Annotated in this window: 426 protein-coding genes, 4 tRNA genes, 2 pseudogenes and 2 riboswitches (1 of these 434 only partly in view); of the genes and pseudogenes, 256 read left to right on the top strand and 176 right to left on the bottom strand. The window is 68.0% G+C overall.

The annotated features are described in order from the left end of the window. The 4 genes from ACFOD4_RS04205 to ACFOD4_RS04190 form a co-directional block, all read left to right on the top strand. On the top strand, positions 1-565 hold the 3' portion of the coding sequence (locus tag ACFOD4_RS04205) for an NAD(P)/FAD-dependent oxidoreductase (RefSeq protein ID WP_379594649.1). Its footprint begins 764 nt before the window's first position; the window shows 565 of its 1329 coding nt (coding positions 765-1329); the start codon falls outside the window, past its left edge; the stop codon is at positions 563-565. 240 nt (positions 566-805) lie between these two features. After that, entirely contained in the window at positions 806-1297 is a 492-nt protein-coding gene (locus tag ACFOD4_RS04200; RefSeq protein ID WP_379594647.1) for a GFA family protein, read from the top strand. An 80-nt stretch (positions 1298-1377) separates the two neighbouring features. Beyond that, positions 1378-2268: a transglutaminase family protein gene (locus tag ACFOD4_RS04195; protein ID WP_379594645.1), complete on the top strand. Its 891-nt coding sequence runs from the start codon at positions 1378-1380 to the stop codon at positions 2266-2268. A 61-nt stretch (positions 2269-2329) separates the two neighbouring features. Then, entirely contained in the window at positions 2330-3136 is an 807-nt protein-coding gene (locus ACFOD4_RS04190; protein ID WP_379594643.1) for a transglutaminase-like domain-containing protein, read from the top strand. A 17-nt stretch (positions 3137-3153) separates the two neighbouring features. Here ACFOD4_RS04190 and ACFOD4_RS04185 read toward each other — a convergent pair whose 3' ends face one another. Further along, a complete protein-coding gene (locus ACFOD4_RS04185; RefSeq protein ID WP_379594641.1) occupies positions 3154-3924 on the bottom strand; it encodes an SDR family oxidoreductase in 771 nt (256 codons plus the stop codon). 28 nt (positions 3925-3952) lie between these two features. Beyond that, positions 3953-4642 carry a GntR family transcriptional regulator gene (locus ACFOD4_RS04180; RefSeq protein WP_379594639.1) on the bottom strand — a complete coding sequence of 230 codons (690 nt, stop codon included), beginning with the start codon at positions 4640-4642 and terminating at the stop codon, positions 3953-3955. Positions 4643-4746: 104 nt separating this feature from the next. On the opposite strand from ACFOD4_RS04180, the gene ACFOD4_RS04175 reads away from it, so the two are divergent. The 5 genes from ACFOD4_RS04175 (at position 4747) to ACFOD4_RS04155 (ending at position 11303) form a co-directional block, all read left to right on the top strand. Next, positions 4747-5985, top strand: coding sequence for an ABC transporter substrate-binding protein (locus tag ACFOD4_RS04175; protein WP_379594637.1), 1239 nt, complete (start codon positions 4747-4749; stop codon positions 5983-5985). Between the two features lie 66 nt (positions 5986-6051). Next, the gene (locus ACFOD4_RS04170; protein ID WP_379594729.1) at positions 6052-6918 is read left to right on the top strand and encodes a branched-chain amino acid ABC transporter permease; all 867 of its coding nucleotides are present in this window, start codon (positions 6052-6054) and stop codon (positions 6916-6918) included. A gap of 8 nt (positions 6919-6926) precedes the next feature. After that, positions 6927-9434 carry a branched-chain amino acid ABC transporter ATP-binding protein/permease gene (locus ACFOD4_RS04165; RefSeq protein ID WP_379594635.1) on the top strand — a complete coding sequence of 836 codons (2508 nt, stop codon included), beginning with the start codon at positions 6927-6929 and terminating at the stop codon, positions 9432-9434. A gap of 13 nt (positions 9435-9447) precedes the next feature. After that, complete coding sequence (locus tag ACFOD4_RS04160) at positions 9448-10374, top strand: 3-hydroxyacyl-CoA dehydrogenase (RefSeq protein ID WP_379594633.1); 927 nt, start codon at positions 9448-9450, stop codon at positions 10372-10374. A gap of 2 nt (positions 10375-10376) precedes the next feature. Then, positions 10377-11303 carry a BKACE family enzyme gene (locus ACFOD4_RS04155; protein WP_379594631.1) on the top strand — a complete coding sequence of 309 codons (927 nt, stop codon included), beginning with the start codon at positions 10377-10379 and terminating at the stop codon, positions 11301-11303. Between the two features lie 68 nt (positions 11304-11371). Here the strand turns inward: ACFOD4_RS04155 and ACFOD4_RS04150 are convergent, their stop codons facing one another. The 9 genes from ACFOD4_RS04150 to ACFOD4_RS04110 all read right to left on the bottom strand — a co-directional run bounded on the left by ACFOD4_RS04150 (position 11372) and on the right by ACFOD4_RS04110 (position 19974). Next, a complete protein-coding gene (locus ACFOD4_RS04150; RefSeq protein ID WP_379594629.1) occupies positions 11372-12508 on the bottom strand; it encodes an acyltransferase family protein in 1137 nt (378 codons plus the stop codon). A 228-nt stretch (positions 12509-12736) separates the two neighbouring features. Beyond that, a complete protein-coding gene (locus ACFOD4_RS04145; RefSeq protein WP_379594627.1) occupies positions 12737-13366 on the bottom strand; it encodes a hypothetical protein in 630 nt (209 codons plus the stop codon). Positions 13367-13447: 81 nt separating this feature from the next. Continuing rightward, positions 13448-14818, bottom strand: coding sequence for an FAD/NAD(P)-dependent oxidoreductase (locus ACFOD4_RS04140; protein WP_379594625.1), 1371 nt, complete (start codon positions 14816-14818; stop codon positions 13448-13450). After that, a complete protein-coding gene (locus tag ACFOD4_RS04135; protein WP_379594623.1) occupies positions 14815-15126 on the bottom strand; it encodes a (2Fe-2S)-binding protein in 312 nt (103 codons plus the stop codon). The genes ACFOD4_RS04140 and ACFOD4_RS04135 overlap by 4 nt, the downstream gene beginning before the upstream one ends. Then, positions 15107-16225 (bottom strand): NAD(P)/FAD-dependent oxidoreductase, encoded by a 1119-nt coding sequence (locus tag ACFOD4_RS04130; protein WP_379594621.1) that lies wholly within the window; start codon positions 16223-16225, stop codon positions 15107-15109. The genes ACFOD4_RS04135 and ACFOD4_RS04130 overlap by 20 nt, the downstream gene beginning before the upstream one ends. Then, positions 16222-17025, bottom strand: coding sequence for an ABC transporter permease (locus tag ACFOD4_RS04125; protein WP_379594619.1), 804 nt, complete (start codon positions 17023-17025; stop codon positions 16222-16224). The genes ACFOD4_RS04130 and ACFOD4_RS04125 overlap by 4 nt, the downstream gene beginning before the upstream one ends. Then, complete coding sequence (locus ACFOD4_RS04120) at positions 17025-17888, bottom strand: ABC transporter permease (protein WP_379594616.1); 864 nt, start codon at positions 17886-17888, stop codon at positions 17025-17027. The genes ACFOD4_RS04125 and ACFOD4_RS04120 overlap by 1 nt, the downstream gene beginning before the upstream one ends. After that, on the bottom strand, positions 17885-18940 hold the full coding sequence (locus ACFOD4_RS04115; protein WP_379594614.1) for an ABC transporter ATP-binding protein: 1056 nt from the start codon (positions 18938-18940) through the stop codon (positions 17885-17887). The genes ACFOD4_RS04120 and ACFOD4_RS04115 overlap by 4 nt, the downstream gene beginning before the upstream one ends. 2 nt (positions 18941-18942) lie before the next feature. Next, positions 18943-19974 carry an ABC transporter substrate-binding protein gene (locus tag ACFOD4_RS04110; RefSeq protein ID WP_379594612.1) on the bottom strand — a complete coding sequence of 344 codons (1032 nt, stop codon included), beginning with the start codon at positions 19972-19974 and terminating at the stop codon, positions 18943-18945. Positions 19975-20183: 209 nt separating this feature from the next. On the opposite strand from ACFOD4_RS04110, the gene ACFOD4_RS04105 reads away from it, so the two are divergent. Next, positions 20184-21137 (top strand): LysR family transcriptional regulator, encoded by a 954-nt coding sequence (locus tag ACFOD4_RS04105; protein ID WP_379594610.1) that lies wholly within the window; start codon positions 20184-20186, stop codon positions 21135-21137. 41 nt (positions 21138-21178) lie between these two features. Further along, complete coding sequence (locus ACFOD4_RS04100; protein WP_379594608.1) at positions 21179-22657, top strand: amidase; 1479 nt, start codon at positions 21179-21181, stop codon at positions 22655-22657. Positions 22658-22675: 18 nt separating this feature from the next. Here ACFOD4_RS04100 and ACFOD4_RS04095 read toward each other — a convergent pair whose 3' ends face one another. Beyond that, positions 22676-23308, bottom strand: a complete 633-nt coding sequence (locus ACFOD4_RS04095) for a hypothetical protein (protein WP_379594606.1) — start codon at positions 23306-23308, stop codon at positions 22676-22678. 172 nt (positions 23309-23480) lie between these two features. Between ACFOD4_RS04095 and ACFOD4_RS04090 the strand changes: the two genes are divergently transcribed. Beyond that, positions 23481-24227, top strand: coding sequence for an SDR family NAD(P)-dependent oxidoreductase (locus ACFOD4_RS04090; protein WP_379594604.1), 747 nt, complete (start codon positions 23481-23483; stop codon positions 24225-24227). Positions 24228-24233: 6 nt separating this feature from the next. Here the strand turns inward: ACFOD4_RS04090 and ACFOD4_RS04085 are convergent, their stop codons facing one another. The 5 genes from ACFOD4_RS04085 to ACFOD4_RS04065 form a co-directional block, all read right to left on the bottom strand. Continuing rightward, positions 24234-24755, bottom strand: coding sequence for a hypothetical protein (locus ACFOD4_RS04085; RefSeq protein WP_379594602.1), 522 nt, complete (start codon positions 24753-24755; stop codon positions 24234-24236). A 68-nt stretch (positions 24756-24823) separates the two neighbouring features. Then, complete coding sequence (locus ACFOD4_RS04080; RefSeq protein ID WP_379594600.1) at positions 24824-25459, bottom strand: thioredoxin domain-containing protein; 636 nt, start codon at positions 25457-25459, stop codon at positions 24824-24826. Positions 25460-25950: 491 nt separating this feature from the next. Next, the gene (locus ACFOD4_RS04075; protein WP_379594598.1) at positions 25951-26973 is read right to left on the bottom strand and encodes a CAP domain-containing protein; all 1023 of its coding nucleotides are present in this window, start codon (positions 26971-26973) and stop codon (positions 25951-25953) included. Between the two features lie 247 nt (positions 26974-27220). Further along, entirely contained in the window at positions 27221-28255 is a 1035-nt protein-coding gene (locus ACFOD4_RS04070; protein WP_379594596.1) for a rhamnan synthesis F family protein, read from the bottom strand. Continuing rightward, on the bottom strand, positions 28252-30021 hold the full coding sequence (locus ACFOD4_RS04065; RefSeq protein ID WP_379594594.1) for a methyltransferase domain-containing protein: 1770 nt from the start codon (positions 30019-30021) through the stop codon (positions 28252-28254). Before ACFOD4_RS04065 ends, ACFOD4_RS04070 begins: the two co-directional genes overlap by 4 nt. Positions 30022-30260: 239 nt before the next feature. Here ACFOD4_RS04065 and ACFOD4_RS04060 point away from each other — a divergent pair, with 239 nt between their 5' ends. Continuing rightward, positions 30261-33971 (top strand): Ig-like domain-containing protein, encoded by a 3711-nt coding sequence (locus tag ACFOD4_RS04060; RefSeq protein ID WP_379594592.1) that lies wholly within the window; start codon positions 30261-30263, stop codon positions 33969-33971. A 63-nt stretch (positions 33972-34034) separates the two neighbouring features. On the opposite strand, the gene ACFOD4_RS04055 is transcribed toward ACFOD4_RS04060, so the two are convergent. From ACFOD4_RS04055 to ACFOD4_RS04035, 5 genes are all read right to left on the bottom strand, one after another. Further along, positions 34035-36959: an FAD-binding and (Fe-S)-binding domain-containing protein gene (locus tag ACFOD4_RS04055; protein WP_379594590.1), complete on the bottom strand. Its 2925-nt coding sequence runs from the start codon at positions 36957-36959 to the stop codon at positions 34035-34037. A gap of 7 nt (positions 36960-36966) precedes the next feature. Further along, a complete protein-coding gene (locus ACFOD4_RS04050; RefSeq protein WP_379594588.1) occupies positions 36967-38481 on the bottom strand; it encodes a tripartite tricarboxylate transporter permease in 1515 nt (504 codons plus the stop codon). Positions 38482-38492: 11 nt separating this feature from the next. After that, positions 38493-38993, bottom strand: a complete 501-nt coding sequence (locus ACFOD4_RS04045) for a tripartite tricarboxylate transporter TctB family protein (protein WP_379594586.1) — start codon at positions 38991-38993, stop codon at positions 38493-38495. A gap of 25 nt (positions 38994-39018) precedes the next feature. Continuing rightward, complete coding sequence (locus ACFOD4_RS04040) at positions 39019-40023, bottom strand: Bug family tripartite tricarboxylate transporter substrate binding protein (RefSeq protein ID WP_379594584.1); 1005 nt, start codon at positions 40021-40023, stop codon at positions 39019-39021. 103 nt (positions 40024-40126) lie between these two features. Further along, positions 40127-40861, bottom strand: a complete 735-nt coding sequence (locus ACFOD4_RS04035; protein ID WP_379594582.1) for a GntR family transcriptional regulator — start codon at positions 40859-40861, stop codon at positions 40127-40129. Positions 40862-40996: 135 nt separating this feature from the next. Between ACFOD4_RS04035 and ACFOD4_RS04030 the strand changes: the two genes are divergently transcribed. After that, positions 40997-42181: a pyridoxal-phosphate-dependent aminotransferase family protein gene (locus ACFOD4_RS04030; RefSeq protein WP_379594580.1), complete on the top strand. Its 1185-nt coding sequence runs from the start codon at positions 40997-40999 to the stop codon at positions 42179-42181. A gap of 7 nt (positions 42182-42188) precedes the next feature. Here the strand turns inward: ACFOD4_RS04030 and ACFOD4_RS04025 are convergent, their stop codons facing one another. Further along, positions 42189-42983, bottom strand: a complete 795-nt coding sequence (locus ACFOD4_RS04025; protein WP_379594578.1) for an IclR family transcriptional regulator domain-containing protein — start codon at positions 42981-42983, stop codon at positions 42189-42191. Positions 42984-43127: 144 nt separating this feature from the next. Here ACFOD4_RS04025 and ACFOD4_RS04020 point away from each other — a divergent pair, with 144 nt between their 5' ends. The 14 genes from ACFOD4_RS04020 to ACFOD4_RS03955 all read left to right on the top strand — a co-directional run bounded on the left by ACFOD4_RS04020 (position 43128) and on the right by ACFOD4_RS03955 (position 57964). Further along, positions 43128-44444 carry a CaiB/BaiF CoA transferase family protein gene (locus ACFOD4_RS04020; RefSeq protein ID WP_456316864.1) on the top strand — a complete coding sequence of 439 codons (1317 nt, stop codon included), beginning with the start codon at positions 43128-43130 and terminating at the stop codon, positions 44442-44444. Beyond that, on the top strand, positions 44441-45415 hold the full coding sequence (locus tag ACFOD4_RS04015; RefSeq protein WP_379594576.1) for a tripartite tricarboxylate transporter substrate binding protein: 975 nt from the start codon (positions 44441-44443) through the stop codon (positions 45413-45415). Before ACFOD4_RS04020 ends, ACFOD4_RS04015 begins: the two co-directional genes overlap by 4 nt. 4 nt (positions 45416-45419) lie before the next feature. Beyond that, positions 45420-46565 carry an acyl-CoA dehydrogenase family protein gene (locus tag ACFOD4_RS04010; protein WP_379594574.1) on the top strand — a complete coding sequence of 382 codons (1146 nt, stop codon included), beginning with the start codon at positions 45420-45422 and terminating at the stop codon, positions 46563-46565. Between the two features lie 13 nt (positions 46566-46578). Next, positions 46579-47544, top strand: a complete 966-nt coding sequence (locus tag ACFOD4_RS04005) for an acyl-CoA dehydrogenase family protein (protein WP_379594572.1) — start codon at positions 46579-46581, stop codon at positions 47542-47544. Next, positions 47541-48335: a crotonase/enoyl-CoA hydratase family protein gene (locus ACFOD4_RS04000; protein ID WP_379594570.1), complete on the top strand. Its 795-nt coding sequence runs from the start codon at positions 47541-47543 to the stop codon at positions 48333-48335. Before ACFOD4_RS04005 ends, ACFOD4_RS04000 begins: the two co-directional genes overlap by 4 nt. 2 nt (positions 48336-48337) lie before the next feature. Further along, complete coding sequence (locus tag ACFOD4_RS03995; protein ID WP_379594568.1) at positions 48338-49099, top strand: tyrosine-protein phosphatase; 762 nt, start codon at positions 48338-48340, stop codon at positions 49097-49099. Between the two features lie 59 nt (positions 49100-49158). Beyond that, complete coding sequence (locus ACFOD4_RS03990; RefSeq protein ID WP_379594566.1) at positions 49159-50133, top strand: Bug family tripartite tricarboxylate transporter substrate binding protein; 975 nt, start codon at positions 49159-49161, stop codon at positions 50131-50133. Between the two features lie 3 nt (positions 50134-50136). Next, a complete protein-coding gene (locus ACFOD4_RS03985; RefSeq protein WP_379594563.1) occupies positions 50137-51198 on the top strand; it encodes an SDR family oxidoreductase in 1062 nt (353 codons plus the stop codon). Positions 51199-51291: 93 nt separating this feature from the next. After that, positions 51292-52440, top strand: a complete 1149-nt coding sequence (locus ACFOD4_RS03980; protein ID WP_379594561.1) for an ABC transporter substrate-binding protein — start codon at positions 51292-51294, stop codon at positions 52438-52440. Then, positions 52437-53201, top strand: a complete 765-nt coding sequence (locus ACFOD4_RS03975; protein ID WP_379594559.1) for an ABC transporter ATP-binding protein — start codon at positions 52437-52439, stop codon at positions 53199-53201. The genes ACFOD4_RS03980 and ACFOD4_RS03975 overlap by 4 nt, the downstream gene beginning before the upstream one ends. Continuing rightward, complete coding sequence (locus tag ACFOD4_RS03970) at positions 53198-53938, top strand: ABC transporter ATP-binding protein (protein ID WP_379594556.1); 741 nt, start codon at positions 53198-53200, stop codon at positions 53936-53938. The genes ACFOD4_RS03975 and ACFOD4_RS03970 overlap by 4 nt, the downstream gene beginning before the upstream one ends. Then, positions 53935-54801, top strand: a complete 867-nt coding sequence (locus ACFOD4_RS03965; RefSeq protein WP_379594553.1) for a branched-chain amino acid ABC transporter permease — start codon at positions 53935-53937, stop codon at positions 54799-54801. Before ACFOD4_RS03970 ends, ACFOD4_RS03965 begins: the two co-directional genes overlap by 4 nt. Continuing rightward, positions 54801-55784, top strand: coding sequence for a branched-chain amino acid ABC transporter permease (locus ACFOD4_RS03960; protein WP_379594551.1), 984 nt, complete (start codon positions 54801-54803; stop codon positions 55782-55784). The genes ACFOD4_RS03965 and ACFOD4_RS03960 overlap by 1 nt, the downstream gene beginning before the upstream one ends. After that, complete coding sequence (locus ACFOD4_RS03955; protein WP_379594549.1) at positions 55781-57964, top strand: acetate--CoA ligase family protein; 2184 nt, start codon at positions 55781-55783, stop codon at positions 57962-57964. The genes ACFOD4_RS03960 and ACFOD4_RS03955 overlap by 4 nt, the downstream gene beginning before the upstream one ends. Here the strand turns inward: ACFOD4_RS03955 and ACFOD4_RS03950 are convergent. Then, the gene (locus tag ACFOD4_RS03950) at positions 57933-58919 is read right to left on the bottom strand and encodes an NADPH:quinone oxidoreductase family protein (protein ID WP_456316863.1); all 987 of its coding nucleotides are present in this window, start codon (positions 58917-58919) and stop codon (positions 57933-57935) included. The two genes, ACFOD4_RS03955 and ACFOD4_RS03950, sit on opposite strands and share 32 nt — an antisense overlap. A 118-nt stretch (positions 58920-59037) precedes the next feature. Here ACFOD4_RS03950 and ACFOD4_RS03945 point away from each other — a divergent pair, with 118 nt between their 5' ends. The 5 genes from ACFOD4_RS03945 (at position 59038) to ACFOD4_RS03925 (ending at position 64321) form a co-directional block, all read left to right on the top strand. Beyond that, the gene (locus ACFOD4_RS03945; RefSeq protein ID WP_379594545.1) at positions 59038-60276 is read left to right on the top strand and encodes an acyl-CoA dehydrogenase family protein; all 1239 of its coding nucleotides are present in this window, start codon (positions 59038-59040) and stop codon (positions 60274-60276) included. Beyond that, on the top strand, positions 60273-61355 hold the full coding sequence (locus tag ACFOD4_RS03940) for a phosphotransferase (protein WP_379594543.1): 1083 nt from the start codon (positions 60273-60275) through the stop codon (positions 61353-61355). Before ACFOD4_RS03945 ends, ACFOD4_RS03940 begins: the two co-directional genes overlap by 4 nt. A gap of 29 nt (positions 61356-61384) precedes the next feature. Then, entirely contained in the window at positions 61385-62350 is a 966-nt protein-coding gene (locus ACFOD4_RS03935; protein ID WP_379594540.1) for an SMP-30/gluconolactonase/LRE family protein, read from the top strand. Positions 62351-62387: 37 nt separating this feature from the next. Beyond that, positions 62388-63206 carry an IclR family transcriptional regulator gene (locus ACFOD4_RS03930; protein ID WP_379594538.1) on the top strand — a complete coding sequence of 273 codons (819 nt, stop codon included), beginning with the start codon at positions 62388-62390 and terminating at the stop codon, positions 63204-63206. Between the two features lie 113 nt (positions 63207-63319). After that, the gene (locus tag ACFOD4_RS03925) at positions 63320-64321 is read left to right on the top strand and encodes a Bug family tripartite tricarboxylate transporter substrate binding protein (protein ID WP_379594535.1); all 1002 of its coding nucleotides are present in this window, start codon (positions 63320-63322) and stop codon (positions 64319-64321) included. 34 nt (positions 64322-64355) lie between these two features. Here the strand turns inward: ACFOD4_RS03925 and ACFOD4_RS03920 are convergent, their stop codons facing one another. From ACFOD4_RS03920 to ACFOD4_RS03885, 8 genes are read right to left on the bottom strand one after another with little or no spacing between them, the layout of a single operon-like run. Next, positions 64356-65270 carry an SDR family oxidoreductase gene (locus tag ACFOD4_RS03920; protein WP_379594533.1) on the bottom strand — a complete coding sequence of 305 codons (915 nt, stop codon included), beginning with the start codon at positions 65268-65270 and terminating at the stop codon, positions 64356-64358. Positions 65271-65274: 4 nt separating this feature from the next. After that, on the bottom strand, positions 65275-65682 hold the full coding sequence (locus ACFOD4_RS03915) for a Zn-ribbon domain-containing OB-fold protein (RefSeq protein WP_379594531.1): 408 nt from the start codon (positions 65680-65682) through the stop codon (positions 65275-65277). Positions 65683-65687: 5 nt separating this feature from the next. Further along, the gene (locus tag ACFOD4_RS03910) at positions 65688-66860 is read right to left on the bottom strand and encodes a thiolase domain-containing protein (RefSeq protein WP_379594529.1); all 1173 of its coding nucleotides are present in this window, start codon (positions 66858-66860) and stop codon (positions 65688-65690) included. Positions 66861-66910: 50 nt separating this feature from the next. After that, positions 66911-67906, bottom strand: coding sequence for a Bug family tripartite tricarboxylate transporter substrate binding protein (locus ACFOD4_RS03905; protein ID WP_379594527.1), 996 nt, complete (start codon positions 67904-67906; stop codon positions 66911-66913). 40 nt (positions 67907-67946) lie between these two features. Continuing rightward, positions 67947-69092, bottom strand: coding sequence for an acyl-CoA dehydrogenase family protein (locus tag ACFOD4_RS03900; RefSeq protein WP_379594524.1), 1146 nt, complete (start codon positions 69090-69092; stop codon positions 67947-67949). Beyond that, positions 69089-70162 (bottom strand): acyl-CoA dehydrogenase family protein, encoded by a 1074-nt coding sequence (locus tag ACFOD4_RS03895; protein ID WP_379594522.1) that lies wholly within the window; start codon positions 70160-70162, stop codon positions 69089-69091. Before ACFOD4_RS03895 ends, ACFOD4_RS03900 begins: the two co-directional genes overlap by 4 nt. Beyond that, entirely contained in the window at positions 70159-71004 is an 846-nt protein-coding gene (locus ACFOD4_RS03890; RefSeq protein WP_379594520.1) for a MaoC/PaaZ C-terminal domain-containing protein, read from the bottom strand. Before ACFOD4_RS03890 ends, ACFOD4_RS03895 begins: the two co-directional genes overlap by 4 nt. Beyond that, complete coding sequence (locus ACFOD4_RS03885) at positions 71001-73115, bottom strand: acetate--CoA ligase family protein (RefSeq protein WP_379594517.1); 2115 nt, start codon at positions 73113-73115, stop codon at positions 71001-71003. The genes ACFOD4_RS03890 and ACFOD4_RS03885 overlap by 4 nt, the downstream gene beginning before the upstream one ends. A 209-nt stretch (positions 73116-73324) precedes the next feature. On the opposite strand from ACFOD4_RS03885, the gene ACFOD4_RS03880 reads away from it, so the two are divergent. The 3 genes from ACFOD4_RS03880 to ACFOD4_RS03870 all read left to right on the top strand — a co-directional run bounded on the left by ACFOD4_RS03880 (position 73325) and on the right by ACFOD4_RS03870 (position 76148). Next, on the top strand, positions 73325-74248 hold the full coding sequence (locus ACFOD4_RS03880) for an NAD(P)H-dependent flavin oxidoreductase (protein ID WP_379594514.1): 924 nt from the start codon (positions 73325-73327) through the stop codon (positions 74246-74248). Between the two features lie 43 nt (positions 74249-74291). Next, a complete protein-coding gene (locus tag ACFOD4_RS03875; protein ID WP_379594512.1) occupies positions 74292-75080 on the top strand; it encodes an enoyl-CoA hydratase/isomerase family protein in 789 nt (262 codons plus the stop codon). A 90-nt stretch (positions 75081-75170) separates the two neighbouring features. After that, positions 75171-76148: a tripartite tricarboxylate transporter substrate binding protein gene (locus ACFOD4_RS03870; protein ID WP_379594510.1), complete on the top strand. Its 978-nt coding sequence runs from the start codon at positions 75171-75173 to the stop codon at positions 76146-76148. A gap of 61 nt (positions 76149-76209) precedes the next feature. Here the strand turns inward: ACFOD4_RS03870 and ACFOD4_RS03865 are convergent, their stop codons facing one another. After that, positions 76210-76581: a cupin domain-containing protein gene (locus ACFOD4_RS03865; RefSeq protein WP_379594507.1), complete on the bottom strand. Its 372-nt coding sequence runs from the start codon at positions 76579-76581 to the stop codon at positions 76210-76212. Between the two features lie 23 nt (positions 76582-76604). Beyond that, complete coding sequence (locus ACFOD4_RS03860; protein ID WP_379594505.1) at positions 76605-77579, bottom strand: Bug family tripartite tricarboxylate transporter substrate binding protein; 975 nt, start codon at positions 77577-77579, stop codon at positions 76605-76607. Between the two features lie 481 nt (positions 77580-78060). Here ACFOD4_RS03860 and ACFOD4_RS03855 point away from each other — a divergent pair, with 481 nt between their 5' ends. From ACFOD4_RS03855 to ACFOD4_RS03845, 3 genes are read left to right on the top strand one after another with little or no spacing between them, the layout of a single operon-like run. Continuing rightward, positions 78061-78855 (top strand): sensor histidine kinase, encoded by a 795-nt coding sequence (locus ACFOD4_RS03855; RefSeq protein WP_379594503.1) that lies wholly within the window; start codon positions 78061-78063, stop codon positions 78853-78855. After that, positions 78852-80336, top strand: coding sequence for an RAD55 family ATPase (locus ACFOD4_RS03850; protein WP_379594501.1), 1485 nt, complete (start codon positions 78852-78854; stop codon positions 80334-80336). The genes ACFOD4_RS03855 and ACFOD4_RS03850 overlap by 4 nt, the downstream gene beginning before the upstream one ends. Next, positions 80333-80701, top strand: coding sequence for a response regulator (locus ACFOD4_RS03845; protein ID WP_379594499.1), 369 nt, complete (start codon positions 80333-80335; stop codon positions 80699-80701). Before ACFOD4_RS03850 ends, ACFOD4_RS03845 begins: the two co-directional genes overlap by 4 nt. A 100-nt stretch (positions 80702-80801) precedes the next feature. Here ACFOD4_RS03845 and ACFOD4_RS03840 read toward each other — a convergent pair whose 3' ends face one another. The 3 genes from ACFOD4_RS03840 to ACFOD4_RS03830 all read right to left on the bottom strand — a co-directional run bounded on the left by ACFOD4_RS03840 (position 80802) and on the right by ACFOD4_RS03830 (position 85659). After that, complete coding sequence (locus ACFOD4_RS03840) at positions 80802-83792, bottom strand: PAS domain-containing protein (protein ID WP_379594497.1); 2991 nt, start codon at positions 83790-83792, stop codon at positions 80802-80804. Between the two features lie 430 nt (positions 83793-84222). Next, positions 84223-84963, bottom strand: a complete 741-nt coding sequence (locus ACFOD4_RS03835) for a 5-formyltetrahydrofolate cyclo-ligase (RefSeq protein ID WP_379594495.1) — start codon at positions 84961-84963, stop codon at positions 84223-84225. 225 nt (positions 84964-85188) lie between these two features. After that, positions 85189-85659, bottom strand: a complete 471-nt coding sequence (locus ACFOD4_RS03830) for an Lrp/AsnC family transcriptional regulator (protein WP_379594493.1) — start codon at positions 85657-85659, stop codon at positions 85189-85191. Between the two features lie 86 nt (positions 85660-85745). Here ACFOD4_RS03830 and ACFOD4_RS03825 point away from each other — a divergent pair, with 86 nt between their 5' ends. Together ACFOD4_RS03825 and ACFOD4_RS03820 are read left to right on the top strand one after the other, a co-directional pair. Continuing rightward, positions 85746-86798, top strand: a complete 1053-nt coding sequence (locus ACFOD4_RS03825) for a pyridoxal-phosphate dependent enzyme (protein WP_379594490.1) — start codon at positions 85746-85748, stop codon at positions 86796-86798. A gap of 51 nt (positions 86799-86849) precedes the next feature. Then, positions 86850-88034 carry a M20 aminoacylase family protein gene (locus ACFOD4_RS03820; RefSeq protein WP_379594488.1) on the top strand — a complete coding sequence of 395 codons (1185 nt, stop codon included), beginning with the start codon at positions 86850-86852 and terminating at the stop codon, positions 88032-88034. A gap of 363 nt (positions 88035-88397) precedes the next feature. Here the strand turns inward: ACFOD4_RS03820 and ACFOD4_RS03815 are convergent, their stop codons facing one another. Next, positions 88398-89492 carry an acyltransferase family protein gene (locus ACFOD4_RS03815; protein WP_379594486.1) on the bottom strand — a complete coding sequence of 365 codons (1095 nt, stop codon included), beginning with the start codon at positions 89490-89492 and terminating at the stop codon, positions 88398-88400. Between the two features lie 426 nt (positions 89493-89918). Between ACFOD4_RS03815 and ACFOD4_RS03810 the strand changes: the two genes are divergently transcribed. The 8 genes from ACFOD4_RS03810 to ACFOD4_RS03775 all read left to right on the top strand — a co-directional run bounded on the left by ACFOD4_RS03810 (position 89919) and on the right by ACFOD4_RS03775 (position 101021). Next, complete coding sequence (locus ACFOD4_RS03810) at positions 89919-93134, top strand: glycosyltransferase (protein WP_379594484.1); 3216 nt, start codon at positions 89919-89921, stop codon at positions 93132-93134. Between the two features lie 505 nt (positions 93135-93639). Further along, positions 93640-95148: a hypothetical protein gene (locus tag ACFOD4_RS03805; RefSeq protein ID WP_379594482.1), complete on the top strand. Its 1509-nt coding sequence runs from the start codon at positions 93640-93642 to the stop codon at positions 95146-95148. Continuing rightward, entirely contained in the window at positions 95145-95936 is a 792-nt protein-coding gene (locus ACFOD4_RS03800; protein ID WP_379594480.1) for a glycosyltransferase family 2 protein, read from the top strand. The genes ACFOD4_RS03805 and ACFOD4_RS03800 overlap by 4 nt, the downstream gene beginning before the upstream one ends. Positions 95937-95973: 37 nt before the next feature. Continuing rightward, complete coding sequence (locus ACFOD4_RS03795; RefSeq protein ID WP_379594478.1) at positions 95974-96960, top strand: GDP-mannose 4,6-dehydratase; 987 nt, start codon at positions 95974-95976, stop codon at positions 96958-96960. A gap of 20 nt (positions 96961-96980) precedes the next feature. Next, positions 96981-97703, top strand: coding sequence for a nucleotidyltransferase family protein (locus tag ACFOD4_RS03790; RefSeq protein ID WP_379594476.1), 723 nt, complete (start codon positions 96981-96983; stop codon positions 97701-97703). Then, on the top strand, positions 97703-98617 hold the full coding sequence (locus tag ACFOD4_RS03785) for an NAD-dependent epimerase/dehydratase family protein (protein WP_379594473.1): 915 nt from the start codon (positions 97703-97705) through the stop codon (positions 98615-98617). The genes ACFOD4_RS03790 and ACFOD4_RS03785 overlap by 1 nt, the downstream gene beginning before the upstream one ends. Before the next feature lie 74 nt (positions 98618-98691). After that, positions 98692-99672, top strand: a complete 981-nt coding sequence (locus tag ACFOD4_RS03780) for a UDP-glucuronic acid decarboxylase family protein (RefSeq protein ID WP_379594471.1) — start codon at positions 98692-98694, stop codon at positions 99670-99672. Between the two features lie 698 nt (positions 99673-100370). Further along, complete coding sequence (locus ACFOD4_RS03775; protein WP_379594469.1) at positions 100371-101021, top strand: SOS response-associated peptidase; 651 nt, start codon at positions 100371-100373, stop codon at positions 101019-101021. A gap of 56 nt (positions 101022-101077) precedes the next feature. Here ACFOD4_RS03775 and ACFOD4_RS03770 read toward each other — a convergent pair whose 3' ends face one another. Together ACFOD4_RS03770 and ACFOD4_RS03765 are read right to left on the bottom strand one after the other, a co-directional pair. Further along, positions 101078-102193, bottom strand: coding sequence for a Gfo/Idh/MocA family protein (locus tag ACFOD4_RS03770; RefSeq protein ID WP_379594466.1), 1116 nt, complete (start codon positions 102191-102193; stop codon positions 101078-101080). 155 nt (positions 102194-102348) lie between these two features. After that, positions 102349-104163, bottom strand: a complete 1815-nt coding sequence (locus ACFOD4_RS03765) for a glycoside hydrolase family 15 protein (protein WP_379594464.1) — start codon at positions 104161-104163, stop codon at positions 102349-102351. A 268-nt stretch (positions 104164-104431) separates the two neighbouring features. Between ACFOD4_RS03765 and ACFOD4_RS03760 the strand changes: the two genes are divergently transcribed. Continuing rightward, positions 104432-104932 carry an AAA family ATPase gene (locus tag ACFOD4_RS03760; RefSeq protein WP_379594462.1) on the top strand — a complete coding sequence of 167 codons (501 nt, stop codon included), beginning with the start codon at positions 104432-104434 and terminating at the stop codon, positions 104930-104932. Between the two features lie 199 nt (positions 104933-105131). On the opposite strand, the gene ACFOD4_RS03755 is transcribed toward ACFOD4_RS03760, so the two are convergent. Continuing rightward, the gene (locus ACFOD4_RS03755) at positions 105132-105425 is read right to left on the bottom strand and encodes a hypothetical protein (protein ID WP_379594460.1); all 294 of its coding nucleotides are present in this window, start codon (positions 105423-105425) and stop codon (positions 105132-105134) included. 673 nt (positions 105426-106098) lie between these two features. On the opposite strand from ACFOD4_RS03755, the gene ACFOD4_RS03750 reads away from it, so the two are divergent. After that, positions 106099-107313: an MFS transporter gene (locus tag ACFOD4_RS03750; protein WP_379594458.1), complete on the top strand. Its 1215-nt coding sequence runs from the start codon at positions 106099-106101 to the stop codon at positions 107311-107313. A gap of 93 nt (positions 107314-107406) precedes the next feature. Here the strand turns inward: ACFOD4_RS03750 and ACFOD4_RS03745 are convergent, their stop codons facing one another. The 10 genes from ACFOD4_RS03745 to mbhE form a co-directional block, all read right to left on the bottom strand. Continuing rightward, a complete protein-coding gene (locus ACFOD4_RS03745; RefSeq protein WP_379594455.1) occupies positions 107407-108477 on the bottom strand; it encodes an ArsO family NAD(P)H-dependent flavin-containing monooxygenase in 1071 nt (356 codons plus the stop codon). Between the two features lie 92 nt (positions 108478-108569). Beyond that, positions 108570-108938, bottom strand: coding sequence for a hypothetical protein (locus tag ACFOD4_RS03740; protein WP_379594452.1), 369 nt, complete (start codon positions 108936-108938; stop codon positions 108570-108572). Positions 108939-109158: 220 nt separating this feature from the next. Then, on the bottom strand, positions 109159-110184 hold the full coding sequence (locus ACFOD4_RS03735; protein WP_379594449.1) for a class 1 fructose-bisphosphatase: 1026 nt from the start codon (positions 110182-110184) through the stop codon (positions 109159-109161). 301 nt (positions 110185-110485) lie between these two features. Further along, positions 110486-110920 carry a monovalent cation/H(+) antiporter subunit G gene (mnhG, locus tag ACFOD4_RS03730; RefSeq protein ID WP_379594447.1) on the bottom strand — a complete coding sequence of 145 codons (435 nt, stop codon included), beginning with the start codon at positions 110918-110920 and terminating at the stop codon, positions 110486-110488. Further along, positions 110920-111210 (bottom strand): monovalent cation/H+ antiporter complex subunit F, encoded by a 291-nt coding sequence (locus ACFOD4_RS03725; protein ID WP_379594445.1) that lies wholly within the window; start codon positions 111208-111210, stop codon positions 110920-110922. The genes mnhG and ACFOD4_RS03725 overlap by 1 nt, the downstream gene beginning before the upstream one ends. Continuing rightward, positions 111207-111548, bottom strand: coding sequence for a Na+/H+ antiporter subunit E (locus tag ACFOD4_RS03720; RefSeq protein ID WP_379594443.1), 342 nt, complete (start codon positions 111546-111548; stop codon positions 111207-111209). The genes ACFOD4_RS03725 and ACFOD4_RS03720 overlap by 4 nt, the downstream gene beginning before the upstream one ends. Beyond that, positions 111545-113065, bottom strand: coding sequence for a Na+/H+ antiporter subunit D (locus ACFOD4_RS03715; protein ID WP_379594441.1), 1521 nt, complete (start codon positions 113063-113065; stop codon positions 111545-111547). The genes ACFOD4_RS03720 and ACFOD4_RS03715 overlap by 4 nt, the downstream gene beginning before the upstream one ends. Then, positions 113062-113442: an NADH-quinone oxidoreductase subunit K gene (locus ACFOD4_RS03710; protein ID WP_379594439.1), complete on the bottom strand. Its 381-nt coding sequence runs from the start codon at positions 113440-113442 to the stop codon at positions 113062-113064. Before ACFOD4_RS03710 ends, ACFOD4_RS03715 begins: the two co-directional genes overlap by 4 nt. Then, on the bottom strand, positions 113439-113849 hold the full coding sequence (locus tag ACFOD4_RS03705; protein WP_379594437.1) for an MnhB domain-containing protein: 411 nt from the start codon (positions 113847-113849) through the stop codon (positions 113439-113441). Before ACFOD4_RS03705 ends, ACFOD4_RS03710 begins: the two co-directional genes overlap by 4 nt. Next, positions 113846-116152 carry a hydrogen gas-evolving membrane-bound hydrogenase subunit E gene (gene mbhE / locus ACFOD4_RS03700; protein ID WP_379594435.1) on the bottom strand — a complete coding sequence of 769 codons (2307 nt, stop codon included), beginning with the start codon at positions 116150-116152 and terminating at the stop codon, positions 113846-113848. Before mbhE ends, ACFOD4_RS03705 begins: the two co-directional genes overlap by 4 nt. A 113-nt stretch (positions 116153-116265) precedes the next feature. Here mbhE and ACFOD4_RS03695 point away from each other — a divergent pair, with 113 nt between their 5' ends. Further along, positions 116266-117177, top strand: a complete 912-nt coding sequence (locus tag ACFOD4_RS03695) for a LysR substrate-binding domain-containing protein (RefSeq protein WP_379594432.1) — start codon at positions 116266-116268, stop codon at positions 117175-117177. A 307-nt stretch (positions 117178-117484) separates the two neighbouring features. On the opposite strand, the gene rnhA is transcribed toward ACFOD4_RS03695, so the two are convergent. From rnhA to ispH, 3 genes are read right to left on the bottom strand one after another with little or no spacing between them, the layout of a single operon-like run. Then, positions 117485-117973 carry a ribonuclease HI gene (gene rnhA / locus ACFOD4_RS03690; RefSeq protein WP_379594430.1) on the bottom strand — a complete coding sequence of 163 codons (489 nt, stop codon included), beginning with the start codon at positions 117971-117973 and terminating at the stop codon, positions 117485-117487. Further along, a complete protein-coding gene (locus ACFOD4_RS03685) occupies positions 117963-118937 on the bottom strand; it encodes a homoserine kinase (RefSeq protein WP_379594427.1) in 975 nt (324 codons plus the stop codon). The genes rnhA and ACFOD4_RS03685 overlap by 11 nt, the downstream gene beginning before the upstream one ends. A 31-nt stretch (positions 118938-118968) precedes the next feature. After that, positions 118969-119946: a 4-hydroxy-3-methylbut-2-enyl diphosphate reductase gene (gene ispH / locus ACFOD4_RS03680; RefSeq protein ID WP_379594425.1), complete on the bottom strand. Its 978-nt coding sequence runs from the start codon at positions 119944-119946 to the stop codon at positions 118969-118971. A 75-nt stretch (positions 119947-120021) separates the two neighbouring features. Here ispH and ACFOD4_RS03675 point away from each other — a divergent pair, with 75 nt between their 5' ends. The 6 genes from ACFOD4_RS03675 (at position 120022) to ACFOD4_RS03650 (ending at position 127772) form a co-directional block, all read left to right on the top strand. Further along, the gene (locus ACFOD4_RS03675; RefSeq protein WP_379594422.1) at positions 120022-120582 is read left to right on the top strand and encodes a hypothetical protein; all 561 of its coding nucleotides are present in this window, start codon (positions 120022-120024) and stop codon (positions 120580-120582) included. Positions 120583-120689: 107 nt separating this feature from the next. Next, the gene (locus ACFOD4_RS03670) at positions 120690-121814 is read left to right on the top strand and encodes an ABC transporter substrate-binding protein (protein ID WP_379594420.1); all 1125 of its coding nucleotides are present in this window, start codon (positions 120690-120692) and stop codon (positions 121812-121814) included. Between the two features lie 63 nt (positions 121815-121877). After that, positions 121878-121968: riboswitch (glycine riboswitch) on the top strand. 3 nt (positions 121969-121971) lie between these two features. After that, positions 121972-122067: riboswitch (glycine riboswitch) on the top strand. A gap of 50 nt (positions 122068-122117) precedes the next feature. Then, a complete protein-coding gene (gcvT, locus tag ACFOD4_RS03665) occupies positions 122118-123215 on the top strand; it encodes a glycine cleavage system aminomethyltransferase GcvT (RefSeq protein WP_379594418.1) in 1098 nt (365 codons plus the stop codon). Positions 123216-123228: 13 nt separating this feature from the next. Further along, positions 123229-123606, top strand: a complete 378-nt coding sequence (gene gcvH, locus ACFOD4_RS03660) for a glycine cleavage system protein GcvH (RefSeq protein ID WP_379594416.1) — start codon at positions 123229-123231, stop codon at positions 123604-123606. A gap of 22 nt (positions 123607-123628) precedes the next feature. After that, a complete protein-coding gene (gcvP, locus tag ACFOD4_RS03655) occupies positions 123629-126529 on the top strand; it encodes an aminomethyl-transferring glycine dehydrogenase (protein WP_379594414.1) in 2901 nt (966 codons plus the stop codon). A gap of 265 nt (positions 126530-126794) precedes the next feature. After that, positions 126795-127772, top strand: a complete 978-nt coding sequence (locus ACFOD4_RS03650) for a Bug family tripartite tricarboxylate transporter substrate binding protein (RefSeq protein WP_379594411.1) — start codon at positions 126795-126797, stop codon at positions 127770-127772. A gap of 83 nt (positions 127773-127855) precedes the next feature. On the opposite strand, the gene ACFOD4_RS03645 is transcribed toward ACFOD4_RS03650, so the two are convergent. Beyond that, entirely contained in the window at positions 127856-128866 is a 1011-nt protein-coding gene (locus ACFOD4_RS03645; RefSeq protein WP_379594409.1) for a DUF2891 domain-containing protein, read from the bottom strand. A gap of 114 nt (positions 128867-128980) precedes the next feature. On the opposite strand from ACFOD4_RS03645, the gene ACFOD4_RS03640 reads away from it, so the two are divergent. Beyond that, positions 128981-129580 carry an NUDIX hydrolase gene (locus ACFOD4_RS03640; protein WP_379594407.1) on the top strand — a complete coding sequence of 200 codons (600 nt, stop codon included), beginning with the start codon at positions 128981-128983 and terminating at the stop codon, positions 129578-129580. On the opposite strand, the gene ACFOD4_RS03635 is transcribed toward ACFOD4_RS03640, so the two are convergent. Further along, the gene (locus ACFOD4_RS03635; protein WP_379594405.1) at positions 129546-130751 is read right to left on the bottom strand and encodes a DNA topoisomerase IB; all 1206 of its coding nucleotides are present in this window, start codon (positions 130749-130751) and stop codon (positions 129546-129548) included. The genes ACFOD4_RS03640 and ACFOD4_RS03635 overlap by 35 nt on opposite strands. Here ACFOD4_RS03635 and ACFOD4_RS03630 point away from each other — a divergent pair. The 5 genes from ACFOD4_RS03630 (at position 130729) to ACFOD4_RS03610 (ending at position 135746) form a co-directional block, all read left to right on the top strand. Then, a complete protein-coding gene (locus tag ACFOD4_RS03630; protein ID WP_379594404.1) occupies positions 130729-131181 on the top strand; it encodes a GNAT family N-acetyltransferase in 453 nt (150 codons plus the stop codon). The genes ACFOD4_RS03635 and ACFOD4_RS03630 overlap by 23 nt on opposite strands. 91 nt (positions 131182-131272) lie before the next feature. Further along, positions 131273-131890, top strand: a complete 618-nt coding sequence (locus ACFOD4_RS03625) for a ribonuclease HII (RefSeq protein ID WP_379594399.1) — start codon at positions 131273-131275, stop codon at positions 131888-131890. Positions 131891-132047: 157 nt separating this feature from the next. After that, on the top strand, positions 132048-133079 hold the full coding sequence (locus tag ACFOD4_RS03620; protein WP_379594397.1) for a site-specific DNA-methyltransferase: 1032 nt from the start codon (positions 132048-132050) through the stop codon (positions 133077-133079). Positions 133080-133308: 229 nt separating this feature from the next. After that, positions 133309-134370, top strand: a complete 1062-nt coding sequence (locus ACFOD4_RS03615; RefSeq protein WP_379594395.1) for a hypothetical protein — start codon at positions 133309-133311, stop codon at positions 134368-134370. A 332-nt stretch (positions 134371-134702) separates the two neighbouring features. Beyond that, positions 134703-135746, top strand: a complete 1044-nt coding sequence (locus tag ACFOD4_RS03610) for a hypothetical protein (protein WP_379594393.1) — start codon at positions 134703-134705, stop codon at positions 135744-135746. Positions 135747-135794: 48 nt separating this feature from the next. On the opposite strand, the gene ACFOD4_RS03605 is transcribed toward ACFOD4_RS03610, so the two are convergent. Then, entirely contained in the window at positions 135795-136337 is a 543-nt protein-coding gene (locus ACFOD4_RS03605; protein WP_379594391.1) for a biotin transporter BioY, read from the bottom strand. Between the two features lie 30 nt (positions 136338-136367). Then, entirely contained in the window at positions 136368-137450 is a 1083-nt protein-coding gene (locus ACFOD4_RS03600) for an A/G-specific adenine glycosylase (protein WP_379594389.1), read from the bottom strand. A 2-nt stretch (positions 137451-137452) separates the two neighbouring features. Here ACFOD4_RS03600 and ACFOD4_RS03595 point away from each other — a divergent pair, with 2 nt between their 5' ends. The 11 genes from ACFOD4_RS03595 to metW all read left to right on the top strand — a co-directional run bounded on the left by ACFOD4_RS03595 (position 137453) and on the right by metW (position 149570). Next, positions 137453-137974 (top strand): DUF721 domain-containing protein, encoded by a 522-nt coding sequence (locus ACFOD4_RS03595; RefSeq protein WP_379594387.1) that lies wholly within the window; start codon positions 137453-137455, stop codon positions 137972-137974. Between the two features lie 223 nt (positions 137975-138197). Continuing rightward, positions 138198-138812, top strand: a complete 615-nt coding sequence (locus tag ACFOD4_RS03590; protein ID WP_379594385.1) for a DsbA family protein — start codon at positions 138198-138200, stop codon at positions 138810-138812. Between the two features lie 11 nt (positions 138813-138823). Continuing rightward, positions 138824-142996 carry a chromosome segregation SMC family protein gene (locus ACFOD4_RS03585; protein ID WP_379594383.1) on the top strand — a complete coding sequence of 1391 codons (4173 nt, stop codon included), beginning with the start codon at positions 138824-138826 and terminating at the stop codon, positions 142994-142996. A 148-nt stretch (positions 142997-143144) separates the two neighbouring features. Next, a complete protein-coding gene (locus tag ACFOD4_RS03580; protein ID WP_379594381.1) occupies positions 143145-143657 on the top strand; it encodes a molybdopterin-dependent oxidoreductase in 513 nt (170 codons plus the stop codon). Positions 143658-143659: 2 nt separating this feature from the next. Beyond that, positions 143660-146104, top strand: a complete 2445-nt coding sequence (locus tag ACFOD4_RS03575; protein ID WP_379594379.1) for a putative bifunctional diguanylate cyclase/phosphodiesterase — start codon at positions 143660-143662, stop codon at positions 146102-146104. Between the two features lie 64 nt (positions 146105-146168). Continuing rightward, positions 146169-146474: an AtpZ/AtpI family protein gene (locus ACFOD4_RS03570; RefSeq protein ID WP_379594377.1), complete on the top strand. Its 306-nt coding sequence runs from the start codon at positions 146169-146171 to the stop codon at positions 146472-146474. A gap of 24 nt (positions 146475-146498) precedes the next feature. Next, positions 146499-147254 carry a F0F1 ATP synthase subunit A gene (locus ACFOD4_RS03565; RefSeq protein WP_379594375.1) on the top strand — a complete coding sequence of 252 codons (756 nt, stop codon included), beginning with the start codon at positions 146499-146501 and terminating at the stop codon, positions 147252-147254. 85 nt (positions 147255-147339) lie between these two features. Further along, positions 147340-147567 (top strand): ATP synthase subunit C family protein, encoded by a 228-nt coding sequence (locus ACFOD4_RS03560; protein WP_076959667.1) that lies wholly within the window; start codon positions 147340-147342, stop codon positions 147565-147567. 89 nt (positions 147568-147656) lie between these two features. Then, complete coding sequence (locus ACFOD4_RS03555) at positions 147657-148280, top strand: F0F1 ATP synthase subunit B family protein (protein WP_379594372.1); 624 nt, start codon at positions 147657-147659, stop codon at positions 148278-148280. A 16-nt stretch (positions 148281-148296) separates the two neighbouring features. Then, a complete protein-coding gene (locus ACFOD4_RS03550; RefSeq protein ID WP_379594370.1) occupies positions 148297-148803 on the top strand; it encodes a F0F1 ATP synthase subunit B family protein in 507 nt (168 codons plus the stop codon). A gap of 149 nt (positions 148804-148952) precedes the next feature. Beyond that, complete coding sequence (gene metW / locus ACFOD4_RS03545; RefSeq protein WP_379594727.1) at positions 148953-149570, top strand: methionine biosynthesis protein MetW; 618 nt, start codon at positions 148953-148955, stop codon at positions 149568-149570. A gap of 22 nt (positions 149571-149592) precedes the next feature. On the opposite strand, the gene ACFOD4_RS03540 is transcribed toward metW, so the two are convergent. Further along, complete coding sequence (locus ACFOD4_RS03540; protein WP_379594368.1) at positions 149593-150699, bottom strand: DSD1 family PLP-dependent enzyme; 1107 nt, start codon at positions 150697-150699, stop codon at positions 149593-149595. Between the two features lie 182 nt (positions 150700-150881). On the opposite strand from ACFOD4_RS03540, the gene ACFOD4_RS03535 reads away from it, so the two are divergent. From ACFOD4_RS03535 to ACFOD4_RS03525, 3 genes are all read left to right on the top strand, one after another. Then, on the top strand, positions 150882-151781 hold the full coding sequence (locus tag ACFOD4_RS03535) for a DMT family transporter (RefSeq protein ID WP_379594365.1): 900 nt from the start codon (positions 150882-150884) through the stop codon (positions 151779-151781). A 191-nt stretch (positions 151782-151972) separates the two neighbouring features. Further along, positions 151973-153478: an SLC13 family permease gene (locus tag ACFOD4_RS03530; RefSeq protein ID WP_379594363.1), complete on the top strand. Its 1506-nt coding sequence runs from the start codon at positions 151973-151975 to the stop codon at positions 153476-153478. Between the two features lie 2 nt (positions 153479-153480). Continuing rightward, positions 153481-154428, top strand: a complete 948-nt coding sequence (locus ACFOD4_RS03525; RefSeq protein ID WP_379594361.1) for a lactate/malate family dehydrogenase — start codon at positions 153481-153483, stop codon at positions 154426-154428. Positions 154429-154488: 60 nt separating this feature from the next. On the opposite strand, the gene ACFOD4_RS03520 is transcribed toward ACFOD4_RS03525, so the two are convergent. The 8 genes from ACFOD4_RS03520 to ACFOD4_RS03485 form a co-directional block, all read right to left on the bottom strand. Then, on the bottom strand, positions 154489-154911 hold the full coding sequence (locus ACFOD4_RS03520) for a GFA family protein (protein ID WP_379594359.1): 423 nt from the start codon (positions 154909-154911) through the stop codon (positions 154489-154491). Positions 154912-155116: 205 nt separating this feature from the next. Beyond that, positions 155117-156529, bottom strand: coding sequence for a phosphoglucomutase/phosphomannomutase PgmG (gene pgmG / locus ACFOD4_RS03515; RefSeq protein ID WP_379594357.1), 1413 nt, complete (start codon positions 156527-156529; stop codon positions 155117-155119). Between the two features lie 12 nt (positions 156530-156541). After that, positions 156542-157846, bottom strand: coding sequence for a UDP-glucose dehydrogenase family protein (locus tag ACFOD4_RS03510; protein WP_379594355.1), 1305 nt, complete (start codon positions 157844-157846; stop codon positions 156542-156544). 9 nt (positions 157847-157855) lie between these two features. After that, a complete protein-coding gene (gene galU / locus ACFOD4_RS03505) occupies positions 157856-158725 on the bottom strand; it encodes a UTP--glucose-1-phosphate uridylyltransferase GalU (protein ID WP_379594353.1) in 870 nt (289 codons plus the stop codon). A gap of 122 nt (positions 158726-158847) precedes the next feature. Then, the gene (locus ACFOD4_RS03500) at positions 158848-159537 is read right to left on the bottom strand and encodes a J domain-containing protein (RefSeq protein WP_379594351.1); all 690 of its coding nucleotides are present in this window, start codon (positions 159535-159537) and stop codon (positions 158848-158850) included. Beyond that, on the bottom strand, positions 159537-160238 hold the full coding sequence (locus ACFOD4_RS03495; RefSeq protein WP_379594349.1) for a vWA domain-containing protein: 702 nt from the start codon (positions 160236-160238) through the stop codon (positions 159537-159539). Before ACFOD4_RS03495 ends, ACFOD4_RS03500 begins: the two co-directional genes overlap by 1 nt. A gap of 89 nt (positions 160239-160327) precedes the next feature. Continuing rightward, positions 160328-162589 (bottom strand): NADP-dependent malic enzyme, encoded by a 2262-nt coding sequence (locus ACFOD4_RS03490; protein ID WP_379594347.1) that lies wholly within the window; start codon positions 162587-162589, stop codon positions 160328-160330. Positions 162590-162679: 90 nt separating this feature from the next. Beyond that, positions 162680-162762, bottom strand: a tRNA-Leu gene (locus ACFOD4_RS03485). A 61-nt stretch (positions 162763-162823) separates the two neighbouring features. Here ACFOD4_RS03485 and lipB point away from each other — a divergent pair. From lipB to ACFOD4_RS03465, 4 genes are all read left to right on the top strand, one after another. Next, positions 162824-163501, top strand: coding sequence for a lipoyl(octanoyl) transferase LipB (lipB, locus tag ACFOD4_RS03480; RefSeq protein WP_379594344.1), 678 nt, complete (start codon positions 162824-162826; stop codon positions 163499-163501). 109 nt (positions 163502-163610) lie between these two features. Further along, positions 163611-163973 (top strand): antibiotic biosynthesis monooxygenase family protein, encoded by a 363-nt coding sequence (locus ACFOD4_RS03475; protein ID WP_379594342.1) that lies wholly within the window; start codon positions 163611-163613, stop codon positions 163971-163973. A gap of 124 nt (positions 163974-164097) precedes the next feature. Continuing rightward, on the top strand, positions 164098-165156 hold the full coding sequence (locus ACFOD4_RS03470; RefSeq protein ID WP_379594339.1) for an Ldh family oxidoreductase: 1059 nt from the start codon (positions 164098-164100) through the stop codon (positions 165154-165156). Positions 165157-165242: 86 nt separating this feature from the next. Continuing rightward, the gene (locus ACFOD4_RS03465; RefSeq protein WP_379594337.1) at positions 165243-166796 is read left to right on the top strand and encodes a UxaA family hydrolase; all 1554 of its coding nucleotides are present in this window, start codon (positions 165243-165245) and stop codon (positions 166794-166796) included. Positions 166797-167025: 229 nt separating this feature from the next. Here the strand turns inward: ACFOD4_RS03465 and ACFOD4_RS03460 are convergent, their stop codons facing one another. Together ACFOD4_RS03460 and ACFOD4_RS03455 are read right to left on the bottom strand one after the other, a co-directional pair. Next, entirely contained in the window at positions 167026-167775 is a 750-nt protein-coding gene (locus ACFOD4_RS03460) for an alpha/beta hydrolase (RefSeq protein ID WP_379594335.1), read from the bottom strand. After that, a complete protein-coding gene (locus tag ACFOD4_RS03455) occupies positions 167772-168896 on the bottom strand; it encodes a fumarylacetoacetate hydrolase family protein (protein ID WP_379594333.1) in 1125 nt (374 codons plus the stop codon). The genes ACFOD4_RS03460 and ACFOD4_RS03455 overlap by 4 nt, the downstream gene beginning before the upstream one ends. A 127-nt stretch (positions 168897-169023) precedes the next feature. Between ACFOD4_RS03455 and ACFOD4_RS03450 the strand changes: the two genes are divergently transcribed. Genes ACFOD4_RS03450 through ACFOD4_RS03435 form a run of 4 tightly spaced genes read left to right on the top strand, consistent with a single transcriptional unit; the run spans position 169024 to position 172644 of the window. After that, positions 169024-170355: an extracellular solute-binding protein gene (locus ACFOD4_RS03450; RefSeq protein ID WP_379594331.1), complete on the top strand. Its 1332-nt coding sequence runs from the start codon at positions 169024-169026 to the stop codon at positions 170353-170355. Continuing rightward, positions 170355-171266, top strand: coding sequence for a carbohydrate ABC transporter permease (locus tag ACFOD4_RS03445; RefSeq protein ID WP_379594329.1), 912 nt, complete (start codon positions 170355-170357; stop codon positions 171264-171266). The genes ACFOD4_RS03450 and ACFOD4_RS03445 overlap by 1 nt, the downstream gene beginning before the upstream one ends. 3 nt (positions 171267-171269) lie before the next feature. Next, the gene (locus ACFOD4_RS03440; RefSeq protein ID WP_379594327.1) at positions 171270-172088 is read left to right on the top strand and encodes a carbohydrate ABC transporter permease; all 819 of its coding nucleotides are present in this window, start codon (positions 171270-171272) and stop codon (positions 172086-172088) included. A 25-nt stretch (positions 172089-172113) separates the two neighbouring features. Continuing rightward, positions 172114-172644 (top strand): gamma carbonic anhydrase family protein, encoded by a 531-nt coding sequence (locus ACFOD4_RS03435; protein ID WP_379594325.1) that lies wholly within the window; start codon positions 172114-172116, stop codon positions 172642-172644. A 236-nt stretch (positions 172645-172880) separates the two neighbouring features. On the opposite strand, the gene ACFOD4_RS03430 is transcribed toward ACFOD4_RS03435, so the two are convergent. Together ACFOD4_RS03430 and ACFOD4_RS03425 are read right to left on the bottom strand one after the other, a co-directional pair. Further along, positions 172881-174194, bottom strand: a complete 1314-nt coding sequence (locus ACFOD4_RS03430; RefSeq protein WP_379594323.1) for an aspartate aminotransferase family protein — start codon at positions 174192-174194, stop codon at positions 172881-172883. A 57-nt stretch (positions 174195-174251) separates the two neighbouring features. Continuing rightward, positions 174252-175316 (bottom strand): alpha/beta fold hydrolase, encoded by a 1065-nt coding sequence (locus ACFOD4_RS03425; protein ID WP_379594321.1) that lies wholly within the window; start codon positions 175314-175316, stop codon positions 174252-174254. 167 nt (positions 175317-175483) lie between these two features. On the opposite strand from ACFOD4_RS03425, the gene ACFOD4_RS03420 reads away from it, so the two are divergent. Beyond that, on the top strand, positions 175484-176620 hold the full coding sequence (locus ACFOD4_RS03420; RefSeq protein ID WP_379594319.1) for a glycosyltransferase family 4 protein: 1137 nt from the start codon (positions 175484-175486) through the stop codon (positions 176618-176620). Continuing rightward, positions 176617-177528, top strand: coding sequence for a glycosyltransferase family 9 protein (locus tag ACFOD4_RS03415; RefSeq protein ID WP_379594317.1), 912 nt, complete (start codon positions 176617-176619; stop codon positions 177526-177528). Before ACFOD4_RS03420 ends, ACFOD4_RS03415 begins: the two co-directional genes overlap by 4 nt. 7 nt (positions 177529-177535) lie before the next feature. On the opposite strand, the gene ACFOD4_RS03410 is transcribed toward ACFOD4_RS03415, so the two are convergent. Continuing rightward, a complete protein-coding gene (locus ACFOD4_RS03410) occupies positions 177536-177988 on the bottom strand; it encodes an Lrp/AsnC family transcriptional regulator (protein ID WP_379594315.1) in 453 nt (150 codons plus the stop codon). A 204-nt stretch (positions 177989-178192) separates the two neighbouring features. Here ACFOD4_RS03410 and ACFOD4_RS03405 point away from each other — a divergent pair, with 204 nt between their 5' ends. From ACFOD4_RS03405 to ACFOD4_RS03395, 3 genes are all read left to right on the top strand, one after another. Next, positions 178193-178819 carry a glutathione S-transferase N-terminal domain-containing protein gene (locus ACFOD4_RS03405; protein ID WP_379594313.1) on the top strand — a complete coding sequence of 209 codons (627 nt, stop codon included), beginning with the start codon at positions 178193-178195 and terminating at the stop codon, positions 178817-178819. Beyond that, positions 178809-179189, top strand: coding sequence for a hypothetical protein (locus tag ACFOD4_RS03400; RefSeq protein ID WP_379594311.1), 381 nt, complete (start codon positions 178809-178811; stop codon positions 179187-179189). The genes ACFOD4_RS03405 and ACFOD4_RS03400 overlap by 11 nt, the downstream gene beginning before the upstream one ends. 66 nt (positions 179190-179255) lie before the next feature. Further along, positions 179256-180674 (top strand): M20/M25/M40 family metallo-hydrolase, encoded by a 1419-nt coding sequence (locus tag ACFOD4_RS03395; RefSeq protein WP_379594309.1) that lies wholly within the window; start codon positions 179256-179258, stop codon positions 180672-180674. A gap of 81 nt (positions 180675-180755) precedes the next feature. On the opposite strand, the gene ACFOD4_RS03390 is transcribed toward ACFOD4_RS03395, so the two are convergent. Continuing rightward, positions 180756-181064 carry a hypothetical protein gene (locus ACFOD4_RS03390; RefSeq protein ID WP_379594306.1) on the bottom strand — a complete coding sequence of 103 codons (309 nt, stop codon included), beginning with the start codon at positions 181062-181064 and terminating at the stop codon, positions 180756-180758. A gap of 338 nt (positions 181065-181402) precedes the next feature. Then, positions 181403-183559 carry an anthranilate synthase component I gene (locus ACFOD4_RS03385; RefSeq protein WP_379594304.1) on the bottom strand — a complete coding sequence of 719 codons (2157 nt, stop codon included), beginning with the start codon at positions 183557-183559 and terminating at the stop codon, positions 181403-181405. Between the two features lie 272 nt (positions 183560-183831). Between ACFOD4_RS03385 and ACFOD4_RS03380 the strand changes: the two genes are divergently transcribed. From ACFOD4_RS03380 to ACFOD4_RS03325, 12 genes and pseudogenes are all read left to right on the top strand, one after another. After that, complete coding sequence (locus tag ACFOD4_RS03380) at positions 183832-186150, top strand: mechanosensitive ion channel domain-containing protein (protein WP_379594302.1); 2319 nt, start codon at positions 183832-183834, stop codon at positions 186148-186150. A 32-nt stretch (positions 186151-186182) separates the two neighbouring features. Further along, positions 186183-186542, top strand: coding sequence for a cupin domain-containing protein (locus tag ACFOD4_RS03375; RefSeq protein WP_379594300.1), 360 nt, complete (start codon positions 186183-186185; stop codon positions 186540-186542). A 539-nt stretch (positions 186543-187081) separates the two neighbouring features. Continuing rightward, positions 187082-188485 (top strand): signal recognition particle protein, encoded by a 1404-nt coding sequence (gene ffh / locus ACFOD4_RS03370; protein ID WP_379594298.1) that lies wholly within the window; start codon positions 187082-187084, stop codon positions 188483-188485. 28 nt (positions 188486-188513) lie between these two features. Continuing rightward, positions 188514-188852, top strand: a complete 339-nt coding sequence (rpsP, locus tag ACFOD4_RS03365; protein ID WP_379594295.1) for a 30S ribosomal protein S16 — start codon at positions 188514-188516, stop codon at positions 188850-188852. A 24-nt stretch (positions 188853-188876) separates the two neighbouring features. Further along, positions 188877-189365 (top strand): annotated as a pseudogene (rimM, locus tag ACFOD4_RS03360) (ribosome maturation factor RimM); the annotation flags it as partial. A 140-nt stretch (positions 189366-189505) separates the two neighbouring features. Continuing rightward, complete coding sequence (gene trmD / locus ACFOD4_RS03355; protein ID WP_379594293.1) at positions 189506-190258, top strand: tRNA (guanosine(37)-N1)-methyltransferase TrmD; 753 nt, start codon at positions 189506-189508, stop codon at positions 190256-190258. A gap of 48 nt (positions 190259-190306) precedes the next feature. Continuing rightward, positions 190307-190681, top strand: a complete 375-nt coding sequence (rplS, locus tag ACFOD4_RS03350; RefSeq protein WP_379594290.1) for a 50S ribosomal protein L19 — start codon at positions 190307-190309, stop codon at positions 190679-190681. 419 nt (positions 190682-191100) lie between these two features. Continuing rightward, on the top strand, positions 191101-192516 hold the full coding sequence (leuC, locus tag ACFOD4_RS03345; RefSeq protein ID WP_379594288.1) for a 3-isopropylmalate dehydratase large subunit: 1416 nt from the start codon (positions 191101-191103) through the stop codon (positions 192514-192516). Beyond that, positions 192516-193127: a 3-isopropylmalate dehydratase small subunit gene (gene leuD, locus ACFOD4_RS03340; RefSeq protein WP_379594286.1), complete on the top strand. Its 612-nt coding sequence runs from the start codon at positions 192516-192518 to the stop codon at positions 193125-193127. Before leuC ends, leuD begins: the two co-directional genes overlap by 1 nt. Positions 193128-193221: 94 nt before the next feature. Further along, positions 193222-194334 carry a 3-isopropylmalate dehydrogenase gene (gene leuB / locus ACFOD4_RS03335; RefSeq protein WP_379594284.1) on the top strand — a complete coding sequence of 371 codons (1113 nt, stop codon included), beginning with the start codon at positions 193222-193224 and terminating at the stop codon, positions 194332-194334. 89 nt (positions 194335-194423) lie between these two features. After that, positions 194424-194500: transfer RNA gene (locus tag ACFOD4_RS03330), tRNA-Arg, on the top strand. A 30-nt stretch (positions 194501-194530) separates the two neighbouring features. Beyond that, a tRNA-Arg gene (locus ACFOD4_RS03325) sits at positions 194531-194607 on the top strand. A gap of 344 nt (positions 194608-194951) precedes the next feature. Here ACFOD4_RS03325 and ACFOD4_RS03320 read toward each other — a convergent pair. After that, positions 194952-195845 (bottom strand): LysR family transcriptional regulator, encoded by an 894-nt coding sequence (locus ACFOD4_RS03320; protein ID WP_379594282.1) that lies wholly within the window; start codon positions 195843-195845, stop codon positions 194952-194954. 143 nt (positions 195846-195988) lie between these two features. Between ACFOD4_RS03320 and ACFOD4_RS03315 the strand changes: the two genes are divergently transcribed. The 4 genes from ACFOD4_RS03315 to ACFOD4_RS03300 all read left to right on the top strand — a co-directional run bounded on the left by ACFOD4_RS03315 (position 195989) and on the right by ACFOD4_RS03300 (position 200997). Continuing rightward, a complete protein-coding gene (locus ACFOD4_RS03315) occupies positions 195989-196912 on the top strand; it encodes a ring-cleaving dioxygenase (protein ID WP_379594279.1) in 924 nt (307 codons plus the stop codon). 13 nt (positions 196913-196925) lie between these two features. Continuing rightward, on the top strand, positions 196926-197558 hold the full coding sequence (locus ACFOD4_RS03310) for an alpha/beta hydrolase (RefSeq protein ID WP_379594275.1): 633 nt from the start codon (positions 196926-196928) through the stop codon (positions 197556-197558). A gap of 180 nt (positions 197559-197738) precedes the next feature. Then, positions 197739-199961, top strand: coding sequence for a catalase/peroxidase HPI (katG, locus tag ACFOD4_RS03305; protein WP_379594272.1), 2223 nt, complete (start codon positions 197739-197741; stop codon positions 199959-199961). Between the two features lie 109 nt (positions 199962-200070). Continuing rightward, complete coding sequence (locus ACFOD4_RS03300) at positions 200071-200997, top strand: 2-hydroxy-3-oxopropionate reductase (RefSeq protein WP_456316862.1); 927 nt, start codon at positions 200071-200073, stop codon at positions 200995-200997. Positions 200998-201035: 38 nt separating this feature from the next. Here ACFOD4_RS03300 and ACFOD4_RS03295 read toward each other — a convergent pair whose 3' ends face one another. Further along, positions 201036-202766 (bottom strand): IlvD/Edd family dehydratase, encoded by a 1731-nt coding sequence (locus ACFOD4_RS03295; RefSeq protein WP_379594252.1) that lies wholly within the window; start codon positions 202764-202766, stop codon positions 201036-201038. Between the two features lie 263 nt (positions 202767-203029). Between ACFOD4_RS03295 and ACFOD4_RS03290 the strand changes: the two genes are divergently transcribed. Beyond that, positions 203030-203509: a carboxymuconolactone decarboxylase family protein gene (locus ACFOD4_RS03290; RefSeq protein WP_379594250.1), complete on the top strand. Its 480-nt coding sequence runs from the start codon at positions 203030-203032 to the stop codon at positions 203507-203509. 70 nt (positions 203510-203579) lie between these two features. Here the strand turns inward: ACFOD4_RS03290 and ACFOD4_RS03285 are convergent, their stop codons facing one another. Further along, on the bottom strand, positions 203580-204068 hold the full coding sequence (locus ACFOD4_RS03285) for an RrF2 family transcriptional regulator (protein WP_379594243.1): 489 nt from the start codon (positions 204066-204068) through the stop codon (positions 203580-203582). 221 nt (positions 204069-204289) lie between these two features. Here ACFOD4_RS03285 and ACFOD4_RS03280 point away from each other — a divergent pair, with 221 nt between their 5' ends. The 20 genes from ACFOD4_RS03280 to ACFOD4_RS03185 all read left to right on the top strand — a co-directional run bounded on the left by ACFOD4_RS03280 (position 204290) and on the right by ACFOD4_RS03185 (position 223827). After that, a complete protein-coding gene (locus ACFOD4_RS03280; RefSeq protein WP_379594241.1) occupies positions 204290-204841 on the top strand; it encodes a phosphonopyruvate decarboxylase in 552 nt (183 codons plus the stop codon). Between the two features lie 2 nt (positions 204842-204843). Next, positions 204844-205446, top strand: a complete 603-nt coding sequence (locus tag ACFOD4_RS03275; RefSeq protein ID WP_379594235.1) for a thiamine pyrophosphate-dependent enzyme — start codon at positions 204844-204846, stop codon at positions 205444-205446. A gap of 25 nt (positions 205447-205471) precedes the next feature. Beyond that, positions 205472-206392, top strand: a complete 921-nt coding sequence (locus ACFOD4_RS03270) for an NAD(P)-dependent oxidoreductase (RefSeq protein ID WP_379594230.1) — start codon at positions 205472-205474, stop codon at positions 206390-206392. Positions 206393-206394: 2 nt separating this feature from the next. Then, positions 206395-207186, top strand: a complete 792-nt coding sequence (locus ACFOD4_RS03265) for an N-acyl homoserine lactonase family protein (RefSeq protein WP_379594228.1) — start codon at positions 206395-206397, stop codon at positions 207184-207186. A gap of 136 nt (positions 207187-207322) precedes the next feature. Next, a complete protein-coding gene (locus ACFOD4_RS03260) occupies positions 207323-208612 on the top strand; it encodes a hydantoinase/carbamoylase family amidase (RefSeq protein WP_379594226.1) in 1290 nt (429 codons plus the stop codon). Between the two features lie 123 nt (positions 208613-208735). Then, positions 208736-209815 (top strand): 2-dehydro-3-deoxygalactonokinase, encoded by a 1080-nt coding sequence (locus ACFOD4_RS03255; RefSeq protein WP_379594209.1) that lies wholly within the window; start codon positions 208736-208738, stop codon positions 209813-209815. Further along, a complete protein-coding gene (locus tag ACFOD4_RS03250; RefSeq protein ID WP_379594200.1) occupies positions 209812-210462 on the top strand; it encodes a 2-dehydro-3-deoxy-6-phosphogalactonate aldolase in 651 nt (216 codons plus the stop codon). The genes ACFOD4_RS03255 and ACFOD4_RS03250 overlap by 4 nt, the downstream gene beginning before the upstream one ends. A 13-nt stretch (positions 210463-210475) precedes the next feature. Then, complete coding sequence (locus tag ACFOD4_RS03245) at positions 210476-211219, top strand: 4'-phosphopantetheinyl transferase family protein (RefSeq protein WP_379594196.1); 744 nt, start codon at positions 210476-210478, stop codon at positions 211217-211219. Positions 211220-211282: 63 nt separating this feature from the next. Then, on the top strand, positions 211283-212572 hold the full coding sequence (locus ACFOD4_RS03240) for an alpha-hydroxy-acid oxidizing protein (protein WP_379594169.1): 1290 nt from the start codon (positions 211283-211285) through the stop codon (positions 212570-212572). A 377-nt stretch (positions 212573-212949) separates the two neighbouring features. Then, positions 212950-214173: a threonine synthase gene (gene thrC / locus ACFOD4_RS03235; protein WP_379594143.1), complete on the top strand. Its 1224-nt coding sequence runs from the start codon at positions 212950-212952 to the stop codon at positions 214171-214173. A gap of 7 nt (positions 214174-214180) precedes the next feature. After that, on the top strand, positions 214181-215425 hold the full coding sequence (locus tag ACFOD4_RS03230; protein WP_379594139.1) for a D-amino acid dehydrogenase: 1245 nt from the start codon (positions 214181-214183) through the stop codon (positions 215423-215425). 102 nt (positions 215426-215527) lie between these two features. After that, positions 215528-216421 carry a transporter substrate-binding domain-containing protein gene (locus ACFOD4_RS03225; RefSeq protein ID WP_379594137.1) on the top strand — a complete coding sequence of 298 codons (894 nt, stop codon included), beginning with the start codon at positions 215528-215530 and terminating at the stop codon, positions 216419-216421. A gap of 63 nt (positions 216422-216484) precedes the next feature. Next, positions 216485-217153, top strand: coding sequence for an amino acid ABC transporter permease (locus tag ACFOD4_RS03220; protein ID WP_456316861.1), 669 nt, complete (start codon positions 216485-216487; stop codon positions 217151-217153). 13 nt (positions 217154-217166) lie between these two features. Further along, the gene (locus tag ACFOD4_RS03215; protein WP_379594134.1) at positions 217167-217847 is read left to right on the top strand and encodes an amino acid ABC transporter permease; all 681 of its coding nucleotides are present in this window, start codon (positions 217167-217169) and stop codon (positions 217845-217847) included. A 14-nt stretch (positions 217848-217861) separates the two neighbouring features. After that, entirely contained in the window at positions 217862-218653 is a 792-nt protein-coding gene (locus ACFOD4_RS03210) for an amino acid ABC transporter ATP-binding protein (RefSeq protein ID WP_379594120.1), read from the top strand. Between the two features lie 132 nt (positions 218654-218785). Beyond that, a complete protein-coding gene (locus ACFOD4_RS03205) occupies positions 218786-219310 on the top strand; it encodes a DUF4142 domain-containing protein (RefSeq protein WP_379594099.1) in 525 nt (174 codons plus the stop codon). 143 nt (positions 219311-219453) lie between these two features. Then, a complete protein-coding gene (locus ACFOD4_RS03200; RefSeq protein WP_379594094.1) occupies positions 219454-220035 on the top strand; it encodes a metal-dependent hydrolase in 582 nt (193 codons plus the stop codon). A gap of 73 nt (positions 220036-220108) precedes the next feature. Then, on the top strand, positions 220109-220714 hold the full coding sequence (locus ACFOD4_RS03195) for a deoxycytidylate deaminase (protein ID WP_379594091.1): 606 nt from the start codon (positions 220109-220111) through the stop codon (positions 220712-220714). A gap of 106 nt (positions 220715-220820) precedes the next feature. Continuing rightward, on the top strand, positions 220821-222041 hold the full coding sequence (locus tag ACFOD4_RS03190; RefSeq protein WP_379594089.1) for an MFS transporter: 1221 nt from the start codon (positions 220821-220823) through the stop codon (positions 222039-222041). A gap of 136 nt (positions 222042-222177) precedes the next feature. Continuing rightward, positions 222178-223827: a peptide chain release factor 3 gene (locus ACFOD4_RS03185; protein WP_379594065.1), complete on the top strand. Its 1650-nt coding sequence runs from the start codon at positions 222178-222180 to the stop codon at positions 223825-223827. A 21-nt stretch (positions 223828-223848) separates the two neighbouring features. On the opposite strand, the gene ACFOD4_RS03180 is transcribed toward ACFOD4_RS03185, so the two are convergent. From ACFOD4_RS03180 to ACFOD4_RS03140, 9 genes are all read right to left on the bottom strand, one after another. After that, a complete protein-coding gene (locus ACFOD4_RS03180) occupies positions 223849-224496 on the bottom strand; it encodes a hypothetical protein (RefSeq protein ID WP_379594059.1) in 648 nt (215 codons plus the stop codon). After that, positions 224486-224845, bottom strand: coding sequence for a hypothetical protein (locus tag ACFOD4_RS03175; RefSeq protein WP_379594043.1), 360 nt, complete (start codon positions 224843-224845; stop codon positions 224486-224488). The genes ACFOD4_RS03180 and ACFOD4_RS03175 overlap by 11 nt, the downstream gene beginning before the upstream one ends. A gap of 100 nt (positions 224846-224945) precedes the next feature. Then, a complete protein-coding gene (locus ACFOD4_RS03170; protein WP_379594041.1) occupies positions 224946-225644 on the bottom strand; it encodes a hypothetical protein in 699 nt (232 codons plus the stop codon). Between the two features lie 38 nt (positions 225645-225682). Continuing rightward, positions 225683-226621 carry a CsgG/HfaB family protein gene (locus tag ACFOD4_RS03165; protein WP_379594024.1) on the bottom strand — a complete coding sequence of 313 codons (939 nt, stop codon included), beginning with the start codon at positions 226619-226621 and terminating at the stop codon, positions 225683-225685. A gap of 39 nt (positions 226622-226660) precedes the next feature. Then, a complete protein-coding gene (locus tag ACFOD4_RS03160) occupies positions 226661-227104 on the bottom strand; it encodes a curli assembly protein CsgF (RefSeq protein WP_379594020.1) in 444 nt (147 codons plus the stop codon). A gap of 482 nt (positions 227105-227586) precedes the next feature. Next, on the bottom strand, positions 227587-228867 hold the full coding sequence (locus tag ACFOD4_RS03155) for a TRAP transporter large permease (RefSeq protein WP_379593988.1): 1281 nt from the start codon (positions 228865-228867) through the stop codon (positions 227587-227589). 10 nt (positions 228868-228877) lie between these two features. Next, positions 228878-229432: a TRAP transporter small permease gene (locus ACFOD4_RS03150; protein WP_379593986.1), complete on the bottom strand. Its 555-nt coding sequence runs from the start codon at positions 229430-229432 to the stop codon at positions 228878-228880. Continuing rightward, a complete protein-coding gene (gene dctP / locus ACFOD4_RS03145) occupies positions 229432-230427 on the bottom strand; it encodes a TRAP transporter substrate-binding protein DctP (protein WP_379593982.1) in 996 nt (331 codons plus the stop codon). The genes ACFOD4_RS03150 and dctP overlap by 1 nt, the downstream gene beginning before the upstream one ends. Before the next feature lie 282 nt (positions 230428-230709). Further along, positions 230710-230784 (bottom strand) — tRNA-Val (locus ACFOD4_RS03140). 170 nt (positions 230785-230954) lie between these two features. On the opposite strand from ACFOD4_RS03140, the gene ACFOD4_RS03135 reads away from it, so the two are divergent. After that, on the top strand, positions 230955-231833 hold the full coding sequence (locus ACFOD4_RS03135; RefSeq protein WP_379593965.1) for an N-formylglutamate amidohydrolase: 879 nt from the start codon (positions 230955-230957) through the stop codon (positions 231831-231833). A 309-nt stretch (positions 231834-232142) separates the two neighbouring features. Here ACFOD4_RS03135 and ACFOD4_RS03130 read toward each other — a convergent pair whose 3' ends face one another. Further along, positions 232143-232670: a carboxymuconolactone decarboxylase family protein gene (locus tag ACFOD4_RS03130; RefSeq protein WP_379593939.1), complete on the bottom strand. Its 528-nt coding sequence runs from the start codon at positions 232668-232670 to the stop codon at positions 232143-232145. Between the two features lie 166 nt (positions 232671-232836). Further along, entirely contained in the window at positions 232837-233409 is a 573-nt protein-coding gene (locus ACFOD4_RS03125; RefSeq protein WP_379593923.1) for a peroxiredoxin, read from the bottom strand. Positions 233410-233542: 133 nt separating this feature from the next. Here ACFOD4_RS03125 and ACFOD4_RS03120 point away from each other — a divergent pair, with 133 nt between their 5' ends. Then, a complete protein-coding gene (locus tag ACFOD4_RS03120) occupies positions 233543-234445 on the top strand; it encodes a hydrogen peroxide-inducible genes activator (RefSeq protein ID WP_379593917.1) in 903 nt (300 codons plus the stop codon). 198 nt (positions 234446-234643) lie between these two features. Here ACFOD4_RS03120 and ACFOD4_RS03115 read toward each other — a convergent pair whose 3' ends face one another. Further along, entirely contained in the window at positions 234644-234910 is a 267-nt protein-coding gene (locus ACFOD4_RS03115) for a hypothetical protein (protein WP_379593892.1), read from the bottom strand. A 527-nt stretch (positions 234911-235437) separates the two neighbouring features. Between ACFOD4_RS03115 and ACFOD4_RS03110 the strand changes: the two genes are divergently transcribed. The 4 genes from ACFOD4_RS03110 to ACFOD4_RS03095 all read left to right on the top strand — a co-directional run bounded on the left by ACFOD4_RS03110 (position 235438) and on the right by ACFOD4_RS03095 (position 238591). Further along, positions 235438-235584: a hypothetical protein gene (locus ACFOD4_RS03110; protein ID WP_379593874.1), complete on the top strand. Its 147-nt coding sequence runs from the start codon at positions 235438-235440 to the stop codon at positions 235582-235584. A 48-nt stretch (positions 235585-235632) separates the two neighbouring features. Beyond that, the gene (gene ykgO / locus ACFOD4_RS03105; RefSeq protein ID WP_120639961.1) at positions 235633-235758 is read left to right on the top strand and encodes a type B 50S ribosomal protein L36; all 126 of its coding nucleotides are present in this window, start codon (positions 235633-235635) and stop codon (positions 235756-235758) included. Between the two features lie 164 nt (positions 235759-235922). Then, complete coding sequence (locus tag ACFOD4_RS03100) at positions 235923-237380, top strand: FAD-linked oxidase C-terminal domain-containing protein (RefSeq protein ID WP_379593866.1); 1458 nt, start codon at positions 235923-235925, stop codon at positions 237378-237380. After that, positions 237377-238591, top strand: a complete 1215-nt coding sequence (locus ACFOD4_RS03095) for an FAD-binding protein (protein ID WP_379593846.1) — start codon at positions 237377-237379, stop codon at positions 238589-238591. Before ACFOD4_RS03100 ends, ACFOD4_RS03095 begins: the two co-directional genes overlap by 4 nt. Positions 238592-238603: 12 nt before the next feature. On the opposite strand, the gene ACFOD4_RS03090 is transcribed toward ACFOD4_RS03095, so the two are convergent. Then, positions 238604-240004, bottom strand: coding sequence for a CoA transferase (locus ACFOD4_RS03090; RefSeq protein ID WP_379593844.1), 1401 nt, complete (start codon positions 240002-240004; stop codon positions 238604-238606). Positions 240005-240200: 196 nt separating this feature from the next. Between ACFOD4_RS03090 and glcF the strand changes: the two genes are divergently transcribed. After that, positions 240201-241532 carry a glycolate oxidase subunit GlcF gene (gene glcF / locus ACFOD4_RS03085; RefSeq protein WP_379593832.1) on the top strand — a complete coding sequence of 444 codons (1332 nt, stop codon included), beginning with the start codon at positions 240201-240203 and terminating at the stop codon, positions 241530-241532. A 33-nt stretch (positions 241533-241565) separates the two neighbouring features. Here the strand turns inward: glcF and ACFOD4_RS03080 are convergent, their stop codons facing one another. Further along, positions 241566-241754 carry a soj family protein gene (locus tag ACFOD4_RS03080; RefSeq protein WP_379593824.1) on the bottom strand — a complete coding sequence of 63 codons (189 nt, stop codon included), beginning with the start codon at positions 241752-241754 and terminating at the stop codon, positions 241566-241568. A 100-nt stretch (positions 241755-241854) separates the two neighbouring features. Then, on the bottom strand, positions 241855-242064 hold the full coding sequence (locus ACFOD4_RS03075; RefSeq protein ID WP_379593819.1) for a hypothetical protein: 210 nt from the start codon (positions 242062-242064) through the stop codon (positions 241855-241857). A gap of 319 nt (positions 242065-242383) precedes the next feature. Between ACFOD4_RS03075 and phbB the strand changes: the two genes are divergently transcribed. After that, positions 242384-243106, top strand: coding sequence for an acetoacetyl-CoA reductase (gene phbB / locus ACFOD4_RS03070; protein WP_379593813.1), 723 nt, complete (start codon positions 242384-242386; stop codon positions 243104-243106). 39 nt (positions 243107-243145) lie between these two features. Here phbB and ACFOD4_RS03065 read toward each other — a convergent pair whose 3' ends face one another. Further along, positions 243146-243505 (bottom strand): phage holin family protein, encoded by a 360-nt coding sequence (locus tag ACFOD4_RS03065; protein ID WP_379593802.1) that lies wholly within the window; start codon positions 243503-243505, stop codon positions 243146-243148. A gap of 349 nt (positions 243506-243854) precedes the next feature. Between ACFOD4_RS03065 and ACFOD4_RS03060 the strand changes: the two genes are divergently transcribed. The 4 genes from ACFOD4_RS03060 to ACFOD4_RS03045 all read left to right on the top strand — a co-directional run bounded on the left by ACFOD4_RS03060 (position 243855) and on the right by ACFOD4_RS03045 (position 246988). Continuing rightward, positions 243855-245300, top strand: coding sequence for an alkaline phosphatase (locus ACFOD4_RS03060; RefSeq protein WP_379593800.1), 1446 nt, complete (start codon positions 243855-243857; stop codon positions 245298-245300). A gap of 195 nt (positions 245301-245495) precedes the next feature. Further along, positions 245496-246353, top strand: a complete 858-nt coding sequence (gene yddG, locus ACFOD4_RS03055) for an aromatic amino acid exporter YddG (RefSeq protein ID WP_379593790.1) — start codon at positions 245496-245498, stop codon at positions 246351-246353. Between the two features lie 54 nt (positions 246354-246407). Next, entirely contained in the window at positions 246408-246785 is a 378-nt protein-coding gene (locus ACFOD4_RS03050; protein WP_379593788.1) for a hypothetical protein, read from the top strand. A gap of 8 nt (positions 246786-246793) precedes the next feature. Beyond that, a complete protein-coding gene (locus tag ACFOD4_RS03045) occupies positions 246794-246988 on the top strand; it encodes a helix-turn-helix transcriptional regulator (protein WP_456316860.1) in 195 nt (64 codons plus the stop codon). Positions 246989-246994: 6 nt separating this feature from the next. Here ACFOD4_RS03045 and ACFOD4_RS03040 read toward each other — a convergent pair whose 3' ends face one another. From ACFOD4_RS03040 to gloB, 5 genes are all read right to left on the bottom strand, one after another. Then, entirely contained in the window at positions 246995-247447 is a 453-nt protein-coding gene (locus ACFOD4_RS03040; protein WP_379594725.1) for an AAC(3)-I family aminoglycoside N-acetyltransferase, read from the bottom strand. A gap of 76 nt (positions 247448-247523) precedes the next feature. Next, positions 247524-248135, bottom strand: coding sequence for a class I SAM-dependent methyltransferase (locus ACFOD4_RS03035; RefSeq protein WP_379593768.1), 612 nt, complete (start codon positions 248133-248135; stop codon positions 247524-247526). Beyond that, a complete protein-coding gene (locus tag ACFOD4_RS03030) occupies positions 248132-248569 on the bottom strand; it encodes a cupin domain-containing protein (RefSeq protein WP_379593766.1) in 438 nt (145 codons plus the stop codon). The genes ACFOD4_RS03035 and ACFOD4_RS03030 overlap by 4 nt, the downstream gene beginning before the upstream one ends. Positions 248570-248572: 3 nt before the next feature. Next, the gene (locus ACFOD4_RS03025; protein WP_379593764.1) at positions 248573-249187 is read right to left on the bottom strand and encodes a glutathione S-transferase N-terminal domain-containing protein; all 615 of its coding nucleotides are present in this window, start codon (positions 249185-249187) and stop codon (positions 248573-248575) included. A gap of 16 nt (positions 249188-249203) precedes the next feature. Next, complete coding sequence (gene gloB / locus ACFOD4_RS03020) at positions 249204-249932, bottom strand: hydroxyacylglutathione hydrolase (RefSeq protein WP_379593759.1); 729 nt, start codon at positions 249930-249932, stop codon at positions 249204-249206. Between gloB and ACFOD4_RS03015 the strand changes: the two genes are divergently transcribed. Together ACFOD4_RS03015 and ACFOD4_RS03010 are read left to right on the top strand one after the other, a co-directional pair. Continuing rightward, complete coding sequence (locus ACFOD4_RS03015) at positions 249931-250788, top strand: class I SAM-dependent methyltransferase (protein ID WP_379593752.1); 858 nt, start codon at positions 249931-249933, stop codon at positions 250786-250788. The genes gloB and ACFOD4_RS03015 overlap by 2 nt on opposite strands. 48 nt (positions 250789-250836) lie before the next feature. Next, positions 250837-251970: an SMP-30/gluconolactonase/LRE family protein gene (locus ACFOD4_RS03010; protein WP_379593750.1), complete on the top strand. Its 1134-nt coding sequence runs from the start codon at positions 250837-250839 to the stop codon at positions 251968-251970. Between the two features lie 67 nt (positions 251971-252037). Here the strand turns inward: ACFOD4_RS03010 and ACFOD4_RS03005 are convergent, their stop codons facing one another. Further along, positions 252038-253108, bottom strand: a complete 1071-nt coding sequence (locus ACFOD4_RS03005) for an SGNH/GDSL hydrolase family protein (RefSeq protein ID WP_379593747.1) — start codon at positions 253106-253108, stop codon at positions 252038-252040. A 229-nt stretch (positions 253109-253337) separates the two neighbouring features. Here ACFOD4_RS03005 and ACFOD4_RS03000 point away from each other — a divergent pair, with 229 nt between their 5' ends. Beyond that, entirely contained in the window at positions 253338-254225 is an 888-nt protein-coding gene (locus ACFOD4_RS03000) for a WcbI family polysaccharide biosynthesis putative acetyltransferase (RefSeq protein ID WP_379593744.1), read from the top strand. Positions 254226-254308: 83 nt separating this feature from the next. Here the strand turns inward: ACFOD4_RS03000 and ACFOD4_RS02995 are convergent, their stop codons facing one another. The 3 genes from ACFOD4_RS02995 to ACFOD4_RS02985 all read right to left on the bottom strand — a co-directional run bounded on the left by ACFOD4_RS02995 (position 254309) and on the right by ACFOD4_RS02985 (position 257264). Next, the gene (locus ACFOD4_RS02995) at positions 254309-255484 is read right to left on the bottom strand and encodes an acetyl-CoA C-acetyltransferase (RefSeq protein WP_379593742.1); all 1176 of its coding nucleotides are present in this window, start codon (positions 255482-255484) and stop codon (positions 254309-254311) included. 105 nt (positions 255485-255589) lie between these two features. Then, entirely contained in the window at positions 255590-256690 is a 1101-nt protein-coding gene (locus tag ACFOD4_RS02990; protein ID WP_379593735.1) for an alpha/beta fold hydrolase, read from the bottom strand. Then, positions 256620-257264 carry a hypothetical protein gene (locus ACFOD4_RS02985; protein WP_379593733.1) on the bottom strand — a complete coding sequence of 215 codons (645 nt, stop codon included), beginning with the start codon at positions 257262-257264 and terminating at the stop codon, positions 256620-256622. Before ACFOD4_RS02985 ends, ACFOD4_RS02990 begins: the two co-directional genes overlap by 71 nt. Positions 257265-257451: 187 nt before the next feature. On the opposite strand from ACFOD4_RS02985, the gene phaR reads away from it, so the two are divergent. Then, a complete protein-coding gene (phaR, locus tag ACFOD4_RS02980) occupies positions 257452-258078 on the top strand; it encodes a polyhydroxyalkanoate synthesis repressor PhaR (protein WP_379593729.1) in 627 nt (208 codons plus the stop codon). A 121-nt stretch (positions 258079-258199) separates the two neighbouring features. Further along, positions 258200-258634, top strand: coding sequence for a helix-turn-helix domain-containing protein (locus tag ACFOD4_RS02975; protein WP_379593727.1), 435 nt, complete (start codon positions 258200-258202; stop codon positions 258632-258634). A gap of 177 nt (positions 258635-258811) precedes the next feature. On the opposite strand, the gene ACFOD4_RS02970 is transcribed toward ACFOD4_RS02975, so the two are convergent. Beyond that, positions 258812-260218 carry an amidase family protein gene (locus ACFOD4_RS02970; protein ID WP_379593712.1) on the bottom strand — a complete coding sequence of 469 codons (1407 nt, stop codon included), beginning with the start codon at positions 260216-260218 and terminating at the stop codon, positions 258812-258814. Positions 260219-260379: 161 nt separating this feature from the next. Continuing rightward, the gene (locus ACFOD4_RS02965; protein WP_379594724.1) at positions 260380-260928 is read right to left on the bottom strand and encodes a TlpA family protein disulfide reductase; all 549 of its coding nucleotides are present in this window, start codon (positions 260926-260928) and stop codon (positions 260380-260382) included. Positions 260929-260952: 24 nt separating this feature from the next. Here ACFOD4_RS02965 and argH point away from each other — a divergent pair, with 24 nt between their 5' ends. Genes argH through chrA form a run of 3 tightly spaced genes read left to right on the top strand, consistent with a single transcriptional unit; the run spans position 260953 to position 263729 of the window. Continuing rightward, a complete protein-coding gene (argH, locus tag ACFOD4_RS02960; RefSeq protein WP_379593701.1) occupies positions 260953-262368 on the top strand; it encodes an argininosuccinate lyase in 1416 nt (471 codons plus the stop codon). Further along, the gene (locus ACFOD4_RS02955; protein ID WP_379593687.1) at positions 262365-262493 is read left to right on the top strand and encodes a hypothetical protein; all 129 of its coding nucleotides are present in this window, start codon (positions 262365-262367) and stop codon (positions 262491-262493) included. Before argH ends, ACFOD4_RS02955 begins: the two co-directional genes overlap by 4 nt. A 27-nt stretch (positions 262494-262520) precedes the next feature. Then, entirely contained in the window at positions 262521-263729 is a 1209-nt protein-coding gene (gene chrA, locus ACFOD4_RS02950; RefSeq protein WP_379593685.1) for a chromate efflux transporter, read from the top strand. On the opposite strand, the gene ACFOD4_RS02945 is transcribed toward chrA, so the two are convergent. From ACFOD4_RS02945 to ACFOD4_RS02935, 3 genes are all read right to left on the bottom strand, one after another. After that, complete coding sequence (locus tag ACFOD4_RS02945) at positions 263720-264298, bottom strand: YqaA family protein (protein ID WP_379593676.1); 579 nt, start codon at positions 264296-264298, stop codon at positions 263720-263722. The genes chrA and ACFOD4_RS02945 overlap by 10 nt on opposite strands. A gap of 58 nt (positions 264299-264356) precedes the next feature. Then, positions 264357-265136, bottom strand: coding sequence for a formate/nitrite transporter family protein (locus ACFOD4_RS02940; RefSeq protein WP_379593669.1), 780 nt, complete (start codon positions 265134-265136; stop codon positions 264357-264359). Between the two features lie 212 nt (positions 265137-265348). After that, positions 265349-265870, bottom strand: coding sequence for a 2'-5' RNA ligase family protein (locus ACFOD4_RS02935; RefSeq protein ID WP_379593659.1), 522 nt, complete (start codon positions 265868-265870; stop codon positions 265349-265351). Positions 265871-265965: 95 nt separating this feature from the next. On the opposite strand from ACFOD4_RS02935, the gene lysA reads away from it, so the two are divergent. Continuing rightward, a complete protein-coding gene (gene lysA / locus ACFOD4_RS02930; RefSeq protein WP_379593657.1) occupies positions 265966-267339 on the top strand; it encodes a diaminopimelate decarboxylase in 1374 nt (457 codons plus the stop codon). Beyond that, entirely contained in the window at positions 267336-269954 is a 2619-nt protein-coding gene (locus tag ACFOD4_RS02925; protein ID WP_379593652.1) for a TIGR02302 family protein, read from the top strand. Before lysA ends, ACFOD4_RS02925 begins: the two co-directional genes overlap by 4 nt. A gap of 13 nt (positions 269955-269967) precedes the next feature. Here ACFOD4_RS02925 and ACFOD4_RS02920 read toward each other — a convergent pair whose 3' ends face one another. From ACFOD4_RS02920 to ACFOD4_RS02900, 5 genes are all read right to left on the bottom strand, one after another. Beyond that, on the bottom strand, positions 269968-270978 hold the full coding sequence (locus ACFOD4_RS02920) for a DUF2125 domain-containing protein (RefSeq protein ID WP_379593636.1): 1011 nt from the start codon (positions 270976-270978) through the stop codon (positions 269968-269970). Between the two features lie 320 nt (positions 270979-271298). Further along, complete coding sequence (locus ACFOD4_RS02915) at positions 271299-272102, bottom strand: lysophospholipid acyltransferase family protein (RefSeq protein ID WP_379593627.1); 804 nt, start codon at positions 272100-272102, stop codon at positions 271299-271301. A gap of 5 nt (positions 272103-272107) precedes the next feature. Beyond that, positions 272108-272644 (bottom strand): YdcF family protein, encoded by a 537-nt coding sequence (locus ACFOD4_RS02910; RefSeq protein ID WP_379593623.1) that lies wholly within the window; start codon positions 272642-272644, stop codon positions 272108-272110. Between the two features lie 65 nt (positions 272645-272709). Next, on the bottom strand, positions 272710-273573 hold the full coding sequence (locus tag ACFOD4_RS02905; RefSeq protein ID WP_379593613.1) for a cell division protein FtsX: 864 nt from the start codon (positions 273571-273573) through the stop codon (positions 272710-272712). Next, positions 273566-274240 carry a cell division ATP-binding protein FtsE gene (locus tag ACFOD4_RS02900; protein ID WP_379594723.1) on the bottom strand — a complete coding sequence of 225 codons (675 nt, stop codon included), beginning with the start codon at positions 274238-274240 and terminating at the stop codon, positions 273566-273568. The genes ACFOD4_RS02905 and ACFOD4_RS02900 overlap by 8 nt, the downstream gene beginning before the upstream one ends. Here ACFOD4_RS02900 and ACFOD4_RS02895 point away from each other — a divergent pair. Next, on the top strand, positions 274239-275195 hold the full coding sequence (locus ACFOD4_RS02895) for a zinc-ribbon domain-containing protein (protein ID WP_379593611.1): 957 nt from the start codon (positions 274239-274241) through the stop codon (positions 275193-275195). The two genes, ACFOD4_RS02900 and ACFOD4_RS02895, sit on opposite strands and share 2 nt — an antisense overlap. Before the next feature lie 88 nt (positions 275196-275283). On the opposite strand, the gene ACFOD4_RS02890 is transcribed toward ACFOD4_RS02895, so the two are convergent. Genes ACFOD4_RS02890 through ACFOD4_RS02880 form a run of 3 tightly spaced genes read right to left on the bottom strand, consistent with a single transcriptional unit; the run spans position 275284 to position 276927 of the window. Next, positions 275284-275589 carry an AzlD family protein gene (locus tag ACFOD4_RS02890; protein ID WP_379593604.1) on the bottom strand — a complete coding sequence of 102 codons (306 nt, stop codon included), beginning with the start codon at positions 275587-275589 and terminating at the stop codon, positions 275284-275286. Beyond that, positions 275589-276326 carry an AzlC family ABC transporter permease gene (locus ACFOD4_RS02885; RefSeq protein WP_379593601.1) on the bottom strand — a complete coding sequence of 246 codons (738 nt, stop codon included), beginning with the start codon at positions 276324-276326 and terminating at the stop codon, positions 275589-275591. Before ACFOD4_RS02885 ends, ACFOD4_RS02890 begins: the two co-directional genes overlap by 1 nt. Then, positions 276319-276927 (bottom strand): regulatory protein RecX, encoded by a 609-nt coding sequence (locus tag ACFOD4_RS02880; protein ID WP_379593599.1) that lies wholly within the window; start codon positions 276925-276927, stop codon positions 276319-276321. Before ACFOD4_RS02880 ends, ACFOD4_RS02885 begins: the two co-directional genes overlap by 8 nt. Before the next feature lie 208 nt (positions 276928-277135). On the opposite strand from ACFOD4_RS02880, the gene apaG reads away from it, so the two are divergent. Both apaG and folE read left to right on the top strand, forming a co-directional pair. Beyond that, the gene (apaG, locus tag ACFOD4_RS02875) at positions 277136-277546 is read left to right on the top strand and encodes a Co2+/Mg2+ efflux protein ApaG (protein ID WP_379593596.1); all 411 of its coding nucleotides are present in this window, start codon (positions 277136-277138) and stop codon (positions 277544-277546) included. Positions 277547-277650: 104 nt separating this feature from the next. Then, the gene (gene folE / locus ACFOD4_RS02870; RefSeq protein WP_379593587.1) at positions 277651-278289 is read left to right on the top strand and encodes a GTP cyclohydrolase I FolE; all 639 of its coding nucleotides are present in this window, start codon (positions 277651-277653) and stop codon (positions 278287-278289) included. Positions 278290-278316: 27 nt separating this feature from the next. On the opposite strand, the gene ACFOD4_RS02865 is transcribed toward folE, so the two are convergent. The 7 genes from ACFOD4_RS02865 to ACFOD4_RS02835 all read right to left on the bottom strand — a co-directional run bounded on the left by ACFOD4_RS02865 (position 278317) and on the right by ACFOD4_RS02835 (position 285728). Beyond that, positions 278317-278712 (bottom strand): RidA family protein, encoded by a 396-nt coding sequence (locus ACFOD4_RS02865; protein ID WP_379593580.1) that lies wholly within the window; start codon positions 278710-278712, stop codon positions 278317-278319. 4 nt (positions 278713-278716) lie between these two features. Next, positions 278717-279385: a hypothetical protein gene (locus tag ACFOD4_RS02860; RefSeq protein WP_379593568.1), complete on the bottom strand. Its 669-nt coding sequence runs from the start codon at positions 279383-279385 to the stop codon at positions 278717-278719. A gap of 112 nt (positions 279386-279497) precedes the next feature. Beyond that, the gene (gene hslO, locus ACFOD4_RS02855) at positions 279498-280454 is read right to left on the bottom strand and encodes an Hsp33 family molecular chaperone HslO (protein WP_379593559.1); all 957 of its coding nucleotides are present in this window, start codon (positions 280452-280454) and stop codon (positions 279498-279500) included. Positions 280455-280543: 89 nt separating this feature from the next. Beyond that, the gene (gene ubiM, locus ACFOD4_RS02850) at positions 280544-281725 is read right to left on the bottom strand and encodes a 5-demethoxyubiquinol-8 5-hydroxylase UbiM (protein WP_379593557.1); all 1182 of its coding nucleotides are present in this window, start codon (positions 281723-281725) and stop codon (positions 280544-280546) included. Between the two features lie 71 nt (positions 281726-281796). Further along, entirely contained in the window at positions 281797-283497 is a 1701-nt protein-coding gene (locus ACFOD4_RS02845; RefSeq protein WP_379593550.1) for a methyl-accepting chemotaxis protein, read from the bottom strand. Between the two features lie 81 nt (positions 283498-283578). Continuing rightward, positions 283579-284529: an ornithine carbamoyltransferase gene (argF, locus tag ACFOD4_RS02840; RefSeq protein WP_379593547.1), complete on the bottom strand. Its 951-nt coding sequence runs from the start codon at positions 284527-284529 to the stop codon at positions 283579-283581. Next, entirely contained in the window at positions 284526-285728 is a 1203-nt protein-coding gene (locus ACFOD4_RS02835; protein ID WP_379593541.1) for an aspartate aminotransferase family protein, read from the bottom strand. The genes argF and ACFOD4_RS02835 overlap by 4 nt, the downstream gene beginning before the upstream one ends. Positions 285729-285983: 255 nt before the next feature. Between ACFOD4_RS02835 and ACFOD4_RS02830 the strand changes: the two genes are divergently transcribed. Then, entirely contained in the window at positions 285984-286475 is a 492-nt protein-coding gene (locus tag ACFOD4_RS02830) for a hypothetical protein (protein WP_379593531.1), read from the top strand. A 9-nt stretch (positions 286476-286484) separates the two neighbouring features. On the opposite strand, the gene dgt is transcribed toward ACFOD4_RS02830, so the two are convergent. The 5 genes from dgt to ACFOD4_RS02805 form a co-directional block, all read right to left on the bottom strand. Beyond that, positions 286485-287795, bottom strand: a complete 1311-nt coding sequence (gene dgt, locus ACFOD4_RS02825) for a dGTP triphosphohydrolase (RefSeq protein WP_379593526.1) — start codon at positions 287793-287795, stop codon at positions 286485-286487. 16 nt (positions 287796-287811) lie between these two features. After that, entirely contained in the window at positions 287812-289377 is a 1566-nt protein-coding gene (gene rfaE1 / locus ACFOD4_RS02820) for a D-glycero-beta-D-manno-heptose-7-phosphate kinase (RefSeq protein WP_379593524.1), read from the bottom strand. 76 nt (positions 289378-289453) lie between these two features. Further along, positions 289454-290152 carry a metallophosphoesterase family protein gene (locus ACFOD4_RS02815; RefSeq protein WP_379593518.1) on the bottom strand — a complete coding sequence of 233 codons (699 nt, stop codon included), beginning with the start codon at positions 290150-290152 and terminating at the stop codon, positions 289454-289456. 119 nt (positions 290153-290271) lie between these two features. Continuing rightward, positions 290272-291582, bottom strand: a complete 1311-nt coding sequence (locus tag ACFOD4_RS02810; protein ID WP_379593515.1) for a PQQ-dependent sugar dehydrogenase — start codon at positions 291580-291582, stop codon at positions 290272-290274. Between the two features lie 167 nt (positions 291583-291749). Further along, positions 291750-291902 carry a hypothetical protein gene (locus tag ACFOD4_RS02805; protein ID WP_379594733.1) on the bottom strand — a complete coding sequence of 51 codons (153 nt, stop codon included), beginning with the start codon at positions 291900-291902 and terminating at the stop codon, positions 291750-291752. Between ACFOD4_RS02805 and pqqA the strand changes: the two genes are divergently transcribed. From pqqA to pqqE, 5 genes are read left to right on the top strand one after another with little or no spacing between them, the layout of a single operon-like run. After that, positions 291880-291933, top strand: coding sequence for a pyrroloquinoline quinone precursor peptide PqqA (gene pqqA / locus ACFOD4_RS02800; RefSeq protein ID WP_379594722.1), 54 nt, complete (start codon positions 291880-291882; stop codon positions 291931-291933). The two genes, ACFOD4_RS02805 and pqqA, sit on opposite strands and share 23 nt — an antisense overlap. A gap of 24 nt (positions 291934-291957) precedes the next feature. Next, on the top strand, positions 291958-292848 hold the full coding sequence (pqqB, locus tag ACFOD4_RS02795) for a pyrroloquinoline quinone biosynthesis protein PqqB (RefSeq protein WP_379593510.1): 891 nt from the start codon (positions 291958-291960) through the stop codon (positions 292846-292848). Continuing rightward, positions 292845-293585, top strand: coding sequence for a pyrroloquinoline-quinone synthase PqqC (gene pqqC / locus ACFOD4_RS02790; protein ID WP_379593493.1), 741 nt, complete (start codon positions 292845-292847; stop codon positions 293583-293585). Before pqqB ends, pqqC begins: the two co-directional genes overlap by 4 nt. Then, positions 293582-293842, top strand: a complete 261-nt coding sequence (gene pqqD / locus ACFOD4_RS02785) for a pyrroloquinoline quinone biosynthesis peptide chaperone PqqD (protein ID WP_379593490.1) — start codon at positions 293582-293584, stop codon at positions 293840-293842. The genes pqqC and pqqD overlap by 4 nt, the downstream gene beginning before the upstream one ends. Further along, a complete protein-coding gene (gene pqqE, locus ACFOD4_RS02780) occupies positions 293839-294912 on the top strand; it encodes a pyrroloquinoline quinone biosynthesis protein PqqE (RefSeq protein WP_379593487.1) in 1074 nt (357 codons plus the stop codon). Before pqqD ends, pqqE begins: the two co-directional genes overlap by 4 nt. A gap of 9 nt (positions 294913-294921) precedes the next feature. Here pqqE and ACFOD4_RS02775 read toward each other — a convergent pair whose 3' ends face one another. Next, positions 294922-296811 carry a bifunctional sugar phosphate isomerase/epimerase/4-hydroxyphenylpyruvate dioxygenase family protein gene (locus ACFOD4_RS02775; protein WP_379593482.1) on the bottom strand — a complete coding sequence of 630 codons (1890 nt, stop codon included), beginning with the start codon at positions 296809-296811 and terminating at the stop codon, positions 294922-294924. A gap of 60 nt (positions 296812-296871) precedes the next feature. Beyond that, positions 296872-297858 (bottom strand): Bug family tripartite tricarboxylate transporter substrate binding protein, encoded by a 987-nt coding sequence (locus ACFOD4_RS02770; protein WP_379593480.1) that lies wholly within the window; start codon positions 297856-297858, stop codon positions 296872-296874. A gap of 145 nt (positions 297859-298003) precedes the next feature. On the opposite strand from ACFOD4_RS02770, the gene ACFOD4_RS02765 reads away from it, so the two are divergent. Next, entirely contained in the window at positions 298004-298873 is an 870-nt protein-coding gene (locus tag ACFOD4_RS02765) for a shikimate dehydrogenase (RefSeq protein WP_379593476.1), read from the top strand. Between the two features lie 4 nt (positions 298874-298877). Here ACFOD4_RS02765 and ACFOD4_RS02760 read toward each other — a convergent pair whose 3' ends face one another. From ACFOD4_RS02760 to ACFOD4_RS02745, 4 genes are all read right to left on the bottom strand, one after another. Further along, positions 298878-299531 carry a TetR/AcrR family transcriptional regulator gene (locus tag ACFOD4_RS02760; protein ID WP_379593443.1) on the bottom strand — a complete coding sequence of 218 codons (654 nt, stop codon included), beginning with the start codon at positions 299529-299531 and terminating at the stop codon, positions 298878-298880. Positions 299532-299655: 124 nt separating this feature from the next. Continuing rightward, entirely contained in the window at positions 299656-300864 is a 1209-nt protein-coding gene (gene pcaF / locus ACFOD4_RS02755) for a 3-oxoadipyl-CoA thiolase (RefSeq protein WP_379593428.1), read from the bottom strand. After that, a complete protein-coding gene (locus tag ACFOD4_RS02750) occupies positions 300857-301537 on the bottom strand; it encodes a 3-oxoacid CoA-transferase subunit B (protein WP_379593423.1) in 681 nt (226 codons plus the stop codon). Before ACFOD4_RS02750 ends, pcaF begins: the two co-directional genes overlap by 8 nt. 14 nt (positions 301538-301551) lie before the next feature. Next, entirely contained in the window at positions 301552-302217 is a 666-nt protein-coding gene (locus ACFOD4_RS02745) for a 3-oxoacid CoA-transferase subunit A (RefSeq protein ID WP_379593404.1), read from the bottom strand. Between the two features lie 138 nt (positions 302218-302355). Between ACFOD4_RS02745 and ACFOD4_RS02740 the strand changes: the two genes are divergently transcribed. Beyond that, on the top strand, positions 302356-303093 hold the full coding sequence (locus ACFOD4_RS02740; RefSeq protein WP_379593399.1) for a DUF4336 domain-containing protein: 738 nt from the start codon (positions 302356-302358) through the stop codon (positions 303091-303093). Between the two features lie 7 nt (positions 303094-303100). Here the strand turns inward: ACFOD4_RS02740 and ACFOD4_RS02735 are convergent, their stop codons facing one another. Together ACFOD4_RS02735 and ACFOD4_RS02730 are read right to left on the bottom strand one after the other, a co-directional pair. Beyond that, positions 303101-303865: an IclR family transcriptional regulator domain-containing protein gene (locus ACFOD4_RS02735; protein ID WP_379593393.1), complete on the bottom strand. Its 765-nt coding sequence runs from the start codon at positions 303863-303865 to the stop codon at positions 303101-303103. After that, positions 303862-304818, bottom strand: coding sequence for a LysR family transcriptional regulator (locus ACFOD4_RS02730; RefSeq protein ID WP_379593390.1), 957 nt, complete (start codon positions 304816-304818; stop codon positions 303862-303864). Before ACFOD4_RS02730 ends, ACFOD4_RS02735 begins: the two co-directional genes overlap by 4 nt. A 105-nt stretch (positions 304819-304923) precedes the next feature. Here ACFOD4_RS02730 and pcaH point away from each other — a divergent pair, with 105 nt between their 5' ends. The 5 genes from pcaH (at position 304924) to ACFOD4_RS02705 (ending at position 308790) form a co-directional block, all read left to right on the top strand. After that, entirely contained in the window at positions 304924-305667 is a 744-nt protein-coding gene (gene pcaH, locus ACFOD4_RS02725) for a protocatechuate 3,4-dioxygenase subunit beta (RefSeq protein WP_379593380.1), read from the top strand. Positions 305668-305669: 2 nt separating this feature from the next. After that, on the top strand, positions 305670-306254 hold the full coding sequence (gene pcaG, locus ACFOD4_RS02720) for a protocatechuate 3,4-dioxygenase subunit alpha (protein WP_379593377.1): 585 nt from the start codon (positions 305670-305672) through the stop codon (positions 306252-306254). A gap of 72 nt (positions 306255-306326) precedes the next feature. Beyond that, a complete protein-coding gene (locus ACFOD4_RS02715) occupies positions 306327-307175 on the top strand; it encodes a hypothetical protein (protein WP_379593375.1) in 849 nt (282 codons plus the stop codon). Positions 307176-307232: 57 nt separating this feature from the next. Further along, the gene (locus ACFOD4_RS02710; RefSeq protein ID WP_379593373.1) at positions 307233-307877 is read left to right on the top strand and encodes a histidine phosphatase family protein; all 645 of its coding nucleotides are present in this window, start codon (positions 307233-307235) and stop codon (positions 307875-307877) included. Positions 307878-307944: 67 nt separating this feature from the next. Beyond that, a complete protein-coding gene (locus tag ACFOD4_RS02705) occupies positions 307945-308790 on the top strand; it encodes a lipid-binding SYLF domain-containing protein (protein ID WP_379593370.1) in 846 nt (281 codons plus the stop codon). Between the two features lie 88 nt (positions 308791-308878). On the opposite strand, the gene ACFOD4_RS02700 is transcribed toward ACFOD4_RS02705, so the two are convergent. Beyond that, positions 308879-309727 (bottom strand): NUDIX hydrolase, encoded by an 849-nt coding sequence (locus ACFOD4_RS02700; RefSeq protein WP_379593367.1) that lies wholly within the window; start codon positions 309725-309727, stop codon positions 308879-308881. Positions 309728-309772: 45 nt separating this feature from the next. Here ACFOD4_RS02700 and ACFOD4_RS02695 point away from each other — a divergent pair, with 45 nt between their 5' ends. The 5 genes from ACFOD4_RS02695 (at position 309773) to ACFOD4_RS02675 (ending at position 314589) form a co-directional block, all read left to right on the top strand. Further along, entirely contained in the window at positions 309773-310942 is a 1170-nt protein-coding gene (locus tag ACFOD4_RS02695; RefSeq protein WP_379593363.1) for an aminotransferase class V-fold PLP-dependent enzyme, read from the top strand. 28 nt (positions 310943-310970) lie between these two features. Then, on the top strand, positions 310971-312893 hold the full coding sequence (locus tag ACFOD4_RS02690) for an ABCB family ABC transporter ATP-binding protein/permease (protein ID WP_379593352.1): 1923 nt from the start codon (positions 310971-310973) through the stop codon (positions 312891-312893). Positions 312894-312974: 81 nt separating this feature from the next. Next, complete coding sequence (locus ACFOD4_RS02685) at positions 312975-313235, top strand: hypothetical protein (RefSeq protein WP_379593350.1); 261 nt, start codon at positions 312975-312977, stop codon at positions 313233-313235. Positions 313236-313384: 149 nt separating this feature from the next. Next, positions 313385-313690, top strand: coding sequence for a 50S ribosomal protein L28 (gene rpmB / locus ACFOD4_RS02680; RefSeq protein ID WP_379593346.1), 306 nt, complete (start codon positions 313385-313387; stop codon positions 313688-313690). 110 nt (positions 313691-313800) lie between these two features. Beyond that, a complete protein-coding gene (locus tag ACFOD4_RS02675; RefSeq protein WP_379593344.1) occupies positions 313801-314589 on the top strand; it encodes an ATP-binding protein in 789 nt (262 codons plus the stop codon). Here ACFOD4_RS02675 and ACFOD4_RS02670 read toward each other — a convergent pair. From ACFOD4_RS02670 to ACFOD4_RS02655, 4 genes are all read right to left on the bottom strand, one after another. Further along, positions 314576-315538 carry an esterase-like activity of phytase family protein gene (locus ACFOD4_RS02670; protein ID WP_379593342.1) on the bottom strand — a complete coding sequence of 321 codons (963 nt, stop codon included), beginning with the start codon at positions 315536-315538 and terminating at the stop codon, positions 314576-314578. The two genes, ACFOD4_RS02675 and ACFOD4_RS02670, sit on opposite strands and share 14 nt — an antisense overlap. Positions 315539-315558: 20 nt before the next feature. Further along, positions 315559-317430 carry a cobaltochelatase subunit CobT gene (gene cobT / locus ACFOD4_RS02665; protein ID WP_379593339.1) on the bottom strand — a complete coding sequence of 624 codons (1872 nt, stop codon included), beginning with the start codon at positions 317428-317430 and terminating at the stop codon, positions 315559-315561. A gap of 82 nt (positions 317431-317512) precedes the next feature. Further along, positions 317513-318520, bottom strand: a complete 1008-nt coding sequence (cobS, locus tag ACFOD4_RS02660) for a cobaltochelatase subunit CobS (protein ID WP_379593337.1) — start codon at positions 318518-318520, stop codon at positions 317513-317515. Positions 318521-318649: 129 nt separating this feature from the next. Next, positions 318650-319270 carry a J domain-containing protein gene (locus ACFOD4_RS02655; RefSeq protein WP_379593334.1) on the bottom strand — a complete coding sequence of 207 codons (621 nt, stop codon included), beginning with the start codon at positions 319268-319270 and terminating at the stop codon, positions 318650-318652. Between the two features lie 138 nt (positions 319271-319408). Between ACFOD4_RS02655 and ACFOD4_RS02650 the strand changes: the two genes are divergently transcribed. Further along, a complete protein-coding gene (locus tag ACFOD4_RS02650) occupies positions 319409-319705 on the top strand; it encodes a BolA family protein (RefSeq protein WP_379593331.1) in 297 nt (98 codons plus the stop codon). Positions 319706-319738: 33 nt separating this feature from the next. Next, positions 319739-321397 carry a tetratricopeptide repeat protein gene (locus ACFOD4_RS02645; RefSeq protein WP_379593329.1) on the top strand — a complete coding sequence of 553 codons (1659 nt, stop codon included), beginning with the start codon at positions 319739-319741 and terminating at the stop codon, positions 321395-321397. Here ACFOD4_RS02645 and ACFOD4_RS02640 read toward each other — a convergent pair. Continuing rightward, on the bottom strand, positions 321381-321959 hold the full coding sequence (locus ACFOD4_RS02640; protein ID WP_379593327.1) for a DUF2889 domain-containing protein: 579 nt from the start codon (positions 321957-321959) through the stop codon (positions 321381-321383). The genes ACFOD4_RS02645 and ACFOD4_RS02640 overlap by 17 nt on opposite strands. A 121-nt stretch (positions 321960-322080) precedes the next feature. Next, a complete protein-coding gene (aroB, locus tag ACFOD4_RS02635) occupies positions 322081-323868 on the bottom strand; it encodes a 3-dehydroquinate synthase (protein WP_379593325.1) in 1788 nt (595 codons plus the stop codon). On the opposite strand from aroB, the gene ACFOD4_RS02630 reads away from it, so the two are divergent. The 6 genes from ACFOD4_RS02630 (at position 323867) to ACFOD4_RS02605 (ending at position 327984) form a co-directional block, all read left to right on the top strand. Next, a complete protein-coding gene (locus ACFOD4_RS02630; RefSeq protein ID WP_379593324.1) occupies positions 323867-324013 on the top strand; it encodes a hypothetical protein in 147 nt (48 codons plus the stop codon). The genes aroB and ACFOD4_RS02630 overlap by 2 nt on opposite strands. A gap of 24 nt (positions 324014-324037) precedes the next feature. Beyond that, positions 324038-324913: a site-specific tyrosine recombinase XerD gene (locus tag ACFOD4_RS02625; RefSeq protein WP_379593322.1), complete on the top strand. Its 876-nt coding sequence runs from the start codon at positions 324038-324040 to the stop codon at positions 324911-324913. A 75-nt stretch (positions 324914-324988) separates the two neighbouring features. Next, positions 324989-325384 (top strand): GFA family protein, encoded by a 396-nt coding sequence (locus tag ACFOD4_RS02620; protein WP_379593320.1) that lies wholly within the window; start codon positions 324989-324991, stop codon positions 325382-325384. 113 nt (positions 325385-325497) lie between these two features. Further along, a complete protein-coding gene (locus ACFOD4_RS02615; protein WP_379593318.1) occupies positions 325498-326454 on the top strand; it encodes an acetyl-CoA carboxylase carboxyltransferase subunit alpha in 957 nt (318 codons plus the stop codon). Positions 326455-326530: 76 nt separating this feature from the next. After that, positions 326531-327565 (top strand): endonuclease/exonuclease/phosphatase family protein, encoded by a 1035-nt coding sequence (locus tag ACFOD4_RS02610; RefSeq protein WP_379593316.1) that lies wholly within the window; start codon positions 326531-326533, stop codon positions 327563-327565. A 131-nt stretch (positions 327566-327696) separates the two neighbouring features. Beyond that, a complete protein-coding gene (locus ACFOD4_RS02605) occupies positions 327697-327984 on the top strand; it encodes a hypothetical protein (protein WP_379593314.1) in 288 nt (95 codons plus the stop codon). A 21-nt stretch (positions 327985-328005) separates the two neighbouring features. Here the strand turns inward: ACFOD4_RS02605 and argJ are convergent, their stop codons facing one another. Further along, on the bottom strand, positions 328006-329241 hold the full coding sequence (gene argJ / locus ACFOD4_RS02600) for a bifunctional glutamate N-acetyltransferase/amino-acid acetyltransferase ArgJ (RefSeq protein ID WP_379593312.1): 1236 nt from the start codon (positions 329239-329241) through the stop codon (positions 328006-328008). A gap of 94 nt (positions 329242-329335) precedes the next feature. Further along, the gene (locus tag ACFOD4_RS02595; protein WP_379593310.1) at positions 329336-330250 is read right to left on the bottom strand and encodes a peptidylprolyl isomerase; all 915 of its coding nucleotides are present in this window, start codon (positions 330248-330250) and stop codon (positions 329336-329338) included. Between the two features lie 149 nt (positions 330251-330399). Between ACFOD4_RS02595 and ACFOD4_RS02590 the strand changes: the two genes are divergently transcribed. Next, positions 330400-331395, top strand: a complete 996-nt coding sequence (locus ACFOD4_RS02590) for an ATP-grasp domain-containing protein (RefSeq protein ID WP_379593308.1) — start codon at positions 330400-330402, stop codon at positions 331393-331395. A gap of 195 nt (positions 331396-331590) precedes the next feature. Next, positions 331591-334317 carry a preprotein translocase subunit SecA gene (secA, locus tag ACFOD4_RS02585; protein WP_379593306.1) on the top strand — a complete coding sequence of 909 codons (2727 nt, stop codon included), beginning with the start codon at positions 331591-331593 and terminating at the stop codon, positions 334315-334317. 45 nt (positions 334318-334362) lie between these two features. On the opposite strand, the gene ACFOD4_RS02580 is transcribed toward secA, so the two are convergent. Further along, on the bottom strand, positions 334363-335526 hold the full coding sequence (locus ACFOD4_RS02580) for an N-acetylmuramoyl-L-alanine amidase family protein (RefSeq protein WP_379593304.1): 1164 nt from the start codon (positions 335524-335526) through the stop codon (positions 334363-334365). Between the two features lie 423 nt (positions 335527-335949). On the opposite strand from ACFOD4_RS02580, the gene ACFOD4_RS02575 reads away from it, so the two are divergent. From ACFOD4_RS02575 to ACFOD4_RS02560, 4 genes are all read left to right on the top strand, one after another. Then, positions 335950-336318, top strand: coding sequence for a hypothetical protein (locus ACFOD4_RS02575; RefSeq protein ID WP_379593302.1), 369 nt, complete (start codon positions 335950-335952; stop codon positions 336316-336318). Beyond that, on the top strand, positions 336315-339497 hold the full coding sequence (locus ACFOD4_RS02570) for an Rne/Rng family ribonuclease (RefSeq protein ID WP_379593300.1): 3183 nt from the start codon (positions 336315-336317) through the stop codon (positions 339495-339497). Before ACFOD4_RS02575 ends, ACFOD4_RS02570 begins: the two co-directional genes overlap by 4 nt. Before the next feature lie 100 nt (positions 339498-339597). Further along, positions 339598-340608, top strand: a complete 1011-nt coding sequence (locus ACFOD4_RS02565; protein ID WP_379593298.1) for a bifunctional GNAT family N-acetyltransferase/(deoxy)nucleoside triphosphate pyrophosphohydrolase — start codon at positions 339598-339600, stop codon at positions 340606-340608. A gap of 81 nt (positions 340609-340689) precedes the next feature. Further along, positions 340690-341454, top strand: a complete 765-nt coding sequence (locus ACFOD4_RS02560; RefSeq protein WP_379593296.1) for a competence/damage-inducible protein A — start codon at positions 340690-340692, stop codon at positions 341452-341454. A gap of 31 nt (positions 341455-341485) precedes the next feature. Here the strand turns inward: ACFOD4_RS02560 and ACFOD4_RS02555 are convergent, their stop codons facing one another. Both ACFOD4_RS02555 and ACFOD4_RS02550 read right to left on the bottom strand, forming a co-directional pair. Continuing rightward, the gene (locus tag ACFOD4_RS02555; protein ID WP_379593294.1) at positions 341486-342511 is read right to left on the bottom strand and encodes a M14 family metallopeptidase; all 1026 of its coding nucleotides are present in this window, start codon (positions 342509-342511) and stop codon (positions 341486-341488) included. 91 nt (positions 342512-342602) lie between these two features. Continuing rightward, positions 342603-343406, bottom strand: a complete 804-nt coding sequence (locus ACFOD4_RS02550) for a DsbA family protein (RefSeq protein ID WP_379593292.1) — start codon at positions 343404-343406, stop codon at positions 342603-342605. A gap of 228 nt (positions 343407-343634) precedes the next feature. On the opposite strand from ACFOD4_RS02550, the gene ACFOD4_RS02545 reads away from it, so the two are divergent. The 4 genes from ACFOD4_RS02545 to ACFOD4_RS02530 all read left to right on the top strand — a co-directional run bounded on the left by ACFOD4_RS02545 (position 343635) and on the right by ACFOD4_RS02530 (position 348300). Next, a complete protein-coding gene (locus ACFOD4_RS02545) occupies positions 343635-345089 on the top strand; it encodes a gamma-glutamyltransferase (RefSeq protein ID WP_379593290.1) in 1455 nt (484 codons plus the stop codon). Between the two features lie 4 nt (positions 345090-345093). After that, on the top strand, positions 345094-346257 hold the full coding sequence (locus ACFOD4_RS02540) for a pyridoxal phosphate-dependent aminotransferase (protein ID WP_379593288.1): 1164 nt from the start codon (positions 345094-345096) through the stop codon (positions 346255-346257). Positions 346258-346405: 148 nt separating this feature from the next. Further along, a complete protein-coding gene (locus ACFOD4_RS02535) occupies positions 346406-347212 on the top strand; it encodes a class I SAM-dependent methyltransferase (protein WP_379593286.1) in 807 nt (268 codons plus the stop codon). A 74-nt stretch (positions 347213-347286) separates the two neighbouring features. Then, on the top strand, positions 347287-348300 hold the full coding sequence (locus ACFOD4_RS02530; RefSeq protein WP_379593284.1) for an amidohydrolase family protein: 1014 nt from the start codon (positions 347287-347289) through the stop codon (positions 348298-348300). A gap of 403 nt (positions 348301-348703) precedes the next feature. Here the strand turns inward: ACFOD4_RS02530 and ACFOD4_RS02525 are convergent, their stop codons facing one another. Continuing rightward, entirely contained in the window at positions 348704-349381 is a 678-nt protein-coding gene (locus tag ACFOD4_RS02525) for a hypothetical protein (protein WP_379593282.1), read from the bottom strand. Here ACFOD4_RS02525 and ACFOD4_RS02520 point away from each other — a divergent pair. The 7 genes from ACFOD4_RS02520 (at position 349380) to ACFOD4_RS02490 (ending at position 357630) form a co-directional block, all read left to right on the top strand. Further along, positions 349380-350210: an aldo/keto reductase gene (locus ACFOD4_RS02520; RefSeq protein WP_379593280.1), complete on the top strand. Its 831-nt coding sequence runs from the start codon at positions 349380-349382 to the stop codon at positions 350208-350210. The two genes, ACFOD4_RS02525 and ACFOD4_RS02520, sit on opposite strands and share 2 nt — an antisense overlap. A 93-nt stretch (positions 350211-350303) precedes the next feature. Beyond that, the gene (locus ACFOD4_RS02515) at positions 350304-352340 is read left to right on the top strand and encodes a proton-conducting transporter transmembrane domain-containing protein (RefSeq protein ID WP_379593278.1); all 2037 of its coding nucleotides are present in this window, start codon (positions 350304-350306) and stop codon (positions 352338-352340) included. After that, a complete protein-coding gene (locus ACFOD4_RS02510; protein ID WP_379593276.1) occupies positions 352337-353308 on the top strand; it encodes a respiratory chain complex I subunit 1 family protein in 972 nt (323 codons plus the stop codon). Before ACFOD4_RS02515 ends, ACFOD4_RS02510 begins: the two co-directional genes overlap by 4 nt. Next, positions 353308-354003 (top strand): hydrogenase-4 component E, encoded by a 696-nt coding sequence (locus ACFOD4_RS02505; protein ID WP_379593274.1) that lies wholly within the window; start codon positions 353308-353310, stop codon positions 354001-354003. The genes ACFOD4_RS02510 and ACFOD4_RS02505 overlap by 1 nt, the downstream gene beginning before the upstream one ends. Next, entirely contained in the window at positions 354000-355466 is a 1467-nt protein-coding gene (locus tag ACFOD4_RS02500) for a proton-conducting transporter transmembrane domain-containing protein (RefSeq protein WP_379593272.1), read from the top strand. Before ACFOD4_RS02505 ends, ACFOD4_RS02500 begins: the two co-directional genes overlap by 4 nt. After that, complete coding sequence (locus tag ACFOD4_RS02495; protein WP_379593270.1) at positions 355463-356971, top strand: hydrogenase large subunit; 1509 nt, start codon at positions 355463-355465, stop codon at positions 356969-356971. The genes ACFOD4_RS02500 and ACFOD4_RS02495 overlap by 4 nt, the downstream gene beginning before the upstream one ends. 134 nt (positions 356972-357105) lie before the next feature. Next, positions 357106-357630 carry an NADH-quinone oxidoreductase subunit B family protein gene (locus ACFOD4_RS02490; protein ID WP_379593268.1) on the top strand — a complete coding sequence of 175 codons (525 nt, stop codon included), beginning with the start codon at positions 357106-357108 and terminating at the stop codon, positions 357628-357630. 235 nt (positions 357631-357865) lie between these two features. Here the strand turns inward: ACFOD4_RS02490 and ACFOD4_RS02485 are convergent, their stop codons facing one another. Beyond that, positions 357866-358291 carry a DUF1489 family protein gene (locus tag ACFOD4_RS02485; RefSeq protein ID WP_379593266.1) on the bottom strand — a complete coding sequence of 142 codons (426 nt, stop codon included), beginning with the start codon at positions 358289-358291 and terminating at the stop codon, positions 357866-357868. A 107-nt stretch (positions 358292-358398) separates the two neighbouring features. On the opposite strand from ACFOD4_RS02485, the gene ACFOD4_RS02480 reads away from it, so the two are divergent. The 7 genes from ACFOD4_RS02480 to ACFOD4_RS02450 all read left to right on the top strand — a co-directional run bounded on the left by ACFOD4_RS02480 (position 358399) and on the right by ACFOD4_RS02450 (position 365233). Then, entirely contained in the window at positions 358399-359862 is a 1464-nt protein-coding gene (locus ACFOD4_RS02480) for a methyl-accepting chemotaxis protein (protein WP_379593264.1), read from the top strand. 98 nt (positions 359863-359960) lie between these two features. Beyond that, positions 359961-360983, top strand: coding sequence for an aspartate-semialdehyde dehydrogenase (locus tag ACFOD4_RS02475; protein ID WP_379594721.1), 1023 nt, complete (start codon positions 359961-359963; stop codon positions 360981-360983). Positions 360984-361130: 147 nt separating this feature from the next. Next, the gene (locus ACFOD4_RS02470; protein WP_379593262.1) at positions 361131-361412 is read left to right on the top strand and encodes a hypothetical protein; all 282 of its coding nucleotides are present in this window, start codon (positions 361131-361133) and stop codon (positions 361410-361412) included. A 249-nt stretch (positions 361413-361661) separates the two neighbouring features. Next, a complete protein-coding gene (gene sdhC / locus ACFOD4_RS02465) occupies positions 361662-362108 on the top strand; it encodes a succinate dehydrogenase, cytochrome b556 subunit (RefSeq protein WP_379593260.1) in 447 nt (148 codons plus the stop codon). An 11-nt stretch (positions 362109-362119) separates the two neighbouring features. After that, positions 362120-362515 (top strand): succinate dehydrogenase, hydrophobic membrane anchor protein, encoded by a 396-nt coding sequence (sdhD, locus tag ACFOD4_RS02460; protein ID WP_379593258.1) that lies wholly within the window; start codon positions 362120-362122, stop codon positions 362513-362515. Between the two features lie 109 nt (positions 362516-362624). Further along, positions 362625-364433: a succinate dehydrogenase flavoprotein subunit gene (gene sdhA, locus ACFOD4_RS02455; RefSeq protein WP_379593256.1), complete on the top strand. Its 1809-nt coding sequence runs from the start codon at positions 362625-362627 to the stop codon at positions 364431-364433. Positions 364434-364450: 17 nt separating this feature from the next. After that, entirely contained in the window at positions 364451-365233 is a 783-nt protein-coding gene (locus tag ACFOD4_RS02450; protein ID WP_379593254.1) for a succinate dehydrogenase iron-sulfur subunit, read from the top strand. Between the two features lie 60 nt (positions 365234-365293). Here the strand turns inward: ACFOD4_RS02450 and ACFOD4_RS02445 are convergent, their stop codons facing one another. After that, a complete protein-coding gene (locus ACFOD4_RS02445; protein ID WP_379593252.1) occupies positions 365294-365554 on the bottom strand; it encodes a hypothetical protein in 261 nt (86 codons plus the stop codon). Positions 365555-365718: 164 nt separating this feature from the next. On the opposite strand from ACFOD4_RS02445, the gene zapE reads away from it, so the two are divergent. The 10 genes from zapE (at position 365719) to ACFOD4_RS02395 (ending at position 377483) form a co-directional block, all read left to right on the top strand. Then, the gene (gene zapE / locus ACFOD4_RS02440) at positions 365719-366906 is read left to right on the top strand and encodes a cell division protein ZapE (RefSeq protein WP_379593250.1); all 1188 of its coding nucleotides are present in this window, start codon (positions 365719-365721) and stop codon (positions 366904-366906) included. A gap of 30 nt (positions 366907-366936) precedes the next feature. Further along, complete coding sequence (locus ACFOD4_RS02435; RefSeq protein ID WP_379593248.1) at positions 366937-367368, top strand: hypothetical protein; 432 nt, start codon at positions 366937-366939, stop codon at positions 367366-367368. Positions 367369-367493: 125 nt separating this feature from the next. Continuing rightward, complete coding sequence (gene mdh / locus ACFOD4_RS02430) at positions 367494-368447, top strand: malate dehydrogenase (RefSeq protein WP_379593246.1); 954 nt, start codon at positions 367494-367496, stop codon at positions 368445-368447. An 82-nt stretch (positions 368448-368529) separates the two neighbouring features. Beyond that, positions 368530-369726, top strand: coding sequence for an ADP-forming succinate--CoA ligase subunit beta (gene sucC / locus ACFOD4_RS02425; protein ID WP_379593244.1), 1197 nt, complete (start codon positions 368530-368532; stop codon positions 369724-369726). Position 369727: 1 nt separating this feature from the next. After that, entirely contained in the window at positions 369728-370618 is an 891-nt protein-coding gene (gene sucD / locus ACFOD4_RS02420) for a succinate--CoA ligase subunit alpha (protein WP_379593242.1), read from the top strand. A 214-nt stretch (positions 370619-370832) separates the two neighbouring features. Next, positions 370833-373712 carry a 2-oxoglutarate dehydrogenase E1 component gene (locus ACFOD4_RS02415; RefSeq protein ID WP_379593240.1) on the top strand — a complete coding sequence of 960 codons (2880 nt, stop codon included), beginning with the start codon at positions 370833-370835 and terminating at the stop codon, positions 373710-373712. Positions 373713-373763: 51 nt separating this feature from the next. Then, positions 373764-375002, top strand: coding sequence for a 2-oxoglutarate dehydrogenase complex dihydrolipoyllysine-residue succinyltransferase (gene odhB / locus ACFOD4_RS02410; RefSeq protein WP_379593238.1), 1239 nt, complete (start codon positions 373764-373766; stop codon positions 375000-375002). Between the two features lie 202 nt (positions 375003-375204). After that, positions 375205-376596, top strand: coding sequence for a dihydrolipoyl dehydrogenase (gene lpdA, locus ACFOD4_RS02405; RefSeq protein WP_379593236.1), 1392 nt, complete (start codon positions 375205-375207; stop codon positions 376594-376596). A gap of 55 nt (positions 376597-376651) precedes the next feature. Further along, a complete protein-coding gene (gene ybaK / locus ACFOD4_RS02400) occupies positions 376652-377125 on the top strand; it encodes a Cys-tRNA(Pro) deacylase (RefSeq protein ID WP_379593234.1) in 474 nt (157 codons plus the stop codon). Positions 377126-377204: 79 nt separating this feature from the next. Then, positions 377205-377483 carry a PGPGW domain-containing protein gene (locus ACFOD4_RS02395; protein ID WP_379593232.1) on the top strand — a complete coding sequence of 93 codons (279 nt, stop codon included), beginning with the start codon at positions 377205-377207 and terminating at the stop codon, positions 377481-377483. An 8-nt stretch (positions 377484-377491) separates the two neighbouring features. On the opposite strand, the gene ACFOD4_RS02390 is transcribed toward ACFOD4_RS02395, so the two are convergent. The 3 genes from ACFOD4_RS02390 to fsa all read right to left on the bottom strand — a co-directional run bounded on the left by ACFOD4_RS02390 (position 377492) and on the right by fsa (position 379772). Further along, positions 377492-378403: a tyrosine recombinase XerC gene (locus tag ACFOD4_RS02390; protein WP_379593230.1), complete on the bottom strand. Its 912-nt coding sequence runs from the start codon at positions 378401-378403 to the stop codon at positions 377492-377494. Then, entirely contained in the window at positions 378400-379053 is a 654-nt protein-coding gene (locus ACFOD4_RS02385) for a hypothetical protein (RefSeq protein WP_379593228.1), read from the bottom strand. Before ACFOD4_RS02385 ends, ACFOD4_RS02390 begins: the two co-directional genes overlap by 4 nt. Before the next feature lie 62 nt (positions 379054-379115). After that, on the bottom strand, positions 379116-379772 hold the full coding sequence (fsa, locus tag ACFOD4_RS02380) for a fructose-6-phosphate aldolase (RefSeq protein WP_379593226.1): 657 nt from the start codon (positions 379770-379772) through the stop codon (positions 379116-379118). 89 nt (positions 379773-379861) lie between these two features. On the opposite strand from fsa, the gene ACFOD4_RS02375 reads away from it, so the two are divergent. The 9 genes from ACFOD4_RS02375 to ACFOD4_RS02335 all read left to right on the top strand — a co-directional run bounded on the left by ACFOD4_RS02375 (position 379862) and on the right by ACFOD4_RS02335 (position 390089). After that, positions 379862-382057, top strand: a complete 2196-nt coding sequence (locus ACFOD4_RS02375) for a primosomal protein N' (RefSeq protein WP_379593224.1) — start codon at positions 379862-379864, stop codon at positions 382055-382057. A 209-nt stretch (positions 382058-382266) separates the two neighbouring features. Further along, positions 382267-382863: a F0F1 ATP synthase subunit delta gene (locus tag ACFOD4_RS02370; protein ID WP_379593222.1), complete on the top strand. Its 597-nt coding sequence runs from the start codon at positions 382267-382269 to the stop codon at positions 382861-382863. After that, complete coding sequence (gene atpA / locus ACFOD4_RS02365) at positions 382863-384398, top strand: F0F1 ATP synthase subunit alpha (RefSeq protein WP_379593220.1); 1536 nt, start codon at positions 382863-382865, stop codon at positions 384396-384398. The genes ACFOD4_RS02370 and atpA overlap by 1 nt, the downstream gene beginning before the upstream one ends. Positions 384399-384424: 26 nt before the next feature. Further along, on the top strand, positions 384425-385315 hold the full coding sequence (locus ACFOD4_RS02360) for a F0F1 ATP synthase subunit gamma (protein WP_379593218.1): 891 nt from the start codon (positions 384425-384427) through the stop codon (positions 385313-385315). Between the two features lie 13 nt (positions 385316-385328). Next, positions 385329-386756 carry a F0F1 ATP synthase subunit beta gene (atpD, locus tag ACFOD4_RS02355; RefSeq protein WP_379593216.1) on the top strand — a complete coding sequence of 476 codons (1428 nt, stop codon included), beginning with the start codon at positions 385329-385331 and terminating at the stop codon, positions 386754-386756. 21 nt (positions 386757-386777) lie between these two features. Beyond that, positions 386778-387188, top strand: coding sequence for an ATP synthase F1 subunit epsilon (gene atpC, locus ACFOD4_RS02350; protein WP_379593214.1), 411 nt, complete (start codon positions 386778-386780; stop codon positions 387186-387188). 161 nt (positions 387189-387349) lie between these two features. Then, positions 387350-388489, top strand: a complete 1140-nt coding sequence (locus ACFOD4_RS02345) for an endo-1,4-beta-xylanase (RefSeq protein WP_379593212.1) — start codon at positions 387350-387352, stop codon at positions 388487-388489. A gap of 59 nt (positions 388490-388548) precedes the next feature. Beyond that, the gene (locus tag ACFOD4_RS02340; RefSeq protein WP_379593210.1) at positions 388549-389610 is read left to right on the top strand and encodes an alanine racemase; all 1062 of its coding nucleotides are present in this window, start codon (positions 388549-388551) and stop codon (positions 389608-389610) included. Between the two features lie 14 nt (positions 389611-389624). Further along, on the top strand, positions 389625-390089 hold the full coding sequence (locus ACFOD4_RS02335) for a RidA family protein (protein ID WP_379593208.1): 465 nt from the start codon (positions 389625-389627) through the stop codon (positions 390087-390089). 64 nt (positions 390090-390153) lie between these two features. Here the strand turns inward: ACFOD4_RS02335 and ACFOD4_RS02330 are convergent, their stop codons facing one another. Beyond that, positions 390154-391935, bottom strand: coding sequence for a S9 family peptidase (locus ACFOD4_RS02330; RefSeq protein ID WP_379593206.1), 1782 nt, complete (start codon positions 391933-391935; stop codon positions 390154-390156). Between the two features lie 131 nt (positions 391936-392066). Here ACFOD4_RS02330 and ACFOD4_RS02325 point away from each other — a divergent pair, with 131 nt between their 5' ends. After that, positions 392067-392354, top strand: coding sequence for a TM2 domain-containing protein (locus ACFOD4_RS02325; RefSeq protein ID WP_379594720.1), 288 nt, complete (start codon positions 392067-392069; stop codon positions 392352-392354). Between the two features lie 48 nt (positions 392355-392402). Then, positions 392403-393806 carry a threonine synthase gene (thrC, locus tag ACFOD4_RS02320; RefSeq protein WP_379593204.1) on the top strand — a complete coding sequence of 468 codons (1404 nt, stop codon included), beginning with the start codon at positions 392403-392405 and terminating at the stop codon, positions 393804-393806. Positions 393807-394102: 296 nt separating this feature from the next. Here thrC (ACFOD4_RS02320) and ACFOD4_RS02315 read toward each other — a convergent pair whose 3' ends face one another. Both ACFOD4_RS02315 and ACFOD4_RS02310 read right to left on the bottom strand, forming a co-directional pair. Next, positions 394103-394546: a septal ring lytic transglycosylase RlpA family protein gene (locus ACFOD4_RS02315; RefSeq protein WP_379593202.1), complete on the bottom strand. Its 444-nt coding sequence runs from the start codon at positions 394544-394546 to the stop codon at positions 394103-394105. 150 nt (positions 394547-394696) lie between these two features. Further along, a complete protein-coding gene (locus ACFOD4_RS02310) occupies positions 394697-395161 on the bottom strand; it encodes a septal ring lytic transglycosylase RlpA family protein (protein ID WP_379593200.1) in 465 nt (154 codons plus the stop codon). 284 nt (positions 395162-395445) lie between these two features. Here ACFOD4_RS02310 and ACFOD4_RS02305 point away from each other — a divergent pair, with 284 nt between their 5' ends. The 3 genes from ACFOD4_RS02305 (at position 395446) to ACFOD4_RS02295 (ending at position 399039) form a co-directional block, all read left to right on the top strand. Continuing rightward, positions 395446-396711 carry a M16 family metallopeptidase gene (locus ACFOD4_RS02305; protein WP_379594719.1) on the top strand — a complete coding sequence of 422 codons (1266 nt, stop codon included), beginning with the start codon at positions 395446-395448 and terminating at the stop codon, positions 396709-396711. After that, positions 396708-398033 carry a TldD/PmbA family protein gene (locus tag ACFOD4_RS02300; RefSeq protein ID WP_379593198.1) on the top strand — a complete coding sequence of 442 codons (1326 nt, stop codon included), beginning with the start codon at positions 396708-396710 and terminating at the stop codon, positions 398031-398033. The genes ACFOD4_RS02305 and ACFOD4_RS02300 overlap by 4 nt, the downstream gene beginning before the upstream one ends. 211 nt (positions 398034-398244) lie before the next feature. Further along, the gene (locus ACFOD4_RS02295; RefSeq protein WP_379593196.1) at positions 398245-399039 is read left to right on the top strand and encodes a superoxide dismutase; all 795 of its coding nucleotides are present in this window, start codon (positions 398245-398247) and stop codon (positions 399037-399039) included. A gap of 31 nt (positions 399040-399070) precedes the next feature. On the opposite strand, the gene ACFOD4_RS02290 is transcribed toward ACFOD4_RS02295, so the two are convergent. Continuing rightward, on the bottom strand, positions 399071-399787 hold the full coding sequence (locus ACFOD4_RS02290) for an LrgB family protein (RefSeq protein ID WP_379593194.1): 717 nt from the start codon (positions 399785-399787) through the stop codon (positions 399071-399073). Between the two features lies 1 nt (position 399788). Next, positions 399789-400160: a CidA/LrgA family protein gene (locus ACFOD4_RS02285; protein WP_379593192.1), complete on the bottom strand. Its 372-nt coding sequence runs from the start codon at positions 400158-400160 to the stop codon at positions 399789-399791. 259 nt (positions 400161-400419) lie between these two features. Here ACFOD4_RS02285 and ACFOD4_RS02280 point away from each other — a divergent pair, with 259 nt between their 5' ends. Then, complete coding sequence (locus tag ACFOD4_RS02280) at positions 400420-400917, top strand: CHAP domain-containing protein (RefSeq protein ID WP_379593190.1); 498 nt, start codon at positions 400420-400422, stop codon at positions 400915-400917. Positions 400918-400987: 70 nt separating this feature from the next. Beyond that, positions 400988-401962: a Bug family tripartite tricarboxylate transporter substrate binding protein gene (locus ACFOD4_RS02275; RefSeq protein WP_379593189.1), complete on the top strand. Its 975-nt coding sequence runs from the start codon at positions 400988-400990 to the stop codon at positions 401960-401962. Positions 401963-402005: 43 nt separating this feature from the next. Here the strand turns inward: ACFOD4_RS02275 and ACFOD4_RS02270 are convergent, their stop codons facing one another. Then, complete coding sequence (locus tag ACFOD4_RS02270; protein WP_379593187.1) at positions 402006-402995, bottom strand: TerC family protein; 990 nt, start codon at positions 402993-402995, stop codon at positions 402006-402008. 345 nt (positions 402996-403340) lie between these two features. Between ACFOD4_RS02270 and ACFOD4_RS02265 the strand changes: the two genes are divergently transcribed. From ACFOD4_RS02265 to ACFOD4_RS02230, 8 genes are all read left to right on the top strand, one after another. Next, a complete protein-coding gene (locus ACFOD4_RS02265; RefSeq protein ID WP_379593185.1) occupies positions 403341-403607 on the top strand; it encodes a twin-arginine translocase TatA/TatE family subunit in 267 nt (88 codons plus the stop codon). A 201-nt stretch (positions 403608-403808) separates the two neighbouring features. Beyond that, entirely contained in the window at positions 403809-404435 is a 627-nt protein-coding gene (locus tag ACFOD4_RS02260; protein WP_379593183.1) for a methylthioribulose 1-phosphate dehydratase, read from the top strand. Beyond that, positions 404435-404974, top strand: coding sequence for a 1,2-dihydroxy-3-keto-5-methylthiopentene dioxygenase (locus ACFOD4_RS02255; RefSeq protein WP_379593181.1), 540 nt, complete (start codon positions 404435-404437; stop codon positions 404972-404974). The genes ACFOD4_RS02260 and ACFOD4_RS02255 overlap by 1 nt, the downstream gene beginning before the upstream one ends. Next, complete coding sequence (gene mtnC / locus ACFOD4_RS02250) at positions 404971-405708, top strand: acireductone synthase (protein WP_379593179.1); 738 nt, start codon at positions 404971-404973, stop codon at positions 405706-405708. The genes ACFOD4_RS02255 and mtnC overlap by 4 nt, the downstream gene beginning before the upstream one ends. A gap of 66 nt (positions 405709-405774) precedes the next feature. Continuing rightward, positions 405775-406764 carry a magnesium transporter CorA family protein gene (locus tag ACFOD4_RS02245; RefSeq protein ID WP_379593177.1) on the top strand — a complete coding sequence of 330 codons (990 nt, stop codon included), beginning with the start codon at positions 405775-405777 and terminating at the stop codon, positions 406762-406764. Positions 406765-406816: 52 nt separating this feature from the next. Continuing rightward, positions 406817-408685: an ABC transporter ATP-binding protein gene (locus ACFOD4_RS02240; RefSeq protein WP_379593175.1), complete on the top strand. Its 1869-nt coding sequence runs from the start codon at positions 406817-406819 to the stop codon at positions 408683-408685. A gap of 52 nt (positions 408686-408737) precedes the next feature. Then, on the top strand, positions 408738-409718 hold the full coding sequence (locus ACFOD4_RS02235; protein ID WP_379593173.1) for an acetamidase/formamidase family protein: 981 nt from the start codon (positions 408738-408740) through the stop codon (positions 409716-409718). Positions 409719-409914: 196 nt separating this feature from the next. After that, positions 409915-410454: a GcrA family cell cycle regulator gene (locus ACFOD4_RS02230; protein WP_379593171.1), complete on the top strand. Its 540-nt coding sequence runs from the start codon at positions 409915-409917 to the stop codon at positions 410452-410454. A gap of 109 nt (positions 410455-410563) precedes the next feature. Here the strand turns inward: ACFOD4_RS02230 and phnE (ACFOD4_RS02225) are convergent, their stop codons facing one another. The 6 genes from phnE (ACFOD4_RS02225) to ACFOD4_RS02200 form a co-directional block, all read right to left on the bottom strand. Next, positions 410564-411409: a phosphonate ABC transporter, permease protein PhnE gene (gene phnE, locus ACFOD4_RS02225; RefSeq protein ID WP_379593168.1), complete on the bottom strand. Its 846-nt coding sequence runs from the start codon at positions 411407-411409 to the stop codon at positions 410564-410566. A 1-nt stretch (position 411410) separates the two neighbouring features. Continuing rightward, positions 411411-412304 (bottom strand): phosphonate ABC transporter, permease protein PhnE, encoded by an 894-nt coding sequence (gene phnE, locus ACFOD4_RS02220; RefSeq protein WP_379593166.1) that lies wholly within the window; start codon positions 412302-412304, stop codon positions 411411-411413. Positions 412305-412431: 127 nt separating this feature from the next. Beyond that, the gene (phnD, locus tag ACFOD4_RS02215; RefSeq protein WP_379593163.1) at positions 412432-413406 is read right to left on the bottom strand and encodes a phosphate/phosphite/phosphonate ABC transporter substrate-binding protein; all 975 of its coding nucleotides are present in this window, start codon (positions 413404-413406) and stop codon (positions 412432-412434) included. Positions 413407-413477: 71 nt separating this feature from the next. After that, a complete protein-coding gene (phnC, locus tag ACFOD4_RS02210) occupies positions 413478-414323 on the bottom strand; it encodes a phosphonate ABC transporter ATP-binding protein (RefSeq protein ID WP_379593161.1) in 846 nt (281 codons plus the stop codon). A gap of 151 nt (positions 414324-414474) precedes the next feature. Continuing rightward, positions 414475-415386 carry an EamA family transporter gene (locus ACFOD4_RS02205; RefSeq protein ID WP_379593159.1) on the bottom strand — a complete coding sequence of 304 codons (912 nt, stop codon included), beginning with the start codon at positions 415384-415386 and terminating at the stop codon, positions 414475-414477. Positions 415387-415444: 58 nt separating this feature from the next. Then, positions 415445-416362 carry a LysR substrate-binding domain-containing protein gene (locus ACFOD4_RS02200; RefSeq protein ID WP_379593157.1) on the bottom strand — a complete coding sequence of 306 codons (918 nt, stop codon included), beginning with the start codon at positions 416360-416362 and terminating at the stop codon, positions 415445-415447. Between the two features lie 81 nt (positions 416363-416443). On the opposite strand from ACFOD4_RS02200, the gene ACFOD4_RS02195 reads away from it, so the two are divergent. The 15 genes from ACFOD4_RS02195 to ACFOD4_RS02125 all read left to right on the top strand — a co-directional run bounded on the left by ACFOD4_RS02195 (position 416444) and on the right by ACFOD4_RS02125 (position 431905). Then, entirely contained in the window at positions 416444-417169 is a 726-nt protein-coding gene (locus tag ACFOD4_RS02195) for an SIMPL domain-containing protein (protein ID WP_379593155.1), read from the top strand. A gap of 72 nt (positions 417170-417241) precedes the next feature. Continuing rightward, positions 417242-418108, top strand: a complete 867-nt coding sequence (locus tag ACFOD4_RS02190; protein WP_379593153.1) for a DMT family transporter — start codon at positions 417242-417244, stop codon at positions 418106-418108. 113 nt (positions 418109-418221) lie between these two features. Continuing rightward, positions 418222-418953 (top strand): class I SAM-dependent methyltransferase, encoded by a 732-nt coding sequence (locus ACFOD4_RS02185; protein ID WP_379593151.1) that lies wholly within the window; start codon positions 418222-418224, stop codon positions 418951-418953. A 301-nt stretch (positions 418954-419254) separates the two neighbouring features. Beyond that, positions 419255-420196: a cytochrome c oxidase subunit II gene (gene coxB, locus ACFOD4_RS02180; protein WP_379593149.1), complete on the top strand. Its 942-nt coding sequence runs from the start codon at positions 419255-419257 to the stop codon at positions 420194-420196. Between the two features lie 49 nt (positions 420197-420245). Beyond that, positions 420246-421856, top strand: coding sequence for a cytochrome c oxidase subunit I (gene ctaD / locus ACFOD4_RS02175; protein ID WP_379593147.1), 1611 nt, complete (start codon positions 420246-420248; stop codon positions 421854-421856). Between the two features lie 32 nt (positions 421857-421888). Further along, positions 421889-422824, top strand: coding sequence for a heme o synthase (locus ACFOD4_RS02170; protein WP_379594718.1), 936 nt, complete (start codon positions 421889-421891; stop codon positions 422822-422824). Continuing rightward, entirely contained in the window at positions 422821-422976 is a 156-nt protein-coding gene (locus tag ACFOD4_RS02165) for a hypothetical protein (protein ID WP_379593145.1), read from the top strand. The genes ACFOD4_RS02170 and ACFOD4_RS02165 overlap by 4 nt, the downstream gene beginning before the upstream one ends. Before the next feature lie 68 nt (positions 422977-423044). Beyond that, positions 423045-423659, top strand: a complete 615-nt coding sequence (locus ACFOD4_RS02160) for a cytochrome c oxidase assembly protein (protein ID WP_379593143.1) — start codon at positions 423045-423047, stop codon at positions 423657-423659. A gap of 129 nt (positions 423660-423788) precedes the next feature. Continuing rightward, positions 423789-424637, top strand: coding sequence for a cytochrome c oxidase subunit 3 (locus tag ACFOD4_RS02155; RefSeq protein WP_379593141.1), 849 nt, complete (start codon positions 423789-423791; stop codon positions 424635-424637). A gap of 84 nt (positions 424638-424721) precedes the next feature. Beyond that, positions 424722-425420: an SURF1 family protein gene (locus tag ACFOD4_RS02150; RefSeq protein WP_379593139.1), complete on the top strand. Its 699-nt coding sequence runs from the start codon at positions 424722-424724 to the stop codon at positions 425418-425420. After that, entirely contained in the window at positions 425413-426894 is a 1482-nt protein-coding gene (locus tag ACFOD4_RS02145; protein WP_379593137.1) for a carboxypeptidase M32, read from the top strand. Before ACFOD4_RS02150 ends, ACFOD4_RS02145 begins: the two co-directional genes overlap by 8 nt. A 66-nt stretch (positions 426895-426960) precedes the next feature. Next, on the top strand, positions 426961-427461 hold the full coding sequence (locus tag ACFOD4_RS02140; RefSeq protein ID WP_379593135.1) for a winged helix-turn-helix transcriptional regulator: 501 nt from the start codon (positions 426961-426963) through the stop codon (positions 427459-427461). Beyond that, on the top strand, positions 427454-428800 hold the full coding sequence (locus ACFOD4_RS02135) for an MATE family efflux transporter (RefSeq protein WP_379593133.1): 1347 nt from the start codon (positions 427454-427456) through the stop codon (positions 428798-428800). The genes ACFOD4_RS02140 and ACFOD4_RS02135 overlap by 8 nt, the downstream gene beginning before the upstream one ends. Before the next feature lie 92 nt (positions 428801-428892). Beyond that, complete coding sequence (locus ACFOD4_RS02130; protein WP_379593131.1) at positions 428893-430317, top strand: M20 family metallopeptidase; 1425 nt, start codon at positions 428893-428895, stop codon at positions 430315-430317. A 13-nt stretch (positions 430318-430330) separates the two neighbouring features. Beyond that, on the top strand, positions 430331-431905 hold the full coding sequence (locus tag ACFOD4_RS02125) for an ABC transporter substrate-binding protein (RefSeq protein WP_379593129.1): 1575 nt from the start codon (positions 430331-430333) through the stop codon (positions 431903-431905). Between the two features lie 68 nt (positions 431906-431973). Here ACFOD4_RS02125 and ACFOD4_RS02120 read toward each other — a convergent pair whose 3' ends face one another. From ACFOD4_RS02120 to ACFOD4_RS02110, 3 genes are read right to left on the bottom strand one after another with little or no spacing between them, the layout of a single operon-like run. Next, a complete protein-coding gene (locus ACFOD4_RS02120; RefSeq protein WP_379593127.1) occupies positions 431974-432654 on the bottom strand; it encodes a dihydrofolate reductase family protein in 681 nt (226 codons plus the stop codon). An 11-nt stretch (positions 432655-432665) separates the two neighbouring features. After that, positions 432666-433148 (bottom strand): VOC family protein, encoded by a 483-nt coding sequence (locus ACFOD4_RS02115; protein WP_379593125.1) that lies wholly within the window; start codon positions 433146-433148, stop codon positions 432666-432668. 32 nt (positions 433149-433180) lie between these two features. Beyond that, a complete protein-coding gene (locus ACFOD4_RS02110) occupies positions 433181-433603 on the bottom strand; it encodes a VOC family protein (protein WP_379593123.1) in 423 nt (140 codons plus the stop codon). Positions 433604-433664: 61 nt separating this feature from the next. On the opposite strand from ACFOD4_RS02110, the gene ACFOD4_RS02105 reads away from it, so the two are divergent. Together ACFOD4_RS02105 and ACFOD4_RS02100 are read left to right on the top strand one after the other, a co-directional pair. Continuing rightward, on the top strand, positions 433665-434354 hold the full coding sequence (locus ACFOD4_RS02105) for a winged helix-turn-helix transcriptional regulator (RefSeq protein ID WP_379593121.1): 690 nt from the start codon (positions 433665-433667) through the stop codon (positions 434352-434354). Positions 434355-434441: 87 nt separating this feature from the next. Then, entirely contained in the window at positions 434442-434936 is a 495-nt protein-coding gene (locus ACFOD4_RS02100) for a hypothetical protein (RefSeq protein WP_379593119.1), read from the top strand. Positions 434937-434997: 61 nt separating this feature from the next. Here ACFOD4_RS02100 and lpxK read toward each other — a convergent pair whose 3' ends face one another. The 3 genes from lpxK to ACFOD4_RS02085 are packed head-to-tail and all read right to left on the bottom strand — an operon-like array spanning position 434998 to position 438024. Beyond that, positions 434998-435987 carry a tetraacyldisaccharide 4'-kinase gene (lpxK, locus tag ACFOD4_RS02095; protein ID WP_379593117.1) on the bottom strand — a complete coding sequence of 330 codons (990 nt, stop codon included), beginning with the start codon at positions 435985-435987 and terminating at the stop codon, positions 434998-435000. A gap of 55 nt (positions 435988-436042) precedes the next feature. Continuing rightward, on the bottom strand, positions 436043-437317 hold the full coding sequence (locus ACFOD4_RS02090) for a 3-deoxy-D-manno-octulosonic acid transferase (RefSeq protein ID WP_379593115.1): 1275 nt from the start codon (positions 437315-437317) through the stop codon (positions 436043-436045). After that, a complete protein-coding gene (locus ACFOD4_RS02085) occupies positions 437314-438024 on the bottom strand; it encodes a lysophospholipid acyltransferase family protein (RefSeq protein ID WP_379593113.1) in 711 nt (236 codons plus the stop codon). Before ACFOD4_RS02085 ends, ACFOD4_RS02090 begins: the two co-directional genes overlap by 4 nt. Positions 438025-438157: 133 nt before the next feature. Here ACFOD4_RS02085 and ACFOD4_RS02080 point away from each other — a divergent pair, with 133 nt between their 5' ends. Continuing rightward, positions 438158-439225 (top strand): AbrB family transcriptional regulator, encoded by a 1068-nt coding sequence (locus ACFOD4_RS02080; protein WP_379593110.1) that lies wholly within the window; start codon positions 438158-438160, stop codon positions 439223-439225. 10 nt (positions 439226-439235) lie between these two features. Here ACFOD4_RS02080 and ACFOD4_RS02075 read toward each other — a convergent pair whose 3' ends face one another. The 3 genes and pseudogenes from ACFOD4_RS02075 to rsfS form a co-directional block, all read right to left on the bottom strand. Continuing rightward, positions 439236-439799: a DUF4269 domain-containing protein gene (locus tag ACFOD4_RS02075; RefSeq protein WP_379593108.1), complete on the bottom strand. Its 564-nt coding sequence runs from the start codon at positions 439797-439799 to the stop codon at positions 439236-439238. After that, positions 439796-440263, bottom strand: a complete 468-nt coding sequence (locus ACFOD4_RS02070; protein WP_379594717.1) for a 23S rRNA (pseudouridine(1915)-N(3))-methyltransferase RlmH — start codon at positions 440261-440263, stop codon at positions 439796-439798. Before ACFOD4_RS02070 ends, ACFOD4_RS02075 begins: the two co-directional genes overlap by 4 nt. Positions 440264-440562: 299 nt before the next feature. Then, positions 440563-440970, bottom strand: a pseudogene (rsfS, locus tag ACFOD4_RS02065) (ribosome silencing factor); the annotation flags it as partial. On the opposite strand from rsfS, the gene ACFOD4_RS02060 reads away from it, so the two are divergent. After that, complete coding sequence (locus ACFOD4_RS02060) at positions 440909-441190, top strand: hypothetical protein (protein WP_379594732.1); 282 nt, start codon at positions 440909-440911, stop codon at positions 441188-441190. The pseudogene rsfS and the gene ACFOD4_RS02060 sit on opposite strands and share 62 nt — an antisense overlap. 640 nt (positions 441191-441830) lie before the next feature. Here ACFOD4_RS02060 and ACFOD4_RS02055 read toward each other — a convergent pair. Next, a complete protein-coding gene (locus tag ACFOD4_RS02055) occupies positions 441831-442445 on the bottom strand; it encodes a nicotinate-nucleotide adenylyltransferase (protein WP_456316866.1) in 615 nt (204 codons plus the stop codon). Between the two features lie 29 nt (positions 442446-442474). Next, complete coding sequence (locus ACFOD4_RS02050) at positions 442475-443776, bottom strand: glutamate-5-semialdehyde dehydrogenase (RefSeq protein WP_379593104.1); 1302 nt, start codon at positions 443774-443776, stop codon at positions 442475-442477. Positions 443777-443897 lie beyond the last annotated feature (121 nt).

Raw genomic sequence — 443897 nt, 5'->3', positions numbered from 1 at the left:
GAGCTACGTGATCCGCCGGCGCCTGGATGGCGGGTACACGGTGGCGATTCGTGGACGCGGTCGGCTGGAGCTCACCCCGCAGGGGCTGCGTTACGCCAGGCGGTTCTGGCCGATCTACCGCAAGCGGGCCGCGGGCGGCGTCAGCATCCGGGTGAGCGATTCCTTTCTGCGCGGGCCCGAGGCGCTGGGCGGATGGGGCAAGGACGGCACCACGCCCTATGAGCGCACGCGCGTGCTGGACCCCGGCGCGGACGGCGCGGTGGTGCGGGAAGCGCTGACGGCCCTGCGCGCTGCGCATCCGCAACTTGCCGGGGTACAGGTCTCGCATGCCTGGGGAGGGTGGATCGACAACACGCCGGACGCCATCCCCGTCATCTCGGCCGTGGAAAAACTGCCGGGCTTCTTTCTGTCCACCGGGTACAGCGGGCACGGCTTCGGAATCGGGCCGGGGGCAGGGCGGCTCGCGGCAGACCTGATGGCCGGCGATGCGCCGGTGGTCGATCCCCATCCCTTCCGCTTCAAGCGGCTGCATGACGGCTCCCCCCTGCCGCCAGGACCAATGTAGCGACAACGAGTCGCGGCAACCACGCGGCACAGGATCCGGGTGCAACTCAAGAATCCGTGAACAACCATGTGGATAATAGCAGGAAAGTCTTGAGGATCAGTGGCTTGGTCAGTGCATAAATTCGCCTAAGGGTTGAGGTTTGGCTCTGGCAACGATGACGGGCGGGGCACGTTCGCCAGCAGATCGGGTGAACCTCCCGCACGGCCACCCGGCGCCACGTACCGACGAAAGGCAACCCCCATGCCGATGACGCTTCACGGTTCCTGCCGCTGCGGCGCAGTCCGCTTCTCGGTGGAAAGCCACACCCCCTATCCCTACCAGCGCTGCTATTGCTCCATCTGCCGGAAGACGGCGGGCGGCGGCGGCTATGCCATCAACATCATGGGCGTGGCGAAGACGCTGAAGGTGCAAGGCAAGCCTGCCATCTACCATGCCGAAATCTGCGACGAGAATGGCGCGCATTGCGAGGTGAGCAGCGGAGCCCGTCATTTCTGCGCTGGGTGCGCCTCCGCGCTGTGGATGTCCGATCCGTCCTGGCCGGAGCTGGTGCATCCCTTTGCTTCCGGCATCGACACCGAACTGCCGGCCCCGCCTTCCCGCGTGCATCTGCTCCTGCGCGACAAGGCTGCCTGGGTGGAGCCGCAGATCGGGCCTGAGGATGCGTGCTTCGACGGCTATCCCGAGGAGTCGATCGAGCAATGGCACCGTCAGCGCGGGCTGTGGCTCGAGTGAAGGCCGCGGATGCTCGCGATGGCGGCGGCGAAGCACTATGCTGGTGGCCTTGTGCGCCGCAGGGGGACAGCCACCGGACCATGCCTGTGTTCTCGGTTCGCCACCTGACCGAATACCGTTATGCCCGCCCGGTCGGCTTCGGCGAGCACCGGCTGATGTTTCGCCCGCGCGACAGCCATGACCAGCGCCTGATCGAGGCCAGCCTGCAGGTCGAGCCGGAGCCGGTGGGAACGCGCTGGATGCATGACGTGTTTGGCAACTCGGTGGTGCTGCTGCGCTTCGCGGGGATGGCGGAGCGTCTCCGCTTCGAGACCCGCATCCAACTGGAGCACGCGCCTTTCTCGGGCCCGGAGTTCCGCACTGACGAGGCGGCGCTGCATTACCCGGTGATCTATGCGCCGGACGATATGCCGGATCTCGCCCAGTGCATCGAGCGACATCACCCCGACCCCGCGGATGAGGTGGGCCGCTGGGCCAGGCAGTTCGCCCCGCCCGGACGGCGAACGGAGACGGGGCGCCTGCTGATGACGTTGTGCTACGCCATCCGGGAAAGCTTCACCTACGGCCGCCGGGCCGAGATGGGCACTCAGCCCCCGCTGACCACGCTGCGGACGCGGCGCGGCACCTGCCGGGACTTCGCGCTGTTCATGATGGAGGCGGTGCGGGCGCTGGGCTTCGCCGCGCGCTTCGTCAGCGGCTACATCTACGTGCCGGAACGCGACGGCTCCGCCGTGCTGGGCGGCGGCTCCACCCATGCCTGGTGCCAGGTCTACCTGCCAGGGGCGGGGTGGGTGGAGTTCGATCCCACCAACGGCATTGTCGGTAACCGGGATCTGATTCGCGTGGCTGTGGCGCGGATGCCGGAGCAGGCGGTGCCGCTGGCCGGAAGCTATCACGGGCTGGCCGCCGACTCCCTGGGCATGGAGGTGCAGGTGAACGTGACCACCGCCGGAACCGGGCCGCAACCGTAGCTCCGGGGCGGCGTTGACGCCGTTGATCCCGAGAGCGTTCACAGACATTGACGGAGTGAGGATGAAGATCCGTGCCGGCTTCGCCATCGCCTATCAATGCCCGCAACCGGTGCCGATGCTTTTGCTGCTGAACCTTCATCCCAGCCGCCGCGCCGACCTGCTGACGCCGCAGCGCCTGCATTTCGACAAGCCGGTGACCGTCTTGGATTACCGTGACGGCTTCGGCAATGATTGCACGCGGATCGTCGCGCCGCCCGGCCTGCTCACCATCTCGACCAGCTTCGACATCTACGACCACGGGCAGCCGGACGCGGTCAACTGGAACGCCGCACAACACGAGGTGCAGGACCTGCCGGACGATGTGCTGGTGTACCTGCTCGGCAGCCGTTACTGCGACACCGACCGGCTCGCCGACTTTGCCTGGGCGCAGTTCGGGCAGACGCCGACGGGATGGGCACGGGTGCAGGCGGTATGCGACTTCGTGCACAATCACATCCGCTTCGACTACCAGTTGGCGGATGCGACGCGCACGGCGCATGACGGGTTCCAGCAACGCGTGGGCGTATGCCGGGACTTCGCCCATCTGGCGATCACCCTGTGCCGCTGCCTGAACATTCCGGCGCGGTACTGCACCGGCTATCTGGGCGATATCGGTGTGCCGCAGGTGCCCTACCCGATGGATTTCTCCGCCTGGTTCCAGGTGTATCTTGGCGGGCACTGGCATACCTTCGACGCGCGACACAACACGCCGCGCATCGGCCGCATCCTGATGGGAACGGGGCGTGATGCGACGGATGTCGCTCTTTCAACGCAATTCGGCCCGGCAACGCTGGCGCGGTTCGATGTGATAACCGACGAGGTTCACTGAGGGCGCGCGGCGCCCGTTCAGGACAGCATACGCGTGTCGCCGTCGACGCTGATGGCCTGGCCGGAGATGGTGCGGCCCCGTGGCGAGGCGAGGAACAGGATCTGGTCCGCCAGCTGCTGCGGCGTCACGTAGTCCTTGATCGAGGTGAATGAAAAGGCCAGGCGCTCCATCTCGGCGAAGGCGACGCCGCGCTGCTGCGCCTTGGCCTCCAGCACGCGGCGCTGGCGATCGCCGGCGACCAGGCCGGGCAGGATGGCGTTGACGCGGATGTTGTCGTCGCCCAGCTCGATCGCCAGCGACTTGGTGAAACCGATCACGCCCCATTTCGCCGCGGCATAGGGCGCGCGCAGCGCGAAGCCATGCTTGCCCGCCGCCGAGGACAGGTTGGTGATGCTGGGGTTGGACGAATTCCGCAGATGTGGGATGGCGTGGCGCGCGCAGTTGAACTGGCTGGACAGGCAGACGTCGAGGCAGCGATCCCAATCCTCGGGGGCGATTTCCTCGACCCGGCCGGTCGGGCCGGCGATGCCGGCATTGTTCACCAGAACGTCAAGCCCGCCGCCGAGATGGCGGAGCGCGGCGTCGAACATCCGGGCGACGTCGGCGCGGTCGGCAACATCGCAGCGGGTGCGGCCGATGTCGGCGGGCAGGGTGGCGAGCCCGGCCTCGTCCACGTCGCAGGTGAAGACGCGGGCGCCTTCAGCGGCGAAGGCTTCCGCCACCGCGCGGCCGATGCCGGCGGCGCCGGCGGTGACGAGAACACGGGCATGCTGAAGTTGCAGGTCCATTGCGGTGCTTCCTCCTGTGTGGCGCGGCTTAGCCTTCCGGCAGCCCACCCTTCTCGATAATGAACTCGGCGGCGCTGGCGATGTCCTCGGCGATCGCGTCGCGCGCCGCATCGGCATCGCCGGCGCGGATAGCGCGCAGAGCCGCGGCATGGCAGCGCAGCGCGTGGCCTGCGGAGAGCCGGTCGTTGCTGTGTCGCAGGTCGAGGTTGATCACCGGACCGGCCTTCAGCCACAGCCCGCCAATCACCTCCAGCAAGGTGGGCAGTCCGGCGGCGGCGTAGATGGCGAAATGGAAGTCGCGGTTCAGCGCCACGGCGACGCCGAGATCCGGATCCGGCCGAGCCGCCCGCATGGCCTGCTCGGCAGCGTCGATGCGGTTGAGCTGCGCGGCGCTGCGGCGGGTGGCGGCCAGCGATGCCGCCCAGCCCTCAATGCCGCCGCGCGTCACCGCCAGCTCCTGGAACTGGGCGCGGGTGAGCAGGGGGACGCGCACCGCGCGGTTGGGTGCCACCTCCAGTGCGTGGTCGGCGATCAGGCGGGAGACGGCCTCGCGCACCGGCATGACCGAAACGCCAAGTGCCTCGGACAAGTCGCGCAGCGACAGCTTCTCCCCCGGTGCGACGCGCCCGGAGACGAGCAGTTCGCGCAGATGCGCATAGGCCGCTTCGGCAAGGGTGCGGCGTTGCAGCTGCGGAAGAGTGGTGATGGCGTGGTTCACGCAATCGGCTCTGGACAATTCCGGACGATTGCGCAAGCCTGACTGTGATCACAGATCACGGCAAGGGCAAAATCAGGCCCGGCCGAGGGAAGGAACAAACAGGAATGACCGATCTTCCGCGCATCACGCGGCGGGCTGGCCTGCTGGGCGCCGCCGCCCTGCTGGCTGCGCCAGCCATCTCCTACGGCCAGTCCGACGCGCTGCGCATCGGGCACCTGACGCCGCGCACCGGGTTCCTCGGGCCGCTGGGCGAGTTCGCCGTGCAGGCGGCGCAGCTGGCCGCCGACGAGGTGAACGCGGCCGGCGGCATTCAGGGACGCAAGCTGGAGATGCTGTTCGAGGACAGCGTCAACCCGCAGACCGCCTCGGCCAAAGCCGAGCGCTACATCCAGCGCGACAAGGTCGCCTGCATCGTGGGCGAGATCAATTCGGCCTCGGCGCTGGCGATCGGCCAGGTCGTGCAGCGCGAGCGTGCGCTGTTCATCAACACCGGTGCCAATTCCGATGCGCTGCGCGGCAGCGATTGCCGCCGCATGATGTTCCACATCGAGGGCCAGAACTCGATGTACGTGAAGGCGGTCGGCCGCGCACTGGTGCAGCAGGGGCTGATCAAGGGCAAGCGTGCCTACGCCCTGACGGCTGACTACGCCTTCGGCCATGACCTGCTGCACGTCGCCAAGCGGTTCATCGCGCAGAACGAGGGCACGGTCGGCAACGAGGACCTGATCCCGACCGACCTGACCGATTTCTCCCCCTTCCTGCTGAAGCTGCGGCAGGCGAGGCCGGATGTTGTGGTGGCCAATCTGGCGGGCGCGCAGATCACCAACTTCCTGAAGCAGTACACCGAGTACGGGCTCCGCTTCCCCGTCGCCGGCTTCGGCTTCGACACGGCACTGGCCTGGGGTGCGGGGTCGGGCAACTTCCTCGGCACCTGGCCGACCATGTGGCATCACCGGCTGGAGAACGCGGCGGCCAAGAAGTTCACCGCCGATTTCCGCGGCCGCTTCGGACGGCCGCCGGAGAACCAGGCCTGGGGCGACTACAATGCCGTGAAGATCATCGCGCAGTCGATGAACGAGGTGAAGAGCGTCGATGCCGTGCAGGTGATGCAGCACCTGGAGAAGGGCGCCAAGTTCAACGTGCTGAAGGACCGCGAGAGCTATTTCCGCGCCAGCGACCACCAGATCATGACGGAGATGTACGCGATCACCGCCTTGCCGCCGGCGCAGCAGAAAGACCGGTTCGACATCTTCACCTCCTCGCCTGGCATTCCGGGGTCGGAGGAGCCGCTGGAGGCCATCGCCTCCACGCCCGAGGAGGCGAGCTGCACCTTCCCGTCATGACCGCGTGCGGGCCGGACGAACCGGCCCGCATCCCGCCGCGCCGGAGGAGTGCCGGAATTGGAAATCGTGTTTCTGCTGGAGCAGGTCCTGAATGGCCTGCTGATCGGCGCCTATTACCTGTTGATCGCGCTGGGGCTGTCGCTGATCTTCAGCCTGGGCGGCATCGTGAACCTGGCGCATGGCGCCTTCTATGCTATCGGCGCCTATCTGGCCGTGGCGCTGGCGCCGCATATCGGTTTCGGCGGCGCCTTTGTCGCGGCGCCGGTGCTGGTCGCGGTCCTGGGCCTGCTGATCGAGCGCTTCCTGCTGCGGCGCTTCTACCGGGCTGACCCCATCCTGTCGCTGCTGCTGACCTTCGGCCTCGCCATGGTGGCCGAGCAGTCGCTGCGCATGGTGTTCGGCGCACCGCCCTTGCCCTTCGCCATCCCCGACATGTTTCGCGGCCAGCTGATCCTGGGCGAGTTCATCTTCTCGCAATACCGGCTGATGATCCTGTGCGTGGCGGTGCTCTGCGTCGCCGGGCTGTGGTTTCTGCTGCAGCGGACGCATTTCGGCCGCGTGGTGCGCGCCGGCGTGCAGAACCCCGACATGGTGGGCGCGCTGGGCATCTCGCTCAGGCCCTACATGTCGGCGGTGGTGGCCATCGCCGTCGGGCTTGCCGCGCTGGCGGGCGTGATGCTGGCACCGGTGACGGGGGTGCACCCGGCAATGGGGGCCGAGATCCTGACCTTCGCCTTCGTGGTTGTGGTGATCGGCGGGCTGGGCTCGTTCTGGGGCGTGGTGGTCGCGGCGTTGATCGTGGGGGTGGTGCGCGGCATCGCCGCCTTCTACTTCCCGCCGGCCACCGAGGCCTCCGTCTACATGCTGATGCTGCTGGTGCTGCTGCTCAGGCCGCGCGGGCTGTTCGGCGAACGCATCGTGAAGTTTGAGTGAGCGACATCATGGAACGCGATTTCAAGCCGCTTCTGATCGCGCTCGCCGCGCTGGTCATCCTGCCCTTCATCCTGCCCGCGCTGGGGCTCACCATGCTCTCGGCCACCGACGTGGTGATCTACGCCATCGCGGTGATGGGGCTGAACATCCTGGTCGGACATACCGGCCTCGTTTCCTTTGGGCACGGCGCCTGGTTCGGCATCGGCGCCTATGCCACCGGCATCATCCAGCGCCACCTGTTTCCAGGCGACATGGTGCTGCCCGCGATCGGCGCGCTTCTGGTGGTGACGGTGCTGGCGACGCTGGCGGGCTCGCTGATCCTCCGGCGGCGGGGCGTGTACTTCTCGCTGCTGACCCTGGCGCTGACCGCCATGCTGTTCACCATCGCCTATCGCTGGACGGCGCTGACCGGCGGCGAGAACGGCTTCGGCGGCATCACCCGCTACGAGTTCCTGGGCCAGGCGCAGAGCTACTACATCCTTGCCGCGGCGATCGGCTTCGGCGTGCTGGTGGCGTTGTGGAAATTCCACGGCTCGCCGGCCGGAACCGTGCTGGTGGCGATCCGCGAGAACGAGCAGCGGGCGCGCTTCATCGGCTACAGCACCAACCGCTACAAGTTGATGGCCTATGTGCTTTCGGCCGGCGTCACCGCCCTGGCCGGCGTGCTGTCCGCCTACAACCACCGCTTCGCCTCGGCCGAGCCGATGGCCATCGCCTTTTCGGGCGAACTGCTGGCGATGGTGGTGATCGGCGGGATGCGATCCTTCCTCGGGCCGGCCCTCGGCGCGCTGTTCTACATCCTGTTCCGCGAATTCCTGTCGATGTACACGGCCAACTGGCTGCTGGTCTTCGGCCTGCTCTTCGTCGGCTTCATCGTGTTCTCGCCGGACGGCCTGGTCGGCGTGGGCAAGCGGCTGCTCGCGCCGTTCCGCAAGGTGGCGACGGAGGATGCGGCCATGTCGGCCCGCAAGGCCGTGGCGCCGGAGCCGGTGCCGCCGCGCTTCGTCCGGCCGGGCACGGCGCAAGGGCCGGTGCTGGTGGCGGACGGGCTGAAGAAGAGCTTCGGACGCATCCAGGCGGTGAAGCGGGCGGATTTCGCCGTGGCCGACCGCAGGCTGCATGCGCTGATCGGGCCGAACGGCGCCGGCAAGACATCGGCCTTCAACCTGCTGTCGGGCATGTTCCCGCCGGATGGCGGGCGGGTCATGCTGGATGGTGCCGATGTGACCGGCTTCTCGCCGGAGCGCATCACGCGGGCAGGGATCGGGCGCAGCTTCCAGATCACCAACCTCTTCCCCGGCCTTTCCATCGCCGAGAACCTGCGGCTGGCCGTGCAGGCGCGGCATCCGGCCCGGTTCGGGCTGTGGCGGGGAGCACAGAGCTACCCCGACATGGCGGAGGACACGCAGGTGCTGCTGCGCTGGATGGGCCTCGGCGGGATCGAGCGCGCGGAGGCCGGCGCGCTGTCCTATGGCGGGCAGCGGCTGGTGGACATGGCGGTGGCCGTGGCGACCCGCCCGCGCATCCTGCTGCTGGACGAGCCGCTGGCCGGACTCGCCACCGCCGAGCGGGCACGTGTCGGCGAACTGATCAAGCGGGTTTCGTCCGACATCCCGGTGCTGCTGGTGGAGCACGACATCGACCGCGTCTTCGCGCTGGCCGACCATGTCACCGTGATGAACGATGGCGAGGTGCTGGTGGACGGCACGGTGGAGGATGCGCGATCGGATGCGCGGGTGCAGGCGGTCTACCTGGGCTCGGGCAATGCGGCCATCGCGGCGAAGCCGCGGGCATCCGCCGTCGTGGAGAAGGAGCTGCTGCGGCTGGACGGCATCAACACCTTCTACGGCAAGAGCCACATCCTGCAGGGGGTGACCATGCAGTTGAAGCAGGGCGAGATCCTGGCGCTGCTGGGCCGTAACGGCGCCGGCAAGTCCACCCTGCTGAAGAGCATCATGGGCATCACGCGGCCGGCCTCGGGCAGCATGATGCTGGCAGGAGAGGAGGTGGCGGGGCTGCCATCCGACCGCATCGCGCAGCGGGGCGTCGGCTTCGTGCCGCAGGGCCGCGGCCTGTTTGCCGGGATGAGCGTCGCCGAGAACCTGATGCTCGGGCGGCTCAAGCGACGCACCGGTGCCGGCAGTCACTGGGAGGAAGAGAAGGTGCTGGAGGTGTTCCCGCGCCTGAAGCAGCGCTGGCGCACGCCTGCCGACGCGCTGTCGGGCGGCGAGCAGCAGATGGTGGCGGTGGCGCGGGCGCTGTCGGGCGATACGCGGTTGCTGCTGCTGGACGAGCCGTTCGAGGGGCTTTCGCCGGCCGTGACGGAGGAGCTGTTCGAGGCCTTCGACAAGTTGCGCCGGGACATCTCCATCATCATCGTGGACCACAACCTCGACCTGGCGCTGGCGCTGTCGGACAGCACCGTGGCGCTGGAGCGCGGCGCGGTGACCTGGACGGGCGAGAGCCGCCTGCTGCGGGAGGATCTGGAGCTACGGCGCAAGGTGCTGTGGCTGTGAGGGAGAAAGGGGCATGAGCGACAAGGTCGGCATCATCGGCAGCGGGTTGATCGGCCGGGCCTGGGCGATGATCTTCGCCCGCGCCGGCTGGCAGGTGGCCCTGCAGGACGCGGCGCCCGGCGTCGCGGAGCAGGCGGTGGGGCTGTGCGCCACCGGGCTGCGCGACCTGGCGGCGCAGGGGCTGTGCGACGAGCCGGAAGCGGCCGCCGCGCGCATCCGGGCCGCGCCGGGGCTGGCCGAGGCGGTGGCGGGGGCGGCGCTGGTGCAGGAGAACGGGCCGGAGCGGCTGGAAGTGAAGATCGCGCTGTTTGCCGCGCTGGACCAGCTCGCGGCGCCGGACTGCATCCTCGCCTCCTCCTCCTCGGCCATCCGCACCTCCGCCTTCACGCAGAGGCTGGCGGGGCGGGCCCGCTGCCTGGTGGCGCATCCGGTGAACCCGCCGCACCTGATCCCGCTGGTGGAGCTGTCCGGTGCGCCGTGGACGGCGCCCGAGGTGATCGCCCGGGCGCGGGAGATCTATGCCGGGATCGGGCAGGTGCCCGTCGCGGTGCTGAAGGAGATTGATGGCTTCGTGCTGAACCGGCTGCAGGGCGCCTTGCTGGCCGAGGCGTTCCGGCTGGTGAGTGAAGGCTATGTCACGCCCGAGGACCTGGACCACACGGTAAAGGACGGGCTCGGGCTGCGCTGGAGCTTCATGGGCCCGTTCGAGACGATCGAGCTGAACGCGCCCGGCGGCATCCCGGATTACTGCGCCCGCTACACCGGTTTCTACAAGCGGCTGGCCAACGACCCGGCGCCGGCCAGCGTCTATGACGAGGCGGCGGTGGCGCGGATCATGGCGCACTGGCCGGCCGCGCCCGACCCGGCGGCGAAGATGCGCTGGCGCGACGGAATGCTGGCGGCGCTGCGGGCGCACAAGGCGAAACAGAAGGAGTTCTGAGCATGGCGAAGCGCAAGGTCATCATCAGCTGCGCGGTGACGGGGGCGATCCACACCCCGAGCATGTCGCCGCACCTGCCGGTCACGGCCGCCGAGATCGCCGATGCCGCCATCGGCGCCGCCGAGGCGGGCGCGGCCATCGTGCACCTGCACGCGCGCAACCCCGAGGACGGGCGGCCGGACCAGACGCCTGAAGGCTTCGCCCCGTTCCTGCAGGTGATCAAGCAGCGCAGCAACTGCGTGGTGAACATCACCACCGGCGGCGCACCGACCATGACCATCGAGGAGCGCGTGCGGCCAGCGGCGACGCACAAGCCGGAAGTGGCCAGCCTCAACATGGGCAGCATGAATTTCGGCCTGTTCGGCATGCTGAACCGGTTCAAGGACTTCAAGCACCAGTGGGAGAAGGACTACCTGTCCGACAAGGGCATCATCTTCCGCAACAGCTTCGCGGACATCGAGTACATCCTGACGACCTGCGCAGAGAACAATACGCGCTTCGAGTTCGAGTGCTACGACACCGCGCATCTTTATAACCTGAAGTATTTCCTCGACCAGGGCATCGTGAAGGCGCCGCTGTTCATCCAGACCGTGTTCGGGCTGCAGGGCGGCATCGGCGCCCATCCCGACGATGTGCTGCACATGAAGCGCACGGCCGACCGCCTGTTCGGCGACCAGTACCAGTGGTCGGTGCTCGGCGCCGGGCGGAACCAGCTGCCGATCGCGGCCATGGCCGCAGCCATGGGTGGCAATGTGCGCGTCGGGCTGGAGGACAGCCTGTGGGCCGGGCCAGGCAGGTTCGCGCAGAGCAATGCCGAGCAGGTGCGGCTGGTGCGGCAGATCATCGAGGGGCTGGGGCTGGAGATCGCCACCCCGGACGAGGCGCGGGAGATGCTGTCGCTGAAGGGCGGCGATCAGGTCGGGTTCTGAGGGCACGGCATCGAGGGGGCGTCGCCCCCTCTTGCCCTGCCGCTCCGGCGGGCCACGTCCCTTTCGTTTTAGATACCGGTGGCGCGGCCACGGTTCCAGGCAGGCACGCTGTCCGTGCCATGACGAAGGGCCGGGTTGCGGCGCGCCAGGCGGCGCAGCCAGGTGCGCCCGGGCATTTCCACCAGGTGGTACAGCACGGCGGCGGCCAGCAGCGACAGCACCACGCCGATCAGGACCGGCGCATGCCCGGCGGGATCAAGCCCTGGCGCCGCGATGCGCAGCAGGTTCTTGAAGCCCGACCACACCACCGCGTGGCACATGTAGAGGGCGAAGCTGATCTCTCCCAGGTAAACCATGAAGCGGCGGGCGGCGAAGCGGGCCAGCAGGTCTTCCTCCCGGGTCAGGGCGAGGATCAGAGCGGCGAAGCCGAGCGTGCAGGGAAGCAGCGCCGTGCCCGGCAGGAACCACCCGGCCGCGAGCAGCGACCCCGTGACCAACAGCCCGGTCCAGCGGCTGAGATGCCGCGCCAGCTGCAGCCGTCCCTCGCATTCGCGCAATGCCATGCCGAGCAGGAAGCAGGCGGCGATGCGCCCGAGCGGGTGGGTGACGAGATCGGTGCCCGTGGCCAGCCACGCTGCGATGCCGATCGCCAGCCAGCCCATGAGAGGCAGGCGCATCAGCGCGGCACAGAGCAGGGGAAAGGCCAGATAGGCCGCCCATTCCGCCGAGATGGACCAGGCGGGAACGTTGGGCGAGCCGAGCCCGAACCAGGACTGCACCATCAGCATGTTGGCGAGGATGCTGAGCGGCGCGTAGGAGCCGGCATCCTGCGGCACGCGGTTGAACAGCAGGATGGCGGCGGCGTAGAGGCCGAGGGCGCCCGCCATCGTCACCATGTGCAACGGCCAGATGCGTGCGAAGCGGTAGAGGATGAAGCGGCGGTATTCAGCTCCGCTGAGGCCGGTGGCGAAGACCTCGCGATAAACGTGGTGGATGATGAAGCCGCTGAGGATAAAGAAAAACTCGACGCCCAGATGGCCGCGGGCAAACAGCGCTTCCAGCCCGAACCAGTTGGCGGTGGCGGGCAAGGTGGCGTCCATCGGCAGGTGGTAGGCGACCACCGCCAGCGCGGCCGGACCGCGGGCGCCGGTCAGGGCCGGAATGTCCTGCGCGGGGCGGGACGATGCAGGTGGCGAGGACAGCAAGGTAGGATCTCCCAGGATGGCGCCCTGCCTTTCCGTGCCCGCCAAGGTGCGGGTGGATGGAGCGCGATTTCGTCCTGGAGATCGGTACAAGTCTCAACGCGTGATACGGAATGACGTTTAGGGAACGTAACGGCAATGTCATTGCTTGAGCGGTTTGTTTCGCCGGAGAGGTGAGGCGACTGCTTCACCCTGCGCGTCAAGCGCAAGCGGTGCCGCCCCGCCGGGCGCTCAGCCATTCAGCAGACGATCGATTTCCTCCTGCGACAGGTCGGGCGTGGCCTGGGCGTCGGCATCCACGGTGCGCATCTGTGTCGACACCGCCACTTGCGGCGCCTGTGCCTCCAGTGTCACGCCAGGCACGATCTGGCCCAGCATGGTTTCCACCTGCTGCAGGTGCTGGATGGCGCGGCGGATGCGCTGGCCAGTGACATCCTGGAAGGAGCAGGCCTCGAAGATGGAGTTGACGCGGGCGGACAGAGCCTCGATCGAAGCCTGGTCCTTCTGGCCGCTGCTGATCCAGGCCTGGATGGCCTCGGTGGCTTCCATGATGGTGTTGGCGGCGGTTTCGGTGGCCTGCACCACCGCCTCCAGCTCCAGCCCGCTGTTGCGTGTGCTGGCGGCGGGGATGGCGACCAGCAGCGCGATCTGCTCGTTCACCGAGTTCAGCTTGCGGGTCAGGTTTTCCTCCGCCATGTCGGCCATGTCGGAAGTGGCGCTGAGCTCGGCGGACAACTCGGCGATACGGCGATCCACGAAGACGCGCAGTTCCTTGAACAGCGGTGCCATTTCCTCGCGGATGGCGTCGCGGATCTCGCCCGTCAGGAGCGGCGCGCGGGGATCTTCAAGGGCGGCTGACATGGTGGACGCGCTCCGGCGGGGGTTGGCCGGGCTTTGTAGCCCGGCGCCGGTAAACGCCCGGTTGTCATCGGGGCGCGCGGATCACAGCGTCGCCAGATCACCCACGGTGATGGGCTTGTAGGGCGCGCGCGGGCGCAGCGCGCCGGCCTGCTCCACCGGCATCCCGCGGGTTTCGGCGATCAGCGCGGCCACGGTGGTGGCGCACATGCGGCCCTGGCAGGGTCCCATGCCGGTGCGGAGATACGCCTTGGCCTGGTTGGGGCCGGTGGCGCCGAGGCGGGCCGCCTGCCGCACTTGGCCAGCCGTGACCTCCTCGCAGCGGCAGACCACCGTGTCGTCCTCGGGCGGGGCCAGCATCTCGGGCGTGGGGGCGTAGAGGCGATCAAGGAAGGGGCGGAGCGCCAGGGCCGCCCGCAGTGCCTGGCGGTGCGGTGCCGCGCGCTGTTCCTGCATGGCGGCGTCGATGCGGCCGAGCCGCCGCGCCGTGTCCAGCGCGGCCAGCGCGCCGGTCGCGGCCGCCGCCTGCCAGCCGCCGATGCCGCCGCCATCTCCGGCCACGGCGACAAGGTCGTGGCTGGTGGCGCCCCACGGATCGAGCACCGGGCGCCAGCAGAGCTGCGCCGCGTCCCAATCGTGCTCCAGCCCCATGGCGCGAGTGATGTGGGTGGATGGAATGACGCCTTCATGCAGCAGCAGCGTGTCGCAATCGGCGCCGCCGCCTTCCCAGGTGACGCGGCGCAGCGTGCCGTCGCCCAGCGCGCGGAGGTGGCGGGCGTGGCGTACCACCTTCATGCCGGCGCGGCGCGCTTCCAGCATCATCGCCATGCCCTTCGCCAGCATGGCGCGCCCCTGCCACAGGGCAGCGCCGGGCAGGGCGGCGGTCAGTGCCCCGCGCGCCGAGGTTTCCAGCAGCAGGGCGGGGGCCGCACCGGCACGCGCGAGCTGCACCGCCAGCAGCCAGAGCAGCGGCCCCTGGCCGGCCAGCACGGTGCGGCCGCGCGGCACGGCGCCGGCCTGCTTCAGCAGGATCTGCGCGGCGCCGGCGCTCAGCACGCCGGGCAGGGTCCAGCCAGGGATCGGCACGGGTCGTTCCTGCGCGCCCGTGGCCAGCAGCAGGCGCGAGGCCACCAGGGTTCCGGTGCCCGCCGGGCCGCGCAGCGACAAGGTGCCGCTGTCGAGGTCGGCGTGCCACAGGGTGGTGGCCGGGCGGTAATCGATGCCCGGCATGGCGCGGAAGCGGCGGGCCAGGGCTGCGCCATCCTTGGCGTATTCGCCGGTCAGGGCCGGGTCGGCGGCGGCGGCCTCCACGGCGCGGAAGATCTGGCCGCCGGGGGCGGGCTGCTCGTCGATCACGGCCACGGCAAGGCCAAGCGCGGCGGCTTCCAGCGCCGCGGCCATGCCGGCCGGGCCGGCGCCGATGATGGCGAGGTCGCAATGGGTAAGATGGGTCATGCCGCGTCCTCCGCTCTGTAGCCATGCCGGGCGCCGCGCTGCGGCGCGATGGCCATGCCGGGGGCGACCGTGACCATGCAGGCCTGCCGGTTGGAAACGCCGTCGATCTCGGCCAGGCAGTCGAAGCAGACGCCCATCATGCAGTAGGGCAGGCGGGGGCTGCCGGTGACCGGGGTTTCCCGGCTGGCGGGGATGCCCGCGGTGAGGATGGCGGCGGCGGCGGAGGCGCCTTCCGGCACTCGGACGGGCTGGCCGGCCACGAGGACCTCCACGGTGGCAGGTCGGATATCAGGCCGCTGTGCGAACATCGAAGCGCCTCGCGCTGAAGGGTGCCATGTCGGGCTCCAGCTCGCCGGCGGCGATCATGGGCGCGAGACGGTTGGCATGGGTTCCGGCAAGGGTGACGCCGGAATGGCAGTTGGCGGTGAAGGCACCGGGAAAGCGCGCCGACTGGTCGTAGATGGGCAGGCCGTCGGGCGCCATGACGCGCAGCGCCGACCAGGCACGGACGATGTTGAGATCCGCGATCCAGGGGAAGGAGCGCACGGCGCGGTTGGCGATGGTTTTCATGGCGTCCGGCGTCTGGCCCAGGTTGAAGCCGACCTCCTCCTTGCTGTCGCCCAGCATCAGCGAGCCTTCCTCGGTCTGCCGGACGGTGGTGGTGGGCATGGGAAGCACCTGTTGCGCGCGCTCGGTCACCAGGATCTGGCCGCGCTGCGGGCGCACCGGGGCGTCGAGGCCGAAGAGCGGCGCCAGGGCGGCGTTGCCGAGGCCCGCCGCCAGCACGATCTTCGGGCTGCGGAAGGACTGGCCGGCGGCCTCGACGCGGAAATCGTTCGGTGCGGCCTGCGCCTCCGTGACGCCGGCATTGGGCAGATAGGCGCCGCCCGCGCCGGTGAAGCCGGCATGCAGGGCACGCAGCAGGTAGAGCGGGCTGGCATGGCCGTCATAGGGCGTCCAGCTGACCCCCGCCACGTCGGGACCGAGGCCGGGCAGCATGTCGCGCGCCTCGGCGCCGCGGATCATGCGGTATTCGAGGGCGAGGTTGCCGGCCTCGCGCTGCAGCCGCGCCATGTATTCGCCGCGCTTCTCGAACTCCTCCTCGCCCAGGCAGATATGCACCCCGCCGGGCTGGTGCAGGCCGGTGCCGATGCCGGTGGCTGAGCGCAGTTCCTCGGCCAGCCTCGGCCATTCCTCGGCTGAGCCGCGCGTCCAGCGCTGGTAGTGCGGCGCGCCGAGTCCCTTGCTCTGCACCCAGACCAGGCCGAAATTGCCGCGGGACGCGCGGTAGGCGATGTCGCCCTCATCCAGCAGCAGGGTGGCGAGGCCGCCACGTTGCAGGCCGTACGCAATGGCGGCGCCGACCAGACCCCCGCCGATAACGATGCAGTCATGATGGGCCTTCATGCGCGGCGCTCCCCGGTCAGAAGCCGGTCGATGGGGTAGAAGCGATCCAGCACCACCAGCACCACGGCCGTGACGGCGATCAGCGCCGCCGAAACGGAGGCCACCAGCGGGTCGGTCATCTGGTCGATATAGGTGAAGAGCCGGACCGGCAGCGGCGTGTCGGTGGGCGAGGACAGGAACAGGCTGACCGTCAGCTCGTCGAAGGAGGTGATGAAGGCCAGCGTCCAGCCACCGGCGACGCCGGGCACGATCATGGGCAGGGTGATGCGGCGGAACACGGTGAACTTGCCGGCACCGAGGCTTTCCGCCGCGCGCTCGATGCGCGGGTCGAGGCCGGTGAGCGCCGCCGTCACCAGGCGGGCCATGTAGGGCACGACCACCACAAGATGCGCGGCCACCAGCGCCGTGAAGCTGCCCACCATGCCGAGGCCGGAGAAGAAGCGCAGCAGGGCGACGCCGAGCACCACATGCGGGATCATCAGCGGCGAGGCGAGCAGCGCCATCATGCCTTCCCGCCCCGGGAAGCGGAAGCGCACGATGGCCAGGGCAGCGGGCACCGCGATCAGCGCGGCCAGGGTCGCCGCCGTCAGGGCGAGCTTGATGCTGAACCAGAAGCTGTCGAGAAAGCGGGGATTGTCGGCGATGGCCGTCCACCAGCGCAGCGAGGCGCCGTCGAAGGGCATCGCCAGATAGCCCTTGTCGGTGAAGGAGACCAGGATCACCACCACCAGCGGCGCCAGGATGAAGGCGGTGAACAGCAGGTGGTAGGCGATGGCGCCGGCGCCGTTGCGTCCATTCATCAGCCCACCCCCAGCCGGCGCAGGGCACGGCGTTCGACGAGGCTGGTCCAGAGCAGGGTGGTGGCCAGGATGGCGAGCAGCAGCAGCGTCGCGACGGCGGCGCCGAGCGGCCAGTTCAGCGTGTTGAGGAATTCCGTGTAGGTCATGCTGGACGCGACCTTGAGGCGGCGGCCGCCCAGCATCTGCGGCGTGGCGAAGGCCGAGGCGGAAAGGCAGAACACCATCAGGGCGCCGGCCATGATGCCGGGCATGATGTTGGGCAGCACCACGCGCCGCAGCACCGCGACCCGCCCGGCGCCGAGGCTTTCCGCCGCCCGCGCCAGGGCGGGATCGAGCCGGCCGAGGCTGGCCCAGACGGCGAGCACCACCAGCGGCACCATGACGTGCACGAGGCCGAGCACGATGGCGAGCTCCGTGTACATCAGCCGGAACGGCGCGCCGGGGATGCCGATGGCCAGCATGGCCTGGTTGAGCAGCCCGTTGGTGCCGAGCAGCACCATCCAGCCGAAGGTGCGCACCACCACCGAGACCAGCAGCGGGCCGACCACCACCAGCAGCATCAGCCCGCGCCAGCGCGGCGCCATGCGGTGGATGATGATGGCCTCGGGCACGCCGATCAGGATGCAAAGGGCGGTGACGATGGTGGCGAGGCGGAAGGTGCGTTCCATCACCTCGTAGAACAGGGCATCGCCCGCCAGCTCGGCATAGTTGGCGAGCGACCAGATGGGCAGGATGCCCTTGTCGTAGTCGAAGCCACGGAAGGAGAGCAGCGCGACGCTGATCAGCGGGATGAGCAGCACCGTGCCCAGCGTCAGCAGCGCCGGCGCCGAAAGGGCGGCTGGAGCGAAGCGCGCGCGGCTCACGACAGCGTTCCGTCCATGCGGCGCAGGCTGTGGGCATCCCAGTCGAGGGCGATGCGCTCGCCTTCGGCGGCGGGGGGCGTGCCGGTGTTCTGCACCGTCACCATCATGTCGCCCACGGCGGTTTCCACGCGCACCAGCCAGAAGCCGCCCAGGAAGACGCGCGAATGCACCGTGCCGGCCAGGCCCGAGGAGCCTTCGGGATGGATGCGCAGCCGCTCGGGGCGGATGGTCAGCGCGATGTCGCCGGTGTGGCCGGCGAAGCCGTCGGGCAGCGGGAAGTTGTGGCCGCCGCATTCGGCGCGGCCCGAGCCGGCACGGGCGGGCAGGCGGTTGGAGCGGCCAAGGAAATCGGCCACGAAGCCGTCGGCCGGCGCGTCATAGGCGCGCCAGGGCTCGTCGATCTGCACGATGTTGCCGGCCTGCATGACGGCGACGCGGTCGCACAGCGCCATCGCCTCCTGCTGGTCATGCGTGACCAGGATGGTGGTGACGCCTACGCGCTTCTGCAGCTCGCGCAGCTCCACCTGCATTTCCTCGCGCAGCTTGGCGTCGAGGTTGGACAGCGGCTCGTCCAGCAGCAGCAGGCGCGGCTCGATCACCAGGGCGCGGGCCAGGGCCACGCGCTGCTGCTGGCCGCCGGACATCTGGCGCGGATACCGCTCGGCCAGGTGCGAAAGATGCACGAGGTCGAGGGCGCGCTTCACGCGCTCGGTCCGCTCGGGCTTCGGGACCTTTCGCATCTCCAGGCCGAAGGCGACGTTCTCGGCCACGTTCATGTGCGGGAACAGGGCGTAGGACTGGAAGACCAGGCCGATGTTGCGGCGGTTGGCCGGAATGGCGGCGAGGTCGCGCCCTTCGAGGCGGATCGCGCCCGCGCTCGGCGTCTCGAACCCCGCGATCATCTGCAGCGTCGTGGTCTTGCCGCAGCCGGAAGGGCCGAGCAGGCCCAGGAACTCGCCCTGGGCCACCCGCACCGAAACCTCCCGCACCGCCGCGACGCTGCCGTAGTGCTTGGCAATGCCGTCCAGCACCAGAAAGTCGGCGGCGGGCATGATCAGCGCTCGACCTCGCGCTGCCAGCGGCGGGTCCATTCCTGGCGCGCAGGGTTGATGGTGGCCCAGTCCACCGCGACCAGCTTTTTCACCTGCTCCTCGCCATAGATGACGGTGGCGGCGATCTCCGGTGTCAGCTTGGTGTTCTTGTTGGTGGGGCCGGAGCCGTAGCCCTCGGAGAAGGCGGCCTGCACTTCGGGCGAAACAAGATGGGCGACGAATTTCTGCGCCAGCTCGGGACGGGGCGCGCCTTCCACGGCGCAGGTCGCGGTCATCAGCGCGATGCCGCCCTCCTTGGGGGCGATGAAGCCCATGGGGAAGCCGGCAACCTGCATGGCGCGGGCGCGGGACGAACCCCAGACGGCCATCCAGATCTCGCCCGAGGTGAACATGTCGCTCATCTTGCCCGGGCTGCTCTCATAGGCGAGGACGTTGGGGTTCACCTTTTCCCGCATCGCCTTGAATCCGGGGCCGGGTTCCTTTTCGGAACCGCCGTTGAGGCGCGCCATCATGGCGACCGTGTGCACGCCGTAGGAATTGTCGATGCCGGGGATGGAGATGCGGCCCTTGAGGTCGGTGCGCGCGAGGTCGTTCCAGGAGGTCGGGACGGGAAGGTTCCGCTCCTTGAAGATCTTCTCGTTGTAGGCGAGGCCGGTATAACCGAAGCCGGTGCCGAGCGCCTTGCCGCCATCGAGCACGGCGATGGGATAAAGGCTGTCAATCACCGCCTTGTCCGCCGTCTGCTGACAGAAGCCGAGCGAGATCGCCTGGTACATCGGCCCGTCATCGACGACGATGACGCCGATCTGCTGGCTGCCCTTCTGCGCCTGCAGCCGTGCCAGGCTGTCGGTGGAGTTGCCCGCCAGATAGTCGACCTTGACGTTGTTGGCTTTCTCGAAGGCGGGGATCACCTTCTCGCGCATCAGCGCCTCGTACGATCCGCCATAGGCGGCGACGACGAGGTTTCCCTGCGCTTGGGCGGCCGTGCTCAGGCCAAGCAGCGACACCGCCGCCAGCAGCGTTCTCTTCAACATCCCAGATCCTTTCTCGCCCTGCCCGGGCGCGGAAAACGGGCTGTGGCATCTTTGCTCGCCTGCGCCGCTGCGCGTGCGGCCGTGTGACCGTGCCATTCATCCGTCCCGGTCCGCCCCGGAAAGATCACCCAGGCTGGACCGGATTGCCTCGCGACGGCAAATGCTTAATCCTCGCGGTTTCATTCCTTCAGGTAGCGAGATCCCGCATCATGACGCCTGCGCGGCTGCGCCAGCTCGAGGCTTTCCTGGCGGTGCTCAGTTCGGGCGGGGTAGGGCAGGCGGCGGAAATGTTGTCGCTGTCGCAGCCTGCCGTGACCAAGCTGTTGCGTGCGCTGGAGGAGGAAACGGACCTGCCTCTGTTTGATCGTTCGCGGCGGAGGCTGCGGCCGACGCCGGAGGCACGGCGGCTGGCCGTGGAGGTGGAGGCGATGATGGGGGCGGCGCGACGAGTGGACCAGCTGGTTTCCGACATGCGCAGCGCCGGCGTGGGGGAGTTGCGCATCGCCTCGCTGCCGCTGCTGGGCACGGTGTTCATGCCGCGCCTCCTCGCCGCTTTTGCCGAGAACGAGGGGCAGCCGCGCCTGGCGCTGACGGTGGCTTCGTCGCACGAGGTGCTGGAGGCGGTGGGGGCGGGCCAGGCGGAGCTGGGCTTCGTCTTGCCGCTGGAAGGCATGGCGCCCCTGGAAGTCGCTGCGCCCTTCCGCATGCCCGCTGTGCTGGTGGTGCCGCCGGGCCACCGCCTTGCCGGTTCCGCGGGTGTTGCGCCGCGCGAGATGGAGGGGGAGGCGATGGTGATGCTCGGGCGGCAGTACCGCCTGCGTCACATGATCGACGAGTTGTTCGAGCGGCACGGCGTGAGCCGCCGCATCACCGCCGAGACACAGAATGCCGAGGCCGCCGTGGCCATGGCAGGGGCGGGGCTGGGCTGCGCCGTGACCGATCCGGTGACCGCCGCGCTGGGCGCGCCGCCCGAGCGGCGGGTGAAGCTCTCGCCGACCGCCGAGTTCCACGTGCATGTGCTGGCGCCGCCGGGCCGGCCGCTTTCCACCCTGGCGCGGCGTTTCCTGGGACGGGTTGCGGAAGGGCTGGCGGGGTTCGGCGTGCGGCCGGCGGGCGGGCGGCGCGGGGCGCGGGCGGAACGGGTTGATTCGCGCGCGCGGTGATCTAGCCTCGGCCTCCGGCTCACGATCGGGAAGGCTTCCGCATGACGTTGGCGATGAGTTGGGATGAGTGGCACCGGCAGGATGCGGTGGGGCTGGCCGCACTGGTGCGGGCGGGGCAGGTGACGCCGGCCGAGCTGGCCGCGCAGGCCGCGGCCGCCAGCGCGCGCGTGAACCCGGCCTTGTCGGCCGTGGTGGAACTGTTCGACGACGTGATCGCTGACCCGCTGGCCGACGGCATGAACCCTGGCGGCGTGTTCGCCGGCGTGCCTTACCTGATGAAGGATCTGGGGCCGACGCTGAAAGGGCGGAAGCAAGAGATGGGTTCGGCGCTGATGCGCGGCCATGTCGCCACCGCCGACAGCTATCTCACGGGCCGCATTCGCGGGGCAGGGCTGAACATCATCGGCCGTACCACGACTCCGGAGTTCGGCTGCTGCTCATCCGCCGAGAACCCGGCGATCTACGTGACCCGCAATCCCTGGAACATGGATTACACGAGCTGCGGCTCCTCTGCCGGCACGGCGGCGGCTGTGGCGGCGGGAGTGCTGCCGCTGTCCCACGCGACGGATGGCGGAGGGTCGATCCGCATCCCGGCGGGCGTGTGCGGCAATCTCGGGCTGAAGGCGTCCCGCGGGGTGTTCTCGATCGCGCCGGGAGCTTCGGACCTGACCGGCCTGGTGTCCACTCAGGGCTGCCAAAGCCGCACCGTGCGTGACACGGCGGCCTTCGTGGATGCCTGCCGCGGCGGTGCGCCGGGCGAGTTCATGCCCTATTGGCAGCCGGAGGAGCCGTATTCGCAGCTGATCCGGCGCGACCCGGGCCGCCTCCGCATCGCGCTGTCGCATGAATGGGGCGATTACCGTGCCGTGCCGGAGTTTGTCGCCGAGCTGGAGCGGGTGGGCAAGTTCCTGGAAGCGCTGGGGCACCATGTGGAATGGGCGGTGCCCGCGGTCGACTTCCGTGCCGCCTACGCCGCGCAGACCACCTGTTACATCACGAATTTCGCGCAGACGGTGGCCTCGCTGATGCGGCTGAAAGGGTTGGAGCGGCCACCCGCCGAGCTGATCGAGCCGATGAACATCCGCATCTGGGAGGCCGGCATCGATGCCAGTTTTTCCGAGCGCTTTGCCATGCAGGCCGTGTTCAACAGCACGGCTCGCGCCTTTGGCGCTTTTTTCGAGGAATGGGACATCCTGCTGACGCCGATCACCGCGTTGCCGACGCCACCGATCGGCACCACCGAGTATCTGACCCTCAGCGACAATCCCGATGTGCGCGACTGGTTCGGCAATTTGTGGAAGTTTTTCGCCTACACGCCCCTGTCCAATCTGTGTGGCATCCCGGGGCTGTCCATGCCTCTAGGGCGGCAGGAACATGGGCTACCGCTGGGCATCCAGGCGCAGACGAAGCAGGCGGGTGACGGGCTGCTGCTGCAGCTGGCGGCGCAGATCGAGCGGGCCATCGACGGCCGGTGGAATAACGGCCGGTTGCCGCCGGTGCATGTGACGTCGGAACGGTAAGCCGACCGCCGCGGCCGCTCAGAAGAAGGGTGGACCAAGGCGTGGCCCACGGTCTTGCCGGTTCATTTCCCGCTCGGTGAGGGAGGCAGCGAAGCCCACCCGCGGCATCGGCGGAAGCTGCGCCAGTCGCGCCAGCGTCGCCTCGCCGCCCGGTTCGAACAGCGGCGGGTTCAGGGCGGCGCGCGCTGCCGCCGGGTCACCGCCTCGCAGCGCGCGGAATGCCGCGTAGAGCGCGTCCACCACCGCTTGCGGAGGCGCGTTGGGCGCGATGCCGATGGCGCCGCGCAACTCGGCGAGGCCGCGTCGCAATTCCAAGCCTGCCAAGGGAGAAAGGCCGATCCAGCGGGGACCGGACGGAATTTCCACTGCCAGATACTCGTAATTGGCCGCGGCACGCGCGGCCTCGTCCGGGCGCCCGGCCAGCGCGCTGGGAGTGTTGAAGGCATAGGCCGTGTTGAGGATGGCTGCCCGCGTCGGATCTCCCGCGCCCTGCACGGAGTCGGGCGGCAGGACCGCGGAGGGCGGTGCCGGCCCGCCTGCGGCGCAGCCTGCAAGCAGGGCCGGCCCGGTCAGCAGCACGCCGAGCGCGCTCCGGAGCAGCGTGCGCCGGCCGCGCTGCGGGCCGGAAGCAGACAAGGCAGCGGCGATCATCGGAATCTCCTGGCGAACGGCCGACAGACCTGATGTGGGAGGTGGCCGCGTGTCGGCAAGCCGTGCCGCCGGAACGCACTGCCGGCGGACGCCGCATTGAAGCCCTGTGCCGCCCCTGCCATGCTGCCGCCGAAAGAATGTGCGGCGCATACGCCGCGGAGGAGGGTCGGCCATGCAGTTTCAGGATCGTTTCCGCGGGCGCACCGCCATCGTGACCGGGGGTGCCTCCGGCATCGGGCTCGACGTGGCCACCCGGCTGGTGACGGAAGGAGCCAGGGTTTCGCTGTGGGACATGGATGCGGCCGCGCTGGACAAGGCGCGGACAGCCAGCGGAGCGGCCGACGCCCAGATCCTGGACATCGCCGACGATGCGCAGGTGGCGCGCGCCATGGAAGGCAGCCTCGCCGCACTCGGCAAGCTGGATGTGATGGTGTGCAGCGCAGGCATCACAGGGCCCAACACCACCGTGCGCGATTACCCGGTGGAGGCCTGGCGGCGCGTCATCGATGTGAACCTCAACGGGCTGTTCCTGTGCAACCGTGCAGCAGTGCCGGCGATGGAGAAGAGCGGCTATGGCCGCATCGTCAACATCGCTTCCGTGGCCGGCAAGGAAGGCAATCCGAACGCCTCGGCCTACAGCGCGTCGAAGGCTGCGGTGATCGGACTGACGAAGTCGCTGGGCAAGGAGCTGGCGAAGAGCCAGATCCGGGTGAACTGCGTGACGCCGGCCGCCGTGCGCACCGCCATCTTCGACCAGATGACGGAGGAGCACATCGCCTTCATGCTGTCCAAGATTCCCGCCGGGCGCTTTGGCCAGATCGCCGAGGTGACGGCGCTGGTCTGCTGGCTGGCAAGCGAGGAATGCTCCTTCAGCACGGGCGCGGTGTTCGACGTTTCCGGCGGACGCGCGACCTATTGAGGGGGCTCAGCGCAGCACGCCATGGCGGGTGGGCAGCGGCGGGCCGAGATCGAGCCAGGGCTGCGCCGGACCAGGGCGGGGGCGCGCTGGCCGCTGGATGACCAGCATGTTCGACATGCGCAGCCGCGCTGCCAGCTCACCGGCGGCGATGGTGGACCATAGCTCGGCGCCGCCCTTGCGGGCCCGTCCGCGCCGGTCGAAGCGCATGGCGTAGCCGAGCACCGAGGCGACCTCGGTGTCGTCGGCGACGCGCCAGTCGCGGCCGTCCAGCTCGACCGAGGCGAGGTCGGGCAGCAGCGCGTCGATCTCGCGCAGCAGCCCGTCCACAGCGTCGGCGATGGCACGGCGATCCTGCGCCAGGGCCATGCCGCGGGCCAGGCCGCGTGCCTCGGCGGCGGCCTCGCGGATCGTGCAGCCCTGGGCAAGGCCGGTGCGAATCGTCTCGCGCAGCAGGTCGAGAACGCCCGGATCGACATGGGGGGGATCGACCGGTGCGGGCTTGGGGGAAAGGGGGGCTTGGTCGGTCATGGGAAGATTTTGTTCATGATTCGTTCTCACAGTCCAGCGCTGAATCGGCGCTGGTCCGGCTGCCTGCCTCAGCCTGATGCCATCTCGACGAACCGGGCAAAGGAAATGGCGCCCGGGACGCGGCGGCCGTTGAACACGAAGAAGGGCGTCCTGGTGACATGGTGCGCGCGGTCCGCGGTCAGGCGGTCCTGCATGATGGCGTCGCGCAGATCCCCATTGTCCATGGCCGCCTCCACCTGCCAGCGCGGCATGCCGGCGAGGGCCGCGACGCGGGCGATCTCGGTGACGTACACCTCGGCATCCTGGGTGAAGGCCCAGCGCTCCTGCGAGGCGAGCAGCGCGCCCATCAGCGGCTCATAGGCGTTGGCCGGTGCCGCCCGGGCCACCTGCGCGACCTCCAGCGCCACGCCGTCGAGCGGGAAGTCGCGCCAGATCATGCGCACCCGGCCGGTGTCCACCAGCGCCTCTCGCACGCGCGGCCAAGTTTCGCGGTGAAAGGTCGCGCAGTGGCTACAGGTCATGGAGAAGTACTCGATCACCTGCATGGGCGCGGCCGGATCCCCCATGCCGCGCTCGGGCAGAAGCAGGGTGCCGGGGGCATCCTCCGGCGCCTGGGCCCCCGCGCCAGACAGGGCGGCGCCCGCCAGGCTGACGGTGGACAGGCTGGCGGCGGCAAGCAGAAGCTCGCGGCGGAAGAGGGGCATGGCGGCTCCTTTCATTGATCGGCACATCCCGCGGGCCGGCCGGCCTCGCCGCGGGTCCGGCATGGCGGTGGGCAGGCTCCGGGCCGCCCGGCTCGCGCGTGGCGCGGCTGGTTCACCTTCGGCCGAAATGCCGCGATGCACAACATCCGGTGCTCCCCTGTTCCGTTGGCCGGAAAGCGGCCATCTCCCGGAGCGAGCCCCCCTCGCCAACCCTCTTCCCCGTCACGCGCGCAGGGCTGAACTGGCGCTTGGCCTGGACGCCTCTGCCGCCGGCGTCAGCAAGTTCGCCGCCAGGGAACTGCTGCCACTGGCGGAAGCGACGATCGGCGCCCATGCGCTGGCGGCCGCGGCTGGGCTTGCGGTGTCTGGGCGGGGCTGTGTGCTGGAGCAGCACGGGTGCCAGGACGTCCCCGCCGGGGCCTGACCCTGCGGCAAGGCCGGGCGGAAAGGTTCCCCGCCCGGCTCCGGCGATCCGGTTCAGATGAACCGGTTCAGATGAACCAGTGATCCGTTTCGGTGGCTTCGGCGGCGTTGGGACGGCCAAAATTCTCGGTCAGGAAGATGGCGGGGCGGCCTCCATAATCGCCCTGTTCCAGCCCAAGGCCGATCTCGGTGAAGCCCGTGTTCAGCAGGTTGGCGCGGTGGCCCGGGCTGTCCATCAGCATGTCGTGCAGCTTCTGCACATCCGATTGGTCCAGCGTCGCCGCCGCCGAGCCGCCGATATAGGCGATGTTCTCGCCAGTTGCGGACCAGCCATAGCCGGCCTTGGTGATGCGCTGCGAGGGCGAGGTGCCGCCAATGCCGGTGTGGGAGAACACGTCCTGGTCCAGCATCCAGGCGGTGTGATCGCCGGCGGCATGGACCAGCTCGGCGTCAAACGCCAGCGGCTTGGCGCCGACCTCGGCGCGGTCTGCATTGATCAGCCGCAGCAGTGCCGTTTCCAGGGCCGACACTTCGGCCGTGGAGGCGGACGGGCCAGGGCCAGGGGCCGGCACCGGGGAAGGTGCGGGAGAGGGCTGGGGAAGCGGGGAAGGTGCTGAAAGTCCGGGTGCGTCGGCTTCGGCGGCCTCGGCGGCGTTGGGGCGGCCGAAATTCTGCGTGGCGAAGACGGCCGGGCGGCCGTTGAAGTCACCCTGGGTGAGGCCGATGCCGATCTCCGAGAAATTCGGGTTCAGCAGGTTGGCACGGTGGCCGGCGCTGTTCATCAGGTTGGCGTGCAACTGGTCCACGTCGCCGCGGTCCAGCGTTGCGGCACCGGCACCGCCGATATAGGCGATGTTCTCGCCGGTGGAGGTCCAGCCATAGCCCGCCTGGGTGACGCGCTGCGCGGGCGAGCTGCCACCGGCACCGGTGTGGGAAAACACATCCTGGGCCACCATCCAGTCGCTGTGCTGCCCCGCGGCATGGAGCAATTCGCCATCGAAAGACAAAGGTTTAACCCCCGCCTGGGCGCGGGAGGCATTGACCAGTCCGAGGAAGTAAATCTCGAGATCGGTCGGCAATGCATTCGGCATCCGGGTGCGGTCCTTTCCGAATTGTCACGGCACCGTTCTGGTGCTGGTCCGGCCTGTAGAATCCGGTATTCAGAAACTCAACCGATATTATTTAGATGGACTCGGGGTTGATTTCGTGGATCGCTGTTCTGGTCAAAACGTTCTTTCGCTTCTGCCAGGGAACGACATGCAATATTCGGGAAGGCAGGGCGGAAGCGTGGAACAGGCTTCGGCAGCCGGAAATCGCATCTCGGCCCAGCCGGAAGGATCAGGGGGCGCGGCCGCGCAGGCTGCCGCGGAGGTCGTGCAGGATGATCTCCGCCGCCTCGGGCGAGGCGGCGCGGGCAAGGTCGAGCCAACCGGCGAGGTCGGGAACGCCGGCCGGGTTTTTGCGCAGCAATTCGCGTTTCAGGAACGGGAAGCCCCGGGACAGCAGGGGCCGCCACAACTCCGCCGTCGGGTTCATCGGCTGACGCCGGGCGGCGGCGTGGAGCACCGCGCGTTGGTGGTGCAGGCAGGCCGCCTCCAGCGGGGCTACGGGCAACTCGTCGGGCTCGGCGAAGCCATCGCGCACGGCCGCCAGCAGTTCGGTATAGGGCCAGAGCGCGGTGCAGCGAAGGCCGGCATCCAGCATGGCGCGGGTCAGGCCAACCTCGTAGGCGCGGATCACCGCTTCCTTGGAGCGAAGGTCGCGCACGTCCTTCCAGAAGGCATTGAAGCCGGGCGAGCGGAAGGCGCGCGGCCCGAAGGCGAGGAGATAGGATTGCAGGTGGAAGCGGCACTGCCAGCTGTCAGTCAGGCCCCACACATCAGCGGCGCTGAAATCCATCCGTGCCAGCATCGGACCGAGCGGGCTAAGCGGTCCGTAGACGCTGTCATTGACCAGCAGCAGCAATTCCGTCTCGGCGCGTGGCAGAGCCGCGGCGGCCAGCCCGTCGCGCCAGGCGGCGAAATCCAGGCCGGTGTTGCGGCGGAGCACGATCATGGCGCAGCGCGGCCGCAGCCAATCCAGCGCCGCGTCCTCCAGCTGGCCGGCATTGCTGGTGAAGACAATGGAAAGACCAGCCTCGGCCAGGGCGGCGATGTAGCGGCGCACATGTTCCGCCAGGCGGCCGCGCGGATCGAAATGGCAGAACACGGCGACGCGCGGGCCAAGGGCAGCGGTGCCTCGCTCCACCCGGAGGGGAAGACGTGGCGGCTCGATCCGGGCCAGCAACAGGGCGGCGCGGGCACTGCCGGCGCGGGCGGCGGTCCGGCCCAGCGCCAGGGCGCGCCGGGCTCCGGCCCGCAGCGGTGCCGTCATGCCGCGTTTCCGAAGCCGGGGGGCGGGGGCGGCACACCCGGCCGGGATGCCAGGGTATCCAGGGCCTCGCGGCGCAGCGCCGCCATCTCGGTCATGCGACCGGCCCGGCGCAGCAACTCCAATTCCAGCCCCGTTCCCGGCCAAAGCAGCCCGGCCGCAGAGCCCGGCGGAAGGTTCGGCATGGCCAAGCGCCGCAACGACGCCCCGCGCAGGGCACGGAGGGCACGCAGCGCATCGGCGGGATCCCCGGTCTCGGGTGCGTTGGCAACGGAAGCGGCGCGGCACCAGAGGGTATCCAGCTCACCATCCGCCAGCGCCTCGTGGCCGGCCTCGGCACGATGCAGGGCCTGCGCTGCCGTGTCGCCCAGGGGTGTTGCGGCGACAAAGGCTCCGGCATTGACCAGTTCCACATAGACGCGGCGGCGCAGCGCGGCTGCACGGGCGGTGGAGGCGACGGGATCGGTGCCGGGGGCGTCGCCGAGTTCCTCCAGCCGCCGCGACAGCCCGGCCTCGCCGCGTGCCGCGGCGCACAGCACCGCCTCGGCCCCGGCTACCCAGCCGGCGTCCTCGGCATCGCCGTCATCGCTGCCGATCCGGCCCAGCGCAGCCCGAAGCCCGGCGGCATGGCGGGAAGCGGCCAGGAACAACGACTCCAATCCCGGGCGGGGCTCTCCGCGCAGCAGCCGGTGCAGCCCGCGTGCCAGCAGCCAGGGGCCGAGCGCCACCGGCTGCCGCCGCACCAGCTCCTCCAACGTGTCCGGAGTGGCCGTGGCGGACCCGGCCCAGCCCTCCAGGCCCTGGCCGAAGCGCGCCCTCAGCGCGGCGTCGAGCGACGCAAACAGCCGGTCGGCCTCGGTGACGTGGCCTTCATGCACCGCTTCCCGCCAGGCGCGCCCGAGCAGGCCGAGATGCAGGTCGGAGCCGGCAGGCTGGGTGATGACCGCCGCTTCCAGCCAGGCGCGATAGGCGGCGCGATCGGCTGGCAATTCGTCGCGCCAGGCGGCGGAACCGTTGCTGGCGCGGGCCAGAAGCTGGGCACCGCGTGATTCCACCGCCACGGTTGTGAAGCCGGCGTGGCGCAGGGCCTGTTCCAGGCTGGCGGCGGTGAACAGCACGGTGTGGTAGCCGGCCGAAAGCAGCGGGGTGAGCAGGCCGGGCGGCGTGTTCGGCCCCACTGCGCCGAGATCGGGCGTGGTCAGCGCCAGCACGCCGCCCGGGCGGAGCGCGCCGCGCAGCGTCGCCAGAAAGGAAGCGGGCTCGTGCAGATGCTCCAGCACCTCGGAGGCGAGCACCACGTCCTGGCTGCCAGGTGAAGCGGCGTCGGGGGTGAAGAGTCCAGGGGCGATGGGTACGCCGAGCAATTCCCGGCCCGCCGCCGCGAAGGGGGAAGGATCGTGCCCTTGCACGTCCCAGCCCAGGGCACGGCGCGCGAGGTCAAGGCCGAACCCGAAGCCGCAGCCGATTTCCAGCATCCGGGGCCGCGCCTCGACGTCGTAAGGGACGAGCGTCAGGAGGGTGGAGGCGATGCTCCACAGCCCGGCGCCCTGCTGCAGGTAGAAGGCCAGCGCCGCACCGCCGCCGGCGGCCTCGGCGTAATCAGGCCGGGGCGGCGGGTCGAAGGCAGCGGCGCCGCAGACGCGGCAACCGAGCAGGCGAAATCGGGGAAGTGGCCGGCCGACCTGCAGGATCGCACAGGTGACGCCTTCAGCGCCGCAGGCAGGGCAGGTGCGGCGCGGCCCGTCGCCGGAAAGCCATTCAAGGGTCAAGCGCGCCGGCCTCTTGTCAGCGAATCGTGCATTGCACCCTCCATAGCATGCCGGACCCGGCAAGGGACGGGGGGAGGACAGTTGCGGCCAGCGCCCTGGCGCAAGCTTGGCGGAGAAGAAACCGAAGGTTGTTATCTTTGGGGTAATATTCTGCCGATAGGTATTCTGCGTTTCGCCATTATCGCGAAAATTTGTTTCGAATGATCAACCTGACGGGCCTCGTCCAGGGAGCGGCTTTCATGGCATCCAACGTCCAGATCATCTCCGTCACACATGACGCGCAGCATTCCGCCCTCGGCGCGGGACAGAGCGTCGCGCTGACCCTCAACATCACCCGGGCGGTCAAGGTGGACACCGATGGCGGGACGCCCCGGCTGAAGCTGAGCAACGGCGCGGAGGCAGTGTACGATGCCGCCGCCTCAGCCGCCGCGGGCACGGACAAGATGGTGTTCAACTATACCGTGACGACGGGCGACGACATTGCTGCGCTGAAAGTGCAGGCGCTCGATCTGAACGGCGCCACGGTGGGCACGGTGGCCTCCGCCGGCAAGCTCAGCGAGCCGGCGATGATCGGCAACTTCAATGCCAAGGGCGTTGTGCAACTGGCCGACCTGAATGGCGATGGCTACGACGACATCGTGTTCCGCAGTACCGATGAACTGCTGGGCTCACTGGTGGTGATCAACAGCGACGGCCACGGGGGCTTCCACGCGGCACAACGCTACACCGGGTTGAGCTTCAACGAGAATGTCGCGGTGGGGGATGTCACGGGGGATGGCGTGGCCGACATTGTCGCAGTGAGCGGCAACAAGGACCTGGTGATCCTTGAAGGTGCGGGGGATGGCAGCTTCACCGCGGGGCAGAGCCCGGCGCTTTCCCCGCTGTTCGCCGGCAGCCACAGCCTGGCGATCGGCGACATGAATGGTGACGGGCACGCCGACATCGCGGTGGGGCTGAGCGGCACCTCTCCCTGGCAGGGTGTGGGTTTCCTCTTCGGCGATGGCGCCGGCGGTTTCCATTCTTCAAACGTGCTCATCAACGGTTACAGCGCGCGGATCGTTGTTGCCGATCTCAACGGCGACGGCTTCGACGACGTGATCTCGACCCGGCTGACCGGCGGGGAAGTGGACATTGTCTGGGGGAAGCCCGCCGGACAGCCGATGGGAACGCACAGCTACTTCTTCGGTAACGCGCTCAAGGCCGCGGCGGTTGGCGACGTGACCGGCGACGGCATCAAGGACATCGTGCTGGCCCTGTCGGATGGCGGGCTGGCGCTGATGAAGGGGATCGGGCCCGGCCACTTCATGCCCACGGTCCTTCCTTTCGGGGGGATCAAGGCCGCGGACGTGCTGATCGCCGATGTGGATGGCGATGGCCGCGGCGACATTGTGTTCAGCAACACCGCGAATGAGCAGGTCCAGGTGCTGCTGAGCCAGGGTGGCGGCGCCTTCTATCCAGGACAATCCGTTGCGGTCGGAAGCGCGGGCCGGCTGGCACTGGGTGACGTGAACCGGAAGGGGGCACCCGATCTGGTGATGATCGATGGCCACGGCGCCATCCAGGTGCTGACGGGACAAGAGAAGGCCGAGGCGGAGGCGCTCGACATCGGCAGCCTTGCCCTGGCTGGCGGGCTGAACACCGCCCTTGCCATCGATACCGTCGCGCCAGGCATCGCCATCGATCCCATTGCCGCCGACGATGTCGCCGGCAAGGACATCGTCAACCTGGCGCGCGCGGCCGCGGGCTTCTCCGTCAGCGGCACCACGGAGGGTGTCGAGGATGGGCGGATGGTGAAGCTCGATTTCGGCGGCGTGCTGAAGAGCGCTCCGGTGCAAGGCAATGTCTGGACGATCGCCTTCACCGCCGCGGATCTGGCTGGCCTGCCCAACGGGCCGTTGACGGTGAAGGCCAAGGTGTCGGACGGCGCAGGCAATGCCGCCACCCCTGCCGAGGGCACCCTTCTGTTCGACGTGACCAAGCCGACCGCGCCGACGATGATGCTGCACCGCGACACCGGCATGAGCGACTTCATCACCAGCGACGGCATGATGCTCGTGCAGGGCCTGGAAGCCGGTGCAAGCTGGGAATACAGCCTCGATGGCGGCGAGCACTGGAAGCAGGGCAGCGGCAGCAGCTTTGTGCTGGAAACGGGAGTGTACGAGGCGCAAAGCCTGTGGGTTCGGCAGACCGATGCCGCGGGGAATCCCGGCGAGGCGAGCCGCATGATGGTGCGGGTCGAGATCGACGACATCGTTCCCGACATGCCGCAGTTGAAGCTGGTGCTTGATACCGGCCTGCCGGGCGACGGCATCACCCGCGACGGCCGGGTGCAGGTGCTGGGGCTGGAGCAGGGCTCGGTCTGGCAGTACAGCACGGATGGTGGCGGCCACTGGCTCCATGGGCAGGGTGACAGCTTCTTGCTGAAGGCCGGCACCTACCCGGCGGGCGCGGTGCTGGCGCGGCAGACCGATGTGGCGAAGAACACCAGCCTGGCCGGCAGCATGGGCCTGGTGGTGGTGGACGACGTGCCGCCCGCCGAGCCGACGATCGACACGCGGGGGAATGGCGACTTCATCAATGCGGCCCAGGCTGCCGCGAGCGTGCTGCTGAGCGGCGACACCGATGCCGGCACCATGGTCACGCTGACCTATGGCGGGTTCAGCCGTGCCGCCGAGGTCGATGGCACCCGTTGGAGCTACCTGCTGACATCCGATGACATCAAGGCGCTGGGCCAGGGATCGGTGAAGTTCGGCATCGTCGCCACGGATGCCGCGGGCAACGAATCGAGCAACAGCGAGCGCCTCTTCATCGACACGGTGGCGCCGGCCGTACCCTCCGGGCTCGTTCTGGCGGCGGGCAGCGACAGTGGCGACCTGGACGGGCATACCGCGGTTGTCACGCCTACCATCACCGGCCGCGGCGAAGACGGCAGCATCATCACCCTGTTCGATCAGAACGGCACGGTGCTGGGCTTCTACAAGCTGGCCAAGGAGCTGAGCTGGTCGATCACCCTGCCGACCATGGAAGAGGGATCGCATTTCATCACCGCCGTCGCGGAGGATCGTGCGGGCAATGTTTCGGAGGTATCGGCACCGCTGAGCCTCACCATCGACACCATGGCGCCCGAGGCAGCGGTGATCAGCGGCTTGGCGCCGGCGAGCGATACCGGCTTCAGCGGCGATGGCGTCACCGCCGTGCGAGCGCCGGTGATCACCGGGCTGGCCGAGGCCGGCACCCTGGTCACGCTGTTCGGCACGGATGGGGAGACGGTGCTGGGCGAGGGCAGGGCCGGGGTGGATGGGGCCTGGTCGATCGCCAGCACCGAGCTGGCGGTAGGCCTGCACAGCCTGAAGGCAGTGGCGACGGATGCTGCGGGCAACAGCTCCGTCATCTCCGCCGGCTTCCCGCTGGAGATCGTGGAGTTCGACCTGCCGGTGGTGAGCGTATCCCGCGCTGGTGGCCATGGTCAGGTCCAGGTCAGCCTGTACAAGGGCGACCTCCCCGACATCCGTTACCAGTTCGACGGATCGGATGAGGGCGAGGCCGTGGCCGGCACCCAGTTCAATGACCTCCTGAAGCTCGGCGCTGGTGACAACGCCGCCGATGCCGGCGACGGTCATGATGTTCTGATGGGCGGGACGGGTTCGAACTTCCTGCTGGGGGGCGCTGGCCGCGACACCTTCATCCTGGATGCGCGGGGTGCGCTGCCGAGCTGGTCCACCATTGCCGACTGGGAGCAGGGCGAGGAGGTGACACTCTGGGGCTGGCGCGCCGGCACCAGCACGATGCGCTGGGAAGAGAACCAGGGCGCGGAAGGCTGGCGCGGCGCCACCTTGCATGCCGACCTGAACGGCGATGGCCAGGTCGAGACCACCATCACCTTCACCGGGTTGACGGTGGCCGAGGCGCCACAGGCGGTGGAGCTGGCGGACCGCCTCTGGTTCGCCTGAACCGGCAGGCATCAAGAGCGGGGCGCGCCGTAGGGCGCGTTCCGCGGGGTCGCTCGGCGGTTCTCAGCCGCTTTGCATCAGGGCGCGGTCCAGCACGCGGGCAACATGCAGCGCCTCGCGCCCTGCGCCATCCTGGATCTGGTGGCGGCAGCTGGTGCCGTCGGCCACGATCAGCGCCTCCGGCGCTGCCTGGCGCACCGCCGGCAGCAGCGACAGCTCGCCCATCGCCATCGAGGCGTCAATGGTTGCCGCGCCGTAGCCGAACGCGCCGGACATGCCGCAGCAGCTGGATTCGATGGGGCGGACATCTAGCCCAGGAACGGCGCGCAGCACGGTTTCCACCGCGCCCATCGCGTCAAAGGCCTTCTGGTGGCAATGACCATGCAGATGCGCCACCCGTCCCCCCTGGTCGGCGAGTGGCAAGGTGGTGTGGCCTGCCTTGATGTCGGCGGCGAGCAGTTCCTCCAGCAACAGGGTGGCGCCGGCGAAGGGCTGCAGCGTCTGCTTCGGCAGCAGGGCGCCGAACTCGTCGCGGAAGCTCAAGATGCAGGAGGGTTCGAGCCCGACGATGCGGGCGCCGCGGCTCACGAACGGGGCAAGGGCGTCCACCGTGCGGCGGGCTTCGGCGCGGGCCTGGTCCACCAGCCCGGTGGACAGGAAGGTGCGGCCGCAGCAGAGCGGGCGCCGTCCGGTGAGGGGCGCCACATGGTGCAGGCGGTACCCTCCGGCTTCCAGCACCCGCTCGGCGGCCTCAAGGTTCTCGCGCTCGAAATAGCGATTGAATGTGTCGCCGAACAGGATGACGTCGCGCCCGTCGCCCAGCACGTCGGACAGGGCGGCGCCGCGGGTGCCGCCCACCCAGGGACGGCGCCATTCCGGCAGGGTGCGGCGGGCGCTGAAGCCCAGCAGCCGCTCGCTGAGCCGGGCCAGGACAGGGAGGCGATCGCGCAGATTCATCAGCGGCGCGAAGCGGGCCGCGAGAGGAGCGTATCGTGGCAGAAAGGCGATCAGCCGCTCCTTCAGCGGCAGGCCGTGCTTCGCGTGGTAATGGTGCAGGAACTCGATCTTCATGCGCGACATGTCGACGCCCGTCGGGCAGTCGCGCTTGCAGCCCTTGCAGGAAACGCAGAGATCGAGCGTTTCCTTCATCTCGTCGGAGGTGAAGGCGTCGGGGCCGAGCTGACCGGAGATAGCGAGGCGCAGCGTGTTGGCGCGGCCACGCGTGACGTGCTGCTCCTCCTTCGTGGCGCGGTAGGAGGGGCACATGGTGCCGCCGGCCAGCTTGCGGCAGGTTCCGTTGTTGTTGCACATCTCAACCGCGGCGCCGAAGCTGCCCCATTCGGACCAGTCGAGGGCGGGCGCGGCAGGGATGGGTGTCTCGTAGCCCGGTGGAAAGCGCATCAGTGCGCGGTCATCCATGCGGTAGGGGCGGACGATCTTGCCAGGGTTGAGGCGGTTCTCCGGATCGAAGCCATCCTTCACCGCCTCGAAGGCGCGGGTGAGGGGGGCACCGAACATCGGCTCCACAAACTCCGAGCGCGAGATGCCGTCTCCATGCTCGCCGGAGAAGGAGCCCTTGTAGCGGCGCACGAGGTCGCAGGCTTCCTCGGCGATGGCGCGCATCGTCTTCGCGCCTTCCTCGGTCTTCATGTTCAGGATCGGGCGCACATGCAGGCAGCCCACCGAGGCGTGCGCGTACCAGGTGCCGCGCGTGCCGTGCCGCGCGAAAAGGCCGGTGATGGCATCGGTGTAGTCGGCCAGGTGCTCCAGCGGGACGGCGCAATCCTCGATAAAGGAGACCGCTTTCCCGTCGCCCTTCATGGACATCATGATGTTGAGGCAGGCCTCGCGCACTTCCCAGACCGGCTTCTGGCGGGCGGGCTCGATCACCTCCACCACTGCATCGGGGAAGCCGTGATCGGCCATGCACTGGTCGAGCCGCCTGAGGTCCTGCTTCAGCGGGTCCAGCGCTTCGCCGGCGAACTCCACCAGCAGCAGGCAGTTGGGCTCGCCGCGGGTGATGTCGGCCAGGGTGCGGACAAAGAGAGGGATGTCGGCGCCCAGCACCAGGACGTTGTTGTCCACCAGCTCCACTGCGACGGGGCCGAGGGCGACAAGGTGCTGCGTGGTTTCCATGGCCGCGCGGAAGCTGGGGAAGTGGCAGACGCCCATGACCCGGTGCTTCGGCAGGGGGGCAAGCTTCAGCTTGGCCTCGGTGGTGAGGGCCAGCGTGCCCTCGGAGCCCACCAGCAGGTGCGACAGGTTGGGATGCTTGGGCAGCAGCTCATCCAGGTTGTAGCCGCCGACGCGGCGCTGCACCTTGGGGAAGGTGGCCTCGATCTCGTCGCGGTGGCTGCGCGCCAGCCCGGTCAGCCGCGACAGCAGGGCGTGGGCGCGGGGGGAGGTGTTGTCGCCATAGGCGCCCTCGCCCAGCGCGAAGCCTTCGCCATCGTGGAACATGGCGCGCAGGCCGAGCACGTTGTCCACCATCTTGCCATAGCGCAGAGAGCGGGCACCGGACGAGTTGTTGCCGGCCATGCCGCCAATGGTGCAGCGGCTGGCGGTGGAAGGCTCGACGGGGAAGAAGAGGCCGTCCTTGCGCAGGCGGTTGTTCAACGCTTCCAGCACCATGCCGGGCTGCACGGTGATGCTGCGGGCTTCCGGCTCGTAGTCGCGCACCGCGTTGAAGTGGCGGCTGCAATCGAGGATGAGGCCGTCGCCGATCGGCTGGCCGTTCTGCGAGGTGCCGCCGCCACGGGCGATGACCGGGATGCCATGCTCAGCGGCGATGGAAAGGGTCGCCGCGATGTCGGCCTCGTCGCGCGGGAATACCACGCCCTGCGGCATGATCTGGTAGATGGAAGCGTCGGTGGCGTAGCGGCCGCGGGTGAAGGCATCGAAGTGCACCTCGCCGCGCAGCGCCTGGGAAAGGCGGCGCTCCAGGCCGAGATTGCGGCTATAGGCGCGCGGCGGGGCAAGTTCGTTCATCGGGATCCTATTCGGCGGCCTTGGGCGTTGAGGTCCGGCGGAGACGGGCGATGCCCTCGGTCACCGGTCCCCAGAGCAGCAGGAACAGGGCGATGACAACCAGCCCGCTGACCAGCCCGTTGGCCCAGAATACGTCGAGCGCGCCGCCCGATCCGAGCAGCGCCTGGCGGAAGGCGTCCTCCGCCCGGTCGCCAAGTACCAGGGCCAGCACCATGGGCGCCAGGGGGTAGTCGAGCTTCTTGAAGACATAGCCGACAATGCCGAAGCCCAGCATGATCCAGATGTCGAACACCGAGTTCGAGATGGTGTAGGCGCCGATGGCGCAGACGATGAGGATGACGGGCGCCACGAATGAGAAGGGGATCCGCATCACGGCGGCGAAGAGCGGCACCGTGGCCAGCACGATGACGAGCCCGGCGAGGTTGCCGAGATACATGGAGGCGATCAGCCCCCAGACGAAGTCCTTCTGCTCGATGAACAGCATGGGGCCGGGCTGCAGCCCCCAGACCAGCAGCCCGCCCAGCAGCACGGCCGCCGTGGCCGAGCCCGGGATGCCGAGCGCCAGCATGGGCAGGAGCGCGCTGGTGCCCGCGGCATGCGCCGCCGTCTCGGGGGCCAGCACCCCCTCCATCTCGCCCTTGCCGAATTGCGCGCCGCGGCGGGAAAAGCGCTTGGCCAGGCCATAGCCCATGAAGGAGGCGGCGATGGCGCCGCCCGGTGTCACGCCCATCCACATGCCGACCACCGCCGAGCGCAGCAGCGTCACCCAGTAGCGCGGCAAGGTGGCCCAGGTCCGCAGCACCACCTTCAGGTCGATCTTGGCGTGCTTGCCCTTGAAGACCAGCCCTTCCTCGGCCGTCAGCAGGATCTCGCCGATGCCGAACAGGCCGATCACAACCACCAGGAAGTCGAAGCCGCGCATCAGCTCCATGGAGCCGAAGGTCATGCGCAGATCGCCGGAGATGGAATCGAGGCCCACGGCGGCCAGCAGGAAGCCGATGCAGAGCGCGGCGATGATCTTGCCGCGATTGTCGCGCCCCATGCCGATAAAGGAGCAGAAGGTGAGGAGGAAGACGGCGAAGAACTCGGCCGGGCCGAAGCGCAGCGCGAACTGGGCGACCAGGGGCGCCACGAAGGTGATCAGCACCACGCCTGAGACGGCACCGATGAAGGAGGCGGTGAAGGCGGCGGTCAGCGCCTCGGCCGCGCGGCCCTGCACGGCCATGGGGTAGCCGTCGAAGGTGGTGGCGACGGACCAAGCCTCGCCGGGGATGTTGAACAGGATGGAGGTGATGGCCCCCCCGAAGAGCGCGCCCCAGTAGATGGAGGAGAGCAGGATGATGGCGGAGACCGGCTCCATGCCGAAGGTGAGCGGCAGCAGGATGGCGACGCCGTTGGGCCCGCCCAGCCCCGGCAGCACCCCCACGATGATGCCGAGGATGACGCCGAGCGCCATGAAGCCGACATTGTGCCAGGACAGCGCGACCTGGAACCCGCCGAGGAGGGAGGCGAAATCGTCCATTCCGGTCGTCCTCAGTAGCCGAGCGCGGCTTCGAGCGGGCCTTTCGGCAGCGGCACCCTGAATTGCAGCTCGAAGATCCAGAAGCAGGCGAGCGGGATGATGATGGCGGCGAGCAGAATGGACCACCACCTGGCCGCGCCGATCACCGCCATGAAGGCGACAATGAAGATGGCGGCGGCAAGGTAGAGGCCGAGCGGCCCGATCAACGCAACAAAGAGGATCAGTGGTGCCAGCACCCGGGCCACCTGGCCGAGTTGCCACCAGGTGACAAAGGTTTCGCGCGGGGAGCGGAAGGATTTCCAGAGCAGGTAGAGCGAGGCGGCCAGAAAGATCCAGCCGACGCGGGCTGGGAAGAAGCCGTTCTGCGGCCCGTTATCCCAGCCAGCGCCGCGCCCGTGCGAATCGTACAGCACCACTGCGGCGAGCCCGATCAGGCATGCCGCCACGATGATCTCGACGGAGCGGCGCGACAGCCCGGCTGCCTCCCCGGTGGTGTCGGCTGGCTGCGACATGGCCGTGTTCCCTCCGTGGTCGACGCTACTTGGCCATGAAGCCGGCCTCGGCCATCAGCCGGGCATGCTTCGCCTCATCCTCCTTGAGAAAGGACACGAACGCCTCGCCGTCGCGGTAGTCCGGAACCAGGGCATTGCGGGCCAGGTACTCCTTCCATTCGGGCGTTTCCGAGACCTTCTTGAACATGTCCACGTAGAAGGCCTGCTGGTCCTTGGTGACCCGGCCGGGCATGAACATGCCGCGGAGCATCTGGTAGCTGACATTCAGCCCCTGGGAAGCGCAGGTCGGGATGCCGGACCAGCCGGTGCCGCCGGCGACGGGCTCGCTGTAGCTCATGGGCTGCTCGGCGAAGACGCAGAGCGGACGCGTGGCGCCGCCGCGCCAGTTCGCCAGGTCCTCGGCCGGGTTGTTGGTGTTGGCCTCGACATGGTTGCCGGACAGCTGGGTGGAGGCCTGGCCGCCGGAAGTGTAGGGGATGTAGGCGAACTTCGCCCCGGCCTGCTTCTCCATGGCGAAAACGATCAGGTTGTCTTCGCGCTTCGACGAGGTGCCGCCGATCTTCAGCGGCGGGGTGGCCGATTTCGCCGCTTCCACGAAATCGGCGGCGGTCTTGTAGGGCGCCTTGGCATTGACCCAGAGCAGAAATGAGTCCTGCGCCATCATTGCGACGGGGGTGTAGTCGGTCCAGCTCAGCGGCAGCTTGGTCGCCATGGGCGTCATGAAGATGCCGCTGGAGGTGGTGATCAGCTTGTGCGCGTCACCGGCCGATTTCTGGATGTCCAGCATGCCCTCGGCGCCGCCGGCGGCCGGCTTGTTCACCACGATGATGGGCTGGGTGGTGAACTGGTGCTTCTGGATGATGCCCTGGATGGTGCGAGCCATCTGATCCGAAGCGCCGCCGGCTGAGAAGGGCACCACGATCTCGATGGGCTTGGTGGGCTCCCAGCCCAGGGCGCCAGTGGGCGTGAAGGCGGCGCCGGCACCCAGCATGGCAGGGATGAAGGCGGCGAGAAGCCGGTTCGGCATCATCTTGGATCTCCCCGATCAGCGCTCTGGCGGCGCTGTTCGAAAAGCGTAGGCGCAATGAATTTTGTATTCAATCCGGAAAAATCGTGGGGCGAAGTGACGACGATCAGGTGCCGGCTTCGGCCTGGGCGGCACGCAGCTTGTTGCGCAGGTGCTGGAACAGGATGTCCGACAATTCCCGGCCCTCGCGGCGGCGCAGCGCGTCGAGCATGGCCTCGTGCTCGCGCATGGCCTCGCCCCAGCGATCCCGGTCCTTGGCCATGTTGGCCGAGTAGCGCACCCGGCGGATGCGGCCGGCCAGGGCGGCATAGGTAGCGGACAGGGTGGCGTTTCCGGCGGCGGCGACGATCATCTCGTGGATCAGCTGGTTGCAATGGAAATAGCCATGCATGTCACGCCGCAGGAAGAAGCGGTACATGTCGTGATGCGCGCGCTCGATGGCGGCGAACTCGTCCTCGGTGATGCGCTCGCAGGCGAGGCGGCCGGCCAGTGCCTCCAGCCCGCCCATGACGTCGAACATCTCGCGCACCTCGCCCGCGCGCAGCTCGCGGATGCGCGCGCCGCGATTGGGCAGCAACTCGATCAGCCCCTCGGCCGCCAGCACCTTGAGCGCCTCGCGCAGGGGGGTGCGGGAAATGTTGAAGCGCTCGCACAGGGCGCGTTCTGGCACGCGGGCGCCGTCGGGGAGGGTGCCCTCGACAATGAAGTCCCGCAACGCCGCGAGCAGCCCGTCATGCAGCGTGCCGCCAGGCCTCGCCGTTGTTCTGGCTCGTCCGAGGCAATTCTGTTCCTGAGGGGGTGGCGCCTCGGCGGCGACCGCCTCCAGCGAAGCGTCGGTCATGTTGTATGGCTACGCCGCAGCGCCGGGAGGTGTCGAGCAGAATTGCGTTCTTTATGATGGTTGAAGTCCGGCAGAATGAATGCAAAAACGAAAGCCAGGCCGGCCGCGAGGGTGGGCTGTCGGAGGAGTGCCAGCATGCAGGGTCGCCATTTCCTACAGATCCCGGGCCCGAGCCCGGTTCCGGACCGCATCCTGCGCGCTATGGCAATGCCGGTGATCGACCACCGCAGCGCCGAGTTCGCCGAGCTCGGCAAGGCGGTGCTGGAGGGCAGCAAGACCGTTTTCAAGACGACGCAGCCGGTGGTGATCTATCCCTCCTCCGGCACGGGGGCGTGGGAGGCGGCGATCGTCAACACCCTCTCGCCCGGCGACACGGTGCTGATGGCCGAGACGGGGCATTTCGCGACGCTGTGGCGGCAGATCGCGGTGAAGTTCGGCATCGAGGTCGAATTCATTCCCGGCGACTGGCGGCGCGGCGCCGACCCGGCGGCGATCGGCGAGCGCCTGGCTGCCGACAAGGCGCACCGCATCAAGGCGGTGATGGTGGTGCACAACGAGACCTCCACCGGCGCGACCAGCCGCGTCGCCGCCATCCGCCAGGCAATCGACGATGCGGGGCATCCGGCGCTGTTCATGGTGGACACCATCTCCTCCCTCGCCTCGGTGGATTACCGGCACGATGAGTGGCGTGTGGACGTCACTGTTTCGGGCTCGCAGAAGGGGCTGATGCTGCCGCCCGGCCTCGGCTTCAACGCCGTCTCGGAGAAGGCGCTGGCGGCGTCGCGGAGCAACAGCATGCCGCGTTCCTACTGGGACTGGGCGGAGATGCTGAAGATCAACGCCAACGGGTTCTTTCCCTACACGCCGGCGACCAACCTGCTCTACGGGCTCAAGGAAGCCATCGTCATGCTGCAGGAGGAAGGGCTGGAAGAGGTCTTCGCCCGCCACCAGCGGCTGGCGGCGGCGTGCCGCGCGGCGGTGAAGGCCTGGGGCCTGGAGGTGCTGTGCGAGGAGCCTTCGGAACAGTCGCCCGTGCTCACCGGCGTGCTGATGCCGGATGGGCACGATGCGGACCGGTTCCGCAAGATCGCGCTGGAGAACTACAACATCTCGCTGGGCTCGGGCCTGGGCAAGGTGGCGGGCAAGGTGTTCCGCATCGGCCATCTGGGCGAGTGCAATGCTTTGACGCTGCTGGGCGCCTTGTCGGGGGTGGAGATGGCGCTGGCCGATGCCGGGGTGCCGCACCGCGCGGGCGGGGTGGCGGCGGCCATGGCCTCGCTGCAGGGCAATGGCGGGCCCAAGGTGGCGGCTGTGGCCTGAAGCGGGCTCAGCCCTCGGTGCGGCCGAAGGCGCCGAGGGCCGCGCTCAGTTCCGAGGATGCCTCGCGCAGCAGCGGCAGCATGCGCAGCACCACCGTTTCCTGGTCCATCGCCTCGCGCAGGTACATCAGGTTCAGCGAGGCCATGGCGCGGCCGGCCGATAGCACCGGCACGGCGATGGCACTGGCCTGCCCGCCATATTCCCGCGCAGCGTAGCTTTCCTCCATGGTGGCGTAGCCGGCGGCGCGGATGGCCTCCAGGCTTGCTTCCAGCGCGCCGGGGCTCTGCAGCGCCTGGTTCCAGGGCTCCGGCGAACGGGCGGCCAGTGCGATGGCGCGCTGGCGGTCGGCGGGAGCGCAGAAGGCCAGAAAGGCGCGGCCGAGCGAGGTGGCCAGGATGGGCGCGCGAAAGCCCGTGCGGCGCTCGAACAAAAAGCGGCCCTCGCCACGGCTGGTATGGGCCACCACCATCGCGTCGCCGTCGAACACGGCCACGTCGGATGGCCAGCCCACGGCCTGCCGCAGGCGCGACATCACCGGAATGGCGGCCGCGCCGATCTCGCGGTGCAGGGTATAGCCGCCGCTCAGCTCCAGCGTCTTGCCGGTGGGCAGGTAGAGTGGCTGCTGCGCATGGCGGCGGATGAAGCCGGCATGGATCAGGGTTTCCAGCATCCGCACGATGGTGGGCTGGTTGAGGCCGGTCAGGGCGTGGATTTCGCGCACCGTGGCTGCGGACAGGCGGTTCACCGCACGCAGCACATCGAGGCCACGCAGAACGGCGGTGACCGGCTCATAGGAAGGCATCGTTCACTCCAGCGCGTCGGTGGCCGCTTTTTGTCTTCCGGCCCGTCCAACTCCGTGCCAAGCTGATCATGAAATAGCGTTTCAGTCAATGAAACGCGCGGTCGGCAACCGCTTCAAACGGCAGGTTTCGGCCAGGGGAGGATGATGGATGATCACGCGGGGCATCTCCGCGCGGCCGCGAGGCCGCGCCGCATGACGGCCGAGGCGGCACCCGGTCCGCTGCAGGGTTTGCGGGTGCTCGACCTGTCGCGGGTGCTGGCGGCGCCGCTGGCGACGCAGATCCTGGGCGACCTGGGCGCCGAGGTGATCAAGGTGGAGCAGCCCGGGCGGGGCGACGATACCCGCGGCTGGGGCCCGCCCTTCCTGGAGGATGGGTCCGGGCAGCCCGACGCCGCCTATTTCTTCTGTGCCAACCGCAACAAGCGTTCCGTGGCCATCGACTTCGCGAAGCCGGAGGGTGCGGCGCTGGTGCGCCGGATGGCCGCCGGGGCCGACATCCTGGTGGAGAATTTCCGCACCGGCGGGCTTGCCCGCCACGGGCTCGACGCGGCCTCCCTGCTGCGGCTCAATCCCCGACTGATCTACTGTTCCGTCACCGGCTTTGGCCAGACCGGCCCTTATGCTTCGAGGGGCGGCTACGACTTCCTGATCCAGGGCATGAGCGGGTTGATGAGCGTCACCGGCCGGCCGGAGGGGGAGCCGGGTGCCGGTCCGATGAAGGTGGGGCTGCCGGTCAGCGACCTGTTCACGGGGCTTTACGCCACCGTGTCGATCCTGGCGGCGCTGCGGCACCGCGAACGCACCGGGGAAGGGCAGCATGTCGATTGCGCATTGCTGGACAGCCAGGTGTCGCTGCTGGCCAATCAGGCCATGAACCACCTGGTGGGCGGCGAAGTGCCGCGTCGCCTGGGCAATGCGCATCCGAACGTCGTGCCCTATCGCGATTTCGCCACCAGCGACGATTACATCCTGGTGGCCTGCGGCAGCGACGGGCAGTTCCGCGCCTTGTGCCGGCTGCTGGAGCGGCAGGACCTGGCCGATGATCCGCGTTTCGCCACCAATGCCGGCCGCAACCGCGACCGTCGCGTGCTGGAGGTGGAGCTGGCCAAGGCGATCGCACCCTGGCGCGCGGCGGAGCTGCTCGCGGCCATGGCGCAGGCCGGCGTGCCGGGCGGGCCGATCAATGGCATCGATCAGGTGCTGCAGGACCCGCAGGTGATCGCGCGCGGCATGCTGCGGGAGATGCGGCGGGACGACGGCACTGCGGTGCGGGTGATCGGGTATCCGGTGCAGCTGCCACGCAGTCCGGCTTCCTACCGGCTGGCGCCGCCGCGGCTGGGGCAGGATACGCGGGCGGTGCTGCAGGAGGCGCTGGGGCTCGGCGTGGCCGAGATCGAGGCATTGCGCGAGGCGGGGGTGGTGGCCCTGGCCGATGCGCGAAGGGCGGAGCGCATGGCATGAGCCGCCTGAACCGACGCACCCTTCTGGCCGCTGTGGCGGCATGGCCGGCCGCAGGGGCGGCGCTGGCGCAACCCGTCTGGCCGACCCGGACGCTGCGCATGGTGGTGCCGTTTCCGCCGGGCGGACCCACCGACATCGTCGCCCGCGTGTTGGCCGAGCGCATGGGGCGCGAACTGGGCCAGGCGGTGGTCGTGGAGAACCGGGCCGGGGCCAATGGCAGCATCGGCAACGAGGCCGTGGCGAGGGCGGAGCCTGATGGCCACACCGTGCTCTACAACACCTCCTCCATCGCGCTGGCGCCGGCACTGTACAAGCATCTGCCCTACGACGTCCTGCGCGATCTCGCGCCCGTGTCGCAGACCGCGAGCATCCCCCTGGTGCTGGCGGTGACGCCATCCCTGCCGGTGCGCGACCTCGGCGGCTTCGTGGCCTATCTGCGGGATCGGCCGGGGGCGCTCTCCTACGGATCGGCGGGCAGCGGCAACGTCACGCATCTGGCGGCCTATTTCCTGCTGCGCTCGCAGGGGCTGGAGGCGGTCCATGTGCCCTATCGCGGCAGCGCGCCGGCGCTGGTGGATGCGGTGGCGGGGCAGGTGCAGTTCCTGACCGACACGGTGAACTCGGCGCTGCCGCTGATCCGCGAAGGGCGGCTGCGTGCGCTGGCGGTCACCAGCCGGCAGCGCATCGCGCCATTGCCCGGGGTGCCGACCGTGGCCGAGGCCCTGATCCCGGATTTCGAGGTGGGCGCCTGGCAGGGGATGATGGTGCCGGCCGGTACGCCCGGGCCGGTGGTGCGGCGTCTGCATGATGCCGTGCTGAAGGCGCTGGCCGACAATGATGTGCGGGCCAAGCTGGCGGAGCAGGGCACGGAGCCGATCGGCACCAGCCCGGAGGAGTATGGCCGCATTCTCCGTGCCGAGATGGAGCGCTGGGGGCGGGTGATCGCCGAGAGCGGCGTGAAGCTGGATTGATGCAATGATCGGTGCGCTCCCCCTTTCCGCGATACCGGCCGCCGACGAGGCGCTGCGCCCGGCCATTCGCGAGTTCCTGCAGCACGCCATGCCGCCGCTGCCGCCGGAGCGCCGCGCGCGGTCCTGGATGGGCTTCGACGCGGCGTTCAGCCGCGCCATGGGCGAGGCGGGGTGGCTGGGCCTCACCCTGCCGAAGGAGCATGGCGGCGGCGGGCGCGGCCCCTTCGCCCGCTATGTGGTGGTGGAAGAGTTGCTGGCCGCGGGTGCTCCCGTGGCCGCCCACTGGATCGGCGACCGGCAGAGCGGGCCGCTGATCCACCGCTTCGGCACCGACGCGCAGCGCGAGTTCTTTCTGCCGCGCATCTGCCGGGGCGAGGCCTTCTTCTGCATCGGCATGAGCGAGCCCAACACGGGTTCCGACCTCGCCAGCGTGTCGACGCGGGCGGTGCGCGACGGCGAGGGCTGGCGGCTGAACGGGGCCAAGATCTGGACCACCAATGCCCAGCACGCGCACTACATGATCGCGCTGGTGCGGACATCGGGCACGGCGCAGGACCGGCACAAGGGGTTGTCGCAGCTCATCATCGACCTCGGCCTGCCCGGGGTGAAGATCAGCCCGATCCGCGACCTGGCGGGCGACGCGCATTTCGCCGAGGTGGTGTTCGAGGATGTGCTGCTGCCCGCCGGGGCGCTGATCGGCCAGGAAGGCGCGGGCTGGATGCAGGTGAATGCCGAACTGGCCTATGAGCGCAGCGGGCCTGAACGGGTGCTGTCCTCCGCCGTACTGCTGGATGAATGGCTGCGCTGGCTGCGGCATGAGGCTGCAAGCGAGGTCGAGGTGGCGGCGCTGGGACGGCTGGTGGCGCATCTGGCGGTACTGCGCGCCATGTCGGTCGCGGTGACGGGGCGGCTGGCGGCGGGGGAGAGCCCGGCCGTGGAGGCGGCGCTGCTCAAGGATCTGGGCACCGAGTTCGAGCAATCCATCCCCGCACTGCTGACCCCGCTGCTGGCGCAGCCGGGGCGGGCGGTGCCGCACGGGCTGATGCGCACCCTGGCCTATACGGCCGCCATGGCGCCGTCCTTCTCGTTGCGCGGCGGCACGCGGGAGATCCTGCGCGGCATGATCGCGCGGGGGATGGGGCTGCGGTGAGGGAGAGAGAGTGATGGACGATCTTCTGGCCCGCTCCGCCGCCGAATTGTTTGCCCGCCAGGCCGGGTCGGACGGGCTTGTGGAGGCAGTGGAGGAAGCCGGCTTCCTGCTGGCGCTGGTGCCCGAAGCCTCGGGCGGCATCGGCATCGGCCCGGCCGAGGCGCTGCCGGTGCTGCTGGCCGCGGCGCGCTTCGCGGTGACGGCGCCGCTGGGCGACACCATGGTGGCGCGGGCGCTGCTGGCGGGCGCTGGGATCGAGGCACCGCCTGGGCTGGTCGCGCTGGCCGAGCCCTGGGGCGACCGCATGGGGCGCCTGCCGTCCGGGCCGTTGCCGGACTGGGTGCTGTGGCCGGATGGCGGCGGGGCCGTGCTGTTGCCGCTGCCGGAGGAAGCGTCCGCGGCGGAGGAAGGCGCCTCGGGCGGCCTCGTGCTGCGGCGCCCGTCGGGCGAGGGGCCGCGGCTCGGTGGCTCCGGGCTGGACGTGGCCGGGGCGTGGCTGGAGGTGGCGGCCATGGCGGGCGCGGCGGAGCGCATCCTGGAGGACACGCTGCGCCACGCGCAGGACCGGCAGCAATTTGGCCGTCCCGTGGCGGCCTTCCAGGCGGTGCAGCAGCAGCTCAGCGTTCTGACGGAGGATGTGTTCGCCACGCGCATGGCCGCGCAGCTGGCTTCCGTGGCCGATGGCGAGGGGCCGCTCGGCCTCAGCGCAACACGGGTCGCCGCCGCCAAGCTGCGGGCAGGAGAAGCGGCGGTGCGCATCGCGTCCATCGCCCATGCCGTGCAGGGCGCCATGGGCATCACCGAGGAAGTGGCGCTGCACCGCCAGACCGCGCGGCTGCAGGCCGGACGGCTGCGCTTCGGCGGCGAGGCGCACTGGGCGCTGTGGCTGGGACGGCGGGTTCTGGCGGATGCGGCGCCCGACACGCTGGGCTTCGTGCGCGCGCATCTCGCCCCCGTATCGCTGGAGACGACATCATGAGCGGCTTCCTGCTGTTCGAGCGCGACGGGCCCGTGGTGACGCTGACCATGAACGCGCCCGAGCGCCGCAACGCGCTTTCGATCGAGGGTGGCACCACGGAGGCCTTCGTGGAGGCCTGCGCGCGGATCGCCGCCGAGCCGGATGTGCGCGCGGTGATCCTGACCGGCGCGGGGAGCGCCTTCTCGGCCGGCGGCGACCTGAAGTCGATGCGGGAGCGCTTCGGCATGCCGCCCGCCGCCATCCGCGAGAGCTACCGTCGCGGCATCCAGAAGATCCCGCTGGCGCTCTATGAACTGGACGTGCCGACGGTCGCGGCGGTGAACGGGCCGGCGATCGGGGCGGGGCTGGACCTCGCCTGCATGTGCGACATCCGCATCGGTGCCGAAAGCTCTTCCTACGCCGAAAGCTTTGTCAGCGTCGGCATTGTGCCGGGGGACGGCGGCGCCTGGCTGCTGCCGCGCGCGGTGGGACAGTCCAAGGCGGCGGAGATGGCCTTCACCGGGGACCGGCTGGATGCACGGGGCGCGCTGGAATGCGGGCTGGTTTCGCGCGTGGTGCCGGATGCGGAGCTGATGGAGGCGGCGCGGGGGCTGGCGGGGCGCATCGCGCGCAATCCACCGCAGGTGCTGCGCATGACCAAGCGGCTGCTGCGCGAGGGGCAGCACATGAGCCTGGCCTCGCTGCTGGAGATGTCGGCCTCGTTCCAGGCGCTGGCGCACACCACGCGCGACCACGAGGAGGCGGTGAATGCCTGGTTCGAGAAGCGCCCGCCACGCTTCGAAGGGCGCTGAGCATGTCGGAGGACGCCGCCGCGGAGTTGCCGTGCCGGATCAGCCTGGATGGATGCAGCAACCTGCGTGATCTCGGCGGCTACCTCGCCGCGGATGGACGGCGGGTGCGCAGGGGGCAGGTGTTCCGCGCATCCTCGCTGGCGGCGCTGACGGCGGCGGATCATGGTGTGTTGGCGGAGCTGGGGCTGCGCACGGTGGTGGATCTGCGCGGCGATGCGGAGCGGGAGCGCTCGCCATCCTGTTTGCCAGGGCCGCCGCTGCAGGTCGTGACCTTGCCGGTGGAGCCCACGGTTGGCGGCTCCCTGCGGAACTTGCTGGAACGGGGGGACGCCACGGGGGAAGACGTGTTGTCCCTGCTGCGGCGCGCCTACCAGGCCTATGCCACGGAAAAGCTGCCGCGCTTCCGCGCGTTGCTGGAGCTGATCGCCGAAGCCGACCGGCGCCCGTTGCTGTTTCACTGCACGGCCGGCAAGGATCGCACCGGCTTCGCAGCGGCATTGTTGCTGACTGCGCTGGGCGTCCCTCGCGACACCATCCTGGCGGATTACCTCGCCACCAACCGTTTGTGGCGGCGCGAGCGCAGCCTGCCCGAGGGCACGCCGGCCGCCGTGGCGGAGGCGCTGTTGAGCGCACATGCGCCCCTGCTGCACGGCGCGCTGGATCGCGCCCTGCAAGGGTATCGCAACGAGGCGGACTTCCTGTCGGGTGCCATGGGCTTCGGGCCGGAGCGCCTGCGGTCGCTGCAGGACGCGCTGCTGGAGTGAGGATCGGCTGAAACCGACACGACCGGCCGCAAAGGCCGGCGATCAGGGAGGAAAGAGGGATGCGCAGGCGAAGCATGATTCGGCTGGCACCGGCCGCGCTGTTGCCATCGCTGCTGGCGCGGCCGGCGGTGCTGAGGGCGGCGGAAGCGTTTCCGTCGCGGCCGGTGACCATGGTGGTGCCGTTCCCGCCAGGCGGGGCGACGGACGTCGCGGCGCGCATCCTGGCGGAGAAAATGGCGCCGCTGCTGAAGCAGCCTGTGATCGTGGAGAACAAGCCAGGCGCGCAGACAGCGATCGGCGCGGATGCTGTTGCGCGGGCGGCCCCGGATGGCCACACCTTGCTCATGGCCTCGGGCACCACCATGACGCTGAACCCGCTGCTGCCGGAGAAGCTGTCCTACCGTGCGGAGGACCTGGCGCCGGTGGCGCTGGTGACCACGCTGCCCTTCGGCATCGTGGTGCGCAAAGGCTTGGCCGACAGTGTGGAGAGCTTCGTCGCGCTGGCAAAGGCGCGCAAGGGCCAGCTCAACTACGGCTCAAACGGACCGACCTCCTTCAACAACCTCGCCGCCGTGGTGGTGATGGAGGGGCTCGGCATCCGCATGCAGGAGATCACCTATCGCGGCGACGCGCAGCAGCTGACCGACCTGATGGCCGGAACGCTGGACGTGATCGTGGTGGGAGGGAGCTCGGCATTGGCGGCGCAGCGTTCGGATCGCGGCACCATCATCGGCTGGACCGGGGAGGGTCAGCGGCTGGCCGTAACGCCCAGCATCCCCAACTTCGCCGAATTGGGGCCGAACATGGTGTGCCAGACGCATTTCGGCCTGCTGGTGCCGGCGCGCACCCCGACACCGGCTGTGCTCCGGCTGAACCAGGCGGCGCTGGAAGGCATGAAGTCGCCGGAGCTGCGGCAGCGGCTGCTCGATGAAGGGCAGTTCGTCGCCGACGGCTCGCCCGACGATTACGCCACTTATCTTCGACGCGACGCGGATCGCTGGCGCGATCTGGTGGCGCGGCTGGCCAAGGCCTGAGCCGTGGCGGGCAGGGTTGTCATTGCCGGTGCCTCGGGCCTTGTCGGCAGCGCGGCGTTGCAGCGGTACCTCGCGGAGGGGTGGGATGTCATCGGGCTGTCACGGCGGCCGCCTTCCGAGCCGGATGGCGCACGCTACCTCGCCGTGGACCTGACCGATCCGGCGGCCTGCCGTACGGCGTTGCACGGCGCCGGCGCCACCCATCTGGTCTACAGCGCCCTCTACGAGAAGCCGGAGCTGCGCGCCGGATGGCTCGACGAGGAGCAGATGCAGACCAACCTCGCCATGCTCGCGAACTGCGTCGAGGCGCTGGATGACGGGACGCTGAGCCATGTGACGCTGCTGCAGGGCACCAAGGCCTATGGCGTGCATCTAGGCCAGATGCCCATTCCGGGCAAGGAGGATGCGCCGCGCCACATGCATCCGAACTTCTACTGGCTGCAGGAGGACTGGCTGCGCGAGCGGCAGGGCGGGCGCGGCTGGTCCTGGACCGTGCTGCGGCCGCAGGCGGTGATCGGCTTCGCGGTCGGCAGTGCCATGAACCTGCTCTCGGCCATCGGCGTCTATGCCGCGGTGAGCCGCGCCATGGGGCTGCCGCTGGTCTATCCTGGGCGTGGCGACCGCATCACGGAGGCGACGGATGCGCGGCTGCTGGCCTCGGCCATTCTGTGGGCGGGGGGGAGCGATGCGGCACGGGACCGCATCTTCAACGTCACCAACGGCGATGTGCTGTGCTGGCGCGACCTGTTTCCCGCCGTGGCGGAGGTGTTCGGCATGAAGATGGGCGCGCCGCACCCGATGCCACTGCCGGCGCTGATGGCGGGCAAGGAGGCGGTGTGGCAGGGCATCGTGCGCGAGCACGGGCTGCGGCCGCTGGGGCTGGAGGCGCTGGTGGGCTCGTCCTGGCAGTTCGCCGACTTCGCCTTCAGCCGCGATGACCAGGCGGCGTCGCTGGTGAGCACCATCAAGATCCGGCAAGCGGGGTTCGGCGACTGCGTCGACAGCACGGCGATGCTGGAATGGTGGCTGGCGGACCTGCAGCGGCGGCGCATCCTGCCGCGCTGAGGAACATGGCTGAACCGGAGGCCCGGCACGGGATGCAGGCCCGGGCAACAAGCACCGACCATGAACACATGGCGGCGTTCGGAGGAGGCTTTCATGGCTGTCACACGCAGGAATGTCCTGGTCCTGTCCGGCGCCGGGGCGGTGGCGCTCGCGGCGCCGCGGCTGGCTCGGGCGGCGGATCCGATCAAGGTCGGCGCGCTGTTTCCGCTGAGCGGCGGCGCCGCCGTGCAGGGCCAGCATGTATGCGAGGCGATCGAGGTGGCGGCGGCGATGGTGAACGATGCCGGCGGGGTGCTGGGTCGGCCGGTGCAGATCCTGCGCCGCGACGACGAATCGACACCGGCCGTAGGCGTCAGCCGCGCCAACGAGCTGATCGGCGAGGGTGTGGCGGTGGTGATCGAGGGGTGGAACAGCCCCGTGACGCTGGCCATCCAGACCGTGCTGGCACGCGCGGGTGTGCTGGACATCACCGCCATCTCGAAGGCCGACGGCATCCTCACCGGCGGCGGAAACCCGCTGGCTGTGCGGCTGAACTCCTCCAATGCCCAGGATGGACGGGTGATCGCCGAGCATCTGAAGGCGAGCGGCGCGAAGCGCGTCGCTTTTGTTACTCAGAACGACGCCTATGGCACCGGCGCCCAGGCCTCCATCGAGGCGGCATTGAAGGAGCTTGGCCATGACTACACCAAGGTCGGCGAGGAGCGGTTTCCCTTCGCGCAGGCCGATTTCCGGGTGGCGCTGACCAATGTCAGGTCCAGCAACGCGGATGCGGTGGTCGTCAGCAACGCCAATGAGGGGTCGGGACTGCCGGCACTGATCCGGCAGGCGCGGCAGATGCGGCTGCGAGGCGATCTGGTGACGGCGGTGGGCACGGTGGCGCCCAGCGTGATCCAGGTGGCGGGAGAGGCGGCCAACGGCATCATCGGCGCCGATATCTACTTCCCCAAGGTCGAGCCCTTCGCTTCCAACCCGGTCAACCAGGATTTCGTGCGGCGTGCGGAAGCGAAGATCCAGTACACGCCGGACAAGTTCATGGCGCTGGGTGCCGCGTCGGTGCAGGTCTGGGCCAGCGCCGCGAACGAGCTGAAGACGCTGGAGCGCGAGAAGATCGGGACGCGTATCCGCGGCGGTCGCTTCGCGGGCACGGTGCTCGGTGACATCGCCTTCAGCCCGGAAGGGCAGCTCGCCTCGCGCCACCAGCTCTTCACGGTCAAGGACGGCAAGATCGAGGTACGCGCGTGACCGTTGCCATGCGGGTGGAGGCCCTCGGCGTGCGCTATGGCGCGCTGGTGGCCCTGCAGGATGTGAGCTGGCACGTGGCGCCCGGCGAGATCCTCGGCATCATCGGGCCCAACGGCGCCGGCAAGAGTTCCTGCTACGACGCAGCGACGCACATGACGCTGCGAAGCGGCCGTGTGTGGCTGGGCGACCGGGAGGTGACGGGGCTGCCGCCGCATGCCCTGGCGGCGCTGGGCCTGAAGCGCGCCTTCCAGCAGAATGCCTTTTTCACCACCATGACCGTGCTGGACAACATGGTGGCGGTGCTGGCGCGGGAAGGGGGCACGGGACTGTTGCAGAGCCTGGCCATGCCCTGGCGCGAGGCCCGGCGCCGTGCGGCGCTGGAGCAGGAGGCGACGGCAATGCTGGAACGCTTCGGTGTGCCGCATGGCATGCACGCGCTGCGGCCGCCGAACATCCCATATGGCAGCCAGCGCATGCTGTCCATCGCGCTGGCCTTCGGGCGCGGCGCGCAGGTGCTGATGCTGGACGAGCCGGCGGCAGGGCTGGGCGGTGCGGACATGGCGCATCTCGCGGCCCTGCTGCGGCGCCTGCGCGCGGAGGGCGTGGCCATCGTCCTGATCGAGCATCACATGGACCTCGTCATGTCCGTGGCGGACCGGCTGCTGGTGTTGGACCAAGGCCGCGCCCTCGCGTCCGGCCCGCCACAGCAGATCCAGAACGACCCGCGTGTTCGCGAGGCCTATCTGGGGCAGGCCGCATGAGCAGGTCCGTGGAAGGACCCGTGCTGGAGGCGCGCGATCTGCGCGTCTCCTATGGCGGGCACGTGGCCCTCGACATCCCGCACATCGCCCTGGCACCGGGCGAGTTGGTGGGGGTGGTGGGCGCCAACGGTGCCGGCAAGTCCACGCTGGTGAACGCCCTGCTGGGCTGGTCGCGCGGCAATCCCGTTGTCGGCGGCAGCGTGCGGCTGGCGGGGGAGGAGATCGGTGCGCTGCCGACGCATGCGCGCGTGTCGCGCGGGCTGGCATTGGTGCCGGAAGGCGGCGCGGTGTTCATGAGCCTGACGGTGGCCGAGAACCTGGCTGCCGCCGCGCCGCCGGACGCGCCCGGCCATGTGCATGACGAGGCGGAAATCGAGGCGCTGTTCCCGCGGCTGCGGGAACGGCGGCAGCACAAGGCCTCGGCGCTGTCGGGCGGCGAGCGGCAGATGCTGGCCATTTCCCGCGCGCTGCGCCTCGGCCCACGGGCGCTGCTGTTGGACGAGCCTTCCATCGGGCTGGCGCCGCGCCTCGTGACCGACGTGTTGCGGGCGGTGCGCGGGCTTGTCGACCGGAACCTGTCCGTGTTGCTGGTGGAACAGAACGTTCGCGCCGCGCTCGCCGTGGTGGACCGGCTGATCCTGCTGGAGCGGGGGCGCATCCTGGCCGAAGGGCCGGCCGCCGCCATGCGCGACGATCCGCGCATCCTGGAAGCCTATCTGGGGGAGGCCGCCGCATGAACCTGGTGCAGCAGATCATCAACGGCATCGTGCTGGGGCACGGCTACGCGCTGATCGCCGTGGGCTGGACCGTGCTGCTGGGCGTCGCCCGGCTGGTGAATTTCGGCCATGGCCAGATCTACATGATTGCCGCCTTCGTGACTTGGTGGTCAATGGCGGGGATGGGCCTGCCCTACCCGGTGGCGATCGCCTTCGCCATGCTGGCCGGGCTGCTGATCGGTCTGGTGATGCAGGCGGCGATGCTGCGGCTGACTTTCGCGCAGGACCTGGTGTCCATCATGATCGTGACGCTGGGCTTCGGGCACATGATGCGCGGCATCGCCGGGCTGGTGTTCGGCGGCCAGCCGCAGGTGCTGGAGACGCCGCTCACCTACCTGGATTTCGAGATTGCCGGTGCCTGGGTGACAGCGCAGGACCTCGCAGTGATCGGCGTCAGCATCGCCGCCTTCCTGCTGCTGCATTTCGGGCTGGAGCGCGGCTCGCTCGGCCGCACCGCGCGCATGGTGGCGGAGGACCCCAAGCTGGCGCAGCTCGCGGGCATCGACGTGCGGCGCGTCTACTTCGCCGTTTTTGCCTTTGAGGGCGCGGCGGTGGCCCTGGCGGCGGCGATGGTGGCGCCGCGCACGCCGATCCTGACCAGCATCGGCTTCGAGGAGGTGATCATCACCTTCGTGGTGGTGGTGCTGGGCGGCATCGGCTCCGTGGCGGGCAGCTACCTGGCCGGGTTGGGCCTCGGCATCTTCACCGCGCTGTTCGGCGGATTCGTGTCGCCCGCCTATGCCACCACGGCCGCCTTCGGCGTGCTGATCCTGGTGCTGGTGCTGCGGCCGAGCGGGTTGGCCATGCGGGCGGGAGGCCGGTGATGCGAAATGCCATGTTGCCCGCGCTCGGCCTGCTCGGCGCGGTGCTGGTGTTCCTGCTGCCGGGATGGCTCGGCGGGGTGCACGGTGCCTTCACCGTGATCGCCATCATGGCGGTGGCGGCCTACGGCCTCGACATCGTGGTGTCCGACCTGGGCGAGGTCAGCCTGGCGCACACCGTGTTCTTCGCCGCCGGCGCCTATGCCACGGGCTTGCTGTCGACGCGGCTCGGTGCCGGCGGCTGGACCACCCTGGCGGGGGCCCTGGCGGCGGGGGTGCTGATCGCCCTGCTGCTCGGCCTCGTCACCCTGGCGCTGCGGGAGTTCGTCTTCTCTCTGGTGACCTATGCCGCCACGGTGGTGGCGGCCGCCATCGCGCACAACTGGGAGGTGCTGGGCGGGTCCGACGGCGTGTCGGGCATTCCGACGCTGTCGCTGTGGCTCGGGCCACTGCAGCTCGGCGCGACGAATGACGCGCAGCTCTGGCCCTTCGCCTTTGTGCTGCTGCTGGTGGCGCTCTACGCCATCCGGCAGTTCCGCCGCTCGCGGCTCGGCGCCATGGCGATGATGGTGCATTTGAACCCGCGCCTGGCCACGATGTCCGGGATCGACGTGCGGCGGGTGCGGCTTGGGGTGTTCGTGCTCTCGGCGCCGTTCAGCGCCGCCGCCGGCTGGCTGTACGCCTACCAGCGCGCCTATGTCGGGCCGGACCTGTTCGAAACGTATTTCCTGGTGCTGATGCTCACGGCCGTGGTGCTGGTGGGGCGGCGGCTGTTGCTGGCCCCGTTGATCGGCACCGCCCTGATCGTCGGGCAGGAACGCTTCCTGTCCTTTGGCGGCGACATCAACGCCATCATCCTGGGAGGGGCGCTGGTGGCGGCGCTCGCCCTGCTGCCGGGCGGGCTGGACGGGCTGTTCCGCCGCGTCCTCGCCCGTCGCGAGCGAACGATCCCGCAACCCGAAGCGAGGCCAGCCGTCCAGTCATGACGCCGCACCCGAATGCCCTGACCGATGCCAAGGCCTCGAGGCCGCTGTATCGTCGCGCCGACCTGCTGAAGCTGCTGGAGCCGCAGAGCATCGCCGTGGTGGGCGCCTCGGCCCGCGCCGGCTCCTTTGGCGAGCGCACGGTCAGCAACCTGTCGCGCTTCGCAGGGCGGCTCCATCTGGTGAATCCGCGCTACGACCGCATCGGCGAGCGATCCTGCCACCCCTCCATCGCCACGCTGCCGGAGGTGCCGGACCTGGTGGTCGCGGCGACACCGCTGGAGGCGTGTGAGGGGGTAGTGCGCGACTGCGTTGCAGCCGGGGTAGGGGCGCTGGTGCTTTATGCGGCGGGCTTCGCGGAAACCGGGCGGCCAGAACGGGTGGCTCTGCAGCGCGAGCTCGTTGCCACGGCGCGGGCCGGCGGGCTGCGGCTCCTGGGGCCGAATTGCATCGGCGTCACCGACTATGTGCGGCGGGCAGAGATCAGCTTCGTCGCCATTCCGCGCCCCGCCGCCCCGCCCACCCGACCGGCCGTGGGCATCGTCAGCCAGTCGGGCAATCTGGGCTTCGCGCTGGCGCAGGCGGTGGAGGCCGGCGCCCAGGTCGGGCGCGTGCTGACCTGCGGCAACTCCGGCGACATCGACGTGGCGGACCTTGTGGCGGCGCTGGCCGAGGATCCGGGCTGCTCGGCCATTGCCCTGCTGTTCGAGGGCATGGCGGAGCCGCGGCGGCTGATCGAGGCGGCGGAACTGGCGCGGCGCAACGGCAAGCCGGTGGTGGTGCACAAGCTCGGCACCGGTGAGCAGGGGGCGCAGGCGGCGATGTCGCACACCGGCTCCCTGGCGGGATCGAACGAGGTTTATCGCGCAGCCTTCGCCCGCGCGGGCATGGTGCTGTCGGAAAGCTACGAGGGGCTGCTGGAGCTGACCTCGTTTCTGGCCAAGGCACCGCCGCCGCGCGCGCCGGGGGTGGCGGTGGTCTCGACCTCGGGTGGCGCGGCCATCATGGCGGCAGACAGCGCCGAGGCGGCGGGCGTTCCCCTGCCCCAGCCGGGGGAGGCGGCGCAGCGCGTGCTGGCGGCGCGCATCCCGGATTTCGGCTCGGCCCGCAACCCCTGCGATGTCACAGCCCAGGTGCTGACCGATCCTGCATCGCTGCGCGACTGCATGGAGGCGCTGCTGGCTGATCCGGCCTATGGCGCGCTGCTGCTGCCCAATGGCTACGCCTATGACTTCGCCACGCCGCGCTTCGCGATGCTGGGCGAGATTGCCGCCCGGCATGGCAAGGTCGGCTGCGTGGTCTGGACCAGCCAGTGGCTGGAAGGCCCGGGCGCGCGGGAAGCGGAGGCGGTGCCCGATGTTGCCTTGTTCCGGTCGATGGGTCGCTGCCTGGATGCGATCGCCGCCTGGCAGGCCCGTGCCGCGGCGCCCGCGGAGGCGGCGGCGACCCGCGCCTCCCCGCCGGGGGCAAGGGAAGCGGCGGGCCGGATGCTGGATGCCGCCACGGGACCTGTGCTGACCGAGCGCGAGGCCAAGGCGGTGCTGGCCGCCTACGGCATCCCCGTGGTGCGGGAGGTGCTGGCGACCGATGCGGAGACGGCGGTGCGGGCCGCCGGGGAAACCGGCTACCCCGTGGTGCTGAAGGTGGAAAGCCCCGCTTTGCCGCACAAGACCGAAGCGGGGGTGATCCGCCTCAACCTGGCCGATGCGGCGGCGGTGCGCGCGGCCTTCGGGGAGGTGATGAGCAATGCGCGCCGCGCCGCGCCCGACGCCCCCATCAACGGCGTGCTGGTGCAGCCCATGGTGCCGCAGGGCATCGAGATGGTGGTGGGCGCGCGGCAGGACCCGCTTTTCGGACCAACGGTGCTGGTGGGGCTGGGCGGCATCCTGGTGGAGCTGCTGCGCGACAGCGCCGTGGCGCTGGCACCGGTGGGCGGAGCCGAAGCGCGGGTGATGCTGGGGCGGCTGAAGGGCGCACAACTGCTTTCGGGCTTCCGCAACCTGCCCGGCGCCGACATCGGCATCCTGGCCGACATCGTGCAGCGCGTCTCGGAACTCGCGGCCGACCATGCCGGCCGCATCGCGGAGATCGACGTCAACCCGGTGATCTGCGCGGGAACCCGGCAGATCGCCGTGGATGCGCTGATCGCGCTCAGCCGGCCGGAGCCGGGCTCGGATGGGTGAGCAGCACCAGCTTTCCGGTGGCCTGCCGCGCCGCCAGCATTTCCAGCGCCGCGCTGGCCTGGTCCAGCGGAAAGCTGCGGGAAATGACGGGGCGCAGGCGGCCTTCCGCCACCCAGCCATACAGGCGGGCGAGCATGTCGCGGTTGCGCTCCGGCTCGCGCCGGGTGAAGGCACCGTAGAACACGCCGGTGATGGCGCAGTTCTTCAGCAGGGCGAGGTTCAGCGGGATGCGCGGGATCTCGCCGGCCGCGAAGCCCACCACCAGGTAGCGGCCGCGCCAAGCGATGGAGCGCAGCGCCGGCTCGGAAAAGGGGCCGCCAACGGGATCGAAGATGACGTCGGGGCCGTCGCCTCCCGTCATCTCGCGCAGGCGGTCGCGCCAGCCTTCCTCGCTGTAGTCGAGCAGGAGATCGGCGCCGGCCTCGCGGCAGGCCTCCAGCTTGGCCGCCGAGGACGCGGCGGCGACCACCCGCGCGCGGAGCAGCTTGCCGATCTGGATGGCGGCGGTGCCGACGCCGCCCGATGCGCCGAGCACGAGCAGCGTCTCGCCTGGCTGCAGTGCGCCGCGATCCTCCAGCGCGTGCAGCACGGTGCCGTAGGCGAGGCCGAGCGCCGCCGCGTCGGCGGGCGCCACGCCCTGCGGAACGGGCACGGCCTTCGTGGCGTCCACCGCCACCATCTCGGCGAAGCCGCCTTGGGTGATCACGGCGGCGACGCGGGTGCCGGGGGCGGGCCCCTCGACGCCCTCGCCCAGCGCCATGACGATGCCGCAAACCTCGCCGCCGGGAATGAAGGGCATGGGCGGCTTCTGCTGGTACTTGCCCTGGATGATGAGGGTGTCGGGAAAGTTGACGCCGCAGGCCTCGACCCGCAGCAGGATCTGGCCGGGCTCCGGCCGTGGCTCCGCCACGTCCTCGACGCGCAAAGCAGATGGCGGCCCGTATGCGTGACACATGACGGCTTTCAAGACGCCTGTCCTCCCTTGCATCGTTGTTGACGCAGAGTGCGGGGAAGGCGGGCGGGGGCACAAGCCCCCGATCGCGACACTGGATCGAAGACAAGGGAGACGGCGCATGGACTTCGCTTACTCGGACAAGGTGCAGGATTTGCGGCGCCGGCTGCAGGATTTCATGGATGAGCACATCCTGCCGAACGATCATCTGCACCACGAGCAACAGGCGGCGATGACCGATCGCTGGCAGCCCGTGCCGATCACCGAGGCGTTGAAGCCGAAGGCAAGGGAGGCGGGGCTGTGGAACCTGTTCCTGCCCGCCTCCTCGCATGGCGCCGGACTCAGCAACCTGGAATACGCGCCGCTCGCCGAGATCATGGGGCGGGTGCCATGGTCGAGCGAGGTGTTCAACTGCTCGGCGCCCGACACCGGCAACATGGAGACGCTGGAGCGCTACGGAACCGAGGACCACAAGGCGCGCTGGCTGAGGCCGCTGCTGGAAGGGGAGATCCGCTCCTGCTTCGCCATGACCGAACCGGATGTCGCGTCCTCTGATGCCACCAACATCCAGACGCGGATCGAGCGGCGGGGCGGCGACTACGTCATCAACGGACGCAAATGGTGGTCCTCCGGCGCCGGCGATCCGCGCTGCACCCTGTTCATCGTGATGGGCAAGACCGATCCCGGTGCGGAGAAGCACAAGCAGCAGTCGATGATCCTGGTGCCGCGCGATACGCCGGGCCTGACCATCAAGCGGATGCTTCCGGTGTTCGGCTTCGACGACGCCCCGCACGGCCACGCCGAAATCCTGTTCGAAGATGTGCGGGTGCCGGCGGAGAACATGCTGCTGGGCGAGGGGCGCGGCTTCGAGATCGCGCAGGGGCGGCTGGGCCCTGGCCGCATCCACCACTGCATGCGCGCCATCGGCATCGCGGAACGGGCGCTGGAGCTGATGTGCCGCCGCTCGCTCGATCGCCGCCCCTTCGGCAAGCCGCTGGCCGATCAGGGCGTGGTCGTCGATCGCATCGCGCAGTCGCGCATCCTGATCGACCAGTGCCGACTGCTGACGCTGCATGCGGCGTGGCGCATGGACACGGTCGGCAACAAGGCGGCGCGCACGGAGATCGCGGAGATCAAGGTGGCCGCGCCCGACATGGCCTGCCAAGTGGTGGACTGGGCCATCCAGGCGCATGGCGGCGCCGGCGTGACCGAGGATTTTCCCCTGGCCTACATGTACAAGATCGCGCGCACGCTGCGCATCGTCGACGGGCCGGACGAGGTGCATCGCTTCCAGCTCGGCCGCATGGAGCTGAACAAGTACCGGCCGCCGCGCAATGCGCCGCCGGGGGGCGCGGCATGAGCGCTGGCGCGGCCCTGGCGGACGGCGTGCCGGTGCTGGTGCCGGTGCTCGACAACCACCGCTTCGACGAGGCGGCGCTGGCGCGGTACCTGGCGGGCCGCCTGCCGGGATGCTCAGGCGAGGCAATCACGGTCCGGCAGTTCCAGGGCGGGCAGTCCAACCCGACCTTCCACCTGGCGACGGCGGCCGGCGACTACGTGCTGCGCAAGAAGCCGCCGGGCAAGCTGCTGCCGTCGGCGCACGCGGTGGAGCGCGAGTTCCGTGTGATGCAGGCGCTGGAAGGATCGGCGGTGCCGGTGCCGCGCATGCGACTGCTCTGCGAGGATGAGGCGGTGATCGGCACGCCCTTCTTCGTCATGGATCATGTGCCGGGGCGCATCTTTCCCGACCGGGTGATGCGTTCAGGCACGGCGGCGGAGCGTGCGGCGGCCTACGCCGATCTGGCACGCGTGCTGGCGGCGCTGCACCGAGTGGACTGGCAGGCGGCAGGATTGTCGGATTTCAGCCGCCCGGGGCGCTATATGGAGCGGCAGGTGCAGCGCTGGACGAAGCAGTGGGAGGCGGTAAAGGTCGAGGAGATGCCGGCGATGGACCGCACCGCCGCATGGCTCGCCGCGCATTTGCCGGCAGATGACGAGCCGGCGATCGTGCATGGAGACTTCCGGCTCGGCAACGTCATCTTGCATGAGCGGGAGCCGCGCGTCGTTGCCGTGCTGGACTGGGAACTCGCGACGCTGGGGCATCCGCTGGCGGACCTCGCCTATGCCTGCCTGACCTATCACCTGCCGGCCGGCCCGACCGGTCTGACTGGGGTCCAGGGGGAGGCCGCGCCGCCCGCCGGCATCCCCACGGAGGCGGAGTTCGTCGCCGAGTACTGCCGCGCCGCCGAAAGGCCCGTGCCGGCGGAGCTCCAGGTCTTCGTGGTGTTCTCCATGTTCCGACTGGCCTCCATCGTTGCCGGTGTGTGGCGCCGTGCACTGGACGGCAACGCCGCCGACCCGCGGGCCATCGGCTATCGCGAGCGGTATCGCGGCATGGCCGAGCGTGCCTGGGACATCGCGCAACAGGTCGAGGCGTGAGCAGCAAAGGGGGAGAAGGAATGACATCCATGATGGACCCGCAGGGCCGCGACGCCATGGCAGTGCCGGGCGCGCGCATCCTGGCCGAGGGGCTGCGCTTTCCGGAAGGACCGGTGGTGTTGCCCGACGGCCGCATCGCGCTGACGGAGATCGAGGCGGGGCAGATCACCGCCATTGCCGAGGATGGAAGCCGCGAACTGCTGGCGCAAACGGGCGGCGGACCGAACGGGCTGGCGTTGGGCCCGGACGGCGCGCTCTACGGCTGCAATAATGGCGGCTTCGAGTGGATCGAGGAGGAAGGGCGGCTGCGCCCGCATGGAGCACCGCCGGATTACGCGGGCGGCTGGATCGAGAGGATCGATCCGGTATCGGGCAGCGCCACGCGGCTCTATGAGGCCTGTGACGGGCGGCGGCTGCGTGGTCCGAACGACATCGTGCTGGATGGGCAGGGTGGTGCCTGGGTCACCGATTACGGCAAGGTGCGCGCGCATGGCCGCGACCATGGCACGGTGTACTGGATCGCGCTGGATGGCAGCCGCATCGTGGAAGCTGCGCACCCCTTTCCCGGTGGCGCCAATGGCGTCGGTCTGTCGCCCGATGGACGCTGCCTGTATGTGGCGGAAACCGAGACGGGGCGGCTCTGGGTTTTCGACATCCTTGGCCCCGGCGAACTGCGCAAGGACCCGTGGCCGAGCCCGCATGGCGGTCGCATGCTGTGTCAGCTGCCAGGTTTTCGCCGGTTGGACAGCCTGGCCGTCGCGGAAAGCGGCAACATCTGCGTGGCGACCCTGGTGGCGGGAGAGATCACCACCATCTCGCCTACCGGCGAGATCCTGGACGTGGTGCGCTGCGGCGAGCGCATGCCAACCAATCTATGCTTCGGCGGACCGGATCGCCGAACGGCCTATGTGACGTTGTCCAATACCGGGCGCCTGCTTGCGGTGCCGTGGGCCGAGCCAGGCCTCGCGCTGGCCACCCGAAGCAGGGCATCATGATTGCGGCCACAGGGCTGCCCGCCCTAACATCCGGCAGATGGATACAGATATCCCCGGCATGGCGGTGGTGGAGCCCGATCGCGCGGCGGGCGGTGGCCGCGAGGTCGGCGCCGTGGTGCATGCCGTTGCCATTCTGCGGCACCTGGCCTCGGCCGCGCACCCGCTCGGTGTGGCGGCCATCGCCCGCGGCACCGGCATCAGCGTCAGCACATGCTTCAACATCCTGCGCACGCTCGCGCGCGCGCATTTCGTTGCCTTCGATGCCGCAGCCAAGACCTACACGCTCGGCCTTGGCGTGGCGGAACTGGCGACGCGTTTCTTCGGCGTCCGCGAAGCGGAGTTGATCCGTCCGGAGCTGCAGCGGCTGTCGCTGAAGCACGGCATGCTGATCACGCTGTGGCACATCACCGAGGATGGGCACATCGTGCTGGCGGACCGCGCGCATAGCCCCAGCGGGGTGCGCGTGGAAATGTCCGTGGGCATCCGCCTGCCCATGCTGGTGGGCGCGGTGGGGCGCTGCATCGCCGCGGTGCTGGACCTGCCGGAGGCTGAGCTGCGTCGCCGCTTCGCCTTGCTGCGCTGGCAGACACCGCTGAGCTTTGAGACTTATCTGGCGGAGGTGCGCCTGGCGCGGCACGATGGCTGGAGCATCGACCGGGAACATCTTTACCGCGGCATCGTTACCGTGGCGGCGCTGATCACAGATGCAGCGGGGCGGCCACGATTCGGCCTCAGCGGCGTCACGGTCGCGGCCCAGCACGATGCGGGAGCCTTTCCCGAGTTGGGGAAGGATCTGCGCGATGTCGCGCGCCTTGTCGGCGCCGCCCTTTTTGGATCAGGTCGACAAGAGGCCTGAAGGAAGCGCCGCTGTTACGCAGCCTCCGCCGATTTGCCATGACAACCACCGCGCCCTGACGCACCATCCGGAGCGATGAGGCCGCGACAAGCCGGCACGCAGGGGGAGATCGGATGACGCAGATCACGCGACGCACGGCGCTGCGGCATGGTGCACTGGCAGTTGCAAGCTCGGTGCTGCCGGGAACATCGATGGCACGGGAGGGATGGCACGCGACGCAGCCGGTGCGCATCATCGTCCCTGCCGCGCCGGCGGGAACAACCGACATCATGGGCCGGCTTCTGGCGCCGGTGCTGCAGGAACGCTGGGGCCAGCCGGCGGTGGTGGACAACCGCTCGGGTGCCGGCGGCACGCTCGGCACCTCCGAGGCAGTACGCGCCAAGCCTGACGGGCACACGCTTCTGGTGGGCAACATCGGGCCGCAGGCCATCGCCTATTCCCTGTTCCGCAACCTGCCCTACAGGCCCGAGCAGTTGATCCCAGTGTCCAACATGATCCGCGGCCCGAATGTCCTGATGCTGCATCCGTCGGTGCCGGTGCGCACCATGCCGGAGTTCGTGCAGTACCTGAAGGAGAAGCAGGGGCGGCTGAACTACTGCACCTCGGGGCCGGGACAGTCGGGGCACCTGGCCGCCGTCTGGTTGCAGCAAATGACGGGAACCCAGGCCACGGCGGTGCATTTCCGCGGTGCGGGGCCGGCCATGCTGGCACTCATGGCGGGTGATGTGGAGTTCGCTGTGGACAATCTGACCACTGCCGTGGAGCAGATCCGCGCCGGCAAGGTGCGTGCGTTGGGCGTCACCAGCGCTGACCGCAACGCGCAGATCCCGGAACTGCCAGCGCTGCGCGAAACCATGCCCGAGCTCGCCGAGTACGATGTGAGCACCTGGTTCGGCGCCTTTCTGCCGGCCGGGACGCCGGAAGGTGCCGTGGCTGCGCACAACGCGGCCATCAAGGCCCTGCTCGACATGCCCTCGACCCAGGCACGCTTCCGCGAGATGGGCGGCGTGCCGGCCTATGGCACGCCGGCGGAGTATGCGGCCTTCGTGAAGGCGGAGACCGAGAAGTGGGGGGCTGTTGTGCGGCGCGAGGGCCTGCAGATGGAGATCGGCTGAGGGAGGCGGCGCCCCTGGGCGGGGCGCCCCCGGATCAGACGGGATCCCAGGAGAAGACTTCGCCGCTGCGGTCCAGTGGCATGAAGGCGGAGCGCAGCGCCGGCATGGCGTGCTCGGCGATCAGCTCCGGCGTCCAGCCCTCGCCACGATGCGCGCCGCGCGCGGGGCGGGACTGGCTCATCAGGAAGATCTCGTTGTTGCGCGCGGCGAAGACCTGGCCGCTGATGTCCTTGGCCTGGTCGCTGGCCAGGAACACGGCGAGAGGCGCGTTCTTTTCCGGCGTCATGCGCTTCAGCTTCTCGACCCGGGCCTGCTGCTCCGGCGTTTCCGCCGGGATGGAGCTGGTCATGCGGCTCCAGGCGAAGGGCGCGATGCAGTTGGAGCGCACGCCGAAGCGCTGCATGTCGAGGGCAATGGATTTCGACAGCGCCACGATGCCGAGCTTGGCGGCCGAGTAGTTCGCCTGGCCGAAATTCCCGATCAGGCCGGACGTCGACGTCATGTGCACATAGGCACCGGAGGACTGGGCGCGGAAGTGCTCGGCAGCCGCGCGCGAGACGTAGAAGCTGCCGTTCAGATGCACGTCGATGACGGCGCGCCATTCCTCCGGCGTCATCTTGTGGAAGATCTGGTCCCGCAGGATGCCGGCATTGTTGACCACGATGTCCACGCGGCCGAAGGCGTCCATGGCGGAGGCCACGATGCGGCGGGCGGAATCCCAGTCCGACACGCTGTCGGTGTTGACCACGGCGCTGCCGCCGCGCTGCTCGATGATGGCGCGGGTCTGCTCGCCCGGCGTCGCCGAGGTTTCGCCAAGGCCGGTGAGCGAGGCGCCGATGTCGTTGATCACCACCTTGGCGCCGGCCAGCGCCATGGCCAGCGCGATCTCGCGGCCGATGCCGCCGCCCGCGCCGGTGACAATGGCGACCTTTCCTTCAAGCATGGGCATGCGCTCAATTCTCCTGGGCGGGGGTGAACATCGGGATGGGCTGCGCCGGGTCGTCGCTCGGCACGAAGACCACCCGCACAGGCAGGCCGACGCGCAGCGCGGCAGGGTCGCAATCGACGATGTTGGTCATGATGCGCGGGCCCTCGGCCAGCTCCACATAGGCGATGACGTAGGGCGTCTTCGCATGCATGTGGCTGTAGCTGTAGATGGTTCCGTGGCCGCGGGCGGGCACGAACTCCACCTCGCCCTCATCGTCGAACGGGCAGACGGGGCGGGGCGGGTAATGCACCTTGCCCGTCTTGGTGTTGCGGCCGATCAGCAGCCGGCCCTCGCGCGCCGCTTCCCAGAAGGGGCGGGTGGAGGGGTCGGGCGTTGGCGCGGGGGGTGTGCGCGCGGGCAGTTTCTCGCTCATGGTCGTCACTCCCTTTCCAGCACCAGCGTCGCGCTGCCATGGCGGGTGCCGAGCGAACCCCCCGTCCCATGCGCCAGCGCCAGATTGCAGTCGGGCACCTGCACCGCCGGATGCGCCTCGCCGCGCAGCTGCCGCACCGCCTCGATCACCTTGGTGATGCCGCCGCGGTTGGCGGGGTGGTTGTTGCAGAGCCCGCCGCCGTCGGTGTTGAAGGGCAGCTTGCCGGTGCCGGAGATCAGGTTGCCGTCGGCGACGAAGCGGCCACCCTGGCCCTTCTCGCAGAAGCCGAGATCCTCCAGCTGCAGCAGCACGGTGATGGTGAAGCTGTCATAGATGCTGGCGTACTTGATGTCGGAAGGCTTCACGCCGGCTTCCTCGAAGGCGCGGGCGCCGGAGAAGCGGGCACCGGTGTAGGTGAGGTCGAGCTGTCCGCCCATCTGGTGCTTCACCGCCTCGCCGGCGCCCCGCACCGACACCACGGGCCGCTTCAGCGAGCGGGCGATCTCCGGCCGCGTCACCACCAGCGCGCCACCGCCATCGCTGATCACGCAGCAGTCGAGGCGATGCAGCGGGTCGGCGACCATGGGGGAGTTCACCACTTCCTCCACCGTCACCACCTTGCGCAGCATGGCGTGCTCGTTGTGCTGCGCGTGGTGGCTGGCCGCCACCTTGATCCAGGCGAGCTGCTCGGAGGTGGTGCCGAACTCATGCATGTGCCGCCGGGCGCACAGCGCGTACATGTTGGCGACCGCGGCGCCGTAGGGATATTCGAACTGCACGTCGGGCTGCGCCGGGTTGCCGGCGCGCGGGGCCGTGCCGGTGGCCATGCCTTCGGAGCGCGGGCGGCCCGCCAGGGTGATCAGCGCCACGTTGCACTTGCCGAGCGCGATGGCCTCAGCGGCGTGCCCCACATGCAGCAGGTAGGACGAGCCGCCGACATCGGTGGAGTCCACGTGCCGCAGCCGGTCCAGCCCGATATAGTCGACCATGCTGAGCGGACCCATGCCGGGCGCGTCGCCGGCGCAGAAATACCCGTCCACATCGGCGCGGGTCAGCCCGGCATCCTTCAGGGCGCCGAGGGCGACCTCGGCGTGGAGTTGCGCGGTGCTCTTGTTCTCGGCCTTGCGCGTCGGATGCTCATAGGCCCCGGCGATGCAGGCCTTGCCTCGGATGCTCACCAGCTCTTCCTTCTGTTCTCCGCGCTGCTCGCACGGCTGTTGTTCACGCTCTACCGAACGGAAATGTTTCCGGCCCGCGCTACCTCGGCCCACCGGGTGATCTCGGCGGCGATGAAGTCGGCAAAGGCTTCGGGCGATGATCCGCCACGCGCGGTCAGGCCTGGCGGCTGCGCGGCAAAGGCGCCGATCTGGCGTGCCCATTCCTCGCTGCTGACAACCTCGTCCACCGCCGCACCGAGCCGCAGGATAACCGGCGCGGGCGTCGCAGCCGGCGCCTGGAGGCCGAACCAGGCGGTCGCGTCGAAATCGGCGATGCCGGCCTCGACCAGAGTGGGGACGTCCCGCAGCAACGGCACGCGTTCGCGGCTGGTGACCGCCAAAGCACGGATCTGGCCGTCTCGCACGAAGTTGAGGGCGGAGGGGATATTGTCCATCGCCGTCTGGATCCGTCCTGCCACCAGTTCGGTCAGCATGGGCCCCGAGCCACGGAAGGGCACATGGGTGATGTCGATGCCGGCACGTACCTTGAGCAATTCCATGCACGCATGCGGGCTGCCGCCGATGCCGGAAGTGCCGTAGTTCAGCCGCCCCGGCGAGCGCCGTGCGGCGGCCAGGAGCCCGGCAAAGTCGGTGATGCCCGAATCCCGTGACGCCAGCACCAGGTTCGGTACCCGCACCGCCAGCCCGATCGCCGCCAGATCCTGGGGCTTGTAGGGCATGTCGGCCCCGTAGGCGGCGTAATTGATGGCCGCGGTGCCGATGGAGCACATCACCAGCGTATAGCCGTCGGGTGGCGACTTCGCCACGGCGTCGGCGCCGATGTTGCCGCCCGCGCCGCCACGATTCTCGACCACCACAGGTTGGCCAAGCCGCGCCGATAGTCGCTCGGCCAGCAATCGGCCCATCAGGTCCGTGGTTCCACCGGGCGGGAAGGGGATGATCATGCGGATCGGGCGCGAGGGCCAGGTTTCGGTGGCGGCCTGCGCCGAAAGGGGCAGCCCCGCCACAGCCAGGCCCAGCGCCTGTCGTCTGCTCCAGCCTGTCATCCGCATCCTCCCCTTCCCGTGACGCCCCACCGGGCGTGGTTCAGCCGGGCAGTTCCAGCACCGCCTTGGCCAGGATGCCGCGCTGGATCTCGGAACTGCCGCCGTAGATGGTGGTAGGCCGGGCCTCGATGAACTGCCCGGCCGGATGCAGGTCTCGGTTGCCTTCCATCGGCTTCAGCAGGCCGGCATTCTCGCCGCCGATTTCCAGCATCAGCTCGGTGATGCGCTGGAACAGGTCGGATTGGTGCAGCTTCAGCATGGATACGTCAGGGCCCAGCGTCTCGCCCCGCCGCAGAATGGCGACATAGGTCTCGTAGAGGGCCTTATGATCCTCCAGGTCGCAGCGAAGATGGACGTAACGGTCCTGGAAAGCAGGTTCGTCCTGCACACCCATCCGCTCCGCCAGCGTTTTCAACCGTGCCAACGCGTAGGCCGATTGCCGTGGAGAACCGAGGAAAATGCGTTCAAAGCCGAGCAGGGCTTTGGCCATGCTCCAGCCCTTGTTGGGCTCGCCCACAAGGTTCGCGCGCGGCACGCGGACATTGTCGAAGAACACCTCGCAGAACTCGTCGTGCAGGCCAAGATTGATGATCGGCCGAACCGTCACGCCTGGGCTCTTCATGTCGATCAGCAGAAAGGAGATGCCTTCCTGCTTTTTGGCGCCCTTGTCCGTGCGGACGAGGCAGAAGATCCAGTTGGCATCAGTCGCCAGCGTGGTCCAGATCTTCTGGCCGTTGACCACGTAGTGGTCGCCATCCAGGACGGCCTCGGTGCGCAGTGAGGCAAGGTCGGAACCGGCACCGGGCTCGGAGTAGCCCTGGCACCAGATATCCTCGCCGGCGAGGATGCGCGGCAGGAAACGTGCGCGCTGCTCTTCGGTGCCGAAGCGGATCAGCAGGGGACCGAGCATGATGATGCCGTGGTCGGGCAGGCGCGCCACGCCGTGCCGCTCGTACTCCTCGATCAGGATGATCTGCTTGGAAGCGTCGAGGCCCAGCCCGCCCAGTTCGCGCGGCCAGCCTGGCGCGACCCAACCCTTCTTCTGCAGGATGCGGAACCATTCCTCCCCCTCCTGCCAGTGCAGGCGGTGCGGAGGGTTGCGAAGGTGAGACGGGTACTCGCTCTCGACGAAGCGGCGTACCTCGGCGCGGAAATCCTCGTCGGACAAGGCATTGAGGTCGATCATGATTCAGCCTCCGGCTGGGCGGTGGCGAAGCGGCGGCGGTGCAGCGCGGCGGAACCGAACTGGTTGGCCAGCACCATGGCACGGCGCAGGTAGAGACCGATATCCGCCTCATCCGTGTAGCCGATCCCGCCATGCAGCTGAACCGCCTGACGCGTCACCAGCAAGGCCGTGTCCGCGGCGCGGGCCTTGGCACGGGCGATGGCCCCGCGCCGCGCGGCAGCGGGAGCGCCCAGGCGATCGCACAGCACGGCAGCCGCCTCCACACTGGCGCGGGTGAGGGCCAGCTGCACCTTCAGCTCCGCCGCGCGATGCTGCAGCGCCTGGAAGCTGCCGATCGGCTTGCCGAATTGCTGCCTTGTGCGCAGATAGTCGAGGGTGAGGGCGAAAGCCTGGTCGGCCACGCCGAGCAGGGTGGCGGCGGTGGCGAGCACCGCTTCGTCCAGCGCCTCTTCCAGCACCGCGGCGGAAACGCTGCCGACGTGCTGGCCATTACCGGCTCGAAGCGTGCCGTAGCTGCCGCCATCCTGCGTGGGTTCCAGGACCAGCGATGCGCCTTGTGCCGGCTGCAGGTACAGGTCGAAGCCGCCAGTCGCGCGTTGAGGCAGGATGAAGGCCTCTGCTCCATCGGCCATGGGCAGGAAGAGGCGTGGCGCATCGGCGGCGCCAGGGGCATCCAGGCTGTTCGCGCGTTCCTGCCAGGCGGTAAGGATCAGCGCCTCGCCGGCCAGCAGGCGCCCGAGCGGTGCGACGGCGCCGGCCGCAGCCAGCACCCGCGCGGACAGCGCGCCGGCCACCAGGGGCTCCGGCGCCAGTGCCGCGCCCAGCTCCTCGGCCAGGGCGCAGAAGGCCTGCATGCCGAGGCCGGCGCCGCCCTGCTCTTCCGGCAGGCGCAGGCCGATCCAACCCAGCTCGCCCATCTGCCGCCAGATGGCGGGATCGAAGCCGGGTGACTGGAAGCGCAGCGCGCGGATGCGGCGCCGGTCGCCCTCGCGCGGGGCGATGCCGGCGGCGCTGTCGCGCAGCATGCGGATGGCTTCGGCAAGATCGGGATCGTCCAGCGCCGCGCTCATGCGAAATCAGCCTTGCCGTTATTCACCACCACCACGTCGCGCTCCACCACCCGGGCACGAAAGCTGCCGTCTCGCCAGATCTCGGTGCGGATCGTCTCGCCGGGGTAAACGGGGGAGGAGAAGCGCAGTGCCATGCTGCGCATCGAGGTGGCGTCATACCCGCCGAGTTCGCGCAGCAGCGCGTGCGCCACCACACCGAGGGTGCAGAGGCCGTGCAGGATGGGACGCGGGAAGCCGGCGCGCTCGGCGATGTCCGGATCGGCGTGCAGCGGGTTGTCGTCGCCATTCAGGCGGTAATACAGCGCCTGTTCCGGCCGTGTTGCCAGGTCCACCGCCATGTCGGGCGCTGTGTCGGGCAGGGTATGGCCGGGGATCACCGGATCGGAAGGGCCGCCATAGCCGCCATCGCCCCGCAGAAAGGTGGTGCTGCCGGTGACCGCCAGCAGCGTGCCCTCGGCATCGCGCAGCTCCTTCTCGGAATACATCAGCGCACCCTTGCCTGCGCCCTTGTCGACCAGCCCGGTGACGCGGGTGCGGCCGATGATCTCGCCTTCCGCCGGAAGTGGATGGTGCAGGGTGATGCGCTGCTCGCCGTGCACCACTTTCACCGCGTCGATTCCCGTGGCCGGGTTGGCGGCCCAGAAGCCCGGATGCGCCAGCACCACCGCCATGGACGGCAGCACGCGCAGGGCACGGTCGGCATCCACAAAATCCAGTTGACGCCGGTCCATCGGGTCCTGGCCCAGTCCCACGGACAGCGCGTAGAACACCGCGTCGCGCGGGGTGACGCGCTGGCGCACCTCGGGGATGGGGAAGTTGCGCAGGGTCTCGTAGTCGATCATGACGCGTGCTCCGCGATCTCGATCACCGCATCGGCGGCAAAGGCGCCTTCGCCAGCGGGCATGGCGAAGACGGGGTTCAGGTCGATGGCGGCGAGGCCCGGCCCGGCCCGATGCGCCAGCACCGAGAGGCGGGACAGCATCTGCGCCAGCGCGGCGATGTCGGCGGGCGGCCGCCCGCGCGCGCCCAGCAGCAGCGGCGCGCCGCGGATGGAGCGGATCATCGCCTCCGCCTCCGCCTCGCCGAAGGGGCAGCGGCGCAGCGCCACGTCGCGCAGCACCTCGACAAAGATGCCGCCCAGGCCGAACACCGCCACTGGCCCGAAGACCGGGTCGCGGTTGATGCCGAGGATGCACTCGACGCCGCCGGAAAGCTGCTTCGCGACCAGCACGCCTTCCAGCCGTGCCTGCGGCGCAGCCTCGGCGGCGCGGCGCATCAGCAGTGCAAAGCCTTCCCGAGCCGCCGCCGCGTCGGCGACATTCAGCAGCACGCCGCCGATCTCGGATTTGTGCAGGATGTCCGGCGACAGGATCTTCATGACCACCGGGAAGCCGAGAGCCTGCGCCGCCTCGGCGGCCGCCCCGGCATCGGCGCAGACCCGTTCGGGCGCAGTGGCGATGCCGGCGGCGGCGAGCAGGCGCTTGGCCTCCGCCTCGCTGGGGGTGGTGGCGGGAAGGGGGAGGGCAGGCACCTCCGGCAGCACGGGAGGCGGGGCGTCAGCGAAGGCATCGCCGAACCGGCCCATGGCGTGGATGGCGACCACGGCGCGGGACGGATCGGCGAAAACGGTGAAGCCGTCCTCCTCGAACTGGCGCAGCTGCGGCGGGTCGGCCAGGGCGCTCAGCACCAGCAGGCGGTCAGGATAGCGCCCGCGCAGGGCGCGCAGCTGTTCCCGCAGGCGCGGCGTGATGGAGGGCGCGCCGCCAGCATGGGTGAAGAACAGCAGCGCCGAGCGGTATCCACCCTCGCCCAGCATCGCCTCGCCGAAGCGACTGACCAGCGACAGGTCGTTCAGCACCTGCGCCGTGCAATCCACCGGATTCTGCGGCGCGCAGAAGGGCAGATCGGCGCGCAGCGCGGCCTGCGCCGCCTCGGGCATGGGAGGCATGGGCAGGCCGACGGCCTCGGCGGCGTCGGACACCAGCACGCCGGCGCCGCCGCTCACCGTCAGCACGCCCAGCGTGTTGCCGACCGGATAAATGCGACGCGTGGCCAGCCGCGCGATGTCCAGCAGCTCGTCCGTGGTGCGGGCGCGCACCACGCCATGCTCGGCCAGCACCGCATCCGTCACGGCGTCGTCGCCGGCGAGGGAGGCGGTGTGGGATTGCGCCGCGGCGCGGCCCAGCGCGGATCGGCCCACCTTCATCATCACCACGGGCTTGCGGTTGCGCCGCGCCAGCTCCACCGCCGCCAGAAAGCGGGTGCCGTCGCGGATGCCCTCGGAATAGGCGGCGATCACCTCGGTCTGTGGGTCCTCCGCCATCCAGGCGATAAAGTCGCCCACGGTGAGATCGGCCTCGTTGCCCGTCGTGATGCTGCAGGACAGGCCCAGCCCCCAGTCCCGCGCCATGCTGAACAGGTGCATGCCGTAGGCGCCCGACTGGCTGGCGATGCCGATCGGTCCGGGCGTGGGGTAGCCGCGCTCCAGCGAGGAGGTGAAGGTGCCGTAGAAGCCGTTTGCCGCGTTCAGCAGCCCGAGGCTGTTCGGCCCCAGCAGCCGCATGCCGTGCTCGCGGGCAATGCCGAGCAGCCGCGCCTGCGCCTCGGCGCCCGCTGCCCCCATCTCGGCATAGCCGGCGGTGAACAGGATGGCGGCACGGGTGCCCCGGGCACCGAGGTCGCGCAGGGCGGGCTCGGCCAGGGCTGGCGGCACGGCGATGATGGCGACGTCGGGCGTTTCCGGCAGCTCGGCCACGGAGGCGAAGGCAGGCAGGCCCTGCACGCGGTCGCGCTTCGGGTTGACCGGCAGGATGGCACCCTGAAAGCCGCGCTCCAGCATGGCGGCGATGGGGCGGCCGCCGATGCGGCTGGCATCCTCCGAGGCGCCGATCACCGCGACACTGCGCGGGCGGAGCATGGCGGACAAAGCCGTGTCGGCTTCGCTCTGCGGCAAGGCGATCTTCCCCTGTTCCTGGACGCCGGCGCTTTTGTGCGCCGTTCCCCCTTCTGGTGGACAGGAGGTTAGAGACGAGCCGGTCGCCATTCAATATGAAGAATGGTATTCAGGATTGGAAATGTGCGGCGGCAGCAGACCGCGATGGGAGAGTTGGCGATGAACCGACGGAGTCAGGTGGCGGCACGGCATGTGGAGGCGGGACGCTGATGGCTGTACCGGAGGCCTTCGCAGGCCGCCTCGCCCTGCCGGCGGTGGCGGCGCCGCTCTTCCTGGTCTCGGGGCCGGATCTCGTGGTGGAAACCTGCCGCGCCGGGGTGGTGGGCACCTTTCCCGCCCTCAACCAGCGCGACACGCCGGGCCTGACGGGCTGGCTGGAGGAAATCGCTGCGCGGCTGGAGCCGCATCCCGGCGCCGCGCCCTTCGGCGTCAACCTCATCGTCCATCGCAGCAACCAGCGGCTGCAGGCGGATCTGGCGCAAGTGGTCGCGCACCGGGTGCCGCTGGTGATCACCTCGCTCGGCGCGGTGCGCGAAGTGGTGGAGGCGGTGCATGGCTATGGCGGGCTGGTGTTTCACGACGTCATCAACATGCGCCACGCCGCCAAAGCGGCCGAGGCGGGGGTGGATGGGCTGATTGCCGTCTGCGCCGGCGCTGGCGGCCATGCGGGAACGCTCAGCCCCTTCGCCTTCCTTCCCGAGTTGCGCAGCATGTTTTCCGGCACGCTGCTGCTGGGCGGCGGCATCGGGCATGGACGGCAGGTGGCGGCGGCCCGGCTGCTGGGCGCCGACCTCGCCTATATCGGCACGCGCTTCATCGCCACGCGGGAAAGCCTGGCGTCGCCAGACTACAAGCGCATGGTGCTCGACGCGCGGGCCAATGACATCGTCTACACGGCGGCGATCAGCGGGGTGAAAGGCAACTTCCTGCGGCAGAGCCTTTCTGCAGCCGGGCTGAACCCCGAACGGCTGGCCGAGCAGGAGGCGCTGAACCTCACCGAGCACGAGAAGCGGCCGTGGAAGAACATCTGGTCGGCTGGGCAGGGCGTCGGCGCGATCGACGACCTGCCCGGCACCGAAGCGTTGTGCGCACGGCTGGCCGCCGAGTACCGTGAAGCCGCCGGTGCGCTCTAAGGACGCGCGAATCCGTCATGATGCCTGAAGGAGAAGGCCACGCATGAGCGACACCGCCCCCCCACCCACCACCCACGCGCATTTCGCCGATGGCGTTCTGGAGCTGACGCTGAGCTATCCCCGCCGGCGCAACGCCCTGGCGATGGAGCTGCGCGAGGCGCTGATCGAGCATCTGGAGCGCGGCCTGGCCGACCCGGAATGCCGCGCCATCATCCTGACGGGCGAGGGCGGGCATTTCTGTGCCGGCGGCGACATTTCCGGAATGGGGAAGCCGACCGCCATGCAGGGCCGCCGCCGCATGATGAACGGCCACCGCATGACACGGCTGCTGGTGGAGGGCGAGAAGCCGGTGATCGCCGCGGTGGAGGGGCATGCGGCGGGGGCCGGCATCTCTATGGCCGCCGCCTGCGACATCGTGGTGGCCTCGCGCGAGGCGATCTTCACCTGCTCCTTCAACCGGGTCGGGCTGGTGCCGGATCTTGGCGCCGCCTGGACCGTGTCGAACCGCATCGGTCTCGGCCGGGCCAAGCTGCTGATGCTGCTGGGCGAGCCGATGCCGGCGACGGAGGCCGCGGAGATCGGGCTGGTGGACCGGCTGGCCCCACCCGGCGAGGCGTTGGAGGTGGCGCGCGGCATGGCGCGGCAGATCGCCACGCGATCGCCGCTGTCGAACGCCATGGCCAAGACGCTGCTGAACCGCTCCACCGGCACTTTGGGAGAATCCCTGCAGGCTGAGGCGGATGCGCAGGGCCTGCTCTACGCATCCGGCGATTTCATCGAGGGCAGCACGGCGTTTCTGGAGAAGCGCCCGCCGGTGTTTCCCGGCGGCTAAGCCTGAAAAAACCATTCCGCTCGCCGACATCATGGCAGGGCGGTCATGGCCGCACCCGGAACACCGGGGCGGGGCAAGGGAGGTTGAACCATGACGCAATCGGGGCGGCGGGGCGTGCTCGGGCTCGGGGCAGGGGTAGCTGCGCTGCTGGCGCGGCCTGCGCTGGCTCAGGGAGGGTTTCCGGACAAGCCCATCCGCATGCTGGTGCCCTGGGCGCCGGGAGGCTCCACCGATGTGCAGATGCGCGCCCTGTGCGACGCGGCCTCGCGCAGGGCGGGACAGCCGGTCGTGGTGGAGAACCGCTCCGGCGCCGGCGGCATCCTGGGCGCGCAGGCGCTGGCAGGGGGCACCAGACCGGACGGCTATACCCTGTCGCAGATGCCGGTAGGGGTGTTCCGCTACCCGCAGATGGTGGAGAAACCGCCCTTTGACCCGCTGAAGGACTTTACCTGGATCCTGCAGCTTACCGGCTACCTGTTCGGCGTGGCGGTGCGGGCCGATGCGCCCTGGCGTAATTTCAACGCGTTTCTCGCGGACGCCAAGGCCAATCCGGGCAAGATCACCTATGGCTCGCCTGGGGTCGGCACCTCGCTGCATATCACCATGGAGCAGATCGGGCGCGAGCGCGGCATCGAGTGGCTGCATGTGCCGTTCCGCGGTGTTTCGGAGAACCTGCAGGCGCTGCTCGCTGGGCAGATCGCCGCTTGCGCCGACAGCAGCGCGTGGGCGGAGCTGGTGCGCGACGGCCGCCTGCGCCTGCTCTGTACCTGGGGGGCGGAGCGGGCCAAGCGGTTCCCCGATGTTCCGACCCTGCGGGAATGCGGCGTCGACATTGTTTCGGAGTCGCCTTACGGGATCGCCGGCCCGGCCGGTATCGAGCCGGCGGTGGTGGGCAAGCTGCATGACATCTTCCACGCCGCCCTGACCGACCCGGCCCACCTGGCGGTGCTGGAACGGTACGACATGGCCGCGGCCTACCTGAACAGCAACGACTATGCCGCCGCCGTCCGGCAGCAATACCGGCAGGATGGCGAGATGATCCGCCGGCTGGGGCTTAAGGCGGGCTGAACCCGGATCGGGGCGGGGGGTTTGGAGGGGATCGGTAAGCTCCAACCCCTCGCGCAAGTTCCTAACCGGCGGCAAAGCCCTTGCCGGCCACACGGTATTGCGGGCGCGGCGGGCTGAAGATGTCCAGCACACGCGCTCCCTCCGGGCCGGCGCGCATGGTGTGGGGCACGCCACCGGGGGTGCGCCAGAAATCGCCCTTGCGGACGGCGATCTCCTCGCCTCCCTGGATGCGCACCGCGCTGCCTTCCAGCAACACGCCCCATTGCTCCTCGGGGTGGTGGTGCAACTCGCCCTGCGCGCCCGGCGCGATGCTGACAATGGAAAGCATGGCGTGCTCGCCCGAGAAGATCCGGGTGGACAGGCCAGGCGCCAGTTCGCGCAGGATGCCGCCCTTGGGATCGTCAAGGTTATGGAATTCTTCAGCTTGGCTCACGGATGTGTCCTTCTTGGGGGAGTTCAGTCGGGGCGGACGCGGTTGGTGCGGGCCACCTCGCCCCAGATGCGGATCTGCTCGCGCACGAAGCCGGCCAGCGCATCGGGCGCGCCCAGCACCAGCTCGGCCTGGTTGATCTCGGTGAATTGCCGCGCGATGGCGGGCTCGCGGTAGGTCTCGACCAGGGCAGCGTGAAAACGCGACAGGATCGGCGCCGGAATGCCCGCCGGGCCGAACACGCCCCACCACGCCTCCGCCGAAAGGCCGGGGAAGCCATCCTCCTCCGCCGTCGGCACGGATTGCAGCGCCGGCAGCCGACCCGCGCCCAGTTGCATCAGCGGGCGGAGGCTGTTGGCCGCGAGGTGCGGCGCCAGCAGCGCCGCACTGCCGATCATGAAATCCACATGCCCGGCCACGGCATCGTTCACGGCCAGACCACCGCTGCGATAGGGCAGGTGGGTCAATTCCACACCCCTGCGCTGCGCCATCATCAGCATCACCAGGTGGCCTATCGTGCCATTGCCGGTGGAGCCGAAGGACACGCCGCCCTTGCGGGCCGCGGCGAACACATCGGCCATGCTGCGGTACGGCTTGGCCGGCTGGCATGCGGTGACATAGGGTGCGCGCCCGATCTGTGTGACGGGAACCAGATCCTTCTCAAGATCGAAGGACAAGTTCGGCACCAGAACCGGCATCACTGCATGGGAATCGAAGGTCAGCAGCCAGCTATGGCCATCGGGCCTCGCTCGGGCTGCGGCATCGGTGCCGATGCTGCCGGCGGCGCCGCCCCGGTTCTCGATGATGACAGGCACGCCGAGGCGTTTCTGCAGGCCTGGTGCCGCCAGCCTTGCCACCGCGTCGGTGGAACCGCCGGGCGCGAAAGGCACGAAGATGCGGATGGGCTCCGAGGGCCAGCTGGCGGTGGCGGCATGGCCGGCGCGGGCGAGTGGCAGGGCACCGAGCGCGCCGAGCGTCGCGCGCCGCGTTGGAAATGTCATGGACCTGTCCTCCCCCCGGGCGCCTTGCTGGCGCTCTGGGCTCAGGCTGGCGCCGCTGCGGGACAAAGTCTACCGGCTTGTGCTGAACCGCGCGGGAGCATGGAAATCCGGGGAGGCGACATGGCGATCCGGCTTTGCACCGGCCGGATTCGTTTGCTGCGGAGGGGAGAAGGGGCTGAGCCCCAGGGCCGTTCCGGCACCGGAGACAGATGGATGGCGCTTCCGCCTTCTGCGACGCTGTCGCAGCCCAGGACCAGAGCCTGTCGGCAGCGCCCCGCAACGCTAGGCAGGGCCAGCACCGTATTGCCGCGGGCGCATCATCACAGACCGATGACCGGGCAGGGGCCAGAACGCGGGCGGGCAATGATGCGAGGTCGGAGCGAGCCCGGAAGGGTGGCCTCCAAGTGGACCAATGATTGTGCCGGAAGGAACCTTTCCGGCTGGCAGGCGCTTCTCTCTGCGTGACGCGAGGGACAATGGGATGGCAGACACCGGCAGTTGCCGGGGCAGGCCGAGTGACGATGTCGATCGGGACCGTCTCATTGAGGAGTTGCAGGAAGCGGTGCGGGCTCGCGACGAGTTCGTGACCATCGCCGCGCACGAGTTGCGCAACCCGATGACACCTATCCTGATGCAGGTCACCAGCCTCGCCGCCGCCGCACGGAACCCTTCCCGAACCTGCCCCGATCTGATGGCCCGGCGGCTGGACATTCTGGAGGCCGCGGTGCGCGATTTCGTGCGGCGCTCGACCGCTCTGCTCGATGTTTCGCGCGTTGCCGCCGGCAACCTCCGCATGGAACCCGCCGCGGTCGACCTTACCGAGGTGGTTCGAACCGGGGTGGAACGCGCCGGCATAGCGGCACGGATGGCCAGAACTTCGCTGGAAGCCGACCTGCAGGACGGGGTGGTCGGCATCTGGGACCGCCTTGCTCTCGAGCAGGTCACCGAGAACCTCCTGTCGAACGCCGTCAAGTTCGGTGCGGGCAAACCCGTGCGGGTTCATCTGCGCTCTGATGGCAGCGCGGCCCAGCTGACGGTCAGCGACCGGGGGATTGGTCTTTCCGATGCGGACCGCGCCCGGATCTTCGGACGCTTCGAGCAGGCGGTGGGCCGACGCGAGCATGGGGGTTTCGGCGTTGGCCTTTGGCTGACGCAGCGGCTCGTCACAGCCATGAACGGCGCCATCATGGTCGAGAGCGCGCCTGGCAAGGGCGCCACCTTCACGGTCACGCTGCCGCAGGGCGGCCTCGAGCAGCAGATGATGGACGGCGCATGACGGATGTGAGCAGCGTTGAGCGGGTGGCAAGCGGCGTGCCGGGGCTCGACACCGTGCTTCACGGCGGCTTCCCCTGCGGTGGCATCCATCTTATCCAGGGCGCGCCGGGCGTGGGCAAGACCACGCTCGGGAACCAGATCTGCTACCACCACGCGGCGGCGGGCGGTCAGGCGCTCTACGTCCTCCTGCTGTCCGAGACCGTGTCCCGCATGCTGTTGCATCTCGGCACGATGGGCTTCCTGGACATGTCCCGCATGCCGGACCAGGTGTCGTATCTCAGCGGCCTCGGCGCGCTGCAGGATGAGGGCCTGCCCGGACTGGTCACGCTACTCCGGCGGGAGATCGCGGTGCACAAGGCCACCGTGCTGGTTCTGGACGGGCTGGTGGCGGCAGAGGACCGGGCATCCTCGAACACGGAGTTCAAATCCTTTATCCAGGAGCTTCAGGCCCAGGCTGGCCTGCACGGCTGCACCGTGTTCCTGCTGTCCACCGCCAAGGGTCAGGCGGTGCCCCCCGAGCACACCATGGTGGACGGCATTGTGGAGTTGACCGACGTCCGCTTTGGCTCGCGGTCGGAGCGCGGGCTCTTCGTCAACAAGCTCCGTGGCAGCGCCTTCATGCCGGGCCGCCACCCGTTCCACATCACGAAGATGGGGATGGAGGTCTACCCACGCGTCGAGGTGGCCTTCCACAACACGACGCGGCCCGATGAAGCCAAATCCGGCCGGCAGTCCACCGGCGTCCGGCAACTGGACGCCATGCTTGGCGGCGGGCTGCCGGATGCAACGGTCTCGGGCATGATCGGCCCTTCCGGCATCGGCAAGACCACGCTTGGGCTGCACTACATGTCGAGCTCCAGCGAGGCCGAGCCAGGGTTGTGCTTCGGCTTCTACGAGACGCCGCCGCGGCTGATGCAGCAGGCGGCCGGGCTTGGGCTCAAGCTGGAAGACGCGGTCAGACAGGGCGCTGTCGAGATCCTGTGGCAGCCGCAGGGGGAAAACCTCCAGGACGCTCTGGCGCACCGGCTGCTGGATGCCGTGGACCGGCGCCGCGTGAAGCGCCTGTTTCTGGACGGGCTCGGCGGCTTCATGGAGAGTTCAGTGGAGCCGGGCCGCTTGAGCCGCTTCTTCTCCGTGCTGGCCAACGAGTTGCGGGCCCGGGGGGTCACCACGCTCTACAGCATGGAAACGCGCGATCTGGTAGGACCGGGCATCGAGATGCCCATGGGTGGCATCTCGTCCCTGGTCGAGGGGCTGATCGCGATGCGGTACGTGGAACGGCATTCGCATGCGCGGCGGCTACTCTCGGTGGTGAAGATCCGTGGCAGCGGCTTCGACCCCGGCTTGCGCGAGTTCGTCATCCAAGGCGGGCGCGGTATCTCCATCGCCGGCACCTTCGAAGGGGCCGAAGACCTGTTGAGCGGCTTCGCGCGGGACCGCGTCGCGGGGCACCAGCCCCCCTCCGTGCAGGAGGAGCAATGACCACCATCCTGGTTGTGGATGACGAGCCGCTGATCGCCATGGTGTTGGAAGCCGAGTTGGAGGATGCTGGCTACGGGGTGGTGACTGCCGCGAATGGACGCCAGGGGCTGGAACGGCTGGCCGAAACGCCTCGGCCGGACCTCGTGTTGCTCGACATGATGATGCCGGTGATGACCGGGCCGCAGATGCTCGCGGCCATGGCGGGCGACCCGGGCCTGCGGCGCCTGCCCGTCATTGTTCTGAGTTCCCTGCCCGAAGAAACCATCCGGGAGCGTGCGAAAGGGGTCGCTGCGATCCTGCGCAAGCCCTACACGGCCCATGAGGTTCTGAGCGCCATCACGCGGGTCCTCGAAGCAGAAAAATAGATCCGGTTCAACGCTGGCGCCGCGCGGCCCGGTGCGCCCGGGACAGGTGCAGGGCCGCTCCGCCCGGTGCGCCGACGATGCAGGGCATCGCGGCGCCCGGTCACCGAGCCCCTTTGGCGGCGGTCTGGACGGGTGGGCCGCTGATCAGCTCCCTGATGCGGCTTGCCAATGCCTCCAGTGCGAAGGGCTTGGTCATGACGTGCATGCCGGGCTCGAGCTGGCCGTTGCCGACCACCGCGTTCTCCGCGTAGCCGGTGATGAACAGAACCTTCAGGTCAGGACGGAAAGCGCGGGCCGCATCCGCCATCTGGCGCCCGTTCATGCCGTTCGGCAGGCCGACATCGGTTACCAGCAGATCGATCCGCGCGCCCGAACGCAGGATGCCCAGGCCGGAAGCGCCGTCGCCGGCTTCCACGGCGGCATAGCCGAGATTCTCCAGTACCTCCGTAACAAGCATGCGGATCGTTGGCTCGTCGTCGACCACGAGCACCGTCTGGCCCGTTTCGGCGCGTGGCGACCGCGCGAGTGTAGGCATGTCCTCTGTCGCATCCGCTTCACCGACGTGACGCGGCAGGTATAGACGCATCGTCGTGCCGTCGCCGACCTCGGAGTAGATCCGGACCTGCCCACCTGACTGGCGGGTGAAACCGTAGATCATCGAGAGACCCAGGCCCGTGCCCTGGCCCAACGGCTTGGTGGTGAAGAAAGGATCGAAGGCGCGGGCGATCACGTCGGGAGGCATGCCGGTACCGGTATCCGTCACGCTGACGATGACGTACTGGCCCGGCACCATGTCGCGTTCCCGCGCAACACGAGCGTCGAGCCATGTGTTCGCGGTCTCCACCGTCAGGCGGCCGCCGCGCGGCATGGCGTCGCGGGCATTGATGGCGAGGTTCAGCAGCGCGTTCTCCAGCTGGTTGGGATCCACCAGGGTCGGCCACAGCCCTGTGGCCCCGACAACTTCCAGAGTGACGGAGGGGCCGATGGTGCGCCGGATCAGTTCCTCCATGCCGGCAATCAGCCGGTTCACGTCGGTGGGCCGAGGGTCCAGCGTCTGCTGGCGGGAGAAGGCGAGCAGACGGTGCGTCAGGGCGGCGGCACGCTTGGCAGCGCCATCGGCGGCTGCGACATAACCGTCCAGCTCCTTGAAGCGCCCCTGCGCTATGCGGGTGCCGAGAAGTTCCAGGGCGCCGGTGATGCCGGTCAGGAGATTGTTGAAGTCGTGGGCGATGCCGCCGGTAAGCTGGCCCACGGCCTCCATCTTCTGTGCTTGCCGCAGTTGCTCCTCGGCACGCAGCAGCTCCGCGGTGCGCTCCATCACCTGCTGCTCCAGCGTATCGGTCAGGGCGCGGAGTTCGGCGGTAACCCGATCGCGCTCGGCTTCCATGGCGCGCCGCTCCTCCACGTCGAGAACGACGCCTAAGAAGTTCAGCGGCTTGCCGTCCGGTGCATGGTTCACGCGGCCATTGGCCTCGATCCAGTAGAATCGTCCATCAGCCCGTCGGACCCGATACCGATGTGCGAAGGATCCGCCGCGGGCGATCACCTCGTTGATGGCGGCCGCCAACCCAGGCTTGTCGTCCGGGTGGACGGTTGCCACGACCTGTTCGAGCCCGAGGCCCACCCGTCCCAAAGCGGGGTCCAGACCGAAGGTGTAGGCAGAGGCCTCGTCAACCGTGAAGCGGTCGGTCGGCAGTTCCCAGTTCCAGGTACCGATAATGGCGCCCGCCGCAAGGGCAAGCTGCACGCGCTGGATGTTCTCCTGCGCCAGCGCCTCGCTGGCTTGCAGGGCGCTTTCCACCATCCGCGTCCGGGTCAGGTCGAGCATGGCGCCGATCATGCGCACCGGCCGGCCTTTCTCGTCCCGGATCACGTAGCCGCGGTCCAGCACCTCGGCGTAGCGGCCGTCGGATCGACGGAAGCGGTATTCGCCGGTCCAGTGTTCGCCGATGCCGTCGATCACCGCGTGGATGGCGTCGTGGATCCGGGCGCGGTCCTCGGGGTGGATCTGGGCGATCCACCAATCGCCGGTCGGATCCACTTGCCCGGACTTCCAGCCATAGGCGGCTTCCAGCGCCTCGTTCCAGGAAACGCTGTTGGTCCGCTGGTCCCAGTCCCACACCGCGTCGTTGGTGGCCTGGGAGACCAGCCGGTGCCGTTCGGCGAGCGCGTCCAGTGCCGCGCCCGCCGCGTGCTGCTCCGTGCGGTCGCGCAGCACCTTCACGAAGCCGGTCGGCTCGCCCGCCTCGTTCCGCAGCGGCGTCATGACGCCGCTGGCCCAGAACCGCGTGTTGTCCTTGTGCAGGTGCCAGCGCTCATCATTGGCGCGCCCGCTTTCCAGGGCGATGCGCATTTCCACCCCGATCCTGTCGGTGGCCCGATCCTCGGGCGTGAAGAAGCGCTCAGTGGTCTGGCCCAGCATCTCGTCCTCGGTCCAGCCGAGGATGTTCTCCGCGCCGCTGTTCCATCGGGTCACCCGCCCCTGAAGGTCGGTGGCCACAATGGCGAAATCAGTCGGGCTGTCGACGATCTGCCGGTGGCGGGTGGCGTCTCCGCGCTGCGCGGCGAGCGCCTTGTCGCGCTCCGCCACGGTGCGGCGCAGTTCGAGCTGGCTCATGACTTGGCGCGCCAGGGTCCGGAGCGCGAAGCGCTGCACATCGGTGAGCCCTTGCGGCCGGGGCCGAGTATCCAGCACGCAAAGCGTGCCGAGCGGGAGGCCCTCAGCCGTGCGGAGCACTTCGCCCGCGTAGAAGCGAAGCCCCGGGCCCGCATTGACCAGCGGATTGCAGGCAAAGCGCCGGTCCTCGAGCAGGTCCGGGATGACCAACTCGCCCTCGCTCAGAAGGAGCTCGGCGCATATGGCATTGTCGAGAGGCATCTCCCGCACGCCGAGGCCCACCTCCGCCTTGAACCACTGGCGGCCGGCGTCGATCAGGCTGACCGCCGCGATCGGAGCGTCGAGCAGGCCGGATGCCATGCGAACCAGATCGTCGAAATCCTGTTCCCTCGGCGTGTCGAGCACCTGGTACAAATTCAGCGCGGCCAACCGGTCGGCTTCGGTCCAGTCGGGCCCCTGGTGTGCAACGTCCATGGTCTTCAGATGCTCCTGGAACCGCACTCCGCAACACTGCCAGGAGCCTCGGAATGCCGGAAAGGAACCCTGCCGGTGAGCAAGCGCAGCGTCGGGGGCTGCAGGATGCTCTTCTGGGCCAGTGCAATGGCAGGGGGGGTGCTGCGTGACGTGATACACCCTGGGTCGTAGCTAAGCCACCGGGGATCACTGGAGCGGATAAAGCGGCGGTATCATGGCAGAGCTATTCTGGGGATCCACGATGCCTCCAGCGCCAGGTAGGCTTGGCCGTGCCGTTCAGTGACCGCGAGGATGCCGGGCCTCGTGCAGGATGCCCAGCCTGTTCTCCGCTCGTGCCATATGACGAGGGCGTTCGGCCGCCGGCAGGTGGAGCCGGCGCTGCTTCCCCTGTCACCGGGCTTGCTCAAGAGCGAATGGATGCCGTTCGGGCTCATGTGGAGCCAGTTTCTGTCACGATCAGATCCATGGGAATGTCATGAAGCTGCGGGTGGATCGTTGCGATGCGCGAGATCTCGAACCCCACCCCGATCGTGCGCGGCCTGACGGGCCGAGCTGCCAGCGTGCGGTCGTAGAAGCCGCCTCCGTAGCCGAGGCGAAATCGTCGACGGTCGAAGCCGACCAGGGGAACCAGCAGAAGATCGGGCTCCACCGGGTCCCCTGTTGCCGGGATGGGGATGTTCCAGGCACCCTGCGCCATGGGCTTGCCCGGCCACCATTCGCGGAAGACCAGGGGCGCCGCCCTGCCGGCAACAACCGGAAGAGCGAAGCGCCGGCCTCTCGAATGGAGGGCCCGCACCAGAGCGCGAGGGTCATACTCGCCCTTGAACGGCCAGTAGAACCCGATCAGGGACCCACTGCAGCGTGACAGGATATGCTCCAGGGTTGCCGTGATCGCCTCGCTGCGCGCTGCCCGGCTAACTGTCGTCAGGCCCAGGCGCCGGTCGATCAGGGCCATGCGCTTGGCCTTGCGCCAGAGCCGGACCTCTTCCCAATCCTGCGCGGCAGAAACCTTGGGCCCCGGCGCCAAAGTGACACCAGGTTGAAGATCCTGGAAGGATGTATCGAGTTCGTGCAGCAGGCAGGCGGGCGAGCTGTACCCCTTGAGTTCGGCCCGCTCGTCCTGCGGAAGGTTGCCATGTTCGGGGGGCTTTTCCTTGCTGCGGTCACTCATCGCTGCCGTGCCTCCGCTTGCGATCCCATGGACGCTCTTCGAACCATGGTCGGTCGGCGGGCCGTGCAGCAACACTCTCTCGCACCGGCGCGCCCAGCATTGTGCCAGGGGGAACATCCATTGTTCTTCGAGCAGCAGCTCTCGGTGCCACCCCACGCCTGCCACGCAGACCTTTCTGAAGGTGGACGGGAGGCGGTCCGATCCAGAACGCCTCGGAATCATCCTTCAGAGCCGGGGACGGTGGAAGCTGACCACATCCCGAAGGGTGATGATGGTGCGGAAGGCCCTGACATTCGGGTCGTCGTGGAACACCTCGCGCGTAAACCTCTCATACGCCCCCATGCCGCTGACCTGAAGCTGAAGGACAAAGTCAACCTCGCCGGTGACGTACCATGCGCCCTGGACCTCCTGCCTCCCGCGAACCTTTTGCTCGAAGGCGTCCAGGGCCGCCGTGCCTTCCCGCTCCAGCGACACCAGAACATGGATGGTGAGTGGCGTGCCCAGCACCGACGGGTGGACCAGGGACACGTCCGCGACGATCACGCCGTTCTTCCGCAGGTTCCGAAGGCGCCGCAAGACCGCGCTCTCGGACAACCCGACCTGCCGGGCCAGCACCCGAGCGGATGTCTGGTTGTTCACCCGCAAACATTCCAGCAGCGCCTGATCGAACCGGTCAAGTATGACGTTTTCCACCATATCACCCCCTCGAAAAGACTGGATCCGCCGTAGGGCGCTTCCATTTCAGCGCCAAACGCCATCTGAATTCGGCCATAGTTCATCTTATGAAGGTTCCCCCAGCACCCCGTCAGGTCGGTGGCAGCATTGCTTCCGAGCTCGCTCGCCTCTCCGCCCAGTATGCCCCCACGCCGCTGCTCGATCTGCCGCAACTGGCCGAACGGCTGGGCGTCGCACAGGTCCTGGCCAAGAATGAGGGTCTACGGATGCTGGGCAGCTTCAAGTCGCTGGGCGGCACCTATGCCGGACTGCGAGCCCTTGCCCGCGCCGCCAACACTGATATCGCGGGGCTGATCGCAACCCGCCCGCCCAGGCAGCCCGCCCTGGTCTGCGCCAGTGACGGCAATCACGGCTTGGCTGTCGCTGCCGCAGCCCGCTTTGCTGGGGCCTCCGCGCGCGTGTACCTGCACAGCGGTGTTCCCCAGGCCCGTGCCAGACGCATCGAGGCCCAGGGTGCCGAGGTGGTGTGGGTGCGAGGCACCTACGACGACGCCGTGGACGCCGCGGCCGGGGCAGCGCGCGAAGGCGCGGGCATCCTGGTGGCGGACACCACCGACGACCCGGAAGACGCTGTCGTGCGGGACGTCATGGCGGGTTACGGTGTCATGGCAGAGGAGATCCGTCACCAAGTGGCGGAAGCAGGTTATCGTCGTCCCACCCATCTCTTCGTGCAGGCAGGCGTCGGTGGCCTGGCGGCGGCCATGGCGCAGGGCCTCGAGGGATGGCTTGCCGCTCCCGGCAGCATGGTGGTGGTGGAGCCCGAGGCGGCCCCCGCCGTGGCCGCCGCGCTGGCGGCCGGGCGTCCCGTGCGGGTGGAGGGCGACTTGGACACCACGGCCGAGATGCTGTCCTGCGGTGAGGCCAGCGCCCCCGCCCTCGAGGTGCTACGGCGGCACCGCGTCCAGGCCCTGTGCGTGCCAGAGGTCCTGCTCGACGAAGCGCCCTCCGTGCTGCGGTCCTGCGGCGGGCCCCTCACAACCTCTTCCGGCAGCACCGGCCTTGCCGGAGCGATGGCGGTGCTGGGGGGAAAGCTCTCGCTCGGCTCGGATGCGCGCATCCTGATCCTGGTCACCGAGGCGGCACTTCAGGACGAGGATTGACTTCGGCCGGCACGGATCATCAAGGCCACGAGCCGGACAGCGGAGAACGCGATGACAGTGGATGAAGCCCTTTGGGACGAGCTGCGTGCCTGGCGCCGCGACCTCCATGCCCATCCGGAGTTCGGCTTCGAGGAGCACCGCACCGGCCGCCTGGTGGCGGAGCGTCTCCGATCCTTCGGCTTCACCGAGGTTGCCGAAGGCGTGGGCGGGACGGGCGTGGTGGCGAGCCTGACGCGCGGCAGCGGCAAGCGCTCGGTCGCGCTTCGCGCCGACATCGACGCGCTGCGCATTTCCGAACAGAGCGAGCTGCCTCACAGGTCGACCAATCCGGGCGTGATGCACGCCTGCGGCCATGATGGGCATACGGCCATGCTGCTGGGTGCCGCCAAGATCCTGGCCACCGAAGGCGGCTTCAACGGCACGGTGCGCTTTCTTTTCCAGCCCGCGGAGGAATGGGGCAGGGGCGCCCTGGCCATGCTGGCGCAGGGACTGATGGACCGTTTCCCGTTCAACGAGATCTACGGTCTGCACAACATGCCGGGCTTGCCTGTAGGCGCCTTCCGGACCCGCGCCGGAGCGGTCATGTCGGCGGAGGACAATTTTGAGATCGTGCTGCGCGGCTTGGGCGGCCACGCTTCCAAGCCGCAAGGCGGGCGCGAGGTGCTGGTGGCCGCCTGTTCCCTGGTGCTGAACCTCCAGACCATCGTTTCCCGGCGCGTGGCGCCGACGGAGGCGGCGGTCGTGTCCGTCACCGAGTTGCTCACGGACGGCACCCGCAACGCGCTGCCCGGCACGGCCCGCATCCTGGGCGATGCGCGAAGCTTCCGCCCGGAGGTCAGCGCCACGATCGAGGCGGAGATGCGCCGCATGGCCGCCGGAACCGCCACCAGCTACGATCTGGCGAGCGAAGTGACCTACACGCGCGAGTTCATTCCCACGATCAATGATTCGGAAGCCGCCGCAGCCGCCCTAACCGCCGCGCGAACTGTCATGGGCGGCGGGAACGTCCGTGAAGCACGTGAGCCGAACACGGGATCGGAGGACTTTGCGCGCTTCCTCCAGCATGCGCCAGGCTGCTTCGGCTTCATCGGCAACGGCAAGGATTCGAAGCCGCTGCACCACCCGGAATACGACTTCAACGACGATGCCCTGCCGCACGGCACAATGTTCTTTGTGCAAATCGTCCGCGACCGCTTACCCCTACGGGAGCCCGGGCCTCAACAGATCTCCACATGAAGCCAGCCGCTTGCCTGGCGGACTGAGAGGCCCGGGCAACATGGGCGGAGACGCCGCCGCACGGCGGAGTTCAAGATCGGCATGAGCACCCCACAGCAAACACCCGGGAACGCGGATGGAACCATGAGCCTGAAGGCCGGCCGATCGGATGGCTCTTTGTTGTCAAACGCTTTGCAGCGATGCGGCCGGAACGATGAGAAGGAAACCCATCTCAACTCTCGGAGCAGGGTGCCTTGCTCAGAATGATGGGCGGCGCTTGCCGCAGGGGAACGCCAAGGCGCGAACTTCATCCATCGACGTCCTGCACCGCGAACACCGCACTTGATCAGCCTTTGCACGAACAACCGCCGCAGGCTTCAGTGCCTACAGCCGTCGGATCACACGGCGGGCCGGCAGTTCGACGAAGTAGTGCAGGGCAGCCGAGAGCATCAGCAGAAGCGGCACGTAGAACTCCAACGAAAGAAGAGCCTGATCCTTTGCCGCGACAACCTTGAACAGAATCATGTGCAGCATGTAGATGCAGAAGCTTACCTCGCCGAGCCAAACAAGAGGCCGGAAGGCGAGAAAGCGCCCGCCTACGCCGCGCCCGCCGGCAAAGACCGCAATCAGGATGGCGAATAGCAGGGAGGATCCGGCTGGACCATACCATGGCTGGGCCCAGCCGGGGATGACGTACAATCCGACACGATCGAATCCGCCACCCGGCATGAACCAGAAGGCCGCCGCCAGGATGGCCGCAAACTCGACATTGCTCCAGCACACAAGGGAGAAGCTCCGCCGGCGAAGGTGTCGATCCCACAGCACCCAGGTCGCCATGCCCAGAACGAACTCCAATCCGCGCACAGCCGGGTTGGTGTAGATTCCGGAAAAAAGGGTCAACTCGTAAACATTGTCAGATATTACCGGGAGGCCGGCGAGATAAAGCGCGAAACAGATGCTGAACGCGAGGATGAAGGTGTAGCCGAGCCAGATTGGCCACGCACGTAGGATACAAGGAAGAAGAAGCGGAAACGCCATGTAGAAGAAAAACTCAGTTGAAATGCTCCAGGACACAGCATTCCAAGAGAATCCGTACGCCATGTATGGCACGGCTGCGTGTGTGAGCAGCAGGTTGGAAATGGCCGTCCAGACTTCGGAGAACCACCCGACCCCGTGAAAAGTAGCCGGCGTCACGAGAGTAGCTGTCAGGAGAAAGGTCGCCGCATGAACTGGCCACACTCGGGCCAGGCGCAACTTCAGGAATTGCCAGTAACCAACCTCGGGTCGGTTACTATAAACGTGCATAAGAATGAAGCCGGAAAGTGCAAAAAAGAACGAAACGCCAGAAATCAAAGTAGCCGGGGCGTCTCCCAGGAGAGGCCAGGAAGTATATAGCTTTGCATGATAGATAACAATTGATGCTGCCGCGAAGAAGCGCAGACTTGTCAGCGCCGGCAAATCCTCGACATCAGTCTTCATATCGTCTTGGCGTCCCGGGCCTGTGCCAGCATGGGTGTCGCACGTTCCCATCAATAAGGCCAGATCGTGATGCAGAAGGCTTCAAGATGTGGCCGAGGCGCCGGCAATAAAGGCGGGTGGTACATGTGAGAAGTCCACAGCGCCTTTTGTTCTCAACCCGTCGGAGCGAAGACGTCGCCTCCTTGCGTGCAGTGAAGCAATGCATCTACTCAGATCCGCCTTGCTTCCCTTCTCACCAAAGCCAGTTGGCGTTATCATCCCAAGATCAACGGTCGAGCACGCAGGTACAAATTGCAAAAGAAAGCTGGTAATTTGTCATCGAACGGTGCTTGGCAGCATGCATGCAAAATTTGCTGCCACCATGGCTTGCTTCCTCTCCGAAAGCGCAGTGATGGCGTGACTGTGCTTCGATGTGAAGAGTGCACGATGGGAGTCATCGAGATCATCCCGGACGATCTCTCCGTCTTCTATGGTGACCAGTATTACGGGACAGGTGCTCAGGGCGACGAAGTGCATACTCATGGCTATAGCCATTATGACTACACGGCCGAGCACGGGGTCAGCTGGGCCGCCGCACTGATCAAGCTGCTTTGTCCAAAAGGTTCCGTGTTGGACATCGGTTGCACAAACGGACATCTGTTGCGCAAGTTGGGGCCGGACTACGAGAAGTACGGAATAGAAGCCAACAACGAGATGATTCGCGTGGCCGAAAGCCACGGCATCACGGTAATAGGCAACGACGTCCTGAACGAAGAGCTGCCCGCTCGTTATGCGGGAAAGTTCGATGTCATATCGTCTATTGCGACCTATGAACATCTCAGTGATCTTCGGCTCGGCATTGAATACTCCCTCCAGATGCTTCAACATGATGGGGTTTTGCTGTTCGAAGTCCCACTGTTGTCTGAAACTGGCAACAACGACATCTGGTTCTCATCATCGCTGGAACACGTCTGGTACCCGTCGGAGGAGGGGCTGCGGCGGCTCATCGAGAATGAGCTGGGGTGCCATCTTATCGGCTCGGAAATACGGATCCGGAATTACGGCTCCAACTATGTTGGGCTGGTTGTTCGCGATGCGGCCAAGGCGGCAAGGATTGCCGGCTTGGCTTCCCGTGTCCTGACGCGAGATGCGGAGGCCAAGTCGCCGGACGAACGACTGGCACGCATGCAGGTCGGAATGATTCACGCTGCTCATACAGCGCATGAAGATGTTGATGCGCTGACATTGATGGCTGCTGAAGCCTTCAATCCGATGATGCTGCGTCGCCTGGCTGATCTTTGGCAGAACGATCTTTGGCGCCTGCGGCTGCTCGGCGAAGAACAGCAAGCCGCGGCGGCCGCTCTCCACGATGCGCAGACGGCTTTGCGCCACACGGAAGAGGCTTTGCGAACACTTCCGGCGGATGCCAGGCGGAACGAGATTGAGTTGACGAGGGAGTTGATCGCAGTCAGGCAGCAGTTGCGCGACGCTGCGACTTCGGCGCCGGCTGCCTTTCAGGCCGGGCACCCAGATGCATCAACGCAAGCCGTGCCGCTTGCCGAGATCTCGGGGGAAGCGCTTCCAGGCACTCAGCCCATCGTGGCGGGCGCTGTTCCAGCTTCATCGAACGAGGCGGAGCCTGCCGCCGTCCTTGGCGTTGATCTGAAAGTGATGGACATAACAGGGCATCGGCCTGAACCCTTTGCCGCAATTGACGGCGCGTGGCCGGCAGACCGGCCGCTGGTCAGCGTTATCATCACATCCTTCAACTACGGCAAGTTCGTGGAGGATGCGATCAACTCGGTTCTTCGGCAGACGTTCCGCAACCTGGAAGTCATCGTCGTCGAGGGTGGATCGTCGGAACCGGATTCGCGGCTGCGGGTGGCGGAGCTCGATCGTTCCCGCGTGCGGGTGTTGATGCAAGGCGGTGGGCATCGCGCGGGAGCAAACCGCAATTTCGGAATTAGTCAGGCACGAGGTAAGTACATTTGCTGCCTTGATGCGGACGACATGCTGCGCCCGACCTATCTCGAGAAGGCTCTATTCCTGCTCGAGCGTCATGGCTTCGATGTGGTTTCCGCCGCGTTGCAGATGTTCGGTAAGGAACAGACCGTCATCCACATTGTCGAAAGGCCTGACCTCGATGCAATCCTGGAGGGGAATCACGTTCTGACCTGCGCTGTGTTCAGGCGCTCACTGTGGGAAAAAGCCGGCGGATACCGGGATACAGACCGTACGGTCACGGGCTATGTTTATGAAGACTGGTCTTTCTGGGTCCGCTTGGCTGCGCTGGGTGCCCGCTTCCTGAATCTGGCCTTTGATCCGCTGCTCTTGTACCGCGTCCACGGCACAAGTCTGAGCCGACGGTCTGACGTTGTGCCGGTGACGCGTCAGCGAGAGTTGATCCGCATGATGAATGCCGATCTGATAACGTCGGAAGCTATCGAACGATCCAGTCGCAGCGCTGCGCTCAGGCCAGCCACACCTCTTGCTGCGCTGTCTCGCGTCTTTCTTGAGCCCCGGAACGATGATGGCCGGTCCGCAGGCAAGCCGGTTCTTCTTCTGGCCATGCCGTTTCTCATCCTGGGTGGAGCGGAGAGGCTCCTGAGCTCCGTCGTTGGCGCCCTGACTAGCCAAGGATGGCGCGTCATCATTACCACCTCGATCGCTACCGACGAGGTACATGGCGATACGACAGCCTGGTTTGAGCCGCATACGTGCGAAATCTTCCATTTGCCGAAGTTCCTGCCGCGGGAGTACTGGGACGACTTCCTCGGCCACCTTGTGGAATCGCGGGGCGTCGACTTGCTTTGGATCGTCGGCAGCGCCTTCGCCTACGACAATCTGCGCACTCTGCGGCAACGGTTTACCCGCCTCCAGGTGGTTGATCTTCTCTTCAACACGGTTGGCCATACCGAGAATAATCGCCGTCGCCGGGACCAGATCGATCTCACCATCGTCGAGAACGAAGATGTGCGACGCTGGCTCCTTGAGCATGATGAGACTGACGACAGGATCCGGTTGATCGAGAGCGGTGTGGATCTTGATCGGCTCCATCCAGGCCTGCGCTCGCAGGAATGGCGGGAAAAGGTCAGCCAGAATGACGGTGACATCATTGTCGGGTTCTGTGGACGGTGGTCTGAGGAGAAGGATCCGCTTGGCTTCGTCGAAATCGCCCGACGAGCGGACCCGTCCTGGCCTGTTCGCTTTATCATGACAGGGACCGGCCATCTCGGCCCGGAGATCAGGAATGCCATCGACGCTGCCGGCTTCCCGGCAGGACGGTTTCAGCTCCTCGGGGAAGTGGACGACATCAGCACTGTTCTGGCTTCCATCGACTTGCTTGTGGTGCCGTCAAAACTGGACGGTCGCCCTGTGGTGGTGATGGAGGCTCTTGCCGTTGGCACGCCTGTTCTCGCGTCGGAGATCGGCGGCCTGCCTTCCCTTGTTCGGCAGGGTCGCACCGGGTGGCTTCGCGAGGCCGGTGATGCAGACGGCTTTGTCGATGTCATCGCTGAGGTGGTGACCAATCGCGAAGTTCTTGCGCCCATGCGCGTCATGGCCCGCGAGGACGCCGAAGAGCGGCTCGCCCTGCGTAAGATGTTGGAACGGTACGAGCAGGCCCTTCTTCATGTTCTTCCGGCGCAGCAAGAACATGGTTGATGAAGTGCCTGGGCCTCGGATGGCGGTCTTGAGCTGGCTTCGTCGTGTACGGCCGCTTGCTTCTCGGTGCTGGCCTTCGGGCCAGTCGGCACAATCCGGGATGGCAGTGTCTGACACTGGGCGGCACACTCCGAACGTTTCAGGCCTGCCTGTGCCAGGGGCGCGCCTGTCCAGGGATGTTGTGGCCCAGGCTTCGGCGGAGGGTGGGCAGATCCAGAACTCGCGTGTTCAGGAACTAGCGCCCTTGTTCGACACAGCTTGGTACCTGCGGAACTATCCAGATGTCGCGGAGGCCGGGGTCGACCCTGTTGAGCACTACCTGACCTACGGTGCGGCGGAAGGACGCGATCCCGGACCGTTGTTCAGTACCCGTTGGTACCTTGAAGCCTATCCCGACGTAGCGAAGGCTGGCCTCAATCCCCTTCAGCATTACATGGATCATGGGGCAGCGGAGGGGCGGCGGCCACTGCCTCCACCCAAACCGTCTTTCGCGGCGTTGTTCGATGTGGACTGGTACCTGAGGACCTATCCGGATGTGGCGCAGGCGGGGATCGACCCGCTCGACCATTATGTGACGCATGGCGCTGCGGAAGGTCGCGACCCGGGGCCGCTGTTCAACACCCGGTGGTACCTTGAGACTTACCCTGACGTGGCGGGGGCGGGTGTCAATCCACTTGAGCACTACATGACCTACGGTGCGGCGGAAGGACGCGATCCAGGCCCGCTCTTCAGTACCCGCTGGTACCTTGAAGCCTATCCCGACGTGGCGAAGGCCGGCCTCAATCCCCTTCAGCACTACATGGATCATGGGGCAGCGGAGGGGCGGCGGCCGCTGCCTCCACCCAAACCGTCTTTCGCGGCGTTGTTCGATGTGGACTGGTACCTGAGGACCTATCCGGATGTGGCGCAGGCGGGGATCGACCCGCTCGAACATTATGTGACGCATGGCGCTGCGGAAGGTCGGGACCCGGGGCCGCTCTTCAGCACCCGATGGTATCTTGAGACTTACCCTGACGTGGCGGGAGCTGGCATCAATCCACTTGAGCATTACCTGCTCCACGGTGCGGCGGAAGGAAGGGATCCAGGTCCGCTTTTCAGTACGCTTGGCTACTTGAACGCCAATGCGGATGTCGCGGCCGCTCGCCTCAATCCACTCGAACACTACATGAGTTATGGTGCGGCGGAGGGGAGACGACTTGTGTCCGCCGCAACCATGTTGCAGGACAGGCTCCGCAGGCCAGGCTCCGAAGCCTTAAGCGCGGCCAGGGAATTGATCGAAGCCTTCGCTTCCTCGGAGTTCGATCTGGCGCGTTTGTCGGCGGTCGCACTTGAGGACCTGCCGGTCATGGTTGATCTGCCTGCCGCTCTGACGGTCGGCTGGCGCAGGCTTTATCTGTCGCTGAACCATGTGCCCCGTGCGCTGGTCGTTGTCAGGTCGATCGATGACCGGCACTTGCATCGGCATCTGGCGTGCATCAGTCGCCACGCCGTTCACTCGAAATCTGACCTGCTGATCGTTGCTGCGGATGAAGTCTCTGCTTCCACCGGCACCAGCTTGCCTCGCGGCGTGGAGTGGCGTTCGCTGGCGGAGTTCACTGCCGACCTCGACCGTGATCAGCGCATCCAGATCGTAAAGGCATTGATCCATCATCTGCGACCACAATCGGTTCTAGTCCTGGACAGCGAGATCGGATGGGAGGTCCTGGCTCGCTATGGAAGTCGCATGCGGCGCTACGCGGGGCTTTTCGGTGCCTTCACGCGCCAGTCCGGTGCAGATGGACCTCTGAGCCAAGACTATGAGCTTAGGTACCTGCGGAGATGCGTGCCATACCTCGCCGGCGTGTATGGCGAGGACCAGGATTGGCTGGCGCAAGTCTGTCGGAGATACGGCTTGCCAGAAGTCCTCCACCGGAAGTTCCGCCTTCTTCCCTCGGGAACTTCAGACGAGGAATGGATCGCGGCCTTATCCCAGGATCCAGGTTTTCTGTCGAGAAAGAGGGCAGTTGTGGCATGAGCGGCAAACGGCCGGACATCACGGCGATCCTTAACGTGCACCGCGAAGGTGTGCTGGCCCATAGCTCGCTCCGTAGCATGCTTGAAGCACGACGGGTTGCTGCTGCAGAAGGGCTTCGGGTGGAGATCATTATCGCCGCTGATTGCCCGGACGCAGCGATGCGGGACTATCTTGACACCGTACCGCGAGCAGACGCCGAGATACTTGAATTGACGGTTGATGATCTTGGCTTGGCGCGCAATGCCGCCGCAGCGTCGGGGAAGGGCCGATACTTCGCCTTCCTGGATGGAGACGATCTATGGAGCAGCAACTGGCTCGCGCAAGCTTATCGCTGCGCTGAAAATTCCAACGAACCAACCGTGTGGCACCCGGAAGCCAACCTGTACTTCGGCGCCGAGACCAGCCCCATCTGGATGATGCATCATGATCTTGACACTGAAGCCGGTGATTGGGTGACGCTCGGACTGAGAAATCATTGGACATCGCTCAGCTTCAGCCCGCGGGAAGTATTGGAGCGAGTGCCGTACCGGCCTTCCGCTATTCGAGAGGGTTTCGGCTATGAAGACTGGTGCTGGAACGGAGAAACGGTCTCACAAGGCTTGCTGCACCGCAAGGTTCCGGGCACCGTGCACTTGGTTCGTATCCAGCCGCATTCATTGGTGAGGCGGACGAGTGCAGAGCAGGCACTGGTTACGCCTTTTTCGCTCTTTCGTAAGAGGATCGGGAGTTCCACGAAGAGCCTGACAACTGCTCATGGACGGACGGCTTCTCGACAGGCAGGCAGTTAGTCGGTAAGGCTTAAAGCATCTATTCTTGGAGAGTAGGGTGTTTGCAGGCAAAAAAGTTCTGGTAACTGGCGCGGCCGGGTTCATCGGAAGCCACCTCGTTGAGGTCCTGCTCCAACGCGGCGCCAACGTGACTGCCATGGTCCGGTATAATTCGGCTTCCTCCATTGGCAATCTGGATTTTCTGCCATCTGAGCTTCGTGGCAACTTGACTGTTCTTGCAGGCAATCTGGAGGACAGTGACTTTGTCTTGCGAGCCATGGAAGATCAGACGATCGTCTTTCACCTCGCCGCGCTGATCGCTATTCCCTACTCCTATGTGGCTCCACGCTCCTATGTACGGACGAATGTGGAGGGAACATTGAACGTGCTGGAAGCTGCGCGGCGCCTCAAGACGCAGCGCGTGGTCCATACCAGCACCTCCGAGGTTTACGGCACCGCGCTTCGCACACCCATCGATGAGGACCATCCGCTTCAGGGTCAATCCCCGTACTCAGCGAGCAAGATTGGCGCCGACAAGATTGCTGAGTCCTATTACCGGTCCTTCGACCTGCCGGTCGTCACGCTCCGGCCGTTCAACACGTTCGGTCCCAGGCAATCCGCGCGGGCCTTCATTCCGACCATCATTTCCCAGGCTCTGGAGAGGGAGGCTGTTCATCTGGGCTCTCTGACACCCAGACGTGACATGACGTTCGTGACCGACACGGTTGAAGGCTTCATCCTTGCCGGGACAACAGAGAACGTCGAAGGCGAGACGATCAATCTCGGAACGGGCGAGACCCACAGCATAGGGGACTTCGCGCACCGGATCCTGAGATTGATGGGCGTGGACAAGCCGATCGTCCATGACGCCATGAGGGATCGTCCTAGCAAGAGCGAAGTTCTGAACCTGGTATCCGATAACGCGAAAGCTGACCGGCTTATGAAATGGCGACCGACAACGTCATTGGACGACGGATTGCGCCGGACCATTGAGTTTGTGTCGGCTCATCGTGAGTTGTACGCACCGGCAACCTACACGGTTTGACGGAACGGGGGGCGAGGAACATGCAGGCGATCATCATGGCTGGCGGAAAGGGCTCGCGATTGCATCCCTACTCAGCCCTGTTTCCTAAGCCCCTCATGCCGCTCGGCGACAAGCCTGTCCTCGAGATCCTTTTGCGGCAGTTGCACGCGGCCGGCGTGACCAAGGTTATCATCGCCGTCAATCATCTGCGGCATTTGATCGAAGCCTTCTTTGGCGATGGCTCCAGGTTCGGACTTTCGATCACTTACAGCGTAGAAGACAAGCCTCTCGGCACGGCTGGTCCGATGGGGCTGGTGATCGACAAGCTCGACGACAACTTTATCCTGACGAATGGGGATCTTCTGACGACGCTCGACATGCGCCGGATGATCGAAGATCACCAGTCCAGCGGCGCTGCCGCGACCATCGGGACGTTTCGCCGGGAAATCCGGTCGGAGTTCGGGCTGCTGGACGTCGATGACCAGATGAGGATGGTCGGCTATCGCGAGAAGCCTGTTTATCAGCAGCTGGTCAGCATGGGCCTCTATGTGTTGAACCGTGACGCGGTGCGGCGGTGGATCGTGCCGGGCGAGTACCTCGACATGCCGGCCTTGATGCAATCCATGTCCGCGTCCGATAGTCTGGTGCGCTGCCACCAGCAGGATTGCACCTGGCTCGATATCGGCCGCCCGGACGATTTCGCCGCCGCGCAAAAGCTCGTCGAGCAAGAGCCCGCGGCCTTTCTGGCACCTGTTGTCGCCTGATGCGCCTGCTGCTGACCGGGTCCAGCGGCTTTCTCGGGCGGCACGTCCTCGCTGCGGCGGCTGCGGCCGATGTCGAGGTCATCCGCGCGGTCCGCGCGAATGAAACAATCGAAGAGAATGTGCTGGCGTTAGGCCCCGCTCCCTGGACGCGCGAGGTGTTTGAACGCGCCCTGCAACTCAGCCAGCCCGATGTTGTGGTGCATTGTGCCGGTATTACCCACGCGGAAACCACTCAGCAGTTCTTGGAAGCGAACACCTTACCGGCTGCTGCGATGTTGGACGCCGTCGCGCAGGTGGCGGCTCCACCCCGTGTCATCCTCTTGGGGTCGGCGGCCGAGTACGGATTCATCGGCGCCGATATGATGCCCGTCCGGGAAGATCATCCTTGCCAGCCTCGTAGCGCCTACGGCATCTCGAAGCACTCCCAAACCTTGTTGGGACTGGCGGCTGCAGAACGTGGTCTGACGGTGTTGACGGTCCGGCTGTTCAATGCCGTCGGCGTCGGTATGCCCTCGGGCCTTGCGCTCAGCTCTTTTGCCCGGCGGATCGCAAGGGCTCTGAAAGATGGAAGTGTGCTGCGCACCGGAGACATGACGGTCGCACGCGACTTCATCGATGTGGCAGAAGCAGCGAAGATCCTCGTGGCTCTTGCGGATTGTCCTGGCTGGCCATGGCCTGTGGTGAACCTGTGCAGTGGTCATGCTTTCAGACTGGGGACATTGATGGAGACGATGATAGCGGCCACGGGCCGACCGCTTCGAACGGAGATCGATCCCCGATTGCTGAGGCCGGGCGACATGCCGGTTTTGACAGGTAGTGTTGAGCGGCTGGCGGAACTCGGTCTTCGTCCCCAAGGGCCTCAGTTTGACCGACTGATTCCACTCTTGCTCGCTGAAGCGCAGGCTGCTGTCTAGTAAATCTCCGACGCCGCTGCGTTTTCGCGTGTCTTCTACAACTCAATCCACATGAACGCACCACAGGACGCATCATGCACCTTGAGAAGCGAGTTCTGATCACGGGGGGTGCAGGCTTCCTGGGGTCTCATTTGGCTGAGCGGCTGCTGGAAGCCGGCCATCAGGTACTTTGCCTGGACAACTTCCTAACCGGAAGCCGACGTAATCTCGAACACCTCTTCGCTCATAAGCGATTTGAACTATTGCGCCACAATGTGACCGAGCCTGTTTATTTGGAAGTGGACGAGATCTACAACCTGGCCTGCCCGGCTTCTCCCATCCACTACCAACGGGATCCGGTGCATACGACAAAGACCAGCGTGCTGGGTGCAATCAACATGCTGGGCCTTGCGAAGCGCCTGCAGTGCAAGATCCTCCAGGCGTCCACCAGCGAAATTTACGGCGACCCCGTGGTTCATCCACAGACGGAGGACTACTGGGGGAACGTTAATCCGATAGGGCCTCGTTCCTGCTATGATGAGGGAAAGCGTTGTGCTGAAACGTTGTTCTTCGACTATCGTCGGCAACATAACCTGAATATCAAGGTCGCCCGTATTTTTAATACTTACGGGCCGCGGATGCATCCGAATGACGGCCGTGTGGTATCGAACTTCATTGTGCAGGCCTTGCTCGGCAAGGATATCACGGTCTTCGGAGAAGGTCGTCAGACAAGGTCCTTCTGCTATGTTGATGATATGGTTTCGGCGTTCATTGCGCTAATGGGCACCTCGTCGGAGGTCACCGGCCCGGTCAATCTGGGCAACCCGCATGAATTCACAATCGCCGAACTTGCAGAGAAGGTCATCGAACTGACTAACTCCAAGTCCAGGATTATTCACTGCCCGCTGCCGCAGGATGATCCAAGGCAGCGAAAGCCCGACATCAGCCAGGCCCGAGACCTTCTCAACTGGAAGCCTCAGGTTTCTCTTGATACCGGATTGCGCAGAACAATTGCCTACTTCGATGAACTACTCGCTTCTACCACACCGTATGGTCAGATGCTGGCGCCACGGTAGGGCTGCCTTCTGAACAATCAGCATCAAGGCGAGGCCTACGCACAGGTGCGCCTCGCAGGTTCCGTCCACGAGGCTACTTACGTTAAAATCGCGAAGGAAGATGGATGGCGCCGATGCGGAGCGGGCATTGCTGATGACGAGAAGCAGAGCCTGCCGGCTGAGCCATCCCGCACAATGGCAGGAGTTTCGGTGAACCACCGAAAGCTGGATGACTTGCCTTGCTTGCCCGGAATCGCCCCGGTGGCGCTTGCGAGACGGCATCCGGCTCTACGCTGACATCCTGCCGCCTTTTGAGGCCCGGGCCGCTGCGCCGAACATGCTGGCACAATGGGACTGGCATGGCGCCTTGCCTCGCGGCGCTCTAACTGCTCCTCGGGCTGGACGAGCTTCCTGGCGCAGTCTGTGGCTGGCCTGATGACTGCACGCCGCCGGCTCCTCGCCTTCCGCAGGATTGTACTAACAGGTCCAGCGCTTACCTGAGTTAGGGTTCACGGTGATGCTGGTGCAGCCTGTCCGCCGGGAGCAGGCATGAGGTCGGCGTTGAGGCTCTGAGGTCGATGGGCGATCGTGATGACGTGGCGAATTGTTGGACCACGGTGATGCTGTGGCCAGCCTAAGACCGAGCAGTGATCGCCAGGGGCATGGCGGGGCTTTCGCCGCGCAGGGTGATGTTCATGGGCAGCCGGAGGTCCTCATTCGTGTGCAACCTGTACAGCATGACGTCGAGCCAGCAAGCCATCCGCGATCTTATGCAGGTCATGGAAGACAATGTCGGCAATCTGCCGCCGCTGCCTGCCATCTATCCCGACAGCATGGCCCCGGTGGTCCGCCAGCCCGAGGGTGGTGAGCGTGAGCTGACCATGATGCGCTGGGGCATGCCAGGCCCGGAGCAGTATGGCGGCCATCCCGTGACGAACATCCGCAACACAGCCAGCCCGCATTGGCGTCGCTGGCTCGGCACGGTGAACCGGTGTCTGGTGCCGGTGACCTCCTTCTCGGAATGGGAAGACACAAAGCCCAGGAAGACACCGGTCTGGTTCGCCCTGTCAGAGGAGCGGCCGCTCTTCGCCTTCGCGGGCATTTGGACGAGGTGGAGGGGCATGCGTGGCACCAAGGCGAACCCGGTGGATGGCGAGCATGAACTCTACGGCTTCCTCACCTGCGAGCCGAACGAGGTGGTGGGCGCCATCCATCCCAAGGCCATGCCAGTGCTGCTGACCACGCCGGACGAGTTCGACACCTGGCTTGAATCGCCCTGGGATATTGCTCGGCAGCTCCAACGGCCGCTTCCGGATGCTGACATGCTGGCCGTCGCGAAGGGGAGCCGGGCGGATCCTGCGAATGGCTAGAAAGCTTCGCCGCTTCCGCGAAGCTAGCCATCGCTGAACCGCGCCTGGTGTCCTGCCTACGCCGACTGCGGGATAACGCTGATCAACTCATCCTCGCCAGGCGCCTTGGCTGGCTTCAGCCTGAGCGCCTGGTCGGGCTGCACATGGCGACTGCGTTGGAGAGGCTCCAGCTTCACCGTTTCGCCCGTGTCCAGCGAGCGCTCAACAGCCGCCAGCACGCGCATATCGAACAAGCCTTCCTCGCCATCCGCCTCGGGGTGGCAGTCGTTGAGGATGCAATCGGAGAAGTACTGCGTCTCGTTGCCGAATTGCTCGACCGGATCGAAGCTATGCTCCCGGCTGCCGTCGCCGCTCTTCTCGACATAGGAGATGCCGGTCTTCGGGCCGAACATGAAGCAGGGAGAGGCATGGATGCTGGCCTTGGTGCCCATCAGGTCGAAGCCTTCCGAGGCGGCTGTCGCGTAGCTGACGGTGAACTGGGCCACGCGCTCCCCGGGAAAGGCCAGCGTCACTGCCACCGTGTCATGGAAGTTGAAGCCGCGACCAGGCGTCCTGGTACCCACCGCATGGACCGAGATCGGCTCCTGGCCGAACAGGTTGCGCACCGCGTTCAGCGGGTAGGTGCCCATGTCCGGCACGGGGCCGCCCCAGTAGCCGTTATGGCCGCGCGAGTTGGCCTCCGCGACGTTCTGCGTGAAGGTGGACACGAAGCTGCGCAACTCGCCAAATTCGTTGCCGCGCGCCCGGGTGATCATCTCAACCGTGCCCGGCTCGTGGTGCAGCCGGTAGGCAATCATCAACTTGGCGCCGCTCTTCTTCTGTGCCGCCAGGATCGCCTCGGCCTCCGCCATGCTGGACGCCATGGGCTTTTCCAGCAGCACGTGGATTCCCGCTTCGAGCGCCGGGACGGTGTATTGCATGTGCAGGAAGTTCGGTGTGGCAACATAGACGGCGTCGATCTCGCCCGAATGCAGCAGTTCGTCGTATTGCTCGTAGGACCAGGCCCTGATCTTGTAGAGCTTGGCCAGCTTGTCGGCCTTGACCGGGTCTCCGGTCACCAGTGCCGCCAGCTCGGAGTTATCGGTGCGGCCAATCCCCGGCATGAAGGCCTGCTGGGAGATCTGCCCACCCGCCACGACGGCGTAGCGGACCTTCTTCTTGTGCCCGAACATGCGATTCTCCTTCCGGGAGGTGTTGCGGCAGGGATGGCGGTGTCAGCGCGCCGTTCCTGGCGTGGCAAAGCTGCACATCATGTGCGGGGTCGGGCCGCCGGGAAGCGAATTGGCTGCTTCCTCGCGTCTGGACCAAGGCGAAGCCTGGCTCTCTTTCAGCAGCCCTGCTGCTCCTCCAGCACGTTCAGCGCCATGATGTGGGCGAGGTGCGTCAGCCCTTGCGGCAGGTTGCCGAGATAGGCCCCGGTCACAGGGTCCGCCATCTCGGTAAAAATGCCCACACCCCGTCCGAGGGCGGTGGTGGCTGCGTCCAGGGTCGCCCAGGCGCGGTCCTTCTGGCCAAGCAGCGCACGAGCCTCCGCCATCCAGAAGGTGCAGGCCAGGAAGCAGCCCTCATCCTGCTCCACGCCGCCATAGCGATAATGAAACGGACCTGCACCCAAATCCTGGTCAATGGCGTCCAGCGTCAACGCCAGCCGGTCGCGCCCGTCAAATCCGAAGCGGACCGCCAGGGCCAAGGAAGCGTCGAGCTTCTCGCTGCCGGGATGCAGCACGAAGGCGCGCTTCACCTCGGACCAGCAATTCGAGTTGATCCAGCTCTCGATCCGGTCCCGCTCCCGTGCCCAGCGATCACGGCAGGTCGTTGGCAACTGGCCGTCATCGGCCAACTCCACCGCACGGGCCAGGGCTTGCCAGCAGCTGACCTTCGACATGGTGTAGTGCTCCGCCTCGGAGAGCTCCCACAGGCCTGCATCCTTCTGCCGCCAACGGTCAGCGCATTGGTCGGCAAGCCGGGACAGCGTTTCCGCGCTGCGCGAATCCAGAATGTTGCCGCAGCTGACGAAGCGGGACGCGGTCTCGAAGATGTCGCCGTAGATGCCGTGTTGATGCTGATGCCTCGCCTGGTTGCCCACCACGACGGGCGACGAACCGCGGTAGCCGGGCACATCGATCTCGCGCAGCGGCGGCACCTCGTCCCCGAACAGCGAGTAGCAGACGCGCGGTCCCGTTTCCCGCAGCCGTTCGAGCAGCCAGGAAAACGCCGCCTTCGCCTCCGCCTGGGCGCCTGCCGCTAGAAAGGCCTTGATGGTGTAGCCGGCGTCTCGCACCCAGGCATAACGGTAGTCGTAGTTCTTGCCGCCACCAATGCCCTCGGGCAAGGATGTGGTCGCAGCCGCGGCGATGGCGCCGGAAGGGGAGAACAGCAGCAGCTTGAGCGCCAGCGCGCTGCGAACAAACTCTGCCCGGCGCTGGCCCTTGTGGCCGACGAGCCTGGCCCAGGTGCGCCACTCCTCGTCGGAGGTATCAATGCGGCGGTCGATCTCCGCAATGGGCGGAACAACCAGTGGCTCGTCCATCCCAGCAACGATGGCCAGGATCTCGCGCTGTCCTGCGCGAACCGTGAAGTGGCCGTGCACGGCCTCGTCCGACCAGTCCGGCTTGAAGCCGTCGGAGTGCAGCAAAAGCCCCAGCACTCGCTCAACGTGAAACACGTGATGCTTGCCGATGCAGGAATGGTAAGGGCTGGCTGCGCTGGCGCGGCGTCCTGGGCGCATCTCGACCCTGAACCCCACCTGGCCTCGGACGCCCTCGACACGGCGTGCGAGTTCTGCCCAGGGCAGGCGGCCCGCGGTGTCGCTGTTCATCGACTCCGTCACGCGCGCCTGGCCGGAGGCGGTGGTGAACAGGGTTTCCAGCACATTGCTGTCCGGCAGGTAGCGGCGCTCGACGGTAAATGGTTCTTCGGGCGTCACCGAGAACCGTCCGCCCTCAACGGGATCCAGCAGCCGATCGAAGAGCGGCGGCGAGTCCAGGTTGGGCACACACCACCAGTCAATGGAGCCATCGGCGCCTGATAGCGCCACCGATCTCCCATCACCGAGCGCACCGTAATCCTCCAGGGCAAGGCAGCCGTCGGTGCGCTGGCCAGCCGCCTGGGCTCTGGCGGCGACCGGAAAGGAGTGATCCATCAGGCCCTCGGCCGTGAGAACTGGCGATGCTCGGCTGCGCCTGACACAGTTCCCGCGTCCCGCAAACAATTCGCTCCGTGCAAGCTTCACCTCATCCGTCAGCCATCGGCGCGGTCAGGTGCAGCCAATGCCATTCATCAGGTCCTATAACCCTCGTCAGCGGCGTGCGTTGCCCCGTCCGACGGCCTGCCCGGTTGGCACACTGGGACAGCTGGGCTATCCACGACAGGTATGGCGGCTTTGTCGCCCCCCATATGGGTTGAGCAAGATGTCCAAGCTTTTCCATCTCATCTGTGGCTCAACCGGTGCCGGCAAGACCACCTACGCCATGACGCTCGCGGACACTTTGGGCGGCATCCGCTTCTCCATTGACGAGTGGATGATGACCCTGTTCGGGCCGGATGTTCCGGAAACGATCGAGCTGGCCTGGATGATGGAGCGCGTCGCGCGCTGCGAGGCGCAGATCGGGCGAATGGCCCTGCAGGTGGCCAGGCAGGGCTTGCCCGTTCTTCTGGATCTCGGCTTCACCACCGCCGAACATCGCGAACGAGTGGCCGCCCTGGCTCGCAATGCCGGCTTCGGTGTTCAGCTTCATCTGCTGGAAGGCGCGGCGGAGATGCGCTGGGCCCGGGTTCAGGCACGCAATCAGAACAAGGGGGCTACCTTCGCCATGCCGGTCAGCCGGGCAATGTTCGACTTCGTTGAAACTCTTTGGGAACCGCCGACCGCCATCGAGATGGCGAACATGCATGGGGTCCGGATCGACTGACTCTGTGAGGCTCCGGCGGCTCGGCCTGCTTCGCCGGTCGCGGGCGAGGCAGGGCTGCCTTTGGTCTGCCTGGTGAATGCCGGCCCAGGGCCCACCATTCCTTCTCCAGCCAACCCTGGTCCTCCGGGCCGAACGGTCTTGACCAGGGCCTTGGCCGGTGCCGAGCTTGCTTGGCCAATGCGGCCCTGGTCAGGCGGCCCTACTCACAGCCATTTCCATCCAGCCACATCTGTGCCGCCTGTACGCAGGACTGCACGACCATGGGGCGACGGCTCGGTCCAAGTTGCACCCAGGCTGAGCGCTGCTGGCGGACATTGTTGTCCATCGCCAGCCGTTCATTGACCGCCATCTTGGGACGGCACTGGTTCCAGCGTTGAATGAAGGTGTCGCATTCCTGGACGCCGATGGGCTCAACCGGGCGCTCATCGGCCCTGACACCGGTGAAGGGGGCAAGGCTGAGAGCCAGCAGCATGGCAGCGCGTATCAGAGGCATCGCGGGGGGTCCACGGCACGAGGAACAGGGAAGCTCACTTATGCTGATCCTGGAACGAACTTGCCAGGGCCGGGGACGTCAGGCTTACGCTTTGTGATCTAGCTGCCCCATTCAATGTTGAGCTCTATCGGGCGGGACCCGACACCCGACTTGCATCCCTCAGCTGCTTCAGCTTGGCAGGCTCCATGAGCAGCGCGGGTGGTCTGCCCTCTTCCGTGCTTCTGGCTCGGAGCGGTGGAACGGCAGAGCATTGATCTCGTCCCGCCAGGGCAGTCAGCAGGGCCCCGGGAGCATGTGGTTTGTTCTCCGGGGGCGACCTCCGCTGTTCTCTGCGGGCTTCGAAGGCGCCAGGCTGTCCCCGGCCGACGCCAGTCATGAAGCGCGGCTGAGCCAGCGCGCGCCAAGAAAGTCCGATCATCCCGATGAAGCTGATGGGGGGTCGTGCAGCCGTTGCGGCGAGGAACCCGGCCGCCGTCGCCGTGTCACCTTTCCCGGAAGCATGTCGCGTTCAGGCGCGAAGGGTCGGAGGTAGACGGCGTGTTCATCGGCCTTCACCATGCAAGCGGACGGATCGGCGTTCGCCTTGGCGGTTCAGTCACGACCTCGACTGGATCCGGGATGGTGCGACGTTCCGTGACAACTGAAGCACACCGCGTATGCACGGAGCCGGGACATGAGGCGCGACGACCTGCTGGACTCCCGGATGGCATGGCTCCGGCTCTGTGTCATCGTCGCACTCTCGACCATCGGCGGGGTAGGGATGTGGTCGGTGGTCGTGACGCTGCCCTATGTTCAGGCGGAGTTCGGCATCTCGCGCGGGGCCGCCTCGGTGCCGTACACGCTCACCATGCTGGGCTTTGGCGCGGGCGGTATCCTGATGGGGCGCCTGACGGATCGCTTCGGCCCGATGAAGCCGCTGCTGGGCGCGACGCTGATGCTGACCGTGGGATACATCCTGGCGAGCTTGGCACCGACACTGGCTGCCTACACCCTGGCGCAGGGCCTGCTGATCGGCATGCTCGGCGCCTCAGCGGCCTTTGCGCCACTGGTGGCCGAGGCTTCCCTGTGGTTCCGGCGGCGCCGCGGCGTCGCGGTGGCGATCGCCGCTTCGGGGAACTACCTTGCAGGCGCCGTCTGGCCACCGATCCTCAGCTGGCTCATCGGTGCGCATGGATGGCGCACCGCCCACCTCATCGTCGGCGTCCTTTGCTTGGCGACGATGGCGCCGCTCGCCCTGCTGCTGCGGGTACGGGCACCTGGATCACAGGGCAGCGGCATGCCGGGGGATGGCAACGAGGCACAGTCCTTCGGCTTGTCGCGCGCCGGGTTGACCGTGGTTCTGTCCGCTGCCGGGATCGCGTGCTGCGTCGCCATGGCGATGCCGCAGGTCCATATCGTCGCCTATTGCGGTGACCTCGGCTACGGTGTTGCCCGTGGGGCGGAGATGCTCTCGCTGATGCTGGCCTGCGGCATCGTTTCACGCCTCGCCTCGGGGCTGATCGCCGACCGGATCGGCGGCCTTCGCACGCTGCTGCTGGGTTCCGTGCTGCAGGGGCTTGCCCTGTCCCTGTTTCTCTTCTTCGACGGGCTTGTGTCACTCTACACGCTGTCGGCGCTCTTCGGGCTGGTGCAGGGCGGCATCGTGCCCTCCTACGCGGTTATTGTTCGGGAAAGCTTTCCCGCCTCTGAGGCCGGGACCCGGGTCGGGATCGTGCTGATGGCGACCCTGGTGGGCATGGCCTTCGGCGGCTGGCTGTCCGGCGTGATCTTCGATGCCACCGGCAGCTACGCGGCGGCGTTCCTCAACGGCGTCGTGTGGAACATGGCCAACGTGCTGATCGTGGTGAGCTTGCTGATGCGCAGCCGCTCGCGCCTCATAACGACATAGGGCGAGGGGCTGCCGGCACTGACGTTCGAAGAGGACGCACGAAGCCGTCCTGCTCCAGTGCCGCCATGCAGAAGGGATCGCGCCAGCGCCGTGTCAGGGTCGCTTCCCCACCAGATGGGCCTGAATGTCGTGGACGGTATCGCGGGCCGATCGCGTGATGCCCGCGAGGGTCGCGGAGGCAGCGCCGGTCCAATTGCCGTATCCGAGCAGCCAGAGTCGCGGCTCACGTGTTGAGCGGCCATTCTCGACGGCGACATGACTATCGGCCGTCAACACGCCCAGATGCGCCAGGTGGCTCAGGTTCGGACGGAAACCGGTGCACCAGATGATCGCATCCACGGCCGTGCGCGCGCCATCCAGCCAGACCACACCCTCCGACACGAAGCGATCGAAGGGCCGGACGCTGTGCAGCACATCGAGATCCCGGGCTTCCCGTACCGAGGGCACCATGACGATGTCGCCCAGGCTCTCTTCCGCGAGGTCCGGTTTCCGGCCCTCCATCTGCGCCCTGACACGCTCCGAAGCCCGCTCGAACAGCACACGGCCCGTGACCTCGTCCGGCAGGAAGCGAGGCGGTTGCCGCGTGACCCAGGCCGTGTCCGCGACCTTTGACAATTCTGCCAGGATCTGTGCGCCCGAATTGCCGCCGCCTACCACCAGCACCCGCTGACCCTCGAATTCGTCGGGCGACCGATAATCGGAGGAATGGACCTGCCTGCCCCTGAAAAGCGCTCGGCCTGAATAGGGAGGGATGTAGGGCTTGCTGGCCCCTCCCGTCGCGCTGATGACGGTCTTCGCCAGCCAGGTTCCCCGATCGGTCCGCACCGTCAGCCCCTCGGCCGATCCCAGAATGTCCCTGACGCGAACCGGCCGTTGGATCGGCAAGCTGTATCGCTGCTCGTACTGCGTCAGGTAGTCGACCACATGGTCGCGGGAAGGATAGCCACCCGGACAGGGCGGCATGGGCCAGCCGGGCAGGGAATTCATGCTGGCCGGGGAAAACAGGCGCAGGGAATCCCAGGCGTCCGGCCAGGCGCCGCCGGGGCGATCATTGGCATCCAGGATCTCGAAATCCACGCCGCCGCGACGGAGGAAGTACCCGGCAGCCAGGCCGGACTGTCCGCCCCCGATCACCACAACATCGCGCAGGACCCGGCCGCTCATGCGGCATCGACCGTTTGCCAGGGAAACGGTGTCGTCGGGTTGTCGTCAGGTGCGGGCAGATCTTGCTGCATGGTGTTCGATACCGGACGCGCTCAGCGGTTGGCCGGGCTGAGGGCGGAACGCACCCGCTGGATGCGCTCCTTGTCCCGGGCCGCCATCGCTAGAACGGCGCAGGATCCGTCCAGCGCCATGGCCATCGCGGCTGCGAAATCGGGGCCGCCCATTTCCCGGCGCGCGAGACGATCCAGCAAAGCCGCGACACGCTCCTCCTGCTTCGTTCGCTCCAGGGTGAAAAGCTGCAATGTCCACCCCTCCTTCTTCGGCACGGCAGCGAGCGCGGACTGCTTGAGTACGCTGCGCATGTCCGCGTGCGCCGGCAAACGGAAGGTTCGGCCCATATCGCGGACGCTGTCCTGATAGAAGCGGATGCGGATGGTTCGGGACAGGGCGGCGTCGGTCATCCGGATAGACTGCCACATCTCGCAGGGGTTGAGAAACAGAGAGCCCGGGCATCGTCTGGCTTCCGTGGACGAGGGATGTATCTGGCCAGCTGACCGACCGCCATAGCGGGTGGAAGGAGTGGACTAGAAGCGGTCGAAGGTTGACGTGGCAACGACATCCGGCGCTGCTGAAAGCTAGACCAGCGGGGAGATGCGCGGTTCTCTCGGTCCTTCACCGACCTCAGCCTCCCATCGCGCGGCCTCGCGTGAAGTACTCGGCTGCTTTAGCCACCTCGGCGGCGCAGCCCAGGATAACCGCCACCCGCTGGTGCAAGCTCGACGGCTCTATGTCGAGGATGCGCCCGGTATCGTCGATGGCTGCACCGCCCGCCTGTTCGATGATCATGCCGAGCGGATTGGCCTCGTACATCAGCCGCAATTTGCCCGCGCGGTCCGGCTCCCGCGCATCCCAAGGATACAGGAAGATGCCGCCGCGGGTCAGGATGCGCTGCACGTCGGCCACCATCGAGCCGGTCCAGCGCATGTTGAAGTCCTGGCGGCGCGGTCCGTCCTTTCCGGCAAGGCAGTCGGCGACGTAGTGCTGCACACCCGGAGCCCAGTGCCGCTGGTTGGACATGTTGACCGCGAACTCGTGGTGCCCGGCCGGGATGGTGATCTTGGGCTGCGTCAGCACCCAGGAGCCGACCTCGCGGTCCAGCGTGAAGCCGAACACGCCCTTGCCGAAGGTCAGCACCAGCGTGGTCTGCGGGCCGTAGATGGCATAGCCCGCCGCGACCTGATGCCGACCGGCCTGGAGGAAGTCGGCTTCCGTGACAGCGCGCCCCGAGGCCTCCTCCGGCGCCTTCAGCACCGAGAAGATGGTGCCCACGCTGAGGTTGACGTCAATGTTGCTGGAGCCGTCGATCGGATCGTAAACCAGCAGGTACTCGCCCTTGGGGTAGCGGTGCGGGATGGGATGGATGGCCTCCATCTCCTCCGACGCCAGCGCGGCCAGATTGCCGCCCCATTCATTGGCGTCCAGCAGGATGTCGTTGGCGATGACATCCAGCTTCTTCTGCACTTCGCCCTGCACGTTCTGCTGCCCAAGGCTGCCCAGCACGCCGCCGAGTTCGCCCTTGTTGATGGTATAGCTGATGGCCTTGCAGGCCCGGGCGACCACCTCGATCAGCAGGCGGAGTTCAGGTGGCAGGTTCGTGCCTTGCCGCTGCTGCTCGATGAGGAAGCGCGACAGAGAAACACGGTGCATGAGGTTTGGCTCCAGGAGATCAGGCATTCAGTCAGCAGAGGCCAGTGTCGGTCATGCAGGGCACAACGTTCATGAAGGCGTATCGGATACCGGAGGCTCGATGCCCGATCCGGGAGCATCCCGGCCCATCCTGGGTTGTCACACTCGTCAGCGCGAGCCGTGCCAGGGGCACCGCAGTCGATGATCTGTTTGCGCTCGCTGGCCAAGTATTCTGCCGAGTACCGGTGGCCTGCCAGGCAGTGGGCTGGCTGACGGCCATGCCGATCGCTTCAAGCGCGACCTTTCCCGAAGAGCTTAGTGCTCACGGCATGTGAACTCCGTGGGGACGGCGGTCACCAGATCGAACTTCCCCCGCATCCACCTGGCCCTGGCTGAGCCGTTCCTCCAGCGGCTGGTCCGCCCGGGTAAGCACCCCGTCCAGGGCGTCATCGCCACGGTTCCCGACCATGCTGGCGCCGGAAACGTATGCGGCGCGTCCGAGGAGGTGACCGGAAATGGGAATGGTGGTGACCAGGAAGAGAACTGTCAGCAGGCCGAGGATGATGGCGGAGCTGTCCGCGAGGGTCAGAACACTGCCCAGCACCATGAGCCCGGCGCCCAGCGTGCCCGCCTTGGTCGCCGCATGCATGCGCTGGAAGGGATCGGCGAAGCGCAGGAGGCCCAGGGCGGCGGCGAGCAGGAAGGCTGCACCGGCCAGCTTCAGCACCACCGCCAGGAGGGCGAGGACCACGGACATCATTGCTTTCTGCCCTTCCGCTCCAGGAACGCCGAGAAGGCGCAAATCGCCACGAAGCTGATCAGGGCGATGCCGAAGGCGACGTCGAGGAACTCCCGCCGCGCCGTCACGGTGGCCGTCAGCGCGGCGATGGCAATGGCGATGCCGGTGAGCATGTCGACGGCCACGAAGCGGTCGGCATAGCCTGGTCCGCGGATCATCCGCCAGACGGTCATGGCCAATGGCACCATGAGGAATACGATCAGGGCGGAAGACAGCCAGGCCAGCCCGGCATCGAGCGTCGCGGTCATCCCTCAATCCTCCTGATGCGCGCTTCGAAGGTGGATTTGATGCCCGACATCACGGCATCCTGGTCACTGGCGTCGAGGACGTGGACGTAGAGCGTCCGCCGATCCTCGCTGACATGCAGCGAGCAGGTTCCCGGCGTCAGGCTGGTGAGGTTCGCCAGCGTCGCGATGCCCAGATCGGTGCGCAGGTGGATGGGGACCGCCAGGATGGCAGAGGCGGTGCTCGGATTGCGCGCGAAGGCCGCGGCGGCGACCGTTACGCTGGCCACGGCCAACTCCCACAGGAAGACCAGAACCAACGCAACCGCGGCACCCGCGCGGGAGAGCAGTTCTGGTGTCATGGCATGAGCTCCGCGACAGCCCTGTCGCCGAGGACCGCCGCAACATAGCCGCGCGGGTCGGCCAGCTGGCTTGCCGCGGCTTCGGCGAAGACCACAAAGGGCTCGGCCCACAATCCTATGAGGAGCGTGAGCGCGCCCAGCGCGCCTATCGCCGCCAGCATTGGAACCGGGATAGCCCGGGCCACCCCGCGGGGCAGAACCGGCTCCTTCCAGAAGGCCTCGGTCCAGATCTTGGTCATGGAATAGAGCGTCAGGAGGCCGGTGAACAACGCGGCGGCTGCCAGCCAGTGGGCGCCATCTTTCAGGGATGCGTCGATGACCATGAACTTCGCCCAGAACCCCGACAGGGGCGGCATGCCGCCGAGCGACAGGGCAGGGATGAGGAACAATACCGCCAGCACGGGCGAACGGCGCATGAGGCCGCCGCTCCGGCGCAGGTCGAAAGTGCCGCTGGCGCGATAAATCGCACCGGCGATGAAGAACAGGTTCGCCTTCACGATGATGTGGTGGACGACGTAGAAAAGACCGCCCGCCAGGGCGAGGGGCGTCGCGATGGCAAGGCCGAGCATCATGTAGCCGATCTGGCTGACGATGTGGAACGCCAGGATGCGGCGGATATCCCACTGCACGGCGGCGCCGAAGACGCCGAAGATCATGGTTCCCGCCGCCATGACCGCGACGATCTCGCGGATGCCGCTGCCCTCCACTGTGAAGACCAGCGTGAAGACGCGGAAACAGGCGTAGACGCCAACCTTGGTGAGCAGGCCCGCAAATACCGCCGACACGGTCACGGAGGCCGTGTGGTAGGAGGCGGGAAGCCAGAAGAACAGCGGGAAGTAGCCCGCCTTGATGCCAAAGCCGCACAGCAGGAGGAGGGCCGAGACGGTTAGCGGCGCCGAGGGCTCCGCACTTGGCAGCATCAGAGCCAGATCGGCCATGTTGAGGGTGCCGGTGACGCCGTACAGGAGGGCTACGGCGGTCAGGAACAGCAGGGTCGAGAACAAGTTCAGCACGGCGTATTTCAGGACGCCGTCAAGCTGCGCGCGCGTGCGGCCAATGGCGAGCAGTCCCATCGCCGTGATCAGCATCACCTCGAACCAGACATAGAGGTTGAAGATGTCGCCGGTCAGGAAGGCGCCGTTCACCCCGGCCAGCATGCCATGGAACAGGGGGTGAAAGCCCGCCCGCGCTTCCCGCTCGCGGATGTCCGCCAGACCGAAGGTCCATGTGGCCATTGCCACCGCGCCGCTGATAGCCACCATGGCGGCGCCAAGGTTGTCGGCGACGAACGCGACGCCGAAAGGCGCCTCCCAGTTGCCGAAGCGGATGGCGAGGATGCCGTCCCGCTGTACGCGCAGCAGAAGAGTGAGCGCGGAAAGCAGCAGGAGCGCCGCTCCTGTCCCGGAGAGCCAGCGTTGCAGCCCGCGATGGTTCCAGGCCATGGCCGTGGCTGCGGCCACCGCAAGCGGGATCAGCACCGGCCAGAGCACCGCGTGTTGCCACAGGAAGCCGCTCATGCGCGTTCACCTGCCTCGGTGCGCGAGCCCTTCCGTTCCGCGATGTCGAGCGCGGCGCTGTCCAGCGTCCCAATCGAACGCTGTGTCTGGAGTGCGACGGCGGCGGCGAACGCCACCAGAGCGAAGCCGATAACGATGGCGGTGAGGATGAGCGCCTGCGGCAGCGGGTTCGCCGCCGTGCTGGACAGGATCGTTTCGCTGCCGGGGATGACCGGTGGCGCGGTTGCCCCAATCCGTCCGGCGTGGAAGATCATCAGGTTGATGGCCGCCGAGAGTACGGCGATGCCGAGGATGATGCGGACCACGTGCCGCGACAGGATCATGTAGACCCCACAGCCAGCGATCAGCGAGATGGCAAGCGCGTAGATGAGGTTCATGCCTCCTGCTCCTCCTCGTAGAAGCGCAGCACAAGCGACAGCACGCCGCCGACCACCGCGAAGTAGACGCCAAGGTCGAAGAGCAAGGTGGTGCCGATGTGGAAGCTGCCTGAGTGGAACCACCAATGGGTCAGGAACGAGCCGTGCGAGACCAGTCCCGGCAGGCCGCTCAGAAGGCCCAGCGACAGGCCCACCCCAAGCAGCGTCACGGGATGGACACGCATCGCCCTGCGTGCCGGCCGGATGCCTTCCGCCAGGGCCAGGATTGCGAAGCCGGAGGCGGCGATGAGGCCCCCGATGAAGCCTCCTCCCGGCTCATTGTGGCCGCGGTACAGGATGAACAGCGAGACCACGATCATCAGCCAGAAGAGAGGCCGCGAAAGGGCGGAGAAGATCAGCGAGTTCATGCGGATCCCCGTGTGCGAGTTCGGCGGCGCAACAAACCCCATACGGCCATGGCTGCGAAGGCGATGACCGACATCTCGCCGAGCGTGTCGATGGCGCGGAAGTCAACCAGGATGACGTTCACCACGTTGCGGCCGAAAGCCTCCGGGTAGCTTGCGGCGGCGAAGAACTCCGTCAGGCGAAGGTCGATCGGATCGACCGTCAGCGTAGCCAGGCTGACGAAGAGGAGAACGGCGAAAAGACCTGCCAGGACCATGCCCACCCGGCGCTCCGTGCCGGTTCGCGTGGAGCGCGCCATGGCGGGCAGGCGCAACAGCAGTGCGGTCAGGATCACGGTGATCAGCACCTCGACCGCGAATTGGGTCAGCGCCAGGTCGGGTGCGCCGTTGACGAGGAAGATCAGGGCTGAGCCGAAGCCAACGACGCCTACGGCGACCACCGAGCGGATCAGGGAGCGTGTGGTGATGGCCGCCACGGCACCGGCGACGGTCAGCGCAAGCACAACCGTCGCGGTGAGGCTGAACCGGCCGCCCGACAGATCGAGGGTCCAGGAGGGCTGGGTGGCGGCCAGGCCGATGCTCACGATCGCGATTGTCGAGGCGACAACGACGGCGGTGTAGCGGTGCTGGTCGCCATTCTGGAGGATGCGCGTCGACCGCTCGGCCAACGCCAGGACGGCCCCGAACAGGTGATTGTAGCCGGCATCGCCGAGCGCCCTGTCGAGGTGGCCCCGCAGGGACAGGCGTGACAGCAGACTTGGCCATGCGAGGTAGATCAGGAACCCGAGAGCCACCACGGCGGCGCTCAGCGCCAGCATGGGTGTCCAGCCATGCCACAGCGCCGGGGAAAGAGAAACGGGGGCGCCTGCAAGGGCAGTGGCGGCCGGACCCACCAGGAAGCTCGCGACAGGGCCGGGTGCAAGGCCGAGACCGATGCCGAGGACGGCCAGCACCAGCGGTCCGGTGGCCAGGCCCGGGGTTTCGCCATGGTGTTGCTCTGCGACGCGCGCCTGACCCAGGAAGAAGGGGCGTAGCGTGACGATGAGGGCAATGGCGACGAACGCAGCATTGCCCAACACGGCCACGGCGATGACCCACCAGCCGAAGCTGCTCTCCAGCTGGGCTTCGAAGACGTACTCCTTGGCAATGAAGCTGAAGGTGGGTGCGAGACCTGCCATGGCCAAGGCGGCGAGTGCCGCGGCGCCCGCGGTGGCCGGAAGCGCCCGGCCGAGGCCGTTGATCTCGCGCAGCTCCGTGCGTCCCGTGGCGTGGATCGCGGTGCCGGCGCAGAAGAACAGGGTTGCCTTGTAGAGGGCGTGGGCCAGGATGAAACTCACCGTGGCGATCGCCGCGACCGGACCATCGAGGCCGATCAGCAGCACCAGGAGGCCGAGCGAGCCCACCGTGGAGTGTGCGAGCACGGCCTTGTAGCCGGAGCGGGATAAGGCGCCCAGCGATGCCACGAGGAGGGTCGCTGCGCCGAAGGCCACCAGGGTGGGCCCGAAGGCGGGCATGGCGGAGAAGGGCAGGTCGAGCCGGGCCAGCAGGTAGACGCCGAGCTTCACCATGGTGGCCGAATGCAGGTAGGCCGAGGCCGGCGTTGGCGCTGCCATGGCGTTTGGAAGCCAGAAGTGGAACGGCACCTGCGCCGACTTGGTGAAGGCGCCAATCAGCACCAGGACCAGGATGGCGTGCGCCAACGGAGAGGCCGCGATTTCATCGCCGCGTGCCGCCATGTCCGACAGCGAGAAGGTTCCGAGTTCCATGCCGATCAGCAGGATCCCGGCGAACAGCGCCAGACCACCGCCCGCCGTGACGATGAGGGATTGCAGGGCCGCCTTGCGAGCGGCGGGTTTATGGGAGTCGAAGCCGATCAGCAGGAAGGAGACGAGGCTGGTCAGTTCCCAGAAGGCGTAGAGGCCGATCAGGCTGTCCGACAGCACGGTGCCCAGCATCGCACCCATAAACAGGAGGATGAGGGCAATGAAGTTGGCGCCTTTCTCCCGCGGCTTGTTCGCGAAGTAGGCGCCTGCATACAGGACTACCAGCGACCCGATGCCGGTGATCAGGAGCGCGAACAAAAGCGAGAAGCCGTCGAGGCGGAAGGATAGCGAGACCCCGAGTGACGGTACCCATTCAATCGTCTGGAGGACCGGCTCGGCGAACCCCATGACCGCAAAGCACCCGAACAGAAGCGCCGGGATGGCGGCGGCCAGCAGGCTGCCCCAGGCGGGAAGCCGGATGAGGGTTGGACGCGCCAGTGCAGCCCCTAAGAACGAGAGGGTGAGCAGGGCAGCCAGGTTCAATGTCGATTTCCTCGGCCGGACAAAAGGATCCTGGGCCGCGGTACCATCCCGAGATGGTCGGGAGAAATTGGAAGCGCTATGTTCCTCGATAGATTTTATCTATAAGACGGTCCATGCCCCGCATCCAGCAGCTTCGCTACCTTGTCGCGATCGCTGACACCCTCAGCTTTAGCCGGGCCGCTCAGGCATGCCATGTCACCCAGCCGACACTGAGCATCCAGGTCAAGGAGATGGAGGACCGACTCGGCGCCCGCCTGATCGAGCGTACGCGGGCCAGCGTCATCCTGACGCCGGTCGGTGCCGAAATTGCCCGTCGGGCCAGGACGGTACTGGCGGAGGTGGAGGACATCCGGGAGATCGCGCGGCGGGACGATCCGGAGGCGCTGCAAGGCAACCTGCTGTTTGGGGTTGTCCAGACGGTCGGCGCCTATGTTCTCTCGGTGGCCATGCCCACCCTCAAGACCAGGTTCCCGCATCTCCGCGTTGTCGTTCGCGAGGACCGCCCGGAGAGCCTGTTCGAGAAGTTGTCGGACGGGACGTTCGAGGCTCTGCTTCTGCCGGACGAGCCCGGCCATCGCGACTTTACGTCGGTGCGGCTCCTGCAAGAGCCGCTGCATGTCGTGTTGCCATCGGATCACCGGCTGGCGGGTCGTGAGACGGTCGATCCGGAGGATCTGGCGGGGGAAACCATTCTGACGATGGAGCGCGGGCATCGCATCCATGACCCGATCGCCGCGCTCTGCGAGCGGGTGGGGGCGATCCACGCACGCGACTATGCGGGCACGACGCTGGACACCCTGCGGCTGATGGTGGCGACCGGTATGGGCATCACCCTGCTACCAGCACTTTACGTCCGCTCCGACGTGTTGCGGGAGAAGCTCGTTGTTGCCCGGCCCCTGTCATCGGGAGCACCGGTCAGGCCACTGACGATGTCCTGGCGCAGCACCTCTCCCCGTCACAGGACGTACGCGTTGCTGGCGGCCACTGTCAGTGAGTGCCTCACGCCGTGGGGACTGCCGGAGTAAGGGTTGCTTGCATCCTCGCGGTGCCAGCCGGACACCGCTGACGCTTCGCCCTTCGTCCTGAGCGCCCTGTCACGCAGGCGGAATTTTCATGCCGAGGCGCGGGAGCAGACGACGAACCGAGCCTACACCGTCCAAGACGGCAGCTCTTGCCGGCCGATGCCCGCAGGCTGGCCCGACGGCATTACGGATCAGGGCCACAATTGGCGATCCGGAACTTCTTGTGAAAAGATGCTTCTCATCTTGGCATCCATCCGATCTTGCCGTGCCACGGCATGGCTCGGAATGGCCTCTTGTACCTGAGGTCACATCACAAGGGATCTGTCTCGCCAGCAAGGCGTGCGGCAGTGGCAAGCTTGTCGGCCCGCTCATTCATCTCGTCGCCCGCATGGCCGCGCACCCACAGCCATTCCACCTTGTGCGGTTTGGCCGCTGCCAGCAGGCGCTGCCACAGTTCGTAATTGGCCACCGGGTCCTTGGCGGCGTTGCGCCAGTTGTTGCGCACCCAACCATGGATCCAGCGGCTGATGCCGTTGCGCACATACTCGCTGTCGGTGTGCAGCTTCACGGTGCAGGGACGCTTCAGCGCTTCAAGCGCCATGCAGGCGGCGGTCAGCTCCATGCGGTTGTTGGTGGTGGCAGCGTCGTAGCCGGAAAGCTCTTTCTCCGCTCCTCCGAACCGCAGGATGGCCGCCCAGCCGCCAGGACCGGGATTGGGCTTGCAGCCGCCATCGGTCCAGATCTCGACGAAGCGTTCCGCCGCCTCGGGCACGGCCTGTTCGAACACGTCAGAGGCCATAGGCGCCAACATTCCGGGCCTGGGCATGGAAGCGCAGGCGCCTGAGGTATTCGAGGGGGTCCTTGCGCGTTACCAGCGCGCCGGGTGGCGTGTGGGTCCAGTCGTAGAGACGGGTCAGCAGGAAGCGAATGGCGCCGCCGCGGCACAGCACGGGCAGGGCGGCCAGTTCCTCCTGTGTCAATGGGCGCAGGGCATTGTAGGCGTTGATCATCGCACGGGCCTTGGTGACGTTGAAGGCGAGGTCCGGCTCGAAGCACCATGCGTTGAGGCAGATGGCGAGGTCATAGGCCAGGAAATCCGTGCATGCGAAATAGAAATCGATCACGCCGGAGCAAACCGGAACACCGCCCCTGCCTTCCAGGAAGAATACGTTGTCGGGGAACAGGTCGGCATGGATGTGGCCACGCGGCAGGCCCTTCGGCCATTCGGCCAGAATGCCGGACAGGTGCTGGTCGAGCTCGGCGATCAGGCCGGGCTGAACGGCGTCGCCGCCATCCCGGCACCGGTCCAGCAGCGGCTTCCAGGCGCGAGGGCCGAGTGTGTTGGGGCGCTCTGCACGGAAGCCTTCGCCGGCGGCATGCAGGGTGGCCAGGGCGGCGCCCAGCGGGGCGCAATGTTCGGGGCGCACGCGCCGCGGCCAGATCCCCGGCAGAAAGGTGCAGATGGCAGCGGGCCGACCGGCCAGGCTACGCAGTGCCACGCCATCCCGGCCGGCCACAGGGAGCGGGCAGGACAGGCCACGCGATCCCAGATGCCGCATCAGCCCCAGGAACCAGGGCAACTCCGCCGGGTCCACGCGCTTCTCGTACAGCGTCAGGATGAAGTCGCCATTGCTGGTCTTCAACGCAAAGTTGCTGTTTTCCACACCCTCGGCAATGCCGCGGAAGGCGAGCAGCTCGCCCAGATCATATTCGGCCAGGAAGAGGCGCAGCGCCTCGTCCGTGACCTCGGTATAGACCGCCATCCCTGTCCCGTCGCTGGAAGTTCGCTTGCCTTCAGCGCGTCAGCAGCGCCGGCAGCTTGAAGGTGATTGTTTCCTCCGCCACCACCACCTCCTCGGTGGTGACCATGAAGCGCTGGCGGAGACGCGCGAGCACCTCCTCCACGAGTAGCTCAGGCGCGCTGGCGCCGGCGCTGATGCCGATGGTCGCCTTGCCGTCCATCAGGGCGGGGTCGAGCTCGAAGCCGCGCTGCACCATGATGGCGTGCGGGCAGCCGGCCCGCACGGCCACCTCGCGCAGGCGCACGGAGTTGGAAGAGTTGGGGGCGCCCACCACCACCATCATCTCGGAGCGCTCGGCGATGGCCTTCACGGCAGCCTGGCGATTGGTGGTGGCGTAGCAGATGCTGTCCTTGTGCGGCTCGGCCATGTCGGGAAACCGGCGGCGCAGCGCGGCGACGATCCCCGCCGTATCCTCGACGGAAAGCGTGGTCTGGGTGGTGTAGGTCAACGGCAGGTCCGGCACCGGCTTGCCTTCCGCATCCTCCACTGACTCGATCAGGGTGAAGGATCCTTCAGGCAGCTGTCCCATGGTGCCGACCACCTCCGGGTGGCCCTCATGGCCGATCAGCAGGATGTGGCGGCCGGCGGAAGACTGGTGCTCGGCGGCTCGGTGCACCTTGCTGACCAGGGGGCAGGTGGCGTCGAGGTAGATCATCTCCCGCCGCTTGGCCTCCGCCGGCACGGCCTTGGGCACGCCATGAGCGCTGAACACCACCGGGGCGTCGTCCGGGACTTCGTCCAGCTCTTCCACAAACACCGCGCCCTGGGCGCGGAGACCCTCGACCACGAATTGATTGTGGACAATCTCGTGCCGGACGTAGACCGGGGGACCGAACTTGCGGATCGCCTCCTCGACGATCTTGATGGCGCGGTCCACGCCGGCGCAGAAGCCGCGCGGGCCGGCCAGCAGCACATGCAGGGCGGGCTTGACCATCGTGGCTGCCTGGCCGACAGGGGCGGTGTCATTCATGGCGTCGTCCATAGGAAGTGGCACTGGCCTTCGGTCCGGGTCTCTGGACGGGGCACTAAGGGGAAGAGAGGCAGCATGGTCAAGGCGCGGAACCTCCAGAGGGTGAAATTCGCCGCGATGGCGGGCGTGGTGGCGCTGCTCGCCGGCTGTGGCGGCCGCACCGGTGCGCCCGACCCGCTGCGCAACGCCCAGGCGCCGTGCCCTGAGATCGGCATTCTGCGCGACGCGGCGGAGCTAACCCGCTTCCGCCCCGGCGCCGGACAAGATCTGACCGCCATGCAGCTCAACGCCTCCTTGACCGGTTTCGACGCACGCTGCGACTACGCGCCCGACCGGGCCGGGCTGGATGTCACACTGACGCCCCGCTTCAGCGCCGAGCGCGGGCCGGCCGCCACGGGCAGCACGGTCAACATCCCCTATATGGTAGCGGTGCTGGACGGCGACAGGATCCTGTCTCGCGCCGCCTATCAACTTCCGGTCGCGTTTCCGCAAAATGTTGCGCGTAGCCGCAGCCAGGGTGAGGAGTTGAGCATCCGCATCCCCGGCTTGCCGCAGGCCGCGGCGCAAAAGCGCGTGCTGCTGGGCTTCGTGCTGAGCCCGGAAGAACTGGAGCTGAACCGCCGTCGCGGGCCGTAGGGAATCGCCTGCCCCGGCCGGACCGGGGCAGGCCGTGCTTCGCCAGAATTTAAGTTGCGAATGAGTTGCAATGCGGTTAGCCCGGCCACCGATCCGAGGGTTCCGTCATGCCGCTTTCCCGCCGCGCCCTGCTGGGCGCATCCCTGCTCGCCTGCCCGTTCCTGGCTGCTGCCGCCCCGGCCCCGCGGGAGATCACCGATATCACCGGGCGCCGTGTGCGGGTGGCGAGCCCGGCGCGCCGGGTCATCCTGGGCGAGGGGCGGCAGATGTACCTGGTCGCCGCGCTGATGCGGGAGGCGCCCTTTGAGCGCGTGGTCGGCTGGCGGGACGATTTCCGCAAGGCCGACCTCGATGGCTACAATGCCTATCGCGAAACCTATGCCGCACAGATGGATCGGCTGCCGGTCTTCGGCGGCACCAAGGAGGGCACCTTCGACGTCGAGCAGGCGATCGAACTCAGGCCTGACGCGGTGATCATGAACCTCGAGTCCAGAGCCGCCACAGAGGGCGCAGGGCTGATCGAGAAGCTGGGCGCCGTGGGCATCCCGGTGCTGTTTATCGACTTCCGCGAGCGGCCCTTCGAGAATGCCGGCCGCAGCATCGCCATCATGGGCGAGGTGCTGGGCGTGGAAGCGCGCGCCGGTGAGCTGGCTGCCTTCCGCCAGGCCGAGATGGACAAGGTCACGCAGCGCCTCGCCGGCTTTGCCGGGCCGCGCCCCAAGGTGATGGTCGAGCGCGCCGGCGGCTATGACGAGAGCTGCTGCATGTCGTTCGGCAACGAGAATTTCGGCCGCATGGTGACGCTGGCCGGCGGCGAGAACATCGCGGCCCGCTTAATTCCCGGCACCTTCGGCACGGTGAACCCGGAGCAGGTGATTGCCGCGCAGCCCGATGCGGTCGTGGTGACCGGCGCCAACTGGGAGCTCTACTCGCCTGGCGGAGCCTGGGTCGGGGTGGGACCGGGTGCCGACCCCGAGGTGGCGCGGCGGAAGCTCCGGGCGTTGATGCAGCGGCCGGCCTACCGCCACCTTCCGGCGGGACGCGGCGTGCGGGTGCATGCCATCTGGCACCAATTCTACGACAATCCGTACCAGTTCGTGGCCATCCAGGCCCTGGCGAAGTGGCTGCACCCGGAGTTGTTCGCCGATCTGGACCCGGAAGCGACCTTTCGTGCCTTTCACGAGCGGTTTCTGCCGGTGGCCTACCGGCCGGGCTACTGGGTGTCGCTCTAGACGTTCCGGAAGCCGATGCCGCTTGCGCCCGGCTGCGCGCTCGGGCAAGAGGGCTGGACCCGCAGATCCCACGCGGGAGAGAGTGGCGCATGCCACCGCCGAAGGCGCAACCGGCCCCCGGAAACGCTCAGGCACCAAGGGCCGCGTGGGGAAGGGGCCTCTGGAAAGCCCGGCGCCTGGAATCAGGCAACGGCACCGACGGAGTAAGGCGCGTCAACGCCCGCGCTGAATCTCTCAGGTCATCGGACAGAGGGGGGCCACAACCCTGTGTTCGCCGCGCGCAGGCGCGGTGCTGGAGGTTCTGTGGCCGATACCCTGCTGGAAACGCCGCTCGCGGCGCTGCATCGTGAACTGGGCGGGAAGATGGTGCCCTTTGCCGGCTATGCCATGCCGGTGCAGTACCCGGCCGGCATCATGGCCGAGCATCTGGCGACCCGTCAGGGCGCCGCGCTGTTCGACGTCTCGCATATGGGTCAGGCCGAGCTGACGGGCGAGGGCGCGGCCGCCGCGCTGGAGCGCCTGACGCCCGCCGATGTGCAGATCCTGAAGCCGGGCCGGCAGAAATACGGGCTGCTGACCACCGAATCCGGCGGCATCCTGGACGACTTCATGGTGGCCAATCTGGGCGACCGGCTGTTTCTGGTGCTGAATGCCAGCCGCAAGGATGTGGATTGCGCCGCCATCGAGGCTGTTCTGCCCGCCGGGGTCAAGCTGACCCGCTTGCCGGACCGCGCCCTGATCGCCTTCCAGGGACCGGCCGCCGTGTCGTCCCTCGCGACGCTGGCGCCCGCCATCGCCGCGCTGCCTTTCATGGGCGTGGCTGCGGCCGAGGTGCAGGGCATTCCGGTGCTGGTCAGCCGCTCGGGCTATACCGGCGAGGACGGGGTGGAGATCAGCGTCGCTGCCGAGCAGGCCGAGGATCTGGCACGTGCGCTGCTGGCGCTGCCGGGTGCCATGGCGGCCGGACTTGGCGCGCGGGACTCCCTGCGCCTGGAAGCCGGGCTGTGCCTCTACGGCAACGACATCGATGAGACCACCAGCCCGGTCGAGGCCAACCTGACCTGGACCGTGGGCAAGCGTCGCCGCACCGAATGGAACTTCCCTGGCGCCGATCGCGTTCGCGAGGAACTGGATGGCGGCCCGAAGCGGCTGCGCATCGGCATCCTGCCCGAAGGCCGCCAGCCTGCCCGCGCCCATACCGCCATGTCCATGGATGGCCAGACGGTGGGCGAAGTCACCAGCGGCACCTTCGGCCCCAGCCTCAATGGACCCTGCGCCATGGGCTATGTGGCGCGGGAGCACGCCGCCGACGGCACGAAGCTTGACCTCATGGTGCGTGGCAAGGCGGTTCCCGCCCGTGTCGCCGCCATGCCCTTCACCCCGCATCGCTACGCCCGATAAGGAATCCCAGCAGATGGCCGAACTGAAATTCTCCAAGGACCATGAATGGGTGCGGCTGGAGGGTGGCGTCGCCACCATCGGCATCACCGATCACGCGCAGACAGCGCTGGGTGACGTGGTGTTCGTCGACCTGCCCGAAGCCGGACGCGAAGTCGCGGCCGGCGAATCCGTCGCCGTGGTGGAAAGCGTGAAGGCCGCCTCCGACGTGTATGCCCCGATTGCCGGCAAGATCGTGGAAAGCAATGCGGCGCTGGCCGACGACCCGTCGCTGGTGAACGGGTCAGCCCAGTCGGATGGCTGGTTCTTCAAGATCGAGGTGGCCGACACCGCGGAGATTGAGGCCCTGATGGATGCCGACGCCTACCAGGCCTTCGTCGACAGCGAAGCCTGAGAACAAAAAGGACAGAGCGGGCATGAGCAGCGCCATCGACGAACTGAACGGGCTGGAAGATCACGCCGCCTTCGGCAGCCGCCATATCGGGCCGTCCCCAACCGAGGTGGCGGCGATGCTGGAAGCGGTCGGTGTGGACAGCCTCGACGCGCTGGCCGAGCGCACCGTGCCCGCCGCCATCCGGGGCCAGGACTTCTCCGCCCTGCCTAGGCCGGTGAATGAGGCGGAGGCGATCGCGGAGCTGCGGGACCTGTCCGAGCTGAATGTGGTGAAGCGCTCGCTGATCGGCCTCGGCTACCATGGCACGCATGTGCCGCCGGTGATCCTGCGGAACGTGCTTGAGAATCCCGGCTGGTACACCGCCTACACGCCTTATCAGGCGGAAATCGCCCAGGGGCGGCTGGAAGCCCTGGTCAACTTCCAGACAATGGTGACGGACCTGGCCGGCCTGCCAGTGGCCAATGCCTCGCTGCTGGATGAGGCCACCGCCGCTGCGGAGGCCATGGCCCTGGCGCTTGCCGCCACCCGCGCCAAGTCGCAGACGCTGCTGGTGGCCGCCGACGTGCACCCGCAGACCATGGCCGTGATCCGTACCCGCGCCGAGCCGCTGAACATCGCGGTCGAGGTGGTGGACGTGGCCGGCCTGGCCGCAGCCTGCGAGGCGTCTAAGCCTTTCGCGCTCGTGCTGCAGTATCCGGGTTCGACCGGCGAGGTGCGCGACATCGCGCCCGAGATCGCCGCCGTGCAGAAGGGCGGCGGTCTGGCCATCGTCGCCGCGGACCCGCTCTCGCTGGTGCTGCTGACGCCGCCGGGCGAGATGGGCGCCGACGTGGTGATCGGCTCCTCTCAGCGCTTCGGCGTGCCGATGGGCTATGGCGGCCCGCACGCCGCCTTCATGGCCGTAAAAGATAGCTACAAGCGGCTGATGCCCGGGCGTCTTGTCGGCGTTTCGGTGGATGCTTCAGGGCGGCCGGCCATGCGCCTTGCCCTGCAAACGCGCGAGCAGCATATCCGGCGCGAAAAGGCGACCTCGAACATCTGCACGGCGCAGGTGCTGCTGGCCGTCATGGCAGGCATGTACGCGGTGTGGCACGGCCCCGAGGGACTGACCCGCATCGCGAAGCGCGTGGCGCTGCAGGCGCGCCTGCTGGCTGATGCGGCGCAGCGCGCCGGCTTCACCCTGAGGCACGCAGCCTTCTTCGACACGCTGACCATCGACGCCGGCGACAAGGCCGATGCGCTGATGGAAGGCGCGCTGGCGGATGGCTTCAACCTGCGCCGCATCGACACCACGGCGGTTGGCATCGCCCTGGACGAAACGGTGTCGCGGCGCGAGCTGGAAACCCTGGTGGCGCTGCTCTCGGCCGTTGGCGGCAAGAAGGTGGCGCTGGCGGATCTGGCCGGGCAGGGCGGCATTCCGGAGGCGCTGGCGCGCGGCTCGGCCATTCTCAAGGCCGCCGTGTTCAACACGCACCATTCGGAGCATGCCATGCTCCGCTACCTCAAATCGCTTGAGGACAAGGATGTCGCGCTGAACCGCAGCATGATCCCGCTGGGGTCCTGCACGATGAAGCTGAATGCGACCGCCGAGATGATCCCCGTCACCTTTCCGGGCTTCGGCAACATCCATCCCTTCGCTCCGGTGGATCAGGCGGGCGGCTACATCGCGCTGATCCGGCGGCTGGAGAAGTGGCTGGCCGCCATCACCGGCTTTGCCGGCGTGTCGCTGCAGCCCAATGCGGGCAGCCAGGGCGAGTATGCGGGCCTGCTCGCCATCCGCGCCTTCCATCGCGCCAATGGCCATGGCGAGCGCGACATCTGCCTCATTCCGTCTTCGGCGCATGGCACCAACCCGGCCTCGGCGGTGATGGCGGGGATGCGCGTGGTCGTTGTCGGCTGCGACAAGGACGGCAATGTCGACCTCGCCGACCTCGATGCCAAGATCGCGCAGCATACCGAGAAGCTGTCGGCGCTGATGATCACCTATCCCTCGACGCATGGGGTGTTCGAGGAGGAGATCATCCGCATCTGCGACGCGGTGCATCAGGCGGGCGGGCAGGTCTACATGGACGGCGCCAACATGAACGCGCAGGTCGGGCTGACCTCGCCCGGCCGCATCGGCGCCGATGTATGCCACCTGAACCTGCACAAGACCTTCTGCATCCCGCATGGCGGCGGCGGGCCCGGAGTCGGCCCGATCGGCGTGGCGGCGCACCTCGTGCCGCATCTGCCGAACCATCCGCTGCTGAAGGAAGCCGGGCCGGAAACGGGCCTCGGCCCGGTTTCGGCGGCGCCTTTCGGCAGCGCGTCGATCCTGCCCATCTCCTACGCCTATATCCGCATGATGGGCGGCGAGGCGCTCACCCGCGCCACCCAGATCGCCATTCTCAACGCCAACTACATCGCCAAACGGCTCGATGGGCACTTCCCCGTGCTCTACAAGGGTGCGCGTGGCATGGTGGCGCATGAGTGCATCCTGGATTGCCGCGGCTTCCAGCAGGGCGGGGGCGTACTGGTCGAGGACATTGCCAAGCGCCTGCAGGATTACGGCTTCCACGCGCCCACCATGTCCTGGCCCGTCACCGGCACGCTGATGGTGGAGCCTACTGAGAGCGAGCCCAAGGCCGAGCTGGACCGGTTCTGCGACGCCATGATCGCCATCCGCGCCGAGATCCGCGCGGTGGAACAGGGCCGCATGGACAAGGCCGACAATCCGCTGAAGAACGCGCCCCACACGGCGGTGGAAATTGCCGCCGCCGAATGGACGCATCCTTATTCGCGGGAGGAGGCGGCTTACCCGCTGCCCTTCGTCGCGGCGCATAAGTATTGGCCGCCGGTGAAGCGCGTGGACAATGTTTATGGCGACCGCAACCTGGCCTGCACCTGCGCGCCGCTGGAGGCCTACGCTCAGGCGGCGGAGTAAGAAGCAATCCTGGGGTGGTTGAACCACCCCGGGGCCCCGGCATCCATACCGCCTCCGGTGCGCCGGGGGGGCATTTTGGTTTGACTGTTCTAGGAACCTGACCGGCGATCCTCTTGCCGTTCCGCCCCGATCGAGAACGGAAGGAGTTCGCAGATCGCGTGGGTTCCATTGATCGGCCGCCGCGACGTGCAGCCCATGCTGGTTCCGGCGACGACGATCCGGCATGCTTCCCCGGCAACAAAAACAATCCTGGGGGACACCGTTCATGATCACACGCCGCAGCTTGCTGGGCGCGACGCTCGCGCTGCCTGCCCTTGCGGGACCGGCCCGTGCGCAGGGGACATGGCCTAACCGTCCGGTGCGGATGATCGTGCCCTATCCGCCCGCCGGATCGACTGACTTGCTGACTCGCCTGATCTGCGAAAGGCTGCAGCAATCACTTGGCCAGACCTTTGTGGTCGAGAACCGCCCGGGCGCCGGTGGCAATATCGGCATGGATGCCGTGGCGAAATCGGCACCCGATGGCTACACGTTCGGCGCCGCGACCATTGGCCACTTCACCATCAACCAGTTCCTCTACCGGGACATGCCCTGGAACATCGACCGGGACTTCCAGCCCGTGTCTCTGACCTGGGAATTTCCCAACGTCGTGGTGGTGGCGAGCCAGCATGTGCCCGCGACGACATTGAAGGAATTCATTGTCTGGGCGGGGCAGCGGCGCGGCGGCGTGTCCTTCGGCTCGCCCGGCGTCGGCACCACGCCGCACCTCTCGGGCGAGATCTTCCGCGACCGCCTGAAGCTGGACGCCACGCATGTGCCGTTCCGGGGCGCGGCACAGACCATTCCCGCCATGCTGTCGGGCGACGTCACCTTCGCCATCGACAACCTTGCCTCCTATGTGCCGGTGATCCAGGAAGGGCGGATGCGCGCCCTGGCCGTGACAAGTGCCGAGCGCTGGCCGACCCTGCCCGATGTGCCCACCATGGCCGAGGCGGGAATGGAAGATTTTGTGATCACCTCCTGGGGTGCATTTGTGGCCCCGACGGGCACGCCACGCCCGGTGATCGACCGCATGAACGCCGCGCTCCGGGAGGTTCCGGCCGACAGCGCCGTGCGGGACCGCTTCCTGAAGGCCGGCGGCCTGCCGCTCTGGTCCACGCCGGAGGATGTTGTCGCCCGCGGCAAGGCGGAACTGCCGATGTGGCAGGAGGCGGTTCGGAAATCCGGAGCACGCGCCGACTGAGCGCGGCGCCGGACATCCCATCCGGCGCCATGGTCGGGCTGCTGGTGCCGGGGTGCCGGTGATCCGGCAGCCGGGCGAGCGGTTCACGCCTCCAGCGCGAGCACGGCGAAGCTGGCCAGCCAGTGCTCGCCCATATAGTCGCCCGCCACATGCGGCACGCTGGCTTCCAGATGCATCCCGGCCACCCGCAGCATCAGCCCTCGCCGCGGATCCCTTTCCGGCAGGGCATTCGCGAGGGAGCGCCAGCACCACGCGCGGCTGAGGTTCAGCCCATCGAGATGCGCGATCTTGCCATCGGAACGGTCGCTGACCTCTGCCGGGCGGAACAGTGTTGTTGGCTGGGCGGTGGCGAGGCGGGGCAGGAAAGCCTCGAACCAGGGACCGAACTGGGCTGGTGGCAGCAGGCGTCGCATGCATTCCGCCTCGATCAGCGTGCCGGACAGGAAATCATCGCCGCCGGGCTCGCCCCAGGCGGGGCCGTCTGTATCCGCGCCATACCACCGCAGGGCGGTGGCCTGCAGCAGATGGGCGAAGGTCTCATCACCTGCTGCCTCGGCATAGTCGAAGGCGAGGCGCAGCGCGAAGGCGGTGTTGAAGTGCGTGCCGACACGAATGGGGTAGGTGGCCTTGGGAAGGAAGGCGCGGAAGCGGTCGGCCATGGCGAAGGTCAGCGGCTGCAAGGCATCCGCCCATTCCGTGCGATGCAGCGCGGCGGCGAGCTTGAGCAGCCAGGCCCAGCCATAAGGGCGCTCGAAGCCGCGTGCGGAAGGGCGGCCGAAATACGCGCACTCGCCCTGGATGCCTTCGGCGGTGAGCCGGCGAACGAAGAGTTCCCGGATCTCGCCTGCCGGCTCCATGTCCGGGAAGCGGCGCAGCAGATGCGCCAGCATCCAGTAGCCATGCACGCAGCTGTGCCAGTCCAGGCTGCCGAAGAAGACCGGATGCAGCTCCGAAGGGGTGCGGGCATCCTTGGGCCCCTGCAGGCTGTGTGTCAGCTTGTTCGGGTATTCCCGCTCCACATGGCCGAGCGCGATGCGGCACAGACGTGCGGCTTCCGCCTCCGCCAGGCCGGTTGGGGTCAGTGGAGCCGACATGGCGCTGCCTCCTGCGATGGGATGGGGGAAGATTTAGGATGACGCGGCGGCCGAGGTAAGGCGGGTCAGGCCGCCCTGGACGCGGGGCGGGGCGGACGGGCATGGTGCCAAGCCATGAGCCAGACGCCCGACCCCGCCATCCCGCACTGGGAAGTCCTGTCCAGCCGCACCGCGTTGCGTGACCGCTGGATCAATGTCACCGCCGATGCCTGCCGTGACGCGAGGGGCAACGTGCTCGACCCGTTCTACACCCTGTCCTATCCGGACTGGGTCAACGTGGTCGCGATCACGCCGGCGGAGGAGCTGGTGCTGGTGCGGCAGTACCGGCACGGCGCGCAAAGCCGGACGCTGGAACTGCCCGCTGGGGCCATGGACGCGCAGGATGCCGATGCGGTTCGGGTCGCGGCGCGCGAGCTACGCGAGGAAACCGGATTTGAGGCGCCGGAGATGCGCGTCACGTCCAGCCTGTTTCCCAACACCGCAACGCACCGCAACCGCACCCACACCGTGCTGGCGCTGGGTGCCGAGAAGCGCGCGCCTACCGCCCATGAGGCGGGCGAGGACATCACCGTCGAGTTGTGGCCGCTGGATACGGTGCTTCAAGGATTGAACGAGGGCTTGCTGGCGCAGTCCATGCACGTTTCCGGCCTGCTGCTGGCGTTGCAGGCGGCGGGACGGATCAGCCTTTCGTTGCTGCCTCCGCAGCCACGCTGAGGCGGCGGCGCAGAAAAGCCAGAACGGCGGCTTCCTCGGGCTTCAGGTCGGGCAGGTCCTCCCGCAGCTCCGTTTCCACCTCGCGCCGGATGCGTAACGCCAATTCCCCGTTGAGGTAGCTGCCCAGCACCTCGGGATGCACATAGCACTGCCGGCAGATGGTGGGCGTGTTGCCGAGGCGCGTGGCAGTGCGCTCGATGGCCGACTTCACGTTGCGCTTGGCTGCCGCCTTGGTGTCGAACCGCTCGAACTCCGACAGTGCCAGGGCCGCCAGCACCGTTCCGGCCCAGGTGCGGAAATCCTTGGCCGTGATGTCCTCGCCCGTGGCCTCGCGCAGCCAGGCATTCACATCGGCCGAATCGATGGCGTGCAGCGTTCCGTCAGCGTCTCGGTACTGGAACAGGGACTGGCCCGGCAGGTCCTGGCAGGCGCGGACCACCTTGGCGACGCGGCGGTCACGCAGCGCCAGATTCCATTCCTTGCCGCTCTTGCCGCGGAAGGCGAAGCGCAACGTTTCACCCTTCACCGCCACATGCTTGTCCTTCAGCGTGGTGAGGCCATAGGATTTGTTGCTTTCCGCGTAATCTTCGTTGCCGACGCGGATCAGGGTGGTGTCCAGCAGGTGCACCACTGTCGCCAGAACCTTGTCCCGACCCAGGCCCCGCGACGCCATGGCCTCCTGCACCTTTTTGCGCAGCACCGGCAGCACGCGGCCGAAGCGCATGACATGGTGGTATTTCGTGGCATCGCGGTGGCTGCGCCAGTCGGGGTGGTAGCGGTACTGCTTCCGTCCGCGCGCATCGCGCCCCGTGGCCTGAATGTGGCCGTCGGGCCGAGGGCAGATCCAAACATCGGAATAGGCAGGCGGAATGGCCAGAGCCTTGATCCGTGCCAGCTCCGCCTTATCGCGGATCGGGTGGCCGGAAGGGTCGCGGAAGCTGAACCCGCTGCCGCTGCGGCGCCGGGTTATGCCCGGCTCGGCGTCGGAAACGTAGCGCAGCCCCGCGGCCCGTGCCTCTGCGAGGCCATCGGCGGATGCGGCGGAAGAAGGGGACGGCCTCTTGGAGGGGGCCTCGGGATGGGCCAGCATGTCGGCAACAACGCCCGATCCGCTCCCGGGATGCCGGGACAATGCGCAGGAGACAAGGATGGCCGCTGAGTTCCTCATCATGCCCCCGAACCAGGAGCACCGTGCCGGCTGGGACCGCCTCTACGCCGGCTACGCCGACTTCTACGGTGTGGCGCAGACCGCGGAAATGCGTGACCGCGTTTGGGGCTGGATCCATGACCCTGAGCATGAGGTGGAGGGCCTGGTGGCGGTGGGCCCGGGCGGGGAGCCTTTGGGCCTGACCCATTTTCGCCCTTATGCCCGGCCCCTCATGGCCGCGACGGGCGGCTTTCTGGACGACCTGTTCGTTGATCCGGAGGTGCGCGGCCAGCGCGTGGCGGATGCGTTGATCGGCGCGGTGGCGGAGATCGGGCGCCAACGCGGCTGGGGACTGATCCGCTGGATCACCGCCGAGACGAATTATCGCGGACGGGCAGTGTATGACCGCGTGGCCTCTGTGACGCCGTGGAAGACCTACGATCTGAAGCTGTGATGGCCGTCCCGGGAAGAGCTTCCTTCCGCCTCCCCTTGCGGCACGATGGCCCGGCGCTTTAAGGCCCTTTGGGGGCGAGGGGGATTGCACGATGCCGGATTACGCGCTGGAGCGTGCCGCCGGGGGGCGGGTCGCCGGGGTCGATGAGGCGGGACGGGGGCCGCTGGCTGGCCCCGTGCTGGCCGCCGCCGTGTTGTTCCACGCCGAGCCGCCGCTGACGCTCGCCATGTTGCTCGATGACAGCAAGAAGCTGGATGCGGCGCGGCGCGAGGCCGCGTTCGGCGTGCTGTTGCAAGCGTCGCGGGCCGGGGTGCTGGACTATGCCATCGGCGCCGCCAGCACGGCGGAGATCGGCCGGCTGAACATCCTGCGGGCCACGCATCTGGCGATGTGCCGTGCTGTCGCGCGTCTGCGCACCGTGCCGGAGGTGGTGCTGGTGGATGGCAACATGCCCCCACCGCTGGACTGCGCGGTGCGATGCGTGGTCAAGGGCGACAGCCTCAGCCTGTCGATCGCCGCCGCTTCCATTCTGGCCAAGGTAACGCGTGACCGGGCGATGACCCGGCTGGATGCGCGCTGGCCGGGCTATGGCTTCGGCCGTCATGCCGGCTACGCCACCGCCGCGCACCGCTCCGCGCTGGAAAGGCTGGGGCCGTGCCCGCATCACCGGCGAGGCTTTGCGCCGGTGGATCAGCTGGTTCTGCTTTGATCGCTCTGCGCTTTCTCGACGCGGTTCCTTGACGGGGCGACTCGGGCCAACGCATTGTCCTTGCTTCGAGTCGCAGTGATGGCGTGGGGGTTTCGCGAGCGTGGGGACAGGGCTGGATCTGCCGCTGGATTGCATTCTGGAAGGAGATTGCATCGACATGCTGCGCGCTCTGCCGCCGGCCTCGGTGCATGCCATCTTTGCCGATCCGCCCTACAACCTGCAGCTCCGGGGTGAGTTGCGGCGGCCGGATGAGAGCGTGGTCGATGGTGTTGACGACGCATGGGACCGGTTCTCGGACCTGGCGGCCTATGACGCTTTTACACGCGCCTGGCTGACCGAGGCCCGGCGCGTGCTGCGTAAGGACGGCACGATCTGGGTCATCGGCTCCTACCACAATGTGTTCCGGCTTGGCGCCGCGCTGCAGGACCTCGACTTCTGGATCCTGAACGATGTGATCTGGCGCAAGGCCAACCCGATGCCGAATTTTCGTGGCCGGCGCTTCACCAACGCGCATGAGACCATGATCTGGGCCAGTCGCGGGCAGGAAAGCCGCTACAAGTTCAACTACACCGCCATGAAATCGCTGAACGACGACGTGCAGATGCGCTCGGACTGGTTCATTCCGCTCTGCACCGGAGCCGAGCGGCTGCGCGATGCCGAGGGCAAGAAGGTGCATCCGACGCAGAAGCCGGAGGCGCTGTTGCACCGGGTGATCCTGTCCTGCACCTCGCCGGGCGATGTTGTGCTCGACCCGTTCCTCGGTTCGGGCACCACGGGGGCGGTCGCGCGACGTCTCGGGCGGCGCTACATCGGCATCGAGCGCGATCCGGACTACGCTGCCGCCGCGCGCGCGCGCATCGCCGCCATCGAGCCGCTGTCGGAAAGCGCGATGCTGGTTACGCCGACCCGGCGCGAGCAGCCGCGCATCCCCTTCGGCACGCTGGTGGAACGGGGCCTGGTACCGCCCGGAACCAGGCTGACCGACCGGCACCGCCGCTTCACAGCCGATGTGGGCGCCGATGGCTCTCTGCGTTGCGGGCAGGCCCAGGGCTCGATCCATCAGGTGGGCGCCGCGGTGCAGGAGGCGCCCTCCTGCAATGGCTGGCTGTTCTGGCATGTGGAGCGGCGCGACGGCACGCTGCGGCTGCTGGATGAACTACGCGCGGAGTTGGCACGGCAGGGCGTCTGACCACGGCCGCTTGGCATCGGACGGACGATCGCGAAAGCCCGAGCCCCAGGCTGTAAACTCAACTTCCTGGGAAGCGCGGACACGTCAGGTGACAGCGGGCTCCGCAGCAGCGAGGACAGGGGTCCCGCAACAAAGGGCGTAGCCTGGAACCAGCCGCCATGGCCGGCAAACGGCATGACGGCGCACGCTCCGCACCGTTGCGGCCATCTCGAAGATCGGGAGCGCCTCGGTGAGCTATCAACGTGTTCTCTACGACATCTGGAACGTCCACAGCTGGCAGTCGCAGACCCTGACCTATGATGACAGAGGGCTGCTGGAACAGCGCGACATCCTGTATGATGATGGTAGCCTGGCGCGGAAGCAGTACGACGCGGCGAACCTATCCCCCATCCAGTTCACCACGGTCTGGTTCGATCCCGATGGCGTCACGCTGCGGGGGGAAACCCGGTACGATGATGGGCGGCGTGATGCCTACCAGCTGGATGCTGGCGACCACCATGGCTGGGACCGCGTGGACCGCAGCTACGACGCGCAGGGTGCGCTGCTGAGCAAGACCGTGCTCTATGATGACGGGCGCAGCGTGGCGAGCAGCTACACCGAAGGCGGCTTCCTGTATTCGCGCACCACGCAGGGCACGGCGGACGGCATCTACAAGGTGGAGTCCTTCAGCGAGGATGGCTCCCACTCGGTTTTGCGCTACGGCATCCCCAATGGTCCAACCATGGAAAGCCGGAGCTACAACGCGGACAATCAGCTGACAGAGCTGTATAGACAATATGGGCTGGACGGCGTCAGGACACATTACGACGCCGGCGACCACTTGGCCTGGAACAAGATCTCGACCACCGAGAGCTATCGCAATGACGGGCTGACCACGACCACGCTGAATTTCGACGAGGGCGGGCGCCTGGTCACGGAATGGAACCGACCGGGCTGGGGCGCACCGCCGGAGTTCGACCTTCATAGTGTGACGGTGCGGGTGTCGGATGACAGCAATGCACTCGCCTGGCGCTTTTCCGTGGCGGAGGACCAGACCGTGTCCGAGGTCCTGGGCGATCGGGCCTGGGCCGTGGAAAGTGACGCGGTGGGCCGGGTGACTGAGCGATCCACGGAGCTGGGCAACGGGGTGCTGCTGACGGTGCAGTACGACGCTGCGCAGACGGAGGCATGGGCCGCCATGGCGACCCTGACCGATATCGTGCGCGGCGTCGATTTCTATGTCGGTGCGTATTCCGATCTTGGCCGGTTGGAGATGCTGCTGGCGCCGTCGCAGGCCGATTGGCAGGTCTGATGCAACGACCGCCGCCCTGTCAGGCAGGGCGGCGCTGGCTGGAACTTTGAGCGCGGCATCGATGGAACGGCGCACCCATGATCCGGCAGGCGAGCAGCCAGGCCAGAGCTTGAGCGGTCATATGTCACCGGAACCCGCAATCCGATAACAATCTCATGGGGCGATGGATCCCGGCGATCTTTCAACCGATCGTGTTTTTACTGAAAGTTTAATCACCTCCACTTTCCACCCGCGTCGCGGTTGAGGCCACAGGGGGCCGTCGTGACGCCGGGCCGCGGCGCCGTGCCGTGATCCGGGGACTTGGGCCCGCAGAAGCGGGTGGGAGCGAAGCCATGGTGACGCGCGTCATAAAGGACACGGCCAACACCGAAGCCTGGCAAAGCCAGAGCCTGACCTACGATGAGTTCGGCCGCCTGACGGTCCGGGACATTCTCATGGACGACGCCGGGCGGGTCGTGACCTTCTACGACGCCGCCGGCACGCAGAGCTGGAGCCGGGTGGTCGAGACCTACAATGCCACCGGCCAGCTGATCAGCAAGGCCACCAGCTTCGATGATGGCGGCCGCAGCGTGGCTCGCCAGGATGCCGGCAACACTGAGGCCTGGACCACCTTCACCACCTCCTACGACGCCTTCGGCGTGCGCCTGCGCACCGATGCGCTGATGGATGACGGCCGGCTGGTCACCAACCATTACGATGTTGGAAACGCCGAGGCCTGGGAAAAGATGACGGTCATTCAGCTGAATGGCCAGACATTGAGCCAGGCTCGCAACTTCGACGATGGCACGCGCGAGGTCATCCAGTACGACGTGGCCGGGACGGAGCTCTGGGCTTACAGCGCCGTGACCTATGACGCGCTGGGCCGGGTCACGACCCAGGGTCAGGTTTTCGACGACGGGTCCAGCCTGCGCGTGGTGCGCGACGCCGCCGACGAGTCGGCCTGGAGCAAGATCTCGACCTGGACCAGCGCTTCGGGCGAGGTTGCGCAGCGCAGCCTGTACACCGATGGCGGCGTGCATGCCGGCGTGCAGTACGATGTGGACGGCTCGCAGAGCTGGTCGGTTCTGGGACGCATTTATGGCAGCGACGGCAAGCTGGCCTATGCCATGCAGATCAGCGACGACCTGAGCTATTCCGAGGTGCTGACCGGTGTGGCCTGGCGCGATGTCCAGACGGTGGGCGGCATTGTTGCGCACCGCGCAGCCGATCTCGAGGATGGAATGGTTCTGACGGTCGACTACGACGTGACCAACGACCAGAGCTGGCTGGCCTATGGCAAGCTCACGGACGCGGAAGGGGCGACGCTCTACAGCTTCACCCTGAATGACGATCTGAGCTGGAGCGACCAGGCCATCACCAACGACTGGCTGGCCTGAAGTCATGCGGGGGCGCCACCCGGCGCCCCCTTTCGCGCCGTCCCTATGTCAGCGCCGGCTCTTGCCCGGCAGGGCGCGCAACACCGTCCAGGCGAGGCCGGTCTTCACCACCGTGCCGGGAATAAAGGGCAGCAGGCCAGCGGTCACCGCTCCCGCCGCACCGGTGAAGGGCATCAGCCACAGCAATCCCGGCACAAACAGCGCCAGATGGGCCAGGAACAGCACCAAGCCCTGGCGCAGCGCACCGCCGCGCGCATGGCCGGCGATCCACGCCGCCGGCAGGAAGCCCAGCAGAAAACCGGCGGTCGGGCCGGTCAGGGCAACGAGCCCCGAGGCGCCGCCGGCAAAAACAGGCAGACCCAGCGCACCCTCCACCAGGTAGGCCAACACGGCGGCCGCCCCTATCCGCGACCCGCCCAGTGCACCCAACAGCAGCACGGTGAAGCTCTGCATGGTCGCCGGCACGGGCCAGAGCGGCAGGGCGATCTGTGCCGAGGCGGCCAATGCCAGGGAGCCCAGCAGGGCAAGACCTGTGAGGCGAAGTGCTGGAAGGGAGCGGGTCAGGGCCCGGGACAAGGCGATCGGCGTCATGCGGGATCTTCCCATCTGTTCGGCGGCGGTTCAGCCCGCGCGCGGCGGGCGACTTGCCATGGCGGCCGCGGCTTCGGCAAGCAGCAGCAGCCGCTGCATGGCGCCCGGCAAGGCGTCCTGTGCCGCATCGGGGCGCCACCACTCGCCGCCGACCTCCAGCCCTGGCGGGGCTTCGGCAGTCAGCAACGTCATGCGCAGTTCGAAATGGGTGAAGCCGTGCCGCGCTTCACCGGGCAGTGCGTGCCAGTCGAGCCCGGGGGCCGGCGCATAGGTTATTGCTTCCTCAGGCGTCCAGCCCGATTCGCGCCAGGGCGTGCCGGGCAGGCCCAGCATGCCGCCGAGCAGACCCCGCGGTGGGCGTCGTTGCAGCAGCATGCGACCGGCCCCGTCCCGCAGCAGGAAATGCACGCCGAGCCGGGTCGGCCGGTCCCGCTTCGGCGCTTTGCGCGGCAGGGAGGGCGCGATGCCCTGCCGCCGCCCTTCACATTCAGCTTGCCAGGGGCAGAGGGCACAGGCCGGATTGCGGGGAGTGCAGATCGTGGCGCCGAGGTCGAACAATGCCTGCACGAAATCCGACGGTCGCTCCCGTGCCGCATCCTGTTCCATCCAGCGCGAGGCCAGGCCTGAGAGGCGGGGACGGGCTCCGGGCAGCTCTTCCTCCACCGCATGGAGCCGGGCGGTGACGCGTTCCACATTGCCATCCACCGGCACCACGGGTCGGCCGAAGGCGATGGCGGCCACGGCGGCGGCGGTGTAGGCGCCGATGCCTGGCAGAGCCCGTAGTTCCTCCACCGTGTCGGGAAAGCCATTGCGCGCGGCGACCGCCTGGGCGCAGGCATGCAGGTTGCGTGCGCGGGCATAATAGCCGAGACCCGCCCACTCCGCAGCCACATCCTCCCACGGCGCTGCCGCCAGCGCAGCGATCGAGGGGAAGCGGATGAGGAAGCGGCGCCAGCGCGGCGTAACGGCGGCCACCGTGGTCTGCTGCAGCATGACCTCGGACAGCCAGATGCGGTATGGGTCGCGCACCGCTTCGCGCCAGGGCAGGGCGCGGCGGTGGCGGTCGTACCAGTGGAGCAGGGCGGAGGCGGGGGGCAGGGGAGAGGAGCTCACGGATGCAGGAAGAGGACGAAGCGAAGCCGGGCGCAAGCCCTACGTCTCGCCATGACGGCGGGGCCTCCACCGGTTGGCGCCCTGATCGTGGTTTGCGGCCTGTGGGTGGCCTCTTGCCGCAGTTCACCCGCCCGGTCTTTCGCAAGCGCAGCCCGGCCGGGGCGCATCTGATGACGGATTGGGTGGAAATCGTGGGACCGGCCCTTGCGGCGCAGAGCATGCCGCAGAAGCTTTCAGCCGGGACGCTGACGCTCCGCTGCTCAGGCCCCATGGCCATGGAGCTGCAGCATCTGGCGCCGCTGCTGATCAGCAAGATCAACAGTCGTTTCGGCCAGGCTCTGGTGCAGCGGCTGCGCTTCGTGCAAGGGGTGGTGACGCCGCCAGCACCGCGGCGCCGTGCGCCGGCTCCGGTGGCCGTGCCGCCACGCGTGTCGACGGCGCTGGAGGGGGTGGCGGACCCGGAACTGCGAGCTGCGCTGGAGCGGCTGGCCCGGGGGGTCTATCGCGGCAAGGCGGGCGGCTAAGCGTTGGCCAGTGACAAGAATTCCGGCCGCGGCGGTGGCGGACGATGGACAGCGGCGTCGCAAGGATCCATCTGCCGCACGGGGCGGCCCAAAGGGTCGTCGTGTTGTCGTGCTGTTCTGCTGCCGGGTGTTTCTGCTGTAAAGACTGGCACTTGGACTGATCGTGGCGGCCGGTTGGCTGCTAAACCCGTGAGCCTATCACGCCAAGCCGAAGGAGGCTTTCTTGCCGCTCTCCCGCCGTATCCTGATGATGGCTCCCGCCGTGCTGCTGCCGTTCGGCGCCAAGCGTGAGGCCCTGGCGCAAGACGCCGATCCCCGCCTTGCCGAGCGCGGTGCGGGAAAGCCGGATGCCAAGGTCACGGTGATCGAGTATTTTTCTCTGACCTGCTCGCATTGCGCGGCCTTTCACCGTGACACCTGGCCGCAGGTGAAGAAGGAACTGGTGGAAACCGGCCGCATCCGCATGGTGTGGCGCGACTTCCCGCTCGACCAGCTGGCACTGGCCGGCGCGCAGGTCGCCCGTGCCATGCCGCCCGCCGCCTACGAGGCCTTTACCGGCGCGCTTCTCTCCACTCAGGAACGCTGGGCCTTCAACCGCAATGCCGACTCCATTGCCGAGATCGCCAAGGTCGCTGCCATGGCAGGCATGAGCCGCGCCCAGGTGGATGCCGCCATCGCCGATGAGGGGCTGCGCCGCGCCGTCCTGGAAACGCGGCTGAAGGGGGAGCAGGAGCATCGGGTGAACTCCACCCCCACCTTTGTCTTCAACGGCAAGCCAGCGCCGGGCTCGCTCAACTACGATCGCTTCGCCGAACTGGCCGGCGAAGCCGGCGCTTGAGCGGGATGCCGATGCGCGACGGCGCCCCCCTGGAGGACGCCGAGACCTTCCCTTCGCCTGAGGCGGCGGCGGGGAACCCTGGGCAGGACGGTGCGGCAGCGGGGGCGGGGGACGTGCCTTCCCGGGACCGCGCGGCGGAGGAGGCCGCGCGCGCCGCAGCGTTGCGTGCGGTGCTGACCCGGCTGCGCATCACCGGCTTCAAATCCTTTGCCGAGCCCACCACGGTGGAGGTGATGCCCGGGCTCACCGGCATTGTCGGGCCCAATGGCTGCGGCAAGTCGAACGTGGTGGAAGCCCTGCGCTGGGCGATGGGCGAGACCAATGCGCGGGCGATGCGCGGCGGCGAGATGGATGATGTCATCTTCGCCGGCACCGCCACCCGCTCCGGCCGCAACCAGGCCGAGGTGACGCTGATGCTGGAGGATGCCTCCGGCCTCGCGCCGCCACCCAATGCCGAGGCGACGGATCTGGAGATCACCCGCCGCATCATCCGCGGCGAAGGAACCGGCTTCCGCATCAATGGCCGCGAAGCGCGCGGGCGAGACGTGCAGACGCTGTTCGCCGATATCGGCTCCGGCGCGCGGTCCTCGGCCATGGTCAGCCAGGGCAAGGTGGCGACCCTGATCGCGGCCAAGCCCGAGGAACGGCGGCAAGTGCTGGAGGAAGCAGCCGGCATAGCAGGGCTGCGCGCTCGCCGGCATGAGGCTGAGCTGAAGCTGCGTCAGGCCGAGGCCAACCTGACGCGCGCCGAAGATTTGAAGGGGCAGCTCGACACCCAGCGGCTGTCGCTGCAGCGACAGGCCCGGCAAGCAGCGCGCTACCGCAACCTGTCGGGCCTGACGCGTGCTGCCGAGGCCGAATACTTCGCCCTTCTGGTGGCCCGCGCCGAGCGGGCGCTGTCCGGCAGCCGTGCCGCTTATGCAACCGCGCGCGCCGCGACCCGGGGTGCCGAGCAAACAGCAACCGAGGCAACCACCCGCGCCTTCACAGCCGAGCGCGCCCTGCCGGCTCCGCGTGAGGCCGAGGCCGAGGCCCGCACCGCGCTGGAGCGCCGCCGGGTGGAGCAGGAAGGGCTGGAGGCCGAGGAACGCCGGGCCCGTGCAGCCCTGGACGAGGCTGCCGCACGGCTGGCGCAGATCCGGGATGATCTGGACCACGCCGCCCGTGCCGCCGAAGATGCGGAGGCGGCCGAGGCCCGCCTGTCCGGCGAGGCGAGAACGCTGGACGCCGTGATGGCCGACATGCCGTTCCGGCGGCAGGAAGCCGCGGCCGAGGAGGAAGCCGCCGCCGCAGCGGTGGCGGAAGCCGAGACGGCGGCGGACCGTGCCGCGCAGCTTGCTGCCGACGCCGCTGCGCAGCAGGCCAGGGTCACTGGCGAGGCTGTGGCCGCCCGGGGGCGCGAGGATCGACTGCGGCATCAACTCGCCGCCCTGGAGGGCCAGCATCGGGAAGCCGAATCCGCCCGCGTCGCTCCGGCGGAAAGCCAGGCCGCCGCCGCCGCCTGTCGGGAGGCCGAGGCAGCGCTGCAGGCGGCCCGTGCCGAGCTGGAACGCGCCGAACAAAGCCGCGCTGCCGCCCAGGAAAGCCATGCCGCCGCCCGACGCGCCGCCGCCGAGGCAGAGCAGGCCCGCGCCCGCGCGGTGTCGGAACAAGATGGTGCCATCCTGCGTGTTCGTCAGGTAGGCGAGCAGCGCGGCCGGCTGGTGCGCGAGCGAGACGCCGCCACTGCCGAGCGCCCGGAGCCCGCGGTCGTGGCCGCGGCGCGAACAAAGCGCGAAGAAGCCGAAGCGGCGCTGGTCGCGGCTCGGAATGCCTTGAGCCAGGCCGAAGCGGCACGCTCCGCCGCCGCCGGGGCGCATGCGGTGGCACGCGGCCAGGCCGGTGCCGCGGAGGCCGCACGGGCCCGTGCCGATGCGGAACGGCAGGGTCTGGCGGATCTGCTGCGCTCCCGTGAGCCTGCAGGAAAGGGAGGGGGGAAGTCGGCGGCATCGGCGCCGGTGCTGGAAGCCATCACCGTGCCTCCGGGCATGGAAGCCGCGCTTGGCGCAGCTTTGGGCGAGGCCTTGGACAGCCCCGCCGACCCTGCCGCCCCACGCCATTGGCGTCATCTGCCGCCATTTTCCGCGTTGCCTTCCATGCCGGAGGGAGTGGTTCCTTTGGTCCGGCTGGTGCAGGCACCGCCCGAGCTGGGACGCGCCCTGTCGCAGATCGGGTTGATCGAGGACGGGGCGCGAGGCAAGGAACTGCAGAAAAGCCTGGCACCCGGTCAGGCTCTTGTGTCGCGGGATGGAGCGCTGTGGCGCTGGGATGGGCATGGCGCGCTGGCCGGCGCGCCCAGTCCTGGTGCCGTGCGCCTGACCCAGCGCAACCGGCTACACGCCGCCGAGGCTGCGCTGCAGCAGGCTATTGCCGCCTCAAGGGAGGCTGCAGCCGCCGCGGATGTGGCCAAGGCCGAGGAAACCCGCACGGCGGGAGCCGAAAGCACGGCCCGTGCCGCGCGGGGCCAGGCTGAGGCCGCCCTGGGACGGGCGCGCGAAGCGGAGACGCGGCTTATCGCCGCTACCGAGCGGGCCGAAAGCAGGCTGGCGGCGCTGGGTCCGCAGATCGAGCGTCTGGAGACGGATCTGGCGGCCGCCGAAGCCGTGCGGGACGGGGCCGCCGCGACCTTGCAGGCGTTGCCTGATCCAACTGCCGCCCGTGCCTCCAGGGATGCTGCGCAGAGCGAAGAGGCGGCGGCGCAATCGGCCGAAGCTGCTGCCCGCGAGCAGCGCCGTAAGGCCGAAGCTGCCCTGGAAGCGGCACGCCTGGCGGAGTCGCGGCTGGCTGCGCGGGCTGTCGGTGCAGAAAGCCGCTTGCAGGCGCTGGCGCCCCAGCTTGCGCGCGTGACGGAGGAGCACGAGGACGCGGTGCGGCTTGTGGCGGAGGCGGAGGCTGCGCTGCGGGCGCTCCCGGACCTGGACCGGCTGCGGACGGCGGTGGAGGCGGCGAGGACCGCCCTTGCCGCCTCCCGGTCCCGGGCCGGCGCCGCGCGCGATGCTGTCGCCGCACTGGGTGCCGAGGTCGAGCGAGCGGCCGCCAGACTGGAGGCGATCGTTGAGGAGCGTGCTTCGTGGTTCACCCGGCGCGAAGCTGCGGTTGCGCGTCTGGCCGAGCTGAATCGCCGCGCCGCCGAGGCCGAGGCCGCGCGCGATGCCGCCGCCGCCGCGCCGGAGGAAGCAGCTGCCCGCCGCGCCGCTGCCGGTCGCGTCATGGCTCAGGCCGAGGCTCGCCATGCGGAAGCCCATCAGGTGCTGAAGGCTGCCGAGCAGGAAGATCGCGAGGCTGCCGAGGCCCGGCGTGCCGCGGATGCCGCCTTTGCCGCGGCACGGGAAGGGCAGGTGCGGGCCGAAGCCGCCGTTCAGCAGGCCGAGGTTATGGCGGCCAGTGTGGCGGAGCGGCTGGGCGAACGGCTGGGTGAGAACCCCACCTTGCCGGAGCCACCGGAGGATCTGTCCGATGCCGCCGAGGAGCGCGCGCGCCGCAAGGCTGAGCGGCTTGCGCGGGAGCGGGAGGAGATGGGCCCGGTCAACCTCCGCGCCGAGCAGGAGGTCGGCGAGATCGAGGAGCGGATCGGGCTGATCGACCGCGACCGCGACGAAATCGGCGCCGCCATCGCCAAGTTGCGCGGTTCCATCGGGCATCTGAACCGGGAAGGGCGGGAAAGGCTGCGCGCTGTGTTCCACCGGGTCGATGGCGAGTTCCGCAACTTGTTCGGCCGGCTGTTCGGCGGTGGGCGGGCGCATCTGGCTCTGGTCGGCAGTGACGACCCGCTGGAAGCGGGACTCGAGATCTATGCCGAGCCGCCGGGCAAGAAGCTGGCCACCCTGTCGCTGCTTTCCGGCGGCGAGCAGGCGCTGACGGCGTTGTCGCTGATCTTCGCCGTGTTCCGCTGTCAGCCGGCGCCGGTCTGCGTGCTGGACGAGGTGGACGCGCCGCTGGACGATGCCAACGTGGAACGGCTATGCGGCCTGCTGGAAGCGATGGCCGAGGAATCCGGCACACGTTTCCTCGTGGTGACCCACCACCCGTTGACCATGGCGCGGATGCACCGTCTCTATGGCGTCACCATGCAGGAACGCGGAGTAAGCCGGCTGCTCTCGGTGGATCTCGGCATGGCGGCCGAAATGGTCGAGGGGGGGCATTGACCATGATCCGAATTCGCGGATGGCCGTTCCGCGACGCCGGAGAAGGGAAGGCAGCCGGGACGGCGGCTTCGGAGCGGGGCGCGCCGCCTGATGCCGGAACGGGAAGGGACATGGCCGGTCGCAGCTCCGAAAGGATGGAACGGAACGGATGATCGCGCGCCGCACGGCTCTTGTTCTGGGGTTGGGGATTGCCAGCGCATGGCCGGGCAGGCCAGTTCCCGCTGCGGTGCCGGCTCCGCCCGCCCGGCCGGCGTTGAGGGTCACCGGGTTGATTGGCGGTGAAGCCGATGCGGGGGAGCGCGCCTTTTCCATGGACGAGCTGGAAGCGCTGGGCTCCGCCAGCTTTGTGACCTCGACGCCATGGACAAAGGGGTCGCAGCGTTTCACCGGCGTGCCGTTGAAGCGGCTTCTGGACGCGGTGGAATGCCGCGGGACCATGCTGCACGCCTTCGCCATCAACGACTACCGCGGCGAGATCCCGGTTTCCGACGCCGAATCGCACGGTCCGCTGCTGGCCACGCGGCTGGATGGGCGGCCCATGCGGGTGCGGGATTTCGGCCCGATCTGGCTGGTATATCCCTGGTCCGAACGACCGGATCTGGACCGTCCTTCGGTGCACCGCCGCTCGGTCTGGCAACTGGTGCGGATCGAGGTGCGCTGACGGTGTCTATCCGCCTCCTTCCGTTCAGAACCGGCCGTTTTAAGATCCCCGGGATGGGGGGGCTGGGGCGGCGTACGGTATGGCTCGGCCTTGCCGCGCTGCTGTTCTTCATCTCGGTGGGCGTTTCGGTCACGGTGGGCGCGCTGCAGTACCGCCATCAGATGCGGCTCGAGCGCAATGGCATGTGGATGACCAGCCAGGCTTCGCTGGAGGCAGCCCGGTTCAGCGCCGCACTGTCCCAATATCTGGTGGGGCAGGCGCCGGCCTGGGCGGTGTCCGAGCGGTTCGAGATCTTCTACAGCCGCATCCGCCTGCTGGAGAGCGTGCCGAATGAGCATGGCGGCGCGGCCGTGGACATGCTGGAGCGCAGTCTGCCGGAACTGATGCTGCGGCTGGACGCGCTGGACGCGGACCTGACCGCGGTGCTGGGCGGCGACAGCTCCATGGCCCAGCGCCTGCTGCGCGATTTCAACGAGCTGGACGGACGGCTGAACGAGCTGACCCGGGCCCTGCATCGGCAGGCTCAGCACGCGCTCGATCGTTCCGCGAACTGGCTCAGCGGCCCCTACTGGCTGTTGCTGGGATCGCTGCTCGGCCTTCTGCTGTCCACCGGATTGCTGGTCTGGCTGATCGTCGTGGAGGGGCGGCAGGCGCGCGCGAACCTCGTGAAGGCCGAGGCGGCGGCCGAAAGCCAGGCGGAGGCGGAGCGCATGCTCCGCACGCTGATCGGTGGCGTGCCGGCGATGATCGGTGCCTTCGACCGCGACGGCCGCTTTCTTTTCCTGAACGATGCGCTGGCGCGGTTCCATGGCATCCGCGAGGAGGATGCGATCGGCCGCAGCCTGGCCGAGCTGGGCCTGGAGCTGGGCGGGCGCGACCTGCTGGACTGGGCGCTCGGCAGCACCGGCCCCACGCCCCAAACGGAACGGCGGGTGCGCAACCGTGAGGGCAGCATCCGCACCCTGCTGATCACCGCCGTGGCCGTGTCCGGGGAGGAGGGGCGTCGCGGCCGGGTGGTGATGGCCGCCCTCGACATCACCGAACGCAAGGAGGCCGAGGACCGCATCCGGCATCTGGCCGAGCACGACCCGATGACGGACCTGCCCAACCGCCTGCTCTTCAGCGCGCGGCTACGGGCCCGGCTGCGGCAGGCCCAGGCGGGGCAGGGTGGCGATTTCGCCCTGCACCTGATCGACCTCGACGGGTTCAAGGCGGTGAATGACGGACTCGGTCATACAACCGGGGACAAGCTGCTGCTGGCAGCGGTGGAGCGGATGCGGGGCTGCCTGCGTGCGGACGATCTGATTGCGCGCATGGGCGGGGACGAGTTCGCGGTGATCCAGGCGGAGGCGCGGCACCCGGCCGAGGCGCGGCGCCTGGCGGAGCGGCTGGTCCGCATCATGGCTGAGCCGTTCGAGGTGGATGGCTGCCAGATCCGTTCCGGCGCCAGCATCGGCAGCGCGCTGGGGCTGCGTGACGGCCAGACGCTCGAACTGCTGCAGCAGCGGGCCGACATGGCGCTGTACCGTGCCAAGGCCGATGGGCGCAGCCGCTCGGTGCTGTTCGATCCCGCCATGGAAGAGCTACGCCGCAATCAGCGCATGCTGGAGGAGGACCTGCGCGAGGCGCTGGAGCGCGACCAGCTCACCCTGGTGTACCAGCCGAAATTTGGCCTGCTGGCCGACCGCATGACAGGGTGCGAGGCCCTGCTCCGGTGGCACCACCCGATCCACGGGGCGATGAACCCTGGACGCTTCGTGCCCGCGGCCGAGGAGGCGGGAATGGCCGCGACGCTGACCCGCAACGTGCTGGGCATGGTGTGCCGGCAGATCCGGGACTGGCAGGCGCGAGGATTGGAGGTGCCGGTGGCGGTGAACATTTCGGCCTCGCTCTTCGCCACGGACCAAGCGGTGCAGCTCGTGCGGGAGGCGCTGATGGTGAGCGGCGTGCCGCCACGGCTGCTGCAGGTGGAGCTGACGGAGCAGGTGTTCATCCGCAGTGCCGACGCGGCCCGCGCGGCGCTGCACTCGCTGCACGAGCTGGGCGTCAGTGTGGCGCTGGACGATTTCGGCACCGGCTATTCCTCGCTCGGATATCTGCAGCACCTGGATTTCGACGTGCTGAAGATCGATCAGGGCTTTATCCAGAACCTTGGCATTCGCGACGATGGCGCGCAGGGCAATGGCGCCAGAGGCAACAGCCTTTGGATCGTCGAGACCATTCTGCGTCTGGCGCACGGGCTGGGTGCCGAAGTGGTGGCGGAGGGTGTGGAAACGCCCGAGCAGCTCCACCTCCTGCGCGAGATCGGCTGCGACGCGGCCCAGGGTTACCTGCTGGGGCGCCCCATGCCGGCCGAAGCCTTCGCCACGCTGTTCACCGCGCCGGTCGGTGGGGCCGTGCCACATGCGGAGGGGCGGGCGCAGGATGCGCAGCCGGCGCGTCCTTGACACCACATGAACGACCGCTTACGAGCCGGACAGCCTTCCGGCGGGCGGACCGCGGGAGCGAGGGGTGACGGAACGCAACGATTTTGACGCGCGTCTGAAGCAGGCCCGGCAACGCCGTGGCCTGGAAAAGGATGCGGACGCAGGCGAGACACCAGCCGGTGGCCTCCCGGCGGGATCGATGCAGATCGGGTTGCGGGCGGGGATCGAGGTCGTATCGGCCCTGATCGCCGGGGCGGGGCTGGGCTGGCTGCTCGACCGCTGGCTCGGCAGCTTTCCCTGGCTCTTTCTCGTCTTCTTCGTCGTGGGCGGCGCCGCCGGGGTGATGAACGTTTATCGGCTGTTCACTCCCCGGTCCGGCGGCCTGAAGTAGCATCATCGGATACGGGAGAGCCGCGTGGCCGCCGAAGGCAAGACGATCGACGCCCTGAGCCAGTTCGAGCTGACCCATTCCTTGGGTCCGATCGGCGCGGCCGTGAACTTCACCCAGTCCAACCTGCACATGCTGGTCGCTGCCGGCCTGGTCGTGCTGATCATGACGGTCGGCATGGCGCCGCGCGCCATCGTGCCGGGCCGCTTCCAGGCGGTGGCCGAGACCTTCTATGAATTCGTCGAGAACCTTGTGGCAGGGCAGGTGGGGCATGAAGGGAAGCGCTATTTCCCCTTTGTCTTCGCGCTGTTCATGTTCGTGCTGTTCGGCAACGTCCTGGGGCTGTTCCCCTACGCCTTCACCTATACCAGCCACATCGCGGTGACCTTCGGTCTCGCCTTCCTGGTGTTCCTGGTGACGACGATCGTGGCTCTGTCGCTGCACGGCAAGAAGTTCTTCGGCTACTTCTTCCCCGAGGGTGCGCCGCTCTGGCTTGCCCCCATCATCGTGCCGGTCGAGGTGGTGTCCTACCTCTCGCGGCCGATCAGCCTTTCCGTCCGTTTGTTCGCCAACATGGTTGCCGGCCACGTGCTGCTGAAGGTGTTCGCCACCTTCGTCGTGCTGCTGGGCGGTCTTGGCGTGGTCGGCCCGCTTGTCGCGGTGCTGCCGCTTTCGGTCAACGTCCTCCTGGTCGGGTTCGAACTGCTGGTTGCTTTCCTGCAGGCCTATGTGTTCGCCATCCTCACCAGCATCTACCTGCATGACGCGGTGCACCTGCACTGACGGGGTCAGTCCTCACAAAGGGGCCACGTCCGTGCCGGGCTGCGTCCGGCGGAACTAACATCAGATCAGCGAAGGGAATCCTCTGATGGAAATCGTGCTTGCTGCGAAGGCGATCGGCGCCGGTATTGCCGTTCTCGCCCTGTTCGGCGTCGGTCTGGCGCTGGGCAACATCTTCTCGACGCTGATCGCGTCCGTCGCCCGCAACCCGGCGTCGCGTGACACCGTGTTCCCCATCGGCATCCTGGGCTTCGCCCTGACGGAAGCCGTTGCGCTGTTCGCGCTGCTGATCGCCTTCCTGATCCTGTTCACCTGATCAGGCCTCACTGATCCGGGGGCGCGTCCTCGTTGCCGCGCCCCCGGCTGTGTGCCCACGGGCCAATGCGAATTTCAGGGATGCTGATGATGAAGCGGGTTACCCTCGCGGGCGTGACGGCCCTGCTGCTTTCCACCGCCGCCCAGGCGGCGCAGACGGTCGAGAACAGCCTGGAGGCGCAGTCCGTCGAGGCTGCTGAGGCTGCCGGCGGGATGCCGCAGCTCGATTTCGGCAACCCGCTGATGCTGGCCCAGATCGTCTGGCTGTTCATCATCTTCGGCGTCTTCTACTACCTGCTCTCCCAATATGCCCTGCCGCGTGTCGCCTCCGTGCTGGAGGAGCGGCGCGCCCGCATCGATGGCGATCTGGAAGCTGCCCGTGCCGCCAAGGCCGAGGCCGATACCGCCATCGCCGCGCATCACGAATCCACGGCGCGTGCCCGGCACGAGAGCCACCAGGCCATCACAGCCGCCACTGAAGCCGCGCAGGCCGAGGCCGCGCAGCAGGCCGCGGCGCTGAATGCCCGGCTGAACCAGCAGATCGAGGCCGCCGAGGCGCGCATCAACGCCGCGCGCGACAGCGCCATGGGCGCGCTGCGCGAAGTGGCCACCGACACCGCGAACGCGCTGGTCGCGCGCGTTTCCGGCCTGAAGAACGAAGCCGCCGTCGCCGCCGCCGTGCAGAACGAGCTGGCCGCCCGCGGCCGGGCCTGAAGAGGGGATTGGCGTCGTGCATCACTACGAGCATTTCTGGCTGAACCCGACCTTCTGGGTCGCCGTCTCCTTCATCATCTTCGTGGTGCTGCTGGGTCGGACGATGTGGAACAAGGCGACCGAGGCGCTGGACGCCCGTGCTGCCAAGATCCGCGCCGATCTGGACGAGGCCGCGCGGCTCCGCGCCGAGGCCGAGGCCATGCGCCGCAAGGCTGAGGCCGATAGCCGCGCCGCGGCCGCAGAGGCCGAGGCGCTGATCGCCCGCGCAAGGGGCGAGGCGGAGCGGATGGCTGCCGCCACCCAAGCCGAGGCCGAGGCTTCGGCCAAGCGCCGCGAGCGCATGGCCATGGACCGCATCCAGGCGGCCGAGGCCAGCGCCGTGAACGAGGTGCGCCACGCCGCCGCCGAGATTGCGTCCGCCGCAGCTCAGCAGGTGATCGCGCAGCACCTCGACGCTGAGAGCGATGCCAAGTTGATCGACGCCGCCGTGGCCGATCTGCCTCGCTCGCTGCGCGCCGCCTGAGCCGAAGCGCCTCGGTCTGGAGAAGTGATGGGGGCCGTTCGGCCCCCATTTGCGTTGCGGTACGGATCGGGCTTATCGAGAGCCCGCTCCACCATGGCAGCAGGAGGATCTCCTTGCCCGACAGCCAGATTCAGTTCGTCGCCAAGAATATGCGCCTGGATCTGCGGCTCATCGCCGAGATGATCGCCCCACGGGCCCGCGTGCTGGATATCGGCTGCGGCGACGGTGCCCTGCTGGAGCATCTGGAGCGCGAGAAGCAGGCCGATGCGCGCGGCATCGAGATCGACATGGCCCAGGCCACCTCCGCCGTGGCCCAGGGCTTGGCGGTGATTCATGGCGATGCCGATAACGACCTGGCCTTTTACCCGGACGACGCCTTCGACTATGTGGTGCTGTCCCGCACCATCCATGCAGTGGAGAAGCCGCGCGAGGTGTTGCGGCAGATGCTGCGGATCGGCCGGCATGCCATCGTGTCCTTTCCCAATTTTGGCCATTGGGAAGTGCGGATGAAGCTGTTGCTGACGGGCCGCATGCCCATGACCCAAACCTGGGGCAAGGCCTGGCACGAAACGCCGAACATCCATCCCTGCACCATCCTCGATTTCGTCGATCTTTGTGCTCAGGACGGATACAAGGTGGAGCAATGGCTGGCAGTGGATGAGCATGGATCGCGAGCGCCCTGGAAGCGGTCCGTTCGGCTCGCAAACCTGTTCGGTGAGCAGGCTTTGTTTCTGTTGAAGCGGAGCGGCGCGGAACCGAGGGGGTAGCGCCCCTCCGGTTCCTGGCACGTCACGACATCGCACCCCGCGCCGCGATCGGCCACAGGCATTCCACCCGCCCTCGCCGCACGCCCACGAACCAGTCATAGCGGTCGATGGTCGGGTCGCAATGGCCGGGTACCAGCCGCAGCTTCTCGCCGAGCTTCGGGCGCTTGCCGCCTTCGACGCGCAGGTTGCCGTGCTCGTCCGAGGCACCGCTATAGGTCAGGCCAGGGCGTTCCCATAGCTGGGGAAAACCGGAATCCGTGGGCGCCGCCTTGTGCCCGGCATCGACCACGGCCAGGTCGGGCTTGGGCACACTCATCACCTGGGTCAACAGGAAGAGCGATTGACGGAACGGTGGAGCATCCTCGTTGGCGGCGTAGTCTGCATCCATGAAGGCGTAGGAGCCGGCCTGAATCTCGGTGAACACGCCGCTCGAGGCCTCATGCCGGAAGGTGCCGGTGCCGCCTCCACCGACAATGCCACATTCGAGGCCCTGCTGGCGCAGCTGTTCCACGGTGCGGCGGGTGCTGTCCACCGCTGAGGTGATGGCGGCGGTGCGGGCCTCAGGGCTGCGGATGTGCTGCGCACGACCATGATAGGCCTGTAGCCCCCCGAAGATAAGGTGCCGGCTGGCGGCAATGCGGCTTGCCAGCGCCACCGCCTCGGGCCCTGGCGAAACGCCACAGCGCCCCGCCCCGACATCGATCTCCACCAGCACGGAAAGGCGGGTGCCCGCGGCCTGCGCCGCCTGTTCGATCAGGCCGACGGCATCCGCATGGTCGGCGCAGAGCGCGACCCTGCTGATGCCCGACAGCGCGGCGAGACGCGCCAGCTTCCGGGGCGCCACCACCTCGTTGCTGACAAGGATGTCGGGAACGCCGCCCCAGGCCAGGGCCTCCGCTTCCGCGACCTTCTGCGTGCACTGGCCGACAGCGCCGCGCTTCATCTGCTGCAAGGCGACCACAGGGGATTTATGCGTCTTGGCATGGGCCCGCAGCTTGGCGCCGGTGGGGGCCAGAATGGCGGCCATGGAGTCCAGATTGGCCTCGAAGGCATCGAGGTCGAGGATCAGGGCAGGGGTATCCACCTCCTCCTCGCGCATGCCGGGCTGGGCGGGCGGGTTTTGCAGCATTCGTGGGCACTCCTGGCATGATGCGCGGGCGCAGGAACAGGGATCGGCACGCAGCGCAGGGCTGCCACCACAAGGACAACACAGAATTTCACTCAACTTGCGCCAGAGGAAGCGCTTTAGAAAGCGGTGCCGGGCCGTCGATTCGGCCGGCGACTCTGCCGCCCTCTCTGGACATTTCACCTATGGACCGAAACGTGCTGCGGGGCGTGCTGCTCGCCTTCCTGGCCTATGCCCTGTTTGCCGTCAGCGATGCATCGGTGAAGCTGCTGAAAGGCTCGTTGCCAGTCTACGAAGTTATCTTCTGGGGCGCGCTGATGGGCTTTGTGATCCTGCCGTTGGTGCGGAGGCCGGGCGAGCGCTACGCCGACGCCTTCCGCGCCCGGGACTGGCGGCTATGGTTCGTACGCGCGGGAGCGGCAATGACCGGCAGCCTGGGCAGCGTCATGGCCTTCACCTGGCTGCCCATGGCTGAAGCCTTCTCGATCCTGTTCCTGTTGCCGGCCTTCGTGACCATCTTCTCAGTGGTTTTCCTGCGCGAGCAGGTGGGCTGGCGCCGCTGGGCCGCGGTGGTGATGGGTTTCGTGGGCGTGCTGGTGGTGCTGCGGCCCGGCTTCCGCGAAATCAATCCCGGACATGTCGGCGCCTTTGTCGGTGCACTCTCCTCGGCGGTGACCATCGTCATGCTGCGTGCCCTTGGACAGAAGGAGAAGCGCGTCTCGCTCTATGGCGCGGGGCTGCTAGGGCCACTGATCGGCGGCTTCGTGCTGATGCTGCCAAGTTTCGTCTGGCCAAGCGCCGAGCAGTGGCTGTGGCTCGCCGGCTACGGACTGCTGGCGGCAGGAGGCAATGCGCTGCTGATGCTTGCCTCGGGGCTGGCGCCGGCCAGCCTGGTGGCGCCGCCACAATACAGCCAGATGATCTGGGCTCTCGGCTTCGGTTACTGGCTGTTCCATGACCGACTGGACGTGCCGATGCTGGCGGGCGTGCTGATCATCGTCGCCGCCGGCGGCTTCACCTTTCTGCGGGAAAAGGAGCGGGGTCCGAAAGGATGGCGCCGCGCCCCGCTGGTGCATCCGCAATAGCTCGGGCTCCCATCGGCCTCGCCCTCCTTCCTGCGCTGAACGGAGCAGGCGTTCACACCTGCGGAGTGGGACGGCGAGCCCGCCTCCCGGAACCACAAAATGAACATTCCGCCCTGATCTTGCGGTAGCGCAAGGAAGGATGGCAGCCTTCGTGCCACCGATCCGAGGCGAACAGCACGGAGCCATCCACGGTGACCATCACCGCCACACCTGCCCAACAACCTATCGGCTCGCCCGCCGAGCCGACCTCCAACCGAAAATTCGCCTTTCTGCTTCTGGCCCTCGCGCTCTACGCGGCGGTTCTGCTGGCGCCGACGCCGGCGGGACTTAGCGCGTCGGGGCAGGTGGCCCTCGGCCTGCTTGTGCTGGTGATCGTGCTGTGGATCAGCGAATGCGTTTCCCCGGCTGCCAGCGCCATCATCCTGACAGGCATGGCCGTGGTGGGGCTGATCGGCAAGCCGCTGACCGAGGGCGCGGCGCCGATGAACTCGACCCAGGCGCTAGCCCAGATGCTGGGGGGGTTCTCTTCCTCGGCGGTGCTTCTGGTCGCCGGCGCGCTTTTCCTGGCCGTGGCGCTGAAGATCACAGGACTGGACCGGCGCATTGCGCTGCTGGTGATGAGCCGCATCGGCATTTCGCCGGCGCGGCTGGTTTTGGGCGCCATGCTGGTCGGCTTCGTGCTGGCATTGTTCATTCCTTCGGCCACCGCCCGGGTCGGTGCCGTGATCCCCATCATGGTGGGCATCACCACCGCGCTTGGGCTGCCGGTGGGCAGCACCCTGGGAGCTGCGCTGCTGATCGTCACCGCCCAGGCCTGCTCCATCTTCAACATGGGGATCAAGACGGCGGCGGCGCAGAACCTGATCAGCCTGAGCTTCATGAATCAGGCTTTCGGGCACGACATCACCTGGGGCGGCTGGTTCGTCACCGCGCTCCCCTTCACCCTTTCCATGTGCGCGGTGCTGTTCCTGATCGCCGTCTTCCTGCTGCGCCCCATCGTGCCGGAGCCGCGCGAGGCGGAGGCGCGCCTGCGCCAGCAGCTGGCGGAGCTGGGACCGGTCACGGGCAAGGAGAAGCGGTTGATCGCCGTGGCGGTCGGGCTGCTGCTTCTATGGTCCACCGAGGGCCTGCATCCACTTGATACCACCACCACCACGCAGCTCGGCATCGCGCTGCTGCTGATGCCCAAGATCGGCGTCATGAACTGGTCGGAGGCCGAAAAGCTGGTGCCCTGGGGCACCGTGGTGCTGTTCGCGGCGTCGATCTCGCTCGGCACGCTGCTCTCACGCACGGGGGCAGCGGGTTGGCTGGCCAACATCACCCTGGGTCAGTTGGGGCTTGAAGCGATGCCGCTGGTCGGCATCATCGCCGCGCTTTCGGTGTTCAACATCGTGCTGCATTTGGGCTTTGCCTCGGCAACCGGCCTCGCCTCGACGCTGATCCCGATCATGCTGGCTTTCACCCAGACGCTGAGCATGGGGCCGGATACCGCCTTCGGCATCGTCATGATCCAGGCCATGGTGGTGTCCTTCGGCTTTATCCTGCCAACCAACGCGCCGCAGAACATGCTGTGCTACGGCACCGGCGCCTTCACCATGGGGCAGTTCGTCAAGGTCGGCCTGCCGTTGACGATGGCCGGGCTGCTGTTGATCCTGCTTTTCTCCGCCACGATCTGGCCGTTGATGGGAGTGCTGTGACCATGCCGGGAACCGTGGGCATTATTGGCGCGGGGCAGGTAGGGGCCGCCGCCGCTTATCTGCTGGCCACCACGCCGGGCATCAGCGATGTGGTGCTGGTTGATCAGGACGCGAAGCGTGCCGCCAGCGAAGCCGCCGATATTGGCCACGCCGCAGCGTTCAACCATGCCGCCGATGTGCGCGCAGGAGCTTATGAAGACCTTGCTGGAGCGAAGGTCATCGTCATCACTGCGGGCGTCAGCCTGAAGCCGGGTCAGACGCGGCTGCAATTGATGCAGGCCAATCTCGGCATCGTGGATGGCATCATCGCGGCGGTGCTGAAGGCGGCGCCCGACGCGGTGCTGCTTTTCGCCACCAACCCGGTGGATGTGATGCCCGCGCTTGCGGTACGGCGGCACGGGGTGCCCCCCGGGCGGGCCATTGGCACGGGTTGTGCGCTGGATTCAGCGCGGTTCCGCGAAAGATTGGCCCGGCATCTGGGTGTGGCGCCAACCGCCGTGCATGCGCATGTTCTGGGCGAGCACGGTGATTCCGAAGTGCTTCACTGGAGCGGTGCCCATGCGGCCGGCATGTCGCTGGAGCTGTTCGCCGAGCAAATGGGGCGGCCGATCGGGTTGGAGCTGCGTGCCACGATGGCGCAGGATGTGCGGACCTCGGCCTATCGCATCAAGGAGGGCAAGGGTGTCTCCAATTTCGGCATCGGCGGCTGCATCGCACGGCTCTGCCGCGCCATCGTGAATGACGAGCACACGGCTTTCACTGTTTCGACCTTCATGGAGGAAGGCGTGGCGGGCATTCCTGCCACCTGCGTCTCGCTGCCCCACATCCTTTCGGCCGCGGGCGCCTCGGCGCCCTTGAAGCCGGTTCTGGACGAAGCGGAAACGGAGGCGCTGAGGGCCAGCGCGGCGCTTCTGGCGAGCAGCATCGAGGACGGGCTGCGGAGCCTTTGAGGCACCCGAAGTCCCTGTGGCGGCGGCACCGGGGACCGAAGGCCCGCCTCGGCTTGCCCATCAAGCCACAGGCGGCGTCGTCGGCTGCTCCGCGCAGCTGGGCAGATCCGGATCGAGCCTGGCCCAGTCCGGCGCCGAGCCGGTCCAGATGGCCGAAACAGGAGCCAGCCCGTCGCGCCGGTCCAGCGTGCCGATCCTCACCACCATCACGTCTGGCCTGGCCTCAGCCTCGCTGAAGAGGTGGGTGCCGCATTTCGCGCAAAAGCGGCGGCGCATCGTGTTGCCGCTATCGGCCTGGCTGACATAGCTCGCCGGCTCCCCTTCCAGCGTCAGGCCCGCGGGGCGGAAAAAGGCGTTCACCGAGGCATTGCCGCAGGCCAGATACTGGCAGTCCCGGCACCAGCAGGCGCGGGTGGCCAAAGGAGCGTGATTGAAGCGGAAGCGGATGGCGCCGCAGAAGCAGCGACCTGTGGTTTCCGTCATGGTGTTGGTCCTCCCGCGGGGGAGGCTAGCATGGCGGCGCTGCCTGCCAGGAAGCGTCGTTCAGGCCCCCGCCTGTCCTGGGCCGCGGGCGTGACAAATTTTTCGGCGCGGGACGAGGCAGTGGGCCGGACGCGGCGCTAATCGGCCGGGTCGGTGGGTTTGCCCCGGCGATGCAGCGAGGCATCGCCGGGAAAGCGTGCCAGCCTCAGTGGCCGGCGTTCTCACCGGAGAAGTCCGGGGCGGCGAGGCCAGAGGCTTCCAGCTGCTCGGCCAGCAGTGTCTTGAGGTTCTCGAGGCCCTGCTCGGTCTTGGCCTCAGCGCGGGCGACCAGCACGGCCTGGGTGTTGGAGGCGCGCAGCAACCACCAGCCATCCTCGGTCAGCACGCGCACGCCATCCACATCCTGCACCTTGGCGCCGGAGGAGGCGAGGCGGGCTTTCACTTCCTGGATCACGCCGAACTTGCGCTCATCCGGACAGTCGAAGCGCAGCTCGGGCGTGTTGATCACCTTGGGCAGAGCGTCGCGGGTCTGCGCCAGCGATTCACTGGAGCGCGCCACGATGCCGAGCAGGCGCACAGCCGAGTAGGGTGCATCGTCGAAGCCGTACCACTTGTCGGCGAAGAAGATGTGGCCCGACATCTCACCGGCCAGCGGCGCCTTGGTTTCCGCCATCTTGGCCTTGATCAGGGAATGGCCCGTCTTCCACATCAGCGGCGTGCCGCCCGCCTTGGCGACCTCGTCGAACAGCACCTGCGATGCCTTGACGTCGGCGATGATGGTGCCACCCGGATGCTGCTTCAGCACATCGCGCGCCAGCACCACCAGCAGCTGGTCCCCGAACAGCATGTTGCCCTCGCCGTCCACCGCGCCGATGCGATCGGCGTCGCCATCGAAGGCGATGCCCAGATCCGCCCCGGTCTCGCGCACCTTGGCGATGATCTGCTCAAGGTTCTTGAGCACGGTCGGGTCGGGATGATGGTTGGGGAAGTTGCCGTCAATCTCGCCATTGATGACGATGTGCTCGCCGGGCAGCTTCTCTGCGAGGCGCTTGCAGATCTCGGCGCCGGAGCCGTTGCCCGGGTCCCACACCACCTTCAGCTTGCGGTCCCCGCCATCGTAATCCTGCAACAGGCGGGCGACATAGGCGTCGGACACATCAACCTGGGTGGAGGACCCCGACGCCTCGGCCACCACGTCGCCGGAGGCGGCCATGCTGCCGATCTGCTGGATCTGCGGGCCGAAGAAGGGCTTCTTGCCCAGCATCATCTTGAAGCCGTTGTAGTCCGGCGGGTTGTGGCTGCCGGTCACCATCACGGCGCCATCGGCCTTCAGCTCGTAGGAGGCGAAGTAGAGCATCGGCGTCGGACCGCAGCCGATGCGCGCCACTTCCAGGCCGCAGGCCACGAGCCCCGCGACCAGCTGCTCTTCGAGCTCGGGCGAGGAAAGGCGGCCGTCATAGCCGACGGCAACCTTTTTGCCGCCTTCACGCGCCACGATGCTGCCGAAGCAGCGGCCAATGGCGAAGGCGTCCTTGCCGGACAGGGTTTTGCCGATGATGCCGCGGATGTCGTATTCGCGCAGCGAGGTGGGGTGGAACTGGTGGGTGAAGGCGGTCATCGGGAGTTCCCTTTACGGCCGGCCGATGGAGGAATAGTGGAAGCCGGCCTCGCGCATGGCGGCCGGGTCCCAGACATTGCGCAGATCGCAGATCACGCGGCCAGCCATGGCAGTGCTCAATTTCCGGGGCGCGACGGCACGGAACTCGTTCCATTCGGTGATGAGCACGAGCGCGTCGGCGCCTTTTGCAGCTTCAAGCGCCGAGGAGGCGAACTCCACCGCCGCCGGTAACGCCTGGCGGGCATGGGCGGGTTGCGGATCATATGCCACGACCTGCGCTCCCGCCGCGACCAGCGCGGGAAGGATCACCAGTGACGGCGCGTCGCGCATGTCGTCCGTTTCAGGCTTGAAGGTCACGCCCAGCACCGCAATGCGCTTGCCCTTGACCGAGCCGCCACAGGCGGCGACCACCCGCTCGGCCATCTGCGCCTTGCGGGCCTCGTTGGCGGCAATGGTCTGCTCAACAATGGTGACCGGCGCGCCCAACTCCTGCGCCGTCTGCGCCAGGGCCAGCGTGTCCTTGGGGAAGCAGGAGCCGCCATAGCCCGGCCCTGCATGGAGGAACTTGCGGCCGATGCGGCCATCGAGCCCCATGCCGCGCGCCACGTCGTGCACGTTGGCCCCGGCCTTCTCGCACAGATCCGCCATCTGGTTGATGAAGGTGATCTTCACGGCCAGGAAGGCATTGGCGGCGTACTTGATCAGCTCGGCGGTTTCGACCGAGGTCTGCACCACCGGCGTCTCGATCAGGTAGAGCGGGCGGTAGAGCCGCTTCAGCACCTTGGCCGCATGCTCGCTTTCGACCCCGATCACCACGCGGTCGGGCCGCATGAAGTCACCGATCGCATTGCCTTCGCGCAGGAATTCCGGATTGGAAGCGACGTCGATCTGCAAGTCGGGCCGTGCCGCCTGGACGATTTCCTTGACCCGGCGGCCGGTGCCGACGGGCACGGTGGACTTCGTCACCAGCACCAGCGGACCCTCGGCCGCACGCGCTACCTGTTCGGCCGCCGCAAAGACATAGGTGAGGTCGGCGTGTCCGTCACCGCGCCGGGTCGGCGTGCCCACCGCAAGGAAGACGGCGTCGGCCCCGTGCATCGCCTCGCCGAGGTCGGTGGTGAAGCTCAGGCGTCCATCGGCGGCGTTCTCCGCCACCAGGCGGTCGAGGCCCGGCTCATAGATGGGAATACGGCCCTGGCGCAGAGCCTCGACCTTGTCGTGGTCAGTATCGACAACGCACACATCGACGCCGAATTCCGCGAAGCAGGCACCCGAGACGAGGCCGACATAGCCGGCCCCGATCATCGCAATCCGCATGGGCGCGCCTCAGACGTATTTCGGCAGGAAGTCGTGCACCGCCTGGGCGATGTCCGGCCGCTGCAGCGCAAAGGCGATCTGTGCCTCCAGGAAGCCGACCTTGTCGCCGCAATCGAAGCGGCGGCCCTCGTAGCGCAGGCCGTGGAAGGGCTGCGTGCCGATCAGCTTGGCCATGGCATCGGTCAGCTGCACCTCGCCGCCGGCACCCTTTTCCATTTTCGCCAGGTGGGTCAGCACCTCGGGCATCAGCACGTAGCGACCGATCACGGTGAGGTTGGAAGGCGCGTCCTCGGGCTTCGGCTTCTCCACTAGACCCTTCACCGAGACCAGCTTGCCCTTATCCTCCTGGATGTCGAGCACGCCGTACTTGTTGACGCGGTCCATCGGCACTTCCTCGATGGCGACGACGTTGCCGCCCGTCTCCTGGTACGCCTGGGCCAGCTGCTGGGTGCAGGACGTCTCGCACAGCATGAGGTCGTCGGGCAGCAGAATGGCGAACGGATCGTCGTTGATGAAGGAGCGGGCGCACCAGATGGCATGACCCAGACCCATCGGCACCTGCTGGCGCACCGTGGTGATGGAGCCCGGAAGCTGCGCCTGCCGGCGGAGATCCTCCAGGATGTCGTGCTTGCCACGCTCCTGCAGGGTGCGCTCCAGCTCGTAGGCGACGTCGAAATGCTCGACGATGGCGGTCTTGCCACGGCCGGTGACGAAGCAGAACTGGTCGATGCCGGCGGCCCGCGCCTCTTCCACCGCGTACTGGATCAGCGGCTTGTCGACGACGGGCAGCATCTCCTTCGCGAGGGCCTTGGTCGCCGGCAGGAAGCGCGTTCCCAGCCCCGCGACGGGAAGGACGGCTTTCTTCAGGGGTTTGGTCACGCGAGAAGTCCTCCAAGAACAGCGTCGTCGATCTCGCGCAGGGGAACGCGCGAGCACGGCGGAAGTAAGGCCGGGTGACCGCAGAATTGCCATGTGGCCCGGGAAACGGCAATCGGCGGGGGTCAGCCCTGACGGGTCTTTCGCGCCAGGAGTGTATCGCGGGCAGCGTTCAATCTGGAAGCGTATTCAGCCGATCCGCCCTGGTCAGGATGCGCGCCCCGCATCAACCGGCGATGGGCGGCGCGGATCTCCGATTCGCTTGCTCCTTCGCCGAGGCCCAGCAGCTTCAAGGCACTGGCGGTGTCGAGTGGGCCGTCATCCGCGCTGCCCATGCCGCGCCATGCCGGATGCGCGTGATCGAGCCAGCTTTCCAGAAGGGGAAGGCTTTCCAGGTCGATCGCCCGGCAATCGGCATGAAGGGCCAAGATTTCACCCAACTGCAACTCGCCGAGCTCCCGCCCGGCCAGGGGACCACGGCGCACCCGGCCAGACAACAGGCCGGTGGCGTGATCGAGGCGCATCAACAGCGTGGCGGTCTCCACTTCGCTGGAAGCGCCAGGCGAGGCGCCGAAGCGGCGAGCATTGCGCCAGCGCCGCCAGACACCCAGCCCCATCGGCGCGAAGGTGAGCAGCAAAGGCAGGGCCTGGGCGACCCGGCCGCTGAGCACCAGCAGCAGGATCAGACCGCCGCCAACGGTGGCCAAGATTGCCGCCCCCGCCTTGCGCAGTTGGGCCGGGGTGGCCACGAGGAAGCCGCGCACAGCCAGGGCCAGCAACAGCAAGACCCCGATCGCGCCGAGCAGCCAGGGCATCAGCCGGGCGGCGCCGGAAGCTGCGCCAGTAGGCCCCGTGCCACCGGACCTGACAGGCGCGACAACGCCGAGCGCCCGCCGGCGGCATACACGGCGACGGCGCGCAGCAGGTCGCGCAACGTGCCGGCGCTGGCATCGTCGAGCGCGTGATGCGCGCCGCCGGAAAGACGTGCGATCTGCCGCAGAACCTCCTGCGCCACGGCATCCCTCCCTTCCTGGAATGCAAACACAGGCGTCCGGCGCAGGCCCAGCTCACCCGCGGCGTGGCAGAGCGGATCGGGCGGCTCCTCCACCGCGTCGCCAACGAAGACCAGGGCTGCCACCGGCTCGCGCACTGTCTCGGCCCGCGCGTGCGACAACACCTTGCCGATCTGCGTGCGGCCGCCAAGGCAGGCGAGGCCGGTCATGCGCCGCTGCAGCTCGGCGGCGTCGGTCAGGAAGGGTGTGGCGGCGAACTCGCCGTGGCCGCGGTAATAAGCGAGGCGAATAGCCAATCCTCCATGCGCTGCAGCAGCGGCGAACATCTCGGCCTGGAGGTGGCAGGCGCGGTCCCAGCTCGGCTGGCGGCTGGCGGTGGCATCGATGGCGAAGATCAGCCGGGCCGGACGGTGCGTCCCGGCGCGCACCGCCGGCAGGCTCTCCACCTGTTGCAGAAAGGCGGCCACGGCGCCGGAGGCCGGGCGGGCTGGAAGCTGTGCCATGGAGCGGAACATGGCGTGCCGCGCGGCACGGGCAAAGGGGCAGTGCGCGGCGGTGGGTGCAAATCCGCCCGCCGCCGCGGCTTATGCGGTCAGAGCTGGGTGGCGGCCACCGCGGTGAGGTTGGCGATGCCACGGGCCGTGACACTCGGCACCAGCACGTGGATGGGCTTCTTCATGCCGAGCAGGATCGGGCCGATCTGCAATCCGTCCGCTGCCGCCTTCACCAGATTGTAGGCGATGTTGGCGGAGTCGAGATTCGGCATCACCAGCAGATTGGCGGCCTCGACCAGCGGGCTGTCATGCACCGCCTTCTCGCGGATCGCCTGCACCAGGGCGGCATCGGCATGCATCTCGCCATCCACCTCCAACTCCGGCGCCTGTGCCTTGAGCAGTGCCAGAGCCTCGCGCATCTTGCGCGCTGAGGGGGCGTTGCTGGCGCCGAAGGAAGAGTGCGACAGCAGCGCCGCCTTGGGGTGCAGCCCGAAGGCGCGCACCTGCTCGGCCGCCAGCAGCGTCATTTCCGCCACCTGCTCGGCACTGGGCTCGACCAGCAGGTGGGTGTCCACGAAGAACAGCGTGCCGGCCGGCAGGATCACACCGGTCATGGCATAGACACGGTTCACGTCGTCGCGCTTGCCGATCACGTCATAGGCCTGGTGCCAGTGGCGCATCCACTCGCCCTGGCCGCCCACCACGGCGGCGTCCACCAGCCCTGCCTCCAGCAACAGGGCGGTCGCCGTGGTGGGCCGCACGCGGACGGCGCGCTCACAGGAATCGGGCGGCACGCCACGGCGGCCGACCTTGTCGCGGTACAGCTCCACCAAGGGACGGAAGGTTGCGTCGTCGGTGGAGGGGTCGAGAACGCGGACGCTTTCCTCGAGGTCCATGCGCAGGCCCATGGCGCTCACCTTTGCGGCGATCACCTCACGGCGGCCGACCAAGGTGGGCTCGGCCAGCCCGTCATCCAGCACGGTCTGCACGGCACGCAGCACACGCTCGTCCTCGCCCTCGGAATAGGCGACGCGGCGAGGCTGCTTGCGGGCAGCAAAGATCACCGGGCGCATCAGGTCGCCGGAGCGATAAACAAACCGCTCCAGTACCTCCTTGTAGGCGTCGAAATCGGCGATCGGGCGGTTTGCCACGCCGCTGTCCATGGCGGCGCGGGCGACGGCGGGGGCGATCTCCAGGATCAGCCGGGGATCGAACGGCTTCGGGATGATGTATTCGGGGCCGAAGACCGGGGCATGGCCGCCATAGGCCGCCGCCACCACTTCCGAAGCCTCGATCCGGGCCAGTCGGGCGATGGCCTCAACCGCTGCGACCTTCATCGCCTCGTTGATGGTGGTCGCCCCGGCATCCAGTGCGCCGCGGAAGATAAAGGGGAAGCAGAGGACGTTGTTGACCTGGTTCGGATAGTCAGTGCGGCCGGTGGCGACAATCGCGTCGGGACGAGCGGCGCGCACCGCCTCGGGCAGGATCTCGGGCTCCGGATTGGCCAGGGCCAGCACCAGCGGGCGCGGTGCCAGGAGCGGCAGCCATTCCGGCTTCAGCACGCGCGGCGCTGAAAGGCCCAGGAACACGTCGGCACCGGGCAGCACCTCGGCCAGGGTCCGCGCCTCCGTGTCCCGGGCGTAGCGGTCCTTGTAGGGGTCCATCAGCTCGTTGCGGCCGATGTACACCACACCCTTGATGTCGGTGACGGTGATGTTCTCGCGCCGGGCGCCCATCGCCACCAGAAGGTCGAGGCAGGCCAGTGCCGCGGCGCCACCGCCAGAGGTGACGATCTTCGCCTCGGCAATGGTCTTGCCCTGCAGCAGCAGGCCGTTGCGCACGGCGGCGGCAACAATGATGGCGGTGCCGTGCTGGTCGTCGTGGAAGACGGGGATCTTCATTCGCTCGCGCAGGGTCTGCTCGATGATGAAGCACTCGGGCGCCTTGATGTCCTCAAGGTTGATGGCGCCGAAGGAGGGCTCCAGCACCGCGACGGCGTCGATGAACTTCTGCGGGTCCCGCTCCTCGACCTCCAGGTCGATGGAGTCGATGCCGGCGAACTTCTTGAAGAGGACTGCCTTGCCTTCCATCACTGGCTTGGAGGCCAGGGCACCGATAGCGCCCAGGCCGAGCACGGCGGTGCCGTTGGTGATCACGGCCACCATGTTGCCGCGCGTGGTGTAGTCATACGCAGTGTCAGGGTTGGCGGCGATTTCCTCGCAGGCGGCGGCGACGCCGGGCGAATAGGCCAGGCCCAGGTCGCGCTGTGTGGCCATGCGCTTGGTGGCCTCGACGCTCAGCTTACCGGGGCGGGGCAGCCGGTGGTAATCCAGTGCGGCTTTGCGAAAATCGTCGTCCATCGGCACCTCCGTGCCCCGGACGATGACGGAGCCGGTGGCTGGTCGCAAGGACCGGAGACCGGGTGGCAAGCGGGGCGATCAGGAAATATATGCGGCCAAGAAGATTCGAACTTCCACGGGGTTGCCCCCACTAGCACCTCAAGCTAGCGCGTCTACCATTCCGCCATGGCCGCACGGATACAGGCAGGGCCGGGCGTATAGCCGATGATTGCAGAGACAACAACACCCCGAACCATGACCGCGACCGATATTTCCCACCATCTCGCCTGGCAGGCACCTGAATGGCGCGCCGCCGATGGGCTGATCGACTATCCCGTGGCGCTGGAGGCGATGCGCGCCCATGCCGCCGCCATCCGTGCCGAGGGGGCGCCGGAGCGCGTCTGGCTGGTGGAGCATCCGCCGACCTACACCGCCGGCACCTCTTCGACTCCCGAAGGGCTCGTCGATCCCCGCTTCCCCGTTTACGACGCCGGACGCGGCGGGCAGTGGACCTATCACGGGCCGGGGCAGCGCACCGCCTATGTCATGCTGGACCTCGACCGGCCGCATGGCACGGTGCGGGCCCGCGACATCCGAGCCTATGTGCACGGTCTGGAGGAATGGATCATCCGCGCCCTCGACCGCTTCAACATCCGGGGCGAGCGGCGCGAGGGCCGCGTCGGCATCTGGGTGGTCAACCCGGCCACCGGCGGCGAGGACAAGATCGCCGCGATCGGCGTCCGGGTTACGCGCTGGGTGAGCTGGCATGGCATCGCGATCAATGTGGAGCCGGAGCTGGGGCATTTCGGCGGCATCGTGCCCTGCGGCATCCGCGGCCACGGGGTGACCAGTTTGGTCGCGCTCGGCATTCCCGCCACCATGGAGGACATGGATGTGGCACTGAAATCCGCCTGGCCTGAGGTCTTCGGATAAGCCACCCGCCCGGCTGGGCGGCCTGTTTCTGGAGGGAGATCCCGATGCTCGCCTTTTCCATGCCCCACCGCTCCGATCGCGGCCAGCAAGCCCGACCGCAGGCCGTGCCATGATCGCCGTGATCTTTGAGCTCCGGCCGGCGGAAGGGCGGGAAGGGCGCTACCTCGATCTTGCCGCCGCGCTCCGGCCCGAGCTGGACCGCATCGACGGCTTTCTGTCCATTGAACGATTCCGCAGCCTGTCCGATCCCGACAAGCTGTTGTCCATCTCCTTCTGGCGCGACGAGGCGGCGGTGGCTGCCTGGCGCAACACGGGCGAGCATCGGGCCGCGCAGCGCGAAGGCCGGCACGGCGTGCTGGCCGGCTACCGGCTGCGGGTGGCCCATGTGCTGCGCGACTACGGGCTGGAAGTGCGGGACGGCGTGCCGGAAGACAGTCGCCGGCTTCATGATGAAGCCGATCGGGAAGGTTGATGGCGGTTTACGGCGGCTGGAACCTCATGCGATGATATGACCAAAGGCGCGTCACTCGCGTCCAACCAGAGGAACCAGGAATGAAGCCAGTGCCGCCCCGCCTGTCATGCCGGGCCGCAGGGGCATGAGTGCCCCCCGCTACGACGCCGCCGCCCTGGTCGGCGCCGCCTCCGCCATGTTCCAGGCCGCCGGGATCGAGGCCTCCAAGGCCAGTGTGGTGGCCGATGTTCTGGTTGAGTCCGACCTGATGGGCCATGTGACCCATGGCCTCGGGCTGATGCCGAAATACATGGATGAGATCGTCGGAGGCCGCATGCTGGGCCAGGGCGAGCCGGAGGTGATCGCCGACCGCGGCGCCGCCATCACCTGGGACGGGCGCAGCCTGCCGGGACAGTGGCTGGTGATGAAAGCGCTGGACCTCGCCGCCGAGCGGGTGAAAACGCACGGCACAGTCAGCATCGCCATCGGTCGCTCGCAGCATATCGGCTGCCTGGCCGTGTACCCGGCGCGGGCGGCGGCGCGTGGGTTGATCTGCCTGCTCTATTCCAGCGCCCCGGGCACCACCAGCGTCGCTCCCTTTGGCGCGAAGCAGGGCGTCTACTCTCCGAATCCCTTTGCTGCCGGCTTCCCCACTGGTGAAACGCCGGTGGTCACCGACATCAGCGCCTCCATCACCACCAACAACATGAGCCTGCGCCTGATCGGCCGCGGCGAGCGCTTTCCCGCCAAGTGGCTGCTGGATGCCGAGGGCAACCCGACCGACGACCCGAAGGCGATCACCCAGGGCGGCACCATCCTGCCGGCCGGCGGGCTGGACCACGGACAGAAGGGCTATGGCTGGGCACTGGTGACCGAGGCGCTGACCCAGGGCCTGCCGGGCTATGGCCGCGCCGACGGCACGGCCACCGGCATGGGCGCGGGGGTGTTCCTGCAGGTGATCGACCCGGAAGCCTTCGCCGGCCTCGCCGCCTTCGAGCGGCAGACTGGCTACACCGCCGCCGCCTGCCGTGCCGCGGCACCGCGACCCGGCCTGCCACCGGTGCGGTTGCCAGGCCAGAAGGGGCTGAAGGCGCGCGAGCAGGCGTTGGCCGAGGGCGTGGAACTTGCGCCGGGCATCATCGAGGCGATGCAACCCATCGCCGCCAAGTACAATGTGACATTGCCGGCGCCACTCGGTGCCTGAAGATGTGTCCGGGGGTGGTGACGTCCCCGGAACGCTGCCTCGTCCAAGAACAATCCAAGACCGAACACGATAAGGGACGTCCGCCCATGTCCATGATCGACCTCGCCGCCAAGCGCATGAACGGCCCGGTGATCCGCCTGCATCCCAATGACAACGTCGTCGTGGCGCGTATCCCCGTGGAGGCCGGCACCTCCATCCCCGGCGAGAACGTCCTGGCGCGGGAGGCGGTGCAGGCCGGCTACAAGATCGCGACCCGGCACCTGCGCAAGGGCGAACCGATCCTGAAGTACAACGTGACCATCGGCTTCGCCGCCGAGGACACGCCCGCCGGCACCATGATGCACGGCCACAACATCACCTTCACCGAGTTCGACCGCGACTACGCCATTGGCGCCGATTATGAGCCCCTGGCCATGGTGCCGGAGGCCGAGCGCGCCACCTTCCAGGGCATTGTCCGCAAGGACGGCCGGGTGGCGACGCGCAATTACATCGGCATCGTTTCCACGGTGAACTGCTCGGCCACCGTGGTGCAGAACATCTCCGACCATTTCACCGCCGAGCGGCTGGCCGAGTTCCCCAATGTGGATGGCGTCGCCGCCTTCACCCACCAGACCGGCTGCGGCATGGAGCTTTCGGGCGAGCCGATGCAGCTGCTTCGCCGGACGCTGGCCGGCTATATCCGCCACCCCAACATCCATTCCGTGCTGGTGATTGGCCTCGGCTGCGAGCGCAACCAGATCCAGGGGCTGATGGAGGAGCAGGGGCTCGAGGCCGGGCCGCATCTGCGGCATTTCACCATGCAGGACACGGGCGGCACACGGAAAAGCATTGAGGCCGGCATTGCCGCCGTACGCGAGCTGCTCGCCGATGCAAATGACGTGAGGCGCGAGACTGTGTCGGCCAGCCACATCATGGTCGGACTGCAGTGTGGCGGCTCGGATGGCTTTTCCTCCATCACGGCGAATCCGGCGCTGGGCCATGCCATGGATATCCTGACCCGGCATGGCGGCACGGCAATCCTGTCGGAAACGCCGGAGATCTACGGTGTCGAGCACACGCTGACCCGCCGCGCCGCGAGCCGTGAAGTCGCCGAGAAGCTGATCGAGCGCATCCGTTGGTGGAAGGACGAGTACACTCCCGGCCGCGACACGCAGATCAACGGCGTGGTCAGCCCCGGCAACCAGGCGGGCGGCCTCGCCAACATCTTCGAGAAGTCGCTAGGGTCCTCGATGAAGGGTGGCACCGGCCCGTTGGTCGAGGTCTACAAATACGCCGAGCGCGTGACGAAGCCGGGCTTCGTGTTCATGGACAGCCCCGGTTTCGACCCCGTCTCTGCCACCGGGCAGGTGGCTGGAGGGGCCAATGTGATCTGTTTCACCACCGGCCGCGGCTCCATGTTCGGCTGCCGCCCGGCGCCTTCCGTCAAGCTGGCGACCAACACGCCCATGTACCGCCGGCTGGAAGAGGATATGGACATCAATTGCGGACAGGTGCTGGACGGCGACAAGAGCCTGCAGGAGATGGGACAGGCGATTTTCGAGCACATCCTGCGCGTGGCCTCCGGCGAGCGAACCAAGAGCGAGGATCTGGGCGTGGGGCGGCATGAATTCGCGCCGTGGCAGATCGGCATCACCGGGTGATGCCTGGACCGAGGGGGCGCCGCCCCTCTCGGGCTCTCACGGGCAGGGGATGACCTTTCCTGCACGCTTGGTCTAGGCGATGCTCTTTCCGCCGGTGGCGCCTCCTTGCCGGCGGCGAAGATGGATCATGTCTCTCTGTGGCTGCTGCGGCGCCGAACCGCCATGTGCGCGTCGACAACCGGTTGCCGTCGGCCTCGGAGGTCCGGGAGGGCTGGAGCCCCCCTCGGGATCAGCGCCCTGACACCTCATCCACCGTTCCCATCAGCAACAACAGATCCCCTGACCGCGACAGGCGGTGGTCGCCATCCTTGATCAGCGTGATCTGCACATCGTCGCCGGCCAGCTTTGCCGCGATTTCCAGGGCGAATTGCCACGGAACCTCGGCGTCGCGCTGGCCCTGCAGCAGACGTACGGGGTGGTCGAGCGGGATGGGTGCGTCGAGCACGAGGTGGTTGCGACCATCCTCGATCAGCTTGAGGGTCAGCGGCACCGGCGGACCATAGGGGCTCTCGATGTGCAGCGCGCCGTCACGCAGCAGGGCTTCCCGCTGCGCCGCGCTGAAGCCCGGCCACATCAGCCGCTCGGTAAAGTCGGGCGCGGCCGCGATGCCGATCAGCGCGTGCACGGGAACCAGGCTACGCTTCGCCAGCAGCAGCGAGATCCAGCCGCCCATGGAGGAACCGACGAGGATCTGCGGCCCCTCGGTAAGCCGGCCGACCAGAAAGGCCGCGTCCTCGGCCCAGTCGCCGATGCAGCCATCCTCGAACGCGCCGCCGCTGGTGCCGTGTCCGGCATAGTCGAAGCGGAGAAAGGCCTGGCCTCGCGCCGCGCAATGGTCGCGCAGCGCGATGGCCTTGGTGCCCTCCATGTCGGAGCGGAAGCCGCCCAGAAACACGACACCCGGCCCTGCTCCAGGCAGCCGTGCCCAGGCCAGTTCGATGCCGTTGCCGCGGTCGAGCCGCCCCAGCTCTTCCTTCATGCGTTCAGATATCCCCGCTTGGCCAGGTTGTGCATCAGCGCCGTGATGCCGAAGCGCCAGGGCGGGCAAGCATCGGTGCGGTCCACGGTGTTCTCCAGCGCGCCGAGCCGGCGGCTCGCAATGCGCACCGTGTCGCCAACATGGTGGGTGAAGCCCATCCCCGGCTTGTCGCGGTCCTTCGAGGGCGAGAAGGGGGTTCCGAGAAACAGCGCCGCCCCGTCCGGATACTGGTGGTGGGGGTTGATCATCTGCCCGACCAGATCGGTGGGATCGCGCGAGATGATGCCGACCATGCCGGCTTCCTCTAGGCTGAAGCCATCCGTGCCGGTGATGCGCAGCGCGATCTCGGCCTGGCGGATGTCCTCCAGCGTAAAGCCCTCGTCGAACAGGCGGATGGCGGGGCCGATGGCGCAGGCGGCGTTGTTGTCCTTGGCCTTACCGAGCAGCAGGGCGGAGCGGCCTTCCACGTCGCGCAGGTTCACGTCATTGCCGAGCGCGGCGCCCACGATCTCGCCCTGGCCGCTCACCGCCAGCACCACCTCGGGTTCGGGGTTGTTCCAGGCGCTGGAAGGGTGGACGCCGATCTTGGCGCCGGTGCCCACGGCGGACAGGGGCTGGCCCTTGGTGAAGACCTCCGCGTCCGGGCCGATGCCGACTTCGAGATACTGGCTCCACCAGCCGCGCTCGACTAGGTTCTGCTTCAGCGCGGCGGCTTCCTTGCTGCCGGGGACGAGGCTGGCCAGGTCGTCGCCGATGATGCCGCGGATCTCGGCGCGGATCGTCTCGGCCTGGCTGGCATCGCCGCGGCAGCGCTCCTCGATTACCCGCTCCAGCATGGAGCGCGCATAGGTCACCCCGCAGGCCTTCAGCGCCTGCAGGTCGAACGGGGCGAGGGGCCTTGCGGCGCCGAGGTCGAGCTGCACTGGCTTGCCCTTCGCCGCAATGGCGGCCACGGGGTCGGGCGCGTTCAGCCAGGCGCTGACCGTGCCGAAGGCGGGCGTCATGTCGAAGGCTACGCCACGCGCCAGGGCGATGGCCTGCGGGCCCTCGGGGCCCTCGACGCGAAGGGCGAAATGGCCGTCCTGCCAGTCGGCGGGCAGGGCTTCGGCGAGGCTGGGCATCGTGGCTCCTCCGATTTTGCTTCTGCTTTTACCTAGCCGCTTCCGTTCGGGCTTGCCATCGGGGGGCACCCGATGAAAGCATGGCGCGACAAATCCGGCGAAGATCCGGGCGAGGGAGGTTTTTGCGATGTCCGATTTCACGCGCCGTGCCGCGTTGCGCGGGGCTGCCGGCCTGCTGGCGGCGCCCGCCCTGGTGGAAAAGGTCGGCGCCCAGCAGGCATTCGACTGGAAGCGCTTCAAGGGGCAACGGGTGGAGGCGAGCCTGACGGCAAACCCTCGCTCCGCCCTGCTGATGCAGCACGGCAAGGAGTTCGAGGAGCTGACAGGCATCCGCATCGGTGCCGAATCCATTCCCGAGCAGCAGCACCGCCAGAAATTCGCCATCGAGTTCGCATCCGGCCGACCGTCCTTCGACGTGGTCGGCATCAGCCTGCATGTCAGCAAGCGGCAGGTTGGGCGTGCCAAATGGACCACCGATATCCGGCCACTGATCCAGGACGCCACGCTCACCGCGCCGGATTTCGATTTCGGCGATTACGGCGAGGGCACCATCACCTATTCGACCCAGTCGGACGGGCGCATGGATACGCTGCCGGAATTCACCGACTACTTCATCATGTACTACAACAAGGACATGCTGGCGGCGAAGAACATCGCCGTTCCCAAGACCTTTGACGAGTTGTACACGGCGGCCAAGGCACTGACCGATCCTTCGAAGCAGCAATACGGCTTTGTCGGCCGCGGCCTCCGCAACGCCAACGTCACGCTCTGGGCCTCTTTCCTGCTCGGCACCCAGCAACGGGATTCGGTCAGCCCCGAGATGAAGCTGCTGACCGACACGCCGGACGCGATCGCGGCCACCGAGGCCTACGCGAAGATCATGCGCGAATGCGGCCCGCCGGGGAATGTCGGCTTCAACTGGAATGAGTGCCAGACGACCTTCATGCAGGGACGCGCCGCCTTCTGGATCGACGGGGTGGGCTTTGCCGCGCCGCTGGAGGACCCGAAGCGCTCCCGCGTCGCAGGAAAGGTCGGCTATGCCGTTTCGCCCGCCGGCTCAGCGCATCATCATTGCTGCCTGTTCGGCACCGCCTTCGGCATCAGCGAGCAGAGCAAGGTGAGAGGGGCGGCCTGGTACTATCTGCAATGGGCGTCGGGCAAGCAGAACCAGCTGCGCTACCTGACCTCCGGCGCCGGTGCACCGGCGCGCACCAGCCCCTTCCGGAACGAGGAGGCGATCGCCTCCAGCCCGTTCCCGCGCGAATTCTTCACCACGCTGGTGGAGAGCGGCAAGATCGCCCGGCCCGGCCTGCCGGAGATCGTGCCGGTGACGGAGTTCCGCGACACGCTGGGCACCGCACTCACGAACTGCATCGGCGGCGCCGATGCGGCCACGGAGCTGAAGCGTGCCACCGACGCCTTCCGACCGGTGCTGGAGCAGTCGGAGAAGACCGGCTGATGTCGGGCGCCGCCATCCTTCCTGCCGCCACCGCCGCGCCTGCGCGGCGGCGGAACTATGCGCGGCGCTACTACTGGTTCGTCGTTCCAGCGGCGGTGGTGGTGCTCGGTGTCATCCTGTTTCCTTGGGCCTTCACCCTGTTCATGTCGGTGCATGACTGGAAGATCGGTGGCGGCCACGCCTATGTTGGCCTCGACAACTACCGGAAGCTGTTCACCGATGAGCGCTTCCTGTGGTCCATGGCTCGGACACTGTACTTCACCGCAGTCGCGGTGGTCGCGCCCATGATCCTCGGCACGATCGCGGCCCTGGTCTTCGCGCGGAACTTCCCGTTGCGCGGGCTGGCGCGCACCGTGTTCATCCTGCCGATGATGGCAACGCCGGTCGCCGTGGCGCTGGTCTGGACCATGATGTTCCACCCGCAGCTCGGTGTGCTGAACTGGATCCTGACCAGCTTCGGCCTGCCGCCCTCCATGTGGATCTACGATGCACGCACCGTGATCCCGACGCTCGTGATGGTGGAGGTGTGGCACTGGACACCATTGGTGATGCTGATCGTGCTTGGCGGCCTGGCCTCTCTGCCGGTCGATCCCTACGAAGCGGCGAAGATCGACGGTGCCACCAGCCTGCAAGCCTTTCGGCACATCACCCTGCCGTTGCTGATGCCCTTCCTGGTGGTGGCGCTGATCATCCGCACGATCGACGCGCTGAAGGCTTTCGACACCATCTACGTCATCACCCAGGGCGGCCCGGGAACCAGTTCCGAGACGATCAACATCTTCCTCTACCTGCAGGGCTTCGCCTACTACAACATGGGCTTCGCCAGCGCCGTGGTGGTGGTGTTTTTTCTGCTGATCGTTTCACTGGCCGCGCTGCTGCTCTGGACGCGCAACCGCGTGAAGGACCTCTGAGCCATGAAGCGCGCCCTTGAGAAGATCGGCTTCGCGCTCACGGTTCTTGTGCTGGTCTCGCCCGCGGCCATGGTGTTCCTGTGGATGCTGTCGTTGTCGCTGAAGACCGAGCTGGACAACACCGCCTGGCCACCCGTCTTCATCCCCAACCCGCCGGTCTGGGACAATTTCATCTCAGTGTTCGAGCGGAACGACTTCCTGCTCTATACCTGGAACAGTGTCGTGGTGTCCTTCACCGCGACGGGGCTCGCCATCCTGATCGGAGTGCCGGCCGGCTACGGAATCGCCAAGATGCGGGCCACACGGGCGGCCATGCTGATCCTGATCGCGCGCATCACGCCCGGACTGTCCTATCTGATCCCGCTCTTTCTGCTGTTCCAGTGGCTTGGGTTGACCGGTACACTGACGCCCATCGTGGTGACGCATCTTGTCATCACCGTGCCCATTGTGGTCTGGGTGATGATCGGCTTCTTCGAGGGGCTGCCGGGAGAGCTGGAGGAGGCCGCGCTGGTGGATGGCGCCACTATCTGGCAGGCCTTCCGCTATGTGGCCTTTCCGCTGGCCCGTCCGGGCATCACGGTGGCGGTGATCCTCTCCTTCATCTTCTCCTGGAACAACTTCATCTTCGCCATGGTACTGGCCGGGCGGGAAACACGCACCCTGCCGGTCGCGGTCAACAACATGCTGACCTTTGAGCAGATTTCCTGGGGGCCGCTGGCCGCCGCGGCGCTCCTGGTGACGCTGCCGGTGCTTTTGCTGACGCTGCTGGCGCAGAAGCAGATCATCGCGGGCTTGACGGCCGGCGGCGTGAAGGGGGGATGATGGGCAATTCAACAGGAGGACGCCCATGCCGGTCTACGCGCTCGACGACATCGCTCCCAAATTGCCGGAGGAAGGTCGCTACTGGATTGCGCCCGACGCGCATGTGATCGGGGATGTGACGCTGGGCGACGATGTCGCCTTCTGGTTCGGGGCGGTGGCGCGCGGTGACATGGTGCCGATCGTGATCGGCGCACGCACCAACGTCCAGGAAGGCGCCATGCTCCATGCCGATCCAGGCGCTCCGCTCACCATCGGTGAGGATGTGACCGTCGGCCACCACGCCATCCTGCATGGCTGCACAGTGGGTGATGGCTCGCTGATCGGCATGGGCGCGACGGTATTGAACAACGCGCGCATCGGTGCGCACTGCCTGGTAGGCGCCAACGCCGTAGTGACCGAGGGCAAGGAGTTCCCCGACTACTCGCTGATCATCGGCGCGCCGGCCAAGGTCATCCGCACCTTCGAACCCGCCATGGCCGACAAGCTGCGCGCCTCGGCCACGCATTACGTGAAGAACTGGCAGCGCTTCGCCAGGGGTCTGAAGCGGATCGGGTGAGGCAGGAGGGACTCTGCCTCTCCTGGCTCGAAAGGCCTGAAGGCGTTTGGAACCCCGGCTGCTGACGCAAGGACAATTCGGCGCACGGTGACAAAGGTCGTGGATTCAAGGGCGCATGCCGGGGGCCGCCTGGGGTGCGCTCCAGTCAAGGCTGCGCGCGTGGACAAGGGGGCAGGGAGGACGCTCCCCTGCCTCAAAATTGAGAAGGCGGTGCTCCCGATGCAGCGCTCTTCTGCTCAATTCAGGAGCGAGCGCCGCGCCTCGATGAAGTCTTGCAAGCCGCTGTCGAGCAGGTCGAAATCCGCGTCGCTGAGCGGCAGGGACAATGCCATGAACGCGCGTTTCGGCATCATGTAGATGCCGCGCGCCAACATGTCTAGGCAGAGCAGTTGCCGCAGCGCCGGATTGCCTTGCGCGGCCTGGACCGGGGTGCGGATAGGCTCCCGCACCATGTGGAAGCTCAGCATGGAACCGATGCCCGTCACCTGCATGGCAACGCCTGCGGCGCGGCAGCGGGCGTTCAGCCGTTCGCGCAGCGCGTCGCCGCGTGCGTTCAGCGCCAGAGCGGCTTCGGGGGTGTAAACCTGCCCCAATCCGGTAATACCGGCGGCCAAGGTGAAGACGTTGTTGTTGTAGGTGCCGGAATGTTGCAGAGGCACAGCGTGGCGGGGGTCGTAGCCTTCCATGAGATCCGCGCGCCCGCCGAAGGCACCCGCCGTGAAGCCGCCGCCGATGTATTTGCCGAGGCTGGTCAGGTCCGGCGTGATGCCGAGCTTCTGCTGCATCCCGCCAGGAGAAAGGCGGGAAGTCATCACCTCGTCGAAGATCAGAACGATGCCATGATGCGTCGTGCGTTCCCGCAGCATCGCCAGGAACTCCGGATCGGCCGGGATGCAGCCGCCACCACCAATCATCGGTTCCACGATCACGCAGGCCAGGCGCCCGGCATGCTGGTCGATCAGTGCGCGCGACGCCTCAATATTGTTGTAGGGCGCCACCACGGTTTCGAAGGGAACGTTGAGGGGGTTCTCCTTGGCGGTGAAGGTGAGGAAGCCACCATGGTAACAACCTGCGAAACCCAGCACGGCGGGGCGCCCGGTCACGACCCGCGCCGTTTGGACCGCGAAGGTGTTGGCCTCGGAGCCTGAGTTGCACAGCCGTACCCGCTCCAGCCCCGGGAAGCGGGCGGTGAGCAGCGCGGCCAGCTCGCCTTCCATCCGGGTATGCCCGCCGAAATTCCAGCCGCGATCGAGCTGTGCCTCGACTGCCGCGCGGATTGCCGGGTTGCTGTGGCCATAGATGCCCGCCGTGGCCTCACCCAGGAAATCGGTGACGCGGTGGCCGTCCTCATCCCACAGCGTGGCGCCTTCGCCGCGGGCCCAGGCAATGGGAAAGGGGTCGAAGAAGATGCCGGTGCGGGTGTTGCCGCCGGGAAGGGATCCAAGCGCCGCCTCATGCACGGCGCGGCTCTTCGGATGCGCCGCGGCGTAGAGGGCCTGGGCTTCCTCCAGCGCCGTCTTCACATCGGCATTGCTCAGCACCTGGCTCATCCCGCTCGCCCCTCCGTTGTGCCCGAGGCTCGGATGAGGGTGGAGGCCTGTCAAGGCTCAGCGCAGCGCCTTCAGTTCCTGCAGCAGCGTGCGATGGAAGCGTTCCGGGTCCTGGATCTGCGGCGAATGGCCTAGATCCTCAAAACGAACCAGCTTGGAGTTGGGGATAGCCTCGGCGGCACGGGGCGCAAGCGCCGGATAGTCGCCGAGCTTCGGCTGGAGGTCGCGGGGCGCTGCGGCCTTGCCGATCGCCGTGTTGTCCTTGTCGCCGGAGAGCAGCAGGGTCGGCACGCGGATGGTGGGGAATTGGTAAAGCACGGGCTGGGTGAAGATCATGTCGCTCGCTTGCGCCTGGTTCCACAGGACCCGATCGCGTCCAGGGCCCGCATACATGCCGGCCTGCATCTGCACCCAGCGCTCGTAGCGCGGTTCCCATGTGCCGGCGTAGTAGGTGGCCCGCTGGTAGGCGCGGATGCTGTCCGGCGAAGTGCGCTGCTCGGCGGTGAACCACTGATCCACGGTCTGGTGCGGTACGCCGGCGGCCTCCCAATCCTCCAGCCCGATGGGGTTCACCATCACCAGCCCCTCCGTTTCCTCGGGGTACATCAGCGCGTAGCGTGCGGCGAGCATGCCGCCCATCGAGTGACCCATCACAACGGCGCGGCGGATCCCCAGCTCGGTCAGCAGCGCGTGGGTGTTGGCGGCGAGCTGGTGCAGACTGAACTGGTAGCCGTCGGGCTTGGAGGAACGGCAGAAACCGATCTGGTCGGGCACCACCACGCGCCAGCCGGCATCGCGCAGCGCCCCGATGGTCTGCTCCCAGGAGGCGCCGCAGAAATTCTTGCCGTGCAGCAGCACGATGCTGCGGCCATTCGGCTGTTCGGGGCGAATGTCCATGTAGCCCATGGTGAGGCTCTGGCGCTGCGAGGTTAGGGTGAAGTCTGCGGTGGGGAAGGGATACTCGAAGCCTTCGAGCTGCGGACCATAAACCTGCTCCACGCCGGAAGCCTGGTTGGTGGCCGCGGCTCCCCCTGGCCCGTTCTTGCTGCCTTGAGCGGAAGCCATGGCGGGGGCCAGCAGCAGCGCCGCGGCAAGAATGGAATGCAAGGGGGCGAGGCGCATCGGTCTTCGTCTCCGCGGCAGAAGGATACCCGCGATATGGTGCGGCGAGGGCGGGGCGGAGGGATACCACCGCTGCGGTTGCAATGCGTAACGCGGCCGCGGGTTGTTGGCGTTTGTTCCGGGCGGGCTTCCGGCGCGGCGGGATGTGCTTTAGGACGGGCCGCCTGATGACTGCTGCCCAGCCCCCCGCCATCCTGCAGATTCTGCCTGCCCTGAACACGGGTGGCGTGGAACGCGGCACCCTGGAGATCGCCGACGCCGTCGCGCAGGCCGGATTGCGGGCCATCGTTGCCTCGGCCGGCGGGCGGCTGGTGCCGGCGCTGGAGGCACTGGGCGCCCGGCACGTCACGCTGCCGCTGAACACCAAGTCGCCGCTTGCGCTGTGGCGCAACGCCCGTGCGCTGCGGCGCCTGGTGCAGGCGGAGGGCATCCGCATCATCCATGCGCGCAGCCGGGCGCCGGCCTGGTCCGGCCTTTGGGCGGCACGAGCCAGTGGGGCGCGCTTTGTCACCACTTATCACGGCACCTACAACGAGAACTTTCCCGGCAAGCGCCGCTACAACGCAGTAATGGCGCGGGGCGAGCGTGTGATCGCCATTTCCCGCTTCATTGCCGGGCTGATCGCCGAGCGGCACGGCACCGACCCTTCCCGCATCCGGATGATCCCGCGCGGGGTGGACACGGCGGTGTTCGATCCCGCCGCCGTGGCGCCGGCCAGAGTGGCGTCGCTGCGCGAAGGATGGGGCATGCCGCAAGGCCGGCAGGTGCTGCTGCTGCCCGCGCGGATCAGTCGCTGGAAAGGGCAGGGTGTTTTGCTGGAAGCGCTGGCGCGTTTGCCGGGTCCGCGGCCCTTCGTCCTGATGCTGGGCGATGCCGGGCGTGGAGCCTATGCCGCCGAGCTGCGTCAGCGAGTGGCCCAGCTGGGGCTGGAGCGCGATGTCGCCATGCCCGGTCACTGCGACGATCTGCCAGCCGCCTTCCTGCTGGCCGACCTGGCCTTGCACTGCTCCACCGATGCCGAGGCCTTCGGACGCTCGGTGATCGAGGCACAGGCCATGGCTCGGCCGGTGATCGCGGCTGACCTCGGCGGCCCACGCGAAACCGTTGCAGAGGGTGAGACGGGCTGGCGCGTGCCGCCGGGTGACCCGGATGCCCTGGCCGCAGCCATCGCCCGCGCCCTGTCCTTGCCGGAGGCGGAGCGGACCGCGATGGGCGCCAGGGCTCAGGCGGCCGTACGGGCGGGCTACACCAAGGCGGCCATGCAGCAGGCAACGCTTCGCGTGTATCGCGAGCTGCTGCCGTGACGCCGCGCATTCTGGTCATCAAGCTGTCCGCATTGGGCGATTTCGTTCAGGCCTTCGGACCCTTCGCGGCCATCCGGTCCCGCCATCCCGAAGCCCGCATCGTCCTGCTGACCACGCCGCCCTTCGTCGGGCTGGCGCGTCGCGCACCCTGGTTCGATGAGGTCTGGGAGGATGGGCGGCCAAGCTGGAGCGACCTCGCCGCCGTGGCACGGCTGGCGCTGCGGTTGCGCCGTGCGCGCTTCAGCCGTGTTTACGACCTGCAAACCTCGGGGCGCTCCTCTCGGTACCGCCTTTTCACCGGAGCGGCGCCGGAATGGTCGGGCATCGCGCGAGGTGCCAGCCATCCGCACGACAATCCGGATCGCGACCGCATGCACACGCTGGAACGCCAGCGGGACCAGCTCCGGCGTGCCGGCATCGAGGCCTTTCCCGACGCCGACCTCGCCTGGCTGGAAGAGGACCTCACGCCTTTCAACCTGCCGCCGCGCTTCGGCCTGCTGATCCCCGGCGCCTCGCCGCACCGGCCGGGCAAGCGCTGGCCGGTGGAACGCTTCGCCGCTCTCGCGGCCGGGCTCGACAGGCCGGTTGCGGTGCTGGGCGGTCCGGGGGAGCGGACACTGGCCGACACCATCCGCCAGGCAGCGCCCGACGCTCTGGACCTGACAGGGCGCACCAGCCTGGCGCAGATCGGCGCGCTGGGGCGCCGCGCCGCCTTTGCCGTCGGCAACGACACCGGCCCGACCCATCTGGTGGCGGCCGCCGGCTGCCCCAGCGTGGTGCTGTTCGGCGATGACAGCGATCCGGCGCTGGCGGCGCCCCATGGGCCAGCCGTTTCCGTGCTACGGGCCAGCCCGATCGGTGCCATCGGCGTGGAGCAGGTCCGCGCCGCCTTGCCGCCCGCAGGCTGAGCCGCCCTCAAGGCACGGCGGAAACAGTTCGCTTCAGGCAGCGCAGGGTGAAGGCGGTACGGGTATGGCGCACGCCGGGCAGGCGGTAGAGCTTTTCCCGCAACAGGCTTTCGTAGCCAGCCGTGCCACCCACCACCGCCTTGAGCAGATACTCGTACTCGCTGGTGGTGAGGTGACACTCCAGCACCTCCGGCATCGCCTGCACGGCCTGCTCGAACCGGAGCGACGCAGCTTCGTCGTGCTTCTCCATCATGATCTCGATGAAGACGGTGTCCGGGAGGCCGAGCTCTGCTTGGTTCAGCAGTGCGACGTACCCCTCGATCACTCCCGACTGCTCCAGTCGTCGCACCCTTGTCCAGCAGGGCGAGGGCGATAACCCCACCTGTTCGGCCAACTCGGCATTGGTGAGGCGCGCATTGCGGGCGAGAGCCCGCAGGATCCGACGGTCGATGTCATCCATGGATTCCCCCGGGCGCCCCCGGACCCGATACCCTCGCCTTTCCCGCGGGAAGATGGCCGCAGCAAGGCTGGCCGAGGCCGAGTTATGCCGCATTCTCCTTGTAGCGAACAGATTATGAGACTCCGAGGCCCCGTTTCGTCCATTTCGGCATCGTCATTGACAGGGGGGCGTTTAGATCACAGTATCGCGAGCGGAGATGACGGCATGCGTTTGTATGGCTACGCGCATTCTTCCGCGACGGAGCGGGTTCGGCTTGCCTTGGCCTTGAAGGGGCTGGACGCCCCTGTGCTGCTGTCCGATGCGTCGGACAGGCGGGTCCGGGACGATGCCGAGCCACGATTGAACGAGCTCGGCGGTGCCCCGGTTCTGCAACTGGCCGATGGAACCGTGCTGACCCAATCACTGGCCATCACGGAATGGCTGGAGGAGCTCTGGCCCACACCGCCGCTGTTGCCTCCCGATCCCCTGAGCCGGGCGCGCATCCGGGCCTTTGTCATGACCGTGCTGTGCGACGTGCAGCCCATGCATGATGAGCGCGCCTTCGGGCGGCTCTGCGACGCGAGCCCCATGGAGGGCGAGTCGCAGTCCCGGGTTCGTGGAGCCATCGCCAATGGCCTGGCCGCAGGCGAGGCGATGCTTTGCGACAGTGGCGGCCCCTTCTGCTTTAGCGACGTGCCGGGGCTCGCCGATCTTTGCCTGGTTCCGCAGCTTGCCCTGGCGCGGCGGTTCGGCGTGCATCTGGCCTTTCCTCGCCTGCTCGCGGCTGAGGCCGCCTGCCTGACCTTGCCGGCCTTCAGGCAGGTTTATCCGGAGACGATTCATGCCGACTGATCAAGGGACGGTCGCCGCGCCGGGTCGAAGGCTTCGAAGCGCCTTTCTGGCGGCCGTCGTCGCTGCGGGTCTGGTGCTGCCGCCAGCTGCGCAGGCGCAACTGCGCAGCGTGGTGGTGCCAGCGGATTCAGGCGTCGCCGTGGCGGCGCGGGGACAGCCGCAGCCCAAGCTGGTGGCCCCGCCCGCCGCTTTGGCAATGGACACCGCCGAACCGCCCGCGCCAGTGCAGCTGGCGCCAGGCGGCCAGGGGCTGATGGCGCCACTGGGCATCGTGCTGCCACTAGCGGCCGGCGCACTTCTGGGTGGAGGGCTGGCGCGCGGCTCGGGCGGTGGCGACGCCGCCGGCGCGGCTCCGACGCGCACGCGCTAGGCGGAGCCCTCGACGCACCGGCCTGTCGGCCGCATTGTGCCTCCCTCAAAGCAAGAGGGGGGATGCATGGCATCGCGTGAAGGCGCCATCGGGCGTGCACAGGAATTCTTCGATCAGGGCGGCTTCCGGGACCGGTTGGCGGAACTGGTTGCCATCCCGTCAACATCGCAGGAAGCGCGGCACGAGCCGGCACTCGCCGAATACCTCGACCGCGGGCTGGGTGCATGGCTGGCGCGGCTCGGCTTCGAATCCACCCGCAACGCCAATCCGCGCGAAGGCTTCGGCCCGATCCTGACAGCCCACCGCATGGAGGACCCCGAGCGTCCGACGGTGCTGCTCTACGGGCATGGCGACACGGTGGCGGGCCTCGATGCCCAATGGTCGGAAGGGCTCTCGCCCTGGACGCTGACCCATCGCGAGGATCGCTGGTACGGGCGCGGCACGGCCGACAACAAGGGGCAGCACGCGCTGAACCTCGCGGCGCTGGAAGCCGTGCTGGCGGAACGCGGAGGCAAGCTTGGTTTCAACGTCAAGCTGGTGATCGAAACGGCGGAGGAGCGCGGCAGCCTGGGCCTGCGCGACTTCGTGGCGGCGAATCGGGAGGCGCTGGCGGCGGATGTGCTGATCGCATCGGATGGGCCGCGCGTGGTGCCGGAGCTTCCGACGATCGCCACAGGGACGCGCGGCACCTTCCACTTCGACCTGATGGTGGCTCTACGGCAGGGCGGGGTGCATTCCGGCCATTGGGGCGGGCTGACACGGGATCCGGCGGTGCTGCTCGCGCATGCGCTCACCGCCATCATGGATCGTGACGGCAAGCTGTTGGTGCGCGACTGGCTCCCGCAAGGTGGAGAAGGGCTGCCCGACTCGGTGCGCACGGTGCTGAAGGGCTGCCCGGTAGGAGGTGGTGGCGGAGCGGCCAGCATCGACGAGGGGTGGGGCGAGCCCGGCTTCACCGCCGCTGAGAAAATCTATGGCTGGAACAGCTTCATCGTGCTGGCAATGGAGAGCGGGGTGCCGGCGAACCCGGTGAACGCCGTGGCGCCCTGGGCTCGGGCGCATTGCCAGATCCGCTACACGGTGGACAGCGACCCGATGCAGTTCGAGCCAGCGCTGCGGCGGCATCTGGACGCGCATGGGCTTCAAGCGGTGGCTATCGAGAAAGCCGCCATCCGCATGCCGGCCAGCCGTACCGACCCGGCGCATCCCTGGGTGCAGTGGGCCCAGGCCAGCATGGAGAAGAGCCTGGGCAAGCGGGTACAGGTGATTCCGAACAGCAGCGGCGGTCTGCCGGGCGACGTGTTCGTGGATCATCTTGGTTTGCCGCTGGTATGGGTGCCGCACAGCTACAATGGCTGCAAGCAGCACGGCCCGGATGAGCATCTGCTCGTCGCACCGGCGCGGGAGGGCATCGCGGCCTTTGCGGGACTTTGGTGGGATCTGGGAGAAGCAGAAACCCCCGCCGACGGAACTTATCCTAAGTAATCGCCGGAGCGTCCTTAGTATTGAACCGGTCCTGACACTGCGCCGGAGCAGCGGCTGCCAGTCAGGACCGGCCTACCCGGGTCAGGCTTCGGGCTGACGCGAAACGGTGACGCGATAGCGGCCGAGGCTGACCTCGGTGGTGCCTGCCTCGCGCTGCCAGAACCAGCCGCTTTCTTCCTCGAAGCGGGCATAGCTCTCGACCTTGCCCATACGCAGGAAGCCGCAAAACGGCCCGTCAACCTCGGCTTCAAACCGGCCCCACCGCAGGATCAGCAAGGGCCAGCCGCCCTGGCGCGGCGCATGCAGGAAGCCCAGCTCCTCGCCGGCGCCTGCCATCGCCGTCGACGACATGGCAGGTCCCAGATTGGGCTCACGGGCAAGGACGTTCATCGGCTGCTCCCAGCGGCATGGCGGATGCGGTTCGGTATGGCTGCTTCGTCTTGATTGATCGAGTCATTGCCTAAATCAACTCACAGTGGCGGGAGTTGCAAGGCGAATGACTTTCTCAACCAAATAAGTTTAGTCTTGAGTTGGTCACAGCCTGACGGAACATGACTTGCGTCATGATAAGCCTTCTTCCCGTGACAAGATGATTATTTGTTCGGAACTGGAAACGGACAGTAAGTCATGCCGTGGGGAGGGTCCACGCAAGTTCCCGTGGGCGTGGGGCTCGGTGCCTCGTGGCGGTTGCGCCGGGCTGACCATGGACAAGCCCGGCGCCGCCTGGTTCAGCCTGTGGCGGATTTTCCGGCGAAATGCATTAATAGCTGACGAATCAAAGGCATGCCGATCTTCGCAGGGTCGGTCATCAGCGATTCCGGGTGGAACTGCACGGCTCCCAGGGGCAAGGAGCGATGTTCCACCGCCATGATGACTCCATCATCTGTTTCGGCCGTTGCTATCAACTCATCGGGAAGTGCCACCCGGCGGGCATGCAACGAATGATAACGGCCCACGGTAAATCGTTCCGGCAGGCCTGAAAGCAGACTGCCTCCCGTCTTGCGGATCTCCGAAGGCTTGCCGTGCATGGGTTCGGCGAGCTGATCGAGGCTGCCACCAAAATGCTCCACCATGCCCTGCAGCCCGAGGCAGACCCCGAAGGCCGGCAGACCGCGCGCAGTGATCAGCTCCAATGTCTCGGACATGCTGAAATCGGAAGGGCGGCCCGGGCCGGGGGAAAGCAGCACCAGATCCACTGGCGCGTTGCCGCGCAGCTCCTCCCGCGCCATATCCGGCCGCATGGTGCGCACCTCTGCGCCGGCGGCACGAATGTAGCTGGCCAGGGTGTGCACGAAGCTGTCCTCGTGATCCACCAGCAGGACGCGCATGTTGCTGACGGCAGGTGCCGCTTCCTCGGCCGCTGCCGGGCGCTTCGTTTCGCCGCGAATGGCTGCGAACATGGCACTGGCCTTGAGACGGCATTCGGCCTCCTCCGCCTCGGGCACGCTGTCGTGCAGCAGCGTTGCACCGGCACGGACCTCGGCCACGCCTTCCTTCATGCGGATGGTGCGCAGCGTCAGCCCGGTGTTCATGTTGCCGTCAAAGGTCATGCGCCCGATGGCGCCGCCATACCAGCGGCGGGCGGAGCGCTCCTCGGCTTCCACATGGCGGATCGCCCAGGTCTTCGGCGCACCAGTCACCGTCACGGCCCAGGCATGAGACAGGAAACCGTCCAGCGCGTCCATCTGTGGCAGCAGCGTGCCTTCCACATGGTCAACGGTGTGGATCAGCCGCGAATACATCTCGATCTGCCGCCGGCCGATCACCTTCACCGTCCCGGGCACGCAGACCCGCGCCTTGTCGTTGCGGTCCACATCCGTGCACATGGTCAGCTCGCTCTCCTCCTTGGCGGAGTTGAGCAGAGTGCGGATGTTGGCCGCATCTTCCAGCGCGTCGGCGCCGCGCTTGATGGTGCCAGAAATCGGACAGGTCTCGATCCGGCGCCCCTCGACGCGGACGAACATCTCAGGCGAGGCGGCAACCAGGAATTCGCCGTCGCCCAGGTTCATCAAGGCGCCATAGGGGGATGGGTTGACTTGCCGCAGGCGGCGGAAGACTTCGCTAGGCGCTTCGTTGCAGGCGGCAGCAAAGGTTTGGCCCAGCACCACCTCGAACAGGTCGCCACGGGCAAAGGATTGCCGCGCGCGCTCCACCATGGCCGCATATTCGCCGGGCGCGTAGTCGCTTTCGGGCGGGCTGGCGGCGGGGTTGGTGCGGAATCCGTCCTCCGGCGTTTCGCGCGGCAAGCCGACGGTGGAACGGCCGGCGAAATCGAATTCGTAACGGTAAAGGCTGGCCTGCTCATGCATGTGGTCCACGACGATGACCTCGTCGGGCAGGTAGAGCACCAGATCGCGCTGGTCGTCGGCGCGAGGCAGGCGGAGCTGCAACGGCTCGAACTGGAACACCAAGTCGTAGCCGAAGGCGCCATACAGGCCGAGATGCGCGTCCTCGGCGTTGCCGAACAGACCTCGCAGCGCCCGCAGGACCGAGAAGACAGAAGGTTGGCGGGAGCGCTCCTCCTCGGCGAAACGCCCTTCTGGTGCGCGGACGGTGAGGCGGATCCGATTGGCGGAAGCATCGAGCGCGGCAATCTCCGGCAGGCGGCGAAGCACCGGCTCGATGGCGGCGACCAGCACCTCGCCCCGGGCGTTCAGTGCCTCGATGGTCATGTCCCGCCCGCGGGCGTGGAGCATCAGCGGCGGGTCCGAGAAGCCGAAATCCGAGCGCGTGTAGCGGCCGGGGAACTCGAAGGAGGAGGAAAGCAGCACGCCGCGATGACGGTCCAGCCGGGTGGCGAGAGCGGCCAGCGCGTCCTGCGCGCCGATCTCCTGCGTCTCGCGGCGGATGGCGAGGCCGCCTTCGGTTCGGTAGCTGATCTGCATCGTCGTCTCCGGCTTTGGCTCGCCAGGGGTCCGGGTGATCGGCTTGTTCGGAACATGAAAAAGGCCGCCCGGATTTCCGTGGCGGCCGTGTGGGGTTACGCGGGCCGCCTCAGGGGAGGGGCCACCACCAGCTCTGCTGAGGCATCCGCGTCGTCATGCGTGGAACCGTAATGGTCGATCGCGGCCATGGCAAGAGGTGACGCGCAAGGTTGACCGATGGGGCCGGAGGCCCATGCTTCTGGAACCTGAGACCGCACCTGATGGGAGCGCCAATGCGCCGCCTGGCCCTGTTTCTTTGTTTGGCCCTGATGTTGATCCTGCCGCTGGCGACGCGGGCCGCCGCGCCCCCCGCCGCACCCCAGGCCGGTGGTGCGGCGACGCAGGGGGGGGCTGAGGCCGGGTCGGCCGACGCGCTGATCCGGCTGCTGGAGGATGAGCAGGCGCGGGCGGCGCTGATCGCCCGGCTCCGCCAGGGTGCGGCCGGCACATCCGGCGGGGCCGCCGGAACTGAGGCAGGGGGCCTTCCAGGCGAACCGACCCTGGCACGGGAACTCGCTGAACGCACCCGCGACGTGGCCGAGCGGGCGGCGGACGGCCTGGCCTCCGTCCGTGGCGCGCTGGCCGGAGTGCGGGACGGGCTGGCCAGCCTCACCGGACCCGGCCTGGCCAGCCTTTGGGCTCTTGCTCTCGACGTGGCGCTGGTCGCGGTCGGCTTGGCCATCAGCTACCTGCTGCTGCGCCTGGTGGCGGAACGGCTGCGCGGCTGGCTGGCACGCCGGCTGGCAGGTCAGGGCAGGGTCCGCAGGGTGCTGGCCATGCTGGCGGCGCTGGCGGTCGACATGGTCGCCGTGCTGCTGGCCTGGGGCGCGGGATATGTGCTGGCCTTGCAGGTGGTGGGCGGCGCCACGGGGCGCATGGGCATCGGCCAGACGCTGCTGCTCAATGCCTTTCTGTTCGTGGAAGCGGTGAAGCTGTTGCTGCGCGCTGCCCTGGCGCCGCGGCACCCGGCCCTCCGTCCGGCGCGCCTTACCGGTTCCGCGCCCGCTTACTGGTTTCGCTGGCTGAAGCGCCTGGTGCAGCTGCTCGGCTACACCTTTATGTTCGTGGCGCCGGTGCTGGCCATCACCTCGCCCGCGGCGGCGCAGGCCCTGAGGGTGCTGGCGCTTGCCGTGGCGATGGTGGGTGCGGTGCTGATCATCATGCGCTCGCGCGATCAGCTGCGGCGCGCCTTCACGGCGCGGGCGGTGCATGGCCGCCGGGATGCGCTGTCACGCATCCTCGCCCTGCTGGGCCAGGTCTGGCATGTGCTCGCCATCTTCTATGTCCTGGCGCTGTTCGTGGTCTGGCTGGTCAACCCGCGCGAGGCGCTGGGCTTCATGATCAGCGCCACGGCGCAATCGGTCGCCGCCGTGGCACTGGGCGGGTTGGTGCTGTTCCTGGTTGGCCGGGCGGTGCATTACGGGGTTCGCGTGCCGCCGGACGTGGCGCAGCGCCTGCCCCTGCTGGAGGGACGGCTGCGCGCCTTCCTGCCCCGCGTCATCTACGTGGTTCGCACCATCCTGCTGGTCTGCATCCTGGCGCTGATCGCGCAGGCCTGGCAGCTGGTGGACTTCCTTGGCTGGCTGAGCAGCACTTCGGGTCAGCGCGTGGTCGGGGCGGTGGTCTCCGCCGTCACCATCGTGGTGATCGGCATCGCCATCTACATCGCGGTCTCCTCCTGGGTGGAGTACCGGTTGAATCCGGATTTCGGCTCGGTGCCCACGGCCCGCGAGCGCACGCTGCTGTCGCTGTTCCGCAACGCCTTCAGCATCGCGCTCTGCGTCATTGTGCTGATGCTGGCGCTGGCACAGATCGGCGTGAACATCGCGCCGCTGTTGGCCGGCGCGGGCGTGGTCGGCCTGGCCATCGGCTTCGGCGCGCAAAAATTCGTGCAGGACATCATCACCGGCGCCTTTATCCAGTTCGAGGGAATCATGAACGAAGGCGACGCGGTGACGGTGGGGGGCATTTCCGGCGCGGTAGAACGGTTGACGATCCGCTCGGTCTCCATCCGGGACATGACCGGCACGGTGCACCTGATTCCCTTCTCTGCGGTGGACCGGGTGTCCAACTCGGCGCGCGGCTTTGGCTTCCATGTGGCCACGGTGAGCGTTGCCTACCAAGAGGATGTGGAGCAGGTGAAGGCGGCCATGCAGGAAGCCTTCGAGATGCTGCAGCGAACCGGGCACGGGCCGGACATCATGGGGCCGCTGGATATGCAGGGTCTTATCGCCTTCGGCGACTCGGCCATGACCGTCCGCGCACGGATCAAAACGCTGCCGGGCAGGAGTGGGGGTGCCGGCAACACCTACAACGAGATCCTCAAGCAGGTCTTCGACGCACACGGCATCGAAATGGCCAACCCCAGCCGCACCGTTTATCTCGGGCGGGACCGGGGGGGCGAAGTGCCCCTGCCGGTGCGGGTGCTGCGCCGGGGCGAGGGTGACGACACGCCGCGCGAGCCGGCGCCACCGCCACCGGCGCCCCGCGAAAGACCGCGCCCCACCCAGCCCGAATTTCCGCGCGACCCGGACTCCGTGAAGCCGCGCTGAGGCCGCGAGGTAGAACGCCAAGGTCGACAGGGATGGAAAAGGCCAGGCTTCCACGGTTCGGCCGGTTCGCGGAAGGAGGCAACCGGCCGGCAGCGGGGCAGGAATGCATCCAGGAGTTGCTGGCAGCGCCGGGTGGCGGGCGGGTGGAACGCATCCTTTCGCGCGGTGCCGCCAGCCCGGACGGCTTCTGGTACGAGCAGGAATGGGACGAGTTCGTGCTGGTACTGTCCGGCGCGGCCGTGCTGGCCTTTCCCGATGCTGGCGAGCACCGCCTGGAGGCCGGAGATTACGCCGTCCTCCCCGCCCTGTGCCGCCACCGCGTGGCCTGGACCGATCCGGAGCAGGAAACGGTCTGGCTCGCGGTGCATTTGCCGGGTGCGCAGCCGGGCTGAGGCTTATCCCGCCTCCGCCTCTATCCAGCCGGCGGAGGGACCCGCCCGTCCTCCTGCTATGCTTCCGCTCGGCGGTTCCCGGCGGCGGCGTCGCTGCCACAGGCTGATGGCCCCTCCACCTCCACCAACATAAGGTGCCGGGCATCGCGAACTGCGCATCCGGCAGGTTGCCCATCGGATGACCACGCTGGCACCGGCATCGGCCAGGGCGGCAAGAACCAGGAAGCCTGCGTCGCAACGACGCAGGAAGCGGACGGGCGCCTCGGGCACAAGCGTCACCTGCCTGAAAGCTGTAAACACAACGATGAAGATCGAGGCGCAGAACTTGCCGCCGTTTCGGCCGCTTCGCGCTTGACCCGCAGGCAGCCGGGAGACTACATCCCGCGGAACCGGGCCAGTCCCGGGTCCATGGTCGGTGCCTCATTGGGAGGTCCGGCTCCGTCGCTCCGCGAAGGCTCGCGCAGCGGCGCGTTTTGTTTTGGGCGCTCGTCAGGGCGCGTCATCTTTGGTGCCCCTGTGGGCGCTGGCGAAAGGGAACCATGTTCGAGGCACTCTCGGGCAAGCTCAACGGGGTCTTCGACCGGCTGCGCCGCCGTGGCGCGCTGTCGGAGTCCGACGTTGCCGAGGCCTCGCGCGAGGTCCGCATCGCGCTGCTTGAAGCCGATGTGGCACTGCCGGTCGTCAAGGACATCGTCGCCAAGGTGCGGGAGCGGGCGGTGGGGCAGGAAGTCCTGCGCTCCGTTTCCCCTGCCCAGCAGGTCATCAAGATCGTCAATGACTGCCTGGTGGAAGCCTTGGGCGGCGGCCCCCGGGAAGATGGCGCTGCCGAGCACGTCCCCGGCCTCAGCCTGAATGCGCCGAGCCCGGTGCCGATCCTGATGATCGGTCTGCAGGGCTCGGGCAAGACCACCACCTCCGGCAAGATCGCGCTGCGGCTGCGCACGCGCGAGCGCAAGAAGGTGCTGCTGGCGAGCCTGGACGTGCATCGTCCAGCGGCACAGCTGCAGCTGGAAACGCTGGCGAAGCAGGCGGGTGTCGCTTCCCTGCCGATCATCCAGGGCCAGAGTCCGCTGGAAATCGCGCAGCGCGCCATGCAGGTGGCGCGCGGCGAGCTTTACGACGTGGTCATCCTCGACACCGCAGGCCGCCTTTCGATCGACGAGGCGCTGATGGAGGAGGTGGCGCAGGTCAAGGCCGCCACCCGCCCGCATGAAAGCCTGCTGGTGGTCGATGCGATGACCGGGCAGGACGCGGTGCAGACGGCGCGCGCCTTCAACGAGCGGGTGGGCATCACCGGCATCGTCATGACGCGCATCGATGGCGATGCGCGCGGCGGTGCGGCGCTGTCGATGCGCGCCGTGACGGGCGCGCCGATCAAGCTGTTGGGTGCCGGCGAGAAGCTGGAGGCGCTGGAGGATTTCCACCCCGACCGCATCGCCGGACGCATTCTCGGGATGGGCGACATCGTCTCGCTCGTCGAGCGGGCGGCCGAGACCATCGACAAGGCGGAGGCCGAGAAGCTCGCCGCCAAGATGCAGAAGGGGCAGTTCGACCTCGAGGATTACGCCAAGCAACTTCAGCAGATCGGCAAGATGGGATCGCTCTCGGGCATCCTGAACATGCTGCCGGGACTGGGGAAGCTGAAGGGGCAGATCGACGAGTCGAAGCTCGACAACTCCATCCTGAAGCGGCAGGCAGCCATTATCGGCTCCATGACGCCTAAGGAGCGCCGCAACCCCGATATCCTGAAGGCGAGTCGCAAGAAGCGCATTGCCGCGGGGTCCGGGACCTCGGTGCAGGATGTGAACAAGCTGCTGAAGCAGTTCGACGACATGTCCGCGATGATGAAGCGGATGAGCAAGCTCGGCCAGAAGGGAATGATGCGCGGCGGACTCGGCGCGCTCCTGCCTGGCATGGGGGGCGGCGGTAAGCGCCCCTTCTGATCAATCGAACCATACTAAGGAAGCAAAGATGGGCCTGAAGATCCGCCTCGCGCGCGCCGGTGCCAAGAAGCGCCCCTACTACCACATCGTGGTGGCCGACAGCCGCTCGCCACGCGACGGCCGCTTCATCGAGAAGGTCGGCAGCTACAACCCGATGCTGCCCTCCGATCACGCCGAGCGCGTGCGCCTGTTCGATGAGCGCATCAAGCACTGGCTGAGCAACGGCGCGGTGGCGACCGATCGCGTGGCCAAGTTCCTGGGCCATGCCGAGCTGGCGCCGATGCCGGTGTTCCGTGAGCAGCCGAAGCAGTCCGCGCCGAAGAAGAAGGCGCAGGAGCGCGCCGCCGCCGCCGCGGCGGCCGGCTGAGCCAAGGCCTGAGGACTGGGCGCCATGGCCGCGCAACGCATCCTGGTGGGGGAGATCGGACGGCCGCACGGTGTGCGGGGCCTTGTCCGTGTTCAATCCTTTACCGCCAATCCGGCGGCCCTGGCCGCCTATGGCGCGCTCTCGGATGAGGGCGGCGGGAAGCAGTACGTGCTGCAGTGGCTACCGGGCGGATTGGCGCGGATCGATGGTGTTGCCGATCGCGACGCCGCCGCAAAGCTGACCGGCACGCGCCTCTACGTGGAACGCAACAGTCTGCCGCCGACGGAGGAGGATGAGTTTTATCTCGCCGACCTCGTCGGGCTGACAGTGCGCGATGCGGAGGGGCAGGCGCTGGGCCTGGTGCGGGCGGTGGATGATTACGGCGCCGGCGCTTTCCTGACCATCGCGGCCGAAGACGGGCGCGAGCTTCTGCTGCCCTTCAACCGTGCCGTCGTGCCGGTGGTGGACGTCGCAGCCGGGCATGTGGTGGCGGTGCTGCCGGATGAAACGGACGCGGCGCCACAGGGTGGCTCGGAGGCGAGTGCCAATGATGCTGAGCCGCGCACTGCCGTGGCCGAGTCTGTGCGGCCCTTGCCCCGCCGGCAGGACGATCCGAAGCGGATCGGCCCGCGCGGCGTGCGTGGAGGCGCCGCATGACCTGGCACGCGACGGCGCTGACCCTGTTCCCGGAGATGTTTCCGGGCAGCCTTGGCCTGTCGCTGGCCGGGCGCGCGCTGCGCGAGGGAAGGTGGCGTCTCGACACGGTTCAGATCCGCGACTTCGCGGTCGACAAGCATCGCACGGTGGACGACACGCCCTGTGGCGGCGGCGCCGGCATGGTGCTGCGGCCGGATGTGGTGGATGCGGCCTGCGAGGCGGCGCTGGCCCAGGGGCCGGGCCGTCCGCTGGTTTATCTGACCCCGCGTGGGCGCCTTCTGGATCAGGCGTTGGTGCGGGAGCTTGCCACGGGTCCGGGCGCTGTTCTGGTCTGCGGCCGGTATGAAGGGCTGGACCAGAGGGTGATCGAGGCGCGAGGCATGCGCGAGGTGTCGGTTGGCGACTACGTCCTTTCGGGCGGGGAGCCGGCGGCGCTGTTGATGCTCGATGCCTGCGTGCGGCTGCTGCCGGGCGTGATGGGCGGGGTGGACAGCGCGGAGGAGGAAAGCTTTTCCGCGTCGGAAGCGCCGCTGCTGGAATACCCGCACTATACCAAGCCGGCCGAATGGCTGGGCAGAACAGTGCCGGAGGTTTTGCTTTCGGGCCATCACGCGGCTGTGGCGCGCTGGCGACGGGAACAGGCGGAAGCGGCAACGCGAGAGCGGCGGCCGGATCTCTGGGCACGCCGGGAACCACAAAGGATTGCGGCAGCAGGCCTCGCAAGCGGCCATGCCGGAACAACGGATTGACAGGGCGGCCCACGCCGCCCGAGTGGATTGATCGAGAGGACCTGAAGAATGAACCTGCTGCAGCAGTTCGACGCCGAACAGAAGGAGCGCCTGCTCGCCGCCCGCGCGGTGCCGGAATTCGCCGCCGGCGACACGGTGCGCGTGATGGTGAAGGTGGTCGAGGGTGAGCGCACCCGCACCCAGGCCTATGAGGGCGTGGTGATCGCCCGTTCCAACAAGGGCGTGCACAGCAACTTCACGGTGCGCAAGCTGTCCTATGGCGAGGGCGTTGAGCGCGTTTTCCCGCTCTACTCGCCGAATGTGGCCGAGATTGCCGTGCTGCGTCGTGGCAAGGTGCGTCGCGCCAAGCTGTACTACCTGCGCGGCCGCACGGGTAAGTCCGCTCGCATCGCCGAGAAGGCCGCGCCGCGCCCCAAGGCCTGAACAAGGTCCGGAAGGGCCGGTCCTTTCCGGTTTGGTGCGCTTCAGGCGGGTAGCGATGCTGTCCGCCGAAGCCCCTCTGACGTTTCTGGAAGCCGTCGGTGCAGCCTGCATCGGCGGCTTTCTTGTGGGCGGCCTGATGCTCCTGCCAGCCCTGCTGGCCAGAAGAACCTGACGTTATGTCGCGACACGAGAGGACCGTTCGTGGAATTGCGGTAGGGCCGGCATTGACGAAAGATTGGTAACCTGATCGCCGTCCTAACAACAGTTATGTGTCGTCTGAGGGTCTGGACTACGCTGCCCGTGGTGGCGCACCGCTGTTTCCAGTGCTTCAATAAGGTTGGGCTGGATCCCATATGGACGTCTGCCCCGCGCCGCCTGCCCGTGGCGCGCCTGTGCTCTTATGCCCCGAGGGACTGCCGATGTCGGCCACGAAGCCGCGTACGCTCTACGACAAGATCTTCGACGCCCATCTGGTCGAGACGCTTCCGGACGGCACCGCGCTTCTCTACATCGACCGGCACCTTGTCCATGAGGTGACCAGCCCGCAGGCTTTCGAGGGGCTGCGCATGGCGAAGCGGCCGGTGCGTCGCCTGGAAGGCACCATGGCGGTGGTGGATCACAACATCGCCACTGATGCCTCCCGCTACACCGGCATCGAGGACCCCGAGAGCCGGACCCAGGTCGAGACGCTGGAGAAGAACGTCAAGGAGTTCAACGTCCCCTATATTCCGCTGGCGGATGCGCGGCAGGGGATCGTGCATATCATCGGGCCGGAGCAGGGGCTTTCCCTGCCCGGCATGACCATCGTTTGCGGTGACAGCCACACCTCGACCCACGGCGCGCTGGGAGCGCTGGCCTTCGGCATCGGCACCTCGGAGGTCGAGCATGTGCTGGCCACCCAGACCCTGATGCAGAAGCGTGCCAAGAACATGCGCGTGACGGTTGAGGGCGACTTGCCTGCCGGCTGCACCGCCAAGGACATCGTTCTGGCCATCATCGGCAAGATCGGCACGGCTGGCGGCAACGGTCATGTCATCGAGTATGCCGGCAGCACCATCCGGGCGCTGGACATGGCCGGGCGGTTCTCGGTCTGCAACATGTCGATCGAGGCCGGTGCCCGTGCCGGCATGATTGCGCCCGACCAGACCACCTTCGACTACGTGAAGGGCCGCCCTTTCGCACCGAAGGGCGAGTATTTCGACCGTGCCGTGGAATGGTGGTCGACGCTGCCTTCCGACGAGGGTGCGGTGTTCGATCGCGAGGTGTTCCTCGATGCGGCCGAGATCGTGCCCATGGTGTCCTGGGGCACCAGCCCCGAGGATGTGCTGCCGATCACGGCCACCGTGCCCGACCCGGAAAGCGGCGGCGATGAGGCGCGCCGCGCGCAGTTGCGCCGCATGGTCGAGTATATGGGCCTGGTGCCCGGACAGAAGCTGACCGACCTCAAGGTGGACGTTGTCTTCATCGGCTCCTGCACCAATTCCCGCATCGAGGACATGCGTGCCGCCGCTGCCATCGCCCGCGGCCGCCGTGTGGCCGAAGGAGTGCGGGCCATGGTGGTGCCGGGCTCCGGCCTGGTGAAGCAACAGGCCGAGCGGGAAGGGCTGGACGCCATCTTCCGCGAGGCAGGCTTCGAGTGGCGCGAGGCGGGCTGCTCCATGTGCCTTGGCATGAATCCCGACAAGCTGACTCCGGGCCAGCGCTGCGCTTCCACCTCCAACCGCAATTTTGAGGGCCGGCAGGGGCCGGGGGGGCGTACCCATCTTTGCTCCCCTGCCATGGCGGCGGCGGCGGCCGTGACCGGGCACCTGACCGACGTGCGGGAGATCGTGTGATGGACGCCTTCACCAAGCTGACCGGCATCGCGGCGCCGTTGCCGATGGCCAATGTCGACACCGACAAGATCATTCCCGCCCGGTTCCTCAAGACCATCGCCCGAACCGGCCTCGGCAAGTCGCTTTTCGCCAATCTACGCTACCGCGAGGATGGCACCGAGAACCCGGATTTCGTGCTGAACCAGGAGCCCTACCGCAGTGCGGAGGTTCTGATCGCGCACGAGAATTTCGGCTGCGGCTCGTCGCGCGAGCACGCGCCCTGGGCGCTGCTCGATTTCGGCATCCGCTGCGTCATCGCGCCCGACTTCGCCGACATCTTCCACAACAACAGCTTCAAGAACGGCATCTTGCCGGTGCGGCTGCCGCGTGAGGTGTGCGACCAGCTGATGGAGGATGCGAAGCTCGGCGCCAATGCCCGCATCACGGTGGATCTGGAGCGACAGGTGGTGGTGCGCCCGAACGGGGAGGAGATCCCCTTCGAGATCGACCCGCTGCGGCGCCACCTGCTGCTGAACGGCCTCGACGACATCGGCCAGACGATGCAGAAGGGCGCGTCGATCGACGGCTTCGAAGCCAAGCAGCGCGCCGCGCAGCCCTGGCTTTACGCCTGAACGGATCAAGGGGGGGCCGGGGCGCGCACCGTTCCCGGCAAGTAGGCCCCGGGAGGGCAGCGCCTTCCTGGGCCGCCTTATGTGGAGTAAAACAATGACCGCCAACAAGCGCCTGCTGGTTCTGCCCGGCGATGGCATCGGCCCCGAGGTGATGCGCGAGGTCCGTCGTGTTATCGAGTGGATGGACCGCCGCCGCCACGTGACCTTTTCAATGGAGGAGGGGCTTGTCGGCGGCGCGGCGCTGGAGGCAACCGACTCTCCCTGCCCGGATGCCACGGTGGAAAGCGCGCTGGCGGCCGATGCGGTGCTGTTCGGTTCGGTGGGTGGTCCGAAATGGGACAGCCTGCCCTTCGAGAAGCGCCCAGAACTCGGCATCCTGCGGCTGCGCAAGGAGCTGGGGCTGTTCGCCAACCTGCGCCCGGCCGTGGTGCTTGACCCGTTGGTCGATGCCTCCAGCCTGAAGCCTGACGTGGTGCGTGGCCTCGACCTGATGATCGTGCGCGAAAGCACGGGTGGCATCTACTTCGGCGAGCCGCGCGGCATCGAGACCCTGCCCAACGGCAAGCGCCGGGGCGTTGATACCGAGGTCTACACCGAGGAGGAGATTGCCCGTGTGGCCCGCGTGGCCTTTGATCTGGCCAAGAAGCGCAGCGGCCGCCTGACCAGCGTCGAGAAGGCGAATGTGATGCAGACCGGCCGCCTGTGGCGCGCCGTGGTGTCCGAGATCGGCAAGGCCGAGTTTCCCGAGGTCGAGCTGTCCCACATGTACGCCGACAACTGCGCCATGCAGCTCTGCGCCCGGCCCAAGCAGTTCGACGTGGTGCTGGCCGGCAATCTGTTCGGCGACCTGTTGTCGGATCTGGCGGCGGCGCTGACGGGCTCGCTGGGCATGCTGCCCTCTGCCACGCTGGGTGCGCCGGACGCCTCCGGACGCCGCCGCGCGCTGTATGAGCCGATCCACGGCTCGGCGCCCGACATCGCCGGCAAGGGCATCGCCAATCCCTGCGCGCAAATGCTCTCCTTTGCCATGTTGCTGCGGCTGTCCTTCGGCATGGAGGAAGAGGCGGCCATGATCGAGCAGGCGGTGGAGAAGGTGCTGGCCGGCGGGCTGCGCACGGCCGACGTCATGGGCCCCGGGACCGCGCGGGTCGGCACCAGCGTGATGGGTGATGCGGTGCTGCGGGAGCTGGACAAGCTCGCTGCCTGAACCTTCCCGCATGACATCGCGATGAAGGAGGGGCGAAAACGCCCCTTGCGCGGGGGAAGGGCCTCGGTTATTCCCCCCGCCACAGGTCAGCGCCCGTAGCTCAGCTGGATAGAGCACCAGACTACGAATCTGGGGGTCAGAGGTTCGAATCCTTTCGGGCGCGCCAGGTGCCCCCTGTAAGAACACAATTTGGTATGCGCCCGTAGCTCAGCTGGATAGAGCACCAGACTACGAATCTGGGGGTCAGAGGTTCGAATCCTTTCGGGCGCGCCATACCTTTCCTGCACAGATCCAGCGATGATCCGATAAAGCTCCGGCACCAGCAGCGGGCTTTTCGCTTGGTAGTCCTCGCTTGCCCGACGAGGCAGGGTGCGGCTGGTTCGGCAGTACGGCGCTGTCCCTTGTTCTCGGAACACACGGCAGATCGGGCGCAACCGCCAATCAGGCCTATCTCTGCCACTTCAGCTCTGGATCCGCCTGCCTCAGTTCGGTTTCGGTGCGGACGGCGCTGGCGAAATGCCGGACAGGTTCGATGGGCTGAATAGCCGCCTATCGGCCTGTTTATCGTCCTGCCGCGGTTCTCGTGGCGCCTTGCTCAAGGGAGGCACTTCGGGCCTTCAGCGTGGCGCCGCGCCCTCGATCAGGGCCCGCCGAGCTCCGATGGCCTCGGCCAGGTGGTCCATCAGGACCCGGATGCGCGGTGTGTGACGCAGATCGGCGTGGGTCAGCACCCAGAGATCCGTGGCATGTGCCGGATCCGGCGGCGCCAACCGGACCAGGCGCGGTGACGCGTCACCGCTGAAGCAGGGCAGGTGGCCGACGCCCATTCCTGCCTCGATGCCCTGAGCGAGGCCCAGCACCGTGTCGAACCTTGCCGCCACCCGCTCTGGCGGGACGGTGGCCTGGGTGGCACGCACCACCTTGAGCCCGGCCAGATTCTCACCCAGGCATAGCCAATCGGTGTCCGGTGGAATCTGCGGCCGCGCAACGGCGCCGTACAGCGCCCACGCGATGCGGGCCACCCGCCGGCCAACCAACGTATGGGGTGGGTTGTCGCTGGCGCGCACGGCAACATCGGCATCGCGCCGCGAAAGGTTCAGGGCCGCATTGCCGGTCACCAGATCCAGCCGGATCGCCCGCTGCGCCGCGCGGAACTCGGCCAGGATGGGCAGCAGAAGGTGGGCGAGCAGGCTATCGCTGGTGGTCAGGCGCACCTCGCCAGACGGGGCGGCCGCCTGTCCGGCCAAGCGCCGGGTCACCGCCGCCATGTCCTGGTCCACCCGCGCGGCAAGGGCTGCCATCTCCTCGCCCGCCTGGGTCAGGGCATACCCTGTGCGGTGGCGTTCAAAGAGAGGCTGACCCAGTGCGGCTTCCACGGCGCGGAGGCGGCGGAAGGCCGTGGAATGGTCGATATCCAGCCTCGCCGCCGCAGCTGGCAGGTTGCGGGTGCTGGCCACGGCGTCGATCAGCCGAAGATCATCCCAGGACAGGGCGCGCGCGGAGCTTCTCATGATGCGTCATCATGCAAGATTGGATCTGTTAGGGCAATCGCGGCATTGCATTCTTGCAATCGCTTTGTCCTGTTCATTGGGCGGCGACAGGCGCATCTCTGGCGCAACGCGGAGCCAACGGGCTCCCTGCAGGAGACCTAACCATGTCGCAGAACGGCATCCACCACGTCACCGCCATTGCCGGCCAGGCACGCCGGAACCTCCATTTCTACACCCAGATCCTTGGGCTGCGGCTGGTGAAGAAGACGGTGAACTTCGATGATCCCGGCGCATACCATTTCTATTACGGCGACGCCGGCGGGCTTCCCGGCACCATCCTGACCTTCTTTCCCTGGGAGAATGCCGCTCCTGGCCGCGCCGGGGCGGGGGAGCTGCAGGAAACGGTGTTCCGCGTGCCGCAGGGCTCGATTGGCTTCTGGACGCAGCGTCTGGTGAACCAGGGAGCCGAGCGCACCACACTGTTCGGCGAGACGGTGCTGCGCTTCCGCGATCCGGACGGAATGCGTCTCGCGCTGGTGGGCTTGGCGGGCATCGAGGCCGAGCCCGCCTGGAGCGAAGGCGAGGTGCCGGCTGAGCATGCCATCCGCGGCTTCCACAGCGTTTCGCTGATGCTGGACAAGACGGAAGCGACCGGCGCCATTCTGGGCGACGTGTTCGGCTTCCGCGAGGTCGGGCGCGAGGGTGACGTGACGCGCTACGCCGTGGACGGCACGGCGCTGGGCGGCATTGTTGACCTGCGCGCCGTGGGCGGCTTCCTGCCGGCACGGCTGGGGCGCGGTTCGGTGCACCATCTGGCGTTCCGCGCCGCCAACGACGCGGCCGAGATGGAGATGGTGCGCAAGCTGGCGCAGAACCACGGCATCGTCACCACCGAGCAGAAGAACCGCGATTACTTCCGCTCGGTTTACTTTCGTGAACCCGGCCATGTGCTGTTCGAGATCGCGACGGACATCCCTGGCTTCGCCGTGGACGAGCCGGTTGAGCAGCTTGGCGCCGCGCTGAAGCTTCCGGCCTTTCTGGAAGGGCATCGCGCCCAGATCGAAGCGTCGCTGCCGGCGCTGGCTTGAAGGGGAGGCACAAATGACGGCCGTGGCCACACCCCGATTCGTTCATGTGCTGGAGCGGGGCGACAACCTCGCCCTGCCGCCCCTTTTGCTGCTGCATGGCACGGGGGGCGACGAGCATGACCTGCTGCCGCTGGGCCGCATGGTCACGCCAGGCGCGACGCTGATCTCGCCGCGCGGGCAGGTGCTCGAGAACGGCATGCCCCGCTTCTTCCACCGGCTCGCGGAGGGGGTGTTCGACGAGGCCGATCTTCGCCGCCGCACCGATGATCTGGCGAGTTTTGTTCAGGTGGTGCAGGCGGAGCAGGGTCTGCCGGCGCCGATCGCGCTGGGCTTCTCCAACGGCGCCAACATCGCGGCCTCGCTGCTGCTGCACCATCCCGGCCTGCTGCGCGGCGCGGCGCTGCTGCGCGCCATGATGCCCTACCGCGAGCCACCGGCGGCCCGGTTGGATGGTACGCCGGTGCTGCTGCTCTCCGGTGCCGCCGATCCCATCGTGCCGGCGGCCAACAGTGCGGCGCTGGCGGCGCTTCTGCAGGGCGGCGGCGCAGCGGTGACGCACCAGAGCCTCCCGGTGGGCCATGGGTTGTCGCAGATGGATGTGGGGCTGCTTCGCCAATGGCTTGGCTCAATCCAGGGGATGCGGTGAGTTGCCGCGCCCGATCCATGGTGGAAGGGCAGGCTGAAGGCTCATATCCATTGGCCCTGTGGCTTGGCACGAACTCTTTTGATCGGCTCGCTCGATGAAGCTGATCGTTAAAAATCATTTTGACGGCTCTCGGCACCTGCATACCCTGCTTCCGGGACCATCCAGGGGAGAGATGCCGACATGGATACGAACCAACCGAGCGGACCGCTGAGCTGCCCAATGAAGAAGCCGGGCGCCAAGCGTGCCTTGCTTGGCCGCACCAATCGCGACTGGTGGCCGAACCAGCTCTCGCTCGACATCCTCCACCAGAACGGGCTGTCGGGGAATCCGATGGGGGATGATTTCGATTACGCAGCCGAGTTCCGCTCGCTCGATTTAGCCGCGGTGAAGCGCGACCTGCATGCGCTGATGACCGACAGCCAGCCCTGGTGGCCCGCGGATTACGGGCATTACGGCCCCTTCCTGATCCGCATGGCGTGGCACAGTGCCGGAACCTACCGCACGGGCGATGGCCGCGGCGGCTCCTCCTCCGGCGCACAGCGCTTTGCGCCGCTGAATTCCTGGCCGGACAACGCCAACCTCGACAAGGCGCGACGCCTGCTCTGGCCGATCAAACAGAAATACGGCCGCAAGCTGTCCTGGGCCGATCTGTTCATTCTGGCCGGCAATGTGTCCATCGAATCGATGGGGGGGCCGGTGTTCGGCTTCGGCGGCGGGCGAGCGGACGTGTTCGAGCCGGAGAAGGACATCTACTGGGGCACCGAGGAGGAATGGCTCGGCCAGACCCGCATCGATCCCGCCAAGGAGATGGTGTTGGAAAGCCCGTTGGCCGCGATCCAGATGGGCCTGATCTACGTCAACCCCGAAGGGCCTGGCGGCGTGCCCGACGCCCAGGGATCGGCGCGCGACATCCGCGAGACTTTTGCGCGGATGGGCATGAATGATGAGGAAACGGTGGCGCTGACGGCGGGCGGCCACACCTTCGGCAAGTGCCACGGCGCGGGCGACGCGTCCAAAGTCGGCAAGGACCCGGAAGGCGCGGATGTGGCGCAGATGGGTCTGGGCTGGCAGAGCGGGCATGAGAGCGGCTTTGGCGACCACACCATCACCAGCGGGCTGGAAGGCGCCTGGACGCCGACGCCGACGCAGTGGGACGGTAGCTACTTCCACATGCTGCTCGACTACGAGTACGAGTTGGTGAAGAGCCCGGCCGGCGCCAAGCAGTGGCAGCCGGTCAACCAGAAGGCCGAGGACATGGCGCCCGGCGCGCACAGCCCCGACCGGCGCCTGCCGACCATGATGACCACCGCCGACATGGCGATGAAGGTGGACCCGGAATACCGCAAAATCTCTGAGCGGTTCCGCGACCATCCGGACCAGTTCGCCGACGCCTTCGCCCGCGCCTGGTTCAAGCTGACCCATCGCGACATGGGACCGAAGGTCCGCTACCTCGGCCCCGATGTTCCGGCCGAGGACCTGCTCTGGCAGGACCCGATCCCCAAGGCCGACTACGCGCCCATCGATGCCGCGGATGTGGCGGCGCTGAAGCGGAAGATCCTGGACTCCGGCCTCGGCACCGACGCGCTGGTGGCCACGGCCTGGGCCTCGGCGGCGACCTATCGCAACTCGGACCATCGCGGCGGCGCCAACGGTGCGCGCATCCGGCTGAGCCCGCAGAAGGACTGGGACGTGAACCAGCCTGACCGGTTGGCCAAGGTGCTGGGCGTGTTGGAAGGCATCAAGGCGGAGTTCGACGGCGCGGCTTCCGGCGGCAAGAAGGTCTCGATCGCCGACCTGATCGTGCTGGGCGGTACGGCGGCGGTGGAGAAGGCGGCGCGTGAGGCAGGGCACGAGGTCGAGGTGCCCTTCGCTCCCGGCCGCACCGATGCCTCGGCCGAGCAGACCGATGCCGAGAGCTTCGGTGTGCTGGAGCCAAAGGCCGACGGCTTCCGCAACTACCTGCAGGTCCCCTTCAACGTGCCGACGGAGGAGTTGCTGGTGGACCGCGCGCAGCTGATGGGCCTGAGCGCGCCGGAGATGGCCGTGCTGGTCGGGGGCCTGCGCGTGCTCGGCGCCAACCACAACAGCCAGAAGGAAGGCGTGCTGACCGATCGCCCCGGCCGGCTGACCAACGACTTCTTCGTCAACCTGCTGGACATGACCATCGCCTGGAAGCTGGCGGATGGCCATGCCGATGAGGTGTTCGTCGGAACGGACCGCAAGAGCCATGCGGAGAAGTGGACGGCGACGCGGACCGACCTGGCCTTCGGCTCGAACTCGCAGCTGCGGGCGCTTTCGGAAGTCTATGCCGCCGCCGATGCGGAGCGGAAGTTCGTCGACGACTTCGTCGCTGCCTGGGTCAAGGTGATGAACGCCGACAGGTTCGACCTGGCCAGCGCCTGAGAGCGAACGGGCGGCGGGGCAGGGGCGTCGCGCCTCTTCCCCGCTGGCCGGGCGGGCTATCGCTACCCGCCCGGCTGCGATTACCATCCCTCCCCGCAATGCCCGAGGCATGCATGGATGGCCGGAGCCGCGCCGGCACTGGCAGGGAGGTTTGACGCGAATGAAGATCGGATTCATCGGACTTGGCATCATGGGTCGGCCCATGGCCTCGCATCTCAAGGCGGCGGGGCATGAGGTCTTCATCCCCGAACGCGCCAGCCTGACCCAGGAATTGCGCGATGCGATGACCGTGTTGCCGGATGCGGCGGCGGTGGCGGAGGCCGCCGAGGTGGTGATCCTGATGCTGCCGGACACGCCGGATGTGCAAGCGGTGCTGTTCGGCCCGAAGGGCATCGAGCCGGCGCTGCGAAAGGGGCAGCTGGTGATCGACATGAGCTCGATCAGCCCGACCGAGACCAAGGGCTTCGCGGAGCGGGTGGGCCGCAAGGGATGCGACTACCTGGATGCGCCGGTGTCGGGCGGCGAGGTGGGTGCCAAGCAGGCCAGCCTGACCATCATGGTGGGCGGGCCTGAGGCGGCCTTTCAGCGGGCGCTGCCGCTGTTCCAGGCCATGGGCAAGAACATCACCCTGGTGGGCGAGAGCAATGGTGCCGGGCAGACCTGCAAGGTCGCCAACCAGATCGTCGTGGCCCTGACCATCGAGGCGGTGGCGGAGGCGCTGGTCTTCGCGAGCAAGGCGGGTGCGGATCCCGCCAAGGTGCGCCAGGCGCTGATGGGCGGGCTGGCCACCTCCCGCATCCTGGAACTGCATGGCGAGAGGATGATCAAGCGGACCTTCGATCCCGGCTTCCGCATCCGGCTGCACCAGAAGGACCTGAACCTGGCGCTGCAATCGGCCAAGGACCTGGGCATGGCGCTGCCGCACACCGCCTCCGCGCAGCAGCTCTTCTCGGCCTGTGTGGCGGAAGGGCATGCCGATCTCGACCACTCGGCCATGGTGCATGCCCTGGAGAATCTGGCCGCGCACAAGGTCTGACCGCAGGGCAGGGCTGGCAGCGCCAGCCCGTATCCCCCTCAGTGGTTGTCGCGCGGCACGGGCGATCCGCTGCGGCCCACCAGGAAGTCGAAATCGGCGCCCTGGTCGGCCTGCAGCACATGCCGCACGTAGAGGTTTGTGTAGCCGCGATCCATGGGCTCGGGCGGCGGTGTCCAGGCAGCGCGGCGCGTGGCGAGCTCGGCATCGTCGACATGCAGGTGCAGCGAGCCGGCCTTCACGTCGAGCGTGATGAGATCGCCGTTGCGCACGAGGCCCAGTGGGCCGCCCGCCGCCGCCTCCGGCGCCACATGCAGCACCACCGTGCCATAGGCGGTGCCCGACATGCGGGCATCGGAGATCCGCACCATGTCGCGCACGCCCTGCTTCAGGAGCTTCTGCGGCAGCGGCATGTTGCCCACCTCCGCCATGCCGGGATAGCCCCGCGGCCCGCAATTCTGCAGAACCATGATGCAGTCGGCGTCGATGTCGAGCGCCTCGTCATCCACCGCGTGGTGCAGCGCCTCGATGCTGTCGAACACCACGGCGCGGCCGGTGTGCTGCATCAGATGCGGCGAAGCGGCGGACGGCTTGATGACGGCGCCGTCCGGCGCCAGGTTGCCACGCAGGATGGCGATGCCCGCATCGGCCTTGAAGGGCTGCTCTATGGGGGTGATGACCTCCCGGTTCCAGCACTGGGCGTCCTTCACGTTGTCCCAGATGGTCTGCCCGTTGACCGTCAGCGCATCCCTGTGCAGCAACCCCTTCTCCGCAAGGTCGCGCAGCACCACGGGCAGGCCGCCGGCGTAGTAGAAGTCTTCCATCAGGAAGCGGCCTGACGGCATCAGATCCACCTGGCAATGCACGCCGCGCCCGAGGCGATCGAAGTCGTCCAGCGTCAGATCGACGCCGATGCGCCGCGCGATGGCGATCAGGTGCACCACGGCATTGGTGGAGCCGCCGATCGCGGCCAGGGTGCGGATGGCGTTCTCGAACGCCTCGCGCGTCAGGATCTTCGAGGGCGTCAGATCCTCGCCCACCATCTGCACGATGCGGCGCCCAGCCATGCGCGCCAACTCGTTGCGGCGCGCATCCACGGCGGGGATGGCGGCGTTGGTCGGCAGGCCGATGCCCAGCGCTTCCACCATGGAGGCCATGGAGGATGCAGTGCCCATGGTCATGCAGGAGCCGTGGCTGCGGTTCATGCCCGCCTCGGCCTCGTGGAACTGCTTCAGCGAGATCTCGCCGGCGCGCAACTGCTCGCTCATGGAAATGATGTTGGTGCCGGAGCCGATCATCTGCCCCTGGTACACGCCGCGCAGCTGCGGCCCGCCCGAAACGCCGATGGCCGGCAGGTCGGCACTGGCCGCGCCCATCAGCAGGGCGGGCGTGGTCTTGTCGCAGCCCATCAGCAGCACCACGCCATCGAGCGGATGGGCGCGGATGCCTTCCTCCACATCCATGGCGGCGAGGTTGCGGTACAGCATGGCGGTAGGCCGCATCGTCACCTCGCCCAGGGAGGAGACGGGGAACTCCAGCGGAAAGCCGCCGGATTCCAGCACGCCGTAGCGGACATGCTCGGCGATGGTGCGGAAATGGCTGTTGCAGGGGTTCAGCTCGGACCAGGTGTTGCAAATGCCGATCACCGGCTTGCCTTCGAACTGGTCCTGCGGAAAGCCCCGGTTCTTCAGGAAGGAGCGGTAATAGAAGCCCATCTTGTCCTGCCGGCCGAACCAGGCCTGGCTGCGCAAAGTCTTGTCGCCCTTCTTCATTGGCGCCGTTTCCGTTCCGTTGGTTCATGTTGCGCCGGGTGGCAGGCCGGCGGGCTATCTCACTAAGGCACGGTTCAGCACGGCGATCCATCCTGCATGTTGTCAGGTGGAGCGAGCCCGAACTCCCCGCGTGGTCCGTCGCTGCACATCCATGCCCCGCCCGCGTGGCGGACATGCACCGTTCCAGCGCATGACGACTTTACAGCCCCAAAATACGGACATTTAATATCCGTATTGTAAAACCTTAAGAACAGGAGCCTTTCATGACCCAGCGCCTCGACTACGCCCGGCAATCCCCTGAGCTGTTCCGGAAGATGGCCGAGCTCTCCATGACGGTGAAACACGGTGCCATCGAGAAGAGCATCCTTACGCTGGTTGAGATCCGTGCCTCCCAGCTGAATGGCTGCGCGTTCTGCCTCGACATGCATGTCAAGGAAGCCAAGATCCAGGGTGAGCGCGAGCTGCGCGTTCATCATGTTTCTGTATGGCCGGAGTCGCCCCTTTTCAGTCCCCGCGAGCGGGCCGCACTGGCCTGGGCCGAGGCGTTGACGAAGCTTTCTCCATCAGGCGTGCCGGATGCTCTCTACGAGCAGGTGCGCGGCCAGTTCTCCGAGAAGGAGATCGCCGATCTGACCTTCGCGGTGATGACGATCAACGCCTGGAACCGGGCGGCCATCGCTTTCCGCAGCCAGCCGGGATCAGCCGACCGGCTCTACGGGTTGGAAAAGGCCGAGCTGTCCTGACCACATGTGGCCGCCGCACACCGTCGGGCACGGCCGAACCCGGCAGGATCCTGGACCGGGCGGGGTATTGTCAGCCCGCGCGGTCGAGAAGCCAGTTCTGGGAACGCGCCAGAACGTCACCTGGCACAGTGCGGGCCAGTTCGCCGCTGAGATCGTGCAGGCTGACCGAGGCAAGCGAACGACGCCAGGCCTCGTCGGCCTGCCACATGACCCGCGCAATGGGGCAGGGGCCGTCATCGCAATGGCCGCGCGGTCGGCAAGGATTGTTGGCGCGGATGTTGGCGCAAAGGAAGGTGGATTTCCGGCCTTCCACCGCTTCGACGATGTCGAGGAAGCTGACGGCGGCGGGTGACCTAGCGAGCCGGTAGCCCCCAGCAGCCCCCGGCGTCGTCTCCACCAGCCCGGCGCGCGACAGGCTTTGCAGGGCCTTGGATAGATATTCCTTGGGCACTCCATGGAACTCGGACAAGGCCTTGGTCGACAGGAAGCGCCCATCCGGCAAGGAACACATCACGGCGCAGCAATGCAGCGCCCACTCCACCTGGTTCTTGAGATTCATGGCCGGGACATCGCGAAAACAAGGACATAGAGTATCCTTGATCTGCCCATCGTCAAGGCCGTGACGCCAGTGCCATGCCGGTCCTGCCGCCGTCTGCACGTCGTGGGCGCCGACAGCCACTCCGCGATTGACAGCCCGGACAGCCCAGCCCAGCCTTTCCCCTGCCCAGGCAGAGGCTGTGGCGCTTCCTTTCAGAAGCGCTGGACAAGAAAGGAAACGGGGTGGAACGACCAGGCATGGAGTCGGTGGCGGATGATGCCGCCGGCTGGCCCGACGCGCTCTTCGCGCTGCTCAAGACCCACAACATCCGCCAGGTCGCCTATGTGCCCGACGCCGGTCATGGACAGCTGATCCGCCGCTGCCAGGAGGATGGCGGGATCCGCGCCATCTCCCTGACCACGGAGGAGGAGGGCATCGCCCTGATGCTGGGCGCGTGGCTGGGTGGCGAGCGCGGGTTGCTCCTGATGCAAAGCTCGGGCGTTGGCAATTGCATCAACATGCTGTCGCTGTCGGTGCTGCACCGCACGCCCATGCCGATGCTGGTCACCATGCGCGGCGATTTCGGCGAGTTCAATCCGGCGCAGGTTCCGATGGGCAATGCCACTCAGACCGTGCTGGAAGCGATGGGTACGCTGGTGCGCCGAGCCGACTCCCCGGCCGACGTGGTGCCGGTGGCCGATGCCACGATCCGCATGGCCTTCAACACCTTCCGCCCCACCGCGACCTTGATCGGCCAGCGGGTGCTGGGCGCCAAGACGTTCGGGAAGGATTGAGCATGTCGGGCCATTCCCCAATCCTTCTGCGCCGCCGCAAGGTGGTGCCGGCCCTGCTGGCCGATCGCGACGGGTTGCTGGTTATCGCCAGCCTCGGCGCGGCCGCCTGGGACATCACGGCGGCGGGCGACCATCCGCGCAACCTGCCGCTCTGGGGCGGCATGGGTGGGGCGGCGATGATCGGCCTGGGCTTGGCGCTGGCACGACCGGAACTGCCCGTGCTGGTGATCGTCGGCGATGGCGAGATGCTGATGAGCCTGGGCGCCATGGCCACCATCGCCGTGGCGCGGCCACCCAATCTCTCGGTGGTGGTGCTGGACAACGAGCATTACGGCGAAACCGGCATGCAACCGACGCACACCGGTGCCGGGGTCGATCTGGCCGGCATGGCGCGCGCGGCCGGCATCCCCCGCGTGCCGGAGGTGCAGAGCATGAACGATGTCGCCGCGCTGCGCCGGGCGGTGCACGATTGCGCCGGCCCGCTCTTTGCGCAGGTCAAGGTGGATCCGGAAACGCTGCCGCTGGTGCTGCCGCCGCGCGAGGGCGCGATCCTGCAGGCGCGGATGCGGGAGTCGCTGATGGGCCCGCAGGCCCATCTGGCCTGAGTCGCGGCCGAAAGGAGGAGACATCATGCCGGAACAGATCCGCCGTCTGGCCTTTGTCGGCATTGGCAACATGGGTTGGCCCATGGCGCAGAAGCTGCTGGAAGCGGGCTTCGAGTTGACCGTGGCCGATGCCGTTCCGGGACGCGCCGCGCGGTTCGCCGGCGAACTGGGCGGCCATGCGGCGGCGGATGCGGCCGAAGCGGCCGCCGGGGCCGATGCCCTGATCACCATTCTGCCCACCAGCCGGCATGTTTCGGATGTTGTGGAGGAAGTGGCGGGGCATCTGCCGCCGGGCGCGCTGTTCATCGAAATGTCATCGGGTTCGCCGGAGGTGACGCGCCAACTCGCGACGCGCCTGTTGGAAGGCGGTGTGGACATGATCGACTGCCCCGTCTCGGGCGGTGTGCCACGCGCCCGCAGCGGCGAGCTGTCCATCATGGCGGGCGGCGACGTGGCGGCGCTGGATCGCGCGGAGCCGGTGCTGCGCGCCATGGGCACCACCATTCATCGCTGCGGCGGCATCGGCGCCGGGCAGGCGATGAAGGCGCTGAACAACCTGGTTTCCGCGGGAGGCTTCCTGATTGGCGTCGAGGCCATGCTGGTTGGGCAGAAATTCGGCCTCGACCCGGCGCTGATGGTGGAGGTGTTGAACGCCTCGACCGGAATGAACAACAGTACCCAGAAGAAGTTCCGGCAATTCGTGCTGTCGCGCCGCTTCGACGCCGGCTTTGGCCTCGACCTCATGGTCAAGGACCTCTCCATCGCACTGGAAGTGGCGCGGGAGAACGGTGTGCCCGTGCCCTTCGCCGCGCTGTGCCGCGAAATGTGGAGCAGCGCCGCCGGCATGCTGGGCCCTGGGCAGGACCATACGGCGCTCGCCCGCTTTTCCGAAGCTCTGGCCGGCACGGCACTCGGTGGCGGCAACGATCCGCCGCGTGACGGCTAACCATGTGGGAGGTGTTCGCACTGCGCTATGCGGAGCATGACCGGCTGGGGCGGGATAATTACCTGTTGCCCGCCGATCCGCATGACGCTCTGATGCCCATGGACTATTTCATCTGGCTTCTGCGGGCCCACGACGGACGCGAGATCGTGGTCGATACCGGCTTCTCGCCCGCCATGGCGGCACAGCGTGGCCGCCGCTTGGTCCGAACGGTGGACGCGGCGCTGCAGGACGCCGGTGTGCGGGCGGACGCTGTGCAGGACGTGATCCTGACGCACCTGCACTATGACCACGCAGGCAACCTGCCGCTGTTTCCCGCGGCCCGGCTGCATGTGCAGGATCGCGAGATGGCCTTCGCGACGGGGCGGAACATGTGCTTCGCCTGCATGCGTCATGCCTTTGAGGTGGATGATGTTGTGGCCATGTTGCGCGCCGTTTATGCCGGCCGGGTGCATTTCCACGATGGTGACAGCGAAGTAGCGCCGGGCCTGACGCTGCACCGCATCGGCGGACATACCGACGGACTGCAGGCGGTGCGGGTAAGCACAGCACGGGGCGATGTGGTGCTGGCCAGCGACGCCGCGCATTTCTACGGCAACATGGAGCGTGAGAACCCGTTCCCCATCGTGTTCGACATGGGGGCAATGGCGCAGGGCTGGCGCCGCTTGAAGCAGCTGGCGGGGGGCGACGAGCGGCTGATCGTGCCGGGACACGATCCGGAGGTCCGCCGCCGCTACCCGGCAGCATCTGCCGGAAGCGGGGAAACGTTCTGCCTGCATCTGGAGCCGGCCTGCTGAAGGTTTCATGGCGGGCTGAGCACCGCGGGGCCCGGCGAACCCCCGATCGGTAGGCAGCCACCGGCCAGCGGGGTAGAAGGGCAGTCCGGCCGGCCGAGCCGCCGGCACCGCTGCTGAACGGACTGGACCATCCGCCATGAATGCTGCTTTTCCTGCCGAGGCCCTGGGGCGCGCCGTGGCCGCCACGCGCGGCCTTGTTGACGGGTTGTTCAATACGCTGCGCGAGGCGACGCCCGGCCATCCCGGCATTACCCGTCCCCCCTACGGCGAGGGCGAGGAGTTCGCTCACCGGCTGCTGGCCGATCGCGCCCGGGAGCTGGGGCTGGAGGTTCGGCAGGATGCGGCGCTGAACACCTATGTCACGCTGCCGGGGCGCGACCGGGCGGCGCGCGCGTTGATGACCGGGTCGCATCTCGACAGCGTGCCGCAGGGCGGCAATTTCGACGGTGCCGCGGGAGTGGTGGCCGGGCTCGCCGCGCTGGTGGCCATCCGAGAGGCGGTGGGCGTTCCGCCCCAGGACCTCACCGTGATGGCCATCCGCGCGGAAGAAAGCGTCTGGTTCCAGGTCTCCTACATCGGCAGCCGCAGCGCGTTCGGCATCCTGCCAGAGGGCGTGCTGGACAGTGCGAAACGCATCGACAGCGGCCGCAGCCTGGCCGAACATATGGCGGAACTGGGCGCCGATGTGGATGCGCTGCGGCGGGGCCAGCGCTACCTGGACCCGGCCCGCATCGGCGGCTTCGTGGAATTGCATATCGAGCAGGCGCCGAGCCTGCTGGAGGCAGGCGTGCCACTGGGCATCGCCACCGCCGTGCCCGGCAATTTTCGCTATCCCGACATCACCATCTCGGGCGAGCAGGCGCATGTCGGCCTGCCACGCCGCTTCCGCCATGACGCCGCGCTGGCGGGCGCCGATTTCGCCACCGCGCTGGACCGCATCTGGGCCGATCACGAGGGCCGCGGCATCGCCATGGCGGCCACCATCGGCCGCTTCCACACCGATGCGGCGATCCACGGGATGACGTCGGTGCCGGGCCGGTTCCTCATGAGCCTCGACGTCCGGGCCTACGATGCCGCGGTGCTGGCGGCGCTGGAAAAGTCCGTGCTGGCGCTGGTTCCCGGGATCGAGGCGGCACGCGGCGTCCGCTTCGATCTTGGCGCGCGGGCCAGTGCGCCGGTCGGTCCGGCGGCGCCGGCGATCCAGGCGGCCCTCGGGCGCCATGCCGATGCCGGCGGCATTGCCTGGCAGAAGCTCGGCAGCCCGGCTTCCCACGATGCGGCCACCTTTGCGGCGCTGGAGGTGCCGATGGGCATGATCTTTGTGCGCAACCGTAATGGCAGCCACAATCCGGACGAGGCGATGGAGGTCGATGACCTGATGCACGGCATTGCCGTGCTGGCTGCCTGGATGGCGGACGCGCCCTGAACCTAGCTTCTTGAGAGAGCTCTGCCCTCTCAAGACGTCTGGCCGGGGATACGATTTCCGGCCCGCGGGGTTGACTGACCGTTGCGCTACGGCCGGCATGTCGCCGGGGCTGGAAACGCGCCGGTGAAGAAGGCCGGGGACGGCCACCGCCCCTCCCGTTTGACGCTGGCGTCGGCCAGCGACAGGATGCCTCGCAAAACCATCGAGGACATCGTGCCAGCCAACGCTTCCAGAGCCCCGGGTCAAGCAGCACTGATCGCCCTGGACTGGGGCACTTCCAGCCTCCGCGGCTTTCTTCTGGATGCGGCGGGTACGGTGCTGGAGCAGCGAGCCAGCCCACATGGCATCACCAATCTGCCTGAACCGGGCGAGGCCGGATTTGAAGCCGCCTTTTCCGGGCTTTGCGGCGAGTGGCGCGGCCAGCACCCCGGCGTGCCGGTGGTGGCATGCGGCATGGTCGGCAGTGCCCAGGGCTGGAAGGAAGCGCCTTATGCCAACTGCCCCGCCGATGCCCGCCTGCTGGCCAGCAAGGCCGCCGAGATCCGCGCCCGGGATGGGTCCCGCATCCTGGTCGCCCCCGGCCTGACCTGCCGCGAGGCGGACATGCCCGACGTGATGCGGGGTGAGGAGATCCAGGTCGCCGGCGCGCTGTTCACCCATCCGCAGCTGGCGGAGCACAGCCTGCTGGTGATGCCCGGCACCCATTCCAAATGGGTGACGGTGGAAGGTGGACGCATCACCCGCTTCGCGTCGCACATGACGGGCGAGGTGTTCGCCGTGCTGCGTCGCCATTCCATCCTGGGGCGCCTGATGCCGGAAGAAGCGGCGCCGCCCGACACAGCGCGGGCGGCTTTCTCGCGTGGTTTGGCCATGGGCGCCGACGGGGGGCCAGGCCTGCTGCACCAGATCTTCGCCACCCGCACGCTGGGCCTGACGGATGAGCTGCCGGGTGCCGCCCTGGGCGATTTCCTGTCCGGCCTGCTGATCGGGCATGAGGTGGCCGCGGGGCTGCGGGGCCGGGCGCAGTTGGATGCACCGATCGCGCTGATCGGCGAGCTGGCATTGTGCGAGCGTTATGCCGAAGCGCTGTCGCAGCGCGGCGTCAGCGCGGCCGCCATGCTGGGCAACACCGCTCCCGCTGGCCTGTTCCACTTCGCCACCGCCGCGGGGCTGCTGGCCGCGGCCCCGGAGATAACGGCATGACCCATACAGCTCTGGCCTCACGGCTCGACACGGCCTTCGCCGAACTGCCATTGGTGGCCATCTTGCGCGGGTTAAGGCCGGACGAGGCCGAGGCCGTGGCCACCTGCCTCTACGAGGCGGGCTTCCGGCTGATCGAGGTGCCGCTGAACTCGCCCGCTCCCATGGCCAGCATCGGCGCCATCCGCCGCCTGCTGCCGCCCGACGCACTGGTTGGCGCCGGCACCGTGCTGCGCGCGGCCGATGTCGGGCGACTGGCCGATTTGGGCGCGGAGCTGGTGGTGATGCCGCATGCCGATACGGCGGTGATCTCTGCGGCCGCACGGGCGGGGCTGGTCTGCGTGCCGGGCGTCGCGACGCCGACGGAGGCCTTTGCCGCGCTGGATGCTGGTGCCTCGGCGCTGAAGATCTTTCCGGCCGAGATGGTGGCGCCGCCGGTGGTCAGGGCCATGCTGGCCGTGCTCCCGCGCGGCACGCGGCTGCTGCCCGTGGGTGGTATCACGCCTGACACCATGGGTCCCTTCCACGCGGCGGGCGCGGCCGGGTTCGGCCTGGGCTCGGCGCTCTTCAAGCCGGGCATGACCACGGCGCAGATAGGCGCCGCGGCACGTCGCTTCACCGATGCCTGGAACGGACTGCGGCCGCGCTGACCCTGGTTGACAGATGAGCGTGGCCGATGAGCCCTGGCGCCCTGCCACGCCAGCAGCAGCACGGGAGCTGCCGCAGTCCGGGGCGCAGCTTTGGCTGTGCCCGCTGGATGACGACTGCAGCGAGGCGGGGGCGGCACTGCTCGATGCCGGGGAACGCCGGCGCGCGGCGGGCTTCCGCACGCCCCTGCTTCGGGCGCGCTTCATCGCAGCCCATGCGGCGCTGCGATCGCTGGTCGGCGCGGCGCTTGACCGCCCGCCGGCCGATCTGCGGCTGGTGGCCGCGACCGGCGGAAAGCCGGAGCTGGCACCCGGCCAGGGCGAACTCCACTTCAACCTTTCGCATAGCGGTGGATGGGCGCTCATCGGCCTGTCCACAAGATGGGCGCTCGGAGTGGATGTCGAACTCGTCCGCCCGGATCCGCCACTGCAAGTGTCGTCGATGGCGTTCTCGGCGCGCGAGAAGGCGGTGCTGGAAGCTCTGCCGGCGTCCCGCAAGGGCTCATTCTTCTATGCGGCCTGGACGCGCAAGGAAGCCCTGGCCAAGGCCACCGGTCAGGGCATGGCCACCAATTTCCGCGCCCTCGACGTGGCGGATGGCTGGGCGGAAGGCGGTGGCGAGGTACGTGCCGCGGCGCTGGACGGGCCTCCATCGCTTTGGCGTTTCCACCCCCTGCCGCCGCTGGACGGCGCGGCTGTGGCGCTCGCGCTGCCGGCTCTGGAGGGGGTGGTGGAGTGCCTGCTGCTGCGGCCGGCCTGAGCCCATCGTCTGGACAGGCGGCGGCGATCCGGCACACTCGCCCGGCCTGCGCCAAGGAGGCGCATGACAGCCGGGGAGGGCAGCATGTCGGGCATGGGTCGCCGGGTACAGGCCGGCATCTTCACCGCCGGCTTCGCCGGGCGCCGGCCGCCCGTGCCGGTGGCGGCGGAGCGGCTGGAACTGGCCGGCCTGGCGGCGATGCGGCCGCGTGCACGCGCCTATGTGGGCGGGGGCGCCGGAATGGAGCGCACGATGGCCGCCAACCGCGCTGCCTTCGACCGGGTGCACATCCTCCCCCGCATGCTGCGCAACGCGGCCCGCCGCGATCTTTCTGTGGAGTTGTTCGGGCGCCGGCACGCCCTGCCATTCCTGCTGGCACCTATCGGGGTGTTGGATATGGCGCATCGGGGCGCCGACCTCGCCGCCGCCAGGGCGGCCGCCGCCGAGGGAGCGGGCTTTGTCGCCTCCTCGCAATCCTGTTTCCCTATGGAGGCCATCGCGCAGGCCGCAGCCGCCGGGCCACGCTGGTTCCAGCTCTACTGGTCGTCGCGCGACGCGCTGACCGAAAGCTTTTTGCGCCGCGCCGAGGCGGCCGGCTACGAGGCGGTGGTGGTGACGCTGGACACCACCCAGCTCGGCTGGCGGCCGCAGGATCTGGATGGTGCCTATCTGCCGTTCCTGCGCGGCCGCGGCATCGCCAACTACCTGTCGGACACGGTGTTCCGCGACCTGCCGTTCGAGGACGCCAATCCTGGCGAGCGCGCCCCTATCGGACCGGGCGCCGTGGCCTCGGTGGCGGAGATGCTGCGTGCATGGCCCGGCGGACCCCTGCGCGGCCTGTTGTCGCTGCCCGAGGCTGTGCGGGCGGTGCGGCGCTTCATCGCACTGTATTCCCGGCCGGATCTGTCCTGGGAGGACCTGCCGTTCCTGCGCCGGTGCACGCGCCTGCCGATCCTGCTGAAGGGGGTGCTGCACCCGGAGGATGCCGCGCGCGCAGCGGCGGTCGGGATGGACGGGCTGATCGTTTCAAACCATGGCGGGCGGCAGGTGGACGGCGCGGTGGGGGCGCTGGATGCGCTGCCCGGCGTGGTGGCGGCGGTGGGGAATCGCATGCCCGTGCTGTTCGACAGCGGGATCCGCGGCGGTGCCGACATTGTCAAGGCGCTGGCCCTTGGGGCGCGGGCGGTGCTGCTGGGTCGTCCCTATGTTTACGGCCTCGCGCTGGATGGCGAGGCCGGGGTGCGGGCGGTGATCCGCCATCTGGCCGCCGAGCTGGACCTGACGCTCGGCCTTGCCGGCTGCCCCTCCATCGCGGCGCTGGGGCCTGACACGCTGTGGCGCGAACCATTCTGAAAAGCTGCTTGACGAAGCTGCTGCAGCCTGATCTATTGCGAATAACTCGCAGTTGCAGCGAGGGCAGGCGGAACGCGGTTCTCTACCGTCCCACCGCGAACCGGATCCCGCATTCTCCCCCGGATCCGCCAGCCCCCGCCTCAACCGTGAGGATGCCGGTTCCAAGCTTGCAGGGGAAGCGAGGGACCGGTGGCGGACCGGGGCGGCCGGGCGCACTATGCGAACCGTCCGGCCAGACCGCGCCGTGCCCGAAGGGGGGCTCGGCCGGTGACCATCTTTGCGCGTGGGCAGGACGCGCAATCCCCGGTCCGCTTCCCCCTTCCTTTCCACATCGCGCGCAATCGGTCAGCATGGTCCCGAACCGGGGGAGGGGCGGCATGCGGCTGATTTGCGTCGATTGCGGGCATACGCATCCCCCGGCCCTGAGCTACGCCTGCGAAGCCTGCGGTGGCATCCTCGAGGTGCAGGGCGAAAGCGGCCTGGAACCGCCACGCGAAGTGGCGCTGCTGGCTTCCATGTGGCGCCACGCTGGGCGGCTCTGCATCAACGATCCGGCCAACATCGTATCCCTGGGGGAGGGGCTGACCCCGATGCGCCGCGCGCCGCGCATCGAGGCGGCGCTGCCCGGCTTCCACGGTGAGGTCTGGCTGAAGGACGAAACGCGCAACCCCAGCGGCTCCTTCAAGGACCGGCTGGTCAGCGCCGGCATCGGCAAGGCGCTGGAACTGGGTGCGCGTGGCGTGATCTGCGCGTCCTCGGGCAACGCCGGCGCCTCCACCGCAGCCTATGCGGCACGCGCAGGCATGCCGGCGATCATCGTGGTGCCGGCGCACACGCCCGCCGGCAAGCTGACACAGATCGCCGCCTATGGCGCAATCCTGCTTCTGGTCGAGGGGCATTACAGCCGCTCCTACGACCTTGCGCTTGGCTTGGCGCGGCAGGCAGGCTTCGCCAACCTGACCACCACCTTTCTCAATCCCTGGGCGGTGGATGCGCTGAAGCTTACGGGGTTGGAGATCTTCGAGCAGCTTGGCCGCGTCGCGCCCAGCCACGTGCTGATCCCGACCGGCAGCGGGCCATTGGTGAAGGGCGTAGCGCAGGGCTTCACCGAGACCGGAGCGACGCCGAAGCTTGTCGCCGTTCAGGCCGAGGGCTGCGCTCCCATCGTCCGCGCCTTCGAGGCCGGCGCCGAGGCCGTCACCGCCTGGGACACGCCGCGCACCATCGCCTCGGGAATCAGCGATCCGCTGATCGGCTATGAGCGGGATGGCAGCTACACGCTGAAGCTGGTGCGAAGGAGCGGCGGCTTGGCCGTCTCCGTCAGCGACGCCGCCCTGCGCGACGCCATGCGCGACCTGGCGCGGCTGGAAGGCGTGTATGCCGAGCCCACCGGCGCCAGCCCCCTGGCCGCTCTGCGGCGCCTTCTGGCGGAAGGGCGCATGCCGCCCGATGCGCGGGCCGTTTGCATGATCACCGGCCATGGCTTCAAGGATGGCGCGGCATTTGCCGACATGCCGGCGCGCACCCACCGCGTCGCCGATCCGGCGGATGTTGCGGCAGTGGCGCGGCTCTGCGACCACGCGATGGCGGAACAAGGATAGACTGGACATGCGGATCACCATTCTGGGCGCGGGCATCATCGGCACCGCTTCCGCCTACTGGCTGATGCGGGCGGGCCACCAGGTGACCGTGCTGGAACGGCGTGAGGGTGCCGGACTGGAAACGAGCTGGGGCAATGGCGCCATCATCCATGTCTCCTCCGTGCAGCCCTGGGCGGCGCCGGGGGTGCCCCTGAAAGTTTTGAAGTGGCTGGGGCAGGAGGATGCGCCGATGCTGCTGCGCCCGTCGGCCCTGCCGCGCATGTGGCGCTGGGGCCTGGGCTTCCTCATGGCATCGCGTACGGCGGCGCATGATGCCGGCGCGCTGGCCAATCTCGAACTGGCCATGCTTTCGGCGCGCTGCATGGCCGAGATCCGGGACGAAACCGGCGTGCAGTACGACTATGCCGGCAACAGCGTGATCAAGACCTTTGCTGCCGAGGCAGAATGGCTGGCCTCGGCGGCGGCGCACGAGGCGCTGATGCCGCATGGCCTGGAGGTGGAGCGGCTGACGCGCGAGCAGTGCATCGCCCGGGAGCCGGCGCTTGCCGCACGCGCAGACAAGATCGCCGGCGGCCTGTTCTTTCCGCAGGATGAAGTGGGCGACTGCAACAAGTTCAGCCAGGGTTTGGCGGAATGGTGCACGGCACGCGGTGCGGTCTTCCGCTTCGGCACGGAGATCCGCGACATCGTCCTGCGCAATGGCCGCGTCGCCGCAGTGGCGACCAGCGCGGGCGAGATCGGGACCGATGCCGTGGTGGTTGCCATGGGATCACACTCGCCCACCGTCCTGGGCAAGCACGGCATCAACGTGCCGATCTACCCGGTGAAGGGCCTGTCGGTCACGGCACCGCGCAGCGTCTGGCCCGAGGGGCCGCGGCACGCCCTGCTGGAGGATGGACGCAAATTCGCCTTTACCCCGTTGGGTGACCGCTACCGCATCGTGGGCTCGGCCGAGGTGGCCGACTTCGACACCACCCCGTCCCCGGTTCGCATCGGTGCGCTGATGCGCAGCGTCTGCTCGCTTTTTCCGGAGATGGAGGGGGCGGAGCGCGCGGAGGGGGCGGTGCAATGGGCAGGCCTCAGGCCGATGGTGCCGAATGGCCGCCCCTGGATCGGTGCCACGCGCATCCCGGGCCTCTACCTCAACACTGGTCATGGGCATACCGGCTGGACAATGGGGGCGGGTTCGGGCCGGCGGCTGGCCGAGATCGTGGACGGGCGCAGCAACGCGCCGGTCGCCGCGGTGGCGTGAGGCGGGCGCCGATGCGCGGCGCGTGACAACTGGCCGGATTCTTGCTCCCCTTTCCGGAAGGCTCGCCGAGCAAGGCAGAGTCGCGGGGCGAAGGGGATGACGATGGACCAGAATGACAGGCCGAGCCTGGAACGGCGCGGATTGTTCGGGGCCGGAATGGCGGGGGCGGCCATCGGGGGCGTGGCCGGCCTGCTCACGCCGAAGGCCGCCTCTGCCCAAACACCTGGCAGAAGCAAGTTGCACCAGATCAGGGAGCGCGGCCGGCTGATCGTCGGCACAGGCTCGACCAATCCGCCCTGGCACTTCAACGATGCCAGTGGCCAGCTGGTCGGCATGGATATCGACCTTGCGCGACTGCTGGCCAAGAGCCTGTTCGACGATCCCACCAAGGTGGAGTTCGTGCTGCAGGGCTCTGATGCCCGCATCCCGAGCCTCGTCACCGACAAGGTCGACATTGTCGTGCAGTGGATGACCATCACGCCGGGGCGTGCGCAGCAGGTCGAATTCACTATTCCGTATTACCGCGAGGGCGTCGGGCTCATGCTGCTCGCGCGCGGCGCGAAGCACGCCAATTACGAGGCGCTGAAGGCCGCCGGCTCCGCCGTCACGATCGGCGGCATGCAGAACGTGTTCCTGGAGGAGTGGATCCACAAGGCGCTGCCTCAGGCCAAGGTAGATGCCTTCGAGAGCCCGGATGCTGCCATGCAAGCGCTGAACGCGCGACGGATCGATGCGTCGATGCAGGATCAGTCGGCCATGCGCTGGCTGATGCAGCAGGCGCCGGGCCGCTTCGTGGATGCCGGCTATGGGTGGATGCCCAACTCCTACGCTTCGGCCGTCAAGCCGGGTGACCCCGTGTGGCTGAACTGGGTGAACACGGTGTACAAGGAGGCGATGATGGGCGTCGATTTCGACTACTTCGCCGCCTCCTACAAGAAGTGGTTCGGTATCGAACTGCCGACGCCCAAGGTGGGCTTCCCGACCGAGTTTGCCTGATCCTGACAGGGGGGAAGGGCAGGGGAGCCTTCCCCTGCCACGCAGGCCAAGGGGGGCGGAGGCTTGATCCAGTATTATTTCGACTGGTCCGTGATCACGCGCAACGCGGACAAGTTCATCGACGCCCTGCTGCTGGGGTTGGGCCTCGCCGTCGTGTCGCTGGCGATCGGCTGCTTGATCGGGCTGGTCACGGCCTATGCCAGGGTGTCGGGCAGGAAGTGGCTTTCCGGACCAGCCTGGCTGTATGTCGAGTTCATCCGTTGCATGCCGCTGCTGCTGCTGATCTTCTTCGTTTATTTCGGACTTCCGGAGTTCAACATCTCCTGGTTCGACAAAACGCAGAGCTTCATCCTGACGCTGTCGCTCTATGCCGGCGCGTACATGTCGGAAGTGTTCCGTGCCGGCCTGTCTTCCATCCCGAAGCAGTATGTGGAGGCTGCCAAGGCCATCGGCATGCGGCCCTGGCAGCGGCAGCGCTACGTCGTGCTGCCGGTGATGTTCCGCATCACCCTGCCGGCCATCAGCAACAACCTGATCTCCCTGTTCAAGGACACGTCGCTGGCCGCCGCCATTGCCGTGCCGGAACTGACCTTCGTGGCACGGCAGATCAACGCCAACACCTTCCGGGTCATGGAGGTCTGGCTCGCGGTCAGCGCCATGTACCTGGTCACCGCCTATCTGATCGCAACCCTGCTGCGCCTCGTCGAGCGGCGCTACGCCAGCATCCGCTGAAGGAGGCCGGTTGATGCTCGATTTCTCCATGACGCCAGGCGCCTTCGGCTTCGAGGCCTGGCAGGCGCGCTGGTCAATCCTGAACGGGCTGGGCGTCACCGTCGCATCCTCGGTCCTGACCATTCTCATCGCCACGCTGCTCGGCATCCTCTTCGGCGTGGCGTTGACCTATGGCTGGTGGTGGCTGCGCATGATGATCCGCCTCTACGTTGACGTGCTGCGCGGCATCCCGGTGCTGGTGCTGATCCTGTTCACCTATTACGGGCTGGCGCTGTTCGGCATCAATGTGCCGGCCTTCTGGGCGGGCGTCATCGCGCTTTCGGCCTTCGCCACGGCGCATATCGCCGAGACACTGCGTGGGGCTGTGGATTCCGTGCCGCGCGGGCAGATGGAGGCCGGCAAGGCCATCGGCCTGCGCTTCGTCCAGCGCCTCCGCTACGTGATCCTGCCGCAGGCCGTGCGACGCATGCTGCCGCCCTGGGTGAATACTTGCCTTGAGATCGTCAAGGGCACCACGCTGCTCTCCATTATCGGCGTGGTGGAGCTGCTGCTGGCCAGTCAGCAGATCATGGCGCGCAATTACCTGATCATCGACTTCTATCTTCTGGCCACGGTGCTCTACCTGATCCTCAACTTCACCATCGCGCAGATCGGCGGGCTGCTGGAGCGCCGCTTCTCCTACCTGCGCTACTGAGCGGAGCCGTTTGCATGAGCGACCAACCCCTGTTGCAGGCAACGGGCGTGCGCAAGAGCTTCGGCTCGGTGGAGGTGCTGAAGGGGATCGACCTGACGGTGCGTCAGGGGCAGGTGGTGTCGCTGATCGGCGCCTCGGGCTCGGGCAAGACCACCTTCCTGCGCTGCGTCAACCTTCTGGAGGAGCATGATGCTGGCGAGATTCTGCTGGATGGCGATCCGATCGGATACCGGGTCGACGGCGGGCGCCGCCGGCGCCTGAGCGAGGCGCGCGTTTCGGCGCAACGCGCCCGCATCGGCATGGTGTTCCAGCAGTTCAACCTGTTCCCGCATCTGACTGCGGAAGACAATGTCATGCTCGGCCTGACCAAGGTGCTGAACAAGCCGAAAGCGGAGGCGCGTGACATCGCCGGCCATTGGCTGTCGCGCGTCGGCCTGGCCGAGCGACGGGCGCACTATCCCTACCAGCTTTCCGGCGGGCAGCAGCAGCGCGTGGCGATGGCGCGTGCCGTGGCCATGGAGCCACGCCTGCTGCTGTTCGACGAGGTGACCAGCGCGCTTGATCCTGAATTGGTGGCCGAGGTGCTTCAGGTCATGCAGAAGCTGGCGGAGAGCGGCATGACCATGCTGGTGGTCAGTCACGAGATGCTGTTCGTGCGGGATGTTTCGCACCATGTCGTGTTCATGGATGGCGGGAAGGTAGCGCAGGCGGGAGCGCCCGCGGAGGTGTTCGACCGTCCCCAGAGCGAACGCCTGCGGAGTTTTCTGGGTCGATTCCACGGGATCTTCGGCAGCGCTGTTCGCTAAAGATCCGAAACGATCTGTCCCCGGACCCGTTCGCTTCCACAGGTGCGCCAATGGTGGCGTTGCCTGTGGCTCCGACCAGGGGATGCAATCCGGTCCTGGCGCGACACTGCTTCCGGAGGCAGGAGAATCCGCATGATCGAGCGCCGAATGGCCGCGTTGCTGCTGGCGGGTGCCACCCTGGCCGGGTGCAGCGCTGGTGCCGACACCACTCCGCCGCCGCTTGCGGCAACGCCTGCAGGTTCCAGGGCCCCCATGGGCCTGCATCTGGCGGCCTTGCAGGGTGGCGCCTTTCTGATGCAGACCGCGCAGCTCGGCGTCGGCCGCGCACGCAGCCCGGAGCTCCGTCGCTTCTGCGAGTTCGAAGCGAGCGAACAGCGGGGGCTGGTGCAAGCCATGGGCCTGGCCGGTCATGCCGTGACGGCGCCTCCCGCGCTGCCGCCGGCCAAGATGGCGATGGTGCAGGGCCTGTCGGATTCGCGCGGTGCCGCCTTCGACCGCATGCTGTTGGCGGCGCAGCAGCGAGGGCATAGCGAGGCTCTGGAAACCTTTGCGGCGTTGCGAGAGGCCGGCGGTACACCGGCTGACGGGGTTCTTGCGCTTCTGGCCGAAGACAGGATCCGCGAGCATCTCGCCATGTTGCAGATGCTGCGTGCGTGACCTGATCGCCTGTTTCCTTGCCCTGGCAGGAGGTCAGGGACGAAGATCTCCGTCATCCTCCAGCAAAATCAGGCACAATCAGTCTTGTATGGAGAGGCGCTGCTAGCCATTCTCAACCGCCTGGGATAAGGGTATGTGGGCGGATGATGGCAGGGTCGCATGTGGCGTTGGGGGCAGCCGCCTGGCTGGCCGCGGCGCCACTCTTTGCGCAGCCCGCTGTGGCGCCGCTACCGCTCGCCGTAGCGGCGCTGGGTGCGCTGATGCCCGATATTGATCATCCTTCCTCTTGGGTCGGCAAGCGGTGCCGGCCGTTTTCCCTTCTGCTGACGCGGTTGCTGGGGCACCGCGGCGCCACGCACTCGCTGCTGGCGGCGGCCGCGTGCTTCTGGCTGCTGTTGCGGCCCGAGTTACCGCTCACGCTCTCGGCCCCCTTCGTGGTGGGATACTTGTCGCATCTCGGGGCGGATTTGCTGACGCCGGGGGGGCTGCGCCTGGCCTGGCCGCTGAAGGGCACTTGGTCCTTGCCGCTGTGCCGCACCGGATCGGCGTTCGAGCCGCTGCTGGTGGCGATCATCCTGTCTTGGGCCTGGTCGGGTGCCGACGGGATGGAGCGCATGAAGGCAGGGCTGCGCGAGCTGGGCGTCTGCGAGCTGCCCTTCCAGACACCAGGGCTTTGCTCGCCCGGGCCCGCAGGGGCACGGCTGGCAGCCGTAGCCCGGCCATGAAACCGGCGGAGAGAGGAAGGCCACTGAAGGGGCGCCTGATCTCCCGCTGCGGAATCCTTCTGGGATCAGCCTCATGACCAACCCCAACACCTTTGAGAACAATCCCGCGAAACAGGCGAAATGGGATGCCCGGTACATCGGCCTCGCGCACCACATTGCGCAATGGTCCAAGGATCCGCGGGCGAAGGTGGGAGCGGTGCTGGTCAATCAGGCCTATGCGCGCATTGTTGCCACCGGCTTCAACGGGTTTCCCTCCAATGTCGAGGACAGCGCCGAGCGGCTCGAGAACAAGGCCCGCAAGCTGCAGATGATCCTGCATGCCGAGCAGAACGCACTGCTGCATGCCGGTCGTGACGCGCGGCACTGCGACGTTTACGTGGTGGGCAAGCCGGTCTGCAATGTCTGCGCCACCCTGCTGATCCAGTCGGGTGTGAGGCGCGTGGTGGCGGCGGCACCGCGGGCCGGAACCGAGAGCTACTGGGACAGGGTCGGGCTGTTGGCCATCGACATGATGCGAGAGGCCGGGGTCGACTTCATACCGATCTCCGGCAGCCAGCTGGATGCGATCGGCTTGAACCGCGACGAGGCCCGCAGCGCCGAGGATCCGTTCGCCGTGCATCAGGCCGAATTTGATTTCGGACTGTTCGAGCACGGCACGGAAGGACGTCGCGCCACATGACCCATGGTGCCGGCGACGGCCCAGGTGCAGCTTTCCCAGAGTAACGGCGTTGTAACGGAAAGGGCGCGCCACGACCGGTGCACCGCTGGAAGGGTCCAGGAATTCCGTGTCGCCACGCCGCCATCTTGTTCTCATCACGTTTTTCACCGGCAACATCCAGGGTGGTCTGGGACCTTTTCTTGCCACTTGGCTGGCGCAGACCAGGGGCTGGGGGCCGGAGCCCATTGGCTGGCTCAACACGCTGGTAGGGTTGGGCGGGCTGGCCCTGGCCGGTCCGGCGGGTGCGCTGGTGGACCGGCTGAAGCTGCCTCGCCTGCTGCTGGCGCTCGCTTGCGGCGCCATCGTCGTGGGGACGTTGCTGCTTCTGTTTGCCAAGGGTTTCTTCGGAGTGCTGACGGCGCATGGGCTGGCCACCATTGGCGGGATTCTTGTGCTGCCGGCGGTCACCTCCTTCACTCTCGGAGTGGTCGGCAAGAAGGACTTCCCACGGCAGCATGGCCGCAACGAGGCCTTCAACCATGCGGGCATCCTGGTCTCGGCGATGATGATTGCCGGCGGCGGCGCACTGTTCGGGCCGGATATCGCGCTGTTCGTCATGGCGGGCATGGCGCTGGGCGCCGTCCTGGCCGTGGCCGTTGCCCCAGGTAAGGCGTGGAGCGCGGAGCGCGCGACTGGTGAAGAGGATGGTGACCAAAAGGGCGAGGCTACGGAGCAGGAAGGCGGATCTGCGCTGCGGACAGTGCTGACCAACCGGCGCCTGCTGATGCTGGCCTTGGTCCTGGCACTGTTCTCCCTGGGTAATGGCGCCATGCTGTCCCTGGTTGGTCAGCGCGTCGCGGCGGCGGGTGGCAGCGCCACCTCCTGGACCGCCGGTTATGTGATGGCGGCCCAACTCACCATGATCCCGGTTGCACTGTGGGGCGGAAGGTGGGCTGAGAAGCGCGGCGGGCGTCCTCTGATGCTGGTGGCGTGCCTGGCGTTGGGCGTTAGGGCCTTGTTGGCCGCCTGGATCACCGATCCGCTCTGGCTGGTGCCGGTGCAGGTGCTGGACGGCATTGCCTCTGGTCTGATCGGCGTGGCGGTGCCGGTGGTGGTGGCCGACGCTTCCTGGGGTAGCGGACGGACCCAGACGGCGCTTGGTGCCGTTTATGCGGTGCAAGGACTGGGTGGGCAGCTTTCCCACGTGGTGGGGGGTACCCTGGTTGCCTGGATCGGCTGGCAAGCCGCCTTTCTGGCTTTGGCCGTGCCGGTGTTCGGCGCCGTGCTGCTGTCCCTTGGTCTCAGCCGGCCGGCGCGGGACGGACAGGGAAGCGCCCAAGCCGCCTGAGTGTGGCGCTACGGTCGGGTCGGGCGACACTGCCGCCCGGCCCGCTGCTGCTGGCCAGACAGCCGATTCGAATCGCGGGCCTGTCCGCGCTATACCCCGCCGCCCAGTGAACACAGTGCGCCCGGAGTTTGAGCCCTTGGACAGCCTCGATACGCCCGCCCCGGGCCACAACCAGCCGCCGCTTTCCGAAACTGCCGCGGAAGCCGGGCGGCGGCGCACCTTCGCCATCATCGCCCACCCGGATGCTGGTAAAACGACGCTGACGGAGCAATTGCTGCTGCTGGGCGGCGCCATCCAGATCGCCGGCGCCGTGCGCGCGAAGGGCGAGCGACGGCGCACGCGGTCGGACTGGATGAAGATCGAGCAGGATCGTGGCATCTCCGTCGCGACTTCGGTCATGACCTTCGAGTATGCCGGGCAGATTTTCAACTTGCTGGATACGCCGGGCCACGAGGATTTCTCCGAGGACACCTACCGGACGCTCTCCGCTGTCGACGCTGCCGTCATGGTGATCGACGCTGCCAAAGGCATCGAGGCGCAGACCCGCAAGCTGTTCGAGGTGTGTCGCCTGCGTGACATCCCGATCGTCACCTTCATCAACAAGATGGACCGTGAGGCACGGGAGCCGCTGGAGCTGCTTGACGAGATCGAAAAGACCCTGGCGCTGGATGTGACCCCCGCGACCTGGCCGATCGGGTCGGGCCGCGAATTCGCCGGTGTCTATGATCGCCACGATGCCACGTTGCGGATGATGCGCGAAGGCGGCGAGCAGGAGATCACGCTGTCGGGCCCGGAGGATGCGCGCATCGACGGCTTGCTGCCGCATGGCCAGGGCGATGTGCTGCGCGAGGGCATCGAGCTGGTCTCGGTTTATCCGGATTTCGAGCTGGACAGCTTCCGCGAGGGGCACCTGACGCCGATCTATTTCGGTTCCGCCCTTCGCGGCTTCGGAGTGAAGCACCTGTTGGACGGGCTGGCGAAGTTTGCGCCCTCGCCCTCATCCCGCCGTGCCGATGCCCGGCTGGTAGAGCCTGATGAAGAGAAGCTCACCGGCTTTGTCTTCAAGATCCAGGCCAACACAGACCTCAATCACCGCGATCGCGTGGCTTTTCTGCGCGTCTGTTCCGGGCGCCTGCGCAAGGGCGCCCGGCTGAAGCAGGTGCGAACCGGAAAGAGCATCCCCGTCAACGCACCGCTCTTCTTCTTTGCCAAGGAGCGGCAGGTGGCCGAGGAAGCCTGGCCCGGCGACGTGGTTGGCATCGCCAATCACGGCACGCTGCGCATCGGCGACACGCTGACCGATGGCGAGGAGCTGAACTTCCGCGGTGTGCCCTCCTTTGCACCGGAAATCCTGCGCCGCGTCCGGTTGGATGACCCGATGCTGGCCAAGAAGCTGCGCAAGGCGCTGGACCAGCTGGCCGATGAAGGTGTGGTGCAGGTTTTCCGTCCGCTGGATGGATCGCAGCCGGTGGTGGGAGTGGTCGGGCAGCTCCAGCTCGACGTGCTGGCCAGCCGCATGATGGCGGAGTATGGCGTCAACATCACCTTCGAACCGACCTCCTGGTCCACCATGCGCTGGGTGGCGTCCAAAGAGAGTGGCCCCGAAGCGCGCGCCGTGCTGGAGCGCTTCCTGCGAAGCGCGCCCAGCCAGATGGCCGAGGATCACGACAATGAGCCGGTGGCCTTCTTCACCTCCGACTGGGGGCGCCGCCGAGCGGAGGAGGAATGGCCGGCGCTGAGCTTCCTGTCGCTGCGCGAGCAACATGGGGTGGGCGAGCAAGGCTGAAGCCCTCCGCTCGGACCTTGTTCAGTCCTCGCCGCAAGTGAGCATGGCCTGCACCCGCACGGAGGCGGGATCGAGGCGGGCCTGACGGCCCAGCACCACGCATTCGGGATGCGGCAGGCGTGCCTTGCGCCGGTCGAATTCGGTGCTGGCGCCTTGCCAGCCCTGGCCGAGCTGTGGCTCGAACAGGCTGGCCGGATCGAGTCCGAGAAACTCGTAGAGCTCGCTGAGCCGCGCCGTCGGAACCTGCATCTCGGCCAAAGTCGGGATCACGGCGCTGACGGTTTGCAGGTCCTGCACCGTCCATTCTTCCCTTCTGCGCCCGGCGAGATCCTGCAGCATGGCGCGCGTCAGCGGATCAATGCGCGGGTCACGCAGCATGGCCAGGATGCGCGGCGGCAGGAGGCGCTGCGGCTGGAGGTCGGGCGCGTAGCGCGGGGGCGGCGCGGCCATGATGTTGGCGGGCGGCGGCGGCGGTGGAGACCGGGTGATCAGGCCGGGAATGCCGCCCGGCACGGCTTCGCGGATCGACTGGCAGGCGGGGCCGCTCGAGCCTGGCCCGCACAACGCGGCGGGGGCATCGGGCTGGCCGGGAAGGGTGACCGGCCGTTGCGCCAGGGCAGCGGTCGACAGAAAGGCCAGCGCCGCGATGATGACCTGGCTAGCGCGCACTGGCCGCCCCAGGGCCGAATTGCTGCACCTGGATCGTTCCCGCGCGGCCGCTCTGCGTGATGGCGATGCCGGCGCCGCCCGTCTGGTTGGCCTCGGCCTGCAACCCGCCTCCGAACTGGCGGATGGTGGCGGTGTTGCCGATGCCGCGTTGCAGAATGGTGGCACGGTTGCCTTCGCCCGATTGCCGCGTCTCGGCAAAGTTGCCATCGCCCTGCTGGAGGGTCTCGGCGAGGTGGCCGCCGGATTCGATGCGGAGACGGTGCGACGGTTGTTCCGTGTAGGCGGGACTGCCCTGCGCCGCCGCCGCGGAGGTGATCGCCATGGTCAGGAAGATCGGAAGGACGCGCATGGGCATTCACGTTCCAGTCTGGGAAGAGGACCCGGCCGGCTCGGGATGATGCCCGATCCGCCCGGGAACTGCCCACCATCGGAGATGGTGGGCGGAGGCTTCAGTTCTGGGTCTGCTTGATGGTGTTGAAGCTGCCACCGAGCTGGCTGGCATTGGCCACGTTGTGGTTGCCGGCCTGGAACTGGGCGATCTTGTTGCCCAGCCCGCCATCCTGGTAGGCGAAGGCCTTGTTGTTGTCGCGGTACTGGGTCTGGGTGATGCTGTTGCTGGCGCCGCCCAGCTGCTCGGCATAGGTGAAGTTGTGGTTGCCGTCCTGGTACTGGGTGACGGAGCTGCCGAGGCTGCCGCCCTGGTAGGAATAGGCCTCGTTGTGGCGCCCCTTCTGGGTCTGGAGCGCCGTGTTGCCCGCGCCGCGCACCTGCTCGGCCTTGGCCTTGTTGTTGTTGCCGTCCTGGTTCTGCACGATGCGGCCACGGCTTGTGCTCACCTGCAGCGCCACGGCGTCATTGCTGTCGCCCTTCTGGAACTGCTTGGCGCTGTTATCGATGCCGGCGAGGAAGCCGCCGCCAGTCTGCGCAGCGTAGGCCGAGTTACCCCGGCCCTGCTGGTTCTGCAGGATGTCGGAGCCAGTCTGCGAGGTCTGCAGGGCATTCGCCTTGTGGTGGTCGCTGGTCTGCACCTGCTCGATGATCGAGAGGGTGCTGTGCTCCTGCCGGGCGCGCGCATCGTTATGATCGGCTGCAAAGGCCGCGCCGGACAGGGCCATCAGGGCAGCGCTGGCGAGAAGGATCTTACGCATCGTCGTTTCCTGTGAGTGGATGTTTGTGGATCTGGTAGTCAGGAGCGCCCGTCCTGGCGCGTGCCGGACGTGGTGCCGGGCCCGCTCTGCGGTGCCTCGGCGCTGACCACGGCCGGAACCTCTCCGTCGCGCGTCGCGAGGTAATCCTCGATCATCGCGCGACCTTGCGCTTCGTCAGCGAAGCGCCAGTACCCCTTGTCGGCGCCGTCCAGGATCATGCCGTGGACGGCTTTCTCGATCGCCTGGCGCACGGCCAGCTGGCGGGGTTCGTTGGTGGTGACGCCGCCCTCGATCTGCAGCAGCTTGTTCCAGCCGACATAACGGTTGGCGAGGCCCTGCAGGGCGACGGAATAGATGGTCTTGTCGGCGGTGACGCTGACCAGCACTTCGCCACTGGCGATGCTGACGGCGCGCAGATAAACCGAGACATTGTCTCGCCGGTATTCCGTGCTGCCGCCGATGCCGAGGAAGCTGGCCCCGGCGCCGCCGGTCAGAACGTTGCTGTCGTAGCCGATGATTCCGCCGGTCAGCATGATGCCGGCATTGCGCAGCGGTGCCAGCGGCGGCAGGGGCTGCCCATCGGCGCCCAGATGCTCGGCGCGGTTCGCACGGATGATCTGCCGCTCCTGCAGCAGGTCGGCCAGGCGATTGCGCTCCAGCACATGGAACCAGCGATTGGCACCGCCTGCATCCCTCAGCGCGTTGATCAGGATGGACGCGCCACCTTGCGTCACGGCGAAGCTGTATTCCGCGAAGTTCTCATTCGGACGGTGCTGTCCCGTCTGGTCCTGGAAATTGAACACCGCGACATCGAGACGCTGGGCCGGTGCCGGCAGACCACGCAGCGCATCGCGGCTCTCGGTACGGGCGCCGAAGGTCGGGCTTTCCGCCATCATGGTGGCGGGCGTGGTGCCGCAGGCGGCAAGGGTCAGCAGTCCGGCCGCGGCCATCGCCGCGCGGAAGGATCTCGGGCTCATGATGTTGTCGGTCCGTGGGCGGGCGGGAAGGTGGAGCGGTCAGAAGCTCGGGACGGGGATCTGGATGTTGGTCCGTCCGCCGGTTGCGGCCTCGGTGATGTCGATGGTGATCTGCCCGCCGGTCCGGCGGAAATCGACGCGCGTGCCGCCCACGTTGAAGGTGCCACTATCGCGTGCATTCTCGCCCAGGATCTGCTGCCCCACTGTGGCGGCCACCTGGCTCAGCAAGCTGGATGTGATCTGACGTTCGAACTGCGAGGCAGGATCGGTGCCACCGTTCAGTGCCGTTTGCTCCCGGCGCTGTTTTTTAGCTTCCGGGCTTTCCGAGTAGCGAAAGTTGTTGGCGCCGGCGAGGCCGAGCAGATAGCTGCCGTTCAACGGGTTGCCGCCAAAGGACGGGTTTACCGGCTGGTAGACCAGATCCCGAGCCGTGGCGGGCGCAACGCCTCCGAGAACTGTGCCGAGAGCAAGCGTCGTGACCATCGCTCTTTGCCGAAGCTTCCGCATCGTTCTGGTTCTCTCCCCGTTTCTGTTTGGAGATTATTCATATCTTTTGAGACGCTCCAAGCGGAAAACGGCTAGGTTTCGTTAGCACTCATCAACAAAAAGTTGGGCTAAAACCGTTGCGGCGCATGACAGCCACAGCGCCCGGCAGTGAGGCGGTGGCGCGTTCAGGATCGGCGGAGACGCTTCTCGTATCGCCCCTGGCGCAGGGTTCCGCATTGCTCACGGGCGCCTCCCCGACAGTGAAATGGAAGCGCCCATGTGGCCGCCGCGCGAAGGCAGCAACGGGACGGAAGGGGCAAGACGTAACTATTCAGGCCGCAAGCTTGGTGCGGTGTCCTAGGCCCTTCCGTTGGCCACGGTGCTGCGGTGGGTGGGCACGGCGCAAAAGGCGGCCCCGCCGTACGGGGCAGCCCGGCCCGCCTGATGCCGCCCTTGCAGACTGATCGCAGGCGCTGCCGCTACACGCCATACCCGGCGAGCCGCGGGAGCCACAGTGCAATGCCGGGGAAGGTGATGATCAGCGCCGTGCCGAGAGCCAGCATCAGCATGTAGGGAATGATGGAACGGTTGATCTCGCCGAGCGGCGCCCCGGTGATGGCCTTGATCACCACGAGGTTCATCGCCACGGGCGGCGAGATCAGCGCCATCTCCAGGCTCAGCGTCAGGAGCACGCCGTACCACACCTTGTCGATGCCCAGCGCGTCCAGCACCGGCAACACCGCCGGCATGGTCAGCATGATGATGGAGAAGCTTTCCAGGACCAGCCCCAGCAGGAACAGCAGCACCATCATGGCGATGATGAAGCCGGTGGGCGAAAGCTTCCAGTCGGCCACCAGCGCCGTCAGCTCCTGTGGCACTTGCAGCTTGGTCAGCATGTAGCCGTAGATGGCGGCTGCAGCGATGATCATCAGCAGCATGGCACTGGTGCGCGTGGCTTCCTGTACGCCGTCCAGCAGGTCGCGCCAGGTGAGTGTGCGGTAGATCAGCGCGGCGATCAGGATGGCGTAGAGCGTGCCGGTCCCAGCCGCCTCCGTCGCGGTGAAGATGCCGAGATAGATGCCGCCCAAAACAAAGATCGGCAGCGACAGCGACCAGCCGGCGCGGGCCATAGCGATGGCCGGGTTCTCCGGGGGCGGCGCGTCGGCAGGCGCGACGGCATGGCTCTCCGTCAGGAAGCAGTACAGCGCGAACATGCCGGCCATCATCAGCCCGGGGATCACGCCGGCCAGGAACAGCGCGCCGACACTGGTTTCCGTGACGTAGGCGTAGAGCACCATCGGCGCCGAGGGTGGAATCAGGATGCCCAGCGTGCCACCGCCGGCCACCACTCCAAACGCGCCCCGGCGGCTCATGCCGTAGCGCAGCATCTGCGGAATGGCGATCTTGCCTACCGTCAGCGCCGTCGCGACCGAAGAACCGGAGATCGCGGCGAAGATGGTGCAGGCCGCGACAGTGGCGATGCCGACGCCGCCGCGCACGCCGCGCAACATGGCGAAGGCGGCGGAGTAAAGGTCATCGACCACCCGCCCCCGCACCATCACATGCGCCATGAACATGAAGAGCGGAATGGCAACGAGCAGATAACCGTCGATCTGACCGAGCACGATCTCGCCTAGGGCGGGCAGGCCGCCCTCGACCCAGAGCAGCACGCTGAGCGGCAGCAGAAACAGCGCCGCGAACATCGGCATGCCCAGATACAGCAGCACCAGCAAGGCCGCCAGCAGCAGGAAAAAGGTCATGGAGCTCTCGTCACTCGCCGCGGGCGAGGGTGTCGCGCGGCAATTCCGCGGTGCTGTCCGTCAGGTGATCGGGTTCCCCGCCCAGGATCAGCAGCGCGGCCTGGCTCAGCGCCACCAGCATCAGCAGAAAGGCGCCCACCGGCAGCAGCGCCTGCACCCACCAGACAGGCACGCCCTCGATCTCGGTCATGATGCCGATCATGCGGCTGAAGGCCACCGTTTCCAGTCCCGATTGCAGCAGCAAAAAGGCGATCAGCGCGACGGACAGCGTGCCGAAGAGGTGTGAGGCCCTGCGCGCAACGCCCGTGAGCCGCCCGGTCAGCACATCCACGCCGATATGCTCGAAGCGACGCTGCGCTTCCGGTGAGGCCAGCATCACGATGGCGATCACAAGCCAGCCCGCGCAGCGGTCGAGCACCGGCAACGGTGTGCCGGCGAAGTAGCGCGCCGCGACGGACACGCAGACCAGCGTCAGGCACAGCAGCGTGGCGCCGCCCGCGATCCAGGCCGCGATGCGCGACAGCAAGCCGGCGCCCCGGGCAATGCCATGGGTGGCAGGCCGCATCACAGGGCCTTCAACGCGTCGAGCACGCCCTGGCCGTTCTCCGGCGCCAGGCGCAGAAAGGCATCCACCACCGGCTTCTGCATCACGCCGGCCCAGGTCGCGGCTTCCTCGGCGGTTTGTTCGTGCACCGTCATGCCCTTCTCGCGCAGCTCGGTGACGGCGCGGCTGGCGACCTCCTCGGTGAGCGGGAACTGCTCCTGCTCGGTGGCCTGCGCTGCCTTGGTCAGCACGTCCTGCTGAGCCGCGGCGAGGCCGCTCCACCAGCGGGGGTTCACGTACACATGGGTCAGCGCGCAGAAATAGGGTGCGGCGGTGCCGTATTTCTGGAATTCGTAGAATCGACGGGAAACGCCGGCTGACAAGTCAGTCAGCCCCGCATCCAGCACACCGGATTGCAGTGCCTGGGGCACTTCGGGCCCGGGCATCGCGGAGGGTGCCGCACCGGCCGCGGCGAGGCCATGATCAGTGAGGGCATTGAGGCCACGGATCTTCAGGCCCCGGAAATCTTCGACCTTGACGATCGGCCGGGCATTGCTGGTGAAGATTGCCTGACGCGTGGTGTAGAGCCACATCAGGTTGCGCACCGCACGCTTCTGCAGCAATCCCTCGAGCCGGCGAGCGGCATCCGAGCCGGGGAACTTCCTGATGCGCTGCAGATCGGTGAAGAGGTAGGGCAAGGAAACCGCACTCATCTCCGGCAGGGTGTTGCCCCACTGGATGTTCACAGCTGCCGCCGCTTCAAAGGCGCCGCGTGCCACACCGGGAAAGTTCTCGTTCGCCTTGGCGAGCTGCTCGGCAGGAAAGACCTGCACGTTGATGCTGCCCGCGCTCTCGTTCTTCACCCGTTCAGCGAAACGGGCGATCGCCTGGCCCATGTGGTGGGCGGGCGGATACTGGTGCGACAACCGCATGGTGACGGCGGCCGGTTGCGCCCGCGCCAGCGAAGGGGTGGCCAGACCGGCGGCTGTGGCCAGCAGCATTGAGCGGCGGAGCATGGGCATGTTTCCCCGGTTACATTCTCACGGGGGATTTGCGTCGGAGCCTCGGCCCAGGTCAACTGGTCCGCAGTATTTTCAGCAAGCACTTGCCGAATGGAAGACCCGTTTGTTCCAAGAGGAACCAGGGCGGCGCAATTTTGCAGCGTGTCCGGGAGAGGGCGCCTCGCTTGGCGCTGCAAGCTGAGCAGAACCGTCATCGCCGCGAAGACAAGGCAACAGACGATCATGACCGCACCGGAAGACGTGCAGCACACAGCGATGAAGGGGGATTCCGGCGGATGGTGGGCGCGACAGGGATTGAACCTGTGACCTTCCCCGTGTCAGGGGGACGCTCTCCCGCTGAGCTACGCGCCCATCGACCGGGCCGGGTGTCTATCGCGGCGGCGCGAACAGGGCAAGTGCTCAGTGTGCCGGCAATACCGGAAAAAGCATGCGGCGCGTCGAATCGTGACAGCGGCGCGTCGCTGTGGCTTGATCTGCCAATCTGCCGCTACCCTTTTGTGGATCGTACCGCGCCCGACCCTATGGACCTTCACGCGCCCAGCATCACCGAAACACCGCAGCCCGGCCCTTTCCTGCTGCTGCGGCCGGACTACCAGCGTGCTCCGCTGGTTTTCGCCTCACCCCACTCGGGCCGCCATTACCCGCCGGCCTTTCTGGCCGAATCGCGGCTGGATGCTTTGGCGGTGCGGCGTTCGGAAGACAGTTTCGTGGAGGAGTTGTACAGCGCCGCGCCAGCCTTGGGTGCGCCCCTCCTGGCCGCAACCTTTCCCCGTGTCTTTTGCGACGCCAATCGCGAGCCTTGGGAACTGGACCCCACCATGTTCGACGGGCCGCTGCCGGCCTGGGTCAACAGCGCCAGCCCCCGTGTCGGGGCGGGCCTCGGTACCATTGCCCGGGTGGTCGCCAGCGGCGAGCCGGTTTATCGCCGCCGCATACCCTTTCGCGAGGCGGAAGAGCGCGTCCAGGGTTGCTGGCAACCCTACCACGCAGCGCTGGGGGCCTTGATCGCCGAAACCAAGGCGGAATTCGGCTGTTGCCTTGTGATCGACTGCCATTCCATGCCGGCGCATCCGGCGCATGGCGTCAACGCCCCGGACATGGTCCTGGGCGATGCGCACGGCACCTCCTGCGCCCCGCGCGCCGTGCGGCGGGTGGAGGAGCAGCTCTGGGCCATGGGCTACCGGGTCCGGCGCAATGATCCCTATGCCGGCGGCTATGTCACCCGGCACTACGGTCGGCCGCGGGATGCCGTTCATGTGCTGCAGATTGAAACCGCTCGGGCGCTCTACATGAACGAGACCACCATCGAGCGACTCCCGGCCATGTCCCGTCTGCGCGACGACTTCACCGCCCTGATCGCCACACTGATGGCCCTGGACTGGGAGTTCCTGCGGAGCTGATCGGCCGCTTCCCCCGTCGTATCCAGAGCATGGAACAAAAAAAAGGCGATGCCGAAGCATCGCCGAGTTTAGGGAGGAAACGTCCAAGAAAGACAACAACGCAGTGCGTTGCTGCGAGAAGAAACATAGGCGAGAGATCATTCGTATGCAAGCATTTTTTCGCGGTGCAGCACAAATTTTCCGCCACGATGAGCGCGGGCGCCATGCCCTTGATTTGGCTTACCCTTCAGTCTGACCTGGGCCAAAAGAAACCCCGCCGAGGCGGGGCTTATGAGCACCTTGCTCTGAACGCTGGCGGGATCCAGATCCTCAGGCGAGGGCGTCTTCACCATCCAGCACGGCGGCCACCGCATGCACCACCGAGGCGATGCGCACCGCGGCCTGGACGGCTTCCTTGCTCAACCCGCCATGCAGAACGACCTTCTCGTGGCTCTCCATGCACATGCCGCAGCCATTCACGGCTGACACGGCCAGCGACCACAGTTCGAAATCCACCTTTTCAACGCCGGGCTTGCCGATGACGTTCATGCGCAGCTTGGCCGGCATGGTGCCGTAATCGCCGCCCACGAGATGCACGAAGCGGTAGTAGACGTTGTTCATGCCCATGATGGCGGCGGCGGCCTTGGCGGCGGTCAACGCTTCCGGGGAAAGCTTGGCGCCGAACTCGGCGACCAGCGCCTTGGAAACCTCGGCGTTGCGGCTGGCCAGGGCGCTGGCCACGAAAGTGCCGGCGAGCTGCTGCTGGGTCAACACCGGTTCGTTGGAGAGACTGCCGAGGTTGAGCTTCAGGTCCTTGGCGTATTCGGGAAGGCGGGCGCGCAGGGCGTCGAGCGACATGCGAAGGGAACCTCCGGTCGGGTTGAGGCTTGAATTGTCGGGGGATTGAAGGGCTGGCAGGGCCAGCTCCGGGGGTACCGCGCCCGGAAAAAGCGGGGGGCGGACGCGGTGGTCGGACGGGATGGCGACCGGCGGGTCGCCCCGCCGGCCAAAGGATCGAGGAGCCTCAGGCCGCCTCGAAGATCTCCTGCGGCTTCAGGGCCTCTTCGCCCTTGGTCCAGTTGCAGGGGCACAGCTCGTCGGTCTGCAACGCGTCGAGGATGCGCAGCACTTCCTGCGGGTTGCGGCCGACGTTCAGGCCATTGACCGAGGCCCACTGGATCGTGCCCTCGGGATCCACGATGAAGGTGGCGCGCAGAGCCACGCCCTCGTTCTTGTCGAGGATGCCGAGCGCAGAAGAGAGCTCGCGCTTGGTGTCGGCCAGCATCGGAATGGCCAGGTCACGGATGTCGGCGTTGTGGACGCGCCAGTTCAGGTGCACGAACTCGCTGTCGGTCGAGGCGCCGTACAGCGCCGCGTCGCGATCTGCGAACTCTTCGTTCAGCTTGGCAAAGGCAGCGATTTCGGTCGGGCAGATGAAGGTGAAGTCCTTCGGCCAGAAGAACACCACCTTCCACTTGCCTGCATCGGTCTCGTTGGTGATCTGGGTGAAGGACTTGCCGGGGCCCTCGAGGCCTTCGGGGCCAGCCTTCACGGCGGCCAGGTTGAAAGCGGGGAACTTGTCGCCAACCGTCAGCATGCGTGGAAATCCCTTGTCATTCCGGTGTCATTCTTCCGGTGAAGCTCAAGCTCACCGGCCACGCGGCTTGTTATGGATGCTGCACTGCAGCTATGCCAATGAATAGTTTTCGACGAAATGATCGGCTGGCTCGATGACCCCCCTCCCAACTCCGCAACAACTCCGCTATTTGGTTGCCCTGGCCGACCTTGGCCATTTTGGCCGAGCCGCCATCTCCTGCGCCGTTACGCAATCGACCCTTTCTGCCGGCATCATTGCGCTGGAGCGGCAGCTTGGCGCCGCCATCCTGGAGCGGGGCACGGCGAAGCGCCCGGTCTTCACGCCACTGGGGCTCGATCTTGTGCGCCGCGCGAGGGTGGCGTTGGCCGCGCTGTCGGCCTTTGCCGAAGCAGCAGAAGCGGCGCGCGAGCCGCTTTCCGGTCCGCTCCGGCTCGGAGTTATCCCTACTATCGGGCCTTTCCTGCTGCCGCGGCTGATGCCGTTGCTGCGCCGCGCCTTTCCCCGGCTGCAACTCTGGCTGCGGGAAGATCTGACGGAGCGGCTGGGCGAGGATCTGGCCGGTGGACGGCTCGACCTGCTGTTGCTGGCGCTGCCCGCCGCCATTCCGGACGCCGAGACGCTGCGCATCGCCGAAGATCCTTTTCTCGCGGCGCTGCCGCCAGGACACCGCCTCGCATCGGAAAAGGCTGTGCCGCTCTCGGCGCTGGGCGGCGAGCGGCTGCTGCTGCTGGAGGATGGGCATTGCCTGCGCGACCACGCCCTGTCGGCCTGCGGCCTGCCAGGCGCGGGGGGCGGGGATAGTTTCGCCGCCACCAGCCTGCACACCTTGGCGCAGATGGTGGCCGGCGGCCTCGGCGTCACGCTGTTGCCCAGGCTCGCGGTGGATGGTGGGGTTGTTGCCGGCACGCCCGTGGTGCTGAAGCCGCTGGCGGAGCCGGAAGGGCGGGAGCTGGGGCTGGCCTGGCGCGCCCGCTCGCCCCGCGCCGCCGAGTTCCGTGGCATGGCGGAAACCATCGCCGAGGCCATGGCCGGCTGATGCCGCCCAAGGCCACGTCGAACTTGGCGCTGGCCGACAGGCGATCGGCAGGTTCATCTTCTCCGGCGTGGCGTCCAGCGGAGCGATGGCGCCGGTGGCGGCCATCCGGTGGGGCAGCTCGACAGGCGGGTCGGCATTGATGCTGGAGAAGCCATCGGCAAGTTCCGCCTTCCTCGTGGATCACGAAGCGGGCGGGGTTCAGCGGCTGGCCCTGCAGAAGGACATGGCTGCCGATCGGGGCAAGGCTTCCAGCGCAAAGTCGGGCCCGGCGGTGGTGGCAGGCAGCTCCACCCGAACCTCCATGCTGTATCGATCAGGCCGAAGGCACTCTGTAGCTTCAGCCATTCCCGATACGAAGGATGTTGCCAGTACGGTGTTGCGGAACTGATCGTCGCCCTGGCCGTCAAGCGCGATGTTCAGGAAGCCTGACGGTGCATGGACCGGTTCGATGGCTCCGCGCATCATGCAGGTCTCGACGTCACCGTGACCCACGATGGGCTTGCGATCGTGATAGGTGCTCGCCCGCCAAAGCCTGCACAAGCATCGACCTAATGGCCTCAGATGCCGCCGGCCCGGCAGGGCGAGGATGGTGTCTCACCGGCTGCGGTCATGGATCATCCTGCTGGGCGGCCCGACAGGCCAGGCCGGCAAATGGCGGCACAGTCCGGAGGAGTGGTGTGCCGCACCGAAACTCTGCCCTGAAAGGCCGGCTCCGGCGTAGGGTTTGTTCCGCACTCTGCCCTCGACAACCGTTTTTTTACTGTAACGACAGGGTGATTTCCGGCGCGGTGGTGAAATGGGCACAACGACAGGAAGGCGGACTAGAGCGAGAGCGCGGGCAGAAGGTGGGTTACGATGGTTGGCGAGCAATGATGGCGGCATCGCCTGTGGTGACTGGGCACGACGTGAAGGCCGCACCGGCCAGGCGATCGAATGGCAAGCGAGGGAAAGCAAGCAGCAACGTGGCCGCTTCGCCATGCGTTAGGTCCAGCGTGATAAACAACGACAACGAGATTTTGCGGGTGCTGCTGCGCGAGGTGGTTCGCCGCCGCCACCAGGGCCGCGGCGCTGCCGGAATGAATGGATGGCGTGGCGAGCTGTTTCGCGTGCTGCAGGCCATGGCGCGGCGAAATGGTTGACATCCGCGTGCCGCACCCCTAAACGCGCCGGCTCGAAGAGGGTTGGTCATGAAGATCCGGAACAGCTTGAAGAGCGCCAAGACGCGCGACAAGAACTGCGTCGTGGTTCGCCGCCGCGGCCGTCTTTACGTGCTGAACAAGAAGAATCCTCGCATGAAGGTCCGCCAGGGCTGATTGCGGCAGGCGCTTCGGCGTCTGCATGGGTTTGCGAGATGCAGCGACGCCGGTGCCCTAAGGCTCCGGCGTCGCTTGCGTTTCCGGCTCCTGCTTTGCCGTCCTTCTTGTGCCTCGCCCTGCGGCGCCCCATCCTCCGAGGCAAATGACGAGGAGGAAGGCGCATGATCGCCCTGCCGGCACCCGACCCCCGGATCCTGCAGCGCCGGGACGAGATTCTGGGCGCGCTCCAGGCCATCCTGCCGGAGGGGCCGTTCGGCCCGGCCGTGATCGGCGACCCGGTGCGGTTGCGCGCCTATGAGACAGACGGGCTTTCCGCCTACCGCCAGCCGCCGCTGGCCGTCGTGCTGCCCGAAAGCACCGAGCAGGTGGCCGCCGTGCTGCGCTACTGCCAGGCGGAGGGCATCCGCGTCGTGCCGCGCGGTGCGGGAACCAGCCTGTCCGGGGGCGCACTGCCATTGGCCGATGCGGTGGTCATCGGGCTGATGCGGATGAACCGCATCCTGGAGGTCGATTACGAGAACCGGCTGGCGGTGGTCGAGGCCGGTGTGACCAATCTCGGCATTACCCAGGCGGTGGCGGAGGAGGGGTTTTTCTACGCCCCTGACCCATCGAGCCAGCTCGCCTGCATGATCGGCGGCAACGTCATGATGAACTCGGGCGGCGCGCACTGCCTGAAATACGGCGTCACCGCCGGCAATCTGCTGGGGGTCACCTTTGTCACCATAGAGGGGGAGGTGATCCGCATTGGCGGCGGGCACCTGGATGCCGCGGGATACGACTGGCTGGGGCTCATCACCGGCTCGGAAGGACAACTCGGCCTGGTCACCGAGGTCACGGTGCGCATCCTGCGCGCCGCCGAGGGGCAACGCGCCATGCTGGCTGCCTTCCGCTCCAACGAGGTGGCCGGGGAGGCGGTGGACGCCATGATCGGCAGCGGCATCATTCCCGTGGCCCTGGAATTCATGGACCGCCCCGCGATCCATGCTTGCGAGGTCTTCGCCAATGCCGGGTATCCGCTGGATGCGGAGGCCATGCTGATCATCGAGGTCGAGGGCAACACGGAAGAGCAGGATGACCTGCTGGGCCGCCTCGCGGAAATCTGCAATCGCTTCGATCCCATCAGCCTGCGGGTGGCCGAAACCGCTGAGCAGAGCCTGGCCATCTGGAAGGGGCGCAAGGGTGCCTTCGGCGCCGTGGGGCGCATCAGCCCCGACTATCTTTGCATGGACGGGACGATTCCCACGGGCGAGCTGCCGCATGTGCTGCGGCGGATCGGCGAGATGTCGGACAGCTACGGCCTCAAGGTCGCCAACATCTTCCATGCCGGCGACGGCAATCTGCACCCGCTGATCATGTTCGACGCCAACAACCCCGAAAGCTTCCTCAAGGCCGAGGCCTTCGGTGCCGACATCCTGAAGCTTTGCGTCGAGGTGGGCGGCTGCCTCACCGGCGAGCACGGCGTCGGCGTCGAGAAGCGCGACCTGATGAACGTCCAGTTCACCGAGGCCGAGCTGACCCGGCAGCGCGCCATCAAGACCGCCTTCGATCCCGCCTGGCTGCTGAACCCCGCCAAGGTCTTTCCGCTGGAAAACAACCCGTTGCTGGAGCGCGCCCGATGAGCCAGCCGATCCGCCCCGCCGATGAGGCGGGCGTGGTGCAGGCGGTGCGCAGCGCGGTGGCGGACGGCACACCCCTGGCGATCGAGGGCAACGGCTCCAAGCGAGGCATGCTGCGCCCGGTGCAGGCGGCAGCGACGCTGTCGCTGGCCGGGTTGTCTGGCATCACCCTCTACAAGCCCGCCGAGCTGGTGCTGTCGGCCCGCGCCGGTACGCCGGTTGCCGAGATCGAAGCTGAGCTCCTGCGGCACAACCAGATGCTGCCCGCCGAGCCGCCGGATTTTGCCGCGCTGTTTGGTCACGAGCGTGGATCCACCATTGGCGGCATGGTGGCGGCCAACCTGTCCGGGCCGCGGCGCATCGGGCCGGGCGGCGCTCTGCGCGACCAGCTTCTGGGTGTGCGTGCAGTGACCGGGGATGCGGAGGTGATCCGCTCCGGTGGGCGCGTGCATAAGAACGTCACGGGACTTGATCTGTGCAAGCTGCTCGCCGGCAGCCATGGAACCTTGGCCGTGCTGACGGAGGTGACGCTGAAGCTCGCCCCGCGGCCGGAAGCGCAGGCGACGCTTGCCGTGACCGTCAACAGCCTGGCCGAGGGCGTGGCGGCCCTTTCCGCCGGCCTGGGCAGTCCTTTCGGCGTCAGCGGTGCCGCTCTGCTGTCCAGGGGCTTACCGGATGGCAAGCAAGATGGCGGGAGGCCTGCCGCATTGTTGCGGCTGGAAGATTTCACGCGTTTCCTGTTCCGCCGGACACAAGCCTTGCAGAAGGTGCTGGAGCCCTTTGGAACCGTTCGGCTCCTGGAGGTGGAGCCATCCAGCCGGCTTTGGCAAGGTGTGAGGGACGCAACGCTACTCCAGGCGGCGCCGGATCAGGCTGTGTGGCGCATCTCGGTAAAGCCGTCCTTCGCGCCGGAGGTTGCCAGGCGGATCGGTGACGCCTTTGAAGCGCGGATGCTGTTCGATTGGGGCGGCGGCCTGATCTGGGTGGCCGGTCCCGCCGAAACCGGCTCTCATGTGGCGGTGATGGCGGCGGTTGCCGAGGCAGGCGGCGTGTTCACCTTGTTCCGCGCGCCCGACCCGATGCGGACCGTGCTTCCCGTGTTGCCTGAGGAGGTGCCGGCGCTGGCAGCCATTGGCGCCAGGGTGCAGCGGACCCTGGATCCGGGCGGACTGCTCAATCCGGGTCGCATGCGCGCGGCCGGGGTCGCCGGCTGAACACCTTGCCGTTCAGATCCACTCCGCCGCATCGCGCCCCGGCAGCGGGGCGGGCCTGTGCCAGCCGGCCGGGGTTTCCGTCAGGATGGCGGCGTGGCGGATGGCGGCGACGCGCCCCCGCGCCCCGTCATGTTCTTCCAGCAGGTCAGCGATCTCGGCTTGGCCCGGATCAGGGGCGTCAAAGCCATGCGGCAGCCGGCCCAGACTGCGCAGCCATTCGGCGGTGGCACCCAGAGAAACCCGCACGAGCCAGGATCCGCCTTCCTCCGCTCGCCGCATCAGCGCCACCATGGCGCCCAACGCCAGGAGGTAGCCTGAGGCATGATCCAGCGCCTGGCAGGGGAGCGGCTTTGGATTGCCGGGGGCGTCGGCCGCATCGGCCTCGTCCTGGTTGAAGCCGGTGACGGTCTGCACCAGCGAGTCGAAGCCGCGCCGCATGGACCAGGGTCCGAGATGCCCGTAGGCGGAGAGGCTGGCATAGACGATCCCCGGACGCGCCGCCGCGGCGCTTGCCGGGCCGAAGCCCAGCCTCTCCAACGCCCCTGGCCGGAAGGATTGCAGAAACACATCCGCCTCCCGGAGCAGCGTTTCCAGCCGTGCGGCCTCCCCGACCCGCCGCAGGTCGAGCTGGGCGCCCCGCTTGCCGCGCCCCGTATCCATGTCGAGCGCGGCGATGGTCGGCAGGTGCGGCGCGCTGACATGCAGCACTTCGGCGCCATGCGCGGCGAGGCAGCGGCCCGCCACCGGCCCGGCGATGATGCGGGTCATCTCCAGCACCCGCAGTCCTGCAAGGGGTCGGTCAGCGGCCGGCGGCAGGGGTACGGGCGGCGCATCGCCGATGCGCTCCAGGATAAAGGGAGGCTGGCCGCGCAGCGCCGTGGCCTGCGGATGTGCCCGCCAGTTCACCTTGTCGCGCAGCATGGCGACGCAAAGTCCGGCTTCGGCCGCTGCGGCCTCGAATTCGGCTGCTCCGCGCTGCTGCAGGGCGGCGGCGACAGCATCCCGCCGCGGTGGGATGCTGCCCAGCAGCGCCAGGATGCCGTCGCGGTGATGCGGAAAGTTGGTGTGCAGTCGCACGGAACCGCCGTCGCCGCAGCGATACAGCCCGGCCAGAGCATCCCATGGATCGGGCGGCGGTTTGCCCCCAACGCGCAGGTGACGCTCGCTGCGGAACTCCGCGAGCGCGTGGCGCTGATCCACCGCAACGGCCTGCGGTAGACCCCCGCGGCGCCTGTGGATCTCCGTGGCGGCCAGGGCGGCGGCGGCGATGCTGGCCTGGGCGGCTGCGCCGACCCGGAACGAGGATGGCAGACCAGGTCCGCTACCGGACAGTGTCGCAGCCTCCGCCAGCGCCGCCGGCAAGGCGGCTTCGTGCAGCAGGGCGCGCAAAGCGGCATGGGCGTGGGTTGGCACGGCAAGGCTCCTCTGCGGCTGCGGAGAAGTTTCTCCACCCCGCGCGGGCTCGGCAAGCCATGCGGCGCGTGGAGACCGGAATGCCGGCTTGTTGCCTTGGGACGGAAGTCTGGAAGGCATTGAGCCATTCGTCCGACGCCTTGCCGGCGCCCTGCTTCGCCGCCACTTTGAGTGTTCTGAGGGGGATGAACACGGGATGCAGACAAGCTTCGCGCCGGAACGGCTGACGGACCCGGACCTCCGGGAATCCAACGACATTCTGCGCCGCTGCGTGCATTGCGGCTTCTGCACCGCCACCTGCCCGACCTTTGTGCTGCTGGGCGATGAGTTGGACAGCCCGCGGGGGCGCATCTACCTGATCAAGGACATGCTGGAGAGCGGCGGTCCGGCCACCGAGCCGGTGGTGCGGCATGTGGATCGCTGCCTGTCCTGCCTGTCCTGCATGACGACGTGCCCCTCCGGCGTGAACTACATGCATCTGGTGGACCATGCCCGCCGCCATATCGAGGAAACATACCGCCGCCCCTGGCCGGAACGTCTGCTGCGTCGCCTGCTGGGCTCGGTGCTGCCTTATCCAAGGCGGTTCCGCCTGGCGCTGGCCGGAGCCGGGCTGGGGCGCCGGGCCGTCGGCCTGCTGCCGGGGCAGGGCACCATGGTGCGGCGGCTCCGCGCCATGCTGGCCTTGGCGCCGCAACATCTGCCGTCGGCGGGCGACAGTGCCCGCCCGCAGGTGCACCCTGCCCAGGGACAGCGGCGCGGCCGCGTGGCGTTGCTGACCGGGTGCGCGCAGACGGTGCTGTCGCCCTCCATCAACGAGGCGACGATCCGGCTGCTGACCCGGATGGGCATCGAGGTGGTGGTCAGTGCCGGTCAGGGATGCTGTGGCGCCTTGAATCACCACATGGGACAGCACGATCCGGCCATGGCCCACGCCCGCGCCAATATCGAAGCCTGGATGCGGGAGATCGAGGGTGAGGGCCTCGATGCCGTGGTCATCAACGCGTCCGGCTGCGGCACCACCGTGAAGGATTACGGCTTCATGTTCCGCGCCGAGTCCGGTCCCTGGCCGGAGCGTGCCGCGACCGTGGCCGGGCTTGCGCGCGACATCTCGGAAGTGCTGGTGCAGTTCGGCTACGCACCCACGCGGCCGGCGCCGGGTCTGACAGTCGCCTACCACGCCGCCTGCAGCCTTCAGCATGGCCAGAAGGTGACGGCGGCGCCCAAGCAATTGCTCGCCCGGGCCGGCTTCACCGTGCGCGAGCCAGCCGAGGCGCATCTCTGCTGCGGCTCCGCCGGCACCTACAACCTGATGCAACCCGAGATCGCCTCGCGCCTTGGCGCGCGCAAGCGGGCCCAGCTTGAGAAAACCGGCGCGGTGCTGGTGGCCAGCGGCAATATCGGCTGCCTCACCCAGTTGGGCGGCGGCGGGCTGCCGGTGGTGCACACGGTGGAGTTGCTGGACTGGATGGCCGGGGGACCCTGTCCGTCGGCCTGTTCCTCAGCGGGCACCGTGAACGGCACCGCCTGACCTAAAGGCCGCCAGGCGCCCGGCCTGTCCGCCTCAGGCGGCGAGCTTGCGCGCCGCGCCGTCGCGCGCCAGCACGGCCAGGGCTTCGGCGACCAGGCCGGCGGCTTCTTCCGATCCGGCCTCCAGGCAGACGCGCTCCGCATGGCTCAACAGCCGCAGCACGGCAGCGAGGTCACGCTGCGCCTGATGAGGCCAGAGGACCGCGGCGATCGGGGTGTCCATGGAGCGTGCGCCTGCAATGACGTTGTGATGAGGGGCGCCGCATACACGGCCAGGCGCCGTGCGGCCAGGAAAAAGCGCGGGAAGTGGCAGCCGGCCGCTTCTACTGAAGCGAAACTGTCACACCAAACGTGCCACGCAGATGCTCCGGCAGCAGGGCCGCAGCCATCGCGGTATGGCGTGCCGCATCCACCGCCCCGAGCCGACGGCATTCGGACTCGATGTAGGACAGCATCATCACCAGGGCGTCACGGTCCACCTGCTTGGGTTCTGTCGGATCTTCAGCGGCGGCGGGGGTGGCTAAGGCGGTCATCATGTCCAGCCTGAAAGGATGTCAGCGGGGGTGCTGAACTATCACAACTTCGCGATTACGAAGAATCCACCGTCCTTGCAACCAACAAGTGTGCTCCGGGGAAAACTTGATGGCCGGTGTTGCAATCCTGCCAGGGCTTCACGCCAGATATGCGTATGCCCGTATCCAATCTCCACCTGTCCGTGGGTTGAAGCGCCTGAAACCCCGATCAGGGGCTTGATCCGCAACAAGGACGTGGCATCCGTGTTGGCGGTGTGATGCGATGTCGGCGTGGGGCCTTGGTGGCCCCGCCCATCACAAACAGGGAGGGATCGTCCCCATGGCAAGAGTGGCCCTGGTCACTGGCGGGCAGCGGGGCATCGGCGCCGCCATCAGCGAGCAACTGCAAAAGGCCGGCCGCAAGGTTGTCGCCTCCTATGCGGGCAACGACGCCGCCGCGCAGGCCTTCACCGAGCGCACAGGCATTCCTACCGTGAAGTTCGACGTATCGGACTTCGAGGCCTGCCGCGCCGCGATGAGCAAGGTGGAAGCCGAGCATGGCCCGGTCGAGATCCTGGTGAACAATGCCGGCATCACCCGGGACAACACCATGAAGAAGATGGACCGGGAGATGTGGGATGCGGTGATCGACACCAATCTCGGCTCCTGCTTCAACCTCTGCAAGCTGGTGTGGGAAGGGATGAGCAGCCGCAAATTCGGCCGCATCGTCAACATCGGCTCGATCAACGGACAGGCCGGCCAGTACGGTCAGGTGAATTATGCCGCCGCCAAGTCGGGAATCCACGGCTTCACCAAGGCGCTCGCCCAGGAAGGCGCCAAGGCCGGCATCACGGTTAACGCCATCGCCCCCGGCTATGTGGATACGGAAATGGTTCGCGCCGTGCCTGACGACGTGCTGCAGAAGATCATCGCCCGCATTCCACGCGGCAGGCTCGGCACTGCGGATGACATTGCCCGCGGCGTCTGCTTCCTGACTGCCGATGAGGCCGATTTCATCACCGGATCGACACTGTCGATCAATGGCGGCCAGCACATGTACTAAGGACAGGGCCGGGGCGGGGCCTGGCCCCGCCCGGTTTGCTTAACGGTTGGCGGCCGCCTCGCGATCGACCACCATCTTGTTGGCGGCCCAGGATACGACCGCGACGATGATGGCGCCGATAAAGGCCGCCCCGAAGCCGTCGATCCGCATTCCTGGCATCACCAGTGCCGTCAGCCCCAGCATGGCCGCGTTCACTACCAGGGTGAACAGCCCAAGGGTGATGAGGTTCAGCGGCAGGGTCAGCAGCATCAGGACCGGCCGGATCAGGGCGTTCACCACGCCAAAGACGATGGCGGCGATGATGGTGACGATCGGGCCGGAGAAACTGATGCCGTCGATCAGCCATTCCGCGACCCAGAACCCGACCGCCGTGATCAGCGTGCGCAGCAGAAAACCCATGACAACTCTCCAAGCCTGTTCCCGCGGCGCAACGCGGCTGCGCCTTGGCGGTTGCATGGCAATGCTGTCCGGGCTGCCGCATGTGCAGTTTCCGCGGCAACGCGAGTCACAACGAAGCCAACTCACACCGACCGGCTGCCGGGCAGTTCAAGACCAAACCTGAGCGTAATGACGATGCGGGACCGGAAGGAATTTCGTCGCATCCCACGGATCCGGAGGTTTTCCGCTGTGGTCTTAACCGTTCGTTAGGAAAGCTGTCGCACAGGTTTCACATGGCAAAGTTAATGCTCGCGGCACGGCGCCCTGGCGGCGCCAGGAACAGCATTCCTGATTGGGAGCATCCGCCAACATGGCCGACACCACGCCCGCAGCGAAAAACGTCATTCTCCTGATTTCCGACGGGGCCGGTGTCGGCACCTGGGACGCGGCCAGCTACTTCCAGCATGGTGAGCTGGGTCAACAGGCCTATGACGACTTTCCCGTCCAGGGCTACATGACCACTTACCCGCTGACCACCTCCTCCACCCCGACCTTCGATGAGGGCGGGGTGGATGGCCAGGCGCTTGGGTATGATTTCACCAAGGTGTGGAACGCCGCGCCAGCCGAGGGAATGTTCGGTGAATACCCCGCCGCCTTCGAGGGCTACGAGTACCTGCGCGAGAACGTTACCGACAGCGCCGCCGCCGGCACTGCCCTGTCAACGGGTGTGAAGACCTACAACAACGCCATCAGCTACGACAACAATGGCAACAAGCTGATGAACATCGGCGACTATGTGGTTGAGGCCGGCAAGGCGCTGGGGGTCGTCACCTCCGTGCAGTGGTCGCACGCTACGCCGGCCGCCTTTGCCGCGCACAACGAGAGCCGGAACGACTACGCCAGCATTTCCAAGGAGATGATCGAGAGCGGCCAGGCCTCTGTCATCATGGGCGGCGGTCATCCATTCTACGACGCGAACGGCGAGTTCCGCATCCCGACCAGCCCGGACGACTACAATTATGTCGGTGGCGCCGAGACCTTCATGGAGGTGATGTCGGGCAACACGGATTACAGCTTCATCGACAGCATGGCGCAGTTCGAGGCCCTGGCGGACGGCTCCTACACGCTGGCCGATGGCGAGAAGATCCTGGGCACTTTCCGCAACGGCTCGACCCTGCAGCAGGGCCGGGACGAGGGCGCCGGGATGCTCGACAGCATGCCCGAGCTTTCCACCATGGCTGAGGGCGCGTTGAACGTCCTGGGCCAGAACGATGAAGGCTTCTTCCTGATGGTCGAGGGCGGCGCGGTAGACTGGGCCGCCCACGCCAATGACCTGGAGCGCATCCTGGAAGAGCAGATCGCCTTCAACCAGACCGTCGAGTCGGTGGTGAACTGGGTCGAAACGAACTCTTCCTGGGACGAGACCATGGTGGTGGTCACCACCGACCATGGTAACGGCCTGCTGCTCGGCCCCGACGCCACCACCGACGCATTCCAGCCGGTGCAGAACAACGGCGCAGGCAACCTTCCGGGCGTCTCCTGGCACACCGGCAACCACACCAATGAGCTGGTGCCGCTGTGGGCCAAGGGCGCGGGCTCCGAGCTCCTGGCCGACGCCGCCACCCGCATCGATCCGGGACTTGGCAACTACGCCTACCGCGAGATGGGCTACACCTATCTCGACAACACCGACGTGTTCGACGCCGCGTATGCCGCGATGGGACTAGGTGCCAAGGACGTGGCCGAAGTGCCGACGCCCGAAGATGCGGGCTGCGGCTGGAAGTTCCAGCCCGAGGCTGACCTGCTGGCCGCCTGAGGGGTCGTGCCTTCCGGCTCTCGGCCGTGGTTGATGCAGGGGGCGGCGCGCCGGGAGGTGCGCCGCCCGTTTCCGTGTGGACACAGCTTGGGGTCCGGTCTGCCGCGCTGCTACATCGGCCGAAACAGATGCGGGTCGGACCATGTGCCTTTCCCTCCAGCCGCCTCAGTCCATTCCGCCGGCCTTGTCACGCGCATGAGCCGTGCCACCCTGGCAGGCCTCGGCGCGATGCTGCTCTGGGCTTTTCTCGGACTGTTGGCGCGGATGGCGGCCGGTGTGCCGCCGCTGCAGGTCACCGCCATGGCCATGGCGGTGGGCGGAGTGGTGGGGTTGGCGGTGACGGCGCGGCGCGGCAGGCTCGGACGGCTGCGCCAGCCGGCGGCGGCCTGGCTACACGGCGTGGCAGGCCTTGCCGGGTATCACAGCCTGTACTTCGCAGCGCTTGCTCTGGCACCGCCGGTGGAGGCCAATCTGGTCAACTACCTTTGGCCGCTGCTGATCGTGCTGCTGTCGGCGCCGGTGCTGGGGCTCCGGCTGGGCCCCGGCCATCTGGTGGGCACCGCGCTCGGCTTCGCCGGCTGTGCCCTGCTAATTGGGGGCGGCGCCCGATTTCCACCGGGGGCGTGGCCGGGACTGGTCTGTGCGGCCACCGGCGCCGTTGTTTGGGCATCCTACTCCGTTCTGGCGCGGCGCTTCTCGGCGGTGCCGACGGAGGCGGTCACGGGCTTTTGCCTCGCCGCCTCCGCACTCACCGCGCTGCTGTCCCTGATGTTCGAGCCGGTGGTGCTGCCGGATGCCCGGCAGGCTGGAGCCATCCTGCTGCTGGGCCTGGGACCGGTCGGAGGCTGCTTCTTTCTGTGGGATATCGGGATGAAGCGAGGCGATCCTCGGCTGCTGGGCACGATGGCCTACGGCATCCCTGTGCTGTCCACCTTGCTGCTGCTGGCCGCCGGGGAAGGAGAGCCGAGCAGCCGGGTTGCCACGGCCGCGTTGCTGGTCGCGACCGGCGGCGTTGTTGCCTCGTGGCAGCGGAGCGATGTCAAGGATCCTTGACACTGCCGATCCACCAGGCTTTGTAAAGGAAACTTGACAGCCGGAGCAGCCTCGATGAACCAGCGCAGCTACTATGTTGAATTCGGATGTGCCATGGGGGCCTACGTGGTGCTGCTCCTGATCTCCATCCTGCTGCTGCAATCGGGCTTGGCACAGGGTCTCTGGCGGATACCGACCGCGCTGCTGCCCATGCTGGCCGGGGCGGCCATCTGCTGGACCGTGTTGCGCCAGCTCGGCCGCCTCGACGAGTTGCAGCGCCGTTTGCAACTGGAAGCGCTCAGCGTGGCCTTTGCCGGAACTGCGCTGATCACCTTCAGCTACGGCTTTCTGGAGGGAGTAGGGTTTCCGCGCCTGCCGATGTTCGCCGTGTGGCCGGTCATGGCTGTGCTGTGGATCGGCGGGCTGCTGGCAGGACGCCGGCGCTTCCGGTGAAGAACCGGGTGCGCGAGCTTCGTGCGGATCAGGGCTGGTCGCAGGCCGAATTGGCGACGCGTCTCAGTGTTTCGCGGCAAACGGTGCACGCCATCGAGACGGGGCGTTACGACCCCAGCCTGCCCTTGGCCTTCCGCATCGCCCGCCTGTTTTGCCGGCCGGTTGAGGCGGTGTTCGAGGAGGAGCGGGACCCGCCGGATTGAAGACGCTCAGCGCGGCGGCGACGCTGGCGGCATGATGTCGAAGTGCAGCACATCCTCTCGGTGGCCGAGCTTGGCATACAGCGCAATGGCCGCGTCGTCGCCGTGGTCGGCCTGCACGAACACCGCCCAGGCACCCCGCTCGACCGCGATTTCGCCCAGCCGGCCGATCAGCGCCGTAGCGATGCCGCGGCGGCGATGCGTCTCCGCCACGGCGAGGTCGTAGATGTAGATCTCCCGCCGCCTGCGCTCGAATTTCTCCAGCTCATAGGCGACCAGGCCGCCGCGCACCGCCCCGTCCTCCAGCGCCGCCAGCACCACGATGTGCGGCTTTAGCAGCAGATCCGTCAGCCAGGCATCGTCGGGTGGTGCCCCGCAATAGGTTTCAGGATCGGCGAAAGCTTCGGCGAACAGCGCGTTCAGGGCCCGCATGATCGCCAAATCCGGCGGGCCAAGACGCATGATGGGATAGGAGCAGCGCGACATGGCTCCAGCCTAAGGCAAGGCGGTGCCGATGCGCGAGCAGCGTGGCAGGGCGTCAGGCTTTCGGGCAGCGCCACAGGCCCCGCAGGATCTCCGCGGCGCCCTGGTGCTTCGGGCCCTCATCCAGCACCACCGTGCCTTCCAGACATTCCACCATCTCCAGCGGGGCGAAGGCGTGCTCGGCGGTGATGCGGGTCCAAAGCAGGGCGGGATCGCGCGGACCGCCGCTGCGGCGCCCATTCTGGGCCAGCGTGAAGCCTTCCAGCAGCAGCATCCCGCCGGGCGCCATGGCACGGCACGCATGGGCCGCCACAAGGGCACGATCGGCCGGCGGCAGGTGCAGGAAGATCCAGGCGACCAGGTCGAACCGGGCTTCAGGCCAGGACCAGCGGGTAAGGTCGGCGGTCACGCCGTGCAGCGCAACTCCCCGCCGCTTCGCCAGCATCTCGGCCCGCGCCAGACCGGTGGCAGACCAGTCCACCGCCGTGACCTCCAGCCCCTGGGTCGCGAGCCACACCCCGTTGCGCCCCTCGCCATCGCCGAGGCAGAGCGCCTTCATGCCCGGCGCCAATCGCGGCGCCATGCTCTCCAGGTACCGGTTGGGCGCCTGCCCGAACAGCCAGGCATCCTGGCCGTACCGCGCATCCCACGCAGCGGCGTCGCTCACGGCAACCAGCCGGGCGGTGCCATCTCGAAGCCTGCGAAGTCGAAGGCGGGGCTGACGGTGCAACCCACCAGCGTCCAGGCGCCAAGGCTTGCCGCCGCCTGCCATTCGCCGGGCCGGACAAGCGCGAAGGGCTCCTGGCCGGCGGACAGATCCGGCCCCAGCAGTGCTTCCCGGCGGGAGCCATGTTGGGCCAGGGACAGCCGCAAGGGTGCTCCGGCATAGAAATGCCAGGCTTCGGCGGCATCCACGCGGTGCCAATGGCTGCGCTCACCAGCCGCCAGCAGGAAGTAGATCGCCGTGCCGGCGCCGCGCCCGCCCCCTACGGGGGTGTCGCGCCAGATTTCCCGGTAATGCCCACCCTCGGGGTGTGGCGCCAGGCTCAGCGCCGCAATCACGGCCGGGGCGGGCAGGGTGGGGTCACGCAGGTCGAACACGCGTCAGGCCGTCGGCGGCAGGGTTCGGGACAGCGCCGGGCTCGCCTCCACACTGGCAAGCCAGGCGGCGAGCTTCGGATGGGTGGCGCGCCAACCCAGTTCCGGGAGTCGCAGGTCCAGATAGCCCAGCGCACAGGCAGCCGCGACGGCGCCAATCTCAGCCAGCGCTGCGGGCGGCGAAGCTTCCAGCGCCGCCAGGCCGCGCCGGATGGCCGCGAGTTGCCGTTCCTGAAAAGCAGCCTGCCGCGGCGTCGGGCCGGCTTCCTCCTGCTGGGCGCGTCCCTGTTGCCGCGCCACGGCCGCATCGGCGATGCCATCCGCGAGCGCCTGCAGTGTCAGCGATGCGATGCGGGCCGGGCCGGGCGCGGGAAACAGTGGCGCCGCATTGCCCAGCCCATCCAGGTACTCGCAGATCACCGGGCTGTCGTAGATGGCCGTGCCGTCCTCGGTCACCAGGCACGGGATCTTGCCCAAGGGATTGGCCGCCTGCAGGTCGCCGGGATTCTGCATCGGGCTCGTGGGCACCAGCTCGACCTTGCCCTGGAGGCCGCGCAACAGAACACAGGCCATGACCTTGCGGACATACGGGCTGGTCGGGGAATGGAACAGCTTCATCATAGTCCTAACCCCCGCCTTAGCGAAAATTGTCCTTGCCGGCGCGAATTCGCCCCAGCTCGGCCGCGGAGCCGGCGCGCAGGAAGGGATTGGTCTGCATTTCCTGCGCCAGTGTGACGGGCACCGTCGGCAGCCCTTCGGCGCGCAGCTTCGACACCTCGTCCGCCCGGGCCTTGAGCGCGGTGTTCTCCGGCTCCACGGTTACCGCGAAGCGGGCATTGCTCTCTGTGTACTCATGGCCGCAGCAGATCAGGGTTTCCAGCGGCAGCGGCTTCAGCAGGGACAGGGCGCGGAACATGTCTTCCGGCGTGCCTTCCAGCAGTCGCCCGCAGCCCAGCGAAAACAGGGTGTCCCCGCAGAGCAGCACATGCCCGTCCGGGAAGTGGAAGGCGATATGGCCGATCGTATGGCCGGGGCTGTCGATCACCTCGCCCACCGTTTCGCCGAGCTTGACGGCGTCGCCGGGTGCCACGGCCTGGTCGAGCGCGGGCAGGCGGTGCGCGTCGGCCTGGGCGCCCACCACCCTGGCGCCGAAGCGCGTGCGAACCTCCTCCACCCCGTCGACATGGTCCGCATGGTGATGCGTCAGCAGAATCAGGTCGCAGCGGCCTCCGGCCTCCTCCAGCGCCTTGATGGCGGGCGCTGCCTCGCCGGGATCGCAGATGGCGGTGGCGCCGGTAGCCTGGTCGCGCAGCAGCCAGGCATAGTTGTCCGAAAGGCAGGGCACGGCCTGGACGGTGACGGGCATGGCAAATCTCCTTCGGGGGCGCGCAACCGGACGTGTCAGCGCCGGCATCCCGCCCTATATCCAACCTATGAACCCTGAGGTCCATGATCCGGCCCATGGGCAACTCCACGGACACCGGGAGTTCTACGCTTCCCCGGCCGGACTGGTTGCCGCCCGCCTTCTACGCGAACGCCTGCTCGGCTTCTGGCCACGGCTGGAGGGGCGGGAGGTGCTGGGCCTCGGCCACGCTGCGCCGTACCTGCGGCTATGGCGGGAGGAAGCCGCACGGATCCTGTGCGCCAGCCTGCCGGAAACCGACGCCGTGCCCTGGCCTCCTGGCGGCCCCGGCCTCTGCGCCCGGGTTGAGGACGAGTCGCTGCCCTTTCCCGACCTGTCCTTTGATCATGTGCTGCTGGTGCACGGGCTGGAGCACACGGAAAATGCGCGGCGGATGCTGCGCGAGGTTTGGCGGGTGCTGAAGGATGACGGCTCGCTACTGATCGTGGCGCCCAACCGGCGCGGCCTGTGGGCGCATGTGGAGAACAACCCCTTCGGCCAGGGGCGACCCTATTCGCCTGGGCAGCTTTCGCGGCTGCTCCGGCGCAACATGTTCGCCATCGAGCGGCGCGACAAGGCGTTGTTCCTGCCTCCTTTCCGCTCTCGGCTGATGCTGCGCGGGGCGCGGGCTTGGGAAATGGCCGGCCGCGCTCTGGCGCCGCGCTTCGCTGGCGTGGTGATGGTCGAGGCGCGCAAGGAACTCTACGGCGTCATGCCCAAGGCGGCGCAGAAAGCGCCCAGACGCCGCGTCAAGGTGGTCGAGGGCGCCTGGGCCGCACGCGGAGATGATTTGCCCGCCGCCGCCCGCCATCGGCCATGATCCTGCTCGCACCTCCGTGAGAACACGGAGGAAAACGGGAGGGAACCGATGCATGACCAAAAGAGGATGCAGGATCAGGACCGTGGGAAAGCGGGCGGCGCTGCCCGTCGGGCCTTTCTTGGCGGTGCGATCGGGGCGGCTGCGCTGATGCCGGGCCTGATCCAGCGAGCCGTGGCGCAGGCGCCCGAGGGACGCAGCTTCGGCCCGGGCGTGGTGACTCGCTATCCCGATCCGGACATCGTGGCGATCGATCCGAAACGCTTCACGGCGAAGATCGGCAACACCGCCATCCGTCGGCTGCACACCGGGATGGGCTGGGCGGAGGGGCCGGCCTGGCATGCCACCGGCCGCTTCCTGATCTGGTCCGACATTCCGGCCAACGAGTGCCTGAGGCTGACGGAGGAGAACGAGCAGGTTTCCCGCCGGTTCCGCAGTCCCTCGGGCTTCTCCAACGGCAACACCTTCGATCGGGAAGGGCGGCAGGTGGCGTTCCGCCACTTCAACCGCGACGTGGCCCGCTACGAGCCGGATGGCCGGCTGACCGTGCTGGCGGCGCGCGGGCCGGATGGCGAGTTCAATGCCCCGAATGACGGCGTGGTGCACCCGGAGGACGGCAGCATCTGGTTCACCGATCCCGGCTATGGCGCGCTGCTGGAATATGAGGGGACGCGCGCCGAAACAGGCAGCCCGCGCCCGTACATCAAAGAGGCGGTGTACCGGATCGATGGCCAGAGCGGCGCCGTGACCAAGGTGGCCGATCAGCCCTACAAGCCCAACGGCCTGTGCTTCAGCCCCGACTACCGTCGCTGCTACGTGGCCGATACCGGCAGCAGCCACTACGGCGAGGCGAAGAACATCGTCTGGGTGTTCGATGTGGAAGGGCAGACGCTGCGCAACCCTCGCACCTTCTGCAGCATGGAGATGGACGGCAAGTCAGGCATGGCCGATGGCATACGCTGCGATACAACCGGCAACCTGTGGGTCGGCGGCGGCTGGGTGGGTGACGGCTATGACGGGGTGCATGTGTTCGCCCCCGACGGCCAGCGCATCGGCCTGATCAAGCTGCCGGAAATCTGCGCCAACATCTGCTTTGGCGGCGCGCGGCGGAACCTGCTGTTCATGTGCGCCAGCCAGTCGCTCTACGTGGTGCCGGTGGAGGCTCGCGGAGCGCATTTCTGTTGATGGAGCGTTGGCTTCGGAGGGGGGCTACCCCCCTCTTGAGCCATTTCAAGGTTGATGTGAACCGGTATCAGGCTGGCATCGCTGATGGGGGCAGTGTGAAGCTTTCAAGGATGACCGGCTCAGGCAGAAGAGGGCGGACGGCGTAATCAGCCATGTGCCGTACTACAATTGCGCCGAGTTCCAGGCGACCTGTCCACTTCTCGTCCTCTTGAAGGTTGAGCGTCAGCTGGCCGTCCTTCAGCTTCACCGGGGGATGGACGTTCGCAATGCCGAAGATCATTTTCTTCAGCTCTGTGCTGGGCTCGGTACTGTACTGGCTGGAAAGCTTCTTACGGGCTGACGTGGTGCTGGAGAAGGTGGCGCTGCCAGATGAGTTTGCCCAGTCCACACCGATGGCGGTAATCTCACCATCACCGGCCGCCTTGATGGTTAGCGCCATGCCATCGGTAACGGTCACAGTGTTGGTCTCAAAGATCCAAGTCTTGCGGGGATGCCATTGGTCGGCATTCAGGCCAAAGCTTGGTACGCCCAGATAGCGGTAGGTGTAGTCCCGACCGGCCTTCTCGGCCTGCGGCGCACGTCTGCGCCAAGCTTCGATCAGCGGGCCAATAAAAGCTTCAGCCAATTGAATGGCAACCGGGAATTTTAGGTGCATGTCGTCGATATAAAGATCTTCGGCAGGGAAGCCCTGAGCCAACAACGCCTCAACATAACGGTAACCGTCGAACAATGGCAGATTGAACTCTTGCGCAATATCCTTGTAGATGTCGCAAATAACCTTGCCCTGGCTCCGCATCTGAGAGCGTATAGGCATCATGTAAATGGCCGGGAAGCAGCCTTTCTCCAGGACCCGGCGCACGGCATCGGACACTACTGAATGAACCAGGGCCGGCGGAGTCGCTCCGCCCGCCAGAGCCACGGCATCATTAGGGGCGAAGTCCAGTACACAAATATCGAAGGTCGCCAGATCAACCATTTCCGCGCGCTGCGAGAAGATGGCGCTGGAGCTGTAGCCCAAGCAGTTCTTCGAAAAACTGGCGATAGCATCACTGTTGCGGAACGCGCTTACGTAGCCCTGCTCGAACACTCCGTTGGAGGTTCCAATCAGACAAACCTTCGGCTTTGGTTCGGTACTCATGCTGGCAGCCTCAGCCCTTTCTGACGGTGATACGTGTTTGTCAACTAGACCTGTTATGCGAGGCACAGCTTCTCGCGCAACGGTTAAGGTGCTGAGGTATAAACCAATTTCGAAGTTGTATGTCCGGATTCTGATAGGCAGACCGGGAGTTTGCGCGTCGTCCAGACAAAACCATTGAGAATGGGTGAACGTACCGCTTACAAGGCGCGGTAGAGGCAGGAGAGGCTCAATGGTCCTTAAAGTTGCAATTCTGGGAAACTGCCAAGGCGAGTTCTACCAGAACCTCTTTGGGCTCCATAAGGACCTGTTCCAGGTGCAGCGGACCAAGATGCTGTTCCTGCAAGGTTCAGATTACTCTGATGAATTCCATAGTATCGTCGATAATTCCGATTACGTCGTCAGTCGCTACTTTGGGCACGGGCTCAAATTCCTTCCTGCCGTAACATCCAACCTGCGGGAGCGACTGGGCAAAAAGCTGATCGTCTTCCCGAACATTTATTACAGCGGGTATTTCCCGGATTTCTTTGTGCCTTACACCATGAAAGGGAAGCCGGTCGGTGGATTGGCTGGGGATTACCACAGCCGCACCATCCACAACGCCTACAAGCAGCGCATGTCTGAGAAGGAAGCGGCAGATGCAGTGCTATCGCCGGAACTTCGCAAGACCTACCAGGATGCCGTGGCGTCCTCTCTGGCTTATCTCAAGGAGCGGGAGGATGAGTCGGACGTGAAGGTGTCCGATCTCGTGGTGGATGGGCGAGGTGGGATGCGTGACCTGTATACGTATAATCACCCTACCAATCAGGTGATGTTCCGCGTTTTTGAGCGGATCACTGAGCGCATGGGTGTTGGGCCGCTTCGCATCGAAGGCGACCCGTTGGTGCGGGCAACGCTGGATGGAGTGGTATTGCCGATTTACCCGTTTTTGACGGTACAGAATAATCTGGCGCCTGAGGCAGGCTCCTATACATGGCTGCGCAAGCTGCCGCCGGAGCAGCGCAGCACCGGACATCAACACCGCGCCGTTGAACTTGATGAGATGGTAGCGGATGCCTACCGCCGTTACGCAGAAACCGGCGTGACACAAGTGAAGCTCCCGTCCCGCGCAACAGGCTGAGAACCCACTACGGCGCCGGCCGGAGGCGTCCGGTCCTCCGCGGGAAAAATCGGGAGGGGCAGAGCCCCACCCGTTAAATTGCCTCACCCCGCCTCAAGACACATCGCGACGCCCATGCCGCCGCCGATGCACAGCGTCGCCAGCCCCTTCTTCGCGCCGCGTGCCTTCATGCCGTAGAGCAAGGTGGTCAGCACCCGCGCGCCCGAGGCGCCGATCGGGTGGCCCAGCGCGATGGCGCCGCCATGCACGTTCACCCGGGACGTATCCCAGCCGAGATCCTTGTTCACCGCGCAGGCCTGCGCGGCAAAGGCCTCGTTGGCCTCGATCAGGTCGAGGTCCTGGATGTTCCAGCCGGCCTTCTGCAAGGCCTTGCGGCTGGCCGGGATCGGGCCGGTGCCCATGATCTTCGGGTCGACCCCGGCTGTGGCCCAGGAAGCGATGCGGGCCAGTGGCGTGATGCCGCGCTTCGCCGCCTCCGCCGCCGTCATCACCACCAGCGCCGCGGCACCGTCATTGATGCCCGACGCGTTGCCGGCCGTGACCGAGCCGTCCTTGCTGAAGGCCGGGCGCAGCTTGGCCAGGATCTCGCGCGTGGTCTCAGGCTTGGGATACTCGTCCACCTCCACCACCGTGTCGCCCTTGCGGCCCTTCACCGTCACGGGCACCACCTCGTCCTTGAAGGCGCCGGACTTGATGGCCTCGCCGGCCTTGCGCTGGGAGTTGAAGGCGAACTCGTCCTGCTCGTCGCGGCTGATCTGGTACTTCTGCGCCACGTTCTCGGCGGTGTTGCCCATGTGGTACCCGTTGAAGGCATCCCACAGCCCGTCGCGGATCATGGTGTCGACCATCTGGAAGTCGCCCATCTTCACGCCGCCGCGCAGATTGGCGCAGTGGGGGGCCTGGCTCATGCTTTCCTGCCCGCCCGCCACCACGATGGCGGCATCGCCCGTCGCGATCTGCTGTGCCGCCAGCGCCACAGAGCGCAGCCCTGAGCCGCAGAGCTGGTTGATGCCGAAAGCGGTGCGTTCCTGTGGAATGCCGGCGGCGATGGCCGCCTGCCGAGCCGGGTTCTGCCCGGCACCGGCGGTCAGGATCTGGCCGAGGATCACCTCATCCACCTCTTCGGCCGAAACCCCGGCGCGGGACAGGGCGGCCTCGATGGCGGCGCGGCCCAGGGCATGGGCGGGAAGGGCGGTGAAGACGCCGTTGAAGGCGCCGACCGGCGTACGCGCGGCGGAGGCGATGACGATGTCGCTCATGGGCTGGAACTCCCTCTTGTCCTGTGGCGCGGGCCGGTGGTCCGGCCTTGTCGCTCCTCAATGTGCGTCCGCTCCCCCCTTCCGGACAAGGGAGCAGGCGCCAGCTCATCGCGGCAGGTTGTCCAGCCATCGCCGCAGCGGCTGCCATAAGGCGGCTTCAGCACGGCTGCCCGCAGCCATGCCGATATGGCCGGCGGCCACCATCTCAATCCTGGCGTTCGGCAGGCGGCGTGCGAGGGCGAGCGCCGATTCGGGCGGAACGATCCGGTCGGCGCGCGGAACGGCGGCAAAGGCGGGAAGCACGAGGTCCGCCGGCTCCACCGCCGCTCCAGCCACCCGCCAGCGACCTTGTCCGGGATCGTTGCGGCCATACCAGCCCCCCAGTGCTTCCCGCGCCACCGGGGCAGCCAGCGGGATGCCGTCATTCAGCCAATCCTCCAGCGCGACGAACAGGCGCGCGCGGGCACCATCCGGAGGCAGGGCGGCGAAGGCACGGTACTTGGCAGCCAGCGCCCATGGATCGAGGCCGGCGAACAGCATCTGAATGGTATCCACCGGCAAGCTGCCCGTGGCGTTCAGCACCGGCTCCAGGCCCGGCAACAGCGCGGCCAGCCCCTCGGCGCGCCTGGCCTCCACGGCATGGAAGTCCCACGGCGTCGCCAGCAGCGCCAGGCCGCGCAGCGCTTCCGGACGGCGCAGCGCTGCCGCCAGCGCCAGCATCCCTCCCATGCAGTAGCCCACGAGCACAGGCCTTCCCAGGGCCTGCACAGGCCCGCTGGCGATCGCGCGTTCCAGCCGCCCGGCAACATAGTCGGTAAGGGTGAAGCCGCGCTCGAGCTCGCCGGGCCAGCCCCAATCCAGCAGCAGCACCCGCTGCCCGCACGCCGCCAGCCAGCGCAGCATGGAATGGCCCGGCATGAGGTCGAGCACATAGGCCCGGTTGATGAGCGACGGCACCACCAGCAGCGGCGCACCGTCGCCGCCGTAATCGAGCAGGCGAGAACCGCCCTCACACCACAACACGGGCGGGTCGGGCAGGTCGCGCGAATAGGGGTGGCGACGATAGGCGGCGATGCCGGCGATCAGTGCCCGGTCTTGCCGCCCCAGCCGTTGCAGCACGGCGGCGCGGAGGTGGTCAGGCGGATGGCCGGCGGCGGCGAGGGCCGCGGCGATCCGGCTTAGCTCCGCCCGCCCTTTCGGCGACATCCGATTCCAGCCCAGCCAGGCGCTGCTCCAGCTCGACCAGGCGGCGGCGGAGTCGGTCGGCATCGGTATCGGCAACGCTGCCAGGGCCGCCATGCCCCGCATCAGCGCCAGGTTGAGGTGCATCGTCAGCGGTCGCGGACCGCGGCGGCGCATCGGACCCGTCATGCGGTGGCCCGCCCGGCGAAGGTTGCTGCGGCGTGCCGGCACCCGGAGCCATCCAGGGAAAGCCGGGCAGGTATCCGGACTGCGTCATCCCGGCCATTGCCCAGGGGAAGGGGCCACTTGCGGAAGCCGTTGCTGGAAAAGGAAACAGGCCTGGAAAGCCAGCGGTGGAAGGTGCGCTTGCCGCCGTGCCGGGCGCCGCCGTCATGGCACGCATCCAGGTCGCGGCCGTGGCCGCCCAGGACGTCCAGGCCTCCGCGATCTCGCGATCCATTGCCAAGGCGGAGATCTCGCTTTGCCAAACCGCGATCCAATCCTCTGCCAGCCGGTCCAGGCTCTCTTCCGGCGTTCCGGCTCCGCTCTCTTGCCCGGCTGTTCCGCCACCCGCCGGAGGATCGTCCTTCTCCGTCATCGAGCATCCTGATCCGTTCTGCGGCCGAAGCCGGGCTGCGGAACATAGCGCCGAAGCCTCGTTGCGGAAGTGCTTCGCCGGGGAAACTCCGTCTGCTGCAGTGCGCTATGCCGTTCGCGTTGCGTTTCCGCCATGCTAGCGTCCTCCTCCAGCGCAGCGGCTGGCAATCTCGGGACGGGAGGACAGAATGGCAGTGGCAGCTCAACAGGCTTCGGGCGCAGCCGGTCAGGCGGAAGGCGAAGCAAAACCCACGGTTGTCATCAAGAAATATGCCAATCGTCGCCTCTACAACACCGAGGCGTCCTCCTACGTAACCCTCGATGATCTTGCCCGCATGGTCCGGGAAGGCCGGCATTTCGCTGTCTACGATGCGAAGTCGGGCGAGGACATCACCCGCAGCGTGCTCACCCAGATCATCGTGGAAGAAGAATCGAAGGGGCGCAGTCTGCTGCCCACATCGTTTCTGCGGCAGCTTATCGGCCTTTACGGCGATAGCTTGCAGTCCGTGGTGCCACGCTACCTGGAGATGACGATGGGCAGCTTCGCCCGGCAGCAGGAGCAGATGCGCTCATCGGTAGAAAACGCCATTGGAGGTTTCAATCCCCTAGTGGGCCTTGAGGAATTGGGCCGGCAGAACATGGCGATGATGGAGCGCGCCATGTCGCTGTTCAGCCCCTTCCCGGCGAAGGATCATCCCGCCCAAGCTGCGGCTGGACGGGGTGATACCGAGGAAGTGGCTGCGCTGAAGGCTGAAATTCGCTTTCTACGCGAAGAATTAGGCAAGAAGAATAGCGCATCCGGCAAAGATAACTAAGATGACACAACCATGAAGTCATCACGGGCTTTTTAGCTATCGGGTCACGAAAGACGATAAACAACCGGCGCCATGCTCGTATTTTAGGTTCTGTTCATTTTTTCAGCCTGACAGGGGAAGCATGGCCGACACTGAAGCGGGCGGCGTCACCAAGAGTGACGAGCCCGACGACACCTCCACCCAGCGCGCCCGCCAGGCCGACCGTCATGTCGGTGCGCGGATCCGCGAAAGACGGCTGATGCTGGGCCTGTCCCAGCAACAGCTGGCCAGCATGATCGGCGTGACCTATCAGCAGGCCCACAAGTACGAGCGCGGCCTCAACCGCATCTCGGCCGGGCGGCTGTTTGAGATTGCGGTTGTTCTGGCAGTGCCCGTGTCCTGGTTCTTTGAGGGTTTGCAGGAAAGTGGCGAAAGCCAGCCTCTCGGCATGCGCCAGCGCATGTGCCTGGAGCTGGCGCGCAACTTCGCGCAGATCACCAACGAGAAGCACCAGGAGGCGCTGAGCCAGATGGCCCGGGCGCTGGCAGCGCAGTCCCAGGGACGGCCGGTCGACTGAGCACGCCGTCCTCCGGCGCCAGGATGGCGCGGAGGCGGCGGCCAGCCGCGGTGGGACGCTCGATCCCGCCGGATTGCCGGGCCGGCATCGTGCCGGACGGTTTGTTCGAGAAAGTGCAACGGGCCGTGCGGCAGGGCGGCGCCGCGCTTCCGCGCGTCCGCCTCAGTCCATCATCGATCAGAATTCCGCCACGTCCACGGGAGGGAGGGTGGCCTCGATGGTTGCACCGGCCATCAGGAGCACATCTTCCCGGAAGCGCGGCGCCACCAGTTGAACGCCCAGCGGCGCAGGGCCTGCGGGGCCCTGCGTGCTGCCGGTGGCCAGCGTCAGCGCCGGCATCCCCATGAGCGGCAGGGCGATCTGCGGCAGCTGCGCCTCCATGACCCGCTGGAAACCGGCTGGCGAGCTCACATCCAGCCCATCGGGGAAAGGCAGCTCGGCCGAGGGCGGCATCAGCAGCAGCGGGTACTTGGCCAGGAACAGCGACCATTGGCGGATAAAGCCGGCTCTGGCCTGGAGCGCATCCTGGAAGCTGTCCAGCGTTGCGGCGGAGGCCAGCCCTTCCATCTGCTGCTGTACGAAATCAGCGTCGGGATCGGCTTCCCGCGCAAACATGGCGTGCTGGGCTCGCCGAAATTCGGCCAGCCAGAGCTGCGCCTGCAACCGCCCCGGTTCGCGCAAGGGGGGGCAGGGCGTCTCGATGATGCTCCAGCCGGCTTCCTGCAGCGCCAGGGCGGCGGCGCGCAACGCCCTCTCGATAGCCGGATCCGTCGCCAATCCGTCGGGCCGCACGCAGAGCGCCGCGCGCCTCGGCAGGGAGGGGCCGGTCAGCGACGCCGGCACCCACCACGGATCGCGCGGATCCTCGGCCGCCATGGCTTGCAGTGCCAGGCCGAGATCGGCGGTGCTGCGGGCCAGCGGGCCCGACACGGCCATCAGCTGCGGCCCGATGCCGCGCTCGGCGCCCGAGGGATTCCAGGCCGGAACGCGGCCAAGCGTGGGGCGGAGCCCATGTACCCCGCAGGCATAGGCCGGATAGCGGATCGAGCCGGCGATGTCCGTTCCATGCGCAATGGCGCCAATGCCGGCAGCAACGGCCGCGCCGGCACCACCGGAAGAGCCGCCGGGCGTCAGCGCCGGGTTACGCGGGTTGGTTGTCGCCCCATGGAGGCTGTTGCGGGTGAACCAGCGCAGGGAAAAGGCGGGAGTGTTGGTGCGGCCGATGATCACCGCGCCGGCCCGCCGCAGATTGGCCACCACCGGGTTGTCGGCCTGTGCCACCAGATCGCGCTGGATGCGCAGGCCGTTGGTGGTGGCGTGTCCCTTCTGATCCACATTGACCTTGATGGTCACCGGCACGCCGGCCAACGGGCCTGACGCCTCGCCGCGCGCCAGCGCCGCATCCACCGCATCCGCCGCGGCCAGTGCTTCCTCGGGCATTTCCTGCACCACCGCATTGATGCCGGGATTGGCGGCGGCCAGCCGCGCCAGGGCGGATTCGGCCACCTGCCGGGCAGTGATCTCACGCGCGGCGACGCGGCGGGCGGTTTCGGCGGCCGAAAGGCGCCAAAGATCGTCGGTCATGCGGCTGGAAGCTCCTCGGAGGTGTGGCCGAACAGTGTTGACGCCGATGGCCGCGCCGCCAAGGCCTGCCGGCCATGGTGGTGTCCCACCAAACGGTGCCGCTGCGCCAAGCCGATGGCCGGTCGCGGTCCCCGGAGAGTGTGGCCGAGCCGCCGCGCGGTTCAGGCCTCGCCCACCAGACCCCGCAGCGCCTTCAGCCATTCCGGATGATCCCATTCGGCGGCACCCTCGACCCGGGCGAGTTCCTGCCCCTTCCGGTCCACAATGATGCTGGTGGGGAGGCCGCGTGCGCCGAGGCTTCGCCCCGCCGCGCCGCCCGGGTCGAGCCAGAGGCCAAGATGTTCGATCCGGGTGCGGGCGTAGAAGGGCTCCACCTGCTTGGCGCCGCCACGGTCCGAGGACAGCGCCAGCACTGCCCAGCCCTCCTCGGCCAGTGCCGCCTGGGTACGGTCCAGCGCCGGCATCTCGGCCACGCAAGGGGCGCACCAGGTGGCCCAAAGGTTGATCAGCACCGGGCGCCCGGCGAAATCGGCCATGCGCCTTTCCACCCCCCCGGCATCGGTGAAGGCGAAGTCGGGCAGGGGCCTCGGCCCGGTGCGGTTCAGCTTGTGCAGTCCCTCGGCGCCTTCCGCCGCAATCCCTTGCCCGACCGGAAGCAGCGTGGTTAGGGTCGCCCCCGCCGCGAAGAGCGAAAGCAGGGAGCGGCGCATGAGCAACACGAGGCAGATCCTTCCTTGTCCAGTTCCAGCGGGTCCGACCCCAGCCGCAGCCAAGGCAACCAGCAGTGGGGAGGGCGCTACAGCGCCGGTCCCTCGGCGATCATGGAGGCCATCAATGCCTCCATCGGCTTTGACCGCAAGATGTGGCGGCAGGACATCCGCGGTTCGCTCGCCCACGCCGCCATGCTGCGCCATGTGGGGATCATCTCGGCCGATGACGAGACCGCGATCCAGGATGGCCTCAAGGCCATCGGCGAGGAGATCGAGGCCGGCCGCTTCCCCTTCAGCGAGGCGCTGGAGGACATCCACATGAACATCGAGGCCCGCCTGACCGAGCGCATCGGGGAGGCCGGCAAGCGCCTGCACACCGCGCGCTCGCGCAATGACCAGGTGGCGCTCGATGTCCGCCTCTGGGTGCGCGACGCGATCGACGGCATCGACGGGCAACTCGCCGACCTGATGCGGGCACTGACCGACCGCGCCGATGAGCACGCGGCGACAGTGATGCCGGGCTTCACCCACTTGCAGCCAGCGCAGCCCACCACCCTCGGCCACCACCTGCTGGCCTATGTGGAGATGCTGGGGCGCGACCGTTCCCGCCTCGGCGATTGCCGCGCGCGGATGAACGAGAGTCCGCTGGGCTCGGCGGCGCTGTGCGGCACCGGCTTCAACATCGACCGGCACATGACGGCAGGGGCGCTGGGCTTCGACAGGCCTACGCGCAACAGCCTGGACGCCGTTGCCAGCCGCGACTTCGCGCTTGAATTCCTGGCAGCGCTGTCCATCTGCGCCACCCATCTCTCCCGATTCGCGGAAGAGATCGTGCTTTGGACCAACCCGTATTTCGGCTTCGTCGCGCTGAGCGACGCCTATACGACCGGCTCCTCCATCATGCCGCAGAAGCGCAATCCTGACGCGGCCGAGCTGGTGCGTGCCAAGATCGGGCGGATTTCCGGCGCCTTGATCGGGCTGATGACGGTGATGAAGGGCCTACCGCTGACCTATGGCAAGGACATGCAGGAGGACAAGGAAGGCCTCTTCGATGCCGCCGAGACCATCGCCCTGGCGCTGGCCGCCACAGCCGGCATGGTGCGCGACATGAAGCCCGACACGGCGCGGCTGCGGGAGGCGGCGGGCGCCGGCTTCTCCACCGCGACCGATCTCGCCGACTGGCTGGTGCGCGAGTTGCGTCTGCCGTTCCGCGATGCCCACCACGTCACCGGGCGGCTGGTGGCCAAGGCGGAGGCGCAGGGTGTGGACCTGCCGGGCCTGTCCCTGGAAGCGATGCAGGAAGAGGAGCCGCGCATCCATTCCGGCATCTTCCAGGTGCTGAGCGTCGAGGCTTCTGTTGCCTCCCGCACCTCCTATGGCGGCACCGCGCCGGTGAATGTGCGCCGCATGGCTGCCGAGTGGCGGGAGCGCCTGGCATGAGGGGCGCCAGTCTTCTCGCACTGGCGGCGGTGCTGCTGCTGGCCGCCTGTGGCCGCCCAGGGCCCATCCGTCCGCCGGGGCCTCAGGACCAGATCACCTACCCTCGTTCCTACCCGAGCCGCTGAGCCTCGGCCGCCGCAGGAGACAAAGCCATGGCGCCGGGCCGGCACGCTGCGGCCGAGGTGTTCCTCGCCTTTCTGCGGTTGGGGCTGACCAGCTTCGGCGGGCCGGCGGCGCATCTCGGCTATTTCCGCACGGAATTCGTGTTTCGCCGCCGCTGGCTGTCGGAGGAGGATTATGCGGGGCTGGTGGCATTGTGCCAGTTCCTGCCCGGCCCGGCGTCCAGCCAGCTCGGCTTCGCACTCGGGCTGAGGCGCGGCGGCTGGTGGGGCGGCCTTGCCGCCTGGGCCGGCTTCACCTTGCCATCGGCGATGCTGCTGGTGCTGTTTGCCGCCTGGGCGGTACCGCTTTCGGGCTCGGTCCCGGGGGCAGGGTTGCTGCACGGGCTGAAGCTGGTGGCGGTCGCCATCGTGGTGCAGGCAGTGTGGGGCATGGCCGGCGGCCTTTGCCCCGACCGGCCCCGTGCCGCCATCGCCTTCGCCGCCCTCGCCCTGGCCCTTCTGGCCCCGGCGGAGATCGGCCAGGTCTCCGCCATGCTGCTGGGTGCGGGGGCAGGGCTGCTGTGGTGCCGCGGCGCCCTGCCAGACCGGAGCGCCGACAGGTCATCGGAAGATGGCGGCCTGCACTGGGTGCCGCTAGGCCGGCGAGGCGGCGCGGTCTGCCTGCTGCTGTTCGCGGCGCTTCTGGTGCTGCCGCCTCTGCTGGGGCCGGAACTTGCGGTGTTCGACGCCTTCTACCGTGCCGGTGCCCTGGTCTTTGGCGGCGGACATGTGGTTCTGCCGTTGTTGCAGGACGCGGTGACAACACCAGGCTGGGTGACGGAAGACGCATTCCTCGCTGGCTACGGTGCAGCCCAGGCGGTGCCGGGTCCGCTTTTCACCTTCGCGGCCTATCTGGGCGCGGTGATTCCACCGGGAGGTGTGGCCGGTGCCGTGCTTCCCCTTCTCGCTGTCTTCCTGCCGGGCATGCTGATCCTGCTGGGCACGCTGCCCTTCTGGGTGGTTCTGCGGCGGCATCCTCGCGCCGCGGCGGCCGTGATGGGCGTGAATGCGGCCGTGGTCGGCGTGCTGGGCGCCGCACTTTATGACCCCGTGTTCGTTTCGGCGGTGCGGCAGCCGCAGGATCTGGTGCTGGCGGTCGGGCTAACGCTGGCCCTGCTGCGTTGGCGCATGTCGTCGCTGACCGTGGTGGGCCTCGGTGCCACCGCGGGCCTGGTGGTGGCCCTCGCAACTCAGGCGTAGCGCACCGCCAGAAGCAGCAGGAGGGCGGCGGCGGCCGCGCCGCCGGCGATCCAGCTCAACCGGGTCTCGATCAGCCGTGTCGCGGCCGGGCCGTAGCGGCGCAGCAGCCAGGCCAGAAGGTAGAAACGGGCACCGCGGGTGAGGATGGAGCAGACCAGGAAGACCGGTAGCGAGAAATGCGCCGCGCCGGCCGCGATGGTGACGATCTTGAAGGGAACGGGAGTCAGCCCTTTGATCAGGATCACTGCCGCGCCCCATTGATCGAACCAGCTCTGGAACAGCGTCAGGGCATCGGCATGGCCATAAGCCGCCAACACCGGCAGGGCGATCGCCTCAAACAGGAAGGCGCCGATGGCATAGCCGACCAGGCCGCCCAGCACCGACGCCACGGTGCAGGCGAAAGCGTATCGATAGGCCTGATCGGGCCGGGCCAGGCACATCGGGATCAGCATCACATCCGGCGGGATCGGAAAGACGCTGCTTTCGGCAAAGGAAACGCCTGCCAGGGCTGTTCCGGCACGCGGATGGGCCGAGAGACGAAGAAGATGGTCATAGAGGGGACGCAGCATGGCTCCCGCTTCCCACGCGCGCAGGGACCTTCGCAAGCAACCTTGCCGGCAGAAGCCGTTAAGTCTCCTCCATCTCCTCCCTGACCTGACCGTAGGCCAGCAACGCAAACAGGGCCGCGCCGCCGATCACATTGCCGACCATGAAGGGCAGCAGGTACCCGCGAAGGCCGTCCCAAAGGCTCATCTGGTCATCAAAGACCAGCAGAAACACCTCCACCGAGCCGGCGACCACGTGCGACAACTCAAAAAGCGCGATGAAGTAGGTGATCAGCGCGATCACCCAGATCCGTGCCGATTCCGCGAGCGGCATCACCCAGACCAGCAGCGCCATCATCCAGCCGGAAAGGATGGCCCGCAGAAAGGCCTGCAGCGGTGTCATCTCCGCCATATGCTCGGAAATGGCCCTGGCACCCGCCGTGGTGAAATCCGGCAGCGCGCCCCTTGAATGCAGCAGTGCGGCGAACAGCGCGCAGCCGGCCATGTTCGCCAGCAGCACCACCGTCCAGTTCCGGCCCAGCGCCAGCCAGCCGGCACGACTGGGCTCGGCCAGAACGGGCAGGAAGGCGGTCAGCGTCACCTCGGTGAACAATTGCTGCCTGGCCAGGATCACGATGATGAAGCCAACCGTGTATCCGGCGCTCTCGATCAGGTAGCGCCAGGGCGCATCGGGCAGCAGCTGGTGCAGGCTGCCTTCCGCTGCGATGGAGATGCCGATCGAAAGCCCCGCCGCGAGACCGGACCACCAGAGGCTGGTCAGCGGCCGCGCCAGCTCCTCCGCCCCTTCCTTGCGCACCACCTCGTAGATGGCCAGAGGCCGGAGACTGACCCGTTCCTGCACCTCCTGGTGTTCCCTGGCTGAAAGAGGCCCGGCCGCCTCCCGATCGGGAGCCTCGCCGTCTCTGTTGTGAGGGTGCGGAAGCGGCGCCGACCCGGCCTCGGTTGCTCGCCGGCCGCTCCGAGATGGGCGGCAGGCATTGTTCTCGGCGTCGGCCATGGCGGGGGTCCGGCAGGTGGTGTGTGCCAAGCAAGCGCGGCCCTGGCATTCTGGTTTCAGCCTCGCAACGGAAAAGCCGCCGCAGCTTGCCAGGGGCCGCCACGATAGTGCCAGAGGAGCAGCGTCTCGCCCTCCGCCGGCCAGGGCAGGAAGTCGGCCGCCAGCTCTGCCAGCAGGGCCCGGGCAGCGTCCGGGGCAACCTTGTTCTGGATGGTGACGTGCGGCCGGAAGCCGTTCTGGTCCTGCCGCGACAGCATCCCGGCCCAGCCATCCGCCAGTTCGCGCCGGAGCCGACACAGGCCACCGCCCTCCACTGCCAGAGCCACGCCGCGCCCCAGGCTGCGGGGCGGGCCGATGCTGAGCTTCAGGGGCGGGGTTGCGGCCGCCACCTGCGCGAGACGCGCGGCGATCTCCTGCAGAGCGTCACCAGGCAGAGCATGGAACAGCGTCAAATGAGCCGGGATGAAATTGCGGGCGGGTGGAAAATGCGCGCGCCGCAGCGCGTCCAGCCGGGCAAAGCTGGCGGCGTCGAAGCCAAGGGTCAGGATCAGCGGCGCGGCGGTGGCGTTCGGGTCCATAAGCCGGCAAATGGTCGCGCTCGCCGCGGCGTCATCCCCCGCCGATTTCACCGCCGCCGCTGGCAGCCGCCCGTTGCCACCGCTACATGGTTCGCATGGCCGATCCGATTCCCACCGCGCCGGATGGCGCCGATCCTTCCTTTGCCGACCTCATTGCCGCTCGCCCGTCGTTGAAGATGGACGCGCTGGACGGGCTTCTGCTGGAAGAAGTGCCGCTGCACCGCATTGCCCGCGAATGCGGTACCCCGACCTGGGTGTATTCGGCCGGCACGCTGCGCCGCCGCTACCGGGCGCTGCGGACGGCGCTGGACGATGCGGGTCTCGCCGCCACCATCCACTACGCCACCAAGGCGAACGACGCTCAGGCGGTTTTGCGCGTCCTCGCCACCGAGGGCGCCGGTGCCGACATCGTTTCGGCCGGCGAATTGCGCGCCACCATGGCGGCGGGCATCCCGGCGGGTGCCACGGTGTTTTCCGGCGTCGGCAAGCAGGCGGAGGAGATTGTCTTCGCGCTCGGGCAGGGCATCTTCCAGTTCAACGCGGAAAGTGCCGAGGAGATCGAGATGATCTCCGCGATCGCCTCCGGCATGGGGGTGGAGGCGCCCGTTTCGCTGCGCGTCAACCCGGATGTGGATGCCGGCACCCACGCCAAGATCACCACGGGTCGTGCGGAGAACAAGTTCGGCATCGCTTTCGAGGATGCCGCCGCGCTCTACGCCCGCATGGCAAGCCTGCCCGGCATCCGGCCGATCGGCATCGCCACCCATATCGGCAGTCAGATCACCGGCGGCGTCGCGGCTTATCGGGAAGCCTACGCGCGCCTGGCTGAACTGGTCCGTGGCTTGCAGGCCCAGGGTCTGCCGGTGCGTCGCATCGATTGCGGCGGCGGGCTCGGCATTCCCTACCGCGATGAGATCCCTGCACCGCCCGAGGCGCTGGCCGGGGCCATCAAGGCGACGCTGGGCGATCTCGGCCTGCCGCTGATGCTGGAGCCGGGGCGCTGGATCGCCGGCCCCGCGGGCGTGCTTCTGGCATCGGTGATCCTGCAGAAGCAGGCGGTGAACCGCCGCTTCGTGGTGCTGGACGCGGCGATGAACGACTTGATCCGCCCGGCCATGTACGAGGCCTGGCACGGCGTCCTGCCGCTTTCCCCGGTCGCGGCGAAAGCCGAGACTTCGCCCGCCGACGTGGTCGGGCCGGTTTGCGAGAGTGGCGATACCTTCGCCCGCGACCGTGCCCTGCCGATGCTGGATCCCGGAGATTTGGTCGCATTCCTGGATGCCGGTGCGTATGGTGCGGTCATGAGCAGCACCTACAACGCCCGTCCCCTGGCGGCCGAAGTGCTGGTGGATGGCAGCCGCCACGCCGTCATCAGGCCCCGGCAGACGCCCGAGGAACTTTTGGCGCATCAGCGCATCCCCGACTGGCTGGACGCGGTTCCCGCCGCGCCGGAGCCAGCCGCGTCATGAGCGGGGCGCGCGACCCGGTTGCCCGCCGCCTTCAGCGCGGGCGCCGGCTCGCGCGCCTGGCGCTGGGTTGGGAAGCTTTCTGGCCGCGCCTCTGGCCTGCGTTGGGCGTGGCCGGCGCATTTGCCGCCGCCGCCTGGGCAGGGCTGTTCCTGGTCCTGCCTGGCTGGCTGCACGCGGCGCTGCTGGCCTTGTCGGCTGCCTCCCTTCTCGCCGCGCTGATCCGGCCCTTCCGCGACTTCCGCTGGCCCGGCGAGTCCGCCGCCGACCGGCGCATCGAGAGCGCCTCGGGCCTACGGCACCGGCCAATCTCCACCTTGCGCGACCATGCGGTCAGTGCTGATCCCGACACGCTGGCGCTGTGGCAGGCGCATCAGCGCCGCGCGCTGGCAGGGCTCCGGCGCCTGCGGGTGGGCGGTCCGCGCCCCGGCATGGCGGCCCGGGACCCGCGTGCCCTCCGTGCCGGCCTGATCCTCACCGTGTTTGTTGCCCTGGTCATGGCCGGGGGCGAGGCGGGCGAAAGGCTGCGCCGGGCCTTCCAGCCGGAATTCGGCACGGTGGCAGCCGCCCCGGCTGCAAGGCTGGAGGCCTGGGTCACGCCACCCTCCTACACCGGCGCCGCGCCGGTGTTTCTGGATGCGGCCGGCGGCAGCCTTTCCGTGCCGCAGGGCAGCCGGCTGCAGCTTTCCCTTTCCGGCGGCACCGGCGGCGTCCCGGAGCTTGGCTTCGATGAAATGCGGGAGCCGCTCCGCACCCTGGATGCCGGCTCCTTCACCGCCGAGCGCCGACTGGACCACGGCGCTCGAGTGGTGCTGCGACGCGACGGGCGCGACTTGGCGGCCTGGAATTTCAGCGTGCAGGCGGACCAGCCCCCCCTGGCTGCTTTCACAGAGCCTCCGGGTCGAGCCCCGCGTGGCCATGCCACCCGGCTGCCCTGGCGAACGGAGGATGATTGGGGCGTTGCCGGCGCCCGGGCTGAGCTGCGCCTCGCGCCTCGTCCCGGCGCCGCCCCGCTGGTGGTTGAATTGCCGCTTTCCGGTGGAAACCGGCGGCAGTTCCGTGGCGTGGCGCAGCCCGACCTGTCGGCGCACCCCTGGGCCGGGTTGCCTGTGCGCGCCCGCATCATGGCGCGTGACGGTGCCGGGCAGGAGGGCGCATCGGACAGCGTCGAGCTGACCCTGCCGGAACGCAGCTTCAACCACCCGGTGGCCCAGCGTCTCGCCGGGCTGCGTAAATCCCTCTCGCTCGATCCCCTGGCACGGGAAGGCGCCCGGCGCGAGCTGGATGACCTTTCCAGCCGGCCGGACGCATTCGAGAACGACTTGGCGACGTTCCTCGGTCTCCGCGTGGCCCGGTTCCGCCTGCAGCGCGATCGCCGACCGGAAGCGGTGGAGGAAGCGCAGGCCCTGATGTGGGAAATGGCGGTGGCGCTGGAGGAAGGGCGCACCGACCGCACAGCCAAGGCGTTGGCCGCGGCGCGCGAAGCATTGCGGGAAGCGTTGTCCGAGGCTGAGCGCACGCCACCGGATGCCGAGGGGAGGGCCGAACTGGAGCGCCGCGTGCAGGAACTGCGCGAAGCAGTGCAGCAGCACCTCGAGGCACTGGCCGAGCGGCTACGGCAGGAGAATGCCGAGCCAACCGCACCCGAGGCCGGGCAACGGCTGATGGACCAGCGTGAGCTGAACCGCCGCACCCAGGAGATGGAGCAGGCAGCACGTGAGGGCCGCACCGACCAGCTGGAGCAGGAGCTGGCCGAGCTGGAGCAGATGCTGGATGCCTTGCAGAACGGGCGTGTGACGGCACGGCCGGAAGGCGGGCGGAACAGCAGCCAGCGGCAGCAGCAGCAACAGCGCGGACAGCAGCAGATGAGCGCCGTGCAGGACATGGTGCAGCGCGAGGGCCAGATGCTGGACCGCGCGCATCAGCGGGCTGAGGAACAGGCCCGACACCGCGCCGGCGAGGCCGGACGGCCGCAGCAGGGGCAGCGCCAGCCACCGCAGCGGTCATCCCGCGATCCGGCGGGGGGGCAGCAATCCCAGCAGGGTCAGCCGGGCCAGCAGGCTGAACAGCCTTCGGGCGGTGCCCAGCAGGACGCACGTCAGCAGCGGGCCCTGCGCCGCGCCCTGGGGGAGCTGATGCAGCAATTCGGTGACCTGACCGGCGAGGTCCCGGAGGCGCTGGGCCGGGCCGACCAGGCAATGCGCCGGGCGGAGGAAAGCCTTTCACGGGGCGGCAACGCCACCCAGCACCAGCAGGAAGCAATCCGCGAACTGCAGGAAGGCGGGCGGCAGATGGCCCAGTCCATGCAGCGCCAGTTCGGCCAGGGCGAGGGCCAGGGCGAGGGGGAAGGGGATGGCGAGGGCGGTCCCGGCCAGGCGCAGGGCGGCAGCGAAGGGCAGGACCGGGCGCGGCGTCAGGCGCAGGGACGCGACCCGCTGGGCCGCCCGACCCGCGATTCGCCTGGGGCCAATGACCAGGGCAGCGACACCCGTGTGCCGGAGGAGGCCGAGCGGCTGCGCAGCCGAGCCTTGCAGGAGGAGCTGCGCCGCCGTGGTGCCGAGCGCGAGCGCCCGGGTGTCGAGCTGGACTACATTGACCGGCTGCTGAAATCCTTCTGAGCCGTGGCCGCCGCTAATCCTCCCGGAACAGCGGCGGCAACCGCACCAGCCCGATCCCGCTGACAGCCAGGGTGCGGTCCCGCAGGGTGAGCGGCAATTCGATCCGTGGTGGCCCACCGGCCGGATCGGGCCGCGCCAGCAGCGGCAACAGGCCACGCGCCCAGGCCGTGGCCTGCGGTGTCAGCAATCCTGCCTGCCCCAGGGCCTCGGCAGCGGCCGCCGGGTCGGCCACGTTCAGCCGGCCCTCGCCCGCAGGCTGCAGCGCGGCATCCAGGGCCAGCCGGCCCTGTGCCCGCGCTACCAGCGCTCCCCAGCGCAGGTCGAGGCGACGGATGTCCAGCGCCGCGGCTGCGTCGCGCCAACGCGACGGCGGCGCGGCAAGCACTTCCGACGGCGACAAGGGGCCCTCCAGCAGCACCTCAATATTTGCATCCTGGATCGTGCCGCCGAAGGGCGCACCGGCCGGCAGCGTGACACCATGCAGCGTCATGTCCAGCCGGCGACCGGCAAGGGCAGCCTCGCCGGCGGCCAAGACGAGGGGACGGCCCGGCGTATCCAGCCGAAGCTGCCGTAGGCGCAGCGCCGGCAGCGCTTCCTGCCCATCGCGCCAGGGATAGCTCGCGGATAAATCCTCGGCGGTGAACTCCCAATCCCGCTCGCCCAGCAGGACACGCTGAGGCCCCTCTGCGGAGGCGCGGAGATGACGCCAATCGGCGGCGGCAAGGCTGATGGTCAGTGCATCCGCCTGCCAGGTCAGGCCTGGGGGCTGAATGGCGGTGGGTGCGGTGAGCTGCCATTTCGGCAACACCACGGAAAAGGCCAGGGGCCATCCTGCCCGTCGTGGCGGCGCATATGAGATCTGCCACCCTTCCGCTCGGCGGGCGGCAGCCCACTGCTCGGCTTCGGCCGCCATGCGGCCCGTGCCCAGCCACCAGACAGCGCCGTGGAGGGTTAGCAACAGCAGCGGAATCGCCACGAGCCAGCGCAGCAGACGGCGAGAGCGGGAGCTCGGAGCGATGGTCACATCAGCTTCTATACGTCGGAGCGGGGCCAGCAGCCATCCTCACTCTCCGGCACCCCCGCCGATTCGCGCCTTTGTTCCATGGGTTTCGTCAGCCTTTTCCGCAGACTTATCCACATTGTTGGAAGGCCGTGCCTCAGCACGACGCTCGGCCGGCCGGCAAGCGGAGTTTTGCCAATCCGACAAAGCGTTGAATTTCAACGTGTTAGCTTGCCTGCTCCGGCCACAGAACAGTCACTGAACGTCTATCCCGGCGACATAAACGAGGGGGAACAGGGCGTTGCAGATTGTTGTTGCATCTGTCCTCAACAACACACCTCAACTTATCCCACAGATTTATCCACAGGCGCGGAGGAGGGTCCTCCCGCAGCCATCACCAGGCGATCCGTCTCTGTCTCGATGGCACCGGAGAGCGCCTGCAACAATGGCACGCGGGTCAGGCCGGATGGCAGGGCCGGCAAGATGGCCACGGTGACGGGCCCAGGCCGCTTTGCGAAGCTGCGGCGGCCCCACCGAAGCCCGCTATCAGTGGCGGCCGGCACAACCGGGGCGCCGCTGGCGGCAGCCAGGGCAACGACACCGGGCAGGTAGGGCACCCGCTGTCCCACTGCCGTCCGCGTGCCTTCGGGAAAGATCACGATCTGATCGCCCGCAGCAAGTGCCGTTCCTGCCTGTCGCACCATGCGCTTCAGCGCCGCCGCACCACCCTTGCGGTCTACCGCCACGGCGCCGTAGTGCCGCGCCATCCAGCCCCAGGCCGGGATCTTCAGCAATTCCCGTTTGAGCACGTAAACCGGCTCCGGCAGAAGCGCGAGCCAGACGATGGTATCGTAGGCCGACTGGTGCTTGGCGGCGATGACCACCGGCCCTTCCGGCAGGTTCTCCCGCCCTGTCACGATCAGGCTGATGCCGCAGACATGGTGCAGCAGAAACAGCATCAGCTGCGCGTAGCCGCGTACATAGCGGCGCATGATGCGACGCGGCAGTGGCAGCAGCAGCATGCCGAAGAAGCAGCAAAGGCCGGTGAGCCCGAAGAACAGCACATTGAACACGGCGGAGCGCAGCAACACTCCCAGGGAGGGTGGCTGCAGATGGGGCGCGGGTGGGTCGGAGGGGGGCGGGCTCATCGGGCTCAATCCGGTTTCAGGGCCGAGAGGCCCAGCGCGGCCCCGATCAGCTTGGCGTATTCGCGCACCAGCAAGGCCGGGCGCGGCCCTGCCGTCTGCACCGGGTGGGCGATCAACTCAACCCCCGGCAGGACGCGACGCAGCTCCATCAAGGCCCGCGGCATGTGGAAGGCGGCCGTGACAACGCGCAGCGAGCCGATTCCATGCTCAGCCGTCCATGCCGCGATTTCTTCCCCGTTGCCCCGCGTGCTGGTAGCGGCTCGCCCCAGGGTGACCTGTCGGTCCAAACCGGAGGCCAGCAGCAGGTCGGTCGGCAGGCCGGCATTGCGCGATAAGTCTTCCAGCATGGCCGATTGGCCCACACCGGAGATCATGAGCCACCGGGCACGGCCCTCGGCCAGCAGCACAAGGCCGGTGCCTACGCGCTGGGGGCCGCCGGTCAGCACGGCGATCCCGTCGGTTGGGCGCAGCGGTGCCTCTGGAACCTGGCGTGCTGCGCCGGCGAAGAAGGCGAAGCCTCCCAGCAGTGCCAGGGTGGGCAAGGCAGCCAGCAGCCAGAGCCAACGGCAGGGCCCCTGCCGGCATCCATTGGGAAGGCGGGGCGGGTTCAAGGCAGTCGGCGCAGCCAGCGACGGACGCTGAACTGGGCTGTGGCCCAGCCGATCAGCCCGGCAATGGGTGGCAGCAGCGCCAGGTCGAGCCAGGGCAGCGAGGACCAGGGTGTCACGATGCCGCCCGAAAGCGGCGCCGCCAGTCCGGCCAAGGCCGCCAGGGCCGGCACGGCGATGGCGGCTCCCGCCAGGGCGCCCCCCGCCGCCAGCAGCCCGATGCGGCGGGCGAAGCGTCCGGCAATGTCGGACTGGGTCGCGCCCAGATCGTGCAGGATCTCAATGGCCTGCAGGCGCGAGGCCAGCCCCGCGCGCGTGGCCACCGCCACCACCGCCACCGCGACGCCGATCACCAGCAGCAGCACCGCCAGTGCCACGCCCTGTACGCTGCGCGCCAGCGCCGCGAGCCGCGCAACCCAGATGCCGTGCGCCTCCACCTCAGCCCCGGGGATGGCGGCGGACAGGTCTCGCTGGATGGGCGACGGATCCATGTTCACGTCGCGGAGCCGGAGTTCCAGCACCGAAGGAAGCGGCAGGGCGGGCACCTCGCCCAACCAGGGGCGCAGCAGTTCCCGCATCCGGTCGGGATCGACAGGCGTGGCTTCCGCCACCTCGGGCCGGGCTCGCAACAGCGCGAGTGCATCCCCCATGCGGCCGGACTGCTCGGGGGGCAGCTGCACCGTCACGGCGGCGGCGGCGCCGTGCTGCCACCGATCGGCCAGGGCGGCGGCGCCGCGGCTGCCGGCGAGCGCCAGCGCAGCCAGCAGGGCCATGGCGGCAACGAGGCCCGGCAGCAGCCGGTCCGACAAAGCACGCTTCAGCCCCAGGGGATCGCGCGCGTAGCGCATCCTTCGCTCAGCCATGCCGTGCCACCCTGCCTCGTTCCAGCAAGAGGGAGGGGGCGGGAAATTGCTCCACGAGATCCTCGCTATGGGTGGCAACCACCACGGTTGTGCCCAGCCGGTTCATCTGTGTCAGCAGGGCCAGCAGCCGTCGAGCCTGGTGCGAGTCGAGGTTGCCCGTGGGTTCGTCGGCCACCAGCAGGGAAGGGCGCGTCACCACGGCGCGGGCGATCGCCACGCGCTGCTGTTCGCCGCCCGAGAGCTGCGGTGGCAGGGCGGCCTCGCGGCCCTGCAACCCCACCCAACGGAGCATCTCGGTTACATCCGGGCGCAGGCTGGCCTCGCCACGGCCGGCCAGGCGCAGCGGCAGGGCGACGTTGTCGAAGGCCGACAGGTAGGGCAGCAGCCGGAAATCCTGGAACACGACGCCGATGCGGCGACGCAGGGCCGGCAAGGCCTGGCGCCGGTCCGCACGCACTTCCTGGCCCAGCACCTCCAGCGTTCCGCGGGTAGGAAGCTGCGCCAGGTGCATCAGTCGCAGCAGCGAGGATTTGCCGGCGCCCGATGCCCCGAGCAGCCAGGTGAAGCTGCCCTCGGGCAGGGTGAAGCTGAGGTCGGACAGGGCCTCGGGCCCCGACTCGCCCTCAGGCGACGGATAGCGGAGGCCGACATCGGTGAAGCGCACCATGCCGCAGGGGAATGCCACGGCGCGGGCCATCATGCCACCCGTGCTGGTTGATGCGGTCGGATGCGCAATGAAGCGCCATGCCGCCTCCCGCCGAGGTGGCTTGCGGGCCGCCGCGCATCCCGGCATAGCGAGCCGCATGCGTCTCGAATGTCCCGCCTGCACCGCCACCTACGACGTGCCGGACAGCATGGCCTCGTCACCGCGCGAGCTGCGCTGCGCATTGTGCGGCCATCGCTGGCGGCCGGCTGCAGAGATGCCCGCGAGCCGTGCAGGGGCTCCGGAGCCCCGGCTGCCGCAGAGGAACGATCCAGGCCGGGCCGCGCCGGAGGAGGTGTCTGTGCCCCCCCCTGTCACGGTGCGCCTGCCGCCAGCCACGGGGCTGGCCCCATCGCCGGCGGCCGCGATCGGGATCAGCCCGGCGCCGCCGCCCCCCGGTGCGGCCATGGTGGAACCGGCGTCACATCCGTCAGGACCGACGCCGCGCAGGGGCGCTGGCCGCGCGGAAGGGCAGTTCTCCGGGCCGTTGCCGCGCGCGGCTGTGCACGGGGCGCGCCCGGAAACGCCGACGCCGGAGGAGGCACCGGCAGGAAAGCAGGGCACTGCCGCCACGGGGGCACGTCGCCGCCATCCCCTGCGGCCCAAACAACGCAGCGCCGGCCGCGAGATCGTGCCAGTGGGCGATGCCGCGGCCCGCACCGGTCCGGAGCCAGCCAGCCTGATGGCCGAGCCTGCGCGCCGCCTGTCTACGGCATCGCGCGAAGCGCCGGCGCCGCTGCTGCTGCCTTCACCGGCGCCGCGCCCTCGCCGGGGCAGGTTGCTGGCCGCCTGGGCGCTGTCCCTTTTGCTGTTGATCGTGGCTGTGGCGGCGCTGTGGGTCTGGAGAGGCGCGCTGCGTGCGGCGTGGCCGCCGGCCGGCTGGGTGATCGAGCCGCTGGAGCGCCTGCTGGGGGGCTGAGGTGGCCCGACCCCTGTTTCCGTGTGTTGGGGTGATGCCGCAGTCCGGCCTGACCAGGGTGTCCGGCCTGACCCAGGTGTCAGCGCGCTCAGAAGCCGCCGATGAGCCATTGCAGGCCCCAAATGGCGGCAACCCCGGCCAGGATGGCGCCGCTCAGGCTACGGGTCCGCCATTGCACCAATATCACCGCCACCATGGCCGGCACGCCGATCCAGCCAAGGGCGGAGAAGGCGATCGACACGTAAGCCGCGAAAAGCGGGCCCGGAAGGTTGCGCAGCCATGCCTCCACAAAGGGCGGCGGCCGGATGGCCCGCAACACGGCGTAGCCGCCGGCGCGGCAGAGATAGGTGATGGCGGCCATGCCTAGAATGGCCAGCAGAACGTCGCCGCGCATCAGCCCGACGCCCGGGCCCGGCGCAGTTCGAGCCAGGCGGCCAACGCAGCGCCCGACAGGGCGCCGGTCAGCAGCGGCAGGGGAGGTGGCAGTCCGAGATGATGCGTCGCCACCGCCAGACCACCCGCCAGCAGCCAGGGCGCCAGGTCGTGCTGTGCTCCGCGCCAAAGGGAAACCAGGAGCGCGGCAAAGGTGGCGGCGCCGGCGAACAGCAGCGGATGGCCGGGCGGCACCCGCACCGCGCCGCCGAGCACATAGCCGAGCCCCACCGTCACCACCCAGGCCACGTAGAGCAGCAGCGACACTCCCAGCAGGTAGCCTGCATCGCGTCCGCCGGCTCGCAGCCGCGCGACGCTCATGGCGAAGGCGTGGTCCACCAACAGGCCCAGCGTGCCCCAGAGCCGCCAGCCGCGCAGCTTGTCGAGCCAGGGCGCCAGGGCTGCTCCCATGGGCGCCATGCGGATATTTGCCGCGCCCGCCGCCAGCACCGCGGCCAGGATCGGGGCGGGGTCGCTCCACAATTCCAGCGCCAGGAGCTGTGCGCTGCCGGCAAAGACCAGGGCGGACATCAGCAGCGTCTCGACCAGGCTGAGTCCCTTTCCAGCGGAGATGACCCCGACCACCAATCCGAACGGCACCAGCCCCAACAGCATGGGGATCACGGCGCGAACACCCTCTTCGATGCCGTGGCGTGTGAAGACGACGGGTCCGGGCGGCGGTACGGGGCTCTCAGTCACGGCGGGATTCCAGCAACCGGTCCTCGGCCTCCTCGGGCGACATATCGAGGGCCTGCTCGGCCACGTCGCGGGTAAAGCCGGCCCGGGCGAGGGCACCAAGCGTCTTCAACCGCGCCTCCGCCTCCGGCGGCGTGGCGGCGAAGGGGCCGGCGCGGCGACGGCGCAGATGCGCCAGCGCGGCGGACAGGTCGTCCGGCGCCGCATCTTCGAGCACGGCATGGGCCGTCTCGCCACCCACCCCCTTGCCGGCCAGATGCGCCTGGATGGCGCGGCGCGAGCGGCCGGCCCGGTTCAGCCGCCGCGTGCGGCTGGCGGCGAAAGCGGCGTCGTCCACCGCGCCGGCGGTGGCCAGAAGGCGCGTGACCTCGGCGGCATCCGCGCGGGCCGCCGTCATCGCCGCCGCAACCTGATCCGTTGGCTGGCCCTCGGCCTCGGCCCGGCGTGCCCAGCGATCGATGCGTCGGTGGAGAACGCGCAGCAGGCCGGCCTCGGTCGCGGCGAAGCGGGCAAGGTGCGCAAGGGCGGCCTCCCGCAGCTTGGCGGCATTGGGTACGGGACCCGCCGGCCACTGCCCGCCTGGCTCCCTGGAGCGTTTCTGCATGGTCATATCCTGCCATGAGGCGAGGGCTTTGCCCACGGGCGGGCCCAACCGGGATGCGTGCGCCTCGACGGGAAGGGCGAGCCGGCGCATGATACGGGTCCATTTTGTTGCAGCCGTGTGGAGGCTCCATGCCGCATTGGAAGATCGTCGCAGCGGAGCTGGCCGCCAGGCCCGTCTCCGGTGCGGCCGGGATGTCGGATCCGGATTGATGGTGCACTCGCCAGTCTTCTCCGAAACGACACGGGATGTCTGCGTGTCGGTGCGCGCCTTCTACCTGGCGGACCAGTCGCAACCTGAGCAGTCGCATTTCGTCTGGGCCTATCGCGTCACCATCGAGAACCGCGGCAGCCGCACGGTGCAGCTGCTGCGCCGCTCCTGGCAGATCACCGATGGGATGGGGCGGATGCAGCAGGTGCACGGGCCGGGCGTGGTGGGGGAGCAGCCGGTGCTGGAGCCGGGCGAGAGCTTCGAATATACGTCGGGGACGCCCCTTGCCACGCCCACTGGTTTCATGCGCGGCACCTACCACATGATCGAGCGCGACAGCGGCGAGGAGTTCGACGTCGCCATTCCAGCCTTCAGCCTCGACAGCCCGCATGAGGGCGGGATCCTGCACTGAGCAGGGCGTCCTCCACGCCTCAGCATTGCGCCCAGCGGCATTGCGCGGCGCCGCGCCCGAAGGCTAGGCGCGGGGCGCGCCCGCCATCACCGGAAGACCCGACCGTGAACATCACCGTAACGCCGGCCCGCAGCCCCGCCTCCGAAGACCAGAGCCGCACGCGGCCGAGCCGGGAGGAGGCCGAGGCCGCCGTGCGCACCCTATTGCTCTGGGCGGGGGACGACCCGGAGCGCGAGGGACTGCGGGACACGCCGGCGCGCGTTGCCCGTGCCTACGAGGAGTTCTTCGCGGGCTATGCCGAGGACCCCGTGGAGATCCTGGCCCGCTCCTTCGAGGAGACGGACGGCTATGACGAGATGGTGGTACTGCGTGATATCCGGCTGGAAAGCCATTGCGAGCACCACATGGTGCCCATCATCGGTCGTGCGCATGTGGCCTACCTGCCGGCCGGGCGAGTGGTTGGCATCTCGAAGCTGGCACGCGTGGTGGAAGCCTATGCGCGCCGGCTGCAGATCCAGGAGAAGCTGACGGCGCAGATCGCCAACAGCATCCAGGAGGTGCTGCAGCCGCGCGGCGTGGCTGTGGTGGTGGAGGCGGGGCACCAGTGCATGACCACGCGCGGCGTGCACAAGCCGGGCGTTGCCATGATCACCAGCCGCATGCTGGGCGAGTTCCGCACCGATCCCTCGTTGCGGCGCGAGTTCCTGGCCATGGCGGGCAGAAGGCCGCTGCCGGAAGCCTGAGGTTTCGCCCGGCTGTCGCGGGCGGCGTCAGGCCAGCGCCTCGGCCTCCACCTCCAGCACCAGCCGCGGATCGGCGAGGCCGGCCACAAACATCAGCGTGGAGCAGGGCAGGTGCTCACCGAACAGCCGGTCCCGCTCGGCGCGCCACAGCGGCAGGTGGGCGCGGTCCGTCAGCAGCACGGTGATCTTGGCCACCTGCCACGGCGCCATGTCATGCGCTGCCAGAACGGCAGCCAGGTTGTCGGCCGCCTGGCGGATCTGCGCGGCCGGCTCCTCCACCAGCGTACCGTCGGGTGCGACGCCGATCTGCCCGCTGACGATCAGGCGTTGCGTCGCACCCTCGGTCAAGGCTGCGTGGCGGTAGCGGGCACCGGGGGTATGGACGCCTGACGGGTTGGAAAAACGGATGCGGAAGTTGCTCATCGGCTCAGCTCGCCGGGCTCAGGGTTTCCTGCTGCACCGGGGTAGGCAGCGGGGCGGAGGGCGCGCCGGTCAGGATCCAGTCCCGCAGGTTGCGACGCAGCTGGAACTCGAACTCCACATTCAGGTCGTCCATAGTCTGCCGCACGATGGCATCCGCGGCGTTGGCGCGGGTGGCCTCGCCCTCATCGACCACGGTGGCGGTGCGGCGAGCCTCGGCCTCGGCGAAGCCGACGCGGCGGCCCTCCTGGTCCAGAACCTCCACCCGCACGCGGATGATGCAGGTGAGGCGCCCGGTGCGCTGGCTGAACAGGCCGCCAGGTTGCGCCACCTCCTGCGTCAGCGTGGCATTGTCCACCATGAACCTGGCGCGACCGGCGGTGCCGGAGGCGACCAAACGCTCGCGCCCCATGCGCAACGCCTGAGCCAGCGGTGAGATCGGCGCCGGCGGATCGACCCGGAAGGACAACCCCGTTGGCGGCTCCAGCACCTCGGCTTCCAGCACGTTCAGGCGGATCGGGGTCAGGTAATCATAGGTTGGCGGCGGCCGCAGGGCCGGCTGCGAATCGCCGCCGGCGCAGGCGGCGAGGGTCAGCAGGGGCAGCATGCCGACCAGGAGGCCGCGCCGCGACGGCTGAACAATCCCGGCCCCTGCCGGCTGGGTCGTCGGGTTCATCGGATGCAGGTCTCCCTCAAGCTGATCGCAGATGGCAGGTCGAATGCCGCATGCGGCACGATTTCGGAAGCGGCCCCGCATCTCGCCATCGTCTTTCCGCCCAGGCAAGCGGCTAGGGCGCGGCCGGCAGGTCAGCGCGGTCGAACCGGAAGCCGACATTGCAGAACTCGCAGGTCATGGTGATGGCGCCGTCCTCAGCCATATGGTCGAGATCTCCGGCACCGAACCCTGCCAGCACCCCCGCCAGCTTGGCTCTGGAGCAGCGGCAGCCATAGGAGAGGGCGCGCGGCCGCGAAAGGGCCAGCCCTTCCGCATGGAAGAGGCGGTGCAGCAGCTGCTCTGGTGCAAGGCTGTCGTCCAGCAATTCGGCATCGGTGATGGTGGAGGCCAGGGCCAGGGCGGTGTCCCAGGCATCCTGCTGCTCGGCCATGCTCAGCCCGAGGTCGATGCCGCCCGCGCCAGCCACCCGCTCCAGGATCAGCGCCGAAGCGCGCCAGCCCTCGCCGGTATGGGCGGCCGCCAGCCAGACGCGGCTCGCCAACTGCTCGGAAGTGGCGAAGTAATGCCCGGTCATGGCCGCCAGATCCGGCCCGTCAATCGCCACGATGCCTTGGTAGCGTTCCATGTCGGCGCCCTGGTCCACGGTGAAGGCCAGGTAGCCATCACCGAGCAACGCATCAGCCGAGGGTGCGGCGGCGTCGGGCAGGCGTTCTGGGTCGGTGCGGGCATAGCCGCGCAGCGCGCCGGATTCCGTGCAATCCGCCAGCAACATGCCCACCGGCCCGTCGCCCTTGGCCTGGATGCTGAAGCTGCCGGCGAACTTCAGGGCAGAAGACAATCCGGCGGCCAGTGCCAGCGCTTGCCCCAGCAGGGCCGTGACCGAGGCGGGATTCTCGTGGCGGGTCAGCAACGCGTCCGCCAGCGGGCCGAGCCGCACGAGCCGGCCCCGCACCGGCTTGTCGGCCAGGTGAAACGGCAGGATGCCCCGCGGCACCGTGATCTGAGGAACGGGCGGGCGGTCGTTGTTCAGGATATCGGGGATGGCGGAAGGCTGGGTGGGATCGGTCACGAAGCAGGAACTCTGGGCGCGGGGTCAACAGGGATCGAGGCCATAGATAGGACACGGGCAGCCCGGATACGACCCGGCGCGGCGAGGTCTCAATGGCCCTCCGCTTCCATCAGCCCCGACACCACCTTGCGGCGCACACCAGGGAGGTGGTTGCCGAGCCGCAGCGCGGCATTGCGCAGCAGGCGGGCCGGCAGCGTATCCTGCCCATAGATCAGCGCGGTGGCGTTGGTGGCCAGGAAAAGCGGTCGCGTCGCCTGCCGATGCTCGGCGGCGTAGCGGCGAAGCAGCCGCGGGCTGGCAAAGTCCTGGCCGGTGGAAACCGCTTCCCGGATCAGCCCCGCCAGGCTTGCCGCGCCGCGCAAACCGAAGTTGAAGCCATGCGCGGTGACAGGATGCATGCCCACCGCCGCGTCGCCCAGCAGCGCAGCGCGGGTGGTGCTGAAGCGCTCGGCGTAGGTGGTGACCAGCGGATAAAGATGGCGGGTGCTGACTTGCCGCATGCTGCCCAAGCGCTGGCGATACCGCCGGGCGATCTCGGGGCCGAAATCCTCTTCCGGCAGTGTGTCCAGCGCCGCCATCTCGGCCGGTGGCAGGGTGATCACGGCCGAGGAGCGACGGCCCTGAAGCGGCAGCATCGCAATGGTCTGGCCGTAATCGAACCATTCGGTGGCGACGCCGTGGTGCGGCGCCGTGTGCTCCAGCCGCACCACCATCATCCGCTGGCCAAAATCGTGCCGCTCAGCCCCGATGCGGAGCCAGCCACGTGCCGAGGAAAAGCGGCTATCGGCGGCGACAACCAGGCCGGCCCGCAGCACCTCGCCTCCGGCCAGACGAATTTCGGCCCCTTCCACATCGGTCGACAGGGACTCGATGGCGGTGCCGGCCTGGAGGCTCACATCGGGGTTGGCCAAGGCGCGGCTGAACAGGGCGCGGCGGATGGCATGATTGGAAACAAGCTGCCCCAGCGTGTCCTGCGGCCTTCCGGAGGTGTCGAAACGCAGCGCGTAGCCCGATCCCCCATTCAGCACCCGGGCTTCCACCAGCGGCGAGATGTGCTCGGGCGGCAGCAGCTCCCAGGCGCCGATCTCCCGCAGCGTGGCCTGCGAGGCATGGGTGAGGGCGATCTCGCGCCCGTCGAAGGCGGGGTCGGCCAGTGCGGCCTCGGGCTGGCGGTCCAGGATACGGATGGCGAGACCGGTGTTTTGAAGGCAGGCCGCGAGGGCCAGCCCCACTGGGCCGCCTCCAATCACCGCCACATCGCATGCTGCCACGCCGCCAGCCCTCCATCCCTGGAACATGGAGGATAGGTAGGCTCGCGGCGCCGTTCCGCAAAGTCCTCGCCCTAGCTGGCGCGCAGCTTCTCGACAACGCCCGACAGCGCGCCCTGCAAGGCCCGACGCTGCAGGGCAACTGAGGCGGTTGCACCCCGGAGGCCTTCCAACGCGGCTGCCGCGGCAGCGACATGGCCGGTCAAGGAGCGTGTGCTTTCCGCCGCGCCGCCGGTGAAGCTGGCGGCGGTGGCGGCATTGCGCGCGATTTCCTGCGTCGCCGCCCCCTGTTCCTCCACCGCCGCGGCAATGGCGGCCGTCACCTCATCCATCCGGCCCACCGTGTCGGCGATGCCGCGCACCGTGGCAACGGCAGCACCCGTGGCCTCGCGCAGGGCAGCGATCTGGCTGGCGATCTCTTCCGTGGCCTTGGCTGTCTGGTTGGCCAGGGATTTGACCTCCGTTGCCACCACGGCAAAGCCTTTGCCGGCTTCGCCCGCCCGTGCCGCCTCGATGGTGGCGTTCAGCGCCAGCAGGTTGGTCTGGCCGGCAATGTCCGCGATCAGCTTCACCACGTCGCCAATGCGTTCCGCCGTCTGCGACAACTGAGTGACCGAGCCGCCGGAGGTGCGGGCGGCGGATACGGCGTCGCGCGCCACCGCCGCGCCCTCCGCCACGCGGCGGCTGATCTCGGCGATGCTGGCGGCCAGTTCCTCCGCTGCGGCGGCCACCGAGTGCACGCTGTCGGTCGCGCCAAGGCTGCGCTCGGCGGTGTGGCCGGCCTCTGCCTCCGCGGCGGCGGCGGCGCCAGCCACCGTGGCGGACGCCGCTTCGAGCTGTGTCACACCGTCCCGCAAGGCAGCGGTGACCCCACCCACGGCCTGTTCGAGGTCGCCGGCCAGCGCCTGCTGCATCGCCCGCCGCTCGGCTCCCGCGCGGGCCCGGCCGGCTTCCGCTTCCGCTTCCAGCAGGCGGGCCTGACGGGCACTTTCCGCCAACCTCTCCACGGCGCGGCCGATTTCCCCCAGTTGGTCGTGGCGGTTGGCGCAAGGCACGGGAGTGTCGAGCGCACCCTCGCCGATGTTCTGCACAGCGACGGCCAGCCCACGCAGCGGCCGCACCGCCAGCCCGATCAGCAGCCAGGCCAGCAGGCTGAGCACGAGCGCCACGCCGCCGCTGAGCAGCGCCGCGTTCAGTTCCATGCGCCCGAGGCTGGCCAGCAGCGGTGCCAGCGGCTGGCCCACGAAGAGCAGCCCGATCACGGCGCCCGAGCCGTCCTGGATGGGCTCGTAGATGGTTTGGTAATCCTCACCCAGGATGGTGGCGGTGCCGGAGTAACTGCGCCCGTGACGGAGCGCCGCGTCATGCGCAGGGCCAGCCGCCAGCCGGCTGCCCGTGGCGCGCTGGCCATCGGGCCCGGTGATGTTGGTGGCGACGCGCAGATCGCCGGCAAAGATGGTGGCGACGCCACCCAATGCCTGCCTGACCGCATCCAGCTCCGCGACCCGCCCGTTCAAGGGCTGGTTCCCGAGAATCAACGTGCCGTCAACCAGCCGCCACTCGGTTCCATGCTGCGCCAGCAAAGCCTTCAACGTGCGGAGATTGCCGTGCAGCTGGCCCTGGGACCGGTGCAATGCATCCTGATGCACCTGCCACAGCACCGTGCCGGATACGATGGTGCTGGCCCCGAGCACTGAGGCCAGGATCAAGGCAACAAGGCTGGGAACCAGTCCGGCGCGCCGGGGCAGGCCGGCAAGCCAGGCAGAAACGGGCATAAAAAAACCTCTGATCTGGGATCAGAGGTCATGGTGACGACCGTGAACTAACGCCGATTTAATGACAACGCCTTCATGTCTTCACGGCTCCGCGAGAGCCCAGAGCAGCACGCCTTTCTGCGCGTGCAACCGATTCTCGGCCTCGTCGAACACGACGGATTGCGGTCCCTCGATAACGGCTTCGGTGATTTCCTCGCCACGGTGGGCCGGCAGGCAATGCATCACCAGTGCGTCCGGCGCCGCATGAGCCAGCAGCGCCTCGTTAAGCTGATACGGGGCCAGGTTGTTGTGCCGGGCCGAAGGGCCGTCTTCCTTCTCGTCCGACATGCTGACCCAGGTGTCGGTGACAACGCAGGCGGCGCCCCGCACAGCCTCCACGGGGTCGGAGGTCAACTCGATGGTGGCACCCTCGCGTCGGGCCCAGTCGATGAGCTGGGCCGGCGGCGCCAGCTCGGGCGGGGTCGCCAGGCGCAAGGTGAAGTTGAAGCGTGCCGCAGCCTGGATGAAGGACTGGGCAACATTGTTGCCGTCGCCGGTCCAGGCGATGACCCGGCCCGCGATGGAGCCGCGGTGCTCCTCGAAGGTGAGCACATCGGCCATCAGCTGGCACGGGTGCGACACATCGGTCAGGCCGTTGATCACCGGCACGGTGGCGTGCCGCGCCAATTCGCGCAGCTTGGTCACGCTGTCGGTGCGCAGCATGATGGCGTCCACATAGCGCGACAGCACGCGCGCCGTGTCGGCCACGCTCTCGCCGCGCCCCAGCTGCATCTCCCTGGCCGAGAGCATGATCGGGTGGCCGCCGAGCTGATGCACCCCGACCTCGAACGACACGCGCGTCCGGGTGGACGGCTTCTCGAAGATCAGACCCACTGTTTTGCCGGCAAGTGGCTTCCCGGCGATCTGCCCTGCTTTGGCCCGTGCCGCGAGGTCGAGCATGCGGCGCAAGGTGGGGGCGTCGAAGTCCGACAACTCCAGGAAGTGCCGGGGAGGCGTCAGCCCCCCTTCGGCGGTCTTCAGCGCCGCGCTCACTTCGCGGCGGCCCTGAGCCGAATATCCTCCATCCGCGCCGCGGCGGCATCGAGGCGGGTGATCGCCTCGTCCACCTCGGCCTCGGTGATGATAAGCGGCGGTGCCACGCGCAGCACGTTCATGCCGGCGGCAACGGTCAGCAGTCCTTCCTCGACCGCAGCGGCCTGCATTTCGCCATTGGACACTTCCGGCACGAGCTGCACGCCGAGCAGCAAGCCGGCACCCCGCACGCCGGTGATCAGGCGCGGGTGACGCGCGGCGAGTCCTTCAAGCCCCTTCCACAGATGGCGTGCGACGCAGTCCACCCCGTCCAGGAAGCCGGGCGCCAGCACCACGTCCAACACGGCATTGCCGGCCGCGCAGGCCAGCGGGTTGCCGCCATAGGTCGTGCCATGGGTGCCGGGCACGAGGTACTTGGCCACCTTCTCGCGCGCCAGGATGGCGCCGAGCGGGAAGCCGCCGCCGATACCCTTGGCCGAGGACATAACATCCGGCTCGATCCCGGCCCATTGATGCGCCCAGAGCTTGCCCGAGCGGCCCATGCCGGTCTGCACCTCGTCCAGCGCCAGCAGGATTCCGAACTCGTCGCAGACGGCCCGCAATTCCTGCAGGAAGCGCAGGTCGGCCGGGCGAACGCCACCCTCGCCCTGAATCGGCTCGATCATGATGGCGGCGGTGGAGCCGTCGATCGCGTCGCGCACCGCGTTCATGTTGCCGAAAGGCAGGTGGCGGAAACCTTCCGGCGCCGGGCCGAAACCCGCCAGGTATTTCGGATTGCCGGTGGCGGCCAGTGCCGCGAGGGTGCGGCCGTGGAAGGCACCCTCGAAGCAAAGGAAGCCGAACTTCTCCGGATGGCCGTTCTCCGCATGATACTTGCGGACGGCCTTCATCATGCCCTCGTTCGCCTCGGCGCCCGAGTTGCAGAAGAAGACACTGTCGGCGAAAGAGGACTCCACCAGCCGCGCGGCCAGGCGCTCGGCCTGCGGCACGCGGTACAGGTTGGAAACGTGCATCACCTTGGCCGCCTGCTCCTGGATGGTCTTAACCAGATGCGGGTGGGCGTGGCCCAGCGAGGTGGTGGCGATGCCGGCGCCGAAATCCAGGAATCGTCGCCCGTCCGACGTCCACAGCCAAGCACCCTCGCCCCGCTCGAAGGCGAGATCGGCACGGTTGTAGGTCGGCATCAGGGCGGCAATCACGCGTCTCTTGCTCCGCTGCTCCGGGGGACCGTGCGCCCTTCGCGCCGATCGCCGCGGAAAGGCGGACAGTGACGCAAAGGGGAAGCGCGGTCAAAGCCCCCGCGTCATCAAAGCGCGGAAGCCTGTGTGACAAGGTCGGTATATCCGGTTGAACAACTCCGGTTCCGGGCAACCTCGGCCCTCGGCGGACCGTTTTCCCGTCATGTGCCCCGGCCCCAGGAGGCGAGCCGGGAAAGCAGGCCAAGGAGGATATCCATGTTCCGAGTTCACCGCTCCGTCCTGACCCGCGCCGCGATGCTGGCTGCGCCTCTCGTGCTGATTCCGCTCGGTGCGTCCCAAGCCCAGGGGACCGATCGCACCACGCCGGTGCCGCAAAATCAGCCGCAAACGGAAACAGCGCCGCAAGGCAACGGCGAGCAGACGCTGCGCAACAACTCCGCGACCCGCGCACTGGACCGCGCTGCCGGCACCAACAATTCCGGCGCCTATCCGGGGCAGTCCGACGGCACGCCGGGCAATCCGCCGGGCACAGCGGCCACCCGTGCGCTGGACCGCGCCGTGGGAACCAACAATTCGGGCGCCTATCCGCAGAACGAGGGCAACGCCACCACACCGCCGGCGAGCAGCGGCCCCACGACCAGCACGCCGACAACGCCCGGCCTGGGCCAGCAAGGCACCGGTCATAACAGTCACGGCCTGGGGCAGAACTCCGGCCAGGGCGGCGCCCAAACCACTACTCCGCGCTGAAGGCCTGGGCTACAGCCCCCGCAGCCGCGCGGCGAGGTTGGCGGCGTAGTGGTCGGTCATGCCGGCCACGAAGTCGATCGCGCAGCGTAGGGTTTCGCTGGGGCTGAAGCCTTCCTTCGGATGGTAGTCCTGCATGAGCGAGAGGGCCTGCCGTGGCCGCAGGGCCATGCGGTCGAGCCCTTGTCCCTGGGCAAAGGCCAAGCAGGCTTCCAGAAACACCGCCAGCGTCTTTTCCAGGACGTCGCGCGCGCCGATTTCAAATTCGGCCTTGCTGGGATGCAGGTAGAGCGTGTCGCGGTTGGTTCGCTGCAGGGCCTGAAACGGTTCACGCAAGGCGGGCTCGGCCAATTCGATCAGCCCGCCCCGCGCCATCCGGCCAGCCAGGATCGCCTCGTGATGCTCGCAGAAGGCCAGTGTGGCTGCGCCGATCATCCGCCCTGCGGCACGGGAGCGCAGCAGGGCCAGCTTCTGCGGCACATTGTCTTCTTCGGCGACCCTGTCCCGGGTGATGCCGGCCAGCGGGAGCAGCAGTTCCTCATATTGCGAGTAAGGCGTGATCCGAAGCTCGACGGCATCCTCCAGATCGGCAAGGCTGTATGTGATGTCGTCCGCCGCCTCCATCAGCCAGACCGCCGGATGCCGGGGGAGGGGGCCGGACAGTCCGCAGGCCGTGCGCACAGCAGCAAAGGCACCGGCTTCCGTGGCGAAATGGTTGAACTTGACCCCCGGTCGGCCATGCTTGGACGCGCGGGGATCCGCGCCCCCCCAAGGGTACTTGATGAAGGCGCCGAGGCAGGCCTGGGTCAGCTTCAACCCGCCACGCTCGCGGTAGCCGTCAGCGCGGGTCAGGATGCGAAAGCCCTGGGCGTTGCCGTCGAAGAAGCGCAGATCCTCGTCGAGCGGAAAGCCGCTGGCCGCCCCGTCCTTCTCGAGCCATTCCGCCATGAAGCCGGCAATCACTTCCTCACCGGCATGGCCGAAGGGCGGGTTTCCGATGTCATGCGCCAAGCAGGTCGCCTGTACCAGATAGCCCAGGTCATCCGGCGTGCGCCCGGCGCTGGCCAGCTCAGAGCGCAGCTCGGAGCCCACGGCGAAGCCGATGGAGCGCCCGATCGAGGCAACTTCCAGCGTGTGCAGCAGGCGATTGCGCACATGGGCGTTGGTGACCATCGGGTGCACCTGCGTTTTCTGCTGCAGCCGCCGGAAGGGGCGGGAGAAGACGATGCGGTCCTGGTCGATCTGGAAGGGGTTGCGCGTCGGGTTGATGCGGGCCGGGCTGTCCGGAAAGCGGCCGGTGTTGAACAGCGCGGTCCAGTCCATCCCCGCCACCGCCCGGCTAGCCGCGGATGCGGGCAACAGTGGCGGTGGTGGAGTTGCCCGGCAGCAATTCGGCGAGGCGGACGACGCCATCCCATTCCTGCACCATCTCGCCGCCGACCACCTGTTCCACCGTGTAGTCTGCGCCCTTCACCAGCACCTCGGGTCGCAACAGGGAGATCAGCTCTACGGGCGTGTCTTCCTCGAACACCGTCACCAGGTCGACAGTGGCGAGGGAGGCCAGCACGGCGGCGCGCGCCGCCTCGTGCTGCACCGGCCGCGTCGGACCCTTCAGGCGCTTCACGCTGGAATCCGCGTTCAGCCCGACCACCAGCCGGTCGCACCAGGAACGCGCCTGTTCCAGCAGATGAACGTGGCCCGGATGCAGCAGGTCGAAGCAGCCATTGGTGAAGCCGACGCGCCAGCCGCGCTGCCGCCAGCGCTCCACCTGCTCGGCGGCGGCGGCACGGCGCATCACCTTGCGCAGCGCGCCGCGCTCGGGCGTCAGCGCTTCCATCAAATCGTCCTCACGCGCGACGGCGGTGCCGACCTTCCCGACCACCAGCCCGCCCGCGATGTTGGCCAGCCGCGCCGCGATAGGCAGCGGCAGCCCGGCGGCATATCCGGCCGCGAGCACTGCCACCACCGTGTCCCCGGCGCCGGACACGTCCTGTACCTCCGGCGCCTCGGCGGGCATGTGGTAGACGGCACCACCCTCCACCAGTGTCATGCCGTCCTCGGACCGGGTGACCAGCACCGCGTCGAAGCCATGCCGCGTCTGCAGGGCGCGGGCGGCGGCAACGATCTCCTCCTCGCTGTCGACCGGCATGCCGGTGGCGAGGCGCAGCTCCGCCCGGTTGGGCGTGATCACGTCGGCACCGGCATACCGCGAATAATCGTCGCCCTTGGGATCAACGATGACGCGGCGCCCAGCGGCCTTGGCGGCGGCGATCAGCCGTTCCGGCACGTCATGCGCCAGCACGCCCTTCCGGTAGTCGGACAGCACCATCACCGAGGTCGCCGCCACCGTGTCCGCCGCGATCCGCACGAGCCTGTCGGCCAGACGCTGGTGAATGGGGCGGGCGATCTCGTGGTCGGCCCGCATGATCTGCTGGCCGCTGGCGATGTAGCGCGTCTTGGTGGTGGTGGCGCGGCCGCCTTGCACCAGCAGCCAAGGCTCCACGCGCGGCTGGCCACCGATCAGGCCGGTAAGGTCCGAACCCGCCTGATCATCGCCTACCACCGACAGGAACGCCACAGCGGCGCCCAGCGCGGTCAGATTGCGCACCACGTTGCCGGCGCCGCCCGGCATGGCCACCTCGCGATCCACCGCCAGCACCGGAACCGGAGCTTCGGGGCTGATCCGTGTCACCTGACCGTAAACGTAGCGGTCGAGCATGGCGTCGCCCACCACCAGGACGGAAGCGCGCTTGAGCTGCCTAACGGCTTCGGGGAGGTCGGCGTTGACCGGGGCGGCGGGCCCATCTGCGGTCACAACGGCGGCCACCGCCGGCGCCAAGTTGCCGGCGGGCGGATTGTCGGGGGGGCCGGCCGGGGGGGCCGAGGGGGGCACGGGGCCTTGCATCGGCATGGTGCCTAGCGCAGCCATGCTGCGCCGCGCAAGGCGCTGACAGCCAGGGTTGCGCTGACGGACAGCCGCCTCAGGCCTCCAGGAGGCGCAGCCCGTCCGCTTCCAGCACCAATGCGGTCAGGGCGCCGCCGGCCACGGCACCGGTATCAATGCCAATGCGGTGCTGGCGGATCTCAACCCTGCGGGCCGGGGTGTGGCCATGCACCACGATGGCCGGAAGCGGCATCGGCCAGGACAGGAATGGCTCCCGGATCCAGAGCAGATCGTGCTCATCCTGCTGATCCATTGGGCGGCGGGGATTGATGCCCGCATGAACGAAGAGATAGCCGCCGGCCTGCCAGGACGTGGTCAGGCCTTCCAGGAGGGCAGCATGGGACCGCGGCAGCCGCAGTGCCGCATCGGTGGCGCCATAGCTTGCCAGCGTGGCGCGGCCGCCATTGTGCAGCCAGAAATCCTCGGCGGCAGTGCCTGGTCCGGCAGCGAGGGCCTCCAGCATCATCACCTCGTGATTGCCCCGCAACAAGATCCGGTGTGCGCCGGGAATCGGCCCCTTGCCATCCAGAAGGGTCAGGACACCAGCCGAGTTCGGACCACGATCCACGTAGTCCCCGAGATGGACCACAGCACAGGCGGAGGCGGGCGCCACCCGCCAATCCGCTGCGATCGCGGCATGCAGTGCGGTCAGCCGGCCGCAGCAGCCGTGCACGTCGCCAATGGCGTAAACCCGCAACCCGTCCGGCAGCCGGGCAGGCGCCGCGATCATCTTCATGCTGCCCTCCGCATGCCGCGTGCCGGCAGGAGAACGGTTCCTGCCGGGCGTCGCGGACACATTCCGTCACGGCGCTCGAAGCGGGCCGGAAGGGCCGCCGAGCCGCAACGGCACCCTGCTCAGCCGGCCGCAACCCGCCAGATGCGGTTGCCGGTGTCATCCGTCACCAGAAGGGCGCCGGCAGCATCCTGGATCACGCAGACCGGCCGCCCATAGGTTTCGCCGCTCGACGGATCGGGCATGAAGCCGGTGAGAAAATCCTCGATGGGGCCGGAAGGGCGTCCTTGGCGGAAGGGTACGAAGGCGACGCGGTAGCCGCTGAACTCGGCGCGGTTCCACGAGCCGCGCTGGCCGATAAAGGCGCCGCCTCGATAGCGTTCCGGGAGAGCCGTGCCGCGCCCGAACACTAGGCCGAGAGACGCGGTGTGGTTGCCCACGGCATAATCCGGCGTCAGCGCCGCGCGCACCAGGTCGGGCCTTTCGCGGGCCATGCGCGGATCCGGGTGGTTGCCCCAGTAGCTGTAGGGCCAGCCATAGAAGCCACCGTCGCGAACGCTGGTGATATAGTCCGGCACCAGGTCGTCACCGATGTTGTCGCGCTCGTTCACCGCCGTCCAGAGGGCGCCGGTCTCGGGGTGCCAGTCGATGCCGTTGGGATTGCGCAGGCCATAGGCGAAGATGCGCTGGTTGGCACCATCAGGGTCTGCTTCCAGGATGGCGGCGCGGCGGGCTTCCACCTCCATGCCGTATTCGCCCACATTGCTTGCCGATCCCACGGTGACGAAGAGCTTCCGCCCGTCTGGCCCGAAGGCAAGATTTCGGGTCCAGTGATTGTTGTAGCCGCCGGCGGGCAGGTCCATCAGCCGCTGCGGCGCGGAAGCGTCGATGCGGCGGCGTTCCGGGTCGAAGGGAAAGCGCAACACGCCGTCCGTGTTGCCGACATAGAGCCAGCCATCCCGCCAAGCCATGCCAAAGGGCTGGTCCAGGCCTTGCAGCAGCACCTGCCGGTGCTCGGCGATGCCATCTCCATCGGCGTCGCGCAGCAGGGTGATGCGGTTGGCGCTGCCGCCCGCCACGGTGCCTGATTGCCGCTGCAACTCGAGCTTTTTCTTGTCTTCCTCGGTTTCGGGCGGCTTCGCGGTGGTGCGGGCCTCGGACACCAGCACGTCTCCGGTGGGCAGCAGGTACAGCCAGCGAGGGCTATCCAGTCCGTGCGCCGCGAAGGGGGTGACGGTGAAGCCGGCCGGCGCGGTCGGCATGGCGCCGGCCGGCCATCCTACCTGGCGAGAGAAATTCTGGACCTGATGCTCCAGATCGGGCGAGGCCAGGGTCGGCGAGGCGCCATAGCCCATGCGGTTCTGCGCCAGGGCCGGGCTGACGGCGAGGCCCAAGGCTGAGCCGAGCAGCAGCCGGCGCGAGGTCTGCACCATGCGGTGGTCTCCATGTCTGGGGCGCGCTTCACGGAACAACGGTGGCGTGCCCAGGGGGATAGGGGCGCCGCCGGTCGCGCCGGGCCGCCCGCTCTCCGCTGCAATGGCAGGCTGGGTCGGGGGTTTCCGGAAACACGTCGGCGTGACCGCGCATCAGTTGATAAAGTTCAGACCGAGCGAGGCGCATGGCGTGATTGGTATTGCCAGCCCGCCCGATCGCGCCAATCTTCGGAAGCGGCGGCATGGGCGCCGCCGCATCCCGAGGAGGTACACATGAAGCCGTGGAAGAAGCCGCGTTTGACCGAGATCTGCACCGGCATGGAGATCAACTCCTACGCCAGCGCCGAGTGATGGTGCGGCGCTGAGGCCGGCGCGATGCGCGCCATCGTGCTGGGCTCGGCGGCCGGCGGCGGGTTCCCGCAATGGAACTGCGCCTGCGCCCAGTGTGATGCGGTGCGCCGCGGCGATGCACGCTTCCGCCGGCGGACGCAGTTTTCCCTGGCCGTCAGCTGGGGGGATGGGGACTGGTTGCTGATCAACGCGGCCCCCGAGATCCTGCAGCAGATTGCCGACACTCCCGCTCTGCATCCCCGGACCCCGCCGCGCCACAGCCCGGTGGCCGCCGTGATGCTGACCGGTGGCGAGATCGATGCCGTGGCCGGCTTGCTGTCGCTACGCGAGAGGCAGCCCTTTCTGTTGCGCGCGGCGCCTGCCGTGATGGCCGAGCTTGAGGCGAACCCGATCTTCACTGCCCTGTCGGCCGTGGAGCGGCAGCCGCTAGGACCCGGAGAAGCCTGGACGCTCCCCGATGGCGGCGTGCTGCGGGCCTTCGCCGTGCCAGGCAAGGTTCCGCTCTATCGGGAGACGGCAGACGACAAGCTTGCCGGCGACCACACCTTGGCCATCGAGATCTCTGCCCCGAACGGGACACGGGCCTGCATCGTGCCGGGCTGCCAGGAGGTGACGCCGGCCCTGCGCAACAGGCTGGAAGGCGCCGCCCTGCTGCTCTACGACGGCACGGTCTGGACCGATAACGAAATGTCCGCGGCGGGCGTCGGCAGCAAGACCGGGCGACGCATGGGGCACCAGCCGCTGTCGGGTGCCGATGGAGCGCTCGCGGCGCTGGCGGGGCTGAATATCGGCCGGCGGGTGCTGGTGCACATCAACAACACCAATCCGCTGCTCGACAGCCGGTCGGCGGCGCGGCGCGAGGCCGAGGCGCTGGGCTGGGAGGTGGCGGAGGACGGCATGGAGCTGACATGGTGAGCGACGCTCTGCTGACCCCCGAGGCGCTGGAAGCGGCGCTGCGCCAAATCGGCGCCGAGCGTTACCACAACCTGCACCCGTTCCATCGGCTGCTGCATGAGGGCAGGCTGAACCGCGGCCAGGTGCAGGCCTGGGCGCTCAACCGCTACTATTACCAGAGCCGCATCCCGCTGAAGGACGCGGCTCTCATGTCGCGCGTCGAGGACCCGGCGCTGCGCCGCGAGTGGCGCCGGCGCATCGAGGATCATGACGGCACGAATGAGGGCGATGGCGGAATCAACCGCTGGCTGGCCCTGACCGACGGGCTTGGGCTCCGGCGTGCCGATGTGGAGGCAGGGCGCGGCATTCTGCCCGCCACCCGCTTTGCCGTGGATGCCTATGTGCGCTTCGTGCGTGACCGGTCGCTGCTGGAAGCCGTGGCATCCTCTCTGACCGAGCTGTTCTCGCCGAACATCATCTCCGAGCGCGTATCGGGCATGCTGCGGCATTACGACTTCATCAGTGAGGACACGCTGCGCTACTTCGGCCACCGGCTGAGCCAGGCGCCGCGAGATTCCGATTTCGCGCTGGACTACGTGAAGCGGGAGGCCCGTACGCGGCAGGAGCAGGAGCAGGTGCTGGAAGCGCTTCGCTTCAAGTGCGACGTGCTGTGGGCGCAGCTCGATGCCTTGTACCTTGCCTATGTGGAGCCGGGAATGGTGCCGCCCGGCGGCTTCCGGCCGGACAACACGGCATGACGCATCCGGCCCTGGCACCGCATGTGCGGCTGCGCTTCGACGAGCGGCGCAACCACTGGGTGCTGTTGGCGCCGGAACGTGTGGTGGTGCTGGATGAAACCGCGCATGCCATTCTGAGCCGACTCGACGGAAGCCGCGGTGCCGCGGCCATCGCCGAGGAACTGGCGGCGCTCTACAGCGCACCCTCCGCCGAGATCGCCGCCGACATTGGCGAATTGCTGGAAGACCTGAGCGACAAGGGGCTGTTGCGGCGATGAGCGGAAACATCCCGCCCCCGCTCGGCCTGCTTGCGGAGCTGACGCATCGTTGCCCGCTGGGCTGCCCCTATTGCTCCAACCCAGTGGACCTGGAGAAGCGAGGCGCCGAGCTGGACACCGCCACCTGGCAGCGTGTGCTGCGCGAGGCGGCGGGGCTGGGTGTGCTGCAGCTGCATCTTTCGGGGGGCGAGCCGGCCGCGCGGCCGGACCTGGAAGTTATTGCCGCGGCCGCCGCCGAAGCGGGCCTTTACGCCAACCTGATCACCTCCGGCGTGTTGCTGGATGCGGCGCGGATCGGGGCGCTGGCCCGGGCGGGACTGGCCCATGTTCAGCTCAGCATTCAGCACGCCGAACCAGAGGCGGCCGATCGCATCGCGCATTTCCGTGGCGGCCATGCCCGCAAGTTGGCACTGGCGGCCATGGTGCGTGACGCCGGGTTGGCGTTAACCGTGAACACCGTGCTGCACCGGGGCAACATCGATGCTTTGCCGGAGATGATCGGCCTGGCGGAGGCCATGGGCGCGCAGCGCATGGAGGTGGCGCACACCCAGTATCACGGCTGGGCCTTGCGCAACCGCGCCGCGCTGATGCCGGCGCGCGAGGCGGTGGAATGGACGCGCGGCATCGTGGAGGCCGAACGGAAGCGGCTGGGCAATGCCATGGCCATCGATTTCGTCGCGCCGGACTATCACGCCACCCGCCCCAAGGCCTGCATGGGGGGGTGGGGGCGGCGCTTTCTCAACATCTCGCCTTCCGGGCAGGTGCTGCCTTGCCACGCCGCTGAGACCATTCCAGGCCTGGCCTTCGAGAATGTGCGAAACAGCAGCCTTGAAGACATCTGGTACGGCTCCGACAGCTTCAACCGCTTCCGGGGCACCGACTGGATGCCGTTGCCTTGCCGAGAGTGCGACCGGCGCGAGATCGACTGGGGTGGCTGCCGTTGCCAGGCACTGGCGCTCACCGGCGACGCGTCGCGCACCGACCCGGTGTGCGGATTGTCGCCCGACCATGCACTGATCGCCGCTGCCAGGGCCGAGGCACCGCAGGAGGAGTATGCCTGGCGCCGCTGAGGCGTCGCGTCAGCTTCGCAGCCGCATCCGTGCGTGATAGCGCGCCTGCGCGGCCATGCGCACCGCGGCATTGGCCGCACCGAACTGGCGGTAGCCGCCACGCCGCTCGACGATCTCGAAGAAGAAGCGATCGGAGAAACTGGTGGTGTAGGCGTGGGTGAAGCAGCCTTCCTCGGCATCCTGGTCATGCAGCAGATGCACGGAGCGCAGGGTTTCCAGCCGCGCAGCATCGAGCCCGAACCTGGCCTCCAGATCATCGTAGTAGTTCTCGGGAATGGCGAGCAACGGCGCGCCTCGCCCGACCATGGCGGCCGCGGTGGACGCAGCGTCCTCCACCAGAAAGGCAATGTGGTGCACGCCGGCGCCCGCGGCCGCCGACACGAAACGTCCGGTCGCCGTTTCCCGCGCCTCGGAGGTGTTGAGCGGAAGGCGCAGCCGCCCGTCGCGGCTGACCATGGCGCGGCTGTGCACAAGCCCCTGCGGGTCGGGCAGGTCCACCTCGGCCTCCGGCTCCAGCCCGAACACCGCGCGGTAGAACAGCACGAAGCTGTCCATCTGCCCGGGCGCGAGCGCCTGGGTCACATGGTCGATGCCCAGCATTCCGGCGCCAGCCTCCGCCTCCGGCGAGGGCAGCAGGTGGAAATCCTCCTCCCAAAGGCTCGGCCGTCCGCCTGCCTTCTCGACCAGCAGCACCAGGGAACCGTTGGGAGCACGCAAGGCAGGCAGGGCGCGCTCGCCTTCGCCACGCTTCTCGTTCCAGCCGGCGCACAGCAGGGCCTCCGCACGGCGTGAGGCCGCCCTCGAGTCGCTCACGCTCAGGCCCATGGCGCAAACCGATGTGCCATGCATCTCGAAATGTCCCGCCGCTGCGCTGTCCGGCTCGGCATTCAGCACCAGGTTCACCGCGCCCTGGCGGTACAGCTCCACCGCCTTCGATCGGTGCCGCCCGGCGAGGCGGAAGCCCAGTGTGCCCAGGAACTCCGCAAGTTCCTGCCGCTTCGGCTCGTTGACGGCGAACTCCAGAAACTCGATGCCCGACAGGTCTGGCACGGGCGGCAGGGCTGCGGCGGGCACGGAAGACGAGGCCAACGCCTCCGCCAGGATCAGCGAGCGCAACCCGTCCCTGGCAGTCTGCCGCACAGGTGCCGCGCGAAACTCATCATTGAAGATTTCCAGCGAGAGCGGACCGGCATAGCCCGAATCGAGCACTGCCTTCAGGAAGCCTGTGACGGGAAGCTGGCCCTGGCCGGGAAAGTTGCGGTAGTGCCGGCTCCATTGCAGCACATCCATGTTGTAGAGCGGCGCATCGGCGAGCTGCACGAAGAAGATCTTGCTGCCCGGCAGTTCCGCGATGCCCGAGGGATCATCCTTCAGCGCCAGGGTATGGAAGCTGTCCACGATCAGGCCCAACGCTGGATGATCGGCGCGGTGCACGATGTTCCAGGCCTCGCGCCATCGCCGAGTATGGCGGCCCCAGGCCAGCGCCTCGAAGCCGACGCGGAGGCCGCGCTTCGCGGCACGCTCCGCCATCTCGTGCAGGTCCGCCGCGGCGCGCGCGGGATCATCGATGCAGACGGGCTGGACGTTGGAGCAGACCAGCACCAAGTCCGTGCCCAGCGCCTGCATCACGTCGAACTTGCGCTCCGCACGATCCATGTTGCGGGCGCGCTGCGGCTCCGGCATCGCCTCGAAGTCGCGGAACGGCTGGAAGAGGGCGATAGCCAGGCCGAGATCGGCCGCCATCTTGCGTACATCGGCCGGCGACCCGGCGAAGGTCAGCAGGTCGTTCTCGAAGATCTCGACGCCGTCGAAGCCGATATTGGCGGCGGCCTCCAGCTTGTCGGTCAGGTCGCCGCTGAGACAGACCGTGGCAATGGAGCGGGGATGGCGGCCTGTCATGGGGGATGGTCCTTCGGGACTGGATCGAAGTGCCGGCGGCGTTGGCCGCCGGTGGCGACGTTATTCCAGGGTAATGCCGCGCGCCTTGATCAGTTCGCCCCATTTGCTGCTCTCCGCCGCCAGGTAGGCGGGGAAATCCTGCGGCGTGCCGGGCGCCGGGAAGATGGAGTTCTGCTTCAAACGCTCCAGCACCTCGGGGTTCCGCATCGTGGCGGCCTGGGCCACAGCCAGCTTCTGCACAACATCGGCAGGCGTACCGGCCGGCGCCATCACGGCGAACTCCGAGGCGCATTCGTATCCCGGCAGGCCGGACTCGGCGATGGTCGGCACGTCGGGCGCCAGCGGGTTGCGCTGCGGGCTGGACACGCCGAGCGGCACCACCTGCTTCGCCGCAATCAGCGGCAGCGCCGTCACCGCGTCCACAAAGGCCATCTGCACCTCGTTGGCGATCAGTGCCTGAACGGCGGGGGCTCCACCGCGGTAGGTGACGTTCTGCACCTCGGCGCCGGTCTGCCGCAGAAACAACTCGGTCGCGAGATGGGCCGAGGAGCCGGCCCCGGAGGAACCATAGGACATCTTGCCCGGCTGCGCCTTGGCGCGCGCCACAAAGCCCGCAATGTCGGTGACGCCGAGCTGCGGCGCGACGCACAGGAAGATCGGCGTTGTTGCGACCTTGCCGATGCCGGCGAAGGATCTCTCGTCGTCGTAACCGCGCTGCGGAAAGAGGTGGCGCGCCATGGCGAAGGTGGAGTTGACTCCGAACAGCAGCGTGTATCCATCCGGACGCGCCCGGGCGACGGAAGCGTGGCCGATCGTACCGCTGGCACCGGGGCGATTCTCCACCACCATGCTCTGGCCTAGCTCGCGGCTCATCTGCTGCGCATAGACACGAGCCACGAAATCCGTGGAGCCGCCGGGCGCCCAGGAGACGATCAGCGTGACGGTGCCGGCGGGATAAGTGGGTTGCTGGGCGTTCGCGCGGCGTATGGCTGCGCCACCTGCGAGAAGAGCAAATCCGGCGGCGAGGCCGCGGCGGGTGAAGGGCATGGGTTCCTCCGCTTCATTCTGGACGTCGGTTCTTGGCGCGGCGCCGCATGAACCTCATGCCACCGCAAAATCTTGGTTGGAATGAACGTACCAGATAGTACATTTGCACGGCAAGAGCGGAAGGCCGCACTTGAGGAGCTGTTCCATGATCACCGCCTTTCCACTGCCGACGCTGGGCCCTGCCATTCTTTGCGGGTTGATCGGCACTGGCATCCGGGCTTCCCGCTCGCCGTCCCTGCATGAGCATGAAGGTGCGGCACAGGGCCTGCGGTTCCTGTACCGGCTGATCGATATCGACGCCCTGGGCCTCACGCCGGACGCGCTGCCCGCGTTACTCGACGGTGCCCAGCGCTGCGGCTTCAACGGCGTAAACATCACCCATCCCTGCAAGCAGGCCGTGCTTCCGCTGCTGGACGAGGTGTCGGAGGATGCGCGAGCGCTCGGCGCGGTGAACACCGTGGTGTTCCGGGAGGGGCGGCGCAGTGGGCACAACACGGACCATTCGGGTTTCGCCGAAGGCTTCCGCCGAGGCCTGCCGGGTGTGCCGATGGGGCAGGTGCTGCAGTTGGGGGCCGGTGGTGCCGGCGCTGCCGTCGCGCATGCGGCGCTGACGCTGGGCACAGAGCGCCTGGTTGTTGTGGACAGCGACCCGGCGCGGGCAGGTGCATTGGTCGAGCAGCTCTGCGCGCGGTTCGGCACCGGGCGCGCTGTGGCCGGTGATGATACGGCCCTCGCCATGCGAGACGCCGACGGCCTGATCAATGCAACGCCGGTAGGCATGGCGAAGTACCCTGGCCTGCCGCTGCCGGCCGAGCTGCTATCGTCGCGTCATTGGGTGGCTGAGGTAGTTTACGTTCCGCTGGAGACGGAGTTGCTGCGGCTGGCACGCCGCCTGGGCTGCCGCAGCGCCGATGGCGGGGGCATGGCGGTGTTCCAGGCAGCCGGCGCCTTCCGTCTGTTCACCGGCCGCGAACCCGATGCGGAGCGAATGCTGCGCCATTTCGCCGCGATGTGAGCCCTCAGCTCCGAAGAAAGGCGAGCACGGCCTCGGTCAGCATCCGGCGCTGCGCCCGACGGCGCGCGGGATCGGCCAGGTCCTGGCCAAAGATGACCCCCAGCGTGTGCCGGTTGGCCACGCGGTGGAAGCTGAAGCCATTGATCAACACATGCAGATCCAGGGGATCGACACCGGACCGGAACACGCCGGCCGCCACGCCGCGGTCCAGCAGCCGCCGCATCAGCCCGATCACCGCATCGTTGCGCTGCTTCAGCGTGCCCGAACGAGCGATGTGCTGCGCGCCGTGGATGTTCTCCACCGAGACCATGCGGACGAAATCCGGATGCTCGGCATGGTAGTCGAAGGTGGTTTCCACCAGCCGCGCCATAGCCTCCTCAGGCGGCAGCTGATCCAGCAGGAGGTCCTTCTCGGTGGAACGAATGCCCTCGTACATTTCTTCCAGCGCGGCGGCGTACAGCCCTTCCTTGCTGCCGAAATAGTAATAGATCATGCGCTTCGTGGTCTGGGTGCGCGCGGCGATCTCATCCACTCGGGCGCCCGACAGGCCTTTAGCCGAGAACTCGGCAATGGCAGCGTCCAGGATGTTGCGCCGGGTCTGTTCCGCATCGCGCTGCCGTGGCGCCTTCTGCGCGATCGTCTCCATGCCTTGGTCCAAGCCTTGCTTCCTGAAGGCAGCATAGGCGGCAGGGGTCGAGGCGCAACTCTTCACGCGGCTGCAGGGGAGAACGCTCCCCCGCCGTGGCAGTTCGAAGGGGACGGGGCCCCGCCGTTCCCTCCTTTCAGGCGCGTTCCAGGATCATGGCGATGCCCTGGCCGACGCCAATGCACATGGTGACCAGCGCGTAGCGCGCGCGGCGGTGATGCAACTCGGCCACCGCCGTCTGCACCAGACGGGCGCCGGACATGCCGAGCGGATGGCCCAACGCGATGGCGCCGCCATTCGGGTTCACATGCTCCGCCTCGTCGGCCAGGCCCAGGTCGCGCAGCACCGCGAGCGCTTGGCTGGCAAAAGCTTCGTTCAGCTCGATGACGTCGATCTCGGAAAGAGAGAGACCGGACTTCTCCAACACCTTGCGCGTCGCCGGCGCCGGGCCAAAGCCCATGATGCGCGGCGGCACGCCGGCCGTGGCCGTCGCCACCACGCGGGCGCGCGGCGTCAGCCCATTGCGTGCCGCGGCCGCCTCGCTCGCCAGGATGATGGCGCAGGCGCCGTCATTGACCCCCGAAGCGTTGCCCGCCGTGACCGTGCCGCCCTCCCGCCGGAACGGAGTGCCGAGCTTCGCCAATCCTTCCAGGGTTGTTTCAGGGCGCGGATGCTCGTCACGGTCGACGATCAGCGGCTCCCCTTTGCGGCGCTTGATCTCGACCGGAACGATCTCCTCGGCAAAGCGGCCGCCGTTCTGCGCGGCTTTCGCCCGCTGCTGGGAGCGGAAGGCGAAGGCATCCTGATCGACGCGCGCGATGCCGAAATCCGCGGCAACATTTTCGCCCGTCTCGGGCATGGACTCCACGCCGTACTGAGCCTTCATCAGCGGATTGACGAAGCGCCAGCCGATGGTGGTGTCATAGATCTCGACATGGCGGCCGAAGGCTTCCGTGCTCTTGCCCTGCACAAAGGGCGCGCGCGACATGCTCTCGACTCCGCCCGAGATCATCAGCTCCGTCTCGCCTGCCTTGATGGCGCGCGCCGCCACGGCCGTCGCGTCCATGCCCGAGCCGCACAGGCGGTTCAGGGTGCTGCCGGAAACGCTGTCCGGCAGCCCGGCCAGCAGCGTGGCCATGCGCGCGACGTTGCGGTTGTCCTCACCCGCCTGGTTGGCGCAGCCGAGGATCACATCCTCGACCGCGCCCCAATCCATGCGCGGGTGCCGCGCCATCAGGGCGCGGATCGGCACCGCAGCGAGATCGTCGGCCCGCACGGTGGCGAGGCCTCCGGCATAGCGGCCGATCGCCGTGCGCGCGGCATCGCAGATGAAGGCTTCAGCCATGATGCGTCTCCCCTCGAGTGTTTTCCGCCGGCAGCAGCCTGGCATCGGTGCGTGCCTGCAAGGCCTCGAAGCTGAGGCCGGGCGCCATCTCCACGACGCCGAAACCTTGTGGCGTGACGTCGATCACGGCGAGGTTGGTATAGATGCGGCGGACTGCGGCCATCGCGGTCAGCGGGTAGGTGCAACGCTTCACCAGCCTCGGGCTGCCATCCTTGGTGGTGTGCTCCATGATCACCCAGAGGTTCTTGGCGCCCACCGCCAGATCCATGGCACCGCCCACGGCCGGCGCCGTGTCGTTGGCCGAGGTCGCCCAGTTGGCGATATCGCCATTCTCCGCCACCTCGAACGCGCCGAGCACGCAGAGATCGAGATGCCTGCCGCGAATCATGGCGAAGCTGTCAGCGTGGTGCACATAGGCTCCGCCGCGCAGCAGAGTCACCTGCTGCTTGCCGGCGTTGATCAGCCAGGGATCGGCGTCATCCGGCGTAGGGGCAGGGCCCATGCCGAGCAACCCGTTCTCTGAATGGATGACCACTTCGCGATCGGCCGGAATGTGGTCGGCCACCATGGTGGGGATGCCGATGCCGAGATTGACGTACCAGCCCTCCGGAATGTCCTGCGCCAGGCGGCGTGCCATGTCCTTGCGGGAGAGAGGCGTGAAGCTGTCGCTCATGATGCGGAACTCCCTCAGACGGTGACGCGCAGGACGCGGTTGACGAAGATGCCGGGCGTCACCACCGCTTCCGGATCAAGCGTGCCGAGCGGCTCGATCTCATCCACTTGGGCGATGGTCAGGGTGGCTGCCATGGCCATCACCGGGTTGAAGTTGCGTCCGGAGCGCCGGTAGACGAGGTTGCCCCAGCGATCGGCCTTGTGCGCCTGGATCAGCGCAACGTCACCGGGCAAGGCCATCTCCAGCACGCATTTGCGGCCGTTGAATTCCGCCACCGGCTTGCCCTCGGTCAGCAGCGTGCCGTACCCGGTGGGCGTGTAGAAGGCGGGCACACCCGCTCCGGCGGCGCGCATCCGCTCGGCCATCGTGCCCTGCGGCACGATCTCCAGCTCCAGCTTGCCGGCCTTGTAGAGATCCTCGAACACCACCGAGCCGGCGGAGCGCGGAAAGGAGCAGATGATGCGCCGCACCCGCCCCAGCTCCATCAGCCGCGCCAATCCGGTGCGCCCGGTGCCTGCATTGTTGGCCACGATGGTGAGGTCGGTCGCGCCCTGCTCGATCAGTCCCTCGATCAGGGCGTCGGGCTGGCCGACCGAACCGAAGCCGCCGACCAGGACGGTGGAACCATCCGCGATGCCCTGCATCGCCTCCGCCATGTCGCGGACCGTTTTGTTGATCATGCGTGAAGCCTGCTCTGGAACATCGTTCTCTCCCCGGAGTTAGGGCGGGTATGCCCGGCCTTTCGGCGACGATAGGTCTGCCCACGCACGGGCCGCAACGCCGTGCGGTATCCGCACACAAGACCGCTGGAGCTGCCGATGCCGCCATCCGATCCGACCTACCCGCCGCTCGACACGCCGAAGCCCGTGGCTGATAGGCTATGGGTCGTGGATTCAGGGCCATTGCATATGCTGGGGCTTCGCCTCCCGGTGCGCATGACGGTGGCGCGTCTGGAGGATGGCGGGTTGTGGGTGCATTCACCGACGCGCTGCGAGCCGGGCCTGCGTACCGCCCTGGAGGCAATCGGACCCGTGCGGCATCTGGTGGCGCCGAACAGCGTGCACACGACGTATCTGGCGGAATGGCAGGGCCAGTACCCGCGGGCGCAACTGTGGGGCGCGCCAAGTCTGGCCGACCGACAAACGGTGAGGCGCCAGGGCCTGCGCTTCGACGGCGTGCTGGGCGAGGCGGCGCCTTCTCCATGGCAGGGGCAGATCGACCAAGTGGTGGTGCCCGGAGGCGGCGGCTTTCACGAGGTGGCATTTCTGCACCGACCCAGCCGTACCGCCATCCTGACCGATCTGGTGCAGGCCTTTGAGCCGCAGCGCCTGCCTGCCGTGGTCCGGCCGATGGTTCGGGCCATGGGAACCATGGCACCGGAGGGTGGAACGCCGCGGCATCTGCGCGCCGTGCTGGCGTTGAAGCATGCCGATGCAAAGGCGGCGGCGCGGCGCATCACCGCCTGGGCGCCGCAACGGGTGATCTTCGCTCATGGCACCTGGTTCGCGGAGAACGGCGCGGCACGGCTGGCCCGGGCGATGCACTGGGCGGCCTGAGGGCCCTTCAGCCGGGAATGCTGTCGCGCAGGGCCACCGCGGCACTTCGCAGCGCCGGCAACAACCGTTCGGAGAGCACCGCGTTCCCGGCCCGGGTGGTGCGCGCGCCGATGTTCATGGCCGCGACGCAGCGACCCCGCCCGTCGCGCACTGGCACGGCGACGGAGCGCAGCCCCAGCGCCAGCTCCTCGTCCACCACCGCGTAGCCCTGGGTTCTGGCCTGCGCCACGGCCTCGCGGATGGCATCGGGGGTGGTGCGGGTATGGGTTGTCAGCGCCTCGGGCGTCAGCGCGGCGATATGCGCCTCCAGCGCCCCTTGTGGCAGGGCGGAAAGCAGGGCCCGGCCCAGGGCCGTGCAATGGGCCGGCAGACGACTGCCGACCGCCAGCGTCACCGCCATGATGCTGCGGGCCGAGGCGCGGGCGATATAGACAACGTCGGCGCCGTCCAGCACGGCGGCGGAACAGCTTTCCCCCGTGGCCTCGCGCACCGCCTCCAACTGCGGCTGGATCAGCCCGGGCAGGGTGGCGCTGGCCAGCCACGCACCGCCCAGCCGCAGCGCCCGCGGCGAGAGTTCGTAGTGCTTCCCATCGGTTTCCGCGTAGCCGAGCGACACCAGCGTCAGCAGGCATCGACGCGCGGCGGCCCGCGTCATGCCGGCTGTTCGGGCCAGATCGGCGATGGTGGCGCCCCGCCGCAAGGTGCCGAAGGCCTCGATGATGGCCAGCCCGCGCGACAGCCCGCCCAGCAGGTCGCGCGGCTCGGGCTTCATGCTCCGGCCCTGGGCTGCACACCGCCCGGCCGCAGAACGCCACGTGCCGCCAGGGAGAGCTGGGCCCGGAGCCAGGCGTGTCGCGGGTCCTGTTGGTGCCGCTGGTGCCACACCATGAACAGTGGCAGATGGTCGAACCTGTTCTCCGGCCTCAGTCCCGTGCGTAGGGGCACAGGGACGCTGGCCAGACCACGCAATGCGGAATGCCGTAGCAGGCCTGGAAGCGTTGCCAGCATGGTGCTGCCGCGCAGAAAGCCGGCGACGCCGCCGAAATCCGCGACCTCGATGGCGAAGTCGCGCGCTACGCCCTGGGACTGCATCCGGCGGTCGAACTCCAGCGGGCCGCCTTCGCCATGCACCACTGTGATGTGGCGTGCGGCCAGGTAATCTTCCCGCCCGCGCGGCGCACCCCGGGCCTCCGGATCGTAGAAGCAGGCGTAGCGGTCGCTCAGCAGCCGCTTCTGCAGAATATCCGTGCCGGCCGGTGGGCGCGGCGTCACCAGCAGGTCGCAGCCGGCTTCGCGCAGCAATGAGGCACCGGGCATCCCGGAAGGAATAATGCGCAGGGTGAGCCGCCCCACGAGCGGCGCCACCCGCGCCTGGAAGGCCGGCAGCAGAAGGTCGCGCTGGAAGTCGTTGGCGGCGATGGTGAAGGCGATCCTGGCCGTCGCGGGGTCGAAGGGTGCGGGGCGGGCCAGGGCCTGCATCGCGTCCAGCATGGCCTGGGCCGGCGCGGCAAGACTGCGCGCATGGGCGGTGGGGGTGATGCCGCGCCCGGATTTCACGAAAAGCGGGTCGCCCAGCAAGGTGCGCAGCCGGTTCAGCCCGTGACTGGCAGCCGATTGGCTGAGGCCGAGCCGTTTCGCCGCCGCCGTCACGGAGCCGCATTGCAGCACTGCCAGCAGCAGCCGCAATGCGTTCCCATCGATCGAGAATGCATCGATCCCGTTCATGCATCACATCTTAAGATGGGCGTTTTCCGGTGCATAGCAGCATGCCATTCTGGCTCGCGCCATGGCAGGGCAGGGCCCTTCCGCGCCAAGATCAGGAGCAACGTCATGACCTCGCCCGGATTCGCGGCGGCGCCCGGCGACATCGTTCGGCGAGACCGCACCCAGCACCCGCCCGCGCTGACGCCCCAGTACAAGACCAGCGTGCTGCGCTCCCCGCGCTGTGCCCTGGTGTCCTTCGAGCCAGGGCCGGGCGAGAATGCCGGGCCGGTGTTCCGTGCGCGCATGCTGGCGCCGCTGGAGAACGACCTGATACGCAACTATGCCCGCGATGGCGATGCGCAGGGTGAGCGGATCATTGTGCATGGCCGCATCCTCGACGAGTTCGGGCGGCCGGTGCCGGATGCGCTGATCGAGGTGTGGCAGGCCAATGCCGGCGGCCGCTACCGGCACAAGAACGATGGCTACCTGGCGCCGCTGGATCCGAACTTCGGCGGTGCGGGGCGCTGCATGTCGGATGCGGGCGGCCACTACTTCTTTCGCACCATCCGCCCAGGCCCCTATCCCTGGCGCAACAATGGCAGCGATTGGCGGCCGGCGCACATCCACCTCTCCATCTTCGGCCAGGCCTTCATGCAACGCCTGGTGACGCAGCTCTACTTCGAGGGCGATCCGCTGATTCCGCTCTGCCCCATCATCGGCACGCTGCCGGATGCTTCGGTGGTGGAGCGGCTCGTGGCGAAGCTCGACATGGGCAACGCCGTCCCCTTTGACGCGCTGGCTTACCGTTTCGACATCGTGCTGCGTGGACGCCGGCAGAGCTTCTTCGAGAACCGTCCGGAGGGGATGTGACCATGCCAGTGGAGCGCCTCAAGGAAACGCCATCGCAAACCGGCGGACCGTATGTGCACATCGGCACACTGCCGGCCTTCGCGGGCCTCGACATCCGCACGCAGGAGAAGCCGCATATTCTGACCGGCCCGGGTGAACGCATCCGCATCACCGGGCTGGTGCTGGACGGTTCCGGGCATCCGGTGAAGGATGCGTTGCTGGAGCTTTGGCAGGCCGATGCGAATGGCCGGCACGATGCGCCGGATTTCTTCGGCTGGGGGCGCGCCGCGGCATCCTCCGAGACAGGCGAATGGGTGTTCGAAACAATTCGCCCCGGCGCCGTGCCCTGGCGCGACGGCACGCTCCAGGCGCCGCATGTAAGCCTGCTGATCTTCGCGCGCGGCATCAACATCCATCTCCATACCCGCCTCTACTTTCCGGAGGATGCCGCGCTGCACGCAGAGGACGCCGTGCTGCGCGGCATCGAACAGGCTGGGCGCCGTGCGACGCTGGTCGCCGAGGATGGCGGCAGGGCGGAGGGAATGCGGCATTACCGTTTGACCATCCGCCTGCAGGGAGAAGGGGAAACGGTTTTTCTCGACATGTAACGCTGGTCATCGTGCAGGAAACCCACCGGTGTCCCGCTGGTTCTTCCCTGACAACAACAAGGGAGAAGCCTGATGGCGGTGATCATTGGTTCGGACGGCAACGACAACCTGGTGTCGCCGGATGCATGGGCGAACGACACCATCTACGGTCTTGGCGGTAATGACCGGATCGAGGCGCGGGGCGGTGACGACCTGATCATCCCTGGTCCGGGCAACAACCGCATCGAGGGTGGCGATGGGCGCGACACGGTGGTGCTGCCCGGCACGCTCGAGCAATACGAGTTCTTCCGCTACGAGAATGAAGGGGTGATCCGTGGCGCTGAAGGCGTCAACACCCTTCTCGACGTTGAGGCGGTGCGCACCGATGCCAGCGGAACGCTGGACCTGTCGAATGTGCCGGAGTTCCTGGCCTATGCCTATCTCGCGACCTATGACAGCCTTGCCGATGCCTTCGGCACCGATCGCGACGCGGCCTGGGACCATTTCACCACCTATGGTGCCGCGGATGGACTGACGATCCAGTTCGACGGCATGAGCTACCTGGCGGCCAACACCGACGTTCTCGCCAGCCCCGATTACGGGGCCAATGTGGATGAGGGTGCAGCGCTGCACTATCTCCGTCACGGCCGTGACGAAGGACGGGAGCTGGACTTTAACGGCACGCTCTATGTCGCCGGCGATCCGGGCCTGACCGAGGTGTTCCGTGGCGGGGACACGGATGCGCTGGGCACCCTCCATTATGTCCAGTACGGCTTCGATGCCGGGATCCCGACCGACCGCTTCAACGCGGCCAGCTATGCAGAGCAGAACCCGGACCTCGCGGCGGCGGGGCTGGTCAGCGACACGCAGCTCGCTCAGCACTGGATTGATTACGGCTCGCTGGAAGGGCGCAGCGGCGCCTACGACTCGCTAATCGGCTGATCCGGGTTCCCGTCCATCGCTAACGCCCTGGGGCAACAAAGGGAGCCATTCCCTTTGTTGCCCGAGCGGCGCTACACAGCGGGCGTGACCCCGACCCGAATCTTCCTGATCCGCCACGCGCTGGTGGAACCTTCCGCCCGGCTCGTCATGTACGGCAGCATGGACGTGGCCGTTTGTGCTGTGGCCATGGCCGAGGATGCTGCCACCTATCGCTGGCTGGCCGATCGCCTCCCGCAGGAAGCGCGGTGGTTCCATACGCCGCTGTCCCGCACGCGCGCTACCGCCGAGGCGATCTTTGCCGCCGGCCACCCGCCCCGTTCCATGGAGATGGAGCCGCGCTTCGTGGAGCAGCACCTCGGCGAATGGCAGGGGCTGACGCATGAGCAGTTCACCACCATGCTGCGCGACCCGCCCCATCCCTTCTGGCCGCATGGTGCGGACGAGACGCCACCGGGCGGCGAAAGCCTGCGCGATGTCATGGAACGGCGCGTTGGCCCCGCGCTGGAGGATTTGGTGGCGCAATATCCGGGCGAAGATCTGGTGGTGGTGGCGCATGGCGGCTCGATCCGTGCGGCCGTTGCCCATGCTCTGCAGCTCGATCCTCATCAGGCCCTGCGCCTCTCTGTCCGCAACCTGTCATTGACACGATTGGAGAACCATGGCGGCGAATGGCGGGTGAATTCCATCAACGAGGAGCCCTGATCCAAGTTAAGCTTGCCAGCCTCGTCCTGAGAGTTCATTTTTAGCAATGACTTGGCGGAGAACTCTCATGCGGCATTCCATCTTCGGCGCGGCGCTTCTCGGCGCGGCATCGCTGCTGGCCCTCCTTTCGCCTCGTCCGGCCCAGGCTCAGGCCGAGCAGCAGGCGGTGGTGGATCGTTCTACCCTGGCCGTGCAGGAATTGCTCGGGCCCAACACCGCGCAGCAGCCCAATGATGCCGTGTCGCTGCTGCGGCGTGCCCGGGCGGTGATGGTGTGTCCACAGGTTTTCCGGGCCGGCTTCATCTTCGGCGGGCAGGGCGGCGACTGCGTCCTGGTGGCGCGGGATGGCGCGGGCTCCTGGTCATCGCCGGCCTTCTACGGTCTCGGCTCCGGCAGCATCGGGTTCCAGATCGGCGTGCAGGATGCCATGATCATGATGGTGATCCTGACGAATAAGGGCCTTTCCGCCCTGATGGACAGCCAGTTCAAGATCGGCGCCGACGCGTCCATCGCCGTGGCGGTGATCGGCGGCGGCATTGCGGGCGCCACCACGGCGGCCGTGGGCGCCGACATTGTCACCTTCGCCAAGACCCGTGGCCTTTACGCGGGTATCTCCCTGGACGGCTCGCTGCTGTCGGCGCGCAGCGAATGGAACCGCGCCTATTATGGCCAGGGCTACGGCGCGCGTCAGATCGTGATCGACATGGCCGCCTATAATCCGGGAGCCGACCCGCTGCGCGCGGCGCTGATGCGCTACGGCGGGCAACCGCAGCAGCAGCCGCCGGCAGCCTACCAGCAACAGCCCGGCTATCAGGGAGCGCCCGCCTCGGGCGGGTATGGCGGGCAGCAACCTTACCAGGCGCCGCCTTCCTATGCTCCGACCGGAGGGGTCACGGCAGAGCCGCTTCGGTAAACGCGCAGGGATTGACCCTCCGGCGCCTGCCCGGATCGCGCTTGCGGCGCGGGCCGGGCCTGTTTGATCGTCCGCGGCGGCCTGGTTCTCAGTCGCACACGCCGAGCTCCAGCCGCAGGCGGCGGCCGGCTTCGCTCGCTGGATCAATGAGCCCTTCGCGCAGAAACAGGTCGATCAGCACCAGGTTGACGTTGAACTTGAAATCATCCGTGTCGCGCACCGCCGCGAAGACGCGGGGCAACGGCCATAGTTCGAACCGTTCCACCTCGTCGTCATTCGGGCGTGGGGTGAAGGTTTCCGGCAGCTCCAGATCGAAGATGTGCAGGATGTCGCGCCGCATCCCGTTCTTGTGCTTCATGACGTAGGAGATGCGGCCGGCAGGTTGGGCTCCGGCGGCCATCTCTGGCGGCACCCCGGCTTCCTCGCCAGCCTCCTTGATCAGTGTCGCCAGCGGGTCGAGCCCGGCCGGCATGCCCCCTGCCACCATGTTGTCCCACTCGCCGGGGCTCACAGCCTTGTGCAGGGCTCTCTTGCCCAGCCACACATGCGGCCCATCCGGGCGCCGCACCAGCCCGTTCAGGTGCACCCCCTGCGCCTCGATGCCGAAGGCAGGTATGGCGCCGCGGTCGAGCCGGGCGAGGGAAGGTCCATTCGGCGTGGCGCGAATGTCGAAGGGTTCGCCCCGGATCCGCAGGAAGCCAGCCTTGGCCAAGTCGCGGGCTGCCGCGTCCAGGATGCGGTCCCTCTGCGCCGGCAGCCGGGCGGTAACGGCCACGCCTCCGGCATCGAAGTGGAAGTCGCGCGGGCGAAACGCCAGGAAGCGTGCGAGTTCCGGCTCCAACCATCCCACCTGCTCGGCTCCGATGCGGAAGGGCACCAGCCCGGCGGGCGAGGCGATGTTGTTGCAGGCGGCGATATGCTTGAACAGACGATCCATGCCGGGTTCTTGCCGCCTGGCCCGGCCTCGGGCAAGGCTTGGTGCATGATCGACATGGACCGCATCCGGGCCGAAACGCCCGCCGCCGCCCGCAGGGCCTACCTCCACAATGCCGGGGCGGCGTTGATGCCGGCGCCTGTGCTGGCGGCGCAGGTCCGGCACCTGGAGCTGGAGGCCGAAATAGGCGGCTATGCGGCGGCCGAGGCCGAGGCGGCGCGGCTGGACGGCGTTTACGCCTCCGTGGCGGGGCTGCTGAATGCCGCGCCAGAGGAGATCGCCCTGGTGGAGAACGCCACCGTCGCCTGGCAGATGGCCTTCTATTCCCTGCGGTTCCGGCCGGGCGACCGCATCCTGACCGCCGAGGCCGAGTATGCCGCCAACTACGTGGCCTTCCTGCAGGCGGCGAAGCGGACGGGGGTCGAGATCGCCGTGGTGCCGAGCGACTCCACCGGCGAACTGGATGTCACCGCGCTGGATGCCATGATCGATGATCGCGTAAAACTGATCGCCATCACATGGGTGCCGACCAATGGCGGTCTCACCAACCCTGCCGCCGCCATTGGCCGTATCGCACGCCTGCACGGTATCCCTTATCTGCTCGATGCCTGTCAGGCGGTGGGGCAGATGCCGGTGGATGTACAGGCCATCGGCTGCGACATGCTTTCGGCGACCGGACGGAAATTCCTGCGCGGACCGCGCGGCAGCGGCTTTCTCTACGTGCGGCGAGGCCTGCTGGAGCGCCTGGAGCCTCCGGTGATCGACCACTTCGCCGCGCCCTGGGTGTCCCGCGGGGAGTACCGGCTGCGCGATGATGCCCGGCGCTTTGAAACCTGGGAAAACAACTACGCCGCGCGGGCAGGGCTCGGCGCCGCAGTGGATTACGCGTTGGAGATTGGCCTTTCGGCAATCGAGGCTCGGTGCCAGGCCTTGTCTGCCCGCCTGCGCCACGGGCTGCGTCACGTGCCCGGCGCGGTGGTCCGGGACCTGGGCCGGCACCCCTCCGCAATTGTCAGCTTCACGCTGGAGGGGCGTCCGGCGCGGGATTTCGTGGCCCGTGCGCAGCAGGCCGGCGTCGTCATCGGCGCATCCGACGCGGCCAGCACGCGCATCGACGCCGAGCGCCGCGGCCTGTCGAGCGTGATCCGCGCCTCGCCGCACTACTACAACACCGAGGCCGAGATTGATCGGCTGCTGGAGCTCTGCGCGGGCGGATAGGAGGCCTCGCCCTTTCCAGCCGCGCCGCATGTCGCCATGTAACGGCCGACTGGACGGAGTTCTCGATTTGCATCCCGAAACATCGCGCGGCCATTTCGGCACGCTGCGCACGCTTGCGCCCTATCTATGGCCGAAAGATCAAACCGCGCTGCGGGCCCGCGTCGTCATCGCTCTGGTGCTGATGGTGCTGGCCAAGGCGGCCAATGTTCTGGTGCCCATCGTCTATGCCCGCGCCGTGGACGCGCTGGGGCCGCAGGCCGGCACCGCAGCGGCTATCGCCACCGTGCCCATCGCCCTGGTGCTTGGCTACGGGCTGCTGCGCGTCACCTCGTCCTGGATGGCGGAACTCCGCGATGCGATTTTCACGCGGGTGCAGGCGCGTGCAGGCCGGGTCATCGCATTGCAGGTGTTCCGCCACCTGCACGCCCTCTCGCTGCGCTTCCATCTGGACCGGCAGACTGGCGGCATGAGCCGGGTGATCGAGCGCGGCACACGCGGCATCAACTTCGTGCTCGACTTCATGCTGTTCAACATCATCCCTACGCTGCTCGAGATCCTGTTTGTCGCGGGCATCCTATGGGGGATGTTTTCCTTTTCCTTCGCCGCGGTGACGTTGATCACCATCGGCCTCTACATCGCCTTCACCCTGATTTTTACCGACTGGCGCCTGCGGTTCCGCCGCGCCATGAACGAGATGGACCAGGAAGCCAACACCAAGGCCATCGACAGCCTGCTGAATTACGAGACCGTCAAATATTTCAGCAACGAGAAGCACGAGGAACGGCGCTACGATTCCACGCTGGCGCGCTACGAGCAGGCCTATACCCGCTCAGAGGTGACGCTGAACTACCTGAACATGGGGCAGGCGGCCATCATCGCGATCGGCCTCACCGCGGTGATGCTGATGGCCGCGAATGGCGTCGCCAGCGGCAGCATGACGGTGGGCGACTTCGTGCTGGTGAACACCTACCTGATCCAGCTCTACCTGCCGCTCAACTTTCTGGGCTTCGTGTATCGGGAGCTCAAGCAGGGCTTGGTGGACATGGAGGCCATGTTCACCTTGATGCGGGAACAGCAGGAAGTGGCCGATGTGCCGGGCGCGAAGCCGCTTGCCGCGGGACCAGGCGCGCTGGAGTTCCGCGACGTCCGCTTCGGCTACCGGCCGGACCGCGTGATCCTGAAGGGCGTGTCCTTTCACGTTCCGGCAGGACGGACGCTGGCCATTGTTGGGCCGACAGGCGCTGGCAAATCCACCATCTCCCGCCTGCTGTTCCGGTTCTATGATGCACAGGCGGGCCAGATCGTGCTGGACGGGCAGGATATCGGCCGGGTGACGCAGGAAAGCCTGCGTCAGGCCATCGGCGTGGTTCCGCAGGACACGGTGCTGTTCAACGACACCATCCGCTACAACATCGCCTATGGCCGCCCGGGTGCTTCGGAGGCGGAGGTCGAGCAGGCGGCGCGACTGGCCCAGGTGCATGATTTCGTCATGCGTCTGCCGGATGGTTACGATACCCGCGTCGGCGAGCGCGGCCTCAAGCTCTCGGGCGGCGAGAAGCAGCGGGTGGCCATCGCACGCACCATCCTGAAAGACCCGCGGGTGCTGATCCTGGACGAAGCAACCAGCGCGCTCGACACCCGCACGGAGCAGGAAATCCAGGCTGCGCTGCGCGATGTGTCGCGTGGCCGAACCACGCTGGTCATCGCTCACCGCCTGTCCACCGTGGTCGAGGCGGACGAGATCCTGGTGCTGCAGGACGGGCAGGTAGCCGAGCGCGGCAGCCATGTGGCGCTGATGGCCGAGGACGGGCTGTACGCGCAGATGTGGCGCCGCCAGTCCGAGGCCGTGGCGGCTGCCGAGGCCGCGGCGCGCGCCCAGGCGGCAGCGGTGGAGGCGGGGGTCGAGGCAGGGCCTGGCCGGCGCCCGGCACATGACCCTGGCCGGGGTTAGCCGGGCGGAAAGGCGCGGCGCGGGGGTTTTGCTGGGTCGTTCATGACCCTATGTCACGGATCAGTCTCAGGAGGGCACCATATGCAACTGGATCCGCAGGGGGTCGCCCCGGAAGACCTCAGCCACGCCGGCTCCGTCGTGGACAAGGCGATCGAGTACATGATCGAGCAGAAGATCGCCCCGATCTCCGTGGCGTCGGCGCTGCTCGGCGGCGCGCTGGGGCTCATGGCCCGCTCGATGGAGGATCGTGCCATCGCCAACGTTCTGCGCAGCGCCCTGGATTCCGTGGAATCGGGCGAACTGGCTGAAATGCGGCAGGGACCGACGCGCGACGGCATGTGAGGTCGTCGGTGAAGCGGCGGCAGCAGGGCCGTTCGGCGGGAGGAATCCTTGACTCCTGTCGCTCGGCGGGCCATACGCCGCGCTCTGTTTTCATGACGTGGGTGTGCGGTGCGTGCCGTGGCCCCTACCGAATCTGAAGGGTTAGCGCCATGGCTCGCCGTTGCGGCATCACTGGCAAGGGCGTTCTGACGGGCAACAACGTCAGCCACGCCAACAACAAGTCCCGTCGCCGGTTCCTGCCGAACCTGCAGGAGACTTCGTTCTTCTCCGACGTGCTGGGCACCTCGATCCAGCTGCGCCTGTCCACCAACGGCATCCGCACCGTGGAGCACAACGGGGGCCTCGACTCCTTTCTGCTCGGCACCGCGGACCGCAAGCTGCCGGCCGAGGCCCTGACTCTGAAGCGTCGCATCCAGCGCGCCCAGATCCGCAAGGCCGAGGGCGCCGCGGCCTGATCTGGCCGGAGGCTGCGGCCTCCGCCGATGACGTCTGTTTGAAGCGCTGCGCTCCCCTGGAGCGCGGCGCTTTTACGTTTCGGTAAGCCCTGTCCCGCAGGATGGGGCGCATGCACGCTCTGATCGCCTTCTCGCCCGGTCCATGGACCCTGGCCGCCCTGGCCCTCCTTGTTCCGCTGCTGGCAGCGATGTCCGCCCTGGTGTGGCGTTCGGAGCGCGCGCGCCGGAGTGCCGAGGCGCGCGCGGCTGAGCTGGACAGCGAGGTCGCCGCGCAAACGCGGCATCTGCATCTCTGCGCCCAGGAACTGCACGGCATGGGTCTGGCGCTGCTGGGGCAGGCGGCGCAACCGGCCGCGCCGGAAGGGTCGGGCCGTGCCTTGCTGTGCCTGGCCGCCGACCTGCAGGATGTCGCAGCACGCGGCGCCGGCCCCCGCGTGCTGCGGCCGGAGCGGGTGGATTTCGCCTCGCTACTGGAGTCAGCTATCGACCAGGTGGCGGTGGCCTTGGCGCCGGGCCAGCGCGAATGGTCGGTGGCGCCGGAATTGCGGCAATTGGGCCTCTGGGGCGACAAGCGGGCCCTGCGCGGTGCCCTCGCTCAGGTTCTCACCCGAGCTGTCCGTCATACCCGGGAAGGTGACGTCATCGCGCTCCGGCTCTGCCGCGCGGAGGACAGCTTCGCCATCCTGGTGGAGGATGAGGGCGCCGGGCTGGGCGCCGGCGATCTGGGGCCGGCGTTGGCGCAGGGCGGCACGCGCGGCCTGGGGCTGGGTCTGGCGGTGGCCCGCCAGCTGATGCAGGCGCATGAAGGGGAACTGACGATCGAGGCCTTGAGGGGCGTCGGAGCCCGCGCCTGGATGACGCTGCCGCGCAGCCGGATGCTGGAGCTCAGCGGAAGCTGAAGAACTGGATCTGCCCCTGCTGGAACGCCATCTCGTTGTCGTCCACCTGAAGGGCAAGCCACAGGGCGCCGCGGTGGCGGAACACGGCAACACCTTCCCAGTTATCGGCCGGCAGGCTATCGGGCCCGATCAGCGTCTGGGGCGCCAGCACCGCGCCCTCCACGACGGTGCCGAGCTGCTCTGCCGGCAGAAGCCGCAACTGCCCCCGGAAGCCGCCACCGAGCAGGCTGAAGCGCCGCTCCACCATCAGCACCCTGCCGTCCGGCAGGGCGGCGGCATCGGTGGGCACGAAGTTCCGGTCGGGGCGGTAGCGCAGCGGTACCCATGCGCCGGGACGGCCGATCCAGGCGCGCAGATGCTGCCTGTCCTCCATCCAGAGCCCTTCGCTGACAGCCAGCCAACGGCCATCGGGCAGCACGGTGAGGCTTTCGATCCCTGCATTGGGTGGCGCCTGATCCAGCCCTGGCGGAGCGGGCGTTACCCTTTCGCAGCGCGCAGTGAGTTCGGGGTAGCGGCAGATGCGGTGCCAGCGCTCGAAGCTGACCAGCCAGCCGCCTTCTGGTAGCCGGGCCAGCGCTTCCGCGTCGCGCATCACGGAGGCCGGCATCGGCAAGGGGAATTCCTGCCGCAGCGAGCCTGTCCGCAGATCCTCGAGCCCGACCGGCGTGCCATCCGGTCCGGGCACCAGCCGCGCCTGCGCCCAGTAACCGAGGTCGCTTACCGCGGTCCAGTTGAGCGCATCGTCGATATGAAGGCCGGACAGGCCGCCGAAGCCCATCATGTGCCGGTTGAAGGCCAGCCCGCCGTGCGACATCACGGGTGAGTCGGCCGGCAGCGGCAGGGGAGGCAGGCGCGTGGCGACCGGGCCCTGGCGCAGAGCCGCGCAGGCGCCCAATCCGGCCAAGCCGACAAGGCCGAGCGCCAGCGCCCGACGGCGCGAAGCGATCATGGGAGGCCGGAAGTTCGCGGTCAGACCACCATGGAGGCGCGCTCGGTGGCCGCGCGCTGGAAGGCGGCGGCGGCATCCTCGTCGAACAGCTCCGCCAGCTTCTTCATCATCGTGCCGCCCAACTCCTCGGCATCGACGATGGTGACGGCGCGGCGGTAGTAGCGTGTCACATCATGGCCGATGCCGATGGCGATCAACTCTACGAAGTCGCGGCCTTCGATGTCCTGGATCACCTTGCGCAGGTGCCGCTCCAGATAGTTGCCCGGGTTGACCGACAAGGTGCTGTCATCGACCGGCGCGCCATCGGAGATCACCATCAGGATGCGGCGCCGCTCCGGCCGCTGCAGCAGCCGGCGATAGGACCATTCCAGCGCCTCGCCGTCGATGTTCTCCTTGAGCAGGCCCTCGCGCAGCATCAGGCCCAGATTCTTGCGCGCGCGGCGCCAGGGCTGGTCAGCGCCCTTGTAGACGACGTGGCGCAGGTCGTTCAGCCGGCCGGGATTGCGCGGCTTGCCTTCCTGCACCCAGCGCTCTCGGCTCTGCCCACCCTTCCAGGCCCGGGTGGTGAAGCCCAGGATCTCCACCTTGACCGAGCAACGTTCCAGCGTGCGTGCCAGGATGTCGGAGCACATGGCCGCCACCGAGATTGGCCGCCCGCGCATGGAGCCGGAATTGTCGATCAGCAGGGACACCACGGTGTCCCGGAAATCCGCCTCGCGCTCCCGCTTGTAGGACAGGGAAAGCATCGGGTTAGCAACAATGCGGGCAAGCCGTGCCGCGTCCAGCGTGCCTTCCTCCAGGTCGAACTCCCAGGCGCGCTGCTGTTGCGCCAGCAGGCGACGCTGCAGCCTGTTCGCAAGCTTGGACACGACGCCCTGCAGGTGCGAAAGCTGCTGGTCGAGTTGTCCACGCAGCCGGGCGAGTTCCTCAGTATCGCAGAGGTCCTCGGCCTCGACCTCCTCGTCGAACTTCTTGGTGAACGCACGATAGGTCGCACTGTCGTCCGTGGGGGCGACGTCCTTGCGCTGTTGCGGTCCGCCGGGACGGTCCTCGCCTTCCGCGGCAACGCCTTCCTCTTCCTCCTCGCTGTCGCCCTCCTCGTCGGAGGACTCTCCCTGCATCGCCTCCGGCTGTGCACCCAGCGTCGGGTCGGATTCCTGGCTGTCCGCCTCGCCCTCGGCGGAATTATCCTGCTGCGAGGAGGATTCGCTACCTTCCTCACCCGTTTCATCCTCTTCCGCCTCGGCCTCTACCTCGGCTTCCACCAGGTCGAGAGCGGTCAGCAGTTTGCGGGCGGCACGGGCAAACTCCGTCTGGTTCTCGCGGGACGCCGCCATCTCTTCCAGCGCCGTATCGGCCTTGTCCCCCAGTGTGTCGCGCCAAAGTTCCAGGATGCGGGTGGCGGCCTCCGGCGCGGGCTCGCCGGAGAGCCGCTCGCGCGCCAGCAGGGACAGCGCCGCGGGCAGCGGCAGCTGGTCCTTGCGGGTCATGCGGTCGTAACCCTCGGCTTCGCAGGTCTCGGCCAGCTTGGCGTCGAGGTTGGCGCGCACACCGGGCATGTGCTGGCTGCCCACCACCTCGACACGGGCCTGCTCCAACGCGTCGAACACCTCGCGCGCCTCACGCTGCTGCGGTGTCCGGGCGGCGTGGGCGGCCTCGTCATGGTGGCGCAGGCGCAGCGCGATGGCATCCGCCGCGCCTCGCAGCCGCGCCATCTCGGCCGGCGGCAGGGAGCGGGTGGGAAGGGGCAGGCGGGCGCGCTTGCCGGCGAGGCCGGACGGCCCGGGCTGGTAGGCAACCTGCACCTCGGCATTGCGCGCGATGGCGCGCAGCGCGCCGGCCGTGGCGCGCTTGAATTCTTCCTGCCGGGTCTGGTCCTTGTTTCCGCTCAACGCACGCGCTCCCGCTCAGAGATGATGGCCCCCGGTGAAGAGGCAAAGGGTGCGGGGACACAGCCCCCGCGCCCGGGCGGGATCAGCCCTTGCGGACCAGAAGGCCGGTCGGGATCTCCTCGTTGAAGCAGCGCTGATAGTATTCGGCCACAGTGCCGCGCTCCGCCTCGTCGCACTTGTTGAGGAAGGACAGGCGGAAGGCAAAGCCCACATCGCCGAAGATCTTGGCGTTCTCGGCCCAGGTGATCACGGTGCGGGGCGACATGACGGTGGAGATGTCGCCGGCGATGAAGCCCGCGCGCGTCAGGTCAGCCAAAGCCACCATCGCCTCGATGCGCTTCTTGCCGGCGGTGTCATCGGGCTTGATGCCCAGCTTGGCCGCCACGATCGAGCTTTCCTGGGCATGCGGCAGGTAGTTCAGCGTGGCCACGATGTTCCAGCGGTCCATCTGGCCTTGATTGATCTGCTGCGTGCCGTGGTAGAGGCCGGTCGTGTCGCCGAGGCCGACCGTGTTGGCGGTGGAGAACAGGCGGAAGGCAGGGTGCGGGCGGATCACGCGGTTCTGGTCCAGCAGGGTCAGCTTGCCCTCGACCTCCAGCACGCGCTGGATCACGAACATCACGTCCGGGCGGCCGGCGTCGTACTCGTCGAACACCATGGCGCAGGGGTGTTGCAGAGCCCAGGGCAGGATGCCCTCGCGGAACTCGGTGACCTGCTTGCCTTCCTTCAGCACGATCGCGTCCTTGCCGACGAGGTCGATGCGGGAGATGTGGCTGTCCAGGTTGACGCGGATGCAGGGCCAGTTCAGGCGCGCCGCCACCTGCTCGATATGCGTGGATTTGCCGGTGCCGTGGTAGCCCTGAACCATGACGCGGCGGTTGAAGGCGAAGCCCGCCAGAATCGCCAGCGTTGTGTCCTGGTCGAACTTGTAGGTCGGATCGACCTCCGGCACATGCTCGGTGGCGACCGAGAAGGCCGGAACCTCGAGGTCGCTGTCGATGCCGAACACGTCACGCGCCTTCACGGTGATGTCGGGAAGGTTGATGGCGCTGGTGCTGCGGTTTTCGGTGAGGGTGGCGACCTTGGTCATCGGGCTCTCTTCGCTCTCAGCTTCACAGACTCATTACAGGCCGGGCGGGCGCGCCGGTCCAGGGGGGTCCGGATGCAAAAGACGCGCCTCCGGGCTGCGATGCGGGGCCGGCACAACCGGTCCGTTGGCTCAGGCGGCGCGGCTGGCACCCTGCTTGCCGTTGGTCGCGCCGTCAGCTTTGCCACCGGCCTCCGCCTGCATGGCCGATAGCCGCTTGCGCAGCAGGCTATAGGCCCGGTTGATGTCCTTCAGCTTGTCTTCGGCGGATTTATCGCCGCCGTTGCTGTCGGGGTGGTACCGCTTCGCCAGTTCCTTGTAACGCGCGCGCAGCGCATCGGCTTCCAGCGGCCAGCCCAAACCCATCATGTCGAGCGCGGCACGCAGCTCGGGCGGCGCTTCGCGGGCACTTTTACGCGGGGTGGGCGGCGCTTGGCCGAAAAGGCCGAGTGGATCGCGGAACAGCTCGGGATCGATCTTGCCGCTGCCCAGCCGGCCCAGAGGCCAGGTTGGCCGCTGCCAGCCACTGTCGCTCCGGAGGTTCTGCTCGATCTCGTCGGCGTTCATGCCCTTGTAGTAGTCCCACGCCTGATTGTAGGCGCGGACATGCTCCAGGCAGAAATGGTAGTAGTCGCGCAGCCGCGACCGGTCGCGCGGCGCGCGGAACTCCCCCGGCGCCTCGCACCCTGGTGCGTCGCAAGGCCGGTCTGTTGTGGGGGTGTCAGAACGGAGACGGGCGCCGCGGCGGGCCATTTCGAGCTTTATGGTCGCGGAAGGGGGCTGCCGCAAGCCGCCAGATGCCGCTTTGATTCCACCTGCCCCTCCAGGCCTACCGCAGGTTGTATGCAGCTTTCGCTTGGCAGGCGAGTTCCGGCGTGGAAAACCTCCCCCATGTCGACACGCGCAGACCGCATGCGAACCCTCCTGCTCACGGCCTTCACGCCGGAAGAGCTGAACATCACCGATGACAGCCACCTGCATGCCGGACATGCCGGGGCGCGGCCTGGCGGCGAAACGCACTACACGGTGCGGGTGGTGAGTTCCGGCTTCGCCGGACAAAGCCGGGTTGCCCGGTCGCGCGCCGTTCATGCGGCGCTGGAGGCAGAGTTCGGCGCCGGCCTGCACGCCCTGTCCCTGCGGCTGCTGACGCCCGAGGAAGCCGGGCGCGAGGCCGCTGGCGCGCCCTGACGTGCCGGCCGGACCCATCATGACGGGGCAATGATGAAAAGCATCATTCTCTTTGAGGACGACCACCTCCGGGTGGTGCACCAGCCAAGGCGGATTTCGCGCGGCGAGGATGAGGTTCTGCGCGACGTCACGTTGATCACGTTCTCCGATCTCACCTTCCGTCCCGAGGGCACGCAGATCTGGGGACAGGAGGTTGCGCGCAAGCTCGGCGTGAGCGCGATCGGCTTTGTCGCCAAGCGAGAGAACTGGTTCCCTCCCGCCTCGGTCGCCGCCGCGGCCTCGGCGGTTCGACAGGCCGTACCGGGACGTGCCGTTACCTATGGCTACAGCATGGGCGGGTATGCCGCGCTGAAGCATGCAGCGACGCTGGGGGCCGAGGCCTCCTTTGCGGTCTGCCCGCAAAGCTCCATCTCGCCGGCCGAAGCGCCCTGGGACAGCCGCTTCCACCGCTTCCACCGGGCGGAACTGAACGGCACCATGGCGGTGCGACCCGGTGAGTCCGGGGGTTTCGCTGTCATGCTCGCCGATCCCTACATGCCCGAGGATCGTGACCACGCCGCGCGACTATCGGGGCAGGCGGGAGTGCACTGGCTGCGCACCCCCTTCATGGACCACGCCTCGATCTGGCTGCTGGTGGAGGGCGATTTCCTGGGGCGTGTCATGGAGCGCGTGCTGGCGGCAGACCTGCCGGGATTGACGCTGATGATGCGCGAGCGCCGGCACAACAGCCCGCACTGGTTCCGCCATGCCGGCATCGCCGCCTTCCGCCGCAATCATGTGGGCATGGCGAACCGGCTGTGGCGGCATGCCCTGACCCTCGGCCTGCACCCCATGGTGCTGGAGCAGGATATCGGGCGCCTTTTGCCGCAACGAGTGCAGGAATTGCGCGCTCTGGGTCGAGGAGAGGCGGCGCGTGATCTCGCCCTGGCCCAGGCCGCGGCGGCTCCGACCGATTTCACCAGCCAGTCCCATGCTGGCCATGCCCTGCTCGGGATGGCCGAGGTCGCCGCAGCCGAGGCGCCGCTACGGGCCGCACTCGGGTTGCGGCAGGATGTGGGCCATATCTACCAGGGGCTGAGCCTTGTGCTGGGCACACTGGGCCGCACGGACGAGGCGGTGGCGCTGTGCCGCAAGGGCATCGCGGCAGCGCCGGCCGATGCGGGGCTGCGGGCCCATTTTGGCCATCTGCTGCTCAATGCGGGGCAGGTGCAGGAAGGCGAGGCGGTGTTTCGCGCCACGCTGGAAAAGGACCCGGCCGACCGCCAGGCCCTGCTCGGCCTCAGCCACAGCTTGGCCGCGCGCGGCGAGCGGGAAGAAGCGATCGGCATCGCCCGACAGGCGATCGCCGACGGCGCCACGGACGCCGCTGCCTTTATCTGGCTTGGTCAGCTTCTGCTATTTATCGGCGATCCGGTCGAAGCCGAGCCGGTGTTCCGCGACGCGTTGGCGGCCGCGCCGGAGATCGGCGACGGCCATGTCGGCCTGGCCCGTGCCCTGGAGCGGACCGGCCGCATCGAGGAAGCGAGGCGCGTCGCGGCGGAAGCAGCGGCCGCGCTGCCGCAGCATGCCAAGGTGCAGGCGATCGCACGGAGGCTCGGCCCGCCTTCGGTGGCGCTGGTCGAGGCCGATGCGGGTCCGCCGCCTTCGTCCCTGCGCCGCTTCCTGGGAGCCTTCTTCAGCCGCGATCAGTAGCCGGCTCAAGGTACGGCCAGCGTCGCGCGACAACGGGGCTGTCCTCGGCGTAGGCAAGGCAGGTGTTGAGCAGCGCCGGCCGCGGCACCGGGCGGTTCTCCGTCGCCGCCGCGGCGGCTTCCGCTTCCCGCTTCTCACGGCGCGAGTCATAGGTGGTCTGGAAGGCCACGGTGGCGAGCTGTGCCAGCATTTCGCGCAGATGCGTGCAGCCTACCACGCCGCCGACACGCTCATGCACCGCGCGGTTGAAGCCGGCACCGATCCTGAGCCCGGCAAGCCGGCCGAAATTGGCTGCCGCCGCCGGGCAGATGCTGTAGGGCGTCTGATCGCTTGCCGCCTCGCAGTGATGGATCAGCAGCTCGGCATCCACCGTCAGCCGGATCCACATGCCATGCAGCACATCCCCCGGCTCCAAATGGCGGTCCAGCGTGTCGATCGCTTCGCTCTTGGTGTCCCGCAGATGGCCCTCGATGTCGAACAGCCCGTCCTCGCGCTGGTATCCCTGCATCTCGATGACGCGGCGGTGCACGGGACGACGAGGGGCGCTGGCGGAAAGGGGCATCGGCGGACGGGCCTCCGGCATGGTGCGGTGCGGCAAGGATGCCACCGATATGGCATGGCCATGGAGACACCGTAAGGCTCCGCATGGCCGATACGCGTCCAGCGGGTGAAGGTCCCGCTGATCAGCCGGGGCAGCCTTCCTCGCGCAGCAGGGCCTCGGCGTCCTCTGGCGCGACGTCGCTCCAGGTGAAGGGCTCGCCCGGTCCGCGCAGCAGCACAAAGCGCATCCTGCCGTCGCGCACCTTCTTGTCCTTGCGCATCCGCGCCATCAGCCTTTCCACCGGGAACCGGCGGGGCAGCTCGGCCAAACGCGCCGGCAGGCCCACGGCCCGCAGATGCGCCTCGACCCGGTCCGGCAGCCCCGCCTCGCAGAAGCCGAGCCGGGCGGAAAGCCGCGCCGCCAGGTAGAGCCCCAGCGCCACCGCCTCGCCATGCAGCAGGCTGCCGTCATAGCCGCACTCGGCTTCCACGGCATGGCCGAAGGTATGGCCGAGGTTGAGCAGGGCACGGCCGCCCTCGGCGCTTTCCTCCCGCTCATCGGAAGCCACCACGGCCGATTTCAACCGGCAGCTTTCCAGCACGGCATGCCGCAAGGCCAGCGGATCACCGGCCGCGGCCCGGCTTCCTTCCGCCTCGCACCAGCTCCAGAGGGGACCCTGCAGCAAGCCGTGCTTGGCCACTTCGGCATAGCCGGCGCGCAGCTCACGCGGCGGCAGAGTGGCAAGCACGCCCGTATCGGCCAGCACCATGCGCGGCTGCCAGAAGGCACCGGCGAGGTTCTTGCCCGAGGCCAGGTTGATGCCGGTCTTACCGCCCACGGAGCTATCCACCTGCGCCAGCAGCGTGGTCGGGACTTGCACGAAGGGCAGGCCCCGCAGCGCCGAGGCGGCAACAAAGCCCGCGAGGTCACCCACCACCCCGCCGCCCAGCGCCACCACGCCAGTGTTGCGGTCAATGCCCGCCGCTAGCAACTCCTCCAGCACCCGGCCGAAGTTCGCCAGGCTCTTGCTGCCTTCTCCGGGCGGAATGGCCAGGGTGGCGCGGATCTCGAATCCGGCCTGCTGCAGCCCGGCGCGCAGTGCAGGCAGGTGCAGGTCAGCAACGGCGGCATCGCTGATGATGGCGACGCGGCGAGCGGGCAGTGCCCCGGCCATCAGGCCACCGGCCCGGGGCAGCAGATCCTCGCCCACCATGATGTCGTATTCACGCCCCAGCAGGGCAACGGGCAGACGTGCGGGGGCTGCAAAGCCCTCAATGGCAGCCTGTACGCGGGCGGTTGTCTGTTCCGGCGTTTCATCCGGGCAGTCCACGGCGAGGTCGGCCTCGGCATAGATGGGATGGCGCGCGGCCTTCAGCCTTTGCAGAACAGCCTCCGGTTCCTGGTGCAGAAACAACGGTCGGGTGGCGCGGTGCGAAACGCGCGGCAGCAACACCGGGATCTCCGCCCGCAGCCAGACCGAGAGCGCTCCCGAGTCGCGGATGGCCCTGCGCGTCTCGGGGTCCACGAAGGCGCCGCCCCCGGTGGCCAGCACCAGGGGCGGCCCGGCCAGCAGGCGGGCGATCACGCGCCGCTCGCCTTCACGGAAGTGCGGCTCGCCATAGCGGGCAAAGATCTCGGTAATGGGCAGGCCGGCGGCCGCCTCGATCTCCAGATCGGCATCGTGGAAAGGCAGGCCCAGCTGCTGTGCCAGACGCTTGCCGATAGAGGATTTGCCGGCTCCAGGAAGGCCGATCAGAACCACCGAACGCGTTGCCGACCGGCTGCCTTCCGCCACCGGCCCCGGAGCCGGAGCGGTCAGGGGCGGGGCCGGCACTGCTTCCGGCAGGGGGATGGGGAAGTCGAGGTTGCGTGACACAATCGCGGAAGGTAGCACATCACGCCCAGCGCGCGAGGATACTCCCGGCATCATGTTCCGCCGTCCGATTCTTCTTCTGGTTCTGATCCTGATCGCGGCCGTCATTGGCGGCCTGCTGGTTCTCGCGGCCTTTCCGCCGGAAGTCACACCGACGCCGGTGGAACGCACCATCCCGAACGACCGCTTCGGGCCGCGCTGAACGGGCGGGGCCCGGGCCACTCCGATGGACCGTCATCTCGAGGCGTTTCTGGAGATGCTGGCCGCCGAGCGCGGTGCGGCGCGGAACACGCTGGCCGCCTATGCCGCCGATCTCGGAGATCTCAGCGCCTTTCTGCGGCGGCGCGAGTCAGCCGCGCTGGCCGCCGCGACACCCGAGGCGCTGCGGGCCTACCTGGCCGGGCTGGCGGCGGAGGGGCTTTCCGCCCGCACCGCCGCGCGCCGTCTGTCCGCCATGCGGCAATTCTTCAAGTTCCTGGCCCGGGAAGGCGTCCGCGCCGACGACCCGACCGAGCTGCTGGACAGTCCGCGCCAGGGCAAGTCGCTGCCCAAGGCCCTGCGGGTGGAGGAGGTTTCGGTTCTGCTGGACGCGGCGCGGCGCCTTCCGGGCAAGCGCGGCCCGCTGACCGCCGCCATGCTGGAACTGCTGTACTGCTCAGGCCTGCGGGCGACCGAACTGGTTGGCCTGCCGGCCGCCGCCCTGGCGCAGGAAGGCGCGCTGATCCTAGTGCGCGGCAAGGGGGGCAAGGACCGGCTGGTGCCGATCTCGGACCGGGCACGGCAGGGTGTGCTGGCGCTGCAGGATCCTAAGAAGCCTTCGCGCTGGCTGTTTCCCTCCTACGGCGCCTCCGGGCACCTGACGCGGCAGAGTCTGGTGCTGCTGGTCAAGCAGGCGGCGCTGGAGGCCGGGATCGATCCGGCCCGCGTCAGTCCGCACGTCCTTCGCCATTCCTTCGCCAGCCATCTGCTGGAAGGCGGCGCCGACCTGCGCGCCCTGCAGATGCTGCTGGGTCATTCCGACATCGCCACCACGCAGATCTACACGCGCGTGCTGGAAGAGCGGCTGCGCGAACTGGTGGAAACGCATCACCCACTGGCCTGAGCCGGCGGCTGTGGCGTGACAGGCAGTGCAGCGTGATGGCAGGATGACGCCGAGCACATGCAGGAGGCCACGCCAATGCTTACGGGAGGCTGTCATTGCGGCGCCGTCCGCTACGAAATTCCCGAGGCCGAGGTGCTGCACCACGCGATCTGCCATTGCGGCGACTGCCGTCGCCATGCCGGAGCACCGGCGGTAGGTTGGGCGATGCTGTCGGCCACGGCGCTGAAGGTCACCGGCAATCCAAGGATCTACTGCTCCTCGGAGCACGGGCGGCGCGCCTTTTGCGCCGAGTGCGGCACGGGCCTGTTCTACACCAACGAGCAGATGTTGCCTGGCATGGTGGATGTGCGGTCCGGCACGCTGGACAACCCCGACGCCCTGCCGCCCGGGGCCGAGATCCAGGTGGCGGAGCGCCTGCACTGGATGCGTCCGCTCAGCGATCTGCCGCAATTCGAACGTTATCCGGGCTGAAGCCACCCGGGGGCGGGGGCGGGGGCCCTGGCCCTGGCCTTGACGGCCGGTCTGCGCTAGGCCGTGGCCTTTCCGCGCCCAGCCCTCCGGGCGCCGCCAGAGACGGATTCGCGATGCGCCACTTCCTCGACTTCGAGAAACCCCTCGCCGAGCTGGAAGGCAAGATCGAGGAGTTGCGCCGCACCACCGATGCCGGAGGCATCGACGTGGCCGAGGAGGTCGGGAGGCTTTCCGACAAGGCGGAAAAGCTGCTGGCAGCCACCTATGCCAAGCTGACGCCCTGGCAGAAGACATTGGTGGCGCGCCATCCGGAGCGGCCAAAATGCCTGGCCTATGTGGAAGCCCTGATCGACGGCTTCACGCCCCTCGCCGGCGACCGTGCCTTTTCCGACGATGCGGCGGTGGTGGGTGGCATGGGACGGTTCCGTGGCCGCGCCGTGATGGTGCTGGGCACCGAGAAGGGCACCGACACCGAGAGCCGCATCAAGCATAATTTTGGCTCGGCCAAGCCCGAGGGCTACCGCAAGGCGAAGCGGCTCATCGAGCTGGCCGGCCGCTTCGGTCTTCCCATCCTGTCCTTTGTCGACACGGCCGGTGCCTTTCCGGGGGTGGAGGCCGAGGCGCGGGGCCAGGCCGAGGCCATCGCCCGCTCGATCGAGGCCTGCCTTGCCGCGCCGGTTCCCGTGGTGTCCGCCATCATCGGCGAGGGCGGATCGGGCGGCGCCATTGCGCTCGCGGCCGCCGACCGTGTGCTGATGCTGGAGCATTCCATCTACTCGGTGATCAGCCCGGAGGGCTGCGCCTCCATCCTGTGGCGCGACGCGGCTCAGGCCAGCACCGCGGCGGAGGCGCTGAAGCTGACGGCGCAGGACCTGTCGCGTCTTGCGCTGATCGATGGTGTGGTGCCGGAGCCTCTGGGTGGTGCACATCGCGATCCCGCCACCACCATCGGCGCCGTGGGCGACAAGATGTGGTCCTGTCTGGAGCCGCTGCTGGCCACAGATGGCGGCACTCTGAAGGCCCGTCGTCGTGAAAAATTCCTGGAGATGGGCCGCAGCGCTGCGGTGTAGCCCGGCAGCGGAGGCTGACGCGGAAATGTCATGGCCGCGTCATCCGCCTGTCTCGGGCACGGCCTAAGCGGCGCCCATGTTCGATATTGCCACCACACCCTTGACCGGCTGCTTCAGTCAGCAGGTTTCTGCCCTGACCACCATCGGCGCCGAGGCCATGGCCCGGTTGCGTTCTCTGCCAGCGGACCGGGCGGCGCACGACGCTGCCATGGGTGCCTTGGCCGCGTTCCGTCAAGTGGAGATGGGCGGACAGGTGGCCCGACCCGCCCCGCCGGGCCCCCTGACCATCGCTGCGTGGAACCTGGAACGTTGCGCCTGGCCCGAGCCGTCAGCGGCGTTGCTGGCCGCGCAAGGCGTGTCCCTGGCGTTGTTGAGCGAGGTGGATAACGGGCTGCACCGAACGCATCAGCGGCACACCACTGCCGAGATGGCGGCGATGCTGGGTCACGCACATGGCTACGCTGTGGAGTTTCTGGAGTTGGCCATCATGCCGCCGCTGGTGGCCTGCCCGGACAACCCGCCGGACCACCTGCGCGGCTTCCACGGCAATGGCTTCACCACCGCGTTGCCCTGCCGGGATCCCTTCGTCATCCGCTTCCCCGACGAGTCCGACTGGTATCTGGACGCCAAGCCAGGACAACGGCGTATCGGCAACCGCATGGCGGTGGCCGCGACCTTCACGCATGAAGGGCAGGACTTTGTCGGCTGTGCCGTGCACCTGGAAAGCCGCGCCGATTTCGCGGGCAGGGCGCGGCAGATGGCCTTTCTTCTGGATGCGATCGAGGCGCGACGCAGTGGGCTGCCGGTGGTGGTGGGCGGCGACCTGAACACGGCCGTGGAAGCCGTGGGCGGCCTCGACGATCCGCGCGAAACCCTGTTCGCCGGGGCGGAGGCCCGCGGCTATGACTGGCGTGCCTGCAACCTGGCCGCGCCAACGACCCGCCCGAGCGGCTGGAGCGGCGGCTGCGGCACCCGGCAGCTGGACTGGTTCTGCACCAGGGGCTTCGAAGCCGGCGCAGCGCGGATCGTGCCCTCCGTTGCGCCGGATGGCACGGTTCTCAGCGACCATGACATGATCCTGGTGACGTTGACCTTCCCTCCGTCCGCCTGAGCAACCGGCGATCGCCGGCGCCAATGGTTGCCATTGGCGGATCGAATTGGCGAAGCCGACGCCCGGCGCGCATCTCTCCTGCACAGGAAGACCGGCGATGGACGCCGGCCCCGGGATCGGGAGATCAAATCATGATCCGCAATGTTCTGATGGCTTCGGCAATGCTGTTCGGCCTGTCCGGCGCCGCCATGGCCGATAGCTGGAATCCACCCTTGCCGAGCGGAGCGCATAGCGAGGCGGTGAGCCAGGGCGTGCCGCATGTGCTCGGCTATCGCGACGGCCAGCCGGTGATCCGCTACAGCGGCACGCCGCGCGGCAACCTGTCTGCCGGCATTCCTGTGGTGGTGGGCAATCAGGATGGCCAGCCGGTGATCCATTACGAGCCCGCACCGGGCGCGGTGGCGGCCGGCATCCAGTAAGGCCGGATGCCGGCCTGAGCCTCAGCTCCGGTAGGACCCGTTGATGTCGATGTAGCCGTGGGTCAGGTCGCAGGTCCAGGCGGTGGCCTTGCCGGAGCCGAGGCCGATATCTACCGCGATGGCGATTTCACGGCCCTTCATGTGGGCGACCACGGGTGCCTCATCGTAGTCGGGCACCACGCCGCCTTCCTTTGCCATCCAGACCCCGCCAACACCGACCGAGAGCAGGTCGCGGTCGGCGGGTTCTCCTGCCTTGCCGACGGCCATGACGATGCGGCCCCAATTCGCGTCCTCGCCCGCGATGGCGGTCTTGACCAGCGGCGAGTTGGCGATGGCCATGGCGATCCGCTTGGCCGAGCCGTTGGTCTTCGCGCCCGTCACATCGATTCGGATGAACTTCTGCGCGCCTTCGCCGTCGCGCACGACCTGGAGCGCCAGGTCCAGCAGCACCTCATTCAGCGCACGGGCGAAATCCTTCAGGATCTTGCCGCCTTCCTCCGGCACGCGGGGGTGATCGGCCTGCCCGGTGGCGAACACCAACACCGTGTCGCTGGTGGAGGTGTCGCTGTCCACCGTGGTCCGGTTGAAGCTGGCATCCACTCCCTTCGACAGAATGGCCTGCAGTGCCCCGGCCGGGATCTTGGCATCGGTTGCGATGAAGCAGAGCATCGTCGCCATGTCGGGCGCCACCATGCCGCTGCCCTTGGCAATGCCGCCGATGGTGACTTCGGTATCGCCAATAGTGGCCTTGCGCACCGAGCCCTTGGGGAAGGTGTCGGTGGTCATGATGCCGCGAGCGGCCTCGGCCCAGGCGCCCTCGGAAAGCTGGCCATGCAGGCCGGGCAGGGCTGCGGTCAGCTTGGCATGAGGCAGGGTCTCGCCGATCACGCCGGTGGAGGCCAGGAACACTTCCCTGGGCTTGCAACCCACCAGTGCGGCGGCCGCATCGGCGCTGGCCTGCACCGCGTCACGCCCCGGCTTGCCGGTGAACACGTTGGCATTGCCGGCATTGACCACCAGCGCGCGGGCCTTGCCCGACTTGAGCGCCGCGCGGCACCAATCCACCGGAGCGCCGGGGCAAAGGTTGCGCGTGAAGACGCCCGCCACCGTTGTACCGGGCGCGAACTCCATGAGGGTCAGGTCGTTTCGCCCCTGGTAGCGGATCCCGGCCGCCGCAACGCCGAGGCGCACGCCGGCGATGGGCGGCATCTCCGGCAGCGGCACGGAAAGGGGAGAAACAGGCAGATCCTTGGCCATGCGGCGGTGTCCTCGCGGCTGAAGCGCCGCAGCGATACCGCAAAGCGGAAAGGCTGGGGAGGGGGAGCAGCCCCTCCAGAGCTCCAGCGAAGACTCAGCGGGCCGGTGCCGCATCCTCCGTGCGGGGCGAGCCATCCATGTTGAAGCGCTCGATCGTCGCGCTTGCCTGGTACTTCTCCACCGCCTCGTTCACCGCCTCCTCGAAAGCCGCCTGGCGAAGCTGCGGCATGGCTTCCTCGAAGCTGGGCACGGGCGCTGCGCGGCGCTCCTCCACCTTGATCACATGGAAGCCGAAGGCGGTCTGCACCGGCGTCTTGCTGATTTCGCCCGGCTTCATGGCGAAGGCGGCCTCGGCAAATTCCGGCACCATGTCGCCGCGCTTGAAGAAGCCCAGATCGCCACCCTGCTCCGTACCGGGCCCGGTTGACATCTTCTTGGCCACGGCGGCGAAATCTGCGCCCTTCTTGCTGGCCTCGGCCAACGCCTTCTTCGCGTCTTCCTCGGTCTTCACCAGGATGTGGCGCGCGTGCACCTCTTCCTCTCCGGCCTTGCCGGCGAACTCCGCATCGTAGCGACGGCGCAGCGCCTCATCCGTCAGGGAAGGAGCCACGGCGCGGCGGAGCAGGGCCTGTTGCAGCTGCTCATCGGCGGCACGCCGCATCGCCTCCTTCACCTCCGGCTCCTGATCCAGCTTCTCGGCCCGGGCGGCGGAGGCGATGGCCTTCTGGGCCACCAGCTGATCCACCACAAGCGGGAACAGCATGGGGCCCGGCGCGCCGCGCAGCTCCTGCGGAAGCAACTGCACTGCCTCCTGCACATCGGCCAGGCGGATCACCTCGCCGTTGACGCGGGCCACAACCGTGTCCGGCGACGGCGCAACGGGTGCATCGGACGCAGCGGGCGGCTGTGCCTGCGCGGCGGGGGCCTGGGGGGCCTGCGAAAGGGCGGATCCCGCCTGCAACAGGACCGGCAGGACGAGCGCGGGGAGGATCAGTCGGGTGAGATGCATGGGGCGGCATATGCCGTTCGCAAGGCAGGGATCAAGATGCGGTGGGCGGAGGACGGCGACAAAGCCGCGGCAATTGCTCTTGGAGTGAATTGAAGATAACCACAAAGCATCTACGTTGAATCGACTGAAAAACCATTTAGGGTCGCGCCATGACAGCCCAGCACGCCAAGATTCACGTTATTCATGAAAATCCGGCCTGGCTGCCGCCGCTGGCCGAGGCGTTTGGCCGCGCCGGCCTGCCCTGGCAGGAGCTGGACCTTTCCCGGGGCACCTTCGACCTCTCGTCACCGCCGCCAGAGGGCGTCTTCTACAACCGCATGAGCGCGTCGTCGCACACCCGCGGCCACCGCTACGCCGCCGAGCTGACGGCCGGCGTGTTGGCCTGGCTGACCCGGCATGGCCGCATCGTCGTCAATGGACCAGCTGCCCTGGACCTCGAGATCAGCAAGGCTCGGCAATATGCCGCATTGGAGGCCGGCGGCCTGGTCGTGCCGCGGACCGTGATGGTGCGGGACGAAGCGGAGGCCGTGCTGGATGCCGCGAGGCGCCATTTCGCGCCTGGCCCGGTGATCCTGAAGCCCAACCGCGGCGGCAAGGGGCTGGGGGTGCGGCTGTTTCCCTCGGCCGACGCGCTGGGCGCCTATCTGGCGGATGCCCCCGTGGAGGAGGCCCCGGTGGATGGCATCTGGCTGCTGCAGGACTATGTGCGTGCCCCCCGTCCGGTGATCACGCGGGCCGAGTTCGTCGGCCGCCGCTTCGTTTATGCGGTGGAGGTGGACACCACGGCGGGGTTCGAGTTGTGCCCGGCCGATGTTTGCGCCGTGGGCGATGCGTTCTGCCCGGCTGGGGATGCTCCGGCCGTGCCCGCCGCGCCCCGCTTCGCCATCCTGCCGGAGGGCATCGAGGCGCCTTTGCGGCAGAAGCTCGAGGCTTTCCTGGACCGCGCCGGGGTGGATGTGGCGGGCATCGAGTTCATCCGGGACGCGGCCGGCCAGGTGCTGGTCTATGACGTGAACACCAACACCAACTACAATGCCGCCGCCGAGGAGGCTGCGGGACTCGCGGGCACCGAGCGTTCCGGTCCTGGCGCGCTGGCCGCGTTTCTGGGCCGTCAGCTGGGGGAGGCGGGTCGCCTGGCGGCCTGAAGAGGGGCCGAATTCGACACAAATCCGGCTGGGGCCGCAGTTTCGTTGACCCTGGCCCGGCCCCCGCCTATCTGTGCGGCTGACCCAGTCGCTTGCCCGGCCGGAGGGGGCCGCCCCGGGGATTTCGCCCCGGTTGCCTCACCGGCCGATCCGGCCTGCCCATCCGGGCCGGCCCCCGGAGAATCTTGCAGCCCCATGTTCGCCCGCCTCGCCCGCGCCGTCTTCGGCTCCTCCAATGACCGTATGCTGAAGCAGTTCCGCGCCCGGCTGCCGGCCATTGCCGGGTTCGAGGAACAGCTCGCCGCCCTGACCGATGCCGACCTTCAGGCGCAGACCCCAAAGCTGAGAGCCCGGCTCGCCGCCGGGGAAAGCCTGGACGACCTTCTGCCCGAGGCCTTCGCCACCTGCCGGGAGGCCTCGAAGCGCGTGCTTGGCATGCGGCATTTCGATGTGCAGATGATCGGTGGCCAGGTGCTGCATTCCGGCCGCATCGCCGAGATGAAGACCGGCGAAGGCAAGACGCTGGTCGCCACCCTCTCCGTGTACCTGAACGCCCTGTCCGGCAAAGGCGTGCATGTGGTCACGGTGAACGACTATCTGGCCAGCCGCGACTCGGAGCAGATGGGGCGGCTGTACAACTTCCTCGGCCTTACCTGCGGTGTCATCGTCCATGGCCTGACCGACATGGAACGCCGAGAGGCCTATGCCTGCGACATCACCTACGGCACCAACAACGAATTCGGCTTCGACTATCTGCGCGACAACATGAAGTACCGCCTGGAGGAGATGGTCCAGCGAGACTTCAACTACGCCATCGTCGACGAGGTGGACAGCATCCTGGTCGATGAGGCGCGAACGCCGCTGATCATCTCCGGCCCGGCCGAGGACAGTTCCGACCTGTACCGCAAGGTCGACACCGTTGTGGCCGAGCTGGTCCACGACAAGACCACCTATGACAAGGACGAGAAGCTGCGCACCTCCTCCCTGACGGAGGAAGGCACCGCGAAGGTCGAGGAGATGCTGCAGGCGGCCGGCCTGCTGACCGAAGGCAATCTCTACGACTTCCAGAACGTGACGCTGGTGCACCACGTCAACCAGAGCCTGCGGGCCCATACCCTGTTCGCCCGCGACGTTGACTATATCGTCAACCGCGAAGGCAAGCTTGTCATCATCGACGAGTTCACCGGCCGCATGATGGAAGGCCGCCGCTATTCGGAAGGTCTGCACCAGGCACTGGAAGCCAAGGAGCATGTGGAGATCCAGCCGGAGAACCAGACGCTCGCTTCCATCACCTTCCAGAACTACTTCCGCCTTTATCCCAAACTGTCGGGCATGACCGGCACGGCGGCAACGGAAGCCGACGAGTTCGCCGAGATCTACAAGCTGGAAGTGGTCGAGATCCCGACCAACGTGCCCGTGATCCGCGCCGACAGCGACGATGAGGTGTACCGCTCCGCCCTCGAGAAGTACGGTGCCGTGGCGGAACTGGTGAAGGAAGCGCAGGGGCGGCTGCAGCCCGTGCTGGTCGGAACAACCTCGATCGAGAAGTCCGAGCTCATCAGCTCCCTGCTGCAGAAGCAGGGCGTGGCGCACAAGGTGCTGAATGCCCGCTACCACGAGCAGGAGGCCGGCATCATTGCCCAGGCCGGTCGCCCGGGTGCGGTCACCATCGCCACCAACATGGCCGGACGCGGCACCGACATCAAGCTGGGCGGCAACGCCGAGATGCTGGCGCAAGAGATGCTGGGCGGCGTCCATGAGGGATCGCAATACGAGGTGGCGCTGGAGCGCGCCCGCGCCCAGGTCCGAGCCGACGAGGAAGTGGTGAAGAATGCCGGCGGCCTCTTTGTCATCGGCACGGAACGTCATGAATCCCGCCGCATCGACAACCAGCTGCGCGGCCGCTCCGGCCGCCAGGGCGACCCGGGCGCCAGCCGCTTCTTCCTGAGCCTGGAAGACGATCTGATGCGCATCTTCGGCTCCGACCGAATGGGCGGCATGCTGGAGAAGCTCGGCCTCAAGGAAGGCGAGGCCATCATCCACCCCTGGATCAACCGGGCGCTGGAGAAGGCGCAGAAGAAGGTTGAGGCGCGCAACTTCGACACGCGCAAGAACTTGCTGAAATACGACGACGTCATGAACGACCAGCGCAAGGAGGTGTACGCCCAGCGTCGGACCTTCATGACCGCGGCGGACGTGTCCGAGACCGTCGAGGAGATGCGCCGCGAAACCATCCAATCGATGGTGGCCAAGGCGATCCCGGAGAATGCCTATCCTGACCAGTGGGACATTGCGGGGCTGGAAACCGCCGTGCGCGAGCAGCTTGGCCTCGACCTGCCGGTAGGGGACTGGGCGCGTGAGGAGGGCATCGACGAGGTGGCGGTGCGCGAGCGCATCGAGCAGGCGGCGGACCAGCAGGCAGCCTCCCGCGCCGCCAACATCGGCCCCGACTTCATGCGCATGGTCGAGAAGAGCGTGCTGCTGCAGGTTTTCGACGCGGTATGGAAGGAGCACTTGCTCAACCTCGACCATCTGCGCCAGGGCATCGGACTGCGCGCCTATGGTCAGCGTGATCCGCTGAATGAGTACAAGAGCGAAGCCTTCAACCTGTTCAACGGGATGCTGGACGAGCTGCGGGAGCGCGTGACGTCGCTGCTGCTTCGCATCGAACTGGCGCCCAACGCGCCGCCGCCGATGCCGGAACCGGTGATGGTGACCGATATGCGCCACCCTGAGCCGGAAGCCGCAGTGGCCGAGGCTGGGGGGTTGGGGTGGGATCCGGCGCCGGCTCCCCTGCCTGCCCGGGAAGCGGATGGCGCCGATCCGCGCGATCCGTCCACCTGGTACCGCACGCCGCGCAATGCGCCGTGCCCCTGCGGTTCGGGCAAGAAGTACAAGCACTGCCACGGGCGCGAAGGGTAACATCCTGCGGCCGCCGGCGAGGCGTTGGGCAAGCGGCGGGCTGGACTAGCCCGCCGAGGCGATGCCGGCCTCATGCCGGTCGATCCAGCCATGCACGGCGGTGGTCAGCGCCCGGCAGACCTGGGCCCGGTAGGCCGCACGGTTCAGCGCTGCCTCGTCCCGGCGATCGCTGAGAAAGCCCATCTCCACCAGCATGGACGGGATCTCGGGCGCCTTCAACACGGCGAAACCCGCCTGGCGGTGTGTGTTCGGCAGCAGGGTCACGCTACGGCCCAGCGAATCCACCGCATACTGGGCAAGCCGTGCCGATCCGACCTTGGTTTCCTGTTGCACCAAGGAATACAGGATGCGCTGCACCTCGGGAGAGACTTCCGGCAGCTTCAGCCCGCCTGCCGCGTCGGCGCGGTTCTGCGTCTGCGCCAGCCTTGCGGACAAGGCATCCGAAGCGCGGTCCGAAAGAGTGTAGACGCTGGCGCCGCGCGCTCCGGGCGCGGAATCGGCATGCAGTGAGATGAACAGTGTGGCTCCGCGGCGCCGGGCAAACTCGACCCTCCCGTCCAAGGGAATGAACGAGTCGCGCTCCCGCGTCAGCGCAACGCGGCAGCGGCCGCCCGCCGCCAATTGCCGCTTCATCTCCAGCGCGGCGGCCAGTGTGATGCGCTTCTCGTAGGTGCCGCGCACCCCAATGGTGCCAGGATCCTTGCCGCCATGCCCGGGATCGATCACCACCAACGGAGAAGCGCGGGATGGCGCCGCGGCAGCCGCCTGACCCTGTCCCACCCGGCCGGTCAGGCCGGATTGCGCCAGATTGGCATAGTCGGACTGGCTGCCCGGCGCGATCTCCAGCACCAACATGCTGGCCTCGCTGGCGGCGCGTACCGCCACCGGGCCGGTCAGGTCGATGATCAGCCGGCTGTTGCCGCCATCCCATTGCACGTTGTGCACCGGCCCAACCCCACGCAGGCGCGGGCCGGCCCGCCATGCCGTGCCCGGCAAACTGAGCAGCAGGCGGGCAGGCCGCCGCTGCGCGGTAAGACGCCAGCTCGCATCCTGGCCCAGGGTCAGGCTCAGCCGGGCCGCGCGTCCTTGCGTCGTCAACCGCGCTGTGGTCACGGCTGCCTCGGCGCCACCGCCTAGCAGCAGCGTACCCAGCCCGCCAAGACCCAGAAGCATGTTCCGGCGCAGCAGCGGCCGCGTCGGCCTTCTCACCTCGGCATCCTCATCGGGCCGCGGGCCCCAGAACAGGTCTGACATTGCGGCACCCCCAAAACGCCCGCGGTGCCGGTGGCCTTCCCCACCGCCGGCATCGCCGTCCGCGACAAAATCAGGCGCGGATTTTCATTCATGGATGGAGGCTGCGATCGCCTTTTCGCACCGCCCCCGCGATGCGCCATCCGAGATGAGGCAGCCTCTATCATGGCCGATCCAGCAGATCACGGCATTACTTCATGTAACGCCTTAGGTTAGCAATCGCTTGTGCAAGGGGAGGGGGGCGCCTATGGTGCCTTGCCCCGGCGGCGACCCGCCGGTGGAGGTTCCGGGCGCGGCCGCCCGGCTGGCAGAGCCCCGCTTGTTCCGCACCCGGGACAGGGGGCGAGAAGCCGGCGCGGCCCGAGGGAACCGGCGCAGAGCATGCCGCCCCCAGCGATCGGGGCCGCGCCTGATCCGCCGGACCCCGCCGCCCGCTCCACCGGGCGGGACATCGTGGCGCGGACGGGTTTCACTCCCCTGAAGCGCCTGCCGCTGGCCCGTTCCTGCCCGTCCGCCCAGGCCTCCGCCCGGCGATGCCGGGCAGGGGTCCGGGGCCTGCGCGTGGCGCGCCCAACATCCGGGCTCCCCCATTCCGGGGCGCGGCCCGCCGAGACGAAAGGTCAGGACCAGAGCCGCATGGCATGCCATCCGCCACTGCGCCTGCGCGACCTCGCCGTCTCGGGCCTTACCAACCATTGCCGCCGCTGGCTGCGCGACCGCGCCGGTGGCCTGGAGCATCCCGGTTCATGACCAAGCGCATGCTGATCGATGCATCCCACAGCGAAGAAACTCGCGTGGTGGTGCTGGACGGCAACCGGATCGATGAATTCGACGTCGAGACGGAAAACAAGAAGCCCCTGAAGAGCAACATCTACCTGGCCAAGGTGGTCCGGGTGGAGCCCTCGCTGCAGGCGGCCTTCGTGGAATATGGCGGCAACCGCCACGGCTTCCTCGCCTTTGGCGAGATCCATCCCGATTACTACCAGATTCCCACGGCTGACCGCGAAAAGCTGCTCGCCCTGCAGGCGCAGGAAGATGCCGAGGACGCGGATGACGAGGACGAGATCTCCGAGGCCGAGGCGGATGCCATGGCCGAGGCGATCGAGCGGTTCGCCGATGGTGCCGATGGTCCGGAGGGCGACGATCTGCGCGCCCGTGCCGGGTCTGGCGAGCCGGCGCCCGGCACCGACGCGTCCGGGAACGGACAGGACGACGAGCCGCCGCCGGCCCAGGCCATGGCGATCGAGGGCGAGAGCCGTTCGGCTTCCGCGGCGGAACTGGCCGAGGAAGCTGCCCGCTCAGCCGAGGTCGAGCCGGTCGAGGAGGAGGACGACACGCCTCCGGAAACGGTGGGCGGGCGCGGCCGTGGACGCAACGGCGAGGACCGCGACAGCGAGGAACGCGACGACCGTGCCGAGCGCCGCATCCCGCCCCGCTTCCTGCGCCACTACAAGATCCAGGAGGTGATCCGTCGCCGGCAGATCATGCTGGTGCAGGTCGTCAAGGAAGAGCGCGGCAACAAGGGTGCGGCGCTCACCACCTATATTTCACTGGCCGGGCGCTTTTCCGTGCTGATGCCGAACTCGCCGAAGGGCGGCGGCATTTCCCGCAAGATCACCTCCATCGCCGACCGCAAGCGCCTGCGCGAGGTGATCCAGGATCTCGGCATGCCCCGCGGCATGAGCATGATCGTGCGCACCGCCGGCGCAGGCCGCCCGAAGCCCGAGATCCGCCGCGATTGCGAGTACCTGCTGCAGCTCTGGGACGACATCCGCGAGCGCACGCTGCAATCCACGGCGCCCGCGCTGATCTACGAGGAAGCCGACCTCATCAAGCGCTCGATCCGCGACGTGTTCAACAGCGGCATCGAAGACATCCAGATCGAAGGCGAGGACGCCTACCGCCAGGCGCGTGACTTCATGCGGATGCTGATGCCGCAGAACGAGCGCAAGATCCGCCTGTACCGCGACGGCAACGTGCCGCTCTTCGCCCGCCACGGCGTGGACAGCCAGCTCGATGCCATGATGTCGCCGACGGTGCAGCTGAAATCCGGCGGCTACATCGTCATCAACCAGACCGAGGCGCTGGTCGCCATCGACGTGAATTCGGGCCGCAACACGCGGGACCGTCATATCGAGGACACGGCGCTGCGCACCAACCTGGAGGCCGCCGACGAGGTGGCGCGCCAGCTGCGCCTGCGCGACATGGCCGGCCTCATCGTCATCGACTTCATCGACATGGAGTCCTCGCGCCACGACGCGCAGGTAGAGCGCCGGCTGAAGGAGGCGCTGCGTCACGACCGCGCGCGCATCCAGGTCGGGCGCATCAGCCATTTCGGCCTGCTGGAGATGTCGCGCCAGCGTCTCCGCCCCTCCGTCACCGAGCACTCCTTCGAAACCTGCCCGCATTGCCAGGGGCTCGGCATCGTGCGGTCGGCGCCGAGCGCCGCCCTGCAGGTGCTGCGTCAGATCGAGGAGGAAGGCGCCAAGCGTCGCGCCGCGGAGATCTGTGTCCATATCGCACCGTCCCTGGCCATCCACCTACTGAACCGGCGGCGCGACCGCATCTCGGAGATCGAGGCCCGCTTCGGCATGGCGGTGTTCTTTGAACCCGATTCCTCGCTGAGCGGACCTGCCATCCGCATCGAGCGCCTGCGGGCCCAGACGGCGCCCGAGCCGCTTTCCGCGCCGGCGGCGTTGCGCATGGATTACCAGCCCACCGCCGAGCCCGAGGAGAGCGTGGCGGTGCCCGCCGCCGCCCGCGCCGAGGAAGGCGCCGAGATCGACGAGGAACTGCCGGTTGTTGCTGCCGCGGAAGAGGCGGCCGACCGCCAGGAAGCCGACGGTGAGGGCGAGGGCAATGGCGAGAACCGCCGCCGCCGCCGCCGCCGCCGCCGCCGTGGCGGGCGCCGCGAAGATGGCACGCCGCAGCAGGACGCCGCGGCCGAGGGCGAGGATGCCGAGGAGGCCGCACAGGAGGACGAGGAGCCGGTCGTTGCTGCCGATGCCACGCCCCCGCCGGCCACCGCGCCACGCGAGGAGGATGGGCTGCGCCGCCGTGGACGCCGTGGCGGACGCCGCCGCCCATGGGAGATGGAAGACGCGCAGCGCGAGGAGCATGAGCGCCCCGGCCGCTATGTGGGCCCCACCCCGGCGGATCCCTTCGCCGGCACGCTGGACGACATCTTCGACGCCATGGCGGCGGCCGAGGAAGCCGCCGAGCAGCCGTCGTCCCGTCCCGCCGCACCGGATGCGGTTGAGCCGGAAGTGGCGCCTGTGCTGCCGGTGACCGCTGAAACGCCGCGGGAGGTTGTTATCCGGGAAGGTGCGCCCCCGGCTGTGCCAACGCCGGTTGTTCCGGTGGAAACACCGGCGGAGGATGCGGCTCCGGAAGCGGTGGAAGCGGCCGTCGTGCCGGCGGCAGCCGTGGCGGAGGTGCCGGCCAAGCCGCGCCGTAGCCGCACGCCCCGCGCTGCCAAGGCCAAGTCTGAGGTTGCCGAGGCCGAAACCGCCGCCGCGGAGAAGGCCGCGCCCAAGCCGCGGCGCAGCCGTGCCAAGGCCAAGCCAGAGGAAGCTGTGGCCGAGGCTGGGAAGGATGCCGCAGCGACAAGCGAGGTCGTGCCCGAAGCAGTGCCCGCCGCGCCCAAGCCGCGACGCAGCCGGGTCAAGGCCAAGCCGGTGGAAGCTCAGCCCGAGTTGCCATCCGACCTGACCATGGCGCCTGCTGCCGAGGCCGCTGCACCGGAAGCGGTTCCTGCGGCGGATACGGCGCCGCCCGCTCCGGTGGAAGCGATACCGGGGCCGCAGGAGTCGGTCCCCGCCGTGGCCGATCCGGCCACCGGCGAACCCGTCTCGGCACCGGCGGTTCAGCCGGTGCTGGTGGAAGCCGTGTCCGAAGCGCCCAAGCGGCGCGGCTGGTGGAAGCGCTGATCCAGCCAGTACAGCCGGCCGCGCCCAGGATGGCGCGGCCGGACCTATCCGGGCCGGGCCGTGCCCGGCCCATGCCTCCTTCCGCTTCGGCCCTGCTGGCATGACCACCGCTGATTTCGCCCCCCTTCGTACCGAACGGCTGACGCTCCGCCCGCTCCGCCCCGAGGACGCGGCCGAGCTGCATCGGCTGATCAATGATTGGGAGGTGGTGCGCAATCTCAGCAAGCTGCCCTTTCCCTATCCACGCGAGAAGGCAGATGAGTGGATCCAGTCCACACGCGAGCAGATCGAGAAGGGCAGTGCGTGGCACTTGGCCATTGTTGGCCAGGATGGCGATGAGGAAGTGCTGGTTGGCTGCATCGGCCTGACACGGCAGCCGGAGACCCGGGATGCCGAGATCGGCTACTGGGTCGGCCGCCGGTTCTGGGGGCACGGCGTTGCCGCCGAAGCCGCCGGCCGGCTCGCCCGCTGGGCGCTCGCGCATCTCGACCTGGACCGTATCAAGGCGAGCTGCTTGGCGGAGAATGAGCGCTCCATCGCCGTGCTGCGCCGCATCGGCCTGGTCGAGAGCGGCCGCGGGGAATCGGAGTTCAGGGCGCGTGGTGGCACCTTGCCGGTGGTGCTGTTCGAAGGAGGGCGGGAGAACCTCACCGCGCCCCCGCCGCTGCCGGAGCCGGTGCTGTCCGCTGCGCCAGCCTTGCCGCCTGGTGCCAAGCCGCTGCTGATGGTGGTGGCCTGCGCGCTGATCGACAGCGATGGCCGTGTGCTGCTGGCCCGCCGCCCCGAAGGCAAGCCCATGGCCGGGTTATGGGAGTTCCCTGGCGGCAAGATGCATCCCGGCGAGACGCCGGAGCAGGGGCTGATCCGTGAGCTGAAGGAAGAGCTGGACATCGACGTCTCGGCGGCCTGCCTCGCGCCCTTCACCTTTGCCAGCCATGATGCGGGCGGCTTCCACCTGCTGATGCCGCTTTACCTGTGCCGGCGCTGGGACGGAACGCCGCGCGCCACCGAGGGGCAGGCGTTGGCCTGGGTGCGGCCCAACAAGCTTTCGGACTACGCCATGCCCCCGGCGGACAAGCCGCTGGTGGCTCTGCTGCGCGATTTCCTTTGAAGCCACCGCCGGCAGGGGAGGGGGCTTCCGCACCGCCCGTCCGAAGCTACTATCCCGATGCTCCTGGAGGATGTCCGCACCATGGCCAACCCGACCGCCTGCCTGCTCATCATCGGAAACGAGGTGCTCTCGGGCCGCACTCAGGATGCGAATCTGAAGTTTCTGGCGACCCGTCTGGGCGAGTTGGGCATTCCGCTGCGCGAGGTACGGGTGATCCCGGATGTGCGCCAGACCATTATCGACACGGTGAACGAGGTCCGTGCCCGCTTCGACCACGTCTTCACCACCGGCGGCATCGGCCCAACGCATGACGACATCACGGCCGAATGCATCGCCGCCGCCTTTGGTGTGCCCTGGGAGCCGCAGCCGGAGGCCTGGGCCCTCCTCGCCACGCATTACGCTGGCCGCGAGCCGCCCGCCGAATTCAATCCGGCTCGCCAGCGCATGGCCACCATGCCGCGCGGTGCCACGCTGATCGACAACCCTGTCTCGGTGGCGCCGGGTTTCACCATCGGCAATGTGCATGTGATGGCCGGTGTGCCGCGGATCATGCAGGCCATGTTCGACGGGCTGGCGCCCAGGCTGGCCGGCGGCGTACCGGTGCAGTCACGGGCGGTGCACGCGTTGGGCATGATGGAGGGGCAGCTGGCCCAGGGGCTTGCCGCCATTCAGGCGCGCTTTCCCGACACGGATATCGGCTCCTACCCCTTCTACAGGCCGGAAGGGAATGGGGTTGCCCTGGTGGCCAAGGGCATCGACCCCGCCTTGCTGGACCAGGCGGCGGCGGAGATGGCGGCCCTGATCGGCTCGCTGGGCTTCATCCCCGTGGAAGGTGAACCCGGCTAAGACATCCAGCCTCTCGCTCCGGCGGCGGCGTTCAGGCGTCGCCGGGCGCCAGGAAGCGGGCCAGCCGCACTGCGGTATGGCCGCGCAGCGTGCGCGGGCTTGGCATCACCAGAAGGCACTGGTCGTGTGGCGTGCGGATCTCTTCTCCGCCATCGGTGGCCAGAAGCGTGCCGCCTTCTGCCACCACCTCGCCTCCGCGGAAGGGTCGCACGAACTGGAAGCCGTGGGTTCCGGCGACCACGGTGCGTGTCACCTCAGCCAGCTGCGGCGTGCCGTGTCGCCGGGCCGATTCCGGCAAGGTGGCGGCCAGCCGATCCAGGTCGAAGCAACCGCTTTCGCGCAGCAGCGCTGCGGCGCAGGCACCCAGCGTTTCCAGGGTCGCGTCCTGCCAGTGCTGTCCGCCTTCCACCAGAAGCGCAGTACGCTGCCCGTCCTCCGCGGCAAAGGCGGGCCGGTCGATCAGTCTCAACCCGGTGCCGTGTCCCTCATCGGCCACCACCAGGGGCGGCGTACCCAGCCGGGCGCCCAACCGCATGGCACGGCGGGCCCGGCCGGTCAGCATCAACGCGTTCGACGGCCAGAGCATGGAATGCAGGTCGAGCAGCAGGTCGGCGCTTTCCAGCAGGGGCAGCAGATCCCGCGCACGGTCCAGTTCGGTGCTGCGGCGCGGCCCCTTCAAGGCGCGGTCCCCCCAGATGCGGTTCATGTCCTCGTCGATGAACCGGCTGAGCGTGGGATCGGCGGGATCGAACCGGGCAAAGGCGGCGAGGTTGGCGAAGACCAGGGTGAGGCGGCCACGATCGGGGCGCAGCCCGGCTTCCAGCCAGCGCTGCAGCACGGCGGCGCCGGCATACTCGTTGCCATGCATCAGGCTGACCAGTGCAAGGTGTGGGCCGGGGGTGGGGGCCGCGAAGCTCCAGGCACCCGGCATCAGGTTGCCGCGAGCCCAGTCTCCGAGGCGCGGCACGGGCAGCTGCACCGGAAAGACAGGCCGAGCCTGAACCGCCGCCTGGCCGCCCGAGGCCGGATCGCCCGTGGCGCCATCCGCGTGTCCCATGCCCCTCCCTGTCGTTCGCTGAACGGCAACAGTTTACCCGGCGCGGCGAGCAGGGCAACCGGAGGGGTCGAACAGTTCCCCGAGGCTTCGGTCAGCCCGGATTACGCCTGGCCTGTGCCACCAATTGCTTCAGCGTGGCCAGATCCACCGCACCCGGCACCAGCGTGTCGCCGATCACCAGCGCCGGCGTGCCCTCGATTTGCAGCGCACGGGCAAGGGCCATGTTGGTGTCAAGCCGCGCCTGGATCGAGGGATCCTCCATGTCGCGCTGCAACCGGGTCCAGTCGATGCCGGCGCGTATCGCCTCGGCCTTCAGCACCGCCTCGGTGGGCTCGCCCCGGAAGCGCAGCAGCGCATCCTGGAAAGGCAGATACTTGTCCTGTCGCTGCGCGGCGAGCAGGGCGCGGCTGGCGGCAACGCTGGGTGGCCCGAGCACCGGCAGGTCTTTCAGCACCAGCCGGACACGGTCATCCTCGCGCAGCAGCTGCTCCATCACCGGATGCAGTACCTTGCAGTAGCCGCAGCGCGCGTCGAAGAATTCAACAATGGTGACGTCGCCCCGCGGATTGCCTTTCACCGGGTCGGCGGCGTCGTGCAGCAGGGCGTCGCGGTGACGCGCAACGGCGTCGCGCTGCTGGCCCGCGCGGTCCTGCTGCTGCGCCTGTTGGATGGCGGCAATGGCGTCGCGCAGGATGGAGGGGTCGCGCTTCAGCGCTTCCCGCATCACCTCCACCACCTCGGCCCGTTGTTCGGGCGAAAGGGCCTGCGCCTCGGCGGGTGGCGCTGCCAGCGTCAATGACAGCACCAGCGGCAAGGCCAGTCCTGCGACCCGTCTCCGCCCAGGAGCGGAAGAAGGGCGACGGGCCATGGAAAGGAACGGCGCGGGGTGGCGCATGATGCAGTTCTCCGGCGGCAAGGGGTTTCCGGCGCCGCCGTTGTGGGGCAGCGATGCCCGGCCGCCAAGCCCCCACCCGGCGCACCCCCCGCCGTGTTGCGATTCTCTGGCCGGCCCGACGGGCCGCAGGGCGGTTGCCGCTGCGGCGGAAGGCGTCTATGGCCCGAGGCATGAGGTTGGGAGCGGCACGGCCCTCCCCCCGGCCGCAGGCAATGCAGAAAGGCGAGCATGAGCAGCACCAGCCGCACCCGGACCATGACGATCCGCAAGGGGCGCGATGCCTCGTCCCTGGCGCTGCTGGCGGTGGGACTTGCCGGTTGCGGCGCCGTCAGCAGCGTCACCGGCGGCAACCCGATCCCCGAGGGGACACCGGGGCATGTGCGCGGCTATCTGGGTGCCGTTGTGGCCGATGAGCCGCGTGCGGCGCTGGTTGCGCGGGACGTGCTTTCCGGCGGCGGGACGGCGGCGGATGCTGCGGTGGCGGGTGGCTTCGCCCTGGCGGTGACGCTGCCCTCTCGCACCGGCCTCGGCGGCGGCGGCGCCTGCCTTGTCTATAACCGTGCCGCCAATGCCACCGAGGCGCTGCTGTTCCCGGCCAACGCGCCCGAGGGCGGGATGGCGGGCGACCGCCCGGCGGCGGTGCCGATGCTGGCGCGCGGCCTGTTCGCCCTGCACACGCGCAATCCCCGCCGTCCCTTCAACGAACTGGTCGCGCCGGCCGAGCAGCTGGCGCGGTTCGGCACCACTGTGTCCCGCGCTCTGGCGCAGGATCTGGCGGCCGTGGCCGGCCCTCTGCTGGCCGATCCCGGTGCGCGGGCGGTGTTTGCCGGCCCTTCCGGCGCACCGCTCGGCGATGGCGAGCGCCTGGTGCAAGCCGATCTGGGCGGCACCCTGGCGGCGCTCCGCATCTCGGGCGTGGGCGACATGCATCAGGGGGCGCTGGCCCGCCGGCTGGAGGAAACCACGCCACGCATCGGCGGTCCGCTTTCCCTGGAGGCCCTCCGCGCGGCCATTCCGGTGGTCACCCGGCCGCTGCAGATGACGGTGGGCCGCGACATCGTTTCCTTTCTGCCGCCACCGGCCGACGGCGGACTGGCGGGTGCGGCGGCGTTTCAGGCGCTGCAGGGCGGAGCCGGCGTGGACGCTGCCTCGCAGCGGGCCCTCGCCGTGTCGACAGCGTGGCGCGAGCGGGGCGGGGATGCCCAGGCGCTGCTCGCCGGCGATGTCGCTTTCTCCGGCGCGGCGCCGGTATTGCCCGCTTCCTCTTCCCTGATGGTGGTGGACCGCGGAGGCAATGCGGTGTCCTGCGCCTTCACCCTCAACAACCTGTTCGGAACCGGGCGCATGGTGCCGCAGACGGGCTTCCTGCTGGCCGCAGCGCCGAATCGCGGCCGGGTGGAGCCACCCTTGCTGGCAGCCGCGTTGGCGCACAACCCCAACCTTTCCGCCTTCCGCTATGCTGGCGCTGGCACCGGCCAGGCCGCGGCGCCGATCGCGCTGGCACTGCCCCTGGCGCGCGCCTTGCTCAACGGTGCGGATGCGGTGTCGGCCGCGGCTTCGGTGCCGGAACCCGGTCGGGCCAACCTCATCACCTGCCCGCGCTACCTGCCGGGCGAGGCCGCGCAATGCTCCCAGGCCGCAGATCCGCGCGGCGGCGGGCTGTCACTCGGCGGAACACCCTGAGGCCATGCTCAAGACCGGCCGCGGCGCTGAGGCTCCCCCTTTTCTGGTGATGGACGTGATTGCCGCAGCCAACGCGGCGGGCCGTGCCCTGCCGCCCGGCGCGCCGGGCATCCTGCGCATGGAGGTGGGCCAGCCCTCGACCGGCGCGCCGCGTGGTGCCGCCGAGGCGGCGATCCGGGCACTCCAGGCCGGTGCCCCCATGGGCTACACGGAGGCATTCGGGCTGCCATCGCTGCGGGAGCGCATCAGCCGCCATTATGCCGAGCACTACGGCGCCACGGTGCCGGCGCGCCGCATCGCGGTGACGGTGGGCGCCTCCGGTGCCTTTCCGCTGGCCTTTCTGGCCGCCTTTGATCCCGGGGACCGGGTGGCCATGGCCGCACCCTTTTATCCGCCCTACGCCAACATCCTGACGGCATTGGGTATGCGCCCCGTGCTGCTGCCCTGCGACGCGAATACCCGCTTCCAGCCCACCATCGGCATGCTGGAACAGCTCGACCCTCTGCCGGACGGGCTGATCGTTGCCTCCCCCTGTAATCCCGCCGGCACCATGCTGACGCCCGGGGAGCTGGCGGCGATCGCGGAATGGTGCCACGCCCGCGGCATCCGGTTGATCTCGGACGAGATTTATCACGGCCTTTCCTACGGTATGGCGGAAAGCACGGCCGCGGCGTTCAGCGAGAGCGCCGTGGTGGTGAACAGCTTCAGCAAGTACTTCTCCATGACCGGCTGGCGGATCGGCTGGCTGGTTTTGCCAGAGGATTTGCTGCGGCCTGTGGAATGCCTGGCCCAGAACCTGTTCATCTCCGCGCCGCATGTGGCTCAGCTGGCAGCCGAGGCCGCCTTCAACTGCCGTCCCGAACTGGAAGCCAACAAGGCCGCCTATGCGCGCAGCCGGGACGTGCTGCTCGCCGGCCTGCCATCAGCCGGCCTTGACTGCCTGGCTCAGGCCGATGGGGCATTCTATCTGTGGGCGGATGTCTCGGCCCTGACGCGGGATAGCGTCGCCTTTGCCGCCCGCATGCTGGCCGAGGCCGGCATCGCCGCAACCCCGGGCGTGGATTTCGACCGGGAGCGCGGCTCACGTTTTCTGCGCCTATCCTATTGCGGGGCAGAGGATGCGATGGCGGAGGCACCAGAACGAATCCGCCGCTGGCTGGCGCGCTGAGCGGCTCGGGAAGGTCCGGATCACGAAAATCTGACGACGCGGGAATGCGGCGGGTGCAATGATGCGTTCCGCCCGCGTAACGGGCAGCGCCGTGTGCTGTGCCACGGCCATTTCATTTCGATATAACAACAAATGGGAGGGCCGGGTCATGTCGGAAGCCATGCCCGATCTTGCGGCGCTCAAGACGCGGCAAATGGCCGCTTGGGCGTCTGGCGACTATGCGGTGATCGGCACCACGCTGCAGATCGTGGGGGAGTCGCTATGCGAGGCGCTCGATCTCCGCAGCGGCGAGAGGGTGTTGGACGTGGCGGCGGGCAACGGCAATGCCAGCCTGGCCGCTGCGCGGCGCTTCGCCGATGTTGTTTCCTCCGACTATGTCCCGGAGTTGCTGGATCGTGGCCGACGGCGAGCCGAGGCAGAGAGGCTGCCCATCGTGTTCCGCCCGGCGGATGCCGAGGCGCTGCCCTTCGACGATGCGGCCTTTGACGTGGTGCTCTCGACATTTGGGGTGATGTTTACCCCCGATCAGGATCGCGCCGCTGCCGAGATGCGTCGTGTTTGCCGCAAGGGCGGGCGGATCGGCCTGGCCAATTGGACGCCCGCGAGCTTTGTCGGCCGGGTGTTCAGGCTGATCGGGGGCCTGCTGCCGCCGCCGGCCGGAGTGCGTTCACCCGCCTTGTGGGGCACGCGAGACCGGTTGCAGGAGTTGTTTCCCAGCGCAGCCATCGAAACGAACACGCGGCATTTCAACTTCCGCTACCGTTCGCCGGCCCATTTCACCGAGGTGTTCCGCTCCTATTACGGTCCGGTGCACAAGGCTTTCCTGGCGCTGGACCCGGCGGGGCAGATCACGCTGGAGCGGGGCCTGGCCGATCTGATGCTGGAGTTCGACCGGGGCGGTGGCGACGGTCTGGTGGTGCCTTCGGAGTATCTGGAGGTCGTCATCCGCCTTTGACGGAGCTGGCTTGCCGGGGCACGCCTGCGGGACCACAGTTTCCGACCTTGAGAAACAGGGGGAAGGAAATGAGGATGATGTCCCGTAGACAAGGCTTCCAGCTGGCCGGTGCGGCAGGGCTTGCGGCCATGGGCGGCATGCTGGGCGGTTGTGCCAGCGGGGGCGGTGCGGCCGGCGGATCTTCGGGAACAGCCGCTCCAAGCACGGTGCGCACGCCCGTCGGGTTCGCCGTGCCGCCGGGCGCCTGCGACTGCCATGTGCATGTTTTTCCGGATCCCACCGCCTTTCCCTTCTGGAGTGGCCGCGCTTACACCCCGCCTGTCGCCACGGCGGATGATTTGCTGGCCCTTCAGCGCGCCCTGCACATGGACCGCGTGGTGATCGTACAGCCCAGCGTCTACGGCACCGATAATCGCGCCACGTTGGATGGCATGCGGCAACTCGGCCCGCTGCGCGCGCGTGGCGTTGCGGTGATCGGCGAGCAAACCGGCGCGGCGGAGCTGGATGCCATGCATGCGGCGGGCATCCGTGGCATCCGCGTCAATCTGGAAACTGGCGGCGTCACTGATCCCGCGGCGGCGGGGCGGCTGCTGGATGCGGCGGTGGCGCGCATCCAGGGCCGGCTATGGCACCTCCAGATTTATGCGCGACTGACCTTGATCGAGGCGCTACGGGCTCGGTTGGCTGCCTTGCCCATGCCGGTGGTGTTCGACCATTTCGCAGGGGCCCAGGCAGCGCAAGGGGTGGAACAGCCGGGATTCGCCTCGGTGCTGGAACTGGTGCGGGCTGGCCGGGCGTATGTGAAGGTGTCCGGCGCCTACCGGGCCTCCTCCGAGGCGCCGGACTACCCACGGGTGGCCGCCCTGGCGCGTGCCCTGATCGCCGCCAATCCCGAGCGCATCGTCTGGGGCAGCGACTGGCCGCACCCTGACAGCGTTCCGGTGGCTGGCCGCGGCGCCACCGACATCGCCCCGCCCATGCCGATCGACGACGGGCGGGTGCTGAACCTGTTGGCCGAATGGGCGCCGGATGCGGGACTGCGTCACCGCATACTGGTGGACAACCCGGCACGGCTCTACGACTTCTGAACCGCAACCTCAGCCGGCGCTTTGGGTTGACCTGGCAGGCGCTTCATTCCTGGGAGAGAACGCGCCGGCACGGAGGAACGGCAACGGTGAGCGACTCCAACAAGGGCGCGCCCGAGAACGACCGGCCGCCACGGTTCCTGATCTGGCGGCCCTTTCAGCCTGCGCTGAAGCGGCGAACGGAGAACCGGACACGCGGCGAAGCTCCGCGCCAGCGTTCTTTCCGGATGGAACGGGAGGAGGAAGACGGGAGCAGCACGCGATCTTCCCGGGCAATCCAGCCTGGCCCGAGCCCGGCAAGAGCGCCACGGGCCAGCACCGAGCCCCGCCACGCAACCACTGCAAGGGAGTGAAACAGGGCGCCGGCGCGTCTGCGCGCCGCGCCGGGTGCCTCGGCGGAGGAGGCTCAGGGCTGCTGGCTGAAGAAGAAGCGCTGGAAGCGCATCAGCATCTCGCGCAGGTCGAAGGGCGGCGGCGGCTCATCCGCCTGATTGGGCGGGGCATGCTCGCGGAATCCGGCCAAGGCCCGGGCAGTGTCGGAAAGCGGAAGCTCACGTGGCGTGCTCTCGGCCGTGGCGGCCCCCAGGCCCATGATCCGCAGCAGCACGCGGTCGGCGTCCGGCAATTCCGCCGCGGCCCGCGCTGCGTCTTCCGGCCGGGGCGCGCAAACCACGGAACGGCCTTCCAGCCCGCAGGGCAGTTCCATCATCTGGTGGGGCGGGAAGCGAAGCTGCACCGTGCCGGTCAGGGCCAGCAGGCCACGCGCTGCGCCGTCCATGCCGAGATCGCGTGCCGTGACCACCGGCACCAGCACGCCACGGCGGGACGCGACCTCGAGCGCCAGCGGCGCCTCGCTGGCCGTCGCGGGGTCCACGGGCGTCGCATGGGTCATGCGGCAGGCGGTGTGATCGGTCATGGGATCGGCAGCGCAGGATAGGATCCAGGGACCGAAGCTTTCGGTGGCACCGCGCGCGGGGAGTGGCCCGAACGCGGCGGCAAGGGCAAACAGGGCCAGGGCGGCGGCGGGTCGTGGGCCAATGGTCTGCATGTGGTCAAGATAGGAAGCCAGAAGGGAGTTCGCCATGAACAGCATCACCTTGCCGGACGGCAGCACGGTTCCCGCCCTGGGTCAGGGCACTTGGAAGATGGGCGAACGTGGCGCCGACCGCGCCGCCGAAACGCGGACGCTGCGGCTCGGCCTCGATCTCGGCCTGACGCTCATCGACACCGCCGAGATGTATGCTGAGGGCGGTGCCGAAGAGGTGGTGGCCGAGGCCATCGCGGGGCGCCGCGACGAAGTCTTCCTGGTCACCAAGGCCTATCCGCAGAATGCATCGCGCTCGCGGCTGCCGCAGGCCTGCGCGCGCAGCCTGAAGCGGCTGAAGACCGATGCCATCGACCTTTATCTGCTGCACTGGCGCGGTTCCGTCCCGCTGGCCGAAACGGTGGAGGCGATGGAGAAGCTGGTGGCCGAAGGCAAGATCCGCCGCTGGGGCGTCTCGAACCTTGACGTGTCGGACCTGGAGGAGCTTGGCGACAAGCTTGGGGACTGCGCCACGAACCAGGTCCTCTACAACCTCGAGGCCCGAGGCGTGGAGTTCGACCTGCTGCCTTTTGCGGCGCGGCTCAAGATGCCGGTGATGGCCTATTCTCCGGTAGGGCAGGGCGGATCGCTGCTGCGGCAGCCGGTCCTGAAGCGCATCGCGGAGCGGCAGGGCACCAGCCCGGCGCAGATCGCCTTGGCCTGGACGCTGCGCAACCCCGGAATCATCAGCATCCCCAAGGCTTCAGACGAGGTGCATCTGCGGGAGAATGCGGGGGTGTGGAAGATTGTGCTGACGCCCGAAGACCTCGCCGAGCTCGATGGTGCCTTTCCGCCGCCCAAGCGGAAGCAGCCGCTGGAGATGCTGTGACGGCCGATTGCGCCGCCATCGTGACATTTGCGGGTTACGGCGCGGCAACGCGCTGCCTATCCTCCGCCCTGTGACGATTCCCCCTCTGGCGCCGTGAGCGCCACGCTCGCCATCCTGTTGATTGTTCTTCTGGTGCTTTCGCTCTGCGGGGGATTTGCCGCGCGCTGGCCGGATGCGGCGCGGCTGGTGCATGGCGGCTGCGCCATTGTGTCGCTGGGCTTCGTTACCTTGGCCGTGCTATCGCTGGCGATGGGCGGCGGGGCACCGGTGCTGCTGCCCGTCGGTCCGCCCTGGGCGCCGCTGAGCCTCGCGCTGGATGGGTTGTCCGCCTGGTTCCTGCTGCTTCTGGGGCTGGTCGGACTGGCCTGCGGCCTGTTCGCCTGGGCGCATGAAGCAGCGGCACCGCCGGCCCGCCTGATCCCCTATCCACTGTTTCTGTTCGGCATGGCGCTGACGCTTGCCGCGGCCGATGGCTTCACGCTGATCCTCGGCTTCGAGGTCATGTCGCTCGCATCCTGGGGGCTGCTGGTGGCGCGGGCGATGGAAACGCGCGACGCCAGCGCCCGTGACGCCGCGAGGCTGTACCTGCAGTTCTCCCTGTTCGGCGCCGCCTGTCTGGTGCCGGCCATTGGCCTGCTGGGCGGGCTCGCCGGCGACCTGTCCTTTGCCGGCCTCCGTGCGGCGCCGCCAACCGGCTGGGTGGCTGCCGCCGTAATGACGCTGGTGTTGCTGGGTGCAGGGTGCAAGGCCGGGATCTGGCCGCTGCATGGATGGCTGCCGATCGCCCATCCGGTTGCGCCCGCTGGTGTGTCTGCGCTGATGTCGGCGGCCATGACCAAGGTCGCCCTGTATGTGGTGGCGCGGCTGGTGCTCGATCTGGGCGGGCCTGCGCAGCCGCCGGGATGGGGCGCGGCGCTGCTGTTGCTGGGTGCCGCCTCGGCCCTGATTGGCGCTCTGCGGGCGACGCAGGAAGTGGATGGCAAGACGCTTCTGGCCTGTTCCACCATCGAGCATGTCGGGCTGGTGGCCATGGGGCTCGGCCTTGCCGCCATTCTGCGCGGCGCGGATCTGGGGCCGCTTGCCTCCGTGGCGGCGGGGGCGGCGCTGCTGCACGCCCTCGGCCACGCGCTGTTCAAGACCCTGCTGTTCCTGGCGGCGGGGGAGATCGAGTCGGGCGCCGGCTCGCGCCGGCTGGATGCGCTGGGCGGGCTGATCCATGCCATGCCGCTCGTGGCAGGCGCCGCCCTGGTGGGGGCCGCCGCGGCCGCCGCTCTTCCGCCGTTGCTGGGCTTTGCCGGCGAATGGCTGCTGTTGCAGGCGCTGCTGTCGGCCTGGCGCGTAGGCTCGCTCTGGGTGCAGGTTCTGGTTGCCGCGTGCACCGCCGTCGCCGCGCTGTCCGCCGCGCTGGGCGCCTTCGCGATGCTGCGCTTCTGGGGGCTGGTGTTTCTGGGTCGTGCCCGCACGCCGCGGACACTGGGTGCGCAGGAAGCCGCGCCCCCGGCCCGTGCCGCGCTGATCGGCTTGGCGGCGCTGCTGCTGTTGGCCGGTCTGGTCCCGGGGGCGCTGCTGGCGTTGGGGGCGCCGGCGGTGGCGCAACTCAGCGCGCATCCGGGGCTGGTGCAGGCGGGGTTGTGGTCGGTCGGGCCCTCCATGCTGCCGGGGTACCAGCCCCTGGGCGTGGCGCTGCTGCTGGTGGTGGCGGCCGCCGGGCTGGCCGCGCTGTTGCGTCGCGCTACTCCGCTTGCTCCGGCCCGTGGCCCGGTGTGGGATGGCGGCTTCATCGCGCCTCCGGCACATCTGCCCTTTGGTGACCCAGATACCCAGGCCAGCGCGTCCGGCTTTGCCCAGCCGCTACGGCGGATGCTGGGTGGGCGGCTGCTGGCGGGGCGTGAACATGTCACCGGTCGGCCACCGGGCGATCCGAACCCTGCTCGGATCGACGCGGATTGGCATGATCCGGCCTTGCCGGCGCTGCTGCATTCTTTGCGCACCGCGCGGGAGCGGCTGGCCGGCGCCGCCGAGCGGCTGCGCGGCCTCACCATCCGGCAGTTCCTCGCGCTTGCCTTCGGCACGTTGCTGCTGCTGCTTGCCCTGCTGGTGCTGCTCGGCCAGCGAGGCATCGGTCCATGACCATTCCACCCGGCTTCTGGAGCGGGCTGTTGGCGCAGCTCCTGCACCTGGCGCTGATGCTCGGCCTCGCGCCGCTGCTGGTGGGCGTGGTGCGCTGGCTGAAGGCAAGGCTGATGGGCCGGCGTGGACCGTCTCCGCTACAGCCCTGGCGCGACATCCTCCGGCTTCTGCGCAAGCAGCCGCTGTTGGCCGAGAGTGCGTCGATCGTGTCCACTGCCACGCCCTACGCTGCGCTGGCGGCCACGGTGGCGGCGTCCGCGCTGGTGCCCGGTTTCGCCCACGGCATGACCCTGGCGCCGCTGGCCGACCTGATCCTGATCGGCGGGCTGCTGGCCGTGTCCCGCTTCGCCCTGGCACTGGCGGGAATGGATGTCGGCACCGCCTTCGGCGATCTTGGCGCGGCCCGGGCCATGAGCTTCGCCGTCTTTGCCGAGCCCGCCTTTATCTTGTCCGTGCTCGGATTCGCGATTCTGGCCGGAGGCACCAACCTCGATGCTGTGGGCCTTGCCTTCGCCGAAGGCGGGCAGGGAGTGCGCGTGTCGCTGCTGTTGTCGCTGCTGGCGCTGCTGGCAGTGGCGCTGGCCGAGAATGGCAGACTGCCGGTCGACAACCCGGCCTCGCATCTGGAACTCACCATGGTGCACGAGGCGATGCTGCTGGAAAGCTCCGGCCGCTACCTGGCCCTCTGGGAGATGCAGGCGGCTCTCAGGTTGATGCTCTGGCTGGCCCTGCTGGCGGCGCTGTTCCTGCCGATGGGCACTGCGCCGCCCGGTGGCGGGCTGCTGCCCTGGCTGTTCGGCCTCATGGCCTGGCTGTGCAAGATCGGCCTTCTCGCCCTGGGCCTTTCCCTGATGGAAAGTGCCATTGCCCGCATGCGCGTCTTCCGCGTGCCCGAGTTCCTGGGGGCCGCGCTGCTGCTGGCCTTGCTGGGTGCGGTGTTCCTGTTTCTCTCGGCCGGGGTTGCGTGATGGGTCAGCTTCCCTACGACGTCGCGCATCTGCTGGGCGGCGGCGTGCTGCTGCTCTCCTTTGTACTGCTGTACCAGCGCCGGGTAGGGGCGGTGATCTCCGCGCTGGCCGTGCAAGGGACCTTGCTGGCACTGCTGGTAGCCTGGCAGGGCTGGGTGCTGGACGCAGCCGGGCTCTACATCACGGCGCTGGCGGCGTTTCTCGCCAAGGCGGTGGCCATCCCGCTGGGCCTGCGCTGGCTGGCGCGGCGGTTCGGGCTGCACCGTGCGGTGGAAACGGCCATCGGCATCGGCCCCGGGTTGATCGCTGGCGTCGGGCTGGTGGCACTGGCCATTCTGGTGGTGCTGCCCGCCACCACCGGCAGCCCATCCCTGGCCCGCGAAGGCCTGGCCATCGCCTTGTCGGTGGTGCTGTTGGGCGTTCTGATGATGATCACCCGGCAGCATGCGATCGGCCAGGTGGTGGGGCTGCTCAGCCTGGAGAACGGGCTGGTGCTGGCGGCGGCAGGAGTGCGCGGGCTGCCGCTGGTGGTGGAGCTTGCAACAGCCGCGCTGGTGCTGGTTCTGGCAGGTGTCGCCGGCTTCTTCGCCTGGCGGCTGCGGGAAGACTTCGCCGAAGGGGATTTCGCCACGCTCGACCTCGGCCTGCTGCACCGACATCGCGGCGAGGCGCCGTTCGTGGAGGATGCCCCTTGAACGCCGCGCTCGCGCCCCTGGTGCTGCCCGGCCTCCTGATCGCCTTGCCGTTGCTGGGTGGGGCCGCGCTGGCGGCGGTGCCCTCGCAGCGCATGGCGGCGCTGCTGAACATCGCGCTGGCGGCGGCGGGCTTCGTGCTGGCCCTGGCCCTGGCGGCGCTGCCCTGGGGCGCGACGGGGCTGTTGCACGTCGATGCACTGAATCTGCCGCTGATCCTGGTCGGCGCCTTTGTGGGGCTGACCACCGCCTGCTTCTCCGCCGCCGCCTGGCCGTCCGAGAACTTCACCCCCGGTGCGGCACGCGCCTACCACGCCGCTTTCCAATTCTTTTTGGGCGCGCATCACCTCGCGCTGCTGGCCGAGAACCTTGGTCTGGTCTGGGTTGGGATCGAGGGCGCGACCATCGCCTCGGTGCTGATGGTGGGTCTGCACCGCACTCGCGCCGCCATCGAGGCAGCCTGGAAGTTCCTGATCCTGGGTGGGCTGGGCATCGCCCTGGCGCTGTTCGGCACCATCACCCTCGCCGTGGCGGCGCAGCCTCTGCTGGCTGAGGGCGCGTCGAGCCTTTCCTTTGCGGCGCTGCGAGAGGTCGCGGCGCGGGCGGATGGCGGGCTGCTGAGCCTCGGCTTCGTCTTCCTGCTGGTGGGCTACGGCACCAAGGCTGGCCTGGTGCCGCTACATTCCTGGCTGCCGGACGCGCATGCCGAGGGGCCACTGGCCATCTCGGCCGTTTTGTCCGGGCTGCTGCTGAACGCCGCGCTGCACGCCATTCTGCGGGCCAAAGCGGTGGTGGGGCTGAACGCGGAAGCCCTGCCGCCGGGCGCATTGCTGCTGTCGCTGGGGGTGGCATCGCTGTTGCTGGCGGCTTTCTCGCTCTGGCGGCGGCGCGATGCGCGGCGGTTCTTCGCCTGGAGCAGCATCGAGCAGATGGGGCTGGCTGCGGTCGGCTTCGGCTTGGGGGGCGCCGCCTCGCTGGCGGGCATGTTGCAGCTGATCGGTCATTCGCTGGTGAAGAGCGCGATCTTCTTCGGGCTCGGCGGGGCCGGAGGTCGGGATCTTGCGGCGCTCCGCGGCCTGGCCAATGCACGGCCGGTTCTAGGCTGGTCACTGGTGGTGGCCATGCTGGCTATTGCCGGCTTGCCGCCTTTCTCCCTGTTCGCCAGCGAGTTCCTGTTGATGCAGCAAAGCGTGGCGCGGCTGCCCTGGCTGGCTCTGCCGCTGGGCATCGGGCTGCTGGTCGGCACGCTGGCCATGCTGCGGCAGGTCCAGGCCGTCGCGCTGGAACCCGCCTCCACCCGTACGCTTCGTGCCGCCTCCGGCGAAACCGTGCTTCCGGAGCGGCTGGTGGCCTGGGCCGTTCTGGGTCCGCTGCATCTGCACCTGTTGCTGGCCCTGCTGCTCGGGTTCGCCCTGCCCGCACCGCTGCGGGCCGTGCTGCAGGAAGCCGCAAGGATCGTCGGATGAGCGAAGGCCTGGCGATGGCGCTGATCGGCGAAGGAACGGCACGAACCGGCTTCCGCCGCGAATTGTCAGTGGAGCAATGGGCCCGTCTGCCGCAGGCCCTGCGCGCCGAACCGGAGTTGGAGCTGCTTGGTCTGTGGGCGGAGAACGGCGCTGTGCATGCGGCCTTTCGCCCGGCATCCGGCGGCGCGCCGTTGCTGGCGACGCTGGCGGTGACGGGCGACGCCTTTCCTGCCCTGTCCCCCGCCCGTCCAGGCGCCAGGTTGTTTGAACGCGCCATTGCGGATCTCTGGGGCCTGCGCGCCGAGGGCGGCGTGGATAGCCGGCCCTGGCTCGATCACGGGCGGTGGGGCGTGGCGGCGCCACTTTCCCCCGTGCCGCGCGCTACGCCGGGGGATGCGCCGCAGCCGGTGTTCCTGCCCGGGGAGGGCGAGGGGGTGCACCAGGTGCCGGTCGGTCCCATCCATGCCGGGGTGATCGAGCCGGGGCATTTCCGCTTCCATGTGCAGGGCGAGACGGTGCTGCGGCTGGAGGCCAGGCTCGGCTATGCGCATAAAGGCGTGCTCGGGTTGATGCGTGGGCGCACGCCCCGGCAGGCCGCCCGCTTCGCGGCGCGCATTTCGGGTGATTCCACCGTGGCGCATTCCTGGGCCTTCGCCGCCGCGGCCGAGGCCGCCGCCGGGATTGCCCCGCCGCCGCGCGCCCTGCTGCTGCGCGGACTGATGGCGGAATTGGAGCGGGTTGCCAACCACCTGAACGATTGGGGCTTCTTGTGCAACGACGCCGCCTTCGCCTGGCCGCATGCCCGGTGCGGTGCGCTGCGGGAGGCGTTGCTGCGGGCCCAGGACGGCGCTTTCGGGCATCGACTGATGATGGATCGCGTGGTGCCCGGCGGCGTGTCGATCGACATCGCGCCGAGCGGGCCCGGCATGCTGCGCGAGGCGCTGTCGCTGATCGCCGCGGAACTGCCGGTCTTGCGTCGCGTCACGGAGGACCATGCCAGCCTGCAGGACAGGCTGTCCGGTACGGGGGTGGTGCGGGCGGAATGGGCGCGGCTCTACGCGGCGGGCGGCTACGTCGGGCGCGGGTCCGGCCGCGACTTCGACGCGCGCCGGGACCTGGCCTACCCGCCCTATGGCACCCTCGACGTGCCGGTGCGGGAAGCCGGCGATGTGGAGGCGCGGCTCGCCGTGCGCATCGCAGAGCTGGAGGAAGCGTTGCGGCTGGCGACAGAATTCCTGGACCGGCTGAGCCCGGGAGACATCCTGACCGTCTGGCCGCAGCCGCCCGCAGCCGGGGAAGGGCTGGCCGTGATCGAGGGGTTCCGGGGTGAGACTTTCTGCTGGATGGCGCTGGACGAGGCCGGCCTCATCCGCGCCTGTTTCCCGCGCGATCCGTCCTGGCTGCATTGGCCACTGCTGGAGGCGGCGATGGAGGGCAACATCCTGGCCGAGTTTCCGTTGTGCAACAAATCCATCAACGCCAGCTATAGCGGGGTGGACCTGTGATGCGCCGGCCTGGCTGGGCGGCGCCATCCTGGCTCCGTGCCCGCTGGGCTTGGCGGCCGGCTGAATGGCCGCGGCCCTTCTGGGGAGAGCTGGCCGCAACCCTGTTCCGTCCACCGCTGACGGCTCCTGCACCGATGAGCCAGCCTGCCACGGTGGAAGCATTGGCCGAGCGGCTCGAAGCGGCGGCGCAGGCGCGGCTCGGCCGCAGCCTGGCAATCCGCCATCTCGGCTCCGGCTCCTGCAATGCCTGCGAACTGGAAATCAATGCCCTGTCCGGCGTGGTGTACGATCTGGAACGGCTGGGGCTGCGGATCGTGACCTCGCCCCGGCATGCCGATGTGCTGCTGGTGACCGGCCCGGCCTGCCGCAACATGACCGAGGCCATGCAACGCGCCTGGTTCTGCACCCCCGATCCGAAATGGGTGGTGGCGGTGGGCGACTGCGCCATGGATGGCGGGGTATTTCGTGACAGTTACGCCGTGGAAGGCGGGGCGGAGCGGGTGCTGCCGGTGGATTTGGTGATCCCTGGGTGTCCGCCGCCGCCGGCCCTGATGCTGGAAGGATTGCTGGCCCTGCTGGAAGCGCAGGGCGATCCCGAAGAACGCCGGGCACAGCGAGGGCGGCCCCGCCTGGAGCCGGATCCTGACGCCGACGGTTGAAGCCGGCGGAAAGCGGGCCGGCCGGATCGCTCCGGCCGGCCCTTCACCACGGACGGCCACCTGCCGGGAAAAAAGGCGCCGTCCGGCCTGCTTCACCTCCACCGGAAAGGGGGCCGGCCGTAGCGTGGCCGCGCCGCTGTTCCGGTCACGAAGGTGCCCGGAACAGCTTCATTCCAGCCAACTGTCCCCGTGATGGGCGCGGGCTGAAATCGCCGTCATCCGCCAACGGAATGCGTCAGATCAGGCAAAGGGTCTGCAGTTCGCGGCGCAGCGTGGCCGGCAGGGCCTCGATGCCTGACGCATCGGACGGTGAACTGCCCAGATCGTGCGGCGCCGCATCCGGTTCCAGGTAGCGCCAGCCCTGGAACGGCTTCACCGGCCGTGCGGCGACCGCCACCAGCTCCGGATCCAGCACCAGGGCGCTGTGCGGCGTCCCATCGGCACTCGGCTCGGTGCGGATCTCGATGATCCGTTGCCGGACGCAGACGAAGCCGGCCACCACCCAGAAGAGCGAGCCGCCGTCCAGCACTTCGGCCGTGCGCTTGGGCGCCATGCGGGTGAGATGTCGCAGGGGGGGATCGAGCTTGATCCGCCGTTCCTGTGCCGAGCGGAGGGTGGCGACGTCGCGCGGACCGACGCAGAGCTTGATGATGTGCAGCACGCTGCCTGATCTACGCCGCCCAGGCCCGGCCGCAAGAGGCCATCTCAAGTCTTGCTTAACCTCGCCGGCGCAGAATGGACCGCTGCTACTGCCCATGGATACGCAAGATGCGAAACCTCCAGAACGTGCCGCTCGCTGTCGCTTTCCCGCTTATCTCGCTGATTGCGGCCGGGGCGGTTGGAATGCTCGCCGTCTCGGGCGGAACACATTCGCCGCTTCTGGCTGCCGGATTGGCCGCTGCCATGCTCGTTCTTGGCATGTTGCTGGGTCAGGCCTCGGCGGCTTCGCTGCGGCAATTGGCCGAAGAGATGGAGCGGCTTGCGGCCGGCGATACCCGGCTCCGGCCGCCGGCCCGGCGGCGGAAGGATGCCGTGGGGCGGATCGCCCACGCGGCCGAGCGGCTGCGTTGCCAGCTTACAGTCGGCTTCGCGCAGCAGCAGATGCTGGAACAGCTGCCCATCGGCATCGTCACCGCCGATCCGCGAGATGAGTTCCGCATCGGCTACATGAATGCCCGCATGCGCGCCATCCTGCGTGACCACCTTGCCGACATCCTGCCCTGCCAGCCGGAGGAGGTGATAGGGAAGAGCTTCGACATCTTCCACCGCGATCCCGCCCGGCAAAGAGCGCTGATGCAGGATGGGTCCCGCCTGCCTTATCGCACGCGGATCAAGGTTGGCGGCGAGGTGATGGACCTGGCCGTCTCGGCGATCCGCGATAGCGGCGGAGGCTATGTTGGGCCGATGCTGGCCTGGACCGTGGTGACGGAGCAGAGCCGGCTGGCCGACCGGTTCGAGGCCGAGCTGGGCAGCGTGATGAACAGCTTGGCGGGCCGGGCCACCGAGCTGCAGCAGGCAGCGGCCCGGTTGGCCGGCATTGCCAGCCGATCGGGCCAGGAAGCGGGGGCGGTGGCAAACGCGGCCAGCCGTGCCGACCATGACGTGCAGGCAGTGGCCGCCGCGGCCGAGCAGATGGCCGCTTCCATCACCGAAATCACGCGTCGCGTGGCCGAGGCCCGCGCCACGGATGTCACCATGCGGGGCCTTGCCGAAAGTGCCCAGCGCATCGGCGATGTGGTGCAGTTGATCTCCTCCATCGCCGGGCAGACCAACTTGCTGGCGCTGAACGCGACGATCGAGGCGGCAAGGGCTGGCGAGGCCGGCAAAGGCTTCGCCGTGGTCGCTTCCGAGGTGAAGAACCTGGCCAGCCAGACCGCACGGGCGACTGAGGAGATCGGTCAGCAGATCGGCGAGATGCAGGCGGTAACTGGACGGGCGGTGGAGGCGATCCGCGGCATTGGCGGAACGGTGGAGCAGACCAATGGCATCGCGACCGCCATTGCTGCCGCGGTGGAGCAGCAGGGTGCCGCCACCCAGGAGATCGCCCGTAGCGCGGCACAGGTTGCCGAAGCCATGGGCACGGTCAGCCGCGGCATCGCCGGCGTCCGAGGCGCGGCGGAGGAAACCGGCGAGGCCGCTGGCGGCATGGTCGATGCCGTGCAGGAGCTTGCGGGGCAGGCAGCCACCCTGCGGGAAGGCTCGGGCCGGTTCCTGGAAGCCATTCGCCGCTGACGTTGCACGGCGCCGCGTTACGGGCGTAAGGCAGCACCGTTGCAGGCCAGAAGACGCCCGGTGCCGAGCCGCCGGGCGGTGAGAGGAAGAGTCACATGGTGGGCTATCGCGTCGCCGTCGTCGGCGCCACGGGCAATGTCGGCCGCGAGATGCTGAAAACGCTGGCCGAGCGCCAGTTCCCGGTGAGTGAGGCCATCGCTCTGGCGTCGCCCCGTTCCGCAGGCCAGCAGGTGTCCTTTGGCGAAGAGCAAGTGCTGAAGGTCCGCAACCTGGAAACCTTCGACTTCAAGGGAACCGATCTGGCACTGTTCTCACCCGGGGCCGCTGTGTCTGCGGTGCACGCGCCGCGCGCCGCGGCGGCGGGCTGCGTGGTGATCGACAACACCAGCCAGTTCCGCATGGACCACGACGTGCCGCTGGTGGTGCCTGAGGTCAATCCGCAGGCGCTTGAGGGTTTCCGCAAGCGCCGCATCATCGCCAACCCGAATTGCTCGACGATCCAGATGGTGGTGGCGCTCAAGCCGCTGCACGAGATCGCCCGCATCCGCCGGGTGGTGGTGTCCACCTATCAGTCCGTTTCCGGCGCCGGCAAGGAGGCAATGGACGAGCTGTTCACACAGACTCGCGGCATCTTCGTGAACGACCCGGCCACCCCCGAGATCTTCACCAAGCCCATCGCCTTCAACTGCATCCCGCATATCGACCGCTTCCTGGATGACGGCTTCACCAAGGAAGAATGGAAGATGGCGGTGGAGACCCGGAAGATCCTGGACCCCGACATCCAGGTGGTGGCGACGGCCGTCCGTGTGCCGGCCTTTATTGGCCATGGGGAAGCGGTGCATGTGGAGTTCGAGAGCGAGATCACGGTGAACCAGGCCTGGGATGCGCTTCGTGAGGCGCCAGGGATCACGGTTCTCGACCGGCGGGAGGATGGAGGCTACGCCACGCAGGTGGATGTGGCAGGGGAGGATCCCGTATTCGTGTCCCGCCTCCGCCGCGACCCAACCGTGCCGCACGGCCTGGCCTTCTGGTGCGTGGGCGACAACCTCCGCAAGGGCGCGGCCCTGAACGCCGTGCAGATTGCCGAGGAAATGGTGCAACGCGGACTTCTCGGCCGCTGAGCGCCTGCCGGGTCGCCGTCGCCACCTGCCATATTGCGGCGGCGGCGCCACCGGATCACCTCTCCGTCGCCGCGCCGGCGCCCTGGTTCCGCCGCGCATCCCGGACAGCCTTGCGGCGTTGAACGCCGAGAAGGAGGAATTCGGATCATGCGGAACACCTTGGCCCGGTTGGTGCTGCTGGGCGGTCTCGCGGCTGGACTGGCCGCTTGCAACAGCTACAGCCCCGGACAGCGCGCAGTGGGCGGTGGCCTGCTCGGCGCAGGCGCGGGAGCAGGGCTTGGCTCCCTGAGCGGCAATGCCGGCACCGGCGCCCTCATCGGTGGCGCGCTCGGCGCAGTGGGCGGTGCAGCGACCACGCCGGAGCGGCCGCGCGATCCGTATTACTATGAACGGGCGCCACAGCCCGGCTACGGCTATGGCGGCTACTGATCGGCTCTAGTTCCCGCCTATGGTGCCAATCGAGGTGTCCGGGAGCCGCGGGGTACCGCGGCTCCCGATATCGTTCCCGGTTTCTGGAGCTATATGCGTCCTGGGCTAGTCAATCCTTGGATTCTCGCCCCTGGGGCGCGTTGACGCTACGGGGCGGCGCACCATAAAAGGAGGCCGCATTGCTCCTCCCGCCGCTGCCCCGGCGTTTGGCTGGGGCGGTACGGTATTATCGCGGAGCGGGATCGGTCCATGTCCAAAATAAAAGACTCACGCGAGGCGACCTTTATTGGCCGCCGGACGGATGGCTCGACGCTGCGGCGGCCGCTTTCGCCGCATCTGCAAGTCTATGACATGGTGCAGATCACCAGCGGCCTGTCGATTGCGAACCGCATCACGGGGTGTGCCTGGACGGTCGGGCTGATATTCATGGTGTGGTGGCTGGTGGCCGCTGCCGCCGGCCCGCAGGCCTTCGCCAATGTGCAATGGTTCTTGTCCTCTTTCCTGGGCATCCTGATCCTGCTGGGCATGACGGCAGCAGCTTGGTTCCACACCCTGGGTGGCATCCGCCACCTGGTCTGGGATGCAGGCTTTGCTTATGACCTGCCCAGCACGCACCGCTCCGGCCAGGCGGTGATGATCGGCACCGGCGTGATGACGGTGCTGACCTGGCTTGTTGCCATCATCGCCTGGGCCTGAGGAGCGCCGCCGTGAGCGAACATGTTTCTTCCAAGCAGATGCAGAGCCCGCTGGGCCGGGTTCGTGGCCTGGGCTCCGCCAAGGGAGGCGTGCACCACTGGTGGATGCAGCGGGTCACTTCTATTGCGCTGCTGCCGCTGACGCTGTGGTTCGTCTTCTCGGCCGCATCCCTGGCCGGCCACAGCTACGAAACCACGTTGGCCTGGATCGGTCGCCCCTTCAACGCGGTGCTGCTGCTGGCAACGATCGGCCTGTCCTTCTACCACGCCGCCATGGGTGTGCAGGTGGTTCTGGAGGACTATATCCGTAGCGAGTTCAATCGTATGGCCTCCATCCTCGCGGTGAAGGCGCTGTGCGTGGTGCTGGCGCTGATGGCCATGCTGGCAGTGCTGCGGATCGCGGTGTGATCCGGCACGGCGGGTGCGGCGCCGCTGCCCCGCCATCGATTGACGGCAAGATTCTGACAAGGCGGCGGCCCCTGTTGCGCGCCGCGCAAGTGACGGACGGATCGGGACGATGAACGCGATCACCATGCCTTCCAACGGCGCCTACCGCATTGTGGACCACACCTATGACGTCGTGGTGGTTGGCGCCGGCGGCGCCGGCCTGCGCGCCACCTTCGGCATGGGTGCGGCGGGCTTGACCACCGCCTGCATCACCAAGGTCTTCCCGACCCGCAGCCACACGGTCGCGGCCCAGGGCGGCGTCGGTGCCAGCCTCGGCAACATGGGCGAGGATAACTGGCGCTGGCACATGTACGACACTGTCAAAGGGTCGGATTGGCTGGGCGACCAGGATGCCATCGAATACATGTGCCGCGAGGCCGTGCCTTCGATTATCGAGCTCGAGCATTTCGGCGTGCCGTTTTCCCGCACCGAAGATGGCAAGATCTACCAGCGTCCCTTCGGCGGCCACATGCAGGATTACGGCAAGACGCCCGCCATGCGTGCCTGCGCAGCCGCCGACCGCACCGGGCATGCCATCCTGCACACGCTGTACCAGCAGTCGCTGAAGCATAACTGCGAATTCTTCGTCGAGTATTTCGCGCTCGACCTGATCATGGAGGATGGCGCCTGCCGCGGCGTCATGGCCTGGAACCTGGAGGATGGTTCCATCCACCGCTTCCGTGCGCAGACCGTGGTGTTGGCGACGGGCGGGTATGGCCGTGCCTACTTCTCCTGCACCTCCGCCCACACCTGCACCGGCGATGGCGGCGGCATGGTGCTGCGCGCCGGTATCCCTCTGCAGGACAACGAGTTCGTGCAGTTCCATCCGACCGGCATCTACGGGTCGGGCTGCCTCGTGACCGAGGGCGCCCGCGGCGAGGGCGGCTACCTGACCAATTCCGAGGGCGAGCGCTTCATGGAGCGCTACGCGCCGACCGCGAAGGATCTTGCCTCGCGCGACGTGGTTTCCCGCGCCATGTCCATGGAGATCCGCGAGGGACGGGGCGTCGGTCCGGAAAAGGACCACATCCACCTGCACCTGGAGCACCTGGGCGCCGATCTGCTGCATGAGCGGCTGCCGGGCATTTCCGAGACGGCGAAGATCTTCGCCGGCGTGGACGTGACCAAGGAGCCGATCCCGATGCTGCCGACCGTGCACTACAACATGGGCGGCATTCCTACGAACATCCACTGCGAGGTTCTGAACCCGACCGCCGACGACCAGGACCGGGTCGTGCCCGGCCTGATGGCGGTGGGCGAGGCGGCCAGCGTTTCCGTGCACGGCGCCAACCGGCTCGGCACCAATTCGCTGCTCGACCTGGTGGTGTTCGGGCGCGCCGCCGCGCTGCGTGCCGCCGAGACCCTCAAGCCGGGTGCCACTCAGGCGCCGCTGCCACCCAAGGCGGGCGAGATGGCTCTGGACCGCCTGGACCGTGTGCGTCACGCCAAGGGCGATGTGTCGGTGGCCGAGCTGCGCCTGAACATGCAGCGCACCATGCAGACACATGCCGCCGTGTTCCGCACCTCCGAGTTGCTGAAGGAGGGTTGCCAGAAGATGGGCAAGGTGGCCGACACCTATAAGGACATCCGGATCGGCGACCGTTCGATGATCTGGAACACCGACCTGGTGGAGGCAATGGAGCTGGACAATCTGATTGGCAACGCGCTGACCACCGTGGTGGGCGGCGAGGCCCGGAAGGAGTCCCGCGGCGCTCACGCGCAGGAGGACTACCCTGAGCGCGATGACGTCAACTGGATGAAGCACACCCTGGCCTGGGTCGACGACAAGTACAAGGTCAGGCTGGACTACCGCGACGTGAAGATGCGGACCCTCACCAACGAGGTTCAGGTCTTCCCGCCCAAGCCGCGCGTGTACTGAGGGAAGGAGCGGGATCCATGGCCACTTTCACCCTGCCCAAGAATTCCACCATCGGGACCGGCAAGACCTACAAGGCCGAGCCTGGTGCCAAAAATGTCAGGTCGTTCAAGATTTACCGCTTCGACCCGGATACGGGCGAGAACCCGCGTTACGACACTTACGAGATCGATCTCGACAAGTGCGGCCCGATGGTTTTGGACGCGCTGATCAAGATCAAGAACGAGATCGATACCACGCTGACCTTCCGGCGGTCCTGCCGCGAGGGCATCTGCGGCTCCTGCTCGATGAACATCGACGGGATGAACACGCTGGCCTGCCTGAAGCCGATCGAGGATGTGAAGAAGGACGTCCGCATCAACCCGCTGCCGCACATGCCGGTGGTGAAGGACCTGGTGCCCGACCTGACCCACATCTACGCGCAGCTGCGGTCGATCCAGCCCTGGCTGCAATCCGACACGGCGCCGCCGCCGGATGAGGAGCGCCGTCAGTCCAAGGAAGAGCGCGGCAAGCTCGACGGGCTGTGGGAATGCATTCTGTGCTTCTGCTGCTCTACCGCCTGCCCGTCCTATTGGTGGAACGGCGACCGGTATCTCGGGCCGGCCGTGCTGCTGCAGGCTTATCGCTGGATCGCCGACTCGCGCGACGAGAAGACCGGTGAGCGCCTGGACCAGCTGGAAGATCCGTTCCGTTTGTACCGCTGCCACACCATCATGAATTGCGCGGCGACCTGCCCGAAGGGGCTGAACCCCGCCAAGGCGATCGGCGAGATCAAGAAGCTGCTGGTCGAGCGCCAGGGCTGATCCGCGGCGTAGAGCGTGACAAAGGCCGGAAGGGGCAGCCCTCCCGGCCTTTTTTCGTGCTCAGGAGGAGGTGAAGGGGCCGCTGCCTTCACCCGGCTCGGGTTCGCTTTGCAGCAGAGACCGCGCCGCCATGTGGTTCATCACAGTTGAAACCTTTTCGCCTTCCTGGTCGGCCAGGGCGGTCAGCGGCAGGTAGGCAGGCTCGCCGCCCGGCATCAGCACACGGATGAAGTCGCCCTCGATTCCATCCACCTGCCCGATTTCCGTGCCACAGGCGCCGATGAGCGCGACGCCGGAAGGGATGCGGGACTTGTCGATCATGCGGGAAGCTTCCCTTGCTGGATGTCCAGAGGGGTAACGGGGCAGGGCGGTGCCGGATGCAGGGCGGCATTTTCACCCGCTGCGTGCAGAGCTTGCCTGACGGCCGCATTCTCTTGCCCGCGCCCGGTTGTCGGACAGCCGATAACCCTTTATGCCGCAACGCGATGGATGGCCAAGTGACGCCGCGCGGAGCAGCCCTCTCCGCCACCAATGAAGGTCCGCTGCCTGCCTACCGCGCGCGTGTCGCGGCGGGAGATCTGCGTTCCGATCCTGCCCAGGCCCAGGCCGCAGAAATCCTCCAGGATCTGTGGCGCCGCACTCGCGGCTATGAGCCGAAGCGCGAAATACCGACTTCGGAGCCCGGCAGTGGCTTCATGGGCCGGTTCTTCCGCAGAAAGCCGGTGGAGGAAGCGCCTGGCAACGCCCCGCAGGGGCTCTACCTGGTGGGGGAAGTCGGCCGCGGCAAGTCCATGCTGATGGACCTGTTCTTCGACTGCGCCGATGTGCCCCGGAAGCGCCGCATCCACTTCCACCAGTTCATGCAGCAATCGCACCAGCGCATCCATGCCTGGAAGAAGCAGCATGGGGACACCAAGGATCCGATCCCGCCCCTGGCCGACAGCATCACCGCCGAGGCATCCCTGCTCTGCTTCGACGAGTTCCAGGTGCATGACATCGCCGATGCGATGATCCTGGGGCGGCTGTTCGAGGCGCTCTTCGTGCGGGGCACCGTGATCGTTGCCACCTCCAACACGGCTCCGGACGATCTGTTCAAGGGCCGCCCGGGGCGCGACGCGTTTCTGCCCTTCATCAAGCTGATCAACCAGCATGTTGCGGTTCTGCACCTGCAGTCGCAGCAGGATTACCGCCGGGGCCGCATTCAGGGGCTGCCAACCTGGCACTCTCCGATCGACGGACGGGCCGAGCGCGCGCTGGACGCTGCCTTCAAGGAGCTGACGGGCAAGAGCCACGGCGACAAGCAGGTGCTGAATGTTCTGGGCCGCCGGGTGGAGGTGCCGCAATCCGTTTCCGGGGTGGCGCGGGCGGATTTCGACCAGCTTTGCGGCCTGGCGCTGGGCCCGGCGGACTATCTGGCGGTGGCCACGCACTTCCACACCCTGGTGCTGGATGGCGTGCCGCGGCTCGGGCCCGACAATTTCGACAAGGCGCGGCGCTTCATCACGCTGATCGACGCGCTGTACGAGCACCGCTGCAAGCTGGTCGCCTCCGCTTCGGCGACACCCGACCAGCTCTACGAGCAGGGGGAGAACGCGGCGATGTTCCAGCGCACCGCGTCCCGCCTGATGGAAATGCAAAGCCACGACTACCTGGGTCTGCCGCACCTCACCTGAGGGAGCGGGGCCACTTCAGAAGGAGCTGCCATGCGACACGTGTTCACGCTGTGCCTGTTGGGGCTGTTGGCCGGGGGCTTGGTGCCCAAGGCCGAAGCGGCCGGCCGGGGCGACACCAAGGTGTCGGCCGGCAAGACGGGGAAGGCGTTGAGCACAGTCGGTTCGGCCTCGGCGCGCCAGGCGGCGAAGCCGCGGCAGGCCAGCGCCGCCTCGGCTTCCGGCGGGCAGGTCCGGCAGGCGGCCGCCAAGCCGCCGCAGATCCTCCGCCCAGGCGCCTCGGCCGGTGGCAAGAGCCAGCGGGTGGTGGCGCGGACACCCCGCGCCCGCGCCGCGGCGCCGCAGCGGACCTCCTGGCAGGCCGGGCTGCCGGCGGCGTCGGGTGAGCAGCGCGAATGCCCCGTCGGGACCCTGTCCACGCTGGCGCGGGGCCATGACAATGTGGTCCGCTGCCTGCCACTCTGATTGTCTGATCTTCAGCTTGTCCGCCCCTCGGTTCGCTTGCCCGGGGGAGGGCGGCGGGCTAGGTGTAGCGCCGCAAGACCTCCAGTTTTCCGTCTGACCGAGAACGTTTGGGAAGGAGCCTCGTTATGGCCCGCAACAAGATCGCGCTGATCGGCGCCGGTAACATCGGTGGGACGCTGGCCCACCTGGTCGGGCTCAAGGAACTGGGCGACGTCGTCCTGTTCGACGTGTTCGGCGGGGTGGCCGCCGGCAAGGCGCTCGACATCATGCAGTCCAGCCCGGTGGACGGCTTCGACAGCCACATGACCGGTGGTTCCGATTACTCCGCCATCCAGGGCGCCGACGTCATCATCGTCACCGCCGGCTTCCCGCGCATGCCGGGTATGAGCCGCGACGACCTGCTGACCAAGAATGCCGGTGTCATGGGCCAGGTGGCCGAGGGCATCAAGAAGTACGCGCCGGATGCCTTCGTGATCTGCATCACGAACCCGCTGGACGTCATGGTCTGGGCGCTGCAGCAGAAGTCGGGCCTGCCCGCCAACAAGGTGGTCGGCATGGCCGGCGTGCTGGACAGCGCCCGCTTCCGCACCTTCCTGGCCGAGGAGTTCAAGGTTTCGGTCGAGGACGTCACCGCCTTCGTGCTGGGCGGCCACGGCGACACCATGGTGCCGCTGACCCGCTACTCCACCGTGGCCGGCATTCCGATCCCCGACCTGATCAAGATGGGCTGGACGACCCAGGAGAAGATCGACGCCATCGTGCACCGCACGGCCAATGGCGGCGGCGAGATCGTCAAGCTGCTGGAGAAGGGCTCGGCCTTCTATGCCCCTGCCGCCTCCGCCATCGCCATGGCCGAGAGCTACCTGAAGGACAAGAAGCGCGTCCTGCCCTGCGCGGTGATGCTGAACGGCGAGTACGGTCAGAATAACTTCTATGTCGGCGTGCCTGTGGTGATCGGTGCCGGCGGTGTCGAGCGCATCGTTGAGGTGGAGTTCACCGAGAGCGAGAAGGCGGCCTTCAACAAGTCCTGCGACGCGGTGAAGAAGCTGGTCGAGGACTTCAAGGCTCTCGGCGTCTGAGATCCCTGGTCGGGGCAGCGGCCCCGGCCTTTTCTTTTCTGGCCGGGCCTCGGCCGTCCAGCCCCACATAAAGGGTGAGCGGATGAACATTCACGAATACCAGGGCAAGGAGCTGCTGAAGCGCTACGGCGTTGCGGTGCTCGATGGCCACGTCGCCTGGAATGCTGCCGAGGCGGAAGAGGCGGCGAAGAAGCTGCCCGGCCCCGTCTATGTGGTGAAGTCGCAGATCCATGCCGGTGGGCGCGGCGCCGGCCGCTTCAAGGAAGACCCGAACGGCAAGGGCGGCGTCCGCGTCGTCAAGTCGGTCGAAGAGGTCCGCGCGGCCGCCGAGGCGATGATCGGCAAGACGCTGGTGACCAAGCAGACCGGCGAGGCCGGCAAGCTCGTCTCGCGCGTCTACGTCGAGGATGGCTGCGACATTAAGCGCGAGCTGTATCTGTCGCTGCTGGTGGATCGTGACACCTCCCGCATCGTGATCATGGCGTCCACCGAGGGCGGCATGGAGATCGAGGAGGTTGCCGAGCACAACCCGGAGAAGATCCTGAAGGCGGTGGTCGACCCGGCATCGGGCGTTTCCGGCTTCCACTGCCGCAAGCTGGCCTTCGGCCTCGGCCTCGAGGGCAAGCAGATCGCAGCCTTCACCAAGTTCGTGACGGCGATGTACAACGCCTTCATCGAGTTGGACTGTGCCATCGTCGAGATCAACCCGCTGGTCGTGACCGGCGCGGGTGATGTGGTGGCGCTGGATGCCAAGGTGTCCTTCGACGACAACGCGCTGTTCCGCCACAAGGACCTTGAGGCGCTCCGCGATGATAGCGAGATGGATCCCAAGGAGCTGGACGCGGTCAAGCACGACCTGAACTATGTGGCGCTCGATGGCGAGATCGGCTGCATGGTGAATGGCGCGGGCCTTGCGATGTCCACCATGGACATCATCAAGCTCTACGGTTCCTCGCCGGCGAACTTCCTCGATGTAGGCGGCACGGCGACGGCCGAGCGCGTGACCGAGGCCTTCCGGATCATCACCTCGGACAGCAACGTCAAGGCGATCCTGGTCAACATCTTCGGCGGCATCGCCAAGTGCGACATGATTGCCAACGGTGTGGTCGCGGCCGCGAAGAACCTGACGCTGTCCGTGCCGCTGGTGGTGCGCCTGGAAGGCACCAATGTTGAACTCGGCAAGAAGATCCTGGCGGAATCCGGCCTGAAGATTATTCCCGCCGACAACCTGGCCGACGCCGCCGAGAAGGTCGTGCGCGCCGTGAAGGAGGCCGCGTAACATGGCCATTCTCGTCGACGAAAACACCAAGGTGATGACCCAGGGCTTCACCGGGTCGCAGGGTACCTTCCATGCCGAGCAGGGCATCGCCTATGGCTCGAAGTATGTGGGCGGCGTGACCCCGGGGAAGGGTGGCCAGACTCACCTGAACCTGCCGGTGTTCAACACGGTCGCGGAGTGCGCGGAGCAGACGGGCGCCAACGCCTCCGTCATCTACGTGCCGCCGCCATTCGCCGCGGACTCCATCCTGGAGGCGATCGATGCCGAGATCCCGCTGATCATCTGCATCACCGAGGGCATCCCGGTGATCGACATGATCAAGGTGAAGCGCGCATTGTCCGGCTCCAAATCCCGCCTGATCGGGCCGAACTGCCCCGGGGTGATCACGCCGGATGCCTGCAAGATCGGCATCATGCCGGGCCATATCCACAAGCGCGGTTCGGTCGGCATCGTGTCGCGGTCCGGCACGCTGACCTATGAGGCAGTCGCGCAGACCACGGCGGCCGGGCTCGGTCAGTCCACCTGCGTCGGTATCGGCGGCGATCCGGTCAAGGGCACCGACTTCACCGAGGTGCTGGAGATGTTCCTGGCCGATCCTGAGACCCAGCAGATCGTTATGATCGGCGAGATCGGTGGCCAGTCCGAAATTCAGGCTGCCGAGTTCCTGGGCCGCGAGAACAAGCCCGGTTCGGCCAACTACAAGCCTGTGGTCGGGTTCATCGCTGGCGCGACCGCCCCTCCGGGCCGCCGCATGGGCCATGCCGGCGCGGTGATCTCGGGTGGCAAGGATACCGCCGAAGCCAAGATGAGCGCCATGCGCGAGGCCGGCATCCATGTGGCCGAGAGCCCGGCGGCGCTGGGCTCGACCATGGTAAAGGCCGTTCGCGGCTGATGCATGTTGCGCCGCAACATCGCCGCCCGTGGCGGGAATCGCCGCAGCCGCGCAGGTCTGTCATGCAGATCTGCCGGGAAGGACTGCAATGTTTCGGACATGACCTCTATGTTATGCAGCGCCGCCCCCATATCGGGGGCGGCGTTCCCGCTTGTGACGTCCTGAAGTGAAATGACGCCGTGGCGCCCCTTCCGGGCGCGGCGAGGAGGAGATGATGGCCGGTATCGACATCCTGGCAAGCGCGATGGTGGGGGCGAATGCCACCTTCCTCGCCGATCTGTACGCGCGCTGGGTGAACAATCCGGACTCTGTGGACGCCTCCTTCCAGGAGTTGTTCGCGGCGCTCAACGATGATGCGCGCGCCGTCCTGCACGATGCGAGCGGCGCCTCCTGGTCGCCGCGCCCCAAGGGCGGCTTCGCGCCGGAGCCTGAGGCCCCGGCCCCCGCGAAGGGCGGTAAGCCCGCGGCGGCGGGCGGCCTCGATGCCGCCGCCGCCCGGCAGCAGGCGATGGACAGCCTGCGCGCCCTCATGTTCATCCGCGCCTATCGCGTGCGGGGGCACCTTGAGGCGGATCTCGATCCCCTCCACCTGTCGAAGCCGAAGGCGCATCCCGAGCTCGATCCCCAGACCTATGGTTTCACCGCGGCCGACATGGACCGCCCGATCTTCATCGACCGGGTTCTGGGCCGTGAAACGGCGACGCTGCGCGAGATCATGTCGATCCTGCGCGCCACCTATTGCGGGCCGATCGGCGTCGAGTTCATGCATATCCAGGACCCGGAGCAGAAGGCCTGGATCCAGCAGAAGGTCGAGGGCGCGCCCTGGACGCGGCAATACGATGCCGCTGGCAAGAAGAAGATCCTGCAGCAGCTGACCGAGGCCGAGGGCTTCGAATCCTTCTGTGCCCGGAAGTATGTCGGCACCAAGCGCTTCGGCCTGGAGGGTGGCGAGGTCACCATCCCTGCTGTGCAGACTGTGATCGAGACGGCGGCCAATGGCGGCGCCAACGAGATCGTCATCGGCATGGCGCATCGCGGCCGCCTGAACACCCTGGTGAACGTGGTGAAGAAGCCCTTCACCAAGGTCTTCGCGGAGTTCAAGGGCATCTCCGCCAACCCTGACGATGTGCAGGGTTCGGGCGACGTGAAGTATCACCTTGGCACCTCGACCGATATCGAGATCAATGGTCGCCAGGTGCACCTGTCGCTGCAGCCTAATCCCTCGCACCTCGAGGTCATCGATCCTGTGGTGGTCGGAAAGGTCCGGGCGCGCCAGGATATGTCGGGCGACACCAAGGGCCGCCGGTCCGTCATGGGCATCCTGTTGCATGGCGACGCCGCCTTCGCCGGCCAGGGCGTGGTGTACGAGACGCTGGCGATGAGCCAGCTCATCGGCTACCGGACCGGTGGCACGGTCCACGTCATCACCAACAACCAGATTGGCTTCACCACAGTGCCGGTGCATGCCTATTCCGGTCTGTATTGCACCGATGTCGCCAAATCGGTTCAGGCGCCGATCCTGCACGTGAACGGTGACGACCCGGAGGCGGTGGTGTTCTGCGCGCAGATGGCGGCCGAGTACCGGATGAAGTTCGGTGCCGACATCGTGCTCGACATCGTCTGCTACCGCCGCCACGGGCACAATGAGACGGATGAGCCGGCCTTCACCCAGCCGCTGATGTATGCGCGGATCAAGGAGACCAAGACGACCCGCACCCTCTACGCGGAGCGCCTGGCGCAGAGCGGCGCGGTGTCGGCCGAGGATGGCAAGGCCATGCTCGAGGCTTTTTACGCGCAGCTTGAGGATGCCTACCAGGCCGCGCAAACCTTCAAGCCGAACAAGGCCGACTGGCTGGAAGGCCACTGGTCGGGGCTGAAGGCCGCCGGCTCCGAGGAGCCGGAGAAGGAAGACATCACCTCTGTCGCGCTGGACACGCTGCGCGAGGTCGGCTCGGCGCTGGCGCGGGTGCCGGCCGATTTCAACGCCAACAGCAAGATCACCCGCCAGCTCGAAGCCAAGAAGAACGCCATCGAGTCCGGCGAGGGCATCGACTGGGCCACCGGCGAGGCGCTCGCCTTCGGTTCGCTGCTGCTGGAGGGGCATCGCATCCGTCTCTCGGGCGAGGACGTGCAGCGCGGCACCTTCAGCCACCGTCATTGCGTGCTGGTCGACCAGAAGACCCAGGCGGAATACATGCCGCTGAACAACATCCGCGATGGTCAGATGCGGATGGAAGCGTTCAACTCGCTGCTGAGCGAGATGGGCGTGCTGGGCTTCGATTATGGCTACACACTGGCGGATCCCGGCACGCTGACCTTGTGGGAGGGCCAGTTCGGCGACTTCGCCAACGGTGCGCAGGTGGTGATCGACCAGTTCATCGCCTCGGCCGAGACCAAGTGGCTGCGCATGTCGGGCCTCGTGATGCTTCTGCCGCATGGCTACGAAGGGCAGGGGCCTGAGCACTCCTCCGCCCGCCTGGAGCGTTACCTGCAGCTCTGCGCCGAGAAGAACATGGCGGTGTGCAACTTCACCACGCCCGCTAACTACTTCCACGCGCTGCGCCGGCAGCTGAAGCGCAACTACCGCAAGCCGCTGATCGTGATGACGCCCAAATCGCTGCTGCGGCACAAGCTGGCGATCAGCAGCCTGGCCGACTTCGCGCCCGGCAGCCATTTCCAGGTGGTGATTCCCGAGACGGACGCGATCGCGGCACCCGACAAGGTGAAGCGTGTCGTGCTGTGCACCGGCAAGGTCTACTACGACCTGCTGCAGGAGCGGCGCGACAAGAAGGTCCAGGACGTCGCGATCATCCGCATGGAGCAGATGTATCCCTTCCCGAAGAACACGCTGGGCCGCGTGCTGAGCGAGTACAAGAACGCCGAGGTCGTGTGGTGCCAGGAAGAGCCGGAGAACATGGGCGCCTGGACCTTCCTCGACAGGCGCATCGAGAAGGTGCTGAAGGATCTCGGCGGCAAGGCACAGCGCCCGCTCTATGTGGGTCGCGAGGAGGCGGCGAGCCCTGCCACCGGCTCCGCCAAGGTGCATCAGCAGCAGCAGGAGGCCCTGGTGCACCAGGCGCTGGGCCTTTCGTGACCTCCACTTCCCCGATCAGCGTGACCGCAGCGGCATAAGGCGACGGCAAAGATGACCGAGATTTTGGTGCCCACCCTGGGCGAAAGCGTTTCCACCGCCACTGTGGCGAAGTGGATGAAGAAGGCCGGCGAGGCCGTGGCCGCCGATGAGCCGTTGGTGGAGCTTGAAACCGACAAGGTCACGGTGGAGGTGAATGCCCCCGCCGCCGGCGTGCTGGAGGCGATCAGCGCCGATGAGGGCGCCGAGGTCGAACCCGGCGCTGTGCTCGGCACCATCGCTGCCGGTGGCGTTGCCACCGCGCCGAAGCCCGCAGCAGCCCCCGCCGCTCCGGCCCAGGCTCCGGCATCCGCGCCCAAGACCGAGGCGCCGCGCGCCGAAACCGGTCCCGTCTCCCGCCCCGGTGGCGGCTCGGCCCATGCGCCCCTGCCGGCCGCGGCGAAGATGATGGAGGAGAACAACGTCACCGCCACGCAGATCGGCGATGGCTCGGCCAAGGATGGCCGCATCAGCAAGGGCGATGTGCAGGCCTTCCTGGCCCGCCCGGCGGCCGAGGCGCCGAAGCCGGCTGCCAAGGCCCCGCGGGCCATGGAAGGGGGCGAGGAGCGGGTGAAGATGACCCGCCTTCGCAAGACCATCGCCAACCGGCTGAAGGAGGCGCAGAACACTGCCGCCATGCTCACCACCTTCAACGAGGTGGATATGGGCGCGGTGATGGCGCTGCGCTCCGAGTACAAGGACGCGTTCGAGAAGAAGCTCGGCGCCAAGCTCGGCTTCATGTCGTTCTTTGTGAAGGCCTGCGTGTCTGCGCTGAAGGACTACCCGGCGGTGAACGCCGAGATCGATGGCGACGATCTCGTCTACAAGAACTTCGTGCACATGGGCATCGCGGTGGGCGGTCCGTCCGGCCTCGTCGTGCCGGTGCTGCGCAATGCCGATGGGATGTCCTTCGCCGAGATCGAGAAGAGCATCGCCAATTTCGGCAAGCGCGCGCGCGATGGCCAGCTGAAGCTGGAGGAGCTTTCGGGCGGTTCCTTCACCATCACCAATGGCGGCATCTACGGCTCGCTGATGTCGACGCCGATCCTGAACCCGCCGCAGTCGGGCATCCTGGGCATGCACAAGATCCAGGAGCGCCCGATGGTGGTGAACGGCAAGATCGAGATCCGTCCGATGATGTACCTGGCGCTCTCCTACGACCACCGCATCGTCGACGGGAAGGAGGCTGTCTCCTTCCTGGTGCGCGTGAAGGAAAGCATCGAGGACCCCCGCCGCCTGCTGCTGGATCTCTGATCCGGCAGGCTTCGGCGCCGGCATGACCAGGGCGGGGCTTTGGCTCCGCCCTTTTCCGTGTGGCGCCTGAGGGGTGTGGAGGGCCTACGCGGCGGCATGGCTGTTCTGCAATTGCCACGCCGTGGCACGCCCACCCCTTGCCCCAGACCCGTTCACGGGCCAGTTTGCCGCACATCCCATAGATCAAGCAGGTGCTTCGCTCATGTCCGACAGCTTCGACGTCATCGTGATTGGCGCCGGTCCCGGGGGTTATGTCTGCGCCATCCGCGCCGCGCAGCTCGGCATGAAGGTCGCTTGCGTCGAGAAGCGCGACGCGCTGGGCGGCACCTGCCTCAATGTCGGCTGCATTCCTTCCAAGGCGCTGCTGCAATCCTCCGAGGTTTTCGAGGAAACGAAGCATAAGTTCGCGGATCACGGCATCATCGTGGATGGTGTGAAGCTTGATCTGGCGCGGATGCACGCCCGCAAGGGCGAGGTGGTCGCCGCCAACACCAAGGGCGTCGAGTTTCTGTTCAAGAAGAACAAGATCACCTGGCTGAAGGGCGAGGGGAAGATCACCGCGCCGGGCAAGGTCGAGGTCGCCGGGCAGAGCTACGACGCCAAGAACATCGTCATCGCCACCGGCTCCGACAGCATGCCGCTGAAGGGCGTCGAGGTGGACGAGAAGCAGATCGTCACCTCCACCGGTGCGCTGGAACTGGAGAAGGTGCCTGGCCACTTCGTGGTCATCGGCGGCGGCGTGATCGGTCTGGAGCTGGGTTCCGTGTGGCGCCGCCTGGGGGCCGAGGTGACGGTGGTCGAGTACCTGGATCGCCTGACGCCCGGCCTGGACGCCGAGACTGCCAAGCAGTTCGAGCGGGTGCTGGCCAAGCAGGGCATCAAGTTCAAGCTGAAGTCCAAGGTGACCGGCGCCACCAAGTCGCCCGAGGGCGTGACCCTCTCCGTGGAGCCGGCCGCTGGCGGCGCGGCCGAGGAGCTGAAGGCCGACGTGGTGCTGCTGGCCATCGGCCGCTACTCCTACACGGCAGGGCTGGGCCTGGCCGAGGTCGGCGTCGAGGTGGACGAGCGCGGCCGGGTCAAGACCGACAAACACTTCGCCACCAACATCCCGGGCATCTACGCCATCGGCGACGTCATTGCCGGCGCCATGCTGGCGCACAAGGCTGAGGATGAGGGCGTGGCCCTGGCCGAGCGGCTGGCGGGCCAAGCCGGCCACGTCAACTACGGCGTCATACCGGCCGTGGTCTACACCTGGCCGGAGCTGGCCAGCGTCGGTGAGACGGAAGAGGAGCTGAAGGCGCGCGGCCAGGCTTACAAGGCTGGCAAGTTCCCCTTCATGGCCAATGGCCGCGCCCGCGCCATGGGCGACACGGACGGCTTCGTGAAGATCCTGGCGGACAAGGAGACAGACCGCGTGCTGGGCTGCCACATCCTGGGCCCGGATGCGGGCACGCTGATCGCCGAGGTTGCCATTGCCATGGAGTTCGGCGCCAGCGCCGAGGATGTGGCCCGCACCTGCCACGCCCATCCCACGCTGAACGAAGCGGTCAAGGAAGCGGCACTGGCCGTGGATGGCCGTCCGCTGCACATCTGATCCCAATCGGGCCGGGGCGGCGCACGCGCCCCGGCCGTTCAGGACCTGGGCCGCCATGTCCAAGGCCACCCGCGCCACAGAGGCGCTGCGAAAGGCGGGCATCGCCTTCACCCTGCATCGCTACGAATATGATCCCGACTCGCCCCGCATCGGCCTCGCTGCGGCAGAGGCGCTGGGGGAGCCGCCCTGCCGGGTGCTCAAGACGCTCATGGCCGAGGTGGATGGCCGGCCGGTCTGTGCCCTGATCCCTTCAGATAGCGAGGTCAGCATGAAGAAGCTGGCCGCCGCCTTTGGTGGCAAGTCTGCCCGGATGTTGCCCCCGCCCGAGGCGGAGAAGCTGACCGGTTACCATGTCGGCGGCATCAGCCCCTTCGGCCAGAGGCGGGCTGTTCCGTCCCTGGTCGAGGCCACGGCGCTGTCCGAGCCGCATCTTTTCGTGAATGGCGGGCAACGGGGCCTGCAGCTCCGCCTCGCGCCCGCCGACCTTTTGCGGGCGCTGGGTGGCCGGGCCGAATCGCTGACCGGATGAGCGGCACTTCCATTGGACGGGCTTGAGAGCCCATCCCCTCGACGCCATCTGCTGATGCATGGAGGCTATCGAGCACCCTTTGAACGCGCCGTCCTGGAAGCGGCGCGCTCTCGGCTTTTCACTTCTGTTTCTGGGGGTGCTCGGGCTGGTCCTGCCGGTGCTCCAGGGCGGGCTGTTGCTCGCACTCGGCCTCTTTGTGCTGCGCGATCAGTATGCCTGGTCGCGCCGCTGGCTGGGCTGGCTGCACAAGCGATGGCCGGCGCCGGTGGACGGGTTGGCAACGCTGGAACGGAAGCTGCTGTTGCGCTGCCGGGAGTGGGGCGTGCGGCTGCGGCGCCTGTTGTCCTGGCGTCGGTGAGGCTGCCGTCAGCCGGCTCGCGGATGAGCCTTTTGCCAGGTTTCCAGGAGCTTCACCGCATCCACGCTGGTGTAGCGCTGCGTCGTGGACAGGCTGGCATGGCCCAGCAATTCCTGGATCGAGCGGAGGTCGCCCCCCGCACCCAGCAGGTGAGTGGCAAAGGAATGGCGCAGCGCGTGTGGCGTCGCACTTTCCGGCAGCCCCGCCAGACGCCGGTAATCACGCAACGCCTTCTGGGCCACCGCCGGGTTCAGCCGCTCGCCCCGGGCGCCCAGAAAGAGCGGGCTCTCTGGTGCAGGATGGCCCCGCAAGGCGAGATAGGTGCCAATCGCCGACGCCACGGCGGGCAGCACCGGAACAACCCGCTCCTTGGAGCCCTTGCCCACCACACGAAGTCCGGTCCCGGCACGGGGCGCGTTTCGCACATCGAGTGCCAATGCCTCCGAGATGCGCAGCCCGCAGCCGTAGAGCAGGGTGAACAAGGCCTTGTCGCGGGCAGCCAGCAGCGGCGTGTTCTCGACGCTGCCCGTGGCGTCGGCCACCTCGCGCGCCTGCTCGGCCGTGAGGGGCCGGGGGGCGGGTTGAACCACCTTCGGCCCGCGCAGCCCGGCCAGGGCCAGTGGCACCAGCCCGTGATGCCGTGCCAGGAAACGGAAGAAGCCCCGCACGGCCGCAAGCTGCCGCGCCCGCGTGGCATTGCCGACCCCGTCCCGCGTTGCCCGTTCAGCGAGAAACGCGCGCAGGTCGGCCGGACGCAAGGACCCTAGCGCGGCGAGATCCGGCTCGCCCCCCAGATGCCGTGTCAGGAACCCCAAAAAATCCGATAGGTCGGCACCGTAGGCGGCAAGGGTGTGTGGACTGGCCCGGCGCTCATGCGCCAGCCAGTCGAGCCAGGCCTGCCTCGCTTCCGGGCCTGTCATGAGCGGCTCAGCGCGGCGGCCAGGGCAGCCGCCAGGAACTGCAGCTGCGCCGCGGCGCCGCGGCTCGGAAGCGCCGCTGCGTGCCGCGCTCCGAGAACCAAAAGGGTGGGTGTTCCTCGCCCCGGCAGCAGAGCCAGCGCGTCGCGCAGCACCAGTGCCGCCGCCTCCACGTGCAACAGGGGAAGTTCCGTCGGCGTCGCGCGCACAAGGGTGTCGCGCCCGGTGGGCAGCAGGCGAGCTATCGTGCCTGCCGGCAGCGACAGCACATGAGGGAGGTGGAGGCCCTCGGCCGCCAGGGTGCAATGCTCCAGCCCCAGCAAGGCAGGCCATTCCTGGCTCACGGTCTCCGCCGGATCGCGGCTGGGGATCAGGGCAAGCACCGCGGCCTGGATGCGGGTGGCGAAGCCGTCGCCCTCGCGCGCTGCCTCGGCCAGCGACCGGGTGGCGGCGCGCTCGGCGGTGATCATCGCCGCCATGTGGTCGGCCAGCCCGTCGCCATGCACGCGGCGGGGCGGCGCCAGGAGCCGGTACAGATCCGGCCGGCCGGCCAGGAACCCCGGATGGTCCCGCAACCAGGCGGCCACCTCGTCCTCCGTCACGCGGGGCGGGCCATTCTGCGGGGCGGGAGCAGGGACGTGGTCATGGACCATAGTGGAAGCCGCTCCCGCGCCGTGCGTCAAAGAAAACCCGCCGCCGAGAAGGCAGCCAGGGATCAGAGGATGCTCTGGCCGGTTTTCTTCCAGTCGGCCAGGAAGGCGTCCAGCCCCCGGTCCGTGAGGGGATGCTTGATCAGCTGGCGGATGACGGCAGGCGGCAGGGTCGCAACATGCGCGCCGAGCTTCGCCGCCTGCGCCATGTGGAGCGGGTGGCGAACGGAAGCGACCAGCACCTCGGTCGTCAGGTGCGGGTAGTTGCGGTAGATCTGCACGATGTCGGCGATCAGCTGCATGCCGTCTTGCGCCAGGTCGTCCAGCCGGCCCACGAAGGGCGAAATGTAGGCAGCGCCCGCCTTGGCCGCCAGCAGCGCCTGGACGGGGGAAAAGCACAGCGTGACGTTGACCGGCGTCCCTTCGCTGCTCAGCGCCTTGCAGACCCGCAGCCCGGCTTCGGTCAGCGGCACCTTCACCGCCACATTGCTCGCGATGCCGCGCAGAAACTGGCCTTCGGCCAGCATGGTCTCGTAATCGGTAGCCGTGACCTCGGCAGAGACCGGGCCCGGGGTGATGTCGCAGATCTCGGCAATCACCTCGGCCATCTTGCGGCCTGACTTGGCGATCAGCGACGGGTTGGTCGTGACTCCGTCCACCATGCCCAACTCGGCCAGGGCGCGGATCTCAGCGACGTCGGCGGTATCGACGAAGAACTTCATGGGGGCCTGTCCTATGCCGGCGGTTCGTGACCGCTGTCTAGCAAGGCCGGGACGTTGAACGAAAGGGCAGGAGGCCCGACAAGGAGGTCATGCTTCGTCCTCGCCTTCGTGTTCTGCTGCCCCTGCCGCTGGCCGGCGCCTACGATTACCGCTCTCCCGTGGAAGGGCCGGTGCCGCCGCGCGGCAGCTTCGTCCAGGTGCCGCTCGGCGGGCGGGAGATGATCGGCGTCGTCTGGGATGGCGAGGCCGACCCCGACCTGCCGGAAAAGAAGCTGCGCGACATCAAAGCGGTGCTCGAAGTGCCGCCCATGACGGAGAGCCTGCGCAAGCTGGTCGAGTGGGTGGCAGCCTACACGCTGAGCCCCCCGGGGGCGGTGCTGCGTATGGCCATGTCCTCCCCCTCCGCGCTGGAACCGCCGGGCGCCAAGGCTGGGTGGACGCTCTCCGCGGCAGGCCTCCGGGCAAAGCTCGGCCGGTCTAACGCGCGCATCACCCAGAACCGGCAGAAGGTGCTGGGGGCGATCGGGGAGGGCGAGGTGCTGGGGGCGTCCATGCTGGCGCAGGCCGCGGGCGTTTCAGCCGGCGTGGTGCGCGGCATGGCGGAGTCCGGCCTGCTGGAACCGGCGCTGATGCCGCGTTCCGACGCCTTCCCCGTTCCCGATCCGGATCGGCCTGGCCCTCTGCTGGGAGCTGAGCAGGCGAACGCTGCGGCGGCGATGCGCGACGCTACGGCAGCCCGTCGATTTGGCGTCACCCTGCTGACCGGCGTCACAGGCTCCGGCAAGACCGAGGTTTACCTCGAGGCGGTGGCGGAGGCGCTGCGGCAGGGGCGGCAGGCCCTGGTGCTGCTGCCCGAGATCGCCCTGTCCACCCAGTGGCTGGCGCGGTTCGAGGGCCGCTTCGGCGTGCCGCCCGCGCTTTGGCATTCGGAGCTGGGCAGCAAGCGGCGCCGCGACACTTGGCGTGCCGTTGCCGAGGGGCAGGTGCGGGTGCTGGTCGGCGCCCGCTCGGCGCTGTTTCTGCCCTTTCCGGATCTCGGCCTGATCGTGGTGGATGAGGAGCACGAGACCTCCTTCAAGCAGGAAGAGGGCGTGGTCTACCATGCACGGGACATGGCGGTGGTGCGGGCGAGGCTGGCCGCTGCGGCCTGCGTGCTGGTGTCCGCGACGCCAAGCCTGGAAACCCTGACCAATGCCGAAACCGGACGCTACGCCAGCCTGCACCTGCCGGTGCGTCATGGCGGCGCCGCCATGCCAGAGGTCCGGCTGATCGACCAGCGTGTGGCGCCGCCCGAGCGCGGCCGCTTCCTCAGCCCGCCGCTGGTGGAGGCGGTGCGGCAAACCATGGCCGCCGGGCAACAGGCCATGCTGTTCCTGAACCGCCGTGGCTACGCGCCGCTGACGCTTTGCCGTGCCTGCGGGCACCGATTGCAATGCCCCAATTGTTCCACCTGGCTGGTGGAGCATCGCATCCAGCGCCGCCTGCAATGCCACCATTGCGGCCATGCCGAGCCGATCCCTCCCAGCTGCCCGTCCTGCCAGGCGGAAGGCAGCCTGACTCCGCTCGGTCCTGGGGTGGAGCGCGTGCAGGAGGAAGCGGCCGAGTTGTTTCCCGATGCGCGGCGGCTGGTCATGGCGTCCGATACCATTCCCGGCCCGGCCGCCGCCGCAGAAGCGGCGCGGGCGATCGAAGCGCGGGAGGTCGACCTGATCATCGGCACCCAGATTGTCGCCAAGGGCTGGCATTTCCCGCATCTGACGCTGGTGGGGGTGGTGGATGCCGATCTCGGGCTGGCGGGGGGCGACCTACGAGCCGCCGAACGCACCGTGCAGTTGCTGCACCAGGTGGCAGGGCGCGCCGGCCGGGCCGAAGCGCCCGGGCGTGTTCTGCTGCAAAGCTGGAGCCCCGAGCACCCCGTGCTGCAGGCCCTGGTAGCGGGCGACCTGGACGGCTTCATGCGGGAAGAGGCGGCGCAGCGCCGGCCCGGCCATTGGCCGCCCTTCGGACGCCTCGCGGCCGTTATCGTCAGCGCGGAGGATGAGCGGGAAGCCGACCGGGTGGCGCATGACCTGGGCCTGGCGGCACCCCGCGGGGAAGGATTCGAGGTGCTGGGCCCTGCGCCTGCGCCCCTGGCACTGTTGCGCGGGCGCCACAGGCGGCGGCTGCTGCTGAAGGCGCGGCGGGAGGTGGCGGTGCAGCCTGTGCTCCGCGAATGGCTGGCAGGGGTGGCGGTTCCAGCGCATGTAAAGGTGCAGGTGGACGTGGATCCGGTGGGCTTCCTGTAACCGGATTGTTCCTGGTCGCGGTCTGCACGGTGACAGGGTGGTAAGGAATCCGGCCTACCCCCCGTTGCCGCAATGAGACACTCCGTGGTAATGCCGCCGCGCCGCGACGAACAAGTTTCGCCGCTACATGAACATGTCCAACCGCCGGCCGGGTCCTTCCGGGGCAGCCAGTGGCGGGACGCCAGGTAACGCAGAGAACGGGATCCTCCGTGGCCTCAGAAGCGACAGACGTCTCGCCCAGCGCGAACCAAGTTGGCGCGAACCAACCCTCGGGCCTGGCGCAACGCTATGCGCTGGCCCTGCTCGAACTGGCCAAGGACCGCCGTGCGGTCGACACGGTCGCCGACGAGCTGGAGAAGCTGCAGGAGATCGTCGAGAAGGACGCGCAGTTCCGCGCCTTCATCGAGGATCCCCGGCTTGATGCGGCGACGCAGCAGCGTGCCGCTTTCGCCATCCTTGACCGGGCGAACGTGTCCGGCGACGTGCGCAACCTCGTGGGTGTGCTCGTGGCCAACCGCCGTTTGAAGGCCCTGCCATCAGTCATTGCCGCCTTCGGCGCGCTCCTTGCCGAGCAGCGTGGGCAGCAGACGGCGGAGGTCATCACCGCCCATGCCCTGACCAAGGTCCAGCGCACGCAGCTGACGGCGCGCTTGACCGAGGCCGGTTATTCCAATGTGAAGCTGGTCGAGCGTGTCGATCCCGCCCTGCTGGGTGGTCTCGTCGTCCGCATCGGGTCTCGGCTTTTCGACAGTTCGATCAAGTCCAAGCTGCAGCGTCTGCAGTACGCCATGAAGGGGGCCGCCTGATGGAAATCCGTCCCGCCGAGATCTCGGAGATCCTGAAGCAGCAGATCGCCGGCTTCGACGCCGATGCGAATGTTGCCGAAGTCGGCACCGTGTTGAGCGTGGGCGACGGCATTGCCCGCGTCTACGGCCTGCAGAACGTGATGGCCGGTGAACTCGTCGAGTTCCCGTCCGCCGGTCTCAAGGGCATGGCGCTCAACCTCGAAACCGACAATGTCGGCATCGTCATCTTCGGTGACGACAACCGCATCCGCGAGGGCGACACCGTCTCCCGCACCGGCGACATCGTGAAGGTGCCGGTCGGCAAGGGGCTGCTCGGCCGCGTGGTCGACGGCCTCGGCCAGCCGATCGACGGCAAGGGCCCGCTGACCGACGTCACGCAGGCGCTGGTCGAGGTGAAGGCCCCCGGCATCATCCCGCGCAAGTCGGTGCACGAGCCGATGCAGACCGGCATCAAGGCGATCGACGCCCTGATCCCGATCGGCCGGGGCCAGCGCGAGCTGGTGATCGGTGACCGCCAGACCGGCAAGTCCGCCGTGCTGGTGGACACCATCATCAACCAGAAGCCGATCAACCAGGGCACGGATGAGAGCAAGAAGCTCTACTGCATCTACGTCGCCGTGGGCCAGAAGCGCTCCACCGTCGCCCAGCTGGTGCGCACGCTGGAGGAGAACGGCGCGATGGAATACTCCATCGTGGTCGCCGCCACGGCTTCCGACCCGGCACCGATGCAGTTCCTGGCGCCCTACACCGGCTGCGCCATGGGCGAGTTCTTCCGCGACAACGGCATGCACGGCCTGATCATCTACGACGATCTGTCGAAGCAGGCGGTTGCCTACCGCCAGATGTCGCTGCTGCTGCGCCGCCCGCCGGGCCGCGAGGCCTATCCGGGCGACGTGTTCTACCTGCACTCCCGCCTGCTGGAGCGCGCCGCGAAGATGGGTGAGGAAGCCGGCCTCGGCTCGCTGACCGCCCTGCCGGTGATCGAGACGCAGGCGGGCGACGTGTCCGCCTACATCCCGACCAACGTGATCTCGATCACGGACGGGCAGATCTTCCTGGAGACCGAGCTGTTCTTCAAGGGCATCCGCCCTGCCGTGAACGTCGGCCTCTCGGTGTCCCGCGTCGGCTCCGCCGCCCAGATCAAGGCGATGAAGCAGGTCGCCGGCAAGATCAAGCTGGAGCTGGCCCAGTACCGCGAGATGGCAGCCTTCGCGCAGTTTGCCTCGGACCTCGACGCCTCCACCCAGGCCCTGCTGGCCCGTGGCGCGCGTCTGACCGAGCTGCTGAAGCAGCCGCAGTTCAAGCCGGTTCCGGTTGAGGAGCAGGTGGTGTCGCTGTTCGCCGGCACGCGTGGCTACCTCGACAAGATCGCGGTGAACCAAGTCGGCAAGTTCGAGAACGAGCTGCTGGTTGCGGTGCGCGGTGGTGCGCCGGAGATCCTGGAGAGCATCCGCGACAAGAAGGAGATCACCAAGGAAAACGAGGCCAAACTGACCTCGTTCCTGGACGATTTCGCCAAGACCTTCGCGGCCTGAACCGAGGCGCGAAGGAGTAGGAACGCATGGCCAACCTGAAGGAGTTGCGGGGGCGCATCAACAGCGTCAAATCCACCCGCAAGATCACCCAGGCGATGAAGATGGTCGCGGCGGCGAAGCTCCGTCGCGCCCAGCAGCAGGCCGAGGCCGCGCGGCCCTTCGCCGAGCGGATGGCGCGCATGCTCGCCTCCCTCGGCCAGGCGGTCGCGGGCAATCCGGACGCGCCAAAGCTGCTGGTCGGCACGGGCTCGGACCAGACGCACCTCCTGGTGGTCGTCTCGGGCGAGCGCGGGCTGGCCGGTGCCTTCAACACCAATGTCGGCCGCTTCGCCCGCAACCGCATCCGCGAGCTGGAAGCGGAGGGCAAGACCGTCAAGGTGCTGGGCGTCGGGCGCAAGGCCACTGCCTACCTGAAGCGGGAGTTCGCCTCCCGCTTCGTGGGCGAGATCAGCTTCCAGGGCAAGAAGACGGTCGGCTTCGCCGAGGCGGATGCGATTGCCGCCAAGATCACGGGCATGCTGGAAGCCGGCGAGTTCGATGTCTGCACCCTGATCTTCAACCACTTCCGCAACGTCATCAGCCAGGTGCCGACGGCGCAGCAGCTTATCCCCGCGCAGCTGCCCGAGGTTGAGGAAACACCCGCCGAGGGTGCCGCCGCCCAGCCCTGGTACGAGTACGAGCCGGATGAGGCGACGATCCTGGCGCAGATCCTGCCCAAGAACCTCGCCATCCAGGTCTATCGCGCGATCCTCGACAGCGCCGCCGGATTCTACGGCAGCCAGATGAACGCCATGGACAACGCCACGCGCAATGCGGGCGAAATGATCAACAAACTGACCCTGAAGTACAACCGCACGCGTCAGGCCAACATCACCAGCGAGCTGATCGAGATCATCTCCGGTGCTGAGGCGCTCTGAGGGACACTCCGCCATGAAGAACAACGTCGGCAAGGTTACGCAGGTCCTGGGCGCCGTCGTGGACGTGCAGTTCCCGCAGGAGCTGCCGTTCATGCAGAACGCGCTGCAGGTGAAGATCGGTGATCGCACCCTGGTGCTGGAGGTTGCCCAGCAGCTCGGCGAGCGCACCGTGCGCTGCATCGCCATGGACACGACCGACGGGCTGGTCCGCGGCTCCGAGGTGGTGGACACCGGCAAGGGCATTGCCGTGCCGGTGGGTGAGGGCACGCTGGGCCGCATCCTGAACGTCATCGGCGAGCCGATCGACGAGCGTGGCCCGGTGGCGGCCGAGAAGACCTACACCATCCACCGCCAAGCCCCGGCCTTCGAGGACCAGGCGACCTCGGCCGAGATCCTGGTGACGGGCATCAAGGTCGTCGACCTGATGTGCCCCTACCTGAAGGGCGGCAAGATCGGCCTGTTCGGCGGCGCCGGCGTCGGCAAGACCGTGACCATCCAGGAGCTGATCAACAACATCGCCAAGGGCCATGGCGGCGTGTCCGTCTTCGCCGGCGTCGGCGAGCGCACGCGTGAGGGCAACGATCTTTATCACGAGATGATCGATGCCGGCGTCATCAAGCTGAACGAGAACGACACGCTCGGCTCCAAGGTGGCGCTGGTCTATGGCCAGATGAACGAGCCGCCGGGCGCCCGCGCCCGGGTCGCGCTGTCCGGCCTGTCGATGGCGGAATACTTCCGCGACGAGCAGGGCCAGGACGTGCTGTTCTTCATCGACAACATCTTCCGCTTCACCCAGGCCGGCGCCGAGGTCTCGGCGCTGCTGGGCCGCATCCCGTCCGCCGTGGGTTACCAGCCGACGCTGGCCACCGACATGGGCGCGCTGCAGGAGCGGATCACGTCGACCAAGAAGGGCTCGATCACCTCGGTGCAGGCCATCTACGTGCCCGCCGACGATCTGACCGACCCGGCGCCCGCGACGTCCTTCGCCCACCTGGACGCGACCACGGTGCTCAACCGCGCCATTGCCGAGCAGGCGATCTTCCCGGCCGTTGATCCGCTGGACAGCACGTCGCGTGCCCTCGATCCGCGCATCATCGGCGAGGAGCACTACAACACTGCCCGCGAGGTGCAGCGCATCCTGCAGACCTACAAGTCGCTGCAGGACATCATCGCCATTCTGGGCATGGATGAGCTGAGCGAGGACGACAAGCTGATCGTGGCGCGTGCGCGCAAGATCCAGCGCTTCCTTTCCCAGCCCTTCCACGTCGCCGAGGTGTTCACCGGCACGCCGGGCGTGTTCGTGAAGATCGAGGACACGGTCCGTTCCTTCGCCGCCATCTGCAAGGGTGAGTATGACCACCTTCCGGAGGCTGCCTTCTACATGGTCGGCACCATCGAGGACGCGGTGAAGAAGGGCGAGAGCCTGAAGGCCAAGGCCTAAATCCGGAAGGGGAGCTGACACATGGCGACCTTTGACCTGGAACTGGTCAGCCCGGAGAAGCTGCTTCTCTCCCGCCCCGTCGAGATGGCCATCATCCCGGCGGCCGAGGGCGAGATGGGCGTGCTGCCCGGCATGGCGCCGATGATCGTGGCCCTCAAGGGCGGCGTCATCCGCGTGCAGGAGAATGGCCAGACCACCGAGAAGCTGTTCGTCATGGGCGGCTTCGCGGAAATCACGCCGACCCGCGTCACGGTGCTGGCCGATGAGGCCACGCCGGTCGCGGAGCTTTCCCGCGCCACGGCGGCCAACCGCGTGCGCGAAGCCGAGGCTGCCTATACCGCCGCCACCTCCGCCACCCCGGAGGAGCGCGAGGCTGCCATGGACCGCCTGCTGGCCGCGCGCGAGATGGAGGCAGCGGCCGAGGCCGCCTGACCTCCACGCCGGTCCGTTCAGAGTTGACGCCGCCCCGGCCATGCCAGGGCGGCGTTTTTCGTGGCGGCAGGTGCGTAAATCCGCTGGAACTCAACCGTTCCGTGTATGGTGGACCTTGCGGCCTGATTGATGGAGGCGGACATGCGAAGCGAGGACCGGGCATGCGACTAAGCCGGCGTCAACTGGCCGCCGCTCTGGCCGGCGGTACCTTGCCCATGGCCGGGCTTCCTGCATCCGGCTTGGCGCAGACGGCGGGTCGCAGCCTCAGCCCCACGCAGGGGCTCGGTGCCATCGCCCGTGCACATGGCATCACCTTCGGCACGGCGGTGCAGCAGGCCCTGCTCGCCGAAGATCCCCGCTACGCCGCTGCCGTGGCGGCCGAGGCCGCCCTGCTGGTTCCCGAATGGGAAGCGAAATGGGAGGCGCTGCAGCCGGAGGAGGGCCGCTTCGACACTGCGCCGCTGGACGGCATTCTGCTCTGGGCACGGGAACGGCGGCTGCCGGTGCGGGGTCATGCGCTCATCTGGCACCGCGCCATGCCGGGCTGGCTGGTCGCCGCCCTGGGGGAGGGGGCACCCCGCGCCCGCCGGCTGATAGGTGCCCATTTCGACCGGGTGCTGGCACATGCAAGCGGGCAGATCCGGGACTGGGACGTGGTGAATGAGGTGATTGCCAATCCCCCGGGCAGCGACGTGCCGGACCCAGGCTCGGGTCCACTGCGGGACAGTCCCTGGCTGCGGGCACTCGGGCCCAGCTACATCGAAACGGCTCTGCGCATGGCGCGCGAACGCGACCCAACGTTGCGGCTGACGCTGAACGAGTACGGCATCGAGGAAGCAACGCCGGATGCCGACGAGAAGCGCCGCCGCCTGGTCGGCGTGTTGCGGGGACTGCTGGATCGGGGTGTCCCGCTGGATGCGGTGGGCATCCAGGCGCATCTACAGATGGTGAGGCCTTTCCGGCCTGAGCCCTTCGCCGCGTTCTTGGCCGAGCTGCGCGCCATGGGCCTTGGCATCCTGATCACCGAGCTGGATATTCGAGAGGCGCCAGACGCCCCAGCGGAACTGCAGCGGCGCGACGCGCTCGTGGCAGGCCGTGCCGCGGACTTTCTCCGCTGTGCTGTGGAGGGGGGCGCTCGCACGGTGCTGAGCTGGGGATTATCCGACCGGCATTCCTGGCTCGCCACTGATCCCGATGTGGCGCTGGGTCGTGGCCGCACCCACCGTGGCCTTCCGCTCGATGCCGAGTGGCAGCGTAAGCCCGTTTGGTCCGCCATGGCGCGAACGTTCAGCGAGGCCTAGCGGGCTGGCGTCATCGGGTGTTGGATGCGCGTCCGACTATGACTCGCGGAGCGTGACCGATGGAACTTTCCCTGGTGGAAACCCCGACCCCTGTGGTGGAGCTCGACATCGTCGAGGCCAATCTCAGGCGCATGCAGGACTATTGCGACCGCGCCGGCATCGCGCTGCGTCCGCATATCAAGACGCACAAGATCCCGGCCTTGGCGCATCGTCAGATCGAACTGGGCGCCCGCGGTATCACCTGCCAGAAGCTGGGCGAGGCCGAGGTGATGGCGGATGCGGGCATCGACGATATTCTGATTTCCTACCCGTTGGTGGGCGTCGGAAAGGCGCTGCGGCTGGCTGGGCTGGCGCAGCGGGCGACCATGCGCGTCTCGCTCGACAATCGGGTGGCGTTGGAAACGGTCGCCGAGGCCGGCCGCATCGCGGGACGCGAGATCGGCGTGCTGGTGGAGTTCGACAGCGGCAATGGGCGCACCGGCGTCACCTCAATCGACGAGGTGCTGGAGCTGGCCCGCGCCGCACGCGAGATGGCAGGGGTGCGCTTCGACGGGCTGATGAATTACCCGGTGAATGCGCGCACCGGGGAAATCCTGCGCGATTTGCTGCCGAAGATGGAGAGCGAAGGCCTGAAGCCCGGCATCATCTCGGGCGGCGGTACGCCCAACGCCTTCCGCACGCACGAGATGGCGCCGATCACCGAGCTGCGGGTCGGAACCTATATCTACAATGACCGCATGACGGTGGCGGCCGGGCATGCCAGCTGGGATGATTGTGCCTATGCGGTGCATGTCACGGTGATCAGCCGCCCGCGGCCGGACCTCGCCATCATCGATGCCGGGTCCAAGGTGTTTTCCTCCGACGCCATGCCGCCTGGCACGGGCGATGGCCATGGCTACTTCCCGGCTTATGCCGGCGCCAAGCTGGTCAAGATGAGCGAGGAGCACGGCATGGTGGATGTCTCGGCCTGTGGCGGTGAAGCGCCGAAGGTTGGCGAGCGGCTGCGCGTCATTCCCAACCATGTGTGCCCGGTCAGCAACCTGTTCGACCGCCTGATCTTCACCAAGGGCGGGGCGTTCCAGACCTTTATGCCCATCGCGGCCCGAGGCCGCAGCCAGTAAGGAGCGCTCAACCCATGACCGATACTCCAGAATCCCGTCTCGCAGCGCTGGGTCATACCCTGCCGTCGGTGGGCAAGCCGCTCTTCTCCTATGTCCCGTTCAAGCGGGTGGGGGACGTTGCCTATATTTCAGGCCAGGTGCCGCGCCATGCCGATGGCTCGCTGACCACCGGCAAGGTGGGCGAAGCGCTGGGGCTCGACGAGGCTCGCGAGGCTGCCACGCTGTGCGGGTTGCATATTCTTGCCGTGGCGAAGCTGGCGGCCGGATCGCTCGACAAGGTCGAAATGCTGAAAGTCTTCGGAATGGTCAATGCCACCGCAGATTACGGCCAGCAGCCCAAGGTGATCGACGCCTGCTCCGACCTGATGGTGGAAGCGCTGGGCGAGAAGGGCCGTCACGCCCGCTCGGCGGTCGGGATGGGCTCTCTGCCCTCGAATGTGCCGGTGGAGATCGAGGCCGTCATCCGCATCCTCGACTGAGGATTGCAGGCGCGGATCCGCATCATTCCAGGGGCGCCGGAGCAGGGCTTCGGCGCCTCCTTCATTATCGCCCCAGCAGGTGCTGCCTCAGAAAAGCCGTTACCGCGGCATAGACCCGCCTGCGGTTCGCACGCTTTGTGAAGCCGTGCCCTTCATCGGCAAAGGTCAGGTATTCCACCGGCACGTTCCGGCCGCGCAGGACCGATACGATCTGCTCGCTTTCATGCGGCGGCACGCGGGGGTCCGTCAGGCCCTGCGCCACCAGCATTGGGCAGCGGATGCGTTCGGCCCGGTTCAACGGAGACAGGCGCTCCAGCAGTTCGGCATCCTGCACGGGGTCGCCGTATTCTGCCGCGCGATGCCCGATGCGCCAGGGCCCGGTGCGCTCGAAAAATGTCTTCCAGCGTGCGATGCCATAGAAGTCGACGCCGCAGGCCCAGAGCTCCGGATGTTCGGTGACGGCGGCCAGCACCATCCAGCCGCCATAGCTCTGCCCCATCACGCCAATACGGGTGCCGTCCACATCCTCCCGTGCCGCCAGCCAGCGATGCGCGGATGCCAGGTCGGCCACGCTGTCCAGCCGCTTTTCGCGGTCGTCCAGCGCCGCGTAGGCCACGCCGTAACCGGTTGAGCCGCGGACATTGGGCACCAGAACGGCGATCCCCATGGCCAGAATGGCCTGCAGGTCCGGCCGCCAATTCGGCAGGGCCTGCATGGCCGGGCCGCCATGCACCCAGACCAGCACCGGCCAGCCAGCCTCCGGTCGGTTTCCCTGCGGAAAGGCCAGGAAGCCGGGCAGGTCGCGCCCGTCATGCGCGGGAAAGAACACCGTGTCCCAGGAGGCCAGGGCCGGCAGGTCAGGGGCCCTGTGCCGCGTCACCGTGCCAGGCGCGTCCGGCCGGGCGATGTGCAGGCCCGACGGCATGGAAAAGCCGGCGAGATCGAAGGCCAGGCACTTTCCATCTGGCGCCCAGGCGAGCTTCGTGATCACCCCGGGCGGATGTTCCGGCGCTGAAACCATCGCGCCGGTTGCGGCATCCAGGAAGCGGAGGCTGGAATAGCCACCCTCATTCACCGCCACCGCCAGCATGGTCTGGTCTGGGGAGGGCTCCAGCTTTTCCACATCGCCATCGGGAACATGCAGCCACTGCGGTGCCGCGCCGGGTACGAGGAACGCCACGCCCAGGAAGTCGCGCCCCCGATCCGTGAGCAGCCAGAAGCCGCTGCCATCCGATTTCCAGCGCGGGTTCATGTGCCGCGCATCGCCCTCATGCGGCGTCAATTCCTCCCGCGGCGAACCATCCAGCGGCACCAGGAACAAGGTGCTCTCGAAGGTGCGCGGGGCCGTGGACAGGATTACCGCCTGTCCGTCTGGCCGCCAGGCGGGGAGCTCGTGCGGGCCCTCCACATCGGCGACCAGCCGCGCCTCGCCGCTGGCGATCTCCATCACCCAGGCATCGGCATGGGCGGGATGGCGGGCGTTGCTGGTGTAGGCGATGCGCAAACCGTCCGGCGACACAGCGCCCCAGCCATGAATGGCGGCGGGGTTGTTTGTCAGCGGACGGGCCTCGCCCTGTGGCGGCAGGTGAAAGAGCTGCACCCTCTCGTCGCCTGCCGCGTCGCGGCCGAAGATGGCGCCGCCATCCGGCAGCCCGGCCACAAAGGCGCAGGCATCGGCATGGGCGGTACGGGGGCGGGGTGGTCCGCCATCGGCCGGCCACTCCCAGATCTGCGCCGAGCCCGCCGCGTCGTGCAGGGCATAGAGGCGGCCATCTCCGGCATAGGCCGGGGCGGTCGCGGCCGGCGTGTCGAGAAGACGTTCGAGCAGTGCGCTGGCATCGGTCATGGTGCTGTGATGAACCTGTTCCGCGGCTTCGCCAAGAGGGCATGGCGGAGGGCCGTGTCCACGCTTGGTCGCCAGGCGCCGCCGTGTCACCATGACCGCAGAACCAGCAGAGGATCGCCGACGCCGTGGACATGCCGCCCGACTCGACCAGCATGATGCGCTACGATGCCGGAAAGAAGTCTCCCGCCGTCGCTTATCTGCTGTGGCTGTTCCTCGGCATGTTCGGCGCCCACCGCTTCTATGCCGGCAAGACCGGAAGCGCCGTCGCCATTCTGCTTCTCAGCCTCCTCGGCTTCGGCACGATCGGCTTTGTGCTGATCATCCCGATCATCTGGGTGCTGGTGGATGCCTTTCTGATCCCGGGCTGGATCCGGGAGCACAACAATGCGCTGATCGACCGCATCTCGCGCGGCAGCTGAAACCAGCGATGGCGCGGGGCCGCCGCCTGTCCTATTCCACCCCTCGCCATGCGCTACGTTTCCACCCGGGGCCAGGCCCCAGCCCGTGATTTCTCCTCCGTCCTGCTGGCCGGCCTCGCCGAGGATGGCGGGCTGTTCATGCCGGAATCCTGGCCTGTGTTCTCGGCGGCTGAGTGGCGCGCCTTGCGCGGCCTGCCCTATGCCGAGCTTGCGGCACGCGTCATGGCCCCCTTCACCGAGGGCTCGCTTCCCGGCGACACGCTGCGGCTCATGACCCAGCGGGCCTATGCCGGCTTCGGTCACGCCGCCACGGCGCCATTGGTACAGATCGAGCCGCAGATCTTCGCGCTGGAGTTGTTCCACGGACCGACGCTTGCTTTCAAGGACATGGCGATGCAGCTGCTGGGGCAGCTTTTCGACCATGTGCTGGCCGAGCGGGGCGAGCGCGTCACCATTGTCGGCGCCACCTCGGGCGATACCGGATCGGCCGCGATCGAGGCCTGCCGTGACCGTGACAACATCGACGTGGTGATCCTGCACCCGGAAGGCCGCACCTCTGCCGTGCAGCGGCGGCAGATGACCACGGTGTTGTCGCCCAACATCCACAACATCGCGCTTCAGGGCAGCTTCGACGACTGCCAGGACCTGGTGAAGGCGATGTTCAACGACGCGCCTTTCCGGCAGGAGATGCGCCTTTCCGCCGTGAACTCCATCAACTGGGCGCGCATCGCAGCGCAGGTTCCCTACTACGTCGCCGCCGCCCTGGCGCTCGGCGCGCCGGAGCGGCCAGTGGCCGTCGCTGTCCCCACCGGCAATTTCGGCAACGTGCTGGCCGCCTGGGTTGCCCGGCGCATGGGGCTGCCGATCGAGCGGTTGATCGTCGGCGCCAACCGCAACGACATTCTGGCCCGCTTCCTGGCGTCCAACGACATGAGCGTGCATGGCGTCGCGCCCTCGCTCTCGCCCAGCATGGACATCCAGGTGTCTTCGAACTTCGAGCGGCTGTTGTTTGAATTGCTGGGGCGCGATGCGGCGGCAACGACGGACACCATGCAGCGCTTCCGCGCCGAAGGCCGCATGCCGGTTCCGGATGAGGCCTGGCGGCGCGCCACCGCGTTGTTCCATGGCTTCACCCTGTCGGATGAAGGCACACTGGAGGAAATCCGCCGGCTTCATCGCGATAGCGCTTATCTCGCGGACCCGCACACGGCCATCGGAGTGGCGGCCGCCCGTGCGCATCGGCCGGAGAAGGGCATTCCGGTGATCGTCGCCGCCACGGCGCACCCGGCCAAGTTCCCGGAGGCGGTGGAGAAGGCTACCGGGTTCCGTCCGCCCTTACCGCCGCGAATGGCGGATCTTTATGCGCGCGAGGAGCGTTTCGCGGTGCTGCCCAACGATCTGGAGGCCGTCGAGGCCGTGGTGCGCGGCCATGCCCGCCGCAACAGCCACTAGCCGGGCCAGCGTCGGGCGCCGGGCCGCGGTTGTCCGCTTGTTGTTCGGGGTTTCCGGGCCCGGGGGACGCGGTCGCGGCAGCTCCGGATCTCCTTCTGGCGGCCGGGGCCGTGGAAGGGGAGGCCGGGGTGGCACCGGTGCCTCGGGCGGCCGCTCTGGCGGCCGCGATGGACGGACAGGTCTCGGGACTGACATGGCGGCGGCGGCTCCGCAGGTCCGACGATCGTGAGGGCCGGTCAGGACCGGCGCCAGAAGAACAGCGCCGCCGTGGTCGGGTTCCCGACTGGCACGGCGCCTCAGCCGGGCGGCAGCGCCACCGGCGTCACCTCCACCATCACCACCCCGGCGTCGCGCATGCCAAGCTGCGTCGCGGTGCGGGGGCTGACATCGATGACCCGGCCCTGCTTGTAGGGGCCACGATCCTGAATGGTCACCACGGCGCTGCGGCCGTTCTCCAGGTTCTTGACCCGGGCTCGCGTGCCGAGCGGCAAGGTGCGGCTGGCCGCCGCGTCGGAGTTGCGGTTGAACCGCTTGCCATTGGCCATCTTCTTGCCGTGGAAGTGGTTGGCGTAGAATGAGGCTCGGCCTCGCTGGACGCGCTTCGCCTGGCCGGCACCGCGTTGTTGCGCCGCCGTCTGCACGGAGTTGCCCTGCCGGGGCTCGCGTGCCTCGGCTGGTGTCTGAACAGCCATTCCGGTGCCAAGGACCAGGCTGAGAAGGGCGATCTTCATGCCATGCATGACGCTGCATCCTCCTGTTCTGTGGCCCGGCCCCCTCCTTCTTGCGGATCACGAACCGCGAAGGAGGAGGCCGGACTCCTGTGGATACAGGTGAGAACGCTCGAGCCCGGCATCAAGTTTGGTGCTGAACCCCTTGACCGGCCTTAATTTTTACTTTCGGGACTGTTCAACCCTGGATGGCGAGGATGATCCTGTCAGCGGACGCACCTCCACCGGCGCCGTGCCATCGTTCACCATGTCCAACTTGTGTGCGGTGCTTTTGCTCACATCCACGACGCGGCCATCCACAAAGGGCCCACGATCCTCGATGGTGACAACTGCGCTCTTTCCGTTCTCCAGATTGGTGACGCGTGCCTTGGTGCCAAGCGGCAAGGTCTTGCTTGCCGCCGAGTCCGAATCCTGATCAAAGGTCTCACCATTGGCCATGGTCCGGCCATCGAACTTGTCATGGTAGAACGACGCTTCGCCACGCTGCGCCGGCCCTCCTGCTGAAACCGGGCGTGGCGCCGGCTTCGCGGCAACGGGCGCGGCGGGCGGCGGCGGGGGCGTTTCGGCACAACCGGCCAGCAACGCCAGCACACAGCCGGTGGACAGCATCGATCGGTAATGCAGCACAGGATGATCTCCTCTTCTCGAACCGCTGGCCATGTGAGCCATGCGGTTCCGCGTGCATTCCGGCCACGGATTTTCGCGCCATCGAGCGGCGGGGCGGCCTGGAGCGGCGCTGCAACGCCAGCGATGCAGAACGGTTGCCCCCTCAGAACGGATTCGCCGGGTCACCCATGCGCAACCGCCTGAGCGGCGGGGTCGTAACGCGGCTGTTTCCGTCTTACATTGGCCGCAACAGGAACGCGCCGGCCCTGCCTTCGCTGGCGGCACGACCACGGGAACCGAGCTACATGTCCGATGCGGTGCGGCTCACGCGCCTGGCCAACGGCCTGACCATCGTCTCTGAAACCATGCCCCGGGTGGAGACCGTCTCCATTGGCGCCTACGTCCATGCCGGCACGCGCGACGAGGCGGCGGAGGAGAATGGCGCCAGTCACTTTCTGGAGCATATGGCCTTCAAGGGCACGGCCCGGCGCGATGCCGCCGCCATCGCCCGCGAGATCGAGAATGTTGGCGGCCACCTCAACGCCTATACCGCGCGGGAGAACACCGCCTACTATGCCAAGGTGCTGAAGGAGGACATGCCGCTCGCCGCCGATATCCTCGGCGACATTCTGACGCACTCCACCTTTATCCCGGACGAGCTGGAGCGCGAACGCGGCGTCATCCTGCAAGAGATCGGCCAGGCGAACGACACGCCGGACGACATCATCTTCGACCATTTCCAGGCCACCGCCTTTCCTGACCAGCCCATGGGGCGCCCGACGCTGGGAACGGAGTCGGTGATCCGGGGCATGCCTGGCGGCACGCTGCGCGACTACATGCGCCGCCACTACGGGCCCTCCCGCATGGTGGTTGCTGCGGCTGGAGCGCTGGAACACGAGAAGCTGGTGGATCTGGTTGGGCGGCACTTCGCCGACCTGCCGCAGGTGACGCCGGCGGCGCCGCAGGCCGCGCGCTACGGTGGCGGCGAGTTCCGCGAGGAGCGGGAGCTCGACCAGGTGCATGTGGTGCTGGGGTTTGAGGGACCGGCGGTTGCAACGCCGATGCACTACCCCACCATGCTGCTGTCCACTCTTCTGGGCGGCGGCATGTCCTCGCGACTGTTCCAGGAAATCCGGGAAAAGCGCGGCCTCGTCTATTCCATCTACTCCTTTGCCCAGCCGTTCCGCGACGGCGGCCTTTTTGCCATCTATGCCGGCACTGGCGAGGAGCAGGCGGCTGAGCTGGTGCCAGTGACGCTGGAGGAGCTGCGCCGCGTCCAACACGACGTTTCCGAGGATGAGCTGAATCGGGCCAAGGCACAGCTTCGGGCCTCCGTCCTGATGTCGCTGGAATCCACCGGCAGCCGCTGCGAGCAGCTGGCGCGGCAAATGCAGGTGCATGGCCGCCCCATCCCGGCGGAGGAAACCAAGAGCAAGATCGCCGCGGTGACGGTGGAGCAGGTGCAGCAGGCTGCCGCGATGATCTTCCGCTCCCGTCCGACACTGGCGGCGCTGGGCCCGGCGGGCAAGGTGCCCGGGCTGTCCGCGGTAGCGGAGAAGCTCGCGGCATGAACCGGCTGGAGCGGCTGGAGGAACTCGTGAAGGCAGCCCGCGCTGCGGGTGCCGATGCGGCCGATGCCCTGCTGGTGGCGGGCACTTCGCTCGCTGTCTCGCAGCGCCTGGGCAAGGTCGAGCACCTGGAGAGGGCAGAGGGCTTCGATCTGGGCCTGCGCGTCTTTGTGGGGCGGCAGCAGGCCATCGTTTCCACCACCGACCCGGATCCGCGCGGCTTCGAGGCTCTGGCGGCGCGTGCCGTTGCCATGGCCCGCGCGGTGCCGGAGGACCGCTTCGGAGGCTTGGGCGAGTTCCATCCGCCGCAGCAGGTCGATCTGGACCTGAACGATCCGGCGGAACCGGATACGGAAGCGCTGGCGGCGCGCGCGGCGGCGGCGGAGGAGGCCGCGCTGGCCACTGCCGGCATTACCAACAGCGAGGGCGGCGACGCATCCTTCGCCCGCAGCGAGGTGGCGCTGTTCGCCTCCACCGGCTTTGCCGGCGAGTATGCCCGCAGCAGCCACTCCACCTCCGTCACGGTCCTGGCCGGCAGTGGTACCGCGATGGAGCGCGACTACGACTACAGCAGCGCCGTGCACTTGGCGGATCTGGAGGATGCCGCCGAGCTTGGCCGCCGCGCGGCCGGACGCGCGGTGAAGCGCCTGGGCGCCATTCGGCCGCGTAGCGCCCGTATGCCGGTGGTGTTCGACCCGCGCGTGGCGGGCTCCATGGCCGGCCATCTCGCGGCGGCGCTGAACGGCGCGGCAGTCGCGCGCGGCACTTCTTTCCTGCGCGACCGCATGGGTGAGCAGGTGCTGGCTCGCGGCTTGTCGCTGCGCGACGATCCGTTGCGGCGGCGCGGGCTGCGCTCCCGCCCCTTCGACGCAGAGGGCATGCCCTGCCAAGCCCTGGCCTTGGTCGAGGATGGCGTGTTGCGGAACTGGGTGCTCGACTGGCGCAGCGCGCGACAGCTCGGCCTTGCCTCGAACGGCCGGGCGGCGCGGGGCATTTCTGGCCCGCCATCGCCCGCCACCACCAATCTGTGGATCGAGGGCGGCAGCGTGTCCCCGGCGGCTCTCATGGCCGATATCCCCGAGGGGATCTATGTCACCGAGATGATCGGCTCCGGCGTCAATGGCGTGACCGGCGACTACAGCCGGGGCGCCGCGGGCTTCATGATCCGCAACGGCGAGCTGGCCGAAGCGGTGAGCGGCATCACCGTGGCGGGCAATCTGAAGGACATGTTCCTCAACATGGCGGCGGCCGACGATCTGCGCTTCCGGCGCGGCACCGACGCGCCGACCCTTCGGGTGGACGGGCTGACGGTGGCGGGGAGCTGACCTGCCGCACCCGCTGTCGATGTCCTGAGCCGGGTGGATGGGCATTGCGCAGCTTGCACCTCCAGCGTCCGTAGGGTGCGCGGTGAAGCGGCGCTTGCCATCATCGGTCAGCATCATCCGCGAGCTGTTGTCACGCAGGGGATTCACTCCCGTTGCATCCAGGGCCTATCCTTGGAGTTGAAGCGGCAGAGACCCGGATGAAGGATCCGTCATGACCGCCACCACCTTGCTCGCCCGTCGCTTTGTTCTGGCCGCCGGAGCCTCGGCCGTGACGGCGGGGCTGTTCGCCACGCCGCGCGCCGAGGCCCAGGGAAGCCCCGCCGGTGCCCCCAACCCGACCGCGCCGGCCGGCTCGCCCAGCGCCGGCGGCGCCGGCCCGTACGCGCTGCCGCCGCTGCCCTATGCCGCCAATGCGCTGGAGCCGCATATCGATGCCGCCACGATGGAACTGCATCACGGCAGGCACCACCAGGCCTATGTCACCGCGCTGAACAACGCGCTGAAGGATCATGGGCAGCTGGCGCAGATGCCGCTGGAACAATTGCTGGCCCGGCTGGGCGAGGTGCCGGAGGCGGTGCGGACCACGATCCGCAACAATGCCGGCGGCCACGCCAACCATGCCATGTTCTGGCAGATCATGGGTCCGGGCGGCGGCGCCGGCAGCCCGGATGGCGAACTGATGCAGGCCATCAACCGCGACCTGGGCGGGCTCGACAAGATGAAGGCCGATTTCAACGGGGCCGGCACGCGGCAATTCGGCTCGGGCTGGGTGTTCGTGACCGTTGACCGCGAGGGCAAGCTGGCCATCGCCGCACGTCCCAACCAGGACACGCCGCTGATGGACGGGCAGCGTGTGCTGATGGGCAACGATGTCTGGGAGCACGCCTACTATTTAAAGTACAATAATCGCCGTCCCGAGTACCTCACTGCCTGGTGGAATACTGTGAACTGGCGGGCGGTGGCCGAGCGCTATGCCGCGGCACGCCAGGGTCGCCTCGCCATCTAGGGCGTTCCGGCAGTCTTGGCGGGACGGTGCCTCAGAGAAAGAGGCGCCAGAGCAGGGGGAGCAGCAGGGCTGTGGCCAGGGCATTCAGTCCCATGGCCAGGCCGCTGAATGCTCCCGCCGTGGCGTTGACGGAGAGGGCGCGGGCAGTGCCGATGCCATGCGCCGCCGTGCCCATGGCCAGGCCCCGGGCCCGCCAATCCCGCACCTGCGCCAGGTTGAGCACCAGCGGCCCCAGCATCGCCCCAACGACTCCCGAGGCCAGCACCACCGTTGCGGCCAGACCCGGCAGTCCGCCAATCTGTTCCGCGATGCCCATGGCGACCGGCGTAGTGACCGAGCGCGGCGCCAGGCTCGCGATCACGTCCGGGGCGGCATGGAACATCAGGCCGAAGCCGATGCCGGTCAGCGATGCGACCAGTCCGCCGGCCATCACCGCCAGAAGGGCTGCCAGGCCTGAGGCTCGCACATGGCCCCACTGCCGGTAGAGTGGCACGGCCAGCGCCACGGTCGCCGGACCCAGCAGGAAATGAACGAACTGCGCGCCCTGGAAGTAGGCACGGTAATCGGCCCCCGTGGCCAGCAGTGTCAGCGCCATGATGACAATGGCGAAGATGATGGGGTTGGCCGCCGGATGCCGCCTGAACAACAGCGACAGGCGAAGCCCGATCATCCAGGCCACCAGGGTCGCAGTCAGCGCGGCCAGCGGCTCCCGCGCCAGATAGACCCAGATCTCGGAAAAGTCTGCCATCTCAGCCCGCGCGGCGCATGAGGGCCTGGGCGATCCGCCCGGTCAACGCGATGGTGCCCAGCGTTCCGATGACGATGGCCAGCGACATCGGCGCCCATTCCCGCGCCAAATGGGGTCCATAGACCACCACCGCCACGCCGGCCGGGATAAACATCAGCCCCAGATGCGACAGAAGCCCGTCCGCCACCTGGCCAAGTCCGGGCATGCCCGGATCGGGGCGGGTCGAGCCCGGCCGCAAGCGGTCGCGCAGCAACAGGCCGGCGAAGAGCAGCGCCATGCCGATCACCGGGCCGGGGATAGGCAGGTGGAGAAGGCGCGCCAGCATCTCGCCCGCCAGCTGGCAGAGCAGGAGAATGGTGAGGCCGCCGATCATGCGTCGCCGGTCGCGGGCTGCTGGCGGAGAAATGGCGCTGGGAGCGCTGAATCACGCATGGCTGCTGTCCTTGGACCTGGTGCGGAGCAGACGCAATTGTCGGCCCGGATCGGCCGGCAATCCAGAAGCTGCGGCGCGGCCCTGCTCCGCGATGCCGCAGGGGCTGAGGTTCCCGGCACCCGCGCAGGTCGGGCGCTGTTGCGCGGTGAGGCTGTGGCTATACTCGCCGCGACGCACGCGATGCTTGAGGGCGGATGGAATGGCATGGAAGGGGATGGCGCTGGCTGCCCTGCTGGCCGTGGCGGGATGTGGCGGGCAAAGGACCGGCCCCACGCTGGGCGCGGCGGCACTGCGGGAGCCGGTCAGCTGCGTACCCTACGCCCGTGCGCGGTCGGGCGTCGATTTGCGGGGTGATGCGTGGCAATGGTGGGAGGCCGCCGCAGGCCGCTATCCGCGCGGCCATCGTCCCCAGCCGGGCAGTATTCTGGTGCTGCAGCGCAGCGGGCGCCTTCGGGACGGACATCTTTCAGTGGTCACGAGGCTGATTTCATCCCGAGAAATCCTGGTGGATCACGCCAACTGGGCAAGCGGTGCCGCCAAGGGCAGGATCACCACCGGGCAAAGGGTTCAGGATGTTTCGGCCGCGAATGACTGGTCCCTGGTCAGGGTCTGGTATCCGCCAGTGAATGATTACGGCGCCACCGCCTATCCGGCGACGGGCTTCGTTCATGGCGGCACCGTGCTGGCCGGAGGGTGATCGCGCTGGACGCGCGGCCTGGGCCATGCTGCAAGCAGCGCCCTGTTCGTCGCACCGGAGACTTCGCCCCATGTTGCCCCGACGCCCGTTGCTTGCCCTCGGCGCCGCCGCGCTTTCTGCCCCCCTGGCGGCACGCGCCCAACCGTCCTGGCCGGATCGGCCGGTGCGCTTCGTGGTGCCATTCCCCGGCGGTTCCAGCCCGGACCTGACCGGGCGTATCGTGGCGCAGCATCTGGGCGATGTGCTCGGGCAGCCGGTGGTGGTGGAAAACAAGGCAGGCGCAGGCGGCAACATCGGCACCGATGCGGTGGCCAAGGCCACGGACGGGCTTACCATCGGCCTGAGCATCAACGGACCATTGTCCACCGCCCCGGCGCTGTACCGGAACCTCCCCTACGATCCTGCCCGGGATCTCATTCCCGTGTCGCTGCTAGTGCGTGGCGGGCAGGTGCTGGCAGTGGACCCGAGGCTGCCAGTGCAGGATTTCCGGAGCTTCGTCGCCCATGTGAAGGCGCATCCCGGCAAGCTCACCTTCGGCTCGGTGGGTGCGGGATCGGGCGGGCACCTGGCGATGGAGGACATCAAGGCGCGTCTGGGCCTCGATCTGGAGCACGTGCCGTATCGCGGCTTCCCGCCGGCGGTGCTGGACCTGGTGGCGGGCCGCATCAGTGCCATGGTGGTGACGGCCGCCGCCATTCTGCCGCAGCTGCGGGAAGGGCAGGCGCGGGCCCTGGCCGTCACCACTGAGGAACGCATGGCGCAGCTTCCCGATGTGCCGACCCTGGCCGAGGTCGGGCTGACCGGCGCCGCGTCCTATGGCTGGCAGGTGCTGGTGGCGCCGGCCGGCACGCCCCGCGAGCGGATCGAGCGGCTGGCGAGGGAGGCCAAGGTGGCACTGGGTTCCGAGCGCGCCCGGCAAGCCATGGACGCCGCTGCCTTCGAGATCGTCGCCTCCTCTCCCGAGGAGGCGTCCGCCTATGTGGCGGCCGAGGCGGATCGCTGGGGCACGCTGATCCGCCAGCTGGGCCTCACTCTAGAGGGATGAGGCCTTGTGGGCTGCCGGGCGCTCGGCCCGGCAGCCCAGCGTATCAGTGCGTGCGCTCGGCGGGATACTCGGGTGCCTTGGCGCCGCGCGTCTTCCACAGCGACAGGGCGATGGAGCCGGCGATGATCGCGCCCGTCACCATCAGCGCGTATTCCACCGGCACCGCCTTGCCGCCGGCGAACCAGTTGGCCAGCATCTTGACGCCGACGATCATCAGCACCAGCGACAACCCATGCTTCAAATAGTGGAAGCGGTGGATGACGCCGGCCAGCGCGAAGTACATGGCGCGCAGGCCCAGAATGGCGAAGACATTGGCCGTGTAGACGATGAACGGGTCGGTCGAGACCGCGAAGATCGCCGGGATGCTATCCAGCGCAAAGAACAAATCGGTCAGCTCGATCAGCACCAGCACCAGCAGCAACGGCGTGACCATCAGCCTGCCGGCTTCGCGCACGGTGAACGCGTTGCCGCGGTAGCCCTCCGTGACCGGCAGGCGCTTGCGCATCCATTTCAGGATGGGGCTCTCTTCCGGGTCGGGCTCGTCATCGGCAGTGCGCAGCATTTTCCAGCCGGACCAGATCAGGAAGGCGCCGAACAGGACCATCAGCCAGTCGAATTCGCGCAGCAAGGCGGTGCCCACCAGGATCATCACGCCGCGCATCACCAGCGCGCCCAGGATGCCCCAGAACAGCACGCGGTGCTGGTAGGCGGGCGGAACGCCGAACTTGGCGAAGAGCAGCACGAAGACGAAGATGTTGTCGACCGAGAGCGACCACTCGATGATGTAGCCGGTCAGGAATTCGAGGCTGCTGGTGGCGCGTTCCTCGTCGGTTTCGCCATAGGTCATCCGCAGCCAGACAAAGAAGGCCAGGGCGAGCGCGATGTAGAAGGCAGATTTGATCAGGGCGGTCGTGACAGGGACTGGCACCGGATCACCATTGGCGTCCTTCTTGGAGAAGACGCCGAGGTCCAATATCAGCAATCCCAGAATGGCCGCGTTGAACACGACCCAGAACATGGGTGAGGCTTCCACGCCGTAAGGCTCCTCGTCTCTGAGGGCCAGGCGGCGCAGGCAGGCGGATCATGCCTGTCCATCGAAAAGCGCGCCGGGCCCGATTGCGCGAAATGTCGATCCGACATCACGGGGGCAGGGCACACGGCCTCGCCCACTCGCCAGAGGGGCCCGGATCCGCCGATAAGATGGACGAATTTTCATTCGAAGGCAATACAGGTTGTTTCCGACGGCGATTCACGCCATGTCCTTATTTGCGCGAGGGATCGGGGCGCACTAGTGTCCCCGCTCGTGGCGAGAACGCGGTCAGGCTGGCGGGACAGTCCTTCCAGGCCGCTGGCCGCCCATCACATCGGGGCGTGGACTATGGGTAGCTTCAGCATCTGGCACTGGCTTATCGTTCTGCTCGTGATCCTTCTGCTGTTCGGCGGCGGCGCCAAGCTGAGCGGCCTGATGGGCGATGTCGCCAAGGGCATCAAGTCCTTCAAGAAGAACATGAAGGACGGCGAGGACGACGCTTCCATGGCCGACGACCAGCCGCAGCGTCCGGCCGGCAACCTTTCGGGCCCTGCGCATCATCCGCAGCCGAGCACCGAGCCCAAGACCTCCAACTCCTCGCATCCCGCCGCCTGATCCGGGTGGGGCGCTAGGCGCCCCGCCGGCTTCATCGACCATCCGGGAGGCCAGGCCTGGCGAAAGCCACGGCGCTGGCCTTTTTTCTTGCGCGCCAGGCACACGCCGCCAGGCGGGCTTCATGGAAACGACCCTGGAGGGAGCGTTCTCCGCACGCTATCAGCCCCATGCCGGACCGTTCCCGTTCAGGACCCCAGCCCGATGCCCGCACCGATCCCCGTCAGCATCAGCACCGCCATCATGGCCGCCGGGCGCCGCCTGGATCAGCGCGGCTGGGTGCCGGCCACTGCAGGCAATTTCTCCATGAAGCTGGAAGCGGGCCGGATCGCCGTCACCCGTTCTGGCGTACACAAGGGTTTCCTCCAGCCTGAGCACGTGATGGTAGTGGATGGCGAGGGGCGTGCCGAAGACCCGGCACTGCGGCCCTCGGCCGAGACACTGCTTCATTGCGGCATTTACCGCCGTTTTCCTGGCGCACAGGCCTCCCTGCACGGCCATTCCGTGGCCAATACCGTGTTGTCCCGCCGCGCGGGCGCCTGTGTGGTGCTTGAGGGGTATGAGCTGCTGAAGGCCTTTCCGGGCCTGGAAACGCATGAGGCGCGGATTGAACTGCCGGTGCTCGACAACGACCAGGACATCGCCAGGATGCAGCGCGAGCTGGATCGCCGCTGGGACGCGCTGGAGCGTGATGGGGTCGCGGTGCCGCCGGGCTATTTGATCCGCGGCCATGGTGTCTATGTATGGGCCGGATCGATGGACGGCGCCCTGGCAAGGCTGGAGGCGCTGGAATTCATGTTGGAATGCGAGTTGATGCAGGGGAGGGGCTGATGAGCCTTCTGACTGTCAGGGATGCCACCACCGGGGCGGAGTTGCTGCGCACCGACGATGCGGCGGAGATCGCCCGCGCCCTCGCGCCGATCAATGTCCGTTTCGAGCGATGGGAAGTCGCCGAGCTGCCCGAGGGCGCCGATGCTGAGGCGGTGCTGGCAGCCTACCGCCCGCAGCTCGACGCTTTCATGGCGGGCAGCAGCGCTGGCACGGCGGATGTGATCAAGCTGGATGTTTCGCACCCGCAGAAGGATGCGTTGCGCGCCAAGTTCCTGTCCGAGCACACCCACACCGAGGATGAGGTCCGCTTTTTCCACGAAGGCGCGGGCAATTTCGTCATGCATGTGGGCGGCAAGGTTTACGATGCCCATTGCACGCGGGGCGACCTGATCTCGGTGCCGGCGGACACCCAGCATTGGTTCGATGCCGGGGTGGAACCCAAGGTGACAGCGCTGCGTATCTTTACGGACACCACCGGCTGGACGCCCCACTACACCGGCACCGACATGTCCGATCGCTTCCCGGCGGTGACCGGGTGAGCGCTCCGGCTTTGGCGCCGCCGCCGGTTGGCGCCGTGCTGACCGACATCGAGGGGACGACCAGCAGCATCGCCTTCGTCAAGGAGGTGCTGTTCCCCTTCGCCGAGCGTGCCCTGGACGGGTTCCTGGATGCGCATGCCGCCGACCCCGAGGTAGCGGCCTGCCTGACCGCCGTGCGCCGCGCCGCGCCGGGCGAGGAGCCGCGCGCCGTGCTGCGTCGCTGGATGGCGGAGGACAGCAAGGCCGCGCCGCTCAAGACGTTGCAGGGCCTGATCTGGGCCTCGGGCTACACCGGCGGTGAGGTGACCGGGCATCTCTGGCCCGACGTGGCGCCGTGCCTGCGTGCCTGGCATCGGGCGGGCATCCGGCTCAATGTTTATTCCTCCGGCTCAGTGGCGGCACAGAAGCTGCTGTTCGGCCATTCCTCGGCCGGAGACCTCACGGGGCTGTTCGGCGACTTCTTCGATACCGCCATGGGCGGGAAGCGCGAGGCTGCAAGCTATGCCGCCATTGCCGAGAAGCTGGCCAGGCCACCGGGCGACATCCTGTTCCTGTCGGATGTGGCAGAGGAACTGGATGCGGCGGCGCGCGCGGGCTACGCGGTCTGCCAGCTGGTCCGCGCAGAGGATGGCACCCAGCCCAGCGGCCGCCATCCCGTGGCGGCGGACTTCCCCGCCGTGGCTGCCACCTTTGGCCTGCCGGTGCCGCGCCTGTCGCAGGGCGAGGCCGCCTGAGCCAAGGGCTTCCATCCACAAGGGACGCCGAAGCCTGTAATCCGTCCCGCCGGGAGTACGCGCGGCATGATGACAACCTACACCGTGCGCGAGGGCCGGACGATCCGGCACGAGGGCATCCCCGAGCCCGAGGCGCTGCGTGAGGCGGTTTGGATCGACCTCCTCTCGCCGAGCCGGGAGGAAGGGCTGGCCGTTGAGCAAGCCTTGTCCATGGAGATCCCGACCCGGGAAGAGATGCAGGAGATCGAAAGCTCCTCGCGGTTGTATCGCGAGGGCGATGCGTTGTTCCTGACGGCGCCGTTCCTTTATGGCGTGGACGAGGGTGAGTACAGTTCCACCGCCATCACCTTCGCCATCACGGCTCGTCACCTGGTGACGGTGCGATACGCCACGCCCAAGGCCTTTCGCGTCTTCGCCACGCGTGCCGTGCGCAGCCCGGTGCTGCTCAACGGTGCCGGCCAGGCCATGCTGGGACAGTTTGAGCAGGTGGTCGACCGGTTGGCGGACGTGCTGGAGCGGGTGGGTGCCGACATGGACCGTGCCAGCAAGTCGGCTTTCTCCAACGCCCGGTCCACCAAGGGCGTGAAGGTCAAGGCGCGCGACGCCCAGATGAAGGACGTGCTGATCGCACTGGGTGAGGTGGGCGAGGTGACCAGCCGCGCCAACGAGACGCTGCTCGGCCTGACGCGCATCCTTACCTATGTCGGCGCGGAAAAGGACTTCTTCACCGACAAGGAGAGCAAGACCACCATCAAGACGCTGATCCGTGACGTGCGCTCACTGGTGGAACACGCGTCCTTCCTGAACAACAAGGCCAACTTCCTGCTCGATGCGGTGCTCGGCATCATCAACATCGACCAGAACGGCATCATCAAGACCTTCACCGTGGCCAGCGTCGCGCTGATGCCGCCCACGCTGATCGCCAGCATCTACGGCATGAACTTCGACGTCATGCCGGAACTGCATACAAGCTATGGATATCCCGCCGCCTTGCTGGTGATGGTGATCAGCGCATTGCTGCCCGTGATCTACTTCAAGCGCAAGGGCTGGTTGTAGCGGTCCCACCGGCCGCGCTTGACAGGAAGCGCCTCCGGGCGTCCATCGCGTCATGGCCTTCCGTCCCTTTGAGCGATTCCTCGACCCCGTGGCGCCGCCTGGGACGCCCGCCAGCCGTGCCCTCGGCACGCCGGTGCCCAGCACGCCGCCGCCGATGGGGCTGGCAGGCTTCTACTGGTACTTCATCCAACAGGCGCGCGCGCTGTTCGGTCTGCTGTTCCTGGCGGGCCTGGCCGTTGCGCTGCTTGACGGGCTGATCCCCGTCTTCATCGGCCGCGTTGTCGCCATGCTGTCCGAGCATTCGCCCGGCACGCTTTTCGCCGAAGCCTGGCCCTGGCTGACGGGCATGGCTGCGGTGCTGCTGGTGCTGCGGCCGCTCGCCATCCTCTCGCAGAACCTGATCGGGCAGCAGGCTATCAACGCCACGGTCACGTCGATGATCCGCTGGCAGAGCCATTGGCATGTTGTGCGGCAAGGATGGTCCTTTTTTCAGGAGGATTTTGCCGGGCGCATCGCCAACCGTGTCATGCAGGCCGGCCCGGCCCTGCGAGAGAGCATGGTGCAGTCGGTCAACGCAGTCTGGTACATCGTGGTGTACGGCACCGGTGCGGTGATCTACCTGGCCACGGCCGATCTTTGGCTGGCGTTGCCGATCCTGGTCTGGTTCGCCGTGTATTGCTGCCTGCTGCGCTTCATCGTGCCGCGCATGCGTGACCGCGCCCGCGCCGCATCCGAGCAGCGCAGCCTGCTGACGGGCCGCATCGTCGACAGCTACACCAACATCCTCACGCTCAAGCTTTTCGCGCGGGCCGAGGACGAGGACGCCTTTGTGCGCGAGGGCGTGCTGGGCCTCACGGCCGCGTTCCAGCGTCAGATGCGCATGGTCACGCTGAACGCCTTCCTGCTGTCTTCGCTCAACGCCACCATGCTGGTCTCCATGGCGGCCATCGCCCTGTCGCTGTGGGATGCCGGACGGATCGATATCGGCCTGGTTGCCGCGGCCCTGCCGATGGCGTGGCAGATCGCCAACATCTCGGGCTGGGTGGCGTTCAACGTCGCCGGCATCTTCGAAAATATCGGCGTGGTTCAGGAGGCAACGCGATCCATCGCCGTGCCGCCGACCGCGCCGGATGCGCCCGGCGCCGTCGCACTCGGCGTGGCAAAAGGCGCCATCCGTTTCGAGCATGTGCACTTCGCCTATGCCGGTGGACGCGGCGTGCTGGACGATTTCGACCTGGAGATCCAGCCTGGCGAGAGGGTCGGGCTGGTTGGCCATTCCGGGGCTGGCAAAACCACCGTGACCAACCTGCTGCTGCGCTTCTTCACGCCGCAGGGCGGGCGCATCATGATCGACGGGCAGGACATCGCTGGCGTCACGCAGGAAACCCTGCGCGGCGCGATCGGTGTGGTGACGCAGGACACGGCGCTGCTGCATCGCTCGGTGGGCGACAACATCCGCTATGGCCGCCCGCGTGCCAGCCAGGGTGATGTCGAGGCGGCCGCCCGCCGGGCGGAGGCCGAGGATTTCATTGCTGGGCTGAGCGATTGGCGTGGCCGCACCGGTTTCGACGCGCAGGTCGGCGAGCGCGGCGTGAAGCTCTCCGGCGGCCAGCGGCAGCGCATCGCCATTGCCCGCGTGCTGCTGAAGAATGCTCCCATCCTGGTGCTGGACGAAGCGACATCGGCCCTCGATTCCGAGGTCGAGGCGGCGATCCAGCAGCAACTTGACGGTCTGATGGCGGGCAAAACGGTGATTGCCATCGCGCACCGCCTGTCCACCCTGGCCAGCATGGACCGGCTGGTGGTGCTGGAGCAGGGACGCATCGTGGAACAGGGCACGCATGACGCGCTCCTGGCCCGTGGCGGTGTTTACGCGCGGCTCTGGGCGCGGCAGTCCGGCGGCTTTCTGGGCGAGAGTTGACCGCCTGGCCCATGAGCCCCGATCCTGGCACCCTGTTCCAGGAGAGAGCCGCATGGCCACCGTCCACACGCTCAACGCTTCACCCGACACTGTGCATGTCGGCACCTTCGATGCACGCCATGCACCGGTGTTGACGGTTGCCTCGGGCGATACCGTGGAGATGCAGTGCGTTTCCGGCCTGGCGGAGGTGGCGCCCGGGCCGCAAAGTGGCTTCACCCTGCCGCCGGGCCTCGCCGAAATTCATGCGGCGGTGGCGGAGAAGCGGCTGAACGCATCGGGGCACATCCTTACCGGGCCTGTGGCAGTGGAGGGCGCGGAACCCGGTGACTGCCTGCGCATCGATATCGAGGCGATCGAGCCCGGCTCGGATTGGGGCTACAACTTCTTCCGCCCGCTGGTTGGAACTCTGCCGGACGACTTCCCGTACCGCCGCATGGTGCACATCGCCGTGGATCGCGCGGCGCGGCGCTGCCATCTGCCCTTCGGATCTGGAAACGGGCTCAGCCTGCCGCTCTCACCCTTCTTCGGCGTCATGGGCGTGGCGCCGCCCGCCGAATGGGGCACCATCGCCACCAAGGAGCCGCGCGCCCATGGCGGCAACCTGGACAACAAGGAACTTGTTGCAGGCAGCACGCTGTATCTTCCGGTGCATTACGCCGGCGCGCTGTTCAGTGCGGGGGACGGGCACGGCATTCAGGGCGATGGCGAGGTTTGCATCACAGCGCTCGAGATGTCGCTGACCGGGCGCTTCAAGCTGACGCTGCAGAAGGGCGGCGGACAGCATGATCCGGCGTCGCGCTTTCCGCGTGCCGAAACGCCGACCCACTACATCAGCATGGGTATCCATGAAGACCTGGATCTTGCGATGAAGCAGGCCTTGCGCGAGATGATCGCCTTTATCGCCGATCGCAGCGATCTTTCGCCGGCGGAGGCCTATCAGTTCTGTTCGCTGGCCGTGGACTTTCGGGTCACCCAGACCGTGAATGGCGAGAAGGGTGTGCACGGCATGTTGAGAAAAGGGCTTCTTTTCTGAGTTGCGCGTGCAACGATTGAAGTTGCAGCCGATTGCAACCATGCTGTGTGGATGCTGAATATTTTTCCCGCGAGAAGAATGTTTGGGGTTGCAGCGCGGTTTTCCACAGCTTTTCGGAGTCGCCGCGCCGCCCGCATCTTGTGTCCATGCTGCCGCATTAACTACCGTATCTGGTAGCGGAAGGCGGAGAAGGGTCATGGATTGGACGACTGAAGCAATCGACGCGCTGAAGGCGCTTTGGGCCGAAGGTCATTCAACCGCTGAGATCGGCCGCCGCATGGGGATTTCCAAGAACGCCGTGGTGGGCAAGGCGCATCGCCTTAGCCTGCCGGCGCGGCCGAGCCCGATCCGGCGGGAAACGGGCACTTCGCCGGCTGCGGCGTCGCGCCCCGTGCAGGAGCCCAAGCCGGCAGTCATTCCGGCCACCCGGCCTTCTACACCATTGCCGGTGGCAACGCTGCCGCCCGCGACCCGTCCCATCGCGCCGCCCGCCGCATTGGCGCAGCCCCGTCCGGCCGCGCCACCTCCGCCCCGTCGTCCGGCGCCGGTGCCCAGCGCCGTGGTCCGTCCTTTTCAGCGCCTGGGAGGCCGTTCCTGCTGCTGGCCGATCGGAGAACCGGGAACACCGGAGTTCCGCTTCTGCACAGCCGAGGCGATCAACGGCAAGCCTTACTGCCCGGAGCACGCCTCCATCGCCTATGTGAAGGCGCGCGACCGTCGCGAGGATGCCGCCTGATCTCCGGAGGCGGTGGATACCGCGACCGGAAGCACCGAAACGGACAGGGCGCCGGAGGGATCCTTCTCCCCGGCGCCCTCGCTGTCTGGAGCCACGAAGCGCGCCCCGGTCAGATCACCGCGCTGCCATCCCGACGCCCGATCAGCCGCTTGCGCAACTTGCCGGACAGGTAATCGATCGCCGCAACCGTCAGCACCATCAGCATGATGATAAAGGCGACCTCGTCCCAATGGCGGACCTTGATGCGCTCGGCGATCTGCAGACCGATACCGCCGGCGCCCACCACGCCGAGGATTGCCGCCGAGCGTGTGTTGCTTTCGAAGAAATACAGCGCCTGTGCGATCATCACCGGCAGCACTTGCGGCAGGATGCCGTAGCGGATCGCCTGGAGCCGGCTGCCGCCGGAGGCCAGGATGCCGTCCGCCTGCCGCCTGTCGGCATTCTCGATGGCCTCCGAATACAGCTTCGCCAGCACGGCGAGATCGCTGGTGATGATGGCCAGCACGCCGGCCAGAGGGCCGAGGCCAACCGCGCGCACATAGGCCAGCGCCCAGATCAGCTGGTCGACGCCGCGAATGCCATCGAAGAAGCGCCGCACCGAGAAGCGCAGCAGCGTTGCCGTGACGACGTTGCGCGCGCCCATGAAGCTGAGCGGCAGCGCGATCAGCGCCGCGATGAACGTGCCGAGAAAGGCCATGGCGACGCTTTCGGCCATGCCCTTCAGGATGTCGAGCCACATCGCCCCAGGGCTGGGCGGCACCATCAGCCGGACAATGGTGGCGAGACCGGATAGCCCGTTCCACAGCCTCTGCGGCGTGATCTCGAACAGCCAGAAGGACCACAGCAGCCACAGGATGAAGGCCGCGCCGCCAACCCAGCGCAGGGCACGCTCGCCCCGGGTGGCGCCAAAGGCGCGTGGCTGGCGCTGACGCCAGTTCTCGACGGAGGTGCTCATCTCAATGCGCTCCCGCGGCATGGGTCAGGCGGTGGCGCAGGCGGTCGGACAGCAGGTCGATCAGCATGACCGTGGCCACGATCAGCAGCACGATGGCGCTGATCTCCTCGTAATAGTTGAAGGAGATCACCTGGTAGAGTTCCTGCCCGATGCCGCCGGCACCGACAAAGCCGACCACGCTGGCGCTGCGCACATTGATCTCGAACCGCAGCAGAGCGTAACTCAGCAGATTGGGCGCCACCTGCGGCAGGATGGCGTAGCGGCAGGCCTGCGCCCAGTTGGCGCCCGAGGCGCGCAGCCCTTCCCAGGGCTGCATCTCGGCATTCTCGATGACCTCGGAGAACAGCTTGCCCAGCGCGCCCGTGGTGTGGATGGCGATGGCCAGCACACCCGCCAGCGGGCCGACGCCGAACGCCCAGACAAAGATCAGCGCATAGACGATCTCGGGGACGGTGCGCGTCGCTTCCAGCCCGCGCCGCGTCAGATGGTGCAGCCAGGGCGAGGGGGCGAGGTTGCGCGCGGCCGGAAAGGCCAGGAGCAGGCCGATGGCCGCGCCGCCCAGCGTCGCCAGTGCCGCCATCTGGGCCGTCTGCAGCAGCAGCAGCAACCAGGAGTCAAGTCGGTAGAACCAGAAGGCCAGGCTGCCTTCCGCATCGGGTCCGGAGAGCAGGGCCGCCCAGCGCAGATCGGGCAGGATGCGGCCGAAATACTCGCCAATGCGCGGCGCGCCGTCGATCAGGGCGGCGGGGCTGAACTCGCTGACCCAGGCCGCCAGCAGCAGGCAAGCCGCCAGGATGGCGAGGCCGGTGAGCCCCGCATTGCGGCGCTGGCGGCGCAACGCCCGGTAGGCGTCCTCCCCGCGCGTGGCGGCGGGGCTCATGGCGGTGGCTTGCATGCGGTGCTGCGTGGCGGCCAACAAAGCGCCGCCTCCTCTGCTTCACGAAGAAGGGCCGATGCCGAAAGCGTCCGGGGGGAGGAAGCGTTCCCCCGGACCCGTCACGCTCCCGGCCCGGGACGCGGGATCACGAGCGACGGCGGCGCTCGGCGGCTTCTTCGCGACGCAGCTGCACGATCGGGTCGAACATCTCGTGCGTCACCTCGGCGTAGCCCTGGCCGCCGCCGCGCTCGATCTGCTCGTAGATCTCCTTGTGCGCGGTGGGCAGTGCCAGGTGGAACTGCCTGAAATCGGCCTTGAAGGCGGCCGGCAGGTCGCTGCGGATCACCAGCGGGCCGTTGGGGATGGGGCGCGACTTCCAGATGATGCGCATGTCGTTCATGTCGAGCATGCCCTTCTCGACCATGGAGCGGAGATTGCCCCGGGTATAGCCCTGGCTCTCCTCGCCCTGGCCGGAGGCCCACGTCACGGCCGCGTCGTACTGCTTCTGCAGCACGGCCACCACCGCCTGCTCATGCCCGCCGCCAAAGCCGGTGCGCGAGAAATAGCTGTTGATGTCGAGGCCGCCATTGCGCAGCTCGGAGCGCGGGATCAGGTAGCCGGAAGTGGAGTTCGGATCGGCCCAGGCGAGGGACTTGCCGCGCATCTGCTCCAGGCTCTCGATGCCGCTATCCTTGCGAACCACCATCACGGCGACATAGGCGATGGAGCCATCGATCTCGCGCGGAACGACGATGGGCTCGACGCCGCCATTGGTGTCGAGCCAGGTGCCGGCATAACCCGAAGCCCCCATCGCCGAGCACTCGATCTGCTTGGCGGCGAAGGCCTGCATCACGCCGGCATAGTCGGCCGCCGGGTAGAGGCGCACCGGCACCCCGAAGGTGTCCTCGATCAGCTTGCGGTAATTGTCCCAGCGGCCGAGGCGGTCAGCCTCATTTTCGCCGCCCAGCAGGCCGACGCGGATCTGCGGCACCTGCGCGGCCCAGTCGCGCTTGCCGGCGCGCGGCATTTCAAAGGTCTGGCCGTTCGCCTGGGCCCGGGCCAGGGCAGGCAGCATCAGGGAACCGGCCGCGATGGCGGCCAGGGAGCGACGGGTGATCATCACACTTCTTCTCCTTGGAAGGCAGGGCGCCCCGCGTCAGCGACAGGCGCCGGTCGGCTAGCGGGGCGGCTTCAATCCGCCAGCGCGGGCGCGCGCGCGCCCGGCGCTGCTTGTCGTGGTGCCGGCTTCATGACCGAGGGCTCCGCCGCCGCCATGCTGTCGAATTCCTCTTCCGACACGCCATAGATCTCGCGCACCTTCGCGGCGGTCAGGCCTGTGGGAGCACCGTCAAACATCACCCGCCCGGACTGCATGGCGACGATGCGGTCGCAATAATGACGGGCCGTATCGAGATGGTGCAGATTGCACAGCACGGTGATGCCGTCGCGCCGGTTCACGTCGCGCAGCGCCTCCATCACGGTGCGGGCATTGGCAGGGTCGAGGCTGGCGATCGGCTCGTCGGCCAGGATGATGCGCGGCTGCTGCATCAGGGCACGGGCGATGGCCACGCGCTGCTGCTGGCCGCCGGACAGGGTATCGGCGCGCTGCAGGGCCTGATCGGCAAGGCCGAGCCGGTCGAGCCTGTCGAGTGCGGCCGCGCGCTCGGCGGCGGGGAAGCGCTTGAACAGGGTGGCCAGAGTGCCGCCGAGGCCCGGATGGTGGTTCAGCCGGCCGACCAGCACGTTGGTCAGCACGTCAAGCCGGGGAACCAGGTTGAACTGCTGGAAGATCATGCCGCAGGTGGTGCGCCAGTCGCGCAACCCCTGGCCGCGCAGCGCCGTGACGTCGAGCCCGTCATGCAGGATGCGGCCGGTGCTAGGATCGGTCAGCCGGTTCAGCATGCGCAGCAGGGTGGACTTTCCGGCGCCCGACCGGCCGATCACGCCCACCATCTGCCCCGCCGGCACGGAAAGGCTGACGCTGTCCACCGCGATCTTGCCGCCGAACCGGCGCGTCAAAGTTTCAAGCTGCAGCATGCCGGCCCTTCCCTGGCGAGGCGGGCAACGTCACCGCGCCCCCTTCGGGAAGAGGCGTATAGAGCGTCGTCGTGACGGTCTGATGACCGGTCGGTGACAAGGCTGTTGAACCCCGAAACCTCGCCGTCCTGGCAGGCGGAACCTTGGCCAATCAGCGGCCGAGCAGCACCAGCACCACCCCCGCCACCACGATCAACGCGCCGGCGATCTCGGCGTGGCTGGGACGCTCCTTCAGGTAGAAGCGGCTGAACAGCAGGGTGAAGAGGATCTCGGTCTGTCCCAGGGCGCGCACCAGCGCCACGGGGGCCAGGGCGAAGCCGGTGAACCAGCAGGCGGAGCCAAGGGCTGAAAGCGCGCCAACCGGCACGCTGTCGCGCCAGGAGGCGAACACGGCACGAAGCTGGTCCGGCTCCCGCCAAGCCAGCCAGGCGCCCTGCATCAGCGTTTGCAGCAGGTTGATGGCGACCAGGGACAGCAGCGCCCGCAGCACCGGATCGGGGTGGTCGAGCTGCTGGTTGGTGGTCTTGATCAGCACGGCGCTGAAGGCGAAGCCCAGCCCGGCACCCAGCCCGTAGAGCGCCGCTGGCTGCACCGTGGCGCGGAGCAGCCCCAACATCCCCTCGCGCTTGCCGGCCAGCGAGAGGTAGAGCACGCCGCTCACTCCCACCGCGATGCCGAGCCAGGCGAGAGGCGAAAGCCGCTCGTCGAGCAGGATCAGCGCCAGAACGGCGCCCTGCACCGCCTCGGTCTTGGCGTAAGCGGTGCCCACGGCGAAGCCGCGCGCGCCAAACGCCATGATCAGCAGGTTGGTGCCCAGGATCTGCGCCAGCCCCCCCAGCACCGCGAAGCCGAGAAACGAAAGGGTGGGGGGCGGCAATCCGCCTTGCGTCCCCACCAGCGCCGAGTAGGTCAGCAGCAGGGCAAGGCCGAAAGGGACCCCGTACAGGTACCGCACCACCCCGGCGCCGTTGACCGAAAGCTGACCACGCAGCTTCTGCTGCAGGGCCGTGCGCCAGGTCTGGAACAGGGCAGCGGCAAGGGTGACGGCGATCCAGACGGGCATGCGGCGATTCCGGGACGTTCGGCCCGAGCTTATCCACCGGCCCGAAGGCTGTCAGGCCTCAGCCGCGGCCGAACACGGACGCGAAGGCAGCGATCACCTGCGACCGGAACCAGCGCTCCGCCGGGTTCTGATCCTCGGTGTCGCTCCAGGCCAGGGCGTTGGGCAGGATCTGCGGCGAGACCGGCGCCGGCTCGGTGACCAGCCCGGCGCGCAGTGCCAGCCGATGGGCCACGAAGTCCGGCACGGTGGCGATCAGGTCGGTGCCGGGCAGCGCCGCTGTCAGCAGCGCGAAGGAACTCAGCCCCAGCACCACCCGGCGCGCACGGCCCTGCTGCGCCAGCTGCGCGTCCACCACGCCGTGCAACTCGCCCCGGCCGGTGACCAGCACGTGCGGGCGGGCGCAGAAATCATCGAGCGCCCCGGCCGGCGGTGTGGCCGGATCGCGCAGCACCAGCCAGTGGGCGTGGTGCAGCACGCGCATGCGCGCATTGGCCGGCAATTCCTCCCCCAGGTAGCCAAGAACCGCGCCCACCTCGCCATGCGCCAGCATCGGCGGCAGGCTGCGGTAGTCGCCGATGCGCAGCGTCATCCGGCAGAGTGGCGCTTCCCGGCGCAAGGCGGCCAGCACCACCGGCAGGATGGCGAAGGCCACGGCGTCGGTGCAGCCCAGGCTGAACAGGCGCGAATCGCGGCCAGGATCGAACTCACTGGCCGCGTGCAAGGCGCCGGCGAGTTCCGCGAGGCGCGGCGCGAGGGAGTCGTAGAGCTGCTGCGCCCGCTCGGTCACACGCAACTCATGCCCTTCGCGGACCAGCAGCGGATCGTTGAATTGCTCGCGCAGCCGCTTCAGCCCGCCCGATGCGGCTGGCTGCGACAGGAACAGGCGGTTGCCGGCACGGGTGACGTGGCGCTCCTCGACCAGGGCGACGAACAGGCGCAGCAGGTTGAGGTCGGGCAGACGGTCGGTGAGGCTCATGCCGGTCCGGGTATGGTTGGCGGGGTTTGCAGCGGCGCGAGGTTGGCCGATATGCGGAACTGATTGTCCGAGGAGCAGGAAATGCGTTCAAGCTCGATCACCGTTCTGGCACTGGGTGGCCTGTTGGCCACGGCGCCGGTCCTGGCCCAGTCGCCGAGCCAGCCCTCCGCACCGCGGAGCACCGACCAGGTGGCAGGAGCGGACACGGTGCTGCGGCTGTCGGAAGCCGGCATGGTGGAGCGTCCGCCTTCGGAACTGCGGGTGACGCTGAGGGCCGAGGCACGCGGCTCCGGCTCGGGCGCTGTGCAGGCAGAGGTAAACCGCCGTGTCACCGCGGCGCTGGAAGCGGCACGGCGCGTCGCGGGGGTCCAGGCCAGCACCGGCGGTTACTGGACCGGCCGCAGCGAAAAGGAGCGAGTCTGGACGGCGAGCCAGACCTTGCTGCTGCGCGGCGAGGAAGCGACGCCGCTGCTGGAACTCGCCGGCACGTTGCAACAGCAGGGGCTGGTCATGAATGGCATGGACTGGTCGCTTTCCAGTGCGCAGCGGCTGGAAGCACGGCAGGAAGCCGGCAAGCTCGCCATCGAGGCACTTCAGGCCCGTGCCGAGGCGGTGGCGCAACAGCTGGGCCTGCGCGTGGCCGAGTTTCGCGAGCTGAGGCTCGACACACCCGATGGAGCGCCCCGTTTCCGTGTCGCCGCCGCGCCCATGGCGGCCCGTGGGGAAGCGGCGCCGCCCCCCGTGTCGGCGCCGGAGCCGGAAATGGTGACCGCCACCGCGGAAGCCCTGTTCATCCTCCGCCGCTAAGCGGCGTGGTAGGCAGTGGCGGGCGCGGGAGCCATTCCCCCCTGCCAAACGGGCTGCCATGCTATCGCTGTCATGCCCCCGATCCTCACCGGCGTCCTGCTGCAGCTCCTGGCCATCGCCTTCTTTGTCGCGATGGACACCTCCATCAAGCTGCTGACCGCGGATTTCCCGGTAGGGCAGCTGATGTTTGCGCGCTTCGCGGTCAGCGTGCTGCTGGTGGCGACGGTGATGCGCGTGGTGAAGGGCAGGGTGCCCTGGCGCTCCCGCGCGCCGGGATTGCAGGCGGTGCGCAGCCTGTCGCTGGCCGGAGCCAACTGCCTGTTCTCGCTGGCACTGATGCAGGTGCCATTATCCGACGCGACGGCGGTGAACTTCGCCTCGCCCCTCTTCACGGTGGCCATGGCTTCATTGTGGCTGGGCGAAAAGGTTTCGGCCCGGCGGTGGCTCGGCATCGTGATCGGACTGGCCGGGGTCGCCGTCGCGCTGCGGCCGCCTTTTCTTACCGGCGGGCCGATGCCGCATTGGGCGATCCTGCTGCCGCTCGGCACCGCCTTCCTCTACGGCGTGTACCAGATCCTGACCCGCAAGCTGGCGGCGCTGGACGACCCGGACACCACCATCCTGCACACCAGCGTGGCCGCCTCCCTGGCCACGGCCCTTGTGCAACCTTTTCTCTGGATCACGCCGGACAGTATGGCGGGCTGGGGATCACTGCTTTCGCTTGGGGTGCTCGGCTGCATCGGCCATGTTTTCCTGGTGCTGGCCTTCGCCCGGGCACCGGCCAGCGTGCTCGCACCGATGATGTATTCGCAGCTTCTCTGGGCCGTGTTGGCGTCCTGGCTGGTGTTCAGCCACCCGCCCGATCGTTTCACCTGGATCGGTGCGGCGGTGATCACACTGGGCGGGCTGCTGGTGGCCTGGCCGGAGGGTCGCCGGTGAGGCCCAGGCTTCTGCCATGCAGAACGCAGCCTGGGCTTGGCTGGATGGTGCGAGAGTTGCGCTTGCGCGTCAGCCGCCAAGCGGCTAGCGGACAACGGGCGTGAGGGCAGGGAATGGCGACAACACTCGAAACATCGCGGGATCAGGCGGTCGATCAGACGTTGCGGGACCACCCGCGCGCGGCCTTGGACGCGGCATCGGTCCGTGACGCTTATCGCCGCTGGGCGGGTGTCTATGACGCCGTATTCGGCGGCGTTTCCGCCGCCGGGCGGCGCCGGGCCGTGGATGCGGTCAACCGCCTTTCGGGTACGCGGGTGCTCGAGGTCGGAGTGGGGACGGGCCTCGCCCTGCCGCGCTACCGTTCAGAAAAGCACGTCACCGGCATCGACCTGTCTCGCGACATGCTGCTGAAGGCGCAGGAGCGGGTTGGGCAGGAAGGCCTGCGCAACGTCGACGGGCTCCTGGAGATGGACGCCGAGTCGATGGCTTTCGCCGACGGCGCCTTCGACATCGCGGTGGCCATGTTCACCGCCTCGGTGGTGCCGGACGCAAAGCGCCTGCTGGCCGAGATGCAGCGCGTGGTGCGGCCGGGCGGACATCTGCTCTTCGTCAACCACTTCGCCGCCGAGGCCGGCCCGCGCTGGTGGGTGGAACGGACCATGGCGCCGCTGTCCCGTGTGCTGGGCTGGCACCCGGATTTTGCCTTCAGCGACCTGTTCGACCGCGAGCAGATCCAGGTCGAAGCGGTGCAGCCTTGCCCGCCGGCTGGCCTGTTTACTTTGGTTCACCTGCGCAACACCGCCCCCGGCCGTGTTGCCTTGCCGGAGCAGGCAGCGGCTGCCTGAACCTTGCTTTTCCGTGGAGCGCCAGGGGACGTGCCACAGCGCCGTCCCGCGGTTTTCCCGGACTGTGTTGAGCTTCGTCTCAGCTTCCTTTGTCCGCCCTCCCTTGTGTGCTGCCGCACCGGGCGACTATGGTCGCGATACGGAACCTTCCGGTGACGTCCGGGAGGATGGGAGGTTGAAGGGTTGGGCGCGAACCGCGCTCCACCTGGATTGGGCAGCGGTGCCGAAGGCGCCGGCGCCAGGCCAAAGGGCACATCGCCCCGCAGGCCGGCGTCAGAATGATGAGCGGACGGGATAGGGAATGCGGCGCAAGACGGTTTCGGCCTGGTTCGAGGATATGCGTGCCGGTCGCCTGGCTGGGCTGGCAGCGGGGGCGGCCTTGTTCGCCCTGGCGAGCGTCGGTGGGGCGGGGGCCCAAACCCCCACTTCGGCGGGCGCTGAACAAGGCATGGTCGGCGCGCCGCATGCCTGGGGGATCAACCTGCAGGCCGCGGCGGGGCCGATCAAGGACGCCATCCACGACTTCAACAACCTCGTTCTGTGGTTGATGATCATCATCACCGCCTTTGTCGGCGCCTTGCTGGCCTGGGTGGTGTACCGGTTCCGCGAATCGGCCAATCCGGTTCCTTCACGCACCAGCCACAACACCGCGCTGGAAATCGCCTGGACGGTGGTGCCCTGCCTCCTCCTGCTGGTGATCGCCATTCCGTCCTTCCGCCTGATCTATTACGAGGATCGGGCCGTGGATCCGACGATGACGGTGAACGTGACCGGGCGGCAATGGTACTGGCACTATTCCTACCCCGATCAAGGCAATTTCGCTTTCGATAGCTACCCGGTTCAGGAAGCCGATCTGAAGCCCGGGCAGCTACGCAACCTGGAGGTGGATGAGCCGCTGGTGGTGCCTGTCGGCCAGAACATCCGCATCATCACCAACGGGCAGGACGTGATCCACAGCTTCTTCGTCCCCAGCCTGGGCGTTCAGAAGTACACCATTCCTGGCCGCACCATGGAGACCTGGCTGCGGGCCGACCGGGCCGGCACCTTCTACGGTCAGTGCAACCAGATCTGCGGCCAGAACCACTGGTTGATGCCGATCGTGGTGAAGGCGGTACCGCAGGCTGAGTTTGACGCCTGGGCCAACAATGCCCGGCAGCGTTTCGCGGCCGAGGGGCCAGCGGCCCCGGCGCCGGCCGGTGGCCCGACCCGGTTTGCCGAGGCGGGGGCGGAGGCGCGCCGCTAAAAGGCGGCGCCAAGACGGATAAGCTCGAAAGCGGGACGGACGGACAGATATGGCGAGCGCGTCGGATACGCATGACAAACACGGCCATGGCGACCATGGTCACCATGATCACACTCCCGGCTTTGTGGCGCGCTGGTTCTTCAGCACGAACCACAAGGATATCGGCATCCTCTACCTGATCTTCGCGGTTGCGGCCGCGTTTGTCGGTGTCGGGCTGTCGCTGCTGATGCGTCTGGAACTGCAATCCCCCGGGCTTCAGTTCTTCGCCGACGGGCAGTCCTGGAACGTGGCGGTCACCGCGCATGGCGTGGTGATGGTGTTCTTCGTCATCATGCCGGCGCTGATCGGCGGCTTCGGCAACTATTTCGTGCCGATCATGATCGGCGCGCCGGACATGGCCTTCCCGCGCCTGAACAACATTTCCTTCTGGCTGCTGGTGCCGGCCCTGATGCTGGCCACCGCGAGCCTTTTCGTGGGAGGCATCGGCACGGGTTGGACGCTGTATCCGCCCCTGTCCAACAGCACCTACCAGTCAGGCATGGGCCTCGACATGGCGCTGTTCGCCCTGCACCTTGCGGGGGCTTCCTCCATCCTCGGCGCGGCCAACTTCATCACCACCATCTTCAACATGCGCGCGCCCGGCATGACGCTGCACAAGATGCCGCTGTTCGTCTGGGCGATGCTGGTGACGGCCTTCCTGCTGCTGCTGTCGGTGCCGGTGCTTGGCGGCGCCATCACCATGCTGATCACGGACCGCAATTTCGGCACGGCCTTCTTCGATCCGGCCGGCGGCGGCGACCCGGTGCTGTTCCAGCACCTGTTCTGGTTCTTCGGCCACCCCGAAGTCTACATCATGATCCTGCCCGGCTTCGGCATCATCTCGCACGTGCTGTCGACCTTCTCCAAGAAGCCGATCTTTGGCTATCTCGGCATGGCCTACGCGATGGTGGCGATCGGCGTGGTCGGCTTCGTGGTCTGGGCGCACCACATGTTCACCTCCGGCATCTCGGTGGACACGCGGGCCTACTTCATGGCCGCGACCATGATCATCGCCGTGCCGACGGGCATCAAGATCTTCTCCTGGATCGCCACCATGTGGGGCGGCTCCATCCGCTTCACGACGCCGATGCTGTTCGCTGTGGGCTTCGTCTTCCTGTTCACCGTGGGCGGCGTTTCGGGCGTGAAGCTGGCCAATGCCAGCGTCGATGTGATCCTGCACAACACCTACTACGTGGTGGCGCACTTCCACTACGTGCTGTCGCTGGGCGCGGTGTTCTCGATCTTTGCCGGCTTCTACTACTGGATCGGCAAGATGAGCGGGAAGCAGTATCCGGAGAAGTGGGGCCAGATCCATTTCTGGATGACCTTCATCGGCGTGAACCTGACCTTCTTCCCCATGCACTTCCTGGGGGCCCAGGGCATGCCGCGTCGCTACCCGGATTACCCGGACGCTTTTGCCGGCTGGAACCTGGTTGCCAGCCTCGGCGCCTATATCTCGGTGGCATCCTTCGTGGTGTTCCTGTATGTCTGCTGGCGTACCTTCACCGGGAAGCAAGTGGCCGAGGCCAATCCCTGGGGCGAGGGCGCCACGACGCTGGAATGGCAGGTTTCTTCCCCGCCGCCCTTCCACACCTTCGATGAGCTGCCCCGTATCCGCTGAGCCAAAGCAGGGCAGTTGTGAGCGAAAGTGCGATGAAAGGGGGGGGCGTTGCCCCCCTCGGCATGTCAGGCGAGATCGATGGCGGCGAGGTGCGCGACTGGATCGCGTTGCTGAAGCCGCGCGTCATGTCCCTTGTGGTGTTCACCGGAGCCTGCGGGCTTCTGGTGGCGCCCGGAACCCTTCATCCGGTGCTGGCCGTCACGGCCATCCTTTGCATCGCCATTGCCACCGGCGCCTCGGGTGCCATCAACATGTGGTATGACCGAGACATCGACGCGGTGATGCGCCGCACCGCAGGGCGGCCCATTCCGGCTGGTCGCATCCAGCCCGGCGCGGCACTGAGCTATGGCGTGTTTCTGGCCATTGCCTCTGTGGTGGTTATGGGGCTCGCCACCAATCTCGTGGCCGCCACCGTGCTGGCCATGGCTATCGGCTTCTACGTCTTCATCTACACCATTTGGCTGAAGCGCCGGACACCGCAGAACATCGTCATCGGCGGCGCCGCAGGGGCATTCCCGCCCATGATCGGCTGGGCCGCCGTGACCGGGCAGATTTCCGTCGAAGCAGTGCTGATGTTCGCCATCATCTTCTTCTGGACGCCGCCACATTTCTGGGCGCTGTCGCTCTTCGCCTCCGGCGATTACGAGCGTGCCGGCGTGCCGATGCTGCCTGTGGTGTCCGGGGCCAAGGAAACCCGCCGGCAGATCTGGCTGTATTCCCTGCTGCTGGCGCCGCTGGGCGTGGTGCCGACGCTGATCGACATGGCGAGCTGGTCCTATGGCGTGGTCGCCACCGCACTCGGCGCCTGGTTTCTCCACGCCATGTGGAAGGTGAGGACGGATGCACAGGATGAGGCCGGTCGCAGCCTGACCAATGATGCTCCGGCGCGTGCCGGCTTCAAGTTCTCCATCCTGTATCTGTTCGTGCTGTTCGCGACGCTGGCTGCCGACATCCTGGTGCGCGGATGAAGAACGGCAATGCACCTTCCGGCATGAGCGAGGCGGAGAAGCAGACCTTCATCCGCCGTCGGCGCGGCCGCAATCTGGCCATGCTGTTCGCCCTCATCGGGCTTGTTGTTCTGTTCTATTTCATTGCTCTCGCGAGGATGCAGGTCAGCTGAGAGAGCGTGGCGACCGGTCGCCTGAACTGGGTGGAAGGTCCACATCAGCCTGAGGGAGAAGCAAGCACATGCCGGTGAATGATCCGGAACTGGCCCGCCGCAACCGCCGGGTCGCGCTCGGTGCCGGTGCCGTGGTAGCCGGCATGCTCGGGCTCTCCTTTGCCGCCGTGCCGCTGTACTCCCTGTTCTGCGCTGTCACCGGCTATGGCGGAACGCCGCAGATCGGCGGTGGACCAGCCCCGGGTGTCACGGGAAAAACCGTGACGGTGCGGTTCAACGCCAACACGAGCCCGGGGCTTCCCTGGCGCTTCCAGCCTGGACAGAACAGCATGGAGGTTCCGGCAGGGCAGGATGCCATGGCGTTCTACACGGCGGAAAGCCGTATCGACGGGCCGAGCACTGGCATCTCCACCTACAATGTCACGCCTGAGGTGGCAGGCCCCTACTTCCACAAGGTCCATTGTTTCTGCTTCGACGAGCAGACCCTCGCTGCCGGACAACAGGTGGAGATGCCACTCTCCTTCTGGATCGATCCCAAGATCGCCGATGATCCCAACACGCGGAACATCCACACCATCACCCTGAGCTATACCTTTTTCCGTACGCTGGCCGATGCGGAGAAGGCCGGCGCGCTGGCCAAGGCCGGCCCCCATGTGGGGCGTCGCGGGGATGCGACGCCCTGATGCGTCCCGCACCGATGATCGCCAGCTCTTGATCCAGGGGGCGATTTCGGGATTGATGGCAACGGGACTGCGGGACCTCATGAGGCCCGATGAAGAATTCGACCCCCTGAAGCGAACCGGGAAGCGTTTATGTCGAGCAGCAACGTGACGGTGGAGGCGGACGTTCCGCCCCCCAACAAGCACCCCTACCACCTGGTGGATCCAAGCCCGTGGCCCTTGGTGGCTTCGCTCGGGGCCGGTCTGATGCTGTTCGGCATCATTCTCTTCGCCCATCACAACGTCCACTGGGTGTTCGGAGTGGGGCTGCTCATCGTGCTGGCCACGATGTTTCTGTGGTTCCGCGATGTGGTCCGCGAGTCGCGCGTTCCCGGGCTGCACACGCCGATCGTTCGCCTCGGCCTGCGCTACGGGATGTTGCTGTTCATCGCTTCGGAGGTGATGTTCTTTGTCGCCTTCTTCTGGGCCTATTTCCACTTTGCCCTGTATCCGGAGCATGTGTCGGGCGCTGCCAAGGCGGTCTGGCCGCCGGCCGGCATCACCACCTTCGATCCCTTCCATCTGCCGCTGCTGAATACGCTGATCCTGCTGCTCTCCGGCACCACGGTCACCTGGGCGCACCACGCACTGCTGGAGAATGATCGCAAAGGTCTGGTGCAGGGCCTCGGGCTGACCGTTCTGCTCGGGATGATGTTCACCTTCTTCCAGGTGGTGGAGTATGCCGAGGCTCCCTTTGCCTTCGCCGGCGGCGGCATCTATCCATCGGTCTTCTTTCTGGCCACCGGCTTCCACGGCTTCCACGTCATCATTGGCACGATCTTTCTGGCGGTGTGCTGGTTCCGCGCCCGCGCAGGCCAGTTCACGCCGCAGCGCCATTTCGGCTTCGAGGCGGCCGCCTGGTACTGGCACTTCGTGGACGTGGTGTGGTTGTTCCTTTTTGTCTGCGTGTACGTGCTCGGCGCCGGCCCCACGGCCCACTGAGCCTGCTGCCATCCAGCCGATCGGCCCCGCCCCGCAAGGGGCGGGGCCGTCGCGTATCTGGCCCCTTCGTTCCGGAACTCCCGCATGACGCCGAGGCCGCGCTGGCGCCGCCTGCTGATCCCCTTTCTCGCCACTTTGCCCGTTCTGCTGATCCTGCTCGGACTGGGCACCTGGCAGGTGCAGCGGCTGCAGTGGAAAACCGCTCTGCTGGCCGATTTCGCGGCAGCCGAAGCCGCTCCGGCTTTGCCGATCGGGCCGGCTCCGTCCGCCTGGACCAAGGTGTTCGCCACAGGCCGCTTCCTGCACGAACGGGAGGCGCTGCTGGGCATCGAGGTGCGGAACCAGGTGATGGGTGCGAATCTGGTGGTGCCGCTGCAGCGTGAGGGTGCGCCGCCCCTCTTGGTAAATCGCGGCTGGGTTCCACTGGAGCGGCAGGCGCCGCTGCAACGCCCGGAAGGGCAGGTGCGGGTGGAAGGCTATGTGCGGCCCAGCGACTCCGCGAGTTGGGTGTCAGCAACCGACGATCCTTCGGCGCGCCGCTTCTATACCTTCGACACGGCCCTGATCGGCGCGGCGCTAGGGCTCGACCGGGCGGAGCCCTTTGCCCTGGTGGCGCTGGGCCCTGCCGGTGGTCCGCTGCCATGGCCGGCGCCGGCAATGCCACGTCCCGCCAACAACCACCTGGGCTATGTGATCACCTGGTACGGACTTGCCTTGGCGCTGGTCGGGGTGTTCATCGCCTGGGCCCGAACCCGGCTAAAGGAAACTGCGCTGCATGAGTGATGCCGCCTATCAGCGCCTGAAGGCGCGCTTCGCCCGGATCGCGGTACTGGGTGAGGCTCAGGCCATGCTGCATTGGGACGCCGCGGCGGTGATGCCGCCCGGCGGCGCGGCCGCCCGCGGCGAGCAACTCGCCACACTGGCAGGCCTTTCGCACGAGTTGATGACGGAACCGGGCATGGCGGCCGATCTCGCGGAAGCAGATGCGGCGGGCGAATGGGATGGCGCCAATCTGGAGCTGATGCGGCACGCCCAGGCCCGCGCCACCGCATTGCCGACCGGCCTCGTGGAGGCCAGCGCCCGTGCCAACGCCGCCTGCGAGACGGTCTGGCGTGAGGCCCGTGCACAAGCGGATTTCACCCGCATCGCCCCCTTCCTTGCCGAGGTGGTCAAGCTGCAGCGGGAAACAGCGGCGGCGCTTTCTGCGGCCATGGGCCTCTCGCCCTACGATTCGCTGATGGAAGGCTATCAGCGCGGCATCGGCAGCGCCGATGTGGAACCCATCTTCGCCGCCTATGAAGCCTTCCTGCGGGACGCCCTGCCGCGCGCCGAGGAACGCCAGGCCCGTCAGCCCGCACCGCTGGAGCCGAATGGCCCCTTCGCGGCAGTGACCCAGCAGGCGCTGTGCCGGGAGATGGCCCAGCGCGCCGGACTGGACTTCGCCCATGCGCGGCTAGATGAAAGCCTGCATCCCTTCTGCGGCGGCACGCCTACCGATGTGCGGATCACCACGCGCTACGACACTGACGCTTTTGCCCAAGCATTGCTGGGCGTGCTGCACGAAACCGGCCATGCCCTTTACGAGCGCGGCCTGCCGGCGGAGCATGCCCGGCAGCCGGTGGGCGAGGCGGCCGGCATGGCGGCTCATGAGTCGCAGAGCCTGATCATCGAGATGCAGGCCAGCCGGTCGGATGCCTTTCTGTCCTTTCTGGGTCCTAAGCTGCACGCCGCCTTCGGCGGTGATGCCGCGCCCTACGCACCGGAGAATCTCGGGCGGCTTTGGCGGCGGGTGCGACGCGGCTTCATCCGGGTGGATGCGGATGAGCTGACCTACCCCGCCCATGTGATCCTGCGCTTCCGGCTGGAGCGGGCGCTGATTGGCGGCGAACTGGCGGTGGCCGACCTGCCAGAGGCGTGGAATGAGGGCTTTGCGGCCCTTCTCGGCATCACTCCGCCCGACGATGCCAAGGGGTGCCTGCAGGACATCCACTGGCATGACGGCGCCTTCGGGTACTTCCCATCCTACACGCTGGGGGCCATGGCGGCGGCCCAGCTGATGCGCGCGGCGCGCGGCGCGGTGCCGGGGCTGGACCACGCGCTGGCCAAGGGCGACATGTCGCCGCTGACCGGCTGGCTGCGCCTGCATGTGCACGGGCAGGGTTCACGGCTGGGCTTCCAGGATCTGCTGCGCGAAGCCACCGGCAAGCCGCTCGATCCCGTGGATTTCACCCTGCACCTGACGGAACGCTATCTCTGATCCAGGCGCTTGCATCCTCTCCTCCCGAAATGCTTGCATGATGCAAGTTTTTGGGGCGGAGGATTTATGGTCCAGATCGACTTCACCCGCATGCGCTGCCCTGTCGCGCGCTCGATGGCCGTGCTTGGCGAGCGATGGGCCCTCCTGGTTCTGCGGGAAGCCTTCTATGGCACCACGCGTTTCGACGAATTCGAGCGCAATCTGGGCGTCGCATCCAACATCCTGAGCGCCCGGCTGGCCCGGCTGGTGGAGCACGGCCTCCTGGAACGGGTGCTGTTGTCGGGCGGCGGCCGCCATGCCTACCGGCTGACGGAAAAGGGCCGCGACTTCTTTCCCGCCTTTGTGGCTCTGAAGCACTGGGCCGACCGCTGGATGGCCGAGCCGGAAGGCGCGCCGGTGCTTCTGGTGGAGGTGGAAACCGGTGCCGAGGTGGTACCCCCGCCGCTCACCGGCCGTTCGGGTGCGCCGCTGCGGCCGGAGCAGGTGCGGCCCCGGCCGGGGCCCGGGGCCGGACCGGAGTTGCGGTCGCGCCTGGATGCTTTGCTGGGGGAGGGGACGAATGGCTGACGTCCTGGCTGTGTCCGCCGCTCCGCAGTCTTCCGCCATGCTGTTGAGGCGCATTCTGGCGCTGGCGGCGCCCACCAGTCTGGTCGCCATGCTGCAGGTGGCGGCGCAGCTTGGCGAAACCTGGCTTGCGGCGCGGCAGGGTACCGCCGCGCTTGCCGGCTGGGCGGTGGTGCTGCCCTTCTCCCTGCTGATGCAGCAGATGTCGGCAGGCGCCATGGGCGGCGGGGTCGCCTCCTCCGTGGCCCGAGCTCTCGGTGCGAAACGTCCTGATGAGGCTTCTGCGCTGGTTCTGCATGCCGTGCTGATCGCACTCGCGGCCGCCGCCCTGTTCGCGCTGGTGCTGGGGGCGGTGCCCGGCGTGGTGCTCGGCTGGATCTCGCCCGCCGCCGCCGAGGCGGCGACGCCTTATGCGGCATGGCTGTTCGGCGCCGGCGCCGTGCCGGCCTGGCTGGCCAATACGCTAGCTTCGGTGCTGCGCGGCGGCGCCCGCCACGGCCTGGCGGCGCGGGTGCTGGCCCTGGCCTGGGCCGGCTTCCCTCTGCTGGGCTGGCTGTTCGCCGAGCCGCTCGGCTTCGGCCTGGCGGGACTTGGCATCGGTTTCGCCGCCGCCTTCTGGATCGCCGCCGTGGCCATGGCGATCGTTGTGCTGCGGGGGGGCGCTGGCTTCGCGCCGCGCCTGCGCATCCGGCCGGAGAGCGCCTTGTTCGGCCGTATCCTGCGGGTGGGCCTGGTGGCCTCGGCGCTGGCGGCGCTGGCCAATCTCACCACCATCCTGGTGACGGCGCAGCTTGCCGCGTATGGCCCCGCGGCCATCGCCGCCTACGGCATCGCCGCGCGGCTGGAGTTTCTGATGATCCCCCTGGCCTTCGGCATTGGCTCGGCGCTGACGGCGCTTGTCGGCCGTGCCGTGGGCGCCGGCGACTGGCCGCAGGCGCGGCGTATCGCCTGGCTGGGGGGCATTCTCACCCTGGGCCTCGCCGGACTGGCCGGAATGGCGGTCGGGTTGGCACCAGACCGCTTCGCCACCGCCTTCAGCGCCGACGCCGCCGTGGTGGCGGTGGCGGCGCGTGGCCTCGCCTTCACCGGTCCAGCCTTTGCCGGCTTCGGTCTCGGCATGGCCCTGTACTTTGCCGCCATGGGCGCGGGGCGGATGCGGGGACCGTTCCTGGCCGCGCTCAGCCGCGTGGGCCTGGCCGTGGGCGGCGGCTGGTTGTTGGCCGGGCCGCTGGGGCTCGGGCTGGATGGGCATTTCCTGGGTGTTGCCCTCGGGATTACCGCCTATGGCCTGGTCACCGCCCTGTCGGTGCGGCCAGGTGTGTGGCCGGGGCCGGCGCGATGAGCCTTTGCATGTCTGCGGAATTCGAGCTCTGCTCCCTGGCGCTGTGAACGCCGCTGCCGATAAAAAGTGTTTTTTGGCCGCGGGAGTTCGCGATGCGGAATGACGAAGCCATCTGGCACCGGGTGGAACAGAAGCGCGCTCGCTTCTCGGAACTGAGCGACCGCGTCTGGGGAACCCCCGAGCTGAACTACGCCGAGCACCGCTCGGCCGCCGCCCATGCCGAGGCGCTGCAGGCCGAAGGCTTCCGCGTCACGCAGGGCATCGCCGGCATCCCCACGGCCGTGATGGGCGAGGCAGGGGAGGGTGGCCCTGTCATCGCCATCCTGGGCGAGTATGATGCGCTGCCAGGTCTTTCCCAGCAGGCAGGTGTCGCGGAGCACCGGCCAATGGAAGCGAATGGCAGTGGCCATGGCTGCGGGCACAACCTGCTCGGTGCCGCCTCGATGCTGGCGGCGTCGGCGGTGAAGGACTGGCTGGCGGAGCAGGGCATCGCCGGGCGTGTCCGCTACTACGGCTGCCCCGCCGAGGAAGGCGGCTCCGCCAAGGGCTTCATGGTGCGAGACGGTGCCTTCGACGACGTGGACATCGCCATCTGCTGGCACCCGGCGGCGTTCTCCGGCGTCAACAAGCCGCGCTCGCTGGCCTGCATGGAAGTGGATTTCTCCTTCACCGGCCGTTCGTCGCATGCCGCCGCCGCGCCGCATCTGGGCCGTTCTGCGCTCGATGCGGTGGAGCTGATGAATGTTGGCGTCAACTACATGCGTGAACACATGCCGAGCCATGCGCGCATCCATTACGCGTTGCAGGATGCCGGCGGGATCGCCCCCAACGTGGTGCAGGGCCAGGCGCGGGTACGTTACCTGGTGCGCTCGCAAACCATGGCCGAGGTGCTGGCGCTGCTGGAGCGGGTGAAGAAGATCGCCCAGGGCGCCTCGCTGATGACGGAAACAGGGGTGTCGCACCGCGTTCTTTCCGCCGATGCCGAGCTGGTCGCCAACCATCCGCTGGAAGCCCTGATGGAAGCGAATTTCGAACGGCTCGGCCCGCCGCGCTTCGACGAGGCGGACAAGGATTTCGCACGTGCCATCCAGAACACCTGCACGCCGGACGAGATCGCCGCGGCGTATGCCCGTGCCGGCCTTGCCCCGCAGCCGGGCGAGGTGCTGGCTGAACGGCTGGTGCCGCTTTCAGCGCCGGAGCCTGCTGGCGTGGGCTCCACCGATGTCGGCACAGTGTCGTGGAGGGTGCCGACCGTGCAGGCGCGCGGCGCCACCTACGCCATTGGCACGCCCGGCCATTCCTGGCAGCTCGTCGCCCAGGGAAAGGCCCCCGCCGCGCATAAGGGGCTGGAGCATGTGGCCAAGATCATGGCCGGCACCGCCGCCGATCTGTTGGCCGACCCGGAGCTGATCGTACGGGCCAAGGCCGAGCACGCCGTCCGCACCGCCGATATGCCCGACATCTTCCCCATCCCCAAGGACGTGCCGCCGCCGCTCGACATGGCCGGCGGGCATTGAAAGGGATCGCCGCATGAACGCTTTCCATTTTCGGGCAGCCGCGCTGCTGTTCGCCGCGCCGCTGCTCGCCGGCACCGCCCGCGCGGAGAACCTGACGATCGGGTTGTCCGCACCGGTCACCTCCATCGATCCGCATTTCGCCAACGCGGCGCCGAACTCCGCCTTCGCGCGCCACATCTTCGACCCGTTGACGGTGCGTGCGCCGGATGGCCGCCCCATGCCCAATCTGGCGACGGAATGGACCGCGCTGTCCGACACGCAGTGGGAGTTCAAGCTGCGCCCCGGCGTGAAGTGGCATGACGGTCAGGACTTCACTGCGGCTGACGTCATCTTCTCCTATGAGCGCGCGCCCAAGGTGCCTAACAGCCCTGCCAGCTTCAGCACCTCGCTCCGCACCGTGACCAAGGTGGAGGCGCCCGACCCGCTGACCCTGCACATCACCACCTCGGCTCCCACGCCCAACCTGCCGATCGACCTCGGCGCCATCGCCATCGTATCGCGCCATGCCGGGGAGAACGCCACCACCGCCGATTATAACAGCGGCAAGGCGGCGATCGGCACCGGGCCCTACCGGCTTCTGAGCTATAGTTCGGGCTCCTCCATCGAGGTCGCGCGGAACGAGCAGTATTGGGGCGAGAAGCAAAGCTGGGAGCGGGTGAATTTCCGCATCATTCCCAATCCCGGCGCTCGCACCGCTGCCCTGTTGTCCGGCGATGTCGACCTGATCGCGGCGCCGCCTGCCACGGATCTGCCGCGCCTGCGGGGCGAGGCGAGTATCCGGATCTTCGAGCGCCAGGGCTCCCGCGCCCTGTTCCTATCTCCGGATTTCAGCCGCACGGGGTCGGCGCCCTTTATCACCGACAATGATGGCCGGCCGTTGCCGAAGAACCCGCTGCTGGACCTGCGGGTGCGGCAGGCGCTGTCCATCGCGATCAACCGCCAGGGTCTGGCGGAGCGCGTGCAGCAGGGCATGGCCGAGCCCACGGGGCAATGGATGCCGCCCGGTGCCTTCGGCTACAACAAGGATGTGGGCGTGCCAGCCTATGACGTGGCGAAAGCGCGCGCCCTGCTCGCCGAGGCCGGCTATCCGCAGGGCTTCCGCATCACGCTGCACGCCAGCAACGACCGCTACCCGGCCGATGCGCAGACCGCCCAGGCCGTGGCGCAGATGTGGAGCCGCATCGGTGTCGGCACCACGGTCGAGGCGCTGCCCTTCGCGACCTACCTCACGCGGCTGGCGAAGCAGGAATATTCCATGGTGCAGAACAGCTGGGGTTCCACCACCGGGGAAGCCGGCAGCGTGCTGCTGAACATCGTGCACAGCTTCGACGCGGCCAAGCGTCTCGGCGCCAGCAACGATACGCGCTTCAGCAATCCGGAGCTGGATGCGCGGATCGCCGAGGCGCTGTCCACCATGGAGCCGGCGGAACGCGAGAAGCTGGTGGCCGCCGCGGTGGCGGAGTCGGTGCGGGAACTGGCGCTGATCCCCATGGTGATGTTCAAGAACGCCTGGGCCGCGCGCCGGCCGCTCACCTACGAGCCGCGCATGGATGAATGGACGCTGGCGATGGGCGTCGGACGCCCTTGAGGGTCCCCGGGGCCGGCAGGTCAGCCCCGTGGCGCGTCAGCGAAGTCCGGGCTCATGGCGGGGAGAGTTCAACCCTCTCCGGCCAGACTGGCCCGACGTGCCAGTTCCTCCGCCGAGGGTTCGTCCATGGCGAAGCTGCCAGTCTGGATGGCGCCGCGGCGTTTGTGCACGGTCATTACCACGCCGGTTGGCCCGACCTCCGCTCGCGTCAGGCTCAGGCTGCACGGTGCCGCCGCTTCGGTGAACAGCCGCTTACCGCGCCCGAGAATCACGGGAAAGGTCAGCAGGCGAAGCTCGTCGATCAGGTCGTGCTGCAGCAGCGCGTGGACCAGCTCGCTGCTGCCCTGGGTCAGCAGCACCGGTCCGTCCTGCTGCTTCAGCTTCGCCACCTCCACAACAGGGTCTCCGCTTAGCGCCACCGAGTTCGTCCAAGTCAGGCGCTGCGGCGAGCGGGTGGCGACATACTTGGTGGCCCTGGTCAGCATGGCGCCCATGGGGTCGTCGTTCCCCACATGCGGCCAGTGGGCAGCGAAGATTTCCCACGTCCGGCGTCCCAGCAGCAGATCAAAGGGCGGCGTGAAGATCTCGCCCATGAAGGCGCCGAGCTTTTCCTGCCCCGCCGGTTCGTTCCAGTAGGGAGCGGTCCAGCCGCCAAAGGCGAAGCCGCGGGAGGGATCTTCCTCCGGTCCGCCGGGCGCCTGCATGACGCCATCCAGGCTGATGAAGGCGGCGGTGATGAGCTTTCTCACAGCGCTCCTCCTCAACCGGCATGGGCGGCTTGCAGGGCCGCGATGTCGAGCTTGATCATGCCCATCATGGCGGACATGGTCCGGTTGCGGGCGTCCGGATTCATGTCCTGGATCAACTCCGGCATGATCTCCGGCACCACCTGCCAGGACAGGCCGTAACGGTCGGTTAACCAGCCGCATTGCACCGGCTGGCCACCATCGAGAAGGCGAGACCAGAAGAAGTCCAGCTCATCCTGGTCGACACAGGATACCGACATGGAGATCGCCGGATTGAAGGCATAGGCCGCACCGCCGTTCAGCGCCAGAAAGGGCAGGCCGGCCAGGTCGAACTCCACCGTGAGCACCGTACCGTCCGGAAGCGGCATGTTGGGGCCGTAATGGGTGACGCGGCCGATGCGCGCCGGCTTGCCGGCCTCGTGGAACAGCGCGGTGTAGAACTCGGCCGCTTCCAGCGCTTGGCGGTCGAACCACAAGCAGGGAGTGATCTTGGTCATGACGATTCCTCCTTTCGCGCTTTGTATCGGCTTCAGCCCTGGGTCATCGTCCTCTGGGCCGCTTCCATGTCCATGAACATGACCTCGAAGATATGCCCGTCGAGGTCCTCATAGCTGCGGCCGTACATGAAACCGAAATCCTGCGGTGCGTTCGGGTCGGCCTTGCCACCGGACTCGGCGGCCTTGGTCACGATCGCATCGACATCCTCCCGGCTGGCGGCGGAGATGCAGATCAGCATCTGGGCAGTGGCATGGGCGTCGGCGATGGGCCGCTTGCAGAAGAAGCTGAACTTCTCATGCGTCAGCAGCATCACATGGATGGTTTCTGAGAGCACCATGCAGGCCGCAGTATTGTCGGTGAACTGCGGATTGTTGGTGAAGCCGACGCGCTCGTAGAACGCCATCGACGCCGAAAGGTCGGCAACAGGAAGGTTCACGAAGATCAGCTTGGACATCGGAGCGTTTCCCTCGGGGTTGGCTTGCGATCTGTGCCGGAAGTAGTTAATAAAAGCAACTATGAAGTCAGAAAAAATAACAAAAGAGTCGCCCCGTCGTAGCTGGTACAAGGATGCCTGCGCCGCGGCTCATGCACTCGACCTGCTGGGTGAGCGATGGGCGCTGCTGGTGATGCGCGAGCTGATGTTTGGTCCGCGTCGTTTCGGGGAAATCCGTGCCAACCTGCCCGGCATCAGCGCCAACGTTCTGACGCAGCGGTTGGAAGGTCTGGAAGAGGGCGGCGTGATCCGCCGCCGCCGCCTGCCGCCACCGGCCTCGGCGCAGGTTTACGAACTGACCGAATGGGGGTTGGAAAGTGAGCCTATCTTCCAGGCTCTGGGCCGGTGGGGCGCGCGCTCGCCGTTGCACGATCCGGCAAAGCCCTTCAGCGCCGCCTCCCTGCTGCTGTCAATGCGCACCATGCTCGAACCGGACCGGGCGGCGGGGCTGACGGCCCGCATCGGCCTGCGCCTCGGAGCCGAGGATTATGGAGCGGTGCTGAAGGAAGGCCGCATCACCATCACCACTGGGCCGATAGAGCGGCCCGATCTGGTGCTCGGCGGTCCGCCACCCGTCTTGGCGGCCCTGCTTTATGGCGGGCAGGCACTGGAGGCGCTGGAAGCCAGCGGGGCGATCCAGGTCACCGGCGACCGCGATCTTGCCCGGCGTCTTCCGGCCCTGTTTCCGCTGCCCGCGCGCAGTGGTGGCTGAAGGCTATTTCGCTTTACGGCGAAGGGGTCGCCGTGCTGGTTTGCGGCGAAATGAGGAGAGCTGCCTTTGCGCCGTGCCGGATGGCTGATGAGGGGCTGTGCCTGCACCGTGGCGGCTGTTGCGATGCTCGCGCTCGGCCCGGTCCCGGCGGCGGCGGATTGGCGCTACACCCGCTGGGGCATGACGCCGGATGAGGTGGCGGCGGCTTCCGGAGGAACGGTGCAGGTGGTCCCTGTTCCGGAAGGCATGGGGCAGGATCCGTTCCGGATTGCCGCCACCGGCCGTTTTCATGCCGAAGGGCTGGAATGGGATGCCAGCTTCACCTTCAACACCGATGGCATGGGGGTGGAGCAAGGGGGAGGCCTTGTCTGCGTCACCTATCTCGCGCTGGATGATGTGCAATCGGTGATCCTGCTGCACATGCTGAAGCGGGATCTGGGTCCGCCGGAACAGGAAAGCGCCGTTGCGTTGCCGGGCCAGAAAACCTTGTCCTGGCGTACGGACACGGACCGCATCGATGCCGACTTCTATCCGGGCAGCCCCGGCTACGTCGCGCATTGCGCCTTGGACGCACCCATCTGAGGCGGTGGCCTGGGTCACCGGCCATTGGACCGGTGCGCGCCCGCGGGCCGAAACCTTCGCCTCAGGCCGGGATCGGCACGCGCTGCGCCAGCGGATCAAGCAGCGCTTCCAGCTGTGTGGGATTGTCCCATTCGAGGGTGACGCCCAACACGGTTACCCGGCTGCGGAAGGCCTGAGGAATGCGGACGAAATCCTTCTTCGTGGTGACGGGGATGGCCCGCAGCGCGTCGGCCTGCGCCAGCAGGTCTTCCATGTCGCCCTCGTCGAAGGGGTAATGGTCGGCATAGGCGACGCGCCCGGCCAGCACCGCCCCGCATTGTTGCAGGGTGGCGAAGAACTTGCGCGGGTTGGCGATGCCGCAGAAGGCGAACACAGGCTGGTTCTGCAGCAGTGCCGCTTCCGGCCCAGGCACCAGCCGGGCCCGCAGCACTGGCAGGCTTGGCGGCAGCAGCTTCATCGCCCCTGCCTCATCCTCCCCGATCAGCACGGCCACACGGCAGCGCGCGGCGGCTGAGGCCACGGGTTCCCGCAACGGGCCGGCCGGAATGATGTGACCATTGCCGAAGCCGTAATTGCCATCCACCACCAGCAGGGACAAGTCCTTCTCCAGCCCGGGGTTCTGCAGTCCGTCATCCATGACGATGGCTTGTGCGCCTCCCTCGACGGCGGCACGGGCCCCGGCCTCGCGGTCTCCGGCCACCCAGGTGGGGCGGGTGGCGGCCAGCAGAAGGGCTTCATCGCCCACCAGCTTGCTGTCATGCTGAGCAGGATCGACCCGCACCGGTCCTTTCAACCGTCCACCATAGCCGCGCGTGAGGAAGTGGCCGGCGATGCCGCGATGCGCCAGGCGTTGGCCCAGATCCAGTGCCACGGTGGTTTTGCCGGAGCCTCCGGCGGTGGCGTTGCCGCAGCAGATCACCGGCACGGGGGCCCGCCAGCCGGCACGCGTCATGCGCCGCGCGGTCGCCGAAGCGTAGATCTTGGCAATGGGGGACAGCAGCAGGGGCGCAATTCCCCCGCTGCCCCCGCTCCAGAAGTCGGGGGCTCGCATCCGGCCGAACCTGTCCTTCTCTTCTCAGGGCCCCAACCGTCCCGCTCCGGCGGGTTCAGGTCTGGGGCAGCCAATCCAGGATCGCGGTCGCCAGCCGGCCCGGAAGGTGGCTGGCATCCTCGGCGATCGCCGCCGCGGCCCGGGCCATGGCCTGAGCGCGGCAAGGATCTGTTAGCACATTTGTAACCGCCTCGGCCAGCGTGGCGGCACTGACGACCCGGATCGCTCCGCCGCCCTCGATCAGCGAGGCTGCCATCTCTGCCACATGCTCGGTGTGCGGGCCCAGCAGAATGGGACAGCCCAGCCGTGCTGGCTCCAGTGGATTGTGGCCGCCCTTGGGCACCAGCGTGGCGCCCACCAGTGCCACGCCGGCCACGCGAAAGAACAACCCGAGTTCACCCAGCGTGTCCGCCAGATAGATGGCGTCCTCGGTGCGGGGCAGGGCTCCTTGTCCGCGCCGGGAAAAGGGCAGCTGCGCCAGCAAGGCCGCCACTTCGTCGCCGCGCTGGGGATGGCGTGGCACGATCACAGTGAGCAGGTCGGGAATTGTTGCCGAAACGGCGCGATGGGCGGCCAGCGCCGCGGCTTCCTCGCCTGGGTGGGTGCTGGCAGCGAGAAACACCGGCCGGTGGCCGATCGCCGCCCGCAGAGCCTCCAGCGCCTCCGGCTCCGCCGGCAAGGGGTCCGCGGCGGCCTTCAGGTGTCCCCAGCAAGCGGCATCCACGGCGCCCAAGGATCGCAGCCGCGCCGCATCCGCCTCGCTTTGCGCCACCACCAGCCGGTAGCGGCCGAGCATTTCCCGCGCCAAGGCGGGAGCCCGGCGCCAGGCGCGGGCCGAGCCTGGCGAAAGTCGCGCATTGACCAGCGCCGAGGGGATGCGCCTTTGGGCTAGGGCAGCGGAAATGTTGGGCCAGAGTTCGCTCTCGACGAACACGGCGGCATCCGGCCGCCAGCCATCCAGGAAGGTAGCCGCCCAGCGCGGCACGTCGAGCGGAACGAAGCGATGGACCACACGTTCCGCCAGGGAAGGCGGCAGGCGGCGTCCCAACAGTTCGGCTGAGGTGACGGTGCCGGTGGTCACCAGCAGGTGCAACTCCGGCCGCTGCTCCACCAGCGCCGCCATCAATGGAATCAGGGACAGGGATTCGCCGACGCTCGCCCCGTGCAGCCATATCAGTGGGCCGGACGGACGATCGGCCGCCAGGCCACGCCGCTCGTCCAGCCGCGCGAGGATCTCCTTGCCGCGTCGGGCCCGAAGCGCGAGCCAGAGCGGCAGCACCGGCTCCAGCGCCTGGCCGGCCAGCCGGGCGGCATCCGCCGCGAAGCTCATACGCGCCGCGTCTCGATGCCGGGCTTTGCGGCGGCCCAGGCATCGGCGGTGTCGCAGGCGGCATTCAGCGCCGCCTCGATGGCGGACACCGCGCCGGCCGTGTCGCCGCGTGCCACCCGGATGGAGGGTCCGCAGACCAGCACGCCGCGGCCAAAGGGCAGCGGCAGCATCATGCGGTCCCAGCTCGGCAGGAGACGATGACGGGTAGTGGCGGCGGCGGTGGGCAGGATGGCAACGTCGCCCAGTGCCGCCAGCTGCGCCACGCCTTCCGCCGCCTTGCGCCGCGGGCCGCGCGGCCCGTCCGGGGTAATGGCGACGGGGCTGCCCTCCCGCAGCACCTTGATCATGGCGCGCAGGCCTGCCGCGCCGCCGCGCGAGGTGGATCCGTGCAGCATCACCAGCCGGAAACGCGCCACCACATCGCCGATGAAGCGACCGTCACGGTGTTGCGATACCAGCACATGCGGCTGCCAATGGGCGACGGCCGGAAACTCAGCGCGCACCTTGGTCCATAGCATCGGCATCATTGGCAGTCTTTCATGCCAGAAGGCGATGATCATTGGCTCGCCAATGGCCGCATGGGCGGCCACGTTCTCATGCCCCGCCATCGACCAGCGCGTGGTGCGATAGCAAAAGCCCAGATAGGAGCCGAGCACCCAGGCGAGGGCTGCCTGGGTAGCGGGATGGCGGATCAGCTTGCGAAGCATTTGAAACGTGCGGTCACGATGCGGCGCCCGTAGCACGCCCTGAGGCATCGCGGAATGCAGTGAGCGGCGGGCTCTGCATGCAAGCGGTCGTGCCGGCGGGCGAAACGCCCCCTCATGCACTAGTCTGGCGTGGATGCGACTCGACCTGCCCCCCGCTCATGCCCTGCCGCGCGCGGCCTTGCCCTTTTTGCTGTGCACCGCGCTGGCGGCCTTGGGGGGCTGGGTGTTCCAACGGCTCGGCACGCCGTTGCCGTGGCTGCTGGGCGCGCTGTTCTTTGCCGCTGCGGCGCGCCTTTCCGGCCTGCCAGTCCGGGCATCGCGACGCTTGCGGAATGGCGGACTGATGGTGCTGGGCTGCGCGCTGGGCCTGTTCTTCACGCCGCATGCGGCCGGACGGCTGGCGGAGCAGATGCCCCTCGTCCTGGGCGCCGGGCTGGCCACTCTGGCGATCGGGGTGGCGCTGTCACCCTTGCTGGCCCGCACCGCGCGAGTGGACCGGGTGACGGCGCTGTTCGCCTCCATCCCCGGAGGCGTGGCCGAGATGAGCGTGCTGGGCGAATCCTACGGGGCGCGTCCCACCACGGTGGCCATTGTGCAGCTGCTGCGGGTGGTGGGCGTGGTGGTGCTGGTGCCGAGCGCCTTTGCCGCGCTGGAGATCGCCGGCACCATGCCGTCCGCCGCCGTGGCCGCACCGTTCCAGCCGGCCGGCTTCGCGCTGTTGGCGGGGACTGCCGCCGCGCTGGCATTGCTGTTGACCCGGCTCGGCGTGCGCAACGGGTGGATGCTGGGCGGCCTGGCCTCGGGGCTGGCCTTCACCGCCTCCGGGATGGCGCTGACGGGGGTCCCAGGCTGGATCACCGCCAGCGCCCAGATCCTGATGGGAGCGCAGCTCGGCAGCCAGTTCGAGCGCGCGGCGCTGCTGGGCGGCGGCAGACTGCTGGGCGCCGCCATCCTGCAGGTGGCGGTGCTGACGGGGATCTGCTGCGCGGTAGGCGCGGCGCTTGCCTGGTGCCTCGGCCTCGACATCGCTTCGCTGGTGCTGGCGAACGCGCCGGGCGGCATGGCCGAGATGTCCCTGACCGCCAAGGCGTTGCTGCTCGACGTGCCGATGGTGGTGGCGTTTCACCTGGTGCGCATCGCCCTGACAGCCGTGCTGGTGCAACCTTGCACGGCCTGGATGCGCCGCAGCGGCTGGCTGTAGCCGGGCGTCGTCAGCGGCGCCGATGTGCCGCCCCGGCTACCGGATGGAAGCCGGCTCGGGCAAGATGTGCGGCCAGACCGTCATCGTCGGCCTCCGCCAGATCCAGCATTGCGCAGAACGGATCGCCCGGCAGGCCGAGCAACCTCGCAAAGGCCGGTTCGGTTTTCAGCCCCTGCCGGCGCAGCGCCAGCACCGCCTCGCGTAGGGGCGGGCCGCCAAGCTCCAACAATCGGCGCTCCACCTGGAAATGGCGCCAGCCTGCCTGCCGCGCCACCGGCTCAGGAGCGGCAAAAACCTCGATCTGCCAGCCCAGCGCCTCGAACCGGGCGATCACGGGCCGCGAGCCATTCCTCCACTGCCTGACCGAAAAGCCACGACGCGCGTGAAAGCAGGCCCACAGCAGGCGGCACGCCGCCAGGGGATCAGGAGCATGGCAAAGAATGTCGATGTCGCTGTCGGGCAGGTCTACGCCCAGCGGCGGGGTTCCGGCCAGGTGCGGGTCCAGGCTTCTGAGGTCATGCAGGATGCCCAGCTTGTCCAGTACCTCGGACGCCGGTGGACGGCTGCCGCTCAAGGCCGCCAGCTTCGGTGATAGGGATGGCCGGTGCGGATGGCCTGGGCGCGGAAAAGTTGTTCGGCCAGGAGGCCCCGCACGAGGAAATGCGGCCAGGTCATGGGTCCGAGAGACAGGCGCTGATCGGCCCGCGACTGCACAGCGGAATCCAGCCCTTCCGCACCGCCGATGATGAAGGCGAGGCCTCTGCCACTTTCTTCCCAGCGAGTGAGCAAGGCGGCGAAGCCTTCGCTATCCGGTTGGTGTCCGCCGAGATCAAGGGCGATAACGAGAGCGCCGGCGGGAAGGGCGTCCAGCAGGGCGGCGCCTTCCCGCCGGCGGATCTCCGCCGCCGATCCCCGTGCTTCGGGAACTTCCCGCACGGTCATCGGCGGCCGCAGCCGGGCATTGTGCTGCGCAAACAGCGCTGCTTCGGGCCCGGCCTTGATCCGGCCAACCGCAAGAAGAAGAAAAGGCCGGCTCAGGGCGCCTTGCCTCCGTCCTCCCCTCCGTCCTCCCCTTCGTCCTCCTCTTCGTCCTCGTCCTCGTCCTCTTCCTCTTCCTCTTCCTCTTCCTCGCCGGCGTCATCCTCGTCGCCATTCCCGCCGGTCAGGTCGCCGTCATCATCATCGTCATCGGCGTCAAGAGCGGCCCAGTCGGCATCGTCCATCCCATCCTCGGAAAGCCGAGCCTCGTCCGCATCCTCCTCCATCGCCTCGTTCCCGAGATCCGCGTCGAGGTCGGAGGCCACGGCGGCACTCAGCACAAGCTCCTCGCCCGGCACACCTTCGCCGGGGGGCGGGCTGTCGGGTCCCCACATCTTCTCCAGCCGGTAATTGGCGCGCGCCTCAGGCTTGAACAGGTGCACGATCAGGTCGGTGGCATCCAGCAACACCCAGTCCGGCGAGGTTTCGGTCCGGATGCGGCGGATGCCATGCTCGGCGAGTGCCTTCTCCAGATGCGAGGCCATGGCCTGGATCTGCCGGTCGGCGAGGCCGGTGGCGATGATCATGCGGTCGGCATAAGTGGCGCGGCTGGCGATATCCAGCACCACCACATCCTCGGCCTTGTCATCCTCCAGGCTGGCAACAGCGGCCTGCACAATGGCGTCGATCGGCGGCAGCACGGGCTTGGTTCGCTTCGGCGCGCGGGGCTTGCGCGTGGCGGCAGGCTTGGCCGCGGGCGCGGCCTTGGCCGCAACCGGTTTGCTGACCTTGGCAGCGGGCCTGGCCGCGGAACGCGCGGCGGCGGGGGCCGGCTTCCGGGCCGGGGAACGGGCTGGCGTTGGAGCCGCCGACCGGGCGGAGCTGGCCGTCGTGGCGCGGGAGCGGCTTGCCGGCCTCGCCGCTGTCGCGCCGGCGGCCTTGGACGCTGCCGTCCGGGACGGCGCCTTCGCCGCCGCCCGGGGCTGAGCCTTGGGCGCGGTGGAGCGGGACGGGGCTTTGGGGGCAGCGGCACGTGGTGGGGCCTTGGTGGCGCCGCGCGCTGCCTTCGGTGCCGCCGTCTTCGCGGCTGGCCTCGGTGGCGCCTTGCTGGCTTGGGCCCTGGTCGAGGTGCGCGGAGCCGTGCTGCGCGCAGAGCTGGTGGCCGGTGCACGCGCGGTCTTGGACGCCGCGGCCGCCGCCGGGCGGGTGCGGCTGGAGGTGCCGCCCGCGCGTGCTGGAGCCTTGGTGGTTTTCGATGCGGCCGCTGGTTTGCCGGAGGAACGGGCCGGCGCCGCTGCCGCCTTGGCGGTGGTGGTGCGGCTCCGGACCGGCTTGCTGGCCGTGGCGGCGGGCTTCGCCGCCGGGGCCTTCCGGGCGGCCGGCTTGGCTGGCGCCTTCGCGGTCGTCCTGGCTGAGGCGGTTCGGGTGGTGCTGGTGCCGGAACGCGGGGCCGTGCTCTTGCGGCGGGTCTCGTCCGGGGTTTTCGGCGTGCGGGCTATGGCGGCCTCCTGTGGCGGCATGGGCGGGTTGTCCCGGGGGGCCTTGCGGCTGCGCCGTCGTTGCGACGCAGGCCCCGGGGGCTGTATGGCGCGGGTGCGGGGTTGGGAGCCAGCACCGAAATGGAAAATCACCGTGCGGCGTTGGTTGCGGCCAGGCGCAATGCCGTCGCGCTCGCCGGATGCTCGCGCGCCTGCACCAGGGACCAGCCCGCGCCGCCCGCCGGAGGAGCGCCGGTCAGCAGAGCGGCCGGCCCCCGGCGCCGCTGCCGCAGCGTCGATGCCGCGGCGCCGTGTAATGCCTTCCGCGTCCAGCAGGGACGGGGCAGCACCGCGATCGGCGTGCGCCGGGCCAGGTCGCGCCACTGCCGCCAACGGGGAAGCTGCCAAAGATTGTCGGCACCGATGATCCAGACGAACCGGGTGCGTGGAAACAGCAGCGACAGTCGTTCAAGGGTGCGCGCGGAGTAGCGCTCGCCGATGGCGGCCTCGATCCCCGTGGCGATCACGCGCACGCCATCGCCCACCGCCTGCGCGGAGGCCAGGCGCTCCGCGAAGGGCGCCATGCCGGCGCGCGGCTTCAGCGGGTTGCCGGGCGAGACAAGCAGCCAGACCTGATCCAGCCGGAGTGCATGCAGCGCACGCAGCGCAACGTGGCGGTGGCCAGGATGAGCGGGGTTGAAGCTGCCGCCAAGCAGGCCGATGCGCCGGGCCCGGCGATCACCCCACGGGCCGGGCGCGGCCAGACCCTGGGGCGGAAAGCATCGAGCGCGCTTCAGGGCCGGACCTGACCCGTGCCATGCACCTGGTAGCGATAGGTGCAAAGCTGCTCCAGCCCGACCGGGCCGCGTGCGTGCAGCCGGCCGGTGGCGATGCCGATCTCGGCGCCGAAGCCGAATTCGCCGCCATCGCAGAACTGGGTGGAGGCGTTCCACAGGCCAACGGCGGAATCGATGCCGTTGAGGAACTGCGCCGCCGCCGCCTCGTCGGCGGTCACGATGGCGTCGGTGTGCTCGCTGCCGAAGCGGCGGATATGCGCCAGGGCCTGCTGGACCCCGTCCACGACGGCGATGTTCAGCACGGCATCCAGCCATTCGGTGGTGAAGTCAGCCTCCGTGCCGGCCGGCAATTCCGGCAGGATGGCGCGGGCACGATCGTCGGCCCTGAAGTCGCAGCCCAGTGCGCGAAGGTCGGCCACCAGCGCCGGCAACAGGGACGGCGCGACGGCGGAGTCGATCAGCAGCGTTTCGGTGGCGCCGCAAACGCCGGTGCGGCGCATCTTGGCATTGGCGAGGACCGCGCGGGCCATGGCGGGGTCCGCGGCGGCGTGGATGTAGGTGTGGTTCAGCCCTTCCGCATGGGCCAGCACCGGCACCCGCGCTTCCTCCATCACGCGCGTCACCAGCCCCTTGCCGCCGCGCGGAATGATCAGGTCGATCAGCCCGGCAGCACGCAGCATGGCGCCCACGAAGGCACGGTCCTGGGTGGGAGCCATCTGCACCGCTTCCTCGGGCAGCCCGGCCTCGCGCAGCCCCTGGGCGACGCAGCCGCGGATGGCAGCGGCGGAGCGCGCGCTTTCGCTTCCGCCGCGCAGGATCACGGCCGAGCCCGCCTTGAGGCAAAGCGCAGCGGCGTCGGCGGTGACGTTGGGACGGCTCTCGAAGATCATGCCGATCACGCCGAGCGGCTGGGCCACGCGGCGGATCTGGAGGCCGTTGGGCCGCGTCCACTCGGCCAGCACATGGCCCACCGGGTCGGGGAGGGCGGCCACCTGTTCAAGCCCCTCGGCCATGGCTTCGATCCGGGCGGGGGTCAGGGTCAACCGGTCGCGGAAGGCGGCCGTCAGGCCGGGCGCGTCCGCAAGATCGGCGGCATTGGCGGCGAGGATGGCTTCCTGCCGGGCGCGCAGCGCGGCGGCCGCGGCGATCAGGGCGCGATCCTTCGTCGGTCGCCCCGCGCGCGCCAGCTGGACCGCGGCCGCGCGGGCGGCGCGGGCGGTGGCGTCGAGCATCTGGGTGACGGCGTCGGAGATGGCGTTCACGATTCCTGTCTTTCCGGTGAAACCTGGAACTGGCATCGGTAGCGCGTGACGGCGCCCAGGGGAAGCCGCGCGACCTGTCTGGCGGCCCCGCGGAGCGTGGCCGCTGCCGCTTGCGCGGCGAGCAGGCCCGGCCGTAGTTTCAACCGACACGCAATGG

The sequence above is a fragment of the Teichococcus globiformis genome (assembly GCF_042646265.1).
Classification (GTDB): domain Bacteria; phylum Pseudomonadota; class Alphaproteobacteria; order Acetobacterales; family Acetobacteraceae; genus Pseudoroseomonas; species Pseudoroseomonas globiformis.
The sequence above is the reverse complement of the archived record's forward strand: the minus strand, read 5'-3'. Positions and strand labels throughout refer to the sequence as shown.

What these genes read in the sequence shown, in the direction of transcription:
- ACFOD4_RS02230 (WP_379593171.1), top strand. Translation starts at nt 409,915, where the DNA reads ATGGATTGGACGACTGAAGCAATCGACGCGCTGAAGGCGCTTTGGGCC.
- ACFOD4_RS02740 (WP_379593399.1), top strand. Translation starts at nt 302,356, where the DNA reads ATGCCGCCATCCGATCCGACCTACCCGCCGCTCGACACGCCGAAGCCC.
- ACFOD4_RS03720 (WP_379594443.1), bottom strand. Translation starts at nt 111,548, where the DNA reads ATGACACCAGAACTGCTCTCCCGCGCGGGTGCCGCGGTTGCGTTGGTT.
- ACFOD4_RS03400 (WP_379594311.1), top strand. Translation starts at nt 178,809, where the DNA reads ATGCCGACTGATCAAGGGACGGTCGCCGCGCCGGGTCGAAGGCTTCGA.
- ACFOD4_RS02165 (WP_379593145.1), top strand. Translation starts at nt 422,821, where the DNA reads ATGAAGAACGGCAATGCACCTTCCGGCATGAGCGAGGCGGAGAAGCAG.
- ACFOD4_RS03245 (WP_379594196.1), top strand. Translation starts at nt 210,476, where the DNA reads ATGAGCGTGGCCGATGAGCCCTGGCGCCCTGCCACGCCAGCAGCAGCA.
- ACFOD4_RS03935 (WP_379594540.1), top strand. Translation starts at nt 61,385, where the DNA reads ATGATGGACCCGCAGGGCCGCGACGCCATGGCAGTGCCGGGCGCGCGC.
- ACFOD4_RS02445 (WP_379593252.1), bottom strand. Translation starts at nt 365,554, where the DNA reads ATGATCGACAAGTCCCGCATCCCTTCCGGCGTCGCGCTCATCGGCGCC.
- ACFOD4_RS03780 (WP_379594471.1), top strand. Translation starts at nt 98,692, where the DNA reads ATGCACCTTGAGAAGCGAGTTCTGATCACGGGGGGTGCAGGCTTCCTG.
- ACFOD4_RS02730 (WP_379593390.1), bottom strand. Translation starts at nt 304,818, where the DNA reads ATGAACGGGATCGATGCATTCTCGATCGATGGGAACGCATTGCGGCTG.
- ACFOD4_RS03645 (WP_379594409.1), bottom strand. Translation starts at nt 128,866, where the DNA reads ATGTCGGCTCCACTGACCCCAACCGGCCTGGCGGAGGCGGAAGCCGCA.
- ACFOD4_RS02305 (WP_379594719.1), top strand. Translation starts at nt 395,446, where the DNA reads ATGTCCGATGCGGTGCGGCTCACGCGCCTGGCCAACGGCCTGACCATC.
- pgmG (WP_379594357.1), bottom strand. Translation starts at nt 156,529, where the DNA reads ATGACCGCCTTCACCCACCAGTTCCACCCCACCTCGCTGCGCGAATAC.
- ACFOD4_RS03060 (WP_379593800.1), top strand. Translation starts at nt 243,855, where the DNA reads ATGGCCGACACCACGCCCGCAGCGAAAAACGTCATTCTCCTGATTTCC.
- ACFOD4_RS03745 (WP_379594455.1), bottom strand. Translation starts at nt 108,477, where the DNA reads ATGAGCGGCCGGGTCCTGCGCGATGTTGTGGTGATCGGGGGCGGACAG.
- ACFOD4_RS02640 (WP_379593327.1), bottom strand. Translation starts at nt 321,959, where the DNA reads ATGCCCCTTTCCGCCAGCGCCCCTCGTCGTCCCGTGCACCGCCGCGTC.
- ACFOD4_RS04200 (WP_379594647.1), top strand. Translation starts at nt 806, where the DNA reads ATGCCGATGACGCTTCACGGTTCCTGCCGCTGCGGCGCAGTCCGCTTC.
- ACFOD4_RS02280 (WP_379593190.1), top strand. Translation starts at nt 400,420, where the DNA reads ATGGCATGGAAGGGGATGGCGCTGGCTGCCCTGCTGGCCGTGGCGGGA.
- ACFOD4_RS03620 (WP_379594397.1), top strand. Translation starts at nt 132,048, where the DNA reads ATGCTGCGCGCTCTGCCGCCGGCCTCGGTGCATGCCATCTTTGCCGAT.
- katG (WP_379594272.1), top strand. Translation starts at nt 197,739, where the DNA reads ATGGATACGAACCAACCGAGCGGACCGCTGAGCTGCCCAATGAAGAAG.
- ACFOD4_RS03695 (WP_379594432.1), top strand. Translation starts at nt 116,266, where the DNA reads ATGCCCCGCATCCAGCAGCTTCGCTACCTTGTCGCGATCGCTGACACC.
- phnE (WP_379593168.1), bottom strand. Translation starts at nt 411,409, where the DNA reads ATGAGCACCTCCGTCGAGAACTGGCGTCAGCGCCAGCCACGCGCCTTT.
- ACFOD4_RS02970 (WP_379593712.1), bottom strand. Translation starts at nt 260,218, where the DNA reads ATGACCGACGATCTTTGGCGCCTTTCGGCCGCCGAAACCGCCCGCCGC.
- ACFOD4_RS02145 (WP_379593137.1), top strand. Translation starts at nt 425,413, where the DNA reads ATGAGTGATGCCGCCTATCAGCGCCTGAAGGCGCGCTTCGCCCGGATC.
- ACFOD4_RS03125 (WP_379593923.1), bottom strand. Translation starts at nt 233,409, where the DNA reads ATGCTGACGGTTGGCGACAAGTTCCCCGCTTTCAACCTGGCCGCCGTG.
- mdh (WP_379593246.1), top strand. Translation starts at nt 367,494, where the DNA reads ATGGCCCGCAACAAGATCGCGCTGATCGGCGCCGGTAACATCGGTGGG.
- ACFOD4_RS02160 (WP_379593143.1), top strand. Translation starts at nt 423,045, where the DNA reads ATGCCGGTGAATGATCCGGAACTGGCCCGCCGCAACCGCCGGGTCGCG.
- ACFOD4_RS03405 (WP_379594313.1), top strand. Translation starts at nt 178,193, where the DNA reads ATGCGTTTGTATGGCTACGCGCATTCTTCCGCGACGGAGCGGGTTCGG.
- lysA (WP_379593657.1), top strand. Translation starts at nt 265,966, where the DNA reads ATGGCCGATCCGATTCCCACCGCGCCGGATGGCGCCGATCCTTCCTTT.
- chrA (WP_379593685.1), top strand. Translation starts at nt 262,521, where the DNA reads ATGGCGCCGGGCCGGCACGCTGCGGCCGAGGTGTTCCTCGCCTTTCTG.
- ACFOD4_RS03215 (WP_379594134.1), top strand. Translation starts at nt 217,167, where the DNA reads ATGCTCGATTTCTCCATGACGCCAGGCGCCTTCGGCTTCGAGGCCTGG.
- thrC (WP_379594143.1), top strand. Translation starts at nt 212,950, where the DNA reads ATGCGGCTGATTTGCGTCGATTGCGGGCATACGCATCCCCCGGCCCTG.
- ACFOD4_RS03630 (WP_379594404.1), top strand. Translation starts at nt 130,729, where the DNA reads ATGGCCGCTGAGTTCCTCATCATGCCCCCGAACCAGGAGCACCGTGCC.
- ACFOD4_RS02590 (WP_379593308.1), top strand. Translation starts at nt 330,400, where the DNA reads ATGACAGCCCAGCACGCCAAGATTCACGTTATTCATGAAAATCCGGCC.
- ACFOD4_RS02670 (WP_379593342.1), bottom strand. Translation starts at nt 315,538, where the DNA reads ATGATCGCTTCGCGCCGTCGGGCGCTGGCGCTCGGCCTTGTCGGCTTG.
- ACFOD4_RS03285 (WP_379594243.1), bottom strand. Translation starts at nt 204,068, where the DNA reads ATGAATCTCAAGAACCAGGTGGAGTGGGCGCTGCATTGCTGCGCCGTG.
- lpdA (WP_379593236.1), top strand. Translation starts at nt 375,205, where the DNA reads ATGTCCGACAGCTTCGACGTCATCGTGATTGGCGCCGGTCCCGGGGGT.
- ACFOD4_RS03825 (WP_379594490.1), top strand. Translation starts at nt 85,746, where the DNA reads ATGAAGGTTCCCCCAGCACCCCGTCAGGTCGGTGGCAGCATTGCTTCC.
- ACFOD4_RS03260 (WP_379594226.1), top strand. Translation starts at nt 207,323, where the DNA reads ATGAATGCTGCTTTTCCTGCCGAGGCCCTGGGGCGCGCCGTGGCCGCC.
- ACFOD4_RS03830 (WP_379594493.1), bottom strand. Translation starts at nt 85,659, where the DNA reads ATGGTGGAAAACGTCATACTTGACCGGTTCGATCAGGCGCTGCTGGAA.
- ACFOD4_RS02890 (WP_379593604.1), bottom strand. Translation starts at nt 275,589, where the DNA reads ATGCGCGGCGACGTTCTGCTGGCCATTCTAGGCATGGCCGCCATCACC.
- ACFOD4_RS02540 (WP_379593288.1), top strand. Translation starts at nt 345,094, where the DNA reads ATGCTCAAGACCGGCCGCGGCGCTGAGGCTCCCCCTTTTCTGGTGATG.
- ACFOD4_RS03635 (WP_379594405.1), bottom strand. Translation starts at nt 130,751, where the DNA reads ATGATGAGGAACTCAGCGGCCATCCTTGTCTCCTGCGCATTGTCCCGG.
- pcaH (WP_379593380.1), top strand. Translation starts at nt 304,924, where the DNA reads ATGACCTCGCCCGGATTCGCGGCGGCGCCCGGCGACATCGTTCGGCGA.
- ACFOD4_RS03380 (WP_379594302.1), top strand. Translation starts at nt 183,832, where the DNA reads ATGCGCCGCCTGGCCCTGTTTCTTTGTTTGGCCCTGATGTTGATCCTG.
- ACFOD4_RS03980 (WP_379594561.1), top strand. Translation starts at nt 51,292, where the DNA reads ATGGCTGTCACACGCAGGAATGTCCTGGTCCTGTCCGGCGCCGGGGCG.
- ACFOD4_RS03895 (WP_379594522.1), bottom strand. Translation starts at nt 70,162, where the DNA reads ATGAGCGCGGCGCTGGACGATCCCGATCTTGCCGAAGCCATCCGCATG.
- ACFOD4_RS03770 (WP_379594466.1), bottom strand. Translation starts at nt 102,193, where the DNA reads ATGTTCGGGCACAAGAAGAAGGTCCGCTACGCCGTCGTGGCGGGTGGG.
- glcF (WP_379593832.1), top strand. Translation starts at nt 240,201, where the DNA reads ATGCAGACAAGCTTCGCGCCGGAACGGCTGACGGACCCGGACCTCCGG.
- ACFOD4_RS02130 (WP_379593131.1), top strand. Translation starts at nt 428,893, where the DNA reads ATGCGGAATGACGAAGCCATCTGGCACCGGGTGGAACAGAAGCGCGCT.
- fsa (WP_379593226.1), bottom strand. Translation starts at nt 379,772, where the DNA reads ATGAAGTTCTTCGTCGATACCGCCGACGTCGCTGAGATCCGCGCCCTG.
- ACFOD4_RS02435 (WP_379593248.1), top strand. Translation starts at nt 366,937, where the DNA reads ATGCGACACGTGTTCACGCTGTGCCTGTTGGGGCTGTTGGCCGGGGGC.
- zapE (WP_379593250.1), top strand. Translation starts at nt 365,719, where the DNA reads ATGGATGGCCAAGTGACGCCGCGCGGAGCAGCCCTCTCCGCCACCAAT.
- ACFOD4_RS03080 (WP_379593824.1), bottom strand. Translation starts at nt 241,754, where the DNA reads ATGGACACCCCGATCGCCGCGGTCCTCTGGCCTCATCAGGCGCAGCGT.
- pqqB (WP_379593510.1), top strand. Translation starts at nt 291,958, where the DNA reads ATGCGCGCCATCGTGCTGGGCTCGGCGGCCGGCGGCGGGTTCCCGCAA.
- ACFOD4_RS03955 (WP_379594549.1), top strand. Translation starts at nt 55,781, where the DNA reads ATGACGCCGCACCCGAATGCCCTGACCGATGCCAAGGCCTCGAGGCCG.
- ACFOD4_RS03675 (WP_379594422.1), top strand. Translation starts at nt 120,022, where the DNA reads ATGGTCAAGGCGCGGAACCTCCAGAGGGTGAAATTCGCCGCGATGGCG.
- ACFOD4_RS02505 (WP_379593274.1), top strand. Translation starts at nt 353,308, where the DNA reads ATGGGTCAGCTTCCCTACGACGTCGCGCATCTGCTGGGCGGCGGCGTG.
- ACFOD4_RS02605 (WP_379593314.1), top strand. Translation starts at nt 327,697, where the DNA reads ATGATCCGCAATGTTCTGATGGCTTCGGCAATGCTGTTCGGCCTGTCC.
- ACFOD4_RS02520 (WP_379593280.1), top strand. Translation starts at nt 349,380, where the DNA reads ATGAACAGCATCACCTTGCCGGACGGCAGCACGGTTCCCGCCCTGGGT.
- rplS (WP_379594290.1), top strand. Translation starts at nt 190,307, where the DNA reads ATGAACCTGCTGCAGCAGTTCGACGCCGAACAGAAGGAGCGCCTGCTC.
- ACFOD4_RS03440 (WP_379594327.1), top strand. Translation starts at nt 171,270, where the DNA reads ATGAAGCGCGCCCTTGAGAAGATCGGCTTCGCGCTCACGGTTCTTGTG.
- ACFOD4_RS03025 (WP_379593764.1), bottom strand. Translation starts at nt 249,187, where the DNA reads ATGATGAAGCTGTTCCATTCCCCGACCAGCCCGTATGTCCGCAAGGTC.
- ACFOD4_RS04155 (WP_379594631.1), top strand. Translation starts at nt 10,377, where the DNA reads ATGGCGAAGCGCAAGGTCATCATCAGCTGCGCGGTGACGGGGGCGATC.
- atpC (WP_379593214.1), top strand. Translation starts at nt 386,778, where the DNA reads ATGGCGACCTTTGACCTGGAACTGGTCAGCCCGGAGAAGCTGCTTCTC.
- ACFOD4_RS02955 (WP_379593687.1), top strand. Translation starts at nt 262,365, where the DNA reads ATGAGGGGCGCCAGTCTTCTCGCACTGGCGGCGGTGCTGCTGCTGGCC.
- ACFOD4_RS03845 (WP_379594499.1), top strand. Translation starts at nt 80,333, where the DNA reads ATGACCACCATCCTGGTTGTGGATGACGAGCCGCTGATCGCCATGGTG.
- ACFOD4_RS03960 (WP_379594551.1), top strand. Translation starts at nt 54,801, where the DNA reads ATGCGAAATGCCATGTTGCCCGCGCTCGGCCTGCTCGGCGCGGTGCTG.
- ACFOD4_RS04165 (WP_379594635.1), top strand. Translation starts at nt 6,927, where the DNA reads ATGGAACGCGATTTCAAGCCGCTTCTGATCGCGCTCGCCGCGCTGGTC.
- ACFOD4_RS03815 (WP_379594486.1), bottom strand. Translation starts at nt 89,492, where the DNA reads ATGAAGACTGATGTCGAGGATTTGCCGGCGCTGACAAGTCTGCGCTTC.
- ACFOD4_RS03270 (WP_379594230.1), top strand. Translation starts at nt 205,472, where the DNA reads ATGCCGGAACAGATCCGCCGTCTGGCCTTTGTCGGCATTGGCAACATG.
- ACFOD4_RS02285 (WP_379593192.1), bottom strand. Translation starts at nt 400,160, where the DNA reads ATGATCGGCGGCCTCACCATTCTCCTGCTCTGCCAGCTGGCGGGCGAG.
- gloB (WP_379593759.1), bottom strand. Translation starts at nt 249,932, where the DNA reads ATGCCCGTCACCGTCCAGGCCGTGCCCTGCCTTTCGGACAACTATGCC.
- ACFOD4_RS02240 (WP_379593175.1), top strand. Translation starts at nt 406,817, where the DNA reads ATGGCCTTCCGTCCCTTTGAGCGATTCCTCGACCCCGTGGCGCCGCCT.
- ACFOD4_RS04055 (WP_379594590.1), bottom strand. Translation starts at nt 36,959, where the DNA reads ATGAACGAACTTGCCCCGCCGCGCGCCTATAGCCGCAATCTCGGCCTG.
- ACFOD4_RS02945 (WP_379593676.1), bottom strand. Translation starts at nt 264,298, where the DNA reads ATGCTGCGTCCCCTCTATGACCATCTTCTTCGTCTCTCGGCCCATCCG.
- ACFOD4_RS03995 (WP_379594568.1), top strand. Translation starts at nt 48,338, where the DNA reads ATGTCGGAGGACGCCGCCGCGGAGTTGCCGTGCCGGATCAGCCTGGAT.
- ACFOD4_RS02530 (WP_379593284.1), top strand. Translation starts at nt 347,287, where the DNA reads ATGATGTCCCGTAGACAAGGCTTCCAGCTGGCCGGTGCGGCAGGGCTT.
- ACFOD4_RS03130 (WP_379593939.1), bottom strand. Translation starts at nt 232,670, where the DNA reads ATGTCGCTCGACGCCCTGCGCGCCCGCCTTCCCGAATACGCCAAGGAC.
- ACFOD4_RS02335 (WP_379593208.1), top strand. Translation starts at nt 389,625, where the DNA reads ATGACCGATACTCCAGAATCCCGTCTCGCAGCGCTGGGTCATACCCTG.
- ACFOD4_RS02415 (WP_379593240.1), top strand. Translation starts at nt 370,833, where the DNA reads ATGGCCGGTATCGACATCCTGGCAAGCGCGATGGTGGGGGCGAATGCC.
- ACFOD4_RS02900 (WP_379594723.1), bottom strand. Translation starts at nt 274,240, where the DNA reads ATGGTGCGCTTCACCGATGTCGGCCTCCGCTATCCGTCGCCTGAGGGC.
- ACFOD4_RS03240 (WP_379594169.1), top strand. Translation starts at nt 211,283, where the DNA reads ATGACAGCCGGGGAGGGCAGCATGTCGGGCATGGGTCGCCGGGTACAG.
- ACFOD4_RS02205 (WP_379593159.1), bottom strand. Translation starts at nt 415,386, where the DNA reads ATGCCCGTCTGGATCGCCGTCACCCTTGCCGCTGCCCTGTTCCAGACC.
- ACFOD4_RS03040 (WP_379594725.1), bottom strand. Translation starts at nt 247,447, where the DNA reads ATGCGTCTTGGCCCGCCGGATTTGGCGATCATGCGGGCCCTGAACGCG.
- ACFOD4_RS02965 (WP_379594724.1), bottom strand. Translation starts at nt 260,928, where the DNA reads ATGCGCCGCTCCCTGCTTTCGCTCTTCGCGGCGGGGGCGACCCTAACC.
- ACFOD4_RS03965 (WP_379594553.1), top strand. Translation starts at nt 53,935, where the DNA reads ATGAACCTGGTGCAGCAGATCATCAACGGCATCGTGCTGGGGCACGGC.
- ACFOD4_RS03450 (WP_379594331.1), top strand. Translation starts at nt 169,024, where the DNA reads ATGTCCGATTTCACGCGCCGTGCCGCGTTGCGCGGGGCTGCCGGCCTG.
- pqqE (WP_379593487.1), top strand. Translation starts at nt 293,839, where the DNA reads ATGAGCGGAAACATCCCGCCCCCGCTCGGCCTGCTTGCGGAGCTGACG.
- ACFOD4_RS02625 (WP_379593322.1), top strand. Translation starts at nt 324,038, where the DNA reads ATGGACCGTCATCTCGAGGCGTTTCTGGAGATGCTGGCCGCCGAGCGC.
- ACFOD4_RS04105 (WP_379594610.1), top strand. Translation starts at nt 20,184, where the DNA reads ATGACGCCTGCGCGGCTGCGCCAGCTCGAGGCTTTCCTGGCGGTGCTC.
- ACFOD4_RS03075 (WP_379593819.1), bottom strand. Translation starts at nt 242,064, where the DNA reads ATGACCGCCTTAGCCACCCCCGCCGCCGCTGAAGATCCGACAGAACCC.
- ACFOD4_RS02275 (WP_379593189.1), top strand. Translation starts at nt 400,988, where the DNA reads ATGTTGCCCCGACGCCCGTTGCTTGCCCTCGGCGCCGCCGCGCTTTCT.
- ACFOD4_RS02935 (WP_379593659.1), bottom strand. Translation starts at nt 265,870, where the DNA reads ATGGACCCGAACGCCACCGCCGCGCCGCTGATCCTGACCCTTGGCTTC.
- ACFOD4_RS03755 (WP_379594460.1), bottom strand. Translation starts at nt 105,425, where the DNA reads ATGCCTCTGATACGCGCTGCCATGCTGCTGGCTCTCAGCCTTGCCCCC.
- ACFOD4_RS03050 (WP_379593788.1), top strand. Translation starts at nt 246,408, where the DNA reads ATGAACCAGCGCAGCTACTATGTTGAATTCGGATGTGCCATGGGGGCC.
- ACFOD4_RS03605 (WP_379594391.1), bottom strand. Translation starts at nt 136,337, where the DNA reads ATGACGCCGATCGCCTTGTCCCGGGCCCTGACCCGCTCCCTTCCAGCA.
- ACFOD4_RS03925 (WP_379594535.1), top strand. Translation starts at nt 63,320, where the DNA reads ATGACGCAGATCACGCGACGCACGGCGCTGCGGCATGGTGCACTGGCA.
- ACFOD4_RS03670 (WP_379594420.1), top strand. Translation starts at nt 120,690, where the DNA reads ATGCCGCTTTCCCGCCGCGCCCTGCTGGGCGCATCCCTGCTCGCCTGC.
- ACFOD4_RS02110 (WP_379593123.1), bottom strand. Translation starts at nt 433,603, where the DNA reads ATGTCCAAGCTGATCTTCGTGAACCTTCCTGTTGCCGACCTTTCGGCG.
- ACFOD4_RS02050 (WP_379593104.1), bottom strand. Translation starts at nt 443,776, where the DNA reads ATGCCAGTTCCAGGTTTCACCGGAAAGACAGGAATCGTGAACGCCATC.
- ACFOD4_RS02105 (WP_379593121.1), top strand. Translation starts at nt 433,665, where the DNA reads ATGAAGTCAGAAAAAATAACAAAAGAGTCGCCCCGTCGTAGCTGGTAC.
- ACFOD4_RS02245 (WP_379593177.1), top strand. Translation starts at nt 405,775, where the DNA reads ATGATGACAACCTACACCGTGCGCGAGGGCCGGACGATCCGGCACGAG.
- ybaK (WP_379593234.1), top strand. Translation starts at nt 376,652, where the DNA reads ATGTCCAAGGCCACCCGCGCCACAGAGGCGCTGCGAAAGGCGGGCATC.
- ACFOD4_RS02200 (WP_379593157.1), bottom strand. Translation starts at nt 416,362, where the DNA reads ATGAGCCTCACCGACCGTCTGCCCGACCTCAACCTGCTGCGCCTGTTC.
- ACFOD4_RS03860 (WP_379594505.1), bottom strand. Translation starts at nt 77,579, where the DNA reads ATGACATTTCCAACGCGGCGCGCGACGCTCGGCGCGCTCGGTGCCCTG.
- ACFOD4_RS02495 (WP_379593270.1), top strand. Translation starts at nt 355,463, where the DNA reads ATGAGCGAAGGCCTGGCGATGGCGCTGATCGGCGAAGGAACGGCACGA.
- ACFOD4_RS03205 (WP_379594099.1), top strand. Translation starts at nt 218,786, where the DNA reads ATGATCGAGCGCCGAATGGCCGCGTTGCTGCTGGCGGGTGCCACCCTG.
- ACFOD4_RS02315 (WP_379593202.1), bottom strand. Translation starts at nt 394,546, where the DNA reads ATGCATGGCATGAAGATCGCCCTTCTCAGCCTGGTCCTTGGCACCGGA.
- ACFOD4_RS03390 (WP_379594306.1), bottom strand. Translation starts at nt 181,064, where the DNA reads ATGAACGTCCTTGCCCGTGAGCCCAATCTGGGACCTGCCATGTCGTCG.
- ACFOD4_RS03820 (WP_379594488.1), top strand. Translation starts at nt 86,850, where the DNA reads ATGACAGTGGATGAAGCCCTTTGGGACGAGCTGCGTGCCTGGCGCCGC.
- dctP (WP_379593982.1), bottom strand. Translation starts at nt 230,427, where the DNA reads ATGCTCCGCCGCTCAATGCTGCTGGCCACAGCCGCCGGTCTGGCCACC.
- leuC (WP_379594288.1), top strand. Translation starts at nt 191,101, where the DNA reads ATGTCGGCCACGAAGCCGCGTACGCTCTACGACAAGATCTTCGACGCC.
- ACFOD4_RS02345 (WP_379593212.1), top strand. Translation starts at nt 387,350, where the DNA reads ATGCGACTAAGCCGGCGTCAACTGGCCGCCGCTCTGGCCGGCGGTACC.
- ispH (WP_379594425.1), bottom strand. Translation starts at nt 119,946, where the DNA reads ATGAATGACACCGCCCCTGTCGGCCAGGCAGCCACGATGGTCAAGCCC.
- ACFOD4_RS02675 (WP_379593344.1), top strand. Translation starts at nt 313,801, where the DNA reads ATGCACGCTCTGATCGCCTTCTCGCCCGGTCCATGGACCCTGGCCGCC.
- rpsP (WP_379594295.1), top strand. Translation starts at nt 188,514, where the DNA reads ATGGGCCTGAAGATCCGCCTCGCGCGCGCCGGTGCCAAGAAGCGCCCC.
- ACFOD4_RS02615 (WP_379593318.1), top strand. Translation starts at nt 325,498, where the DNA reads ATGCGCCACTTCCTCGACTTCGAGAAACCCCTCGCCGAGCTGGAAGGC.
- ACFOD4_RS03175 (WP_379594043.1), bottom strand. Translation starts at nt 224,845, where the DNA reads ATGCGCGTCCTTCCGATCTTCCTGACCATGGCGATCACCTCCGCGGCG.
- ACFOD4_RS02810 (WP_379593515.1), bottom strand. Translation starts at nt 291,582, where the DNA reads ATGGTGCAGACCTCGCGCCGGCTGCTGCTCGGCTCAGCCTTGGGCCTC.
- ACFOD4_RS02715 (WP_379593375.1), top strand. Translation starts at nt 306,327, where the DNA reads ATGGCGGTGATCATTGGTTCGGACGGCAACGACAACCTGGTGTCGCCG.
- ACFOD4_RS02775 (WP_379593482.1), bottom strand. Translation starts at nt 296,811, where the DNA reads ATGACAGGCCGCCATCCCCGCTCCATTGCCACGGTCTGTCTCAGCGGC.
- thrC (WP_379593204.1), top strand. Translation starts at nt 392,403, where the DNA reads ATGCGCTACGTTTCCACCCGGGGCCAGGCCCCAGCCCGTGATTTCTCC.
- ACFOD4_RS02700 (WP_379593367.1), bottom strand. Translation starts at nt 309,727, where the DNA reads ATGGATCGTCTGTTCAAGCATATCGCCGCCTGCAACAACATCGCCTCG.
- ACFOD4_RS03200 (WP_379594094.1), top strand. Translation starts at nt 219,454, where the DNA reads ATGATGGCAGGGTCGCATGTGGCGTTGGGGGCAGCCGCCTGGCTGGCC.
- ACFOD4_RS03435 (WP_379594325.1), top strand. Translation starts at nt 172,114, where the DNA reads ATGCCGGTCTACGCGCTCGACGACATCGCTCCCAAATTGCCGGAGGAA.
- ACFOD4_RS03210 (WP_379594120.1), top strand. Translation starts at nt 217,862, where the DNA reads ATGAGCGACCAACCCCTGTTGCAGGCAACGGGCGTGCGCAAGAGCTTC.
- ACFOD4_RS03430 (WP_379594323.1), bottom strand. Translation starts at nt 174,194, where the DNA reads ATGAGCCAGGTGCTGAGCAATGCCGATGTGAAGACGGCGCTGGAGGAA.
- ACFOD4_RS03945 (WP_379594545.1), top strand. Translation starts at nt 59,038, where the DNA reads ATGGACTTCGCTTACTCGGACAAGGTGCAGGATTTGCGGCGCCGGCTG.
- ACFOD4_RS02990 (WP_379593735.1), bottom strand. Translation starts at nt 256,690, where the DNA reads ATGTCGCCGAAAGGGCGGGCGGAGCTAAGCCGGATCGCCGCGGCCCTC.
- ACFOD4_RS03095 (WP_379593846.1), top strand. Translation starts at nt 237,377, where the DNA reads ATGAGCCAGCCGATCCGCCCCGCCGATGAGGCGGGCGTGGTGCAGGCG.
- ACFOD4_RS04000 (WP_379594570.1), top strand. Translation starts at nt 47,541, where the DNA reads ATGAGCGGCTTCCTGCTGTTCGAGCGCGACGGGCCCGTGGTGACGCTG.
- ACFOD4_RS03160 (WP_379594020.1), bottom strand. Translation starts at nt 227,104, where the DNA reads ATGGTCACGACGCTTGCTCTCGGCACAGTTCTCGGAGGCGTTGCGCCC.
- ACFOD4_RS02390 (WP_379593230.1), bottom strand. Translation starts at nt 378,403, where the DNA reads ATGACAGGCCCGGAAGCGAGGCAGGCCTGGCTCGACTGGCTGGCGCAT.
- ACFOD4_RS02550 (WP_379593292.1), bottom strand. Translation starts at nt 343,406, where the DNA reads ATGCGCCACCCCGCGCCGTTCCTTTCCATGGCCCGTCGCCCTTCTTCC.
- ACFOD4_RS04070 (WP_379594596.1), bottom strand. Translation starts at nt 28,255, where the DNA reads ATGACGGCACCGCTGCGGGCCGGAGCCCGGCGCGCCCTGGCGCTGGGC.
- ACFOD4_RS02560 (WP_379593296.1), top strand. Translation starts at nt 340,690, where the DNA reads ATGGCCAACCCGACCGCCTGCCTGCTCATCATCGGAAACGAGGTGCTC.
- ACFOD4_RS03705 (WP_379594437.1), bottom strand. Translation starts at nt 113,849, where the DNA reads ATGAACTCGCTGATCTTCTCCGCCCTTTCGCGGCCTCTCTTCTGGCTG.
- ACFOD4_RS03410 (WP_379594315.1), bottom strand. Translation starts at nt 177,988, where the DNA reads ATGGATGACATCGACCGTCGGATCCTGCGGGCTCTCGCCCGCAATGCG.
- ACFOD4_RS03275 (WP_379594235.1), top strand. Translation starts at nt 204,844, where the DNA reads ATGTCGGGCCATTCCCCAATCCTTCTGCGCCGCCGCAAGGTGGTGCCG.
- leuD (WP_379594286.1), top strand. Translation starts at nt 192,516, where the DNA reads ATGGACGCCTTCACCAAGCTGACCGGCATCGCGGCGCCGTTGCCGATG.
- ACFOD4_RS02385 (WP_379593228.1), bottom strand. Translation starts at nt 379,053, where the DNA reads ATGGTCCATGACCACGTCCCTGCTCCCGCCCCGCAGAATGGCCCGCCC.
- ACFOD4_RS03905 (WP_379594527.1), bottom strand. Translation starts at nt 67,906, where the DNA reads ATGACAGGCTGGAGCAGACGACAGGCGCTGGGCCTGGCTGTGGCGGGG.
- ACFOD4_RS03010 (WP_379593750.1), top strand. Translation starts at nt 250,837, where the DNA reads ATGCATGACCAAAAGAGGATGCAGGATCAGGACCGTGGGAAAGCGGGC.
- ACFOD4_RS04100 (WP_379594608.1), top strand. Translation starts at nt 21,179, where the DNA reads ATGACGTTGGCGATGAGTTGGGATGAGTGGCACCGGCAGGATGCGGTG.
- ACFOD4_RS03735 (WP_379594449.1), bottom strand. Translation starts at nt 110,184, where the DNA reads ATGCACCGTGTTTCTCTGTCGCGCTTCCTCATCGAGCAGCAGCGGCAA.
- ACFOD4_RS02195 (WP_379593155.1), top strand. Translation starts at nt 416,444, where the DNA reads ATGCGTTCAAGCTCGATCACCGTTCTGGCACTGGGTGGCCTGTTGGCC.
- metW (WP_379594727.1), top strand. Translation starts at nt 148,953, where the DNA reads ATGCGCCTGGATCTGCGGCTCATCGCCGAGATGATCGCCCCACGGGCC.
- ACFOD4_RS02570 (WP_379593300.1), top strand. Translation starts at nt 336,315, where the DNA reads ATGACCAAGCGCATGCTGATCGATGCATCCCACAGCGAAGAAACTCGC.
- ACFOD4_RS03500 (WP_379594351.1), bottom strand. Translation starts at nt 159,537, where the DNA reads ATGCCCTGGCTGCTCGGCGCGATCGGGGTCTTGCTGTTGCTGGCCCTG.
- ctaD (WP_379593147.1), top strand. Translation starts at nt 420,246, where the DNA reads ATGGCGAGCGCGTCGGATACGCATGACAAACACGGCCATGGCGACCAT.
- argJ (WP_379593312.1), bottom strand. Translation starts at nt 329,241, where the DNA reads ATGGCCAAGGATCTGCCTGTTTCTCCCCTTTCCGTGCCGCTGCCGGAG.
- ACFOD4_RS02375 (WP_379593224.1), top strand. Translation starts at nt 379,862, where the DNA reads ATGCTTCGTCCTCGCCTTCGTGTTCTGCTGCCCCTGCCGCTGGCCGGC.
- ACFOD4_RS03585 (WP_379594383.1), top strand. Translation starts at nt 138,824, where the DNA reads ATGCGCGACGGCGCCCCCCTGGAGGACGCCGAGACCTTCCCTTCGCCT.
- ACFOD4_RS03455 (WP_379594333.1), bottom strand. Translation starts at nt 168,896, where the DNA reads ATGCCCAGCCTCGCCGAAGCCCTGCCCGCCGACTGGCAGGACGGCCAT.
- ACFOD4_RS03855 (WP_379594503.1), top strand. Translation starts at nt 78,061, where the DNA reads ATGGCAGACACCGGCAGTTGCCGGGGCAGGCCGAGTGACGATGTCGAT.
- ACFOD4_RS02535 (WP_379593286.1), top strand. Translation starts at nt 346,406, where the DNA reads ATGTCGGAAGCCATGCCCGATCTTGCGGCGCTCAAGACGCGGCAAATG.
- ACFOD4_RS03195 (WP_379594091.1), top strand. Translation starts at nt 220,109, where the DNA reads ATGACCAACCCCAACACCTTTGAGAACAATCCCGCGAAACAGGCGAAA.
- sucD (WP_379593242.1), top strand. Translation starts at nt 369,728, where the DNA reads ATGGCCATTCTCGTCGACGAAAACACCAAGGTGATGACCCAGGGCTTC.
- ACFOD4_RS02545 (WP_379593290.1), top strand. Translation starts at nt 343,635, where the DNA reads ATGAGCAGCACCAGCCGCACCCGGACCATGACGATCCGCAAGGGGCGC.
- ACFOD4_RS04115 (WP_379594614.1), bottom strand. Translation starts at nt 18,940, where the DNA reads ATGCCCGCCGCCGACTTTCTGGTGCTGGACGGCATTGCCAAGCACTAC.
- ACFOD4_RS02645 (WP_379593329.1), top strand. Translation starts at nt 319,739, where the DNA reads ATGAAAAGCATCATTCTCTTTGAGGACGACCACCTCCGGGTGGTGCAC.
- ACFOD4_RS03580 (WP_379594381.1), top strand. Translation starts at nt 143,145, where the DNA reads ATGATCGCGCGCCGCACGGCTCTTGTTCTGGGGTTGGGGATTGCCAGC.
- ACFOD4_RS03490 (WP_379594347.1), bottom strand. Translation starts at nt 162,589, where the DNA reads ATGGACGACGATTTTCGCAAAGCCGCACTGGATTACCACCGGCTGCCC.
- ACFOD4_RS04130 (WP_379594621.1), bottom strand. Translation starts at nt 16,225, where the DNA reads ATGAAGGCCCATCATGACTGCATCGTTATCGGCGGGGGTCTGGTCGGC.
- ACFOD4_RS04175 (WP_379594637.1), top strand. Translation starts at nt 4,747, where the DNA reads ATGACCGATCTTCCGCGCATCACGCGGCGGGCTGGCCTGCTGGGCGCC.
- atpA (WP_379593220.1), top strand. Translation starts at nt 382,863, where the DNA reads ATGGAAATCCGTCCCGCCGAGATCTCGGAGATCCTGAAGCAGCAGATC.
- ACFOD4_RS04135 (WP_379594623.1), bottom strand. Translation starts at nt 15,126, where the DNA reads ATGTTCGCACAGCGGCCTGATATCCGACCTGCCACCGTGGAGGTCCTC.
- ACFOD4_RS02735 (WP_379593393.1), bottom strand. Translation starts at nt 303,865, where the DNA reads ATGAAGCCCGAGCCGCGCGACCTGCTGGGCGGGCTGTCGCGCGGGCTG.
- ACFOD4_RS03265 (WP_379594228.1), top strand. Translation starts at nt 206,395, where the DNA reads ATGTGGGAGGTGTTCGCACTGCGCTATGCGGAGCATGACCGGCTGGGG.
- ACFOD4_RS03685 (WP_379594427.1), bottom strand. Translation starts at nt 118,937, where the DNA reads ATGGCGGTCTATACCGAGGTCACGGACGAGGCGCTGCGCCTCTTCCTG.
- gcvP (WP_379594414.1), top strand. Translation starts at nt 123,629, where the DNA reads ATGAGCAGCGCCATCGACGAACTGAACGGGCTGGAAGATCACGCCGCC.
- ACFOD4_RS02565 (WP_379593298.1), top strand. Translation starts at nt 339,598, where the DNA reads ATGACCACCGCTGATTTCGCCCCCCTTCGTACCGAACGGCTGACGCTC.
- ACFOD4_RS02185 (WP_379593151.1), top strand. Translation starts at nt 418,222, where the DNA reads ATGGCGACAACACTCGAAACATCGCGGGATCAGGCGGTCGATCAGACG.
- ACFOD4_RS03750 (WP_379594458.1), top strand. Translation starts at nt 106,099, where the DNA reads ATGAGGCGCGACGACCTGCTGGACTCCCGGATGGCATGGCTCCGGCTC.
- pqqD (WP_379593490.1), top strand. Translation starts at nt 293,582, where the DNA reads ATGACGCATCCGGCCCTGGCACCGCATGTGCGGCTGCGCTTCGACGAG.
- ACFOD4_RS04005 (WP_379594572.1), top strand. Translation starts at nt 46,579, where the DNA reads ATGGACGATCTTCTGGCCCGCTCCGCCGCCGAATTGTTTGCCCGCCAG.
- phnC (WP_379593161.1), bottom strand. Translation starts at nt 414,323, where the DNA reads ATGCTGCAGCTTGAAACTTTGACGCGCCGGTTCGGCGGCAAGATCGCG.
- ACFOD4_RS03850 (WP_379594501.1), top strand. Translation starts at nt 78,852, where the DNA reads ATGACGGATGTGAGCAGCGTTGAGCGGGTGGCAAGCGGCGTGCCGGGG.
- ACFOD4_RS03930 (WP_379594538.1), top strand. Translation starts at nt 62,388, where the DNA reads ATGGATACAGATATCCCCGGCATGGCGGTGGTGGAGCCCGATCGCGCG.
- ACFOD4_RS03800 (WP_379594480.1), top strand. Translation starts at nt 95,145, where the DNA reads ATGAGCGGCAAACGGCCGGACATCACGGCGATCCTTAACGTGCACCGC.
- ACFOD4_RS03475 (WP_379594342.1), top strand. Translation starts at nt 163,611, where the DNA reads ATGATCGCCGTGATCTTTGAGCTCCGGCCGGCGGAAGGGCGGGAAGGG.
- ACFOD4_RS03555 (WP_379594372.1), top strand. Translation starts at nt 147,657, where the DNA reads ATGAAGCGGGTTACCCTCGCGGGCGTGACGGCCCTGCTGCTTTCCACC.
- ACFOD4_RS02595 (WP_379593310.1), bottom strand. Translation starts at nt 330,250, where the DNA reads ATGCATCTCACCCGACTGATCCTCCCCGCGCTCGTCCTGCCGGTCCTG.
- ACFOD4_RS03610 (WP_379594393.1), top strand. Translation starts at nt 134,703, where the DNA reads ATGGTGACGCGCGTCATAAAGGACACGGCCAACACCGAAGCCTGGCAA.
- ACFOD4_RS03250 (WP_379594200.1), top strand. Translation starts at nt 209,812, where the DNA reads ATGACCCATACAGCTCTGGCCTCACGGCTCGACACGGCCTTCGCCGAA.
- ACFOD4_RS03115 (WP_379593892.1), bottom strand. Translation starts at nt 234,910, where the DNA reads ATGATGCGCGGAGCCATCGAACCGGTCCATGCACCGTCAGGCTTCCTG.
- ACFOD4_RS02655 (WP_379593334.1), bottom strand. Translation starts at nt 319,270, where the DNA reads ATGGCCCGCCGCGGCGCCCGTCTCCGTTCTGACACCCCCACAACAGAC.
- mnhG (WP_379594447.1), bottom strand. Translation starts at nt 110,920, where the DNA reads ATGTCCGTGGTCCTCGCCCTCCTGGCGGTGGTGCTGAAGCTGGCCGGT.
- ACFOD4_RS03495 (WP_379594349.1), bottom strand. Translation starts at nt 160,238, where the DNA reads ATGGCACAGCTTCCAGCCCGCCCGGCCTCCGGCGCCGTGGCCGCCTTT.
- ACFOD4_RS02630 (WP_379593324.1), top strand. Translation starts at nt 323,867, where the DNA reads ATGTTCCGCCGTCCGATTCTTCTTCTGGTTCTGATCCTGATCGCGGCC.
- ACFOD4_RS02745 (WP_379593404.1), bottom strand. Translation starts at nt 302,217, where the DNA reads ATGATCAACAAAACGGTCCGCGACATGGCGGAGGCGATGCAGGGCATC.
- ACFOD4_RS02190 (WP_379593153.1), top strand. Translation starts at nt 417,242, where the DNA reads ATGCCCCCGATCCTCACCGGCGTCCTGCTGCAGCTCCTGGCCATCGCC.
- ACFOD4_RS04195 (WP_379594645.1), top strand. Translation starts at nt 1,378, where the DNA reads ATGCCTGTGTTCTCGGTTCGCCACCTGACCGAATACCGTTATGCCCGC.
- dgt (WP_379593526.1), bottom strand. Translation starts at nt 287,795, where the DNA reads ATGGACTGGACCGCGCTGTTCAACACCGGCCGCTTTCCGGACAGCCCG.
- ACFOD4_RS02290 (WP_379593194.1), bottom strand. Translation starts at nt 399,787, where the DNA reads ATGGCAGACTTTTCCGAGATCTGGGTCTATCTGGCGCGGGAGCCGCTG.
- ACFOD4_RS02555 (WP_379593294.1), bottom strand. Translation starts at nt 342,511, where the DNA reads ATGGGACACGCGGATGGCGCCACGGGCGATCCGGCCTCGGGCGGCCAG.
- ACFOD4_RS03785 (WP_379594473.1), top strand. Translation starts at nt 97,703, where the DNA reads ATGCGCCTGCTGCTGACCGGGTCCAGCGGCTTTCTCGGGCGGCACGTC.
- ACFOD4_RS03230 (WP_379594139.1), top strand. Translation starts at nt 214,181, where the DNA reads ATGCGGATCACCATTCTGGGCGCGGGCATCATCGGCACCGCTTCCGCC.
- ACFOD4_RS04020 (WP_456316864.1), top strand. Translation starts at nt 43,128, where the DNA reads ATGGATGATCACGCGGGGCATCTCCGCGCGGCCGCGAGGCCGCGCCGC.
- ACFOD4_RS02690 (WP_379593352.1), top strand. Translation starts at nt 310,971, where the DNA reads ATGTCGCCATGTAACGGCCGACTGGACGGAGTTCTCGATTTGCATCCC.
- ACFOD4_RS03295 (WP_379594252.1), bottom strand. Translation starts at nt 202,766, where the DNA reads ATGAAGAAGGGCGACAAGACTTTGCGCAGCCAGGCCTGGTTCGGCCGG.
- ACFOD4_RS04045 (WP_379594586.1), bottom strand. Translation starts at nt 38,993, where the DNA reads ATGTCGCAGCCAGCCGACACCACCGGGGAGGCAGCCGGGCTGTCGCGC.
- ACFOD4_RS03640 (WP_379594407.1), top strand. Translation starts at nt 128,981, where the DNA reads ATGAGCCAGACGCCCGACCCCGCCATCCCGCACTGGGAAGTCCTGTCC.
- ACFOD4_RS02135 (WP_379593133.1), top strand. Translation starts at nt 427,454, where the DNA reads ATGGCTGACGTCCTGGCTGTGTCCGCCGCTCCGCAGTCTTCCGCCATG.
- ACFOD4_RS02090 (WP_379593115.1), bottom strand. Translation starts at nt 437,317, where the DNA reads ATGAGCTTCGCGGCGGATGCCGCCCGGCTGGCCGGCCAGGCGCTGGAG.
- ACFOD4_RS04190 (WP_379594643.1), top strand. Translation starts at nt 2,330, where the DNA reads ATGAAGATCCGTGCCGGCTTCGCCATCGCCTATCAATGCCCGCAACCG.
- ACFOD4_RS03015 (WP_379593752.1), top strand. Translation starts at nt 249,931, where the DNA reads ATGGCAAATCTCCTTCGGGGGCGCGCAACCGGACGTGTCAGCGCCGGC.
- ACFOD4_RS03870 (WP_379594510.1), top strand. Translation starts at nt 75,171, where the DNA reads ATGACGCAATCGGGGCGGCGGGGCGTGCTCGGGCTCGGGGCAGGGGTA.
- gcvH (WP_379594416.1), top strand. Translation starts at nt 123,229, where the DNA reads ATGGCCGAACTGAAATTCTCCAAGGACCATGAATGGGTGCGGCTGGAG.
- ACFOD4_RS03065 (WP_379593802.1), bottom strand. Translation starts at nt 243,505, where the DNA reads ATGGGTTTTCTGCTGCGCACGCTGATCACGGCGGTCGGGTTCTGGGTC.
- ACFOD4_RS02490 (WP_379593268.1), top strand. Translation starts at nt 357,106, where the DNA reads ATGAGCCAGCCTGCCACGGTGGAAGCATTGGCCGAGCGGCTCGAAGCG.
- ACFOD4_RS04075 (WP_379594598.1), bottom strand. Translation starts at nt 26,973, where the DNA reads ATGCCGAATGCATTGCCGACCGATCTCGAGATTTACTTCCTCGGACTG.
- ACFOD4_RS02330 (WP_379593206.1), bottom strand. Translation starts at nt 391,935, where the DNA reads ATGACCGATGCCAGCGCACTGCTCGAACGTCTTCTCGACACGCCGGCC.
- ACFOD4_RS04040 (WP_379594584.1), bottom strand. Translation starts at nt 40,023, where the DNA reads ATGATGCCGAACCGGCTTCTCGCCGCCTTCATCCCTGCCATGCTGGGT.
- ACFOD4_RS02300 (WP_379593198.1), top strand. Translation starts at nt 396,708, where the DNA reads ATGAACCGGCTGGAGCGGCTGGAGGAACTCGTGAAGGCAGCCCGCGCT.
- ACFOD4_RS02750 (WP_379593423.1), bottom strand. Translation starts at nt 301,537, where the DNA reads ATGAGCGACAGCTTCACGCCTCTCTCCCGCAAGGACATGGCACGCCGC.
- ACFOD4_RS03990 (WP_379594566.1), top strand. Translation starts at nt 49,159, where the DNA reads ATGCGCAGGCGAAGCATGATTCGGCTGGCACCGGCCGCGCTGTTGCCA.
- ACFOD4_RS03650 (WP_379594411.1), top strand. Translation starts at nt 126,795, where the DNA reads ATGATCACACGCCGCAGCTTGCTGGGCGCGACGCTCGCGCTGCCTGCC.
- ACFOD4_RS03320 (WP_379594282.1), bottom strand. Translation starts at nt 195,845, where the DNA reads ATGAGAAGCTCCGCGCGCGCCCTGTCCTGGGATGATCTTCGGCTGATC.
- ACFOD4_RS04085 (WP_379594602.1), bottom strand. Translation starts at nt 24,755, where the DNA reads ATGACCGACCAAGCCCCCCTTTCCCCCAAGCCCGCACCGGTCGATCCC.
- ACFOD4_RS03560 (WP_076959667.1), top strand. Translation starts at nt 147,340, where the DNA reads ATGGAAATCGTGCTTGCTGCGAAGGCGATCGGCGCCGGTATTGCCGTT.
- ACFOD4_RS03225 (WP_379594137.1), top strand. Translation starts at nt 215,528, where the DNA reads ATGGACCAGAATGACAGGCCGAGCCTGGAACGGCGCGGATTGTTCGGG.
- ffh (WP_379594298.1), top strand. Translation starts at nt 187,082, where the DNA reads ATGTTCGAGGCACTCTCGGGCAAGCTCAACGGGGTCTTCGACCGGCTG.
- ACFOD4_RS02125 (WP_379593129.1), top strand. Translation starts at nt 430,331, where the DNA reads ATGAACGCTTTCCATTTTCGGGCAGCCGCGCTGCTGTTCGCCGCGCCG.
- ACFOD4_RS02610 (WP_379593316.1), top strand. Translation starts at nt 326,531, where the DNA reads ATGTTCGATATTGCCACCACACCCTTGACCGGCTGCTTCAGTCAGCAG.
- ACFOD4_RS04185 (WP_379594641.1), bottom strand. Translation starts at nt 3,924, where the DNA reads ATGGACCTGCAACTTCAGCATGCCCGTGTTCTCGTCACCGCCGGCGCC.
- yddG (WP_379593790.1), top strand. Translation starts at nt 245,496, where the DNA reads ATGAGCCGTGCCACCCTGGCAGGCCTCGGCGCGATGCTGCTCTGGGCT.
- ACFOD4_RS02480 (WP_379593264.1), top strand. Translation starts at nt 358,399, where the DNA reads ATGCGAAACCTCCAGAACGTGCCGCTCGCTGTCGCTTTCCCGCTTATC.
- cobS (WP_379593337.1), bottom strand. Translation starts at nt 318,520, where the DNA reads ATGACCAAGGTCGCCACCCTCACCGAAAACCGCAGCACCAGCGCCATC.
- ACFOD4_RS02770 (WP_379593480.1), bottom strand. Translation starts at nt 297,858, where the DNA reads ATGCCCTTCACCCGCCGCGGCCTCGCCGCCGGATTTGCTCTTCTCGCA.
- ACFOD4_RS03120 (WP_379593917.1), top strand. Translation starts at nt 233,543, where the DNA reads ATGACCCCCCTCCCAACTCCGCAACAACTCCGCTATTTGGTTGCCCTG.
- ACFOD4_RS03470 (WP_379594339.1), top strand. Translation starts at nt 164,098, where the DNA reads ATGAGTGCCCCCCGCTACGACGCCGCCGCCCTGGTCGGCGCCGCCTCC.
- ACFOD4_RS02805 (WP_379594733.1), bottom strand. Translation starts at nt 291,902, where the DNA reads ATGCCGGTGCAGATCTCGGTCAAACGCGGCTTCTTCCACGGCTTCATG.
- ACFOD4_RS03300 (WP_456316862.1), top strand. Translation starts at nt 200,071, where the DNA reads ATGCATGGATGGCCGGAGCCGCGCCGGCACTGGCAGGGAGGTTTGACG.
- ACFOD4_RS02845 (WP_379593550.1), bottom strand. Translation starts at nt 283,497, where the DNA reads ATGCCCGTTTCTGCCTGGCTTGCCGGCCTGCCCCGGCGCGCCGGACTG.
- sucC (WP_379593244.1), top strand. Translation starts at nt 368,530, where the DNA reads ATGAACATTCACGAATACCAGGGCAAGGAGCTGCTGAAGCGCTACGGC.
- ACFOD4_RS03460 (WP_379594335.1), bottom strand. Translation starts at nt 167,775, where the DNA reads ATGAAGGAAGAGCTGGGGCGGCTCGACCGCGGCAACGGCATCGAACTG.
- ACFOD4_RS02360 (WP_379593218.1), top strand. Translation starts at nt 384,425, where the DNA reads ATGGCCAACCTGAAGGAGTTGCGGGGGCGCATCAACAGCGTCAAATCC.
- ACFOD4_RS02685 (WP_379593350.1), top strand. Translation starts at nt 312,975, where the DNA reads ATGCAACTGGATCCGCAGGGGGTCGCCCCGGAAGACCTCAGCCACGCC.
- ACFOD4_RS02340 (WP_379593210.1), top strand. Translation starts at nt 388,549, where the DNA reads ATGGAACTTTCCCTGGTGGAAACCCCGACCCCTGTGGTGGAGCTCGAC.
- ykgO (WP_120639961.1), top strand. Translation starts at nt 235,633, where the DNA reads ATGAAGATCCGGAACAGCTTGAAGAGCGCCAAGACGCGCGACAAGAAC.
- ACFOD4_RS04095 (WP_379594606.1), bottom strand. Translation starts at nt 23,308, where the DNA reads ATGATCGCCGCTGCCTTGTCTGCTTCCGGCCCGCAGCGCGGCCGGCGC.
- ACFOD4_RS03970 (WP_379594556.1), top strand. Translation starts at nt 53,198, where the DNA reads ATGAGCAGGTCCGTGGAAGGACCCGTGCTGGAGGCGCGCGATCTGCGC.
- ACFOD4_RS02115 (WP_379593125.1), bottom strand. Translation starts at nt 433,148, where the DNA reads ATGACCAAGATCACTCCCTGCTTGTGGTTCGACCGCCAAGCGCTGGAA.
- ACFOD4_RS03625 (WP_379594399.1), top strand. Translation starts at nt 131,273, where the DNA reads ATGCCGGATTACGCGCTGGAGCGTGCCGCCGGGGGGCGGGTCGCCGGG.
- coxB (WP_379593149.1), top strand. Translation starts at nt 419,255, where the DNA reads ATGCGGCGCAAGACGGTTTCGGCCTGGTTCGAGGATATGCGTGCCGGT.
- ACFOD4_RS03915 (WP_379594531.1), bottom strand. Translation starts at nt 65,682, where the DNA reads ATGAGCGAGAAACTGCCCGCGCGCACACCCCCCGCGCCAACGCCCGAC.
- ACFOD4_RS04015 (WP_379594576.1), top strand. Translation starts at nt 44,441, where the DNA reads ATGAGCCGCCTGAACCGACGCACCCTTCTGGCCGCTGTGGCGGCATGG.
- ACFOD4_RS04010 (WP_379594574.1), top strand. Translation starts at nt 45,420, where the DNA reads ATGATCGGTGCGCTCCCCCTTTCCGCGATACCGGCCGCCGACGAGGCG.
- ACFOD4_RS03725 (WP_379594445.1), bottom strand. Translation starts at nt 111,210, where the DNA reads ATGACCGCGACGCTCGATGCCGGGCTGGCCTGGCTGTCTTCCGCCCTG.
- ACFOD4_RS02915 (WP_379593627.1), bottom strand. Translation starts at nt 272,102, where the DNA reads ATGAGCCCGCCCCCCTCCGACCCACCCGCGCCCCATCTGCAGCCACCC.
- ACFOD4_RS02985 (WP_379593733.1), bottom strand. Translation starts at nt 257,264, where the DNA reads ATGACGGAGAAGGACGATCCTCCGGCGGGTGGCGGAACAGCCGGGCAA.
- ACFOD4_RS02865 (WP_379593580.1), bottom strand. Translation starts at nt 278,712, where the DNA reads ATGAGCAACTTCCGCATCCGTTTTTCCAACCCGTCAGGCGTCCATACC.
- ACFOD4_RS02765 (WP_379593476.1), top strand. Translation starts at nt 298,004, where the DNA reads ATGATCACCGCCTTTCCACTGCCGACGCTGGGCCCTGCCATTCTTTGC.
- ACFOD4_RS02450 (WP_379593254.1), top strand. Translation starts at nt 364,451, where the DNA reads ATGGCCACTTTCACCCTGCCCAAGAATTCCACCATCGGGACCGGCAAG.
- ACFOD4_RS03535 (WP_379594365.1), top strand. Translation starts at nt 150,882, where the DNA reads ATGGACCGAAACGTGCTGCGGGGCGTGCTGCTCGCCTTCCTGGCCTAT.
- ACFOD4_RS02705 (WP_379593370.1), top strand. Translation starts at nt 307,945, where the DNA reads ATGCGGCATTCCATCTTCGGCGCGGCGCTTCTCGGCGCGGCATCGCTG.
- ACFOD4_RS02100 (WP_379593119.1), top strand. Translation starts at nt 434,442, where the DNA reads ATGAGGGGCTGTGCCTGCACCGTGGCGGCTGTTGCGATGCTCGCGCTC.
- apaG (WP_379593596.1), top strand. Translation starts at nt 277,136, where the DNA reads ATGGTGCACTCGCCAGTCTTCTCCGAAACGACACGGGATGTCTGCGTG.
- ACFOD4_RS03100 (WP_379593866.1), top strand. Translation starts at nt 235,923, where the DNA reads ATGATCGCCCTGCCGGCACCCGACCCCCGGATCCTGCAGCGCCGGGAC.
- ACFOD4_RS02140 (WP_379593135.1), top strand. Translation starts at nt 426,961, where the DNA reads ATGGTCCAGATCGACTTCACCCGCATGCGCTGCCCTGTCGCGCGCTCG.
- ACFOD4_RS03425 (WP_379594321.1), bottom strand. Translation starts at nt 175,316, where the DNA reads ATGCGCCTCGCCCCCTTGCATTCCATTCTTGCCGCGGCGCTGCTGCTG.
- ACFOD4_RS02575 (WP_379593302.1), top strand. Translation starts at nt 335,950, where the DNA reads ATGCCGCCCCCAGCGATCGGGGCCGCGCCTGATCCGCCGGACCCCGCC.
- ACFOD4_RS03150 (WP_379593986.1), bottom strand. Translation starts at nt 229,432, where the DNA reads ATGCGGCCTGCCACCCATGGCATTGCCCGGGGCGCCGGCTTGCTGTCG.
- ACFOD4_RS02925 (WP_379593652.1), top strand. Translation starts at nt 267,336, where the DNA reads ATGAGCGGGGCGCGCGACCCGGTTGCCCGCCGCCTTCAGCGCGGGCGC.
- ACFOD4_RS03760 (WP_379594462.1), top strand. Translation starts at nt 104,432, where the DNA reads ATGTCCAAGCTTTTCCATCTCATCTGTGGCTCAACCGGTGCCGGCAAG.
- ACFOD4_RS03540 (WP_379594368.1), bottom strand. Translation starts at nt 150,699, where the DNA reads ATGCTGCAAAACCCGCCCGCCCAGCCCGGCATGCGCGAGGAGGAGGTG.
- ACFOD4_RS04110 (WP_379594612.1), bottom strand. Translation starts at nt 19,974, where the DNA reads ATGTTGAAGAGAACGCTGCTGGCGGCGGTGTCGCTGCTTGGCCTGAGC.
- ACFOD4_RS04060 (WP_379594592.1), top strand. Translation starts at nt 30,261, where the DNA reads ATGGCATCCAACGTCCAGATCATCTCCGTCACACATGACGCGCAGCAT.
- pcaG (WP_379593377.1), top strand. Translation starts at nt 305,670, where the DNA reads ATGCCAGTGGAGCGCCTCAAGGAAACGCCATCGCAAACCGGCGGACCG.
- phnE (WP_379593166.1), bottom strand. Translation starts at nt 412,304, where the DNA reads ATGCAAGCCACCGCCATGAGCCCCGCCGCCACGCGCGGGGAGGACGCC.
- ACFOD4_RS03835 (WP_379594495.1), bottom strand. Translation starts at nt 84,963, where the DNA reads ATGAGTGACCGCAGCAAGGAAAAGCCCCCCGAACATGGCAACCTTCCG.
- ACFOD4_RS03310 (WP_379594275.1), top strand. Translation starts at nt 196,926, where the DNA reads ATGACGGCCGTGGCCACACCCCGATTCGTTCATGTGCTGGAGCGGGGC.
- ACFOD4_RS02170 (WP_379594718.1), top strand. Translation starts at nt 421,889, where the DNA reads ATGAAAGGGGGGGGCGTTGCCCCCCTCGGCATGTCAGGCGAGATCGAT.
- trmD (WP_379594293.1), top strand. Translation starts at nt 189,506, where the DNA reads ATGACCTGGCACGCGACGGCGCTGACCCTGTTCCCGGAGATGTTTCCG.
- ACFOD4_RS02880 (WP_379593599.1), bottom strand. Translation starts at nt 276,927, where the DNA reads ATGCAGAAACGCTCCAGGGAGCCAGGCGGGCAGTGGCCGGCGGGTCCC.
- ACFOD4_RS04025 (WP_379594578.1), bottom strand. Translation starts at nt 42,983, where the DNA reads ATGCCTTCCTATGAGCCGGTCACCGCCGTTCTGCGTGGCCTCGATGTG.
- ACFOD4_RS02620 (WP_379593320.1), top strand. Translation starts at nt 324,989, where the DNA reads ATGCTTACGGGAGGCTGTCATTGCGGCGCCGTCCGCTACGAAATTCCC.
- rfaE1 (WP_379593524.1), bottom strand. Translation starts at nt 289,377, where the DNA reads ATGCAAGGCCCCGTGCCCCCCTCGGCCCCCCCGGCCGGCCCCCCCGAC.
- ACFOD4_RS02510 (WP_379593276.1), top strand. Translation starts at nt 352,337, where the DNA reads ATGACCATTCCACCCGGCTTCTGGAGCGGGCTGTTGGCGCAGCTCCTG.
- ACFOD4_RS02995 (WP_379593742.1), bottom strand. Translation starts at nt 255,484, where the DNA reads ATGAGCGACATCGTCATCGCCTCCGCCGCGCGTACGCCGGTCGGCGCC.
- sdhC (WP_379593260.1), top strand. Translation starts at nt 361,662, where the DNA reads ATGTCCAAAATAAAAGACTCACGCGAGGCGACCTTTATTGGCCGCCGG.
- phaR (WP_379593729.1), top strand. Translation starts at nt 257,452, where the DNA reads ATGGCAGTGGCAGCTCAACAGGCTTCGGGCGCAGCCGGTCAGGCGGAA.
- ACFOD4_RS03135 (WP_379593965.1), top strand. Translation starts at nt 230,955, where the DNA reads ATGGACCTTCACGCGCCCAGCATCACCGAAACACCGCAGCCCGGCCCT.
- ACFOD4_RS03520 (WP_379594359.1), bottom strand. Translation starts at nt 154,911, where the DNA reads ATGACGGAAACCACAGGTCGCTGCTTCTGCGGCGCCATCCGCTTCCGC.
- ACFOD4_RS02815 (WP_379593518.1), bottom strand. Translation starts at nt 290,152, where the DNA reads ATGAAGATGATCGCGGCGCCTGCCCGGCTGCCGGACGGGTTGCGGGTT.
- ACFOD4_RS03170 (WP_379594041.1), bottom strand. Translation starts at nt 225,644, where the DNA reads ATGCGTAAGATCCTTCTCGCCAGCGCTGCCCTGATGGCCCTGTCCGGC.
- ACFOD4_RS03290 (WP_379594250.1), top strand. Translation starts at nt 203,030, where the DNA reads ATGACCCAGCGCCTCGACTACGCCCGGCAATCCCCTGAGCTGTTCCGG.
- ACFOD4_RS03525 (WP_379594361.1), top strand. Translation starts at nt 153,481, where the DNA reads ATGCCGGGAACCGTGGGCATTATTGGCGCGGGGCAGGTAGGGGCCGCC.
- ACFOD4_RS02325 (WP_379594720.1), top strand. Translation starts at nt 392,067, where the DNA reads ATGCCGCCCGACTCGACCAGCATGATGCGCTACGATGCCGGAAAGAAG.
- ACFOD4_RS02255 (WP_379593181.1), top strand. Translation starts at nt 404,435, where the DNA reads ATGAGCCTTCTGACTGTCAGGGATGCCACCACCGGGGCGGAGTTGCTG.
- ACFOD4_RS03810 (WP_379594484.1), top strand. Translation starts at nt 89,919, where the DNA reads ATGGGAGTCATCGAGATCATCCCGGACGATCTCTCCGTCTTCTATGGT.
- ACFOD4_RS03920 (WP_379594533.1), bottom strand. Translation starts at nt 65,270, where the DNA reads ATGCCCATGCTTGAAGGAAAGGTCGCCATTGTCACCGGCGCGGGCGGC.
- lipB (WP_379594344.1), top strand. Translation starts at nt 162,824, where the DNA reads ATGACCGCGACCGATATTTCCCACCATCTCGCCTGGCAGGCACCTGAA.
- ACFOD4_RS03890 (WP_379594520.1), bottom strand. Translation starts at nt 71,004, where the DNA reads ATGATCGACTACGAGACCCTGCGCAACTTCCCCATCCCCGAGGTGCGC.
- ACFOD4_RS03000 (WP_379593744.1), top strand. Translation starts at nt 253,338, where the DNA reads ATGGTCCTTAAAGTTGCAATTCTGGGAAACTGCCAAGGCGAGTTCTAC.
- ACFOD4_RS03740 (WP_379594452.1), bottom strand. Translation starts at nt 108,938, where the DNA reads ATGACCGACGCCGCCCTGTCCCGAACCATCCGCATCCGCTTCTATCAG.
- ACFOD4_RS03420 (WP_379594319.1), top strand. Translation starts at nt 175,484, where the DNA reads ATGACTGCTGCCCAGCCCCCCGCCATCCTGCAGATTCTGCCTGCCCTG.
- leuB (WP_379594284.1), top strand. Translation starts at nt 193,222, where the DNA reads ATGACCGCCAACAAGCGCCTGCTGGTTCTGCCCGGCGATGGCATCGGC.
- pcaF (WP_379593428.1), bottom strand. Translation starts at nt 300,864, where the DNA reads ATGGCTGAAGCCTTCATCTGCGATGCCGCGCGCACGGCGATCGGCCGC.
- ACFOD4_RS02235 (WP_379593173.1), top strand. Translation starts at nt 408,738, where the DNA reads ATGGCCACCGTCCACACGCTCAACGCTTCACCCGACACTGTGCATGTC.
- phbB (WP_379593813.1), top strand. Translation starts at nt 242,384, where the DNA reads ATGGCAAGAGTGGCCCTGGTCACTGGCGGGCAGCGGGGCATCGGCGCC.
- aroB (WP_379593325.1), bottom strand. Translation starts at nt 323,868, where the DNA reads ATGATGCCGGGAGTATCCTCGCGCGCTGGGCGTGATGTGCTACCTTCC.
- ACFOD4_RS02260 (WP_379593183.1), top strand. Translation starts at nt 403,809, where the DNA reads ATGCCCGCACCGATCCCCGTCAGCATCAGCACCGCCATCATGGCCGCC.
- ACFOD4_RS02905 (WP_379593613.1), bottom strand. Translation starts at nt 273,573, where the DNA reads ATGGCTGAGCGAAGGATGCGCTACGCGCGCGATCCCCTGGGGCTGAAG.
- ACFOD4_RS03710 (WP_379594439.1), bottom strand. Translation starts at nt 113,442, where the DNA reads ATGAACCTCATCTACGCGCTTGCCATCTCGCTGATCGCTGGCTGTGGG.
- ACFOD4_RS03715 (WP_379594441.1), bottom strand. Translation starts at nt 113,065, where the DNA reads ATGAGCGGCTTCCTGTGGCAACACGCGGTGCTCTGGCCGGTGCTGATC.
- ACFOD4_RS04140 (WP_379594625.1), bottom strand. Translation starts at nt 14,818, where the DNA reads ATGACCCATCTTACCCATTGCGACCTCGCCATCATCGGCGCCGGCCCG.
- ACFOD4_RS03595 (WP_379594387.1), top strand. Translation starts at nt 137,453, where the DNA reads ATGCAGGAAGAGGACGAAGCGAAGCCGGGCGCAAGCCCTACGTCTCGC.
- ACFOD4_RS03875 (WP_379594512.1), top strand. Translation starts at nt 74,292, where the DNA reads ATGAGCGACACCGCCCCCCCACCCACCACCCACGCGCATTTCGCCGAT.
- ACFOD4_RS03385 (WP_379594304.1), bottom strand. Translation starts at nt 183,559, where the DNA reads ATGCAGATCAGCTACCGAACCGAAGGCGGCCTCGCCATCCGCCGCGAG.
- ACFOD4_RS02295 (WP_379593196.1), top strand. Translation starts at nt 398,245, where the DNA reads ATGACCGCCACCACCTTGCTCGCCCGTCGCTTTGTTCTGGCCGCCGGA.
- ACFOD4_RS04080 (WP_379594600.1), bottom strand. Translation starts at nt 25,459, where the DNA reads ATGCCCCTCTTCCGCCGCGAGCTTCTGCTTGCCGCCGCCAGCCTGTCC.
- ACFOD4_RS03900 (WP_379594524.1), bottom strand. Translation starts at nt 69,092, where the DNA reads ATGATCGACCTCAATGCCTTGTCCGACGAGGATTTCCGCGCCGAGGTA.
- ACFOD4_RS02470 (WP_379593262.1), top strand. Translation starts at nt 361,131, where the DNA reads ATGCGGAACACCTTGGCCCGGTTGGTGCTGCTGGGCGGTCTCGCGGCT.
- ACFOD4_RS03880 (WP_379594514.1), top strand. Translation starts at nt 73,325, where the DNA reads ATGGCTGTACCGGAGGCCTTCGCAGGCCGCCTCGCCCTGCCGGCGGTG.
- ACFOD4_RS02975 (WP_379593727.1), top strand. Translation starts at nt 258,200, where the DNA reads ATGGCCGACACTGAAGCGGGCGGCGTCACCAAGAGTGACGAGCCCGAC.
- odhB (WP_379593238.1), top strand. Translation starts at nt 373,764, where the DNA reads ATGACCGAGATTTTGGTGCCCACCCTGGGCGAAAGCGTTTCCACCGCC.
- ACFOD4_RS02695 (WP_379593363.1), top strand. Translation starts at nt 309,773, where the DNA reads ATGATCGACATGGACCGCATCCGGGCCGAAACGCCCGCCGCCGCCCGC.
- lpxK (WP_379593117.1), bottom strand. Translation starts at nt 435,987, where the DNA reads ATGCGAGCCCCCGACTTCTGGAGCGGGGGCAGCGGGGGAATTGCGCCC.
- ACFOD4_RS03165 (WP_379594024.1), bottom strand. Translation starts at nt 226,621, where the DNA reads ATGAGCCCGAGATCCTTCCGCGCGGCGATGGCCGCGGCCGGACTGCTG.
- ACFOD4_RS03445 (WP_379594329.1), top strand. Translation starts at nt 170,355, where the DNA reads ATGTCGGGCGCCGCCATCCTTCCTGCCGCCACCGCCGCGCCTGCGCGG.
- phnD (WP_379593163.1), bottom strand. Translation starts at nt 413,406, where the DNA reads ATGATCACCCGTCGCTCCCTGGCCGCCATCGCGGCCGGTTCCCTGATG.
- ACFOD4_RS02150 (WP_379593139.1), top strand. Translation starts at nt 424,722, where the DNA reads ATGACGCCGAGGCCGCGCTGGCGCCGCCTGCTGATCCCCTTTCTCGCC.
- ACFOD4_RS02265 (WP_379593185.1), top strand. Translation starts at nt 403,341, where the DNA reads ATGGGTAGCTTCAGCATCTGGCACTGGCTTATCGTTCTGCTCGTGATC.
- ACFOD4_RS03375 (WP_379594300.1), top strand. Translation starts at nt 186,183, where the DNA reads ATGGAAAAGGCCAGGCTTCCACGGTTCGGCCGGTTCGCGGAAGGAGGC.
- rpmB (WP_379593346.1), top strand. Translation starts at nt 313,385, where the DNA reads ATGGCTCGCCGTTGCGGCATCACTGGCAAGGGCGTTCTGACGGGCAAC.
- ACFOD4_RS03155 (WP_379593988.1), bottom strand. Translation starts at nt 228,867, where the DNA reads ATGACCTTTTTCCTGCTGCTGGCGGCCTTGCTGGTGCTGCTGTATCTG.
- ACFOD4_RS02895 (WP_379593611.1), top strand. Translation starts at nt 274,239, where the DNA reads ATGCCGCAGGGGAATGCCACGGCGCGGGCCATCATGCCACCCGTGCTG.
- rnhA (WP_379594430.1), bottom strand. Translation starts at nt 117,973, where the DNA reads ATGGCCTCTGACGTGTTCGAACAGGCCGTGCCCGAGGCGGCGGAACGC.
- ACFOD4_RS04035 (WP_379594582.1), bottom strand. Translation starts at nt 40,861, where the DNA reads ATGACCGACGCTTCGCTGGAGGCGGTCGCCGCCGAGGCGCCACCCCCT.
- ACFOD4_RS02650 (WP_379593331.1), top strand. Translation starts at nt 319,409, where the DNA reads ATGTCGACACGCGCAGACCGCATGCGAACCCTCCTGCTCACGGCCTTC.
- ACFOD4_RS04145 (WP_379594627.1), bottom strand. Translation starts at nt 13,366, where the DNA reads ATGTCAGCCGCCCTTGAAGATCCCCGCGCGCCGCTCCTGACGGGCGAG.
- ACFOD4_RS02155 (WP_379593141.1), top strand. Translation starts at nt 423,789, where the DNA reads ATGTCGAGCAGCAACGTGACGGTGGAGGCGGACGTTCCGCCCCCCAAC.
- ACFOD4_RS03315 (WP_379594279.1), top strand. Translation starts at nt 195,989, where the DNA reads ATGTCGCAGAACGGCATCCACCACGTCACCGCCATTGCCGGCCAGGCA.
- ACFOD4_RS02080 (WP_379593110.1), top strand. Translation starts at nt 438,158, where the DNA reads ATGCGACTCGACCTGCCCCCCGCTCATGCCCTGCCGCGCGCGGCCTTG.
- ACFOD4_RS03790 (WP_379594476.1), top strand. Translation starts at nt 96,981, where the DNA reads ATGCAGGCGATCATCATGGCTGGCGGAAAGGGCTCGCGATTGCATCCC.
- ACFOD4_RS04090 (WP_379594604.1), top strand. Translation starts at nt 23,481, where the DNA reads ATGCAGTTTCAGGATCGTTTCCGCGGGCGCACCGCCATCGTGACCGGG.
- ACFOD4_RS02085 (WP_379593113.1), bottom strand. Translation starts at nt 438,024, where the DNA reads ATGCTTCGCAAGCTGATCCGCCATCCCGCTACCCAGGCAGCCCTCGCC.
- ACFOD4_RS04030 (WP_379594580.1), top strand. Translation starts at nt 40,997, where the DNA reads ATGCAGGGTCGCCATTTCCTACAGATCCCGGGCCCGAGCCCGGTTCCG.
- ACFOD4_RS03840 (WP_379594497.1), bottom strand. Translation starts at nt 83,792, where the DNA reads ATGGACGTTGCACACCAGGGGCCCGACTGGACCGAAGCCGACCGGTTG.
- atpD (WP_379593216.1), top strand. Translation starts at nt 385,329, where the DNA reads ATGAAGAACAACGTCGGCAAGGTTACGCAGGTCCTGGGCGCCGTCGTG.
- ACFOD4_RS03510 (WP_379594355.1), bottom strand. Translation starts at nt 157,846, where the DNA reads ATGCGGATTGCGATGATCGGGGCCGGCTATGTCGGCCTCGTCTCGGGT.
- ACFOD4_RS03395 (WP_379594309.1), top strand. Translation starts at nt 179,256, where the DNA reads ATGGCATCGCGTGAAGGCGCCATCGGGCGTGCACAGGAATTCTTCGAT.
- secA (WP_379593306.1), top strand. Translation starts at nt 331,591, where the DNA reads ATGTTCGCCCGCCTCGCCCGCGCCGTCTTCGGCTCCTCCAATGACCGT.
- ACFOD4_RS03765 (WP_379594464.1), bottom strand. Translation starts at nt 104,163, where the DNA reads ATGGATCACTCCTTTCCGGTCGCCGCCAGAGCCCAGGCGGCTGGCCAG.
- ACFOD4_RS03950 (WP_456316863.1), bottom strand. Translation starts at nt 58,919, where the DNA reads ATGTGTCACGCATACGGGCCGCCATCTGCTTTGCGCGTCGAGGACGTG.
- ACFOD4_RS04125 (WP_379594619.1), bottom strand. Translation starts at nt 17,025, where the DNA reads ATGAATGGACGCAACGGCGCCGGCGCCATCGCCTACCACCTGCTGTTC.
- ACFOD4_RS03465 (WP_379594337.1), top strand. Translation starts at nt 165,243, where the DNA reads ATGTCCATGATCGACCTCGCCGCCAAGCGCATGAACGGCCCGGTGATC.
- sdhA (WP_379593256.1), top strand. Translation starts at nt 362,625, where the DNA reads ATGAACGCGATCACCATGCCTTCCAACGGCGCCTACCGCATTGTGGAC.
- ACFOD4_RS03005 (WP_379593747.1), bottom strand. Translation starts at nt 253,108, where the DNA reads ATGAGTACCGAACCAAAGCCGAAGGTTTGTCTGATTGGAACCTCCAAC.
- ACFOD4_RS03940 (WP_379594543.1), top strand. Translation starts at nt 60,273, where the DNA reads ATGAGCGCTGGCGCGGCCCTGGCGGACGGCGTGCCGGTGCTGGTGCCG.
- ACFOD4_RS04160 (WP_379594633.1), top strand. Translation starts at nt 9,448, where the DNA reads ATGAGCGACAAGGTCGGCATCATCGGCAGCGGGTTGATCGGCCGGGCC.
- ACFOD4_RS04050 (WP_379594588.1), bottom strand. Translation starts at nt 38,481, where the DNA reads ATGGACGATTTCGCCTCCCTCCTCGGCGGGTTCCAGGTCGCGCTGTCC.
- ACFOD4_RS02525 (WP_379593282.1), bottom strand. Translation starts at nt 349,381, where the DNA reads ATGGCGAACTCCCTTCTGGCTTCCTATCTTGACCACATGCAGACCATT.
- ACFOD4_RS02860 (WP_379593568.1), bottom strand. Translation starts at nt 279,385, where the DNA reads ATGAACCCGACGACCCAGCCGGCAGGGGCCGGGATTGTTCAGCCGTCG.
- ACFOD4_RS02830 (WP_379593531.1), top strand. Translation starts at nt 285,984, where the DNA reads ATGTTCCGAGTTCACCGCTCCGTCCTGACCCGCGCCGCGATGCTGGCT.